The 461,373-nt window shown below is 37.6% G+C and carries 401 protein-coding genes, 6 tRNA genes and 1 pseudogene (2 of these 408 running past the window's edge); 234 read left to right on the forward strand and 174 right to left on the reverse strand.

The genetic code is table 11. The features are described from left to right. Together LVD15_RS06635 and LVD15_RS06640 are read left to right on the forward strand one after the other, a co-directional pair. Positions 1 to 689, forward strand: the 3' portion of a protein-coding gene (locus tag LVD15_RS06635) for a type III polyketide synthase (protein ID WP_233779520.1). 400 nt of this gene lie to the left of the window's left edge; only the last 689 of its 1,089 coding nucleotides appear in the window; its start codon lies off the left edge, out of view; its stop codon occupies positions 687 to 689. A 10-nt stretch (positions 690 to 699) separates the two neighbouring features. Next, entirely contained in the window at positions 700 to 1,413 is a 714-nt protein-coding gene (locus tag LVD15_RS06640) for a methyltransferase domain-containing protein (RefSeq protein ID WP_233779521.1), read from the forward strand. A 10-nt stretch (positions 1,414 to 1,423) separates the two neighbouring features. Here the strand turns inward: LVD15_RS06640 and LVD15_RS06645 are convergent, their stop codons facing one another. Both LVD15_RS06645 and LVD15_RS06650 read right to left on the reverse strand, forming a co-directional pair. After that, a complete protein-coding gene (locus LVD15_RS06645; protein ID WP_233779522.1) occupies positions 1,424 to 1,885 on the reverse strand; it encodes a DUF2267 domain-containing protein in 462 nt (153 codons plus the stop codon). Positions 1,886 to 2,054: 169 nt separating this feature from the next. Further along, complete coding sequence (locus LVD15_RS06650; RefSeq protein WP_233779523.1) at positions 2,055 to 2,633, reverse strand: nitroreductase family protein; 579 nt, start codon at positions 2,631 to 2,633, stop codon at positions 2,055 to 2,057. An 84-nt stretch (positions 2,634 to 2,717) separates the two neighbouring features. Here LVD15_RS06650 and LVD15_RS06655 point away from each other — a divergent pair, with 84 nt between their 5' ends. After that, entirely contained in the window at positions 2,718 to 4,460 is a 1,743-nt protein-coding gene (locus LVD15_RS06655) for a M14 family metallopeptidase (RefSeq protein WP_233779524.1), read from the forward strand. Between the two features lie 74 nt (positions 4,461 to 4,534). Here LVD15_RS06655 and LVD15_RS06660 read toward each other — a convergent pair whose 3' ends face one another. Then, positions 4,535 to 7,297 (reverse strand): M16 family metallopeptidase, encoded by a 2,763-nt coding sequence (locus tag LVD15_RS06660; RefSeq protein WP_233779525.1) that lies wholly within the window; start codon positions 7,295 to 7,297, stop codon positions 4,535 to 4,537. 201 nt (positions 7,298 to 7,498) lie between these two features. On the opposite strand from LVD15_RS06660, the gene LVD15_RS06665 reads away from it, so the two are divergent. From LVD15_RS06665 to LVD15_RS06680, 4 genes are all read left to right on the forward strand, one after another. Further along, positions 7,499 to 7,573 (forward strand) — tRNA-Val (locus LVD15_RS06665). Between the two features lie 188 nt (positions 7,574 to 7,761). Beyond that, on the forward strand, positions 7,762 to 10,032 hold the full coding sequence (locus LVD15_RS06670; protein WP_233779526.1) for a glycoside hydrolase family 3 N-terminal domain-containing protein: 2,271 nt from the start codon (positions 7,762 to 7,764) through the stop codon (positions 10,030 to 10,032). A 51-nt stretch (positions 10,033 to 10,083) separates the two neighbouring features. Beyond that, positions 10,084 to 10,995, forward strand: a complete 912-nt coding sequence (locus tag LVD15_RS06675) for an IS1595 family transposase (protein WP_233775934.1) — start codon at positions 10,084 to 10,086, stop codon at positions 10,993 to 10,995. 172 nt (positions 10,996 to 11,167) lie between these two features. Next, positions 11,168 to 12,505 carry a transposase gene (locus LVD15_RS06680; protein ID WP_233776421.1) on the forward strand — a complete coding sequence of 446 codons (1,338 nt, stop codon included), beginning with the start codon at positions 11,168 to 11,170 and terminating at the stop codon, positions 12,503 to 12,505. 300 nt (positions 12,506 to 12,805) lie between these two features. Here LVD15_RS06680 and LVD15_RS06685 read toward each other — a convergent pair whose 3' ends face one another. Next, a complete protein-coding gene (locus LVD15_RS06685; protein WP_233779527.1) occupies positions 12,806 to 14,776 on the reverse strand; it encodes a sensor histidine kinase in 1,971 nt (656 codons plus the stop codon). Positions 14,777 to 14,978: 202 nt separating this feature from the next. On the opposite strand from LVD15_RS06685, the gene LVD15_RS06690 reads away from it, so the two are divergent. Next, complete coding sequence (locus LVD15_RS06690) at positions 14,979 to 16,826, forward strand: 7TM diverse intracellular signaling domain-containing protein (RefSeq protein ID WP_233779528.1); 1,848 nt, start codon at positions 14,979 to 14,981, stop codon at positions 16,824 to 16,826. Here the strand turns inward: LVD15_RS06690 and LVD15_RS06695 are convergent. Genes LVD15_RS06695 through LVD15_RS06705 form a run of 3 tightly spaced genes read right to left on the reverse strand, consistent with a single transcriptional unit; the run spans position 16,823 to position 19,858 of the window. After that, positions 16,823 to 17,878 (reverse strand): PA0069 family radical SAM protein, encoded by a 1,056-nt coding sequence (locus tag LVD15_RS06695; protein WP_233779529.1) that lies wholly within the window; start codon positions 17,876 to 17,878, stop codon positions 16,823 to 16,825. The genes LVD15_RS06690 and LVD15_RS06695 overlap by 4 nt on opposite strands. Before the next feature lie 47 nt (positions 17,879 to 17,925). Continuing rightward, positions 17,926 to 18,603, reverse strand: coding sequence for a response regulator transcription factor (locus LVD15_RS06700; protein WP_233779530.1), 678 nt, complete (start codon positions 18,601 to 18,603; stop codon positions 17,926 to 17,928). Next, positions 18,593 to 19,858, reverse strand: a complete 1,266-nt coding sequence (locus tag LVD15_RS06705) for a sensor histidine kinase (protein WP_233779531.1) — start codon at positions 19,856 to 19,858, stop codon at positions 18,593 to 18,595. Before LVD15_RS06705 ends, LVD15_RS06700 begins: the two co-directional genes overlap by 11 nt. 273 nt (positions 19,859 to 20,131) lie before the next feature. Here LVD15_RS06705 and LVD15_RS06710 point away from each other — a divergent pair, with 273 nt between their 5' ends. From LVD15_RS06710 to LVD15_RS06735, 6 genes are all read left to right on the forward strand, one after another. Then, complete coding sequence (locus LVD15_RS06710; protein WP_233779532.1) at positions 20,132 to 20,602, forward strand: MarR family winged helix-turn-helix transcriptional regulator; 471 nt, start codon at positions 20,132 to 20,134, stop codon at positions 20,600 to 20,602. Beyond that, a complete protein-coding gene (locus LVD15_RS06715; protein WP_233779533.1) occupies positions 20,589 to 22,988 on the forward strand; it encodes a 3-hydroxyacyl-CoA dehydrogenase/enoyl-CoA hydratase family protein in 2,400 nt (799 codons plus the stop codon). The genes LVD15_RS06710 and LVD15_RS06715 overlap by 14 nt, the downstream gene beginning before the upstream one ends. 171 nt (positions 22,989 to 23,159) lie before the next feature. Next, the gene (locus LVD15_RS06720; RefSeq protein ID WP_233779534.1) at positions 23,160 to 24,335 is read left to right on the forward strand and encodes a thiolase family protein; all 1,176 of its coding nucleotides are present in this window, start codon (positions 23,160 to 23,162) and stop codon (positions 24,333 to 24,335) included. 122 nt (positions 24,336 to 24,457) lie between these two features. Then, positions 24,458 to 26,275 (forward strand): acyl-CoA dehydrogenase FadE, encoded by a 1,818-nt coding sequence (locus tag LVD15_RS06725; protein WP_233779535.1) that lies wholly within the window; start codon positions 24,458 to 24,460, stop codon positions 26,273 to 26,275. Positions 26,276 to 26,443: 168 nt separating this feature from the next. Next, positions 26,444 to 26,920: a gamma-glutamylcyclotransferase family protein gene (locus LVD15_RS06730; RefSeq protein WP_233779536.1), complete on the forward strand. Its 477-nt coding sequence runs from the start codon at positions 26,444 to 26,446 to the stop codon at positions 26,918 to 26,920. Between the two features lie 31 nt (positions 26,921 to 26,951). Beyond that, complete coding sequence (locus tag LVD15_RS06735) at positions 26,952 to 28,412, forward strand: cryptochrome/photolyase family protein (RefSeq protein WP_233779537.1); 1,461 nt, start codon at positions 26,952 to 26,954, stop codon at positions 28,410 to 28,412. On the opposite strand, the gene LVD15_RS06740 is transcribed toward LVD15_RS06735, so the two are convergent. Continuing rightward, entirely contained in the window at positions 28,409 to 30,049 is a 1,641-nt protein-coding gene (locus LVD15_RS06740; protein WP_233779538.1) for a hypothetical protein, read from the reverse strand. The genes LVD15_RS06735 and LVD15_RS06740 overlap by 4 nt on opposite strands. A 99-nt stretch (positions 30,050 to 30,148) precedes the next feature. Between LVD15_RS06740 and LVD15_RS06745 the strand changes: the two genes are divergently transcribed. Together LVD15_RS06745 and LVD15_RS06750 are read left to right on the forward strand one after the other, a co-directional pair. After that, positions 30,149 to 33,358 carry a WD40 domain-containing protein gene (locus LVD15_RS06745; RefSeq protein ID WP_233779539.1) on the forward strand — a complete coding sequence of 1,070 codons (3,210 nt, stop codon included), beginning with the start codon at positions 30,149 to 30,151 and terminating at the stop codon, positions 33,356 to 33,358. A 58-nt stretch (positions 33,359 to 33,416) separates the two neighbouring features. Then, entirely contained in the window at positions 33,417 to 34,181 is a 765-nt protein-coding gene (locus LVD15_RS06750) for an alpha/beta fold hydrolase (RefSeq protein WP_233779540.1), read from the forward strand. A 9-nt stretch (positions 34,182 to 34,190) separates the two neighbouring features. Here the strand turns inward: LVD15_RS06750 and LVD15_RS06755 are convergent, their stop codons facing one another. Then, positions 34,191 to 34,403 (reverse strand): DUF2905 domain-containing protein, encoded by a 213-nt coding sequence (locus LVD15_RS06755; RefSeq protein WP_233779541.1) that lies wholly within the window; start codon positions 34,401 to 34,403, stop codon positions 34,191 to 34,193. 93 nt (positions 34,404 to 34,496) lie between these two features. Further along, entirely contained in the window at positions 34,497 to 35,099 is a 603-nt protein-coding gene (locus tag LVD15_RS06760; RefSeq protein WP_233779542.1) for a T9SS type A sorting domain-containing protein, read from the reverse strand. Between the two features lie 202 nt (positions 35,100 to 35,301). Between LVD15_RS06760 and LVD15_RS06765 the strand changes: the two genes are divergently transcribed. From LVD15_RS06765 to metK, 3 genes are all read left to right on the forward strand, one after another. Continuing rightward, positions 35,302 to 36,171, forward strand: coding sequence for an AraC family transcriptional regulator (locus tag LVD15_RS06765; RefSeq protein ID WP_233779543.1), 870 nt, complete (start codon positions 35,302 to 35,304; stop codon positions 36,169 to 36,171). 10 nt (positions 36,172 to 36,181) lie between these two features. Next, the gene (locus LVD15_RS06770; RefSeq protein WP_233779544.1) at positions 36,182 to 36,889 is read left to right on the forward strand and encodes an SAM-dependent methyltransferase; all 708 of its coding nucleotides are present in this window, start codon (positions 36,182 to 36,184) and stop codon (positions 36,887 to 36,889) included. An 83-nt stretch (positions 36,890 to 36,972) separates the two neighbouring features. Beyond that, positions 36,973 to 38,226, forward strand: coding sequence for a methionine adenosyltransferase (gene metK, locus LVD15_RS06775; RefSeq protein WP_233779545.1), 1,254 nt, complete (start codon positions 36,973 to 36,975; stop codon positions 38,224 to 38,226). Here the strand turns inward: metK and LVD15_RS06780 are convergent. The 5 genes from LVD15_RS06780 to LVD15_RS06800 all read right to left on the reverse strand — a co-directional run bounded on the left by LVD15_RS06780 (position 38,223) and on the right by LVD15_RS06800 (position 42,120). Next, positions 38,223 to 39,317 (reverse strand): mechanosensitive ion channel family protein, encoded by a 1,095-nt coding sequence (locus LVD15_RS06780; RefSeq protein WP_233779546.1) that lies wholly within the window; start codon positions 39,315 to 39,317, stop codon positions 38,223 to 38,225. The genes metK and LVD15_RS06780 overlap by 4 nt on opposite strands. Before the next feature lie 81 nt (positions 39,318 to 39,398). Then, positions 39,399 to 39,695: a ribosome hibernation-promoting factor, HPF/YfiA family gene (gene hpf, locus LVD15_RS06785; RefSeq protein ID WP_202241699.1), complete on the reverse strand. Its 297-nt coding sequence runs from the start codon at positions 39,693 to 39,695 to the stop codon at positions 39,399 to 39,401. 30 nt (positions 39,696 to 39,725) lie between these two features. After that, on the reverse strand, positions 39,726 to 40,607 hold the full coding sequence (locus LVD15_RS06790; RefSeq protein ID WP_233779547.1) for a tyrosine-type recombinase/integrase: 882 nt from the start codon (positions 40,605 to 40,607) through the stop codon (positions 39,726 to 39,728). Between the two features lie 68 nt (positions 40,608 to 40,675). After that, a complete protein-coding gene (gene rpsU / locus LVD15_RS06795; protein ID WP_202241695.1) occupies positions 40,676 to 40,870 on the reverse strand; it encodes a 30S ribosomal protein S21 in 195 nt (64 codons plus the stop codon). Between the two features lie 83 nt (positions 40,871 to 40,953). Continuing rightward, positions 40,954 to 42,120, reverse strand: coding sequence for an acyl-CoA dehydrogenase family protein (locus tag LVD15_RS06800; RefSeq protein WP_305038980.1), 1,167 nt, complete (start codon positions 42,118 to 42,120; stop codon positions 40,954 to 40,956). Positions 42,121 to 42,308: 188 nt separating this feature from the next. Between LVD15_RS06800 and LVD15_RS06805 the strand changes: the two genes are divergently transcribed. The 3 genes from LVD15_RS06805 to LVD15_RS06815 are packed head-to-tail and all read left to right on the forward strand — an operon-like array spanning position 42,309 to position 45,266. Then, positions 42,309 to 43,622, forward strand: coding sequence for a UDP-glucose dehydrogenase family protein (locus tag LVD15_RS06805; RefSeq protein WP_233779548.1), 1,314 nt, complete (start codon positions 42,309 to 42,311; stop codon positions 43,620 to 43,622). Next, positions 43,615 to 44,607: a UDP-glucuronic acid decarboxylase family protein gene (locus LVD15_RS06810; RefSeq protein ID WP_233779549.1), complete on the forward strand. Its 993-nt coding sequence runs from the start codon at positions 43,615 to 43,617 to the stop codon at positions 44,605 to 44,607. The genes LVD15_RS06805 and LVD15_RS06810 overlap by 8 nt, the downstream gene beginning before the upstream one ends. Continuing rightward, positions 44,607 to 45,266, forward strand: coding sequence for a DUF2461 domain-containing protein (locus LVD15_RS06815; RefSeq protein WP_233779550.1), 660 nt, complete (start codon positions 44,607 to 44,609; stop codon positions 45,264 to 45,266). The genes LVD15_RS06810 and LVD15_RS06815 overlap by 1 nt, the downstream gene beginning before the upstream one ends. Positions 45,267 to 45,275: 9 nt before the next feature. Here the strand turns inward: LVD15_RS06815 and LVD15_RS06820 are convergent, their stop codons facing one another. Next, complete coding sequence (locus tag LVD15_RS06820; RefSeq protein ID WP_233779551.1) at positions 45,276 to 47,768, reverse strand: AsmA-like C-terminal region-containing protein; 2,493 nt, start codon at positions 47,766 to 47,768, stop codon at positions 45,276 to 45,278. A 172-nt stretch (positions 47,769 to 47,940) separates the two neighbouring features. On the opposite strand from LVD15_RS06820, the gene LVD15_RS06825 reads away from it, so the two are divergent. Together LVD15_RS06825 and LVD15_RS06830 are read left to right on the forward strand one after the other, a co-directional pair. After that, a tRNA-Val gene (locus tag LVD15_RS06825) sits at positions 47,941 to 48,015 on the forward strand. A 310-nt stretch (positions 48,016 to 48,325) separates the two neighbouring features. Further along, a tRNA-Val gene (locus tag LVD15_RS06830) sits at positions 48,326 to 48,400 on the forward strand. A gap of 115 nt (positions 48,401 to 48,515) precedes the next feature. Here LVD15_RS06830 and LVD15_RS06835 read toward each other — a convergent pair. Beyond that, entirely contained in the window at positions 48,516 to 50,933 is a 2,418-nt protein-coding gene (locus tag LVD15_RS06835; RefSeq protein ID WP_233779552.1) for an ABC transporter permease, read from the reverse strand. Between the two features lie 182 nt (positions 50,934 to 51,115). On the opposite strand from LVD15_RS06835, the gene LVD15_RS06840 reads away from it, so the two are divergent. From LVD15_RS06840 to LVD15_RS06855, 4 genes are all read left to right on the forward strand, one after another. Beyond that, positions 51,116 to 52,492 (forward strand): sigma-54-dependent transcriptional regulator, encoded by a 1,377-nt coding sequence (locus tag LVD15_RS06840; RefSeq protein WP_233779553.1) that lies wholly within the window; start codon positions 51,116 to 51,118, stop codon positions 52,490 to 52,492. A 3-nt stretch (positions 52,493 to 52,495) separates the two neighbouring features. After that, positions 52,496 to 53,833 (forward strand): sensor histidine kinase, encoded by a 1,338-nt coding sequence (locus LVD15_RS06845; protein ID WP_233779554.1) that lies wholly within the window; start codon positions 52,496 to 52,498, stop codon positions 53,831 to 53,833. Positions 53,834 to 54,519: 686 nt separating this feature from the next. Next, positions 54,520 to 55,743, forward strand: a complete 1,224-nt coding sequence (locus LVD15_RS06850; protein ID WP_233780942.1) for a 4-hydroxy-3-methylbut-2-enyl diphosphate reductase — start codon at positions 54,520 to 54,522, stop codon at positions 55,741 to 55,743. A 61-nt stretch (positions 55,744 to 55,804) separates the two neighbouring features. Then, a complete protein-coding gene (locus tag LVD15_RS06855) occupies positions 55,805 to 56,539 on the forward strand; it encodes a phosphatase PAP2 family protein (protein ID WP_233779555.1) in 735 nt (244 codons plus the stop codon). Positions 56,540 to 56,541: 2 nt separating this feature from the next. Here LVD15_RS06855 and LVD15_RS06860 read toward each other — a convergent pair whose 3' ends face one another. The 4 genes from LVD15_RS06860 to LVD15_RS06875 all read right to left on the reverse strand — a co-directional run bounded on the left by LVD15_RS06860 (position 56,542) and on the right by LVD15_RS06875 (position 59,975). Next, entirely contained in the window at positions 56,542 to 57,543 is a 1,002-nt protein-coding gene (locus LVD15_RS06860) for a calcium/sodium antiporter (RefSeq protein ID WP_233779556.1), read from the reverse strand. Between the two features lie 90 nt (positions 57,544 to 57,633). Then, positions 57,634 to 58,983 (reverse strand): cell envelope integrity protein CreD, encoded by a 1,350-nt coding sequence (creD, locus tag LVD15_RS06865; protein ID WP_233779557.1) that lies wholly within the window; start codon positions 58,981 to 58,983, stop codon positions 57,634 to 57,636. Positions 58,984 to 59,037: 54 nt separating this feature from the next. Next, positions 59,038 to 59,340: a winged helix-turn-helix domain-containing protein gene (locus LVD15_RS06870; RefSeq protein ID WP_233779558.1), complete on the reverse strand. Its 303-nt coding sequence runs from the start codon at positions 59,338 to 59,340 to the stop codon at positions 59,038 to 59,040. Beyond that, positions 59,337 to 59,975 (reverse strand): hypothetical protein, encoded by a 639-nt coding sequence (locus LVD15_RS06875; protein ID WP_233779559.1) that lies wholly within the window; start codon positions 59,973 to 59,975, stop codon positions 59,337 to 59,339. Before LVD15_RS06875 ends, LVD15_RS06870 begins: the two co-directional genes overlap by 4 nt. 125 nt (positions 59,976 to 60,100) lie before the next feature. On the opposite strand from LVD15_RS06875, the gene LVD15_RS06880 reads away from it, so the two are divergent. Beyond that, entirely contained in the window at positions 60,101 to 61,441 is a 1,341-nt protein-coding gene (locus LVD15_RS06880; protein ID WP_233779560.1) for a cation:proton antiporter domain-containing protein, read from the forward strand. Positions 61,442 to 61,601: 160 nt separating this feature from the next. On the opposite strand, the gene LVD15_RS06885 is transcribed toward LVD15_RS06880, so the two are convergent. Then, on the reverse strand, positions 61,602 to 62,003 hold the full coding sequence (locus LVD15_RS06885; RefSeq protein WP_233779561.1) for a hypothetical protein: 402 nt from the start codon (positions 62,001 to 62,003) through the stop codon (positions 61,602 to 61,604). 195 nt (positions 62,004 to 62,198) lie between these two features. Next, the gene (locus LVD15_RS06890; RefSeq protein WP_233779562.1) at positions 62,199 to 63,164 is read right to left on the reverse strand and encodes a YpdA family putative bacillithiol disulfide reductase; all 966 of its coding nucleotides are present in this window, start codon (positions 63,162 to 63,164) and stop codon (positions 62,199 to 62,201) included. Positions 63,165 to 63,288: 124 nt separating this feature from the next. On the opposite strand from LVD15_RS06890, the gene LVD15_RS06895 reads away from it, so the two are divergent. Both LVD15_RS06895 and LVD15_RS27085 read left to right on the forward strand, forming a co-directional pair. Beyond that, on the forward strand, positions 63,289 to 63,744 hold the full coding sequence (locus LVD15_RS06895; RefSeq protein ID WP_233779563.1) for a GNAT family N-acetyltransferase: 456 nt from the start codon (positions 63,289 to 63,291) through the stop codon (positions 63,742 to 63,744). 303 nt (positions 63,745 to 64,047) lie between these two features. Continuing rightward, positions 64,048 to 64,203, forward strand: a complete 156-nt coding sequence (locus LVD15_RS27085) for a Kazal-type serine protease inhibitor family protein (protein WP_306416880.1) — start codon at positions 64,048 to 64,050, stop codon at positions 64,201 to 64,203. Here the strand turns inward: LVD15_RS27085 and LVD15_RS06905 are convergent. Then, positions 64,195 to 64,650, reverse strand: a complete 456-nt coding sequence (locus LVD15_RS06905) for a hypothetical protein (protein ID WP_233779564.1) — start codon at positions 64,648 to 64,650, stop codon at positions 64,195 to 64,197. The two genes, LVD15_RS27085 and LVD15_RS06905, sit on opposite strands and share 9 nt — an antisense overlap. 85 nt (positions 64,651 to 64,735) lie before the next feature. On the opposite strand from LVD15_RS06905, the gene prfA reads away from it, so the two are divergent. The 6 genes from prfA (at position 64,736) to LVD15_RS06935 (ending at position 73,529) form a co-directional block, all read left to right on the forward strand. Then, positions 64,736 to 65,803, forward strand: a complete 1,068-nt coding sequence (gene prfA / locus LVD15_RS06910) for a peptide chain release factor 1 (RefSeq protein WP_233779565.1) — start codon at positions 64,736 to 64,738, stop codon at positions 65,801 to 65,803. 11 nt (positions 65,804 to 65,814) lie between these two features. Next, positions 65,815 to 67,221, forward strand: coding sequence for a beta-helix domain-containing protein (locus LVD15_RS06915; RefSeq protein WP_233779566.1), 1,407 nt, complete (start codon positions 65,815 to 65,817; stop codon positions 67,219 to 67,221). A gap of 4 nt (positions 67,222 to 67,225) precedes the next feature. Then, the gene (locus tag LVD15_RS06920) at positions 67,226 to 67,648 is read left to right on the forward strand and encodes a secondary thiamine-phosphate synthase enzyme YjbQ (RefSeq protein WP_233779567.1); all 423 of its coding nucleotides are present in this window, start codon (positions 67,226 to 67,228) and stop codon (positions 67,646 to 67,648) included. Between the two features lie 73 nt (positions 67,649 to 67,721). Continuing rightward, positions 67,722 to 71,378 (forward strand): BamA/TamA family outer membrane protein, encoded by a 3,657-nt coding sequence (locus LVD15_RS06925; RefSeq protein WP_233779568.1) that lies wholly within the window; start codon positions 67,722 to 67,724, stop codon positions 71,376 to 71,378. A gap of 54 nt (positions 71,379 to 71,432) precedes the next feature. Then, positions 71,433 to 72,953: a 2,3-bisphosphoglycerate-independent phosphoglycerate mutase gene (gpmI, locus tag LVD15_RS06930; RefSeq protein ID WP_233779569.1), complete on the forward strand. Its 1,521-nt coding sequence runs from the start codon at positions 71,433 to 71,435 to the stop codon at positions 72,951 to 72,953. A 48-nt stretch (positions 72,954 to 73,001) separates the two neighbouring features. Then, positions 73,002 to 73,529 carry a hypothetical protein gene (locus LVD15_RS06935; RefSeq protein ID WP_233779570.1) on the forward strand — a complete coding sequence of 176 codons (528 nt, stop codon included), beginning with the start codon at positions 73,002 to 73,004 and terminating at the stop codon, positions 73,527 to 73,529. A gap of 62 nt (positions 73,530 to 73,591) precedes the next feature. Here LVD15_RS06935 and LVD15_RS06940 read toward each other — a convergent pair whose 3' ends face one another. Then, positions 73,592 to 74,503: a universal stress protein gene (locus LVD15_RS06940; RefSeq protein WP_233779571.1), complete on the reverse strand. Its 912-nt coding sequence runs from the start codon at positions 74,501 to 74,503 to the stop codon at positions 73,592 to 73,594. A gap of 150 nt (positions 74,504 to 74,653) precedes the next feature. Between LVD15_RS06940 and LVD15_RS06945 the strand changes: the two genes are divergently transcribed. From LVD15_RS06945 to LVD15_RS06955, 3 genes are all read left to right on the forward strand, one after another. Continuing rightward, positions 74,654 to 76,474: an ABC transporter ATP-binding protein gene (locus LVD15_RS06945; protein WP_233779572.1), complete on the forward strand. Its 1,821-nt coding sequence runs from the start codon at positions 74,654 to 74,656 to the stop codon at positions 76,472 to 76,474. A gap of 11 nt (positions 76,475 to 76,485) precedes the next feature. Next, positions 76,486 to 76,896: a Fur family transcriptional regulator gene (locus LVD15_RS06950; protein WP_233779573.1), complete on the forward strand. Its 411-nt coding sequence runs from the start codon at positions 76,486 to 76,488 to the stop codon at positions 76,894 to 76,896. 154 nt (positions 76,897 to 77,050) lie between these two features. Continuing rightward, positions 77,051 to 78,013, forward strand: a complete 963-nt coding sequence (locus LVD15_RS06955; protein WP_233779574.1) for a TerC family protein — start codon at positions 77,051 to 77,053, stop codon at positions 78,011 to 78,013. Here the strand turns inward: LVD15_RS06955 and LVD15_RS06960 are convergent. Further along, positions 78,006 to 79,277 (reverse strand): TerB family tellurite resistance protein, encoded by a 1,272-nt coding sequence (locus tag LVD15_RS06960; protein ID WP_233779575.1) that lies wholly within the window; start codon positions 79,275 to 79,277, stop codon positions 78,006 to 78,008. The two genes, LVD15_RS06955 and LVD15_RS06960, sit on opposite strands and share 8 nt — an antisense overlap. Positions 79,278 to 79,469: 192 nt before the next feature. Between LVD15_RS06960 and LVD15_RS06965 the strand changes: the two genes are divergently transcribed. Genes LVD15_RS06965 through LVD15_RS06975 form a run of 3 tightly spaced genes read left to right on the forward strand, consistent with a single transcriptional unit; the run spans position 79,470 to position 80,887 of the window. Continuing rightward, the gene (locus tag LVD15_RS06965) at positions 79,470 to 80,165 is read left to right on the forward strand and encodes a potassium channel family protein (RefSeq protein ID WP_233779576.1); all 696 of its coding nucleotides are present in this window, start codon (positions 79,470 to 79,472) and stop codon (positions 80,163 to 80,165) included. Between the two features lie 19 nt (positions 80,166 to 80,184). Next, a complete protein-coding gene (locus LVD15_RS06970; RefSeq protein WP_233779577.1) occupies positions 80,185 to 80,493 on the forward strand; it encodes a TrkA C-terminal domain-containing protein in 309 nt (102 codons plus the stop codon). A 7-nt stretch (positions 80,494 to 80,500) separates the two neighbouring features. Next, on the forward strand, positions 80,501 to 80,887 hold the full coding sequence (locus LVD15_RS06975) for an STAS/SEC14 domain-containing protein (protein WP_233779578.1): 387 nt from the start codon (positions 80,501 to 80,503) through the stop codon (positions 80,885 to 80,887). A gap of 15 nt (positions 80,888 to 80,902) precedes the next feature. On the opposite strand, the gene LVD15_RS06980 is transcribed toward LVD15_RS06975, so the two are convergent. From LVD15_RS06980 to LVD15_RS07000, 5 genes are all read right to left on the reverse strand, one after another. Then, positions 80,903 to 81,421 (reverse strand): PH domain-containing protein, encoded by a 519-nt coding sequence (locus tag LVD15_RS06980; protein WP_233779579.1) that lies wholly within the window; start codon positions 81,419 to 81,421, stop codon positions 80,903 to 80,905. Between the two features lie 192 nt (positions 81,422 to 81,613). Then, entirely contained in the window at positions 81,614 to 83,497 is a 1,884-nt protein-coding gene (locus LVD15_RS06985; protein ID WP_233779580.1) for an OmpA family protein, read from the reverse strand. Between the two features lie 22 nt (positions 83,498 to 83,519). After that, entirely contained in the window at positions 83,520 to 84,044 is a 525-nt protein-coding gene (gene purE / locus LVD15_RS06990; protein WP_233779581.1) for a 5-(carboxyamino)imidazole ribonucleotide mutase, read from the reverse strand. 6 nt (positions 84,045 to 84,050) lie between these two features. Beyond that, positions 84,051 to 85,190, reverse strand: coding sequence for a 5-(carboxyamino)imidazole ribonucleotide synthase (locus tag LVD15_RS06995; RefSeq protein ID WP_233779582.1), 1,140 nt, complete (start codon positions 85,188 to 85,190; stop codon positions 84,051 to 84,053). 12 nt (positions 85,191 to 85,202) lie between these two features. Further along, a complete protein-coding gene (locus tag LVD15_RS07000; protein WP_233779583.1) occupies positions 85,203 to 87,158 on the reverse strand; it encodes a peptidylprolyl isomerase in 1,956 nt (651 codons plus the stop codon). Between the two features lie 353 nt (positions 87,159 to 87,511). Between LVD15_RS07000 and LVD15_RS07005 the strand changes: the two genes are divergently transcribed. The 5 genes from LVD15_RS07005 to LVD15_RS07025 all read left to right on the forward strand — a co-directional run bounded on the left by LVD15_RS07005 (position 87,512) and on the right by LVD15_RS07025 (position 91,991). Continuing rightward, complete coding sequence (locus tag LVD15_RS07005) at positions 87,512 to 88,555, forward strand: CNNM domain-containing protein (RefSeq protein ID WP_233779584.1); 1,044 nt, start codon at positions 87,512 to 87,514, stop codon at positions 88,553 to 88,555. Next, the gene (locus LVD15_RS07010; RefSeq protein ID WP_233779585.1) at positions 88,536 to 88,676 is read left to right on the forward strand and encodes a hypothetical protein; all 141 of its coding nucleotides are present in this window, start codon (positions 88,536 to 88,538) and stop codon (positions 88,674 to 88,676) included. The genes LVD15_RS07005 and LVD15_RS07010 overlap by 20 nt, the downstream gene beginning before the upstream one ends. Before the next feature lie 124 nt (positions 88,677 to 88,800). Then, a complete protein-coding gene (locus tag LVD15_RS07015; RefSeq protein ID WP_233779586.1) occupies positions 88,801 to 89,844 on the forward strand; it encodes a SanA/YdcF family protein in 1,044 nt (347 codons plus the stop codon). A 69-nt stretch (positions 89,845 to 89,913) separates the two neighbouring features. Beyond that, positions 89,914 to 91,353, forward strand: a complete 1,440-nt coding sequence (locus tag LVD15_RS07020; RefSeq protein ID WP_233779587.1) for an N-acetylmuramoyl-L-alanine amidase — start codon at positions 89,914 to 89,916, stop codon at positions 91,351 to 91,353. Positions 91,354 to 91,439: 86 nt separating this feature from the next. After that, on the forward strand, positions 91,440 to 91,991 hold the full coding sequence (locus LVD15_RS07025; RefSeq protein ID WP_233779588.1) for a hypothetical protein: 552 nt from the start codon (positions 91,440 to 91,442) through the stop codon (positions 91,989 to 91,991). A 149-nt stretch (positions 91,992 to 92,140) separates the two neighbouring features. Here the strand turns inward: LVD15_RS07025 and LVD15_RS07030 are convergent, their stop codons facing one another. After that, a complete protein-coding gene (locus LVD15_RS07030; protein ID WP_233779589.1) occupies positions 92,141 to 93,949 on the reverse strand; it encodes a MutS-related protein in 1,809 nt (602 codons plus the stop codon). 72 nt (positions 93,950 to 94,021) lie between these two features. Between LVD15_RS07030 and LVD15_RS07035 the strand changes: the two genes are divergently transcribed. Further along, complete coding sequence (locus LVD15_RS07035; protein WP_233779590.1) at positions 94,022 to 94,456, forward strand: hypothetical protein; 435 nt, start codon at positions 94,022 to 94,024, stop codon at positions 94,454 to 94,456. On the opposite strand, the gene feoB is transcribed toward LVD15_RS07035, so the two are convergent. Together feoB and LVD15_RS07045 are read right to left on the reverse strand one after the other, a co-directional pair. Further along, the gene (gene feoB, locus LVD15_RS07040) at positions 94,453 to 96,567 is read right to left on the reverse strand and encodes a ferrous iron transport protein B (protein WP_233779591.1); all 2,115 of its coding nucleotides are present in this window, start codon (positions 96,565 to 96,567) and stop codon (positions 94,453 to 94,455) included. The two genes, LVD15_RS07035 and feoB, sit on opposite strands and share 4 nt — an antisense overlap. Next, the gene (locus LVD15_RS07045) at positions 96,568 to 96,792 is read right to left on the reverse strand and encodes a FeoA family protein (RefSeq protein ID WP_202241582.1); all 225 of its coding nucleotides are present in this window, start codon (positions 96,790 to 96,792) and stop codon (positions 96,568 to 96,570) included. A 172-nt stretch (positions 96,793 to 96,964) separates the two neighbouring features. Between LVD15_RS07045 and LVD15_RS07050 the strand changes: the two genes are divergently transcribed. Continuing rightward, on the forward strand, positions 96,965 to 97,750 hold the full coding sequence (locus LVD15_RS07050; protein ID WP_233779592.1) for an Fpg/Nei family DNA glycosylase: 786 nt from the start codon (positions 96,965 to 96,967) through the stop codon (positions 97,748 to 97,750). Positions 97,751 to 97,907: 157 nt separating this feature from the next. Here LVD15_RS07050 and LVD15_RS07055 read toward each other — a convergent pair whose 3' ends face one another. Both LVD15_RS07055 and LVD15_RS07060 read right to left on the reverse strand, forming a co-directional pair. Beyond that, complete coding sequence (locus LVD15_RS07055; RefSeq protein ID WP_233779593.1) at positions 97,908 to 100,889, reverse strand: AsmA family protein; 2,982 nt, start codon at positions 100,887 to 100,889, stop codon at positions 97,908 to 97,910. Positions 100,890 to 100,933: 44 nt separating this feature from the next. Further along, the gene (locus LVD15_RS07060; RefSeq protein WP_233779594.1) at positions 100,934 to 101,311 is read right to left on the reverse strand and encodes a hypothetical protein; all 378 of its coding nucleotides are present in this window, start codon (positions 101,309 to 101,311) and stop codon (positions 100,934 to 100,936) included. 148 nt (positions 101,312 to 101,459) lie between these two features. Between LVD15_RS07060 and LVD15_RS07065 the strand changes: the two genes are divergently transcribed. After that, the gene (locus tag LVD15_RS07065) at positions 101,460 to 102,347 is read left to right on the forward strand and encodes a hypothetical protein (RefSeq protein WP_233779595.1); all 888 of its coding nucleotides are present in this window, start codon (positions 101,460 to 101,462) and stop codon (positions 102,345 to 102,347) included. Between the two features lie 20 nt (positions 102,348 to 102,367). Here the strand turns inward: LVD15_RS07065 and LVD15_RS07070 are convergent, their stop codons facing one another. Together LVD15_RS07070 and LVD15_RS07075 are read right to left on the reverse strand one after the other, a co-directional pair. After that, complete coding sequence (locus LVD15_RS07070; RefSeq protein WP_233779596.1) at positions 102,368 to 103,159, reverse strand: (Fe-S)-binding protein; 792 nt, start codon at positions 103,157 to 103,159, stop codon at positions 102,368 to 102,370. A gap of 21 nt (positions 103,160 to 103,180) precedes the next feature. Continuing rightward, positions 103,181 to 104,503 (reverse strand): 4Fe-4S dicluster domain-containing protein, encoded by a 1,323-nt coding sequence (locus LVD15_RS07075; protein WP_233779597.1) that lies wholly within the window; start codon positions 104,501 to 104,503, stop codon positions 103,181 to 103,183. Positions 104,504 to 104,584: 81 nt separating this feature from the next. Here LVD15_RS07075 and LVD15_RS07080 point away from each other — a divergent pair. Together LVD15_RS07080 and LVD15_RS07085 are read left to right on the forward strand one after the other, a co-directional pair. Next, a tRNA-Phe gene (locus LVD15_RS07080) sits at positions 104,585 to 104,657 on the forward strand. Between the two features lie 214 nt (positions 104,658 to 104,871). Beyond that, positions 104,872 to 106,257 carry a sensor histidine kinase gene (locus LVD15_RS07085; protein WP_233779598.1) on the forward strand — a complete coding sequence of 462 codons (1,386 nt, stop codon included), beginning with the start codon at positions 104,872 to 104,874 and terminating at the stop codon, positions 106,255 to 106,257. Here the strand turns inward: LVD15_RS07085 and LVD15_RS07090 are convergent. Genes LVD15_RS07090 through LVD15_RS07100 form a run of 3 tightly spaced genes read right to left on the reverse strand, consistent with a single transcriptional unit; the run spans position 106,254 to position 108,032 of the window. Further along, a complete protein-coding gene (locus LVD15_RS07090) occupies positions 106,254 to 107,036 on the reverse strand; it encodes a pseudouridine synthase (protein WP_233779599.1) in 783 nt (260 codons plus the stop codon). The genes LVD15_RS07085 and LVD15_RS07090 overlap by 4 nt on opposite strands. Before the next feature lie 36 nt (positions 107,037 to 107,072). After that, positions 107,073 to 107,642 carry an SMC-Scp complex subunit ScpB gene (gene scpB, locus LVD15_RS07095; protein ID WP_233779600.1) on the reverse strand — a complete coding sequence of 190 codons (570 nt, stop codon included), beginning with the start codon at positions 107,640 to 107,642 and terminating at the stop codon, positions 107,073 to 107,075. Positions 107,643 to 107,645: 3 nt separating this feature from the next. Further along, positions 107,646 to 108,032, reverse strand: coding sequence for a TraR/DksA family transcriptional regulator (locus LVD15_RS07100; protein ID WP_233779601.1), 387 nt, complete (start codon positions 108,030 to 108,032; stop codon positions 107,646 to 107,648). Positions 108,033 to 108,190: 158 nt separating this feature from the next. Between LVD15_RS07100 and LVD15_RS07105 the strand changes: the two genes are divergently transcribed. Then, a complete protein-coding gene (locus tag LVD15_RS07105; protein ID WP_233779602.1) occupies positions 108,191 to 109,261 on the forward strand; it encodes an isoaspartyl peptidase/L-asparaginase family protein in 1,071 nt (356 codons plus the stop codon). Positions 109,262 to 109,264: 3 nt separating this feature from the next. Here the strand turns inward: LVD15_RS07105 and LVD15_RS07110 are convergent, their stop codons facing one another. After that, positions 109,265 to 109,450 carry a hypothetical protein gene (locus tag LVD15_RS07110; RefSeq protein ID WP_233779603.1) on the reverse strand — a complete coding sequence of 62 codons (186 nt, stop codon included), beginning with the start codon at positions 109,448 to 109,450 and terminating at the stop codon, positions 109,265 to 109,267. Between the two features lie 112 nt (positions 109,451 to 109,562). Further along, positions 109,563 to 112,160 (reverse strand): lamin tail domain-containing protein, encoded by a 2,598-nt coding sequence (locus LVD15_RS07115; protein ID WP_233779604.1) that lies wholly within the window; start codon positions 112,158 to 112,160, stop codon positions 109,563 to 109,565. A gap of 71 nt (positions 112,161 to 112,231) precedes the next feature. On the opposite strand from LVD15_RS07115, the gene LVD15_RS07120 reads away from it, so the two are divergent. From LVD15_RS07120 to LVD15_RS07135, 4 genes are all read left to right on the forward strand, one after another. Then, a complete protein-coding gene (locus tag LVD15_RS07120; protein ID WP_233779605.1) occupies positions 112,232 to 113,224 on the forward strand; it encodes an aspartate-semialdehyde dehydrogenase in 993 nt (330 codons plus the stop codon). A gap of 16 nt (positions 113,225 to 113,240) precedes the next feature. Next, positions 113,241 to 114,419, forward strand: coding sequence for a THUMP-like domain-containing protein (locus LVD15_RS07125; RefSeq protein ID WP_233779606.1), 1,179 nt, complete (start codon positions 113,241 to 113,243; stop codon positions 114,417 to 114,419). Between the two features lie 220 nt (positions 114,420 to 114,639). Further along, positions 114,640 to 115,236 (forward strand): Crp/Fnr family transcriptional regulator, encoded by a 597-nt coding sequence (locus tag LVD15_RS07130; RefSeq protein ID WP_233779607.1) that lies wholly within the window; start codon positions 114,640 to 114,642, stop codon positions 115,234 to 115,236. A 72-nt stretch (positions 115,237 to 115,308) separates the two neighbouring features. Then, positions 115,309 to 115,848 (forward strand): DinB family protein, encoded by a 540-nt coding sequence (locus LVD15_RS07135; RefSeq protein ID WP_233779608.1) that lies wholly within the window; start codon positions 115,309 to 115,311, stop codon positions 115,846 to 115,848. Positions 115,849 to 115,904: 56 nt separating this feature from the next. On the opposite strand, the gene LVD15_RS07140 is transcribed toward LVD15_RS07135, so the two are convergent. The 4 genes from LVD15_RS07140 to LVD15_RS07155 form a co-directional block, all read right to left on the reverse strand. Next, a complete protein-coding gene (locus tag LVD15_RS07140; RefSeq protein ID WP_233779609.1) occupies positions 115,905 to 117,221 on the reverse strand; it encodes a RagB/SusD family nutrient uptake outer membrane protein in 1,317 nt (438 codons plus the stop codon). Positions 117,222 to 117,233: 12 nt separating this feature from the next. Next, the gene (locus LVD15_RS07145; RefSeq protein WP_233779610.1) at positions 117,234 to 120,575 is read right to left on the reverse strand and encodes a SusC/RagA family TonB-linked outer membrane protein; all 3,342 of its coding nucleotides are present in this window, start codon (positions 120,573 to 120,575) and stop codon (positions 117,234 to 117,236) included. A gap of 10 nt (positions 120,576 to 120,585) precedes the next feature. After that, entirely contained in the window at positions 120,586 to 123,171 is a 2,586-nt protein-coding gene (locus LVD15_RS07150) for a zinc-dependent metalloprotease (RefSeq protein ID WP_233779611.1), read from the reverse strand. A 92-nt stretch (positions 123,172 to 123,263) separates the two neighbouring features. Next, positions 123,264 to 124,814, reverse strand: coding sequence for a sensor histidine kinase (locus LVD15_RS07155; RefSeq protein WP_233779612.1), 1,551 nt, complete (start codon positions 124,812 to 124,814; stop codon positions 123,264 to 123,266). A gap of 79 nt (positions 124,815 to 124,893) precedes the next feature. On the opposite strand from LVD15_RS07155, the gene LVD15_RS07160 reads away from it, so the two are divergent. Both LVD15_RS07160 and mfd read left to right on the forward strand, forming a co-directional pair. Then, positions 124,894 to 125,703 (forward strand): LytR/AlgR family response regulator transcription factor, encoded by an 810-nt coding sequence (locus LVD15_RS07160; protein ID WP_233779613.1) that lies wholly within the window; start codon positions 124,894 to 124,896, stop codon positions 125,701 to 125,703. Between the two features lie 108 nt (positions 125,704 to 125,811). Further along, positions 125,812 to 129,168 (forward strand): transcription-repair coupling factor, encoded by a 3,357-nt coding sequence (mfd, locus tag LVD15_RS07165; RefSeq protein WP_233779614.1) that lies wholly within the window; start codon positions 125,812 to 125,814, stop codon positions 129,166 to 129,168. Here the strand turns inward: mfd and LVD15_RS07170 are convergent, their stop codons facing one another. From LVD15_RS07170 to LVD15_RS07180, 3 genes are all read right to left on the reverse strand, one after another. Next, the gene (locus tag LVD15_RS07170) at positions 129,169 to 129,420 is read right to left on the reverse strand and encodes a hypothetical protein (RefSeq protein ID WP_233779615.1); all 252 of its coding nucleotides are present in this window, start codon (positions 129,418 to 129,420) and stop codon (positions 129,169 to 129,171) included. A gap of 184 nt (positions 129,421 to 129,604) precedes the next feature. After that, positions 129,605 to 130,321 carry a LytR/AlgR family response regulator transcription factor gene (locus tag LVD15_RS07175; protein ID WP_233779616.1) on the reverse strand — a complete coding sequence of 239 codons (717 nt, stop codon included), beginning with the start codon at positions 130,319 to 130,321 and terminating at the stop codon, positions 129,605 to 129,607. Positions 130,322 to 130,326: 5 nt separating this feature from the next. Next, positions 130,327 to 131,376, reverse strand: coding sequence for a sensor histidine kinase (locus LVD15_RS07180; RefSeq protein ID WP_233779617.1), 1,050 nt, complete (start codon positions 131,374 to 131,376; stop codon positions 130,327 to 130,329). 383 nt (positions 131,377 to 131,759) lie between these two features. Between LVD15_RS07180 and gldJ the strand changes: the two genes are divergently transcribed. Next, positions 131,760 to 133,007 (forward strand): gliding motility lipoprotein GldJ, encoded by a 1,248-nt coding sequence (gene gldJ / locus LVD15_RS07185; protein ID WP_233779618.1) that lies wholly within the window; start codon positions 131,760 to 131,762, stop codon positions 133,005 to 133,007. Between the two features lie 71 nt (positions 133,008 to 133,078). Here the strand turns inward: gldJ and LVD15_RS07190 are convergent, their stop codons facing one another. Beyond that, positions 133,079 to 134,182, reverse strand: a complete 1,104-nt coding sequence (locus LVD15_RS07190) for an adenylate/guanylate cyclase domain-containing protein (RefSeq protein WP_233779619.1) — start codon at positions 134,180 to 134,182, stop codon at positions 133,079 to 133,081. A 208-nt stretch (positions 134,183 to 134,390) separates the two neighbouring features. Here LVD15_RS07190 and LVD15_RS07195 point away from each other — a divergent pair, with 208 nt between their 5' ends. From LVD15_RS07195 to LVD15_RS07210, 4 genes are all read left to right on the forward strand, one after another. Then, positions 134,391 to 136,769 (forward strand): GAF domain-containing protein, encoded by a 2,379-nt coding sequence (locus LVD15_RS07195; RefSeq protein ID WP_233779620.1) that lies wholly within the window; start codon positions 134,391 to 134,393, stop codon positions 136,767 to 136,769. Positions 136,770 to 136,936: 167 nt separating this feature from the next. After that, a complete protein-coding gene (locus tag LVD15_RS07200; RefSeq protein ID WP_233779621.1) occupies positions 136,937 to 137,479 on the forward strand; it encodes a hypothetical protein in 543 nt (180 codons plus the stop codon). A 129-nt stretch (positions 137,480 to 137,608) separates the two neighbouring features. Further along, positions 137,609 to 138,076 carry a DUF4199 domain-containing protein gene (locus LVD15_RS07205; protein WP_233779622.1) on the forward strand — a complete coding sequence of 156 codons (468 nt, stop codon included), beginning with the start codon at positions 137,609 to 137,611 and terminating at the stop codon, positions 138,074 to 138,076. Between the two features lie 156 nt (positions 138,077 to 138,232). Beyond that, complete coding sequence (locus LVD15_RS07210) at positions 138,233 to 139,366, forward strand: adenylate/guanylate cyclase domain-containing protein (protein WP_233779623.1); 1,134 nt, start codon at positions 138,233 to 138,235, stop codon at positions 139,364 to 139,366. Here the strand turns inward: LVD15_RS07210 and fabF are convergent. The 5 genes from fabF to LVD15_RS07235 form a co-directional block, all read right to left on the reverse strand. Then, complete coding sequence (gene fabF, locus LVD15_RS07215; protein WP_233779624.1) at positions 139,363 to 140,613, reverse strand: beta-ketoacyl-ACP synthase II; 1,251 nt, start codon at positions 140,611 to 140,613, stop codon at positions 139,363 to 139,365. The genes LVD15_RS07210 and fabF overlap by 4 nt on opposite strands. Next, the gene (locus LVD15_RS07220) at positions 140,606 to 141,169 is read right to left on the reverse strand and encodes a TetR/AcrR family transcriptional regulator (RefSeq protein WP_233779625.1); all 564 of its coding nucleotides are present in this window, start codon (positions 141,167 to 141,169) and stop codon (positions 140,606 to 140,608) included. Before LVD15_RS07220 ends, fabF begins: the two co-directional genes overlap by 8 nt. A 49-nt stretch (positions 141,170 to 141,218) precedes the next feature. Continuing rightward, positions 141,219 to 142,484: an MFS transporter gene (locus LVD15_RS07225; RefSeq protein ID WP_233779626.1), complete on the reverse strand. Its 1,266-nt coding sequence runs from the start codon at positions 142,482 to 142,484 to the stop codon at positions 141,219 to 141,221. A gap of 58 nt (positions 142,485 to 142,542) precedes the next feature. Then, positions 142,543 to 142,983, reverse strand: a complete 441-nt coding sequence (locus tag LVD15_RS07230; protein ID WP_233779627.1) for a hypothetical protein — start codon at positions 142,981 to 142,983, stop codon at positions 142,543 to 142,545. A gap of 220 nt (positions 142,984 to 143,203) precedes the next feature. Further along, on the reverse strand, positions 143,204 to 145,291 hold the full coding sequence (locus tag LVD15_RS07235) for a S9 family peptidase (RefSeq protein WP_370687416.1): 2,088 nt from the start codon (positions 145,289 to 145,291) through the stop codon (positions 143,204 to 143,206). 121 nt (positions 145,292 to 145,412) lie between these two features. Here LVD15_RS07235 and LVD15_RS07240 point away from each other — a divergent pair, with 121 nt between their 5' ends. Next, positions 145,413 to 145,559 (forward strand): hypothetical protein, encoded by a 147-nt coding sequence (locus LVD15_RS07240; protein ID WP_233779629.1) that lies wholly within the window; start codon positions 145,413 to 145,415, stop codon positions 145,557 to 145,559. A 251-nt stretch (positions 145,560 to 145,810) separates the two neighbouring features. Here LVD15_RS07240 and LVD15_RS07245 read toward each other — a convergent pair whose 3' ends face one another. The 3 genes from LVD15_RS07245 to dxs form a co-directional block, all read right to left on the reverse strand. Next, entirely contained in the window at positions 145,811 to 146,503 is a 693-nt protein-coding gene (locus tag LVD15_RS07245) for a response regulator (protein ID WP_233779630.1), read from the reverse strand. 578 nt (positions 146,504 to 147,081) lie between these two features. Further along, entirely contained in the window at positions 147,082 to 147,864 is a 783-nt protein-coding gene (locus LVD15_RS07250; protein WP_233779631.1) for an alpha/beta fold hydrolase, read from the reverse strand. Positions 147,865 to 147,867: 3 nt separating this feature from the next. Then, positions 147,868 to 149,790, reverse strand: coding sequence for a 1-deoxy-D-xylulose-5-phosphate synthase (dxs, locus tag LVD15_RS07255; RefSeq protein WP_233779632.1), 1,923 nt, complete (start codon positions 149,788 to 149,790; stop codon positions 147,868 to 147,870). A gap of 188 nt (positions 149,791 to 149,978) precedes the next feature. Here dxs and LVD15_RS07260 point away from each other — a divergent pair, with 188 nt between their 5' ends. Both LVD15_RS07260 and LVD15_RS07265 read left to right on the forward strand, forming a co-directional pair. After that, entirely contained in the window at positions 149,979 to 150,728 is a 750-nt protein-coding gene (locus tag LVD15_RS07260) for a segregation and condensation protein A (RefSeq protein ID WP_233779633.1), read from the forward strand. Next, entirely contained in the window at positions 150,729 to 151,775 is a 1,047-nt protein-coding gene (locus LVD15_RS07265) for a lysylphosphatidylglycerol synthase transmembrane domain-containing protein (protein WP_233779634.1), read from the forward strand. It abuts the gene before it with no gap. Positions 151,776 to 151,790: 15 nt separating this feature from the next. On the opposite strand, the gene coaE is transcribed toward LVD15_RS07265, so the two are convergent. The 7 genes from coaE to LVD15_RS07300 all read right to left on the reverse strand — a co-directional run bounded on the left by coaE (position 151,791) and on the right by LVD15_RS07300 (position 157,089). Then, positions 151,791 to 152,384, reverse strand: a complete 594-nt coding sequence (gene coaE / locus LVD15_RS07270) for a dephospho-CoA kinase (protein ID WP_233779635.1) — start codon at positions 152,382 to 152,384, stop codon at positions 151,791 to 151,793. Then, on the reverse strand, positions 152,377 to 153,330 hold the full coding sequence (locus LVD15_RS07275) for a YbbR-like domain-containing protein (RefSeq protein WP_233779636.1): 954 nt from the start codon (positions 153,328 to 153,330) through the stop codon (positions 152,377 to 152,379). Before LVD15_RS07275 ends, coaE begins: the two co-directional genes overlap by 8 nt. Beyond that, positions 153,327 to 153,659: a preprotein translocase subunit YajC gene (gene yajC / locus LVD15_RS07280; RefSeq protein ID WP_233779637.1), complete on the reverse strand. Its 333-nt coding sequence runs from the start codon at positions 153,657 to 153,659 to the stop codon at positions 153,327 to 153,329. Before yajC ends, LVD15_RS07275 begins: the two co-directional genes overlap by 4 nt. A gap of 107 nt (positions 153,660 to 153,766) precedes the next feature. Further along, on the reverse strand, positions 153,767 to 154,309 hold the full coding sequence (locus LVD15_RS07285) for a DUF1573 domain-containing protein (protein ID WP_233779638.1): 543 nt from the start codon (positions 154,307 to 154,309) through the stop codon (positions 153,767 to 153,769). A 48-nt stretch (positions 154,310 to 154,357) separates the two neighbouring features. Further along, complete coding sequence (locus tag LVD15_RS07290) at positions 154,358 to 154,681, reverse strand: YtxH domain-containing protein (RefSeq protein ID WP_233779639.1); 324 nt, start codon at positions 154,679 to 154,681, stop codon at positions 154,358 to 154,360. 11 nt (positions 154,682 to 154,692) lie between these two features. Continuing rightward, positions 154,693 to 155,799 (reverse strand): transcription antitermination factor NusB, encoded by a 1,107-nt coding sequence (gene nusB / locus LVD15_RS07295; RefSeq protein WP_233779640.1) that lies wholly within the window; start codon positions 155,797 to 155,799, stop codon positions 154,693 to 154,695. A gap of 186 nt (positions 155,800 to 155,985) precedes the next feature. Further along, complete coding sequence (locus tag LVD15_RS07300; protein ID WP_233780943.1) at positions 155,986 to 157,089, reverse strand: Glu/Leu/Phe/Val dehydrogenase dimerization domain-containing protein; 1,104 nt, start codon at positions 157,087 to 157,089, stop codon at positions 155,986 to 155,988. Positions 157,090 to 157,285: 196 nt separating this feature from the next. Between LVD15_RS07300 and LVD15_RS07305 the strand changes: the two genes are divergently transcribed. Next, complete coding sequence (locus LVD15_RS07305) at positions 157,286 to 159,073, forward strand: ABC transporter ATP-binding protein (RefSeq protein WP_233779641.1); 1,788 nt, start codon at positions 157,286 to 157,288, stop codon at positions 159,071 to 159,073. A gap of 5 nt (positions 159,074 to 159,078) precedes the next feature. Here LVD15_RS07305 and LVD15_RS07310 read toward each other — a convergent pair whose 3' ends face one another. The 6 genes from LVD15_RS07310 to LVD15_RS07335 all read right to left on the reverse strand — a co-directional run bounded on the left by LVD15_RS07310 (position 159,079) and on the right by LVD15_RS07335 (position 164,855). Further along, complete coding sequence (locus tag LVD15_RS07310; protein ID WP_233779642.1) at positions 159,079 to 159,603, reverse strand: hypothetical protein; 525 nt, start codon at positions 159,601 to 159,603, stop codon at positions 159,079 to 159,081. Between the two features lie 56 nt (positions 159,604 to 159,659). After that, positions 159,660 to 160,382 (reverse strand): hypothetical protein, encoded by a 723-nt coding sequence (locus LVD15_RS07315; RefSeq protein WP_233779643.1) that lies wholly within the window; start codon positions 160,380 to 160,382, stop codon positions 159,660 to 159,662. A 68-nt stretch (positions 160,383 to 160,450) separates the two neighbouring features. Then, the gene (locus tag LVD15_RS07320) at positions 160,451 to 162,163 is read right to left on the reverse strand and encodes an ABC transporter ATP-binding protein (protein ID WP_233780944.1); all 1,713 of its coding nucleotides are present in this window, start codon (positions 162,161 to 162,163) and stop codon (positions 160,451 to 160,453) included. A 61-nt stretch (positions 162,164 to 162,224) separates the two neighbouring features. Further along, entirely contained in the window at positions 162,225 to 162,968 is a 744-nt protein-coding gene (gene truA / locus LVD15_RS07325) for a tRNA pseudouridine(38-40) synthase TruA (RefSeq protein WP_233779644.1), read from the reverse strand. Continuing rightward, positions 162,968 to 163,669, reverse strand: a complete 702-nt coding sequence (locus LVD15_RS07330; RefSeq protein WP_233779645.1) for an HAD family hydrolase — start codon at positions 163,667 to 163,669, stop codon at positions 162,968 to 162,970. The genes truA and LVD15_RS07330 overlap by 1 nt, the downstream gene beginning before the upstream one ends. Further along, positions 163,656 to 164,855: a thiolase family protein gene (locus LVD15_RS07335; RefSeq protein WP_233779646.1), complete on the reverse strand. Its 1,200-nt coding sequence runs from the start codon at positions 164,853 to 164,855 to the stop codon at positions 163,656 to 163,658. The genes LVD15_RS07330 and LVD15_RS07335 overlap by 14 nt, the downstream gene beginning before the upstream one ends. A 112-nt stretch (positions 164,856 to 164,967) precedes the next feature. On the opposite strand from LVD15_RS07335, the gene LVD15_RS07340 reads away from it, so the two are divergent. The 10 genes from LVD15_RS07340 to LVD15_RS07385 all read left to right on the forward strand — a co-directional run bounded on the left by LVD15_RS07340 (position 164,968) and on the right by LVD15_RS07385 (position 177,151). After that, positions 164,968 to 165,447, forward strand: a complete 480-nt coding sequence (locus tag LVD15_RS07340) for a DUF4293 domain-containing protein (protein ID WP_233779647.1) — start codon at positions 164,968 to 164,970, stop codon at positions 165,445 to 165,447. 216 nt (positions 165,448 to 165,663) lie between these two features. Further along, positions 165,664 to 167,556 (forward strand): molecular chaperone HtpG, encoded by a 1,893-nt coding sequence (gene htpG, locus LVD15_RS07345; RefSeq protein WP_233779648.1) that lies wholly within the window; start codon positions 165,664 to 165,666, stop codon positions 167,554 to 167,556. Positions 167,557 to 167,741: 185 nt separating this feature from the next. Further along, entirely contained in the window at positions 167,742 to 168,557 is an 816-nt protein-coding gene (locus LVD15_RS07350; protein ID WP_233779649.1) for a toxin-antitoxin system YwqK family antitoxin, read from the forward strand. A 522-nt stretch (positions 168,558 to 169,079) separates the two neighbouring features. After that, a complete protein-coding gene (locus tag LVD15_RS07355) occupies positions 169,080 to 171,026 on the forward strand; it encodes a sensor histidine kinase (protein ID WP_233779650.1) in 1,947 nt (648 codons plus the stop codon). A 5-nt stretch (positions 171,027 to 171,031) separates the two neighbouring features. After that, a complete protein-coding gene (locus LVD15_RS07360; protein WP_233779651.1) occupies positions 171,032 to 171,457 on the forward strand; it encodes a response regulator in 426 nt (141 codons plus the stop codon). Beyond that, complete coding sequence (locus tag LVD15_RS07365; protein WP_233779652.1) at positions 171,450 to 172,898, forward strand: hybrid sensor histidine kinase/response regulator; 1,449 nt, start codon at positions 171,450 to 171,452, stop codon at positions 172,896 to 172,898. The genes LVD15_RS07360 and LVD15_RS07365 overlap by 8 nt, the downstream gene beginning before the upstream one ends. Beyond that, positions 172,882 to 175,209, forward strand: a complete 2,328-nt coding sequence (locus LVD15_RS07370) for a hybrid sensor histidine kinase/response regulator (protein WP_233779653.1) — start codon at positions 172,882 to 172,884, stop codon at positions 175,207 to 175,209. Before LVD15_RS07365 ends, LVD15_RS07370 begins: the two co-directional genes overlap by 17 nt. Continuing rightward, the gene (locus tag LVD15_RS07375; RefSeq protein ID WP_233779654.1) at positions 175,199 to 175,573 is read left to right on the forward strand and encodes a response regulator; all 375 of its coding nucleotides are present in this window, start codon (positions 175,199 to 175,201) and stop codon (positions 175,571 to 175,573) included. Before LVD15_RS07370 ends, LVD15_RS07375 begins: the two co-directional genes overlap by 11 nt. Further along, positions 175,570 to 176,226 carry a response regulator transcription factor gene (locus tag LVD15_RS07380; protein ID WP_233779655.1) on the forward strand — a complete coding sequence of 219 codons (657 nt, stop codon included), beginning with the start codon at positions 175,570 to 175,572 and terminating at the stop codon, positions 176,224 to 176,226. Before LVD15_RS07375 ends, LVD15_RS07380 begins: the two co-directional genes overlap by 4 nt. Positions 176,227 to 176,434: 208 nt before the next feature. Then, complete coding sequence (locus LVD15_RS07385; RefSeq protein WP_233779656.1) at positions 176,435 to 177,151, forward strand: sensor histidine kinase; 717 nt, start codon at positions 176,435 to 176,437, stop codon at positions 177,149 to 177,151. A 3-nt stretch (positions 177,152 to 177,154) separates the two neighbouring features. Here LVD15_RS07385 and LVD15_RS07390 read toward each other — a convergent pair whose 3' ends face one another. Then, complete coding sequence (locus LVD15_RS07390; RefSeq protein WP_233779657.1) at positions 177,155 to 177,511, reverse strand: YraN family protein; 357 nt, start codon at positions 177,509 to 177,511, stop codon at positions 177,155 to 177,157. 26 nt (positions 177,512 to 177,537) lie between these two features. Here LVD15_RS07390 and lipB point away from each other — a divergent pair, with 26 nt between their 5' ends. The 5 genes from lipB (at position 177,538) to LVD15_RS07415 (ending at position 182,646) form a co-directional block, all read left to right on the forward strand. Next, complete coding sequence (gene lipB, locus LVD15_RS07395; protein ID WP_233779658.1) at positions 177,538 to 178,257, forward strand: lipoyl(octanoyl) transferase LipB; 720 nt, start codon at positions 177,538 to 177,540, stop codon at positions 178,255 to 178,257. After that, on the forward strand, positions 178,254 to 178,658 hold the full coding sequence (locus LVD15_RS07400; RefSeq protein WP_233779659.1) for a hypothetical protein: 405 nt from the start codon (positions 178,254 to 178,256) through the stop codon (positions 178,656 to 178,658). Before lipB ends, LVD15_RS07400 begins: the two co-directional genes overlap by 4 nt. A 2-nt stretch (positions 178,659 to 178,660) precedes the next feature. Then, complete coding sequence (locus LVD15_RS07405; RefSeq protein ID WP_233779660.1) at positions 178,661 to 179,380, forward strand: 3'-5' exonuclease; 720 nt, start codon at positions 178,661 to 178,663, stop codon at positions 179,378 to 179,380. 110 nt (positions 179,381 to 179,490) lie between these two features. Next, positions 179,491 to 181,644, forward strand: a complete 2,154-nt coding sequence (gene rnr, locus LVD15_RS07410) for a ribonuclease R (protein WP_233779661.1) — start codon at positions 179,491 to 179,493, stop codon at positions 181,642 to 181,644. Positions 181,645 to 181,671: 27 nt separating this feature from the next. Then, positions 181,672 to 182,646 carry a polyprenyl synthetase family protein gene (locus LVD15_RS07415; RefSeq protein ID WP_233779662.1) on the forward strand — a complete coding sequence of 325 codons (975 nt, stop codon included), beginning with the start codon at positions 181,672 to 181,674 and terminating at the stop codon, positions 182,644 to 182,646. Between the two features lie 56 nt (positions 182,647 to 182,702). On the opposite strand, the gene LVD15_RS07420 is transcribed toward LVD15_RS07415, so the two are convergent. Further along, a complete protein-coding gene (locus LVD15_RS07420; RefSeq protein WP_233779663.1) occupies positions 182,703 to 184,562 on the reverse strand; it encodes a M61 family metallopeptidase in 1,860 nt (619 codons plus the stop codon). A 143-nt stretch (positions 184,563 to 184,705) separates the two neighbouring features. Between LVD15_RS07420 and LVD15_RS07425 the strand changes: the two genes are divergently transcribed. The 4 genes from LVD15_RS07425 (at position 184,706) to msrA (ending at position 189,313) form a co-directional block, all read left to right on the forward strand. Further along, the gene (locus LVD15_RS07425; protein ID WP_233779664.1) at positions 184,706 to 185,095 is read left to right on the forward strand and encodes an acyl-CoA thioesterase; all 390 of its coding nucleotides are present in this window, start codon (positions 184,706 to 184,708) and stop codon (positions 185,093 to 185,095) included. Positions 185,096 to 185,232: 137 nt separating this feature from the next. After that, positions 185,233 to 186,330 (forward strand): 6-phosphofructokinase, encoded by a 1,098-nt coding sequence (locus LVD15_RS07430; protein WP_233779665.1) that lies wholly within the window; start codon positions 185,233 to 185,235, stop codon positions 186,328 to 186,330. A 22-nt stretch (positions 186,331 to 186,352) separates the two neighbouring features. Further along, positions 186,353 to 188,710, forward strand: coding sequence for a sensor histidine kinase (locus tag LVD15_RS07435; RefSeq protein ID WP_233779666.1), 2,358 nt, complete (start codon positions 186,353 to 186,355; stop codon positions 188,708 to 188,710). A gap of 51 nt (positions 188,711 to 188,761) precedes the next feature. Beyond that, positions 188,762 to 189,313: a peptide-methionine (S)-S-oxide reductase MsrA gene (msrA, locus tag LVD15_RS07440; protein WP_233779667.1), complete on the forward strand. Its 552-nt coding sequence runs from the start codon at positions 188,762 to 188,764 to the stop codon at positions 189,311 to 189,313. Between the two features lie 109 nt (positions 189,314 to 189,422). Here the strand turns inward: msrA and LVD15_RS07445 are convergent, their stop codons facing one another. From LVD15_RS07445 to LVD15_RS07460, 4 genes are all read right to left on the reverse strand, one after another. Beyond that, positions 189,423 to 189,971: a hypothetical protein gene (locus tag LVD15_RS07445; RefSeq protein ID WP_233779668.1), complete on the reverse strand. Its 549-nt coding sequence runs from the start codon at positions 189,969 to 189,971 to the stop codon at positions 189,423 to 189,425. Positions 189,972 to 190,178: 207 nt separating this feature from the next. Then, positions 190,179 to 191,162 (reverse strand): DUF6268 family outer membrane beta-barrel protein, encoded by a 984-nt coding sequence (locus tag LVD15_RS07450; protein WP_233779669.1) that lies wholly within the window; start codon positions 191,160 to 191,162, stop codon positions 190,179 to 190,181. Positions 191,163 to 191,227: 65 nt separating this feature from the next. Beyond that, positions 191,228 to 192,568 carry a PilN family protein gene (locus LVD15_RS07455; RefSeq protein WP_233779670.1) on the reverse strand — a complete coding sequence of 447 codons (1,341 nt, stop codon included), beginning with the start codon at positions 192,566 to 192,568 and terminating at the stop codon, positions 191,228 to 191,230. Then, positions 192,561 to 193,118 carry an RNA polymerase sigma factor gene (locus LVD15_RS07460; RefSeq protein ID WP_233779671.1) on the reverse strand — a complete coding sequence of 186 codons (558 nt, stop codon included), beginning with the start codon at positions 193,116 to 193,118 and terminating at the stop codon, positions 192,561 to 192,563. The genes LVD15_RS07455 and LVD15_RS07460 overlap by 8 nt, the downstream gene beginning before the upstream one ends. Before the next feature lie 139 nt (positions 193,119 to 193,257). Here LVD15_RS07460 and LVD15_RS07465 point away from each other — a divergent pair, with 139 nt between their 5' ends. After that, positions 193,258 to 193,872, forward strand: a complete 615-nt coding sequence (locus tag LVD15_RS07465; protein ID WP_233779672.1) for an HD domain-containing protein — start codon at positions 193,258 to 193,260, stop codon at positions 193,870 to 193,872. A gap of 74 nt (positions 193,873 to 193,946) precedes the next feature. Here the strand turns inward: LVD15_RS07465 and LVD15_RS07470 are convergent, their stop codons facing one another. Further along, positions 193,947 to 194,627: a ComF family protein gene (locus tag LVD15_RS07470; RefSeq protein WP_233779673.1), complete on the reverse strand. Its 681-nt coding sequence runs from the start codon at positions 194,625 to 194,627 to the stop codon at positions 193,947 to 193,949. Positions 194,628 to 194,674: 47 nt separating this feature from the next. On the opposite strand from LVD15_RS07470, the gene LVD15_RS07475 reads away from it, so the two are divergent. The 12 genes and pseudogenes from LVD15_RS07475 to LVD15_RS07525 all read left to right on the forward strand — a co-directional run bounded on the left by LVD15_RS07475 (position 194,675) and on the right by LVD15_RS07525 (position 208,785). Continuing rightward, positions 194,675 to 195,022: a carboxymuconolactone decarboxylase family protein gene (locus LVD15_RS07475; protein WP_233779674.1), complete on the forward strand. Its 348-nt coding sequence runs from the start codon at positions 194,675 to 194,677 to the stop codon at positions 195,020 to 195,022. Beyond that, positions 195,019 to 195,381, forward strand: a complete 363-nt coding sequence (locus LVD15_RS07480; protein WP_233779675.1) for a hypothetical protein — start codon at positions 195,019 to 195,021, stop codon at positions 195,379 to 195,381. The genes LVD15_RS07475 and LVD15_RS07480 overlap by 4 nt, the downstream gene beginning before the upstream one ends. A gap of 156 nt (positions 195,382 to 195,537) precedes the next feature. Beyond that, positions 195,538 to 198,825 (forward strand): DUF4175 family protein, encoded by a 3,288-nt coding sequence (locus LVD15_RS07485; protein WP_233779676.1) that lies wholly within the window; start codon positions 195,538 to 195,540, stop codon positions 198,823 to 198,825. A 5-nt stretch (positions 198,826 to 198,830) separates the two neighbouring features. Next, positions 198,831 to 199,232, forward strand: a complete 402-nt coding sequence (locus tag LVD15_RS07490; RefSeq protein ID WP_233779677.1) for an ATP-binding protein — start codon at positions 198,831 to 198,833, stop codon at positions 199,230 to 199,232. After that, positions 199,232 to 199,648, forward strand: coding sequence for an rRNA maturation RNase YbeY (gene ybeY, locus LVD15_RS07495; RefSeq protein WP_233779678.1), 417 nt, complete (start codon positions 199,232 to 199,234; stop codon positions 199,646 to 199,648). Before LVD15_RS07490 ends, ybeY begins: the two co-directional genes overlap by 1 nt. A gap of 174 nt (positions 199,649 to 199,822) precedes the next feature. Then, the gene (gene mnmG / locus LVD15_RS07500; protein ID WP_233779679.1) at positions 199,823 to 201,688 is read left to right on the forward strand and encodes a tRNA uridine-5-carboxymethylaminomethyl(34) synthesis enzyme MnmG; all 1,866 of its coding nucleotides are present in this window, start codon (positions 199,823 to 199,825) and stop codon (positions 201,686 to 201,688) included. Between the two features lie 6 nt (positions 201,689 to 201,694). Next, positions 201,695 to 202,591, forward strand: coding sequence for a class I SAM-dependent methyltransferase (locus LVD15_RS07505; RefSeq protein ID WP_233779680.1), 897 nt, complete (start codon positions 201,695 to 201,697; stop codon positions 202,589 to 202,591). Then, on the forward strand, positions 202,578 to 204,296 hold the full coding sequence (locus LVD15_RS07510; RefSeq protein WP_233779681.1) for an Ig-like domain-containing protein: 1,719 nt from the start codon (positions 202,578 to 202,580) through the stop codon (positions 204,294 to 204,296). Before LVD15_RS07505 ends, LVD15_RS07510 begins: the two co-directional genes overlap by 14 nt. 392 nt (positions 204,297 to 204,688) lie before the next feature. After that, a complete protein-coding gene (locus LVD15_RS07515) occupies positions 204,689 to 206,497 on the forward strand; it encodes a tetratricopeptide repeat protein (protein WP_233779682.1) in 1,809 nt (602 codons plus the stop codon). Positions 206,498 to 206,551: 54 nt separating this feature from the next. Continuing rightward, positions 206,552 to 207,723 (forward strand): annotated as a pseudogene (locus LVD15_RS07520) (AMP-dependent synthetase/ligase); the annotation flags it as partial. A gap of 174 nt (positions 207,724 to 207,897) precedes the next feature. Beyond that, a complete protein-coding gene (locus LVD15_RS27390) occupies positions 207,898 to 208,302 on the forward strand; it encodes a hypothetical protein (RefSeq protein ID WP_441710584.1) in 405 nt (134 codons plus the stop codon). Positions 208,303 to 208,305: 3 nt separating this feature from the next. Beyond that, positions 208,306 to 208,785: a uridine kinase family protein gene (locus LVD15_RS07525; protein ID WP_233779683.1), complete on the forward strand. Its 480-nt coding sequence runs from the start codon at positions 208,306 to 208,308 to the stop codon at positions 208,783 to 208,785. 336 nt (positions 208,786 to 209,121) lie between these two features. Here the strand turns inward: LVD15_RS07525 and LVD15_RS07530 are convergent, their stop codons facing one another. Continuing rightward, positions 209,122 to 210,060, reverse strand: a complete 939-nt coding sequence (locus tag LVD15_RS07530) for a D-2-hydroxyacid dehydrogenase (protein ID WP_233779684.1) — start codon at positions 210,058 to 210,060, stop codon at positions 209,122 to 209,124. A gap of 62 nt (positions 210,061 to 210,122) precedes the next feature. Between LVD15_RS07530 and LVD15_RS07535 the strand changes: the two genes are divergently transcribed. Next, positions 210,123 to 210,311, forward strand: coding sequence for a CPXCG motif-containing cysteine-rich protein (locus LVD15_RS07535; RefSeq protein WP_233779685.1), 189 nt, complete (start codon positions 210,123 to 210,125; stop codon positions 210,309 to 210,311). Between the two features lie 8 nt (positions 210,312 to 210,319). Here LVD15_RS07535 and LVD15_RS07540 read toward each other — a convergent pair whose 3' ends face one another. Further along, positions 210,320 to 210,913, reverse strand: a complete 594-nt coding sequence (locus tag LVD15_RS07540) for a YkgJ family cysteine cluster protein (protein ID WP_233779686.1) — start codon at positions 210,911 to 210,913, stop codon at positions 210,320 to 210,322. A gap of 67 nt (positions 210,914 to 210,980) precedes the next feature. Beyond that, positions 210,981 to 212,897 (reverse strand): rhomboid family intramembrane serine protease, encoded by a 1,917-nt coding sequence (locus LVD15_RS07545; protein ID WP_233779687.1) that lies wholly within the window; start codon positions 212,895 to 212,897, stop codon positions 210,981 to 210,983. Between the two features lie 128 nt (positions 212,898 to 213,025). On the opposite strand from LVD15_RS07545, the gene LVD15_RS07550 reads away from it, so the two are divergent. Together LVD15_RS07550 and LVD15_RS07555 are read left to right on the forward strand one after the other, a co-directional pair. Continuing rightward, complete coding sequence (locus LVD15_RS07550; protein WP_233779688.1) at positions 213,026 to 214,762, forward strand: ABC transporter ATP-binding protein; 1,737 nt, start codon at positions 213,026 to 213,028, stop codon at positions 214,760 to 214,762. 99 nt (positions 214,763 to 214,861) lie between these two features. Next, positions 214,862 to 216,058, forward strand: coding sequence for a hypothetical protein (locus LVD15_RS07555; protein WP_233779689.1), 1,197 nt, complete (start codon positions 214,862 to 214,864; stop codon positions 216,056 to 216,058). A 643-nt stretch (positions 216,059 to 216,701) separates the two neighbouring features. Here LVD15_RS07555 and LVD15_RS07560 read toward each other — a convergent pair. Beyond that, positions 216,702 to 218,252: an ABC transporter permease/substrate-binding protein gene (locus LVD15_RS07560; RefSeq protein WP_233779690.1), complete on the reverse strand. Its 1,551-nt coding sequence runs from the start codon at positions 218,250 to 218,252 to the stop codon at positions 216,702 to 216,704. Next, entirely contained in the window at positions 218,245 to 219,141 is an 897-nt protein-coding gene (locus tag LVD15_RS07565) for an ABC transporter ATP-binding protein (protein WP_233779691.1), read from the reverse strand. Before LVD15_RS07565 ends, LVD15_RS07560 begins: the two co-directional genes overlap by 8 nt. Positions 219,142 to 219,326: 185 nt before the next feature. Here LVD15_RS07565 and LVD15_RS07570 point away from each other — a divergent pair, with 185 nt between their 5' ends. The 4 genes from LVD15_RS07570 (at position 219,327) to LVD15_RS07585 (ending at position 223,354) form a co-directional block, all read left to right on the forward strand. Continuing rightward, the gene (locus LVD15_RS07570; RefSeq protein ID WP_233779692.1) at positions 219,327 to 221,126 is read left to right on the forward strand and encodes a fasciclin domain-containing protein; all 1,800 of its coding nucleotides are present in this window, start codon (positions 219,327 to 219,329) and stop codon (positions 221,124 to 221,126) included. Between the two features lie 92 nt (positions 221,127 to 221,218). Next, the gene (locus LVD15_RS07575; RefSeq protein ID WP_233779693.1) at positions 221,219 to 222,229 is read left to right on the forward strand and encodes a sensor histidine kinase; all 1,011 of its coding nucleotides are present in this window, start codon (positions 221,219 to 221,221) and stop codon (positions 222,227 to 222,229) included. Next, positions 222,226 to 222,996 (forward strand): LytR/AlgR family response regulator transcription factor, encoded by a 771-nt coding sequence (locus tag LVD15_RS07580; protein ID WP_233779694.1) that lies wholly within the window; start codon positions 222,226 to 222,228, stop codon positions 222,994 to 222,996. Before LVD15_RS07575 ends, LVD15_RS07580 begins: the two co-directional genes overlap by 4 nt. Positions 222,997 to 223,009: 13 nt before the next feature. Beyond that, positions 223,010 to 223,354, forward strand: a complete 345-nt coding sequence (locus LVD15_RS07585; protein ID WP_233779695.1) for a hypothetical protein — start codon at positions 223,010 to 223,012, stop codon at positions 223,352 to 223,354. Positions 223,355 to 223,769: 415 nt separating this feature from the next. On the opposite strand, the gene LVD15_RS07590 is transcribed toward LVD15_RS07585, so the two are convergent. The 4 genes from LVD15_RS07590 to LVD15_RS07605 all read right to left on the reverse strand — a co-directional run bounded on the left by LVD15_RS07590 (position 223,770) and on the right by LVD15_RS07605 (position 232,558). After that, positions 223,770 to 226,757 (reverse strand): AsmA family protein, encoded by a 2,988-nt coding sequence (locus LVD15_RS07590; protein WP_233779696.1) that lies wholly within the window; start codon positions 226,755 to 226,757, stop codon positions 223,770 to 223,772. A 397-nt stretch (positions 226,758 to 227,154) separates the two neighbouring features. Next, entirely contained in the window at positions 227,155 to 227,790 is a 636-nt protein-coding gene (locus LVD15_RS07595; RefSeq protein WP_233779697.1) for a LysE family translocator, read from the reverse strand. A gap of 1,899 nt (positions 227,791 to 229,689) precedes the next feature. Further along, on the reverse strand, positions 229,690 to 230,706 hold the full coding sequence (locus tag LVD15_RS07600; RefSeq protein ID WP_233779698.1) for an esterase-like activity of phytase family protein: 1,017 nt from the start codon (positions 230,704 to 230,706) through the stop codon (positions 229,690 to 229,692). A gap of 34 nt (positions 230,707 to 230,740) precedes the next feature. Beyond that, on the reverse strand, positions 230,741 to 232,558 hold the full coding sequence (locus LVD15_RS07605) for a pyruvate kinase (protein ID WP_233779699.1): 1,818 nt from the start codon (positions 232,556 to 232,558) through the stop codon (positions 230,741 to 230,743). A 246-nt stretch (positions 232,559 to 232,804) separates the two neighbouring features. Here LVD15_RS07605 and LVD15_RS07610 point away from each other — a divergent pair, with 246 nt between their 5' ends. Continuing rightward, positions 232,805 to 234,097: a tetratricopeptide repeat protein gene (locus tag LVD15_RS07610; RefSeq protein WP_233779700.1), complete on the forward strand. Its 1,293-nt coding sequence runs from the start codon at positions 232,805 to 232,807 to the stop codon at positions 234,095 to 234,097. A 47-nt stretch (positions 234,098 to 234,144) separates the two neighbouring features. Here the strand turns inward: LVD15_RS07610 and LVD15_RS07615 are convergent, their stop codons facing one another. Further along, positions 234,145 to 234,918: an AraC family transcriptional regulator gene (locus LVD15_RS07615; RefSeq protein WP_233779701.1), complete on the reverse strand. Its 774-nt coding sequence runs from the start codon at positions 234,916 to 234,918 to the stop codon at positions 234,145 to 234,147. 109 nt (positions 234,919 to 235,027) lie between these two features. Between LVD15_RS07615 and padC the strand changes: the two genes are divergently transcribed. The 10 genes from padC to LVD15_RS07665 all read left to right on the forward strand — a co-directional run bounded on the left by padC (position 235,028) and on the right by LVD15_RS07665 (position 241,859). Next, positions 235,028 to 235,540, forward strand: coding sequence for a phenolic acid decarboxylase (padC, locus tag LVD15_RS07620; protein WP_233779702.1), 513 nt, complete (start codon positions 235,028 to 235,030; stop codon positions 235,538 to 235,540). 188 nt (positions 235,541 to 235,728) lie between these two features. Beyond that, positions 235,729 to 236,784 carry a DUF4419 domain-containing protein gene (locus LVD15_RS07625; RefSeq protein WP_233779703.1) on the forward strand — a complete coding sequence of 352 codons (1,056 nt, stop codon included), beginning with the start codon at positions 235,729 to 235,731 and terminating at the stop codon, positions 236,782 to 236,784. A gap of 23 nt (positions 236,785 to 236,807) precedes the next feature. Beyond that, the gene (locus LVD15_RS07630; protein WP_233779704.1) at positions 236,808 to 237,122 is read left to right on the forward strand and encodes a hypothetical protein; all 315 of its coding nucleotides are present in this window, start codon (positions 236,808 to 236,810) and stop codon (positions 237,120 to 237,122) included. A 10-nt stretch (positions 237,123 to 237,132) separates the two neighbouring features. Beyond that, entirely contained in the window at positions 237,133 to 237,414 is a 282-nt protein-coding gene (locus tag LVD15_RS07635) for a hypothetical protein (protein WP_233779705.1), read from the forward strand. Positions 237,415 to 237,513: 99 nt separating this feature from the next. Then, positions 237,514 to 238,470, forward strand: coding sequence for an ADP-ribosylglycohydrolase family protein (locus LVD15_RS07640; protein WP_233779706.1), 957 nt, complete (start codon positions 237,514 to 237,516; stop codon positions 238,468 to 238,470). Next, complete coding sequence (locus LVD15_RS07645) at positions 238,463 to 238,915, forward strand: hypothetical protein (RefSeq protein ID WP_233779707.1); 453 nt, start codon at positions 238,463 to 238,465, stop codon at positions 238,913 to 238,915. Before LVD15_RS07640 ends, LVD15_RS07645 begins: the two co-directional genes overlap by 8 nt. 11 nt (positions 238,916 to 238,926) lie before the next feature. After that, positions 238,927 to 239,499: a Crp/Fnr family transcriptional regulator gene (locus LVD15_RS07650; protein WP_233779708.1), complete on the forward strand. Its 573-nt coding sequence runs from the start codon at positions 238,927 to 238,929 to the stop codon at positions 239,497 to 239,499. 68 nt (positions 239,500 to 239,567) lie between these two features. After that, positions 239,568 to 239,921: a DUF4260 domain-containing protein gene (locus LVD15_RS07655; protein ID WP_233779709.1), complete on the forward strand. Its 354-nt coding sequence runs from the start codon at positions 239,568 to 239,570 to the stop codon at positions 239,919 to 239,921. 522 nt (positions 239,922 to 240,443) lie between these two features. Further along, positions 240,444 to 241,025, forward strand: coding sequence for a TetR/AcrR family transcriptional regulator (locus tag LVD15_RS07660; RefSeq protein ID WP_233779710.1), 582 nt, complete (start codon positions 240,444 to 240,446; stop codon positions 241,023 to 241,025). A 42-nt stretch (positions 241,026 to 241,067) separates the two neighbouring features. Then, positions 241,068 to 241,859, forward strand: coding sequence for an SDR family NAD(P)-dependent oxidoreductase (locus LVD15_RS07665; protein WP_233779711.1), 792 nt, complete (start codon positions 241,068 to 241,070; stop codon positions 241,857 to 241,859). Positions 241,860 to 241,919: 60 nt separating this feature from the next. On the opposite strand, the gene LVD15_RS07670 is transcribed toward LVD15_RS07665, so the two are convergent. Beyond that, positions 241,920 to 242,540, reverse strand: coding sequence for an HD domain-containing protein (locus LVD15_RS07670; protein WP_233779712.1), 621 nt, complete (start codon positions 242,538 to 242,540; stop codon positions 241,920 to 241,922). Between the two features lie 196 nt (positions 242,541 to 242,736). Here LVD15_RS07670 and LVD15_RS07675 point away from each other — a divergent pair, with 196 nt between their 5' ends. The 3 genes from LVD15_RS07675 to LVD15_RS07685 all read left to right on the forward strand — a co-directional run bounded on the left by LVD15_RS07675 (position 242,737) and on the right by LVD15_RS07685 (position 246,897). After that, positions 242,737 to 244,101 carry a TlpA family protein disulfide reductase gene (locus LVD15_RS07675; protein ID WP_233779713.1) on the forward strand — a complete coding sequence of 455 codons (1,365 nt, stop codon included), beginning with the start codon at positions 242,737 to 242,739 and terminating at the stop codon, positions 244,099 to 244,101. A gap of 627 nt (positions 244,102 to 244,728) precedes the next feature. Beyond that, entirely contained in the window at positions 244,729 to 246,048 is a 1,320-nt protein-coding gene (locus LVD15_RS07680) for an IS110 family RNA-guided transposase (protein ID WP_233779714.1), read from the forward strand. A gap of 132 nt (positions 246,049 to 246,180) precedes the next feature. Continuing rightward, positions 246,181 to 246,897 carry a hypothetical protein gene (locus tag LVD15_RS07685; RefSeq protein WP_233779715.1) on the forward strand — a complete coding sequence of 239 codons (717 nt, stop codon included), beginning with the start codon at positions 246,181 to 246,183 and terminating at the stop codon, positions 246,895 to 246,897. A gap of 12 nt (positions 246,898 to 246,909) precedes the next feature. Here the strand turns inward: LVD15_RS07685 and LVD15_RS07690 are convergent, their stop codons facing one another. Further along, the gene (locus LVD15_RS07690; RefSeq protein WP_233779716.1) at positions 246,910 to 247,380 is read right to left on the reverse strand and encodes a DinB family protein; all 471 of its coding nucleotides are present in this window, start codon (positions 247,378 to 247,380) and stop codon (positions 246,910 to 246,912) included. A gap of 132 nt (positions 247,381 to 247,512) precedes the next feature. On the opposite strand from LVD15_RS07690, the gene LVD15_RS07695 reads away from it, so the two are divergent. The 3 genes from LVD15_RS07695 to LVD15_RS07705 all read left to right on the forward strand — a co-directional run bounded on the left by LVD15_RS07695 (position 247,513) and on the right by LVD15_RS07705 (position 248,899). Continuing rightward, positions 247,513 to 248,064 (forward strand): RNA 2'-phosphotransferase, encoded by a 552-nt coding sequence (locus LVD15_RS07695; RefSeq protein ID WP_233779717.1) that lies wholly within the window; start codon positions 247,513 to 247,515, stop codon positions 248,062 to 248,064. Beyond that, positions 248,061 to 248,594 (forward strand): HD domain-containing protein, encoded by a 534-nt coding sequence (locus LVD15_RS07700; RefSeq protein ID WP_233779718.1) that lies wholly within the window; start codon positions 248,061 to 248,063, stop codon positions 248,592 to 248,594. Before LVD15_RS07695 ends, LVD15_RS07700 begins: the two co-directional genes overlap by 4 nt. A gap of 149 nt (positions 248,595 to 248,743) precedes the next feature. Next, positions 248,744 to 248,899: a hypothetical protein gene (locus tag LVD15_RS07705; protein WP_233779719.1), complete on the forward strand. Its 156-nt coding sequence runs from the start codon at positions 248,744 to 248,746 to the stop codon at positions 248,897 to 248,899. Between the two features lie 24 nt (positions 248,900 to 248,923). Here LVD15_RS07705 and LVD15_RS07710 read toward each other — a convergent pair whose 3' ends face one another. Further along, entirely contained in the window at positions 248,924 to 249,637 is a 714-nt protein-coding gene (locus LVD15_RS07710; protein WP_233779720.1) for a M15 family metallopeptidase, read from the reverse strand. Between the two features lie 47 nt (positions 249,638 to 249,684). Between LVD15_RS07710 and LVD15_RS07715 the strand changes: the two genes are divergently transcribed. From LVD15_RS07715 to LVD15_RS07730, 4 genes are all read left to right on the forward strand, one after another. Further along, positions 249,685 to 250,083 carry a hypothetical protein gene (locus LVD15_RS07715; protein ID WP_233779721.1) on the forward strand — a complete coding sequence of 133 codons (399 nt, stop codon included), beginning with the start codon at positions 249,685 to 249,687 and terminating at the stop codon, positions 250,081 to 250,083. 559 nt (positions 250,084 to 250,642) lie between these two features. Then, positions 250,643 to 250,873, forward strand: coding sequence for a PLDc N-terminal domain-containing protein (locus LVD15_RS07720; protein WP_233779722.1), 231 nt, complete (start codon positions 250,643 to 250,645; stop codon positions 250,871 to 250,873). A 470-nt stretch (positions 250,874 to 251,343) separates the two neighbouring features. Beyond that, positions 251,344 to 251,835, forward strand: a complete 492-nt coding sequence (locus LVD15_RS07725) for a hypothetical protein (protein ID WP_233779723.1) — start codon at positions 251,344 to 251,346, stop codon at positions 251,833 to 251,835. Positions 251,836 to 252,018: 183 nt separating this feature from the next. Next, positions 252,019 to 252,561 (forward strand): SPFH domain-containing protein, encoded by a 543-nt coding sequence (locus tag LVD15_RS07730; RefSeq protein WP_233779724.1) that lies wholly within the window; start codon positions 252,019 to 252,021, stop codon positions 252,559 to 252,561. 380 nt (positions 252,562 to 252,941) lie between these two features. Here LVD15_RS07730 and LVD15_RS07735 read toward each other — a convergent pair whose 3' ends face one another. The 4 genes from LVD15_RS07735 to LVD15_RS07750 are packed head-to-tail and all read right to left on the reverse strand — an operon-like array spanning position 252,942 to position 260,409. Beyond that, positions 252,942 to 255,212 carry a tetratricopeptide repeat protein gene (locus LVD15_RS07735; RefSeq protein WP_233779725.1) on the reverse strand — a complete coding sequence of 757 codons (2,271 nt, stop codon included), beginning with the start codon at positions 255,210 to 255,212 and terminating at the stop codon, positions 252,942 to 252,944. 2 nt (positions 255,213 to 255,214) lie between these two features. Continuing rightward, positions 255,215 to 255,904: a DUF1266 domain-containing protein gene (locus tag LVD15_RS07740; RefSeq protein ID WP_233779726.1), complete on the reverse strand. Its 690-nt coding sequence runs from the start codon at positions 255,902 to 255,904 to the stop codon at positions 255,215 to 255,217. 2 nt (positions 255,905 to 255,906) lie between these two features. Beyond that, entirely contained in the window at positions 255,907 to 259,809 is a 3,903-nt protein-coding gene (locus tag LVD15_RS07745; RefSeq protein ID WP_233779727.1) for a zinc ribbon domain-containing protein, read from the reverse strand. 6 nt (positions 259,810 to 259,815) lie between these two features. Next, the gene (locus LVD15_RS07750) at positions 259,816 to 260,409 is read right to left on the reverse strand and encodes a hypothetical protein (protein ID WP_233779728.1); all 594 of its coding nucleotides are present in this window, start codon (positions 260,407 to 260,409) and stop codon (positions 259,816 to 259,818) included. Between the two features lie 146 nt (positions 260,410 to 260,555). Between LVD15_RS07750 and LVD15_RS07755 the strand changes: the two genes are divergently transcribed. Next, the gene (locus tag LVD15_RS07755) at positions 260,556 to 261,260 is read left to right on the forward strand and encodes a hypothetical protein (RefSeq protein WP_233779729.1); all 705 of its coding nucleotides are present in this window, start codon (positions 260,556 to 260,558) and stop codon (positions 261,258 to 261,260) included. A gap of 4 nt (positions 261,261 to 261,264) precedes the next feature. Further along, on the forward strand, positions 261,265 to 261,732 hold the full coding sequence (gene tssD / locus LVD15_RS07760; RefSeq protein WP_233779730.1) for a type VI secretion system tube protein TssD: 468 nt from the start codon (positions 261,265 to 261,267) through the stop codon (positions 261,730 to 261,732). 65 nt (positions 261,733 to 261,797) lie between these two features. Here the strand turns inward: tssD and LVD15_RS07765 are convergent, their stop codons facing one another. Next, complete coding sequence (locus LVD15_RS07765; protein WP_233779731.1) at positions 261,798 to 262,553, reverse strand: DUF4261 domain-containing protein; 756 nt, start codon at positions 262,551 to 262,553, stop codon at positions 261,798 to 261,800. Positions 262,554 to 262,838: 285 nt separating this feature from the next. Beyond that, positions 262,839 to 263,240 (reverse strand): hypothetical protein, encoded by a 402-nt coding sequence (locus tag LVD15_RS07770; protein WP_233779732.1) that lies wholly within the window; start codon positions 263,238 to 263,240, stop codon positions 262,839 to 262,841. 202 nt (positions 263,241 to 263,442) lie between these two features. Here LVD15_RS07770 and LVD15_RS07775 point away from each other — a divergent pair, with 202 nt between their 5' ends. Next, entirely contained in the window at positions 263,443 to 264,450 is a 1,008-nt protein-coding gene (locus LVD15_RS07775) for a hypothetical protein (protein ID WP_233779733.1), read from the forward strand. Between the two features lie 18 nt (positions 264,451 to 264,468). Here the strand turns inward: LVD15_RS07775 and LVD15_RS07780 are convergent, their stop codons facing one another. Further along, complete coding sequence (locus LVD15_RS07780) at positions 264,469 to 265,110, reverse strand: response regulator transcription factor (protein WP_233779734.1); 642 nt, start codon at positions 265,108 to 265,110, stop codon at positions 264,469 to 264,471. Between the two features lie 2 nt (positions 265,111 to 265,112). Beyond that, positions 265,113 to 267,110, reverse strand: a complete 1,998-nt coding sequence (locus tag LVD15_RS07785; protein ID WP_233779735.1) for a tetratricopeptide repeat-containing sensor histidine kinase — start codon at positions 267,108 to 267,110, stop codon at positions 265,113 to 265,115. A gap of 142 nt (positions 267,111 to 267,252) precedes the next feature. On the opposite strand from LVD15_RS07785, the gene LVD15_RS07790 reads away from it, so the two are divergent. From LVD15_RS07790 to LVD15_RS07815, 6 genes are all read left to right on the forward strand, one after another. Then, entirely contained in the window at positions 267,253 to 267,744 is a 492-nt protein-coding gene (locus LVD15_RS07790) for a tetratricopeptide repeat protein (RefSeq protein ID WP_233779736.1), read from the forward strand. 2 nt (positions 267,745 to 267,746) lie between these two features. Continuing rightward, entirely contained in the window at positions 267,747 to 268,199 is a 453-nt protein-coding gene (locus LVD15_RS07795; protein WP_233779737.1) for a hypothetical protein, read from the forward strand. A gap of 174 nt (positions 268,200 to 268,373) precedes the next feature. After that, positions 268,374 to 268,724, forward strand: coding sequence for a hypothetical protein (locus tag LVD15_RS07800; protein WP_233779738.1), 351 nt, complete (start codon positions 268,374 to 268,376; stop codon positions 268,722 to 268,724). A 2-nt stretch (positions 268,725 to 268,726) separates the two neighbouring features. Then, on the forward strand, positions 268,727 to 269,608 hold the full coding sequence (locus LVD15_RS07805) for a hypothetical protein (protein ID WP_233779739.1): 882 nt from the start codon (positions 268,727 to 268,729) through the stop codon (positions 269,606 to 269,608). Continuing rightward, on the forward strand, positions 269,608 to 270,750 hold the full coding sequence (locus LVD15_RS07810) for an adenylosuccinate synthetase (RefSeq protein ID WP_233779740.1): 1,143 nt from the start codon (positions 269,608 to 269,610) through the stop codon (positions 270,748 to 270,750). Before LVD15_RS07805 ends, LVD15_RS07810 begins: the two co-directional genes overlap by 1 nt. 231 nt (positions 270,751 to 270,981) lie before the next feature. Beyond that, complete coding sequence (locus LVD15_RS07815) at positions 270,982 to 271,689, forward strand: hypothetical protein (RefSeq protein ID WP_233779741.1); 708 nt, start codon at positions 270,982 to 270,984, stop codon at positions 271,687 to 271,689. A 62-nt stretch (positions 271,690 to 271,751) separates the two neighbouring features. On the opposite strand, the gene LVD15_RS07820 is transcribed toward LVD15_RS07815, so the two are convergent. The 4 genes from LVD15_RS07820 to LVD15_RS07835 all read right to left on the reverse strand — a co-directional run bounded on the left by LVD15_RS07820 (position 271,752) and on the right by LVD15_RS07835 (position 274,286). Then, positions 271,752 to 272,156 (reverse strand): hypothetical protein, encoded by a 405-nt coding sequence (locus LVD15_RS07820; protein ID WP_233779742.1) that lies wholly within the window; start codon positions 272,154 to 272,156, stop codon positions 271,752 to 271,754. Between the two features lie 276 nt (positions 272,157 to 272,432). Then, complete coding sequence (locus LVD15_RS07825) at positions 272,433 to 273,077, reverse strand: hypothetical protein (protein ID WP_233779743.1); 645 nt, start codon at positions 273,075 to 273,077, stop codon at positions 272,433 to 272,435. A gap of 30 nt (positions 273,078 to 273,107) precedes the next feature. After that, the gene (locus LVD15_RS07830) at positions 273,108 to 273,725 is read right to left on the reverse strand and encodes a hypothetical protein (RefSeq protein ID WP_233779744.1); all 618 of its coding nucleotides are present in this window, start codon (positions 273,723 to 273,725) and stop codon (positions 273,108 to 273,110) included. Between the two features lie 78 nt (positions 273,726 to 273,803). Further along, the gene (locus tag LVD15_RS07835; RefSeq protein WP_233779745.1) at positions 273,804 to 274,286 is read right to left on the reverse strand and encodes a hypothetical protein; all 483 of its coding nucleotides are present in this window, start codon (positions 274,284 to 274,286) and stop codon (positions 273,804 to 273,806) included. Between the two features lie 334 nt (positions 274,287 to 274,620). Here LVD15_RS07835 and LVD15_RS07840 point away from each other — a divergent pair, with 334 nt between their 5' ends. Together LVD15_RS07840 and LVD15_RS07845 are read left to right on the forward strand one after the other, a co-directional pair. Then, complete coding sequence (locus LVD15_RS07840) at positions 274,621 to 275,646, forward strand: SMI1/KNR4 family protein (protein WP_233779746.1); 1,026 nt, start codon at positions 274,621 to 274,623, stop codon at positions 275,644 to 275,646. A gap of 133 nt (positions 275,647 to 275,779) precedes the next feature. After that, positions 275,780 to 276,697 (forward strand): pirin family protein, encoded by a 918-nt coding sequence (locus LVD15_RS07845; protein ID WP_233779747.1) that lies wholly within the window; start codon positions 275,780 to 275,782, stop codon positions 276,695 to 276,697. On the opposite strand, the gene LVD15_RS07850 is transcribed toward LVD15_RS07845, so the two are convergent. Beyond that, a complete protein-coding gene (locus LVD15_RS07850) occupies positions 276,698 to 277,180 on the reverse strand; it encodes a cupin domain-containing protein (protein ID WP_233779748.1) in 483 nt (160 codons plus the stop codon). A 286-nt stretch (positions 277,181 to 277,466) separates the two neighbouring features. Between LVD15_RS07850 and LVD15_RS07855 the strand changes: the two genes are divergently transcribed. Then, on the forward strand, positions 277,467 to 277,916 hold the full coding sequence (locus LVD15_RS07855) for a BLUF domain-containing protein (protein ID WP_233779749.1): 450 nt from the start codon (positions 277,467 to 277,469) through the stop codon (positions 277,914 to 277,916). Between the two features lie 363 nt (positions 277,917 to 278,279). Beyond that, positions 278,280 to 279,737, forward strand: a complete 1,458-nt coding sequence (locus LVD15_RS07860; protein WP_233779750.1) for a glycosyltransferase family 2 protein — start codon at positions 278,280 to 278,282, stop codon at positions 279,735 to 279,737. Between the two features lie 79 nt (positions 279,738 to 279,816). On the opposite strand, the gene LVD15_RS07865 is transcribed toward LVD15_RS07860, so the two are convergent. Together LVD15_RS07865 and LVD15_RS07870 are read right to left on the reverse strand one after the other, a co-directional pair. Next, positions 279,817 to 280,542: a LytR/AlgR family response regulator transcription factor gene (locus LVD15_RS07865; RefSeq protein ID WP_233779751.1), complete on the reverse strand. Its 726-nt coding sequence runs from the start codon at positions 280,540 to 280,542 to the stop codon at positions 279,817 to 279,819. Beyond that, positions 280,539 to 281,570, reverse strand: a complete 1,032-nt coding sequence (locus tag LVD15_RS07870; protein ID WP_233779752.1) for a sensor histidine kinase — start codon at positions 281,568 to 281,570, stop codon at positions 280,539 to 280,541. The genes LVD15_RS07865 and LVD15_RS07870 overlap by 4 nt, the downstream gene beginning before the upstream one ends. A 131-nt stretch (positions 281,571 to 281,701) precedes the next feature. Here LVD15_RS07870 and LVD15_RS07875 point away from each other — a divergent pair, with 131 nt between their 5' ends. Then, positions 281,702 to 282,610: a DUF6268 family outer membrane beta-barrel protein gene (locus LVD15_RS07875; RefSeq protein WP_233779753.1), complete on the forward strand. Its 909-nt coding sequence runs from the start codon at positions 281,702 to 281,704 to the stop codon at positions 282,608 to 282,610. Between the two features lie 218 nt (positions 282,611 to 282,828). On the opposite strand, the gene LVD15_RS07880 is transcribed toward LVD15_RS07875, so the two are convergent. From LVD15_RS07880 to LVD15_RS07920, 9 genes are all read right to left on the reverse strand, one after another. Beyond that, a complete protein-coding gene (locus LVD15_RS07880; protein WP_233779754.1) occupies positions 282,829 to 284,076 on the reverse strand; it encodes a DUF3570 domain-containing protein in 1,248 nt (415 codons plus the stop codon). Further along, positions 284,061 to 284,288: a DUF4266 domain-containing protein gene (locus LVD15_RS07885; protein ID WP_233779755.1), complete on the reverse strand. Its 228-nt coding sequence runs from the start codon at positions 284,286 to 284,288 to the stop codon at positions 284,061 to 284,063. The genes LVD15_RS07880 and LVD15_RS07885 overlap by 16 nt, the downstream gene beginning before the upstream one ends. Further along, positions 284,275 to 285,318 carry an FAD:protein FMN transferase gene (locus LVD15_RS07890; protein ID WP_233779756.1) on the reverse strand — a complete coding sequence of 348 codons (1,044 nt, stop codon included), beginning with the start codon at positions 285,316 to 285,318 and terminating at the stop codon, positions 284,275 to 284,277. The genes LVD15_RS07885 and LVD15_RS07890 overlap by 14 nt, the downstream gene beginning before the upstream one ends. Further along, entirely contained in the window at positions 285,318 to 285,782 is a 465-nt protein-coding gene (locus tag LVD15_RS07895; protein ID WP_233779757.1) for a thioredoxin family protein, read from the reverse strand. The genes LVD15_RS07890 and LVD15_RS07895 overlap by 1 nt, the downstream gene beginning before the upstream one ends. Before the next feature lie 202 nt (positions 285,783 to 285,984). Continuing rightward, on the reverse strand, positions 285,985 to 287,349 hold the full coding sequence (locus LVD15_RS07900) for a dipeptidase (protein ID WP_233779758.1): 1,365 nt from the start codon (positions 287,347 to 287,349) through the stop codon (positions 285,985 to 285,987). A gap of 68 nt (positions 287,350 to 287,417) precedes the next feature. Continuing rightward, positions 287,418 to 287,885 (reverse strand): OmpA family protein, encoded by a 468-nt coding sequence (locus tag LVD15_RS07905; protein WP_233779759.1) that lies wholly within the window; start codon positions 287,883 to 287,885, stop codon positions 287,418 to 287,420. 182 nt (positions 287,886 to 288,067) lie between these two features. Further along, positions 288,068 to 289,036, reverse strand: a complete 969-nt coding sequence (locus tag LVD15_RS07910; RefSeq protein WP_233779760.1) for a DUF697 domain-containing protein — start codon at positions 289,034 to 289,036, stop codon at positions 288,068 to 288,070. 55 nt (positions 289,037 to 289,091) lie between these two features. Then, positions 289,092 to 290,390: a cyclic nucleotide-gated ion channel gene (locus LVD15_RS07915; RefSeq protein WP_233779761.1), complete on the reverse strand. Its 1,299-nt coding sequence runs from the start codon at positions 290,388 to 290,390 to the stop codon at positions 289,092 to 289,094. A gap of 116 nt (positions 290,391 to 290,506) precedes the next feature. Next, positions 290,507 to 290,770 (reverse strand): hypothetical protein, encoded by a 264-nt coding sequence (locus LVD15_RS07920; RefSeq protein ID WP_233779762.1) that lies wholly within the window; start codon positions 290,768 to 290,770, stop codon positions 290,507 to 290,509. Positions 290,771 to 290,915: 145 nt separating this feature from the next. On the opposite strand from LVD15_RS07920, the gene LVD15_RS07925 reads away from it, so the two are divergent. Next, entirely contained in the window at positions 290,916 to 292,208 is a 1,293-nt protein-coding gene (locus tag LVD15_RS07925) for an OmpA family protein (protein ID WP_233779763.1), read from the forward strand. A 27-nt stretch (positions 292,209 to 292,235) separates the two neighbouring features. Here the strand turns inward: LVD15_RS07925 and LVD15_RS07930 are convergent, their stop codons facing one another. Then, on the reverse strand, positions 292,236 to 292,682 hold the full coding sequence (locus LVD15_RS07930) for an LEA/WHy family protein (protein ID WP_233779764.1): 447 nt from the start codon (positions 292,680 to 292,682) through the stop codon (positions 292,236 to 292,238). A 132-nt stretch (positions 292,683 to 292,814) separates the two neighbouring features. Between LVD15_RS07930 and LVD15_RS07935 the strand changes: the two genes are divergently transcribed. Beyond that, a complete protein-coding gene (locus LVD15_RS07935; RefSeq protein WP_233779765.1) occupies positions 292,815 to 293,447 on the forward strand; it encodes a 2OG-Fe(II) oxygenase in 633 nt (210 codons plus the stop codon). Between the two features lie 71 nt (positions 293,448 to 293,518). Next, positions 293,519 to 294,631, forward strand: coding sequence for a tetratricopeptide repeat protein (locus LVD15_RS07940; RefSeq protein ID WP_233779766.1), 1,113 nt, complete (start codon positions 293,519 to 293,521; stop codon positions 294,629 to 294,631). Positions 294,632 to 294,712: 81 nt separating this feature from the next. Here the strand turns inward: LVD15_RS07940 and LVD15_RS07945 are convergent, their stop codons facing one another. Continuing rightward, complete coding sequence (locus LVD15_RS07945; protein ID WP_233779767.1) at positions 294,713 to 297,427, reverse strand: TonB-dependent receptor; 2,715 nt, start codon at positions 297,425 to 297,427, stop codon at positions 294,713 to 294,715. 303 nt (positions 297,428 to 297,730) lie between these two features. Further along, on the reverse strand, positions 297,731 to 299,467 hold the full coding sequence (locus tag LVD15_RS07950; protein ID WP_233779768.1) for a GAF domain-containing protein: 1,737 nt from the start codon (positions 299,465 to 299,467) through the stop codon (positions 297,731 to 297,733). Positions 299,468 to 299,661: 194 nt separating this feature from the next. On the opposite strand from LVD15_RS07950, the gene LVD15_RS07955 reads away from it, so the two are divergent. Then, positions 299,662 to 302,994, forward strand: coding sequence for an amidohydrolase family protein (locus tag LVD15_RS07955; protein WP_233779769.1), 3,333 nt, complete (start codon positions 299,662 to 299,664; stop codon positions 302,992 to 302,994). 393 nt (positions 302,995 to 303,387) lie between these two features. Here the strand turns inward: LVD15_RS07955 and LVD15_RS07960 are convergent, their stop codons facing one another. Then, complete coding sequence (locus tag LVD15_RS07960) at positions 303,388 to 304,476, reverse strand: DUF695 domain-containing protein (RefSeq protein ID WP_233779770.1); 1,089 nt, start codon at positions 304,474 to 304,476, stop codon at positions 303,388 to 303,390. 31 nt (positions 304,477 to 304,507) lie between these two features. Then, positions 304,508 to 305,113 (reverse strand): hypothetical protein, encoded by a 606-nt coding sequence (locus tag LVD15_RS07965; protein WP_233779771.1) that lies wholly within the window; start codon positions 305,111 to 305,113, stop codon positions 304,508 to 304,510. Positions 305,114 to 305,273: 160 nt separating this feature from the next. Between LVD15_RS07965 and LVD15_RS07970 the strand changes: the two genes are divergently transcribed. The 11 genes from LVD15_RS07970 to acpP all read left to right on the forward strand — a co-directional run bounded on the left by LVD15_RS07970 (position 305,274) and on the right by acpP (position 319,127). Further along, entirely contained in the window at positions 305,274 to 305,756 is a 483-nt protein-coding gene (locus LVD15_RS07970) for a hypothetical protein (RefSeq protein ID WP_233779772.1), read from the forward strand. 88 nt (positions 305,757 to 305,844) lie between these two features. Beyond that, complete coding sequence (locus tag LVD15_RS07975) at positions 305,845 to 307,839, forward strand: CHU_0125 family OmpA-like outer membrane integrity protein (protein ID WP_233779773.1); 1,995 nt, start codon at positions 305,845 to 305,847, stop codon at positions 307,837 to 307,839. A 225-nt stretch (positions 307,840 to 308,064) separates the two neighbouring features. Continuing rightward, a complete protein-coding gene (locus LVD15_RS07980) occupies positions 308,065 to 309,228 on the forward strand; it encodes an AIR synthase related protein (RefSeq protein ID WP_233779774.1) in 1,164 nt (387 codons plus the stop codon). A 217-nt stretch (positions 309,229 to 309,445) separates the two neighbouring features. Next, entirely contained in the window at positions 309,446 to 311,350 is a 1,905-nt protein-coding gene (locus tag LVD15_RS07985) for a M1 family metallopeptidase (protein WP_233779775.1), read from the forward strand. 4 nt (positions 311,351 to 311,354) lie between these two features. Then, entirely contained in the window at positions 311,355 to 311,852 is a 498-nt protein-coding gene (tpx, locus tag LVD15_RS07990; protein WP_233779776.1) for a thiol peroxidase, read from the forward strand. A gap of 82 nt (positions 311,853 to 311,934) precedes the next feature. Then, positions 311,935 to 312,396, forward strand: a complete 462-nt coding sequence (locus LVD15_RS07995; RefSeq protein ID WP_233779777.1) for a GbsR/MarR family transcriptional regulator — start codon at positions 311,935 to 311,937, stop codon at positions 312,394 to 312,396. A gap of 157 nt (positions 312,397 to 312,553) precedes the next feature. Next, positions 312,554 to 313,870, forward strand: coding sequence for a TolC family protein (locus LVD15_RS08000; protein ID WP_233779778.1), 1,317 nt, complete (start codon positions 312,554 to 312,556; stop codon positions 313,868 to 313,870). Continuing rightward, entirely contained in the window at positions 313,851 to 315,050 is a 1,200-nt protein-coding gene (locus LVD15_RS08005) for an efflux RND transporter periplasmic adaptor subunit (protein ID WP_233779779.1), read from the forward strand. The genes LVD15_RS08000 and LVD15_RS08005 overlap by 20 nt, the downstream gene beginning before the upstream one ends. Positions 315,051 to 315,073: 23 nt before the next feature. Next, the gene (locus tag LVD15_RS08010) at positions 315,074 to 318,256 is read left to right on the forward strand and encodes an efflux RND transporter permease subunit (RefSeq protein WP_233779780.1); all 3,183 of its coding nucleotides are present in this window, start codon (positions 315,074 to 315,076) and stop codon (positions 318,254 to 318,256) included. A gap of 9 nt (positions 318,257 to 318,265) precedes the next feature. Next, on the forward strand, positions 318,266 to 318,913 hold the full coding sequence (locus LVD15_RS08015) for a TetR/AcrR family transcriptional regulator (RefSeq protein ID WP_233779781.1): 648 nt from the start codon (positions 318,266 to 318,268) through the stop codon (positions 318,911 to 318,913). Then, positions 318,882 to 319,127 (forward strand): acyl carrier protein, encoded by a 246-nt coding sequence (gene acpP / locus LVD15_RS08020; protein WP_233779782.1) that lies wholly within the window; start codon positions 318,882 to 318,884, stop codon positions 319,125 to 319,127. Before LVD15_RS08015 ends, acpP begins: the two co-directional genes overlap by 32 nt. Before the next feature lie 149 nt (positions 319,128 to 319,276). On the opposite strand, the gene LVD15_RS08025 is transcribed toward acpP, so the two are convergent. Both LVD15_RS08025 and LVD15_RS08030 read right to left on the reverse strand, forming a co-directional pair. Beyond that, positions 319,277 to 319,660 carry an acyl-CoA thioesterase gene (locus LVD15_RS08025; RefSeq protein WP_233779783.1) on the reverse strand — a complete coding sequence of 128 codons (384 nt, stop codon included), beginning with the start codon at positions 319,658 to 319,660 and terminating at the stop codon, positions 319,277 to 319,279. Positions 319,661 to 319,667: 7 nt separating this feature from the next. Beyond that, positions 319,668 to 322,175: a M14 family metallopeptidase gene (locus LVD15_RS08030; RefSeq protein WP_233779784.1), complete on the reverse strand. Its 2,508-nt coding sequence runs from the start codon at positions 322,173 to 322,175 to the stop codon at positions 319,668 to 319,670. 354 nt (positions 322,176 to 322,529) lie between these two features. Between LVD15_RS08030 and LVD15_RS08035 the strand changes: the two genes are divergently transcribed. From LVD15_RS08035 to LVD15_RS08070, 9 genes are all read left to right on the forward strand, one after another. Continuing rightward, the gene (locus LVD15_RS08035) at positions 322,530 to 323,408 is read left to right on the forward strand and encodes a patatin-like phospholipase family protein (protein WP_305038981.1); all 879 of its coding nucleotides are present in this window, start codon (positions 322,530 to 322,532) and stop codon (positions 323,406 to 323,408) included. Further along, positions 323,374 to 323,943, forward strand: a complete 570-nt coding sequence (locus LVD15_RS08040; protein WP_233779785.1) for a class I SAM-dependent methyltransferase — start codon at positions 323,374 to 323,376, stop codon at positions 323,941 to 323,943. The genes LVD15_RS08035 and LVD15_RS08040 overlap by 35 nt, the downstream gene beginning before the upstream one ends. A gap of 62 nt (positions 323,944 to 324,005) precedes the next feature. Next, entirely contained in the window at positions 324,006 to 324,530 is a 525-nt protein-coding gene (locus LVD15_RS08045; RefSeq protein WP_233779786.1) for an RDD family protein, read from the forward strand. Positions 324,531 to 324,535: 5 nt separating this feature from the next. Further along, a complete protein-coding gene (locus tag LVD15_RS26825) occupies positions 324,536 to 324,820 on the forward strand; it encodes an RDD family protein (protein ID WP_255763387.1) in 285 nt (94 codons plus the stop codon). Then, a complete protein-coding gene (locus LVD15_RS26830; RefSeq protein ID WP_441710150.1) occupies positions 324,820 to 325,044 on the forward strand; it encodes an RDD family protein in 225 nt (74 codons plus the stop codon). The genes LVD15_RS26825 and LVD15_RS26830 overlap by 1 nt, the downstream gene beginning before the upstream one ends. 6 nt (positions 325,045 to 325,050) lie before the next feature. Continuing rightward, positions 325,051 to 325,554 (forward strand): RDD family protein, encoded by a 504-nt coding sequence (locus LVD15_RS08055; RefSeq protein WP_233779787.1) that lies wholly within the window; start codon positions 325,051 to 325,053, stop codon positions 325,552 to 325,554. A gap of 6 nt (positions 325,555 to 325,560) precedes the next feature. Further along, positions 325,561 to 326,076, forward strand: a complete 516-nt coding sequence (locus LVD15_RS08060) for an RDD family protein (protein WP_233779788.1) — start codon at positions 325,561 to 325,563, stop codon at positions 326,074 to 326,076. Between the two features lie 2 nt (positions 326,077 to 326,078). After that, the gene (locus LVD15_RS08065; protein WP_233779789.1) at positions 326,079 to 326,345 is read left to right on the forward strand and encodes a hypothetical protein; all 267 of its coding nucleotides are present in this window, start codon (positions 326,079 to 326,081) and stop codon (positions 326,343 to 326,345) included. 164 nt (positions 326,346 to 326,509) lie between these two features. Continuing rightward, on the forward strand, positions 326,510 to 333,133 hold the full coding sequence (locus LVD15_RS08070) for an alpha-2-macroglobulin family protein (RefSeq protein ID WP_233779790.1): 6,624 nt from the start codon (positions 326,510 to 326,512) through the stop codon (positions 333,131 to 333,133). Between the two features lie 126 nt (positions 333,134 to 333,259). Here the strand turns inward: LVD15_RS08070 and LVD15_RS08075 are convergent, their stop codons facing one another. From LVD15_RS08075 to LVD15_RS08085, 3 genes are all read right to left on the reverse strand, one after another. Beyond that, entirely contained in the window at positions 333,260 to 333,460 is a 201-nt protein-coding gene (locus LVD15_RS08075; protein ID WP_233779791.1) for a hypothetical protein, read from the reverse strand. Beyond that, positions 333,457 to 334,851: a radical SAM protein gene (locus LVD15_RS08080; RefSeq protein ID WP_233779792.1), complete on the reverse strand. Its 1,395-nt coding sequence runs from the start codon at positions 334,849 to 334,851 to the stop codon at positions 333,457 to 333,459. The genes LVD15_RS08075 and LVD15_RS08080 overlap by 4 nt, the downstream gene beginning before the upstream one ends. 86 nt (positions 334,852 to 334,937) lie before the next feature. Beyond that, positions 334,938 to 335,663 carry a prolipoprotein diacylglyceryl transferase family protein gene (locus LVD15_RS08085; protein ID WP_306416975.1) on the reverse strand — a complete coding sequence of 242 codons (726 nt, stop codon included), beginning with the start codon at positions 335,661 to 335,663 and terminating at the stop codon, positions 334,938 to 334,940. A gap of 70 nt (positions 335,664 to 335,733) precedes the next feature. On the opposite strand from LVD15_RS08085, the gene tnpA (LVD15_RS08090) reads away from it, so the two are divergent. After that, positions 335,734 to 336,162: an IS200/IS605 family transposase gene (tnpA, locus tag LVD15_RS08090; protein ID WP_233776130.1), complete on the forward strand. Its 429-nt coding sequence runs from the start codon at positions 335,734 to 335,736 to the stop codon at positions 336,160 to 336,162. A gap of 561 nt (positions 336,163 to 336,723) precedes the next feature. On the opposite strand, the gene LVD15_RS08095 is transcribed toward tnpA (LVD15_RS08090), so the two are convergent. The 11 genes from LVD15_RS08095 to LVD15_RS08145 all read right to left on the reverse strand — a co-directional run bounded on the left by LVD15_RS08095 (position 336,724) and on the right by LVD15_RS08145 (position 351,887). Beyond that, on the reverse strand, positions 336,724 to 337,869 hold the full coding sequence (locus LVD15_RS08095; protein ID WP_233779793.1) for a sensor histidine kinase: 1,146 nt from the start codon (positions 337,867 to 337,869) through the stop codon (positions 336,724 to 336,726). A gap of 337 nt (positions 337,870 to 338,206) precedes the next feature. Further along, positions 338,207 to 339,322, reverse strand: a complete 1,116-nt coding sequence (locus tag LVD15_RS08100) for a phytase (protein WP_233779794.1) — start codon at positions 339,320 to 339,322, stop codon at positions 338,207 to 338,209. Positions 339,323 to 339,354: 32 nt separating this feature from the next. Beyond that, positions 339,355 to 340,347, reverse strand: a complete 993-nt coding sequence (locus LVD15_RS08105; RefSeq protein ID WP_233779795.1) for a hypothetical protein — start codon at positions 340,345 to 340,347, stop codon at positions 339,355 to 339,357. 18 nt (positions 340,348 to 340,365) lie between these two features. After that, the gene (locus LVD15_RS08110; protein WP_233779796.1) at positions 340,366 to 343,431 is read right to left on the reverse strand and encodes a TonB-dependent receptor; all 3,066 of its coding nucleotides are present in this window, start codon (positions 343,429 to 343,431) and stop codon (positions 340,366 to 340,368) included. A gap of 115 nt (positions 343,432 to 343,546) precedes the next feature. Further along, complete coding sequence (locus tag LVD15_RS08115; protein WP_233779797.1) at positions 343,547 to 344,518, reverse strand: FecR family protein; 972 nt, start codon at positions 344,516 to 344,518, stop codon at positions 343,547 to 343,549. Between the two features lie 105 nt (positions 344,519 to 344,623). Beyond that, positions 344,624 to 345,172: an RNA polymerase sigma-70 factor gene (locus LVD15_RS08120; RefSeq protein ID WP_233779798.1), complete on the reverse strand. Its 549-nt coding sequence runs from the start codon at positions 345,170 to 345,172 to the stop codon at positions 344,624 to 344,626. Positions 345,173 to 345,270: 98 nt separating this feature from the next. Then, the gene (locus LVD15_RS08125) at positions 345,271 to 346,524 is read right to left on the reverse strand and encodes a PepSY-associated TM helix domain-containing protein (RefSeq protein ID WP_233779799.1); all 1,254 of its coding nucleotides are present in this window, start codon (positions 346,522 to 346,524) and stop codon (positions 345,271 to 345,273) included. A gap of 106 nt (positions 346,525 to 346,630) precedes the next feature. Beyond that, entirely contained in the window at positions 346,631 to 347,845 is a 1,215-nt protein-coding gene (locus LVD15_RS08130) for a DUF4374 domain-containing protein (RefSeq protein WP_233779800.1), read from the reverse strand. Between the two features lie 39 nt (positions 347,846 to 347,884). Continuing rightward, positions 347,885 to 350,218, reverse strand: a complete 2,334-nt coding sequence (locus LVD15_RS08135; protein WP_306416976.1) for a TonB-dependent receptor — start codon at positions 350,216 to 350,218, stop codon at positions 347,885 to 347,887. Between the two features lie 224 nt (positions 350,219 to 350,442). Then, positions 350,443 to 351,312 carry an RDD family protein gene (locus LVD15_RS08140; RefSeq protein WP_233779801.1) on the reverse strand — a complete coding sequence of 290 codons (870 nt, stop codon included), beginning with the start codon at positions 351,310 to 351,312 and terminating at the stop codon, positions 350,443 to 350,445. Next, the gene (locus LVD15_RS08145; RefSeq protein ID WP_233779802.1) at positions 351,309 to 351,887 is read right to left on the reverse strand and encodes a hypothetical protein; all 579 of its coding nucleotides are present in this window, start codon (positions 351,885 to 351,887) and stop codon (positions 351,309 to 351,311) included. Before LVD15_RS08145 ends, LVD15_RS08140 begins: the two co-directional genes overlap by 4 nt. 188 nt (positions 351,888 to 352,075) lie before the next feature. Here LVD15_RS08145 and LVD15_RS08150 point away from each other — a divergent pair, with 188 nt between their 5' ends. From LVD15_RS08150 to LVD15_RS08165, 4 genes are read left to right on the forward strand one after another with little or no spacing between them, the layout of a single operon-like run. After that, a complete protein-coding gene (locus LVD15_RS08150) occupies positions 352,076 to 352,669 on the forward strand; it encodes a TetR/AcrR family transcriptional regulator (protein WP_233779803.1) in 594 nt (197 codons plus the stop codon). A gap of 1 nt (position 352,670) precedes the next feature. Next, positions 352,671 to 354,005, forward strand: coding sequence for a TolC family protein (locus LVD15_RS08155; RefSeq protein ID WP_233779804.1), 1,335 nt, complete (start codon positions 352,671 to 352,673; stop codon positions 354,003 to 354,005). 28 nt (positions 354,006 to 354,033) lie between these two features. Next, a complete protein-coding gene (locus LVD15_RS08160; RefSeq protein WP_233779805.1) occupies positions 354,034 to 355,122 on the forward strand; it encodes an HlyD family secretion protein in 1,089 nt (362 codons plus the stop codon). Between the two features lie 19 nt (positions 355,123 to 355,141). Further along, positions 355,142 to 356,719 carry a DHA2 family efflux MFS transporter permease subunit gene (locus tag LVD15_RS08165; RefSeq protein WP_233779806.1) on the forward strand — a complete coding sequence of 526 codons (1,578 nt, stop codon included), beginning with the start codon at positions 355,142 to 355,144 and terminating at the stop codon, positions 356,717 to 356,719. Here LVD15_RS08165 and LVD15_RS08170 read toward each other — a convergent pair. After that, positions 356,716 to 356,931 carry a hypothetical protein gene (locus LVD15_RS08170; RefSeq protein WP_233779807.1) on the reverse strand — a complete coding sequence of 72 codons (216 nt, stop codon included), beginning with the start codon at positions 356,929 to 356,931 and terminating at the stop codon, positions 356,716 to 356,718. The genes LVD15_RS08165 and LVD15_RS08170 overlap by 4 nt on opposite strands. Before the next feature lie 568 nt (positions 356,932 to 357,499). Between LVD15_RS08170 and LVD15_RS08175 the strand changes: the two genes are divergently transcribed. Both LVD15_RS08175 and LVD15_RS08180 read left to right on the forward strand, forming a co-directional pair. Next, positions 357,500 to 358,135 (forward strand): hypothetical protein, encoded by a 636-nt coding sequence (locus LVD15_RS08175; RefSeq protein ID WP_233779808.1) that lies wholly within the window; start codon positions 357,500 to 357,502, stop codon positions 358,133 to 358,135. Between the two features lie 77 nt (positions 358,136 to 358,212). Then, a complete protein-coding gene (locus LVD15_RS08180; RefSeq protein ID WP_233779809.1) occupies positions 358,213 to 358,896 on the forward strand; it encodes a uracil-DNA glycosylase family protein in 684 nt (227 codons plus the stop codon). On the opposite strand, the gene LVD15_RS08185 is transcribed toward LVD15_RS08180, so the two are convergent. The 3 genes from LVD15_RS08185 to gldB are packed head-to-tail and all read right to left on the reverse strand — an operon-like array spanning position 358,893 to position 361,254. Beyond that, complete coding sequence (locus LVD15_RS08185; RefSeq protein ID WP_233779810.1) at positions 358,893 to 359,639, reverse strand: type III pantothenate kinase; 747 nt, start codon at positions 359,637 to 359,639, stop codon at positions 358,893 to 358,895. The two genes, LVD15_RS08180 and LVD15_RS08185, sit on opposite strands and share 4 nt — an antisense overlap. Before the next feature lies 1 nt (position 359,640). After that, positions 359,641 to 360,240 carry a hypothetical protein gene (locus LVD15_RS08190; RefSeq protein WP_233779811.1) on the reverse strand — a complete coding sequence of 200 codons (600 nt, stop codon included), beginning with the start codon at positions 360,238 to 360,240 and terminating at the stop codon, positions 359,641 to 359,643. A gap of 30 nt (positions 360,241 to 360,270) precedes the next feature. After that, positions 360,271 to 361,254, reverse strand: coding sequence for a gliding motility lipoprotein GldB (gldB, locus tag LVD15_RS08195; protein WP_441710586.1), 984 nt, complete (start codon positions 361,252 to 361,254; stop codon positions 360,271 to 360,273). 111 nt (positions 361,255 to 361,365) lie between these two features. Between gldB and LVD15_RS08200 the strand changes: the two genes are divergently transcribed. The 4 genes from LVD15_RS08200 (at position 361,366) to LVD15_RS08215 (ending at position 363,915) form a co-directional block, all read left to right on the forward strand. Then, entirely contained in the window at positions 361,366 to 361,863 is a 498-nt protein-coding gene (locus tag LVD15_RS08200) for an outer membrane beta-barrel protein (RefSeq protein WP_233779813.1), read from the forward strand. Between the two features lie 31 nt (positions 361,864 to 361,894). Then, positions 361,895 to 362,323 carry an IS200/IS605 family transposase gene (gene tnpA / locus LVD15_RS08205; RefSeq protein ID WP_233776130.1) on the forward strand — a complete coding sequence of 143 codons (429 nt, stop codon included), beginning with the start codon at positions 361,895 to 361,897 and terminating at the stop codon, positions 362,321 to 362,323. A gap of 74 nt (positions 362,324 to 362,397) precedes the next feature. Next, the gene (locus LVD15_RS08210) at positions 362,398 to 362,562 is read left to right on the forward strand and encodes a hypothetical protein (protein ID WP_233779814.1); all 165 of its coding nucleotides are present in this window, start codon (positions 362,398 to 362,400) and stop codon (positions 362,560 to 362,562) included. A gap of 12 nt (positions 362,563 to 362,574) precedes the next feature. Next, positions 362,575 to 363,915, forward strand: coding sequence for an HTTM domain-containing protein (locus LVD15_RS08215; protein WP_233779815.1), 1,341 nt, complete (start codon positions 362,575 to 362,577; stop codon positions 363,913 to 363,915). Here the strand turns inward: LVD15_RS08215 and LVD15_RS08220 are convergent. Beyond that, on the reverse strand, positions 363,902 to 364,951 hold the full coding sequence (locus tag LVD15_RS08220) for an alpha/beta hydrolase (protein ID WP_233779816.1): 1,050 nt from the start codon (positions 364,949 to 364,951) through the stop codon (positions 363,902 to 363,904). The genes LVD15_RS08215 and LVD15_RS08220 overlap by 14 nt on opposite strands. A gap of 8 nt (positions 364,952 to 364,959) precedes the next feature. Continuing rightward, complete coding sequence (locus tag LVD15_RS08225) at positions 364,960 to 365,613, reverse strand: YciI family protein (protein WP_233779817.1); 654 nt, start codon at positions 365,611 to 365,613, stop codon at positions 364,960 to 364,962. 151 nt (positions 365,614 to 365,764) lie between these two features. Here LVD15_RS08225 and LVD15_RS08230 point away from each other — a divergent pair, with 151 nt between their 5' ends. Then, the gene (locus tag LVD15_RS08230; RefSeq protein WP_233779818.1) at positions 365,765 to 365,953 is read left to right on the forward strand and encodes a hypothetical protein; all 189 of its coding nucleotides are present in this window, start codon (positions 365,765 to 365,767) and stop codon (positions 365,951 to 365,953) included. On the opposite strand, the gene LVD15_RS08235 is transcribed toward LVD15_RS08230, so the two are convergent. The 3 genes from LVD15_RS08235 to LVD15_RS08245 are packed head-to-tail and all read right to left on the reverse strand — an operon-like array spanning position 365,946 to position 367,996. After that, on the reverse strand, positions 365,946 to 366,719 hold the full coding sequence (locus LVD15_RS08235) for an aminotransferase class V-fold PLP-dependent enzyme (protein ID WP_233779819.1): 774 nt from the start codon (positions 366,717 to 366,719) through the stop codon (positions 365,946 to 365,948). The two genes, LVD15_RS08230 and LVD15_RS08235, sit on opposite strands and share 8 nt — an antisense overlap. Before the next feature lie 18 nt (positions 366,720 to 366,737). Next, the gene (locus LVD15_RS08240; protein WP_233779820.1) at positions 366,738 to 367,091 is read right to left on the reverse strand and encodes an aminotransferase class V-fold PLP-dependent enzyme; all 354 of its coding nucleotides are present in this window, start codon (positions 367,089 to 367,091) and stop codon (positions 366,738 to 366,740) included. A 5-nt stretch (positions 367,092 to 367,096) separates the two neighbouring features. Then, positions 367,097 to 367,996 (reverse strand): hypothetical protein, encoded by a 900-nt coding sequence (locus tag LVD15_RS08245; protein WP_233779821.1) that lies wholly within the window; start codon positions 367,994 to 367,996, stop codon positions 367,097 to 367,099. A gap of 206 nt (positions 367,997 to 368,202) precedes the next feature. Here LVD15_RS08245 and LVD15_RS08250 point away from each other — a divergent pair, with 206 nt between their 5' ends. From LVD15_RS08250 to LVD15_RS08260, 3 genes are all read left to right on the forward strand, one after another. Next, on the forward strand, positions 368,203 to 369,675 hold the full coding sequence (locus tag LVD15_RS08250; protein ID WP_233779822.1) for a hypothetical protein: 1,473 nt from the start codon (positions 368,203 to 368,205) through the stop codon (positions 369,673 to 369,675). Beyond that, positions 369,675 to 370,397 (forward strand): glycosyltransferase family 2 protein, encoded by a 723-nt coding sequence (locus tag LVD15_RS08255; RefSeq protein WP_233779823.1) that lies wholly within the window; start codon positions 369,675 to 369,677, stop codon positions 370,395 to 370,397. The genes LVD15_RS08250 and LVD15_RS08255 overlap by 1 nt, the downstream gene beginning before the upstream one ends. A gap of 222 nt (positions 370,398 to 370,619) precedes the next feature. Further along, positions 370,620 to 370,907 carry a hypothetical protein gene (locus LVD15_RS08260; protein WP_233779824.1) on the forward strand — a complete coding sequence of 96 codons (288 nt, stop codon included), beginning with the start codon at positions 370,620 to 370,622 and terminating at the stop codon, positions 370,905 to 370,907. On the opposite strand, the gene LVD15_RS08265 is transcribed toward LVD15_RS08260, so the two are convergent. Continuing rightward, positions 370,888 to 371,280 (reverse strand): VOC family protein, encoded by a 393-nt coding sequence (locus tag LVD15_RS08265; protein WP_233779825.1) that lies wholly within the window; start codon positions 371,278 to 371,280, stop codon positions 370,888 to 370,890. The two genes, LVD15_RS08260 and LVD15_RS08265, sit on opposite strands and share 20 nt — an antisense overlap. 149 nt (positions 371,281 to 371,429) lie before the next feature. Here LVD15_RS08265 and LVD15_RS08270 point away from each other — a divergent pair, with 149 nt between their 5' ends. From LVD15_RS08270 to LVD15_RS08310, 9 genes are all read left to right on the forward strand, one after another. Then, positions 371,430 to 373,211, forward strand: a complete 1,782-nt coding sequence (locus LVD15_RS08270; RefSeq protein WP_233779826.1) for a chloride channel protein — start codon at positions 371,430 to 371,432, stop codon at positions 373,209 to 373,211. Between the two features lie 567 nt (positions 373,212 to 373,778). Further along, the gene (locus LVD15_RS08275; RefSeq protein ID WP_233779827.1) at positions 373,779 to 374,252 is read left to right on the forward strand and encodes a TlpA family protein disulfide reductase; all 474 of its coding nucleotides are present in this window, start codon (positions 373,779 to 373,781) and stop codon (positions 374,250 to 374,252) included. 11 nt (positions 374,253 to 374,263) lie between these two features. After that, complete coding sequence (locus tag LVD15_RS08280) at positions 374,264 to 374,878, forward strand: thioredoxin family protein (protein WP_233779828.1); 615 nt, start codon at positions 374,264 to 374,266, stop codon at positions 374,876 to 374,878. A 66-nt stretch (positions 374,879 to 374,944) separates the two neighbouring features. Beyond that, complete coding sequence (locus tag LVD15_RS08285) at positions 374,945 to 375,460, forward strand: DinB family protein (RefSeq protein WP_233779829.1); 516 nt, start codon at positions 374,945 to 374,947, stop codon at positions 375,458 to 375,460. Between the two features lie 18 nt (positions 375,461 to 375,478). Further along, positions 375,479 to 376,780, forward strand: a complete 1,302-nt coding sequence (locus tag LVD15_RS08290) for a D-alanyl-D-alanine carboxypeptidase (protein ID WP_233779830.1) — start codon at positions 375,479 to 375,481, stop codon at positions 376,778 to 376,780. 1 nt (position 376,781) lies between these two features. Next, complete coding sequence (locus tag LVD15_RS08295) at positions 376,782 to 377,873, forward strand: glycoside hydrolase family 3 protein (protein ID WP_233779831.1); 1,092 nt, start codon at positions 376,782 to 376,784, stop codon at positions 377,871 to 377,873. Between the two features lie 5 nt (positions 377,874 to 377,878). Then, on the forward strand, positions 377,879 to 378,682 hold the full coding sequence (locus LVD15_RS08300) for an N-formylglutamate amidohydrolase (RefSeq protein WP_233779832.1): 804 nt from the start codon (positions 377,879 to 377,881) through the stop codon (positions 378,680 to 378,682). After that, positions 378,679 to 380,049 carry a formimidoylglutamate deiminase gene (gene hutF, locus LVD15_RS08305; protein WP_233779833.1) on the forward strand — a complete coding sequence of 457 codons (1,371 nt, stop codon included), beginning with the start codon at positions 378,679 to 378,681 and terminating at the stop codon, positions 380,047 to 380,049. The genes LVD15_RS08300 and hutF overlap by 4 nt, the downstream gene beginning before the upstream one ends. A gap of 131 nt (positions 380,050 to 380,180) precedes the next feature. Next, on the forward strand, positions 380,181 to 381,602 hold the full coding sequence (locus tag LVD15_RS08310; RefSeq protein ID WP_233779834.1) for a S41 family peptidase: 1,422 nt from the start codon (positions 380,181 to 380,183) through the stop codon (positions 381,600 to 381,602). Positions 381,603 to 381,609: 7 nt separating this feature from the next. On the opposite strand, the gene LVD15_RS08315 is transcribed toward LVD15_RS08310, so the two are convergent. From LVD15_RS08315 to LVD15_RS08325, 3 genes are all read right to left on the reverse strand, one after another. Continuing rightward, the gene (locus LVD15_RS08315; RefSeq protein WP_233779835.1) at positions 381,610 to 382,506 is read right to left on the reverse strand and encodes a hypothetical protein; all 897 of its coding nucleotides are present in this window, start codon (positions 382,504 to 382,506) and stop codon (positions 381,610 to 381,612) included. Beyond that, positions 382,503 to 383,159, reverse strand: a complete 657-nt coding sequence (locus LVD15_RS08320; protein WP_233779836.1) for an inorganic diphosphatase — start codon at positions 383,157 to 383,159, stop codon at positions 382,503 to 382,505. The genes LVD15_RS08315 and LVD15_RS08320 overlap by 4 nt, the downstream gene beginning before the upstream one ends. Before the next feature lie 231 nt (positions 383,160 to 383,390). Next, on the reverse strand, positions 383,391 to 384,188 hold the full coding sequence (locus LVD15_RS08325) for an SDR family oxidoreductase (protein WP_233779837.1): 798 nt from the start codon (positions 384,186 to 384,188) through the stop codon (positions 383,391 to 383,393). Between the two features lie 174 nt (positions 384,189 to 384,362). Here LVD15_RS08325 and LVD15_RS08330 point away from each other — a divergent pair, with 174 nt between their 5' ends. The 4 genes from LVD15_RS08330 to LVD15_RS08345 all read left to right on the forward strand — a co-directional run bounded on the left by LVD15_RS08330 (position 384,363) and on the right by LVD15_RS08345 (position 390,959). After that, positions 384,363 to 385,661 (forward strand): peptidoglycan DD-metalloendopeptidase family protein, encoded by a 1,299-nt coding sequence (locus tag LVD15_RS08330; protein ID WP_233779838.1) that lies wholly within the window; start codon positions 384,363 to 384,365, stop codon positions 385,659 to 385,661. 131 nt (positions 385,662 to 385,792) lie between these two features. After that, positions 385,793 to 388,048: a patatin-like phospholipase family protein gene (locus LVD15_RS08335; protein ID WP_233779839.1), complete on the forward strand. Its 2,256-nt coding sequence runs from the start codon at positions 385,793 to 385,795 to the stop codon at positions 388,046 to 388,048. A 181-nt stretch (positions 388,049 to 388,229) separates the two neighbouring features. Next, a complete protein-coding gene (locus LVD15_RS08340) occupies positions 388,230 to 390,242 on the forward strand; it encodes an OmpA family protein (protein ID WP_233779840.1) in 2,013 nt (670 codons plus the stop codon). Between the two features lie 27 nt (positions 390,243 to 390,269). Further along, positions 390,270 to 390,959 carry an OmpA family protein gene (locus LVD15_RS08345; RefSeq protein WP_233779841.1) on the forward strand — a complete coding sequence of 230 codons (690 nt, stop codon included), beginning with the start codon at positions 390,270 to 390,272 and terminating at the stop codon, positions 390,957 to 390,959. Positions 390,960 to 390,986: 27 nt separating this feature from the next. On the opposite strand, the gene LVD15_RS08350 is transcribed toward LVD15_RS08345, so the two are convergent. From LVD15_RS08350 to LVD15_RS08385, 8 genes are all read right to left on the reverse strand, one after another. Continuing rightward, entirely contained in the window at positions 390,987 to 392,123 is a 1,137-nt protein-coding gene (locus tag LVD15_RS08350; RefSeq protein ID WP_233779842.1) for an aminotransferase class V-fold PLP-dependent enzyme, read from the reverse strand. Positions 392,124 to 392,159: 36 nt separating this feature from the next. Then, positions 392,160 to 392,936 (reverse strand): hypothetical protein, encoded by a 777-nt coding sequence (locus tag LVD15_RS08355; protein ID WP_233779843.1) that lies wholly within the window; start codon positions 392,934 to 392,936, stop codon positions 392,160 to 392,162. Next, positions 392,929 to 394,005, reverse strand: a complete 1,077-nt coding sequence (locus LVD15_RS08360; RefSeq protein ID WP_233779844.1) for a triple tyrosine motif-containing protein — start codon at positions 394,003 to 394,005, stop codon at positions 392,929 to 392,931. The genes LVD15_RS08355 and LVD15_RS08360 overlap by 8 nt, the downstream gene beginning before the upstream one ends. A 412-nt stretch (positions 394,006 to 394,417) precedes the next feature. Continuing rightward, positions 394,418 to 395,608 carry a ligand-binding sensor domain-containing protein gene (locus LVD15_RS08365; RefSeq protein WP_233779845.1) on the reverse strand — a complete coding sequence of 397 codons (1,191 nt, stop codon included), beginning with the start codon at positions 395,606 to 395,608 and terminating at the stop codon, positions 394,418 to 394,420. A gap of 146 nt (positions 395,609 to 395,754) precedes the next feature. Further along, positions 395,755 to 397,104: an NADP-specific glutamate dehydrogenase gene (gene gdhA / locus LVD15_RS08370; RefSeq protein WP_233779846.1), complete on the reverse strand. Its 1,350-nt coding sequence runs from the start codon at positions 397,102 to 397,104 to the stop codon at positions 395,755 to 395,757. A gap of 39 nt (positions 397,105 to 397,143) precedes the next feature. Next, the gene (locus tag LVD15_RS08375) at positions 397,144 to 398,448 is read right to left on the reverse strand and encodes a peptidoglycan DD-metalloendopeptidase family protein (RefSeq protein WP_233779847.1); all 1,305 of its coding nucleotides are present in this window, start codon (positions 398,446 to 398,448) and stop codon (positions 397,144 to 397,146) included. 24 nt (positions 398,449 to 398,472) lie between these two features. Continuing rightward, the gene (gene uvrA, locus LVD15_RS08380) at positions 398,473 to 401,289 is read right to left on the reverse strand and encodes an excinuclease ABC subunit UvrA (protein WP_233779848.1); all 2,817 of its coding nucleotides are present in this window, start codon (positions 401,287 to 401,289) and stop codon (positions 398,473 to 398,475) included. Positions 401,290 to 401,341: 52 nt separating this feature from the next. Further along, positions 401,342 to 401,638, reverse strand: a complete 297-nt coding sequence (locus LVD15_RS08385) for a hypothetical protein (protein WP_233779849.1) — start codon at positions 401,636 to 401,638, stop codon at positions 401,342 to 401,344. 279 nt (positions 401,639 to 401,917) lie between these two features. On the opposite strand from LVD15_RS08385, the gene LVD15_RS08390 reads away from it, so the two are divergent. From LVD15_RS08390 to LVD15_RS08410, 5 genes are read left to right on the forward strand one after another with little or no spacing between them, the layout of a single operon-like run. Next, entirely contained in the window at positions 401,918 to 402,517 is a 600-nt protein-coding gene (locus LVD15_RS08390) for an RNA polymerase sigma factor (protein WP_233779850.1), read from the forward strand. Further along, positions 402,492 to 402,728 carry a hypothetical protein gene (locus LVD15_RS08395; protein WP_233779851.1) on the forward strand — a complete coding sequence of 79 codons (237 nt, stop codon included), beginning with the start codon at positions 402,492 to 402,494 and terminating at the stop codon, positions 402,726 to 402,728. Before LVD15_RS08390 ends, LVD15_RS08395 begins: the two co-directional genes overlap by 26 nt. A 2-nt stretch (positions 402,729 to 402,730) precedes the next feature. Beyond that, positions 402,731 to 403,375: an endonuclease III gene (gene nth / locus LVD15_RS08400; RefSeq protein ID WP_233779852.1), complete on the forward strand. Its 645-nt coding sequence runs from the start codon at positions 402,731 to 402,733 to the stop codon at positions 403,373 to 403,375. Between the two features lie 11 nt (positions 403,376 to 403,386). Beyond that, complete coding sequence (locus LVD15_RS08405; protein ID WP_233779853.1) at positions 403,387 to 404,565, forward strand: glycosyltransferase family 4 protein; 1,179 nt, start codon at positions 403,387 to 403,389, stop codon at positions 404,563 to 404,565. Positions 404,566 to 404,600: 35 nt separating this feature from the next. Further along, positions 404,601 to 405,653 (forward strand): DUF4421 family protein, encoded by a 1,053-nt coding sequence (locus LVD15_RS08410; protein WP_233779854.1) that lies wholly within the window; start codon positions 404,601 to 404,603, stop codon positions 405,651 to 405,653. 37 nt (positions 405,654 to 405,690) lie between these two features. Here the strand turns inward: LVD15_RS08410 and LVD15_RS08415 are convergent, their stop codons facing one another. The 3 genes from LVD15_RS08415 to LVD15_RS08425 all read right to left on the reverse strand — a co-directional run bounded on the left by LVD15_RS08415 (position 405,691) and on the right by LVD15_RS08425 (position 408,687). Beyond that, on the reverse strand, positions 405,691 to 407,247 hold the full coding sequence (locus LVD15_RS08415; RefSeq protein ID WP_233779855.1) for an Rne/Rng family ribonuclease: 1,557 nt from the start codon (positions 407,245 to 407,247) through the stop codon (positions 405,691 to 405,693). 237 nt (positions 407,248 to 407,484) lie between these two features. Beyond that, on the reverse strand, positions 407,485 to 408,327 hold the full coding sequence (locus tag LVD15_RS08420) for a tetratricopeptide repeat protein (protein ID WP_233779856.1): 843 nt from the start codon (positions 408,325 to 408,327) through the stop codon (positions 407,485 to 407,487). A gap of 57 nt (positions 408,328 to 408,384) precedes the next feature. Beyond that, positions 408,385 to 408,687 (reverse strand): HU family DNA-binding protein, encoded by a 303-nt coding sequence (locus LVD15_RS08425; RefSeq protein ID WP_202245591.1) that lies wholly within the window; start codon positions 408,685 to 408,687, stop codon positions 408,385 to 408,387. A gap of 135 nt (positions 408,688 to 408,822) precedes the next feature. Between LVD15_RS08425 and mutY the strand changes: the two genes are divergently transcribed. The 9 genes from mutY (at position 408,823) to plsY (ending at position 421,941) form a co-directional block, all read left to right on the forward strand. Continuing rightward, entirely contained in the window at positions 408,823 to 409,899 is a 1,077-nt protein-coding gene (gene mutY / locus LVD15_RS08430; RefSeq protein ID WP_233779857.1) for an A/G-specific adenine glycosylase, read from the forward strand. 48 nt (positions 409,900 to 409,947) lie between these two features. Beyond that, complete coding sequence (locus tag LVD15_RS08435; protein ID WP_233779858.1) at positions 409,948 to 410,403, forward strand: single-stranded DNA-binding protein; 456 nt, start codon at positions 409,948 to 409,950, stop codon at positions 410,401 to 410,403. Positions 410,404 to 410,436: 33 nt separating this feature from the next. Next, the gene (gene gldE / locus LVD15_RS08440) at positions 410,437 to 411,780 is read left to right on the forward strand and encodes a gliding motility-associated protein GldE (protein WP_233780947.1); all 1,344 of its coding nucleotides are present in this window, start codon (positions 410,437 to 410,439) and stop codon (positions 411,778 to 411,780) included. Continuing rightward, positions 411,752 to 412,351: a gliding motility lipoprotein GldD gene (gene gldD / locus LVD15_RS08445; protein WP_233779859.1), complete on the forward strand. Its 600-nt coding sequence runs from the start codon at positions 411,752 to 411,754 to the stop codon at positions 412,349 to 412,351. Before gldE ends, gldD begins: the two co-directional genes overlap by 29 nt. An 81-nt stretch (positions 412,352 to 412,432) precedes the next feature. After that, positions 412,433 to 414,526 carry an ATP-dependent DNA helicase RecG gene (gene recG / locus LVD15_RS08450; RefSeq protein WP_233779860.1) on the forward strand — a complete coding sequence of 698 codons (2,094 nt, stop codon included), beginning with the start codon at positions 412,433 to 412,435 and terminating at the stop codon, positions 414,524 to 414,526. A 51-nt stretch (positions 414,527 to 414,577) separates the two neighbouring features. After that, complete coding sequence (gene tpiA, locus LVD15_RS08455) at positions 414,578 to 415,339, forward strand: triose-phosphate isomerase (RefSeq protein ID WP_233779861.1); 762 nt, start codon at positions 414,578 to 414,580, stop codon at positions 415,337 to 415,339. After that, positions 415,339 to 416,181, forward strand: a complete 843-nt coding sequence (gene prmA, locus LVD15_RS08460; RefSeq protein ID WP_233779862.1) for a 50S ribosomal protein L11 methyltransferase — start codon at positions 415,339 to 415,341, stop codon at positions 416,179 to 416,181. The genes tpiA and prmA overlap by 1 nt, the downstream gene beginning before the upstream one ends. A 191-nt stretch (positions 416,182 to 416,372) precedes the next feature. Continuing rightward, positions 416,373 to 421,202, forward strand: coding sequence for a hypothetical protein (locus LVD15_RS08465; protein WP_233779863.1), 4,830 nt, complete (start codon positions 416,373 to 416,375; stop codon positions 421,200 to 421,202). Positions 421,203 to 421,293: 91 nt separating this feature from the next. Beyond that, a complete protein-coding gene (gene plsY / locus LVD15_RS08470; RefSeq protein ID WP_233779864.1) occupies positions 421,294 to 421,941 on the forward strand; it encodes a glycerol-3-phosphate 1-O-acyltransferase PlsY in 648 nt (215 codons plus the stop codon). A gap of 14 nt (positions 421,942 to 421,955) precedes the next feature. On the opposite strand, the gene LVD15_RS08475 is transcribed toward plsY, so the two are convergent. From LVD15_RS08475 to fumC, 5 genes are all read right to left on the reverse strand, one after another. Continuing rightward, positions 421,956 to 423,485 carry a GH3 auxin-responsive promoter family protein gene (locus LVD15_RS08475; RefSeq protein ID WP_502798018.1) on the reverse strand — a complete coding sequence of 510 codons (1,530 nt, stop codon included), beginning with the start codon at positions 423,483 to 423,485 and terminating at the stop codon, positions 421,956 to 421,958. Positions 423,486 to 423,551: 66 nt separating this feature from the next. Continuing rightward, positions 423,552 to 424,283, reverse strand: coding sequence for an LPS export ABC transporter ATP-binding protein (lptB, locus tag LVD15_RS08480; protein WP_233779866.1), 732 nt, complete (start codon positions 424,281 to 424,283; stop codon positions 423,552 to 423,554). Positions 424,284 to 424,297: 14 nt separating this feature from the next. Further along, a complete protein-coding gene (gene recJ / locus LVD15_RS08485) occupies positions 424,298 to 426,004 on the reverse strand; it encodes a single-stranded-DNA-specific exonuclease RecJ (protein WP_233779867.1) in 1,707 nt (568 codons plus the stop codon). Positions 426,005 to 426,082: 78 nt separating this feature from the next. Beyond that, positions 426,083 to 426,730, reverse strand: coding sequence for an Ezrin/radixin/moesin family protein (locus tag LVD15_RS08490; RefSeq protein ID WP_233779868.1), 648 nt, complete (start codon positions 426,728 to 426,730; stop codon positions 426,083 to 426,085). Between the two features lie 146 nt (positions 426,731 to 426,876). Next, complete coding sequence (gene fumC / locus LVD15_RS08495; protein ID WP_233779869.1) at positions 426,877 to 428,277, reverse strand: class II fumarate hydratase; 1,401 nt, start codon at positions 428,275 to 428,277, stop codon at positions 426,877 to 426,879. Between the two features lie 213 nt (positions 428,278 to 428,490). Between fumC and LVD15_RS08500 the strand changes: the two genes are divergently transcribed. The 5 genes from LVD15_RS08500 (at position 428,491) to LVD15_RS08520 (ending at position 432,703) form a co-directional block, all read left to right on the forward strand. Beyond that, entirely contained in the window at positions 428,491 to 428,871 is a 381-nt protein-coding gene (locus LVD15_RS08500; RefSeq protein ID WP_233779870.1) for a LiaF transmembrane domain-containing protein, read from the forward strand. 5 nt (positions 428,872 to 428,876) lie between these two features. Further along, positions 428,877 to 429,215, forward strand: a complete 339-nt coding sequence (locus LVD15_RS08505; protein ID WP_370687417.1) for a LiaF domain-containing protein — start codon at positions 428,877 to 428,879, stop codon at positions 429,213 to 429,215. A 10-nt stretch (positions 429,216 to 429,225) separates the two neighbouring features. Beyond that, positions 429,226 to 430,272 carry a sensor histidine kinase gene (locus LVD15_RS08510; RefSeq protein WP_233779872.1) on the forward strand — a complete coding sequence of 349 codons (1,047 nt, stop codon included), beginning with the start codon at positions 429,226 to 429,228 and terminating at the stop codon, positions 430,270 to 430,272. A gap of 6 nt (positions 430,273 to 430,278) precedes the next feature. Further along, on the forward strand, positions 430,279 to 431,025 hold the full coding sequence (locus tag LVD15_RS08515; RefSeq protein ID WP_233779873.1) for a LytR/AlgR family response regulator transcription factor: 747 nt from the start codon (positions 430,279 to 430,281) through the stop codon (positions 431,023 to 431,025). Positions 431,026 to 431,164: 139 nt separating this feature from the next. Then, the gene (locus LVD15_RS08520) at positions 431,165 to 432,703 is read left to right on the forward strand and encodes a S8 family serine peptidase (protein ID WP_233779874.1); all 1,539 of its coding nucleotides are present in this window, start codon (positions 431,165 to 431,167) and stop codon (positions 432,701 to 432,703) included. A gap of 81 nt (positions 432,704 to 432,784) precedes the next feature. On the opposite strand, the gene LVD15_RS08525 is transcribed toward LVD15_RS08520, so the two are convergent. After that, on the reverse strand, positions 432,785 to 433,312 hold the full coding sequence (locus LVD15_RS08525) for an RNA methyltransferase (protein ID WP_233779875.1): 528 nt from the start codon (positions 433,310 to 433,312) through the stop codon (positions 432,785 to 432,787). A 120-nt stretch (positions 433,313 to 433,432) separates the two neighbouring features. Here LVD15_RS08525 and mutS point away from each other — a divergent pair, with 120 nt between their 5' ends. After that, complete coding sequence (gene mutS, locus LVD15_RS08530) at positions 433,433 to 436,048, forward strand: DNA mismatch repair protein MutS (protein ID WP_233779876.1); 2,616 nt, start codon at positions 433,433 to 433,435, stop codon at positions 436,046 to 436,048. Between the two features lie 126 nt (positions 436,049 to 436,174). Next, positions 436,175 to 437,122, forward strand: coding sequence for an acyl-CoA desaturase (locus tag LVD15_RS08535; protein WP_233779877.1), 948 nt, complete (start codon positions 436,175 to 436,177; stop codon positions 437,120 to 437,122). Between the two features lie 137 nt (positions 437,123 to 437,259). Here the strand turns inward: LVD15_RS08535 and LVD15_RS08540 are convergent, their stop codons facing one another. Next, on the reverse strand, positions 437,260 to 438,171 hold the full coding sequence (locus LVD15_RS08540; RefSeq protein ID WP_233775934.1) for an IS1595 family transposase: 912 nt from the start codon (positions 438,169 to 438,171) through the stop codon (positions 437,260 to 437,262). Between the two features lie 307 nt (positions 438,172 to 438,478). On the opposite strand from LVD15_RS08540, the gene LVD15_RS08545 reads away from it, so the two are divergent. Next, positions 438,479 to 439,126: a hypothetical protein gene (locus LVD15_RS08545; RefSeq protein WP_233779878.1), complete on the forward strand. Its 648-nt coding sequence runs from the start codon at positions 438,479 to 438,481 to the stop codon at positions 439,124 to 439,126. A gap of 67 nt (positions 439,127 to 439,193) precedes the next feature. Here LVD15_RS08545 and LVD15_RS08550 read toward each other — a convergent pair. The 5 genes from LVD15_RS08550 to LVD15_RS08570 form a co-directional block, all read right to left on the reverse strand. After that, positions 439,194 to 439,278, reverse strand: a tRNA-Leu gene (locus LVD15_RS08550). 67 nt (positions 439,279 to 439,345) lie between these two features. Then, positions 439,346 to 439,418: transfer RNA gene (locus LVD15_RS08555), tRNA-Gly, on the reverse strand. A 100-nt stretch (positions 439,419 to 439,518) separates the two neighbouring features. Then, positions 439,519 to 439,863, reverse strand: coding sequence for a phage holin family protein (locus tag LVD15_RS08560; RefSeq protein ID WP_233779879.1), 345 nt, complete (start codon positions 439,861 to 439,863; stop codon positions 439,519 to 439,521). A gap of 1 nt (position 439,864) precedes the next feature. Next, a complete protein-coding gene (locus LVD15_RS08565; RefSeq protein ID WP_233779880.1) occupies positions 439,865 to 440,074 on the reverse strand; it encodes a YtxH domain-containing protein in 210 nt (69 codons plus the stop codon). A gap of 11 nt (positions 440,075 to 440,085) precedes the next feature. Next, positions 440,086 to 440,622, reverse strand: a complete 537-nt coding sequence (locus LVD15_RS08570; RefSeq protein ID WP_233779881.1) for a YkvA family protein — start codon at positions 440,620 to 440,622, stop codon at positions 440,086 to 440,088. 154 nt (positions 440,623 to 440,776) lie between these two features. On the opposite strand from LVD15_RS08570, the gene LVD15_RS08575 reads away from it, so the two are divergent. Beyond that, a complete protein-coding gene (locus LVD15_RS08575; RefSeq protein ID WP_233779882.1) occupies positions 440,777 to 442,150 on the forward strand; it encodes an exonuclease domain-containing protein in 1,374 nt (457 codons plus the stop codon). Here the strand turns inward: LVD15_RS08575 and LVD15_RS08580 are convergent. Beyond that, entirely contained in the window at positions 442,131 to 442,832 is a 702-nt protein-coding gene (locus LVD15_RS08580) for a metallophosphoesterase (protein ID WP_233779883.1), read from the reverse strand. The genes LVD15_RS08575 and LVD15_RS08580 overlap by 20 nt on opposite strands. Positions 442,833 to 442,975: 143 nt before the next feature. Here LVD15_RS08580 and LVD15_RS08585 point away from each other — a divergent pair, with 143 nt between their 5' ends. The 16 genes from LVD15_RS08585 to LVD15_RS08660 form a co-directional block, all read left to right on the forward strand. Further along, entirely contained in the window at positions 442,976 to 443,968 is a 993-nt protein-coding gene (locus LVD15_RS08585) for an AAA family ATPase (RefSeq protein ID WP_233779884.1), read from the forward strand. 192 nt (positions 443,969 to 444,160) lie between these two features. Beyond that, positions 444,161 to 446,908: a TonB-dependent receptor gene (locus LVD15_RS08590; protein ID WP_233779885.1), complete on the forward strand. Its 2,748-nt coding sequence runs from the start codon at positions 444,161 to 444,163 to the stop codon at positions 446,906 to 446,908. A 21-nt stretch (positions 446,909 to 446,929) separates the two neighbouring features. Continuing rightward, positions 446,930 to 448,108, forward strand: coding sequence for a beta-helix domain-containing protein (locus tag LVD15_RS08595; RefSeq protein WP_233779886.1), 1,179 nt, complete (start codon positions 446,930 to 446,932; stop codon positions 448,106 to 448,108). Positions 448,109 to 448,341: 233 nt separating this feature from the next. Further along, complete coding sequence (locus LVD15_RS08600; RefSeq protein WP_233779887.1) at positions 448,342 to 448,854, forward strand: hypothetical protein; 513 nt, start codon at positions 448,342 to 448,344, stop codon at positions 448,852 to 448,854. Between the two features lie 110 nt (positions 448,855 to 448,964). Next, positions 448,965 to 449,870 carry a TIGR01777 family oxidoreductase gene (locus LVD15_RS08605; RefSeq protein WP_233779888.1) on the forward strand — a complete coding sequence of 302 codons (906 nt, stop codon included), beginning with the start codon at positions 448,965 to 448,967 and terminating at the stop codon, positions 449,868 to 449,870. A gap of 74 nt (positions 449,871 to 449,944) precedes the next feature. Continuing rightward, positions 449,945 to 450,703 (forward strand): LOG family protein, encoded by a 759-nt coding sequence (locus LVD15_RS08610; protein ID WP_233779889.1) that lies wholly within the window; start codon positions 449,945 to 449,947, stop codon positions 450,701 to 450,703. Positions 450,704 to 450,795: 92 nt separating this feature from the next. After that, positions 450,796 to 451,758 carry a lytic transglycosylase domain-containing protein gene (locus tag LVD15_RS08615; protein ID WP_233779890.1) on the forward strand — a complete coding sequence of 321 codons (963 nt, stop codon included), beginning with the start codon at positions 450,796 to 450,798 and terminating at the stop codon, positions 451,756 to 451,758. A 127-nt stretch (positions 451,759 to 451,885) separates the two neighbouring features. Beyond that, positions 451,886 to 452,221 carry an arsenosugar biosynthesis-associated peroxidase-like protein gene (locus tag LVD15_RS08620; protein ID WP_233779891.1) on the forward strand — a complete coding sequence of 112 codons (336 nt, stop codon included), beginning with the start codon at positions 451,886 to 451,888 and terminating at the stop codon, positions 452,219 to 452,221. Between the two features lie 9 nt (positions 452,222 to 452,230). Continuing rightward, complete coding sequence (gene arsS / locus LVD15_RS08625; protein ID WP_233779892.1) at positions 452,231 to 453,286, forward strand: arsenosugar biosynthesis radical SAM (seleno)protein ArsS; 1,056 nt, start codon at positions 452,231 to 452,233, stop codon at positions 453,284 to 453,286. A gap of 46 nt (positions 453,287 to 453,332) precedes the next feature. Further along, the gene (locus LVD15_RS08630; RefSeq protein WP_233779893.1) at positions 453,333 to 454,151 is read left to right on the forward strand and encodes a purine-nucleoside phosphorylase; all 819 of its coding nucleotides are present in this window, start codon (positions 453,333 to 453,335) and stop codon (positions 454,149 to 454,151) included. Between the two features lie 165 nt (positions 454,152 to 454,316). Then, positions 454,317 to 454,793, forward strand: a complete 477-nt coding sequence (msrB, locus tag LVD15_RS08635) for a peptide-methionine (R)-S-oxide reductase MsrB (protein WP_233780948.1) — start codon at positions 454,317 to 454,319, stop codon at positions 454,791 to 454,793. A gap of 95 nt (positions 454,794 to 454,888) precedes the next feature. Beyond that, positions 454,889 to 457,744 carry an excinuclease ABC subunit UvrA gene (uvrA, locus tag LVD15_RS08640; RefSeq protein ID WP_233779894.1) on the forward strand — a complete coding sequence of 952 codons (2,856 nt, stop codon included), beginning with the start codon at positions 454,889 to 454,891 and terminating at the stop codon, positions 457,742 to 457,744. A gap of 242 nt (positions 457,745 to 457,986) precedes the next feature. Next, entirely contained in the window at positions 457,987 to 459,297 is a 1,311-nt protein-coding gene (locus LVD15_RS08645) for an NAD(P)/FAD-dependent oxidoreductase (RefSeq protein ID WP_233779895.1), read from the forward strand. Positions 459,298 to 459,299: 2 nt separating this feature from the next. After that, positions 459,300 to 459,548 (forward strand): hypothetical protein, encoded by a 249-nt coding sequence (locus tag LVD15_RS08650; RefSeq protein ID WP_233779896.1) that lies wholly within the window; start codon positions 459,300 to 459,302, stop codon positions 459,546 to 459,548. 90 nt (positions 459,549 to 459,638) lie between these two features. After that, on the forward strand, positions 459,639 to 460,685 hold the full coding sequence (locus LVD15_RS08655) for a sensor histidine kinase (RefSeq protein ID WP_233779897.1): 1,047 nt from the start codon (positions 459,639 to 459,641) through the stop codon (positions 460,683 to 460,685). Continuing rightward, positions 460,685 to 461,373, forward strand: the 5' portion of a protein-coding gene (locus tag LVD15_RS08660; protein ID WP_233779898.1) for a LytR/AlgR family response regulator transcription factor. The gene runs 34 nt beyond the window's last position; only the first 689 of its 723 coding nucleotides appear in the window; the start codon lies at positions 460,685 to 460,687; the stop codon falls past the right edge of the window. The genes LVD15_RS08655 and LVD15_RS08660 overlap by 1 nt, the downstream gene beginning before the upstream one ends.

A 461,373-nucleotide genomic window follows, 5' to 3' on the forward strand; every position in this document is an offset into this window, starting at 1 on the left:
AACTGGGATTAAATAGCACGGTAGAAAGAACAGGCATTAACTTTATGGGTTGCTATGCGGCCTTTAACGCTATAAAAGCAGGCCGTTCTATTTGTCTGGCTCAGCCAGAAGCTAAGGTGCTTATTATTTGCGTGGAACTCTGCAGTATTCATTTTCAAAAAGAAAAGATTGAAGACTACCTGCTGGCCAATGCCATTTTCGGAGATGGAGCCGCAGCTTTAATAATGGAGGGAAAACCTTCAAACAAACCTGCCTTGCAAGCTATGGCTTTTCACTGTGACCTTAACCCTGGGGGCAAAAAAGATATGGCCTGGCGCATTGGTAATTATGGTTTTGAAATGCGCTTATCATCTTACATCCCTTCTCTGATAGAGAAAGATATTCTGCTTTTAACTAATCGATTAAAGCAAAAATTAAGCATTGAAACTTTTCAATATTATGCTATTCATCCGGGAGGAAAGAAAATACTTGAAGTGATAGAAAACCAACTGGCTATAAGCAGAGATGATAATCGCTTTGCCTATCAGATTTTGAAACAGTATGGCAATATGTCATCTGCCACAATCATTTTTGTGCTTCATGAGATAATGAAAAACCTAACGGCCGACGATAATAATAAAAAGCTACTGTCCTTGGCTTTTGGCCCTGGCCTTACGCTTGAAAGCATGATTTTAAATATCATCAGTTAACAGAACTTATATGGCCTCAAAATTTGACCACCGTAGCAATGATCCTGAACTTATGGATGACCTTAACAGCTCAGGCCAGGTAATAGAGCAGACGCTCAAGGAGCTGGAGGTGATCAATAAATGGCTGGGAGGCAACTATGTTACCACCAACGGACTTTCCAAATTGGTGTCACGTCAAGAGTTAAGTTCGTCTCCCCTGGTTATCCTTGATTTAGGCTGTGGGAGTGGAGATATGCTTAAGCGCATGGCCAACTGGGGCAGAAAAAGAAATATAAAGCTTCAGCTCATCGGGATTGATGCTAACCCTAATATTATTGAATGGGCTAAAAACAACAGCAAAGATTACGAAGAGATTAGTTTCAAGTGCCTGAATATATTCTCTGAAGACTTTAAAAATATTCCTTGTGATATTATAACCTCTACACTCTTCACCCACCATTTTACTGATGAAGAATTAATAATACTTTTAAAGCAATTTAAAGAGCAAGCTAAGATGGGATTGGTGATCAATGATTTACACCGGCATTGGTTTGCATTCTATTCTATAAAAATTTTAACATCGGTTTTCTCAAAATCGCCGATGGTAAAATATGATGCAGCTCTTTCTGTATTAAGATCATTTCGAAAAAAGGATATTCAAAAAGTCTTAACCGAAAGTGGCTGCAAGCAATATTCATTAAGGTGGCTTTGGGCTTTTCGCTGGCAATTAGTGATCAGATTCTAATGTCACTAATTTAAGCGGCTGAGCTTACCTCCAGCATAGTTTCCTGCAGCTCTCTTTTTAAGTTGTAATGAAAGCTAGGAAAATTCAACAAGTCCACATGCTTATTTAGCGTTTTTAAAACGGTGATAACAGCGGTAAGGGCATCTACCTCTTTGAAAAACACCTTATGCTCACTATTATCATCTTCATTGAGCACTTCTTCAGTAAACTCATCCAGATGTCTCAGCTGTATTTTCTCCTCTTTAGGTTTCCAGTTCATTACAAACATCACCTTCAGATACTCAGGCAATCGCTTAATAAACTCAGCTGACTCCTGATACGACAAACTTTTTCTTATGGTGTGTAAAACACGACTTACTGCTAAACCGGCCTTTTCAGGATTATTGAAACCCAAGACCTGGTTTATTTCTTTGATCAGGCCATTATCCTTCAGCGCAAGATCAGAATAGTTTAGAGCTATTGTATTTTCCATATATTTACCTGATGCTAAATATGTTACTATTTATTTCTCATGTAGCATCAGGTAAATAATCGTGCCAACCCGTTCCGGGGCGATTTAAATGACAAATTAGCAGTATCAGCCCTCCTTTATGGCAGGCTTTACGTAGACTGATTTCACATTGTGGTGAGGCGTTATGCCACTATTCCACAACCCATTCTACTTTGTCTGCAATGTCCTTTCTTCTTCCCTGTGGCCATTTGTCAGACTTAGGCATACCTATGTATAAAAACCCCAGCAGCTTGTCATCTTCTCCCAGGTTAAAAAACGGCTTTACTTCTTCATTAAAAGTAATGCCACCAGTACTCCAATAGCAACCAATTTTATGAGCCGAAGCTGTAAGCCACATATTTTGCACAGCACAAGCAGTAGCACACACTTCTTCTATTTCTGGTAGAATAGGCGTTCTTTTCATGCCAATAGCTATAATATGAGAGCACTCTAACGGCTTGGATAACAGCTTTTCATATTTTTTCTCATCAAATGAGTCTTCGTTTTGACTCTTATAAAAGTCTGCCTGAAACTGACCTAATTTTTTCAATCCTTCTCCTTTGAAAACGGTAAATCGCCATGGCTCTGTAAGCTTATGAGTTGGTGCCCAGTTAGCATTTTCCAGCATTGTTTGTATTATGGAGTCATCTACCTCTTCACCAGAAAACATATTGGTATAAATAGATCGTCTCTCTCTAATCATCTCGTTAACCGCTGTTGTAAAATCCATCTGTTAATCTTTTATTTATTATTTAATTTTCAACCTCTAATCTCGGGTCAGAGTTTACCTAATATAAAATTTAAAGTTAAGCCAATGAAGTTTTTTATCGCATGCCTTTCTTTGCTTTTGTTTATAACTCCTTATACACAAGGCCAGAAAAAGTTTTTAAAAACCGTTTTTGAGAAATCTGACGGCAAGCAAACAGGCACTTACGAGCAAACTATTCAATACTACAAAGAGCTCTCTGCTGAGTCTCCATATATATCTATGCAAGAGGTAGGCGAAACGGACAGTGGCCACCCTCTGCATCTGGTGCTATTTGATACTGATAAAAACTTTGACCTGGAAGCCGCCCGATCTAAAGGAAAAACCATTATTCTGATCAATAACGGCATACACCCGGGAGAGCCCGATGGTGTAGAAGCCTCAGAAATGTTGCTGAGAGATTATGCCACTAATAAAAAAAGAAGAGGGCAGTTGAAAGATATTACACTTGCCATCATACCATTATATAATATTGGCGGGGCGCTCAACAGAAATGAGCACAGTCGTGCTAACCAAAACGGTCCTGAGTCATATGGATTTAGAGGTAATGCCCGAAACTATGATCTAAACCGTGATTTCATAAAGGCTGACAGCAAAAATGCCCGAGCTTTTTATGAGATCTATCAAATGGTATTACCTGATATTTTTATTGACACCCACGTGAGCAACGGTGCTGATTACCAATACAGTATCACTCACCTGGCTACTCAGCATAACAAGCTAGGTGCAGACATGGGCGGATATCTGCATGAAGAATTTACTCCTGCTCTTGAGCAAAAAATGACTGAAAAGAAAAGTGAAATCACTCCGTATGTGAATGTTTTCAACACCACACCTGATTCTGAAGGCATCATCCAATTTATGGATTACCCACGCTACTCTACTGGCTATACCACACTTTTCAATACGCTTGGCTTTATGATAGAAACACACATGCTGAAGCCTTTTGATGTAAGGGTAGAAGCCACTTATAATTTCTTAGAAAGCGTAATAGAGTTGGCGATTAAGGATGGAAAAGAAATTCAACAACTACACCATAGCTATACTTTAAACCCTGGAGATTTACACTATCTGGACTGGGAAATAGACAAGGAAAATCCGGAAATGTTTGCTTTCAAGGGCTATGAAGGAGAAATGATAGAAAGTAAATTCACCGGACAGAAAAGGCTTTTTTATGATAGAGAAAAGCCCTTTACCCGAGAAATACCCTATTACAATAATTTTAAAGGCACCACAGAAGTAATAGTACCTAAGGCCTATATTATTCCACAAGGCTGGCATGAAGTTATTGATCGTTTAAAATGGTCTCAAGTAGAGTTTTCCAGATTTGAAAATGATACCATTATTAATGTTGAGGGTTATCGTATTAAAAATTATAACACTGCCTCCAGACCATATGAGGGGCACTACAGGCACACAGACATAGACGTAATTAAAGACAAAAAGAATATCGATTTCCGTAAAGGAGATTACATCTTCTATATCAATCAACCTGGTGGCCGGTTTTTGATAGAAACACTAGAACCACAAGCTCCTGATTCTTACTTCAGTTGGAATTTCTTTGATACTATTTTGCAGCAAAAAGAGCACTTCTCTCCTTACGTTTTTGAAGATATTGCCTATGAGCTTTTACAAAATGACCCGCAGTTAAAAGAAGCCTTTGAAAGAAAGAAAAATGAAGATGAAGAGTTTGCCGCTAGTAGCTACAGGCAGCTGAGCTTTATTTATGAGCACTCGCCTTACTACGAAGAAGCACACCTGAACTACCCTGTTTATAGGTTGGTAGATTAAAAAAACGAGGTGGTATCAAAATTACTTTTAGGTATATTCATTTGATACCACCTCGTTTTAAACACTATAGAATTTTAATTTTCCTGTTCAATATCCTTTTTGTCGAAGTCTCCTGCTTTGATATAAATCATATCATCAGCGTCTATGTATTTTTTCATAGCCGCATTAATTTGCTCAACTGTTAATGACTCTATTTTCTTTTCAAAATCTTTATCCCACTCCATGGTTCTGTCGAGATATAAGTATTCATTAAGCATAGAAGCCAAAGATCTATCCTGAGAGCGCGTAACCTGGCGAGATTGTAAGTACCCAGACTTAGCTGCGGCTACCTCCTCTTTAGTAAAACCTTCAGTAACTACTTTATTTATTTCCTCCTTAAAAGCCTTTTCTAATGCCTCCGCATTTTCCGGAGCATAAATAGCATATGCACCAAACATGGCATAGTCATCTTTAGAAGCTGCGCTAAAGAACGAGCCTACACCATAACTTAAGCCTTCTTTTTGTCTTATTCTGGTTGCCAATCGTGAATTCAAAAATCCACCACCTAACATATAATTACCCAGCACCATAGCGGCATAATCCGAGCTGCCATCGCTTAAAGGCAATTGCATACCGGCCATGAACATAGCATTAGCCTTGTCTGGTGTTTCAATGGACTTGTTCATAGGCTTAGTTTTTACATATTTGCTGGCTATACGCTCAAACTCTGAGGGAGATTTCCAGCTGCCAAAAATATCGTACACCTTTTTCTTAATAGGCTCCTTTTCAAAATCACCAACAATAGAAACCTCCGCATAGGTAGCACCGAAGAAATCCTTATAAAACTTCTTCACATCTTCCAGCTTGGTCTCTTTGGCCAATTTTATCTGCTCTTCGAAAGTAGGGGTATACCTGGGATCATCAGGAGAATAAGAATTCAAATTTCTATCAAATGCCAGAGAAGCTAATGACATAGGTTCACTCAGCTGCTCTTCTGCACTGGCCAGCTTTTCTTCTTTCAACTTATCAAACTCTTCTTGTGGAAATGATGGGTCTTTTAAAATCTCACCAACCAAATCAAGTACTGCTGGCAGGTTTTCCTTCACTGTTTCAATATATACCGAAGTCTGAGAATAACTACCATAAATACTTAACTGAGCTTTTAGCTGATCAAACTTATCACTAATCTCCTGGCGAGACATGGTAGACGTTCCTTTGTTAAGCATATCAGCCGTAAACTCAGCTGTCATCGCTTTATTTTTAAGCTTATTCAAGCTGCCATAGCGCAGAGTTATCTTAGCATTTACTGCCTCACCTCTGTTTTTCTTGGGCAGCAAAACTACACTAAGCCCCTTCTTGGCGTCTTCTCTTTCAAGCCTCTTTTCTATGTTAGATGGCGATGCATCAAAGGCCTCACCAGCGGCTATCTCTACATTACCTTTATAATCTTTCACTAAGGCCGCTACATCTGGCGTTTCTGGTATTTTTGCTCTCTCAGGGTTTTCTGTAGGTATGAAATAGCCCACTGTACGGTTAGAGCTTTTTATATACTTGTTAGCCACAGCCTGTACCTTTTCAGTAGTCACTTCTTTTAAACGGTCACGATTAATAAAGAATAATCTCCAGTCACCTGAAGCAATGTACTCACTCAAGGTTAAACCAATACGATCTGAGCTATTGTAAGCTAGCTCTATATCTTTTAAAAGCTTAGTCTTTGCCCTTTCTACTTCTTGATCAGTAATCGGTTCTACATCTACATTATCCAAAGTAGAGAGAAATACGGAACTGGCATCATCTAAAGGTTGCTCCTTACGCACGGTGGAGAAGAAATATAAAAGGCCTGGCTCTTTAAGCGGAAAAGCAAAACCATAAACATCAGTAGCTTTCTTTTTATCAACCAAATTTTTATACAATCTGCCGGAAGGTTCATCCGCCATTATTTCAGCTATGATATCAATGCTCTGAAAATCTTCATGAGAGGCAGCAGGAATATGATATGCCGCCATTACCGCCTGAATATCTCCCACCCTTCTGAGTGTTACCATGCGTTCACCGTCTTGAGTAGGTTCTTTGGTATAGGCATCTTGTAAAACACGTTCTGGCTTAGGAATGGGGCTAAAATACTTATCAACCAATTTTAATGTTTTCTCTGGATCGATCTTTCCTGCAATGGTCAGCACAGAATTATCAGGCTGGTAATATTTGTGATAAAAGGCCTGCAGTCTATCAATAGGCACATTTTCTATATCAGCGCGGGCTCCAATAGTAGTATTTCCATAGTTATGCCATAAGTATGCAGAAGAAGCTACACGCTCCATTAAAACACCAATGGGTGAATTTTCTCCCATTTCAAATTCATTTCTTACCACAGTCATTTCACTGGTAAGGTCTTCTTTAGAAATGTAAGAGTTAACCATCCTGTCAGACTCCAGGTCTAAAGCCCATTCCAGGTTTTCATCAGTAGCCGAAAAGGTCTCAAAATAATTGGTTCTATCATACCAGGTGGTTCCATTAGGGCGGGCACCATGCTCTGTAAGTTCTTGAGGAATATCTTCATGTCTGGGAGAGCCCTTAAAAACAAGGTGTTCTAACAAGTGAGCCATACCGGTTTCTCCGTAGTTTTCATGCTTTGAGCCTACTTCATAAGTGATATTTACCGTAATGGTGGGCTTACTCTGATCGGGGAATAAAAGGACTTTTAGTCCATTAGAAAGCTGGTATTCTGAAATACCTTCTACTGTGGTAACATATTTAATACCTTCCTGAACATTTTTAACCTGCGCGGACACAACGCCAGCAAACAGAAGTAAAAAACCACAAATGCCGGAAAGCACAAGGTTGGATTTTTGGTTTAGCATAGATTATTAATTTATAGTGTAATAATTAAATTAGAGAATCATAAGCAGGAATATTAATAAGTTAAATGTAATTTAATATTTAAAAGTGAATATTAATTTTAATACGGATAATGTAATGATTAGTTTTCTTACGCAGAAGCTTTTTTACATCAGGCATTGTGCGCAATCAAAGTAATTGCTTATTTAGTGGTACCATAAAATGGGATGTTAGCTCAGTTGGTTCAGAGCACTGCCTTGACAGGGCAGGGGTCGTTGGTTCGAGTCCAATACATCCCACTTTTCACCTTCCTGCGCGTTATTAGCCGTTTTTGACTTTCATTTTGAAACATTATCCCCCCTAAAAAAGTGGATTTGTCTACCCTCTATGCCGCTTTTGTTTTATTTTTATTGACAAAAAACTATTAATTTTCACTGTAGAAACTAAATATATTATTTACACATAATTTTTCATGAAACCCTCAGCTATGAAACCAAACCCCAAAACCACTTTTTTCGCAATGGTGGGCATGCTATTATTCTGCTTGTGCTCTAACAGCCATGGTCAGAAAAAAGCAGCGGATACGGACAAGAAGATAGACGAACTGCTTTCCAAAATGTCAATCGAGGAAAAGGTAGGCCAAATGACACAGGTTACTATAGACCTGATATTAAAAAACAATTCCACTACCGAAATCGATTCAGATAAATTAAACCATGCTTTATTAGAGAAACACGTAGGCTCCATATTGAATGTAAAAGAGCATGCTTATACTATAGAAACATGGCATAAAATTCAAAAGGCCATTCAAGATGTTGCTACTAAAAAAACGGAGCATAAAATACCTTTAGTTTATGGTATAGATGCTATACACGGAGCCAATTACATTCAGGGGGCTGTGCTTTACCCACATAACATAGGTATGGCAGCTACTCGTAACCCCGAGCTAGTAAAAGAATCCGCTCACCTTACCGCTATAGAAACCAGAGCCAGCGGCATCCGTTGGAATTTCGATCCGGTTTTAGGCCTGGGCAGACAGCCTTTATGGTCTCGTTTTGAAGAAACCTTTGGTGAAGATGTTTATCTGGTTTCTGAAATGGGAAGCGCGGCAATAAAAGCTTATCAGGGCGATGACCTTACCGCTTACTCTTCTGTAGCGGCTTGTCTGAAGCACTTCCTGGGTTATTCTTTACCTGCCAGTGGTAAGGATAGAACACCTGCATATATCACTGATTATACTATCAATGAGTACTTGCTACCTCCTTTCCAGGCAGCAGTAGATGCCAATGCTGCAACAGCTATGATCAACTCTGCTGAAATTAATGGCGTGCCCGTTCATGGTAGCAAATATTACCTGACAGAAGTTTTAAGAAACCAATTAGGATTTAAAGGAGTGGCTGTTTCTGATTGGGAAGATGTAATCAGATTACACACCAGACATCATATAGCTGCTACGCCTAAAGAAGCCGTAAGAATAGCAGTAGAAGCAGGCCTTGACATGAGCATGGTACCATTAGATTATTCATTTTATGATCTGCTGGTAGAATTAGTTAAAGAAGGAACTATATCAGAATCAAGAATAGATGTTTCTGTAAAAAGAATTCTGAAATTGAAATATGACTTAGGTCTATTTGATAATGCTTATCCTGAAAAGCAAGCTTTGAAATTGGTAGATAGAGAAAAAGAAGAAGAAGTGGCTAAAACAGCGGCTTTAGAATCTATGACTTTATTGAAAAATGAAAATAATGTATTGCCACTACCTAAAAATGCTAAAGTGTTACTAGCAGGCCCTGCTGCCAATGACGTTACTTCATTACACAGCTCTTGGTCTTATGTGTGGCAAGGAAGTGATGCCAGCAAATATCCTAATAGCACTAAAACTATAAAGCAAGCACTTGAAGCTAAACTTGGAGCTGGAAATGTGACTTGCCAATCTACTTCAGATTATGCCGCTGAAGCGAATTATGATGTTGACCAATTTAAAAACAAAGCTGCTGGTTATGATTATATTGTGCTTTGCCTGGGAGAAAAAGCTTACGCAGAAAGCCCTGGTAGCATTAACGATCTTACCTTGCCACAAGAGCAAATAGATCTGGCTAAAGCCGCTATTGCTACTGGCAAAAAAGTAATTTTAGTATTAGTAGAAGGGCGTCCGCGCATTGTTTCTTCTTTTGTAGACGAAATCCCTGGTGTATTAATGGCTTACAGACCTTCTACAAAAGGAGCCGATGCCATTGCAGATGTACTGGTAGGCGACTATAACCCTAATGGTATATTGCCTTATTCATATCCTAGATACACTGGTGACCTTATTAAATATGATTTCAAATACAGTGAGGCGATTAAAGAAGATGTGCCTAATGAATATACATTGGGAGAATTTAGTGGTCAGTGGCCGTTTGGTCATGGCTTGAGCTACACCACTTTTGAGGTGACAGATCTTAAGTCTGATAAAACCATTTTTAGCCAATCTGATGAGCTTAATATTACTGCAAAAGTGAAAAACACAGGCAAAAGAGAGGGCAAAGTGACTATTGAATTATATTCAAGCGACTTATATGCTTCTATTACTCCTAATAACAAAAGGTTAAAAAGATTTGAGAAAATCAGCCTTAAGCCTGGAGAAGAAAAAACGGTAAGCTTTAAAATAGCTCCCAAAGACCTGGCTTTCGTAAATGCAGAAGGTAAAAAAGTAACTGAACCTGGTGATTTTGTATTCACCGTAAAGGATAAGAAAGTAAAAGTAACTTATAAATAAATATGATTATCCGTAATTACCCATAATGTAAAAAAAGTATTAAATTAGTGTATGGATATATTCAGTTTCACTACCCACTTCAGTGATGAACAATCATGCAGAGAGCATTTTAAAGGAGAACGAGACAAGTTAGGAGTTATATGTCACCGTTGCGGTCATGATCAGCATTATTGGATAAAAAGCCGATGGAGCTATGAGTGTAAAGCTTGCCGAAGTAGAACTTCTTTACGTAGCGGCACGATCATGCAAGACTCTAACCTTTCTTTTCTGGTTTGGTACAAAACAATGTTTTTAATGAGTGTTACCAAAAAAGGTTTTTCCAGCAAGGAGATTCAGAAGCAATTGGGATTGAAACGATATGAGCCCGTATGGGCAATGGTTCATAAACTGAGAAAAGCCATGGGAAATCGAGATTCCAGATACACTTTAGAGGGAATGATTGAGATGGATGAGGGCTATTTTACAGTGGAATCAACTGAGATCGAGAAGAATAAAGGGAAAAGAGGTAGAGGAGCGGCAGGAAAACAAAATGTAGCAGTAATGGCTGAATCTACTCCTTTAGAAGACTTGGAAACAGGAAAAAAAGAACGCCAATGTCGTTATTTCAAAGCTAAAGTACTTAAAGGCCACAGTTCACAGGAAGTAGATCATGTATTACAATCATCCATTGATGAACAAAGTATTGTTTTTTCAGACCAAAGCACTTCCTATGTTAACATTGCTGATTATATAGAGCTTCACATTACTGAGAAATCTAATAAGCAAACCACTAACGAGACACTTAAATGGGTGCATATCACCATTAGCAATGCCAAAAGAACATTTCTAGGGAACTACCATAAGATTAAAGGAAAGTACCTTCAATTGTATCTCGATGAGTTTGTTTACAAACTCAATAGACGATACTTTGGTGATAAGCTCTTTGATAGGCTCGTTATAGCTAACATTACAGCATATGACTAATTACGGATAATCATATAAATAGGGCCTCCCTTTTAAATAAAAAACACTGAAATACAGTTACTTATCAGTATTAAAGCATAAAATAAAACCCCGAAATTAGCTATATAAAGCTTTTTTCGGGGTTTTTGATTTGTTAAATTGTAGTGCCTAATCACAATTAACACTGCAATATATGAGAGATCAAGAGCTTTTCCAACCGCAAGATTACTTAACTCCAAAATGGTACTTATTCAAGAATAGCAAATTAGGTAAGGTTTATAATACTATTCCTTGGAGTCAACTTTCAGAATGTTTGCCAAAGGAAAATAGAGGCCCAGGCGCACCCCGCTGGTTTTCGGCCCAAGGCATGTTTGGTCTAATGTTTCTAAAATCTTATTTAAACCTGAGTGACGAGAAGTTAATAGAACGATTTAATACTGACTGGAGCCTTCAGCTTTTTTGCAATAAATTGTTGGATGATAACCAAAGAATTAAGGATAAGGCCATTTTAAGTAGAATAAGGACGTATATGGCTGATAATACTGATTGGCAACAACTTCAGGAAGTACTCATTCATCATTGGAAAAGAGATATGAATAATACGCATGTTCTCTTAATGGATGCCACTTGCTATGAAAGTTATATTCGTTTTCCTACCGACGTTAAGCTAATCTGGGAAAGTTGTCAATGGGTGTTTGAAAAACAGCTTTACAGATGGTGTAAAATATTAGGTGTAAAGAGGCCTCGCTCCAAATATATAGATCAAAAACGCAAGCAGATGTCTTACGATCGTAGTCGAAAAAAGACATACAAAGCTGGACGCAAGCGTAAAAAGGCATTGATATATCTACTGTCCAAAGGGCTTGGACAGCTGCAGTACTTACTCAATGAAAACCCACAAATACAGCTTCACTTTCAAGAGCGATCATACCTAAAAACAATAAAGAAGGTACTTGAGCAACAGCAATTCTTGCAGCATCATCCAGCTAAAGAATTGAAAAACAGGATAGTATCGCTTCCCAGACCTTATGTCAGGCCTATCGTACGAGGCAAAGAAACTAAAAGGGTTGAGTTTGGAATGAAAGCCCACATGCTTCAGGTTGACGGCATCTGCTTTATTGATGCCATGGAGTTCAGGGCATTCAATGAAAGTACCAGACTAAAAATAAGTAGTTTAAAACATAGATCGATATTTGGCTCCCTTCATCAGCTGGGGGCGGATCGTATTTATGCCACTAACGCCAACAGAAAGTATTTAACAGTAAGGAAAGTGTTCACTTGCTTTCCAAAGAAAGGCCCCAAGGTAAACAAACCTCAGGAAAGCAAACTCAGAAGCCTCATCTCTAACCAGAGAGCAACCGTGATGGAAGGAAGCTTTGGTACCCATAAAACGGCTTACGGCCTGAATAAAATCAAGGTTAAGGGAGAAAAACGAGAAATGATACATGTATTCTTTGCCGTTATGATGGCCAATGCTGTTAAGATGAGCAAAAAGAAATCAGAAGACATACCACTACTTCAGGCCGCCTAAACCTAAATCAGAAAAGCCCCAGGGATCGGTGTGTCTATACTATTCTAAATCGATATTCCTTCAGATTTATTAATAAAACCACTCACGATTTTGCACTTTTCGAAGACGCTAAAGCGGAAGGTGTTCAGATTTATAACAAAAAAAGCTGGACTTAATCAGTCCAGCTTTTATATCTTGTTTTGATTTATGCAATTATCAAGGGAGGCCTAAATAAACCAACTTACTTATTTTAACAATTCGGGAGCTGCCTCAAAAGTAATTACTTCATTAGTGAGTGTTACTTTTGAGGCAGCTCCTTTTTTATTCCTCCTTAGCATAGTTGATGGGAATTCTTACTCTAAAGTGAGCAATATTAGCTTCATTAGTCACTAAAACCACACTACCTCCAAGCCTGGCAGCGGCCAAGTTCACCATATAAAGCCCCAAGCCAATAGAACCATGAATAGCTGCCGCTCGTGTGAACATTTCAAAGAGGGAAGGAATATCTTCTTCTTTTATGCCAATACCATTATCCACTAAATTGATTTCAAGCATATCTTCCACCGTTCGTGCTGAGATCTCAATAATATGCTCTTCCTTTTCCGGGTCAATAAATTTAATGGCATTATCCAGCAAATCAGAAATAACAAATTTCAATAGGCCCGGGTCAGAGTAAACCACAAGTTCTGCCTGTACGCTCTTCTCCACAGTAAATGGTTCGAGTCTTAATTTATTTTCTCTAAGCAACTGATCTAATAATGAATTAACATCTACTTGCTGCGGATCTACTCTGGCTGCACTAATATCATGCACTGATGATAACCTCGATAGAATTTTATTAAGGTATTTAGTATCCTTATAGAACATATCAAAATAGGCTCTGGCCTTCTTTTCCTTTATCTCCATTAAAGCCAGATTAGACAAGCCCATAAGCCTGGCCAGCGGCCCCTTTATATCATGGGCCGTTTTATAAATAAAAGTATCCAGCTCTTCATAAGACCTTTCCAATTCCTTATTTTTCTGCTGTATAATCTTTCTCTTCTCCTGAGCTCTCCGGGTTTCTAACCTTTCATTTTCTAAGGCTTGCTCTGCCAGCACATTCTTAATCACATTTATCCTATCGGCCAAGCCAACAGAAAGCAAGGCTATTTCAAGAAGAATGGCTATCTGGACAGCATATTGACCGAAGTCATTGGGTAATGATCCACTTAATCGTTCTAAGGCAAACACAATACCTACTAATAAAAAGAGGGCATTGGCCGCCAAAAAATATCGGGCAGGAGTAAAACCACGCCTGACATTCTTAATTGCCAATATAAAAATGAGAATGAAACTAGTGGCAGCAGAAATGATGACCAGTGTGCGTCCTGTTTTCCAAAAACCAAGTAACATGATAATCATTAAAACCACTTCCAAAATCATCATCATAAGGGTCACTTTACCCAGTTTTGGATTTCTGTTACGGGTTTGTAAAAAACTTCTGGCAAATGACAGATAGGTAAGTGTAACAAAAGCCGGAGATAAAAACCTGATATAAAGGTCCATTCTTGGTGCACTTGATAACAAGGTATCTGCTAAATAGCCCCCATTGGAAGAGAAAAACACGATAAGAAAAAATAAAAAAACAATGTAGTACAGGTAGCTGGAGCTCCTAACCATGATCAGAAGAAAAAAATTATAAAAGAACATGATAAAAAGGGCGCCGTAGAATAACGACTGATATATCTTTTCCTTTTCAAAACTCAGGTAATAAGTATTGCCTGTGTATAATTTTATAGACTTTAAGGTGAAGCTTTTAAACTGATAAGAAATATTAGTAGTGCTTTTAAGCTTCACATATACTTTACGCATCTCATTCGCGGGAATTTCAATCTCATGAAAAACCATGAGACCAGATTTCACAGGCCTATCACTTACATGAATCAAATCACCACTTTTCGCCTGATCTATTACTCGATCATTTTCATCCAACACATAGAAATCTACCCAATCCGTAAAGGTGAAGTTAATCTTGCCTTGCATGGTCTCTTGGAGTTGATTTTCTATGTTAAAAGAAATCCATTGCATTTTATCTAACGATTTACCTTCTTCATATGGCGCAAAATCACCTTGCGTTAAGGCTTGTTCTAAAGATGTGTTTTCACTGGTATTCCAATATCTTAAATAAGGAGTAAGGTCAATTATACTATTGTCCTCATTTAAAATAAGTGCATTATTTTGCGCTATTCCTTGAGAAGAAATAACCCAAAACATGAGGATGCTACATACCGCAATTACTGGTTTAAAAGTCATTAAAATCAAAGGTTAACAATAGACCCTTATTACAGTGGATTTTACAATCAATAAAAAATATTCTATAATGAAATATAATAAATTTTCAATTGAATATTATTTTGAAATGAAATTGTAATTACTTCCTTTACTGCACTGGCGGTTAACGATTTATTTCTCGATTTTCACTGTTACAGAAAACGTTACCTACTTTTTTATTCTCATGAAGCTACTTAGAATTTTTTCTATCAGTATACTTTTTTTGCTGATTTGTGCGGAGGCGGAGAGTCAGACCATCAGACTTAACAGTGAGCAAGAAGAAGAAATTGTGGCTATCAATCAATTGAAATTTTTTCAGGATGCCACTGGAAAAACTTCATTCGAAAAGCTAAAACAAGAACCTGAGCTTTTTCGAAGTAATCAAAATTTTGCCGTTAAAGACTTTGATCCCAGCTCTACCTATTGGGTAAAAATGAAGGTTCGTTTTCCTGAACAGACTCAAAAACAATGGATTATAGAGTTTTATGATCAAACTATTGACCACATAGAAGCTTATATCCCCGATAAAAATGGCAAGTATAAAAAACTTGTTTTAGGAGACTTATACAATTTTGATCAGAAACCATTTCTTCATAAAAACTTCGAAATACCATTAGACTCTGAGCTTAAAGGCACTCAAGAGTTTTATTTCATGTTTCGATCAGCCACCAAGGCCGATGTAAGAATTGCTTTGAGAACCATCAACAGGTTTGTGCATTATTCGCTCAATGAGTATTACCTCTACGGTCTGTTTTATGGTATGATTCTGATCATAAGTCTATATAACCTACTGATTTTCACAGCCATTCGCGAAAGCAAATATCTTTTTTATACTTTCTACATTCTAAGTGTAGGCGTTTATGCTATGTGTGTAGATGGTGTAGCCTATCAATATCTGTGGCCTACCTCGCCTGAGTGGAACCAGATAGCCTACGGCTTTGCCCTATTCCTGCTTATTTTCTGGGCTTTAGTTTTTGGCCAAAGGTTTTTGAATACCAAAGTGAGGGCTCCTAAGCTACATGCCATATTACAGTGGACTATTGTGCTCAGAACGGCCCTATTTTTATATGCCCTTTTTATTGATAACTCTATGTTCGAGAAAAGAAACATAGAGATTATTCCGCTGTCACTTATATTTTATGCAGGCATTTATGTACTGATAAGGGGCTATAAACCTGCCCGTTTTTTCGTGATGGCTTATGGTATGTTATTCCTGGGCTTCTTGTTTAAGGCGCTGCTCAATCTCACCTTTTTGCCTTTTAATATCATTACTTATTACAGCTTGCACATTTGTTTCTTGTTCGAAATGTTATTCCTAAGTTTTGCACTGAGCGATAGGGTAAGAATTCTTAAAGATAACCGTGACAGAGCTCTGAAAAGAACACTTATACAGCACCAAGAAAATGTAAAACTGAAAGATAAGGTCAATAAAGAGTTGGAAAATCTGGTGGCCAAAAGAACCCGACAGCTAGAAGAAAAAAATCTGCTGTTAGAGCAGAGCAATCAGAAGTTGTATGAACAGACCAATGAGATTAATAAGATCAACTCTTTGTTAGATCTTGATAACTGGAAGCTGAAAAATAATATAAAAGAAATCCTTCAGGACAGGCTGATCAATAAAAACCTGACCTTAGAGCAGTTTAACAAGATCTTTCCTGATAAAATCAGCTGCTATAAATTTCTAGAAAAGCTAAAATGGGGGCAAGGTTATGAATGCCAGAAATGTGGTAACACCAAATACTCAGATGGCCACTCTAAGCTAGCCAGAAGATGCTCCAAGTGCGGTTATGATGAATCCATTACCAGCCACACCGTTTTCCACAGAATCAAATTCCCTATTGAAAAGGCCTTTTATATACTTTACATTACCAATAACAAAAATGTAGACTACACCCTGGATGAGCTCAGTGAGATGCTGGACCTGCGTCGTAATACGGTTTGGAACTTCAAAAAGAAAATTGAAAGTGTGTATCAGTCAGCAGACAGCTCTAACATACTCATCCATGATTTATTTACCGCTCACCTGAATTAGAATAGCCGATAGTGGCCTCCTCTCCTAAAAAGCGAGGTATCCATAGCAGGAACATGCCGCCCCTTCATATGCCTGTCTACAGAAGCATGGAAAAGTTGTGATATTATGTCAGATATCTGCCCCGCACCACGCATCCTGCGGCCAAATTCACTATCATTTACATTGCCACCGTGAACTTCACAGATTTGGTTCCAAACCTTATCAAACCGATCAGGGAAATTTTTCCTTAGCCAGTCTTCAAATACTTCTCCTATATAGCCATTGAGCCTCACCACAGTGTAGCCAGCAGAAACAGCTCCATGATCTGCCGCAGCTTTTATGATCTGAGGAATTTCATGATGGTTTAAGCCCGGAATAATCGGCGCGTTCATAATAGACACCGGCACTCCCGCTTTAGTCATTTGCTCTATAGCCTTGAGCTTTCTGGCCGCACTTGCCGTGCGAGGCTCCAGCTTAGCCCTCAGTTTCTCATCTAAAGAGGTAATAGACAAGGTAACTCGCACCAAATTAAGCTGAGCTAACTCTCTAAGAAGGTCCAGGTCTCTGAGCATAGTCACATTTTTAGAAATAATGCCTACCGGATTTCTGTATTTTAAAAAAATCTCAAGAAGTTTTCTAGTAATGCCCAGTTTACGCTCTAATGGCTGGTAGCAATCAGTATTCCCAGAAAGCATAATGGTTTCTGGTTGCCATGATTTTTGAAGAAAATGCTTCTCCAATAATTCAGGTGCATTTTTCTTTACTATGATTTTAGTTTCAAAATCAAGGCCGGCATTATAGCCCCAGTATTCATGCGTGCGCCGTGCATAGCAATAGATACAGCCATGCTCACAACCCTGATAAGGATTTAGCGAATAGGCCATCCCCACATCAGGACTTTCTACTTTATTAACTATCTTTTTGGGAGTCTCATATAACACCTGGGTAGGAATCTGCTCCATAAGTAATTCTTCATCGAGCCCTTCCCAATGTTCTGTTACATACTCCTGACTTAAATAAGGATTTTTAGTTTGAATTTGTGATCCTCTTCCTTTTCTATACTCTTCGCCCATTAAGTAAAATTACTATTTATTTTAGTAATTGCTACTTTTAATAGGTTTTAGCATAAAAATTTAAAGCCTACTCCATGTTGGTTAATAATCTCCACTGTAGGATCATCTTTCAGATATTTCCTAAGTTTAGAAATAAAAACGTCCATACTTCGGCCTAAAAAATAATCATCGCTGCCCCATACATGTTTTAAAATATCTTCTCTCTTTACTACCTCTCCTTTATGAGAGCATAAAAATTTCAGAACATCGGCCTCTTTCTGGGTGAGCATTTTCTCGGCTCCGGCTAATTTCAAACAAAGGTTTTCATAATCGAAAACGTACTTCCCAATTAAAAAAGTGCCGCTTTCAGCTTTACGCTGAGTTCTTTTAAGGAAAACTTCTATTCTGTAAATAAGCTCTTTAATATGAAATGGCTTAGTTATATAATCATCACCACCTACCTCAAAGCCTGTCAGTTTATCTTCCTGCATGGCCTTAGCGGTTAAAAAAATAATAGGCACTTCACTATCCATTTTTCTCAGCTCTTGGGCTAGCGTAAAGCCATCCTTTTTAGGCAGCATTACATCTAAAATACATAAATCAAAGGCCTCTTTCTGATAGGTAGATAACCCCTCATCGCCATCATGGCAGCGCGATACTTTATAACCATGCTGCACCAGGTTATCCTGAATTACAAAACCCAGGCTATTATCATCTTCTACCAGTAAAATATTTCTATTTGACATTTAAAAAACTGATTTCAAAAGTACTTCCCTGATCTGGTTCACTGTCTACTTTTATGGTTCCTTTATGGGCTCTGGTCACTATTTTAACATAATTCAGCCCCAAGCCAAATCCTTTCACATCATGAATATTGCCAGTAGGAACCCTAAAAAACTGATCAAATATTTTAGACTGATGCTGCTTGTTTATACCTACACCATTGTCTTTCACTTCAATAAAGAGCCGGCCATTTTCATTATACGTCCTAATTTCCACCTTGGGTACGGTATTGCAGTATTTAATAGCGTTATCTATCAGGTTAAAAATAACATTAGTGAGATGCAGCTTATCGCCAATCATTTCAGCATTGTCTGCTTCCAATTTGCAAATAATCTCACCACCTTTTTCGCCTAAGCTAAGCATCATACTCTTCTGAGTATCTTCTATGATATGATGCACATTGACCACCTCTGATTTCAGACTAATCTCCTGCTTGTTTAAATTAGCCATTTGCAACACTCTCTCCACCTGATGTTTCAATCGCAGGTTTTCATTTTCTATGATCATAGCATAGTTTCTTAACCTTTCTGGCTGCTCTACAATATTCGGATCCTTCAGCACATCGGTAGACAAGGCTATTGTAGAAATCGGCGTTTTAAACTCATGAGTCATATTATTAATAAAATCCTTCTGAATTTCAGAAAGCCTCTTTTGCTTTAAAATCACAAAAAGTGCATAAGCAAAAAATATGACTACGGTAAAAAGTACGGTAGAAGAAAATATCCATATACCCATTCTATCAGTGATAAAAGAAGCCTTATTAGGAAACTGTACACCAAAATAGTAATTCTGATTTTCCCATTTGGGCAACATAGAAGTGGAGGAAACCGGCCTATCGGGAGTCATAGAGACATAGCTACCATAGACCATTTTATCACTGGTACAGTCATAAATACCATATTCAAAATCTGCAGTAATATTCCGTTTTTCAAATTCAGCCCTCAATAGATGCTCTAAAAGACCAGCATCTATTTCATTATTAATCATTACCACATAATAATTAGTAGAAAGTTGTTTGATGGGATTGTTGGCAGGTTCTGCATCACTGAGTTTAAAGAAGCTTTGTGCCACATGATAAAGTGCCGTGTTTACTTCTCTATCAAAACGCTCCGTCTCGGTATTAAAGGCTTGCTTAAACCAATAGACCTGAGTTACTACAATACCTATTATAGAGATAGCAGCCAATATTACCAGCAAACGAATGGTTGTCCTTCTCATAACCCAAAGCTACGTATTATTAAAAACTGATAAGATAACACCTTTCAAAGAAAGAACATTATAAAAATATACTACGGTTTTTCTTATATTAATTCACTTAATTGATCGTTTTAAGCTCAAATCGACTAATTTGAAGTGCTGTTTAATCCTAAAAAGCAGCTCAATTTGTCCCCAAACCGCATTTTATCGCCTCATTAAAAATTTCCTGCTCATTTAGTATGCATGCATAACATATTTAATTATATTTGTTAAGCGCACTTTAAATCGATTGCAGTGAAGAGAGAAGAAACGATAGATCATAACATCAAGACCACCTGGCATGCTATATCCAGAATGTATAACCAGCAGGCGGCTAAAGAAGAAATTACAACGTCCATAGGATTTGTACTTCTCAACATATCATCTAAAGAAGGAACACCTGCAACCAAAATAGCGCCTCTGATGGGCTTGGAATCACGAAGCCTTACCAGGGTACTTAAAAATATGGAGGAAAAGGGGCTGGTGTATAGACAGCCAGATGCCACTGACAAAAGATCGGTGCGAATACACCTAACTGATGTGGGAAAGCGAAAAAAAGAATTCTCCAGGCAAACGGTACTGGCTTTTAATAACCACCTCAAAGAAGAAATCTCTGATGATAAATTAGCAGCCTTTTTTGAAGTAATAGAAGCCATTAACAAGACCATAGAACACAATAAAATATACAAAACGGAAAACCATAAAATCAACAATGAGAAGAATTAACAAAGTAGCCGTGTTAGGTTCGGGAATCATGGGTTCTCGGATTGCATGTCACTTCGCGAATATTGGAGTACAGGTGCTCTTGTTGGATATTGTCCCTCGTGAACTCAGCGAGCAGGAACAGAAGAAAGGGCTCACCCTTGAAGACAAAGCAGTAAGAAACAGAATTGTACAACAATCTTTTGACACTGCTATAAAATCTAAACCTGCACCACTGTATGACAATGCCTTCGCCAGCAGAGTTTCTCTAGGAAACTTTGATGATGACATGGAAAAGATCAAAGACTGCGACTGGACCATAGAGGTTGTAGTAGAAAATCTGGATATTAAGAAAAAGGTATTTGACCAGGTAGAAAAATACCGTAAGCCAGGCACGCTCATCACCTCTAACACTTCCGGTATTCCTATCCACCTTATGCTGGATGGCCGAAGCGATGACTTCCAAAAACACTTCTGTGGTACACACTTCTTTAACCCTCCACGCTATCTTAAGCTACTAGAAATTATTCCAACCCCTAAAACAGATCCTGAAATCATAGATTTCTTCATGCACTATGGAGATCTGTATTTAGGAAAAACCACCGTATTGTGTAAAGATACTCCGGCCTTTATAGCTAACCGTGTAGGTATTTATGCCATTCTTAAGGTAATAGATACTATGCAAAAACTTGATCTCAATGTAGATGAAGTAGACAAGCTTACCGGACCAGTAATAGGCAGACCAAAATCAGCTACCTTCAGAACATCTGATGTAGTAGGTCTTGATACTTTGATAAAAGTAGCCAATGGTCTGTATCAAGGGCTCCCTAATGATGAAGGAAGAGAGATTTTTAAACTACCAGAAGTAGTAGCCAAATTAGAAGAAAACAAATGGCTGGGAGATAAAACAGGTCAGGGTTTTTATAAAAAGACCAAAGATGAAAAAGGTAAAACTCAAATTCTTACCTTGGATCTTAAGACTTTAGAATATCACCCTAAAGCCAAGGCCAGCTTCGCTACCCTTGAAGCTACCAAGCCCATCGATAATTTAAAAGAAAGGTTCAAAGCTCTATTTGCCGGTAAAGACAAAGCTGGTGAATTCTACAGAGACTCATTCTATGCTTTATTCACTTATGTTTCTAACCGAATACCAGAAGTGGCCGATGAGCTTTACAAAATAGATGATGCCATTTGTGCTGGTTTTGGCTGGGAAGTAGGTCCGTTTGCTACCTGGGATGCCGTAGGTGTAAAAAAATCCATTGAAAAAATGGAAGAGATGGGCTACAAACCCAACCAATGGGTATATGATATGCTCGATGCCGGATTTGATTCTTTCTACACTGTTAAAGATGGCCTTAAGCATTATTATGACATCGATTCAAAATCATACAAAGCCATACCTGGAGCTGAAGAATACATTATCCTGGATGATATCAGAGGAAGCAAAAAGCTTTGGAGCAACGCTGGCGCCTCTATATTTGACCTTGGAGACGGTGTCCTCAACATAGAATTTCATAGCAAAATGAATACGCTGGGCAGCGAAGTGGTAGAAGGTATTAACAAAGCGATTGATATGGCCGAAAAAGATTATCATGGACTGGTAATCGGGAATCAAGGAGCTCAGTTCTCTGCCGGAGCCAATCTAGGTCTGATCTTTATGTATGCCATAGAGCAGGAATATGATGAAGTAGACTTCATGATCAGACATTTCCAAAACACCATGATGCGGGTAAGGTACTCTTCCGTACCGGTGGTAGTGGCTCCTCACGGACTTACCTTGGGTGGCGGGTGTGAAATGACCATGCATTCAGATGTAGTACAAGCTGCTGCAGAAACTTATATAGGTCTGGTAGAAGTAGGCGTGGGCCTAATCCCTGGTGGTGGCGGCACTAAAGAGCTTACCAAAAGAGTATCTGACTCACTAGAGGCTGGTGATGTAGAGCTCAATGCATTACAAAATTCATTCATGAACATAGCCACAGCTAAAGTAGCTACGTCAGCTCATGAGGCTATTGGCATGAACATTCTTAGTTCAAAAGATAAAATAACCATTAATAAAGACCGACAAATAGCTGAAGCCAAGGCTACAGTGCTGGAGTTGGCCGAAGCAGGTTATACTCAACCTATTCAGGCTACCAATATTAAGGTACAAGGAAAAACGGGTATGGCTCTGTTTATGGCTGGTGTTCACGGTATGAAAATGGGAAGATACATCTCTGACCATGATGTGAAAATAGCCAATAAAATAGCTTATGTAATGAGTGGCGGCGACCTTTCTTACCCACAAGAAGTATCAGAACAGTACCTTCTTGACCTGGAAAGAGAAGCCTTCCTTTCCTTAACCGGAGAGAAGAAAACACTGGAAAGAATTCAGAGTATTTTAACCACTGGTAAACCACTGAGAAATTAAAGAATATAGTATTGAGCAGATAGTAATTAGTACATAGAAGTTAGTAACAATTTAAAAATGAGTAGCTATAAGGATATAAAGATTGGGCAAAAAGCAGTGTCTAGCCTTTGAAAAGGTCCTAATAGACTATGAGCTATTTACTAAATACTAATCACTAAAACTAAAGAAACAATGAATGCATATATAATAAAAGGATTTAGAACAGCAGTAGGCCGAGCTAAAAAGGGTGGCTTCCGCTTCACTCGACCTGATGACTTGGCTGTGGAAACTATCAAGCATTTGGTAAGCTCTATTGATGGCCTGGAAAATGAAATGGTAGATGACCTGATAGTGGGTAATGCCGTACAGGAAGCTGAGCAAGGCATGCAAATGGGTAGAATGATATCACTCATGGCCTTAGGCATAGACACTCCCGGAATGGTGATCAACCGCTACTGTGGCTCGGGCTTAGAGGCTATTCATCTGGCTTCAGCAAAAATTAATGCTGGCATGGCAGATGTAGTAATAGCAGGAGGTACGGAATCCATGTCAATGGTGCCTGTAATGGGCTATAAAACAGCCTTAAATTATAAAATAGCCGCTGAACATCCTGACTATTACACCAGCATGGGCCTCACCGCTGAACAAATAGCTCAAGAATGGAAAATTTCAAGAGAAGATCAGGATGAATTTGCTTATAACTCGCACATGAAAGCGGTTACAGCTCAGAAAGAAGGTAAGTTCAAAGATGAAATTTTGCCCATTAATGTAACTGAAACCTATGTAGAAGAGGGGAAAAAGAAAACCCGTGAATATACAGTAGATACTGATGAAGGCCCAAGAGCTGATACCAGCAAAGAAGTATTAGGCAAGCTAAAACCAGTGTTTGCAGCGGGAGGGTCAGTAACAGCCGGTAACTCATCTCCTACTAATGACGGTGCTGCCTTCGTAGTGGTAATGTCAGAAAAAAAGGTGAAAGAACTGGGGCTGGAGCCAGTAGCCAGACTAGTGAGCTATGCTGTAGCTGGTGTAGAGCCTCGCATTATGGGGGTTGGCCCTACTTATGCGGTGCCTAAAGCACTAGATAGAGCGGGCTTAAAACTGAAAGACATTGATCTGATTGAACTCAATGAAGCCTTCGCAGCACAATCTTTATCCGTTATTCGAGACCTTGAAATGGATATGTCTAAGGTAAACGTAAATGGAGGTGCTATTGCTCTGGGTCACCCGCTTGGTAGCACTGGCGCACGCCTATCTCTCACCTTATTAAACGAAATGAGAAGAAGACAAGGCAGCAAATACGGAATGGTCACCGCTTGCGTAGGTGGCGGACAAGGTGTAGCAGGTATTTATGAATTCCTGAAGTAAAAGAAGTGCAGATATTTTAATATGAAATTCACTTTTTAAAAGAAGATTAAGACAACATAACATTCGATTTGAGCAGATGATGCCTCAATACTCTCTACTCAAAACTAAAAATCTAATTACTTATGAGCACTACAGCAACGGAACAATCACAAGAAACATCAGAAGCCATAAAAGGTGGTGAGTTTTTAATCAAAGAAACAGAAGCTAAAGAAGTTTTTATTCCTGAAGAATGGAATGAAGAACAAAAGATGATAGCTCAAACCTGTAAAGATTTTCTTAAACAAGAAATTCTTACCCGGCTAGACGAGATAGACTCTATGAAGCAACCAGAGCTTATGCCTTCTTTACTTGACAAGGCCGGCGAGTTGGGTCTTTTAGGAACCTCAGTGCCGGAAGAATATGGTGGCTTCGGAATGAATTTTAACACTTCTATGCTGGTAACAGAAGTGCTTGGTGCAGGCCATTCTTTTGCTGTAGCCATTTCTGCTCACACAGGCATAGGTACACTGCCTATTTTATATTATGGTAATGATGAGCAAAAAGCTAAATATCTACCTAAACTAGCTTCTGGCGAATGGAAAGCATCTTACTGTCTCACTGAACCAGATTCAGGCTCTGATGCTAACTCTGGGAAGACCAAAGCCAAGCTTACTGATGACGGCAAGCACTACATTATCAACGGCCAAAAAATGTGGATAACCAACGGTGGCTTCGCCGATGTATTTATTGTATTCGCAAAAATTGATGATGACAAAAACCTTTCTGCTTTCATTGTAGAAAAAGGCTTTGGTGGCATCACTATGAATGAAGAGGAGAAAAAAATGGGTATCAAAGGTTCTTCTACCCGACAGATCTTCTTCAACGACTGCAAAGTACCTGTAGAAAATATGCTTTCTGAAAGGGAAAATGGATTCAAAATAGCGGTTAATATTCTCAATATTGGCCGAATAAAACTTGGTGCTGCTGCCATAGGCGGTAGCAAAGGCGTGATTGATAACGCAGTAAACTACGCCAATGAAAGAAAGCAATTTGGCACTTCCATTTCCAACTTTGGAGCTATTAAACACAAATTGGCAGAAATGGCCACTAAAGTTTATGCCTCTGAGTCTGCGCACTACCGTGCAGGACAAAACATTGATGATGCTTATGACAGATTGGTAGAAAAAGGTGTGGAACCCGCTAAAGCCAGACTGAAATCAGTGGAAGAATTTGCCATAGAATGCGCCATACTTAAGGTTCATGGCTCTGAGGTATTGGACTTTGTTACTGATGAAGGCGTGCAAATATATGGAGGTATGGGTTTCTCAGCAGAAAGCCCTATGGATCGTGCCTACCGTGATGCTCGTATTAACAGGATTTTTGAAGGTACTAATGAGATTAACAGAATGCTTTGCATAGACATGCTCCTAAAAAGAGCTATGAAAGGCCACTTAGATCTTATGAAGCCTGCCATGGAAGTGCAAAAAGAGCTCATGTCTATTCCTGACTTCGGAGCTTCTGACGATGAGACCTTGTTTGCTAAAGAGAAAAAGGCATTGCTAAACCTGAAAAAAGCTGGCCTTATGGTGGCAGGAGCTGCCGTTCAAAAGTTCATGCAAAAGCTGAGCAGCGAACAGGAAATTTTAATGAACCTGGCTGATATGCTTATTGAAGGTTATGTAGCAGAATCATGTCTATTGAGGGTAGAAAAACTCGCTGCACAAAAAGGCGAAGAAGCCCTGAAAATAGAAACCGATATGATGAAGGTTTACCTCTATGAAGCAATAGAAAAAGCAGCCTCTGCTGGTAAAGAAGCTATTTATGCTTTTGCCGAAGGTGACGAGCAGCGCATGATGCTTATGGGATTGAAAAGATTTACTAAGCTGGAACCTTTTAATCTGAAAGAGGCTCGCAGAAGAATTGCAGACCATATCATTGCTAAAAATGAATATACCTTCTAATAAGAAGTAAAAATATTCTCTTGTAACTGTAAGAGGCTGTCTCAAAAGTATTTATTCTGGCTAGTAAATACTTTTGAGACAGCCTCTTCTTTTTTTAATAATGCCAAAAGCAGAAACGTTATTTTTAAAATAATTGTTATAGTATTTCACACACTTAAACCCAACCTAGTGCATAAAAAGAGGGTGAAATATTTCGCTTATGGATCCAACATGGATTTAGAGCATCTGGAACTGCTAAAAGTAAAGGTGTTTAAAGCGCAGCCTGCCCTTTTGCAAGAGTACAAACTCACTTTTAATGTAAAAGATAACGACCTCACAGGTGTAGGATATGCCAACATCATGCAAAGTCCCACTAATGAAGTAGAAGGCATTTTGATTACTACTGACGAACATTCAGTAACTTATATAGATCTATATGAAAACTTCCCTGTAGACTATAAAAAGGAAAACCAGCAAGTAAAGCTAAGAAGCGGACAAACAGAAACCGCCTTTCTATATATTGGTAACACCTCCCGATGTAAGGAGGGGTTAAAGCCGCTTAACAATCATTTACTCCATTTGCTCAAGGGAAAGCACTTTCTCAGTCAGGAATATTATGAGAAACTAATGCAAACAGACTCTATCCCGGTGTCTGAGTATCAATAACTTTCAATAAACTCATGCTGTTAACCTTAGCATGGAAGCCACTATCATATTTCCTCATCAGCTATATGCTTCTCATCCTGCCATAGCTGCTAAAAGGAAGATCTACCTAATTGAGGATCACCAATATTTCACTCAATTCAAATTTCATAAGAAAAAAATAGGATTACACAGGGCTTCAATGAAATACTATGAAAGCTTTCTAAATCAAAAAGAGTATACTACAAAATATATCGAGGCTCATGATCATATTGATATCGCTGACGTTTTTGAAAACCACCTTGATAAGCGAGTCGACATTATTCATTATGTAAAACCGGCAGACTATCTTCTTGAAAAAAGGATCAAAGAAGCGGCAAGTAAATTTTCCATTGAACTAATAGCCTACAATAGCCCAGGATTTCTATCCACACCAGAAGACTTAAAAGAAATGCTGCCAGATAGAAAGTATTTTATGGCTAGTTTCTACAAAAAGCAACGAATTAAACACGATATCCTTATCCAAAATGGTGAGCCTGAAGGAGGAAAATGGAGCTACGATGATGAAAACAGAAAAAAATTACCAAAAGACATATCTATTCCTAAACCTTATCAACCACAGGAAAATCATTACGCTCAGGAAGCTAAGCAATACGTAGAAAATCATTTTGATCAAAACTATGGTGAATTGTATGGCTTTGACTATCCTATAACGCACTACCAGGCTGAAGAAGCACTAATCGATTTTCTGGATAATCGCATGCAGCTCTTTGGAGATTACGAAGATGCTATAAGTAAAAATGAATCTTTCCTCTTCCATTCCCTTCTTACCCCCGCTTTAAATATCGGCTTAATTACTCCAAAACAGATATTAAACACACTTTTCGAAAAACATAAAGCACATCATTATCCCCTTAATTGCCTGGAAGGGTTTGTAAGACAAATTATAGGATGGAGAGAATTTATGCGGGGCGTTTATGCTTTTGAGGGCGTTTTTGAAAGAACAAATAACCATTTCAACCATCAGAGAAAAATACCAGAAACATTTTGGAATGGCACCACAGGTATAGAACCTATAGACCATACCATTAAAAAAGTGCTACAAACGGGCTACTGCCATCATATAGAGCGACTAATGATTTTGGGCAACTTCATGCTGCTATGCGAATTTGATCCTGATGAAATTTACTCCTGGTTTATGACCCTTTTTATTGATGCTTATGACTGGGTAATGGTACCTAACGTTTATGGAATGACGCAATACACTGACGGCGGACTTATTACTACCAAGCCATATATTTCCAGCTCTAATTATGTGCTCAAAATGAGTGATTATAAAAAAAGCCAATGGTGTAAGGTGTGGGATGGCCTTTATTGGAGGTTTTTAAAAATCCATGAAAATGAATTCAGCAAAAACCACCGCATGTCTTTTATGATCAAAATGTTAGAGAAAATGGATAAAAAAACTCTTCAGCACCATATTGACATTGCTGAAGAGTTCTTGAATAACTTTTAGAGAGACAGTATTTTCATGGTTATAGTTACTGGCTTCTCGGCAGCTTCATTTTGGCCTTTACTCCATTTCAGCTTTATCCTATTTGCCTTTACCCCTCTGCCTTCAATATAAGTTTTAATGGCTTCTGCCTGCTTTTCAGCTCGGTCATTATGGTATACCTTAGTAAGTGTCATAGTAGGTTCATGCTCTTCTACTTTTGCACTATCTACATTTATTATTAAAGCATCGGCTCTTTTTACACTTTTTACAGAGTCTAATGACACCTCTTTGTAAGAAGTTGCCTGAAATGTGGTATCTATCCTTACTTCAGATAATACGTCTGATTCCACAGAATCTTCCTCATAATTATTTAAAACCACCTCGACCTCTACTTTCATATCCTCATTTTTACGAAGCAGGTCAGAAACACGCCTTAATTCAAAAACACCATCTTCATTTAGTTCTGCTGAATTTTCCTCAAACAAAACATCTAATGGATACTGCGCTCCAATTTTCATAGGTTCAAGAGCGATATTCAACACCTCCTTATCTCGAGACCCCACTTCTTTAAGATCATATATTTTTGAGAAATACATGTATCCTTTGTCTTCTACATCTAATGAAATATCATATACTGAGCCTTCTTTAAGCACTATAGTAAACTCTCCTTGCTTGCCCACCTTCTCATTCCATAAGCGATCTCTCATATCCACATTAAAAACGGTAAGGTTGGCATTTAAAGGTTCTCCACTCACTCCATCAGTCACTTTTCCCTGAATTCTCATGACCTTATTCGGTTGAAATTCTTCCGGAATAAGCACCTCCGCTATTTCTCGGTCTTTTATACCATCTATTTCCCCATATAAATACCTTCCCTTAGCGGGAATACTTATAAACTGATCATCTTTTTCAGTATTAATAAAATCCATAGGAACAGGATCTGACCAGCCATCGTCTTCTTTACGGCTCATAAATAAATCAAAACCTCCTTTTCCTCCCATCTGATCAGAAGAAAAAACTAACGTTTCTCCATCTGCCAAAATCCTAGGGGCTTGAGAATTTCCGGTATTAATATTAGCAGGCAAAGGCTCTGGTTCCTCCCAGCCATTATACGTTTTTTTAGCCACCATAAGCTTACAACCACTTGCTCCGCTATAGGCTTCCATCTGGTCACATCTCATAAAATAAAGATATTCCCCATCAGGTGATAGCATACCGCAACCATCATTGGTATCACTATTTATAGGTTTTCCGAAATTCTTAGGAGCCTCCCAGTCATTGCCTTTTCGGGTACTGTACCATAAGTCAAAGCCACCCAAACCAGATTTTCTTGAGGTGAAAATCATGAGATCACCATCAAAGCTAAGACTATAACCTCCTCTGAAGTTTAAAGTAGCTCTGTTTATCAGCTTATTAACTTCTAAACCATCATTCCAGGTAGAAATGGTCTTTTTGGTAGCCCATCGCATGCTATGATATCCGTCATCAGTATAATCAGATAAAAACAGTATGGTTTTTCCATCGCCACTAATAAAAGGGGCAAACAAGTTAATAGAAGGCCGATTAATGTTAGGAGGAAGCGGGCGAACCTCTGTTTGAGAAAACCCATTTAAAGCAACAACATAGCACAAAAGCACTGACAAAAAGATGCCTTTCATAGATAAAGCTATTTAATTATAAATCTAAATATAAGGATTTTAGCAAAAACATTTCCAAAACAAATTCCTAACTTCAAACTTAGAAACAAGAATAAGCCAGTGAGATTTTACTTACTTTTAATCATCAGCTGCCTGCTTTGTTCTCCTTTTTTAGGCAGGGCACAAAAGCTGGAGACTGTAGTTCAAAGAGGCCATTATGGGCCTATCAAATCAGTAGCCATCACCCCAAACGGAAAATACCTGCTCACAGGCAGTAAAGACAATACCATTAAACTCTGGGATTTTGAATCGGGTCGTGAGATAAGAACTTATTTTGGACATACTGCTCCTGTAAGAGATCTGGAAATCACCTCTGATGCGCTCCATTTCATTAGTGGTAGTGAAGACGGAACCGCCAAATTATGGGAAATAGTTTCCGGCAAAATTATTCGCTCTTATGAAACACCCAAAACCCAGCTCAACAAAGTGGCCATAAGTAATGATGATCAGCTGCTTTTCACAGGCGGATACTCATGGAAAGGTTATATATGGAACCTACAATCAGGAGATACCATCAGAAGTTTCAGAACCGACTCTGACCACAGTATGGGCTATGGTATTTCTGCCGCTTTTAGTAAAAATGGCAAATACCTGGCTATAGGTAATGATAACAATACCACTACTATATTTGATGTCGAAAGCGGAGAACAACTGGGAGAAAACCAGCCACAAGATCACAGCTGTGCGGGCTGTGCTACCAAAGTTCAGTACAGCTCTGACGGAAAGCTGCTGCTTATGGCTCCCAACAGAGGCCCTATCCAAATACAATCCTTGGAGACTAATGAAGGTTTTATCATTAATACTAACCTGCCTCATTATGAAGGTGTAGACATAAATTTCGACAATAGTGCCATTTTAGCTTTGGGTGAAGATTCATTAAAAGTATATCGTTGGCCTCAAAAAACACTTCTGTATGCTATCCCTCTTAATTATAAGGAACCTGCCACTGATGCTGTCTTCAGTCCAGATGGCGAGCATGTTATAGTGGTAAGCGATGACCAGAGCATTAATGTATATGATGCACTCACTGGTCTGCTAATCAAAAAAATGGGGGGATACCTGGTCAATCAGGATAAAGGAGGCCTAGACTACGACCCTAATTCCAGATGGGACTATTACATAAAAAAATACACTGACCTCAAAAATGATTTTGCCATTTCTCCTGACGGGAATTACCTGGCCAAAGGAAAAATAGGTAATGTAGTAAGATTATGGGACATAAAATCAGGCACCCTTATACGCGAGTTCATTGGTCATGAAAAAGCAATATTAACGCTGGCATTTACTGAAGATGGCCAACAACTCATTACTGGCAGTGCTGACCGTACCATTAGAATCTGGGATGTAGCTAGCGGCGAGCAGCTAAAGGTATTAGAAGGCCATAGAGATGTGATATTTTCACTCAATGTAGATCAGGAAATCGGCCAAATAATAAGCGGAAGCTGGGACGGCACCGCCAAAAGATGGGATTTAAACAGCGGAGAGCTTCTCAAAAGCTACAGCTTTAGCCAGGCGTCTCCTTATAAAATAGATTTCTTTCAATCAGACCTGTATGCTATAGTAGCTAGTCTTGATCAAAAATTAAGCTTATATGAATTAGATTCTGACACACCTGCCCGAGAATTTATAGGCCACACTGATATTATTAGCTCCTTCTCTGTTACTCCAGACAAACAAAATATAGCCTCTGTATCTTGGGATGGCATGGTGAAGGTTTGGAATGTAACTACCGGATTGCAAGAGTGGAGACTCAATTTTAAAGTGCCTCTTTATTCGGTTAGTTATAATGATAATGGCAGCCTCTTAGCTGTCGGCGGAAGTGATAGATCCATCCGCATTATTGATCCTTCAACCCAAAAAGTAATCAAAACCTTAAAAGGGCACCAGGCAGCCGTCACCAACCTTTCTTTTACTAAGGATAATGACTACCTCATCAGCTCCAGTGAAGATGGTATGATTAAAATTTGGGATCCTGAAAACGGTCAAGAGGTAATAACATACATCATTTTAAATGGCAAAGACTGGATGGTAATCAGCCCGAAAGGCTACTTTAATGGCACGCCAGATGCCTTTGACAAAGTAGCTTTTGTAGATGGTATGAAAAGCTACAGTGCCAGTCAGTTTTTTGAAAAATACTATCAGCCAGATTTGTTGGAAAAAGTGTTCAACAAGTCATCTAAAAATCATTTACACATCAATGAGCAGATCAAAAAGTCTCCTCCTCCTAAAATAGAGATACTTACTCCTCATCAGGGAGAAACCTTTAAATCAGGCAAAGCCTCTGTACTCATGCGCATTATTGATCAGGGTGGAGGCATAGATGAAATTACACTCATGAACAATGGCAAAGCTATACCCATTGATAATCAGGTTGAGAAAGGCAAAACCATAGTTATTAATCAGGAGATAGACTTGGTGCCAGGAAAAAATGAAATTTCTGCCATAGCTTTTAGCGAAGGCAGGGTACAATCAGACGCCCAAAAGGTAAGCATACAGATGGAAGGGCGCCTTACTTCCACGCTTTACATGTTGTCTATAGGTATCAATAAATATAAAAACACCGATCTTAATCTCAACTATGCGGTGGCCGATGCTTCTGGGTTTTCCGACATTATTTCCCATAAATCAAAAAAGCTTTTTGAGCGAATAGAAGCCATCTCACTGATAGATGAAGACGCTTCTCGCGAAAAAATACTGGCTACACTAGACCTTTTGGCTAAACGGGCTAAACCTCAGGATGTATTGTTTTTTTATTATGCAGGCCACGGCAGCATGTCAGATTCAGAATTTTACTTTATACCATCTGATAACATAAAGCTATATCATAAAGATAAACTGGTTAAGGATGCTATCAATGCCCAGGAAATTCAAAGTAAGCTAAAAGCCATTGCCGCTTTAAAACAGGTTCTTTTTATTGACGCCTGCCAGTCAGGTAGCGGCGTAGAAGTATTGGCTGACCGTGGTTCTGAAGAGGAAAAGGCATTGGCTCAGCTATCCAGAAGCACGGGTACCCACGTACTCGCATCAGCGGGTAGCGATCAGGCAGCTGTGGAGTTTAAAGAACTAGGTCATGGAATTTTCACTTATGTGCTACTAAAAGCACTTGATGGAGCTGCTGACGGCGCCCCAAAAGATGGAAAAATAACCGTTTATGAACTCAAATCCTTTTTAGAAGATCAGGTGCCAGAGTATTCTAGAAAATATAAAGGTAAAATGCAGTTTCCTCATTCATTCTCCCATGGCCATGATTTTCCCATAGTTATAGATTAATTAGTGACTATTGCTTAGCATAAACGTTAACTTAGCAAAGTAGAACCTAATAGTTATTATGGAATTAAATTATAAAGTAATAGGAGAGGGAAAGCCTCTAATTATACTACACGGCGTATTCGGATCAGCAGATAACTGGCTCACTATAGCTAAAGAACTAGCAGAACATCACTTTAAAGTATATTTATTAGATCAAAGGAATCATGGAGATTCACCCCACATCGATGAGTTCTCTTACCAGGCTATGGCCGATGATCTGCATGAGTTTATAGAGAAGCATGAGCTTGATAAGCCATTTATCTTAGGCCACTCCATGGGTGGAAAAGCGGCTATGAAATTTTCTGTTAACTATTCTGATGAATGGGAAAAAATGATAGTGGTAGATATTGCGCCAAAGGCTTACCCTGTACATCATGATAAAATATTGGCAGGATTAAAATCAATTGATCTAGATGCCATTAAATCTAGGGGAGATGCGGATAAGCAACTGGCTGAGCATGTTCCTGACTTAGGCACCAGACAATTTCTACTAAAAAACCTTGCCAGGAATGACAGCGGTGGCTATAAGTGGAAGCTTAATCTGGAGGTAATAGATAAAAATATAGAAGCCATTGGAGAAGGCCAGGAAGATAGACTTGCTATCGAGAAAGAAGTTTTGTTTATCAGAGGTGGTAAATCAGACTATGTAAAAGATAGCGATATTATCCTTATCACTCAGCTATTTCCTAACGCTGAAGTAAAAACCATAGCAGGCGCTGGCCACTGGGTACATGCAGAAAAAAGTAAGGAAGTGATAGAGCTTATTCTGGATTTCCTCAGATAAAGAAAAACATTACCCTTTTAACTTCTGGATAATGTAAATAATTAATGATAACAGCACACTTAATATTATGCTGGTCATTACAGGAAAGTAAAATCGAAAGTTTTCCCTTTTGATGTTAATATCACCAGGGAGCTTTCCTAATAAAGGTATTTTTATTTCGAAGTGGAGTATTATACCTATTATAATAAGAACCACTCCTATAATGATCAGCACTTTTCCCATACCTTAAAATTGATAAACAATTAGCAAAAGCACAAAATAAAAAAACCGCCTCTTTCGAGACGGTCTTTCCCTCATGAATAAACGCTACTACTGTTATTGTATATCAATTGATTTCGTAAATAATCTGCCTGCCAGGTTAAATTTCAAAGTGTAAATACCTGGATCAAGCTTCGACATATCATATCTTTTGTTAACAGATTGGCTATCAGCCAAAGTGTCTTCATAGATAATGTCGTTGGTGTTGTTAAGAATGCTAAACTTCATTGGTACGTTTAAGTACTTTAGCATTGCTATGTCCACCTGGTTTCCTTTTTGGAATACCTGAGGTTTGAAGATAGCTACTCTATTCTCGTTCTCTATGCTTAACTCCCCTTGAGCTATCTCTAATGAATAAACATCTATTTTCTGAGCATTTTCAATTTCAAGAAAATAGTTACCATCAGGCAAATCGGCTACATCGAACTTTTTGGCGTAACCGTCTTTTACATCGGCATGTCTCTCACTGTAAAGTTCATAGTCATTTCTGTCTCTTAATGAAATCTGCAGATCAGTAGGATTAGCAGATTTTACTATGACTACAAATTTCTTCGCATCATATCTCTTTACCTTTACATATGGAGAAGCACCGAAGGCAAACGAAAGTAGTGATGTTGAAAACAAGATCACTAGTAGGCTGTTTTTAATAAGTTGTTTCATCTCTTATTGCGTTTTGTTTGCAAATAAATCTTTTACAAACATAGACGTAAAAATGACGGTTCACTACTACCCGATTTACAACTTTATGTGCTAAATTAACTTCATATAAAGTTAACATATTACACCTGGTTAATATTGCATATAAGGGGGTTAATTTTATATATTTGCGCTATTAAAGCGTGATTTTTAAAGGGTCTTGGAGATGGCAAAAAAACCTAGAATAGAAAAGATTAACCCTGCGTTTGGAACATCATTTCATGTGAAAAGATACGCAGATCCGTGCAGAAATAAGCTACCATACTGGCATATACACCCAGAAATGGAAATTGCATATGTAAAAGGAGGTAGTGGTAAAAGACATATAGGTAATCAGATGTCCTATTTTAGCAATGGAGATTTGATATTTATAGGTGCTAATTTACCACACTTTGGATTTACTGACAGGCTTACGGCCAACAGCTCAGAAACCATTATCCAAATGAGAGAGGATTTTTTGGGCCCTGGCTTTTTTGATTTGCCAGAAATGTCTGTAATTAAAAAGTTAATAGAACGCTCTAAAAGAGGAATAGTATTCCATGGTGACACTAAAGAGCAAACAGGTGAAAAAATAGAAAACCTGGTAAACCTGGAACCTCTGGAAAGAATTGTTAGCCTGCTAGGCATTTTGAAAGAACTCGCCATTTCAGAAGAATACACTGTTCTTAATGTAGATGGCTATGCTATGGAAATAGAACCTCAGGATAATGAAAGGATCAATTCTGTATATCAATATGTGAGACAAAATTTCCAAAGAGCCATAAGTCTGGAAGAAATATCAGATAAAGTGAGCATGACCGTTCCTGCTTTTTGTAGGTACTTTAAAAAAATATCCGGCAAAACTTTTACTCAGTTTGTAAATGAGTACAGATTGGTACATGCCTCTAAATTGCTTTCAGAAAGCCATACCAGTATTACAGAAATATCTTTCGAATGTGGATTCAATAACTTTTCGCATTTCAATAAGCAGTTTAAAGCCTTTACAGGAAAAAGCCCTTCTAAATACAGAAGCGAATTAAAAAAAGTATTGAATTAATTTCCGATAAATGGCAAATGGCATTTTATACTTGATACCCTCAAGTATTTCAGAAAACCAAACTGACGTAATACCCGAACAAGTAAGGCAAGTAATAAAACACACAGAATACTTTGCTGTAGAAAATATAAGAACGGCCAGGCGATTTATAAGTAGCCTTAAACTAGGACTTACTATTGAAGACCTGCAGTTTGAAGTTTTGGACAAAAAGACGAATGACACTGCTGTAGAAAAAATTCTTAAGCCCCTTCTTAGTGGTAAAAATGTAGGGGTTATATCAGAGTCTGGCTGTCCGGGTATAGCTGACCCGGGTTCTAGAGCAGTAGCCTATGCGCATAAAAAAAATATCAGGGTTGTTCCTTTAGTGGGGCCATCCTCTATTTTCCTGGCCTTAATGGCTTCCGGTTTTAGTGGGCAGAAATTTGCCTTTCATGGCTACCTGCCTATAAAAAAGAAGGAGCTGGAAACCGCTATCAGACAGCTGGAAACGGAATCGCGTAAGCATTTGCAAACTCAAATATTTATTGAGGCTCCTTATAGAAACAATCAGATGCTGGAAACCCTGGTAAAAACCTGCAGCCCTTCTACTCAAATATGTGTAGCCAAAGATGTTTCAGGAACGGAAGAGTTTATAAAAAGCCAAACCGCCTCAGAGTGGAAAAAACAGAAAGTAGAGTTACACAAAGTACCTACTGTATTTATTTTATTTTCTTCGTAATCTGAGCAATTAATAGGATTTTTTTTTACTTTAAATTCAGGTAATTTAGCACGACTTTAAACCCAAACAATTATAGATAACGAATGCCCTACTTATTTACTTCCGAATCGGTTTCAGAGGGACATCCTGATAAAATAGCAGATCAAATCTCTGATGCACTAATAGATAATTTTCTTGCTTTTGATGCTAACTCTAAAGTAGCCTGCGAAACACTGGTAACTACCGGACTTACCGTACTTAGCGGTGAGGTAAAATCTGAAGCTTACCTTGATGTACAGCAAATAGCTCGAAATGTCATCAATCAAATTGGCTATACTAAAGGCGAATATATGTTTGATGGCAACTCTTGTGGTGTTATTTCAGCTATTCATGAGCAGTCTCCTGACATTAACCAGGGAGTTGACAGAGGCAATCCTGAAGAACAGGGAGCAGGAGATCAGGGTATGATGTTTGGCTACGCTACCAGCGAAACCGATGATTATATGCCTTTAGCGCTTGATCTATCTCACAAGATGCTTAAAGAACTTGCTGTTTTAAGAAGAGAGGGCAACGAAATAAGCTATTTGAGACCGGACGCTAAAAGTCAGGTAACTATTGAATACTCTGACGATAATGTTCCTCAGAGAATAGTAGCCATAGTATTGTCTACTCAGCATGATGACTTTGATACAGAAGAAAAGATGCTGGCAAAAATCCGTGAGGATATCATTAATATTTTGATCCCTAAAGTGAAAGCACAGCTGAAGCCAGAGATTCAAAAATTATTTAATGATGATATCAAATACCATATCAACCCTACCGGAAAGTTTGTAATAGGCGGTCCTCATGGTGACACTGGTCTTACTGGCAGAAAAATCATTGTAGATACTTACGGAGGCAAAGGCGCTCATGGTGGTGGGGCTTTTTCAGGTAAAGATCCTTCAAAAGTAGATCGATCTGCGGCTTATGCCACCAGACACATCGCTAAAAACCTGGTAGCAGCAGGAGTAGCTGATGAAGTATTAGTGCAGGTTTCTTATGCTATTGGCGTAGTAGAACCTATGGGAATTTTCATCAATACTTATGGTTCATCTAAAGTAGACCTCACTGATGGCGAAATAGCTAAGAAAGTAGAAGAGATCTTTGACATGAGACCTTATGCCATAGAAACAAGACTTAAGCTCCGTAACCCTATTTACTCAGAAACGGCTGCTTATGGCCACATGGGTCGTGAAAACAAAGTAGTTACAAAAACCTTTGTAGCTGCTAATGGTACAGAAATCACAAAAGAAGTAGAGTTGTTCCCTTGGGAAAAACTAGACTTTGTAGATAAAGTAAAAGAAGCATTTGGCCTTTAATGGTCAAATGTCTTTTCCCTTTTTAAATCCTCAATGTTATCTCCACCCAGCACAGCTCTGGTTTGTGGTAAGCATTGAGGATAATTTTTTTGTATAAAATCTATCATATGCTCCCTCACATGACACCTTAGATCAAAAGCCGTAGGGGAGTTTTTAGCAGTCATTAGCAACCTTACGGTCATAGTGCGTTCACTGGTATCTGTAATCTGAAAAGCTTTGGCATCTTTATCCCAAAGATCCGTTCCGGCCAGCACTTCTTCAAAATGTTTTCTTAAAGGATCCAATGGCAAGGTATAGTCAACATATAAAAATACTGTTCCTAAAATCTGTGCTGTAGTTCGTGTCCAGTTTTGAAAGGGTGTTTCCGTAAAATAAGTAATAGGCAATACTAATCTTCGCATATCCCAAATACGCACCACCACATAAGTAAGATTAATTTCCTCTATCCAGCCCCACTCGTTTTCAAGCACCACGGCATCATCTATTTTTATAGGCTGAGTAAAGGCAATCTGTATACCGGCAAATAAATTAGCAAGTGTTTTTTGTAAGGCAAAACCGATGATAATACCAGCCACCCCTGCACCAGTAAGAATAGTGGCTCCATATTTTCTAACGCTATCAAAGCTGAGTAAAATTACTGCTACCGCTATTACCGCCACCACCACCATAGCCATTTTTTTTACGTAAATAATCTGAGTTCTGGCTTTCCTGGCTTTTAGGTTATCCGCTTTAGACATGTCATATTTGGCAAAAAGCACATCTTCTACCACTCCTATGAGCCTAATGAGGATAATGGCTATAGAAATAATAATCACTACCTCTAATATCTTCTTGGTAATGCCCACATATTGCGGATCCAGGTAGAGATAACCAATGGCAATATGAAGCACTATGCAGGGAAAAAACAAAAACAGAGAACCTTGCAACCGCCTTTTCAAAGACCCAAATAAAATTCGATCCTGAGTTCGGGTATAGTGCTTTAGCACTTTAAACATAATGGACCGACCAATCAGTGTAAACAAAAAAGCCAGAATAAATATGCATATAGCACTGATAATCGGATGAGCCTCCATAAGTGTTTTAAGATCCATAGTAAACGGTTTTTAGGCAATAAAATAAAAAAAGGGGATCATTTCTGAACCCCTTTTTGAAATTTATTAAAAATTAACGCCTTAATGCGCCATTTGTTTAACCTTAAATTTTCTGAGTTGTCTTCTTAATGCTTCAGTAGCCAGGTCAGTGGCCTCCTCAAAACTTTTCGCATCTTCTTTAGCAAAAAGCTGATTCCCTGGTATATTTAGTTTTATTTCTACGGTTTTGTTTTCAACTCCAGAGTTGTTTAACCTAAAAAACACTTCTCCATCAATCACCCTATCGTAAAATGTCTCCAACTTATCTACTTTCTTTTGGACGAAATCGATCAGCTTTTGATCGGCATCGAAGTGGATTGAGTGCATTTGTAACTTCATAATCTTAAAGTTTAAAAGGTTATAAAAAATTTAAGCTTTTGGATGCGCCTGTTCGAAAACAGCCTTTAATTTATCCAATGAATTGTGGGTATAAACCTGCGTAGCGGCCAAGCTAGTATGACCTAGCAGATCTTTTACCGCATTAAGTTCCGCTCCCTTGTTGAGGAGGTGTGTAGCAAATGTGTGACGCAACACATGTGGACTACGTTTTTCTATTGTAGTAAATAGATTTAAATATTTTTTTACAGTACGATAGATCATCATTGGATAGCAGTTTTCTCCTGCATCAGTAACGATCAGTCTTTCACTATCTTTTATAAAATCGTGCTTATTTTTCAATGTCAAATATTCACTCAGGGTTTTACTAAGTGAAACAGAATACGGCAATACTCTCTCTTTATTTCTCTTACCTAAAACTTTTAATGTGCGGTCTGCCTGATTAACATCGGAAACCTTTAAAGAAATAAGTTCTGACAGCCTAATGCCTGTGCCATAAAGCAACTCCAGGATTAGCTGATCTCTCTTCTCAGGGAAATTAGCACCAAACTCAAAATTGTCCAGCAGCTTCATCATCTCATTTTCCTGAACAAACTGAGGCAATTTCTTACTTGTCTTTAAAACCCTAAGTTTAGTAGTAGGATCTTTTTCTATAACCTCTGACTTAAGCAGAAATTTATAGAAAGATCTTAGGCAGGCAATTTTTCTGTTTACAGAACGAGGCTCCAGCCCTTGATCTACTAAATCAAGTATCCAGGTTCTTAATATATTGTGATTAACTGATACTAACTCCTGATCCGGAAAATTAGTATGAACGAAATCTTCCAATTGCTCCAGATCATGACTGTATGAAGCAACGGTGTGTTTGCTGTAACGCTTTTCGTATTGTAGGTATTTTAGGAATTTTTCCCGCATAAAAAAAAGTACTACCCTATTTGGGGGTAGTACTAATTTAATGATTTGGGACTTAAAAAAATAACCGATTAATAATTTTCTTCGGCGTATTTTTTCTGTCTGTATTTTGCTTTAATAATTTCTGTTCTTCTCTGTACAGAAGGTTTTTCATAGAAAGTTCTACCTCTTAATTCTTTAAGAACTCCAGTTTTTTCGAATTTCTTTTTGAATCTTTTAAGAGCTTTCTCTATTGATTCGTTCTCTTTTACGTTTACTACGATCATTTTATTACACCTCCTTTCAAATGAAGTGCAAACTTAGCTATGAAATATGAATTATCAAAGAGATGAGTCATTAACCATTAGTTTTATTTTAAAATAGCTCTTGAAATCACCAGCTTTTGTATCTCCGAAGTGCCTTCACCTATTGTGCATAGCTTAGAATCTCTGTAATACTTTTCTGCAGGATAGTCTTTAGTATAGCCATATCCGCCAAAGATCTGTACCGCATCAGTAGCATTTTCTACCGCCACTTCTGAGGCATAATATTTAGCCATGGCAGATTCCTTTTTCACCTCTTTGCCCTTATTTTTTAAGTCTGCCGCCTGAAAGGTCAGAAGCTTGGCCGCTTCTAACTTGGTAGCCATATCGGCCAGCTTAAAGGATATTCCCTGATAATTGGCTATAGGTTTATTAAATTGCTGCCTTTCCTTTGCATAGTCTATTGACACATCTAAAGCTCCTTGTGCTATACCTAAACTAAGCGCCGCTATACTTATTCGGCCCCCGTCGAGCACCTTCATAGCCTGAATAAAACCATCTCCCACTTTACCTATAACAGTGGCCTTAGGCACTTTACAGTCCTGAAAAATGAGTTCGGTGGTTTCAGAAGCTCTCATGCCTAGCTTATTTTCCTTCCTGCCAGCAGAAAATCCCGGAGTTCCTTTTTCTATAATGAAAGCAGTCATTCCATGAGAATCTCCCACCTCTCCGGTTCTTGCTATAACCACCGCTACGTTACCAGATTTACCATGAGTAATAAAATTCTTAGCCCCATTAAGCACAAAAAAGTCACCATCTTCTTTTGCCACAGTACGCATATTAGCCGCATCAGATCCTGTATTGGGCTCAGTAAGCCCCCAGGCGCCAATCCATTCGCATGTAGCCAGTTTAGGCAGATACATTTGTTTTTGATCTTCGCTGGCAAACTGTAAAATATGGCCCGTGCATAAAGAATTATGTGCTGCCATAGAGAGCCCTATAGAACCATCTATTCTTGCCAGCTCTAAAATAGCAGTTACATATTCATGATAACCGAAGCCAGCACCCCCATATTCCTGAGGTACCAGTACACCCATTAGCCCCAAGCCGCCTAGTTTTTTAAACAGCTCCACAGGAAATTCTTGTTTCTCATCCCAATCCATCATAAATGGTTTTATCTCTCGCTCACCAAAATCTCGAATCATCTCCGCAATCATTTTTTGATTCTCAGTTTGCTCCATATTAATAGTCGGGGAAATTTCTGCTGTTACCATAAATCTGTCTCTTATGTTATTTCAATCGTTTTAAGTCATAATAACAAATATAATATTTCTAATGAATCAACCAAACGAATGTTAGTTTGGATAAAAAAATTAACGTTTTATTAAAACATTTTATCGTGTGGATTTATTTAATTTAAAATTTATTTTTACGAACTAGTAGAATCTAAACACTTAACAATATGAAAATAGCAGTAGTCGGCACAGGCTATGTCGGGTTAGTTACCGGAACTTGCTTTGCAGAAACCGGAAATGATGTAACATGTATAGACATCGACGAAAAAAAAGTAAATAGTCTTAAAAACGGCAAAATCACCATCTACGAACCAGGCTTGGAAGTAATTTTCCAAAGAAACCTGGAACAAGGCCGCTTAAACTTCACTACTAATCTTGCAGAAGGAGTGGAAGGCGCAAAAATCATATTCTTAGCTCTGCCTACACCTCCTGGAGAAGATGGTTCTGCTGACTTAAAATATGTGCTTACTGTAGCTTCTGACTTAGGTCCAATACTTAAAGACTACGCAGTAATTGTAGACAAAAGTACTGTACCTGTAGGTACTGCAGATAAAGTAAATGCTGCTATTAAAGAAAATGCTAAGGTTGATTTCGATGTAGTTTCTAACCCTGAATTCTTAAGAGAGGGTGTAGCTGTAGATGATTTCATGAAGCCTGATAGAGTGGTAATAGGTACTACTTCTGAAAAAGCTAAAAAACTAATGGACACCTTATATGCTCCTTTGGTTCGTCAGGGTAATCCTATCATTTTCATGGATGAGAAGTCAGCTGAGTTAACTAAATATGCTGCTAACTCATTCTTGGCTACCAAAATCACCTTCATGAACGAAATCGCAAACATGTGCGAATTACTTGGTGCAGATGTTGATGCCGTGAGAAAAGGAGTAGGCACAGATACCAGAATTGGTAAGCGTTTCTTATTTGCTGGTATTGGTTATGGTGGTTCATGTTTCCCTAAAGATGTACAAGCCTTAGCTAAATCTGCTCAGGAAGTAAACTATAACTTCCGCATACTAAAATCAGTAATGGATGTTAACGAAGATCAAAAAACCAAACTTATCCCTAAAATCAAGGAATATTTTGGTGGTGATCTAAAAGGAAAAACTATCGGTCTTTGGGGACTTTCATTTAAGCCTTATACTGATGACATCCGTGAAGCTCCTTCATTATACAATATCGAAAAATTACTAGAAGCTGGTGCACATGTAAAAGCTTATGATCCTGAAGGCATGGAAAATGTGCAAGGACAGATAGGTGAGAAGATCACTTATTGCCATGATGCTTATTCTGCCATTAACGGAGCTGATGCCTTGTTAATAGCTACTGAGTGGCCTGTATTCAGAACACCTGACTTTGATAAGGTAGGTAAACTTCTTACTAACAAAGTAATTTTTGATGGAAGAAATCTTTACTCACGTGAAGAAATGAAAGATTTAGGATTCACTTACGTAAGCATAGGAAGAGAGACTATCAATGGATAAAAAAAGAGTACTAATAACGGGAGCAGCAGGATTTCTGGGCTCCCACCTTTGTGACAGGTTCATGAAAGAAGGCTTTTATGTCATCGGAATGGACAACCTGATCACGGGTAACCTAAAGAACATAGAGCACTTATTTGCGGATAAGGATTTTGAATTTCATCATCATGATGTATCTAACTTCGTTCATGTTTCGGGCGACTTAGACTACATTCTGCATTTCGCATCTCCTGCCAGCCCTATTGACTATCTTAAAATACCTATCCAGACCTTAAAAGTAGGTTCTTTAGGTACGCATAATCTTTTAGGTTTGGCTAAAGCTAAAAAAGCAAGGATGCTTATTGCTTCTACCTCTGAAGTATATGGAGACCCTATGGTACACCCTCAAACAGAGGCTTACTACGGTAACGTAAACCCTATAGGACCAAGAGGCGTGTATGATGAAGCCAAAAGATTTCAGGAAGCCATGACTATGGCTTACCACACTTACCATGGTCTGGAAACCAGAATAGTGCGTATTTTCAACACCTACGGACCAAGAATGCGCTTGAATGATGGCCGTGTATTGCCAGCATTTATAGGCCAGGCTCTTAGAGGTGAAGATCTTACTGTTTTTGGTGATGGATCACAAACCAGATCTTTCTGCTATGTAGATGACCTTATTGATGGTATTTATCGCTTATTATTTTCTGATTATGCTTACCCTGTAAACATCGGTAACCCTGATGAAATTACTATTGGTGAGTTTGCAGAAGAGATTATTAAGCTTACTGGCACTGATCAAAAAGTGATCTATCAGCCACTGCCTAAAGATGATCCTATGCAGCGTAAGCCAGACATTACTAAAGCTCAGGAAATATTAGGCTGGGAGCCTAAGGTAGACAGAGCTGAAGGTCTGAAAATTACTTATGACTATTTCAAAACCCTTACTGAGGAAGAGCTTTTCACTAAAGAGCATAACACCTTTGACGGGTACATAAAAAAATAATGGCATTAGAAAAATCATTAAATTTTCTAGCCCAACTCAATCAAAACAACGATCGCGACTGGATGCAGGCCAACAAGCCTGCATATCAGGAAGCGAGAGAAGAGTTTATTAATTTTGTTGGTGAAATTATTCTTAAAGTATCCTCTTTTGATCCTTCTATATCTGATCTGGAGCCCAAGCAATGCATCTTCAGGATAAACCGAGATATACGCTTCAGTAAAGACAAAAGGCCATATAAAAATAACTTCGGTATGCTGCTCAATGAGGGCGGCAAAAAAAGTGGCACTGCAGGCTACTACCTACATATACAGCCTGGTAATCAGTCTTTTATAGCTGGCGGTTTATATTCTCCTGATGCGGAAAGGTTAGCAAAGGTTCGTCAGGAAATAGACTATAATCCGGAAGAGTTAAAAGATATTATTTTAGATGATTCATTTAAAAAAGAATTTGGCTCTATACAAGGAGATAGCTTAAAGCGATCACCAAAAGGATATGATGAAAGTCATCCTAATATTGAGCTTCTAAAACTTAAAAACTACATTGTGCTTAAGAAGATAAGTGATAGTGAGGTGAAAAAGTGGACTTCAGCAGATCAGGTAGTAGAACGATTTCAGCAAGTTGAGCCTGTTATAAGATACCTTAACGTAGCCATAAGTTAACCAAGTCAATTAATCATCACCCCAGTCAAAATAGTCATCTTCTTCAAGTTCTATTTCTGGGGTTTCTTCTTTCCCTTTATTTTTAAAAGCATCTTTCAGCTCTTTTGCTTCCTTTTTAATATCACTTACAATTTTCTTCTTCACACTTTCTTTATCATAAAGCACCAGGTAATCTGAAGTATTCCCTATTATTTTAAGATAAAGCATTGTACGGCCGCTGTCGTCTTCTTCTATTGCTCCGAAGGCCTCATCCCTGTCTATCTTTTTCTTGCTTCTGAGAGGCGCTATTACACGATAATCGATATTCTGATCGAAGGTATGTATACCACTGATCTTAATGTCTGTAACATTGGTAGAAACTTCCATCTGTGGCAGGTAGATTTTTTTATTTTCTATATGAATATCATTCCTCAATTCTGAGAAAATAAGATGATCAAGCTTATCTTCATCAAGGTACTTAGACAAGCGCTGCATAGGCTCAAAATTATTAAGTTGCCCGCCAATAATTGTGGTGCTAATATTACTTACCAAGCTTCCCGGATAGAGGTGCAGGTTATCACTAAAGGTCATGCTGGCCTGCACATCTGCCTTAATTTTGCCTTTAAGATGTTTGTCTTGCAAAAAATCTTGATTGAAATTTTCAAAAACGTAAAAAATACTATCCACATCAATATTATCAAGCGCAAAAGAGGTGTTGACCCTGAGCAGTTTATCATAAGAGGCATCTACTTTGCCATCTAAGGTAATGCTGCCACCCATAGCATTAAATTGGATGCGGTTAGACTGGGCCACCTCATTTCTTACTATGAGATCTCCCTTAATATTTGTAGGATTAAATCTTCTGAATTTTAATTGATCCACATCACAATCAAACTTTAGCACCAGTTTAGGGGAGATGGTAAATTTATATTTCGAATCACTTTCCTCTCCAGGATTGGCGGCCAACAGCTCATCCAGATCTATGAACTTAGAGCGCAGGTCTGATTCTATACCTACCGGTTCATTTTCAAAAAGCAAATAGGCTATTATATTTTTAAAGAAACCATTGAGTAAAAAATCACTATTACCCAACTTACCTGAGACATCACTTAGTGCAAGGTCATTATTGTTAAAAAGAAGATTTCCAGAAACATTATCCAGCTTCAAAGGGTAGTGTGATAATTTTAAAGTGAGGGCATCTAAATTAATATCTCCTGTGGTTTTAAACCTGCCTGAACTGGCCTTCTTCTGCAAGTCCTTGACCTGTCCTTCAAAATTAAGGTGCGCATCTAACTGACCACTACCGGCTTGAACACTCTCCGATTTGTAAAACTTAAAAACAGATTCCAGATCGAGCTTTCCTTCAAAATTTCCCTTTACGTAAGGAGTATTGAAATTTTTGAGATACAGGTTAGCCTTAAAATTATGATCTTCCACCACTCCATTAATATCCTTTAAGTCTAAAACGGAATTATTAATATTGTTGAGATCTGTGGCTATAAAAGTACCTCTTAACACAGCATGAGTAACCTTCACCCGCGTATCAGGATGATAGAGCTCACTGTCATTAAGCCCAAAGTTTATAGTCATTTTAGGCGATGTTTTCTCTCCTATCTCACCATCAAGAATCATAGAAAAATATACCTCCCCTTTGCTTTGGTACTTATCAAAGTCCTGCACCATGGTGTGGGGCAGTATAGAAAGCAAGGTCTGTATATCAGTATCTTTTCCATCTACATTCAATGAAATTAGCTGCTTTTCTAAAAACTGATAGGTGCCTTCTACAGCAAAGTCAGAAGAATTAACAGTGATCACAGAAGGCCTGATAAGTAAATCTTTTAATTCATCATTATATTTTAAATCCGCTTCTACTTGAGTCTGTTTATTTTCTGCCCACACAGTATTATTCACACTCACATGGTTAACGGCTACTTTACCTTCTGCGAGAATATCATAAACGCGCCCTACGGCATTTAGCCTGGCAGTAAGAGATGGGGTAGTAAAATCTAAATCAACATTTCTAAGCTGATTCTGATATTTAAAAGTGGTTTCCTCTAATACAATTTTTGATAGATCTACCTTAACCGTTTGAGTAGTAGCTGTAGTATCTGGCTGTTTGAAGATGTCATAATTTATATTTCCGTTTTTATCCATCTTCAAATGGAAGAAGCCTTTTTTAATAAAAACTTTTTCTACGGTATAATTTTTTCTAAAAACAGCGATGGGATTAAAAGTGAAATCAATTTTTTCGGCCTGCAAAAGTGGCGCACTACTTTTGTCAAAACTTTCTTCAATATAAACACCATCAAAAGTGAGAGAGATAGAGGGGAAGTTTTTCAACGAAGAAACACTTATTTTATCTACATGTACCGGAGTGTTCAAACTCTTATTGGCTTCCCTGATAAAGTGGTCTATCAACCGATCTCTATACAAGTAAGTAGCTAATATACTGGCTGTTACCACTACCACCACGGTAAGCACCAGGTAAAATATAATCTTCTTTACTACTCTTTTTATGTCCAATGAAATATGGCTTAAAGCTAATCTAGTTCGAAAGCTACGTTATTCGCTCAAAAACATCAAACGTAATGCCAGCAGAAAAAATTTATTATTTTTTTAACTGCAATGTTTGCAAAAATTAAAAAGTTAACTACATTTGCACTCCCATTCACAAACAGTGAAACACTAAATGAAAGGGCGCTTAGCTCAGCTGGTTCAGAGCATCTCGTTTACACCGAGGGGGTCGGGGGTTCGAATCCCTCAGCGCCCACAAAAAAGGCAGTCAAATTTGACTGCCTTTTTTCATTTAAAAGAGCCTTTCTTCTTAAGAGATAAGACAAATCCACGAAGTGGCATTATTCAAACTTTACTTTTCATAAAAAGCTTATCTGTCTTTATTATCCACGGTAAAGCATAAGCATATATGAAGTGAAAAGCCTATCCATTATGCTATTCCTAATTGGATATCCTTCTATTTTCTAAGCCAAGGTTTAATAAGGAAAGAAGATAATGTTTGCACAAATTAAAAAGTTAACTACATTTGCATTCCTATTCACAAATGGTGAATCAAAAAAAGAAAGGGGCGCTTAGCTCAGCTGGTTCAGAGCATCTCGTTTACACCGAGGGGGTCGGGGGTTCGAATCCCTCAGCGCCCACAAAGAAAAGGCAGTCAATTATGACTGCCTTTTTTTATTTATAGGAATCCCGTTTTTCTGATTCAGATATAATTTGCTGATTTTAAAATCACAAATTACGATATCACTCCAATTCCTATTGATCTTTTAAAGCTTCTACCGGATTAGCTTTTGCCGCTTTATAGGTAAGATAAGAAAGTGTAAGCCAGGCAATCATTACCAATAATGCGCCTGACAGCACAAACACCAACGGATTGATTTCAATTTTGTAAATAAAGTTATTTAACCATTTTTCAGATAAATACCAGGCCAGGGGCACAGCAATAATAATTGCCAATATTATCAGCTTAGAAAAATCTTTCAGCAATAAAGCCAGCACAGAAAAAACTGATGCTCCGAGTACTTTTCTAATCCCCACCTCTTTAGTTCTGGTTTCAAAAGACAAACTAGCCAAGCCAAACAACCCGAAACAAGCAATAAGTATAGCAATAAAAGAAAAGCCACTAAAAATCTTGGCCGTTTTTTCTTCAGACAAATACTGATAGCTTAAGTCATCAGAAAGCACACTGTATTCAAAACCAAAACGATCTATATAATTACCCCACAGCTCACGGATTTGAGCTATGGTATTTTGATAATTATCGCCTTCAATTTTCAAAAGCATATAATTATAGTCTTCAGCATATTTGAGCACCAGCGGTTTCACCTCCTCATGTAATGATTGATAATTGAAATCCTTCACCACACCTATAATGGTTTGCTTCATTAATCCTCCCCCGGTATGGCGCTCCCACATAACCTCCTTACCCACAGCATTTTCCAGGTTTAGTGCTTTTACTGCTGCTTCATTAATAACAATAGCATCTTCAGCATCCGTGCTTATATTTCTAGAAAAACTTCTTCCTTCTTTCATTTCCAAACCCAAGGTTTTCACTAATTCATCATCACTAAACATTTCTGAAATGTTAATAATATGCTGCGGATTAGAAACCTCATAAACAGAATGCTGATTAAACTGAAGTCCCGGAACATTAGACATACCTGAGACAGCCTCTACACCTGAGATTTTTTTGAGCTCATTTTTCATGGCAAAAAACTGATCATCCAGATCGTCATTCTTCAAAGGAATATTGAGAATTCGACTTTTATCAAAACCGAGGTCTTTATTTTCCATAAAATACAATTGATTATTAATGATGATGCTACCCGTAATAAGCACCATAGAAATCAGAAATTGAAAAACCACCAGTCCACTCCTAAACCAAACCCCTGATGGCTTCACTTTTTCTACACCTTTCATGCTCACCACCGGATGAATGGAAGACAAAAACAGCGCAGGATACAGCCCAGCTACCAAACCTACAAAAGCACCCGTACCCACCAGCAATAACAAAGAGAACGGATGATGAAGATAATGAGTCTGCAACTGCTTACCCGTAACATAATTAAACCCGGGAAGTGCCACTTCCGCCAACAGCCCTGCCAAAATAATCGCAATGACCGATATCAATAATGACTCACCCAGGAACTGCCATGAAATCTGACTTTTATGCGCGCCCAATGATTTCCGCACACCTATTTCCTTAGACCGCCCTACTGATTGAGACGTACTCAGATTCATGAAATTAACACAGGCAATAATTAGAATGAGCAAAGCGGCTGTAACCATAATATACACATACTCAATATTACCATTAGGCTCTAACTCCCACCGAATATGTGATTTCAAATGTATATCTGTAAGCGGATCTAGGGTAAAGTGCATTTGCCCCTGAGCAATTCGCTGCAAGGTTTCATCTGACCAGTCTACATAATTACGAACCCAAGTTAGTAGCTGTCCTTCCAGTTGCGCAGCATCAGCATCCGCTTTTAATTTGATATAATTATAATGACCAAAATCATCCCAGGTATAAAAGGCATCATTAGGATTCATGGCCTTGAGCGTAACGTAAGAAAGCAAAATATCGAAATGAAAGTGAGAATTATGAGGCACATCTTCAAAAATCCCCTCTACCTGAGCCAGCGTTTTATCATCATTAAAAGAAAGATATTTACCTACCGGATTTTCACCTTCAAAATATTTATGAGCATAGCTTTCAGAAATCAGCACGCCACCCACATTTCTTAAAACCTCATTTTTATTTCCATGAATAAGTTTAAAATCAAAAACTTTGAAAAAAGTGCTATCCACCCCCAGAATGCCACGCTCATCATAAACTATATCATTTTCAGGATTTTTAACAGAAAACACTCTTTTAGTTAATCCTGCGCCCCAGAGCGGCGTCAGTGAAGTAGCCTCCAGCACTTCAGGATAATCTTGCTTCAAAGCCAGAGCCATAGGGTGTGGCGTTCGCGTTTGAGGCACATCTCCATACCATTCTATACGATAAATATTACCAGCATGAAATCGGTCATAGCTCCACTCATCCGCCACATAAAGTGATATGAGTATGACACAAGACAAGCCAAAAGCAAGGCCAAGAATATTAATCAAGGCATATAACTTGTTTTTAAGCAGGTTTCTAAAAGCTATTTTTAAGTAGTTTTTTATCATATTCTTAAGTGTTTCCTCCTCAATATGCCAATAGCATACCCGATTATATATATTACTGAATAACAGATAATTACATAATATACAGAGGCACAATTTCGCCAACCTGTTCCATTATGAAACATAAATTTGTTCCAGATGAGAACAACTTCTATCTTCATCATAAAAATAAGCTTCTAAAATAAATGAACCGGCTGACCGCTAATATTTTAATTATTGATGACGACCTAGATGTGCTGCACTCTGCCCGGATGGCATTAAAACCCATTTTCACTCAAATCACCGCAGAGAGTCAACCCCAGCAAATCAACTATCTACTCAATCAAAACGTGTATGATGTCATTCTGCTAGACATGAACTATACCACAGGAGCTACCAGCGGCAGAGAAGGCCTCATGTGGCTTCAGAATATCATAGACAAAAAACCCACGCAGCAAGTAGTGATGATCACCGCTTATGGCGACATAAAGTTAGCTGTAGAAGCCATGAAAATAGGAGCTACCGATTTTGTGGTGAAACCCTGGGATAATGAAAAGCTACAAGCCACCGTACGTGCGGCCTATCAGCTGAGCCAATCACAAAGAGAAGTGAAACAGCTACGAGAAAAGCAGTCAGGCATGAAAGCCCTTCTTAACCAACCCGGAGTAGAAATAATAGGACAATCACCTACCATGAAGGAGCTGTTTCGCATGACTGATAAAGTAGCCACCACAGATGCTAATGTTATCATTTTTGGTGAAAATGGCACCGGAAAAGAGTTATTAGCTCAGTTTATCCACGAAAAATCAGAAAGGCGAGAAAATGTATTTGTAAAGGTAGATCTGGGCACTATTAGCGAGAGTTTATTCGAATCAGAAATGTTTGGCCATACTAAAGGATCCTTTACAGATGCCAGGCAAGATAAAATTGGCCGGTTTGAATTAGCGCAAGGAGGCACCTTATTTCTTGATGAAATTGGCAACTTGTCTTTGCCGCTTCAAGCGAAACTACTAACAGCTATTCAGCACAAAACTATCACCAGAGTAGGCTCCACTACCCCCATAAGCATTGATTGCCGTATTATTTCCGCCACCAATAATAATCTTTTTGAAATGGTAGAGAAAGGCGAGTTTAGGGAAGACTTACTTTACAGACTCAATACCGTGGAACTCATGGTGCCAGCATTAGCCAAAAGGCCGGAAGACATTCCTTTACTAGCAGATCATTTTATTCAAATATTTGCAAATAAATACCGTAAAGGCGCCATGAAACTCAGCCGTAAGAGCTACGACTTACTGAGCAAGCATCTTTGGCCGGGTAATATCAGGGAGCTGCAACATGCCATGGAAAGAGCGGTAATCATGAGCGACGAGTCCACACTGCAGCCACACCATTTTTTACTACAAAGCTCCAAGCCCAAAGTCAGCCCTTCAAATTCAGTGAACTTAAATGAAATTGAAAAAGAAACCATAGAAATTGCTATTGCGAAACATCAGGGAAACATTTCCAAAGCAGCCAAAGAATTAGGCCTGGGACGCACCACCATTTACAGAAAAATGGATAAGTATGGCATAAAGTATTAAAACATGAATTTTAAAAACTTTAGAATTTTCGTAATTACAGCCGTAGCCCTTATAATAATTCTGGCCTTTGGCATAGCATACACAATCATTTATACAGAATGGATTTTCACACCGCTAGCATTAGCCATAATACTAATGGCCACAAGCATCTACCTGATAAGACACACCGAAAAAACGAATATTAAACTCACCCATTTTTTGCTTTCCATTAAGCAAGGAGGCTTTACCTCTACCTTTTCAAAAGGCAAAAGCAATCCGACTGACGCACAATTGAATTCTGCTTTAAATGATATTATTCAGGAATTTCAAAAAATCAATTTAGAAAAAGAAAGGCAATTTCAATACTTAAAAACCCTCAATGAAAATATAGGAGTAGGGTTAATAAGTTATGCCGAAGATGGCAACATTGAAATGATAAACCCGGCAGCCAAAAGTTTATTACAAAAGCCCTTAATCAGAAGTATTAGTGACTTAAAAACCATTGACAGCAAGCTCCATGAAACCATCAGCCATTTAAAAGCGGAAGAAAAAAGAGTAATTAAAACTTATATAGGTCAGGAAACACTGCAGCTCTCTGTGCAGCTCAAAGAGTTTATAATAGACCGCAAAAAGGTAAAGCTACTACTGATACAAAATTTGCTTTTTGAATTGGACCAAAAAGAAGTTGAAGCATGGCAAAAACTGATCAGTGTGCTTACTCATGAAATCATGAACTCTGTAACCCCAATTGCCTCACTTAACAGCTCAGTGAATCAATTGCTACATCAGAATAACCAGCAGCAACTGTCACCAGATGACCGCGAAGACATTTATTGCAGCTTAGACACCATTGAAAAGAGAAGCAAAGGACTTATTAAATTCATTAATGTATATAAAGATTTCTCTAAGACACCCGAGCTTACTTATAGCAGATTCAACCTGATCAGCATTGTCAATCGTCTACTACAGCTCCTGGCTCCTGATATGGAAAAAGCGAAAGTGCAGCATGAGCTACATTGTTCTTCAACAGAAATAAAAATATGGGCAGATCAACAGCTCATAGAGCAGGTAATTATTAACCTACTAAAAAATGCTCTGGAAGCTGTAAAAGAAACTGAAAAGCCATTAATAAAAATAAATATAGAAGCCGCAATTAATAAAACCAGGATCAGCATAACTAATAATGGCCCCTGGATACCCGCCGAAGAGCTGGAAAAGATATTCATACCGTTCTATAGCACAAAAAAAGGAGGCTCTGGAATAGGTTTAAGCCTCGCCAAGCAAATTATGAAATTGCATCGAGGCAATATACAAGCCTACTCTACAGAGAATGGAAACTCCACCTTCACTCTCACCTTTTAACTAATTGAATATTACCATAAAATCCATACAAATGTTAATAACTATGTGATTATCAATATAAATATGTGGATAAACTTGTGATTATAGATATAAATAAAGGTGGAAAAGTTGTGAATAATACAACTTAATGAAATTTGGACTGCAAAGATATTATTACGACCTTAGATATACCAAGTAAGAGATAAGCTTGACTGCTACAAAAGAGTAGCGGATGAGTAATGTGGACTTGCTAAATATTTACACAAAGGGTTAAGGTACATACTGATAGCCTGAAAAGACTAAAGTCACCAGTTGAAAATATTTAATAGAACTGTCTGAAGCACTATCTAGTATAGAAATTCAGATTTTCGCAGAATGGTTAAAGGAGTCAGGACGCAATGTTTATGACTTGAAATAACTAAAGTTACAGAAAGCATTTTGTGAGAGTATGGCGCAAGCTGTATAGTTTGAGAGAACACAAGAAAGTTAGATTCAGTACCATTCCATCGTGGGTGGCTCGCTGATGAAGCTAAGTGAACAGTAGCTTGGCACAAGCACCTCTACGGAGGCACTTGTGAAATGGGAATTCTTGAAAAAAGGGTTCCCATTTTTGTTTTACTCTCACCCTCCTCGCTTGCCACACAATCTGCTGAATTTCTCTATGTTATTGTTTACTTTTGCAGCGAGCACAACAAAAGGACAGTACTATCAAAAAATTCGATATACCCGAGTATTATAAATCTTCCATAACAGGCAGAATAAAGGAAGCACGCAGAATTCTTGATCCGCGCAAAAAGGATTTCACCCCCACCGAACTAGATTTCGGACCGGTTAAATTTTACATTGCCCGGCATTTTGGCTTTTGCTATGGTGTAGAAAATGCCATTGAAAAAAGCTACAAAGCGCTAGAAGATAATCCCGATAAAAAGGTATACCTGCTTAGCCAGATGATTCATAATCAGGAAGTTAACAGAGACTTACAATCAAAGGGTATAGAATTTATTATGGATACTGATGGTACACAGTTTATTCCGTGGGAAAACCTTAAGCCTGAAGATATTGTGATCATACCTGCTTTTGGCACCACATTGGAGATAGAGCAAAAGCTTGAAAATATTGGTATAGAAATACAGAAATACAATACTACTTGTCCTTTTGTAGAGAAAGTATGGAAACGATCTGCCAAGTTGGGAGAGGAACAGCATACTATAATTATTCATGGCAAGCACAACCATGAAGAGACCAGAGCTACTTTTTCGCATAGTGCAGAAAAAGCACCCGCTGTAATTGTTAAAAACCTGAAAGAAGCAGAGTTACTGGGAGAAGTGATAAAGGGTAAGATCAGCAAAAATGAATTTTATGAGCTCTTCAAAGGCAAATATTCTGATGGCTTTGATCCTGAAATTCATTTTAACAAGGTGGGAGTGGTAAACCAAACCACCATGCTCGCTACAGAAACTCAGGAAATAGCCGATTACATTAAAAATGTAATTATAGAATTGTACCCTGAAGATCATAAAGAGCATTTCGCAGACACCAGAGACACGCTCTGCTACGCTACTAATGATAATCAGGATGCTACCTATGGCCTGCTAGAGCAAGAGGCTGACCTGGCACTCATTGTAGGTGGATACAACAGTTCGAACACCTCGCATATAGTAGAGCTATGCGAAAGGAAATTCCCTTCTTACTTTATCAATTCGGCCAATGAAATAATATCTCGCCAAGAGATTAATCATTTTGATTATAAGAACAAAAAGGAACTTAGAACACAGGCCTGGCTACCCGAAAATGAACCGCTGAAAATAGTGCTCACCAGCGGAGCCTCATGCCCCGACACGTTGGTAGACGAAGTAATGCTTAAGGTATTATCCTTTTTTGAAAACACTATGACCGTAGAAGCTTTATTAGCAAAATTTGAAGTAGAATAACCATACACTTCTTAGGCTGTTAAATTAAGGCATACTTACAAATACTGAGATCTTAGTGCCCATGATTACAGCATATAAACGCTTATTACTTGAATTAGGAAGACATAAGTCGGAATACATACTTTTTATTACCTCACTGATTATTCCGGCAATTATCTGCCTGCTTTCATTAGATGCCTTTCTGGAAATTACAGAAAGAATGAAAGCCGATGAACTCCTTCACTTCGATAATAACGTGACTAACTTTGTATTTCAATACCGAGCTGACACCACTACCCAGTGGGTCACTTTTATTACTAACCTGGGCGATGCGTGGGCCTACTCTATTATAATACCTATCATAGCCGCTTTACTTTATTACCGTGGACATAGATGGAAAGTATCCATTCAGGCCTCTCTGGTGCTAGCCACAGCATTTTTGCTCAATATCACCATTAAGCACTTGTTAGGGCGCCCGAGACCCTTGGAAGCCGTCCGCTTAGTCACTGCACATTCTTACAGCTTCCCTAGCGGACATAGCATGAGCGCTATGGCCTTTTATGGCTTTCTGGTTTACCTCACTTACAAATACATCCCCAATTTATGGGTTAAAATCCTGCTTATTACTGTAGAATTATCGCTTATCATTCTCATAGGACTGAGTAGGGTATATCTGGGCGTACACTATCCTAGTGATGTACTGGCCGGATTTATTGCTGGGTTATTCTGGCTGATTATCTGCATAGTAGTATTTAAGTTTATCAACTTTTACAGACAGCAGCGCGCTAAAAAGCTGGCTCAGGAAAATAAAGCGTAAAGTTAACCTCTTTGCAAAAGGAAGGTGATATACCAGGCATAAGCAATAAGAAAGAAAAAACCTTCCCACCGGCTAATAACCGGCTTTTTACCAATTACCACGGCCAGGATAAGCAGCGTACTGGAAGCTATGATCATAAAAATATCTGCATTGCTGATCACATCATAAGGAATAGGCTTAATAGAGGCGCTCACACCGAGTATCCAGAGTAAGTTAAAAATATTGGACCCCACCACATTACCCACGGCTATATCAGTATTTTTCTTAAAAGCCGCCATAGCCGAAGTAACTAATTCGGGCAGTGAAGTTCCTAAAGCAATAATAGTAAGACCAATAAAGCCTTCGCTCATATGAAAAGCACGGGCAATGGTTACTGCACCATCTACCACCCAAATACCTCCAAAGTAAAGACCCACTATACCTATGACTATAAATATTACCGATTTGGTTATAGGCATTTGCTTAAACTCATCGGAATTAAATTCAGTTCTTTTCTGCTTAGAGACTATATACACATAGCCCATAAAAAGCACAAAAAAGAACAGCAAGATAAAGCCATCATACTGACTGATAATGAAGTCATTAGTTTTACCAAAGAAAGAGGCATTTGCCAAAAAGCCTACCAACAGTGTAGCGGTTAATGAAAATGGAACTTCTATGAAATAGGTGTTTTTAGTGATTGGCAATGGGTTAATGATAGCCGCCACACCTAAAATAAGTAAGATGTTAGCGATGTTGCTACCCAAAACATTCCCCACCCCTATATCAGGATTATCGTTATAACTGGCAATAAGGTTAACCAGTAACTCAGGCAAGGACGTGCCAAAAGACACTATAGTAAGCCCTATGACTATACTGGAAATGTTCAGCCTTCTTCCTATAGAAGTAGCTCCCTCCACCAGTAAATCGGCCCCTTTAATTAAGAAAACAAATCCAACTATAAATAATATATAAACCTGCATATAGACAATATGGTCTTTTTCTTCCAAAAAAGCTTTTAACAAAAATGCCTTTTTTTTAGGGAATAGCTAAAAATTAAGACCAAAAAGAAGATAAAAACTGCCCTTTTTAGTATTCAGGGCAGTTTTTTATACTTATTGAAGCCCTTCTACCGGCTTTTTATTGATATTATACCAATCTATGTTTCTTGAAAAATACATAACACAAGCTAAAGCTACGAACAATCCTACGCTACCTACCAGCAAGGCAAAATCTTGAAGCTGAAGAATGATATAGATAAAGAAGTAAATAACAGAGAGCAACACTGTAGTAATGGCTGTAATTTTAATTTGCTTAAATACTGCTGAAATATAGATGGATATGAGCGCTACTACCGCTACACTGGAGATAAGGTAAGCTACATTAAAACCAGTATGCTCAGAAAAGGAGAGCAATAGACTATAAAAAAGCACTATAGCCAAACCTACTAATACATACTGAAAAGGATGGAATCTTTTCTTGTTAAGTATTTCCACCAGAAAAAATATAGCGAATGTAAAAGCTATAATCAGCATAGCGTATTTAGCTGACCGCATATTCTTTTGATAATCATCTACCGGCAATAATAAATTTACCCCAAAAGAAGCCGCATTCACTTTATAGGCATCATTTATCCACTGTTGAGGGAAGTTTCTGTTAAGAGAAAAGATCTTCCATTTAGCATCAAAGCCATCATCGGTCACTTCCCTTTCACTGGGCAGGAAGTTACCCATAAAACTAGGATCTGCCCAAGGCGACTCTAGTGCCACGGTAGTACTTTTACCTAAAGGGATAAAACTCAGGCTCTCGTTTCCATTTAAATCTAAAGTGAAATTAAAAGTATGTTTCTCGTCTGTAGAATCTGACAGTGCCACCCGAGAAGTTATACCTGAACTAACAATATCATAATCAGCCAAGCCGCCTTCAACAGGAAGCTTACGCTTATCCCACAAAACATCTACCTGCTCTTTTACGCCTGACATATCAGGTATTCCTATTGAAAGATAGGCGTCATCCCAAAGGATATCATCATTATTAACATTCCACATAGAAAAGTCAGGCTTAGAAAAGATACCTGAGAAGTTAAGCTTGGTATTATATAGCACCACTTCATAGATCCCCCTTTTTAACTTGTTAGGAGTAACTACGCCATTAATATCAAGGTCTTCTGGTAAGAAATGAGCTCTTTTTATTTCATATTTCACCTCTCCATCACTCTTATAATACTTCTTGTATGGCACTGTGAGGTATGGACCCGTAAGCTCCTGCATTCCACCCCATTTAGAGCTCACTTCTTTCACTGCTTCCGTTCTATTAAACTGTCTTTCATAAATTAATGACTCTATGCTACTTGCCGGTATAAGCAAAAGCAAGGCAATAACAGTAATAGTAATGACCTTTAAAATAATGGAATTCTTAATGCCACTATTTATCCTTTCCAATGTGTTGTTTTCTGATTGTTCCATAGATTTATCCTTTTTAAAAGTACTTTGAAATACAAAGTACAGGGGTAAAAAAATTTATTTTGATTGTTCCTTTATCAATTTTTCCAATGCATCTAAGTGCTCAGCAAAAGCCTTCTTTCCTGCTTTAGTAATCATATATGAGGTATTAGGCTTTCTGCCAATAAATGACTTTTGCACCTCTATAAACTGCTCCTTTTCCAGAGCCTTCAAGTGACTGGCCAGGTTGCCGTCTGTCACCCCTAGCAACTCTCTTAGCTCATTAAAACTCACCGATTCGTTTACCGCCAAAGCGGACATAACACCGAGCCGGGTTCTGTTTTCAAATGCCTTATGTAGATTATTTAAATAACTTTTCACCGCTCGTATTTAAAATACATTACTGCACCATAAATTATGTGCAACACCCCAAAACCAATAGTCCAAAAAAGCAGCCCATAACCAATAAAATAGCAGCTTGCCAAGCCCAGCAATATTTCTAACAAGCCCAACTGTCGGATATCAGAGTAAGTATATTTACTACCATTAACCAAGGCCAGACCATAAAAAATGAGGGTAGCCGGAGCTAAGAGACCAATGGCTCCTTTAAAAAACATGATCAGTACAAATATGCCACCGGTTGCCAGCGGTATTCCAAAATTAATGAGCATACGCCGGGCAGTAGCATCCCACATTTTCTGATCATTTTTCTTTGCCCTTCTGTATGACAACAAAAAGCCAGTACCTACCGCCATAACCAAGGTAGCCACTGCCACCAGTAATAACTTTATTACATTGCCAGATAGCTTTTGATAGGCCAAAGACTCGTAAATAATCTCATCTGAGAAATAAAATATTTGATAAGATATATAGGCAGCAATTAATGCATATACCCCTGCCAGCACACCAGAAAGGCCACTTAACGCCATAAAGCGAGATGACTTTTCCATCATACTCCTGATCTCAAATATATCTTGACTATAATTCTTTTCTGCTGTTGCCTTATCTTTATCCATTTCAATATAATTTACAACGCCACAAATAAATAGAAAGTACTTTGAATTACAAAGTAATTATATAATTATTAACCACCAACTTAACACCCCTTTCATTGTTAGGGAAATATTGATTTTATTAGTACATGGAAATATTTAACTCATACACAGCCATTATTACCATTTCGATCATAGTAATAATGTCTTATTTTTTTAACATCATCTCCAAGAAAACCAATATACCCAGTGTATTATTGTTAATTCTTTCCGGGGTGCTGATTAAACTGGGACTCAATTACTTTGACATCCCCACCGGGCAAGTCATGTTTCACATACTCGAGATCTTGGGTATAGTAGGGTTAATTATGATTGTGCTGGAAGCTTCGCTAGACCTGGAACTGACCTGGGAGAAGTGGCCGCTCATTTGGAAATCATTCGCCGTTGCTTTCATCGCTCTTTTAGTTTGTTCATTTATTATTTCCTATCTGCTTCAGATTCTTGTAGGCGTTTCCTTCATTACCGGACTTTTATATGCTATTCCGCTAGCTATTATGAGTAGTGCCATAGTAATACCTTCTGTAGGTGAACTTACTGATGATAAAAAGGAATTTATGGTATATGAAAGCACTTTTTCTGATATACTAGGAATAATGTATTTCTACTTCCTTACGGGAAACCTCAATAACGACAATGTAAATTCTGTAGTGTGGGATGTGTTTTCAAACATCTTCATCACCATAGTACTTTCTATTATTATCAGCTATGCTCTAGTGCTTATTTTCCAAAAAGTACAGACTCAGGTAAAACTGTTCTTACTGATAGCTGTATTACTGCTGTTATATTCCATTGGTAAGCAGTTTCACCTATCATCATTACTGATCATACTTATATTTGGGCTGGTACTAAATAACCATAAAGTATTCTTTAGAGGCAAACTTCGAAAGCTTCTTCACACACCATCTTTAGGCAGTATTTTAAGAAACTTTCACTTGGTCACTTTAGAGTCGGCCTTTGTAGTAAGAACATTCTTCTTCGTAATATTCGGTATTACTATTGATTTAAATTCTTTACTTAATCTGAATGTACTACTCATCAGTGCTGGTATTATTGTAGTGATTCTGGGGGTCAGAGGCTTGGCTCTATGGCTGTTTAAAGGAAAGAATCTCATGCCTGAAATTCTCATTGCTCCTCGTGGGCTTATCACCATTCTGCTCTTCTTTGATATACCTACAGAATTTCAAAGTGATAATTTTAATTCAGGGATATTGCTTTACACCATACTTATAACCAGTGTAGTAATGGCCATTTCGCTGATATCTACAGGCAAGCATATAGAGCCCGTGGAAGCTGTAAAAATGGCCTATTGGAAGGAAGTAGATAAACAAATTGATTCCATACCAGAACAAGACAAAAATAAATCGGTTGAAAAGAAAAAAGAAGAAGCCGAAAATGACAATTCAGAACCTGAACAAAAACTAAATGAATAAAACTGCAGTAAGAATTATAGCTGGCATACTCATCATGCTGATGCTAGTATGGCTACTGGCCGATACTTTAGGCTGGTATTAAAAAAAACGGGGCTGTCTCAAAAGTAGATTTGAACTTACTTTTGAGACAGCCCCGTACTGAGTGGTACTTAAACTTGAATTAAAGTTTCTTATTAGCTTTGTCTATTTTAGCTTGCAAAGCATCAGTATCTGCATAGAAATCTTTTTGCTTTAATAATTTCATGCTATTTACATATGAAGTAATTGCTTTTTCATACAACTTGTAACTCATATAATAATCACCTGCTACTTCATGGGCAAACGCACTTTCTTTAATCTGCAGTGAGGTATCTAACCATTGTTTCGCTTCTTTTAAGTTCACTCCTTTTTTGAAACACATCTCAGCAGATTCTGCTAATGTATACCAATCATCTGGAGCAGCTTTACTTACTGCCTCTCTTGCTTTCTCTGTGGTTTTATCAGGGCTGGCAGCCATAACAGATACTGACATCATAAATACTGCGATTAAAGCTAAAGCGGAAGTTTGGATTAAAGTTTTCATAATTCTAAAAATTTGAGTTTTTGATTTAATGTTGTTGTCTTCCCTTATTACCAGCATCGTGCCAAACTATAAAAAAGGCTGTAAATCAGCTATTTACAAATAAACTGACTTACAGCCCCTCAAATTATTGATCACAGACAATACAGCCTATGTTCACTTTCGTGCAGATAACCTTTTATTTTTTATACCGTATGGCTATTTCACTTTTTTTGCCAGGTCATCAATAATCACTTCAGCATGCACTCTAGAATTCTCGATAAACCATTTATTAGTTTTTAAACCTCCACACACCACTCCGGCTAAGTAGATGTTTTCCACATTACTCTCCTGAGTCTGGTCATTGTATTTAGGCGTATTAAACTGATCATCCTGAAATTCTATACCCATAGCTTCCATAAATGAGAAGTTAGGCTTATACCCCGTCATTGCCATTACGTAATCATTCTCCAGCGTTTTTGGTCCATCAGGAGTCATGATATCTACCTCATAAGGTCTTATCTCTGTTATCTGAGAATTAAAATATGACTTGATAGATTTTTCTGCTATCCTATTTTCTATATCAGGCCTCACCCAATATTTTACAGTATCTAAAATGCCAGACTCACGCACCACCATGGTAACATCAGCTCCTTTACGATATGTCTCCAGAGCCACATCTACAGCAGAGTTAGCAGCTCCTACCACTATAATTTTCTGCCCTATATATGGGTGAGGTTCCTTATAATAGTGCATTACTTTAGGCAGGTCTTCGCCAGGAACATTCATTAAATAGGGAATATCATAAAAGCCAGTAGCCAGTATTATGGCCTTACTTGTATAAGTACCCTTTGCAGTAGTAATGGTGAAAATACCATCTTCACCTTTAACAGTAGTTTTTACTTCTTCATAGAGTTTTACATTAAGCTCATAGTTCATGGTCACTCTTCTGTAATACTCTAAAGCTTCAAATCTATTTGGTTTATTCAAATGAGAAACAAAAGGCACTCCTCCTATCTCCAACTTCTCAGAGGTAGAAAAAAAGGTCATACCCAGTGGGTAATTAAACACTGAATTTACAAGGCACCCTTTATCAATAATTACATATTCCAACCCAGCTTTTTTAGCTTCTATACCACAAGCCAAACCTATGGGGCCGGCACCTATTATCAAAACATCATACATTTTGTAACTATTTAAATTTCTCAAAGTATTCTTAATAACAATATTAGGTCAAAAAACTCAATTTAAATGGAAAAAGCGGCAGAAATGGCCGCTTTTCTTCTTTTACAATTTGTATATTAGACCTATGATAAATATACAAAGAGCCGATTCATCACACATAGACACTATTATTGATTTCCAGAAAAAAATGGCCTGGCAAACTGAAGAGCTGGAGCTAGATACTGACACTTTACAAAAAGGAGTATCTGCCGTTTTTGATGATCCCACCAAAGGTCAATATTATGTGGCCATTAATGAAGAAGAAGTAATTGGCTGCCTGCTGGTAACGCCTGAGTGGAGCGAGTGGAGAAATGGCACGGTACTTTGGATACAATCTGTATATGTTATAAAAGAATACCGCAAGCAAGGTGTATTTAAGCAAATGTATAATTACCTCAAAGCCAAAGTAATAGCAGACGAAAAACTTATGGGATTAAGGTTGTATGTAGAAAAAACCAACCTCCCCGCCCAAAAAGTATACGAGGCCATAGGAATGAACGGAGATCATTATCATTTCTTTGAATGGATGAAAACCTTTTAGTATATTACAAGTATGACAATACCCCGTAGATGGACACTTACTAAGTGTTGTGGCTTTACTTTTAAATACGAAATTCAAAAAAAAGTGCCTCCTGCCAACGAATAAGCAGTTCTCTGTGTCTTAACCTAAACCTTTGGATTGAGAATAGTCACAACACACGCCCAAAAACCATCTACATACACTATTTTTTAACTACCTAATAACAGCTATTATAAACCATGAAAAGAAAAATTGCCATTTATCTATTTTTTACGGCTATAATCACCGTTGCCTGCCACTCTTCTAAAAATGACAATTGCATAGATGAGAAAAAAAATTAACACTGAAGCCATGTGTACAAAAGAATACATGCCTGTATGCGGCTGTAACGGACAAACTTATGGCAATAAATGTGAGGCTAAAGCAGCAGGACTCACTTCCTGGACAGACGGCGCCTGCCCAGAGAAACCATCAAAGTGATAAAATAATCTCTTTTCTGCTAAAAGAAATAAACCATACTCCTAGCAGACTATCACCTTCTACTATGGGAGCCGAGTATAAAAGATCTTCACCGTCTTTCTGCACGTTGTCACCTAGCTGAGAAGGATGGGCTGCTACATACTTATAGGCGTCCCATATACTTTTTTGCGTTTCGTTGAGGTCTGGCTCACCTACGTTATTCACACGTTTCACGGTACATTTACAGGCAGAAACTACTTCTGTAAGTGCCACTGAATCACTGTTTAATGATGAGAGAATAGTCCTGCCATCATCAAGCGCTTTTTCAAATATGGATTCTTCTGAAATCTTTTTTATGGCGCGTTCATTCATTTCATTATGTAGCGCCTTTCTTTCCTCATTAGAAAGATTACCTCCACAGCTTGCCGCCATAATGATCAGACCTAAAAGTATAATTCCTCTACTCATTTAGTACGTATTGGTGAATATTTCTCAAAGCTACAACATAATCGTGCTGTTTTGTTAATTTTGTTGTAAGAATAACATAATCCTTATGATTGAAAAGTTAGAAGAGATAAAGCATCGATTTGAAGAAGTGAGCCAACTCATAGTGCAGCCAGACGCTATGGCCGATATGAAAAAGTACTCACAGCTAAACAAGGAGTATAAAGATCTCGACAAGATTGTAAAGAAATATGAGGAGTATAAAGATATACTCTCCAACATAGATAACGCTAAGGAGGTCATTAAAACTGAAAAAGATGAAGAGTTCAGAGACATGGCCAAAATGGAGTTGGATGAGCTTCAGCCTCAGAAAGAAGAGTTGGAAGAAGAGCTCAAACAGCTGCTAATACCTAAAGATCCTAATGATGATAAGGATGCTATTCTTGAGATCAGAGCCGGTACAGGAGGTGACGAAGCCGCCATATTTGCTGGTGATCTTTTTAGAATGTACCAAAGATTTTGTGAGAAAAAAGGCCTTAACCTTACCGTATTAGAGCTTACTGAAGGCACAAGCGGTGGGTATAAAGAAATAGTAAGCATTGTTTCCGGAGAAAACGCCTTTGGCACCCTTAAATTTGAATCTGGCGTGCACCGTGTACAAAGAGTGCCACAAACAGAAACTCAGGGGCGCGTACATACTTCAGCAGCTACTGTAGCCGTTTTACCTGAAATGGATGAAGTAGAAGTAGAAATAGACATGAATGATGTAAGAAAAGACACTTTCTGTTCTTCAGGACCTGGAGGTCAGTCAGTAAACACTACTTACTCAGCGGTGCGCCTTACGCACATGCCTACAGGCATAGTAGTTTCTTGTCAGGATCAAAAATCTCAAATCAAAAACTTCGAAAAGGCACTTAAAGTATTAAGGTCAAGAATATATGAAATAGAGCTGACCAAGCATAATGATGCTGTAGGAGCTCAAAGGAAATCCATGGTTGGTAGCGGTGACCGTTCTGATAAAATTAGAACTTACAACTATCCTCAAAGTAGGGTGACTGACCACCGTATTAACTACAGCCAGCATAACTTACCTTCAGTAATGGATGGAGAAATAGAAGAATTTATAGAGCAACTCCATTTGGCTGAAAGTGCTGAAAAAATGAAAGAAGGAGCATAAAATATTATCATTTGAAATACATTCTGCCGGTTTTATGTCTATTCATTACCATTTGGGCCTGTAAGCCCGAAGAGGAAAAATTTACTTATGATAGTGACGCAGCACTGCGGTTCTCTGCCGATACAGTGCTATTTGACACTATCTTCTCCTCAGTAGGTAGTGTTACCAAGCGCTTTAAAGTATATAACAATAACAAAAACGCCGTAAACATAGAAAGCATAGCGCTGGCAGATGAATCTTCTCCTTATACTATTTATGTAAATGGAAGAGCAGCATCACGCTTCTCTGACACCCGACTGCTAGGCGAGGACAGCCTGCTGGTACTAGTAGAAGTTACAATAGACCCAAATGATCAGGACCTGCCTTTTATAGTGGCTGATGAAATAGTTTTTAATACTAATGGAAATACGCAAGATATAAAGCTGGTCTCCTGGGGGCAGGATGCTAATTTCATTAACGGAACCGCTGTGCTTTGCGATGAGGTATGGACCTCTGATAGGCCCTACGTCATATATAATTCGGTAATTGTAGATTCTCTGTGCAAGCTTACCATAGAAGCAGGCACCAAAATCTACTCTCATAACTCCAGCTACATACTGGTACAGGGCACCATTACCGCAGAAGGTACTGCTGAAGAAAGAATATCTTTTACTAATGACAGGCTGGATTATGAAGATGTGCCGGGCCAATGGGGCGGTATAGTATTTTTGCCAGGCAGCAAAGATAATTCTATCACCTATGCTGATATCAGAAATGCCGAAGTAGGCATCTACCTGGGCACCCCTGATGATGATGACATACCAGACCTGATCCTTGGCAACTGTACTATTGAAAACATAGGTGGATTAGCCGAAAACCCTATAACTGGCGGACTGGTAGCTCCAGGATATGGTGTTTTAGCCATTACCTCAGACCTGTACATGTACAATACGCTAATTAATAACTGCGCAGTAAATGTGTTAGGAAATTATGCCGGAGGAAATTATGTGTACGACCATTGCACCTTTGCTAACTATTCTTTTGACTTTTTCAGGGAAGATCCTGCCGTGGTTTTTTCTAATAACCTTCAACTACTGGCCGATAGCTTATTGGTAGATGACCTAAGCATTCAGCTCTCTAACAGTATCATCTGGGGTAGTGCACGAGATGAAATAGTAATAAGCAGTGAAAATAGCAAAAGCTTTGAACTAGGCATGTCTAACAATATCATTCGTACCAGTTTGCAGGAATTTAACACCAGCAATAACATTATAAACGAGGATCCGCGCTTTGTTAATCCAGGCAATTATAATTACCATCTTGACACGCTTTCTGTAGCTAAAGATGCCGGCGTAAACCTTGGCCTAAGCACAGATCATGATGGTAACAGCAGAGATGCTAATCCGGATATAGGCGCTTTTGAAAGAACAGAAAATTAGAACCATGAAATTCTACCAAACAGAACTTTCCCTTCCTGCATTTTCAAGAGGCTTTCACCTCATCACCTCAAAAATAGAAGATGCCTTACCTGAAATAGGCAATATTGAAGCAGGCATGCTACAGGTGTTCATTAAGCACACCTCAGCCAGCCTTAGTATTAATGAAAACGCAGACCCTACTGTAAGGGAAGACTTCGAAAGCCATTTCAATAAGATGGTACCAGAAAATGCTCCTTACTATAAGCACACACTGGAAGGATCTGACGATATGCCAGCTCACATAAAAAGCTCGCTGCTGGGCAGCTCTGTAAATATTCCTATTACCCAAGGCTCTCTTAACCTGGGCACATGGCAAGGCATTTACCTTTGCGAACACCGTGATTACGGAGGCAGAAGGAGGGTGGTTATCAGTGCTTTTGGCAGCTAAAACGCCTAGCTTTTACCCTTGAAAAAATAACCTGATTTTGTAACTTATAAAATAATTACTTGTTAGGTTCTTTATGACTAAAGCGGTAAGCACACTGGTTATAGTCCTTTTTTGTCTAAGCGGGCTATCAGGTATTCAGGCACAGGATATAGAGCATAAGGTATTTTTGCTCGGAAACATTGCAGACATTGACAACAAAGAAGCCTTTGCTTCTGATTTCATCAAAACACTTAATAACACCTCCACTCCTTACACTATTCTTGTAGATGGAGACATCATACATTCTGACCCTACAGAAGAAAGCACTCAGGATTTAAAAAAACTTTTCACCAGTCTCAACAAAGCCTCTAAAGGAAAAATAATTATAGTGCCCGGAGATCGTGATTGGGATGACTCTGGCAAAGACGGATGGAAAGCCGTTAAAAAGCTGGAAAAAATAGTAAAAGACTGGGATCTGGATAAAGTAAAATGGCCTAATGATGACGCTTGTCCCGGACCTGAAGATATAGAGCTGAGCTCAGACTTACTGCTTATAACTATAGATACGCAATGGTGGAACCATCCTTACCGCAAAACCACACCAGCTGATGCCGATTGTAAAATCTCTACTACCGGAGATTACCTGGAAGAGTTTACAGACTTACTTAATGAAAACCCCAACAAAAATATTCTTGTTGCCGGCCACCACCCTTTGCATTCTATGGGCCATTATGGCGGTCGGTTTAATCTCAAAGACTGGCTATGGCCGGTTCCTATAGCTAAAGGATTTGTCACTTCTTACCGTCAGAATATTGGCCGGTCTATAGACTTGTCTAATGAAAATTACAGCCCCTTTGCCTATACCATGACGCAGGTTTTAAGAGACTATAATTCAATAATATATGCCTCTACTCATGAAAAAAATCAACAGATCATGAGGGCTAAAGATAATATTTATATCAATAGCGGAGCACTCGGCACTTCTGATTACCTGCCCCAAAACCCTCCTATCCGCTTCGGATCAGAAGAAAAGGGCTTTCTGGTTATTAACTATTTTACTAATGGAAAGGTCACTTCTGATTTCATGACTTTAAATTCTCAAAAAGCCTCTAAAGAAATTCCGCTTTTTGAATCATTATGCACCCAAAGCAATGACTCTACTGCACTCATTAACCACCGTGGCTCTCCCTGTAAAGAAGAAGTGGAGCTTCCGAGCCAAAGGAAAGATACTGCTCAATATGTAATGCGAGTAGCAGGACCTGAATACAGAAAAGATATCATATACAAACTCTTCTTTGGTCAGCACTATCGTAGCAGCTGGCTCACCCCCGTAAAAGTGCCTTATCTTCATCTGGACACTACCTTTCAAGGACTGAAACCTTATGCAGTAGGTGGCGGAAGACAAACTACTTCTTTAAAACTAAAAGGAGGTAATGGAAAAGAATACACTTTCAGGTCTGTTAATAAAAATCCTATTAAAGCACTTCCTTATGAGCTGCGAGAAACTATTGTAAGTAATGTACTGCGAGACCAAACCACTACCGAGCAGCCCTACGGAGCTATGGCTTCCAGTATTATGCTCGATGAAATAGGCATATTACACCCTCGCCCAACTCTTTATGTTTTGCCAGAAAGTCCTGAGCTAGGTAAATTCAGTGAAAAATATACGCACTTACTCGGTATGCTCGAAGAGAAGCCTATTAATCCTGATAAAGTGGAAATAGTATTTGGCAATGGAGATGATGTGAAGCACTCTCTGCAAATGTTTAGAGACTTATATGAAGACAATGATAATCATATAGCTACCGATGAGTTTATAAAAGCCCGTGTATTTGATATTCTGGTAGGTGACTGGGGTAAACATGAAGGCAACTGGAAGTGGATCGGCTATGATCAGGAAAAGGGAACCCTCTACCGGCCTGTACCAAGAGATAGAGATCATGTTTTTTCTAAATGGGATGGTATATTACCATGGCTGGCCGACCGGGAGTGGGCCAAACCCAGTGGAGATAATTTTGATTATGAAATAAAAGGCCTTCGAAGCCTCATGTGGCAGGCTCGTCATATGGATAAAGCCTTGGCCAACGAGTCATCTAAACAAGACTGGATAGCAGCGGCTAATGATATTCAAAATAAAATTACTGATGACATCATACACAAAGCGGTGCTTAATATGCCTCCTGAAATTTATAATCCGGATGGTAAAGAAATAGAAGATAAGCTAAAAGCCAGAATAAAAGACCTTGACAAGTACGCCGTAGAATACTACCTCATGCTAGCCAAAGAAGTAGATATTGTCGGTTCTGAAAAACATGAATATTTCGATGTAGTAAGAAAAGAAGACGGAAGTGTTGATGTAACCGTGTATAAAATGTTGAAAGACGGAGAAAAGACCAAAATCATATACCACCGCCTTTTCTACCCTGAAGAAACCAATGAAATCCGCCTCTTCGGATTAGCTGATGAAGATGTTTTCAAAATTTCAGGCCAGAGTGAAAAACCATCTATTCTAATAAGAGTGATCCCCGGACCTGGAGATGATACTATTGAAGATACCTCCTCTGCGCCTAACATAAGCAAACAGACCATAGTATATGATTCTAATGGCCAACAAAATTATGCTTTGGGCACGGAAGGAAAAATGTCAAAATCAAAAAATCCTGATGCATATATTTATAACCGTACAGCTTTTAAGTATGACACATACTTTCCTGTAGCCTATCTATCTTACAATGCTGACAATGGCGTTTCTTTCAATGCAGGAATACGCTTTACACAGCAAAAATATGGCAAGCCAGACTTTAGCAGCACACATTTCATCAGTGCTTCTGCCACTACTATTGGTAACCTTGGCTTTAAATATGAAGGCCGATGGAAATACACCTTCGGCAAATGGGATACTTATTTAGATGCAGAAGCAGGCGTTCCTCATAAAATCAACTATTATTTCGGACGCGGAAATGACACTGACAAGACCGATGATCTGATGGACGCAGATTATTATGATGTTCAATACAATACATATAATGCCAGCGCTGGGTTAGAAAGAGATTTCCTTAAGTTTAGCAGCATTAAAATAGGAATAGGTTACGAACATAATAGTGAGCAGCTGAAAAACAACAGCATTTACTATGCTAATACTGAAAATATTCCTCTTCCCGCTAGTGATGACCAAAGCTTTTTTACTTCTCAGGCACAGCTCAATCTGGATTTCAGAGACAGGCCAAACCTCTCTTTAAGAGGAATGCGTTTTTACCTAGACTATAAAAACGGCAACTACCTTAATAATTCGGGTTACGATAATTTTGGCCTGGCCTATGCCTCGCTGGAGCAGTTTATGTCTAACTACTGGCAAAACCCACTCACCCTGGGTCTGAAAATAGGAGGCTCCACATCTTTTGGCGATATACCCTTTTATAACCTCAAATATCTGGGGCAAAATAATGACTTGAGGGGCTTTAGAAGGAACCGTTTCACGGGTGAGTCAACCGCCTTTGTTAACAGCGAAGTAAGACTGCAACTTTTTCAAAGGCGAACACACATTTTACCTATCAAAGTGGGCCTTCGTGGCTTTGTAGATAGCGGACGTGTATTTGATGACCTGGACGTGTCAAATAAGTGGCATACAGGCTATGGAATGGGTTTTTACCTGGTTCCGTTACAAGAAAAATTCACCCTCAACCTATCCGTTGCCTTCTCTGAAGAAGAATCCGGACTGATATTATTCAGCTTGGGTAATGTTTTTAACTGAGGCTTTGAATACCAAGCCAAAATTGCCGTTTTTTGCAGCAAACCTTTTAAAATTATGAGCAAGAAAGTCTTATTAATGATATTAGATGGTTGGGGCCTGGGTACAAACCCTGAGGTTTCAGCTATCGAGGCAGCCAACACTCCCTTTGTTGATAGCTGCTTTGAAAAATTCTCCCACAGTAAATTAGAAGCTTCAGGTCTGGCTGTAGGCCTGCCTGAGGGGCAAATGGGTAACTCCGAAGTGGGACACATGAATATAGGTGCTGGTAGAGTAGTTTATCAGGATCTGGTTAAAATCAATAAGGCATTCGAAGAGCACACCATTGATGACAATCCTGTACTTAACGAAGCCTTTGAATATGCAAAAAGCAATGGAAAAAATGTCCATTTCATGGGGCTGCTTTCTGATGGTGGCGTGCACTCTCATATTAAGCACCTGAAAGGACTTTGCTCTTTAGCTAAAGATAAAAGTCTTGATAACGTATACATCCACGCCTTTACTGACGGCCGTGATACTGACCCTAAAGGTGGAGAAGGTTATTTAAAAGACCTTATAGATCATACTGAAAAAACCACTGGTACAATTGCTTCTATAGTAGGTAGATACTACGCTATGGACAGAGATAACAGATGGGAAAGAGTGAAGTTAGCTTATGATGCCATGGTAAAAGGGGTGGGCAAAGAGGCTACTGATCTTATTGCTGCAGTAAAAGAATCATATGCTGATGATGTTACTGATGAGTTTATCAAACCAATTGTACACGTAGGTGAAGATGGTAAGCCAGTGGCTACTATTCAGGAAGATGATGTAGTAATATGCTTCAACTTCAGAACTGACCGTGGTAGACAAATCAGCCAGGCACTTACTCAGAAAGATTTCCCTGAGCAAGACATGAAAAAGCTGAAGCTGAACTACCTTACTATGACCACCTATGATGAATCTTTCAAAGGTGTAAAAGTGTTATTTGAAAAAGATAACCTTAAAAACACATTAGGTGAGGTACTTGAAAAAGCAGGCAAGAAACAAATAAGAATAGCTGAAACAGAGAAATACCCACACGTAACTTTCTTCTTCTCAGGAGGTCGTGAAAGTGAGTTCGATGGAGAAAAAAGGTTATTATGCCCATCTCCAAAAGTAGCTACTTATGATTTACAGCCCGAAATGAGTGCTAATGACATCAAGGGTAAAATTATCCCTGAGTTACAATCTAAGGAGCCTGACTTTATTTGTCTTAACTTTGCTAACCCTGATATGGTGGGGCATACCGGCGTATTTGAAGCAGCAGTTAAAGCATGTGAAACCGTAGACGGATGTGCTAAAGCGGTAACTGAAACAGCCCTGGAAAACGGATATGACATCATTATCATAGCTGACCACGGTAACTCAGATATTATGATTAACCCTGATGGTACGCCTAACACAGCTCACACTACTAACCTGGTACCTTGTATACTGGCTAGTAATGACTATAAAGGGGAATTAAAAAATGGTAAATTAGGTGATTTAGCACCTACTATCCTTACCCTTATGGGTGTAGATATACCTGAAGAAATGACTGGAGACGTATTAGTTTAGATGAGATATATCACATTATTAATAATCCTTTTCCTGGCTTCATGCAACATGAAGCCAGAAAAGGAAATTTCTTATTATTATAACATTGATAGCCTGATGACTGCGCAGAAAAACCTGCTCATAGCCAGAGGCGCTGTCATTCATAAATCTGCTATAGTGGCTGGTGATACAGCTACCTCCACCATAGAGCCAGATAGCGCTGTATGGGATAAGGAATTTAAGATTTTTGAAAACATAAATATTAATAAGCCCACGCTAAGAGGGGTATATACTCAAAAAGATTATCAGGATAGCAAAAGCAATTTAAAAATCCGTTCTTACTCTACTAATAATGAAGATGTGGAGATTAAATACTTGAAGATTTACTACTTAGATGATATCAGCAATATCAAAAAAGTAGAAGCGAAGTATGAGGAAGATAATCCTGTCTATCATTCAGCCAGATTGCTAAGGTTTACTTTTGATGACATTAAAAAAGAGCCCGTTCTTACGCACTATCAAATAATAGGTGATCAAAAAACCATCTTAAGAGATCCTGTAAAAATAAAAATCAACTCAAAAGTAGCTATCAGATAGGAAATCCTTGAAAAGCAAAAGGCCTTCCTTTGTATAAAAAAGAAGGCCCTAATTTTTTTGATTTAGAGATTAAGCAGTGCTTGCAAAAAGTTAAGATTCTCATTTTTATCTTTAACTATTAACAGTGGGATAGCCCTGTTATAAGAAACCATTTTGTCGGCTACGCTACCTAAAAGAATAGAGGCTAATCCAGTTCTTCCTTTAGAACCTATTGTTACCATATCCACTTTCTTTTCTTCAGCCACCTTCCAGGCCATATCAGCAGGATCATCCTCCTCATCATGAGACAGGATTATTTCCACGTCGCTCTCTTTTACCTTGTTATCATAGAGAAACTCTACCACATCCTCATAGGCATTACTTCTCATTATCTCAGTAAACTCTTCATATGATTTACCACTAGTATGATAACCTGATGGCACCTCAAATGAATTTTGCACTATAACCTGAGCTCCTGTTTTTTCTTTAAAAAACATAGCCTGATCTAGTGCCAGAGCTGATGTTTCAGAACAATCAGTAGCTATCAATACAGAAGAAACCGAATTATTGGCCATTTCAGGCACAAAAAGTACGGAACAGTGTATAGTTTTTGCCAGCTTACCTGTTAAAGTACCTCTACCTTTAAGGTTCACTTTTTTACCTACTACCAGCAGGTCTATCTCTTTGATATCAGCCCAGCGTAAAATTTTATCTTCAGCATTACCTTCCTTTATTTCTACACTAAATTCGCACTTAGCGGTAAAGTTGTTTTCTACTTTTTTTTGTATTTGCTCCTGAAGCGCTTCGTCAGTGGGAGCCATCAGGTCAGGATATGCCTCTTTCACTTTTTGTGGAAGCTCTAAAGACTTAGCCACATGAAAGAAATATACCTTCTCAGTACCAAGAATTTCTACTAATTTAGAAGTATATGAAAATAATGTCTCGTCCATTTCTGTAAGGTCGAGCGCTACTAATAATCGTTTATAGGAATACATAACTCTACTTATTAATCTACTTAAAGATATGGTAAAAATCCGAATTACTCCGGCCAATTACATATTTTGAACGCTTGATTAGTCTATAAAGTTATTAGTCGATAAATTTGTGGCTGCACAATTGGCAAATCTTATATAAAGATATATTGAATGGCTAAAAGAAGAGGAAGAGAGCCCTTAGAAGAAGGTGAAAAAAGGAAACTTGATAAAAAGAATTTTGCGAAGCTGATAAGGGTATTTCGATACATCCTTCCCTACAAATCAACATTTATTTTCGGCATGGTGTGCCTGTTTTTCAGCAGCACTACCTTGTTGGGTTTCCCCTACTTTGCGGGTAAACTCATAGACATTGCCGACGGCAAACCCTGGGTAATAGTGCCTGGAAAAGACTGGGTTATCACCTCAATTGGTGAAGTTACTCTTATTCTGATCGGTATTTTGTTTGTTCAAAGTATATTCTCCTTTTTTAGAGTATACCTATTTGCCCTAGTAAACGAAAGGTCTATGGCCGACTTAAGGCAAGATCTGTTCAGTAAAATACTAATGCTCCCTATCAAATTTTTTGATAACCGAAGAGTAGGAGAGTTAATCAGCCGCATCACCTCTGATGTCTCTCTATTGCAAGATACCTTTTCAATTACCTTAGCGGAGCTCTTCCGCCAAATGGCCAGCCTGATAATAGGTACAGTAATTATAGCGGTAATAGCTCCTAAGCTTACCCTTTTTATGATATGCACTTTTCCAATCGTGGTTATTGCAGCTCTTGTTTTTGGAAAATTCATCAGAAATTTATCAAAATCTACCCAAGATAAACTGGCTGAAACCAACGTAATAGTAGAAGAGACTATTCATGCCGTAAATACTGTAAAAGCCTTTAATAATGAGATATTTGAAATTAATCGCTACACTAAAAAAGTAAATGAAACAGTAAACATAGCTTTAAAAACTGCCAAGTATAGAGGTATGCTTATTTCATTTATCATTTTTGCTCTTCTAGGTGCTTTAGTGGCAATTATGTGGTATGGTGCCACCTTGGTGCAAAATGGCCATATGAGTGTAGGAGATCTGATGACATTCGTGCTTTACACCGCTTTCATAGGAGGTTCATTAGCTGGATTAGGAGAAGTTTTCAGCCAAATTCAAAGAGCCATTGGTGCTTCTGAAAGAGTAATTGAAATCATCAATGAAACGCCAGAAAACAGAAATGGAATAGCCAATGAGCAAAAGCTAAAAGGAAACATCATTTATGACAATGTTACTTTCGCCTATCCTGGCAGAAAAGAAATAGACATTTTAAAAGGCATGAGCCTTACCATAAAAGAAGGTCAAAAAATAGCATTAGTAGGACCTAGTGGTGCGGGTAAGTCTACTATCATTCAGCTATTAATGAGGTTTTACAACATTAATTCTGGCAATATATTAATAGACAATAAACCTTATACGGAATATGACCTGGCTTACTACCGTAGCAACCTGGGCATAGTACCACAAGAGGTAATGCTCTTTGGCGGAAGCATAAAAGAAAACATAGCTTATGCCAAACCTGGAGCTACTGATGAAGAAATTAAAAATGCTGCAGAAAAAGCTAACGCTCTGGAATTTATAGAGAATTTTCCGGAGAAATTTGATACATTAGTAGGGGACAGAGGGATTAAGCTTAGTGGGGGCCAAAGGCAAAGAATAGCTATTGCCAGAGCCATTTTGAAAGATCCGTCTATACTTATTTTAGATGAAGCTACCAGCGCGCTGGATGCCGAGTCTGAAGTGCTGGTACAAGAAGCACTAGACAAACTAATGGAAGGAAGAACAACTATTATGATAGCTCATAGACTTTCTACCATTAGAAAAGCTGATAATATATTCGTGATTAAAAATGGCAATATAGTAGAATCAGGCACCCATGAGGAACTTTCTACTTATGAAAAAGGTATATATAGTCACTTGCTTAGCCTTCAGTTTCAGGCAAATTAAACTGGCAAATCATGGATACAAAAAAAATTCTGAATGACTATAAATTAAAATCTACACCATGTAGATCAGAGGTACTTCAGTTATTAATTAACAATGAACACGCCCTTTCTAATTCGGACATAGAAAACCAAATAGATGTAAGTCATGATCGCGTTACAGTATACCGAACTCTTAAATCATTTTTAGATAAAGGTATTATTCACAAAGTGCTTGATGACGAAGGCATCACTAAATATGCTGTATGCCACGAATGTAGTAAAGAGGAGCATCATCATGAACATGTGCACTTTAAGTGTGAACTCTGTGGCCTCACTCAGTGCCTGGACAATATTCAAATACCACAAATAAAACTGCCTTTGGGCTTTATAGCCAAGGAAAAAAATCTATTAATTCAAGGGATATGCGCTCAATGCAATAATTAATGAAAATGTTTTAATTTTGAATTAAAATTTTTATTATAATCCATTGAATCAAACTTTGAGGTTAAAATTTATTTTGTACTTTTGGAAGTATTGTTCTATAGTTAAATGGCCTAAAATATTGGATAATTATCCTTCCCTCTTGAGTCGCGGTTGAATGTCAGCATTTTCACTTTTTGATAACGCCAATGAGCCTATTCTTTTTGGGATATTCGGAGCAATTATCATCTCCTTTTTAATAATTGATCTGGGTGTTTTCAATAGAAAAGCACATAAAATATCTACCCGATCAGCTTTGTTTCAATCCATTTTCTGGGTTGTAGTTTCCGTCATTTTCGGATATTTAATCTACCTGAACGATGGAGGAGCAGAAACTTCATTAGCCTATTTTTCGGCCTACCTTACGGAATACGCCCTCTCAGTAGATAATATTTTTGTTATACTACTCATACTCAGATACTTTAAGGTTAAAGAAGATTACTACCATAATATATTGTTTTGGGGAATAATAGGAGCTATTCTTTTCAGGGCGATATTCATTTTTGTGGGTGCTTATCTCATCAGCCAATTTCACTGGATACTCTACATTTTCGGTGTTTTTCTGGTTTACTCTGGCATTAAAATATATTTTGAAGGAGATGATGAGGAAATTGACCCTGGGAAAAACCCCATATTAAAGTTTACCAGAAAGCATCTAAAAATAACTAAAGGAGATTTTGGAGGGAAGTTCATAGTAAAGAATAAGGGTCGCATTTTATTTACTCCACTCTTTTTGGTGATTGTACTAATAGAAACCACGGATCTTATTTTCGCCGTAGACTCTATACCAGCGGCCTTTGCAATTACTCAAAGTGAGTTTATAATCTACACATCTAATATTTTTGCTGTATTAGGCCTAAGAGCCAAGTTTTTCCTTTTGGCTAATATTATAGACCGATTCTACCTCCTGCAAAAGGGTCTCGCGTTTATTCTTATATTTATCGGAGTAAAAATGTTACTGGAAATATTCAGCATTGATATACCCATCTATATCTCTTTTGCTGTAATATTATTAACATTAATTGCCTCTATTGTGCTTTCAGTAATAGTGCCTGAAGGGAAAGAAGAAAAGACTAGCTAGCCAGAAGTAAGACGCCCTTTATTACTTCTCTGGGAATAATTCTTAGTAGTATTTTAAAAGAAAGAAACTCTTTAGGAAGAGCGATTACCCTAAAGCTGGGTATTTGTTTCAGTAGCAGCACCAACCTGTCTTTCAATATATCCTTTTCCTTATCACTCAGCTCTACCTGTACCCCTTTTTTTATCAACTGCACAAGTATTTCATCTCCAGATATAGCACTGCTAATCCTGTTTTTATATTTCTCTACTACTCGTGATATACGGTCAATATACTCATCACTTACTTCTCCAAATTCCTTCTTATCCTGCAAAGAATCGAGCTGATGCCAGTTTTCCAATACAAAGCCCTCCACAGCTATCATGCTATGGTCAAAGTCATCATCCTGAAAACCCAAGGACTGATTGAATTTGTTTAGGAAATCAATTTCTACCTGCTCCACCTTTTTATCAGACCAAATAGTGAGCACCGCCAGTTCCAGAAAAAACTTACGAATTATCCAAGGATCAGATTTCTCAATGGGTATATCCTGAATACCCAGGCCATGGTCAAAATACTCTTGAGCCACCCTTCTCTTTTCTAGAGGAATAGCCGTATTTTCTATAAAATGCTGGAATAGCTTTCGTTCTTCTTCCTCCACTTTATAATTAGCATGAGCTGCAGCGGCCATTACTTTTACAGAAGTGTAACTCAAATCTGCCTTTTCTTCCTTAAAAAACTCAGCTAATACCCTATCAGGTCTGGTATGGCTCCACTGGCTAAAAATATATACATCATGAAAAAGCTGAGTATTATAAAAAAACTCAGCCCAAAAGTTACCCATGCTCTTTTTGAAAGCCATATCTATTCGCTTTTCAAGCACCTTTTCGGTAACTATAAATGTATCTCTTGCTCTACCTAACCAGCTTTTACTGGAAGTAGCTATTTCAGGGTAAACACTGTTATAAAAGCTGTTCACCTTTTGCATAGTGGCCTCCATAAATTTCCAGTAATCTATCCGCTCGGTAGAATAATTATAAAGCTCAGCGATATTAATAAAGGTATCCAGCAATATAATCTTCACCTTATCTTCATGATCCCAGCTATTTTGATGTTCGTCATCAATGGTATTAACAGGATAGCCGTACATAATACCAGTAGGCTGTATAAGTCCATAAAATGATTGGTCAGGATTCTGCCCTTTTACCTTATGGTTAATATTATATAAAAAAGATTCCTTTCTTTCTTCCAGAAACTCACGTACCCACCCTTTTTTTGATGGATTCATATTTTAGTTGATTAGTTGAATCTTCAATAATAATACAATTAAATAACTATTTCATTCTTTTTTAAATATATAACCAGGATTCAGCCGTATTTACAATCAAATGATAATCAAAGTGTTCACACATAATTTCAACCACAGTACCCAGATAATAATTGGATAGAATAGACAATATCAATATCTTCAAACACTGATATGAATAGTAACTTGTCTAGGAGCATAACCAAGCTGATCTACGCTACCATTTTATTCCTGATTAGCCTAGTAGTAGGTACAGGAGGATACATAGTGCTGGAAAATTATTCCTTTATAGATGCACTATATATGGCCGTGATCACTTTTGCCACAGTAGGTTATACAGAAGTAAATGCATTATCGGCCAGTGGAAAAATCTTCACGCTGGTATACATTATTTTTAATCTTGGCATTTTTGCGTATACTGTTTCTGTGCTATCCACCTTCTTGTTTGAAGGAGAACTAAGCCGTGTTTTTAAAAATTATATTTCTAACAGAGAAGTGAATAAGTTAAAAGACCATGTTATTGTATGTGGCTTTGGCAGAAATGGAGCCATGGCTTGCGAAGAGCTGCATAAAGCACAAAAAGAATTTGTAATTATAGAAAGGGATAATTCACTGATAGAAGCCTTTCCTTTAGATAGAAAATATTCATTCATCAACGGTAATGCTACGCTAGATGAAATACTTTTAGAAGCCGGCCTGGAGAGAGCCTCTACAGTGATCACCGCACTGCCTAGCGATGCTGACAACGTATTTATTACCCTTACAGCCAAGGAGATCAACCCTAGAATAAATGTTATAGCCAAGGCCTCTGAAACCAATTCTGAAAAAAAAATTATACCGCGCTGGGGCCTCTCACGTGGTTATGCCTGATAGGCTTGGAGGTATACATATGGCTAACCTAATAACCAAGCCATATGTAATTGAGTTTTTGGAGCTTCTTAATGGCGTAGGAGATGCTAAGCTAGAGTTAGAAGAGGTAAGCTATGCTAAACTGAAAAATGAATTCCACAATAAAACTATTAAAGAGCTAGACATCAGAAATAAAAGTGGTGTTACTATTCTGGCTTTTAAAGATGATTTAGAAGGATTTATATTCAACCCTCAGTCTGATAAGAAAATAGAAAAAGGTGATGTGCTGATTATATTAGGAACAAAGAGGAACTTAAATAATTTTAAAATCAATTATATTAAAAATTAATACCGTTATGGAACTCAGGAATGATGCTTTTGCATCTATAGTCTTCGAAAAAGACATGAATGCTATAGTAGTAGTCTGGAAAAAAATTCCCTCAGAAGAAATTTATAAAGGCGTATTCTCACAAGCCGTAATAGAACTAAACAGCAAAGGAGCTGATAAGTGGCTAAGTGATATTAGAAAACAAGGCGTAGTGGGCCCTTCTAACACCAAATGGCTTCAGGAAGAAATACTGCCAAGAGCGGTTAAAGCCGGATTGCGCAAAATTGCCATTGTAGTAGAAAAAGACATTTTCAAAAAGTTTTATATTGATAATGTAAAAACTACCATGAGTGAAACTGCCGAAATGCACTATTTTGACAATGATGAAGAAGCCAGAAAATGGTTAAATAGCTAATAGCTACCCAAATACCTACTGTGGAATACCGATTTTAATTCTGTTAAAATCGGTATGAGACTCTATAGCTTCTAATAAGGTGCCAAAACCTATAGAGTGCATATGCACTTTTATCTTATTGTTATTGCTAATGATTTTCAATTCTAGCGATACTTTACCAAAAGAAACATCCTGAATATCAGACCACTCTATAGCCTTGGTTTTACCCAGCATGGTGCGCTGCTCTACGCCTGCATCTTTTATTATTAAGCGGAAATTCAAGCCCATTAACAATAACGGCACCGCTAAACCCAATATCAACACTACTGTAAACAGCAAAGCAAACGGACTCTCTGGTTCATGGTTGATTAAGCCATATACCAACACGGCCACAGCTCCAAATACTGCTAACAGCCCAACTATTAAATAGAAAATAGGCAATTTCAATATGACATTACCCTTGTCATCCACCTTAGGCTGCTTCTTAGATGCTGACATTAAAAACATCATGATTATTAAGACAACTACAGGGATGGCATAGGTAGAGATATCCATAATGGTTTGATAGTAAGAGAGATAAAGATTTAAGTGTTTAGATACAGTAAATATATAACTTTTTTTACATAATATATCATATCGCTGATTACTAAAATGTTAAGCTTATCCTAATTCTCAATATACAGGCCTTCAACCCCACTTTAATCGAAAAGTGAATTCATCAAGTAATAAAAAGCTAAATAATTGATTTTAATTACTACAAGATTCGCAGTATTGATCTTTCAATTTTGCATTTGATAGAAGCTGAAAAGTAATGCCCCCTTCCAGAGAACTATTGAACAGCTGGCAAAACCTCTCAGGGTTCTTATTTGAAGCATTAATAAGCAGGGATCTATAACTAGGAGAATTGATTAATTTAGGATCAACAATGGTAAGGTTGATGTAGAAAAAGAGAAGGTCTTCTGAAGTATCAATCTGATTAATGTAAGGCTTCATTATAGAAACTGCCAAGGGATATTGCTGAAAACTCACAAAATACTTGGCCATACTTAAGGCATCAGCTTCAGACAGATCATGAGATGAATAAATGTCATAAATAGTTCTGAGCATATCGTTTTTCTCCTTATATCTACGCTCATAATTCAACTTATCACTTTTTATGATTCCATAGTTAATTTGCAGCCTATCTACCAAAGATTTCTCAAGTGAAGATTTACTTAATTTCTTTATTCTGCCTAGGATTTGATTTTCATCTAAAGTAGGATCACTATAAGCAAAAATCTCCAGCTGCAATGCCACCAGGTTATATAAAACACGCGGATTTTCTGGTATTAATTGATATAGCTTTTCAAATTCATCTAAAGCATAATAAATATTTTGAGGAGCAAAAGTGCGCTTAAATACCAACTTATTATTGATCACAGGGCCAAAGAAACTGGTTTGAGGTACTTCGAGCTTATCAATAAGGCTTTCAGGCATACTTTGGCTTTGAATGTAGTAAAATGCAGCCTTCTGTATGGCCAGCGCTGCTTCCAAATTTTCCTGCTTCACGGCTTCATTAAACAATGATATAGCCTGCTCTTCGCTTTCAAATTGATAGGTCGCTTTCTTTTCTAAGGTCATATATAAAATGGCCTTTCTATGTTTACTTAATATGGGCTCTAAGCGCTCAAGCACCTTTTCATTTTTGAGTTGCTCTTTGATGTTGCCCTTATTCATATTCTCCCATGACCGGAATGGAGTATCTTGAATATCAGTAAAAAAATCTACCCAGTTTTCTGCTGTCTTTATTTCGATATTAAGATCGTGCTCTTGTAGCTCTGCGAGTGCACTGGCTATAGAGTTAGCCCTTTTCTGCTGTAACTCCTCATTCACCTCCCGAGAGCCCTCTATGGAGGTATAAGCCTCTATGGTAAGCTGTTTTATGTCATAGTCATATAATTGCAGAGAATCATAAATGGGTTTGATATCTGCCGGATCATATACTGACTTGCTCTTCTCAAAAGGAATCTCAAACTTAAACTGCTTATTTAAGCTAATAGCCTTATCTATAACATTGGTGTTCTGCAAGGTATCTACAAACAGGCCCATGTCTAGCAGTTCCCATTTAGCTCCTTCAATATTAAAAAACCATTGATAATAGCATAAATAATGATCTTGCAGAAATAGAATATTAAACTCAAGCTCCTGATTTCGGTAGGTGGTGGGAATGGTGCCGACCTTAATTTTTAAAAAGCTATCTTCAGAATAAAGGGCGCTGGCCAGAAGTTCCTTTTTATATAATGGAGGCAAGAGATAGCCTCTGTACATTGATGATTTATCAAAATGATTTTTAGAATCGCATCTAAATTGCTTCTTGGATATAATATCAATGGCTATACCATCACCATTGCTACCCATTAAATTAACAAACCATTCGGCATCAGTACATAGAAAGTAAATATCATTACCTTCCGCCATCACACCAAATTCTACCTCCACAGCCTTAGAGGTAATCATGTTATTACACTCAGCACATTTTTTTTCATAATTATCTCCTGCCGATTTTATATCATAGGGAGCATCTCGCTGAGCATAAAGAGGGCTGATTATCAAACCTAAAAAAGAAATAATGGCAAGCGTTCTTGTTTTCATTATCAAATCAGCCCTTAATATTTTATTGGAATCCTATTTTTCCTCCTCTCCACCCTTTGGTTTCAAGGCTCTTAGCAGACTCCAGTACTTTATCTTTCAATTGCTTTTTATATTTAGCAAGATTATCGGCCACCTTATCATCAAAGGCACCAATCATCTCTGCAGCTAAGATACCGGCATTTTTTGCTCCATCTAACGCCACAGTAGCCACAGGTATGCCACCTGGCATCTGTAAAATAGATAATACAGAATCCCAGCCATCAATAGAGTTACTGGACTTAACAGGCACACCTATTACCGGTAGGGTAGTCATAGAAGACACCATCCCAGGTAAGTGAGCGGCTCCGCCTGCACCAGCAATAATTACTTTAAGACCTTTGTCTCTGGCTCCTTCAGCATAACTCACCATTCGCTCTGGCGTACGGTGGGCAGAAACAATGGTAAGTTCATATTCCACCTCCAGTTCTTCTAATATTTCAGCAGCCTCCTTCATCACTTTTAGGTCTGACTGGCTACCCATAATAATTCCTACTTGCGCCTTACTCATTGTTATCTATGCTTTTACTTTTAATGTATTTTTAACGAAATCAACTTTTTCTTTAAGCAGTTCTACATCTGCTTCCACTATGGTTACATGCCCCATTTTGCGAAATGGCTTAGTGATCTTTTTTCCATATAAATGTACATGAACACCTTTTGTAGCTATAGTTTCATCTAACCCTTCGTACTTGGCTATACCGGTAAATCCTTCCTCGCCCAATAAATTTACCATAGCTGAAGGTAAAACCAAATCAGTATTACCTAAAGGTAGATTAAAAATGGCCCTCAGGTGCTGCTCATATTGTGAGGTGAAATTAGCTTCTATAGTTTGATGACCGCTATTATGGGGCCTTGGTGCTATCTCATTAACCAATACCTCATCATCTTGAGTAACAAACATTTCTACCGCTAAAAGACCTACCATATCCAACTCTTTGATCACCTCTGTAGCGATAGCTTTTGCCTTTTTATCCACTTCATCAGCAATTTCTGCCGGAGCAAAAAGGTATTCCACCAAATTAGCTTCCGGGTGAAAAACAAGTTCCACCACAGGAAAGGTGTTTATATCTCCCTTTTCATTTCGAGCTACTATTACAGCTATTTCTTTCTTAAAATTGATCAACTTCTCAAGCAAACTAGGTGCTTCAAAGGCCTTTTTTAAATCATCTTCAGTACGTAATATCTGCACCCCACGACCATCATAGCCTTCTTTGCCCAACTTATTAACTGCAGGCAGAAAATCAGCGTTCTGTTGTACGGCCTCTTTCGTATCTGTAAGTATAAAGTCAGCCGTAGGTATTCCTTTATCTTTATAAAACTGCTTTTGTACCCTTTTATCTTGTATAAGCTCTATCACCTCTGGCTGAGGAAATACTTTTTTCCCTTCTGCCTGCAGCTTTTTCAAAGCTTCTACATTTACGCTTTCAATCTCGATACTGATAATATCCAGATCCTTACCGAAATTATAAACCGTATCATATTCTTTCAATGAACCCACGGTGAAAGTGCTTGCCACATTTTTACATGGTGCATTTTCATCAGGATCCAGAATATGAATATCAATATTAAAATCTAAAGCAGATTGTATAAGCATACGACCCAACTGGCCTCCTCCGAGTATGCCTAATTTTTGTGTTTGAACTGATGCGGACATGCCGTTTCTCTGTTATTTTTGTTTACTTCCTATTACTTCTACCGACTGAATAACAGTACCTACCTCTACTTGGTGTACCACCTCCATGCCATCGGTCACTTGTGCAAATATAGTATATCTGCCATCTAAATGTGGAGTAGGAGAATGAGTAATAAACCACTGCGTGCCTTCTGTATCTTTACCAGCAGAGGCCATACCCACCGATCCTTCCTGATACCGAAGATTGGCCATCTCAGAACGAATAGAATAATTTTCTCCGCCATAACCATCTCCTCGGTTACAGCCGCCTTGAACCACGAAGTTAGGGACTACCCTATGAAAATTTTTGCCATTGAAATACCCGCTTTTTGCCAGTTGCACAAAATTAGCCACTGAACCAGGGGCCTCATTAACCAAAAACCTCATAGTAATATCACCTTTATCTGTTTTCACTAAAACTTCCTGATTTTGAGGTAGGTCCTTAATCAGATCCCAGTCTATAGGGTGATTAAATTCATTTACAGTCACAGGCACTTCATCCTTCCCTTCAAAGTAAGCAATGGTTTTATTTAAGACTTGCAGTGCCTCATTGTCTTTAGGCAGAGAAAGCTTTGATTTAGCTGTGTAAAGAAAATTGATACTATCATATTCTTCCTTAAAATGATAAGTAGTGTCAGAAAAAAGCGTGGAAGTAATAGCCACCATAGCAATATCTCCGGTTTCCATTGCTTGCTTAAAAATATCAGCAAACGCAGGTTTTAGCTCATCAGGAAATGAGGGTTGCATTCTTAAAGATGCCAATGCTTCCATGCCAGCAGTGGAAATAGCCGGATGCTCTGCTGCAAAGGTTTTGGTGATAATGTACTCATACCCTTTCAGATAATCTGACAGTGCTGTTAATAAAGCAGCTTTAAAATATGGATTGTCACTACTTTCATACTGCTCTTTTATTTGTCTGAAAATATCTGATTTGCTATCGGTTATTTTCAAGGCTGTGCCGAGCAATGTTGCTTTTACTCTCCAGTTAGCCGCCTTTAATGCTGCTTCCGTAATATAAACTTCATCTGAAGAATCTGCCTTTTCATAAATCAGATCTGCGGCCGTAATAGCCACATTAACATTTTTATCAGTCAGTCCATTATACAAGGCCACTTTTATATCTTCGTAGTCATAATTATACAGTACTCTCAAGGCATTTACCTTAACACGGTAGTCATTATCTCCTATAATCTCTTTAGACAAAAGCTCCACTACATCTTTGGTAGTAATATTTTTAAGAGCAGCTGCAAGAGCCATTTTCACATTCTCTGATTGATCTCTGGTAAATGCTGAAACAATGGTCTTTTTATATTTATTTAAATCCAAGCCCTGAGTTCTTGCCAAATAATGAGCCGCTCCCAAACGAGTAAGATAAGAATTACCACTATCTAAAAGGTTTACCGCCCACTCGGTAGTAACACCATCATGCACGCTCCTGAGTCCTGCTCTATACAAGCCCCAAGCCAGGCCTTGCTTAATATCATCATCAATAGGACGCTTATACAAAAGTTCAATCTGAGGTTGTGTTACCACTTTACCCAAAGCCTCTAAAAGCTCATTTTTCACCATTACGCTATCTTCTCCACTAAGGGCCTGGGCCAAAAGTTTAACTGAACTGCTATCATAAGTCTGCCCCAAGGCATAAGCGGCGGCCTTCCTTACTTTGGCATTATCATCATTAAGCACAACACCCAATTTGGGTATAGCCATACTATCTTGCACAGAGCCGAAGGCCTCAGCGGCCAGCTCTCGATATTTTGGATTATCGCTATCCAGGTAAGCGAGTAAAGCTTCAGTATCACGCCTATCCGCCAGGTCGTAGATCTCTACTATAGTAGAATCAGAAAACAGGTTAGCATGGGTAACAGGCTTCTGTACTGTAGATTCACAGGCGGCTATACACATGATAGCTCCAAGTAGCCATAATAAGGATAAGTTTTTAGTTGACACAGGTAATAATGGTAATTGGTGAATTATCAAATATACAAATTCTCAATTTTACCCATAATGAAGATGGTTAAGCGGCAGTGGAATGTTAAGAAAGGCCTTCCTCAAGCTAACCTGCTAACATTGTTATTTTAATATCCAGTATTTACAATACTCAGAATTCATGCAAATAAATAACCTATTGAAGCTCGTAACCTGTTCATATTTAAGTAATAAACAATTATTTCCTATATCAGTAAAGAAAAACCCTCATTATAAGATTCATATATCAATAACAATTCTGGGAATTATAGCATGAGATTAAACATTAGGCCCGCTTTTTCACTTATCATATCTATAATTAACTGATTTTGTACATGGGCTTACTCATTATATATCTGCTATTAGCAATACTCATTTCCTTTCTATGCTCAGTGCTGGAGGCTGTCTTACTTTCTATTACACCTTCCTATATAGCCTCTTTAAAAGAAAAAGGCAAATATGCTTTGAGTGAAAAGCTTGGTAAAATGAAAGATGAAATAGACAAGCCCCTTGCTGCCATCCTTTCTTTTAACACCATAGCACACACTGTAGGGGCAGCAGGAGTAGGAGCTCAAGCAGCCATTGTATTTGGAGACGAATATCTGGGAGTGGTATCTGCTGTACTTACTATTCTCATTTTAATTTTTTCAGAAATAATACCGAAAACTATAGGGGCAAATTATTGGAAGTCTCTGGGCAGGTTCACTGCTTCAACACTGAAAGTTCTTATCTTCCTCATGTACCCGCTAGTGCTTTTGTCTCAAGGCATAACAAAATTACTTTCTAATGACGAAGTTAAATCTTCTATCAGCCGAGATGAAGTTTCTGCCATGGCAGATATAGGACACAAAGAAGGCATCTTTCAGGAAATGGAATCTCGAATGCTTAAAAACATGGTGAGATTCAGAAATATTACCGCCGAAGACATAATGACCCCAAGAACAGTAATGATAATGGTCAGAGAAAGCCATACCATCTTAAACCTGTATAAGAATAAAGATTTTTCAAAATTTTCCAGGATTCCGGTCTTTTCTGAAAACCGAGATGACATTACCGGTTATGTACATAAAAATGATGTACTCACCGAGATGGCAGAAGATAATCATGAAAAAAAACTTTATGAAATAAAAAGAGACATTACCATGATCTCAAAAGATATTCGGCTGCCTGTTTTGTTAGATCAATTTCTGGAAAGCAAAGAGCATATTGCACTGGCCACCGATAGGTATGGAGGGGTTTCCGGACTGCTCACCATGGAAGATGTAATGGAAACTTTACTAGGCGAAGAAATCATGGATGAGTATGATAATGTGGAAGATATGCAAGAGTATGCCAGGATAAGATGGAAAAAAAAGGGCCATGAAACTCGGCATAATTGAAGAGCAACAGTCACCGGATAATAATAGCGAAGACGCAGAAGAAGTAGTACAGTTTGGCATTACAGGAGGGCAGCCTCCACATGAAGAAAATAACGAAGACGAAGAATCGAAAGAAGCTTAATCTTCAAGAACTTCTTACATGTTATTAATTTTTTAATGCAAAAAATTCCCAAGGTTTAAGAGACTTTTATACTTTTACTCATCTATAGCGGGTTACAATACTTACTTTTTTGCTATTATTACCTATGAAAGGTTTAAAGTTTCTACTTTACATTTTTATTCTTGTCTTACTGGTTGTCCTATTTCTAATTCCTTTTTATTATAGTGATATCAGTACATTGATATCAGACATCAATAATGGACAGCAAACACTTTCCTCTGTTTGGGAACGAACAACAGGGTATTTTGCCAATGTAGACAGCTGGAATATTCTTGGCTTCTTCTTTTTGGCTGCCACCATTTTGGTAATACACAGTGTTGTAGACCATTTTGTGCTTTATAAACTGGATAAGTTTTATTCAGGTACTTTTTTTCTGGATGGTTTACTATGGATGGCCAAAAGACTACTAAGCTTAGTTTTTACTACACTACTTTTCATTTTTATGGCTAACCTCTTTGTAGATTTTTACTCTAACACAAGAATAGCCTCAAAAACAACTGATCTGGAAAAAAGGAAATACACAGTATTACTATTAGGCACCAGTAAAATGTTGCAAGATGGTGTACACGAAAACTTCTATTACACCGCACGTATCGATGCCGTAAAAGAACTATATGATGCAGGTTATATCTCTAAAATACTAATTAGTGGAGATAACAGCACTGCAGATTATAACGAACCGGCAGATATGATGCACAGCCTCGTAAAACGGGGCATTCCTAAAAAAATCATTAAATTAGATTTTGCCGGATTCCGAACCTTAGACTCTATTGTTCGTTCCAAAAGATACTTTGGCATGCAAGATGTTGTAATTGTAAGCCAAGGATTTCATTTGCAACGAGCATTATTTCTCTCATGGCACTTCGGTGTAGATGCCCGCGGCTACGAAGCCAAAGGCGATATGAACTGGGCCATGTTTGTGAGAGAACATCTGGCAGTACCAAAAATGATTCTGGATATAGCTGTATTAAACACGCAACCAGAGTATGGTACTACAGGAGTAAGGCGGCAAATTAATTTCGGTCAAAGAGATCTTGTTTTTATTGCATTTATACTCATATACTTAGGTATAGCAATATACCTTTCTTATGATGCTTTCGACTTTGGTAAAAAAAGAAGAACCGTATAGATATATATAGATCAAAATCTTTGATATTAGCTAAAAAATTTCAAAGTTAAGGGATTAAATCACTGATTCATGAAAAATTCATTCTTCAGGTTATTTTTTATTATTGCCTTTTCGGCTACTTTTTCATCTCCATCTTTTTCCCAAAAGATTGAACCGATACCAGTAAAACAGTTTTACATGGATCGGGTAAATAGAAATTTACAATTTCTATGTAAAGAGGCCGAATGTTTAGACAATGTGGTAGCAAATGACCGAGGCCTGTACATCTACTCCACCAGCCAAAAGGTTAATAAGCCAGAATTTGTACTTCACTGGCGCGAAATGCCTCACTTTAACGAGCTGTTGGAAACTAAGACCAATGAAGAAATTATAGATATCCTTAAAAGAAAAGGAACTCAATATTTCTACGGAATCAATGATACCCACGTGGACCCTGCCAAATATCCTGTAAGTGAATTTAAAGGCTTAAAAATAGCGCTTGACCCTGGTCATATGGCCGGTAACTTTGAGCAGGCAGAATTTGAAAAAAGGTACGTAAAAGTAGAAGGCAAATACTATAAGCAAAAAAGAGATATTTCCTTTTTCGAAGCCAACCTGGCTTACACCACCGCGCTCAGACTAAAAGAAATGCTTGAGGACAAAGGTGCTAAGGTAATGCTCACTCATGACTATGGTAAAAGCTCCATGGGTTCTACTTTTGAAGAATGGAAAAATTCCAGTACCAGAAAAAATGATATCGTAGCAGGATACAAAAGTGACTGGTTCAATCGTGAAAAATTAGACTATTTTTTATCAGGAGATGCCACTGACTTTATGCTTTTCTATGATGTGTACAGAAATATGGATTTTGTACAAAGAGCCAATAAAATCAATGAGTTCGACCCTGATCTGACACTAGTTATTCACTTTAATGCCAGTGAAAATAACCCTAGATATAATGATAAGTACCTTAAGCCTGTAAACAGTAATTACAGCATGGTATTTATTCCGGGTTCATTTATGGGCTTTGAGATAGATGGCAACGAACAACTAGATCAAAGATTTGAGCTATTAAGACTGTTAGTTTCTCATGATCTGGAAGAGTCAAACGTATTTGCTTCTAACATAATAAAAGCGCTTAACGATGAGCTTAAAGTAGAAGCTGTACCGGTAGATAATGACTTTGGCTTTGCCGAAAATTACTCTATCCTTTCTGACCTTTCTACTGGTGTATACCACAGAAACCTGTACTTAACCAGAGTAGTAAAAGGACCGATTGGCTATACAGAAGCTCTTTATCAAGATAATGTTGATGAAATACCATTACTAGGTAAAACTGATTATACAATAGAAGGCATCAGAACCAGCAGCAGAGTGAAAGAGGTTGCTCAAGTGTATTTCAGTGCTATTGAACACTGGCTAAACTACAATCAGGAATATTCTAAAACACTCGATGCACTGTATGAAGATAAATACGGTGATGAAGAAGCCTATCAGGAATTCTTAAAAGAAAAGAAACAAAAGAGGTAACTAGCTGATTTCTGGTTAATTTCAGGCCATATTTTTAACTGGCCTGATCTTTGGTTAAGTTTAACTACTTCCAAATATAATTAATTATGAAAAAGACTATTTACCTACTATACAGCCTCTCTGTATTATTTTTATTAAGCGCATGTGGCGAAGGAGATGTGGGACCTCAAGGTCCGCAGGGTCCCCAAGGGCCAGAAGGCCCTGAAGGTCCAGGATCGTTTATTTTTGAGTATGAGGATGTTGACTTCACAGCAGAAAACGATTATATTGTAATATTACCTTATCCATCGGATTTCGAGGGCCTTGATAGTGATATAGCTCTTGTATACATGTATAATGGAGTAGAGGAGGGCCTTGATGTATGGACTCCACTACCTAACACATTAATTACTGATAACGGAATACTTCAGTACAAGTATAATTTTACATTGGGAGATGTAAAGGTATTTCTAGATGGTGATTTCGATCTTGATCTTTTAGAGCCAAATGAGACCGATGCATGGATTATAAGAGTAGTGGTAGTGCCTGGCGAATTTTGGAGCACCACAGGCAGACAAGATTTATCTTATCAGACAGTAATAGAAGCCTTAGGGTTAGAAGACCTTCCTTCTCCAGGAGCATCAAAAGGAAGAAAATAAATATTTAAAAGGCTGTTTCAAAAGTAAAAGTTTAGTCAAACTGAAGCACTCGAAATGATCATTATTATGATCAGTAAACATTTCGACTATCTCAATAAGACATTCACTAATCTAGTTCTGCTTTTGAAACAGCCTCTCTTTATTATAGCTTACTGAATCCTAATTCCTATTTTTTCCATTAGCTTACTAGCATTAAAGCTCTTGCATAAACCTTCTTCCAGCTTATAGTTAAAAATGATTTCATCATTCTCTATTATACTATTAAAGCTATAGTTTTTAACACCTTCTAACTCGTTTTCCAGCTGTCCAAGATCCAAGTCATGGGTAGATACAAATCCCATTGCTTTTTCATCTACAAGTTGCCGTACAAGCCCAGAGGCTCCTTTGTGTCTATCAATAGAATTGGTTCCTTTGAGTATTTCATCAAGCATAAATAACACTGGCCATTTGCTGTCTTTAAGCAGATCTAATAAAGCGCGTATTCGTTTTAACTCGGCATAAAAAGAAGAGGTATTATCTTCCAGGTTATCTTCTGTACGCATACTGGTGAAAATCTGAAACACAGAAGTTTCCATTTCACTGGCACAAACAGGAGCACCTGCAAGTGCCATAACCATATTTACGCCTAATGTACGTAAGAAGGTGCTCTTGCCTGACATATTAGAACCTGTGATAATATTAATGGTTCCTTCCCCACTCATTTCCAGATCATTATTTACTCGGGTACCAGGTGTAATAAGTGGATGCCCCAGAGCAGTGGTTTTGATATTATAAGCTCCCTCTGTAACAGCAGGGAAATTATAATCAGGGTTAGCATACGCTACTGCCGCAAAGCTCGAAAGCGCTTCTAATTCTCCTATGCTTTCAAACCACTTATTAATATCTGCCTGTTGCTCCTTTTTCCATTTCTCAGCTCTTAATACCAAATGAATATCCATCAAAAAGAAAAGGTTAAATATGGCATAAAACCAATTAGCTCGAGACTGGAGGAAATCTAAAATCTTATTCAATTTTAGAATAGAAACTGAAGCCTTTACATTTTCATGAACAAATACTTGCCTTAACTCTGCCAGCCTAGGAGCTTTAAATTCTTTATCTTCAATATGGCTGATCATTCTTCCATAAGCGCCTAATACCTCGGTTCCGGCAGAAGTCTTTTCAGTAAGATTGGTTACATATTCCACAAATCGTTTTAGAACTACACCATTTATAGCCATCATACCAATGAGAAAGTATATGCTGGTACCTAACCATATCACGCCAGCCATGCTGGCTAAGGCAAGCCCTGGAAGCACGTATGACAGCACCTTAGGCCAGGCCTTATGAATCACCTCATTAGGCTCATTAATCCAGTTAAGCAGTACTTGTGTCTTGCTATCATCTTTCTGACTGGTCATACCAGAGGCTTGAAAATTTTGCCGCCAGCTAAGCTCCGGAATCAGTTCCTTTACAGCCTCTTGTCGTGAAATAATTTCATTACTATTGGCTGCATTTTTAAGCCAGTGCGCCAGAGTAGCCCTACCGCTGGGCGTGTCAGACCTTTGAATAAATTGATATATTGAATGCTCTCCAAAAACATCGAGATCTTTAATATAAGGATGTGCAGGCTCTAAGAAGTTAAGTCCGGTATCTATACCCGAAAAATTATATTCCAACCTCTGAAGCTCATGATGATTAATAAGCATAAGTGCTCTGGCATTATCCCTTTTTTGCCCCAACTTATTATGATATTTTACTAACAACACAAATACCACTAAAAATACTACCGAGCTTATAAACATACCTGTAACCAGACGAGCATTGGCAAGCCACACCACTAATACTAAGGTGATTAGGAAAATAATTATGCGCAAAGCTGATACAAAAGCATGTTTCCTTTCGAGCTTTTGGAAGATATTTTCATAAGAAATAGCCTTGTCTGAAAACTTTTCTTTTATACTATTGCTATTTTCTGTCATTTTAAAACTGTATATTCATAATAACTTGAAACCAGTTTGCATCTATTATACGTAGATATAAACTTTAAAATAATGAACTCGTTCAACCAAAAAATATTCATGCCAGTTTACTCTGATTTCACAAAACTTGAAAATGGCATTTATTTAAATAAAATTAATGCCGAAGGTGCTAAACCTGAAATATTCGATCAATATTTAATAGATTGTAAGTCATTTCTGGAAAACCTGGAGTCTAAAATAGTAGTTATTGCTGACTTAAGAGTAGCTAAAATAATTACAGTAGACCAAAAATCACAATTAGCCTATTTTTATAGGGAACACAAAAAGCTTATAAGTGAAAAACTCCTGGGGTTAATCTATGTAGCACCATCTGCTCCCATGAAAATAACCCTTAATACGGTGTTTTTTATATGTTCACCCGCCACAGACTATAAAGTGGTAAGCAGCATGGAAGTAGCTACTAACTGGGCCAGGAAAAAACTTATAAGCGAAAAAACTCAGCCTTAAGAAAATATATTGTAGGCTATAAAAGCAGATACATAAGCTAATGCAGTCATATACAGCAACTGAATAAGTGGCCATTTCCACCCTTTAGTTTCACGGTATACTATAGCTAATGTACTCATACACTGCATAGCAAAGGCATAGAATATTAATAATGATGAGCCCGTAGCCAAGCTGTAGCGAGGTCCTCCTGTATCAGGGTTAATCTCACGCTTCATTCTATTCTTTATGGTCAATTCATCATCAGTTTCACCTATACTGTAAATAGTAGCCATTGTACCTACAAATACCTCACGGGCAGCAAAGGAAGTAATCAGTGCTATACCTATTTTCCAATCATAACCCAATGGCTTAATAACAGGCTCAATAGTCTTACCGAAGATACCTGCATAGGAATTCTCCAGCTTATAAGATTCTATCTTATTATGCAGTTGCCGCTCTGTTAGCTGCTGATTCTGGGTCTCTGCCATTACTACTTCCTCGGCTTTATCTATCCTATCACCTGGGCCATAAGAAGCGAGCACCCACAATACTATTGAAATAGCAAAAATGATTTTACCTGCCTCAAATACGAAGGTCTTAGACTTCTCGAACATAGTAATACCCACATTCTTCCATCTTGGCATTTTATAAGTAGGCAGCTCCATTACCAGGAAGCTTCTTTCTTTACTTCTAAGAATGAGTTTCATAACCCAAGCAGAAATAATAGCAGCCAAAAAACCTAATAAGTAAAGTCCCATAAGCGCCACACCTTGCAGGTTAATAAACCAGAACAAACTTCTGTCTGGCACAATAAGCGCTATCAAAATGGTATAAATAGGCAAACGAGCAGAACAGCTCATTAGCGGTGTTACGAAAATTGTAATTAGCCTTTCTTTCCAGTTTTCAATGGTTCTGGTAGCCATAATAGCAGGTATAGCACAGGCTACCCCAGAGATAAGAGGCACCACACTTTTGCCGTTAAGGCCGAATTTACGCATGATTTTATCCATAAGGAAAACCACCCGTGACATATAGCCTGTCTCTTCCAGAATAGCTATAAAAGCAAAAAGAATAGCGATCTGAGGAATAAATATTACAATACCACCTATGCCCGGCACTATGCCTTCTGTAAGCAACCTGGTAAGTACTCCAGGTGGCAGGGTATTGCTAAGCCATGTGGCCAGCTCAGAAAAAGTAAGATCGATAAGATCCATTGGCACTTCTGCCCATGCAAATATCGATTGGAATATAAGGAACAGGATCAGGAAGAATATAGCATAGCCAAAAATCTTATGCGTAAATATTCTATCGAGTCTCTGAGTCCAGTGTTTAGGAAGCGTAGTAAAGTTCTCTTTTACTGATCCATCAATAAAATGATTAATGGCTGCATACCTATCCAGCGTTTCTTTTCTTCTAAGATCATCTCTTGAGAAGTTATGTTTTTCTACCAGATCAGTGAGTAGATTCTTCTCATTTTGCGTTAATGACTGGTTGATACGATGTTGCTGCAGCATTTGATAAGCTACATAGTCCTCTTCAATTGAGAACATTTCTTTTACCGAGTCAATAGCCTCTGGTGCGTGCGATCTGGCATCGAAGATAGGACTGAAGTGGTAGTCCATATCATTTAGCAAGGTGTTTTTTAGTACATCAACACCTTTACCTTTCCGGGCTTTCATAGGTATAACGGGTACACCCAATTCTTTAGAAAGCTTCTTCTCATCTATGCTGAGGCCTGTTTTTTCCACAATGTCCATCATGTTAAGCACTAACACGGTAGGAATATGCAGATCATAAAGCTGAGTAAATAAAAGTAAATTCCTCTTAAAATTAGAGGCATCTACAATTACCACTACAATATCAGGATGGAGAGGGTTGTTCTTGTTTCCTAGTATATCGAAGACGATTTTCTCGTCTGTAGAGTTGGGATAAATACTGTAGGTACCAGGCAAGTCAATAATTTCTGCCTTATGTGTAGCATCCAGATTACAGATGCCCGTTTTTTTATCTACAGTTACTCCGGGGAAATTTCCTATTTTCTGGTTTAATCCAGTGAGGTGATTAAAAAGCGATGACTTGCCAGAATTAGGATTCCCTACTAATGCAATTTTGGGAATGGTCCTTTTTGACATCTACTGAATAGAAATAGTAATAGCTTCGTCTAATCTAAGTGAAAGATTATATCCTGACACACTTACACAGATTGGGTCTCCAAGAGGCGCTGCAAAATTATATTTGATGGGTTGGCCGGGTAAACATCCCATTTCCAATAGCTTCAAAGAAAGCGTATCATCCATAAAGCCATTAATTATTCCACTTTCTCCCGGGGTCAAGTCTACTACACTTCTTGTATTCACCTTCTTTTATTTAGATTAATTACAAACTATTGCGAAGATATGACCTAGCGGCCTTTTTGCCAAAGGTTTAATTCAAAATAAGATCATTAATTTGACTGATTTTTGTCATTAACTTGCGAAATGAGCACATTTTTAACCTTTTAGCAAAGTCAAATGTTAACCAATAAAAAGTATGCCTGAACTACCTGAAGTAGAAATGTACCGTAGATATGCGGAAAGCACCGTACTTCACAAAAAAGTAATTAAAACAGAAGTCACCGACACCAAGCTCCTCAAGGTATCCATACCTACATTCAAAAAACATATAGAGGGTCAATCCTTCTCCGCCATCACACGAGTAGGAAAGTATATCTTCATAAAAACCACAGGAGCAAAATACATAGTAGTACATTTTGGAATGACTGGCAACTGGCAATATTTTAAAGACGAAGAAGATATTCCCAAATACTCAAAAGTACTTTTCTACTTTGATAATGGCTTTAAGTTATCATACATCAGCAAAAGAAAATTCGGCTGGTTAAACCTCACTGATAGCATAGAAAAGTTTCAGCAAGATAATAACCTAGGCCCTGATGCTCTAGACACTAGCATGGAGGCATTCATCAAAAGTTTGGAAGGACGTAAAGCTCCAATTAAAAGCTTTCTACTTAACCAAAAGACTATGTCTGGCATTGGCAACTGGATGGCTGATGATATACTTTACCAAAGCAAAATGCACCCGGAAACGCCAATAAACCACCTTACCTCAGATGATAAGAAAATCATTTATGAAAAAATTCAGCATGTGTGCAAAGTAGCCATTGAAAAGGACGCTCATTATGATGATTTCCCTCCTTATTTTCTAATCCACAACCGTAAAAAAGGAGGTAAATGCTACCACACAGGAGATGAACTAGAAAAAATTACAGTAGGAGGAAGGGGCACTTTTATAAGCCCGAAATGGCAAATTAAAAAGTAAAAAAAGGGCTATCTCGAAAGTAGTTACTTGATTATTAAATATCAGATTGATGTACTCGAAATATCTATCCATTCATACTGGATATTGATTTCAAGAAAACTGAATCTGACTTAAAAGTAACTTTTGAGTTAGCCCTTTTCGTTCAGGTTATATTTCTTTAATCTTTCTTTTTGAAAAGATCTTTTATTTTATCCTTAGCTTCTTCTTTTACCTTATCCATATCTACTTTAGGTTCCTCTTTTTGGGTAGCTGTAGTATCTGATTTTTTGTTACCCAGAATATTACCAATTACCTCTTTAGCCTTCTCATCTTTCACCTTGTCCAGCAGATCAGAAGCGGCTTCTTTTACTTCTTCCTTAGCCTTTTCTTTAGCAGCTTCTTTTACTTGTTCTTTCTGTTCACTGCTTATTAGCGTAGCCTTTGGATCATCATAAGTACCACCAATTCCAATATTTAAAGGAATAGTAGAACCTGAAGAGTTTGACGTACCAGAATATTGAGCTATAAGGCTATTAAACTGAGTACCTAATTTACCCGCAGGTACATCCATCTTTAAATTATAGTTAATACCTCCATCTAAAGCCGTAGTACCTGAAATATTAGTAGTATAATCTCCCAATTTCACATCAAACGGCTCCACTTTAAGCTTACCATCTTCTATTTTAATAGACATCATAACATCTTTAAGCGTTACCTGATCAGTATTATTTAACTTAGTAAGACTAGTAATGCCCTTCACTATTTTTGAGTCTTTCATAGAAGCCTGAAGAACTTCTAATACGCCGCTTCCATTTACAGTAGCCATTTTAGGCATCATTTCTTTATCAAGAGCACCGCTGATTTTAAAGTCAGTAGACACATCTCCGTTTACAGTTTTAGCTATAGGAGCATATGTTTGTACTATACTAAATGTTTGGAAGGCCTTTTGAATAGAAAGTTTCTCTATACCTAATGAGAAATTATACTTAGGATCATTAATGTCTTTCGCATTATAATCACCATTTACGGCAAAGGCACCGCCAAGCAAATTAAATTTCAAATCACTAAGGTTAGCAATACCATTACGGACTATAATATCACCCTTAGCATTGGTAATATCCATGTCCATTACTTTCACGGTTTTAATATTAGAATGTAATACAAAATCTATGTTTTCTGGTACTTGTATTACTCCATAAGAAGCTTCTTCTTCTCCTATAGCAGGCGCAGGATCTTCCTCTTCTTCCATAAACTCATTCAAATCCAACAGGTTAGAGTTGAAGTTCATAGTACCTTCTATGGTTTGGTTATCACCAAACATGTAGCCTATATAATTAGAAACTGACCCAGTAATAGCCATATCACTTTTACCTACAGTTCCTTTAAAGTTCTCAATAGCCATTTTCTGAGGATCAAAAGATACAGCGGCATTGGAAATGGTAACATCGTAAGGCAACTCACTATCTTTATAAGTAAAGCTCTCTACGCTTACTTTACCGCTAGTTGGTAGATTTTGATATCTCTCTGCTTCCAGCTCAGCCATATTACCTGCTGTTTTAAGATCAGCATTAATTTTTCCGGTAAGCTCCATTCCTTCAAGTGGGAATACCTTGGTAATTTTTTCAAGGTCTATACCACCTTTAGCATTAACATCCCAAGTATAGTTATCCAGATTACTCACTACCAAGCCGGCCTCAAAAGGCTGACCATCCATAACCATCTTAAAGTTTTGAACCACCGCTTTGAAATCCTTCATTTTACCGGTAGGATCTTTAATACTGGCATCAAACCCTAAGTTTTCTAAAGCATAAGGGAAATCAGAAGTCTTAACATATCCATTTTTCATGCTCATGGTAGCATCAATGCTTGGTATGATTTGCTTCACGCTATCATATACTCCTGAGGCAGACATATCAATATTAAAGTTTCCTTTTATAGCCATCCCTTCCATAGGAAACATTTTGCTAAGCTCCTCAAGGTTAAGACTCCCCTTTACATTAGCATCCATGTCATAATTATAAAGGTTCTTCAAAAGCAGCTTAGCATCAAAAGGATTGCTGCCAAACTCCATGTGTAGCTGTTTTAGGTCTACCACAGTATTATCAATAACTCCGTCAGTATTATCTACAGCCAAATCCATATTTATATTCTTAATGGCAGTAGGCAAGTCAGGATATTGAAACATGGCATCATTAACCTTCATATTAACATTAAAAGCAGGCATATGTAAACTATCATAAACCCCTTTTACACCGCCATCAAAGGCAAGAGTACCTTCTGTTTGGATATCATTAAAACTTTCTGTGTACACACCTGGTACTAGCGAAAGCAGACTCTTAAAAGTATTTTCTTTGGTACCATAGGTAAGGTCCATATCCATGCTGCCATCTTCCAGCAACGCCAGATAACCATCAAAGCTTAAGGCAAAATCATTCACCTTAGCGGTATTCTCCTTAAAGGTGTATTTACTATACTCATCACTGATACTCAAAATAGCATCAATTTCTACATGCTTATTGGTAATGTATTCTGTTCCGTCAAAATCAACAGTAACCGAATCAGCAGTGGTATAGGTAGTTAAATCAAAAATATCTTGAGTGAAATCTCCACTACCTGTGTGATTGAGCTCTTTTAGTTCGAGCTTAAATGGTAGGGACTTGTCATCATAAACAACGTGGCCATTATTAATCTCCCAATGATCAATACCAATATTATAAGCCACAGCGGTGGTATCTACAGTAGCCTCCACAGCGGTAGAATCAGAAATAGCTATATCATAATTTGCTCTTCCATCTTCCAGCACCTTGATAAATACTTCAGGTCGGTTAAGCTTAACCCCTTTAATTTTTATCTGATCACCAAAGAGACTAAACAAATCTACCTCCACCTCAAACTGCTGTACAGCAAAAAGCAACTGTCCATCAAAAGGAGCATGATTCAAAACCCCAAAGTTATTGAGGTTAGCTGTAGCATTAGGGAAATTTTTAAATAATGAGATACTAAAGTCCTCAACATCCCAGACTATATCAGCATCTACAGACTCAACCAGGGCTTTATCTATGCTTGCTTTTATCTCATCCTTAAATGCTATGGGGATGATAAATGCAGCTGCCAACAGTATCAAGATGATACTACCAAAAATAATAAGGACTTTCTTCATGTTTGCTAAGATTTTATTAGAAACAAATTTAGCAAAGATTAATATTAAATGTTAGGGTAGTCCTTTTTGAGATGAAGATTAACCTTCACATCATCAGCAAATGAGAGCTCAATATCATTATGAGAGCGCTCTATCACTCTATATTTTAATAAAACCTGGTTATCTAATCTCTTAAGGGTAAGCTCCTTATCGTTAAGATCCCACTCATAATTAACCTTCACTGTGTCATTAACAAAAAGCGAAGTGTTATTACCGTAGATTTGTAGTCTGGCCAAATTATCTTTATACAAAACCAGCTCTCCGTTTACCAGTTCTTGCCCAGAACTCCAAGAAACTGACCACTGACTTTGTACATTATAAGTGTCCTGATCCTCAACACATCCCACGGTTGCAATCAGGCAAAGCAACGCTAATCTTTTCATCCATTCTCCTTGTTCTTACCTTATGAACGCAATACCTATCTCAACATTGTATTATGATCTAAAAAATCCAATGTTAACTTAATGTTAACAAATGTTGTCTTTTATCCTCTTTTATGTTAACTTAATGTTAAGTTTTAACAAGAGGGCCATGCAGAAGATCATAATTTTTTCCCTAGCAGTGGCTTTAGGTTCGTTTATCCCCACCTTAGCCCAACAAACCTCCGATCTGAGGTATCAATCATCATTTGAAAAAGAGTTTATAGAGAGTTATTTAAAGTCTAAATCTGATAATGCGTTAAATCTACTTTTAGCTCCGGATGAGGGCATGACTACAGACTTTGCGGCTGAGACTGATAAAAATCTTACAGACTTCTTGTCTCGTTACGATCAAAAAATTACAGCAGATAAAATTTCTGGAAGACATTTATCTCAGCTTTTTTATAAAGTGCACAGAAAGTTTTTAAAAAGATATGTTCAATATACCACTTTAGGACAAACACTACGAAGTGGAAACTATGACTGCCTTTCAGGAACTGCTTTCTATGCCGTAATCCTTAACAGGTTAGAAGTACCTTTTGAAATCATAGAGACTAACTATCATATTTATTTGCAGATAGAAACGGATCAGGGAGTGGCTTTAATGGAAAGCACCGATCCTCTATATGGTTATATTACTAACCCTAAAGAAATAAAAGAAAGGCTCAAAGATTTTGAAAAAGCGGGCACACGAAAAGTTGATCCTGCTCAGCATGAGTTTAACTATAGCATCAACCAGGCCACCAGCATTTCTGGGTTAGCAGGCCTTCAATATTTTAATCTTGCGGTAAATGCCTTTAATGAACAGAAATTTGAGAAGTCATTAAACCAATTAGAAAAGGCTAATTTATTTTATAACTCAGAAAGAATTATTGAATTCGGAGCATTAGTAGGAACTCAGATATTAGAGTCTGGCCAATATTCTACTTCCGATAAAGACATTATGATAGCCAGAATTCAAAGGCTTATCAACTCAGATTTAACAGTAGCCTCCCGATAGCGGAAGGCTACTTGATTATTTTATAATCCTTCAGACTCAGCAATCAGCTCCGCCAGATCCTTCACTTTTACTTCAGCTTCTTTTTCTTTATTCTTGACCCCATCACTCATCATTGTCATGCAAAATGGGCAAGCAACCGCTATGGTATTAGCGCCGGTATTCAATGCCTCTTCTGTTCTCTCTATATTAACTTCTTTCTTACCCTTCTCGGCATCTTTGAACATCTGTGCTCCACCAGCACCACAGCAAAAGCCTTTGGTACGGCAACGCTTCATTTCCACTAACTCAGCATCAATCGCTTCCAGCACCTGACGGGGAGCTTCATAAATATTATTTGCTCTGCCCAAGTAGCAAGAATCATGATAAGTTATTTTTTTGCCTTTGAAAGTGCCTCCACCTTTTAGGCTCACTTTACCTTCATTAATCAGCTGCTGTAAAAAAGAACTGTGGTGCATCACTTCATAATTACCCCCAAGAGCCGGGTATTCATTTTTTATAGTGTTAAAGCAATGCGGACAGGCAGTAACCACTTTTTTAACATTATAGCCATTCAGCGTCTGAATATTAGCCACCGCCTGCATTTGAAAGAGAAATTCATTCCCCGCTCTTCTGGCCGGGTCTCCGGTACAAGTTTCTTCTTCGCCAAGTACAGCAAAAGAAATTCCTACCTTATTCAATATTTTAATAAATGCTCGGGTAACGTTTTTATATCTATCATCAAATGAACCTGCGCAACCAACCCAAAAAAGTATTTCAGGTGATTCTCCGGCAGAAGCCATCTCTGCCATAGTGGGTACCTTATATTCACTCATAATCTAATTTCTTTTAATTTTTTAATCCTCTTTAAATTCCTCTGCCCACTTAAACCTATCAGTAGGAGCAAATTTCCAGGGGGCAAAATTGGTTTCGATGTTTTGAAACATACTATTCCAGGAAGCAGGAGAGCCAGACTCTTCCATAGCCACATACCTTCTCATTTCCAGTATTATTTCCAGCGGATTTATACTTATAGGGCAAGCCTCCACGCACGCATTACAGCTAGTGCATGCATTAATCTCCTCTTTGGTTATATAATCACCTAAAAGCGATTTACCATCTTCCAAACCTTTACCTCCCTTGGCCAGACTTTTACCTACCTCTTCGGCTCTATCACGGGTATCCATCATAATTTTTCTGGGTGATAGCAACTTACCTGTTTGATTGGCCGGGCACTCAGAAGTACACCTACCACACTCCGTACAGGCATAGGCATTCATTACATTTTTCCATGTGAGGTCATTAACATCTTTAGCGCCAAAGCGGGCAATTTCTGCCGGTGCCTCAGCCGGCTGTTCCGTTTGTATGCCCAGCATCATATTTACTTCGTTAGTAACGGCATCCATATTCCTCATTTCACCCTTTGGAGTAACATCACCATAATAGGTATTAGGGAAAGCAAGAAATATGTGTAAATGCTTAGAGAAGGTAATATATACAGCAAAGCCTAATATACCTACAATATGAAACCACCAGGCAAAGCGCTCTATAAATACGAGCGTACCTTCACTCATTCCGTCAAAAAGAGGAATTAAAAAACTGCTAAAAAACAGATGGCCAGTGTCTGGGTAATGATCATTCTTTAACTGAAGCAGCTGATCAGAGGCATTCATGGTAAGAATAGCCAGCATAAGCACAATCTCAATTATCAATATAAGATTAGCATCCAGCGTAGGCCATGAGGTCATCTCTCTGGCGTGAAAGCGTTTTACCTTAATAACATTTCTCCTTATTAAAAAGATAACACAAGAAATTAGTACAGCTACGGCCAGAAACTCAAATATATTCATCAACACTGGGTAAAGACCTCCTAGTAAGGGAGCAAAAATTCTATGATGCCCAGTAAGACCGTCTATTACAAACTCCAGCACCTCCAGGTTAATTACCAAAAAGCCAAAATATATTAAGAAGTGTAAAAAAGCCGGCACTGGTCTTTTGAACATTTTCTTTTGCCCAAAAGCGATTAGCAGCATATTATTTAGCCGCTGTGATTTATGATTATTTAGGTCAATATCCTTGCCTAACATAATATTAGAGCGGATTCTGGCTATGCGCTTATAAAGTATAAATGATGCGATACCGAGGGTTATGAGAAACAGTATCTGTTGTAAATATTCCATTCTGAAAAATTTTTATCTAAAAAAGTGTAGCATTTATTTGCATCAAAAATAATTTTACATAGTTTTGCATCCTCTTAACAAGGTGCTGTAGCTCAGTTGGTAGAGCATCGGACTGAAAATCCGTGAGTCGGTGGTTCGAGCCCACTCAGCACCACCCAAAAGCCTCGCTATTTTAGTGAGGCTTTTTTTATGCCCAATAGTTTCGTTTTTCATTCTTTCAATCGATTTAAATAGTTTTAGTAGCATATATAAAGTTAGTATTTTCTTTAACAAAATAGTATGCAAGCATACTATTTTTAAGGTTAATTTATAATCCTTCTTGATAACTTACTCACAAGTGCCTAACTTACCAGCTTAATTAAATTCCATTGTCAGAACTTTCAGTAAGAATATTTTCGCAATATTTAATTCAGGGTGTATGGGCCATCATACTGGCCTTATTATTTCTATACACTTTCAGAATTTATAAACGTCATTATTTAAAACTTTGGGCTTGGAGCTGGCTCGCCTTCTCTATGTACATGCTCACCTCCGGACTGCACTTGTATTCTACCTGGATCTATAGTATCTACAACCCCATAAGGATATCACTCTCAGCTATTACCATAAGCTTTGCTTACATAGAAGCCTCCCTATTACTCATAGGAACCTGGGAGCTGGTGAAGAACCGTAAATTTGCCTCCGCTCATTTAAGATTAATATTGATCATTTCGATATTGCTAGCTATTGCCTCGAGTGTGTTATTCATTGATAATTCACAGATATCAGAAAACAGGTTCTTTATACGCGTAGGCTTACGATCTTTAATAATGGGAGCCGCCTTTTTCATTACAGGCATTTGGATGATCACCAACCTCTCACATGACAAAAGTTTAGGTAAGCGCCTGCTTATAATTGCTTTTATCATTTATGGTAGCGAACAGTTCAATTACTTTTTAGTAGGCTTTCTTCCTATTATCAATGTGCATATCAAATTTCCCTACATCCAATACCTAGGCTTACTGGACTTCTTTTTAGAAGCTCTAATAGGTATGGGAATGGCCATATGGCTATTGGAAAACGAAAGGAAGGAGCTGGAAAGAGCCAATGATGATCTGGATCACTTCTTTTATAGCACATCACATGACTTAAGATCTCCTTTAGCGTCCATTACAGGCCTGGTAACACTAGGGAAAGTACATATTAAGGATGAATATGCTTTAGAGTTTTTTGAAAAAATAGAGGGCCGTGTGGATAAGCTGGACTCTGTAATAGACGATATTATCAGCTACGCTAAAAGCGCTAAATATCAGCTCAAAATAGAGCCATTAAACTTTAAAGAAATAGTAAAGGAGATAGAAACGAACCTAGAGTTTAATAAAGGCGCTACGCACATAGACTTTATCTGCGAAACCAATGAAGAGTTTTTCTTAAGTGATAAAATTAAGATTACGACTATACTACATAACCTGATCACTAACTCTATTAAATACCACGACTTCCATAAGTCCAATCCTTATATAAAGGTGTCTCTTGTAAAGGATCAAGGCCGGGTATATATTACAGTAGAAGATAATGGCAGAGGCATAAAGCCAGAAAACCATCAGAAGATATTTGATATGTTTTACCGAGCTTCGGGAGATTCTGTAGGTTCCGGGCTCGGCTTATACATAGTAAAAGAAGCGGCTATAAAGCTTAATGGAAAAGTAAGTGTCCATTCCACCTACGGAAAAGGCTCATGCTTTAAAGTGAGCCTTCCCGCATTGGCTGGTTAATTCATATGCTTTAGTTTTATAACTTCCTTTTCAGTAAGCATTCTCCACTTACCTCTAGGTAGGTTGAGCTTATCTAAAGGACCATACATCACTCTATCAAGCTTCACCACTTCATAACCCAGGTGCTCGAATATTCTTCTTACAATTCGGTTACGACCAATATGAATCTCGATACCCAGCTGGCTCCTGTTACCATCTATCATAGCCAGGTTATCTACCATGGCCACTCCGTCATCAAGCGTAAGTCCTTCCTGGATTTGAATAAAATGCTCCTTGGTAATATTCTTATCAAGGTCTACCTTATAGATTTTTCTTACCTTGTGTGAAGGGTGAGCGAGCTTTTTGGCTAACTCTCCATCATTGGTAAATAACAATAGGCCTGTGGTATTTCTATCTAACCTACCTACCGGATAAATCCTTTCTTTACAGGCAGTTTTTATCAGATCCATTACCGTTCTTCGGTTTTCAGGATCATCAGTAGTAGTAATAAAATCTTTAGGCTTATTTAATAAGAGATAGACATTATTCTCAGGTATCAGCTTTTTACCTTTATAATAAACAGTATCGTTTGGCTTCACCTTAAAGCCCATCTCAGTTATAACATTACCGTTTACTTTAATTTCACCCTCCTCGATTAGCTTGTCTGCCTCACGTCTGGAGCATACGCCAGAGTTAGCAATGTATTTATTTAATCGAACATCAGTTGATGGGGTGGTTTGAGTGGTCTCTTTTTTAGAGACGCGTTTTACTCTTTTGGAAGAGTTCCTTTTCTGTTTCATAGAAACGCAGTATCACTACTGGATTATTATTATTAATTAATTATTGTCTGATTCTTCACCGATGACATTATCGTCTATCTCGGTAAAATCTTTTGGAGTAGGGAGTTCATTAAGGCTATTAATGCCAAAATATTCCATAAAGCTGTCACTGGTACCATATAACAATGGCCGGCCAATAGCATCTGACTTTCCTTTTATTTCAATCAGTCCTTTTTCCAAAAGCTTTTGCACTGCATAGTCACAGTTAACACCACGTATACTTTCCATATCACCTTTAGTAACCGGTTGCTTATACGCTATTATTGATAAAGTCTCTAAGGCAGAAGTTGAAAGCCTCCTTTTTGATTGCTGCTTAAGCAAAATGCCAATACTTGCCTGATAGGCTGGCTTGGTAAGAAACTGATAACCTCCACCTGTGTGATCAAGACTAAAAGAAAATTCATCCTGCTCATACTTATCCTTTAGTTTACCTAATACATTCTCTATATCTTCTATAGGAACATCGGCCTCAAACATTTCTGATAAGCAAGATTGCAGCTCCTTTTCTAATATAGGAGCTGGCGAACAGAATATTAATGCTTCAATATGGTTTTGTAAAAAATCCAAATCTTAGTTTTGCTGACTCAATTTAGCCTCAATAGACTGTGTAGTATGAGGCACAGCTTTTAACCTTTCTTTAGAAATAAGCTTTCCTGTAACCGAGCAAACACCATATGTACCATTTTTAATTCTTACCAAGGCGTTTTCAAGGTTATTGATGAATTTTTGTTGCCTGGCGGCCAGTTGGCTTAAATTTTCTTTTTCAGCAGTATCTGCTCCATCTTCTAATACTTTAGTATTACCAGAAGTGGTATCAGTACCTTCATCATTACTTTTATTTAATGTGCCTTTAAGAATTTTAAGCTCTCCTTTTGCCTTCTCAAGCTTTTCGTTTATTAACGTTTCAAACTCCGCTAGTTCAGCATCAGAGTATCTGGTCTTTTCTTCATTACCCATGGTTATATGTTTAAAATGAAACTTTCATTACAATAAATCACCCAAAATATAATATGAAAACCAACAACACAAAATTCACCTGAAATAATTCTCATTTACAAAAAGTGAAAAAAGATTATATTCATGGTCAATTTAAGCTGCAAATTAAACCCTTAATTATGAATTTAAGACATCTGATCTTCATTAATTATTTATTAATTTTTCTATTCTGCCTGAATTCATGCGCTAATCAAGAGCAAAAAAATGATTATTCAGCAGATAACACTAAAAGTCCTGAAGTGGTTCATGACTCTATTCCCATCACATTAGTAATACATGGCGGAGCCGGAAATATCATAAAAGAAAACATGACTCCCGAACGGGAAGAGGCCTATAAAGCTAAACTAGAGGAAGCCTTGATGACGGGCTATGCTGCACTTAAAGAAGGAAAGACAGCTATGGATGCAGTAACAGCCACCATACAAGTAATGGAAAGTTCACCCCTTTTTAATGCAGGTATAGGTGCCGTGTTTACCAACCAAGGTAAAAATGAACTAGATGCCTCGGTTATGGATGGCAGTACAGGTATGGCAGGCGCAGTAGCCGGAGTTAGCACCATAAAAAGCCCAATATTAGCTGCCAGAGCAGTAATGGAGCAATCGCCTCATGTAATGATGTCAGGGCAAGGTGCCGAACTTTTTGCTAAAGAAGCAGGACTGGAAATAGTAGACCCGTCCTACTTTTTTGATCAGAGACGATTTGATCAATTTGAAAAAATAAAAGAGCAGCAGGAGAAAAAGGAAACTGCTTATATGCAAACCTACCCAGACTATAAGTTTGGCACTGTTGGCTGTGTAGCTCTAGATGCTAATGGCAATATTGCGGCCGGCACCTCAACCGGTGGCATGACTAATAAAAAATATGGCAGAATTGGTGATTCACCCATCATAGGGGCAGGCACCTATGCTGACAATGCTACTTGTGGAGTATCTAGCACCGGACATGGAGAATTTTTCATAAGAAATGTAATTGCCTATGATATCGCCGCCAATATGAAATACAAAAATATTTCTTTAGAAGAGGCCACTACGGAAGTGATAACCCGCAAATTAACCGAAACGGGAGGAACTGGTGGAGTTATAGCGCTTGACAAAAAAGGCAATATTTCCATGACCTTCAATACAGCCGGAATGTTTCGCGGCTATATTAAGGATGGAAGCAAGCCTAAAATATTTATGTATGGAAATTAGAAGTTAATTTCCTACTAATGCATGACTGGTTAATTCCAGCTGTGTGGCATTGATATGTTTGACTCTTTTTTTAAGAGTCGCCATATCCATGTTAATGCGATACTTCATTTTGATGTATCTTCTAATTACTTCCATTTTACGACCTTGTCGTAAATGAAAAAGGATAGAGTTGTCGATTACACAATTCATAACTAGCACGGTTTAATGTAGTAAGATAACTAAAAAAACTTAATTATAGTTTTGATTGCAATCGTTTTCTGTAAAATTTTTAACCCTTTTTTTTATTCCAAGCAGATAAAATCTAAAATTTAGTACCCACAACCACCTTATTTTTATAAACTTGTGTTTCCCCGCTACTGCTAAACACCTGAAAATAAACAACATAATAACCCATTCTGGCTTTAGTACCTTCAGTGGTAGTGCCATCCCAAGTATAGAAACCTTGATCAGACAAATAATCATTCTCAGCTAAAGTTCTTATAGGTTGGCCATTAACATCAAACACCTCCACATTGGCGATAAACCCTGGCTGCTCGAAGTGATAACTAATAGTAGCAAAATCCGCCTGACCATTGCCATCAGGAATTATAATCATGGGATCAATAACAATTTCTCCTACCACACCGGAGCCTGAACGGATAAACTGAGAATTGATATAACCCGGGGTAGCATAACCAACAGCAGATGCCGCTGATTTCCAATTATCATTATCACTCGCTTGAGCTGAAAAAGAAATTCGCTCTAACGATACGCCATCTACATTATTGATCAATTCGAAATGCTGATCTTCAGAATAGGTTATAGAATCTTGCCGAATGCCTTGTGCAGAAACAACTTGTACGGTTCCCTCATCATTAGGGTAGGAAGGAAGAGATGGCATTTCAAAAAATGAAGTTTCAACGCCTAAAGGATATTGCTCTTTTAATACCACCACATCTTCAGTAAAAGCAAGATATTCTTCCGGTGCTAATACCCAATGGTCTTCTGAAATCAGTTGAGAGTCCTGATCATTCCACAGAAACCAATCCTTCAGGTTGATATACTTTGATGAATTATTATATATCTCAATAAAATCACCCCCGCCCGTACGAGGATTAAATAGCACTTCATTAATTATAACATCTCCTGGTTCTGCATTTTCTATCAATGAAAAGCTAAAAGGATCATTTTCAGTTATCCTGTTGCCACTACAGTCAGTAATTCCAGATACCTGCATATTATAACTAATACCACTATTTAACCTGGAAGAAAGCACTATCCATATAGATTGCAAATCAGAATTCACCAACACGGTGTCTATTTCTACAGCAGGATTTAAAGTAAAATCAGTGTACTGGACAGACTCTTTATTTAGCGTTTCATTAAACTGCACCAATATGCTATCTTCTGCCACAGCAAATACCTTATGAATTTCAGGCCCCAGGTTATCAGGTAATTCACTCAATACCGAATTAGCCCCACCAGGCGTACCTCCCATATCATCTATTGAGGCAGTCCAGTTTCCTTCTCCTCCACAAGTATTATCAGGATCAATTAATTCTAATGACCAACCACCTGATGACTTTGAAGAGCTATTATACCAGGCATCATCATAGTTAACTGAATCGATAGGGAAAGAGCCATCCGTAATAAGTAGCTGATCGCCCCCATTATTCAAACTTGGCCAGGGATCTACCACCGCTACTCTACCATAAGGCTGGAACAGTTCTCGATTTTCAGCAGCTGTCAGTATCAGATAATCTCCCTGAATAAGGTATACTGCCTCTATAGCCCCAGAGGTGGTGGCATCATGCAAGATCCAACTATCGAGGTAAAGGGTTTTATCACTTCTATTAAAAACCTCCACAAATTCAGCTTCAGGCAAACCATTAGATGGAGCAAAATCAGCCATAACTTCATTAATCAGTACATCTTTAAAATTGGCCTCTTCTGTCAAATAAAAAGTGAAAACAGAATGATAACCCGTCATAACATTGCCCGCTAAATCCTCAATTTGGTTAATAGATAACTCATAGCTTTCCGCTGTTTGAAAAGCCTCTGAAAAAGTAATTATCACAGACAAATTATTTTCCGCCAGCTCTGCGGTCTGAGGATTAAGCGAATTATTTATGATATAGTTACTGGTTTCTTCGGCAGCTTCTCTATTTACCTCCTCAGAAAACCGAACCTGCCACTGCGTATTTGAAAGAAAATCAATACCTGTCACTTCTGGTGGTCGGATATCTACACCTATCGGCCTAACGCTAAAATCATCGAAATAATGATTTCTTCTAGGACTCATGGCTGCCGATTGCTTAATAAATACTCCAAAATGAGAGGATGAAAGTACGTCATCATCCAGAATAGATCCTATTTCTATATAATTGCCTGTTACGCCTTCATCTGCCAGTAAAGTCCACAAGCCAGTTTCGCCTCTTGACATTCTAATTCCAAATGAATTATCAGATGAACTCCCTACAAGACTATTTTCACTACTAAAAAGTAAGGATTCATTACCAGCCAACACCTTATAAAATGCAATATGATCCTCAGTATCTCCCAACCGGATAAAATAGCCATTTTGTACAGATGTAATATCTTCCTGATCTGCTAGTAAGTAAATATCTGCATAGTTAGATCCAGAAGTAGCAAAATTGAGATTAACATAAAATTCAAAAACCACATTGGCCGAAAGGGTATTAGGTGTGCTCAAATAGTATTCTGCCGCGCCATCGCTATTAGATTGGAGGGTGTCACCGGAAATTACCCAAAGCGCATCAGTTCCACTCCAGGTGGGATCATTAGTGAAATTTCCATCTTCAAAACCATCAAAAAACTGGGCAAAAATGGGTGTGCTACTGAGTATAAAGGCCAGTATAATATTAGTCTTGAAAATTATTTGCCAAACAAACCCATTCATTTATAATAATATACCGCATAAAATATATAAAAACATTATTTTTGCCTCCAATTTTATAAAAACCAATACATATGAAATTAGCAGTAGTAGGTGCCACTGGCTTAGTAGGCCAAGAGGTACTAAAAGTCATCGAAGAAAGAAACTTAGAGTTTGACCAATTATTTCTAGTAGCCTCACCAAAGTCTGTTGGTAAGGAATACGAGTTTAAGGGTAAGACCTATAAGGTAATCGGAATGGAAGACGCTATTGCTAATAAACCTGAAGTAGCTATTTTCTCTGCAGGAGGAGGCACTTCCTTAGAATGGGCTCCTAAGTTTGCAGAAGCAGGATGTATAGTGGTAGATAACTCTTCTGCCTGGAGAATGAGCCCTGACCATAAACTTGTAGTACCTGAAATTAATGCAGAGGCTTTAAGAATAGATGATAGAATCATCGCCAACCCTAACTGCTCTACCATTCAGATGGTATTAGCATTAGCTCCTTTGCACAAGAAATATAAAATAAAAAGGGTAGTAGTTTCTACTTACCAATCTGTAACCGGTACCGGAAAAGCAGCTGTAGATCAGCTAATGAGCGAGAGAGCGGGCAAAGATGCAGAAAAAGTATATCCTCATAAAATTGATATGAATGTACTTCCTCATATTGATGTGTTCCAGGAAAACGGATACACCAAAGAGGAAATGAAAATGGTAAATGAAACTAAGAAAATCCTTGACGATCAATCAATAGCAGTAACGGCTACCGCTGTGAGACTACCAGTAATGGGTGGCCACTCAGAAGCTGTTAACGTAGAGTTTCATAAAGACTTTGATTTGAAAGAGGTTTACGAATTGTTAAGCAAAACACCGGGAATCACTATAGAAGACGATGTAGCTAACAATGTATACCCTATGCCTTTAAACGCACATGGAAAAGATGATGTGTTTGTAGGTAGGTTAAGAAGAGATGAGTCTCAGCCCAACACTTTAAACATGTGGGTGGTAGCAGATAACTTAAGAAAAGGAGCAGCCACTAATGCAGTACAAATTGCAGAATATTTGGCAGCTAATAATTTAGTATACTAAAAATCTACACCTCTTAATGATAGAATTACTTCTACAGCCAGAGGTACAACAGTTTATAAAGGATCATGAAAACCATGATCCTTTTTCTCTTTCCTTAAAGCACAAAGAAATAGGTGGGATTCCTATAAAGTGGGTGGCAGAGCAAATTGCCTCCCGTAAACGTGCTAAGAACAAGTTGCCCGAGTGGTATAACACAAAAGACCTCATATTCCCTCCACAAATATCTATGGAGCAGTGCTCTTCTGAAGCCACTGCAAAATATAAGGCCAACCTGGTAAAAGGCAGTATTATGTATGACTTCACCGGAGGGTATGGTATTGATTGCTATTACCTAAGTAAGCATTTTAAGCGATCTGCTTACCTGGAACAACAAGCCCATTTATGCGAACTCGCCACCCATAACTTCAAGGCCTTAGCTGCCAATATTGAGGTGATCAATGCTGAATCAACCTCCTATGTTTCTGAAATAGAAACCGCTGATCTTATTTATATTGATCCTGCCCGGAGAGATAATAACAGCCAAAAAGTCGTTCTTCTTCAAGACTGTGAGCCAGATGTCACTACGTTACTTACACAACTCAAAGGGAAGTCAAAAGAGGTGTTAATAAAAACATCTCCTATGTTAGACATTCAGCTGGCATTACAAAGCCTGAATCATGTAAAAGCGGTGCATGTGGTGTCTGTAAATAATGAATGCAAAGAAGTGCTTTATCATATTGATTTCACTGCAGACCATAAAACGGAGATAGTTACAGTTAATCTTCAGAAAAAAGATGATCAGACATTCTCCTTTTTCCCCAATGAGGAGGTAGAAGCTCAGGCGCCACTCAGTGATACCAAGCAATTTTTATATGAGCCTAATAGCAGTGTACTTAAAGCGGGCGCTTTTAATACCGTGGCGACACACTATGGCGCCTACAAACTTCACCCCAACACGCACTTATATACCAGCGAAGAGTTGATTGAAAACTTCCCTGGCCGGAAGTTTAGAGTTGAACATCTTGTTCCTTACAACAAAAAGAAAATACTATCAGCTCTGGAAGGCAAGAAGGCCAATATCACCACGCGGAATTTCCCTGAAGAAGTGAAAAATATTAGAAAAAAGACAGGCATAACCGATGGGGGAGATCAATACATTTTTGCCTTCACCGATAAGAATAATCAAAAAATGGCCGCAATTACACGTAAGGCTTAAATCACCAAAAACTTAAGTAATAGATATATTATTAATAGCACCAAAGCGCTCCCTCCATATATTTTTAAAACCTTTAGTCTATTTTGCCTCTCCATCCACCAAAGAGGAATTACTGGACGGTAAAGGCCAATAAAAACACTAAAAATAGCCCACACCAAGAGCCATCCTATTAAAGTAGTTAACGCTGTCATAAAATAGATTTCACTATTTTTATAGATATATGGAGCACAAAGATAATCATAGTTCTGCCCTTGCTGCATTAAAAGCCAATGTATTAAAGCTTACCGAGATGCAAGAAGCAGAATGGGAAGATTTTAGCAGTCATTGGCATTATTATAGTTTAGATAAAGGGGAATATCTGATTCGTGAAGGCGAGACTGAAAGATATTTTTATTACGTAATAAGTGGGGTCCTAAGAGGTTATTTTCTGATAGACGGAGAAGAAATATGTGTAGGCTTTACTTATGACGATGACTACTCAGGTTCTTATGATTCATTTTTAAGCCAACGCCCTTCTGAATGGTATTTACAGGCCATTACAGACACCCGACTTTTACGCATCTCACATAGCGACCTTATGGATATGTTTGATCAATACAAAAGTGTAGAACGCTGGGGCAGGATGTTTAATGCCAAAATCTTGATTGGGATGTCTCGCCGGCAACTGGAAGTAAGATCATACACAGCAGAAGAAAAATTCGAGCGCTTAATGTCGCAAAGCCCACATATATTCCAGCTGGTACCTCAAAAATATCTTGCTTCTTATCTGGGAATGACTCCTGAAACCTTAAGTCGATTAAGAAAAAAACGTAAATAGCGAACTTGATCTATATCAAGTTGAATGAGTAGTACAGTGATTAATTTTATTCTTTATTCAAAACTAAGCAGCATGAATCAGAAAGAATTAATCCATAAATTAAAACAGGACAATACTACCTTAGTAGAATTCGCTCAAAATCTTAAGACTTTAAAAATCGAAGATATTCAAGCTAAGGAAAATGAAGAGTGGAGTATTATAGATTGTATTGAGCATATGAATATTTCTATGGAAGTATACCTCAATCAAATAATGCCCAGATTAGCTACTGATTTAAAGCCAAAAAATGGCCAATATAAACCAGGTTGGCTCGCCGCTTACTTTGCCAAAGGAATGGAACCTACTGCCGAAGGCAAGATCAGGAACAAAATGAAAACCTTTAAAAAGCTTGACCCTAAACAGGTGAGTAGAAATGTAAATGAGCTGGAAAGATTTATTCAAAACATTGAGACCACAATTGAAATTACAGAAAAGATTAAGGACAAAAATTTAAAATCTTTCAAAGTAAAAACGGCTTTGGGCTCATGGCTAAAGTTCTACCTGGGTGATGCCCTCTGGTTTTATACCGCACATAACCTTAGACACATGCTACAAATTCAAAATATGTTCTAAAAAAATAGGGTGGAAGACAAAAGCCCTCCACCCCAACTAATTATGAGATTTTTAAATTATAATTCCGGGTTATTGAGTCTTGCTTCTATTGGAAAAATGATTGTATATCTAGGATCATTTTCTTTTAGAAAATAATCTTCTCCATCAAAAGTATGAACTATTTGCTTTTGAGTTGTTCTTCGAAGATCAAACCACCTCTGCCCCTCCAAAGCTAGTTCTTTTCTTCTCTCGCTAAATAATAGATCCGTATACTGAGCTGTGCTAAGTGCTTCTACTTCAGTTTCAAAAGTGCTGAAATATGTTGATTCATATCTATTTCCTAGTAAAGTGAGTAAAACCTCTTTAGATTCATTTAGTCTGCCTTCCATTAATAAAGCCTCTGCCTTTGATAAATAAAGTTCTCCAACCCTGAAAGAGCATTTGAAATTATCAGAACCCGCTTTAGCAGATTGGTATCCAGAACCTGTGTTTATAAAGTATCGATTGAACCTTAGATCATTCACCTGATCAAAAGCGCCTATTAGGTCTTGAGAGACATATCCCCCCTCATTTACACCAGATGCAAGAGGCGCATCCAACGCCAGTAACGACTCTTGTGCATCAAACCTATTCGGCAAAAGGGCATCCTCTTCATTCAAATTAACCAGATCCGATTTTATAGCCAAGGCATTATCGACAGCGTCTATTACGTTATCCCAATTTTGCATATATAAATGCGCTCTTGCCTCTAAAGCATATAATGCGGAGTTGGAAAATCTATAATTTAAGCCCGTATCCTGTGTGTCATCCACCAAATAATTTTTAGCTGAGGAAATATCTTCAATGATTTGGTCATATACACTCTGCACTGACGCTGGTGTATAAACATGTTCCAAGTCTATTTCCAAAGCCAATGGTATACCTCTATCAGAAGAGGCAGACTCCGGATTGTACGTTGGAGCATACATATTTACCAAACTGAAGTGATTGTAAGCCCTTAAAGCATAGGCCTCACCTATAAGTTGATCCTTTTCCTCAGAATCCTCCATAGTCTTGACACCCTCATTAATAATGTAGTTACAATAAAATATAGACTTATAAACGTCACTATAAGGATACTTTAATGTGAATGCATCCGTACCGGTATCATTCCATAAGTAAATATCCTTGTAAGAAGTTACATCACTATAATTTTCATCCAAATCTAACTCATCAGCTCTAAAAGCAACTCTTGAAAGATGATCAGGATAAGTATGATACGCACTGGTAATTACCCCTCGGTTATCCTCTACTGTTTTTGGTATAACTTTTCCTTCTGGCTCTATGTCCAAATAATCTTCGCAGGATGACAAAGAAACTAATGATAAAAGAATATATAATATTTGCTTTTTCATGCTCTGATTTTTTTAGAATGATACATTAAGGCCGAGTGAAACAGACCTCTGGATAGGCTGGGCATAAAGACTACCGTAGGTTTCCGGGTCGAAATATCCAGAATAGTCAGATCCAAAAACTAAAAGATTACGCCCTTCCAAGTTAATTCGAGCCCCGGAAATCTTTAACTTAGAAGTAAGAGACCCTGGTAAACTATAGCCCAGCCTCATACTGGTAATTCTTACATAGCTCATCTCCTTCACATTACTATCAAGATAAGAGAGCGTATTAAGGTCATCTATCGAGTTAAACCATTTATAGGCCATCCATGCATCACCTTCTCCACTAGTAGGGCTTACTATGCCAGGTAATTGGCTATTGGGATTGTCCTCTGACCAGGCATCTAAAATATCAGTAGTATAATTTCTACCTCTATCCACTTGCGCAGGGTTATATGGAGAATCTTTTACTACTGTCTGTTTTAAATTAAAACTGGCAGTTACAGCTAAGCTTACATTTTTATAAGTAAACCTATTGGTTATACCACCGCTGTACTTCGGATCTCTGTCGCCAGCATAAGCAAACAAATCTCTGAATTCTTCCGTCCCTAAATTAGATTCTACAAATTCTCCGGGGAAAAAGTCCGCCCACGGGTCAGACAGTTTAAAGAACTCAACTGTACTTATCTCTTCTCCATCTTTTATGAATGTAGGATAACCATTGTCATCTATGCCTGCTGTTTTCAATACAAAAACAGCATTTACAGGCAACCCTTCTCTGCTTGGCAAACGACTATCTTCCCTTACCTGGATATCATTGACTTCACTTTTATTATGGGAGATATTGAAGTCTGTGGACCACTTAAAATTGGTAGTTTTTACGTTTAGAGAGCTTATAGCCAGCTCCCAACCTTTATTGGTCACCTCTGCCCAGTTTAAACTAGTATTATAAAAACCTGTTTCAACAGGTAGTGATTTAAGTCCGATAAGGTCTGAACTTATCCGTTGGTAAGCATCAAAAATCACATTAATACGGTTGTTAACTATTCCAAGGTCAATCCCAACATTATAATTTTTAGTTTTCTCCCAGCGTAGCTTATCATTGGGAGGAGAACTTACTTGAACCTGCTGTTCAGTATTTCTTGGAAGAATAGAGCCAGCACTATAAGTACCCACCACATAAGGAGAAGTATTTCTGTCTATATTTCCTTGTATACCATAAGATGCTCTCAATCTAAGGTTAGAAATAACAGGATTTTCAGCCAGGAAGTTTTCCTCAGAAGCCACCCAAGATCCGGAAATAGACCATAACGGTAAATATTTATACTTAGGATCTACGCCGAACAGGTTAGAACCGTCGTATCTCAAACTTCCGAAAAATACATATTTCCTATCATAAGTATAAGAAGCCGTACCATAGAATGATGTGTAAGCATTCTCAGCTGTTGATCTGTTATAAGTTCTATATATACCTTCGTTAGCATCGCTTTCATTTGGAAAAATGATTGGCGTAGTGGTTAATGCATTTTCATCATAGCCAAACCCTTGGGTGTTGATTAACTTAGAATCAGACCTTCTTAGCTCAGAGCCTATTAATGCATCAACTTCATGCTTGTCTCCAATGAAAGTATTATACTGCAACTGTGATTTCCAGTTATATTGGAAAAAATCTTCCTCCCAGTTTTGAATTATTCCGCCTTCTGGCAAGAAATAATAATAGTCTCCTATACTGGAATCCCAGCGCCTGCTTCTTTCCCTAAATTTTCGTGTAAAATAAGTATCGCCAGTAGCAAATTTCTCAGTGCTACTATGATCCAATTGCAATCCTAATTGTGTAGAGATAGTAAGATCAGTAAAAATATCATATGATAAATCAAATATTGACTTAATAGCTCTATTATTTAATTCATAGGATGTATTCTCCCTTTCTTCCAGAAAAGAAAACGGCACTTGTTGGTCTCCTTCTCCCTCTATATCCTGATCATAATTATAGTTGCCATCTTCATCATATGGGTTAAGATAAGCATTAGCAGTACGAGCATAGTAAGCTGGATTACTAAAGACACCTGTACCTGTAACATAAGATTTTTTGTCTGTGCTAGATCCTAAAAATGTAATACCGGCCTTCCATTTATCTGATAAGTTGAAGTTATTCTTAACTGTTAAATTATACCTCTCCAAGCCAGTTCCTATAGTAGTACCATCTTCATCATAATAGCCTACTGAAACATAATAGTCAGCCACGTCGCCTCCACCTGAAAAGCTGAGATTATACTGCTGATTTATTGCAGATTGATATAGTTCATCACCCCAATCGGTAGACTGTGTTCTTAAACGATTTATTTGTGCTTGTGTTTGCTGAGATAAAGATGAGAAGCCACCATTTCTGTAGGCATCTAGTTCGCCGGAATTATTCAATATTCTCATTACTTCACCTTTATCCGTGCGATAGTTAAGATCTGTACGGCTTGCCAAGCCTAATTCAAAATCTACCTTTTGATTAGAATTCATGAGATTAAGCTTGTCAAAATCAGGCCTGAAGTTATAAAAAGCATTTGCTGAAAAGTTTACTTTCATAGCACCCTTTTTTCCGCTCTTGGTTGTAACCACTATAACGCCATTTGCAGCTCTAGCACCATAAATAGCAGTAGCCGCAGCATCCTTTAAAATAGTAATATCTTCAATATCCTCAGGGCTAATTCCTGCAATAGAATAGTTAGCTAACTGATCTATGTTGTCTTTATCTGAAAAATCAGGAATATCATTACCTTGCAAAGGCATACCATCTACCACCCAAAGAGGATCTTGTGGCCCATTTAATGATGCCGTACCTCTTATTCGGATTTTTGCCGGGGTACCTGGCGCTCCTGTTTGAGGCGTTACCACTACACCTGGTGCCTGACCTACCAGTAGCTGATCTACACTGGCCACACCTATTTGCTGGTTTTCTTCTATGCCTACATTAGCTATAGAAGAGGTAAGCTTTCGCTTTTCAACCGTCTGATAACCCGTAATGACTACTCCAGATAAAGAACTGATTTCTTCTTTTAGTTGAATTTCATAGTGATCAGTAGTTCCTAGTTCTAAGGTTTGGCTTTCAAACCCAATAAAACTGATAATCACATGACTTACATTTTTGGGCACTTGTAAAGAAAAATTACCATCGGCATCAGTTACCGTACCCACACTTGTAGACTCAATAATACCGTCTACCCCCGTTTCATTTGAGATGGATTGAGAAGCAATGTAAACCGAAGCTCCTGGCAAAGCCATATTATCCGCTTCAGAAAAAACACGCCCCGTAATTACCCTCTTGTTTTGACTAAACGCCAATACTGGCAATAGTAGAAAAATTAATAGTAGAACTTTTTTCATTAAAAAATATTTAAAAGTTTAAAACCTGTTCTATTCTGTTTATCAAATCGAGATAATGCATTTTGGTAGCGTCATCTCCTTTTTTCCTCTTCTTTTTCAGTAGTTCTAAAATGGTATACAGCTCTCCCTTTTTTAAAGAGGCAACTTCTGAGACCCTTTTCATAGAACTGAAATTTATATTTCGCACCGAGCGAGAAGATTCCAGAGAATAGCCGCATGGAAGTGATTCCCGTAGAGAAATGAAGTCATCATCTATGCTCTTATTATTGGTTTTTTCAAACAACTTGTTTATATCAATAATGAGCACATCTACATAGTTCTTCTGCGCCATTCTCTCAAAAGCATTAAGTGGTTTATTATGAAGGGTATTTTTAAAAACGTGGCTTCTTACTTGAGAAAATAAATCCTGAACAGTGTAAGTTTCAGCTTTATCGTCCGCAATCAATTCTGACTCTAGTAAGCGTAATAATCGCTGATCATTAAATAAATTATACAGCACATAATTTTGCAGATCACGAGCTGTAGAGTAAGGGGAGTATTCAAAAGGCCCCATAGGAGAATCTTTCAGCGGAAATGTTTTACTAAGAATCTCCTTATCTAAAAAGAGCCATTCTGGTAAAGAAAATACATTTTCATTGAGGTATTTAACCGCCTTTTGCTGCATAGCGAAAGGTACTGGCTCATAGGCATTTCTATTATCTCCGTGGGTCAACTTGTTTAAATAAACTCCGCCCACATTATTCATTACATGATTATTATAAAGTTGCCATTGGCCTATAACTCCCATATAAAGCTTGCCTGTATTATAATAGCTTTCATTTTCCTGGTAAGTCCAATCTATGGCATGGGCTAACACTCTTTTTAAATTCTTTAGACCATATGTACTGGCTTTAACCGCATCATCTCCTAAATCTTCTGATTGTGAGCGTGGGTCAATGACATTTCTATAGTCTTGCTGCTCTCCATAAGTATAAAGAGGATCATCTGAGTGAGTATTTACTAATTGGTAAAGAAAGGTCTTCTCTGTTTTCTCATCAGGAAACCACTGATAGCCCCATTGAATAGCATATTTATCATAAATCCCTATTTTAGGTGTGATAGCGGTAACTCCATCTTCTGGCTGAGCCACATAATTATAGCGGGCATAATCCATAATAGAAGGAGCAGTTCCTCCCATTTTGTCTGTAAAAGTTTTCGATCTAAGTGAATCTACCGGGAAAGCATAAGACGCTCCCATATTATGCTTAAGTCCAAACGTGTGGCCTACCTCATGAGAAGAAACAAAGCGAACAGCTTCTCCCATTAGCTGGTCTTCAAAAACATTATGCCTGGCTCGCTCATCTATAGCTCCTGTTTGAATGCGCATCCAACTCTGCAATGAAGTCATTACATTATGCCACCAAATAATATCGGCTTCTATGATCTCTCCACTACGAGGATCTACCACAGAAGGCCCCATAGCATTAGACTTTGGAGAAGCTGCATAGGTAATTACAGAGTAACGAACATCATCCAAATCAAAATCCTTATCTTCTTCTGATGGGAGTTTAGCAATTACGGCATTTTTAAAACCCGCCTGTTCAAAAGCCACTTGCCAGTCATGCACACCATCTATTATATAAGATCTCCATTTTTCTGGTGTAGAAGGATCAATATAGAATACAATGGGTTTAGCTGGCTCTACTAGTTCACCTCTGAGATACTTATCCACATCCTCGGGTTTCGGTTCCAACCTCCATCGTGTGATCAACTCCTTCTCATCCATAGCCTGCTGCTCATCATTAAAGTACCAGTGCTTTTTAGAGAAAAATCCTACTCTCTCATCCAGGTAGCGAGGTTGCATAGGCTTTTCTGACAGTAAAACTATATTACATGCCACGGTAATGGTTAATGGAACCGTTGTCCCTCCGTCAGGAATAGCCGCACTTAGATCTGACTTGACCATTACATTTAGTGGAAAAGTTTTAATGCTTTTGATCATAGAAAGGTTAGAAAGCGCCGAACTTCCTAGACCTGTATTATTAAAAACATCATAAAAACTCTTGCTGCCACCATTAAATGCCTTATTGACTTTAATGATAGTTGAACCCGCTCTTTTGTTATAAGAAACCGTTTCAAACACCTCTACTATGCTGCTAGAAAAATTGTTTTTAACAGAAATAGTAATGGCATCATCTTCTGGCGAAGATACCATCGGTATGTATGTGCGGGCCCACACCTTATTTCTTAAAGTATCCTTTTCAAAACGGATGACTTTATTTTCAAACTCCATACCCTTGTTCAGTCCAGCTTCATTGAGCTGAAAAGGAACTTTGGAGATTTTGCTTACAATTAGAAACTCTCTGTTAAAAAGAGAATCAGGTATTTCAAAATAATAGTCTTCTTTTTGGTTAATAATATTAAATAGACCTGTTTGCAAGTCTGCATCCTTCAGAAGCTCATCATAACTCTTCAACCCTGAGGTATCAGTGGAGTCCTTTTCTACTTTCTTTTCTTCATCCTTTTTATCTTGAGCATGCAATGGAAAAAAGACATAAATGCCAACAAAACATACTATTGATAAAGCAAGCTTTTTAAACATAATTACATTTAACATTTAGTTAAAATTCCCTTAAAGATGTTTTTACTAATGGTAGAAATGAAATGAAAGGGAGTGAAGAGGTTAAAAAGTGGAGTGAAACTTACATGTTATGGCAACAAAGGCAGCTTACACACAAAACTTTTTTCTTCTATGCGTGTTTCGAAACCTTCCTTACGGTAAAACTCATAAATGCTATCAAGGTATTTTAGCCCGAATTTGCTGCCAGCCTCTGCATTTCTTTTTGGCTGATAGGTATTGCTGATTTCAAGATAATTAGAAGTAACTCTAATCTTGATCATAAGTGGGGCCTCATGGGTAGCAATATTATGCTTTAAAGCATTCTCTACCACAGTTTGTAGTGCCAGATAGGGTAGCTCCAAAGTGAGCGCCTCAGTATCTTGCGTTACAATACCAGTCTTTAATTTTTTACCAAACCGAATGTTTTGCAAAAAGAGAAATTCCTCCACTATTTTCAATTCCTCTTCTACTGTTGCCAGGTTATTCTCAGGCCTATCAGTAAGGTAGCGGTATAAATTACTTAGCTTATAAGTGAATTTTTGAGATAGAGACTGATCATGATCTATAAGCGTATATAAGGTATTTAGTGAGTTGAAAAGTAAATGAGGATTGATCTGATTCTTAAGCTGCTGTAGCTGAAAAAATGCGCTTTCTCTCTTAAATACTTCTTTTTCCAGAGCCAAATCTGCTTTTTCCTTCTCTAACTGTTCTTTTTCCTTGTGCTCTTTATTTATTCTGTAAGTAAACGCATAGAAAACAAACAGAAGCAATAAAGTAGAAATCAAATAAGTAACAAAAGCATACCTCTTTATTAAATTAACATCTTCCTCATTCAGGCTTTTAGGGAAATTCACAGAAACATACCATCTTTCTTGCCCCATTTGCATAGGCCTCAAAAAACTTATTACATCTAATTTTAGATATTCAGAATCTGCTATTTTTTCATGAAAATCAGTGTTTTGAAAAATGGTGTCTTCGGCCTCTAAAGGAGCAAAACTGAACACATTTCTACCTATTTTTTCTGCCTCTGGGTGTAGCAGGCAAGTGCCATTCTGATCAAAAATATAAGCATATGAGAGCGAATAATAATCTACGTTATAGAAAAATTGCTGCAGCACGCCTAGCGGAATGTCATAACCAAAATACACAATACCGCTGTCAGTAGGAATAGTTATTTGGTTTCTCCAGACATAACCCTCTCCATAGCTCTCTATTTTACTAATATTATCATCTGCTAATCTGGCTCCCAAAAACTGTTTTACATTTTCTTTTTGCTTTTGGCGGCTATTAAATTGTGCGTTACTTATGCCTTCATCAGTTTTCAAAAAGAGCCAGTTTCTATAAATAGTAGTATCTAAAAACTGAAGTGAATTAAGCATGGTAAAATTATGATACTCATCTTCAAACGTAGAAGGAGTATCCATGAGCCTTCGGGCATCATCTAACGGTTTTTGTAAAACCTTAAATTCATGCTCCAGATCATAAAATTTCTTCTGAAAACTTCGTCTGGCGATATCTTCACTCACATCTTTTACCTCTAATGATATGAGGCTGCTGAGTACAAAAGTAGCAATGATAGTAATTACCACCATCACAGAAATGACCCACAAAAACCTTCTCCCCTTAAAAAACTTCTTCATTACTTTTGCCAACAAAATCGTTCATGCTACACTTATACCTGGTACAAAATTAATCATTATCAGGTATTTAAGAACCATCATGAACTATCAGCCTAATTCATTAAGTTTGAAAAATAGATGGGGAGATAATATGAATATAACTATTGTAGAAGATGAAGAGCTGGCCGCTGGTTATTTGGAGAAGATTTTAAAGAAACAACAGGTTATAAAAATCTCAACTATAAACATACTCTCCACAGTAAAAGAGGCCATCAGTTATTTAAGTACAAATACGCCTGATCTCATATTTTTTGATGTGCACCTGGCTGATGGCAGCAGCATGGAAGTGCTGGAAGCAGTAGAAATTAAAGCCCCCATAATATTTACCACCGCTTATGATAAATATGCTATAGAAGCATTTAAGCATTTTACTATTGATTACCTCCTTAAACCGTATGAAGCTGATTCGCTTATAGAAGCTTTGAATAAGCTTAAAACCATGAAAGAGTCTTTCACTCAAGATAAAGGAGCTTTAGTTAGACATTTAAAAGGAGGAGGTTCATCTTTTCAAGAGCGATTTTTAATACAGCACGCCCATCAGCTAAAATCTATTGAAGCAGAAGAAATAGCCTATTTTTATGCATCAGGTAAACACTTATTTATATATACCTTTAGCCGACAGAGCTACTTATATAATAGCACTGTCAGAGATATCATTAGCCAATTAGATCCAAATAGGTTTTTCAAAATAAATCGAAATTATGTGGTTAATATTAAAGCCGTCAATAATGTAGTTAAGGCGAGTTATGCAAAACTTTCAGTAGATCTTTACCCTCCACCACCCGATGAGAACAAAGTTATTCTAAGCAAAACCGAAATCAGCAATTTCAAAAAATGGCTTAATAAATAGCTCTTTTATGATTCTTGTTTCAACAATATTTTATTAAAAACTAAGCCTATACCTGCCCTGATTCTTTTTATTCCTTAACTTTGCGGCTTTAATTTTGTTGAAAGCTGAGTGAAAGCAGGAGAACTTCTTAAACTATATAAAGCAGATAGTATCATCCAAACCATGGCTGAGGTAACTAAGCCTAATGAGGATAAGTGTGTTCAATTAAAGGGATTAAGAGGAAGTTTAGATGCAGTGCTAGTAGCAGCATTGTACCAGATCAACCATCAAAATCACCTTATAGTACTGCATGATAAAGAAGAGGCCGCTTACTTTCACAGCGATCTTCAAAACCTACTCACAGGTAAGGAGGTGTTATTTTTCCCTACCTCTTATAAGCGCCCCTATCAGTTTGAAGAAACTGAAAATGCCAATGTGCTAATGCGGGCGGAAATCCTCAACAGGGTAAATCATAAGGCATCATCTGGTGAAATTATAGTTACTTACCCTGAAGCTTTAACCGAAAAAGTAATCAATAAAAAATCATTATTGAAAAACACTTTTACAGCTAAAATAGGTGAGGAGGTTGATATTGAATTCCTCGCTGAATTACTGCTTTCTTATGATTTTGAAAAAACTGACTTTGTTTACGAAGCAGGCCAGTTTGCGGTTAGAGGAGGCATTATTGATATCTTCAGTTACGCACAAGATCTTCCATACCGGTTAGAGCTATTTGGTAGTGAGATTGAAAGCATCAGAACATTTGATCCTTCTACACAACTTTCTGTAGAGCCTGTGAAGGAGATCAATCTGATTCCTAACGTGCAAACCAAACTGATAGCTGAAGAACGACAAGGTTTTATAGATTTTCTACCAAGAAATACTAAAATCTGGTTTAAAGACTATCAGCAATCAATAGATGTTATTGAAATCTATTTTGATAAAGCCAAAGAAAGCTTTGATCAGATATTGGAAGAAAGTGGTGACACACAAATAGTGTTAGATCCTTCAGATTTATTTGAAACTTCTAAAAGCTTTAAAGCTCAAATCAATGAGCTGGGTAAAATAGAGTTTGGTAATCGGTTCTATCTTAAGTGCAGTGAAACATTCGATTTTGCGGCAGAACCTCAGCCTTCATTTAATAAGGACTTTAAGCTGCTCTCTAAAAACTTATCTGATAATCAGGATAAGGGCTTTACTACGCTTATTGCCTCAGACTCTCAGCAGCAGCTTACCAGATTACATTCCATATTTGAAGAAATAGATCATACCAGTGATTTTCAGGACTTGAACATCAGCCTGAGAGAAGGCTTCATAGATCAGATCCTTAAAATTGCCTGCTATACAGACCATCAGCTTTTTGAGCGTTTTCACAGGTATAAAACCAAAGACAAGCATTCAAAATCTAAAGCGCTTACTCTAAAAGAACTTCGCACTTTACAACCGGGTGACTTTGTAACGCACATAGATTATGGTATCGGTAAATTTGCCGGCCTCGAAAAACGAGAAAGCAACGGAAAGGAACAAGAAGCCATTAGGCTTATCTATAGAGATGATGACTTGCTTTATGTAAGTATTCACTCCATACATAAAATATCGAAATATACCGGTAAAGAAGGTACTCCTCCTGCTATTAGTAAGCTGGGTTCACCAGAGTGGGAGAACAAGAAGAAAAAGGTTAAAAAGCAAGTTGCTGATATAGCCAAAGACCTGATAGAATTATACGCTAAAAGAAAAAAAGCCCCTGGCTATGCCTTTAGCAGAGATAGCTTTATGCAGGCCGAGCTAGAATCTTCCTTTATTTATGAAGACACTCCTGATCAGGCTAAGGCCACAGAAGATGTTAAGGAAGATATGCAACAGCAGCACCCTATGGACAGGCTGGTTTGTGGTGATGTAGGGTTTGGAAAAACAGAAATAGCTATCAGAGCTGCATTCAAGGCGGTAACTGATAGCAAGCAAGTGGCTGTTTTGGTGCCCACCACCATATTAGCCATGCAGCATTATAATACTTTTAATGATAGGCTTTCCAGTTTTCCGGTTAAAATAGAATACATCAACCGATTCAAAACCACCAAAGAAATAAGGGAAACCTTAAAAAGGGTTAAAGAAGGCAAAACTGATATATTAGTAGGTACTCACCGTATAGTAAGTAAAGACGTTCAGTTCAAAGATCTGGGCTTAATGATCATTGATGAAGAACAAAAATTTGGTGTAAAGGTAAAAGAACGACTCAAGGAATTGCGGGTAAATGTAGATGCTCTTACGCTTACAGCTACGCCAATTCCTCGTACACTACACTTTTCACTCATGGGTGCCCGTGACTTAAGTATTATTTCCACACCTCCTCCAAACCGCCAGCCAGTAACTACTGAGCTGCATACTTTTAATGAGGAAATAGTGAGAGATGCCATCAGCTATGAATTAAGAAGAGGGGGACAAGCCTTCTTTGTTCATAACCGAGTGGGAGACATAGAAGAAGTTGCCAATATTATTCTAAGGCTTGTGCCCGACTCCCGAGTAGGCATAGCACACGGTCAAATGGATGGCCCAGTGCTGGAAAAGGCTATGATGAAATTCATTGCTGGAGAATATGATGTGCTGGTTTCTACTAACATTATAGAATCTGGACTAGACATACCTAATGCTAACACCATTATTATTAACCGGGCTCACATGTTTGGCCTTTCTGATCTACACCAAATGCGTGGTAGAGTAGGAAGAAGTAATAAAAAGGCCTTTTGTTATTTATTAACACCTCCAACCATAGCACTTTCTTCTGATGCCAGAAAAAGGCTTAGTACCCTGGAAGAATTCTCTGACTTGGGTGATGGCTTTAAAGTAGCCATGCGTGATCTGGACATTCGTGGTGCAGGAAACTTATTAGGGGCTGAGCAAAGCGGATTTATTTCTGATCTTGGCTTTGACATGTACCATAAAATACTAGATGAGGCGGTTCAGGAACTTAAAGAAACGGAATTTAAAGACTTATTTGTAAAAGAACTTTCTGAAGCTGCTAAGGTAATAGTACAAGATTGTAATATAGAAACTGACTTAGAGGTAATTATCCCTGATGAATATGTAAGCAACATTTCTGAAAGACTGAGCCTATATTCTAAGCTGGATAATATTAAAACAGAAGAAGAGCTGAAGTCATTCACAGAATCTATGATAGATAGATTTGGCCCTCTGCCAGATTCTGTAAAAGAGCTAATAGAAACAGTAAGGTTAAGATGGTTAGCTGAAAAACTGGGTTTTGAAAAACTAACGCTTAAGTCTGAAAAGATGAAGGGTTATTTCGTAAGCTCGGATAAAGAAGAATATTTTAAATCAGAAACCTTCGGCAGAATCCTCGCTTACGTTCAAACCAACCCAAAAACCTGTAGATTAAAAGAAGTGAAGGATAAACTAATCCTTACTATACAGGAAGTTTTAAGTGTTAATCAGGCTATAGAAATACTAAGCCAAATTACAGGCAAAAAATAATTAAACTGCTAATTCACCAATCTGAATAGCATCTAGGTATGGACCTAGCTCATTTACTGAATCGAAAGCATTTATTCCTAACACTTTATTTTCAAACGGTGCGTAGCACACTTCTACAAAGTAGCCTGCCAGATAATATAGATAAAACTTATTCTCCTGCTCTGTTCTATAAATCAGATAGTCTGCAAACACGGTTATAAAATCACATTTCTTATCAAAAGGAAGTGTTTTAAAGTCATCCAACGGTATCATATCAACTGGTTTTATATTTACGTCTTTTACTTCAACTATGTAAAGACTATGCCAGCTGTCAAAACCCGCAGAATCACCAAATTTTAAAGGTTTAGATACTTTTTAATTCCAATATTAAATACACTATTCCCAATATGGGATGCAATTCATCGATAAATATGTCATTTTATAGAGGTTATTGTCTCTAGAAACTCATTAACTCCTTAAATCTTTGCGTTTGTCTTCGTGAGACATCTACTTCCTGTCCACCTTTCATATAAATTTTAATGCTTCCACTAAACCAGGGCTCTATTCTTTCTACCCATTTTAAATTAATTATCTGCTGCCTGTTAGCCCTGAAAAAAGTTTTTGTATCTAAGCGTGATTCAAGATAGTTAAGCGTTCGGGGTATCATGGGTTTATGCTCATCAAAATACAATTTGGTATAATTACCATCTACCTCTAGCATTCGCACATTGGCCAGTTGTACAAACCAGCAATTATCACCATCCTTCACAAAAACCTGATCATTAGCCGTCATTCTATCTCCATCTTCCTTGGCTTCATCTTTTGATATCTTTTCGCCTACTTTACTTACTGCACCAGCCAGTCGGTCTTTTTGTATTGGTTTTTGCAAGTAATCTAGGGCATTATATTCAAAGGCCTTTATAGCATATTCGTCATAAGCGGTGGTGAATATGATATATGGCATATGTTCAAGCTCTTCGAGCAATTCAAAGCCATTTTTACCAGGCATCTGAATATCCAGAAAAACCAATTCGGGCTTCTCAGTTTCTATCTTCTCCTTGGCTTCCATAGCATTGGCCGCTTCTCCAATCACATTTACATGATCAAACTCCTTTAATAATCTTTTAAGCTCATTTCTGGCTAATCGTGAATCATCTACTACAAATGCCTTCATATTTTTTATGTTAATGGAATAGTAAATCTGGCTGAAACAAAGTTACTATCCAGGTTTTCAATTTTTAAATCTGATAATTTACCGAATAACAGTTTTAACCTGTCAGAAGCATTTTTTAAACCTATGCCCGTGCTATTACTGGTGGTTTTTATCTGACCGCTGTTTATTACTTCTATAGTAAGCGCTCCCTCCTCTAAATAAGATTTTATATGTATAGTGCCACCATCTGGTAAATCAGAAATACCATGCTTTATTGCATTCTCTACCAACAGCTGTACTGCCATAGGAGGTATTTCCAAATCTAAGGTTTCCGGTTTTATCTCTAATTTATAATTAAGCCTATCTTCAAATTGTATAGACTCAAGGTTCAAATAGTTTTGTACTATTTCTAATTCACTCTCTAAAGAGACCTTTTCCCTATCATTAAATTGTATAGAATATCTCAAAAGTCCAGATAAGTGAGTAATCATGTCTCTGGCTTTCTCTGGATTCTCCACTACTAAGGATCTGATATTATTCAAGCTGTTAAAAATAAAATGGGGGTTTATCTGAGATTTCAAGGCTATCAGCTCAGCATCTTTAACAGCGGCCTGAAGTTTCCATTTTTCAATTTCAGTTCTTTTAAAATTTATAAAAACCTGAAAAAGGAAATATATAAGAGACCAACCTAAAATCATGATAGACAGGTTGAAAGTGATCAGAATCCCCATAAACCATGAAAATTCTCTATCAGGATCCGTCTGAAAAAAAACATAATTAATAGGAAGTACGATAACCGCCCATATTATAGCTAGTATAAAAGAGGCCAATACTACTCGAATGGCCAATTTAAAAAGCCCAAACTTAAGCCATTGATGCTTTTTAACATGCGCTCTATAAAAATGAGTGATGAGTAAACCTACCACCACGGTATTTAAGTAACCAAGAAATACCGCTGACTTAAACCCAGAAACATAAGAGGCAATAAACACATATACTAAATAAAACATTATCCAGCCAGCGCCTTGGAAAAGCCAATACAGTTTCTTTTTATTAAAATTATCAATGGTTATCATCACGTCGGTTTACCAAAAGGAGCAATTAAGTATATACAGTCTCAAATATTAAATAAGTTGATTTAAAAGTAAATCAATACTTATTATGCGGCTTTTGGGTTTGTTAAGTGGTTTTTTAAACTTCCCACGCATGATTTTAAAAGTAGCCAAGCTCATAATGATATGCTGAATCGTATCACGCTTATTTAGAAGTGAGCGTATTTTTTAGTACTTTTAGCCCTGTCTGGTAGTTATTCACAAAATGATAATATTGAAAAATCTATCTTTTGTTTAATAATTATCAAATAGAAATGTTATTTTGGCTACCAAATAACTTGTATTAGATATATTTATATCACTATATTAGTGTTTGCATTTGATTTTTTTGAATAAATAAAACAGGTATGAAAAGAACTGCAAGCTTTTTTAAAAGTGCTTTGTTAGTTGTCAGTGGTTCAATGTTGCTTACTTCGTGTTTTATGGGTGGAAGTAGTAGACCTACAAGTGTACACCCGGGAGCCGTAAGTACCGCCACCGGATTGGCTTATAATGATGAGGATAATAATGGATTTATGGTTAACCCATACGCTGGTCAGCCAGAAGGTCCTAATTTACGTTTTATTGAAGGAGGTAGAGCTGTTATCGGTTCTTATGAAGAGGATGTATTAAAAAGAAGAGACAATATAGAAAGAACTGTTTCAGTGGCATCTTTCTATATGGATGAAACAGAAATTGCAAACATCCACTGGTTAGAATATCTACATTACCTTAATGTATCTGACTCTTCAAGAGAAGTATACATGTCTGCTTTGCCTGATACCTCTGTTTGGGTAAGTAGGTTAGCATACAATGACCCTTATGTAGATCATTACCTGAGATATCCTGGATTTAGATATTTCCCTGTAGTAGGTGTAAGCTGGGTACAAGCTAACAACTATGCAGAATGGAGAACCAGAGCTGTAAACATGAAAATGGCTGAAGATTCTGGTGAAGAATATGCTGAAACAGACGGAAGAATTCCTTTGGAGTCAGGTATTGTATTACCTAACTACAGACTGCCTTCAGAAGCAGAGTGGGAATATGCAGCTACTGCACTGATCGGTACTCAGTGGTTAGATGAAAACCAAACTCACCAAAGAGTATACCCTTGGGATGGACATGCTTTAAGAAATCCTTACGGAAAAGAGATGGGATATTTCTTAGCTAACTTCAAAAGAGGTCGTGGTGACTATGCTGGTATAGCTGGTAAATTAAATGATGGAGCTTTAATCACTTCTTACATTTATGAATTCCCTCCTAACGACTTCGGTCTTTATAACATGGCGGGTAACGTAAGTGAGTGGGTACTTGATGTATACAGACCTATGTCATTCCAAGATTTCGATGACCTTAACCCTATCAGAAGAGATGGTTATATGGATGAGACAAGAAATGCTGCCACAGGAGAGCAATATTACAACAGTGATAGAGAAAACAACCCTGAAGGTTTCACTTCATTAATTACTGACGAAGCAAGAGTTTACAAAGGGGGTTCATGGAAAGATGTAGCTTACTGGATGTCTCCAGGAACAAGAAGGTACTTAGATCAAGATTCTTCTACTGCTACCATCGGATTTAGATGTGCCATGATTAGAGCTGGTTCTAACTATTAATTGATAGCCTGAAAATATTTATAGCCCCATTCGTTAATTCGGATGGGGTTTTTTATTGCTCAAGCTTTAGATCAATCAACTTTTCTTTTTACAGATAATACTTCCACAGTCTGTAACTTGCCTTTCAGCTGAATTTCACCTAAGGAAACCGTTTCATATTTATCATCAGCCTTAGCAGTTGTATATAGCGCTTTAGAGATTAAGAGTTTTTGATTATAATCATTACATATAGATTGTAATCTAGAGGCCGTGTTTAATACATCTCCATGGTAGGCTATGTCTCTCTTAATGTTGCCTATTTCGGTTACTGTTACATTTCCTCCTTGTATTCCACCTTTAAACTCGGGAAGCATGCTGTACCTTTTAGAGTAGTACTCTTTCCTTTTCAATATCCGCTCTTCTATAGCGAAAAATATATCCAAATAAAGAGGCACATTTGTCACTTTATCAGTTTTCCAGGTAAGTACTACTTCATCGCCCACGTATTGGTAAATTTCCGCATCATATTCATCTACCACCATATTTATCTCATCAATACAATCTTTTATCATATTGGAGTATTTAATGTTTCCCAGACTTTCTGCATATCTGGTAGAAGATTTAAGATCAATAAACAAGAATATTCTATTTTCAACTTTTGGGCTTCTATACGTACCTCTCAAAATATTAAAGAGGTTATTAGTCCCAAATTTCTTCATGGTTTGAAGCATGAAATTTATCAGCATGATCTGAAAGCCAATAAACAGCATGGCCATCACCAATAAAACATATACTGTTTTCTCTCCTTTTAACTCTTTTAATTCTTCTTTCGGAAATATTTCAAACTGACTCATAATGGTATAAACCAGGGAGAAGATCACGGCAAAGCCAAACAGGTACATAAAACTCCTTATGATTATTATCCGTCCAAAGCTTAGCTTCTCTACTTCCAGCCGATCAGAAACTTCATTTACTGCGATAAATAATAAGCCAAAAAACACCCCAAAAAGAGTACTTTCGTATAATTGAAAAGGCGATATCCAAAAAGCTATTAGAGGGCTATTGAGTGACTCTACATCTATCTGAGCCACTTCTACAAACCCTTTCATACTAGAAAGGCCAAAGTAAGCCAGTAAGTCTACTATAAGCACCCAATAGAAGAATATGAACAAATAAATCTTTACCTTTTTTACCATAAGCGGCAAAAGTGGAGAATTAAAACCCTAAAAAGAAATTTACTTATACCACATAAGGAACCAATCAATGTGAGAAATCGGTTTTGCTATAAAATATTTTCGGACATAATACGACTTTAATGATATACAATAAGTTAGAACATCAAACTAACCATATTTCCAGTTTTAACGTTTCAATCAAAAGACAGCAACTAACTCCTAACGCATAATGAAGACCTGTTTTTCTAATACCAATGTAATACCCTTTAAATCGGTACTAAACCTGTCCGGTTTAATCGATTACTGGGAGGTCAACCTTGATGAGAATGGAACCTTTTCAGGCTATCCGGCTGAAAAGATCAAGAAACTAATCAATGAGGCTCCTGAACTTAGAGAGCCCATTGAAGACCTCAGCATAGTAGACAAGCACAAAGAGCTTGTAGGCCTGCTTATGAGCGTTGTTTTCCCTCCCGCGCTTATAGATTCAGAAATTTCCGCAGCTATTTTACCTTTTAGTTCTAAAGGCTTTTATGCCACCCCAAAATATGCTCATTTACTACCTTTTGGTAGCATGAGGGATGACTTGGAGGCCAACCTGCCTGAAAGTGATATAGCCAAAGGCAAAATAAGAATGGCTTGCCTATACATTTTGAATAAATACTATGGTACTAATTTCGAAATGGACCAACCGATTGTGATCAGTATACCTGACAGCAAAACCGGTTTAAGAAGAGTTTATAAAATAGATATAAATACTCAGTTTGCAGACGTCATTCACCTTGCCGAGCCTAAACCTATTGATAAGAAGGTAATTAATATGCTCTTGAGCAATATTGATGATATAGATCTATGGCTCGAATATATTGATCCCAAAGTGTTCGCATTTCAGGGATTCTGTATTATGAGGTTAACGGATGTAACTACCGAAGAAATGCTATCTTCAGTAAAGTATGATTTACTTAAAAAGAATGCAGTTACGGATCAAGATAACTTCATTTCAATTCGTGAAAAAATAAGATCGATATTTGGTATGCCCAACCTACAATTGGGTTTATCTTATTTCGACCCCAATTATAATATAATTTCAAACTATGGGGAGAATAATTGGAGTAGCTTCTTAATGAACCCTGAAGATGATAGTTTAGAGTGCGAAAATTTAATAGATTCCATATATGTAAAAGCTTATACTGATAAAAAACCTGTAATAGTAGAAGAACTTTCTGATTATGATAGCTGCGGATGCATTGAAAATGGCCTATTAAGGCGAGGTATTCAAAATGTGATAGTCGCTCCATTGGTACATGAGGGAAAAGTACTCGGAATCATAGAGCTAGGCAGCCCTGAACCAGGAAAGCTCAATGCCCTTACCGCCACTAAATTATATAGCGTACTTCCTATGTTTACAGCTGCAGTTAGGCGGGTACTTTCAGATATGCAAACGGAAGTCCGGGCGCTTATTCAGGAAGAGTGCACAGCCATACACCCCACAGTGGAGTGGAAGTTTATTGAAAGTGGCTTTAACCTAATGCATAAAAGAAGAAAAGGGATTAAAGCTAAGTTTGATGATATCGTCTTCCCAAAAGTTTATCCTATTTATGGATTAGCAGATATTAGAAATTCCAGCGGAGAAAGGTCTAATGCTATTCAAAGGGACCTAACTAACAACCTTAAGCAGGTTAAGAAGGTCATTGATACTATCATGACTTATAAAAACATGCCGATTCTGGATGAAATAAATTTCAGAGTTGATCAGCAAATTAAGAAACTATCTAAAGGTTTAAATTCTGGCGATGAATCAGGTATACTTGAATTTCTTAGGGAAGAAGTAAGCTCTATTTTCAATTTCTTTAAGAAGGATGAACTATTAAGGCCGATCATTAATAACTATGAAAAGCTACTTGACCCAAAATTGGGAGTAATTTATAATGAAAGAAAAGATTTTGAAGAAAGCCTTACACTTATAAATGATCATATCACCACCTATTTAGATAAAGTAGAGGAAGATGCTCAAGATATATTTCCTCACTATTATGAAAAATACAAAACCGATGGTGTTGAGTATAATATCTACCTGGGAGGATCTTTAGTTCAGGAACATAATTTTGATCTTATATACCTTAGGAATTTTAGACTTTGGCAACTCATTACGCAATGTGAGATCGCGGTAAACATCGCTAATTTAAAATCTTCTTTGCCCAAACCTCTGGAGATAACACAACTTATTCTGGTACATGGCGAACCTCTATCCATCAAATTTAGAAGAGATGAAAAGCATTTTGATGTAGATGGCGCCTACAATATCAGCTATGAAATAGTGAAAAAACGGATAGATAAGGCCTTTATTAAAGATACTGATGAGCGACTAACCCAACCAGGTAAGCTTGCAATTGTGTACACACAGCAGAAAGAAGCTGAAGAGTACTCCGGCTACATTCATTATTTGCAATCTATAGGTTATCTCACAGATAAAGTAGAGTTTGTAGAACTGGAGGAGCTGCAAGGCGCTCATGGGCTGAAAGCAATTCGAGTAGAAATCAATCTCAACACAGCTCCTAAAGAGTTTGGAAGTGATTTACTTAAAAATGTTCTTGAAGAAATTGAAGCATAAAAGGTAAATGCATGGATATTTTGAGAAAAAGAAAATTACTCGGAAATTGCAAAGGTTATAGAAACCTATGTAACTCACTAACAGCAAGAAAATGGAAACATTAAAGCTGTTCGAGCGTTTGAAATAGGTAATACAACCTTAAATACTGTTAATAAATAACTTAAAAAATGAAAAAGGTATTAAAAAGCACAATTTTAATAGCGCTAGTTTTTTTTGGCTTTAATTTAAAAACCAACGCACAAGGCTTTGAACCTGGCTACGGCTTTAAACAAGTAAACTTCGGAGTTGGATTTTCAAACTGGGGTGTTCCTGTTTATGCTGGAATGGATTTTGGCGTATCTGACAAAATAACCATTGGTCCAAGAATTAGTTATAGAAGGCATGGAGATGACTTTGGTTACTTAGGAAGAGGATATGATTATCACTATAATATCTTCAATATTGGATTTAGAGGTGATTACCATTATGGACCACACATTGACGGTCTACCTGATGCATTAGACCTTTACGGTGGTTTAACAGTAGGTGCCACTATTTGGTCAGATGATTATGATGGGCCATATGATAATAATTTTGAAGACTCTGGAGCATTAATTAAAGTACAAGCAGGCGCAAGATGGTATTTTGCCAGACAGTGGGCTGCTAATGCTGAGCTATACAGTGGAAACAGATTATCAGGACTTGACTTCGGTCTTTCTTACTCATTCTAAGAGTATTATAAAATCATAAATACAAGAAGCTAAGCTCATATGGGCTTAGCTTTTTTTGTATTAAATTATTTAAAATTAAACTTTTCTTAGTTTTCATGGTTATAAATGTATAACCAAAGTACTCTAGCCATGAAAAAGCATACTCTCGAAAACACCAGTTTTTATTATGGACTGCTTACAGCGGCAGGTCTGATCGCGTTCTTCTTTTTAATGCGCCTTACCGGGTGGATACACATGTATGAGCTCAGAGCTCTCAATTACGTGTTTGTCTTCTCTGGAATATTTATGGCTATAAAAAGCTTCAAACAACATAACCGGAATTCCTTTGCATATTTTAACGGATTAGGAGTAGGCGTGGCCACTTCTGCCATCGCATTATTTATCTTTTCAGCATTTGTAGTTATTTACTTGCTTATTGATGTCAATTTTATGAATCAGCTAAAGCAGTTTGAATATTTTGGGCCTTATTTAAACCCATTCATATCTGGAGTGGTAATATTATTTGAAGGAACATTTTCCGGAATACTCACCTCATTTATCTTAATGCAGTATTATAAATACAGCCACCTAAAAGAAATGGAGAGACCAATACCTTAAGTCTCAATACATAAAAATTTTATAAGAGGCCGATTCTTTAGGATCGGTCTTTGTGTTTTATTATCAAGTAAATATTAAGTTTTAACTTCATATAAACATTGTAATGAATTCTTTGTGATATTAGCAGAAGCACATATACCCTCCAAATTTTAAAGAGTGAACAAACTAATTTCTAACAACACGAAAATTAAGCTACGAACAGTGCTGTTCATAACACTAAGTTGGATAGCACTAAGTGTATTAATTGTTTACTATAACCATCTTCTTAAGCTGTCACAAGAGGCTTTTGAATTTAATGACTATGACTTAGAAAACGCACTTTTCACTAATGTTTTCGCTGTAACCATTGGAGGACTTGTAGGAGGGTTTGCTATAACTTTCTTTTTGAAAGACCGCCTTAGAAAGCTGCCTTTAGGCCTGGTAATCATTATTAACCTGCTATCATTCGTAATCATAATTTCATTAGTAAGCATGGCGGCATTCCTTTTTTACTATTGGGTTTTTATTGGCGAATCTTACTTCGATGGTGATTTATGGTTCAATATAACAGAGTTTGTGAGTAGCTATGCCTTTGCTTTGAACGTTATCTCCTGGAGTACCATTTCTACCATAACCATGATCATTCTACAGATCAATGACAAATATGGTAGAGGCGTTTTCTTTGAAACACTTTTAGGAAAATACCATTCTCCAATTAACGAGGAAAGGATATTCATGTTTCTCGACCTAAAATCATCTACTTCCATTGCCGAAAAGCTAGGTCATAAACGCTATTTTAAATTGCTCAATCGTTTTTTTGAAGATGTTACCAAGGCTATAATTGAGCGGGAAGGAGAAATTTATCAGTATGTAGGTGATGAGGTGGTTATCACCTGGAAACTGGAGTATGGAGTGGATAAAGCGAATTGTGTACGATGTTTTTTTGACATTGAAGATATTATTCAGCGTAAGGCTCATAAATACATGGCTAAATATGGTGTTACCCCAACTTTCAAAGCCGGACTGCATTGTGGTGAAGTAACTACAGGAGAAGTAGGTACTTTTAAGAAAGACATCATTTTTACTGGTGATGTGCTTAATACGACTTCACGTATAGAATCTAAATGCAATGAGTTTGATAAAAGACTGCTGATATCAGGAGAGCTTGTCTCATTATTGCCTTTAAATGAAGATTATGATATGGAAGAACTAGGAGACATAGACCTGCGAGGTAAGCGTAAACCTGTAAAAGTTTACAGCATATCTCGCAGGTTTGTAGATGAAAATAAAGAGTTTATAACAGATGATTAATCCTTATATTTCTTAAACAAAGCAATAGCATTATGGCCACCAAAGCCAAAAGTATTGCTTATAGCATAGTTTATATCCTTTTCAACTTTCTGACCTAAAGTAAGGTCTATTCCCTCAGGCAAATCAGGATCAACCTCTTGGGTATTAATAGTAGGAGGTACCACGCCCTTTTCTATAGCCTTTACTGCAGCAATAGCTTCTACGGCTCCTGCAGCTCCCAGGAGGTGTCCAGTCATAGACTTGGTAGCACTTACATGTAAATGACTTGTATTGCCTTTAGAAATGTTAAAAATGGCTCTCAGTTCAGACGCATCTCCTACTGGAGTACTCGTAGCATGCAGGTTTACATAATCAACATCATTCATAGTTATACCCGCTTCATCAAGTGCCATTTGAATGGCCAGCTGTGCTCCTTCACCTTCGGGGTGTGTAGCAGTAGCATGATAGGCATCATTAGACATACCAGCACCTACGAGCTCCGCATAAATATGGGCCCCACGAGCTTTTGCGTGCTCATATTCTTCAAGAATTAAAGCTCCTGCACCTTCACCCATAACAAAGCCATCTCGGTTCACATCAAACGGCCTACTGGCTTGCTGAGCATTTTCATTATTGGTAGACAAGGCTTTCATAGCACCAAAACCTCCGATTCCTGCTCGCGTAATAGCGGCCTCTGAACCTCCTGCAAGCATAATATCTGTTTTACCAAGTCTGATATAATTTAAAGCATCCATTATAGCACTAGTGGATGAAGCACAGGCTGAAACGGTACAATAATTCACACCTCTTAATCCATATTTTAAGGCAATAGCACCAGAAGGTGTATCTACTAGAATTTTAGGAATGAAAAAGGGAGAAAATCTAGGGCCTCTTGTAGATTCAGCATATTCTAATACTTCGTTTTCAAAAGTGGTAATACCTCCATTACCAGAAGCCCAAATTACTCCAAAACGATCTATATCTGTTTTATCAAGCTCTATTTTAGAATCTTCCATAGCTTCTTTAGAAGCCATAAGGGCATAAAGCGTAAACGGATCATTTTTACGAATTTCCTTCCTATCAAAATGATCTTCAAGGTTAACACCCTTTAACTCACAGGCAAATTTGGTTTTAAAAAGCTCTGTGTCAAATTTGGTGATAGGTCCGGCACCGCTAGTACCAGCCAGCAGGCCATCCCAAAATTCAGAGACATTATTCCCAATAGGAGTTAATGCCCCTAATCCTGTTATCACTACTCTTTTAGTCATTAGTATGTATATTTAGTTCTAATCTTAATTGATGTTTTAAAAGGGTAAAGTGGTCTTCTCCCAAAGCACGAGAAAACTGAACTCCGGCGGCAAGACTACACAAAATTACCCGGGCTTTATCTTCAGGCTCTCCTACAAAGCTAAACGACTCTTCATCAACACCTTCTTTCAACAGATTTATGAGCCAGTTTTGTATGGCCTGCATTATTTCCTTAAGCTGGTTCTGAATGCTTTCAGTTACAGAAAAGTATGATGAACATAAGCTTCCTATCATGCACATTTGGTCTTCTATGAGCCTGACATCATATATTTCGAAGAATGCCTCCAGCTTTTGCCAACAACTTAAATCCTCGATATTGGTAAACCAGGTTTGAAATCGCTCTATTTCATGGTTAAGCACCTCCAGCCCAAGGTCTTCCTTAGTAGGGAAATAATAATGAATGGCTGCGTTTTTAACATTTAAGGGTGCGGATATATCATTAAAACTAAATCCTTTATACCCCATTTTAAGTATTTGCTCTCTGGCAAGAATAATTATTTTATCTCTAGTATTCACAGCACAAATATACAAATACTTACTAAGTAGTAAGTAAAATTATTACTGCTTAAGATAAGTCGTTATCCTCTAAATCTTTACTAAAGTCTAGCTTGCGCATTTTTGGTGAAAATAAACCGGTAAGTAGTACTACAAAACAAGTCATAGTTCCGCCGAAAACAACGGCCGTTACCGTACCCATAAGCTTAGCAGTAATTCCACTTTCAAAGGCACCAAGCTCATTTGATGAGCCTACAAACATACCATTTACTGAGGCTACTCTGCCCCTCATATGGTCAGGAGTCTTTAATTGCAATATGGTTTGGCGTATGACAACGCTAATGCCATCGGTAACACCACTAAAAAACAAAGCTATCAATGAAACCAGAAACCATTGTGATATACCAAAAACAATTATACAAGCACCAAAGCCAAATACAGCTGCCAAAAGCTTTAGCCCTGCATGCTTGTTTAGCGGAAAGTAGGTAACAATCATAATAGTAAGGAAAGAACCGACAGCCGGTGCAGCTCTTAAAAAGCCAAAACCAGTTGAGCCAACATGCAGAATATCCTGAGCAAAGACAGGCAATAACGCTATAGCACCACCAAATAATACGGCTATCATATCAAGAGAAATAGCGCCTAGTATTTCTTTAGTATTATAAACATATTGAATTCCTTCTTTTAAACTTTTCAATACACCTTCATCTTGAGCGGTATTCATAATAGGCTTGCTTTCTATAAAAAGCAAAAAGACAAACGCAACTAGCGCAAAACCTACTATTACCAATAATGACCAGTGCACACCGATCCAACCGATGGTTAACCCACCGATAGCCGGTCCTAAAACCGCGCCCATTTGCCAGGCACCACTGCTCCAGACGGAACCATTTGGGTAATGCTTTTTAGGAATAATAAGGGAAAATAGAGAAAAGACGGTTGGTCCTAAAAAGGCTCTTACTATGCCTCCTACAAATACCATGGCATATACCAGAATTAGTGTAAGATCAACCGAAAGGTGACTGTTAAATAACGGCCATGTTAACAAAAACAAGCCAGTGCTAATGAATAAAAATCCCAGAATGCATTTTTGCAACAGGGATCTCTTCTCTAATTTATCAACAAAATGCCCCGCGAACAGGGCTAATGATACTGCGGGAATCACTTCAGCTAAACCTATAAATCCTAATGATAAAGGATCTTTGGTCATACTATAGATTTCCCACTCTATAACTACAAACTGCATCCCCCAGGCAAATATTAAGGCAAACCTTATTACCAAAAAGTATCTAAACTCTTTAAACCTTAGGGATGCATAAGGGTCTTTCTTAGGCATAGTGCGAATTTAATATGCCCGCTGATATTTTTAGACTTTATTCTATAAATATAAAATCTTAGGCAGCGTGGAGCATGCCGGTAGTAGAAAACTTCTTCGCTAATTTAAGTCGGTTTCTCAAAGTTTCCAGTTGCGCTTTCAATATACTTTCTGTGGTATTGCTAAAAGTATTGCTTCTTATTACTTGCATATAAACCCCCACAATGGATTTCTCTACTTTCTCCACAAAATGACTCATTTTGCTTCTGCTTAGTTTACCAAAAGTTAGCACATTCATTCTTTTGTTAACATTAAAATCTGAGGTAAGGGTATCAATCTCATCTTTTAGGTCTTCAATAAGCGTATTTCTTAGTGCTATGGCAGTATCGCAATATTCTTGAAGCTTAGGATCTGAAGTGCTTTCTTTTACATTTTCAAAAGACGCGATAGCTTCTTGGTGATGTTTTACTAGTTCAGCTAATGGTTGTGCAACTTTTTTACTATGTTCTGTATGATTCATTGGTCTATTAATTTTAAAAATTAACTCACCTCTTCCCATTAAAATATCGTGATCAAAATCTTATGAGGTGTGTTAACAGGTTTGGTTAATATTCTTTTAAATAACCAAATACCTTCAAGTAATATACCAATTAGAAAAAAAGCCTTTATTAGGCAGAAATAGGACAGGTTAAGGCAAAATATGTGGAATTTTCGCCTTAACCTGTTTTTAAATTACTACACTATTCTTTTATATCAGCTAAGTCCAGAATAAAAGCATATTCTAAAGCAGTCTCTTTATAGCGCTGAAATCTACCGGAAGCGCCGCCATGTCCGGCGTCCATATTAGTTTCAAGAAGAATAATATTATCATCTGCTTTTACTTCTCTAAGCTTAGCTACCCACTTAGCCGGCTCCCAGTATTGTACCTGAGAATCATGAAGGCCGGTAGTTATAAGCATATTAGGGTATTTCTGAGGCTTTACATTATCATATGGCGAATAAGAAAGCATATAATCATAAGAATCCTTATTGTTAGGATTTCCCCACTCATCATATTCACCTGTAGTAAGAGGAATACTTTCGTCAAGCATAGTGGTCATTACATCTACAAAAGGAACTGCTGCTACCACACCTTTCCATAAGTCAGGCCTTTGATTTACAATAGCTCCCATTAGCAGACCTCCGGCACTTCCGCCCATAGCGTATAGCTCATCCTTCTGTGTATACTGCTGATCAACCAAATACTCTGCACAATCTATAAAATCATTAAAAGTATTCTTCTTTTTAAACATTTTGCCATCTTCATACCACTGACGCCCCATCATTTGGCCTCCTCTTATATGAGCAATAGCATACACAAAACCTCTATCAATAAGGCTTAATCGAACAGAACTAAAAGAAGGATCTATAGTAGCACCGTAGGAACCGTAACCGTAAAGCAGAGTAGGGTTTCCTGATTCTTTCTTTAATGATTTCTTGTAAACCAAAGAAATAGGCACCTTCACGCCATCACGAGCAGTAGCAAAAAGTCGTTTAGTTTCGTACTCATCAGGATTATAACCACCCACAACTTCCTGCTGCTTCATCAGCGTTTTTTCTTTGGTAGCCATGTTATAGTCATAGACAGAATTAGGCGTAGTAAGCGAAGTATAACCATACCTCAGCACCTCAGTATCAAACTCTGGATTAGTACCTATGTAGGCAGTATACGCCTCTTCGCCGAAGTCAAGATAATGCTCATCTTTGGTATCCTGATTGATTACTCTGAGTTGAGTGAGGCCATTACCTCTTTCTTCTACAACCAGATATTTTTGAAATACCTCAATCCCTTCCAGGTAAACATCTTCTCGGTGGGCAATTACTTCTTTCCAGTTAGATTTTGCCGTTGAATCTTCCGGCGTTTCCATCAATCTGAAGTTAGTAGCTTCCCAGTTAGTAACAATATAGAATTTGTCCTCAAAATGCTCAATCATGTATTCAAGCCCTCTTTCTCTGGGAATAAACTCCTTAAATTCTCCATCAGGAGTATCAGCATTAAGAATGCGGTAATCATTAGTAAGCGTACTTCCAGACCAAATGATTAAATACTTATCCGACTTGGTTTTATATATACCTGTATAAAAGGTGTCATCATTTTCTTCAAAAATCAGCTCATCGGCAGTATTAGAAGCAAGCTTATGTTTAAATATTTGGTTTGAACGAAGGGTAGCAGGATCCTTTTTAGTGTAAAATAAGGTCTTATTATCATTAGCCCAGGTACTACCACCGGTAGTGTTGGTAATAGCGGTCTCCATAACTACACCTGTTTCCAAATTCTTTACATGAATTGTGTATTGCCTTCTTCCGACAGAATCTACACCGTAAGCCACTAAACGATTGTCTAAGCTAACGTTAAGACCTCCTACCTGATAGTATTCATGGCCTTCAGCCATTATATTTACGTTGAGCATTACCTCCTCATCATTGTCAAGAGAATCCTGCTTTCTACAGAAAATAGGGTATTCCTGACCTTCTTCATATCTGGTGTAATACCAATAGCCGTTACTTTTATAAGGCACTGATTCATCAGTTTGCTTTATTCTGCCTACTATTTCATCATATAACTTTTCTTGAAGAGGCTCAGTATGCTTCATTATAGTATCAGTATAAGCATTCTCTGCTTCCAGATAATCAATCACTTTCTGATTTTCACGTTCATTGAGCCAATAATAATCATCCACTCTTATTTCGCCATGAGCTTCCAACTCCTTCCTTATCTTTTCCGCTTTAGGTGGTATGGGTCTATTCATCGTATTTTCCTTTTCAATTTTGTTACACCCCACAAACATACAGCTAATGGCTAAAGGGATAAATATTCGTATTAGTAAATTCATTTTAGATCGATATTATAAACTGGTTATCAAATTATGATGTTATAAAGAATAAGTACAATTAAATAATTTAAATGGCATGAATAATCATACAAAAGGAAAAAAGAAGAATAAGAACAACACAAAGGAAAATGAAGATCCACAAGAAACTGATTCAGATGAAACCAACCACTATGGGATACTCCCTAACCATGACATTAAAAAGAACCTCGGTTGCGGCGGATAATTGAAGCAAAAAGTCTCCTACGTATTAAAACGTGTTTTTATTACGTACGTAAATATTGTACTACGTAATATAAAAACGGATCCAATATACGTATACACAACGCTTATCAATTACGTATAATTATTCAAGAATATAAGAGCATCAACAATTAGTAAATATCTTTAAGTTATGATTTTCAGATATTTACAAATATGATTGATGATTACAATATACGTAGATACCTATTGATTAAAATTCAGCTTCTCTATTGGTCAATATTTTGTTAATTCCAGCTTTAATGACGGCTCATTTTCTATAGTATGAAACAGCTCTGAGACATTACTTACTTCTAACTTCTTCATAATATTGAACCTATGAGTTTCTATAGTTCTTATGCTTTTATCTAGCTGTTCGGCTATTTCTTTATTAGAAATACCAGAGTAAATAAGTTTTAAAATTTGACGCTCTCTTTTGGTTAGCCCATAATCTATTCTTCTTTCTACCTGTAGTTCAGGAGCCATTTGCTGAGCCTTTTTGGCAGAAAGGTAGTTACTTACTAAGATATCAGACACCTCTCCACTTATATACTTCTGACCAGCTGCTACTGTGCCAATAGCTTTAATTAACTCATCTACACCACAATATTTGAGCAAATAGCCATCAACACCAGCATCAATATACTTGGTTATACTCTTTTCATCTTTCTGAGCAGTAAGTACCATAATTGGCAGGTCAGCATAAATTTCTTTAGCACTCTTTACCAAGGCAATACCATCTGAATTAAGCAAGTTATTATCCATGATCAGAAGATCTGGCTTAAAGCTTGTAAGAGCGCCTATAGCCTCTTTTCCTGCTCCTACATCTGAAGTCACTTCAAATTCAGAATAACTATCTAATAGCATTTTTATGCCTTTTCTCACGATCTCATGATCGTCTACCAACATTATTTTTATCACATTCTTCATATTCTAACATCATTACTCGTCCATTTCACCCCATATATTCCAGGTTAGCAAATGGCCAAATTCAATTTAAGATTCCAACAATCCACAACTCCCAATACCAACATCTGCACTTCGCATTTTTCAATCATTTAGCCACTGAAATTGAGCCCAACCCATGAAAAATACTGGTCACAAAATTAAGATAAAAAGAAAATTAGACTAAGTATTTTTACTTATTTTTTTATTAGTTTAATTTAGATTAATACGTATTTAAGTGAAAATTCCGGCCAATATACTTAAAAACACAAAAATATAAGCCTGAAATCAGCATAATATTTCTCACACATAAATAGAAGAAAAAGTCCTCATACAACAAATAGAGCAACATTTTAGAGCCAATTGAGCAACTCAAAAGAGGCGAAATTTGATACGTAGAAATAGAAAATCCACTACTGAAAAGGAAGGAAAAATAAGACCTGAGCCACATGAAAAATCCCTAACGCTCTAGGAGGCCACAGAAATTACAGATCCGTACAGAAATGCGTACAGGCGCTCTATGAGCGTTTAGAAATTAAGACAAAAATAGGGTAGAGGACGAGTTATTGAGATACCGAACTAACAAATTCGATAATAGCTTTTTGAGTTGTTTCTGATTTTTCAAACATACCTTTATGCCCCGTTTCCTCAAGCAATAAAAGGCTTGCACTTTTAGATATGTCGGCCATCTCTTTACTCTTCGCTGCAGGAACTGCGCCATCATTCTCGCCGGCAATAATGAGAATAGGCTCCTCAAATTCCCTCATTACATCAGTACGATCATGACGATCTCTCATAGCCTTTGCGTACTGTATAAGCGCCTTTGAATTAGTATTTGATACTAAGGCTACAGTTTTATCAATATCGGCACTACAAGCCGCTCTATTGCTTACATAGAACAGCTGCGGTACAAAGGACTCCGCAAAAACCTTTACACCATTCTTTTCAACAAAGGTGATAGTTTTATTACGTGTCTCTTTTTTAGTTTCATCATCAGGAAAGGCAGAGGAATGAAAAAGACAGAAGCCCTTTAATCTATCAGGGTGATACTTAGCCATAGAAAGTGCAACATAACCACCAAGGCTATGCCCCACCACAATGCATTCTTCTATATTAAGATCATCAAGCCACTCTATGAGCAACTCAGCAATATCATCAATGGTAAAGTCACCCTCGGGGAGAGGGCTTTCTCCAAAGCCAGGTAAGTCTGGAATAAGTACACGGATGGTTTCAGGCAATCCTTCTATAAAGGACTCCCACATCTCTTTGGCCTCACAGTATCCATGTATAAAGACTACCGGAAAGCCATTTCCTTTCTCCAAATACTTAACGGGTGATGACGACATTCACTAGCGAGCGAGTTCTTTTTCTGAAATTTTTATAACTGTCTTAGCAATACCATCGGCATCAAAACCACATTCTTTATGGAGCTCTAACTGCTCACCGTGCTCTACAATGGCATCTGGTATACCTAACCTGATCACCTGAGCCTGATAGCCGTTATCTACCATAAATTCAAGTATAGCACTACCAATACCACCAGGCAGGCAGCCATCTTCTACAGTTATTACTTTAGAATAGTTCTTGAAAACCTCATGTAAAATATCTTCATCAAGAGGTTTAACGAAACGCATATCATAGTGAGCAGGATCTAAACCTTGCTTAGCGAGCTTTTCGCAAGCCTCTACAGCATAGTTTCCTATATGGCCAATAGTTAATATGGCCACTTCCTCACCATCTTTAATCTTTCTTCCTGTTCCTATCTTCACCTCTTCCATTGGAGTTCTCCAGTTAGGCATAACACCTTGTCCACGAGGATACCTGATGGTAAAGGCTTTCCCAGCTCTTGGCTTTTGAGAAGTATACATTAGGTTACGAAGCTCAGCTTCATTCATAGGAGAAGCTATGATCATATTAGGAATACAACGCATATAAGCCATATCATAGGCTCCGTGGTGTGTAGGCCCATCAGCACCGGCAAATCCCGCTCTATCAAGGCAGAAATTAACTGGCAGATCCTGAATACAAACATCATGGATCACCTGATCATAGGCTCTTTGCATAAAGGAGCTGTAAATATTACAGAATGGCACTAATCCCTGACTTGCCAAGCCTGCTGAGAAGGTCACAGCATGTTGCTCTGCTATACCTACATCAAAAGCACGGTCAGGCATTTCCTTCATCATAATGTTCATAGAAGAACCTGAAGGCATGGCAGGAGTAATACCCATTATATCTTTATTCTTACGCGCCAGCTCTACTAAGGTATGACCAAACACATCCTGATATTTAGGTGGCTGAGGCGTTTCATATACTTTCTTCCTTATTTCGCCGGTCACTTTATCAAATTTACCCGGTGCATGCCAGGTAGTCTGATTTCCGTTTTCAGCAGGGGCATACCCTTTACCTTTCATGGTAACACAGTGGAGTATTTTAGGCCCTTTAATATCTTTCAGGTCTTCCATCACGCTTACCAGATGATTGACATCATGGCCATCAACAGGCCCAAAATAGCGTAGATTTAATGACTCGAACATATTGCTCTGACTGAGCAAAAATGATTTTATACTGTTTTCTACCTTTGAAATAATCTCTCTGGCATTAGGCCCGAATTTGCTAACCTTGCCAAGAATTTTCCACACATCATCTTTTACTTTATTATAAGTATGTGAGGTAGTAATATCAGTAAGATAGTCTTTTAAAGCCCCAACATTAGGGTCTATAGACATACAGTTGTCATTAAGAACTATCAGTAAATTTGTATTAGAAACTCCGGCATGATTCATAGCTTCAAAAGCCAGGCCACCAGTCATGGCACCATCGCCAATTACGGCTATATGCTGCTTTTCTTCCAAGCCCTTATATTTAGAAGCTGCAGCCATACCTAGCGCTGCAGAGATAGAAGTAGAAGAGTGACCTACTCCGAAAGAATCATACTCACTTTCCTTCATTTTAGGGAAACCAGAGATTCCTTTATAGATCCTATTAGTATGAAAAGTATCTCTTCTGCCAGTGAGAATTTTATGCCCATAAGCCTGATGCCCCACATCCCACACCAATTGATCTTTAGGTGTGTTAAACACATAGTGCAAAGCTACGGTGAGTTCTACCACCCCCAGGCTCGCACCGAAATGGCCACCATACACAGAAACATTATCAATGATAAAATGTCTCAACTCATCACAAAGTCTTACCAGCTGCGTTTGATCTAAATTTTTTAAATCATCCGGGCTATTAATAGTGGCTAAAAGTTTTCCGGGCTCAATTAACATCAGAAAAAATGGGTTTGTAACTCATAAACAATAACTCAATGTAACTGTTTTGTAAACCTATTGCAAATGAAGCAATGTTTCTAACAGAGAAGGTGTAAATTTACATTTTTTTTGGCAACAGGGTATTATTTGACCTTTAAGTAATATCTTTGAACTAGTTCATTTATGATCAATAAAGCAGATTTATTTTGAGTTTTGAAATAAAATTACCCCTTTTTGAAGGTCCTTTTGACCTGCTGCTTTTCTTCATTGAGAGAGATGAGCTGGATATTCATGATATTCCTATTTCCAAAATCACGAATGATTTTTTAGACTATCTGCATCATTTAGAGCAAATGAATATAGAGGTGGCCAGTGAATTTATTCTGGTAGCCGCTACACTTATGCGCATAAAGTCTAAGCTTTTACTCCCAAGACCTCAGTTAGATGACGAAGGAAATGAGATTGACCCCAGGGAAGAGCTCGTAAAGCACCTACTGGAGTATAAAAAATACAAATCTGTTATTGAGCAACTCAAAAACATGGAGGAAGCTCAGATCAGTAAGGAGAAAAGAGGAAATATAGCCAAAGAAGTACGTTCTCTGTCAGAAACCATTAATGTAGAAGCTGAAATTCAGGACCTTGATTTATACAAACTACTGAGGGTATTTCAGCGGGTTATAGAGCGTTATGAAATAGAGCAGAATAAGCCTACTCATGAAGTCATCCAATATCCATACACTATTGCCAGCCAAAAAGATTTTATAGTTCATGAACTTGGTAAATCTCCCCGTCTGGCTTTTTCTACTGTGATAGAACATGATCCTAATAAAATAGCGGTTATATTCAATTTCCTGGCCATTTTAGAATTGCTACAGCTCAATATCATTACCATGCACATAGGAGAGGGGTTCAATAATTTTTGGATAGAGAAGTTAGAGGAGGTTGCAGCAGAGTAAATGAATCTTGATACTCAAAAAATATTAAAAACACTTAACCCTAATAAAATCTGGGTTCCTGCTGTTATAAGTTTAGGTTTCGTCGCCTTTAAAATATTTACCGATGACACCTTTACACCACAAAAGCTCAACCTGATTTTTCAGGCTAGGGTTATACCTGTTATATTAGCTTTTGCCGTACTATTCATCAAAGATGCTGCTTACGTATATCGGATTAGAACGCTAACTAATAAAGATCTTTCATGGGGAAGTAGCATATATGTTATTATCCTTTGGGAATTTGCTTCAGCAGTTACCCCATCAGTAGTAGGAGGCACGGCTGTGGCAGTCTTTATATTACTAAAGGAAGGGATCAACTTAGGCAAATCACTTGCCTACACCTTACTAACAGCCATTCTGGATAACCTGTTCTTTGTAATTTTTGCACCTATAGCCCTATTACTCATTGGAGCGAGCAGTTTTCCAGACTTTGAGGGCACTTTAAAAGGCCTTTTTATTACAAGCTATTCTCTGATTGCCATCTATACTTTTGTGATGGCATTTGCGCTCTTTTTAAGACCTAGAATCTTCAAATGGATCCTTATTAAGATAACATCAATAAAATTCCTGAGAAGATGGCGCTATGCCGCCTATCAGCATGGTAATGAGGTAATGTGGGCCTCTACTCTGATCAGAGGAAAGCAAAAAAGATATTGGTTTAAAATTATAGCATCTACTATTGTAGCCTGGGTAGCCAGGTATGCTATTCTCAACTTCATTATAAGCGCCTATACAAATGGCTTGGGTCTTACTGACCATCTACTCATTCTAGGCAAACACCTAATCCTATGGATAGTAATGCTGGTATCACCCACTCCTGGTGGTAGTGGCCTAGCCGAAGAGTTTTTCATTAAACTATTTGATGGCTATTTGGTGGAATTTACACTGGGAACAACATTATTCTGGAGGCTGATCACATACTATCCTTACCTGATTGGTGGAGCCGTGGTATTACCAAGATGGATCAAAAAAGTGTTTTACAAAAAGCCAAAAGCAGAAGAAGAATAGGAATTATTAAACTCCTTATTCATTCATAAAAGCTTCATGGAGCTGAAGTAGTTGAGGTAAAAGCATTATTGTCTCATTATTATTTACTGTATAGTCAGACTTTTGCTGTCTTTCCTCTTCAGGCATTTGTTTCTTAATAATTGCTTTAATCTCCTCTTCTTTCCTGAACTTATCCCTTCCTATAACACGCTTAATTCTAAGTGCTTCTGAAGCATAAACATTAATGACTTTATCAAGCATTTTATGAGAGCCTGACTCAAACATTATGGCGGCCTCTTTAATTACATAAGGATAGGTTTGTGCTTCCACCCAGCTAGTATAATCTTTTCCTACCCTTGGGTGAATAATATGATTAAGCTGAGTAAGTTTTTCAGGATCGTTAAAGACAATATTCGCTATGAAAGGCCTATCCAAATGTCCATTTTTATAAGCCTCCTTGCCAAAAAGAGTAGTTATTTCCTCCACTATTTCCGGATCATTATCGGTAAGCCATTTGCCTCTTTGATCTGCATTATAAACGGGAACTCCTAAAGCCGCAAATACTTGACAAATAAGGCTTTTACCAGAGCCTATGCCACCGGTAACACCGACCTGATAAGGTCTATTCATTTTTATCTACTCTTATTGCTGTACTGTCCAGCTGTACATTTTGAACGAAATCAGGAAAACCAGTAAGCACAGGTAGAATAGTAGAGTCTTGTTTATCCATCGCCTTAAAATCCAAGACAACATTAAAGTCTACATTATTTACTTCTTCCTGTCTATTACCTTCTATTTGGTAAGTGACTTCCACCTCTGCCTTTTCAGGAATATATTGATCGGGAAAATTATTTAAGGTAACTGGCACTGCTTTACTTTGGGTAACAAACTCAGCCACCTTAAACTGTACCTTTACAGTAGGCGGATTCCTATGAATTAATGATTGGTTAGGAATAGAAATAGCCACGTCTTCATCATAGTTCTCATCTATGTCTTCTTGCGGAATTTTAACATATACGGTATCTGACATTTCAGAAAGTATATTTTCCGGACCTTGAAGTAAGACTGAATCCGGACTAAAAACAATAGGAGAAATAATCTTAAAATCGCTATCTAAAGAAACAGTGGCACTATCAACCGATAAATGAAATGTACGGCTTATTCTTCTTTCTATATTTACAAATAGCGTATCAGTAAGCACGTAATTAAGCTGAAATTCATCCAGCTGCTCAGAAATGAGCCCGGGTAATGATGTACCCACAATTTTCTTATAATCAGCCGGTGTTTCAAGTGGTATTTCCAGTGGAGTCACTTTTATACCCAGACTGTTTCTGAATAAATTCCAGCCTAAGCCACTTACATTAAGTTGTACGTTTTCTGGTAGCCTCTCAACAGCCATATAACTGTCTTGATCATAAATAAAACGTACAGGATATTTTAAAGTAGTAGAGTAGTTTTCATTGAGGGCATTAAGAAACCAGAAAGTAGTGGCAGCGAAAACGCACAGCACTATTACCCTCACATTATTGGAGCTTTCTGGCTTAAATGACCTTATGATTTCTCTTATTCTACTCAACTTTTTTCTTCTTTCTTTTCTTCTTTTGCTGGTACAGTCGATTCTAACGAAATAGATGATTTAAGAAAAGTCATTTTCACTCCTTTATCCACTTCTAACACAACTGTAGTTTCATCTGAACTCATTACTTTTCCATGAATACCACCAATAGTAACCACTTGGTCACCTCTTTTAATTTCTTCAATGAATTTTTTTTGTTGCTTTTGCTTCTTTTGCTGTGGTCTTATCATGAAAAAATAAAACACTAAAGCCACACCACCAAAAAGTATTAATGAACTGTAACCGCTTCCACCATCTGCTGCCGCTTGTAATAAAACTGTTTTTAACATTTCGAATTCTAATTAAATATTTATGTAAAAGTACATGAATTAAAACAAAACATCCCAACCCCTTTTCAGGAGCTGGGATGAATTTTCTAATTTTCTTAAGCTTAGCCTTATTTCACAGGGCCGTCAGTAGTTTCTGAAGGATTTACCTGAGCTTTAATTCTAAGTCTTGTTTGCTTAGGCCAAGTGTTAGCAGTAAGTGTAACAGTCTTGTTCTGAGCATTAGACTTTCCTTTACTGTTAAATTTAGCAGTAACCTCACCAGTTCCTCCTACTGGAATTGGCTCTTTAGGCCATGTAGGCACTGTACATCCGCATGAACCTACAGCATTTTGAATGATAAGTGGAGCGTCACCAGTATTTTTAAATTTAAAAGTATGCTCTACTACATCACCTTCGTTAATGGTTCCGAAATCGAACTCTTCCTCTTCAAAAGCAAAAGCAGGAATAGGTCCTTCAGGCTTTTCTTCAGGTACTGCAGGTGTAGCAGTAGTAGCAGGCTTAGATATAGGAGCACCGCTTCCTTCTAATTCATTAATTCGATTTTCTAACTCAGCGATTTTCTTCTCTGATTCTTTGTTACTACTACAAGAAGCAGCAAAAATCATTGCCAACATACCAACAAACAGTGATAATTTGATTCCTTTTCTCATTTTATGCTTAATTTATTCTCTCGTTATGTTTAATACCAACAGTATTTATTACAAATCCGTTTCGTCCTTTTTCTCACCCTTTTTTATATGGCTGATCAATTCATCTACATCTTCAAGAAGTCTTTCTGCTTTTTCTTTAGCATCATCAACCACTTTTTGACCATGGCTTCTTGCTTCATTGAAGTTAGCATCCTTTTCTGAAACAAGATCTTCTACTAATTCTTCAAGCGTTTTTTTATACTTGTCTAATCTGTAAGTTAATCTGTCTCTGGTATTTGAGCCCTTATCGGGGGCATATAATATTCCTAATACAGCTCCTGTAGTAGCTCCGAGAAGAAACGCTAAAAGGGAGTTTCCTGATTTCGTACTCATAATTGGTTTATTTATTTATTGTCGATTAATCCTCGTCCACTTTTTCTGATATCACCAGATTCTACGAGTTCATTAGCTATAACATCTAACACACCATTAACAAATGTTTTACTCTTTGGTGTACTATATTTTTTAGCAATCTCAATATATTCATTAATTGTTACTTTTACCGGGATGCTTGGGAAATTTATCATTTCACTAATAGCCATATCAAGGATTACTTTATCAGTAGCTGCAATCCTTTCTATATCCCAGTTTTTAGTCTTTTTAGCAATCAATTCTTCATATTCGGATTCTACATTTGTAGTTTCCTCGAACAGCATGATAAAGAACGCTTTGTCATCTTCCCAGTTGTAAGACAACTCTTGTAATTCAAAGTCTTCGTCTTTCTCTTCTGGTATAGATTTAATGGTTTTTGTAACCAGGCTTTTTATAATAGCCCTATCTTCTACCCAGTTAAGATCTCCCTCTTCCATATGCTTATCAATCACCTCATTTTTAAACAATATGTTTTTTATGATATGATTAATAATGGCTCTGTCGTCTTCAAAAGTAGGGGCATCTAGCTTTTGATATTCCAGATACTCTTCGTCTACTTTTATAAACTCTTTAAACCAATGCCAGGCGATGGACTCGTCTTCCCATTTTAAATTACGCCTCAAGCTAACATTTTCCAGAGATTCGTTAAACTTTAAAGCGTGTATTAACAAATTTTTAACAAAATTATCGTGACCTCCACGCTTATCCTGTCCTGCCTTAGCAGCGAAAGCTATGAGTAGGTTAAGAATAGAAATATATTGATCATGGATTTTTTCGGCTTCATGAACCATATTCTTTTTAAAGAACTTAAAATCCTTATCTACATCACTATAATAATGTCTGATGGCATCATCTACTGCCTCATTAACTTTCTTTTCTGAGCCTTTTACGCTATGAAAAGATTGGTTTTTATAGTTTTCTTTGAAAATTTTCAGTGCTTCTTGCTTCTGCTCATTTAATAAGCCTTTATCCTGCACCTCCATTGAATTAAGGTCTGGAGCGAATCGCTCCGCTATGTACTCTTGGGCTATCCCATAGTTAGCTTCCCTGCTTTGCCTGTACGCAAAGATGGTTTGCATGGCCTTGATTCGTAATGTTCGTCTGTTGAGCATCTTTGTATTAAAAAAAGAACTTTAGTGTTCATTAAAAATAATGCACTCTCAAAAGTCCTTTTAAGAATTAATCTCCATGCCGGTGTACTGACATACATTTCCGGAGACTGTTGAGAGTGCCTCGTATCTATTGCAAAATTAAACAATTATTAATTATCGAGGCAACTTCACCTTACCAATATCTGCTATCCTTTTTTCAGCAGCACGAATAGCGGCTTCTTGAGATGGAATACCTTCCTTTTCTGCCTCTGCAAGTATATTTAGACAGGTATCATAAATATTTTCAGCTCTTTCATACGCACGCTGACGGTTATAATTGCCTAAATATTCTTCATAAACATTAATAATACCACCAGCATTAATAAGAAAATCCGGAGCATAGGTAATTCCTTTTGTTATTAACATATTACCGTGCTTATGCTCATCTTCCAACTGATTATTGGCTGCACCTGCTACCATGGCACATTTTAATCTATCAATGTTTGTATCATTTAACGTAGCTCCCAAAGCACAGGGAGCGTATATGTCTACATCTAAATCATAAATTTCATCCATACCCACTACTTTAGCTCCTGTAGTAGCAGAAAGCTGTTTTAACTTCTCTTCGTTAATATCAGTAATAAATATTTCAGCATTTTCTTTAACCAGATGATCCACCAAATACATTCCCACCTGACCTACGCCCTGGACTGCTATTTTCTTACCGGTTAAACTATCAGTGCCAAACACCTTCTTAGCGGTAGCCTTCATGCCCATATACACTCCATAAGCAGTAACAGGAGATGGATCACCGCCACCGCCCATAGTTTCGGGCAAACCGGTAACATGCTTGGTCTCCATACCGATGAGTTCCATGTCACGAGTTTTCATGTTTACATCTTCAGCGGTTATATATTTACCATTAAGGCTATTTACAAACTTGCCAAACCTCCTCATAAAGGCCTCTGTTTTCATGGTAGTGGCATCTCCAATAATTACAGCCTTACCGCCGCCCAGGTTAAGACCAGTTATCGCAGATTTATATGTCATCCCTCTCGACAGCCTGAGCACATCTTTTAGAGCCTCTTGTTCTGATGCATAGTTCCACATACGAGTACCTCCGAGCGCCGGCCCCAGTACAGTATTATGCACAGCTATAATAGCTTTTAGGCCTGTTGGTTCATCATGGCAAAATACCACCTGCTCATGCCCCAGCTTTGCTAAACCCTCAAAAACTGAAGGTTCAGAAACTTGCTCCAACTCATTTATTTGCATCATCATAATGTTAAATAATTAGTTTATTGTAGTTTTGACTCATTCAAGAAAAATGCTCTTAAATAAGATCGCGCAAAATTAGACTTTTTTAATATTTTATCAATCTGAGAAACGCCTGTAGGTAACCTCTTTACTCTACTTTCGTTATGTAATTAATTGGTATGTTCCTGACCCATTTTGCCCTGTTGGTTGCTGCTGCATGAAAGAATTAAGTTATTTAAATAAGTATTTCCTCAAATACAAGTATCACCTCATTTCAGGGATACTGTTTATTACGTTATCAGTAATATTTCAAATAGCGCCTGCATTAATAGTAAGGTACGCTATTAATCTGGTCACAGAAAATATAAACATCTACAGATCTTTAGATGGCCTGGACCTGCAGGATAGTTATTATTCTGTATTTGCGGGTAGCATTATTATATATGCCGTTTTAATTCTGGCACTCGCACTTTTAAGGGGTGTATTTCTATTTTTCGTGAGACAGACCATAATAGCCATGTCTCGTTTAATAGAATATGATTTGAAAAATGAGATCTATTCTCACTATCAGTCTTTACCCTTAAGCTTTTACAGAAGAAATAATACCGGAGATTTAATGAACAGAATCTCTGAAGATGTAAGTAAAGTAAGAATGTACATAGGCCCCTCTATTATGTATGGCCTTAACTTGTTCGTACTTTTTGCTATACTTATTCCATACATGTTTACGATCAACGTTACCCTAACCTTGTTTGCGTTGATACCGCTGCCGATTCTTTCTATCAGCATTTATTACGTAAATAACATTATCAATAAAAGATCAGAAGAAATACAGATCAGCCAGTCGGGTTTATCTACTTTTGCTCAAGAGGCCTTTTCAGGAATCCGCGTATTAAAATCATTTACTAAAGAAAAAGACTCTGTAAAGCAGTTTACTGATAAGAGTGATGAATACAAAATAAAATCACTTAAGCTGACTAAGGTACAAGCTTTGTTCTTCCCACTAATTTTAGGATTAATAGGAGTGAGCACTATACTTACCGTATATGCAGGAAGTACACAAGTTATTAACGGTACACTTACTTTTGGTAATATAGCAGAGTTCATTATCTATGTAAACCTACTCACGTGGCCAGTGGCCTCTCTTGGTTGGATCAGTAGTCTTATTCAAAGAGCAGCGGCATCACAAAAAAGAATTAATGAGTTCCTGAAAACAGAAAATAACATCATAAGTACTGAAAACCTTAAAACTGAAATTAGGGGAGAAGTAGAATTCAAAGATGTTACGTTCGTCTATCCTGATTCAGGAATTACAGCTCTAAAGAAAGTATCATTTAAAATTGAACCTGGACAGTCTTTAGCCATAATAGGTACTACAGGATCAGGTAAAAGCACGATTGCCAACCTTATTTCAAGGTTATATGATGCTAGCGAAGGTGACGTGCTGATTGATAACACAGACATTAAAAAATATCATCTGGTAAGTCTTAGAAGCCAGCTGGGTTATGTGCCTCAGGACGTTTTCTTATTTAGCGATACTATTTATAATAATATTGCCTTTGGTACTATTGAGATGAACGAAGACCGAGTAATAGAAGCGGCCAAAGAAGCAGATGTATATCAAAATATTATGGATTTTCCTGAAGGTTTTAATACCAGAGTAGGGGAAAGAGGTATCACCCTGAGTGGTGGGCAAAAGCAAAGGGTTTCTATTGCAAGAGCTATATCTCGTAACCCTAAAATCCTTATGCTAGATGATTCTCTCTCTGCTGTAGATACCAAAACAGAGAATACCATTCTCAACAGTATGAAGAGAATAATGAAAGGTCGTACTTCCATTATTATTTCTCACAGAGTTTCTTCTGCCAAATTAGCCGACAAAATCATTGTGTTAGATGATGGCGAAGTGGTAGAAAAAGGAACTCACGACGAGCTTATTGAATTCAAAGGAATGTATAAAGAGCTTTACGACAAGCAAACTCCAAGTGAAGAAAAGGTTTCTTAAATTGACTACTCAGTTATAATAGGAAAATATATTTCCATGTCGCGGCTGTCTTTGTAGACTTCAATAGTATATTCATCTAGCTTATAGCCTTGTTTCTCGGCATAGTTATTAGCTTCTTCTCTTACGTCCTCTGGTCTCGGCATTACAAGATTATGAGCAGTAATCACAGTGCTTAAAAACCTGGCATTGTGAAAAGTTCTAACATCGTTAAACGCCATACCTGAGATTATAGTGGAGTCTGTGGAGGTAACACCGATAAACTGCCTTACGGAGTCTTTCATAACAGGGGTAAGATAATTCACTACAGTAAGGTTGCAGTCTCCTCTTTGCTCAGCAATTTTTTTAGCCTGAAAAAAGAGTTTTTCCATTTTAGGATCATTGTACTTAGCCACATATTCCTTACCGCTGATGTATAAATGAGGATAGTCCTTTTCCTGAAAATCCAGAGTTTCTCCTCCTCCTAACTTAAAGAAAATAAACGTTCCTACCAGGGCTACTGTCAGAATGCCCAGAATTATCTTTTTTACCATTAAAGTATATTGTAATTAATCTATCTCTACTAACAAAAGAATCGCAGTCAGGTTGCTTAAAACACCCAGCGTAGACCTACACCACCTTGCGGTCTTATATAACCTGGGTCTTCTGATATGTCTGCAAATCCTGCTACTTCTATGAATGCTGCTATGGGTAATTCAAAGTATGAATACTCCAGCCCAACAGTTCCAGTAGGGCCAAGGGCATATCTATTATCAACGAAATGCAGAATTTCATTTTCATTATAACCCTGCTCCCAGACGTACTCGTATTTAATTTTAGAATGCCTCCATTCTACTCCCAGACCCACGTAAGCCTGTAAGCCTTTAACCCAAGAATCCAGACTAGTCTGATACATCATTCGCACTTCACCAGTCCAATTAGACTCTACCTTATGATTAAGATAACTAAATCCTTCGCCAGGATCAAGTAGTGAATCCAGACCAGCAGTATATTCATCAAACTGATCTCTGAAATATTTACTATAAAGGCCACTTGCACCTGTGCCGAAATCAACTGACATGGCAAAGTGCTTAGTAAAATAAAGCTTATAGGTAAGCGCGAAAGGATCTCCCAACTTTATGCCTATACCCTGATACGGATATCCTGTGTCTTCAAACACAGGGCAGGCTACTCTGGCCTTCTTCCTAGAAAAGCGCCCTGGTTTTTTAAATTTTCCTTTATAAAAAGGCTTATTCTGAGCCTGTGTGCTAGCCAAGGGTACCGAAACCACTAATAGAACAACAAAAAATATTCTACAAAAAATAGAGGACATGCAAGTATTTATATTAAGGCTGTAAATTAATACGCTTCGGGATATTTTAATAATTATGTAATGAAAAATTAAACTATCTCCTTATACTGCATCTTATGAAGCTGAGTATAGTAACCCCCAAGTTCAATCAACTCTGAATGATTTCCTTCTTCTTTAATTTCTCCTTTGTCTAATACTATGATTTTATCTGCCTTTTGAATGGTAGAAAGTCGGTGCGCAATAACTACGGCCGTTCTATCTTTCATCATTCTTTCTATGGCATTTTGTATCAGCTCTTCTGTCTCTGTATCTACTGATGACGTGGCTTCATCTAAAACCAAAATTTTAGGATCATAAACCATAGCCCGTACAAAAGAGATCAATTGTCTTTGACCTACAGAAAGAGTAGAGCCACGCTCCATCACATTATAATGCAAGCCTCCTGGCAGTCTTTCTATAAACTTCTTAGCGCCTACAAGCTCAGCAGCATGCATTACTTCTTCTTCTGTAATAGATTCATTTCCTAAAGTAATGTTGTACAAAATAGTATCACTATAAAGAAATACGTCTTGTAGTACCACTCCAATTTTACTGCGTAAACTGGCTAAATCATATTGCTTAACATCTACACCGTCTACTTCTATGCTTCCTTTATTAATATCATAAAAACGACTCAGCAAATTGATAATTGAAGATTTACCAGCTCCTGTGGCTCCTACTAGGGCCAGAGTTTCTCCTGGTTTTACATTAAAGTTGATATCCTTCAGCACATAGTCCTCATCATTATAAGCAAACCACACATTTTGAAATGAAACGGCTCCTTCAATATTTTCAGGGTTATGATTTCCTGTATTAGGGATGTACTCATCGTTATCCAAAAGCTTCAGTATTCTGGATGAGCTTACAATACCCAACTGCAAAGTGTTAAACCTATCTGCAATCATTCTTATTGGTCTGAAGAACATTTGGATATACATAATAAAGGCTATCAGCTTACCAATGGTAATTCCGGTAACGGCTTCATCTATCACTCCCTTAGCTCCATACCAAACCAGCAAACCAATACCTGCCGCACTGATTATTTCTGCCACTGGAAAATAGACAGAATAATAAAGAACAGATTTTAGGTTGGCTCTTTTGTGCTCTCTGTTAATGGCTTTAAACTTTTCATATTCTCTCTCTTCACTACCAAATATCTGTACTATGCTCATTCCGGTAATATGTTCTTGCACAAAAGAGTTGAGGTTAGCCACAGCGTTACGCACATCGTTAAATGCCACTTTTATTTTCTCTTTAAATACATAAGTAGAAACCAGCAAAATAGGCAATGTAGATAAACTGATTAGTGCCAGGCGCCAATCACTAGAAAACATAATGATTAAAATAAAGATCAGCTGCAGCAAGTCTCCCATCATAGCGGCCAATCCTTGAGAAAAAACATCGGCCAAAGTCTCCACATCAGAAATAGTTCTTGTTACAAGCCTTCCGATAGGGGTATTATCAAAAAACTTAAGCCTTAGTTTTACTAAATGTTCATATAGCTGTACCCTAATATCTCTGATAACATACTGACCAAGCCAGCCAGAAAGGTAGGTGTGGGCATATTGCACTAGAGCCTGAGCGAATAATATTCCTCCGAGCACCAACATCATATTAACCATGCCCTGGTAGTCTCCGTACGCAACATGATTATCTAATGTCTGCTGTATAAGCAAAGGCAACAATGGGGCTAAAACTCCTAGTGCTATGGTTAAGAAAATAAGTAGAAAAAACCTTCCTTTATAAGGCTTCACAAACCGCATTAACCGCTTCAACACATCTAAATCTACAATGCTTCCGCTATTTACTTTCTCTTTTTCCAATCTACAATCTAATATCTTCGGGATAACATACCCTGGTTAAAAAAAGTCCCTGAGGAGGAGCCGATGCTCCGGCATTTCTTCGGTTTTTACTGTCGATAATTTGCTGAAAGTCATCTATGCTCAACTTACCACTACCAACCAGAAATAAAGTGCCTACTACCGCCCTTACCATACCGCGTAAAAACCTATTGGCTGAGATATGAAACACATAATAATCTTCCTTCTCCACCCATCTGGCTTCAGTAATGTTACAGCAGAAGTTGTTCACGTCTGTTTTTACCTTACTAAAAGCTTCGAAATCATGCTCCCCAATCAGTAACGAAGCCGCTTGGTTCATGGTTGTAATATCCATTGGTTTTACAAAAATAAAACTCATATCATGGTAGAAAGGGTTCTTTTGCCTGCTAACATAATATTCATAACTACGAGAAGTAGCCGTGAACCGCGCATGAGCCTCCTCATTTACTGCAAATATGGCATTAATGCTAATATCTTCTGGCAAATAACTGTTTAAATTATAGCGTAGTTTGCCTGTATCAATTTCATTTTCAAGATCAGCATGAAAAAACTGCTGCTTGCAATGTACCCCTGTATCTGTTCTGCCACTACCGGTAATTACTATGGGTTGATTAAGTATTAAGCTCATAGCTTCTTCTACTGCCTGCTGCACAGAAATAGCGTTTTTCTGCCTTTGCCAACCATGATACTTTTTACCATGGTACGAAATTTCAAAAAAATATCTCATCAAATATATCTTAGGATGTCATGTAAAGCCTCTACCTGAATGTAGTCTTCTGTTAAAACCTCCTCAGTAGGCACTTCATGCTGCCAGGTAATTTCATAGGGAACATAAATAGCATTGCTGCCAATATTCAATACAGGAATGATATCTGATTTTAGAGAATTGCCAATCATTAAAAACTCTTCAGGATATAAATCAAGATGACTAACGAGTCTTCTATAATCAGATTCCGATTTCTTGTTCATTACTTCTATATGATGAAAATACCCTTCTAAGCCTGACTTTTCTAACTTTCTATGCTGATCTAATAGATCTCCCTTCGTAACTAAAATAACCCTGTATTTCTTTCTTACTTTGCTTAAAATATCCTCCACCTGATCCAAAAGCACTACGGGCTTATCCAGCATTTCTTTGCCTATGTTTAAGATGTGATTGCTCAAGTTGGCTGAGAAATTTTCACCGCATATTTTCAAAGCGGCCTCCATCATAGATAGAGTAAAGCCTTTTATGCCAAAACCATATAAATCCAGGTTCTTGACTTCCACCTCATACAGCACCTTCATAATGCTTTCGCTATTTCCATAATCTGCCATTAGCTTGCAAAAAGCCGCTTCAGCCTCTCTGAAATAGTTCTCGTTTACCCACAGGGTATCATCGGCATCAAAGCCAATAACTTTTATATTCTTATTTTTAAAGTCTTTCATATATCACAGCGGCACCTTGTCCTACTCCTACACACATAGTGGCCAGGCCGTATTTTGCCGATTCTCTCTTTTTTAATTCATGTAGTAAAGTGGCAGATATTCTAGCACCGCTCGCTCCCAGCGGATGCCCCAGCGCTATAGCTCCACCATTTACATTTACCTTTTCAGGATCTAATTCTAAATCTCTCATACAAGCAATTGACTGAGCAGCAAAAGCTTCATTAAGCTCCACCAGATCAATATCGTTGATTTTAAGGCCTGCCCGAGCCAATGCTTTCTGTGTGGCGGGTACGGGCCCAATACCCATCAGTGCCGGGTCTACCCCAGCTACCGCCATAGAAACTATACGAGCCATAGGCTTCAATTGATATCTTTTCAGCACCTCCTCACTTACTACCAAAGCAGCGGCAGCACCATCATTAATACCTGATGAATTACCAGCTGTAACAGTACCGCCCTTTTTAAACGCGGGTTTTAGTGTAGCAAGCTTATCCATACTGGTAAGCCGTGGGTGCTCATCTTTATCAAAAAGTATATCATCTCCTTTCTTTTGAGGAACTGATACAGAAATTATTTCACCTTCAAAGGCATTTATTTTATTTGCGTTATCATATTTAAGCTGGGAAAAGTGTGCAAATTCATCTTGTTCTTGTCTGCTAATGTTATACTTTTCCGTCACATTTTCTGCGGTTTCTCCCATTCCGTAAGGATAGTGCTTTTCTGATAATGCCGAATTTACAAACCGCCAACCTATAGTAGTATCATAGATTTCTGCATTTCTACCAAAGGCCGTTTCTGACTTACTCATTACAAAGGGCGCTCGTGTCATGCTTTCCGTGCCTCCTGCTATGTAAGCGCCACCTTCCCCCAGCATAACGGCCCTGGCAGCATCCATAATAGCTTGCAGACCAGAAGCACATAGCCGATTGACCGTAACACCGCCAACAGTAATAGGTACGTCAGCCAATAGAGCGGCCATCCGCGCTACATTTCTATTATCTTCTCCTGCCTGATTCGCGGCTCCAAAAACCACATCTTCCAGCTCTTTCACATCAAAAGCCTTATTTCTCTCTACAAGACCCTTAATAACATGTGCCGCCAAATCATCTGGGCGAACCGTAGCCAAACCACCGCCAAATTTCCCGATAGGAGTTCTAAGGATATCTACTATATAAGCCGCTTTCATTATCACAAAAGTTAAAATTGAGGAATAAAGGACCTGATGGTATCTGCGGTTTTGTTTTTTTTAACCGCGTGGTTTGATTTAATTTGCACTTGCAATTTAAGCCAATAGCCATATGTTACAAAGGATTCAAACCGTATTTCTATTACTAGTAGTATTACTGATGCTACTTACTCTTATCTTCCCTATGTGGGTTTATCACTCACCAGACACCGATAAAGGCATTATGCTCACCGCCTTTTATCTTGTTACTAATAATGGATTAGAAGAAGTGTCTAAAGAATATTTCCCTTACATTCTCATTGGTGCTTTTGCCATACTTTCTGCCATAGTAGGCATAGTAGAGATTACCAGATTTAAAAATAGGATGCTTCAGATTAAACTAAGTGCGCTTAATTCGCTACTCATATTTTGTTCTTTGGGCCTAAGCTTTTGGTTTGGTAAAGGAGTAATGGAAAGTGAAGAAATTCAAAACAGCTGGACATACGGTATCGGCAGCTTTTTACCAGTAGGAGCCATGATCTTTAATGTGCTTGCCAATCGTTTTATCAGAAAAGATGAAAGACTGGTAAGGTCTGTAGACAGAATTAGATAAGAGTTAATAAAATACTAATGATATAAAGGAGTGAAGTTTTTCACTCCTTTTTTTATGTCAAAACCTGACTAATTAACCTTTCATAAGCTCAAAAATTCCTGCGAGTTTATAATAAAACCGTAAAATCTGTCAATTTGTCATTGCTTAACTAATGGAATAGATTTTGGTCAGCGGTTGAATGTAAAACTGAATTTTAAAAATTAACTCATAAACGCAATGGCAGAAAAAGGCACCATTTCAATCCATACCGAGAATATCTTCCCAATCATTAAAAAGTTTCTTTATTCTGATCATGAGATATTCTTAAGAGAGTTGGTTTCTAACGCAGTAGACGCCACTCAAAAACTCAAAAGACTATCATCATTAGGAGAAATCACTTCTGAAATAGGCGACACTACCGTAGAAGTAAGCTTCGATAAAGATAAAAAGACCATCACCGTAAGTGACCGCGGTATTGGTATGACCGCCGAAGAAATCAAAAAATATATTAACCAAATTGCCTTTTCAGGAGCTACAGAATTTGTAGAGAAGTTTAAAGATAAAGGTGACGCCAAAGACATCATTGGTAAATTTGGTTTAGGTTTTTACTCCGCCTTTATGGTAGCCAGCCAGGTAGAAATCATCAGTAAATCATATCAGGATGGTACAGAAGCTGCCCGTTGGATTTGTGATGGATCTACAGAATTTGAAATTACTGAGGCCACTAAAGAAACTCGCGGTACAGACATTATTCTACATGTAGCTGAAGATTCTGAAGAGTTTTTAGACGAATGGAAATTAAAGTCTATTCTAGATAAATACTGTAAGTTCTTACCTGTGCCCATTAAATTTGGTACAAAAGAAGAGCAAGTAGAAGATGGACAAGATGATGAAGGTAAGCCTAAGTACAAGTCTGTAACTCAAGACAGAATAATTAACGATACTACTCCTCTATGGACTAAAGCGCCAGCAGATCTTAAAGATGAGGATTATCTTAACTTCTATAAAGAACTTTACCCTATGTCAGAAGATCCATTATTCTGGATCCACCTGAACGTAGATTATCCTTTTAACCTTACTGGTATTCTTTACTTCCCTAAAGTGAAAAATGACTTTGAGGTTCAGAAAAACAAAATACAGCTTTATTCACGCCAGGTATTCATTACTGATGAAGTAAAAGATGTAGTGCCTGAGTTCTTAATGTTATTACATGGGGTTATAGATTCACCAGATATTCCTCTTAACGTATCAAGAAGTTACCTTCAGTCTGATGGTAATGTGAAAAAAATCAATAATCACATCACTAAAAAGGTAGCAGACAAGCTAGAGGAGTTATTTAAACAAGACAGAGAGTCTTACCAAGCAAAATGGAATGACATAGGTGTTTTTGTAAAATACGGTATGCTTAGTGAAGATAAATTCTATGATAAAGCTAAGAATTTCGCTCTATTCACTAACACCGAAAATGAGTTCTTCACATTTGATGAGTACAAAGAAAAAGTACAGGAAACTCAAAAAGATAAAGACGACAACGTTATCTACCTATACACTACAGATGCTGGCAAGCAAGATGCCTACATCCAATCAGCCAAAAATAAAGGCTATGATGTACTTCTGTTAGATGGTGTTATTGACAGCCACTATGTTAACTTCTTAGAGCAAAAGCTAGAAAAAACACAGCTGAAACGTGTAGATGCTGAAAACATAGAAAAGATTATTGATAAAGGCGAGACTATTGCCAGTGTTTTAAGCAAAGAAGAAGAAGAAAAAGTAAAAGAAATCTTCGAAAAGGCCGTGAATAACCCAAGCATGAATATCTCTGTAGAGTCATTATCTCCAGATGATATGCCTGTAACTATAACCATGTCTGAGTTTATGAGAAGAATGAAAGATATGGCCAAAAATGGCGGAGGTGCTTATGCCATGATGGGTAGTATGCCTGATCAGTTTGAAATGTCAATTAACGGTAATCACAACATAGTAGGCAAAATACTGAGCGCTGATAACGATGATAAAAAGGCTCAATTGGCTAAACAAGCCTATGACTTGGCCATGCTTTCTCAGAACATGCTACAAGGTAAAGACCTTACTAACTTCATAAAAAGAAGTATAGACATGGCTGCAGAATAAGCTATTTCAATAAAATAAATATTATGAGGCCATTCATTTTAAAAGTGAATGGCCTTGTTTTTTGAGCTAAACAACAGAGAAGTGACCAAAACCTCTAATTATGGAACTTTTATAAGCTCAACCTTATTGAAGAATAGAAATAAAATTTAGTTCTTTACGTTAATTATCCTAAACTAAAATTTATTGTGAAATATCCATTTCTTAGTATAATACTCCTATTAGTTTGTTTCCACACCAAAGCACAGGAAGTAGATCCTGAAAGTGAAGATAAGATGTTTACCATCAATACGCCTATTACCATAGAGCTAGATGATGACAAGGAAGAAGAAGACGATACTGTAGAACCCAAAAAGAAGAAAAGAAAGAAAAAGGTATTTTACGGTATTAAAACTAAAAAACGCTTTACGCAAAGTGGTAGTGGCACAAGAAAGACCTACGAGTTATTTTATGTCATAAAAGATCCTATTGAATTAGACCCTTACGTAAGGGATATTTATTGGGTAGACTATAGAAGAGGTGCTATTCGTCATGGCGGAGAAGTAGATCAGGAGCATGGTGCCGTACTTCACGGTCCTTATAAGCGCATGCAGGGTGAACAACTTATAGAAGAAGGCATCTTCTATAAAGGTATGAAGCATGGCCGGTGGGTAGAATATGATAAAAACGATCTTCTTGTAGACAAAGAAAAATATTACAAAGGGTGGCCTAAAGAATCAAAAGTGAGCTATTACGATAGAAATCGTGAAAAAATGAAAGAAATAGTACCTATAGAATATGGAGAAAAAGAGGGCAACTATTTTTACTTTCATGAAAATGGCCGAGTAGCTGTTCGGGGTGAATTTAAATGGGACCAAAGGGTAGGTGATTGGGTAGAATATTACTCCACAGGCCGAAGAAAAAAGGTAGTTAGGTATCCAAAAGAACCCTTTGATAATGATATGACCCCATTTACATGGAAAGAATGGAACCGAAGAGGTAAGTTAGTTTACGAAAAAAGGTAAAAAAATCAGGCAAATGGGTTCCGGCCTAATATCCTCTTAACGCTTCAATCAAAATAGGCTAAGTTATTTTGTAGTAAAATTTCATCTAAACCTTACGCTTACCTACAAACAGGCAGTTTATTATTTAGTATTTTTTTGGTATCTTATTATCAGGATTAAGAGTTGATAATATGAGTATAAGGCCATTAAAATATTTTTTATTAATTTTAAAAGATATTGATTTATTAAGATGCCTTAAAATATATCGAGGCATCCTGTTTTCAATAGCCAGATCCCAGGCTTTTTACGGTAGGTATTTCACCTACTCCCCACCGTTCAACTATTCCAGTGTTTCGGTAACTAAAGGGTTCATTCCTTACACATCACATTATCTATTGATGTTTTCACTAAACATAGTGATATCAATGGCGGTTCTATTGGCTTAAAGCAAAAAGCAATACTTACCAAAAGATAAGTACAGTAAACTATATATGATTGTGTAAAGGATAAATAATAATTAAAAAGCAGGTTGTGAGGCAGATCATGAGGAACAAATTATCATTTAATATTCCAGCTACCAGAGCTATACATTTTAAGAACTTTCTGGTACTCATCTTATCGTTAGCCATTGCACTGTATATTGATTTTATAACTCCACTTGGCTTAGCTGCTGGCAGCTGTTTTCTAATAGCTTTCATTTCCACCAGAGGTTCAGAAAGTATCATATTTCCATTTCTGATTGCTTTTACAGTAAGTATTCTAATTATCATAGGAGCATTTATTTCTCCTATGGGCCTGGATAGAGAAACGGCTCTTTTTAACCGATGTCTCACCATTATCATTTCCTGGATAATGGCTAGCCTGCTCTTTTTTAAAAAAATAAGTAAGCTGGAGTTTCAGGAGGTTTCTAAAGAACTAAGCACCCATGCTACAGAAATACAAGAAGCCCATGCAGCCCTTGAAGCAACTCAAAAAGAAGTATTGAACATGACAGAACGCACAGCAAATTACCAGCGAGAACTAGAAGAAACCCAATTAATATTAGAGATGGCCACTGAAGCTACTGAAGCAGGAGTTTGGTCATGGAATACTTCTACCAAGATAATGACCAGTGATGAACGCATGTTATTGCTTTTTGACTTGGATTTAGAGAATAAAACAAATTCTGCCAGGCCTTTTATTAACCGTATTCACCCAGAAGAGCGAAAAGAGGTGTTGGAAATTCTTAAAACCTCAACAGAGCAAAACAAGAGCTTTCAATTTGATGCACGTATTATAGATCGTTTTGGTAATCGTAAACATGTCAAAACCATTGGATCAGTTAAAGCAAATCCACAAACAAACGAAAAGGAAATAACAGGCCTTTGCCTAAACATAACCAGAGATAAGCTTAAAGATCAGGCACTTCTGGAGAGCACAGAAAGATTTCAATCGGCCATAGAATATTCGCCTATAGGCATAGGTATATTAGATTTATATGGCAATTGGATACAAGTAAACCGGGCATTAGAAGAAATATTTGGTTACTCAGCAGATGAGTTATACCAGTTTAGCTTCCAGGATCTTACACATCCTGATGACCTGGAAGAAGACCTTCAATTTGTAGAAGAAATTATTGATGGTAAAATTAAAAGCTACCAGATGGATAAAAGATACTACAAAAAAGATGGTTCCATATTCTGGGCTCAGCTAAACGTATCCTTATTACGGAGTGGAAATGACGTACCACAATACTTTATAAGTCAGATCCAAGAGATTACAGAACGTAAACTAGCGGAGCAAAGAATTCAGGATATAGTAACAGAAAGAACACAGCAGCTTGAAGTAGCCAACAAAGAGCTAGAAGCCTTTAGCTATTCTGTATCTCATGATTTAAGATCTCCACTGCGTAGTATTCATGGTTTTAGCCAAGCACTGCTAGAAGATTACTCGGACAAGTTAGATGATACTGGTAAAAATTATCTAAACCGTGTTTCTTCTGCCAGCATACGTATGGGTAGACTTATTGATGATTTGCTCACCTTATCACGTATTACCAGGCAGGATATAAACATTACAGAAATAGATCTTTCTGACATCGCCAACCAGATAGTTTCCAACCTATCTCAAGATTATCCGAAAACCAATTTTACTATACAGCCCAATATTATAGGCAATGCAGACCGTGGACTCATGTCTGTAGTATTAGAAAACCTTTTAGGAAATGCTGCCAAATACTCAGGAAAAGAAGAAACTCCTCAAGTAACACTTACTATGGAAAAGATTGAGGGTAAAAAAACCATAATAATAGAAGATAATGGGGTTGGTTTTGACATGCAATATTCATCTAAGCTATTTGGAGCCTTCCAAAGGCTGCATAGTGACAGTGAATTTGATGGTACAGGCATAGGCCTGGCCACTGTAAAAAGAATACTTAATCGGCACGGAGAACAGGTTTATGCCGAAAGCACACTGAATCAAGGATCGAAATTTTACTTCACTCTAAACTAAAGATTATGGCCGATGAAATTCTCCTGGTAGAAGATAATGAGGATGATATAACACTAACCCTCAGGGCACTAAAAAAACAAAACATCCTTAATAATGTAATAATAGCTCGTGATGGTAGCGAGGCCTTGGATTTATTGCTGGGTAAAGATGGGCAAGAAGCTATTAAACCAGCACTGATATTACTAGACCTAAAACTACCCAAGGTAGATGGTCTTGATGTGCTAAAGAAGATTAATAAATTAAAAATGGACCGACCTCCGATTGTGGTTCTTACTACTTCTACGGAAGAAGAAGATATAGTAAAAAGCTATAATCTTGGTGCCAATAGCTATATACGTAAGCCCGTGGACTTTTCACAGTTTACTGAAGTAGTAGGTCAGTTAGGTTTATACTGGTTGGTTATTAATGAAAAAAAGCCGAAGAATGAGTGACGGATTTCTGAAAATACTAATTATAGAAGACTCTGTAGATGATTATGATTTATTGGTAATGCAAATAAAAAGAGCCGGCTATAAATTAAATTCCAAAAGAATAGAGAGCAGAGAAGAATTGATTAACTCTCTGGATGATCACTGGGATCTGATTATTAGCGATAACTCATTACCACAATTTAATGCACCGGAAGCCTTGAAGATTACACGGTCTACAAATTATCATCTACCTTTTATTATAGTATCAGGTACTATAGGGGAAGAGGCTGCGGTCAGTGCTATGCGCGCGGGAGCCAATGACTATATTCTTAAGGGCAACCTAAGCCGCCTTATGCCTGCTATAGAAAGGGAAGTAAGAGAGTCTGATAACAAAATAAAAAAAATAAAAATAGAAAAGAAGCTGGAGCAAAGTGAAAAGATGTACCGCTTCCTTTCTGGCAGTATTCAAGATGTATTTATAGCATTAGACGCTGACTTTAATATTAGTTACTGGAATGATCACGCTCAGCATGAGTTTAATACCGGGCAGGGTGTTCTTAAAACGCCAATTTTTAATGTACTTCCGGCATTTAAAAATGAAAAATTAAAATCCGTTCTAGAGCATGTTTTAAATGAGAAGAAATCTCAACACTTTGAATTTGAACATGCTTCTTATAAGTATTTTGAAGGAAGTATCTATCCTACAGAAGAAGGTATAACTATAATAGCCAAAAACGTAACGGAGCAGAAACAAGTAAAAGAAAACCTGCTGAAAATTAATAATGAGTTAGAAACACTAATGTACCGCATCTCTCATGACTTAAAAGGGCCCGTAGCTTCTATTAAAGGGCTTATTAATATAGGCATGAAAGATTTTCATGATAATAAAGAGGTGCAGCTATTATTAAAAATGTTTGATAACAGCACACTAATGCTCAATAACACCCTTAATGAACTTCTCAATATTACCAGAATAAAACAAGGGCAAATCAAACCTGATCCATTTCAGCTTCATACACTTTTAAATGATGTGGTTAGTGGTTTAAAATTTTCTGATGGTTTTGATGATGTTGAAATAAAATTAGAAGGTTGTGAAGACATAGAAATATTAACTGATAAAAGGCTGTTTAGATCAATAATTCAAAACTTACTAGAAAATGCCATAAAATACCGTGCAAGAGACAAAAACAAGAAATTCATAAAAATATACGCCTCAAAACAAAAAAACACTACCACTCTTTATATAGAAGATAATGGCCAGGGCATTCCTAATACATTACAAAAAAATGTTTTTGAGATGTTTTATAGGGCCAATGAATCTTCACAAGGATCCGGATTAGGATTATATATTGTTAAGAGCGCATTGGACAAATTAAATGGAATAGTTACCTTGAATAGTGAAGAAGGAACCGGCTCAACATTTATGATTAAAATTCCGGATTTAAATGACCTCTGGGGATAACAAGAAAAATATTAAAATACTATTCATTGAAGATTCTGAAGATGACTTCGAGCTTATTCTAAATAAATTAAGAAAAGAAGGGTACACAGGGAAGAATAAGAGAATTCAAAATTCAGAAGAACTTATTGAAGCATTACAGGAAGAAGATTGGGATCTTATTATAAGTGACAATCAACTTCCTCGCTTAGATGCTCATACAGCTTTAAGAATAACTCGTAATAAAGATTTACATGTTCCTTTCATCATAGTATCAGGCACTATTGAAGATGGAGACGCGGTAAATGCCATGCGTGAAGGAGCTAATGACTATATCATAAAAAATAACCTGGCTCGCTTTATTCCCGCTGTAGAACGAGAGCTAAAAGAGGCTCATAACCGAAAAAAGAAATACAAGGTAGAAAAGGCACTAGCCAAACGCCATAAAGAATACCAGCTGCTGGCAGAAAACATCCATGATCTTGTTTGTCTACATAATCCATACGGCACTTACATATGGGTAAGTCCCTCTTCCAAAAAAATTACAGGATATGATTATCAGGACCTGGTGGACACAGCACCAGAAAACCTCCTCCTATCTCATGAAAAAGGCCTTTTAGAAGAAAGAATCTGGAGCGCCTTCCGAGAAGAGAATAGAGCACAGCCCATTCGCCTTGATTATAAGGTTAGAAGAAAAGAAGGCATTATTATTTATCTGGAAACCATAGCTCAGCCTATTTATGAAAACAATGAACTCAAGCAAATACTTACTACCTCCAGAGATATTACAGAACAGAAACTGGCTTATGACCTGCTCATAGAAAGTGAATCTCAATATCAAAGTGTAGTAGAATCCATTGCTGAGGGCGTAATCCTTTATGATGAAAAAGGAACCATTGTAAATTATAATAAAAGCGCCTCCCTTACTTTGGGGCTTTATGAAGAGGTAAATAAATTTACCAATCTGGAAGATAGGTTTGAACTAATTAAGCCAGACCGTACACCATTTCCTGCAGAAGAGTTACCGCATAAGGTCACATTAAAAACAGGAAAACCATGCTCCAACGTGCTGATTGGTTTGCCCAAAGAAGGTAACATTATGTGGCTCTCATTCAATTCCTCTCTTTTCCTTCAACCTAATGGAAAGACAGGAGTAGTTATTTCTATTTCTGATGTTACTAAACAAAGGGTATATGAAGAACGCGTAACAGCAGTAGCTGAAGAGCTAACCACATTAATAGACACGGCCAACGCGCCTATTTTCGGCCTAGATTGGTATGGAAAAATAAACGAATGGAACCAGGTAGCCTCTAAAATAACCGGATATAGCAAAGATGAAATCTTAGGTAAAACCCTTATTGATGAGTTCATTTTAGATGGATATAAAGTAGCCGTTACAAATTTACTCAAGTCAGCCTTTAGAGGTAAGAGCGTCACTAACTACGAGTTACCCATTTACACCCGTACGGGTAAAGTAGTTACCATCCTTTTTAATGCTACCCCTCGCCGAAATATTAATAATGACATTACAGGCCTTTTAGGGGTAGGCCAGGACATTACCGAGCTAATAGATTATAGAGAAAGACTAGAGCATAAAGTAGCAGAAAGAACCAAAGAACTTAAAGAAGCCCTTAATAAAGAAAAAGAGCTTGTAGCCTTAAAATCAAAGTTCGTTTCCATGGCCTCTCATGAATTCAGAACCCCATTATCTACTATTAATTTCGCTGCCAATTACCTTTTAAAGTACAGCGAAAAGCTTACTCCGCAAGATGCCCAGCAAAAGCTCAATAAAATTATGGAACAGGTTCGTCACATGACTTACCTGCTAGATGATGTATTGCTTATTGGTAAATCAGAATCAGGTAGAATAAAAGTAAACCCGGATGTACTTAACATTCAGGAGTTCTTCTTAAAAATGAAAGAAGAAGTAACTAACAGCACCCAGAACACACATGAAATTTCGGTCTCTCTCGGTCTGGAGAAAAATGTAATCGTAATTGATGAAAAGCTGCTTAGGAATATAGTCATTAACTTATTGACTAATGCCATAAAATTTTCCCCTGGCAAGAAAAAAGTGCTGCTAGATGTTATTTACAAAAGTGGCCTGCTTACCGTAAAAGTAAAGGATTGGGGTATAGGAATAGATGATGAAGACAAGAGTAAAATTTTTGAAGCATTTCACAGATCTAACCAGGCCCATGCTATTCAGGGCACAGGTTTAGGATTGTCTATAGTAAAAAAAGCCGTTGATATGCAAAATGGAAACATTGAAGTAGAAAGCGTGCTGAATGAAGGTACCATGATAAAAGTAGAAATTCCAATAGATGAAGAATAGGATCCTGATCATAGATGACACTATTCCTCTTTTAGAAGAAATAACTGACATTCTAAAAATGGAAGAGTACGAGGTAGAAACAGCCAGCGATGCCTATGAAGGTATGCGTAAAGTAGCTACTACCTCTCCCGATCTTATCATTACCGATGTTCTCATGCCAGAGATCAACGGGTTTCAGTTTATTGAAAAGATAAAATCTTTAGATAAACATAAACATATACCCATAATAGTATTATCTGCCCAGGCCTCTAAAGAAAATCTCGATAAAGCCAAAGAGGTAAAAGCCGATCTCTATTTGAAAAAACCTTGCTCGGCAGATGAACTTATTTATTCTATTGAAAGTCTTTTAAATAAAAATATATGACTCCCGTAAAAATACTGTTGGTAGATGATCATACATTAATGAGAGAAGGAATAGCCTCTATGCTTCAGCATATTGAATTTGTGCAGATAGTAGGTAAGGTTGAAAGCGGAGAAGATGCCATAAACGCAGCTCAAAGCATGCAACCAGATATTATTCTCATGGATATTGTTATGAAAGGAATGAGCGGCATAGAGGCCACCAGATGGATAAAAGAGCAAAACCCTGACATAAAAGTAATTCTTCTCTCCAGCGAAGTAAGTAAAGACTACATTACCTTAGGTGCTAAAGCCGGTATAAATGGCTACCTACCAAAAAACGTGAATAAAGAAGGATTAGTAGAAGCTATTAGAAAAGTAAATGCAGGCGAAAAATACTTTAGCCCATCTATCATGGAAATAGTATTTGAAAACTTCTATGAGCAAGAGTCATCAAATAAAAAGCCTACCAAAAAGAATACTGATCTTTCCAACAGAGAAATGGAAGTGCTGGAGCAGGTGGCCTTAGGCAAAAGCAATAAAGAAGTAGCCGATGCTCTTTTTATAAGTGTTAAAACCGTGGAAACTCATAAAACTAATATCCTATCAAAACTCGGCCTGAAGAACACTGCCGAGTTGGTAAAATATGCTATAAAAAATAATATTATTGAGCTCTAAGAATCTTAAAGCCATTTATCAGGGTTTCCCCTAAAATAGAAACAGTAAGTTTTATTCTATATCGGTCTCATACATTATCCATAAAGCTCAGTCTTAAAATAAGGCGCTTTTTAAGGGGAATACGTAATATAATTTTTCAGTACAAACCCTTAAAAAAACATACCACTTTATCACCAAATTTGTATAGAGTGAATGATTATTTAGGGATATGAATGATAATTTAAACCGAGATCTAACCGAAGCCAATAACCTGCTGGAACATTTTATTTACAGCTGTTCTCATGATTTGAAAGGACCACTAAGCTCCATAAAAGGGCTGATACATTTGGCCAAATTATCAGAAGGAGATGAGCACAGAGAACAATATTTAAAGCTGATCAATGAAAGTACTATTAGAATGGATCGGTTCATTCAATCAATGGAAAACTACCTGATCAACGCCAAAGAACCGGTAAAGAAAGAAATGGTTGACTTCCAGGAAATTATAGATGCCATAGTCCTTCCTATGACGCCCCTTATTAAAGAGAAAGGGATCAAGGTAAACACCAGAATTCTACAAGAAACGGACCTTATGGGGGATAAAAATAGAATTATCCTTATCCTAAAGCATTTAATTGATAATGCCATATGTTATCAAAAAGCCACTAAGCAAGAAAACTTTCTGGATATAGCCATTCGAGTTAACAACCAAGAGGCCAACATAGAAATATGTGATAATGGAGAAGGCATCAGCAAAGATAATATCAATGATATTTTTAAGATGTTTTTCCGATCTTCAGAAAACTCCAGAGGATCAGGTTTAGGTCTATATCTGGTTAAAGAAACTTTGGAGAAGCTTAAGGGCAGTGTGAGAGTGGTTTCTAGCCGTGGTGTGGGAAGTAACTTTATCATAAAAATACCCAACACGCTAGACAGAGCGGCTTAAGAATTAATAAAAAGCATCTATAAAATGATCTATACTGTCAGTAGCCTTATTATATGAGATAATGTCAAAGCGAATATCTTTTTGCCAGCCCATCTCATAGGTATAGTAATCTGCCGCTTCTGTTACTTTCTTTATTTTTACATGATTTACAGCCTCTTCAGGGAAGCCAAAAGCGGTAGATGTTTTCGTTTTCACCTCCACAAAAACGATTATTTCATCTTTTTTAGCAATAATATCTACTTCTGAACGCCTATATCTATAATTTCTATTTAAAATTTCGTAACCTTTGCAGTGCAAATAATTCACTGCAGCATCTTCCCCTTCTCTTCCGGTTTTCGCCTTAGTGTTTATATTATTCATACCTTTGTTTATTAAAATCAGTAATTGTGAATAGTGTTCTAAATAAAAAAGTAAAGTTGATAGACCTCGGCACTATCGATTACAAAGAAGCCTGGGATTATCAGACCGAACTGTTTGATCAGATCGTAAACGTTAAAATAGAAAACAGAAAGGCCGAAGGGAATGATCCCGAGATCACGGATAATTACCTGATTTTCTGTGAGCACCCACATGTTTATACATTAGGTAAAAGTGGGCATCCGGAAAATTTGCTGATAAACGATGAGCAACTAAAAGAGAAAGAGGCCACTTTCTACAAAATAAATAGAGGTGGAGATATTACCTATCATGGTCCTGGGCAGATTGTAGGATATCCGATTTTAGATTTAGATAATTTTTTTACCGATATTCATAAGTACCTCAGGTATCTGGAAGAAGCAATTATACGTACTCTTAAGGAATATGGTATAGAAGCCGGCAGGATAGAAGGCCTTACCGGAGTATGGATAGATTATATTGAGAGAAAGAACCCCAGAAAGATATGTGCATTAGGCGTAAAATCTAGCAGATGGGTAACCATGCATGGTTTTGCTTTTAATGTTAATGCAGACCTGAATTACTTTAAAAACATTGTTCCTTGTGGAATTGATGATAAGGCCGTAACTAGCCTGGAGCAAGAGTTGGGCGCACCTCAGGATATAAATGAAGTAAAGACTAAACTTAAGAAGCACCTTACCGCTCTTTTTGAGATGGAATTATACGTATGAAAGAAGATATTCAAAAACCAAAAGTAAAGAATGTAACATTGGCCATAGCCAAAAAATTAAACGAGTTAAATGTTGAAGAGTGGAACGTATACCTCATTAACAATAATAACTTTGATATAGAAAACACTTTAGTAACTTCTACCGGATACGGTAAAAAGGATGGTGAAGAGCAGAAAACCTCTACACTCAGGCATTTTGTAGAAACCGTAGCAGCCAAAAGTACTGCTCTCATTGAGCCCATTAACCCTGACGTATTTCATCTTAATAATGAATATTGGGTGAGTTATTATATTGGCTCTACCATTTATGATAAAAAATTCATCTTTGTGCCAGACTCCATTAAAGATGAGCATCTGGTGTATATTAAAGAATTAGAAATGGAAGGTATTCTGCATTCCTAATCATGTATCCGCTAAAGAACATATTATTTTTAGATATAGAAACGGTAGGCTGTACAGATGACTATGACAGCCTCTCAGAAAGATTAAAAGCCCAGTGGGCCCGAAAAGCTGCTTTTCTTAAAAAAGGTGATGACCTTACAGATAAAGAAGTTTTTGAAGACCGCGCTGGCATTTTTGCAGAATTTGGTAAAATAGTAGCCATTGGTTTGGGTTTCTTCTCTTTTGAAAATGAGGAAAAACCCATATTCCGTACAAAGGCCCTGTTTAACCATGACGAAAATATTATTTTAACAGAATTTGTAGAGACAATAAGCAAATTCTCCAAAAACGGGTTATCATTATGTGCACATAATGGTAGGGAGTTTGATTTCCCCTATCTAAGCCGAAGATTATTAATTAACGGCCTCCCTTTACCAGAAGTGCTTAATCTCATGGGTAAAAAACCCTGGGAAGTACAGCATATTGATACCATGGACATGTGGAAGTTTGGCGACTGGAAGCACTACACTTCTTTAGACCTGCTGGCCACTATTTTTAACATTACCTCCAGCAAATCGGATATCGATGGCAGCGAAGTAAATCAGGTATATTATGAAACTAAAGACCTCCGAAGAATAGCGGAATATTGCCTGAGAGATGTAGTAGTTACTGCCAAATTATTTCTTAAATTAAAAAGTATTCCTCTGGAGGATTTCGAAATTATAGATGTAACTGATTATTAAGAGAGTAACCTAAAGCCATTCAGCTTGTTAATAAATAATCGTTTATTAATAATGGTTCAACTTATAACAGTATTATTAGTTGCATCTTTGTAAAGATTCAACACTTATTTATGAGTAAAAAAAAGAGAAAAAAAATAAGGAAAGGAAAGAGTGATGGCATTCAAAATAGACTTAAAGCCAAAATTGTATCTCTTCTCCACCAAAATTTTAATAAAGAGTATTCTACTAAAGAAATTACAAAAAAGTTAGGCTTTAGAAGAAATGACTACAATAATGCCATACCCATGGTACTTTCTGCACTAACTCAGGAAGGTCAAATATTAAACAATAGCGGACGATACAAAAGCGCCCAAAGACCCGATTTAATAAGAGGAAAACTAGACCACGTTAATCCTCGGTTCGCTTATCTGCTTACTCCTGAAGAGGAAGATGATATCTACATAAAAGCCAAGGATCTAAATTTTGCTATTGATGGTGACTTGGTAGATGTAATGGTTATACCTACGCGAGCAGGTAAAAGGCCAGAAGGCAAGGTAGTTAATATAGTAGAGCGAAATAAAGATCAGTTTGTCGGTAGAATAGAGTTTTCTCCCAGGTTTGCCTTTGTGGTGGCTGATAATAGAAAAATCCATCAGGATATTTTTGTACCACTAGACAAAACCAGCAGTGCTGCCCATAATGATAAGGTTATTGTAAAAATTACACAGTGGCCTGGTCATGATAAAAGCCCTGAAGGGGAAGTGAAAATGGTACTAGGAAAAGCCGGAGACAACAATGCTGAGATACATTCTATCATGGCTGAGTTTGATCTGCCTTTCGAGTTCCCTAAAGAAATAGAACAAGAAGCAGAAAAAATCTCTGATAAAATTACCAAGAAGGAAATTGCCAAAAGAAGAGATTTTAGAGATATACTTACTTTCACTATAGACCCGGAAGATGCTAAGGATTTTGATGATGCCTTATCATTTGAAAAGCTGGAAAATGGAAACTATGAAATCGGTATTCATATTGCCGATGTAACTCATTATGTACAGCCCGGTTCCATACTAGAGAAAGAAGCCTATGACAGAGCCACGTCGGTATATTTGGTAGATAGAACCATACCTATGTTGCCAGAGAGGCTTTCTAACGGACTTTGCTCCTTAAGGCCTCGTGAAGATAAGCTTACATTTTCGGCAGTATTTGAAATTGATGAAAATGCTAATGTGCTTAAAGAATGGTTTGGCCGAACTATTATTCACTCAGACAGGCGCTTTACCTATGAAGATGCACAGGCCAGCATAGAAACCGGGGTAGGAGATTTAGCTCCTGAGTTACAACTAATTAATGATCTGGCTAAAAAGCTACGTAAAGAGAGGTTTAAAAAGGGCGCCGTCAATTTTGAGTCTACAGAAGTTAAATTTAAGCTAGATGAAAAGGGAAAACCGCTGGGCGTGATTCCTAAAATCAGGAAAGATGCTCATAAACTTATTGAAGAGTTTATGCTATTGGCTAATAAGCAAGTGGCTTCTTATGTGCATGATATGAAGAAAGGTAAAGAAAAGAATACTTTCGTTTACCGTACTCATGATTACCCTGATCCGGAAAAATTAAATTCCTTTTCTTCATTCGCTAAACGATTCGGACACAGCTTACAGACTGAAGAAACCGCGGTTTCTAAATCTCTGAATAAATTGTTAGATGATATAGAAGGTAAACCAGAGGAGAACGTGCTTCAGCAATTGGCCATTAGGGCTATGGCCAAAGCCAAATATACTACCGCTGCAGACATCCATTTTGGTTTGGCTTTCCCGCACTATACACACTTTACATCTCCCATCCGTCGTTATCCTGATATGATGGTGCACCGATTATTACAGCATTACTTAGATAGTGGTAAATCGGCCGACAAGGAAGAATATGAAGAAAAATGTGTTCACTCATCAGAGCGAGAAAAAAGAGCTGCCGATGCAGAACGCGCCTCTATAAAATATAAGCAGGTTGAGTTCATGCAGGGAGTGGAAGATAAGGTGTTTGATGGCATTATCTCCGGTGTTACAGAATGGGGTATTTTCATAGAAATTGTAGAGACCAAATGCGAAGGAATGGTGAGAATGGTTGATCTGAAAGATGATTACTATGATTTTGATGAAAAGAACTTCAGGGTAATAGGTAATAATAATAAGAAAATCTACGCACTGGGTGATAAGGTAAGGGTTCAGGTAAAAGCTACTGATATAGACCGCCGAACAATTGACCTCATATTTGTTGATGAAACAGATTAAACTTAGCTTAGCCACTTTTTTAGAAGAATGAAAAGTACAGAACAACTTTTAAAGCTAATTTCAAAGGAAATCAATCAGCAGAAGTATGGTTTAGAACCGCAGGAGCTGTATGAACCTATAAGATATATCATGGCCCTAGGCGGTAAAAGGCTAAGGCCATTATTAGCCACTTTATCTTATTCATTATTTAAAGATGACGTAGCATCAATCCTCCCTCAGGCCATAGCCGTAGAGGTTTTTCACAACTTCACCCTAATGCATGATGACATTATGGATGAAGCTCCGCTGAGGAGAAATAAGCCTACTGTACATGAAAAGTGGAATAATAATACGGCTATACTTTCTGGAGATGTAATGCTTGTTAAAGCTTATGAAATGTTCATGAGCGAAGAGCATCCTGCTACTATGAAAGTGCTTAAGGCCTTTAACATTTGTGCTGCAGAAGTTTGCGAAGGCCAGCAGATGGATATGGATTTTGAGACCAGAAAGACTGTTCATGAAAAGGAATACCTTGAAATGATCAAGCTAAAGACCGCTGTGCTTTTAGGCTTCAGTCTTGAAATGGGTGGCCTGCTATCAGATACTACCACGGCCAACTGTGAGGCACTCAAAAATTTCGGTATTAACATAGGCATTGGGTTCCAATTAAAAGATGACCTGCTAGATGTATATGCCGATGCCGAAAAGTTTGGAAAGCAAGTAGGAGGTGACATCATTTCAAATAAAAAGACCTTCCTTTTAATTCGTGCACTAGAATTAGCCAAAGGAAAACAAAAACAAGAACTGGAAAGCTGGGTATCAAAGACTGATTTTGATCCAAAAGAAAAAGTAAAAGCCGTTACTGAGATTTATAACCAGCTACAGATAAAAGAACTCACAGAAGAATTAATGAATAAGTACTTCATTAAAGGATTTGAGTCTTTAAAAAGTATAGATGCTCCTCTTTATAGAAAGGCCATTTTAAGAAAATTCGCGGAGAGCTTAATTAATAGAGAAAAATAGAATTTATCGGAGCTAAGGAATAAAAAAGGCTACTCAAATGAGTAGCCTTTTGTTTTTTATTTTTGTGGCTCTAGCCAGTATTTTTGCAGTTGCAATTGCTCATCTGTAGGGTTTTCATCAAACTCTAACACATAAATCTGAGCCTGCTGAATAGGGAATATTTTAGCGGCCAACACTTTTTTCTCAAACTCTCCAGCTTCATTCTCTCTCATAACGGTATAAGAAAGGGTACCATCAAGCTCTAATGATTCTTGTGCCTGACCTATGAAATTTCCTAATTCAGGTCCTAATGGAGGAGCATCAACCCCATTAATAGCTATTACAATATCTCCATTTTCAAAACCTAAAGAATCTCCCTGAGGGTTTAAGTATTCGGCATTTTGTATAGCTAAATACTGCTTGCCATCATAAGGAGCTACTGCTATATTGCTTTGTTGTAAGCCTAAGCTAAGTGATTCTACCATTTTCTCAGGAGTAAAAGTAACTCCCACTTTGTTAAACAATTCCTCATACGGAAGTGGAGTAGAACCACCTACATAAGTGTTAAGAAATTCACCTATTTCAGGGTAAGTAAGCTCAGTGATTACACCAAAAAGCTCATCATCATCAAAGGCCTTATCTTTACCATATCTTTTTGAAAGGTCAGCCAATAAATTCTGAACTCCATACTCGCCATTAGATAATTCTCTCAACTGAATATCAAGAGCCATGCCTATAAGCGCTCCTTTTTGATAAACGTTATAATACTGATCTTCATATTGATCAAGGGTACCTTTACTAATGGTAGTGAAAGCAACAGTATCAATAAACTGTGTAGCTGTGATCATTTTTTCTCTTAACACCTGTAAATATTCTTCAGGAGTAATCAGGCCATATTTCACTTGCATATTTCCTGCGAAATATTCAGTAACACCTTCATACATCCAAAGATGCTGAGACATCTCAGGGTCATTGAAGTCAAACTCAGCTATTTCATGACTATGAATAGTAAGCGGCGTTACGATGTGGAAAAACTCATGAGCAGCAAAATCACGAAGTTGCTGTGCCATCTGAGAGATAGTCATCTCAGGCATATAATAGAATGAGCTGTAAGAATGCTCCAACGCACCATATGACATTACGGGCTGATCAGTAAAATAAAATATAAAAGCATATTTATCTACCGGTAAAGTTCCGCCCAGGTATTTCTGCTGCGCCATTAGCACTTCTTCTATGCTAGCCGCTATTTCTTTGGCTGTCACTTTTTGGTTAGGCGAGTAAGACGCTACCAAAACATCCGTATTACCTACTTTCACAAAAGCCGTATCTGGCTTGCTATACATAATAGGAGAATCTACTAATTCATCATAGCCAGCTACTTTAAATTCATCTTTCTTGTTATCAATTTTAGCAGGCACAAGTCCGGTAGCTCCATAAAAACCAGTAGGCTTTATTACATTAAGCTCAAAAGGAACATCCTTTTTACCTTCAAAGTATCCAAAATAACCACCACTGTTAATAATGAAATTTTTTCCTGCCTCTATGTTAGTGCCTGCGGGTTGAAAAATATCCGGACCTTCTAACTGAGTGTCATAGGTATCTTCAATCCAATAAGTAATTTTTGTAAGCTTGTTCGCTTTCTTGATCACCCAAGAGTTATCATCAGGGTGCTCCACTTCTAATTCTCTTCCTTTTTTATCTAATGCCTTAAAAGCAGATACCATACGGCCATAATCTTCTATAGCATAGGTACCAGGTATCATTTTTGGCAAGTAAAAGGTTATTTCTTTGTCTTTAATGTCTGGAGTAACTAATTCTACATACACTTTATCATCTTTTACCTCAGTAAGATCAAGCGTATAGTTGTACCCATCATTAGCAAATAGCGTAAATCCATATAGCAGAAGAGCTATACTTAGTATACAAGTTTTCTTCATTGCGTATTGTTAAATATATTTGAACGTGCAAACGTAAAGAAAAGGCAAATAGTTAAAAATTTTTTATAAATGGATATAAAGCCCTTTCAGTGAGCCATTAAATTTCGATATAATAAAGTGATTGATACTTAAAATTAAATAAAATGAATTTTCATACAAGAAAATGGGTAAAACCAGAAGACTTGAATCCAAACGGAACTTTATTTGGAGGTAGTCTATTGAGGTGGATTGACGAAGAGGCAGCTATTTACGCAATAATTCAGCTGGAAAATCAGAGATGTGTTACTAAATATATGTCAGAAATCAACTTTGTGAGTTCCGCTCGTGAAGGTGATATTATTGAATTAGGCATGGAAGCTACCAAATTTGGTAGAACATCGCTCACTCTAACTTGCGAAGTGCGTAACAAACTGACAAGAAAGACCATTTTAGCAGTAGATAAGATAGTGTTTGTGGGTCTGGATGAGCAAGGTCACCCAAAACCACATGGAAAAACTGAGATCTCTTATGTTAAGGATCGCCTGGAATCATAATATTTCCAATTACAAATAATTACTCTATGGCACCGGTTATTCAATAGTCGATGCCATAGTTTTAAAAGCTAAATTAATTAGTGTACTTTTCAGCCTTAACAAAAAGTACATATTTACCTATAACTAAAACATTGATCATGAATAAGAAAGTACTTGTACTCACCGGCGGAGGAGATTGCCCAGGATTAAACGCTGTAATACGTTCTATTGCTAAGCGAGCCAAAAAAGAAGGCGGCTGGGAAGTATGGGGTAGCATAGGTGCTTTTAATGGTATTCTAAAAGAACCACAAGAACTGGTAAAACTAAGTGGAAAAAGAGTAGCAGGTATTCATGTGAAAGGTGGTACTATATTAAAAACTACCAGTAAAGGAGATCCATTACAGTTTCCTATACAAAAGGAAGATGGCACATGGGAGATTATTGATCGTTCAGAAGAACTCATTAACAAAATCAAGGAGATGGGTTTTGAAGCTGTCATAAGCATTGGAGGAGACGGATCTCAAAGAATTTCTCAAAAACTGCATGAAAGAGGTTTAAATGTGGTAGGCGTACCCAAAACTATTGATAACGACCTTTCTGCTACTGACCTTACTTTTGGTTTTAGCACCGCTGTGCAAGTAGCCAGTGACAGTTTTGATAAATTGGTAACTACTGCAGAAAGTCATCATAGAGTAATGATTATGGAGGTAATGGGTAGAGATGCTGGCTGGATAGCACTACACACCGCTCTTTCTGGTGGTGCCGAAGTATGTCTTATTCCTGAAATTCCTTATGATATTGAAAAGGTAGTAAGCAGACTCAATAAAAGATATGACAAAGGTAAGGGCTTTGCCAACATAGTAGTAGCAGAAGGTGCCAAGCCTATTTCAGGAGAGGTAACAGAGAGAGAAAGTGGAGAAGTAGGTTATGAAAATACAAGATTAGGAGGAATTGCCTACCAACTATCTGCACAACTGAAAAAAGCTGGTCTTAAAGCAGATATTCGTGAAACTGTATTAGGACATACGCAGAGAGGTGGTACACCAATAGCTTTCGATAGAATATTGGCTACGCTCTTTGGAGTAAAAGCTTTTGAAATGGTGCTTAACCGAGAATATGGAAGAATGGCCGCTTATATAGATAATGAAATAACTTCTGTACCTTTATTAGATGCCATTGTAGAATATAATTATATTAAAAAAGAATCTTTCTTAGTACAGGCAGCGAAAGGGATAGGTATCTCTTTCGGTGATTAAGTGGCTTAAACTCTACATGCACTTGAGGTATATTTGTTTGGCTTTAATATTCTTATGCCTCGCGCAGGGCATAAGTAGTGCTCAGGACGTCCTTGAAATACAAGGCCTGAGGAAAAAAAGTAACTTAAATTCTTATTTTGACTATTTAGTAGACCAGAACAATAATCTGGATATAGATGAAGTAGTGTCTTTAGATTCTACCGCCTGGTCTCACATGGATAATAAAGGCCTGAGAAAAGGAATTGGCAATCAGACCATCTGGCTAAAGCTTCAGGTGGTCGGCCTTGTCTATGATCCGGAGCAACTGGCCATAGAATTTTATGATCAGTCCATTCAGCAGATAGAGCTTTTTGAAATTAGAGAGTCAGGCAGAACCAGTCATTCTTCTACCGGCTCTTGTATTGATCCGAATGAAAAAAGCATCCCGGGAAATCATAATAGTTTTATGATATTAGTAGATCCTTTACAGTCTACTGATTATTATTTTAAAATCACTTCACCCAATAGCATTACTATCACTGCTACAATAGAAGATGATGCACAGGCGCTTTCGAAAAACACCAATGAAAGAACATATTTAGGATTGTTCTACGGTGCATTAATTATTCTAATGCTGTATAACATTTTACTGTTTATCAGCACTAAGTTTAATGTATTCCTTTATTATGCTATATATATCCTGTCGGTATCATTATCTACAGCATACACTGATGGTTTCAATTCACTCTTTCTTTTTCCGCTAGTAGACTTCTGTAACGGCTATTTAAATGTAATAACCACCAGCACCACATTAATATTAGGTCTATTCTTTATGATGGACTTTCTTAATATCGGTTCGTGGTCTCCCAAAATAAGTAATTTCACCAAATGGTTTATTGGCACTATCGCAGGTATTACTTTCATCTGCTTAATTACCTATCCTCCTTCCGCATTTACAGCTACTGCTATACTGTCTTTAATAGTTCTTCCTTTCATGCTAATAATTGGCTTGTTAGGAATCAAGCTTAATATACCTCAGGCCGGATACTTCTTCACTGCTTGTTTAATTTTCGCTGTATTCGTTTTCTTACTTAACCTATATCTTTTACAAGTATTTGATTTCGGGTTTATCCCTAAGTATGCTATTCACATAGGGTTCATAAGCAGTACGCTCATTTTATCATATGGACTCGGCGTAAGAATTTATAAAATCTACCAGACGCTAATCAGAGAAGAGAAGAACAAGCAGATGATGGTAGAGCAAAAAAATAAAGAGCTGGAAGAAAAGGTGCGTGAGCGTACCACTGACATTGTTAAAAAGGAAGTCAACTTACGATCTATTCTTGATAATTCTGATAACTCTATTTGGCTTATTGATGAAAATTATAAGCTTATAGATTACAATACCGTTTTTGCTCAGTCTTGGCAGATTTCATACGGTAATACTTTAAGCAGAGGCAGTAATCTCTTAGAACTCTTCCCGAACGATAATAACTTGAAAAAAACCTGGAAAAAAAGGTTTGATGACATCCTTTCCGGACAAAGAGCAGTTTATAGAGATATCGTAAACGAAGAGACCGATACTGAAAACAGAAACTATTTCGAGATTTATGCTTACCCTATAGAAGAAAGAGGAAAGATTACCGGCGCCTCATTTTTCTTAAAAGACATTAGTGAACGCGTTAATGCTGAGGAGCAACTTTTAGCACAAAACGATATGCTAAAAAAGGTAAACAAAGAACTGGATAGCTTTGTATACAGTGCTTCGCATGATTTAAAAGCTCCGCTGGCCTCTGTTATGGGTCTAATTAATTTAGTTAAATACGAAACGGAGGTTGAAAATAGACAAGCATATTATGAAATGATGTCTAACTCCATTTCCAGGCTTAACCAATCAATAAAAGATATCATTGACTTCAGCAGAAATGCCAGATTGGATATTGATTATGAGGTAGTGGATATCAAAAAAATGCTTTCAAATATTTTTGATGATCTACAATATATTGAAGGAGCTGATCAGATAATAAGATGTGAAGATATTGAACATGGTCTTATCATTAAAACTGATCCCACCAGACTAAGAGTAATATTGAGAAACCTAGTGAGCAATGCAATTCATTATGGCTGTGTAGAAAGCGATGACAAGCGTATTGAAATAAAGGTCCTCAAAAATAAATCTGATATGGTGGAGCTTTCTATCCGTGATTTCGGTCCTGGTATACCTGAGAGCTACCACCAAAGAATATTTGATATGTTTTACAGAGCCAATGAAAGCTCATCAGGAACCGGCCTCGGTCTTTACATTGTTAAAGAAACCGTAGATAAACTAAGCGGAAAAATCAGAATGAACTCTGAAGAAGGTAAAGGATCAATCTTTACGGTGGAAATTCCGTATATCTAAAAAAGCAATTGCTTTTATAAATAACGAACATTTTAACCTAATACTAAACGTATGATTGAGGAAGAAAATAATTTGGAGAAGGCTACTTTAGGCGCAGGTTGTTTCTGGTGCGTAGAAGCTGTTTTTCAAAATTTAAAAGGTGTTAAAAAAGTGGTTTCTGGTTATACTGGTGGCAAAGTAAAAAACCCAACCTACCGAGAAGTATGCAGCGGACTAACCGGCCATGCCGAGGTAGCTCAAATCACCTTTGACCCTAATGAAATCAGTTTTAAAGATATATTAGAAGTATTTTGGAAAACACACGATCCTACCACACTCAATAAGCAAGGAGCAGACGTAGGCACCCAATATAGATCATCTGTTTTTTATCACAATGATGAGCAGAAAGCCATAGCTGAAGAATACAAACAAAAGCTAAATGATGCAAAGGCTTTCACAGATCCTATAGTTACAGAAATATCTCCATTAGGAGTTTTCTTTGAAGCTGAAGATTATCATCAGAATTATTTTAATCAAAATCCTGAGCAACCTTACTGTCAGTTTGTGGTAAAACCAAAGGTAGATAAAGTAAAGGCTGTTTTTAGTGAAAAGCTTAAAGCCTAAAAATTACAAAGGTTCTAGAAATATGCTCCATTTATAATGGCAGTACATTTCAAGAACCTCTTTTGTAATATTTAAAATATAGTGGCGGCTCTTTAAAAAGCCGCTATTTTTATTCTAAAACATCTTCTATTTCTGACATCTTCTTGTCACTATAAGCTCCTGTAGTAGCATAAACTATTTTACCCTGCTTATCAAGAATGAAAAAGTAAGGAACATCCTTTTTGTCAAAAGCTAATGATTCTTTGTAAGGCTTCAGTTTACCTTTGTAGAATAAAATATTAGGTAATAGCTTCGGATCTATGTTTTTTGCCGCTTTGTTTTTGGCAGTGCCTGTAGCCGCCGCATTTATACCAGTAAACATAGGTATGAAATACACATTTACATCATAGCCAAATGAAGAAAAGAGGCCGCCGCCTTCTCTTAAAAACTTGTTATATATGGGGCTAAACCATGTATTTAGATCCTTCTCTGATTTTTTAGAATAGGCCATTCCTATCAAAGTGTATTTACCCATGGTACCTTTAGGTAAGATCACCACCGAGTCCGACACGGTTTCTGCCTCCAATTCAGGAAATTGTTTTCCTACAACCTGAGCGCTTGCTGCTGTTTTAATAAAAGCCAAAAATAAAACTGCTAGTAATACTCTTTTAAAATTCATGCAAATACATTTTATGTGATATATCTAAATTATGAAAAAACAGTGCCACTTTTATAAGAACTTATTTTAATTCTTGATGAACATACCTGCTCGATTTATTAAAATTGATATCACGCAAGCACAAAATAAGCCATTTTAAGGCACTTAAAACTGTTGTAACCCATTGATATCAAATTTCTTACATAAAATTACTTTTTAGTAAGTAGGTCACTTATAAAACCTTCTGGGAGGCACTATAAATAAGCCAAATCTGGCAAACGGTGCGTTCTGCGGATTGAGCTCTATCAGGGCATCTCTTCGCCTGTCACCAGGCTCAGCTAGATAGTTTCTCAGGTTAAATGTAAAGCCAGCATCAAAGCCTAACCACAGCCAATCATGAATTTCATGCTCCAAACTTAGCCCGGCATATATATCGGATTTTCTCAGGGTAAGTACTTCATCAGATACGTCGGTATTTCTGATAGCATATCTCCAACCCTTTACTTCGGCAGAGCCTGTTATATAAAATTTATTACTGACCTTATACCTGAGCGCCGCTGTTTTAGGTAGGTATAAATCCAGGGTCCAATTTTTATTGATCTTATGTTCGTAACTAAAGAAAGGATATATCTGAGGCGCAGATAGGGTATAGGCCAGTGCTAGACCACCTCCGATTTTTGTGCGCTCATTGAGAGCAACTTCATAGGAGCCCATCAGGTAATACTTGGCACTTTTATTAGTCCATTTTATACCATCACTTTTTAACTCTGCTCCGGCAATAATGGTTACGTTCTTATTTTCGGCTAAATCTCTTCGCAATAAAAATCTGCCGCCCAGACTGGTGAATTTTTGTCTTTCTATATGATTGTATAAGCCATAATCTTGGCCACCGTTATCATAATCAAGCAAAAAGCTATGTCTGTCATATTTAAGCTGTACACCAAACATGGTCTTCTCCTTCATAATAATAGGTGCACCAAGCCTGATTTTCATTTGAGTATCTCTCTCAATTTCAGTTTCAGCCTCGCCCATATTTTCAGAAGTTGAGCTCATTTTATAATCATACAGATTATTAAACGTAATCTCAGCTATGCGTGGTCTGTAAGGAATAATATCGGCCTCCAACTCCACATTATCTTCTTCTAAATTTTGCCCAAAGAGTATAATGGTTTTGATAACCATTAGGCACATTAGCCAAAAATATTTCGCCATATTTGTATTTATGAAAGTCATGATTAAACCATTCTCATATGGTATAAGTTCATGACGAGCACACTTTATTTTACCCTGAAGCGAAGAGCAGTTTGCAAGCCTAGCATGCTAATATTTCTTCCTTCATTTCCCAAGGTAGAAATACCATGTTGATAAAACAACGATACGAGTAAATGAGATTTATTTTCTAATATTTTTTCTATTCCAAGAGAGGCATCTATAGTTCCTAAAAACATAGCGGGCTCATCATGAAATTTAGATGCTTCTATTTCTACAGTAAAATCATCTTCCGAACCATTATCATAATTATAGGCATATATGTATTTGAAATTCTGATTGAGATATAGCATAGGTGATATGCCTGATGATACAAACAAATACCTGTTTTCAGAAAGTGGTAAATTATATTTAAGATGAATAGGGAAGGCTAAAATATTGGATTGATTTCTAATTTTAGTCAACTCGCCTATTTCCTGATCTGCTGCAGGATAGTCTAATAAATCATCTCCCAATTTTTCCGGATTATCTACCACATAGCTATTGAGCATATATCTGGCTCCGGTTTCTATTCTTAATGCCGGACTTAAAATAAATTCAGCCTCTATTCCACCCATAGGACCTAAATTGCCAGACGCTTTATCAACTCCCAATTTATAAAAGCCCACTTCTGGGCCAAACTGAAATCCTATACCATTCATCCTATGCTTTTCCAGCTCACGCATCATAGCTATAGAGGTTCTATGTTTTTTGTTTTTGTTGATCTCTTCAACCTCCTTTTCAAGATCTACCATAGCTATCATGGAAGAATGAAAACCTTGAGAAACAGGTAAATAAGCCCCTTTTCTATTTACATGATCAGGATTCTCTTCATTTCTATAATTCAGGTAAATATTTCCGTGAGCATCTGCACTGGCTAAAGAATATCTGGTTAAGAATGATTTCAATTCATCTGATATTTCACTATCAGTACCCAGCAAAATCTTATTTTCATTTCTACCCACTGTAGTTTGAGCCATAGCATACATAGGTATATGTTTTACTACCTCTCGTTCTACATATACCGTATCTGTATTTACCGAAATGGCATTAGCCTGATTTTGCCAATAGTTTATTTGAGATTTTAGCTCTTCGTTTTCTTCAATATTTTCTTTTAAGCTGGCCAAAGCCTCTCTCAACTCATCGTTATCCTGATTATGATAATATGAGTAAACTCCAAAGTTCAATAAGGAGATAATAATCACAGCGGCAGCTATTCTCATAAAATCTTTGTATTTGACGTACCAAGGCACGTAATGTACCCCTTCCATCCTGGCCCTAAAAGCAGCCAGAGCACCCTCATCTTCCTGGGTGTCTTTATAAGACTCTACCTTATTTCTTATATATTCGTCAAACTTGTTATCATCCATGATTTTTACGAACGTTACTTATTTTCTTGATTGCAGCTTGCAACTTGGTGCGAGCTACAGAAAGGTTAGATTTTGAGGTTCCTGCACTTATTCCGAGCTTCTGCGCTATTTCGTCATGCTTAAATCCCTCAATGGCGTACAGGTTAAACACTATTCTATAGGATGGAGGCAGCTCTTGAATAAGAGCAATTATCTCTTCTTCGCTTATTTTACCCAGAATATCATAGTCATTATATTCAAAGCGAGCATAAGAAATATCTACATTATGATAATGCTTTTCATTTCTCCTGTAATAATCTATGGCGCTATTGATTACTATTTTTCGTAACCATCCTTTAAAGGAAAGACCTGCCGTGTATTTATTTAGGTTAGTAAAAACCTTTATAAATGCGTCGTTAACTATTTCGAGTGCTTCTTCGCGATCACGAGAATATCGTAAGCCTATACTCATAGCATAGTTATAAAAAGCCAGGTACAATCTATCTTGAGATTGCCTATGACCTTTTTTGCATTGCTTTAGCAGCTGATGAAATTCCTTGTTCTCTTCCACGGTTATTTCTCTACACGCAGTGATTTAAAATTTGGTTGGTCACAAAAATTAAATAATAACAATTTCGATAAAATAATTTATTGCTCAACCAACCGTTGGTAGAAAGGTTGCGTGTTGATGAATGAAAAAGGAAAAGTGCATGAGATCCATAATTAAAAAATCGGAAGCCTACGTATGTAAAATATTAGCTAACACATCTAATGATTTGTGTTTTCATAATATTAATCATACAAAAATGGTGGTTAAAGCCACTCAGGAGGTATGTGACAAGCTCAAAGTTGATGATGAAATTCGCGAGATAGTCACTATTGCTGCCTGGTTTCATGATACCGGATATTTGAAAGATTATTTTAATCATGAAGAGGAAAGCAAAATTATAGCTCAGGATTTTTTAGAGAAGGAACAGTATGCACCGAAGAAGTTGAAGGAGGTGCTCAATTGCATCAATGCCACCAAATTTGGCCATAAGCCAACAACTTTAGCCGAACAAATTATTTGTGATGCTGATGTTTATCATCTCGCCTGTAACAAATATTTCGATTGGCTGGAAAAACTAAGGATAGAGTGGGAGAAAAATCTCAATACCTGCCTATCAGACAAACAGTGGTATAATAACAATCTGGAATTCCTTCAAAAACATTCATTCTGCACCGAATACGGAAAACATGTACTTGAAAAAAGAAAGCAAAAGAATATTTACAAGAACATTGAAAAAATGGAGGGAGATTTAACAAGATGGCGCAATATGATTTAATCATAGTGGTACCTAACTATAATATTCCATATTAAGGGAGCTTAGCGCTTCACCTAGTTGACAAATAGCCTGAGCTATTTTGCTGAAGCAATAGCAGCCACGCCAATAGATGTCGCTCCTGCCTCTGTAAGCGCTTCTATGCAAGCTTCTAGCGTGGCTCCAGTGGTGATCACATCATCTACCAAAAGCACGCTTAAACCGCTCAATGAGACCTCTTTATTATAGCCAAAAATGGTTTTTACATTCTTCAATCGGTCCAGACGAGATTTCTTAGTCTGAGTAGAAGTATAGATATTTCTTACCAAGGCATTTTCATACTGAGGTAGTTCCAGTGATTCTGACAGACCCGTACCAAACATAGCACTCTGATTATAGCCTCGCCGGCGTAACTTCTTCTTATGAAGAGGTACTGGCACTATTACATCATAATGCTCAGAAAAATTAGCTTCTCTTAATTCTTTACCATATTCGCTACCCATTAAAGTTCCTAATTCCGGTTTATCGCCATATTTCAATCGGTGCAGTAATCTTTGAACTTTTCCACTTTTATTAAACTTATATCTGGCAACAGCATGTAATAGTTTCGCCCTGCCGTAAAATTTGGAGGCTATGAAATTATCATGGTGTAAATGAGAATCAGTTTTTGGCAGATTATATTCACATTTTAAACAAAGCAATTTTTCTCCTTTGGCCAGCCCACGATTGCAGGCCAGGCAGTAGTTAGGGAAGAACAATGATATGAAATCATTTAGCATTGTATGAGAATGGATATATTTGCAGGAATATTTTACTAAATAATTTAATGAATAAAGTCGAAGAATTTAACAGTTACCGCAGCAAGATGAATGAAAAAATTCTTGGTGCCGATAACAAAGTGCTGAAAAGAATATTTAACCTGGATACCAATGCTTATACTGAAGGTGCTTTAGATGTAAAAACTAAAGAACTTATGGGTATGGTGGCTTCTATGGTGCTAAGATGTGATGACTGCATAAAATATCATGTTCAAAAATGCTATGAGATAGGAATAACCAAAGAGCAAATCTTTGAAGGCTTTGCCATAGCCAACCTGGTAGGCGGAACCATAGTAATACCGCACCTGAGAAGAGCAGTAGAATTTTGGGAAGAATTAGAAGGTGAATCAGCATGATAAAAAAAGACCTTGAGTTAGAGAGAGCCTGGCAAAAACTTCGCCTACACTTAAGAGAAGTAATTGGTAAAAAGCCCAAAGATTTAAATGGCATATTATTTCTTATAGGCGTGCAAGAGCTTGGCAAAGGGAAGAAGGTCTTTAGTAAAGAAGAAAAACAAGACTTAATGCACATAGCCATTTGCAAGGTGCTTAGCTTTTCCGGATTCTATCAGTTAGAAGGACTTGATGAAGAGGGTTGGCCACATTGGAAAAAGGTGAAGAATCTTCCGCACTTTGATCTTCTGGAACAAGAGAAAATGCTGAAGATGCACGTGCTTGAATATTTTGAAAAAGAACTGAATATTGTAGTGTCTTAATTGAGGATTTTGGTAGGAATAGCATATCGATGTATATTTAAAAAGTTAGAGATAAATCATACTGAACTATGGTCCGTTCTTATACGTATAATATATTTCCAAAGTCCGATTTAAGAATACTGGATTATATATGAGATTTAAAATTATCTGGTGAATATGAATAACGTTGAGCAAAACATTTACAGCAAAATACGACAGTATCGAAAAAAGTACTTTTTGAACCTCGCTGTAAAAGGTTTGCTCATTTCTCTAGGCCTTACTTTTTCCATATTCCTGATTTTCAATACTTTAGAGTATTCTTTCCGCTTCGGATCACTAATTAGGGCCATTTTACTGTTTCTTTTTGTGGGAGTTGCCCTATGGGCCATGGGTAAATATGTAGTAATTCCTTTGATCTCGTTGCTCAAAAATGAAAAAGCTATGAGCGATGAAGAAGCGGCTAAAAAAATTGGACAGCATTTTCCGGAGATAAATGATAAACTACTGAATATCATTCAGTTACAAAAGTTTCAAGGAGCCCTGGTTCAAGCCAGCATATTACAAAAATCAGATATAATTGCATCTTACGAATTCACTGAAGCCGTAGATTTTAAGCGCAATCGCTCGTACGTTAAATATTTGGTAGTGCCCTTGGTTGTACTACTCTCTGTGCTAATTATAAGCCCTTCATTTATCACTTCCAGCTCCTCAAGAATCATAGAATTTAATAGAGAGTTCGTTCCGGAAGCACCATTTTCTTTCGAACTGGAAAATGATGAGTTGATCGCATTTAAAAATGAAGACTTCAATCTGAAGCTAAACTTAGATGGAGATGTACTTCCGGAAAATGCTTACATAGTTCTAAATGATCGAATGATCAAAATGTCACCTGAAGAGGGGAGCTATACTTACACTTTCAGTAAAATCCAGGATGACAAAAATTTCTCCTTCCAGGCTGCCGGATATAATTCATCTACTTATCATGTAAAAGTAGTGGATCGGCCTAATATCAAAAACTTCAACGTATATCTGGATTACCCTGCCTATCTCGGTAAGAAAAATGAAAGACTCAATAATACAGGCAATTTACAAATACCAGAAGGCACCCAAGTGAAGTGGCAACTTAAGACTATTCAGTCAGAAGAAGCTACTATTGGTTTTGATAAATCTGACAGCTTATACACCCTTCAAAATATTGACAATCAAGTATTTGAGTTTGAAAAGCAGTTTTTTAACTCACAGATTTATAGTCTAAATCTTAAGAACCAATACAGTAATAATAAAGAGAAAATTCTTTACAAAATAGACGTTGTTAAAGATCAATATCCTGAAATAGACCTCAGTACTTATCAGGATACTACTATGTATAATTACATTGCCTTAGGCGGAAATATATCAGATGATTACGGTCTCACGCAACTAAAGTTATTTTACACTATTAATGAGAAGGGCAAAAACGGTAAGGGAAAAACTAAATCTATAAACATTGCCATTTCCAAAAACCAGAATAGTCAGCGCTATTACTATCAATGGTTTTTAGATTCTCTAAACATAGAAGAAGGCAATAGCATTAATTACTATCTACAAGTTTGGGATAACGATGGTGTAAATGGTAGAAAATCTGCCAAAACAGGTACATATTCCTTTAAACTGCCTACCAAATCAGAAATAAAAGATCAGGTAGATAAAACCAATGCTAAGACTGAAAAGGACATCGATAAAACTATTAAAGATGCTCAGGAACTAAAGGAAAAGATAAAAGAGGCAGAGAATAGGCTAAAAGGTAAGAAAGATCTCAACTGGCAAGAAGAGAACTTACTTAAAGATATTATAGAGAAGAAAGAAGAACTCAACAAATCATTAGAAGAGTTAAAGGAGCAGAATAAAAATAACCAGGATAAGAGAAATCGTTTTTCTGAAGAAAATAAAAACATCAGTGAAAAATCTAAGCAGTTACAAAAGTTGATGGATGAATTGCTGGATGATGAAACTAAAAAGCTATATGAAGAACTCAAAAAGCTGCTAGAAGAAAAGGATATTGATGATATTCAAAACACCTTAGATCAGATTGATAATAAAGAAGAGAACCTGGAGCAGGAACTGGAAAGAACTCTTGAGCTATTTAAAAGAATGCAATTTGATCAAAAGCTAGATGATGCCATTAGTGAATTAGATGATCAGATCAAAAAGCAAGAAGAACTGAGCGAAAAAACAGATGATAAATCATCGGATAAAGAGGAGCTAGCTAAGGAGCAGGAAGAACTACAAAAGGATTTCGAAGAATTTAAGAAGGATAAGGAAGAGCTTGAAGAGATGAATCAGGAGCTTAAAAATCCTGAATCATTACCAGACACTCAAGAAGAGGAAGAGCAGATAGAGCAAGAGCAGCAGAATGCTAAGGAATCTCTAGAAAAGAATAAGAAGAAAAAGGCCAGTGAATCTCAGCAGAATGTTAAGCAGCAGATGCAGAAGATGAAAGAAAAGATGCAACAAATGCAGAGTGGTATGGAAATGACTATGATGCAGGAAAACCTGGATGACTTAAGAGATATAGTTCATAACCTGCTTAAGCTTTCTTTTGATCAGGAGGATTTAATGAAGGAGTTTAAAAATGTACAACAGAGTGATCCACGCTTTGTAGACCTGGGCCAAACAGAACTGAAACTGAGAGATGATGCCAAGATAGTGCAGGATAGTTTACTATCATTGGCCAATAGAGTATTTCAAATAGCCACTTTCGTTACTCGTGAGGTAGGAGAGATGAACGATCATATGGATAAGAGTGTAAAGGCTATTAAAGATCGTAAGAAACCCATAGCAGTATCTGAGCAACAGTTCGCCATGACCTCTATGAATAACCTGGCACTGTTATTAGATGATGTACTGGAACAGATGATGAACGCCATGCAGGATGCTCAAGGCCAAGGACAGTCTAAGCAGAAGGGTAAACAAAAGACACCATCACTTAGTCAGCTTCAAAAAGAGCTTAATAATAAGATTAACGATCTAAAGAAAAGTGGCAAGAGTGGTAGAGAGCTATCTGAGGAGCTGGCTAAACTTGCAGCAGAGCAGCAACGTATAAGACAGCAAATGCAGGAGATGCAAGAGAAGTATGGCGAATCAGGAAACAAACCAGGAGATGGATTACCTGAAAAGATGGAAGAGACAGAAACAGATTTGGTAAACAAACAGATCACTCAAGAAACCATTAATCGCCAGAAAGAGATATTAACTCGTATGCTCGAGGCAGAAGATGCTATGAGAGAAAGAGAGCAAGACGAGGAAAGAAAAGCGGAGTCAGCTAAGGACTATGAAAAGGCTTTACCAAAAGCTTTTGAAGAATACTTTAAGCTGAAGGAGAAAGAGGTAGAACTATTAAAGACAGTTCCACCGAAACTCTATCCATATTACAAGCAAGAAGTAAACGAGTATTTTAAAAGACTAGGTAATAAACCTAATAATTAATTCAAATGAACACCATTAAAATTCAGATCCCTTCCTTATCAGAGAATATCCGAATGATCGAGAGCTTCATTGACAATGCAAAGGAGAAGTTCAAGCTGGATGATGACATCTATGGCAACATTATGATTGCTGTAACAGAGGCCGTCAACAATGCCATAAAGCATGGCAACCAGCAAGACAAGTCGAAGAATGTAGCCCTAAGTCTATCACTACAAGATAGTCTCATCAGATTCACTATAGAAGATGAAGGGCCTGGATTTGATTATCATAATCTTCCAGACCCTACTTCACCAGAAAATCTGGAGAAACCAGGAGGTAGAGGCATATTCCTTATGCGGCATTTGTCTGATGAAGTAACATTCAAAGATGAAGGTAAGGTGGTAGAACTCAATTTCTATATAGATTAATGGAGATACATTTCTTTCAGGAAGATACAGAATTCAAGCTTTCTAATCCTGAGCCTACTCAAACATGGATCAATAAGATCATAGAGAATGAAGGCTATAAACTTCAGGAGCTGAACTTCATCTTTTGTTCTGATGATTATCTATACGACATGAACATGGAATACCTTGATCATGATACGCTCACAGACATTATCACCTTTGACAATTCAGAAGACGCTGAGATGATAGAGGGAGATATATTTGTAAGCATCGATAGAATAAAAGACAATGCAGATAGCATGAACATTCCTTTTGAAACAGAATTACACCGTGTGCTTATACATGGAGTATTTCATCTTTTGGGATATGGAGATAAAACAGAAGAAGAAAAAACGATAATGAGATCAAAGGAAGATGAAAGCTTAACATCACTATAAACTGTTCCACGTGGAACTTTAATAAAGCACTTACTCAGATGAAATAATGTTCCACGTGGAACATTATTTGAAATCGAGAATTGCAAAAGTTCATGTTCCACGTGGAACACATACAAAACAACGAATGACATTTAAGACTACGTTCCACGTGGAACACTAAAAGAGATATTATATATGTTTCCAGAATATGATGTAATAGTAGTAGGGGCAGGACATGCTGGATGTGAAGCTGCACACGCGGCGGCTCGAATGGGATCAAAAGTGCTTTTGGCAACTATGAACATGAATACTATAGCTCAAATGAGCTGCAACCCAGCAATGGGTGGTGTAGCGAAAGGACAGATTGTAAGAGAGATAGATGCGCTCGGAGGGATATCAGGTATCATTTCAGATAAAAGTATGATCCAATTCCGTATGCTTAATAAGTCTAAAGGTCCTGCAATGTGGAGTCCACGTACTCAAAATGACAGAATGCGCTTTGCAGAAGAATGGAGATTAGCGTTAGAAGCCACACCTAATGTAGACTTCTGGCAAGAAATGATCACAGGAGTATTAGTAGAAGGTAATAAAATCAAAGGTGTTACTACAAGTCTTGGACTAGAAATTAAAGCTAAAGCTGTAGTTCTTACCAATGGAACCTTTTTGAATGGACTGATACATATTGGTGAAAAACAATTCGGTGGTGGGCGTACAGGAGAGAGGGCTGCTAAAGGAATTACAGAACAACTGGTGAACCTGGGCTTTGAAGCAGGACGTATGAAGACAGGAACGCCTCCAAGAATAGATGGTCGTAGCCTTGACTATTCTAAAATGGAAGAACAAAAAGGAGATGAGCTACCAGAAAAGTTCTCATATTCTAACAATACCAAGCCATTAGAAAACCAAAGAAGCTGTTTTATTACCTACACCAATAATAATGTACATGAAGAACTACAGACTGGCTTTGATAAATCTCCCATGTTCAATGGTAGAATACAAGGTGTAGGCCCAAGATATTGCCCATCTATAGAAGATAAAATAAATAGATTTGCTGAGAGAGAAAGACATCAAATATTTGTAGAACCCGAAGGATGGGATACTGTAGAAATATATGTAAATGGTTTCTCCACTTCTTTGCCAGAAGATGTTCAATATAAAGCATTGAGGCTAATACCAGGATTTGAGAATGCCAAAATGTTCAGACCAGGATATGCAATTGAATATGATTTCTTTCCTCCAACACAACTACAGCTCACCCTCGAAACAAAACTGGTAGAGAATCTATATTTTGCTGGGCAGATAAATGGTACCACAGGATATGAAGAAGCAGCATGTCAAGGATTAGTTGCAGGTATAAATGCTCATAATAAGATCAATGAAAAAGATCCCTTTGTTCTTAAAAGATCAGAAGCCTATATAGGAGTATTGATTGATGATCTAATTAATAAAGGTACCAAAGAACCTTATAGAATGTTTACTTCCAGAGCAGAATTCAGAATTCTATTAAGACAAGATAATGCAGATCTTCGCTTAACAGAAAAAGGACATAGTATAGGTTTGGCAGACAATGACAGATTAGAAGCTATGCTAGACAAAAAGAATGATGTATCAAGAATAATCAACGATCTAAATCAAAAGAGAATAGAACCTGAATACGCAAATGAAGGGTTAAGTTCATTCAATTCTGCAGCACTCAAACAAAGAGTACCAGTCATCGGATTGCTTAAAAGACCTGAATTAAACATATTTCAGCTACAGCAATTAGATCCTGATCTTAAAGAATATCTATCCAAATATGATAAGAACATACTTGAACAAGCAGAAATACAAATTAAGTATGATAGTTATATAGACAAAGAGCGGCAGCTGGCAGAGAAGATGGAACAATTGGAGAATAAGAAAATACGTGACAACTTCAATTATGATGATGTAAAAGCATTATCCTCTGAAGCCAGAGAGAAACTAAGAAAGATTCAACCTTCAACCATAGGACAGGCCTCTAGAATAAGTGGTGTATCTCCTGCAGATATATCAATTCTAATGGTCTATTTAAGTAAATAAAAAAACATGTTAGAAACACTTGATCACTGCCCAGTATGCGGTGAGAGTAATTATAATCAATTCCTGACTTGCAAAGATTATACGGTAAGTCAGGAATCTTTTAATATAGTAGAATGTAGTAACTGTAATTTTCTGTTTACCAATCCAAGACCATTCCCTAAAGATCTAGGTAAGTATTATAAATCGGAAGAATACATATCACATAGTAATAAATCTAATAATCTAGTAAACTCCATATATAGGGTCGCCAGGAATTACACGCTCAAGAATAAGCTCTCTTTGGTGAATAGTTTACAATCAAACAAGGGCAGTTTACTAGACCTGGGTTGTGGTACTGGTCATTTCCTTAAAACCTGTAAAGATGCTGATTGGAATACAACAGGAGTAGAGCCTGATGATAGTGCCAGAAGCATAGCTACTGCACAAGAATTAAAGGTATACACCGCAATCCAAGAACTACCGGATAAACAATTCGATATCATTTCTATGTGGCATGTGTTAGAACATGTTCCTGATCTTAATGATTACTTAAGCTTCATTAAAACAAGACTAGCTCAAACTGGTACTTTTATTGTTGCTGTTCCTAATCATGAATCTCACGATGCTCAGAAGTATAAAGACAAGTGGGCGGCCTATGATGTTCCAAGACATCTCTATCACTTCGATCAGAAGAGCATGGTAAGACTTATGGAAAAACATTCATTGCATGTAAAAGAAGTAAAACCGATGAAATTAGATTCTTATTATGTTTCCATTTTAAGTGAAACCTATAAAGGATCGAGTATTGAGAAATATCCAAAAGCTTTCATTTCTGGACTGAAATCGAACCAATACGCACGTAAAAATTCAAACAACTACTCAAGTTTAATATATATAATTGAACACCTTAATGAAGCCAATTAATTTTTTAATTATACTACTTACTACTCTTTGCATATGGTCTTGTGCTAATCAGACATCACCTACTGGTGGACCTAAAGATGAAGAACCACCAGAACTAGTATCATCTAATCCTGCTCAGGGAGAGGTGAATTTTAAAGGAGATGAGATCATACTTGAATTCAATGAATTTGTTAAAACTGATAATCCTAAAGAACAGATACTCATTACGCCCAGAGTAGATCAGGAATACACCTTCAAATACAAAAAGAACAGAGTAATTATAGAATTTGAAGAACCACTAAAAGATAGTACCACCTATTCATTAACCTTTAGAGAAGGCATAAAAGATATAACAGAAGGTAATCCTACAGATAATTTAATTCTAGCCTTTAGTACAGGAAGCTATTTAGACTCTCTTTCCATCTCAGGTAAGGTTACTAATTTAATGAATAATACACCTGCCAAGGATATTACTGTATCTCTTTATGATTCTCAAGACACAGTTGATGTTTTTAACGGACCACCAATCTATTTAACTAAGACTGATGAAGAAGGTAATTATAAATTCAATAACTTAAAGAATGGTCTGTATAAGATCTATGCTTTAAATGATAAGAACAAAAACCTAATGCTCGATAGCAAAACTGAAGCACATGGTTTTAGATCTGCACTCATTCCTCTTGATACCAATCTTACGGAAATAGACATTCCAATATTACCAATGGATGTTAGACCGTTCGAATTTCAAAGTGCCAGACAATCAGGAACCACATTCAATGTGAAATACAACAAATACATTGATGATTATTCTATAGTTAGAGCAGACAGCATGGGAACTATGTTTAGTAATATCAGTGCCTCTGATCCTAACACAATTGAGCTTTATCATAACTTCAACAAGGATAGCTTGCAAGTAATTATTACTGCTACTGATACCACAGGCAGCACCATTATCAACAGTGTATATGCCAAGTTTGAAGAGACTAACAGGTCGCCTAATGAATTCAAATCAGAAAGTAAACTTGAGAATGTATTATCTATTGATCCTAAATTCAAAGCTACATTTAATTTCACCAAGCCTATAGCACAAATAAATACAGACAGCATATACTTGTTTCTAGATTCTGCAAACATCGTTTTCTTTAAAGAAGATCAATTCACGTGGAACAAACACAAGACAGAACTAGAGATCAACTATAATATCAATCCAGAATTGTTTGTAGTAGAAGACACCAAAAACGTAACAGCATCTGAGTTATATTCTAAACAATCGTCACCGACTGAATCGGATACAACTAAAGCAAATAAAGCTCCTGATCCAAGGCCATTCTTTAGATCGGCTAAGGGCACGTTTATATCAATCGAGAACGACAGTAGTAGTAATGTACAGTCTAACCTGAGTTTCAACAAACCAGATCAATTAGCCACAGTAGTAGTGAAAATAGAAACTGAAGCCAATAGTTTTATTGTTCAGTTATTAGACACTCAAAATAAGGTACTTCAGGAGCGCGTGAATGCTAAGGACTTTGAATTTAAATACGTAAAGCCAGGAGACCATAAACTACGTGTATTGGTAGATGTAAATCAGAATGGTGTATGGGAAGCAGGTAACATTACTAAAGACGAAGAACCAGAACCTGTTATATTCTATAAATCATCAGAAGGAAAAGAGCAGTTTCCTTTAAGAGCTAACTGGGTTTATGGCCCCTGTGAGATATCATTTTAATGTGGATAAGTGTAGATAACTTATGTGGACAGCTGAGAACATATTGTGGGCAAATGAGAATTCACACCAAATTTCAGTATTTTGTGTGGATGGCGGAGAACAACTCACATTTATACCATCAGAAATCCACAATCAACACAAAGATTTTATTTTATCCACAAAGACACATTTATTCTGTGGACATTTTATAAATGATTGTTTTACAGTAAATTATATAGAAACTAGCTGTGGATAAACTATGGACAAGTTCAGATTTAATAAACAAATGTTTTATGCAAACTATATTTTTAATACTTATCCACGTATCCACATCTTAATAGATAATAATAATTTTAAATAAATATATATTATATAAAATATAGAGTGTGAACAGTGTGAATAACATGAGCGAGATGAAAATTTTGATCCTTCTTACATTTCTTACTTTATCTGTTTTTGTGCAAGCACAAAAATTTGATGAAGTACAGTTGGCCAATGAATATTTCACTAAAGGTGAAACTGAAAAAGCTTTAAGCATGTACGAAGACCTTTCGCGGCAGATGGCTAATATTCCACTTATCCACAATAACTATTTCCATCTCCTGCTGGAGATGAAAAAATATGACGAGGCTCAGAAATATTTGCGCGGCCTTACCAAGCGTTTTCCAAACAATGTGTATTACAGGTTAGACGAAGGCCTCATTTATGAAAGTCAGGGAAATGAAGAAAAAACTAATAAGCACTTTCGCCAAATTATAAATGACATAAAAGATGACAACTACCTGGTGCAAACCGTGGCCAGTTATTTTGTGAATAAACAGTTTACCGCTTTAGCTGCAGAAACTTTGGAGCAAGCACGCAAGGCCATGCATAATGATAACCTTTATGCTCTGGAACTTGCCAATGTTTATCGGGTAGCCAATGAGAAGGACAAGATGGTGGAAGAGTATCTCAAGTATGTTACTCAAAACCCGGCCAACTTAAGTTATGTGAAAAACACTTTGCAAAACTTACTGGTAGAGCCGGAAGAACTTGAAAGTCTGGAAAATCTGCTTTATCAGAAAATACAAGATGAGCCTGACAGTCAGATTTATGGAGAATTGCTTATTTGGGTAAACTTACAGCAGAAGAATTTCTATGGTGCTTTTATTCAGGCTCGAGCAATAGATAAACGAATGAAGGCCGAAGGGAGTAGGAGTATGAACATTGGCCATATAGCTCTGGACAATAATGATTACGAAACGGCCATTAAGGTTTTTTCATACATCATTAAAACTTATCCTGAAACTTATAACTATTTGCTAGCTCGTATGTATTTGATAAAAGCCTATGAGAAGAAAGTTAAAAACACTTTCCCTGTTGATAAAGAAGAAATAAAAATTCTGATAAAGGATTATGACATCTTTGTGAGTGAAATGGGGATAAACAGAAATACTTTGGAGGCTCTTAGAAACAAAGCTTTACTCCATGCTTTTTATCTGGATCAGAAAGATTCGGCCATTGCTATTTTAAAAAAAGTTATTGAAAACCCTAAGGCTACTAGCGAGCTAAAATCTCAATCTAAGCTAGACCTGGGAGATATTTATATTCTTACTGGCGAACCGTGGGAATCAACATTGCTCTATTCTCAAGTAGAAAAATCTAATAAAAACGAGCCGCTTGGTTATGAAGCCAAATTGAAAAATGCCAAGCTCTCTTACTACAAAGGAAATTTTCAGCTAGCACAAGAGCATCTCGATATTTTGAAACAAGCTACCACACGTGAGATAGCAAATGATGCTATGGCATTAAGTATTTTGATAAAAGATAACGTAGCTTTGGACAGCACGGAAACAGCGATGAAAAAATACGCCGCTATTGAACAAATGCTTTACCAAAATAAAACGGATAGTGCTTTGGTAGCCATTAAGCAAATGCGCAAAGAATTTTCTCGTCATAGTTTGTCTGACGAACTACTGTGGCTGGAGGCAGATATTTACAAAAAGAGAGGAGACTTTGAAGAGTCCATTCGTTTACTGAAAAAAATAGTAGATGAATATGATTATGATATCCTCAGTGATGATGCCTACTTTACCATGGGAGATATTTATGACAAACAACTGAATGATAAAGAAAAGGCGATGGAAATCTATCGTGATTTTCTCACCCGCTATCCGGGCAGTGTATATGTAGCTGAAGCTAGAAAGCGCTATAGGCAGTTACGTGGAGATTTCAATATGTAAAGTGCTTTAGGAAAGCATGAATATTTGTAAGTCAAAATAAGAAGTTGGAAGAAAATGAATATACGCAGACTGTTTGATGTACTTCTGTTTCAAAATGAAGACAGACCGCAACAGGTATCACTTGCACATAAAATAGATAATCAGTGGAAACAATTTTCCACCGAGGAAGCCATAAAAATTGGTAATCAGCTCAGTACTGGTCTGCTAAAAGCAGGGATTAAGCCAGGAGATAAAATTGGGTTGGTATCACTTAACCGACCTGAATGGGTCATCGTTGATTTTGCCATTTCTCAAATTGGTGCCATCAATGTACCCATGTATCCAAACTCTACGGCTGAAGATTATGCCTACATCGTAAATGATGCTGAAGTTAAAATAGTATTTTCCGGAGATGCTAACCTGTTCGCCAAACTGGAAAAGACAGTAACTCTTGTAGACCATGAGCTGTCTCTTTATAGTTTCGAACGTCGGTCAGATGAGTATGCCTGGACTAATCTACTTGTTGAAGAAATTGATCACTCAAGCATTGAAGCCTTAAGAGCTCAAATTGAGTACGAAGATCTTGCTACGATCATCTATACTTCGGGTACTACAGGTAATCCTAAGGGGGTGATGCTTTCTCATAAAAATATTATCTCAAATGCAGGCGCTGTAACGAAAGCTTTTGCTATGGGTGGACCCGAACACACGGTTCTCAGTTTTCTTCCTCTAAGCCACATCTTTGAGCGCACAGCGCTGTATGTATACCTACAGATGGGAGCGTCAATTTACTACGCCGAGAGTATGGACACTATTGCGGAAAATATGAGGGAGGTAAAGCCTCACTTTTTGCTACCGTTCCCAGGCTGTTAGAAAAGGTTTATGAAAAAATTCTGGTAACAGGATATGAGCTTAAAGGAATTAAAAAAGGCCTTTTCTTCTGGGCACTTAACCTAGCCAAGAAATATGATTTGAATAAGCCCAAAGGATTTGTGTATAACTTACAACTTGCCTTGGCAAACAAAATCATTTTCAGCAAATGGCGAGAAGCTCTTGGTGGCAGAGTAGAATTTATTGTTTCTGGCGGCGCGGCCCTGCAGCCGAGACTTGCTAACATTTTCTGGGCTGCTCAGATAAAAGTGCTCGAGGCCTACGGCCTTACAGAAACTTCTCCCGGTATAAGCTTCAGCCTTATTGATGATCTTAAGGTCGGTTGTGTAGGTCCGTTGCTAGAAGGAATACAAGTAAAAATAGCGAATGACGGCGAAGTACTCGTGAAAGGTGACAACGTGATGATGGGCTACTACAAACGTCAGGATCTTACAGATGAAGTGATTGATGGAGACGGTTGGTTTCATACTGGTGATATTGGTGAAATGGTGGATAACCATTATTTAAAAATCACTGATAGGAAAAAGGAAATGTTCAAAACCAGTGGTGGAAAGTATATTGCACCACAAGCGTTAGAAAATAAATTTGCCGAATCATTATTGATAGATCAGATTATGATAGTAGGTGAAGGGCAGAAATTCCCTGGCGCACTGATAGTTCCTAACTTCGAAAAACTAAGAACCTGGTGCGAACTTCATGATTTGGCTTATACCACTGACAGTGAAATGATAAGTAATCCACAAGTTGTGGATAAGTATGAGCGAGAAGTGGCAGGACTCAATGAATCTTTCGCTCAATACGAAAAAATAAAAAAATTCCGGCTGCTACCGCAGCACTGGACCATCGAGAATGGAGAAGTTACTCCCAAGCTTAGTCTGAAAAGAAAAATCATTATTAAAAATTATCAGTCTGTTATTGACAGCATTTATAATTAAAAAATGATTATCGGAATCGGTGGATTAAGCAGAGCCGGAAAAACTACTCTTTCCAAAAATCTGGCTGAGCATTTGGGTGTAGAAAGCACCCATCTCTTTCATCAAGATGATTATGTGAAATCTGAAAGTGAAGTTCCACTTATCAACGGTCGTTTGGATTGGGATCATCCGGAAGCCATGGATTATGAAGGCCTTATACAGGCCATAAAAAATGTTGACTCTGGTAATGTTATAGTAGAGGGCATTCTCGTGTTCTTTAATTCCGAGCTCAAAAACATGTTTGATAAGAAAATTCTTATGGAAGTGGAGAAATCCACATTTTTAGCTCGAAAACGTGTGGATAACCGCTGGGGACCCGAACCAGAGTGGTTTATTGAGCATATTTGGGAAAGTTATCAACAATTTGGCCGACCACAGGATATGAATGATTACATTTTGATTAAAGAAAATGAGCATTTCGATTTAACTCAAATCTGCAATTAATTTGTGGAATGGCTTTTTCCAAAATCGCTATCATTTTTATTTACTAAAAGTATAAATTATAAGCGTAATTGGGCATTCAATAATTCTTACCAAGACACTTTCAAAACAACAATGAGCCAATTAGACCTTCTAATCGGCTCATAATTTTGCTATATTTGAGCCGATTAGCTTAAATAATCGGCTCATGACATATAACTGGCAGCATAGGAATTGGTCAAGGGTTTAGTTGAGAAGATTGTCCGAATTCTTATAGTCTAAATTGCATTTACCAACCAAGAGATAGAAGAACTTTATCAACAAGTAAATGTGGGTACGCCTATTGAAATCTTTCCATAGTTAACTCACCACATGAATAGGATTTCCACTCATAAATAGTTTCAGGTTGTTAAGTACTATTTCTTGTAATCGATGTTGTGCTTCTGCAGTCATCCAACTAATATGAGGGGTGATTATACAATTTTTCGCGGTAAGCAAAGGATCATTTTCAGTAGGTGGTTCTTGGGTAAGCACATCTAAACCGGCTCCGGCTAATTGATTTTGGTTAAGCGCTTTTACCAGATCCTTTTCATTTATTACTGCCCCCCGGCTAGTGTTGATAAGATAGGCCGAAGGTTTCATTAACTTTAGTAAACTTTCATTGACCAAATTTGTAGTCTCTTGTTTTAGAGATACATGTATGGACACCACATCGCTTTCGCTAAACAATTTTTCAATATTTACCAGAGTACCAATACTGGTTTCCGTTGCATGTTTTGAATGAATGAGCACTTGCATACCAAAACCACTGGCAATTTTTGCTACTTCTTTTCCCGTGGCGCCCCAGCCAAGTATTCCTATGGTCTTGCCGTGCAACTCTACCATAGGATTAGTGTAATAACTAAAGTTAGTATCGCGCACCCATTCCAGGTTTTTGTGCTCGGCGGTAATTCGGTTAGTGAGCTGTAGTAATAAACCAAAAGTATGCTGAGCAATGGATACTACACCATAGCCCGGAGCATTAGTAACTGTAACATTATGCTTTTTTGCTGCTACTAAATCTACATGATCAAAGCCTGTGCCGGTAAGGCCAATATATTTCAACTGAGGAAGTTGCTCTATAATTACACCTGTCATTCTACATTTGTTAAGAATTACGGCATCAGCATTTTTGGCACGTTCCACTATCTCATCCTGATGTGATTTTTCATAAAGGGTAAGACTTCCTAAATCTTTAAAAGGCTCCCAATATTCCGTAAAGGCATTAATGGTAAAGCTATCTAAAACTACAATATTCATAATGGAAAGATAAGCATTGAATATGTTTATAACCCAATGCTTTTGTTTCCTGTTTATTAATTATGCTCGAACAAGAACATTTTTTCACTTGCCCTTACTGTGGAGAAACCATTTCTATGTTTCTGGATGTTTCAGTGAGAAAGCAACAGTACATTGAAGATTGTGAAGTGTGTTGCAATCCTATTCAGATTAATTACGAATTTGAAAATGAAATTATTATTTCATTTTCTGCCCGCTCTATAGAGCAATAGCCCTTGATTTATGCTCTTCTGGGTTTGCGGTAAGCATAGTAGCTAAGTACTATTTTCAGCGCTTCCAAAATGGCTTGGTTTATAGGCATTAAATTTTGCCCTAATTCAGAGTCAATAGATCTAAGCTGAAAATAATAATTGCGCATTACAGGTGTTTTTTTCCCTTCCGCAATATGTTGCTGAGCAGTTAGTACTGCCTGTGGTAGCTCCGTTTTTATAGTTTTGCACGTTACTAATTGCGGTGTGCCTTGTTTATCTAGCATGGCAGAATAACCAAAAAGCCTGCAAATAAGGCCACGGTATTTATAATTACTACAAAAACCGGTATCACCATCCGTTAGCAGTGGTCTGAAAATTTTGCAAATAGGTTCACTGCCAGAAGCTTGTAATTCTTCCAGCCATTGGTAAGCCAGATCTTCTTTAAAAAGTGAATAGGCCAATGGTAAAAACTCCAGCGGACTAGCTGAAATATCTGGCTTTTTGCAACACAGTCCGCAACCTGAAATACAGTGCAGTCCGGTAGCATTTTTAAAGGCAGCCAGTTCCTTTTCCAGGTTGGAGAAAACCCGTTCTACAGCCTGAACTTTACGATAAATTGACATCCGTAAAAAACGGTGTGAAATTAGTAAAGAGCAGAAATATTAATTCTTAAATCCTCAGAAAAATTTCTTAAAAATTAATGGTCTGATAGCCCTGAGAAATTACAGAATGAATACCATGTTCTTTAGCCGGTATCCAGCGCGGTCCACCTTTCAAAATATTGATAGCTGTAACATGTAAATCTGCATCATCACTTTTATAAATGCGCACATTATATATTTTACCTTCCGTATCTATATCAAAAATTAAGGCTACAGTTCCTTTACCTTGCAAATGAGGATACTGTAATAATGATTTTTCTACATAGGTTTGAAACTGTTCCCTTCCTCCTTCCGGATGTGGTATGTAAGTGCTGAAATCATAATTAAAAAGTTGACCTTTTTTGTCATATGCGATTCCTTTCATTAATCGGCCACTTTCATAATATTCTTTGAAATAGGGTTCACCATTTTCATAAAAACCGTAGCTAACACTATCTTGAAGTCCATCACTAAAATGTTTGTAGGAGGCAACGGTTCCGTTTTCATATTGCTTTACAATATTTCCAAATCCGTTCTCTACCTGAGGTTTTTGATTTTCATCCCAGGCATTGATTAGATAGGCACGGTCAGAATATCTAACTTCTTGAGCCATTTTACCATTTTCATGGAATTCTTCCCATTTGCCTATTCGCTCTTCATTATCATATCGACCCGCGGCAGAGTAAGTGCTGTCTTTAGTATAATAAAGGAAAACGCCATTTTTCAAATCATTTTTATAAGTACCTTTCATCTGTATGCCACCATCAAGAAAATAATCTCTTACCGGTCCGTTCCATTTTCCTAAACTATCTTGATAACCTAGTCTATAATAACTGGCATTCATGGCCATAGTCTCATGCCAGTTACTGTCATAATACTGCCTTGTCATGCTGCCACAAGATTGAGGTACTGGTAAGTTAGTAGTTTCCGGAACTTCATCAGCCACTGACTCCATAGCCAAAGGGTATTCAAGATCCAGATTCATTTTTGATCGGATGATGTCAAGACTGTCGAAATACACGTATGATTCTTTTTCAATCATTTTAATCATAAAATCCATCTCGCTGGCTTTGCTATGACTATAGGTTTTTATCTGATCATAATCACCCATAAGTGCAGTGGGTAAGTTGGTAAGACTATCCATTTTCCACAACAGGCTGTCCCAATGTGGATAAAACTCTTTTAAGTCTTTAATAAAAACCGCATCAGAAGCATATTCGCCATTCATGATATTGTTACTCTGCCTCTCGGTTTTTACTAATTGTTGAAAAACATCAAAATATTCTTTTTTGGCTCTTGGCAACAACATGAAATAAGCAAAACCAAGGAATGTTAATGTTACTCCGGTAATCCAGAAATAATTGATTTTTCTGCGGTACATGCTGTAAGCATAAAACAGGGCCAAAATAATACCGGCTATCATACCACCGAAATGAGCGGCATTATCAAAATGAAACGCGTTGCCCATCAGAGTGATGATAACTATGTAGATAACAAACTGCACAATAATTGCTCGCAGCTTTTGTCTATTTCTCCAATGGATTAAAACCATGATAGCAATTTCAAAACCATAGAGACCAAATATGGCACCACTGGCACCGGCACTCACCACGTACAAATTCCAAAAAAGGCTGGCTACGCCAGCAAATAGAGCACTAATAATATAGACTACGCAAAAAATTAAACTACCCGTTTGCACTTCTACTGCTCTGCCCAAACTGTACAAAGCCACCATATTCATAACCAGATGCAAAGCTCCGAAATGAAGAAAAGCACTGGTAAATATGCGCCACCAGTCACTACCTAAAGTGTAAGGAGAAAAATTAGCGCCCCATGAAATCATAGTGATAATGTTACTTTGATCATCCTCCAGAAGCCATTGTGCTATAAACACAAGTACATTAATGGCTATAATTATGCTGGTAAATACTGGTATGGGCTTTCCGGAGCGAGAAGTAAGTATCATATTGTGGATAAACTAAATTTAGTCGAATAAAAGGTCGTGCACTTATAAATGTTTTGCAAATTAAAGATCACAATGTTTCTTTTCAGTAGAATTCACATCTACTATACACATTTTACGTATCAAAGCACATGAGCAAAAGCAAAGTAACTATAAGTCATGTATTCAAAACGATAGTATGGCCAAGAAAATACCAGTTGTTATTAGGTTTACTATTAGTATTTATAAGTAGGATAGCTGGTCTGGTGCTGCCAGGCTCTAGTAAGTTTTTGTTAGACAATGTTATTCCTGATAATAATATTGATAATCTAAAGCTGCTCATAGGTGTAGTAGTACTAGCCATATTAGTGCAGGCCGTTACTTCATTTTTACTTACGCAGATTTTAAGTGTAGAAGCCCAAAACTTGATAGCCCAACTGCGGCTTAAAGTGCAAAGTCATATTATAAAATTGCCGATAAGGTATTTTGATAATACTAAAACAGGTGAACTGGTTTCCAGAATAATGACTGACGTAGAAGGGGTGAGGAATATTGTGGGTACCGGATTGGCCCAGTTATTTGGAGGCATACTTACTTCTATAATTTGTCTGGGAATTTTAATTACCATCAGTCCTATGATGACCCTGTATGTGTTAGTACCAGTAGTTATTTTCGGACTGATTTCACTAAAGGCCTTTGGTTATATACGTCCTATATTTCGCGAACGAGGAAAAATTAATGCTGAAGTAACTGGCAGACTTACCGAAACCCTGGGCGGGATAAGAGTGATTAAAGGGTTTAATGCAGAGCAACATGAAATTGAAACTTTTGAAAAGGGGGTAACCAGACTTTTTCTTAACGTGAAGAAAAGCCTCACTTCTACCAGTATCATGACTAGTTCATCTACCTTTTTGCTGGGCCTGGCCACAGCAGGTATAATGGGTATTGGCGGATATATGATGATGAATGATGAGCTTAGCACGGGAGATTTTCTGGCTTTCACTTTGTACTTGGGCTTTATGATTGCACCTATAATACAGATGAGTAATATTGGTAGTCAGCTGACTGAAGCTTTTGCCGGGCTGGACAGAACAGAAGACATTTTAAACGAGCCTTTGGAAAATGATGATTTACAGCGAACGGAAAAATTGGAAAATGTAGAAGGTCATATTCATTTTGACAAGGTAGAGTTTGCTTATGAAGAAGGTAAAAAAGTGATAAAAGGAGTTTCTTTTGATGCTCCCGCTGGTAGTGTAACCGCACTGGTGGGTACTTCTGGTTCTGGTAAGTCTACCATAGCCGGTTTGGCAGCATCATTTTTAAATCCTAAAGCTGGTACTATCACTGTAGACGGAACCGATCTTTCAAAAGTATCTTTGGAAAGCTATAGAAGTAAACTCGGAGTAGTTTTACAAAATGATTTTCTTTTTGAAGGTACTATCAGAGAAAACATACTTTTTCCACGGCCCGATGCTACTGAGGCACAACTATTACATGCTGTAAAAGCAGCACATGTTAATGAATTTACTGATCGTTTTGAAGAGGGCCTCGAAACAGTCATTGGTGAGCGCGGGGTAAAACTTTCTGGTGGCCAACAGCAGCGTATAGCCATAGCTCGAGCCATATTGGCTGATCCGAGAATATTGATTTTAGATGAAGCAACTTCTAATTTGGATATGGAAAGTGAAGCATACATTCAAAAAAGCTTAAAAGACCTGATGCAGGGAAGAACCACTTTTGTCATAGCTCACCGCCTCAGTACCATCCGACAGGCCGATCAGATTTTAGTAGTAGAAAATGGAAATATTGTAGAAAGAGGCACGCATAATGAACTTATAAAACAAGAAGGCCGCTATCATGAACTATATACTTATCAAGCGAGGATATAATTATTTTAAAAAGATTAAGTGTAAAATACACTACTAAATAGGATTAATAGTTAAAAAGGTATATTTTATAATAAAATATTTTAATTAAAAGATATACCTATGAAAATTATTTGTCTACTAGTGTGCTTTATTACTTGTGCTGCACAAGCACAAACTAATTTTGTAAATGGTTATTTTATTGATAACCAAAATATAAGAACTGATTGTTTGATTAAAGATCAAGATTGGAAAAATAATCCAACATCTTTCACTTATAAACTTGATAGAGAATCTCAGGTTGAAACGGCAACAATTGAAGATGTGCAAGAATTTGGGATAAGTGATTATTCAAAATACATCAGACAAACGGTACTCATTGATCGATCCTCAGAAGAAATTAAGGAGATGAGCTCAACCAGAGCCCCAGAAAATAATAAGGAAACTTTATTTCTGATGGTTTTAGTAGAGGGTGCTGCCAACCTGTATGGATATCAGGATGGTAATCTTAGACGATTTTTCTTTTCTACTCAGCAAAATGATAGCATTAGACAATTAGTATTTAAAAGTTTCAAAATAGACAAATACGAAATAGGTACTAATCAGCAGTATAAACAACAGATTAAGGTCGAGCTTCCTTGTGAGAAAATAACGGATAAGCAGATAGAAAATCTGGGATATAATAAGAAGGATCTTTTAAAATTATTTAATATTTATAATCAATGTGGAAAAGAAGAATCAGACATAAGTACAGATCAGCCATCAGTCTATCAAAGAAAAAGCAGAAATCTCTTTAAGCTTGGACTAAGAGTAGGATTGGGTCATGATATGGTGGCTGTTAAAAGTGAGGTCTCTTATTACGAGCCAATGGAGACAGACTATAAAATTACGCTTAGATTAGGCGCCGAGCTTGAATTCATATTGCCATTTTGGAATGAAAAGGTATCTCTAATTTTGGAACCGAACTACAAAAGTTTTCAATCTTCTAATCTAGGTGAATCTGGTATGGAGGTGGATTACTCATTCATAGAGATTCCATTGGGTGTGCGCTATAACTTTTACTTGACTCCATCATCTACCATATTTTTGAATGCACAATATGCTGTTGTGCCAATTAATAGAGGGAATATTCATTATAAAAACCAATATACAGATAGAAAAATGAAACCAGAACATCATAACTACATCGTTGCTGGACTAGGTGTAAAAATCAAGAGGTTTACTATGGAGGCAAGAATCGGTACTCAACGAGATGTATCAATTCCCTGGGAATCAGAATATAAATCAACAAATATTATCCTTGGCTACCATTTGTTTTAATTGGTAATTAAAAATCAGGGAGACATAATAACCTTTTACAAAACCGCTCTGTAGTCAATACGACATAAGGAGAAAACTTTTAAATTTCTGGCTAACTTCTAATAAGGCCTGAATCCTTGAGATTTTTTAAAATGCCTGTGAAGGAAATAACAAGTCTTATGAAAGGTTAAAAACAGTTAATGCATAATTAAATCATGAATCAGAACTGGTCGTCTACACTTCGACGCGGCTCAGTGTGACTCGGCAGTGGTTTCATCTTGCTGTACCGTCGTGAGGTGAAATAATATTGAAAAGCAGGCTTTTCTCAAGTCCTTAGTGGCAGGTCATAACTATGAAATGCTTCTTTGGTCGGAAGACCTCACAGCAAGAAAGAGTTTTTTGTTACTTTTTTGATCGATTGCAAAAAGGAACATAAAACTAGATAATCCAAATGGACTAGTATTTGAAATGCCTTACTTACAAGAATAGATTGATGTATCCTTTTAATCCAATCTTGGTGCGGTTGAAACAAATGTTAGGCCTCTATATGACCGGATGGGCTTATAGGTATAAACCAATTCTATTAGTCATTTCAACATAAGGAGAAATCTTTTAAGTTCTATATGTCTCTAAATCAAACACATAATTAAAACCTATACCCAGGTTAATAATTAGAAAGATCGCTAATCTTTTTAATGCCTAATTCTTCGGCTTGCTGCTGGCGCATCATGAGTGCAAAAGTATTATTGAAACCTAAAGGCTGTAGCCATTCAATTTGATACTTTTCTACAAAAGACTTTTTCACAAATTCATAAACGGCCTCTTTTTCATATAGAATGTCTTTAGTATCTTCTGGCTTAAGTATAACCAAAAGACCGGTGCCGGTGTATTCAGGATAAATATCCACTTCACCTGTGTTAAGAGCATCAAAAAGTAGCTTAGTGCCACCAAATCCTAACCTGAGTTCACAGGTATAGGGCGTATAACTTTCTATGATCAGTTTAAAAACATGAGCTAGAATAAAGCTTTCCGTAAAATTTTTAGATCCTATGATTATGTCGGGCTTTCCTGTTTTTGAAGCTGAAATTTGAAAACCTTTCTTTTCTAAAAAATCCCGACCTATTTTTTCTATATCCATCTTTTTTTCATCGACAAGGAAGTTCATATTAGCCATTTCCTTATCGGTGATTTTGTTGGCAAGCTGATCTAATGCTTCTTTTACCTCAGGAAACTTTCCTAAAGTGGCTTTTCGCACCACGGGCGCCGCATGGTATGGAGGAAAGTAGTTTTTATCATCCTCAAGCACTGCAAGGTTGAAAGCTTCTATGCGGCCGTCAGTAGAAAATCCGCTTATCACATCTACATTTTTGTTCTTCACCGCTTGGTACATCAGGCCAATTTCCATTTCTTTTACTTCCAGGTCTAAATCATAAGCAGCTTTAAGACCCACATAACCATCTCCACGCTCGATAAACTCTGAAGGAAAACCACCAATTAACTTATGCTCATCATTCGCACTTAAAAACTGATAACCAATAACCAACCCAAAAATGACTGCTGTCCCTATTATTAAAGGTTTCATAAGTTTATAGATATGGTGCTGAATGAAACCCATCAGGGCATCAAAAATTAGTGCCATGAGCGCTGCGGGTATGGCACCAGCTAAAATCATAAACTGATTATTAGTGCTGAGACCGCGGAAAATGAATTCACCTAAACCACCGGCAGCAATGAGTGAACATAGCGTGGCCACTCCTACATTAATTACAAAGGCAGTGCGGATACCCGCAAACAGGATGGGCATAGCTAAAGGGATTTCTACTTTCAGTAAAACCTGCCTGGGAGACATACCCATTCCTACGGCCGCCTCCTTTATGGCAGGATCTATTTCCACTATACCTGTATAAGTATTTCTAACAATGGGGAGCAGGGCATATAAAAACAAAGCTACAATGGCCGGAAAAACTCCTATACCGAGCAAGGGTAAAAGAAACCCGAGTAAAGCTACGCTGGGTATGGTCTGTAGGGTATTTACAAACCCTAATACCGGAGTGGCAAGTCGCTTATTTTTGCTTATCAAAATTCCTAATGAAATACCAGTGAAGCTGGCTATGGCTAACGAGAGTAAAGTTAAACTCAGATGTTCTATGATCTGATCCAGAAGTTCCTGCTGGTGAGAGGCTATGAATGATATGAATTGCCCAATACTATTCATAAGCCTTAATAATTTTATCTCGGTAAGTGAAATAGATTTTTAGTATTTCATCATCTTCATTTTGACTGAGATATGCTGCCAATGTGCATAAAGGATCCGCCTTTGTGGATAACTTGAGTGGAGTAAACTTTTCCAGATCTTGTAAACGAATGATATGTAGTTCCAGCTGCATCCGATTTTGAGCTAAAAACTGTTTTACAAAATCATTTGCAGGACTAAAGATCAGTTGAGACGGAGTACCTATCTGTTGAATAGTACCTTTGTCCATAAGCGCTATTTTATCACCAAGAATTACGGCTTCCAGCACATCATGCGTTACTAAAACCATAGCCTTTTTTAAGTCACTGTTTAGGCTTTTAAATTCTTGCTGTAATTCTGCACGTGTGATAGGATCCAAGGCGCCAAAAGGTTCGTCTAGTAAAATTACTTCGGGATCAGCAGCCAGTGCTCGGGCTATTCCTACCCGCTGTTGTTGACCACCGCTAAGTTCGTGAGGCATTTTGGCTGCCATATTTTCTGGTAGCCCAGTCATAGTTAATAATTCTTTTACCCGGGTATTAATTTTATGCTGGGGCCATTGCAGTAGTTCTGGCACAGTGGCTATGTTTTCCTGAATACTATAATGAGGAAAAAGGCCTATGCTCTGTATAACATAACCAATCTTTCTGCGTAGCTCATGAGCTTTATAATCTTTAGTGTTATTTCCATGAATGAATACTGAACCTGAAGATTTCTCCACCAGCTGATTGATCATTTTCAAGGTCGTGGTTTTTCCACTGCCGCTGGTGCCTAGCAGTACCAGCACTTCGCCTTGAGCTACGGTAAAGCTAACATCATCAACCACTTTTTGGCCATTATATATTTTAGAGAGATGTTGTACTTCTATCATGCAGTAAGTAAAGCTAGTATAATTACAGGTTAATCATAATACATTTATAGCTATTCACTCCGCCTAATATACATTTCAGTATTTGTATTATTCCATTCATTCTAATGGGTCAGGAAGGTTAGAGGATAAGTGGGTTAAAACCATAAATCTTTAATCTAATACATAACACCTTAAAAATTAAAATCATGAAAATGTTTAATAGCTACTTAAAATTAGTGCTGGCAGGTATGCTGCTGGTGCCTGGTTTGTTGCTCACCAGCTGTGGAGATGATGACGATGGAGGGGGAGTTACACCAGATGAACCTAATATAGTGGACGTGGCTGTGGCCAATGGTTATAATACACTTGCAGCTGCACTTACTGAAGCCGATTTGGTAGATGATCTGGAGGCAACAGGTCCTTTTACTGTATTTGCACCTACTGATGAAGCCTTTGCTGCCGCAGGAATTACCGCATCTAATGTGGGTGATGTGGAAAACCTTGAAGCGATATTACTTTACCATGTTGTTTCAGGCAGAATAGTGTCATCGGACCTTTCCAGTGGTGAGGTGGAAACTCTCAATGGTGCTTCTGTAACCATAGATGCCGCAGAGCTTATGGTAGATGAAGCAGATATTGTAGATCCGTATGATGTTGAAGCCAGTAACGGAGTTATCCACACTATCAACGCTGTACTTATGCCACCGGCCCCAACCATTCTGGCCACCGCTCAGGCTAATAGCAATTTGAGCATGCTAGCTTCAGTGCTATCTAACTACCCTGATCTGGTAACTATGCTGGATGGTGAAGGAACATATACTGTTTTTGCTCCTACTAATGATGCTTTTGAATCACTTTTAGAGGTAATTGGTCAGGATAATATAGATAATGTGCCTGAAGATGTGATTAAAAGAATTTTACAATATCATGTAATTGCTAACTCAGCACTTATGTCGGCTGACTTAACTGATGGGCAAATGGCTGCCACCGCATTGAGTGATGAAGATATGATCACAGTTTCAATCGATGGGGATGTTATGATAAATAATGCCACCGTAACTATGGCTGATATAGAAGCTAGTAACGGTGTGGTGCATGTAATAGACGCTGTGTTAGTTCCCGAGATGGAAATGAGTATTGTTAATACCATTGTGGAGCCAGCGTATTTCAATAATGATTTTTCTGTACTAACTGCTGCTGTAGTTAAAGCCGGACTATTAGAGACTTTAATAGATTCTGAAGCGAACTTCACTTTATTTGCTCCTGATAATGATGCATTTGAAGCAGCAGGAATTACTTCTTTAGACGGAATTTCTGGAGAGGACTTAGTGCCTATTCTTCAATATCATGTTTTGGGTTCAGAAGTTTTTGCTGAAGATTTACCTGTCACCACAGATATGTTTGCTACATCGGTTGCCACTTTAAATGGAGATTTTTATCTTACCAATAATGTGAATGGCGTGTTTATCAATGGTAATTCCAGGGTGACTATGGCCGCTTCGGCTGATGGCCCTATGGATTATGATAATGGAACGGTGCATGTAATCAGTAGGACTTTAATGCCAGCTACTATGGATGTGGTGGGTATAGCTAATGCCGCTGGTTTTACAGATTTGGCCGCCGCACTTACTGAAGCCGGACTGGTAGGTGACTTGCAATCAGATGGACCTTTCACCGTGTTTGCTCCTACTAATGAAGCTATTCAAGCGCTTTATACCGCCTTGAACGTAAGTGGCCCTGAAGAGGTGGATGACGAAACCTTAACCATGGTGCTGCTATATCATGTAATTGGTGACAGAGTATTTTCTTCTGACCTCACTGATGGCTTTGAAGCTACCACCTTGGCAGAAGGAGCCAGCTTTACAATTGATATTACTGATGGTACCGTGACCCTGCAAGATAACGATCCTGATTTTGCTGATCCTGTAGTTAGTTCTACTGATCAGTTGGGAACCAATGGCGTGGTGCATGTAATAGATGCGGTGTTATTACCAGCCGATTTATAAAAAGTTTATGATTTTGAACAGGGTGTTATTTATGATCATTAAGTGACACCTTGTTCTTTTTCTTGTTATTGAAAAAGATCTGATTTATTGCCATGTTCAAAATCAAATACCGGTACATTTTTATTTTCCTACTTGCCCTTTATTCTTATGTAAATATTCTTTTTACTGAAGGGCATAAGCTTTTTGGTTTTGAGCTTAATCCTTTCTTATTTTTTTCGATTTTATTAATTATCGTATTTCTGGTTTGGGAAGTAAACCGATGGCTGTATTCATTGGCTTTTCAAATTCCCCTAAAAAAGATTCATCCCCTAATTATTCTTTTTGTGATGAGTGTGATGAATGTATTTCTAATTTCTGCCTTAGTAACTCTTGGCTTTAGCTTCTTTTCTTCTCACTATGTTAATCCTATTACCACCTTTAAGCTCAGTTTAGGCTTTAGTTTTAGAGTCAATCTGTTTTTACATTGTATAAATGCTATCTATTTTTTTATTAACCAATACAAAACGGCTCAGCTGGAGGCAGAAAGATTAAAGAAGCAAAGCATTGAGGCCAGGTTTGAGACTTTAAGAAATCAGATTAATCCGCACTTTTTGTTTAACAGTTTTAACGCCTTATCCACATTGGTGTATAAAGATGCCGATGTTTCAGCCAAGTTTATTGAGCAACTCAGTAACGTATATCGCTACATTCTGTATAATCAGGATAATAAAGTAGTAACTATTTACGATGAGTTGGCTTTTATAGAATCATACATCTACCTTATTAAAATCAGGTTTAAGGATAATATTATTATTAAAAATGGCATAGCGCCAGAGGTGAAGAATAAATATATTGCTCCGGCAGCATTACAGCTGCTAATAGAAAATGCCATTAAGCATAATGTGGTTTCCAGAGCAGAGCCACTGAGCATAAATATTTATAATACACAAAATTATCTTGTAATAGAAAACAATATTCAGCTAAAGGAAGTTAAGGAAGCATCTACAGGTATAGGTTTAAAAAATATACAGGAGCGCTATAACTACCTCAGTGGTGACCACCCTATGGTTATAGAGCAGTCTGATATCTTCAAAGTAAAAATACCGATAATAGAAGTTTCATGAATGTGCTTATAGTAGAAGATGAACCTTTAGCAGCGGAAAGACTTAGCGGACTTATCCATCAGTACGATGCTGATGTGCGTGTGATTGAAGAACTCGATACTGTAAAAAGCTCAGCGGCATTTATAGATAAGCATAGTAAGGATATTGATCTGATTTTTCTTGATATACAGCTTTCTGATGGTAAGTGCTTTGAAATATTTCAGAAGATCGAATGCTATAAACCTGTAATATTTACTACCGCCTACGATGATTATATGTTGCAGGCTTTTAAAACCAATAGTCTTGATTATCTGCTTAAGCCCGTAAATTATAATGACCTGCAAGCAGCTTTAGAAAGGTACAAAAAGATAAAGAATGAAGACCGCACGCTGAGCATTGATCAGGACACGCTCAAGAGCTTGTTAGGAGGAAAGGCAAAAAATTATAAATGTCGCTTTTTAGTAAAATTTGGAAAGCGCATGCAGTTCAAAAATGTAGATGAGATAGCTTATATAACCGCCAACGACAAGATCTGCCATATTGTAGAGCGTAAAACAGGCAATAAATATATCATAGATCACACTCTGGAAGAGCTTGATGAATCGCTTTTAGATCCGAATGATTTTTTCAGGATCAATCGCCAATATATCATATCTATAGCCTGTATAAGAGAAATCAGCCCTTATGATCAACAGAGACTGAGAATAATTTTGAATGTACCATGTGAAGAAAAGCTTATTGTGAGTAGGGGGAAGGTACCCGATTTTAAAAAATGGCTTAACGCTTAACTTAAATATACTCATGAAAGCAATTCTATTACTATTCTTTAGCGCCTTGCTGTTTACTAATGCGAAGGCACAAAACAATTACGATTCATTAAAAAGCCAGGTTCTTGCTCTACAGATGGATGTTGAAAACATTCATTTGAATTTAGAAAAATCGAAAAGCAAGTTTCAGAAAGGTATTTTGGTGGCTACCCTGGGCTATACCGTAACTATAGCTGGCGGCCTCATGCTGGGCCGTGAAAATGATGACCTCGGACAAGGCTTACTAGTAGCCGGAGGAGTTACCGGCGTAATAGGTACTTATATGTTAGTAGATGCTTTTAAATTCCTGGGCAGAACCCGCAGAGTAAGCACCAGGTAGCTTGTTTCAGCATTAGCTACCCAAAGTCAGCCAGCTTGAAGAAGAATAATTAAATTATCCAAAATCACACTTAGGCTCACGAAGTGTAGACTTTCTGCTGACTTTAATTTAATCAATAAACGTTACAAAGAGCAAAATTCAATAATGAAGGCACGTTTCCATAATACCGGCGAAGCTTCGAGTGCCTCAGCTTGACCTGTAGAAATAACCGATTAAATTATCCAAAGTCACACTGAGGCTCTCGAAGTGTAGACTTTCTGCAGACTAGCAACTCGCTAATAAAAATAAGATTAACCTTAATAGTAAAAAGAGGTTTCCATAAAGTAGGCTTAAGCTGCATGTCCCTCAGCTTGACTTAATGTACTGCTCCTTTAAATGAGGCAAAGTCAAGCTGAGGGTTTTTAAAACTCCTTAATCAATTAAAATTTAATTCCCTTTTAATAGAGGCCTTTTTATTGATGATAGTGGAATCAGCTTTATCTTGTAATCGCTTTTTGTCAGTGAAATAATACTTGTATTTGGCTTTGGTTACTTTGATATTATAATCATCTACATCCCCACTTACATCTACGCCGGTTTTAAAAGGAACCGGAGATTCCAATACAGAAATGTGATAGTCAAAAGTCATATCTAAATGTTGAGTGCCCCCCAATGCCAGCTTGTATCTGTCTATCTCTAATACAGCAGGTAAGATGTTAACATCATTTCCTTCAAATTCCATTTCTGCTTCCAGACTTTCAATAGGGTTGAGCTCCTTATTTTTAAACATAAAGGTCTTAGCCAATTCTGTAAAAGTTGGTCCATCCATTACCATAATATCTCTGGCCTTTAAGGCACCAATGCCTTTAAAAGTTTTAGTATTCATTTCCAGATTTTCATTAAGCTCTGCTTTTCCTTTTACCCTAAAATCAACTTTACCAACAAAGGATTTACTCATGGGGAAGAGCGTATCTAGTGGGGGCAAAAACTGATTGAGCTTACTCATTTCTATTTGAGTAAGGTAGAATTTAAAATCAATATTGGCCTTTTCATTATCGCTGGCTGTGTATACTACATCGGCATCCAGGTTGGCGGCCAGGGTTTTGAGTTTGAAATTATTCAAATAGAGGTTGCCATTTTTTACTTTTAAGTTACCTTGAATTTCATCGAAATCACTGTAGCCTAGCTTTAGTTTATTGATTCTTGTGGTGAAATTGAACTGTAAGCTATCCGGTATTCTGAATGCATGTGCTCCTTCTCCTGACTGAAAAGTAGTAGAATCAGCAGTCACTGTAGGGTTTTGAACCTCGGCAGTTGTTTCTTCTTCTGAAGTTTCCATTCCGGCAAAAGCCATAAAAAGTTGATTGGCGTTAATATAATCAGCTTCCAGGTCAAGGCTGGCTGTTACCATAGTTCCTCTAAAGAATCCAATAGCATGTTCCAGCTTACCGGTAAGGGTTACATCACTGTCTTTATATTTGAGGGTGGTATGATCTAAGGTAAAGTTGTCATTTTCAAAAGTCAGTTTAGTTGCCGGCATAAAAACCGGTCCATCCAGCTTAGCTATTTTTCCAAACATTCTGGTAAACTGGATATTCCCCTTGGGTAGCCATATTTTTGGAGCCTTTTTATCCAGGCGCACATGATAACTCCCCTGTCTTATGCCCACGAAATTACTAGCTTGCTTTATACCCACGCTATCTATGGTGAAATCTGAGATCAGATAGGCCTGTTGCTCTTCGGTAGAAGGATGTAAAGTGCCTGTAAATTTCGCTCTTCTCAAAAGTAATGTGAGAGAATCAGATTTCATCTCTGCTTTTACGCTTTCCATATTGGCATCTACATTTATAATTGCTTTTCGGTCAGCTACCTTATCGGCCAGGGCTTTTACCTCTAGTTTTTTAGCTTTGAAATCAATGTTATACTTATAGTGAAGCTCAGTGCTGTCAAGATTTAGCCTAGCCGCTGTTTTGTTATATATCTTTTGCTCTCTATAAAAGTTCAAATCCACACTTTTAGAGAAGAATAACAGACTATCTCTTCTGGAAAGCACCACCACATGATCCATATCGATAATACCAGAAGCATTAATCTCATGGTATTTTTCCTGCTGTATTTGATCCATAGAAAACTCAGAGTTGAGTTCTATTTTGGTTTTACCGCGCAGCATAACACTGGTATCCATTGGGAATTTTTTATATAACTCGGTCAGGTCGATATCACCTTTAACTTTGGCCTTTATTTGAGCTACTTGCGTGATGTCATTAGCATTACCCTGACCTTCAATATCAATTCCTGTTCCTTTTACTCTTAGGTTTTTCACATTCACATAAGAAGGTTTGCTATCCTTGGGATAAAACTTGCCTTCCATGGCAGTGGATAGCGTGGTGATTTTTCCAGGGAAATTTTTATATGCCAGGCTACCGTCATTTATTTCTGCTACAAAATCTATTTCTGGTAATTCACCATTTCCATAAGAGCCTATAATATCTACATCAAACTTCACCTTACCAGAAGTTTCTATTTCTTCTTTGGAGAGGATGTGCCGTGGTACCAGTGCCAAAAAATGATCGATAGAATTAGTGGCCAAGCTCGTCTTAAGGTTTACATCCAGCTTCCTTTCTTTTGGTTTCGGAATAAGTGTGCCACTTCCTTTAAAGTGAATATCATTAACAGTGATATCTTTAGAAGCCAGGAGCACATTACCTCGGGCACTATCGTAGTCAAAAGTCATATCAGCACCAATGTTACTTAGCTTATACACAGACCGGCCTTTGTAATATGCCTGTACGTCTTTGCTATCGGTTAATACAGCGAAGTGAAGTTTACCTTTTTCTTTTGCAGCCTTAACGTGTAGTGAAAAAGAGTTTACTCTATACGTTAGGTGTGAAACTTCATCTTCATAAGCCAGGTAGGCACTGTCAATTTCAAATTTTTCGATTGAAATGTCATTAATCACCAGAGAGCTGGTATCCGTTTCTATGGTGTCAATAGGATCGGTGGCCTTCATTACATCCCAGTTGGTGCGGCCGTCTTCTCCCATAAAAGCATAGATTTTGGGCTTATCTATTTTTACTTCTTTAATTACAATGTTGTTGTGTTTTAAGTATTGATATAGATTGAAAGATATAACAGCCGAGCTGAAAGTGGCCAGCGTATCTTTCTCCGTGCCTGTGTTTAATGATTTTATGTAAGTGCCTCTCAGTTTAGCTCCAAAACGAGGAAAAGTACTGAAGAAGGTAAGCTCTACGCCATCGCAATGCACCTCAGCTTTTAGTTGATCATTTATGGCCTTTTCGGCAATGGGCGTTATTTTCTCTGGAGTGAAGACAACATTAAGCACCACACCAATGGTAAGTGATATGACTGCAATAAGTACAAAAAGCGTTATAAATAGTCGCTTAAAAAATTTCTTTAAGTTCATTATTGGTTTGAGATATTAGAATTCCTTAACTCTAGTATACGAGTTAGCCGTTATTTAAGTGCCATGTTATAGCTTTACTTACATAAGCGGTTTTGAAAAGAATTGCTATGAAGTAAAAAACGAGGCACTATTTCAAAATAAAACGAGTATGGTAATTTCCATAAATCAAACCAATAGCGCGTTACAATACTATTAGTGATGCGTTGAATCGGGCAAAAGGCCTGCTAAGCCAGCCAAACTTTTAATTGAAATTATTACGGTAGCTTGGGAAGAGAGAGGTTTAGTTTTTTTAAATAAGTGAATGCATGGTCGGATCATTAAAGACCATTTCATAAGCTAATTGCGAAATCTAAGGATGCGCTTTAAAATCATCTGGAAGCATTTTTCCTATAGAAACTTAGTTCTTCGTAAGTGCCAATTTTATACCCAGCGCTATGAAAATAGTTCCGCTCACCCGGTCGAGCCAGGTTTTGATTTTCGGGTTCTGCCTAAACTTTTCTGATAAGCGACCAGCAAAGACTGCAACTATTACACACCAGATAGTGCCGGTGGTTAAAAAGGTTAACCCAAGTATAAGAAATGGAGCCGGACTTTCAGAGTGCTCATGATCAATAAATTGAGGCAGAAAGGCCAGGAAAAATAAAGCTACTTTAGGGTTAAGTAAGTTAGTGAATACACCTGAAATATAAATTTTACGATGACGCTGTGGAGGTTTTGAGTTTAATGATAATCCAGATTTTGAACTTGAAATGATAGATTTTATACCCATAAAAATGAGATAAGCTGCTCCTAAATATTTAACTATTTGAAATGCCATCGCAGACTGTGCCAGAATTATGGACAAGCCTAAAGAAGCTAAAATAATATGCCCGATTGCCCCGGAAATGATACCTAATACAGAAAAGATACCTGCTTTAGTACCTTGAGAAATACTTCTGCTCATAATATAAAGCGTATCGGCCCCAGGTGTTATGTTTAGAATGATACCTGCTATTAAAAATGTTTCGTAGTTGATTATGCCCAAGGCTTTCATATTGATCTAAGTAAAGAGCTCACAAGGTGGAAATTTAGAGAATTATAATACAAAAGTAAAAATCGGTACATTTTACCTAAGTCCTATTTCACCCTTTCAAATCCATAACCATCACGCAGTCATTTCGACCTAAGGAGAAATCTATTAATTTCTGGTGACTTCTGTTAAATATTGAATTCTTGAGAGTGATAAAATGCCTATGGAGAAAAGGTATGGATTATCTTCTGGAGAAAAAGGTTGAATAACAGTCATTTTTCACCTAATACATAGATCTTTCCTATCGTCAAGATGACCGGAAGGGCGGTTTCTTATAGTTCTAGATCATTTCCATAACACCACACAGTCATTTCGACATAAGGAGAAATCTATTAATTTCTGGCAACTTCTGTTAAGTATTGAATTCTTGATAGTGATAAAATGCCCATGGAGTAAAGGTATGGATTATCTTCTGGAGAAGAAGGTTGAACAACAGTCATTTTTCACCTAATACATAGATCTTTCCTATCGTCAAGATGACCGGAAGGGCGGTTTCTTATAGTTCTAAATCATTCCCATTACACCACGCAGTCATTTCGACATAAGGAGAAATCTATAAATTTCTGGCAACTTCTGTTAAGCCTTGAATTCTTGAGATTGATAAAATGCCTATGGAGAAAAGGTATGTATTATCTTCGGGAGAAGAAGGTTGAAAACAGTCATTTTTCACCTAATACATAGATCTTTCTTATCGTCAAGATGACCGGAAGGGCGGTTTCTTATAGTTCTAAATCATTTTCATAATCATCACGCAGTCATTTCGACATAAGGAGAAATCTATAAATTTCTGGCTAACTTCTGTTAAGTATTGAATTCTTGAGATTGATAAAATGCCTATGGAGAAAAGGTATGTATTATCTTCGGGAGAAGAAGGTTGAAAACAGTCATTTTTCACCTAATACATAGATCTTTCCTATCGTCAAGATGACCGGAAGGGCGGTTTCTTATAGTTCTAAATCATTTTCATAATCATCACGCAGTCATTTCGACATAAGGAGAAATCTATAAATTTCTGGCAACTTCTGTTAAGCCTTGAATTCTTGAGATTGATAAAATGCCTATGGAGAAAAGGTATGTATTATCTTCGGGAGAAGAAGGTTGAAAACAGTCATTTTTCACCTAATACATAGATCTTTCCTATCGTCAAGATGACCGGAAGGGCGGTTTCTTATAGTTCTAAATCATTTTCATAATCATCACGCAGTCATTTCGACATAAGGAGAAATCTATTAATTTCTGGTGACTTCTGTTAAGTCTTGAATTCTTGAGAGTGATAAAATGCCTATGGCGAAAAGGTATGTATTATCTTCGGGAGAAGAAGATTGTACAACAGTCATTTTTCACCTAATACATAGATCTTTCCTATCGTCAAGATGACCGGAAGGGCGGTTTCTTATAGGTCTAAATCATTCCCATTACACCACGCAGTCATTTCGACATAAGGAGAAATCTATTAATTTCTGGCGACTTCTGTTAAGCCTTGAATTCTTGAGAGTGATAAAATGCCTATGGCGAAAAGGTATGTATTATCTTCGGGAGAAGAAGATTGTACAACAGTCATTTTTCACCTAATACATAGATCTTTCCTATCGTCAAGATGACCGGAATAGCGGTTTGTTATAAGTCTAAATCATTTCCATAACCATCGTGTCATTTCGACATAAGGAGAAATCTATTACTTTCAGGCTAACTTCTGTTAAGTATTGAATTTTTGAGATTGATAAAAGACCTCTGGAGAAGAAGGTTGAACAACAGCCATTTTTAAGCTAATACATAGATCTTTCCTATCGTCAATATGACCTTTTTTAAATTGAGTTATTTCAATTTCTCCCCTTAATCATCAGATCAATAAGGCTTCTGCAATTAAAAAGTTAAGTCCAGTTCAAAATGTAATAACAACGTCCGCTGATCTCTGCCGCTGTCTCCATTATCATCTGAAATGAGCAGTAAATGTTCTTTACCCTGGGCGTAGAAGGAAGTGATGCCTTCAAAATTGTCCAACACTGCTGATTTTGCATCATAAATGAGTGTAGGCTTTATTTTTGACTTTTTTAAATCGTCCGCAAAGATATACATGAGCTGTACATGGCTCGTATTGTCATTCTCATTCCAGGTTTTTTCCATCACTATAATGTCGCCATTATGAAGTGTGGTAGCTCCCTTTACTTCGGTTTGTGTTTTATAATATTTGATATGTCTAGTGGCATTATCTTTCGGATTTACCATCCAAGCTTCGCAAAAACGTTTTTTATGGTTAAACTCATAGATAGCGAAGAGTTCATGATTTTTAGTAAGTGTTATGCATTCAATTCCGGCATTATCTCGATCTGGAAATTTGCTTAATGTCAAAGTCTTTTCTACGGTTTTAAAATTGCTTTTTTTATTGAAACCAAGCATTTCTGCTCTTTCGTCAAAAGAGAGGTATATCATATTGTCACTCTCCGCGATTGATTCAATGCCACCGTCAATTACTTCTCCATCTAAATCGAATACTTGTCCTTGATCTGCAATTTTAGCACTATCTAAAAGGCCATTTTTATACTGAAGGTTCATCTTATACCACTTAGAACGGTATTTCAGCGGAATTTTATCGATAGGTTTACCCGAGTAATCTGATATGGCCAGCAAAGAAAGTCCATCTTCAGCAGCAGATAATGATGATAAGCCGCCAAACTTGCTTCTATCATAACTCAATAAAAGCCCGCCTTTATATTTGATGCTATCATTAGAGAGGCGATTGAATATATCAGGATCCTGACTGATGCGAGAATCATTTTCTAAAGCCCAATGATAAGACTTAATAGATATTGATTCTTGCTGGGCAAAGCCAAAAAAATGCAGACTGCTACATAAAATGAGCGTGAATAAAGTTTTCTTCATAATACAAAAATGCCGATTAGGGTGTGGATAAGTTCTATCCTTGTTTCATTATCTTCTTTAATTTAGGCAGAACAGGAGCATTTTTGTCCTGAAACATTTCTATAGATACAATGATGCTGTTGAGTAGTTTAATAGCTTCTATTATATGAGGACCTTTATTAAGCATCACGCATTCCGCTTTTGTTGAATTCACCACATCGGTAATTTCAGATCTGGAAGGCAAACCTTTTTTGGCCAGGTTTTCAAGCACCTGAGTAGCCCATACCACTGGCACATGCGCGGCATTACAAATGGCAAGCATCTCCTTTTGTATACTGCCTATTTTTTCCCATCCGGTTTCTATGGCCAAATCACCACGAGCGATCATAACGCCTACTTTTTTGAGTTTCATAGCCTCTAAAAGTATTTTGGAGAGGTTATCATAGCCTTTTTGAGTTTCAATTTTAAGTATTACCCCCAATGTTTCTTTTACGCCTAACTTATCCATTTCCTGTACCATGTCCATCACATCTTGTGGTGACTGCACAAAAGAGAAATTAACCACATCAGCATTTTGTGCTATAAACTGAAGGTCTTCTTTATCTTTAGGTGTAAGGCCACTAATCTGCACATTAGAATCGGGCAGGTTGATGCCCTTATCTGATTTTAGCTTGCTGCCACCAGATTTTACTTTGGTAATATTAACTAACACATAGTCATCTTCAACGGATTGTATTTTACCACTGATCTCACCATCATCAAAAAAGATCGGATCTCCTTTTTTGGCCGCCTCCAGCGCTTCTGGCAGCGAGCAGGAAATTTGAGCTGGCGCCGTAACGTTACCCGTTTCATCATAGCTGGCCGGTGACCCTTTAATAGGTGTTTTGTATACTTTCAGTTGATCGCCTCTTTTTAGATAAATCACTTTTTCTACCGGCGTAAGATTACCCACGGCAGATTCATCAGTATCTGATTTTAGAATAGTGCCGGTTTCCACATAAGCAGAGTCATCACTGTGGATAACTACGCTTTCAGGATTCACCTCCATAACCACCGCCTCACGAGCTTTGTCTCTTTTATCTTTAAACCTAATAACATCTCCTTGCTTTAAGCTTTTAAGCCAATCATAGTTTACAGGCAATGCATGAGAAGAGAGCTCTAAAGATTCGTCACTTACCAGTTTTATTACGGTAGGTTCTACCACATGGCCAAGTTCATTTCTGTTGGGTTTGAAATGTTTTACGCCATCGTGCGTCTCTATTTCTCCGGTTCTTATTTTTGGTCCACCCACATCCATAGTGATCATTACCTGCTTGTTTAGCTTTACAGAGGCGGTTTGTACATGGTTGATCATCTGTTTCCAGCCTTCGGCATCATCATGGGCACAGTTTATTCGGGCGCAGTTCATACCATTAGCCACTAGTTCTTCTACCATATCATAGTTATTTATGGCGGCAGAAGGGATAGTGACCATAATTCTGAGTCTGCGGTTATTGGGGCGCTTACCGAGTAGTGCTTTAGTATTTTGCTTAAGCCTTTTTTCACTTTGCTTTATTGACAAATTGAAGTGAGAAGGCAGCTCTGCTGGCTCATCTAGTAATTTTTTGAGGAAAAAGAGAGTGGTTTTGAGGCTGGCTTCTACGTGCGCTTCAGAGCGGGCCAGGCGAGACATACCCAGATTACCCAGGCGACGCTGAAGCTTACGAATATCAAAAGAGCGCAGGCGCAGGTAGTGTAGCAGGTTAACAGCACTTTTATGATGTGTGGGATCTACCTCATTTATGATAGATTCTTTGGCTTCTTCACCTTGTTCTACAGCTGCTATAATGTCATTTATGGCCTCTTTTACTTCATCTATTTTCTCCTTTTTCATGTCAGTTTTATTCTTAACTTAACCAATATAGGAAGTAACGAATATCCTGTCAAACTTTCATAGAAGTGGTTATAAGTTTTTATTAACTTTTTGATGTAAGGGCTATAACTAGAAGATTTATATTAAGAATTAAGAAGTGATTTCTCTATGTCATTTAGTTATAATTATATGAAACATTTAATAAATTATTCACAGTAGAAAATAAAATTTATTATATTCAAAATATAATTTTATCACACATTATAAATGTCTGAAGGTAATTCGAAAGGAGATAATAAGTTTGTACTTATACTTGGTATAGTTTCCTCGATAATTGGTATAATCACTAATGTAATTCAGTTATTAGCATTTGAATATTCTAAATCACTGTTTGCTACAGGAATTATACTTGTTTTATTGTACTTTATGGTTAGGTTTTTTAAAACCACTGAAGGTTTAAAAAGCTATATCATCCTCTCAATTATAGTGCTAATTGTAATTGGTGGCGCACTAATAAACCTTTATTTATATGGTTATTTCGAAAAGAAAGATGAATGCTTATTTAAAAGTAATTTAATAGGAATTGGTATTACAAAGTTTAATAATAGCAATGATCATTTTTCTTCGTTAGTATATGAGTTTTTCGGAGAGCAAGATTTACCTGATTCAATATATCATATTAGGAAGGTTCCAAATAGTTATTTTGATCAAATATCGGATTCATCCTTTTATAAGGAAATGGATTCGTTATGTTTTGATTCTGGTATAATAATTTCGGGTAAGAGGTATGTGGATGAGGGTCTTTTTTATTGTAAAATAAGAGTGAAAAATCTATACAATCGCATGAGCAATGATACTCTATCTAGTCAATTACTAACCTTTCGTAATCCTAATGTTCATGAATTTTCAATGGACTATCAAGCGGAAATGTTAGTCGATTTTGTTTTAGGAATTCTCTCTTTTTCTGAACAGGATTATGAAAAATCGGAAAGACTATTTAATCAATGCTTAACAAAAAATAAGAATAGTTCTAATGTTAAATTTCTATATGAATGCAATGTGTTTTTAGGAGATATTTATTCTATTGAACAAAAACCAGAGGAAGCTCTAAGTGCATATTTAAGATCCTATGAATTAATAAAGACAGATGAAATACTTGAATCTATAGTGAATACATATATTACTCAAGATAATTATGCTTTTGCGAATGAGTATTATGAAAAGATTGAAAACAAGAGTGACTCTGATCTAAAGAGTATTAAGAATCAATTAGATCAGCTTAGTTTAAATTATAATAAATTAAAGAAGCCGAGTGTTAAACCAAAAACTGTAACTATTTACCCACAGGGATCTATTACCTTTTATGATAGTGAAGGGGCAGAGTTGGTAATAGATTACATAGATATTAATGAATACCTCTACGAGAATAAAACATTTTATATTTTTGAGGAGAATAATGGAATGTTTGGTGTTTTTGATGAAACGGGAATATTGTTGAAGTTACCTGAATTCGAAAAGCTTGAGTCAGCAAAGAATTTTATAAGAGGTATGTTGAAATAATCTGCATTTCAACGATATAATTCCTACTCTTTACAAAGTTTATCCTTCTACTTAAAAATACCCACCGTAGAATTCGCTTTGATAAATGACTTGGGAGATTGGCCTGTATATTTTTTAAAAGTTCTGCTAAAGTTGCTGGCTGTATTATAGCCCACTTCATAAGCCACTTGTTCTATATTTTCCTGGTGCTCGGTAAATAATTCTATAGCGTGTATTATTCTGATATAGTGCAGATAATTGTTAAAACTGATGTTTTCCTTTTTGAAAAGCCGGGTCAAGTTTCGGGTAGAAAAGCCAAAGCTGTCTGCAACAGAAGATAGCGTAATGTCCTCTTTAAAGTTCTTCTCAAGATAATTCAGTACTTGAGCTAATCGTTCATTTTTAGGTGCAATTAACCCTTTAATAGGATAAGCCTGCTGATTTTCAGCGGTTTTGAGTAATTCCAGAAATGAGTATATATAGTTATAAAGAGGTTTATCTACTAACGGGCTGATGCTATTGGGTTGTTTACTTATATAACGAATGTTCTCAATAATGAAGTCATTAGAATTGAGCACCATAAACCCATCCAGAGAAATGCTGGTGGGAAAATAAGTAAGGAACATTTTTACCATTTCATTGCGCGAATGTAAGCTATGGTGCTTGGCGGCTGGTATCAGGCCAATGAATCCTTCAGGCAAGAAATACTGCATATCATCTACCCGAATATGTAGGGTGCCTTTTACAATATAAATCAATTGATGGTGATGCTCATGAGCGTGCATGTCCATGTTGAGCTGCTCTATATCAGTGCTTTTCGTATAAATTACTGATCGATCCATTTTATGATATTGGTAAAATTGGAGTTGTCCTTATTTGTCAAATAAAAGTCTTTTTTGACACTTACGCCAGTTCAGGACTGCTCTAACTTTGTGAAAAAATTAAAAGGTAATGGAAAATATAAAGGATTTAGAAGAGTTTTTGGGTGGTCATTTTATCTATACTTATGATAATGGCTGGAAATATGAGATGTATGTTAAAAATGAAAATACTATAGACTATAGAATTCACACCGGTATGGTAGGCGGCAGATGGGTGAGAGATCAAAAAGTGGATATAGTAAAACTGGTAGATGGTGTTTTCAAAATCTGCTGGACAGAACCAACAGGTACTGATGTGAGTCTGGATTTTATACCTAATGACAATAAATTACATGGGGTGATCTTTTTCCCTAAATGGGTTCATGAGCACCCTGAAATAACCGTCCGCTATCAAAACGATGCTATTCCACTTATGGAAGAGTCTCGTGAAAAATATGAAACCTACCCTAAATATGTAGTACCGGAATTCGGACAAATAGTATTTAAAAAGAACGAAGGGCATAACAATGAAAAGGTTGTTTCTGAAGCTCCTTATGAAGGAATGATTGAGGAGATGATTAGCGGAAAACTCAGCTTTTCTTAAGCTCCAAATCAAAATTAAGGTAGCAGTTATTACTGCAGAGAATAGGCCAACGTACATGAAAAACGGCATATAGTTTTCATGTATGTTGGCTTTTTCTTTTTTAGGAGCAATTAGTTACCAATTGATAGATTAAAAGCAGTTAAAATTTCGCTATTTCATGTTAGATTGGTTCAGAAAGAGATTAGTCCATGATAGATATCAACGTATCTGATGTAAAAATCAGTAAAGAATTTTATGATCAATATACAGGAGATGAGATGTTAATTGATCGTTTTGGTAATCATATAGAAGCTTCTTCTATTTCGAAACATAATGCGTATGTCCGTTTAAGCCAAAGATTTAAACCCAAACAATCATTAGGTAATAGTGGCTTGAATGAATTCTTATTGATGATTCAATATGGTTTTGTTTCTCACAAGCCTGTAATACTATCACCTGATGTCCTGTGGCTTTTGATCTGTCAGGGGTTTTCCAATCATATTATTTTAAATCAGGAAGATTTTAGCGGGTATTTAGTTGATTTTAGCTCCAGAAAGCAGATAATAATTGAAAGAAATGATTTTGTGAGAGGTATTAAAAATGACTGGGCTAGTGTATTTCCTGAATTTTCGAAAGAGATATCATACTATTTAAAGTCAGACCTTCATCAACATTTAGTTCCTAAATTTTCTACTAGCTCAATAAGAGAAATTACGGCATTTGAAATTGCATTCATGGAAACAGTTTCTCCTTATTTTGAACTAGGCATTTCTACTTTATGCGGAATACCACGAGTAGGACTCAAAGGAAATGAAGATGATTATGCTAAAATAATTGAAGGCCTTAATTATTTAGAGCAGTTTAATCTTAGTTGGTGGACTCAACCACTTATTCAAATAGTCGATAAAATTAGAGCAAGCCTATCTGGTCATGTAGATATTGAATTTTGGCAATCTATGTTTAAATACTATAATGAATCCGGCGGGCCATATATTAATGGATGGATTACCTGTTTTTTCCCTTATGTTTACTTAAAAGGAAAGCAACAAAACACTTTATCTAAGAGTGAGCTTATTGATAATCAGCATGTAAAAGATGGGTATAAACTCGGTATGTTTCCTGCCGGCTTATCGCAGGCTCCATTTGAGTGGAATTATCTTAACGAAACGTACAATATGAAACTCATTGCTGGTTTTATAGGCATTACGGAATCGACGGATAATTATCTGGAGTCAGAAATTAACTGGTTAATCCACGAAGTATGAACATTTAACCTGTAAACCTCATCATGAGTAAACCCTTCTTCATACTTATTATCACCTTAATTTCTTGCAGCTCAGCTGTGAAAACGGCTAGTGTTTCTAAACATGTTAGTGATGTAGATACACAATATGTTAGTAAAGATTCTCTCTTGTTTAGCATCACTTCCTATAATCTTAGTGAGGATTTAACGCAAAATGATGAATTGCTCATCATGGCTTATTGGATGCGGGATTCATTACCATTAGAAACAGCAGTTATTAAAAAGCAATTGATAATCGATCCTGATCACATGTCGCGGGATTTTACCTGGCCAATTCCACTCAATTCCACTAGCTTCTGAAGGAAAAAACATGTTGTTATTCTTTATTGAGCAGGATTCTGAAACTCCTATTCCTCAGATTGATGCTATTTTAAGGATTCATCATACAGATTTGATTGATGCCTTTAACAGACATAGCTATACTGATATTGAAACTTACCTCGGTGATGAGGATTTACTGAGCTATAAGTTGATTAAGGATGTGAATTTTTCTAAACCCATACAGTTTAGTTTTAGTGGAAGGTATAAAATGGATAAATATGAGTATTCTATTCATATTCAAAAGCTAAAGTCTACTCATAATTTCAAATAACTTCTCTTTATTTAGTCATTTAGTTTCTCAATAGTTATTCTACATATTTGTGATAATAGATTTGTATTGCAGTTGAGTAACTGTATTAACTATACATAAATGGAGAATGAATTAGAAAAGATAAAATCGGCCTTTTTGGGTCAGGCTATAGGTGATGCACTTGGGGTACCGGTAGAATTCAGTAGTAGAGAGCACTTGGCTAAAAATCCTGTGAAAGATTATATGGGGTATATGTGCTGGAATCAGCCTCCCGGCACTTTTTCTGATGATAGTTCTATGATGTTTTGTACGGCTGAGAGCTTGAGCTATGGTTTTGATATCGAGGACATGGGTAAGCGATTTGTAAAATGGTATAAAGAAGGCTATTGGGGTGCCAGGGAAAAGCTTTTTGATATTGGGGGAACCACAAGATATAGCCTTGATAGAATAATAGATGGCGAAAGCGCCTACTACAGTGGAGACCAGTTTATTGAAAGCAATGGAAACGGTTCTTTGATGAGGATTTTGCCCATGGTTTTTTATTTACAAAATGAGTCAGACAGGGAGAAACGGTATGAATTCATTAAGCAGGTCTCTTCTATTACGCATGCTCATTTTAGATCGGTAATGTCATGCTTCATATTTGTTGAATATGGCATTCAGTTAATGACTGACGATAAGCACAAAGCCTTAAAAAAGGCCGCTGATCATGTAAAGGCTTTTATAGCAACCAAGAATTTTAATCCGGAAGAGGTCAGGCTATTTGATCGGGTTTTGAATTTGGATATGACCCATTTGCCAGCTGAAGAAATAGCTTCAGAAGGATATGTTTTGCATTCGTTAGAAAGTTCAATATGGTGTTTGCTCACTACTGAGTCTTATGTAGAATCAGTGCTTAAAGCGGTGAACCTAGGTGGTGATACTGATACCACAGCTGCTATTAATGGAGGATTGGCCGGTTTGTATTATGGTCTAAATAATATCCCCGACAATTGGATAGCGGGTTTGGCTAGAGTAACAGACATAGAAAAGCTTTGTGCCGATTTTTATATTAGCCTTAATAAGAAAAATGCCTGACACTCATTCTCCCAAAACGCAGGAACAGCTAGCACTTTGGATGGAAGCCAATTGCTATAATTTCAATAGTTATAGCCTTAATGGTAATATTATTTATGAGGGTTTCGGAATAAAGCAGGCAGCCGGAAAATATCAATGGTATTACACAGAGCGAGGGCAAAAGAGCATAATAAAGGAGTTTGATAATGAAGAAGAAGTGGTTGCCTACGCTTTTAAGCAAATTACTGCTGATCAATGGGCGAAAAGCCATTGTATTGGTTTCACTCGGATTGAAAGTGACTCAAAAACATTAGCTGAACAATTAATGACGCGCGGCATTACATTTCATCAGGATGAAATTCCATATTATGGGCCTAAAGAATCTGTTTATCGCACTTATGTTTTTGGATGTGACTGCCAGAAGGTAGAAGACTTAAAAAACAAGTATTATAACGAAAAGCCATAAAGTCAACAACTATGACCGCACTTGAGCAATATATCACTACTTTTTTTGGAGAGATACCTAAGGCAGATTTAAAAACTATTGTATCACTTTTTAACCATTCAACCATAAAGAAGGGAGAATATCTATTGCATCCTGGTCATGTATGTGACAAGTTAAGCTTTGTGCATGAGGGTTTGTTAAGACAATTTGTAGCTACTGCGGAAAAAGACATTACCCAATGGATATCAACTACAGGCTATTTTTCGGGAGATCTTTCAAGTTATATTACAGAAGCTAAGTCTGAGCTTACTATTCAAGCTTTAGTAGATACCGAAATCTCTTACATTTCTAAACATGATTATAAATTATTGGGTGAATTGGTACCCAAATGGCATGAGATCGAAAAAGGCTTTATCATAAAATGTTTCATTATGATGGAACAGCGCATATATAGGCATCTGTCCATGACCGCCGAAGAGCGATATGAATATTATTTTGAGCATAACAAAGAGCTTTTTAACCAGGTGCCATTACAGTATATCGCTTCAATGCTGGGTATGTCTCCAGAAACGCTCAGTCGCATTAGGAAAAAAGCAAGCTCCTAATTCTTGATATATGTCAAGTGGTTTCTGTTCTGGAGGGCCCAGCTTTGCAATGTAAAACAAAGATAATTATGAAAACTACATTGAAATTAGAAGAAGCCGCTGTTTTTGGCCTTTGTATCATTTTATTTACTCAGTTAGATATGGCTTGGTGGTGGTTTCCTGCACTCTTGTTTGTGCCGGATATTGGAATGATAGGCTATGCTGTTAATCCCAAAATAGGTGCAATTACCTATAATATTTGCCACCATAGGTTAGTGGGAGCTATAATTGCAATAGTGAGTATCTATACTCACAGTCAAACAGGTTTATTAATTGCCATTATTGTATTTGCCCATATTTCTCTCGATAGAATGTTAGGTTATGGCTTAAAATACCCTGATAGTTTTAAGCATACACATTTAGGAACCATGGGTAAGAAGTGAGTATTTTGGTAAGACTTATTAAGTTTTTGATTTTAAAAAATGTCGTTGGTCTTTTTAACAAGATAATAGTAATTACCCTTTACTTAAATACTTTCAACCTCTCAAGTTTAAACCGATAATTATGCTGTGTCGAAGAATTGATCGATTTTTATTTCAATCTCTGTTGTGTGTAAGTATCAGCAAATAGCACATAAGATGAAGAAGTCAAAACAGTTGAGGCGTAATTAAACAATGAGTCTGAACAGATCGTCTAATCTTCGACACGGTTCAGTGTAACTCGGCTGTGGTTCCATCATGCTGTACCGTCGTGATGAATAATCTATGTATTAGCTAGATAGAGAGTTGCATTTAAAACACCTTTTACAAGGAAATATATCTAATAATAACTATACATCCTGCTGATTTTTGGGCGAAACTAGTTTAAAGACTTCATATTTAGCTTACCTCCAAATGAGCACAAGAAATGGCTAATTTGTCAAAATTCTAGCTTTTATGTATTATTGTAATGAACATTACAATAATATGAAAGGAAGACCAATTATTCATAATAACCAAGAATTAGTACAACGAGCCCAAGAAGTATTTTGGGAAAAGGGTTATATTGCTACCTCATTGGCAGATTTAAGCAAGAGCACAGGTGCAGGAGCTGGCAGCATATATAATAACTTCAAAGGAGGTAAAAAGGAATTATTTAGAAGTTCTCTTCAGCAGAGACGTGAGGACTTGAACAAGTTTAAAGAGCTGCTGGAACGAAGTGAGGAACCGATAGAATTAATAAAAAATTTCTTTCTTGGGATAGCCGACGAAGGTGAAAAGTATCACATGAAGGGTTGTATTGTTGCTAATACGGTTGTAGAAATGACCTTTGTAGATGAAGATCTTGAAAAGGAAGCCGCACAAATACTTAAGGATACAGAGGAGCTTTATACTAACACTATAATTACAGAACAGAGAAAGGGAAATCTTCAATCCACCATTTCTGCCGATGTACTCGGCAAGCACCTGATTACTTTATGGTGTGGAATCAATTCGTTAAGGAGGATATATCCTGATAGGAGTATTCTGCGTCAGCAGATAGAATTACAACTGCAGGTCTTACAATAATTTTTTTGATTATTTATTGAACAATCATTACATAAATATAAAATGGATTTAGAATTAAAAGGAAAAAAGGCCTTTATAAGTGGCTCAACCCAAGGAATCGGCTATGCTATAGCCAAACAGTTATTAGCTGAAGGGGTATCGGTAATAATCAATGGCAGAAATGCTGAAAGGTGTGAAAAGGCTGTAAATAATCTCCAACTGGAATTTCCAAAAGGCCATATTTCTATGATTGCCGCCGATTTCACCAAAAAGCAAGAAGTGGAAAGTTTGTTGGCTCAATTGACAGATATTGATATTTTGGTTAATAATCTCGGCATTTTTGAAATAAAAGAATACGAACAGATTTCAGATGACGACTGGTACCATTACTTTGATATAAATGTGATGAGTAGCGTACGTTTAACCAGACAGCTTTTGCCTGTAATGCTGTCAAAAAAGTGGGGCAGAATCATTTTCATTAGTAGTGAGTCTGGTGTTAATGTACCTGAAAACATGATTCATTACGGAATGACAAAAGCGGCATTATCGGCCATTGCTAACGGACTTTCTAAAAGGACCTTGGGAACAGCGGTAACGGTAAATACTATCCTTGGTGGCCCTACATATTCTGATGGTGTAGCTTCAGTAGTTGAACAAATAGCAGAAGCGCAGAATCTCAGTAGTGAGCAAATGCAAAATGCGATTATTCAACAATCTAATCCACACATTTTACTCCAGCGCTTTATTCAACCAACAGAAATTGCTAACCTGGCCGTGTATCTCTCTAGTCCGCTATCAGTAGCTACTAACGGAGCTTCGTTAAGAGCTGATTCAGGAGTGTTAAAAACAGTATAAGAGTTAATAGATTCAAGAAAACAATGTTTCGCGCTCAGCGAAGCATTGTTGATTAATACTTCATAAAGTCAGCCATTCAGCTTTAAGATTCTCTTTGGCCTGTTTCTCAAAAGTTAATTGAAATTCACTGGTTTTGAAGATATTCTCCATATCCAGAAAGTGTTCAACTACCTTTTTTCTTCCGCTGTTATATACTTCATCAGGATAGATTTCGTATTCCTTTCTTATTTGCTGTGTATACGCTTTGTATTTATGCGGTGTTTCTCCAAGAATGGCGAGATCAAAGTCAATTAAGAAATTAGTATCGCTATCATCATCTAATTGATGCTTCTTGGTAGAGATAATCTGATGCTCGCATTTTTTGGTTATTGATTCTGATACTTTCATTTTCTTTAGCCTTTCTTTTGCAAAAGATGCACTTTCTTCCTCGTTATAGGAGTTTTTAACATCATAAACGATGTCATGATAAAAAATTGAGAATATGATGGTGTCCGTATCATTGAGAAGACCACGATGTTCATTCATTTTATCTAGCATGTATTTCAGGTGATTCAGATTATGATAATGCCGGAAAGGGCTCGAATACCCAACTTCAATTTCCTCCCAAAATTGATTAATTAACCTAAGGTCTTCAGTGTACTTAGAAGCCAGTTTTGTAAACAATGCTTTCAAAATTTCCATTTTACAATGCTATTTGTCTATTATAATATAGTTATGAAAGTAAATCTTAAGCAAAGCTTGGCAAATAGGATTGATAATTATTTTAATCTCTGCTCTTCAAATCAATAAAATATATCAAAATAATTATTATATGTTTGATTAATGAATTAGATTGATCACTTCATTACAATTGATTATATCTCCTTATACCAAACCTATGAAAAATCTACTCTTAATTTTCTGTCTACTTAGCATTATAATGGCCTGCGAATCTGAGCGTACTGTTTCCATAAATATAACTTCTGAAAATGATGATATTGACAGTATTTACATCCATGAACTGAGTAAAGAACTAATACTGGTGAAGGCTGGAATAAACCAGGCTAATGCAAAACCTGTAAATGCAAAAGTGAGCTATACCACCATAGGTAGTATCATGACTAAGGATGAGAAAAAAAGCTATTTAACTATTCTTTATCCTGGCAAAGTAATGGATATAATGGTTGCCGAAGATTCTACCATCCAAACTAATCATTTGGGAGATTCATTACTTAACTATTTATGGACAAGTAACAATGAATACATCGGTAAAAATACTGCTTTCGTTTTTGGCGACAATGAGCCGGATACTTTACTCTCATTTTTTAGAAATATTGAAAACCTAAGAAGAAAACAAATAGAAGGTTATGCTGATAGGCTAACCAACAAGGAGAAAGATCTTCTGTTATATCAAAATACCGCAAGAATCAATTCCTTTTTATTTTATTTAGGTCGAATAGTAAAGAAATATCCGGTTGAACATGAATTTTACTCTTTCATAAAAGATATTGATAATAACAATGAGCTGGCCAAGACACTCTATATAAACCTACTTTATAAGCATGAGATAACCTATCTTCTTAAAAATGACTCAATAAAGAGCAACCAGGACTTTTTAGATTATATAGCTTCCGAAACCGACAATGCAGATCTTTCTGATTTTCTAAAAGCGAAATATATTAAAGGTATTATTAGCAGGCCAAGTACCTGGGAAAAACATGAAAAACTCTTAGATACACAGACGTTAAAGGAGATCGTACAAGGGGAAAAATCAAATAAGTATTATGATATGATTAAAGCAACTTCAGAGTCATTTTTTGCTGCTCAAAGTGGTGTGAATGCTTATGATTTTACGGCCGAACGGGTGGATGGTGCTAAAAGAAAGTTATCAGAATTAAAGGGAAAACTAGTGTTTATAGATTCATGGGCCACTTGGTGTGGACCATGCCTAATGCAAAGGCCACGAGTACTGGAAATGGCCGATAAGTATAAAGATCAGCCTAATGTTGAAATATTAAGAATTTCACTAGATGTCGATAGAGAAAGTTGGATAAAGCATTTAACCAAAAATGAAGATCTAGATAAAAGTGGAGAGTTGTACGTTCCCAATGCCTTTGATTCAGATTTTAGCAATAATTATAATGTTAAGTCACTTCCAAAATACATATTAATTGACCCCGAAGGTAAGATAATTAATGCCAATTTAGGTGAACCTTCTATGGCTGTAGAAGAGAGGATTGACTATGAGCTTACTAAAATGTAAGTAAAAAGCTCTTTCTTATTTTATTATTGACACCGCTTCGCATAAAATTAACAGAATCAAAGTCAGCCTGAGGCACTCGAAGGGTAGACTTTCTGCATGCTTGTGAATAAACAATGCAAAATAAGAGGCAAGAGTAGATAATGAACATGAGTTTCCATAAAGCCGCACTGCGCATCGATTCCATCAGCATTACCAACTGCTGTAACCTATTAACTAACCCAAAGTCAGCCTGAGGCACTCGAAGGCTAGACTTTCTGCATGCTTGTGAATAAACAATGCAAAATAAGAGGCAAGAGTAGATAATGAACATGAGTTTCCATAAAGCCGCACTGCGCATCGATTCCATCAGCATTACCAACTGCTGTAACCTATTAACTAACCCAAAGTCAGCCTGAGACCTAACATTTGTTTCAACCGCACAAAAAGAAATGACGTTAAGAATAGAAGTGGCCTGTACAATATAGCCGAACCTGGCATAGTGCAATTTGCCTGTCCCTGAGCATGGTTGGATAGAAAGGAGTCACAAAGTATGGTACTTCCTTGTTTTTATAGGAATGTCCGATTGGTAGTCTGTCGTGTACAATATTTCATCCTACAGGTCTTTGTTTAACTTTTAGAATATTAGTCATGAAAAAGATGAGAGCAAATGCTGCAGGCATAGATATAGGAGCCAAGCACATTTTCGTATCCGTGGAAAACAAGGATGTTCGTGTTTTTGAGACTTTCACTGAAAGTTTTAAAGAGGCATCGTGTTATTTATTATCAGAGGGGATCGAGACAGTGGCCATGGAAGCCACCGGCGTTTACTGGATCATCCTTTATGAGATCCTAGAATCAGCAGGTTTAGATGTCTGGTTAGTAGATGGGCGCCAGACAAGACAAGTACCAGGTCGAAAGACTGATGTAAAGGACTGTCAATGGATTCAGCAACTTCATAGTCATGGCTTATTGAATCGCTGTTTTGTTCCCGATGCACAAGTGAAGGAAGTTCGTGCTTACCAGCGGTTGCGAGAAGATCATCTCAGAACAGCCTCTATGCATGTAAACCACATGCAAAAGGCGCTAATAGAGATGAACATCCGGCTCAAAGAAGTGCTCAGTCAGATACATGGCGCCAGTGGTCTGGCGATCATAGAAGCCATCCTGGCAGGGGAACGTGATGCCCAAAAGCTCTTATCCCTGTGCCATAGCAGTATTAGAGAAAAGAAAGCCTCTCAAGTCATCAAGGCACTTTCAGGCTATTATACCGAGTCAGGGTTATTTGCTTTGGGACAGGCATACGGTGGTTACAAATTTTATAAACAACAAATACTGGCATGTGACCAAAAACTGGAAGAAGTCATGAAGCGGTTCAATAACTACGATTCAGATATGGAAAGCAAAAATGAAATAGATTCTGTCAAAGATCGAAAACCTGTTAGACATAATAAACCTGATATAGACCACTTAGGAGGACACCTGCTCAAAATCTTTTCAGGCAAAGATGCTACGTGTTTACCGGGTATTACCGATTATACCTGGCTACAATTGTATTCTGAAATAGGCATGGAACTTTGTAAGTGGCCCAGCGAGAAACACTTCACTTCATGGCTAGGATTATCTCCAGGTCAACACCAGTCTGGCAAGAAAAATAAAACCAGAAACAGAAAGTACAGGCCAAAGGCAGGACAAATATTCAGACAAATAGCCCAAAGTTTAATAGAAAGCAAAAAGATAGCACTGGGAGCTTTTGGGCGTAGATTGAAAAGCAAAAGAGGTCCAGGCATAGCCACTAAAGCTACCGCCCGAAAACTGGCCGTACTCTACTGGCGGCTTATGGTAAAAGGGCTTGATTACACAGAACGGGGCATCAAAGCATATGAAGAAAAAATGCAGCTCCATAGGGAAAGATGGCTAGTAAAAACAGCTAAAGAATTAGGTTATGAGCTTGAACAAATACCTATTTAGTGTATTACGTCATTGGTAGGCACTCGAAGGCTAGACGAACTCACAAGATTCATAATCTATTTGTTCTGTTAACAGAAGCTTTTCAGAATCAAGACATCTATCTTTGAGGCACAATTTTAGAAAGTGTTGATAATGAAAAGGAGCATAATTACAGGCTTATTGTTAATAGGAGGGTTTTACGCCAGTGCGCAGACAGGTATTCCAGAGCTAAAGCAAAAGGGTAATGATCTTAGTGACCTGACCTTTAAGGAATGGAAAATAATTGCGGAGGCCAAAGGAGATCTTAATAAAGATGGCATCGAAGACCTAGCATTTGTGATTCAAAACACGGATGATAAGAACCTGCAGTTAAATGATGGGCTAGGCGTAGATACTGTAGATCTTAACCCCCGCGTGCTAGGAATATATTTTGGCCAATCAGATGGAAGTTATCAAAAGCAATTACAGTCTAATGAATTCATTATACTGAGAGATTCGCCCACTATGGATGAGCCTTTTGACGGGATTTTGATAGACAAAAATGGTGTTTTACAGATAGACTTTCATTTTTGGTACAGTGCCGGCAGCTGGTATATGTCTAATCACCAGTACAAATTCCGCTATCAAAATCAGCGCTTTGAGCTTATTGGTTATGAGTCTGATGAAACGCACAGAGCTACCATGAACTCAACCAATTATAGTATTAACTTTTCTACCCGAAAAATGAGTATTGCTACCATCACTTATAATGAGGATACAGATGAAGAAGAGGAAAGCAAAGTGTGGAAATCATTTGAACTTGAAAAGTTGCCTTCAATAAAATCATTAAAAAAGCCATTTGAATGGAAATTTCAAGATATACGTTTATAGCTTACTGTTAAGTTAAAGCTTTCTATATTTAGTGGCTATATAATCTACAAAGTCAGGAGTATGTCCCTGAGTCCTGATAATAGTCTGGATCTGACCTCTATGGTGGATCGAATGATAGTTGAGCTGCAGGATAATATCTTTTGGCTCTGCTGCCCAGGGCGTATCATCCTGACCGAAAAAGCTTACTTCAGTTCTTAGTGCCTGTTCATCATTGTTACCTAAATATATGAGCCAAGGTTGTAAGCTTTTGTTCCATTCTTCTTCCAACTCTTCTACGCTATATACCGGTTCCCACCAACTCATAGATTGTACATCAGGATACTGATCCAGCCGGGCTTTCCATTTATACTGGCAATTTATGAGATGACTAAACAGTCTGATGCTTTCCTGCTTGTCTTCCAGTTGCTTTATGGTGGCTAACAGTTTTTTATTAGTGGAGTCATTGAATAAGAATAAATCAATGAGGTGCTTTTGTAGGTTCATAGGTTGGTTTAATTATTATGGAAGTTATAGCTTTTAAATGATATTCCTACTTTTTGCCAATATTTAATGATTAGTGCATGACTATAAGCACTTTATTCTTTATGATTGTTTGAAAATTAAAATAAGGTGAAGATGGATTCAAGAGAAGAAAAAAGAACATCAAAATTTCTTAGCCTGGTGCTCAGGCATAAACCGGAACAGATTGGTTTAAAACTAGACAATGCAGGTTGGGCTTCCGTAACAGAACTTGTGGAAAAATGTAATGCTCACTCTATTTCGTTGGATGTGGATAAGCTAAGCGAGATTGTTGATAACAATGACAAAAAGCGATTTATATTCTCGCCAGATAAGCAGAAGATCAGAGCAAATCAAGGTCATTCCTTAAAAGTAGATTTAGGATTGGAGCAAAAGGAGCCTCCTGTCATTTTATATCATGGTACTGCTATACGCAATATAGATTCTATTAAAGAAAAAGGACTTTTAAAAAGAGACAGACATCATGTACACCTTTCGGCTCAAACGGATGTGGCCATGCAGGTAGGCAGCCGTTATGGAAAGGCTACGGTGCTTACTGTAAATACTGATCAAATGTATAAAGATGGACTGTTATTTTATCAATCAGAAAATGGTGTGTGGCTAACAGATCATGTTCCGCCAAGATATATTGATTTTAAAGATTTATGATTCAGGAAATATACCAAAGTGCAATGAAGTTTGCCGGAGAGAAACACAAGTCACAAAAGGTACCCGGCACGGAGGCTAATTATCTACTTCATATTTCTAATGTGGCTATGGAGGTAATGGTGGCTCATCAGGCCAAAGGTGATTTTGATCTGGAGTTGTCTATTCAGGTAGCAATTTTGCATGATACACTGGAAGATACTGAAACTACATACGAAGAGCTTGCGCAGAAATTTTCTGAAAGAGTAGCTGAAGGAGTGCTGGCATTGACAAAAAATGCTGAGTTGCCTTCAAAAAAAGAGCGAATGGCAGACAGCTTAAAACGTGTTGCTCTCTTAGAAAAAGAAGTGGGCCTGGTAAAATTGGCAGACAGAATTACCAATCTACAAAAACCACCGGCCCACTGGAGTATAGAGAAAATCAATGGCTATCATCAAGAAGCTAAATTGATCAATCAGGTGTTGAGCAATAAAAACGAATACTTAAATAACAGGCTTGCTGCCAAAATTGAAGAATATGAGCAATACCTTTAACCAAGCTCTAGCAAGCCTACTCTGTTAGTAAGACTAGCACTGCAGATAAACCTTGGGTCGGCGGCAACCTCCTGCCAGCAAGACTTCATGTTTTCGGAAAAGTTAATGTCATCAAGACTGATTTTGTTTTTACATTGATCAAAAAACGAATGGTGTTAGCGTATGAAGGGAGGTATTATTTCAATAATGGTCAGTTGATTGAGATAATAGAAAAAGGTGAGCCAATTTTTAGTAGTCCTTTTGAGACAAAATCATTTCTTGAAGGTGGGTATGAATTAAAAGAGCTATTAGTTGAAGGAAAATAGCATAAAGTGATTGAAAATGATTTTTCAATCACACTCTGTTTTAAAATTCGACACCTTATAACTACTGCTACCAGTGTAGTTATAATGCCACCATTCAGTTCTTATGGCGTTGAATCCAAAGGCCTCCATGGTAGATTTTAATAGCTTTCTATTATTCAATACCGTATCAGGAAGTTGCTGATAAGCATGATGGGCTTCTTCACCAAAGAAGTCAAAGCCTGTACCCATATCTAATTCATTTCCCTGGTCATCAACCAAGGTGATATCAACAGCTCCACCCTTGTTATGGATAGATCCGGTGGTGTAAGGGTTAGCCACATACTTAGCGTTGGGATATATTTTCCACATAGCCTTTTGAACATCAAGCGGGCGGTAACAATCAAAAAACTTGATGTGATAACCCTTGCTGGACAGAGAATCATTTACCTGTATCAGGCCATCGGCCACCTCTTTTCTGATCATGCAGTCAGGGCAATCATAAACAGCCTTTTTAAGAAAATTGTCTTCAGTGGCATATTTCATATCATAAAAAAAGCCGCTGGCATAATCTTTAAGGACCACAAATGCAGTATCCGAAATCGGTTCTTTCGGTGTTTCGATTACTTCAGGCTCTTCCTCAATGGCCATAGAGTCTGTGGTAGGGAGAATTTCATCTGTTTTTGCCTCTTCCTTTTGCGGAGTACCACAGGAAATAAGACAGAAGACAAGGGTTATGAATTTTAAATTGTTGTAAGTCATAGTATATTTATTGCCAGCAAATTATAGCAAGAAGATTAGAAAAGAAAATGGATAAGATAAAAGAAGCATTTTTATTGGGAGATTATGAATTAGGCATCGATCATGAAAAAAGTGTAGTAAAAGTAGAAGGTAAGAAGATAATTGATCTGACTATAAAAGCGAGCGAAAAGGTTTTTAATGAGCTTTGCGAGACCGAAGACTTTGAGTTTGACTATGCCCTGTATTCTCCCGAGTTCTATGCCCGGCAAGTGGAGCTAAATGAGCATGGTGAGATTTTGATCAATGAAGAAAATCAATATGATTATGATATTGCCCTTTACTTTATGGAGCATAATGAAGTAAACGTGGTGCTCACGGTAAATGAAGAGTGGATAACTCTAAAGGGAACTACAGAGGTAAGTGGAAAGAAGTATCCATTGGAAATAAATGTTAAGCAACAGTCTTAAAAAAGGCATTCATTTATAACCGCGGCTTCGGAGCTCTCTATGCTCTTAACTTTCAATGCTTTTTCCTTCTTCTCCACATAATAAAGTCGAAAAAGCAACCTTGAACGCAGAGTATTAAAAGAATAAAAGGGACAAACACTATCCAAGTCAAAGCCTTTGTAGCATTCCAATCAGACATAGATTCATATTGGTCAGGGCAACAACTTATGGCATATTGAAAGTATGAGTTAAGATAAATCCAACTGATCACAGTATTAGCAATATGCATATACCTCAGTAATTCAACAGAAATATGCGGAGGTGATTTAAAAAGGAAAACATTGAAAAGTAAAATGTAAATCAACCAAGCAGCGATAGGGATAACACCAATGGCTTCATAAACCATCAAATTAATATAACCACCAGATATCATTGTAGTACCTAGTGCTAAAATTAGAATGATCAGTGTTGAAATGATTCCGTAGTAGTGGAAATTTATGTTTATATTAAAAAAATTATATTTATTGTTTTACAATATATTATATTTTATTAAATTATAGTTCAAAAAAAAATAGGAGCTATGGATAAAGTATTAATCATCGGTTATATAATTTCAACAATATTTTTATGGTTTTGGGCAATTTTTGATATATCTGTTCGGAGCTTTAAAAAGCTACATATTAATATTATTTGGCTTTTGGTAGTTTTTTTTCTACCAATTATAGGTTCCATCTTATATTTTCAATTGAGAAATAAGATCATTTTAAAAGAAAAAAGATTATTTAAACCCAAATTTAAAATAGTGGAATAACATTATGAGTTATATACTATTTTATAATCTGATTTAGAATCGTTTTCCAATTCTATATTAAAAGCCGTTGAAAATTTCGGATGCTATTTTCCGACCGCATCTAGATTTTAATTATTCATCCCCTCGATTATGTTACTTAATCATTCGCCAATGTAATTATGGTTTAGTATAGAGAATGTACATACTATACAATTGACCTCACTAATCGCTCTGAAATGTTCGTGATTTCATGAGCATTAACTAGATAATATAGAATTGCTTTCAGCTTGCCTCTAGCTTGATTATCAATTTCTTCCGTGCATTAATTTGAAACTCAAACCAACAGAAATAAAACTCTTATTATAACCTTACGCTAAATTAATATTGTATAAAAATATTATAATTTATTAATTTGGACCCAAATTGCTGGTGGATTGGATGTTTATAATTTTTTTGAATGCAACCAGATAATAACTTTTAGTGGTTAAATAATGATAAGACTATTTTATTTTTTGATTTCAGTGTTACTTTTTTCTAGTTGTAGTTATCGGATAGCCCGAAATGGATATGAAGCAGATAAATCTGATTATGTTAATTGCTATGTGAAGATTACGAGGCATATTTTGCTCGACGAAGCATCCACCCAAAAACTTGGAGAAATAGAGCTTGGAGAAACAGGTCTAACAGTGGCCTGTAATGAGGAAAAAGCCATAGAAATTTTAAGAGGAGAAGCTTGTTCTATTAATGCCAACCTGGTGTTAATAACGGAAGAAAAGGGCCCCGACTTATTAAGTTCTTGCTACAGATGTAAAGCGGAATTTTATCGTTTGGAGGAATCAGAGCTGTATCTTATAAACGATGATACTTATGATCCACAACGAATCATAAGTAGAATTTCAGAGAATAAATCAAAAAATACTGCTATTACCCTGGGCTCTGCATTAATAGGGTTTCTCATTGGATTCTTAGTAGTAGTGTATTAACGCATTGCATCAGCTCATTCATATACCAAATTTTAGAGCTTAATTAATGATGATATTTAATAAAATAAGAGTAAAACCCTTATACTCATATTATAGAGTATTTTTACAACTATCAATGTAAGACTTAATAATATAATATCAACACCAGTGTACACTTTATCATTTTTTTTAGGAATTATCATTTTGGCAGCTTTGGTCGTTTTCTTGATAATTAGAAAAAAGGCGGCTCAAGGCCAAGCACTCATAAAAACCGATAAAAAGGGCGTTCATGTTTCTTTCACCGAATTGTATGCTGTACCTTTTATTCACAAGTTCGAGGTGATGGATATCACGCTTAAGTCTCTTACCATTTCGCTTTTACGTCACGATGGTATTACCTGCAAGGATAATGCTAGAGCAGATATTAACATCACCTTTTTCATTAGAGTAAATGATACTGAGATAGATATAATTCAGGTGGCTAAAACTATTGGTGGCAAACAGGCCACTGATATTGCCCAGTTAAGAGTTCTATTCGAAAACAAATTCACAGAAGCCTTGAGAAGAGCCAGTAAGCATTTCGAATTTGCCGAGCTTTATATGTCTCCCGCAGCTTTTAGAGAAAAAATATTTGATGAAATAGGTACTAATTTTAATGGCTATATCCTTGATGACTTCATTATAGATTTTTTGGATTTAACCTCACCCGCTGATCCAGATTATAAAGCAGAGACTAGCCCAAATTGACCTATAATCTTGGGAAGGGTTATGGAAACCTCTTTTACCATTGGGTTGACCTTTTGTTATGTGTATTATCAAGCTGTGAGTCTTCAGACAGTCTACCCTTCGAGAGCCTCAGGCTGACTTTGGAAAAGCTATCAGTCTCCCAAACCAGGTCAAGCTAAGGCATAAGTTAATATCACAAAACTTGAGGTCATGCTGAGGGAACTCGAAGTATAGACCGGCCTTATGGCAACTTACCTTAATTATGAAGTTGATACTTCATTTGTCATCAATAGTCAGTAGAAAGTACATTCTTCGAGTTGCAGAATGACATTGGAAAAGTTTCATCACTTTGAATAAAACAAAAAGGCCGCTTAATCTCCAAACGGCCTCCTTTTCATAAATTAAAAATCTCCATGAACTAGCTCATTGAGCAGTTTTATTTCTATTTTCTTAAGTTTTGCTTGTTGCTCTTCTGAGAGTTCTGCACCATCTTCTTCAAGCGTTTTTAATAGGCTATATTGGGTAAATGGGTCGTAATCATCACTGCAAGTCAGGTATTTTTCAAAATCAAACAGGTCTTGATAGCTGAGCTGCTTTTTACGACTACATACTATGCCCAAATACTTTACGGCTTCATTATAATGGCCCAGGTGGTAATGGCTTTCTGCTATTACTTTGGCCCACTTAATGGTGCTGTCCAGATCATCAGAAATACTGGGGAAGTTGTACAGTATTTCTTGGTATGCCTTTACTGTTTCTTCATACCTTTCTAACTTATATAACGAAAAAGCCCATTTGGCAGAAAGTACATCGTTAAAGGCCGTGGGTACCAGCTCAAGAATTTTATGATATAAATTGACCACAATAGCATATTGCTTGGCGGCATAGGCTGTATTGAAAGCGGAGTAATAATAAACATCTGGTTTGAATCCCAGTTCAGCCACTTTGATACATGCTTCTACTGCCTCTTTTGGCATGTCGAAAATAGAGAACACTTTCGCATTTACTAAATAATCAATGGCATCTTTTGGTTCATGAATTAATGATTCTAAAGAAAGATCTCCAATATTTTCAGGTGTGCCATATTCTGAACCTTCATTATACCCATCATGAATGAGCAGTTGCATGTACAGTTTGTAAATACCTTCCAGAGGTTGGTGTGCATTGACGGCTACAAAATAATCATAAGCCTTATCATTTGCATTGAGTTGGTATGCCATATCTCCCATTAGCAGCATAGCATGCCAATAGTTGGGGCTGCCTTGAGGGTAAAATTGAAATAGAGCCTGTGTATCTTTAATGGCTTCGGTAAAGTTAAATTCTGCTCGGTATGCCAGGGCCCGGTAGTATATTGCATTAGCCATATCATGATGCGATCCGAAGTTTTCAATGCATTTAGTAAGCCATTCTACAGCATTTTTAAATTGTCCGCCACCATAAAGTGCTACTCCCATCAGATAAGCTGTGCGGGCTCTAACCATCTCTGTCTGGTGGAGCCGGTTTAATATCTGATATAGCCTTTGTGTATCTCTCAAACCGAAATAGATCTCAGCGTATTCATTATAATAGGCTGTGTTGCTTAGCCCTAATTCATAAGCCTTATTAATTAGGTTAAAAGAGTCTTCATAATTTTGAAGGGCATAATAAGCTCTAGCTTTTCCCAAGGTAGCCTGTGTATTAGTTGGCATTATTTCCAATGCCTGGTCGTATAACGCAATAGCTTGTTCCGCTTTTCCTTCTGCTTTAAGTGCTACCCCTTTTAAGTAGAGCGCACGGCTATATTGCCGGGAAGTTGGCGTTTTTGATTCCCAATGCTTAATAGCATCTTCCAATGAATTAAAACTGTCTTGAGTTGAAGGTGCTTCATAATTTTCCAACAGAGCCAGCGTGCCTTCATACCTACTCGACATATTATTAAGTTCTGCAAAGGCCAGCAAACTATCATTATCAAGGGCCTCTTCAGTACTCAACGCATGCCAGGTTTCTCCCGCTTGTTGCCATTCTCCCTGGCGGGCATAGTTCAGTGACAAGTGACTACTCACCTCATTATCTATAAGAATTGACGCTGCCACGTCTGAAGTTAGTAGCGCCTGCTGCAAATGGATTTGATAGCTTTTACCAGTTACTTCAACCAGCCTTTTGATGTTGCTTTCATTAATGTCAGAATGATCTTTACCAGCTAGAGTTTCTGTTTCGCGTTGGTAAAATATCTGACTGTCCATTAAAGCATCGAGATCATAAGGAGTTTGATCCATCACTTCTGTAAGGCAGGCTTGTGCTTTTTCGTATTCTCCCTGATGCTCAAAATAGTTAGCCAGGTTTTTTTTCAGACCGATGCTTTTAGGAAATAACTTAAGGCCTTTTTCAAATATATCTATATCACACCATGCATAATAGGTAGTGGCATAGACGTAATCAGCTTCATCGGCTTGGTTTAATCCTTCCAAGGCATCTAAATGTGACAGAACAGATGCCGCATTTTGTTCATCTGCAGGATAGAGCCAGCTGAGTATTTTCATACTTAGCTTGTGGTAGGCCGTGAGTTGTTCCTCATCTTCTATTTCAGGTAATAACCTGGCTGCTTTGTTTAACTCTACTTGCGTATGTATTACATCGCACACAAGATAAGATTCCTTTACGGCTTCCAGTATTTCAATAAATTCTTCTACCATGGTTATTTAGATTCTTCAGACCAGTAATCATTTTTAAAAGGAAAAGCTTCTGTTCCGGTGGAGGCATAAAGCTGATGATAGCTTTTTAGCATGGGGTTTACAGGGTTAATGGCCTCGTTATTCATATCCAGTTCACCTTTCATAAACTGATCGCCTAGCACTACATTTTTATTAAATGCTTCCCAATTGTTGAAATAGAGACGGGCTAGAGGTGCTATGTCCATTACTCTTCGCCTTAGCTCTTCTTCATATAGATAACCACAGAGCACACAAATTCGACATAACAGTATGTAAGAAGAAATGTCATACCCGATGAGGCCGCTTCTTTTTAGAGAAGGGCTGTACAAACGCGCCAGTTTTAACCGTTTTTTATTGGTATCTGTTTCTTCTTCATCTATAAGCCTATCAAACTCTTCTTCTGTGAGGAGGTCAGATTGATGGCTCATTTGATGGAACATTTTATTATACATGCGGTCATTTGCGTAGAAGAAAAGCGCATCGTTCACATCTTTTTTGCTATAAATATTATGGGTGAAAAGATAGTCTTTGAAGTAGCTCACTATGCTTTCGTTAGTATGATCATATCCGAGCAAATCTTCATGATCACAATTACCCAGAGTTTGCATTTGGAGGGCCGATAAACTTATGGCCCAGTGCAATTCATTTTCGGCTGGTAATACAAATTTATTCATTATTAGCCTTGATTTTTAAGTTCTTGAATAGTGTTTTGAATCATTTGCTGATGTGCGGGCGAATAGACACCAGCTCCTGCCATAGCCTCTAGCGAAGTGATATATTGCATGGCAAACATAGAGCCTTGTAATAACTGCTGTATTTGCATAGCAGCAAGTTGTCCGTAAGCAGAAAATGGGCCATCAGGAGCGCAAAGCGGATCAATAATAATCTCCAACAGTTTCTGGTAGAGGTTGATAGCCATGCTCATATCATTTTCCAGAAAAGCCTTTATTTCTGCTTGCTTCATCATAAGAATAGAGAGCAGCATAGGATTATTGCTTCTGTCTTTTTTATAATATGGCAAATGATTGATCAGCTTAGTCATATTTTCTGCCGTAGCCGAAAAGGTGCCCATAAACGTGCTGACCTCCATGAGATCCATATAAATCTCATCAGCATCATAATCTATATCTTCTGGAATGGCCGCTGTACTACTTTCTGAGATCTCTGGAGTAGGAGCAGGAGCTTCTTCCTCTTCTTCGTAAGCAATATCATTATCGCTCATCCAGCGTTCCAGATCAGTGGTGAAGAAGAAATCTAACTCGTTGTTCCTCATTTTAAATTTCAGATAAGAAATGAACTGATCTGGTATTTCTTCTACCCGTATGTGTTTAAGCACATTTAATATATGCTTTTTATATTCTTTTTGAATTCTTTCCTGATCGCTATCATAGGCCTTTTTATTGATATACCTGATGAGGTTGTCCACTTCTACAAGCATGAGGTCAGGGTTTTCTTTAAACCCAAGGGCTATATCTTCTACGCATTCTTCCATGATATCAGTAACCCAGGGAGCTCCGTGTTTGCCGAAATAATAATCATCCAAATAAGAATGGAGAAGTTGTATGCCATATACCTGGTCGGCTTGAATGATGCGGGCTATTTCTTCTTTCACAAAATCATAAACCCTTTCTGTAATGTTGAAATGTACATCAGCAACCTGCCAAATAGAAATTAGTGCTCGTTTCTTATCTTCCATTATTGATGCAAGCTGCAGCATAACATCCAGCAACGGATCAGTCCAGAATTCTAGCTCGTGATTGTCATTTTCCTTATATAAGCCCATATTGAGGAGGCATGACATAAGGCTATCCTTATCTTCCTCATCAGTTAAATAATTGGCTAATGCTTCTCCCAGATCTTTGAGCGCGTGTAGTACAAATTTGTTAGTATCAGCATTAAGGCCTTTGTAAAAATTAGCTTCGGCGTAAGCCAGTAATTCATTGAAATCACTGAACATATTGTCGATTACATACTGACCGGTAAGCTGAAAATCTTCTCCTTCACGCATGACAGTAACCATTTCATCGCGGCCAGAATAAGGAACCAGGCAGCTGAACTGATCATTAAAAAAACGAGAACGTTTTTCATCTGTAGCAGTTGCGGCCGATAAGTGCAGCCAGGAACGAATCATGCCCACGGGCACTTCATTACTGTTTACAGAGAAGGTGAAAAAATGGCGAGCATATTTATCAAATACAGGCCCGTAGTAGTTCAAGAAGTTGTCTCTTATGAGCCAATCCTGAAAATTATTAAGGCAGGCTTCTGGTTGTTTGTAGTGAAGGTCGTTATGCCTGTGATAATAGAGCATAACATCACCACTGTCCCAATAAGACTTATTACCCAGCGCTTCTATAAAAGGGAAATGGCCATTTTCTGTACGAATATGCAGGATTCCGTTATTCTTAAACAGCTTAGCCTCTTTATGAGCTTCTAAAAGCATGTTACTAAGATCTGGCTTTTCGTATAGCACAGCCGCAAAATCTGTGGCTACCGGCTCTATCCAACGGTCTATCAGCTGACTGTGGTTAGCTTCTGAGCCAATGGTATTTTTAAAGGAAATCACCTGGCTGTATTTGTAAATAAATTGCTCCCAGGAACCCTCAAAAAAGTCATTTATAAAAGTTTCTGTTAGAGCGAATGCTCGTGGTTCAGAGTCCTTTTCTACATAATAATCACCTGATAAATAGCCTTGATTATAAGCGATAAAAGTAAACCAGTCTGCGGCCAAGAAATTTTGCGTATTAAATATTGCCTGGATAAGGAACTTGGCGAAAACATAAGAAATAGTATCATGGGCTTCGGAGAGCGTCCTAAAAATGTTGAGGATTATGCCTCTTGTAACACCATCTTTACTATTGATCTTTCTCAAATGAATTTTAATGAAGAACAATATTCGGTTTAGAAAGCCAGCATCAGGAAAATTGCCAGCTTTGAGTATTGGGTAAGCTTGTTTTAAGAAAGCGGCACCCTCATCATAAGTTTTAAGTGCTTCTGGCCTGGCAAACCAGAAATTAACGGCCTTACTGTAATCTAGTTCAGAAGGAGCAGGGTACTTTATAAGTGCTTCTATTCCGTCATAATGTTGGTAGTTTTTACTGAGATTAATTACAGCATCAATATCTTGCTGACTTACAGCACCGAATTCGCCAATGAAGTCTAAAATGCGGCTGTAAAAAGTACGACCATTCTCGTCTTTGAAGTCAGCGGCTCGGTAGTCTGTGGCTTCCGTTATAAGTGCAATTACTTTAGGGCAAAGCTTTTGGAAGGCTTGAGGAAATGCGGGAGGCTGTGGTTTGCGCTCACTGAGCTCAGCCATTTTCTGGTCGTTTTCCTGCTTTACTTGTTCATAAACCCGGTTGTTATAATATAGATCCCCAATTTTATTGATCTTTTCCTGAGTTCTTTCTGCCTGTGCTCTTTTCAGATCTTCCCAATGTGCTAGTTCTTTGAGATAGTCTTCCTTTTGATATTTGACCTGTTCTTCAAGCACTTCGAACTGTGTGCGGGTAACCTTGCCGCCTTTAGCAATGTCTGGTAAGCGATCTGGCGCATTAGTAAGGAGCCATCTGATTGCATATGCTCCAATGGCGGTCTCATTTTTAGCTATATTAACTATGACGTCAACATGATTAAACAACAATGCCGCGCTTAGCTTGAGTGAATCGTCCTGGTGATCAAGCGTTTCTTTGGCTAATGTTTCAAAACGATCATATTTAGGATGATCTTTTTTTTCTAACCTATAGAGGAGGTGATAGAATGCTAAGGCCGCGTAGGGCTTCAGATAACCTATTTTTAGCATAGGCTCTACCAAATCTAGAACCAGTTGGATGAAGTCTTTACCGATTTTACTTTGCTGTTGATCTTTATCTGCAATTAAGTTCCAGTTAAAATCAGGCATAAAGCTGTTGATGTGACTGAAGAATAGCACATTTTCTTGTCTGAAAGACGCCTTATTATCAAGTATGCTATTGAGTACATCTAAGGTGGCTGCATTTAAATTGACCTCTTCAGGAATAGGAGATATGCGCAGATAAGCAATTTTGGCTAGTTCCTGACTGATGCTACTGTTAAATTGCTTACTTCTCCGGAGAAACTCCAAGTCATTAGCAGGAACATCTTGCTTAGCATAAGCTTTACACTTTTCTACATAATCATCACTAAAAGGGATTTTCGGTAGCAGTTCTCTCTCTAATAGGTTAAACTTTTCCTGTCCTTGAATGAGCACCATACCTTTCAGACGGCGAAGATCAGCCTTAGCCATTTCTATATAAGCATAATGCTGGTTAAATTGATTCCGGTACTGTTCTAACTTAGGCTCGGGGAGGTCATTGAGCTTTTGAGTCAGCTCTAGCTGATCTACACCTAAGCTTTTAAGTATACGTGCTGGGCCAAAATTAATATCTGGCTGCACTTCGTTACCACAGTGCTTACAAAATTTACCTTTAGGAGTGGAGTGTGCACACCAAGCGCAACGCACCTCTTCTCTTACGGTACCACCGCACTGTACGCACAGGTCGCCAGACTTCCAGTCGTTGGGCTGCTGTGCGTCACATTGTTCACAATAGATTACTGATGCCATAAGCTGTTATCTTGATTTTCTGATTTTAGCCCAAATCGCTTCTTTTTCTTGAGCAGTCATTTCTTTTACCAGCTTCACTATAGCATTTTTAGATTCGCCTTCTTTCTTTAAAAACAGACCTATTTCATAGTCAGAAGCCCCTAAAAATTCAGATCCGCATTCTCTACAAAATTTTCCTGGTCCGGAGCTATAGCACCAGTGGCAGCTGAGCACAGGTTCGGCCTGTAGGCCACAAGAGATACACAGGTCTCCGGTTTCATAATCCTTAGGCTGCTTGGCACCGCAGTGCACACATTTTACTACATCAGCACTTTCAACTATTATAGGAGCACTGCTGCCGCTGCCATTTCCATTATTGGTGTTTGGGTTTGGGGCTGCCGGAGCATAGGTAGTTGCTCCAAGCGCCCACGACATAACTTTTTGACTCACTTCTTGATCAATACCTGTTACATCCATCAGGGTTTGGTAGTCACCAATCATAGAAAAATCATCTTTACTATGTACTCCTGATTCCTCTAAGGCAGTAATATGTTCTTCTGTAAGACCTTTGGCTTTTAAGATGTTTGCCAGCAGTTTAGACATGTTATTTTCAGCTTCCATAATCTTGATTTTTAATTCGTTGCTAAGTTAGAAGCTGAGGATGGCGATCTTTTCACTACTGAAAGTGATATGTCAATATCATGGAATTCAGTGATGTCTGTGAGAATGGCTGATTATAGCTTTGTATTACATTAATTTTTGAAGAAATGAATTTTAAAGCATTATTGTCATTACCGGCTAAGAGGCCTATTGATATATTAAAACAGGCTTATGAATGGGTTAATGAAGAAAAGAATAAAGAAAACCCACAACCTCCGTTTTTAGTCATTCGCACGGCCACTCATTATTTGGAAGGATGGCTTCTTAATTATCATGAATCTGATGGCGTGGTGTTGCTCGGTGTAATGGAAGGGCCTAAAGTAGATCTTAAGTATTTGTACGTTGAAGCTATAGAATCACTTGAGCTGCCGAGAGCACAGCGTTGGCTTTTTAACTTGTCTGATGGTGAAAATGAAGAGTTTTTACAAGAAAGCTCAGTGCCTACTAAACTGCAGATTAGTGCTCATAGTAAAAAAGTAAGTGAAGAGCTAACTCACTTGTTAGGTAATGAAGTAGCTATTAAAATAGAAACACAAGGTGAGTTTGCAGATGCAGCTATGAAGCCCGTCATGCGTATGCTTTGGATAGGTATAGTTGATAAGATTAGAGCCGTCATAGAAAAGATTTCTGAAGAAGCTATGGGTAAAGAGGCTTTACAAGAGAGTGTGAAAGAAATACTACTTATTGGAGGTGATGAAAATGGAATTGACCTTGAAGCAGGTACTTTAAAAGTAAAGCTAGATATGAGAAAGGCGGCCAAAGACATTTGGTCAAATGATTATATGCAAGAAAAAATAGAAGAGAAACTATAAAACTATGATAGCAAAAAGATTAATACTATTAGGCGTGGCTTTAATAATGGGGCTCAGTCTAAGTTATGCCCAGGAAAATGGTCCCATTCCTGATATAAAAATCAGGATGAAAACCCCTGAAGAGAAGGAGTACCACGAATACCATTTACAGGCGGTGGACTACTATTATGTAAGAGAGGCCTATGACAGTAATGATAGCATTCCAAAACCTGAGGTGAGTATAACTATAGCCTTTCCTACAATAGCTGATGAGTATTTATTACGATGGATATCTCAAAGTATTACAGATATGGAAGGGGAGATCTTAATTAATAATAAAAACACCGGTGAGCTGTTGAGAAAGCTTTCCTTCGGCGGAGGTAGAGTCTATTCTTACAATGAATCTTTTAGTGACGGATATAGCTTTTCTACTTCACCACAGATGAGTATTAGTGTAAAGGAAATCCGCTTTAATGATATTTCTATGTATTAATGTTAGGTTTCTGTAAAATCCCTGGTCTTAATTTGAGGTAAATCCAGGGTTTTTTTTAAGCTTCTCTATCGAGTTGCATTTTCTTTCCTCATCAGTTTCCACATACCGTAAGGGTTTTCAAAAAGCTCATCTCCAAGGTTGGGTTGCTGCTCTTCTTCAGTAATTAAAAACACAGGAGCATCAGCGACGGTGCTAAACGTTTGTCCGATAGTAATTTCTGGCTTTTCCAGGAGCTGATAATAATTGAAAATAAAAATCAGCTGCGCAGCATCATGAAAAGTTTCGTTATAAACAATGCAATCTTTCAATCCTAAATTATGCATGCCACAAGTGTAGGTGATGTCTGGCCCATTAGTGATTGTAGGCAATACAAACATGTGATAGAGGGTAGTGGCCTCCAGGTTATTGATTGATTGTGACCACTGTTCTTTAGTAAAGGAAATACCTGTAGATTCTACTTTAACTCCTATACCGCCTGCTTTTAAAATGGCATTACCTGCAAGGGCCAGTCCCTTTGCTTTTTCAAGATCGCCAATTTCAGTAGAGAGATATATGGTCAGGTTATGCTCATCTATTTCGTTTAAAAATTCGTCTGATAAACCATTGATCATTCCTGTGTAGCGGAATGAATTCTTCATATAGCTATCCTTTTCATAAATTTCTACTTCAAAAGCTTCGTTGGTTTTTAAGTTTAAGAGCACGTTACCGGCAAAAATGAATTCATTCATATTGCTGGTGGTGATAGCTGAAAGAATTTCTTCTCGGCTCTGCCATTTACCGGGAATGCATAGCATGCTCCTGCTCTTATTTTCTGTAGTCATAGAAATAGATGAATTATAGAAGGTAAATCTATTCGGAAATGATGAATTCACCAATTATACCTTGACCTGAATATGAGTGAGTTAATGAAAGCACTTTTATGTACTCAATTTTTGAGCATAAAAAATGGGCTGTCTCAAAAGTAGTTACTTAATTAGTGAATGTCACATTGAGGTGCTTGCAAAGTCTTCCTATTCAAAATAGTCAAGTCTTCGACAGATCAATCTGACCTAAAAGTTACTCTTGAGACAGCCCAGCTGTCAATTGATAATAGATTTCGATCTTTTTTATAGAGCGTTTTCTAAATACTCTCTTATTTGGAGATCAGTAAAAAATCCGCTGTGATGGCCTCCGTAGCTGGCTCTTATAGTAAATACACCGCCGTCAAAAACCAGGCTTTTGTTAGCTTCAGCATTTTCTGGTTCTATATTATGAACTACTATAGTTTGTACGCTTTCCTGAATAGCCTCTTTACCTATAGCGTCAGAGCAAATTTCTTTAAAAGCATCTACCGTTCTTTGTAAGCAAACGCTAGGAATAAATTTAATAGCGTTTAGGTCTGTGTTAAAAGTATCCCACTGAATGTCAATAGGCAATTCTTTACCTACTACTTCATTAAGTTCTTTTTGGTAATCGTTAAAGTATTGATCTTTAATACCTTGAATAGCTTTTTTTTCTTGTAATCCCATAACAAATTTCTTTTTAAATAACTGAAGCAAAGCTATCATGCGGGTGGCTTTTATAAGTAACCACTAGCGGTGAAATGGTAAACTCACTGAATTCCGTGAGGGCTGTTTTTTGGCTATGATGAATTATAATAATCACGGAATTCAGTGAATGAAAGGGGTTTTGATTCATCTATCTTTAAACTGTCAAAAAAATTCAATACCAATGAAGATACTTATTTACATAGGTGTAGGACTTGTAATATTAATAGGAATAACTATGATACCTTTTCTAATACTGAAGCTCGGGATGGATATAATTTTGATTTTTTCTATATCAGAAAAGAAAGCAAAAGCGGAGCTTGAAAAAGTAATAAAAGAACAATACGATAATGCTTGGGTGATAACCGATGTAAGGCGGCACTTTAATGAGGGTAATATGAATCCGAATATGTTTTATTATCAACTAGAGTCTGTGGATAAACCTGAGATAGAGTTTATGTTTTTCTGGGATGCCAAGAAGAAAGTACCTAGGAAAACATACGATGGGCAAGAGTATACCCTGGCAAGTCAGTACCAAAAGGCTTTGGAGGCATATCAGCGAAAAGAAGATTTGAAGGCAGCTTTAGGCCCTAATGTTAAGATAGGAGAGATTAGTTACTGGACCATTAATTTGGAATTAGACCATGAGCCAGTGGCTGATGAGATCAGAGAAATGACTGTGAAAACGGCCACTGTTTTTAGACCACACTTGGGTGATTATACGGCTTCTATGACTCTTAATTTCATTACTCCCTTAGAGCCCAAAGGGATATATCAGACTCCTATCACTGCGGAGCTTAATAAGAATGTATACATTGATTTTAGAGGACTGGCGAAGGATGGGCGAGTGGCTGAAGTGAGAGAAAAGGCACTCGCACAGATGAAAGAGAAATTGGCCAAAAAGCATCCTAATTATAATATAAAGCCATATCTCCATTACCATTGGGTTAACCAAAATAATATTGAAAAAGTATATGGAGGATTTGAAGTGTCTGAGCCCACCATTGAGGGAGATGAGCGTCCGGCTACGCAAGAGCTCAAAGGACTTATGCTATGCATGCTAGACTTAAGTACTGGTAAAATGACCTATTGCGAGTTTTTTCCTAGTAATAAAGATAATTTTGATGCTATGCTAGATAGTATTAACAGCCAGATTCCTGAAGTATACAGGAAGGCAGATAATAAACATTAAGACTAGAATAAGCAGTTTTTAATCGAGTATGCCATTTTCTATGGCATACTTTACCGCTCCTGTAGTAGTTTTAGAGCCGGTTTTCAGCAATATATTTTTACGATGTGTTTCTACTGTATTTACCGAAATAAATAACTGCTCAGCTATTTCCTTAGAGGTAAGTTCATCTGCTAATAATTTCAAAATCTCAGTTTCTCTTGCCGAAAGCTCTACCGTAGGGTTTTTCTTTTTTTCAAAGACACTTTTCATGTAGCGTTCTTTTACGGTATCAGAGTAATGCTGCTCTCCGGCCAGTACATCTTTTACTGCAGCTTTAAGTTCTTCCTTATCTGCAAACTTTAAGAGATAACCATCGGCTTCTTTTTGAATCACCTTATTAATGGTGCGCACATCTTCCAGCATGCTTAGAATAAAGAACTTGATCTTAGGATCAAATTTTTTCACTTCAGTAAGTAGTGATAGGCCGTCCATTTTGGGCATATTGATATCACTAATCACTAGTTCTACATCATTAAACTGGTGTAAAAGTCTCATAACCTGCATACCGTCTGTAGCTAAGTGAATGGTGTCAATCTCTGGCAACTCAGACAAAATAGCGTGGAGGCCATCCAAAAACATCACATGATCATCGGCAATTATTATATTGAATTTTTTCTCCATGGCTATTCGTTTGTGGCGTCCAAAGATAAAGGAATGTTTATATTAATGGTAGTTCCGTTGGCAGAGCTGTCTATATCTATATGACCACCCAGATATTCCAGTCGTTCTTGAATATTTCTAAGCCCAATACCGCTTTGAGTTTTATTCGGCATGCCTTTTCCATTATCACTTACTACTATGTTTATATAGTCTTCGTGTTTGGTCACCTGAATTTCGCTGTTGCTGGCTTCAGCATGTTTTATGATATTGGTAATTAGTTCCTGAATTATACGATAGGCCTCAGCTAATATCCTGTCGGGCAAAGCATCTATTTCCTCTTCAGGGAAGCAAATGACTTTCATTTTTATATTGCCATCATTCATTTTATCAGCCACCAGCTGATTTAAGAAATCACAAAAGCCGTGATCAGAAAAAGCAGGAGGGTGTAGCTGATGAGAAATGCTACGCAGATCTTTATAAATACTTTGAATAGTGTACAGCATTTTTTGTAAGGCATTATTACCATGCTGCTGGCTCATGTAATGCTCAAAAGACATTTTAAGGCTGGCCAGGTCACTACCCAGTCCGTCATGTATTTCACGAGCGATGCGTTTTCTTTCCTGTTGCTGCCCTTCATTATACTTGTTAATAGAATCAAGCCGATAATCCTTTATCAGTTCATTGATTTTATGCCTGGCATTCTCTTCCTTTTGTGATGCCAGCTGCTTTTGTACTTTCATTCTTTGCACATAAAAATAGCGAAGTAGTACCAGCGTAATGAGTACTAGCACAAACCCAATGATAAAGGCATTTCTCAATTGTTTTTGTCTGGCTACTTCAGATTCTGATTGCAATAGCTTAGCATCTTGTAAGGACTTTTCTTTTTCCAGGATCTCTATTTGAGCCTCTTTGAGTTGAGTTTCATATTTCTGTTGTAGCTCAGCCAGGTGTTTGTCTTTTTCTATGTTGTTAAGGCTGTCTTTAAGCGTGTATGACCGGGAGAGTTGATCAAAGGCCTTTTTATAATTTTTTTGCTTCGCATATAAATCAGATAAGTTGATGTATACGGCGTCATTGATGCTCTCTGTCTCATCTATTTTTAGTGCCAGGTTAAAATAATCAATTGCCTCCTGAGTCATATCCAGGTTTTTGCAGGCTACACCAAGATCATTAAGCACCCGGGCCTGATCGCTGACGAAGCCCAGCTTTTTTAGCAGCTGGTAGGTTTGCTTGAGTACCGGCAATGCCTCCTTATACTTTTTCTCTGATAAAAGCAGCTGCCCCAGATTAATACGCGCATTGGCTTCTTGAATGAGGTTGTTTGACTTTTTACTATAGTCTATAATTTGCTCATAATAATTTCTGGCTTTTTCATTATTTCCCTGGTCTTTAAGGATGTTAGCCATAGTAAAGAGAGTTGCTACTATGCCATCAGGGTAGTTTGCCTCCAGATAGGCTTCATAGGCCCTTTGTAGATTATCTTTAGCACGTTCATATTGCTCTTGTTCTATATATAAGTTGGCAATATTACCGTAAGCATGGCCCGCTTCAATTTGATTATCTTCTTCATTGGCCAATTCCAGGCATTTGAGATAATGGTTCATGGCACTTACATTATCTCCTAGATTATGATAAGCTATAGCCAGTAAGTTGTAAATAGCCGATAACCCACGATCCATTTGGGCCTCTCTTATTTTTTGCTCAGCAAGCTTACCTTCCTTTATTGCTTCTTTGTTTTTGCCTTCAGCTTCAAAAATGTAACATAAAAAGTAATGCCCTCGTGCTTCATAGATCACACGATTATGCTTGCTGCTCAGCTCTATAAGTTTCTCTACACTAGCCTTAGCCTTTACCGGCTCGGTTTCAGAATAATTTCGGTATTCCTGCAAAAGGCTATCTAATTTGTACACTATGCTGTCAGGCTCAGGTGAGGCCGACTGACCAGGTAAAAACTGATAGCTCCCTACTGTTAAAAATAACCCCAGCAAGACTTTATAAAAAAATATCGGTACTCTTCTCATGCTTTTACAAAGGTAAGGTAGTAAAAGTTAACCCACTTGGCCTCTTTCTGTGAGATTGGAAAATCACGGATATCAGTGATCATTTTATGTTATGGCTTCCTTACTTTTGGTCTTTCATTTTATTGAATAAAACCACAATAATATGGCTTTCAAAGTTCCGGTTTCCAAGCAGGTTTCTATTCCTTCATTAATATTTCAGTTTTTACTGATTACCGGTATTTATTTTGTCTTGAAGCCTTTAATTATAGAATACGCCTTTTTAATAACCGCTATAGCCTATGCACTAATAGCCAGAATTTTGAGAAGCACCATAGCCAAATCACATAGAAAAGGGATCAGCTTGGTGAAAAAGCATCAGTATGAAGAGGCTATTCAGCACTTTAAAGAGAGCGTAAAATATTTTACTGAGCATAAGCTTATAGACAAATACAGGATCATCACTTTACTAAGCGCTTCTAAGATGAGTTATAGAGAAATGGGACTTTGTAATATTGCCTTTTGTTATTCGCAAATAGGAGAAGGAGCCGAAAGTAAAAAGTATTACGAAAGCGTGCTGAGTGAGTACCCAAATAATGGTATCGCAATAGCTGGTTTAAGAATGCTCAATTCAATGCATAACGCTGCTGAAGAATAAAAATGGGAGGTACTACTGATTTGGGGCTCATATATAGTAGCACTATAAGAATGTGGCTCAAAAGGTCATTTGAGCAGCTGGGAGATGATGAATTGGCAGATATTTATATTATAGCTTTTCAGTTTTCTAACGAACTCACCACTATTGCTGATCTTGACTTCACGGTGAGTTATAATACTAATAGTTATCTAAAAATGAGGTTGGAGGAGGAGGGGTTTACCCAACAAGAAATAGATCAGGAGCCTCAAACCTGGAAGGAGGTAGAATTTTTACAATCAGATTGTCAAAAACTTTTACGTCACTGGTATAATGACCTTCAGAATGAAATGAGTGATGACACTGAAGTGCTGGAATATATGAAAACAAGGATCAATCATACCATAGATCATCTCGCAGAAGCGCATTTCTTTAAGCAAATGATCAAGCAGACAGTTTCTATAAAAAGAATTAATTAGTATGTCAGCCATAGATACTTTTTATTTAACGCTAGTTTACTCTAACAAGCTTTTACTGATATAATACCACAGAATGAGGTCATTCGGAGGAGGCATTCAATACCTGAATATCACTGAATTAGGGGATGCATCTTTATGGGTTTTGTGGTTATCTTTGTTAATAAAGAAATAATTATGGAAGATAATTTGTCTCAAGGCGCATTTTTTGGTTCGCTGAAGCGCAATAATGATAAAATACTTGATGACAGAGCAAAGTCTATTGTAGAAGATGCTCAGCTCATGTATAAAAGAAAAGTAGAAGACCTTTCTCTGCTTTTGAAAAGGCTTAAGAGAGATCAGGATAACATGCTTGACATGAGCCCTACTGATGCTAACAGTTTGGTACTGGCTTCTGACTTTGATGCTCAGCAGTATGTAGATAAAGATCTGGAAATGGCAGTGAAAATCCGTAATCTGGAGATCAAGCTTAAAGTGGCTACTAAGCGCTATGAATATTTATTTGGAGAAGAATTAAACTTAATATAATTATGGGTGGAGGAAGATTTAGTTATGAGGCATATACCAGACTCAGTACGTCTAAAGGATATGCTAAAAAGTCTAGAAGCGAGATATTTACTTCTAGAAATATAGATAAAGAAATGGATCCATCGGATGTGGCATTCAGAGAATCTCGCGATTCTGAGGAGCATCCTGAGTCTCTTTCTATTATAGTAGGCCTGGATGTAACAGGCAGTATGGGCGGAGTACCAGAGATAATAGTAAAGGAAACTTTACCGGTACTTATCGGCTCACTTATGGAGGCTGGTATTGAGCATCCGCAAGTATTGTTTTTAGGAATTGGTGATTTTGTTTATGACTCAGCCCCTTTACAAGTAGGTCAGTTTGAATCATCAGCTGAGCTGTTAGACAGGTGGCTTACTAAAGTATACCTGGAAGGAGGAGGTGGAGGTAATAACCAGGAAGGCTATAACCTGGCTCACCTTTTCGCCGCAAGGCATACAGCTATAGATTGCTGGGAAAAAAGAAAGCAAAAGGGCTTTTTATTTACCATAGGCGATGAACCTGTATTCCCGGAAATACCGGCTGATATTATTAAAAGGTACACTTCTGAAAAGGAAGCGCACACTGTTACCACCAAAGAAATTATAGCTGAAGCACAGGAGAAGTATAATGTGTTTCACTTGCACTTGGAGCATAGTGAATATTCTAAGTCTGATGTGCGTAAAGGAAACTGGAAAGAGCTTTTGGGCGAGAACTTCATAGAGTTGCCAGATTTCAGAACAGTTGCAAAGAAAATCGCAGAAGTTGTAATTCAGCACCATAAGGGCTCTGGAGCTAGTAGCACCAACACTAACGGTACTGCTACAGACAGAAATCTTGACGATATTGAGATAGAAGATATGCTATAATGCCGCAGTGTAGTATAGTAATTGATTTGGGTTTTGGAGATTGTGGTAAAGGTTTAACTACTGATTACCTGGCATCCCAAAACCCATCTTCAAGTTTAGTAATCCGCTTTTCCGGAGGGCATCAGGTGGGGCACACCGTTACCACTGATGATATTAGTCATACCTTCAGTAATTTTGGTTCAGGTACTTTCAGGGGAGTGCCTACTTTTTACACGGAGCATACCACCATATTTCCACCAGCTATTTTACTGGAGGGTAAGTATCTGGAAAAGTACCAACCTCGCTTATTCTTTCATCCGCATGCTATGGTTACTACAGCTTATGACATTGCCTATAATAGAGCTATAGAAAAGCAGAACCAGCATGGCTCTTGTGGGTTGGGCTTTGGAGCAACTATAGAAAGAAATAGGGAAGAGGTCTACTTTTTTGCTCAGGACTTAGCTTTTGAATGGGTAGTAAAGGAGCGCTTAACCAGCATAAAGAACTATTACCAGAAGCTGGTAGATGCTTTGGGTGATCAGGTGCAGAAACTCTATAAGAATGAGCTGGAAACCTACCATGAAGATGATTATGTGCAATGCTGCCAAGTGATAGAAGAGTTTTATACTGTAAAGAGCTTTGAAGAACTTCAAAATTCATTTGATCATTTTATTTTTGAAGGAAGTCAGGGCATTATGTTAGATACCAGACATGGCTTTCACCCACATACCACCTGGAGTAACACTACCTCTAAAAATGCTATTGAGTTCATAAATCATTATTTTGGAAATACTCATAAGTTAGATTTGTATTATGTAACCCGATGCTACCAAACGCGCCATGGTAATGGCCCTATGAGTAATACGCAGGAGGTGCAATTGCAGAATCATGAACAAGAAGCAAATGTAACTAATGAATTTCAGGGAGAATTTAGAACCACAACGCTTGATCCGCAGCTATTAAATTATGCGCTTACTTGCGACAAGCATTATCATGGCCATTTATCTGTGAGTAAACACCTTATGATTACCTGCCTTGATCAGCTACCTGATTTTTCAATTAATGCGTTTTTGCCTACTATAAACGAAAGCTTTCAGTCAGTTTTGGGTAGTTATGGCCCTGGCGCAAAGACCATCCAAGTAATTCAGAATGATAAGTCCTGAGGTTTGGGGGTTTGAAAATTATGAGGAGATCTCTTTCAATTTTTGCTTACTGATTAAAGCATAAGAAGGTTGCTACTTAATAATTCTTTCTTATACTTCTATAAAACCTCTGCATAAAAGAAAATAAAAAAAGAGACAGTATATTGTTATAGATAAATAAATACATATAATTGTATTTTTTACATAATAATATTTTTTAAAATGAAAAAATTTGTACTTGCTTTAGGTGTTATGCTATTGTCGATACCTGGGTTCTCACAACTTGATGAGAAAATGGACTATGAGGACGTTACTCATGGAGTTGTTATTATTAAGGGTAAAAGAGTTGAAGGGTATATAAGGGAGAAAGGTACTACTTATTTTGATGATCAAATTTATGATGCACCATGGAGTTATCAATCTGCCATACGTTTTGTACCTAAGGATGTGTTTGAAGAAAAGGAAAAGATAAAGAACAAGGACTACGAGAAGTATGATGCCAAAGATATAGATGGCTATATCTATTATCCATATGAGGGAGACTCATTGGTTTTTGAAAGTGTTAAATATGCTGATTTAACTGGAGTAGGAACATCTATGATTCCGAAGAAGATGTTTATGAGAAAAATTACAGATGATAAAATATCTTTATTCTATCATTATTCAAGTCCTATGTCTATGGGAGAGGTTTCTGCCATGAGACAATCATATTTAGATAGTAAAGAGCCAAACTTGGTGTATCAGACAGAAGATAAAATTAGACTGGTTGAGAACCTTAACGTGGAGAAGGAGCTAAGTGATTGTCCTGCAGTGGTAGAGAAATATAAGAATAATGAATACAAGGCTATTGGTGACGAGAATAGTAATTCAGGATTTAATAAATTTATAAACAAGACAGCATTTAGAGATAAAGTACGTCTTCTGGTAATTGAAGACTATAATAAAACTTGTGGAGAATAAACAATTTGAAGATGCTGACTTTTCATTAAATCAGCATCTTCAATATATCATCAAATGATCTATTAGCTCATTTTTACTTCATTAATAGTCACTCCTTTTAAATTAACCGCAAAGTACCCCTCTTGCCCAAAAGCGCTGCCTTCTGCAAAAGACTGACTATAACTATTAATAGTCGATTTATTAAAACTTAAGCTTACTTGAGGGTTTTCCTGGTTTTCATAGTAAACCTTTACTTCACCAAACCATTCTCCTGCGCTATTGGCTACCCAATTTAGAAATAGGTTATCCGGCATGGCATTGGTAGATCCTGACATGTGAGCATCAATCAGGGGGTTAGATTCTTCATCCATCGCATAACCCATGGAAAAGCTTATATCACACTGTCGGAGCACATAAGTTTTTTGGGTATTCTGATCTTTATGAAGGGTTAATTCTATTCGTTCTATTACGTTATTTTCAGACATCATTTAATTAATTTGTTTAGAACAAAATTAATCATCAAAGCCATGATCGGCATCCCTGAATTCAGCCATATTGTCGCTGATTTTCAGTTGTATCATACTCATTATTCGGTGATTATAGCATGTTTTCAAAGATGAGAACGTCAATGAAAATTTCGGATGGTTTTAAGGTCATATGTATGGCTCCTTTTGCTGACTTCACCACTAAATAACCTTGTGATCAACTTTAATTTAATAGGAATATATTCTTAAACCCTGAAATCGATAGCTGCCCGCACCAACCTAAACCACTTCAATCTCTTCAAACTCTTTATAGAATTTTACTCTGGGGTAAGCGGTGTCACTTTCTTGCTTGCTGCTCCAGGTAAGGTGTACTATGGCATAGTCATAAACATCATCACCGGGCTTATGTATGGCATATAGTACATCATCACTGTCAGTAGAGGAGGCTACGGCGCTATATTCATACTCAGCCAGCGGATGATCGGGTGAGAGCTCTCTGGAGAGTTCATCTTCAAAAGAAATCTTCTGCTCTATTTTAACAGGCTCCCAGGGGCTACTGAGCTTAAGCGTAGGTGGAGAGTTGAGGAAACAATCAATTACAATGTGTCTAAACACTCCTGCGGCTTCAAATTGAATTTCTTTTTCGGGTAGGTCTTCCATATCAAATATCAAAAAACCTCCAAGAGGGTAAAGAAAGCAACCACAATCGAGCTGAGCATTGAGCCTTAGGTTCTTTAAGTTTAAAAAATTCTCTTCATCTTCAGAGTGATGAAACTTCCAAATGGTGTCTCTAATATCAAAATAATGAGCCGTTGGTACAAAGCTGCCAAATAGTATACCCATGCTCTCTTCTGTCACTTCCAACTCACTAGTCCCTATAAGCCTGTTATGGGAAAAAACTTCAACTTTTCTACTTTGTTTCATATCGGCTGCTTTTACACAACTGTTAAGTACCTAATTACTACATTTCTGGTTGTAAAACTCTACTATGGCTTCTATGTCTTTTTTACGTAAGGTTCTAGTTTCTAGCATTTCCACTAATTCAGGACAATAGCTGAAGTATTCCATCATGTCTTTTCTAAAGCCAATTGTTTTAAGATTTTTCAGAGGAGAATCCGGCAGTTTTAGTAAGTACTCCTGCTTTATGCTGATGGTACCAGTCTTTTGATCAGTAGCTGGAGTATGTTTCTCAGTATAATAATCGTATAGTCTTAATTCGCCATTAAGAACTAACTTTAAAAAGAGGTGTGAATCTCTGTTAAAGTTATAAACAGCCCGCTTATTAATAGTGTTTTCTACTGATACCAACACAATAGTTTCACCCTTGATAGAGAACTTAACTGCTTCAGCTTCGGAGGGTTTTAAAGTTTTGGTTACACCATCAGTATTTATGTACCTGACCCCATCTTGAAGCCTAACATATTGAGGGTTGTTTCCGAAGAGACCAGCAGGAATTTTCAGAGTAACCTCTTCTGTGTGATCATTATATTTAATGAGGCCTTTGACTTTTTTTGCATAAAGGCCATTGGCTACTACTGTTAGCAGTAATACCAAAAAAAATGCTTTTTTCATTCTGTAAAAAATTAAGAAACAGCGATGGCGTACAAGTTACCAACTCGCATAGTACAGAAACACAGCTTTTTGTGCAATTTATTTTACAGCAAAGGTAAATGAAGCTACCCCATTGGTGATTGCGTATTCGCCTTTTGCCAGAGGTTGGCTAAAGACTATTTCATAAACATCACCATCCAGGTTTTTAATATTAAAGTCTACGAGGTTTTCATCATGCACATTTAATCCACCAAAGCGAAGGTTGGCCACAGTAGTCTTTCTTCTTTTTTTCTTCTGCTTAAGCTTATAGACCTTCATGGTACTTATTAGCGGATGTTTAGACTGAAACAATAAAGAGATATTGTCAGCTGATATTTGAGTTTTTGAAGCATGACCTTCGAAAATTAAACCAGAGCACATGCCGAATTTTATGTCAGCCGTTTCTTTGGCGAGCATGGTCAGTTGGCTATTACTTTTATTCCAGTAATATGGCACTTCACTAAATTCTGGTTGAGGGATATTTTGAGCAAATGATAGACTTACCAGTAGACTCAAAACCATAGATGATAGCACTCTTTTCATGGCTTTTGGCGTTTATTTCAAATTAAATTTTTGCAGCTTGAAGTAGAACAGTAGTATAGCTGCATTTCGAACTAAGTTAACTATGGGTAAGCAAACGGTCAATATACAAAGGTCAAATTTCAGAGTAACTGATGTCAATCATGTTTGCTAAAGCAAAAAATTACGGTTGGCCCTGATTGGGGTCATTGTAAATCAACAAAAAATAGGCTATTAATGCTGCTATTGCCAGAAAATCATTATTTCTATTACTGCTAAATCACTGTATTCAGTGACTTTTTTAGGATTTGCGGTTTTTATCTTTACAAAAGCAAATTTCTAATATCAACAGTAAAATATGAAGGATTATATACTTGATTATAATGATGAATTGAAAGGGTTACAGTGGGATAATGTAAATTTTGCAGCATTGCCGGTAAATAATTTCACGCCTATTGAAGATCCTGAAGATATAGAGAATGATTTCACCTTTAAGGATAACCTTTTAGAAGCGATTAGCACAGCAACAGGTAATGATGTGCTCATGCTATTATTTATTACTCCAGAAAGTCTTGAAGAAGGAGAATTTTTTGGTTTTGCCTACTTGGCCAACCGCAAAATTTTACCATTCAAAATAAATAAAAATCAAGTGTTTGTAGAATGGGCTCATCTGGTTATAGCTGGTGATGACCCAGATGATGGGAAGAAGGCATGGTTATACAATTTCTCAGGAAATGGTATTAGCAGGAGTCCGCTAGATCTGAGAATTAACAATATGGTGGTAACAGATACTGGTGCCAGTTTAATTAAAAAATCGCCTAATGAATTTAACAGAGAAGCTTTAGAAAAGGAAAAGGCTGATTTTATAGCTCCTTATGTGCAGCCAGCACCTACCACTTATTCAATGGAAGAATTAGCTCAGGCTTTTAATGAAGTGATAACCGCTGAAAAGCTCTCTATTATTCCACCTAAAGATAATGAGGAAATATATGCTGAATTTGAAAAGCTGGCGGGCTATCCGTTTCCTGCTATTTTAAAGGACTTCTTCACTTTGCATAATGGCGTAGAAAAGTCTGCCTTTTTATCTCCAGAAGAAGTGCTTAAGCAGTGGAAAGAATGGAAAATGATTTATGAAGATTGGACCCAGGAAGAGTTATATGATGAATATGTGGAAGTAGATAAAGTTTTGCCACTTTATACTACTCCGTATTGGATACCTTTCTTTGATCTGGTAGGAGGTAATTATGTGGCGCTTGATTTGGCTCCTAATACTGATGGTAAGGCAGGACAAATCATCTCATTTGGAGCTGATTATGAGACAGGTGTATATGAAAGTGCTGATCTTATAGCATTTTTAAAATCATTGAATTCAAAAGAGGATTAGATTAATAGTTTAAATAGTAAGTTGCTAAAAGCCCTGACCAGTCACGTGGTTAGGGCTTTCTGTTTCTGGCCAGATATTAACCACTAGCTGAATATTCCGTTATATTATATTATAACCTAAAATAATACTGCTTATGTTGGATATGGTCATTGAAGCCAGAAAAGCTTCCATTAGTACTGCTATGGAGGTTCGAAGAATACTGCCTTTCAGAAAAAAGCGAATGGTGGGCCCATTTATTTTCATGGATCATGCTGGCCCTGTGCAACTGGCAGCAGCTCCTTCTATAACTGATATGGATGTGCTACCGCACCCTCATATCGGTCTGTCTACCGTTACCTATCTTTTTAATGGTGAAGTAATGCATAGAGATAGTCTGGGCGTGGAGCAGATCATAAAACCCGGGGCTGTTAATTGGATGACCGCTGGCAAAGGCATTAGCCATTCTGAGCGATTTGAAAATCCGGCCGCACTGGCTGGTACTTCATTGGAGATGTTACAAACCTGGGTAGCCTTACCAGAAAAATATGAAGAAATTGACCCTGCATTTAATAACTATCAACCTGGTCAATTACCAGAATATGATGATAAAGGTATATGGATGCGATTGATAGCAGGTAATGCTTATGGATTGAAAAATGATGTGAAAACCCATAGCCCGTTATTTTACCTACATGTAAAGTTAGATAAAGGCACTATGTTTGGTTTGCCTCGTGAGCACTCAGAAAGAGCTATTTATATAGCACAAGGAACTTTGGAAATATCAGGTAGGAAGTATGGAAAGGGCCAAATGTTAGTTTTTGGTGAAGATAATGACCCGGGAATTAGAGCCTATGAAGATAGCGTAATTATGATGCTTGGAGGAGAGCCCTTAGGAGAGCGCTATATATGGTGGAATTTTGTCTCTTCACGTAAAGAGCGTATAGAACAGGCTAAGGCAGACTGGCAGGAAGGAAGAATAAAATTGCCTCCTACTGATGATCAGGAGTTTGTAGAACTTCCCCAAGATCGTAGCAGGCCTTCAGATCCTCCTTCGCCGCAAGCATTGTCCTGATTACTTTCCTTTATACTCCTGATCAGTAACAGGGTCTTGCCACTCGGTAAGGCCTTTATCAATATTAGGAACCATAAATAGGTGTGTCATCTCATATTCTTCTGAAGCTCCATGCCAATGAAATACGTTCGGAGGGATACGGATTACATCGCCTTTTTTAATCACTTCCCTTTCTCTGCCTTTAATTTGATGATAGCCAACGCCATCAGTAACCATTAAAATCTGTCCGCTGGGGTGGAGGTGCCAGTTTGTGCGGGCTCCAGCCTCAAACGTAACACTGCCAGATTTCATGGTGTAAATAGAATCTACTGGCACCAGAACATTCATATAAACATTACCCACAAATTTCTCTGAAGGAGCCAGTTCGCCTTTTTCAAAAATGACATCATTAGAATTGTGACTAGTAGAATCGTTTTGACAGCTAGTTGTTATTATAGTACAAATAGATAGGGATACAACTCCTATTATAGTTTTTATATTCATAAAATCCTTGTTTAATGTTTCCTTATGAAACGGTGTGAGGGTGTAATAGTTTAGTGCTTATGGTGATGCCTGTAGAGGCAGCTATGTATATTTATTTCCTTTGTGGGCCAGATAAATCTGGTTTTATGGATTGGGAAAAATGACTGATGAAAATGATAATTAAAGAGATAAGGGAAATTAATTGCTTTACAAATTGATATATAAAGTTATAATAATGAAAAATAAAATGATTTATATTGGATAAACTACGTGTAGTATCTATCTTGTTTTTAATCAACCTATACTTATGTCAGCCACTCCCGTATTTTCATTAATCTATAAGAGTAAAGCCACCCAAAACTTTAGCCCCGATCAGTTATTTGAATTATCTAATAAGGCCAATGCTAGAAATGAGGAATTAATGATATCAGGCTTTTTGCAATTTAAGAATGGAGATTTTTTGCAATATCTGGAAGGGGAGAAAACAGCTGTGATGAGTTTAATGAATGACATTACACAGGATAACCGCCACGAAGTACAGAGTATTATTTATTTACCAGAGCTAACAGAGAGATTCTTTGCCAACTGGCATATGCGATATATCACACCTAATGAATTCAATTATCTTAGCCTGACAGACTTATTGCATGATCTTTTAATGCAAATAGATAAAATCGATCAGTCTCCTGAGGAGATTGAAAATCGAGCGTTAAGACTTATAAATAGAGTGGCTATTCATTATAATGACACTTCTTAGTTTAATGCAAGCTTAACTGAAAAGTAAGTAAGAATTACTCACCTCAATTTCTAATTATCTTCAATTTTTTCCTACCAGTTACAAATGTAGGTATCAACCGTCTTTTGCAGTATGTTGTACTTTCCTACAGTTTGATGGGGAACGCCGCACTCTTTATTGTGTCAAATCGACAAAAACACGCTTAAAAGCACCATTGCGGCTATGGCTTGATGTTTGGCAATAGTCTGTACAAAGGATATCACAACCTTTCTTACCCACTACTTCTGGTTATTAATTACCATGAGTTCATACCTGAATACCCAAGTAGTACAGGTAAGAAAACGCAGATAAATTAAAAAAATTGTATTTAAATGGTCGAATAAAATGAGCGTAAGAGATAGTATATATACGGCGAGTGGTACTAACACAGCCGAGGGACAAGAGAAGACAGAGAAGGAAAAAGCAAGCCTGAAAAAAGTTGTAACTACACCATCTGCCTATTTAATACTTATTGGTACCTTCCTGCTTTTGGCAGGTTCAGTTTACCTGGTGTATTTATTGGAACCGCACTTTGAAACCCTACATTTTGAAAGAATGAATACCTCATGGGGAATGGTGCTTACCGGATTAGGAATTACTCTACTGACGTTAAAAATCAGTTTCTTACTTTACATTTTAGTGCTCTATTTAAAATATAAACCCATTAAATCGGTTTCTGATGATTTATTGCCTACTACTACGGTAATAGTGCCCGCATATAATGAAGGAGAGTTGGTTTGGCAAACCTTAAAGAGTTTGGCCAACAGTGATTTCCCTAAAGAGAAACTTCAGCTAATAGCTATAGATGACGGAAGTCAGGATGATACCTGGGAATGGATGCAAAAGGCCAAAGCAGAGTTAGGTGATCGTGTAGCTATCTATCAGCAACCACAAAACAAAGGAAAGAGACATGCACTGTACAGAGGTTTCCACTTAGCTAAAGGAGAAGTGTTTGTTACTGTAGATAGTGATTCTGTAGTAAGAGAAGATACGCTAAGAAATATGGTGAGCCCATTTGTAGTAAATAAAGAATGTGGCGCTGTGGCTGGTAACGTAAGAGTGCTTAATAACAAAAAGGCGCTTATACCAAGAATGCTTAATGTGAGCTTCACTTTTAGCTTTGAGTTTGTAAGATCAGCACAGAGTAGATTAGGATCAGTGCTTTGTACACCGGGTGCCTTGGCCGCTTACCGCGGTAAAGCAGTAATGACTTGCCTTAACGACTGGATCAATCAGAAATTTATGGGGCAACCTTCTGACATAGGTGAAGACAGAGCCATGACTAACATGATACTGAAGCAAGGTTTTAAAGTATTTTTCCAGAGAGATGCTTATGTGTATACTAACACTCCGGAGAGATATCAAAACCTTTATAAAATGTTTATCAGATGGGAGAGAAGTAACGTTCGTGAAAACATTATGATGAGTAAATTCGCTTTCACTAACTTCCGTAAAGGACCAAAATTAGGAACACGTATATTATTACTTAATCAGTGGTTAAAGATCTTATTATCTTATCCTATGGTTACATTAATGCTGTTATTTGTGTTTACTCACCCACTTTTATTCTTAAGCTCTACGTTAATGAGTATCGCGGTATTCTCAAGTATACAGGCCATATTTCATGCAACCAGACATAAAAATGTATTTGAATCTATGTGGGCATATCCCTACAGTATATTCTATACCTTCTCTCTTTTCTGGATTACTCCGTATGCCATAGCTACGGCCAGCAGAAGAGGTTGGTTAACCAGAAGCTTACCACAAAGTAAGCAGAAGATTTCAACTAGTGGATCGCTATAAATTCTAAGAGTTTTTTAGCGCTAAAAGGCTGCCAAGCACGGGGCAGCCTTTTTTATTTTGCCCCTCTCAAACACACACTCTATTTACTCAGCAGCTTTTTTAGTACTATATTCTGTATTAAATCATCTTTTCGCTGGCGCGAAATAGGAATCATACTCCCTTTAATAGTAAGCATATTACCTGTAATAGATTCAATTGCAGTTACATTAATAAGGTAAGAGCGGTGAACCCGGAAAAAATGGCTTACAGGCAAGCTCTCTTCAATCGAGTTCATGGTTTGATGAATAGTAAACACCTGATCTTTAAAATGAAGTTTGAGATAATTTTGCATGGCCTCTACATACAAAATTTCAGACCAATGAATTTTAATAAAGCTATCTCCTTGTCTGATGTACCGCAGGTTATTGTCTATAGATTGAGGTGCTAAAGCATTGTTTTGTGATTGGAAAAGAGACCTGGCTTTTTCACAGGCTATTGTAAAACGATTATAAGCAATAGGCTTCATTAAGTAATCTACTACATGAAGATTAAAGGCTTCTAGTGCATATTCGGCGTAAGCGGTAGTAAATATGGTAAGTGGAGCATTGGGCAAAGACTGTAGCAGCTCTATGCCCGTTTGCTCAGGCATATTGATATCCAGAAACATGAGGTCAATGTTTTCTTGCTGCAAGGTATCATAGGCTGCCTGAGCAGAATCACAGCTTCGAGCCAGCTTGAGGTAGTCTGTTCTATTAATATAATTAACCATGCCCCTGGCGGCTATGGCCTCATCATCTACTACAAGGCATTTCATTACTTCACTCATTTTGTTAATTTAATAGTTAGATATACCTGAAAATCCATGTCAGACTTTTTAATAGTTAAAATATGCCGTTGAGGAAACAAAATGTTAAGCCTGGCTTTAATATTTTTTAAACCAAGTCCCTGGCTTTGTGAGCTTTTTTGCGGAGTTGGATTAATGGAGTTTTTAATCCAAAAATCAATTTTTTCTGCTGAGCTGCGTAAATGTAATCGAATATCACCAGGGTTAGCAGTTTCCTTATTTACGTATTTAAAGGCATTTTCAATAAAAATAATAAAAAGGAGTGCCGGGATTTGCTGAGTTGGGTTTTCAATGTTCCAGTCTGCAGAAACATGCACTTTTTCTTCCCACCTAAGCTGCTCTACGTTAATAAAGCTTTTCAGAAAATCTACTTCCTCTTGTACCAGCACAGTTTCTTCATTGCCTTTATATAGCTGATACCTTAATATGTCAGAATACTGTATAAGTAGGTCTGAAGCATGGTCTACGTTTTCCTGCATAAGCACATGAATGTGATTCAATACATTAAACATAAAATGTGGTGTTACCTGATGCTTTAAACTTTGTAACTGATATTCATGCAGGCTTTTTTGTGATTTGATGTACTCTATTAAAAACCGCAACCCGCAGATACATAAGTTAATAAATATACCTGCCGAAAGCACACTATAAGTGGCGAACCACGGCTCAGAAACTATCTCAAAATACTCTGATTGAGGAAAGTATTGACGGGCTTCAAGAAAACTAAAAAGAAGGAGATAGAGTATGAAAATACCAGCTACAATTATTGATAGCAATACAAAAAAGAAGGCAAATTTTAGTAGCCGTTTTTCATTTAATGCCTGCATAAGTAGGCTGCCACTGAGCCAGGTAGAGACAGGGTATATGCTTATAGTGATGCATAGAGAAAAGAGTAATGTCTCTATAAAGGAATTGGTTTGAGGGTATACTTGGATGATAAATACCACTAAAAGTAATATCCAATAACCGGATATAATGAGATGGCTGTTTTTAGTCAAATCTCTATTCATATTGCAAAACTACAGTATAAAATTTCATTCGGTAAGCAGTTGGTCAAAGGCAGGCTGCAACTGGTCAAAAAGATTCTTATAAACCAAAATGGTTCATGCAGCTTTGAAGTCATCATTAAATTATACACCAGATGAATTTCATTAAAACAGCATTATTTGTAGCTCTATTTGCTTCAGCAGGCACGAGTTGGGCGCAGGTGAACATTAAGACAGAGTATTTCAGCAAATCACATTACCGCTACAGTGATGATGATGACGGGCACAGAGTAGGAGACAGCGAAGGGAGCGCTATGGTTTATCAGTTGGCTGCTAAAATTCCACTTTCTATAAAAGTGGAGGAGGATAAGAAAAATATTTGGGGCTTAACCTTTAATACGGCTTATGCGGCATTGAATAATCATCATTTCAATCAGCCATTAGTAATTGATGAGATTACTAACATGGGTGTTGGTGTTTTTAATTTAAGAGACCTGAATGATAAATGGACACTTATCAGTATGTTGGGAGTGGGTGTTTATGCCACATCACCCAATCTGGATGACCTAAGAGGAAATCAAATTTTGCTTAATACTGCTGCCTTATTCATCAGACATATTAATCCTAACCTGGATTTAGGGGTAGGAGCTGCTATTAATAATTCATTTGGTTATCCCATGTTATTTCCTGCACTCTACTTAAAATGGACCAAAGAAGGTAAATATACAATTGATGTATCCATGCTGGAAGGCGTGGATATTTCCGTCGCTTATGAAGCAAGCCCTAAGCTCAAGCTTAGCTACGTGGTGGCGGTAGATGGGCAGCTGGCCATGGTTAATGAATTTGACGATGAGCAGATGTTTACGCATCAGTATATAGTTACAGGTTTTAAGCCAGAGCTGAAATTAGGAAATCATTTATCTATGCCATTGGTTCTGGGTATTAGTGCTATGAGAACAGCTCAGCTTAACGAAAGAAAACTCAAAAGCCTATGGGTGGATGCTACCTATTACTTTGGCTTATCTGCTTATGGCTCTTTGGGATTAACCTATAATTTCGAATAACAATTAACCTCTAATCTCCAATAACAACAAAGCCGTCTGGGGAACTAATCCAGACGGCTATTTTCATTAATATAACTAGTGGAATCTCTTTTATGTCTTTGTAACAAAACATGTGCCCTTTTTTCATAGGGTTAAAAGGGATTTATGTAAAATCTACTTTAGTTAACATAAATAAGTTACAATAGTTTAAGATCGCTACTATTTTTATGTTTTGACACTTAGAATACAAAGGTAAACTCAAAGCTTATTGAATAAGCATCTAAGTCACCACCTCCGTCAGGGTTATCTCCAGTACGGGTATAATCAGCAAACCTGACATCCACACTTTTGAAGCTCGTAATTCTACCAGTTTTCTTAGAGAATGGGCCTTTAAATCTTGCTAATCCATATAATGGAGAATATTTAAGTCCAAGCCCCAAAGAAGTACTGCTTAGCGCTGACAAGTCATAGTCTGATGAGTAGAATTCTTCACTTCTTTCATGAACTCCATAAGGAGCAAAATACTTTGAAGCCGTTTGAGTATGGTATCTGAAAAAGGGATAAACCGTGAAGAATTGAGCTACTTTTACGGGTACCTCCAAGTTCATAGTATGAGCATCAATATCAAAATCATCATGGTAATACCGGTAGTAACCTCTTAGAATGATCAAGTCACTGAGGTAATAGTTAACTCTAAGGCCAACAGGAAACTTAGATCTTGAATCAGGAAGTGTTTCTACTGCTCTGTCTTTTAGTTGTGGATTATTAATTCCATCATTAAAATAAACCCTATGAAACGGAGTAGAGAGCAAGCCGCTCTGGTAGACATACTCTAATGAAAGTGACGCTTGTAGCCGCTTACTGATTACCTGTGCTAACGTGGCAGAGAAGTTAAATGATTTTCTCTGGTCTGTATCTACCAGCTTTTCTCCTGTTCTTAGTTCAATTGGGTATAAAAGCTTCCAGGTATCAAAATAAGCTAAGCCTGATAGGTTAATCTCAGTATTCTGATTATTAAACTCTTTTGCCCATCCTAAGCCAGCAGAAATAGAGGTGTAATCATATTCTTGTGAAAAACCTGCTTTTACGCTGTAAGTAGATTGCTTAGCATTGGTTTTAGAATAGGTGGCATTTACATAATAACGCGTATCAGAGCTAGAGGCTGATGACACATTATTATCTATGTTATCCGTAGAAGCTGACGAATAATTATCAAATCCAAAGTAGGTAGAAAGCGTTCTGCTTGTATCAATAGGAATATTGATAATTACTGCGGGAGCCACGTTCGTTAGTTCTTCAGTACCTCTACCTCCTGTTACAGCGGCATTATCACCATCTTGCTCATAGTAGTTAAATAGAAAGTTTATTTCTGTTTCGTTAAGCGCTTTAGCTTCATTATTACCAATATCAGAAGATTCTTGCGCATATAGCCCTGTTGATAACAAAAGGGCTATTGCTAATAGTTTATATGTTAGTTGCATCCGCATCCGCCACCAGTTTTACCACCATTAGCACCAGAAGCTCCTTCTCTGTAAGCTTCAAAATTAGTTTCGAAAACCTCCACTTTTCTGGAGTTAAGCTCCATGTTCTCATCATTAAGATATACCTTTTGATAAGCAGCCACGGATACACAGCTTTGCAATAATCCTCCTGCCACAAGAAGCAGGGCGTACCAAAATATTATTTTAATTTGCTTCATGACCAATATTCACTTGTGTAGCATCTGCTGAAGGAGCTACACCGTTTTTATAATAATTTAATTTCAAGTTTTTCGAATAGCTAAGCTCATCCTTATCATCTACTAAAAAGCATTCTATTCCTTTTAACTGATTGATAAGGGCAAGTCCTTTTTCTTTTCCTAATACAAAAACAGAAGTGGCCAAGGCATCAGAAAGCTCGGCGTCAGGACAAATAATAGTGACACTCTTAAGACCTTGCACCGGGTAGCCCGTACGCGGATCTATAATATGACTATAGCGCTTGCCCTCTACTTCTATAAATTTTTCATAATTGCCAGAAGTGACTACTGCCATTTCACCTACAGCCAGCCAGGCCATAACACTTCTTTTATTTTTAGGATCTGCTATGCCAATGCTCCATTCGCTGCCATCTGCTTCCTTGCCCCAGGTAAGCAGATCGCCGCTGGCATTTACTATGCCGCTGGATATGCCCATGGCTTTCATAATTTCTCTGCCTCGGTTAGCCGCGTAACCTTTACCTATAGCACCAAACCCGATTTTCATACCGGGCTCTTTCAGAAATACTGAATGATCATCAGTATTTAGAATAATGTTTTTGTAATCAATTTTGGCTACTGATGCGGCAACTTCCTCCGCTGAAGGAAGTCCTTTCATAGAGCCATCAAACTTCCAAATTTTGTCTACAGAAGCATATGAGATATCAAAAGCACCATCGGTTAGGTTAGAGATTTTTTTTGCTCTGCCTATTAAGTTAAAGAGTTCTTCATCTACAACCACGGGCTTGATACCGGCATTTCTGTTAATTTCGGCTGTCTGTGAGTTTTCATCCCAGGAGGAGATTATCTTTTCTATCCTGGTTATTTCTTCAATACAGGCATCAATACTTTTCCAGGCCAGGGCTTCATCACTAGAAACGGCGGTAATTTCAAAACGAGAACCCATGAGCTTAAGCACTTTTTTATGGGCCTGATTCTGTGCATTAGCCGAAAATACTGCACTAATAATGAGCAATAATATAAGCCTTGTCACTATTTGTCTGTTGCTTTTTCTAGAAAACTGATAAAGTTATCACTGCCACCTGCCTGGTAGCCTGTTTGAGTAATGACATGCTCATCGGCATCTATAAGTACTACCAGAGGAAATGAACCTGCCTTATTGTATTTTTCAGCCAGAGCTTCATTGGCTTTTATCTGTTCTTTATCAGGCTGATTTTTTCTGAGGCGAGGGAAATCCGCTAGCATTAAAACCAGGTTTTCCTTTGCGTAATCTTTGAATTTTGGGTCTTCAAATACTTCCTTAGTAAGCTTGATGCATGGCTTGCACCAGTCAGAACCTGCAAAGCTTATAAGTACCTGCTTATGCTCTGCTTTGGCTTCGGTAAGCGCTTCGTTATAGTTTGTATACCATTTTACATCTTCCTGAGCTTGAGCCCATCCTGTATGTGCCCATAAGCCAAGAAGAAAAACAAGAGAGAAATTTTTTAGCGTTTTCATATTTTAATTCTTATAAAACACAGCACGTAATTACTAGAAATTTGGTTGGTAGATTACCAAAATAAATCAGGAATTATTGAAGTAGACTTATAATTAAGATCGTAAAAAAAAGAGTGCTTTACAATGAAAATATTATAATTGAGGAAGGAAAAGGGCATAAAAAATCCCTGGAAACATAATATAGTTCCAGGGATTGAATAAGTTATTTTTGATTAGCGAAATGCTTATAGAACAAGGTAATAGTTTCTATTCCTTTGAAATAGTTGAATATTCCATAGTGCTCATTAGGAGAGTGGATAGCATCTGAGTCTAATCCAAAGCCCATAAGAACAGTGTTTACTTTTAGTTCTCTTTCAAAAAGGGCTACAATAGGAATACTACCACCATCTCTTGTAGGGATTGGTTTTTTACCCCAAGCTTCTTCAAAAGCGGCACTTGCAGCCTGGTAAGCAGTAGAGTCAGTAGGAGTAACTGCAGGATCTCCACCATGGTGAGGAGTCACTTTCACTTTTACTGATTTAGGAGCTATAGACTCAAAGTGCTTAGCAAAAAGTTCTGTGATTTCATCAGAAACCTGATCAGGCACTAATCTCATAGAAATTTTTGCATATGCTTTAGATGGCAATACGGTTTTAGCTCCTTCGCCAATATATCCACCCCAAATTCCATTTACATCTAAAGTAGGACGAATGCCTGCTCTTTCTAGTGTAGTATATCCATCTTCACCTTCTACTTCTTCTATATCAAGATCCTTTTTATATTCATCAAGATCAAAAGGCGCTTTGTTTAATGCGGTACGCTCTTCGGCAGTAAGCTCAGCCACCTTATCATAAAAACCAGGTACTGTGATGTGATTTCTCCCGTCTTTTAAAGAAGCAATCATCTCACAAAGTGTATTAATAGGGTTAGCTACAGCTCCACCATACACACCTGAATGTAAGTCTCGGTTAGGGCCTGTTACTTCTACCTGTAGGTAGCTCAAGCCTCTAAGGCCTACTGTAATAGAAGGGTGCTCGTTAGAAATAATAGAGGTATCTGAGATAAGGATAACATCAGAAGCCAGTTTTTCTTTATTTTCTTTTACAAAAATTCCCAGGTTATCAGATCCCACTTCTTCTTCACCTTCAATCATAAATTTGATGTTACAAGGCAGGCTGTCAGTGGCCATCATAGTTTCAAAGGCTTTAACGTGCATATACATTTGGCCTTTGTCATCACATGCTCCACGAGCATAGATTTTATCGTTTTTAATTACTGGTTCAAACGGAGGAGAATCCCACAGCTCATAAGGATCAGCGGGCTGCACATCATAATGGCCATATACCAATACGGTAGGCAGGCTTTCATCAATTATCTTCTCTCCATATACAATAGGATAACCTGCTGTAGGGCATATTTCAGCTTTATCAGCGCCGGCTTTCTCAAGCTGTGCCTTGATCACCTCAGCGGTTTTCAGCACATCATCTTTAAATTTTTTATCAGCACTAACTGAAGGGATTCTTAGTAGATCCAGAAGTTCATCTAAAAACTTTTGCTTATTACTCTCTATGTATTCTTTTCCAGTCATTATTTTGGGATTTATTTGCCTCCCAAAGGTAGGGGGATATTGTTAATTATGCCAATCCCATCATCTGACTAGTGATAAACAAATTCTATTTCTGCCCGGGCTGATGCGGTCTCATCTTCCTTTATATCAATATAAGCCACTTTATTAGCTCTGGTGCTGGTAACATGGATTCTATCATCATCAATACCTTGCTCTACCAGATACTCTTTTACGGCCAGAGCCCTTTCTTTAGATAGCCTTTTAGCAGAAGCGTAATACGATTTATTTTTTAGTTGATTCAGTTCAAAAAACTTATCTGATTCACCCTTGGTGGTGATTATACCTGAATGTATACCATTAGCATTTCCATGGATATACATTTTAAATTTAGGGTTAGATTTCATAATGCTTACTACCTCATTCACTACTGGTTCCGACTTTGGCACCATAAGCGTGGCGGCATCATAAAAGTGAACTTCATAAGTAGAGTCTTGTACTTGTTCTATTACAGGGTTCTCTTTAGCAGCCTTTTCGGGCAGCATTCTTCTTGCTATCACTGAGACAATATTAAAAGCCAACAAACCAATCAAAACGAGTTTAAAATGCTTCACTTTCAAAGAATTATAGGTCTATTGTAATAATAAACCCTTAATTTATGAAGCACGTTTCTAACCTGAAGAGGTATATCGATTAATGGAGTTTAAACGTAGATGATAGGTTTCTTTCTCCGATAAAAAGATCAGGCTTCAGGCTCAGCTTCTTTTGTTTTTTTTCTGAAAATGCCTGATACACCTTTCATTCCGCTGCGGAAAGTGTTTTTGCCAGTATCTTTAATGGCTGTCATTACACTGGTAACTACCTTGCCAGATGATTCTAAAACCAGATTTTTCAATAATCCTGAGGCAGTAATAAATGAATTTCTTCTTATGGCTTTTCTATCAGCTACATCCCATGAACCGCAATATCTCTGTGCCACTATGCCCACGCGTAATGTTAAAAAGGCATTGGTAGATCCTTCCAGCAGGCTATCTGTAATGATATGTGCAGCATGACCAATAACAGGTAGAGAGCGCCCGGGGCTACGAAGCACGGCATTAATTACGGGTTCTATTTGTCGGGTAATGTCTATTTCATCTAGCTCAGAAGCTATGAGTGCAGTAGCTCCCACATTACCATAGAGCCTGATCATGTCTTTAATAGAAGGCCTTTGCCAATAAATATGAGCTACCTTCCATATCATTCTGCTTTGGGTTATAAATACCGTGAGAGCGTCTAGCTTGCCGTTTTGTGAAATGGCCGTAGTGAGAAATACACTTTTGGCAGTGTCTTTAATTATAGTCTGTGCTTCTAAGTTGAGGAGAGCTAAAGCAGCTTTCATACCTTCTTCAGTGTGCACGTTTAACCCGGCTTTTCTTACCAGCTTATTTTTAGATAAGCGAGCCTTTAATAAGGTGTGGTATTTGGCTTCAGCCTCCGGACTATCAGGAAAGGCCACTGACTGTGGTAATCGGATAATCATAACCACAGGAAGAAGCATAAGAATAAGAAGTGTTACGCTTATAAAACCGGTAATTAACCAAGCTAAAGTTTCATTTACCGTAACCATGTTTGCGTGAAAGGCAATGACCTGATTAACTGCAAACAGCACGAAGCCAATAATAAAAGCCAGTGCTACTAATAAACCGATTTTTTTTAATTGCTGGTACATATTTATTTAGACATATAAAACCCATAAAAGGTTTCAGAATAACAGAAGGAGCATTTTATACTTCCTTTTTAGCGTTGTGAATATTCTCTAAATGGCGCTTTTCTGCTTCTTGTTTTATAGTGGTTGCTATTTCCGGGAATTTCAAAATCACTTCTTCAAATGAATTCCGATCCAGTTTATATAGGTCACAGTAGTCTTTCGCTATTATGGTGGCCGTTCTACGTTTTTCTTCAAACAAAGCTATTTCACCCAGAAAAGCTCCTGGCTTGAAGGTACTGTATTCTACGGTTCGCTCTCGGTTTACAGCAGTGAGCTCACCACTAAGCACGAAATACATGCCATCACCGCGGTCGCCTTCTTCAAAAAGCACTTGGTCAGGGGTAAGCACTACGGAAGAGAGGTGCATGGCTATTTCTGTTATAAAAGCTTCATTAGCATCTTTAAACAAGTATATTTTTTCTATAGCTCCTCGTTTTAACTGCAGTGAGAGTTCTCTTTGTAGGTTTCTTGGCAAACCAGCCAAAAAAGAAGATTCATCATAACCCATTCTTTTTCGCCACTGGTAGGTGTAAAAGTAGTGTATCTCGCGCTGTAATTTTTTGCTAATACTTCTATACCTCACTAATGCGGATAGCCTGTCCATATTTTCAAAATACCTGACTGTAGCGGGATCCTTTCTGGTAAGGAAGCCGGCAATATTACCTATGATATAACCAAACACGCCAACACCCATAATCTGTAAGCAAATAGCATATATATACTGGGCATTAGTATTAGGCGTAATATCTCCATAACCCACAGTGGTAAGGGTGGTGCTGACCCAATAAAGTGCTTTCAGGTAATTGCCGAAAATGTCTTCAGTGTATTCTACACCTCTAAGTGCGAGCCACCCGCAAGTGAGCCAATGCGTACCCAGAATAAACCAATAGAAGAAGAAAATAATAGTGAGGGCATTGCCATGTTTTACTTCTCTGGCTCTGAAGTAACGCATAAGCGAACCGATTTTCACCAGTTTAAGAACTCTAAATAATCTGAGAGGTATGTTTGAAATAAAGAGGCCATAGGGAAATGCTAAAAATACATCTAGTATGATCCACCCGTGGAGGTAGTTTTTAGCTACGGTGTCTCCGGTGAAAAGAAAATCTTCTTGAATATAGCGGAGCTGAAAATAGCTGATGGGTATATCCAGAATAAATATGACGTTGGCTATCCAGTACCAAAGCATATAATTCATATCATCCTGAATATAAAAAACCATGTCCAGCGGTTTTAGTATAGCCAGAATGGCTGCTCCTACTGCCAGGATCAAATTCCAGATGATAAAGAAGATATTAGCGTCGATATTTTTAGGCATAGTAGCTATAAAGATAGTAAAAAGGCCTAATGTTTTTGCGCGTAGTTGTTCTCCTAAAGGAACTACCCAGTAATTCTTAATATAACGACGCTGTAATCAGGGTTGATTATTTAAGCTTATATAAATAAATCATAATAATAAGCCACACCGAGCGCGATAATGGCAAAAATAGCGGCAAAAATCACTACGCTATTCTTACTTGAACTTTCACTAACCTCATATTCGTGCTCAGGTATTTCTTTATCCATTAGATCTATCAGGCTTTTGGCTTCTGTCAGTTTTAACTTGAATCTGCTTCTTAAATACTTAATGGCGTCTATTTTTCTTCTTTTAACAAGGAGAGATCTAACATGCTCCTTGTGCTCATCTGTTAATTGCATGCTTTAAGGTATGACTTTTATTGAATTCAAAACTATTTTACGGGTATAAAGCAGGAATATTAGACGTATTTTGTTTATCTTTTAGTTCCTTTCCTTTTGCTATAGGTGGTTTCAGGCATTATTCAGTAAAATTTGAACATCTACCATGCGTACCTGCATCAATATAATCGGTACTTATTTTACAGCATGCTTATTAGCATGTATGCCTTTTGTAGCTATCAGTCAGATACAAATTGATACCACTTCCAGCCCTTCGGAATTAGTTAACGAGGTGCTACTAGGGCAAGGTGTGGTGATTGGCAATGTTACTTTTAAAGGTAAGAAACATGCTATTGGGCAATATACAGAGCCTGAAGGGCAAATGGGTTTAAAAAATGGTATTGTACTCACTTCTGGTAATGCATTTTATGTAATAGGGCCTAATAAGAATCCTCGTGCTGGTTGGGCTAGTGATGCTCCAGGAGATCCGGAATTAGATGACATAGCAAGAGGTAAGACTTATGATGCTTCTACTCTGGAGTTTGATTTTGTTACCCAATCAGAGAATCTTTATTTCGAATATATTTTTGCTTCAGAAGAGTATCTGGAATATGTAGGCTCTAAGTTTAATGATGTTTTTGCTTTCTTTATTAACGGGCCTGGCATGGAGCATACCAATATTGCTATGTTGCCAGATGGAGTCACTCCTATAACTGTAAATACGGTGAATAATGAAATGAACGCTGAATATTATGTGGATAATGCATATATCAATACTACAGATCCATTTATCTGGGATGTTAGAAACCGAAAGGTAATAGAAAACAAAGACTACCTGCAGCCAGAAGTGCCCCCTAATTATGATACTCAGTTCGATGGTTTTACTACGGTCCTCACTGCTCGCTGCAGGGTTATTCCCAATGAAATTTACCATATAAAAATGTCTATTGCAGATGTGGGTGATGGCATATTGGATTCCGGTGTTTTTCTTAAAGCCGGCTCTTTTAGGAGTGAAGGGGAAATGCTGGTTACTATAGACAAAATGATGGATCAACCCAGGCAACTTACCCGTAAGCAAGCCCTGCTGGATGAGGTGAAAGTAATGCCAAAAGATATTCCTAATAATATAATAATAGGCAATATAGAATTTGAGTTTGATAAAGCAGAAATACCTGTGCAAGCAAAAACAGTATTAACCAAAGTGATTAATGAATATATGAATCACCCCAAAGCTAAAATTTTGCTTAACGGCCATACGGATAACTTTGGATGTGAAGATTATAACATTAAGCTTTCTATGAAAAGGACTAATGCTGTGGCTTCGGCGCTAATGGGTTTGGGTATTCCTGAAAGCAGGTTGGTGCTGGATTATTATGGAGAAGAAAGGCCAATAGCTACTAATGATACTGAAAGTGGGCGAGCCAGAAATAGAAGAGTAGAGCTCATAGTTTCCTTTTAAAACAGTATAAGCTCATAGTTAAGATTATTATATTCTTACCTCATCATCATAATCTATCGGTACTCGTATAGGTAAACCATGGTAAGTTAACTTTATATGGCCAGTGTAATGCACCTTTACTTTTTTACCACCCAAAATACTGATAATGCTATTGAGAAAGCCGACTTCGCCCATATCAAAAGTGGCATCTAAAGGGATTTTAAAATCAGACATGGCAGGTATTTTAGTTTTTAATGACTGATTGATTTCTCCTATTTTCTTACCCTCTACCATTACATCTACATTAATTTTTTTGAGCGTCATTCTCACTTTGTTGGGGTTGTAAAAATAGGCATCAGCATTTAGATAGGCCGTTTTTCCCATGACCTTGGTCACTTCTATATTAGTGATTTGCTTAAACTCAGGTGGCTCGCTGGGGCCAGAGCAGCTCATGATAATAAGTGAAAACAGGGCTATTAAGGTTATTCGTGTCATGGTTGGTAAGACGATTCTAAACATTTTATGTTACTAATAATTTTTAAATATGACCTTTCATAATTATTAAAACTATAATCATACCAAATTAATTTTAAACAATAAGCTACATTTGTCTGAAGTTGATAACAGATGATTATTAAGGATAATTCGCTAGAGTACATAGCGGATCAGTTGGCTAGCCAGGACTATGCCATTACTGAACAATTTTTGACTCTCGAAGAAGTGAGAGCCATTAGAGAGGTCTTTGAATACCACCGGGAGGAAGACAACTTTAAAAGAGCGGGCATAGGCAAGCAGGAAGATTTTACGCTTGACAAACAGATCAGAGGAGACTACATCAAATGGATAGATCCTGGAAACACGTTTCCGGCCGTGAAGGTGTTTTTAGATAAGATAAATGCGCTTAAAGATTACCTCAACATGACCTGTTATTTGGGCTTGCGAGATTATGAGACTCATTTTGCTATTTATCCTCCAGGTTCATTTTACAAAAGGCATTTGGATCAGTTTCAAGGAGATGGTGCCAGAAGAATTACCTTTATATGTTATCTTAATGAAGGCTGGCAACCGGGTGATGGTGGCGAGTTAAGAATGTACTTTAAAGATAGGGAAGAAGATTTGCATCCTACCGCAGGCAAGCTGGTGTGTTTTAGAAGTGAAATGTTAGAGCATGAAGTACTGGTGGCCAATAAACATCGTTACAGCCTTACGGGCTGGATGCTGAACCATCCTGTAGGTCTAGGGTTTATAAAACAGCCATAACCAGCCAAAGAAGGTTTATTTTGAAAAAAATGGTTATATATTTGAAAAGACTACAACCTAAAACGTTAGCTATGAGAATAACATTATTCATATCCATATTTCTAATTCCGCTCTTAACGATGGGCCAGGCAGGCAAGTCGTTTTATGATCAGGGAGTGAAGAGCATGGAGCAAAACGAATTTAAAAAGGCCATTGATGAATTTACCAAGGCTATAAAAGCTGAGCCGTCATATAAAGAGCCGTATACTCAAAGAGGTGAAGCTAAAAATGAGCTGGGAGATTTTTATGGTGCTATCAGTGATTTCACCTTGGCGCTAGAAATAGACTCCACTTATGCAGAGGCACTTAATCAGCGAGGTAATGCTAAATATAATCTGGGGGATGATGAAGGTGCTATTGAAGACTATACTAAAGCAATAAAGCATGATGCAAAACTTGCAGATGCTTATAGTAATAGGGCTTTTGCCAAATATAACCTGGAAGATCTGGAAGGTGCCTTTTTCGATTTTTCTAAAGCTATAGAGCTAGACCCTAAAGATGCTGATAAGTACTTTAACAGGGCAGTGGTAAAAGCAGAGTTAGAAGAGTATTTGGGAGCAATTGAAGATTACAATAAGTCAATAGAGCTAGACCCTTCTGATGCAGATGTGTATAGTTACCGTGGAGTAGCTAAGTATAATATTGATAAAGTGGAGGAAGCGATGAAGGATTATAATAAAGCCATTGAAATGGATGCTAATGATCCTGTAAAATATGAAAACAGAGCTTTGGCCAAAAGTGCAACAGAAGATTACAAAGGGGCTTTGGCAGATTATAACAAATCGATAGAGCTGTTTAGTGAAGACCCTGACACATATAACCTGAGAGGCGTGGTAAAATATAACCTTGATGATCATGAAGGAGCTATAGCAGATTATGATCAGGCCATTACCCTTGATCCTTATAACGCAGTTTATTATGATAACCGAGCACTTTCTAAAACTGCTCTAGAGAATTACAGCGGTGCTATTCAGGATTATTCTTATTCAATAGAGCTGTACCCTACAGATCCTGAAACTTTTCATCAGAGAGGGTTGGCTAAAATTAATAAGGGAGATAATTATGATGGCTGTATGGATTTAAATACTGCGGTAGAGCTTGGTTCTGATGAAGCCAAAGCATCGATAAAAGAATTTTGTAAATAACCTGTTTAATTTATTCTTTACAAAAAAGAGGCTGCTCATATGAGTCAGCCTCTTTTTATGCAACTGTATTTGTGGACTAAATTAAATTTCTTTGAAATCATCCATAGAAGCACCTTTGCTAAAATGGCGTAGGTTATAGGTGAAAGTAAGCATGAAATACCTCTGTAGTGCATTTGACTGACTATCTTCTATGTAAATTTCCGTTACATTTCTGCCTACATTATTATTCTGATCTAGCAAGTCATACACGTTAACACTAAGCTCGCCTAAGTGATCCTTTAAGAATTTCTTACCAAAGCTCATATTTAAAATGGTGTAGCTGTTATCATAACCAGCGGCAAGGCCAGTGTTGAGTCTATGGTTTACATCTGCTCTGTATACAAACTCATCACCAAAGATCCAGCTGTAACGAACGTGCGTAGACTGGTTGTAATACTCATTATCCATAGCCGGACGTGAAGAGTTACTTACTATATGATAATTGCCTCTGGTAGAAATGTTAAAATCGATTCTTTCACTAATATTACTGCTCAAAGATAAGCCTAGCATCAGGTTGGTATTATTAGTAAGGTTGGTTTGGTCATTAATAACACCAGGTCTTCTATTATAATTAACCATGCCTCTCAGATCGATGTTAGATTTAATGCCTTCCCAAGGCATGCCATAATGAACATAAGTTCTGAAATTATAATATCCGTCAGTGTTTTCTGGCCTTATTAGCTGCGATCCTTCTTCCAGCACTATGCCTTCGGCTACTTCGGTGGCTTCATCGGCAATGGTGGTGGCATTAGTAATATAACCATCCACAAAATTAGATTCTATAGAAGCGTACATAGAGTTGCCTTCTGCAGAGTGTGCTCTATAGCGAGCTCTTACCCAGTTAGTATATGCCTGCTCTAATCCTGGGTTTCCTGTTCTTAACTGCAGTGAATTAGAGTTATCAATTACCGCTTGTAACTGGCCGATTGAAGGAGCGTCAGTCCAGGTTCTGTATTCAAATTCTAATTTTTTCTCATCTGTAATCTCATAATCTAATCTCACTGAAGGTAGTATGCTGTTAAAATCACGAGAGATATCATAGGCAGAAGGAAACTCTTGATTATTATCTAACTGAGCGAGCTGATACTTAGCCTGGAGCTGCATTCTCCATTTATTCTTTTTGTATTGATACCCCAATTCGGCTTTGTGAGTAATATAATAGCTGTCAAAAGCATTACTCAGAGCGGTATCTAGCACGCTCGAACCTTCTTCATTATTATAAGTAAGTTTATCTGAGCTATTATCTTGATTGTAGATTTCATATTCCGCCTTTAGCATACTGGCTTTGCCAATGGGCTCTGTGTATGCAGCACTTGCTCGCCAGGATATGGCATCTCGTTCTCTGATACTGTTCTGATCAAGAATTTCTACGCTATCAGCACGGCTATAATAGTTGTTCACAGCATAGCGTTGAGATTTGTCTTCATTAGTATGATAACCAATGTTATTGCTCAGCGTAATACTTCTGCCTTTTTTACCGAATTGATGACTCCAGAACAGGTTGTTTTCAAAGTCATAATCAGAATTTTCAGAAGTATTAGTGTTATTGGTTGCATTTAATTGGCCATTGTTAGTATTGGTTTCTCCTTCAAAGGAGTCATTGTTTTCATCGTTTCTTAATGAAATGCGAGGTCTCCAAATGATTTTGTTGTTATCATTCATTTCATACTCCAGCTTAGCCCAGGCATGGTGGTCCATGTTGATACGATTGCTAGTGCTATTTTCGTCATACACTTGTCCGGAGTCTGAAGGCAATACATAAGTTCTTTGTAATGAGCGGCGGCCCTCGTTTTCTCTACGGCTGAAATAATAACCACCAGTCAGCTCTACTTTGTCCCAGCTGTCACCGTAGTTAATACCGGCATTGTTGGTAATGATCATACCGTTTTGTGTACGGCTTTCTCCCTGGCTGTTGGGGTCAGCAGAGTAATTCACCATGTTAATGTTATTGCTTAGCGCCGTTATAGTTATTCTCTGATCATTATCGAAAAGGTTAACACTTGCAGCTGCCTGGTAGCGATCATCAGTACCATAGCCAGCCGTTCCTTTTCCGAATTGGCCTTTTCTTTTATCTGGCTTGGTTATAATGTTGATAGTTTTCACTTGTTCGCCATCATCAAAGCCACTGAGTTCGGCTTTATCACTTTTTTTATCATATACCTGAATGGCCGCTATAACCTCAGAGGGCAGGTTTTGGAGTGCTGCTTCCACATCACCTTCAAAAAAGGGCTTACCATCAACCAGTATTTTTTGTACTGCCTCGCCCTGGGCCTGTATTTGGCCATCTACCACGGCTATTCCTGGCATTTTAGAAACGAGATCCTGAGCACTGGCGTCACGGGTGGTTTTAAAGGCGCCGGCGCTGAACTCGGTAGTATCTCCTTTTTGCGTGCTTACCGGTGCTTTAGCTGTTATTTCAATAGCATCGAGTGTAGTAGTTTCTTCTTCCATTTCTACTACGCCCAGGTTCATGTTTTTATTGACATTAAGTACGCGGACTACCTTTTTATAACCTATGAAGTTAATCTCTAATACATATTTGCCTTTTTTTACCTTAGGCACATTAAAGATTCCTTCCAGGCTAGTAGTTACTCCATAGGCCGATGTAGAATCAGGTAAAGTTTTTAAAATAACAGTAGCTCCGGGAAAGGAAGCATTGTTGGCCACATCTCTGACTCGCCCGGAAAGGCTATATTCCTGGGCATAAGCAGAAGTGACGATTAAAAATGAAGCCAAAACTATAATAATTGATCTCATAAGTAATTTCGTTCAATAGCGTTTTAAAAAAATTATGGTGGTAATTAAAGAATGCACCTGTTAAAATTTTCCTAAGAAAGTTTAGACAGATTGGTAGATTTCAATCTAATCAACAAAAATTCTATATGAAGTTGTAGTCTTTTTATATAAATGGTAAAAGTATTTGGTATGATAAATCGATTCAGCAAGCAAAAAATCAATTATTTTAACGATTCGAGTACAGCGGATTCTTTTTTAAAAAGGAGATAGGCTTTATTCCTCTTTTTCTAAGAGGCCATACTTGGAAATGTGCTACAATTTTGGCTAGTGGTGATAAGCGGCAAGCTTGTCATTAAGCTTTTGTGAGGTGCTTTTAGCGGTATTCTCATTCATCTGTTTGTTCATGATGATGTTGGCTATGCTTTCAGAAAGGTTTTCTACAAATTGTATTTCATAGTCTTTTAACTTTCTGAGCGCAGCCAGCTCTACTGCGCCTATTACTATATCTCTGGCTACCAAAGGCACTATGAGTAGGCTGCTCGGGGTGCATTCTCCCAGGCCTGAGGTAATGGTAGTGTAGCCTTGGGGCAGATCAGTAATATATACTGATTCTTTTTCTATTACACACTGACCAACCAAGCCAGCACCCTGGTCTATTTTCTGATTGACATACTTCTTTTTATTGTAAGCATAAGTGGCTATTCTGTGGAGTTCATCTTCATTAATAATGTATAGCGCACCTTGATTGACGTCCATATAGTTTACGATCTGACTTATAATATCATCTCCCAGAATTTCTAAAGTGGCCGAATGGTTTTTTAAAATTCCGTTAACTCTGGCCATGCCTTCATTATTCCAATTGGTGATAAACTGCTCCTGATCTGCTTCTTGCAGTTTTTGCTGTAGAGCCACTATTGATTTTGCCAATACATCTTTATCATACTGCTCGTCATATTTAATGGAAAAATTGCCGGCCCCAAGATTTCGGGCAAAGTCCACAGCCACTTTAATACGTTCTACTAATTGGTTAAGAGCGGTTTTAGTTTCAGCTAATTCATCAGAAGAATTTACTTTAAGCCTATCAGGAAATTTACCTTTTGCTAAGCTCACCATGGCATCTTTAATTTGGGTGATTGATTTGGTGAAAACACTGCTATAAATGTACCCTAGCAGCATCCCTATAAATATTTGAATGCCGAAAAGCCCGATGATAATGTAGATTGTCTTATCTATCATGGCCTCATTGGTTTTCTTTACATGGTTTGTTAAGCTTATTAATTGCGATGAAATTTCTGAAGCCATAAGATTCAAATCTCCTAAAGTGCCACTATCAGCTGATAGGCCTATTTTCTCTTCCACTTTTACTATTTCATTAAATCTCTTTTTATACTCACCTATTAGTGAAAGCACTTGAGTTTTTCCAGGTTGGTCTTCAGTTTGAGCTACTTCTTGCCTAAAGGTATCTACTGCTTTATTAAACTTGTTTAAATACTTCAGGTCTTTGCGAAGAAAGAAATCTTTTTCATGCCTTCTTAGCATAAGCATTTGTACTTTATCATAGGGGAAATCAGCCGCTTCTACTTTGTGAATAGCCTCTCTAAGCTGTCCTTCCAAACCATAATCTTCAAAACCTCTTTGCTGATACAGTGTAACTAGCTCCTGAAATTTATTATCGAACTCATTAAGGTGTGAGGTAATGGAGCCCAACTTCTCTATAAAATCCGTATCGTTATAATCATCATTGCTTTCTATTACGCTTAATACCTGAAGTATAGAATCCATTTGATTTCGATAGCCCACAGTAAGTTCGCTGCCACCGGTGGTTAAGAAATCCTCATTTTTATAGCCCTTACTGGCAAATTCCTGTAAATAGATGTTGGCCTGAGACATTCTGAGATTAGCCATATCCAGTTTTTCGCCTAAGTTTCTCAGTTTGAGAATGGAGTAATTCCCATTAATGGCGACCAAAACCAGAATTACAGATAGAAGTAAGATAGACCCGAAAGCAATCATCAGCTTAAACCGGATCCTGAGGTTAAGAAAGAATTGTGTGAAGCTCATGGTATAGACGGTTAGAAGCGATAAAATTAGCTGCTGCAACTGTCATAGACTGAGAATTTTGATTAAGGAATTATTAAAAAAATATGAATAGTTATAGAGCTTAAATATCTATTTGTTGTAACTACCACTCATATAATTATTCATAGTTAGAAACCTTCTAATAACTATTTTAGAAAAAAATAATCTATCAATTTATGAAGTTACTGTTAAGTGTAATGATGTGTGCGGTCTCGCTGGCTACCTATGCTCAGCAAGATAGTGTGGCTGTAGCAGATACTATTTCACGAAAAGAGACCAAGAAGGAACTGCCTTTGACTGCAGAGAGAAAAATAAGCCTCCAAACCGATGAAGGCTCATGGTTAAGTCTGGATGTAAGTCCTGACGGAAAAACTATTGCCTTTGATATGCTGGGAGATATCTATTTGCTCCCAATAAGTGGAGGTAAAGCCGAGCAATTAACCTCAGGTTTAGCATTTGATACTCACCCCAGGTTTAGCCCTGATGGTAAGAAAATTCTTTTCGTTTCTGACAGAAGTGGAGGTGAAAACCTGTGGACAATAGATCTGGATAGCAAGGATACTAAACTGATCACTAAAGGAAACACTAATACTTATCAGTCAGCAGACTGGGCGCCAGATGGAAAATATATAGTGGCTTCACAAGGAAAACGTAATTTGAAACTTCATATCTATCATATAGATGGTGGCTCAGGGGTTTCAATAATTGATAAACCCGAAAAGTTAAAAACCATAGAGCCCACTTTTAGCCCTGATGGCCGCTATATTTGGTACTCGAAGCGAGAAAATGCCTGGCAGTATAATGCCAGTTTACCTCAATATCAGTTAGCCCTTTATGACAGGGAATCTGGTGATTCGCAAACGGTAACTTCCAGGTATGGATCTGCCTTTGCGCCTACCTTATCGCTAAATGGCCAATGGCTGGTGTATGGCACTCGTTATAATGATGAAACAGGCCTTATAGCAAGAGATCTGAAAACCGGAGATGAAAAATGGCTGGCCTACCCGGTACAAAGAGATGAGCAGGAATCTATTGCGCCTTTGGGTGTGCTGCCTGCTATGTCATTTACGCCTGATAGTAAAAATCTAATAGCTTCTTATGGCGGTAAAATATACAGCATACCTATGGCTGGTGGTGCTGCTACTAATATACCTTTTGAAGTAGATACTGAAATAGAACTAGGGCCCAGGCTTAAGTTTAACTACCCTATTTCTGATGATAAGTTAATGACCGTAAATCAGATCAGAGATGTAGCCCCTAGTCCTGACGGATCTAAAATAGCTTTTACTGCTCTGAACAGGCTGTACGTTATGGACCTGCCTAATGGATCACCGAAGCGGCTTACTGATTTTGATATGACAGAGGCGATGCCTACCTGGAGTCCTGATGGATCAGAAATAGCTTTTGTAACCTGGAGTGATGACGCTGGCGGAGCCATTTATAAAGTAAATGTAAAGGGACGCTCAAAAGTAGTGAAACTTACTAATGAGCCGGGAGCGTATACTGAGCCTGCCTGGAGTTTTGCAGGAGATAAGATTGTGTACATGAAAGGCTCAAGACAGGATTTTCTTAATAGCACTGGGCCTATTAGCTTCCATATGCATGATGAAATACGTTGGGTGCCCGCTAAAGGAGGTGCTTCTCATTTTATAGATAAATCTAAGGGAAGAGGAAATCCTCACTTTGTTAAGGCTAACGATCGTATTTATTTGTACGGCCGTGGTGGTCTTGTTTCTATCCGTTGGGATGGTACTGATGAGAAGAAACTGGTTAAAATTACAGGTATTACTCCTTATGGCTTTGTAAGAGATAAGTATGATTCTCACGGGCTGTTATCACCGGAGGCCAATGAAGCTCCTGCTAAGCCATCTAATGCCGATTTAGTACTCATGGCACCAGAAGGAGATCAGGCATTAGCCATGATCAATAATGAAATTTATACCGTAACGGTGCCTCAGATAGGGTCCGATGTAGTGAAAATAGCTGTTGCTAATCCTTCTAATGCGGCTTTTCCTTCTAAAAAACTAACCGAAATTGGCGGGCAATTTCCTAGCTGGAGCAGAGATGCAAAAAAGGTGAACTGGGCTATAGGGAATGCATTCTTTTCTTATGACCTGTTGGAGGCGAAAGCTAAAGAGGAAGAGTTAGAAAATAATAAGGAAAAAGAAGAAAAGGATGATGATAAGAAGGAAGATAAATACAAACCTGCAGAGCTTAGAGTAAAAGTAGAGGTAAATAGAGATATCCCTTCTGGCAAAGTGCTGCTCCAAAATGCTCGACTTATTACTATGAAAGGTGATGAGGTAATTGAAAAAGGAGATGTTTATATAGAGAACAATAGAATAGTAAAAGTAGGGGCGGCCGGTTCTATCAGTGTAGATGGAGGCGTAACCAAGCTTGATCTTAGTGGCAAAACTATTATTCCTGGTTTTGTAGATACTCACGCGCACTTAAGACCTGCCTGGGGGCTAGAAAAGAATGAGGCCTGGCCTTATGCGGCCAATCTTGCTTACGGAGTTACTACTACCAGAGATCCGCAGACAGGAACTACCGATGTGCTTACCTATGGTGATATGGTAGACGCTGGTACCATGATTGGCCCACGTATTTATTCTACCGGACCAGGAGTGGGCTTTTGGGCGTATAATATTCAGGATCTTGATCATGCCAGAAATGTATTGAAGCAGTATTCTGAGTACTATCATACCAAAACCATAAAAATGTACATTACAGGTAACAGGCAGCAGCGCCAATGGATAATAATGGCAGCTAAAGAGCAGGAGCTGATGCCTACTACAGAAGGAGCTCTTGATTTTAAAATGAACCTTACACAAATATTAGATGGATATCCTGGACATGAGCATAGCTTCCCTATCTATCCGCTGTATAAAGATGTGCTTACTTTGGTTAGTGAATCAAAAACAGCTTATACACCTACACTTTTGGTTTCTTATGGTGGCCCTTGGGCAGAAAACTATTACTATGAAACAGAAAATGTGCAGGGAGATGAAAAGCTTAACTTTTTTACTCCTAAGTCAGAGCTGGACGCCAAGAGCAGAAGGAGAAATGCAGGATGGTTTATGAAAGAAGAATATGTGTTTGATGATCATGCCAAATTTGTAAATAAACTAGTGGAGGCTGATGGTCTTGCCGGTATTGGCTCTCATGGTCAGTTGCAAGGCCTGGGCTACCATTGGGAGCTATGGTCAGTGCAGTCAGGAGGACTTTCTGAACACAATACTTTGAAGGTGGCTACCATCCTTGGAGCTACAGCGCTTGGTTTAGAAAATGACCTGGGCTCCATAGAAGAAGGTAAATTGGCTGATTTAGTGATTTTGGATGAAAACCCATTAGACGATATTAGAAATAGTAATACCGTAGATATGATAATGAAAAATGGCCGCTTATATAATGGTGATAACCTGAATGAGGTATACCCTAATAAGCATGAAAATACATTTCATTGGTTTCAACCCAAGCCGGTTAATGTGCCGGGTATAGGAAAATAGTCAATTCAAGGTTGTACCATAAGTAATTTTAAGTCAGGTTGAGGCTCTTGAAATCTTCATTATTTTGAATAGAAGACAATTTAAGAGCCTCAGCTTTACTCTTTAGGCATAGCCCGAGCCAATTATATTGAGACGGAAGCCTTGAAGGGCTTTTTACCTGCTCTCTAAAATCCTGGGCATCTCGATACGCAACATTTGTTTTCAATATTATTTCACCTCACGATGGTACAGCAAGATGAAGCCACAGCCGAGTGACACTGAACCGTGTCGAATTTTTTAGCAGATGTCAAACTAAATAAGAAGGCTAAATTTCCATAAAGCCGTTCAAAGCTTCGAGTGAAATCTGACATATACTAATCTAATTGCTACTTTACAGATGGTCCCTTTTGGATTTTATGATACACTGAAGTGATCAAAAGTTTGCCAGTATTTATCTTTATAGATCTCATAGGCCACTTTTAGTTCAGGAATGTTTTCTTTTAACAAGTTATCTAGCACCTTGGCAGGTTTTCTAAAATCTTCACAAGCAAAATAAATCTGACGCCCACCATTGGCCGTTTCTCTCCCGATGTTTAAATAACCTTCATAATCCTTCAATACGCTCATGATGTTATCTTCTACTTTATCTAGCAAAGTATAGGTGTCTTTATCAGGAAATCCATTACTGTCAGGTGTAAATTCAATCACAATATTTGTTATCCATGGGTGTGAGGCTTTGGCGTCCCACTGGAGCAAGTCCATATTTACGGCAGCCACCCAGGGTAAGCCATTTTCTAATGAGCCTTCCAGCACAGAGTAATGATCGCCTTCCGTATTATGTCGACTACCTCTATATTTTTCTACAAATTCCTTTTCTCTCCAAACCAAGTAGCTTTTTAACTTTTGAAAAGGGATCAGTTCTTTAGTAGCTTCTTCAGGAGTGATCAGGGAGATGTGGTCCATCAGAGTAGCTGTATTTAGCTCTCCTAGATAATTATCTATAGACAGGAAAACCCCTTGACTAATTAAGTCATAGTTTTCTTCAGTCAGGTCTTTGTGTGTTACATATATGTCTATAAGATCAGGCTTATCAGGGTGCTCTTCCGGGTAAAAGCTCAGCGTATTTTCATCAAAAGTATAATCATCTACTTTTACTGACAAAGGCTCTTCATTAGAGGGTTTCAAAGCTGTTATTTTCCAATTAGGAATACTAGGAGCTGCTGCCACCAGTTCTTCTACAAAAACAATATTTTTAACAAAACCATCAGCAGTGAGTATCAATTCGGCCTGGTCATTATTTTGCATGCCCACTAACAGCCATATGCCATCATGCACCTGATTGAGCTTTGGTGTGAGCTTGTCAAATACTTTTGATTCTATGTCTCCGCCTTGTTTTATAATCTCATAAAATGATTTTTCCTCTTTCTTAAACCACTCCCAAAATTTTTGGTAGGGATCTATTGTATTGCCTTTATTATTAAATAGTGACTTAAATAACTTCATGTACAAATTTTTTTTTCAAACCTCAGTAGCATCAATGGTATACTATTAGATAGTTATACTCATCATAGGCCTTCCATCTTTCTTTTACCAGCTCTCCGTTTTTATTATAATCTTTTTCGATAGTTTCAATCAGCTTATCATTAGCATAGGCTTGTTGTTTATAACCGTTTTTGAAATAACTGAAAATTATCTTCTCGCCCAAAGCATAATCAGGTGATTCAGCGTAATAAGCTTCTCCCTGTTCATCATATTTTTCATAATAGGCTTTATAATGATAAGCTGCTACGGGCCTGTTCTGTTTATCAAAAGTAATATCGTATTTGTTCCAGGCACTGACACCTCCTACTTCACAAACTAGAGAATCGAAGCTTTCATAAGGATTTTGCCTGAGGGCTGCTGCTATTATAGATTCATCAATAAAATCACTTCTTATTGGTAATGACCAGTAAAACTGCCCTGTTTCACTAATCAGAGAATCTCCCATATAAATTCTGGTAGCTATTATCGTGCTGTCGTTTTCTTGCTTGTTATACTTATATATGGTTACACGTTTATCTTCATGTGCCTGCGGCTGGTTGCTTATAAATGTAATAGCAACAGACACAAGTAATATTATATGCGCGAGTATGTAGTTCATTATCCGATCATCATAAAAATCTGAAAATTAAAAAGAATGGCTGAAGTTATTGTTATATTCCAGATATAATAGCCGTTGCGTTTTCAGAATGCTCTTATGTAATAAAATACGAAGAACTTAATAATTACGCTTTTGGTTTTTATTCTATAAATTTGTTTTTATGCTAGTATCATTCGAAGAATTATCAGAAAATGCCCGGGTTTGGATATACCAGGCAGACAAGGAATTAAGCTCAGAAGAAACTGAAGCTGTGGAGAATAAAGCTAAGGCTTTTTGTGAAGAATGGGCTGCTCATGGGGCTCCTATGAAGTGTTCTGCAAAAATATTTCACAATCGCTTTCTAGTATTAGCGGCTGATGAAGATTATACTAAGGCCAGCGGCTGCTCTATAGATAGCTCAGTGCATATGGTGCAGGAGCTGGAACAGCAATTTGGCATTAGCCTTTTTGATAGAACTAAGGTAGCTTTCTTACTTAATGATGAGATTTATGTTGAATCATTAAATAAATTAAAAGAAAGCGTACAAGAAGGTGTGATAGGAAAGGAAACTATTACTTTCAATAATACGGTGAGTAATAAAAAGGAATTAGAGTCAGCTTGGAAGGTTCCTGCAGAATCTACCTGGATGAGCCGTTATTTCTAATTTACCCCATATCTGTCATAAAATAAACGTTATATCGTTATACGATTAAAGTCAATTAATTATAACTTTAGTCAAAGTTGCAATTTAAATGAGTGCTAATACTAAACTACTTTCCCTATTACTCACCTTTGTTATAGTTTCTTGTAGCCTGGAGAAAAAAGCCAACAAAGCTTTTAGTAATGGAGAGTTCGAGTCTACCATCGAAATCTATAACCGTGCTCTGGAAAAGGATCCTTCCGACCCAATGGCTAACTTCTTTGTGGCAGATAGCTACAGGCAGTCTAACAGGCTAGATGAAGCCGAACCTTATTATAAAAAAGCGCTGGACAGAGGAATTGATAATGATTCTATCAGATTGTTTTATGCTTTTGCGCTTAAGGCCAATGGAAAATATGAAGAAGCCAGAGAGCAGGTAGATAAGCATTTAGAAAGTGTAATAGAAGAGAAATACAGAACCCGAGGAGAAGAGGAAATTAGCAATCTAAATAGTATTGATGAAATTCGCCGCAGTGAAAACTTTTTCAGAGTAAAAAACCTGGAAGAGATCAATACTGATCAGGCTGATTTTGCTCCTGTTTATAATGATGGGGAACTTTATTTTAGCAGCTCAAGGGCTGATAATAAAATATACAAAGCCACAGGTACCCCTTTCAGTAATATATTTAAAGTAAAAACCAAAGGGGCAAATATAGATACAACTACTATTGAAGGCTTAGGAGATTTAATTAATAGTTATGCCATTAACGAAGCCTGTGTTACGTTCAGCCCGGATGGTAAAACTATGGTTTTCGCCAGAGGTAATTCAGGTAAAAATAAAGGTACTGCGGAAGTTAACCTCTACATTACAAGTAATAGAAATGGCACATGGACTGAACCACGAATGTTAACCATTAATGACCCAAATTCATGGGATAGTACGCCAGCTTTTAGTCGTGACGGAAAAACGCTTTATTTTGCCAGCCGAAGGCCAGGAGGGTATGGCGGAATAGATCTATATTCAGCAAGAAGAAATTCAAGAGGTCGGTTTTATAGAGTAACTAATCTTGGGCCGAGCATTAATACAGCAGGAGACGAAATGTTCCCTGTTATTTCGGATGAAGGTTATATGTATTTCGCTAGTGATGGCCATGCAGGTTTTGGTGGACTGGATCTATTTGTTGCCAAAAGGCAAAACGGAAAAACTACCATAGAAAATCTGGGAGAGCCTATGAACACTACAGCAGATGATTTTGGCCTGTTTTTGTTTAGAGCGGATAGAGGCTTTTTTTCATCTAACAGAGAAGGCGGAAAAGGAGATGATGATATTTACACTTTTGTGAATGAAGACCCGGATCTGAAAATAGTGAACTACTACCTTACTGGTGTTACTATGACTCATGATGATGAAGATAAGCTTGTAGTGCTACCTGGCGTAACTGTTAGGTTGCTGGACAATGCCGGAGAAGAGCTTGATGAAACCGTAACTGATGGTGAAGGCAACTTTAATTTCAGAGTGTATGAACATGAAAGGTATAACCTGGTAGGAGAGAAGAAGGGAGGCACAGAACAATATCTTATTACTCGTCAGGAATTTTCTACCATTGGGCGTTCTGTAAATAGAGATACACTTACGCAGCTGGTGACCAATGTGAAGTTTGATACTTTAATGGTGCTGGAGAAGATAGAAAAGGACAAAATATTCGTGTTGGAGAATATTTACTATGATCTTGATAAGTCAGATATTAGAGAAGATGCTGCTCGCGAACTGGATAAGCTGGTAACTATTTTAAATGATAATCCTGAATTAGTTATTGAGCTGAGTTCACATACAGATGCTCGTCAAACAGATGAATATAACTTAAAACTATCTCAGCGTAGAGCTAAATCAGCGGTGGATTATCTGGTTTCACAAGGAATAGATTCCAAGCGATTAACAGCCAAAGGATATGGAGAGTCTAAATTACTCATACCTAACGCACAGACAGAAGAAGAGCATCAGGTAAACCGACGTACAGAATTTAAGATCTTAGAGCTCGGCAAGCCTAAGCAAAATGATGATGAGTTCTATGAAGATCGCTTCTTTGATGATGACGGAGATTTATAATTAATAGAAAATAGTAATAAGAAAAGGCTGCTTCAATCTCATATATTCCAGATTGAAGCAGCCTTCTTTACTTTATAAGGATTTTGATTAATTGTGGCCAAATCCTCATAAATTCATTCTGTGGAAGTGTTTCTGGGAATAGATATTAACATAATCACCTCTTTCAATTGATCTAGCTAACAGTTTTCTTATTTTTGTGATCTTTATTTTAACTGATTGGGTTCTATGAGCGACCGTTATGCACAAAGAGGGGTTTCTGCCTCTAAAGAAGATGTACACAATGCCATCAAAAACATTGATAAAGGGCTGTATCCAAAGGCTTTTTGTAAAATAGTAAAAGACTTTTTGGGTAATGATGATCAGTATTGCAACATTATGCATGCTGATGGTGCTGGCACTAAATCTTCTTTAGCCTATTTGTATTGGAAGGAAACAGGCGACATGTCCGTTTGGAAAGGTATCGCTCAGGATGCCATCATTATGAATATTGATGACCTTATTTGTGTAGGCGCCCTTGATAACATATTGCTTTCTTCTACTATTGGTAGAAATAAAAACCTTATACCAGGAGAAGTGATCGCCGCACTTATTAATGGTACGGAAGAGGTGCTCCAAATGCTGCGTGATAATGGTGTAGATATTATTAGCACTGGCGGAGAAACGGCTGACCTTGGAGATTTGGTGAGAACGGTAGTAGTAGATAGCACAGTTACGGCCAGAATCAAAAAGTCAGACGTAATTGATAATGCTAATATCCAGAGTGGAGATGTAATAGTGGGCTTGGCCTCATACGGGCAAACCACTTATGAAAGTGAGTATAACGGAGGTATGGGAAGTAACGGACTTACTTCTGCTCGCCATGATGTGTTTCATAAGAGCTATGCTGAGAAGTACCCAGAAAGCTACGATCCTGATGTGCCTAATGACTTGGTTTTTACAGGTAAATATAAACTTACTGATACTATTGCGGATGCTCCCATAGATATGGGTAAGCTTGTACTATCACCTACACGTACTTATGCGCCGGTAATGGCTCAGGTTTTTAAAGAATTGAGATCTGAGATTCATGGTATGGTGCACTGCAGCGGTGGAGCTCAAACCAAAGTTCTTCATTTTGTAGATAACGTTCATATCATTAAAGATAACCTGTTAGACATACCACCACTCTTCAGGGTGATACAAGAAGAAAGCGGCACTGATTGGAAGGAAATGTACAAAGTATTCAATATGGGCCACAGGCTTGAACTGTATGTTAATGAACAACATGCGCAATCCATTATTGATATAGCTAAGAGCTTTAACATTCCTGCTCAGGTAATCGGTAGGGTAGAGGCCGCTGATCAAAAGAAATTGACGATTAAAAGCAGTAAAGGAGAGTTTATTTATTAAGCTTCTATCTGTTGCAAATATCGACTATGTAGTTATTGTGGCTAACTTTCAACAGAGGTTAGCCATTTTATTTTTGCTGCTTTGATTTCGAAACCAAGTCTGTTTTCGAATGTTATCACATGGAATAGCTCGTCTATATAAAGCTTCTTTTATAAATGAAGTAAACCTCCTATCTTTATTTGTTTACCGGAATAACACAATTGAGAAAAATAATAATATGCCATTAAGATTAATATTCTTTGCATCTTTTCTGGCGGTAATGGCAGCATGTCAGCCACCAAAAGAAGAGACTAATAATAGCGAAAAACCAATGATAATAGAAGACCCACATTCATACGCCAAGCCTGAGGAATCAGTAGTTACACACCTGGATTGGCACGCAGAGGTGAATTTTGACAGTACTTATATAACAGGTAAAGCCTCACTAAGTATTGATAATGCAGAAAATGCCAAGCAGCTGGTGCTTGATATCAAAGATCTCGATATCAGCAAAGTCACTCTTGGTAAAGAAGAGGAGACGGTTGCAGAATTTAGTATTGGCGCCAGAGACTCTATAATGGGTAGTCCGTTAGAAATTAATATTACACCAGAAACCCGTACTGTCAATGTGTATTACACCACCTCTAAAGGAGCAGAGGCCTTACAGTGGTTATCTCCTGCACAGACCAGTGATAAAAAATACCCTTTCCTATTCACCCAGTCTGAGGCGATTTTGGCCAGAACCTGGATACCCATTCAGGATTCTCCAGGTATAAGGTTTTCTTATACCGCTGATGTAAAGGTGCCTTCTGAGTTATTAGCTCTCATGAGCGCTCGTAACCCTCAGGAAAAAAATGAAAAAGGCGAATATCATTTTAAAATGGAAACCCCAATACCAGCCTATTTATTGGCGCTGGCAGTTGGAGATCTTGAGTTTGCGGCCATAAGTGATAGAACCGGAGTATATGCTGAGCCTTCAGTTATAGATACTGCTGAGTATGAGTTTGCTGAGCTGGAAGACATGGTAGCTGCTGCCGAAGATCTATATGGTGAGTATAAATGGGGTCGTTATGATCTGCTAGTGCTGCCTTCAAGTTTTCCTTTTGGTGGTATGGAAAATCCCAGGCTTACCTTTGCTACTCCAACCATCTTAGCAGGTGATAGATCACTTACTTCTCTGGTTGCTCATGAGTTGGCACACAGCTGGTCTGGTAATCTGGTTACTAATGCTACCTGGAATGACTTTTGGCTAAACGAAGGCTTCACCGTTTATTTTGAACACCGTATTATGGAAAAATTATACGGTAGAGATTACAGCGAAATGTTGGCTTCTATCGCAGCTCAGGACCTGAAGGAGGAAATCAGTACTATGATTAACAAGGGTCATGAAAATGATACCAAACTAAAACTAGATCTTAAAGGTCGTAATCCAGATGATGGTGTTTCATCCATTGCTTATGACAAGGGATATCTCTTCCTAAGATATTTGGAAGAACATGCAGGAAGAGAAAAATTTGATGCTTTTATAAAAGGCTATTTTTCTAGAAATGCTTTTAAAGGAATGACTACTGATGAATTTATTGAACAGCTAGATGAGCATTTACTAACAGAAGGAAGAATTAACATCGGAAAAGTAAAAATTGATGAATGGATTTTTGAGCCTGGCTTGCCAGATGATGCTCCCATGCCTAAATCAGATAGGTTCGATCATGTTGATAATCAGGTGAAGAAGTTTATGAATGGTACTCCAGCAGGCAAACTTGATACCGCCAAATGGTCTTCTCATGAATGGCTTCATTTTGTGAGAACTATTCCTGATACTGTAAATATGGATCAGCTTAAAGAGTTAGATAGTGCCTTTGGTTTTACAACCACAGGTAATTCGGAAGTATTAGCTGCCTGGCTGGTACAGAGTATAAAACATGATTATGAACCAGCAGCTGAGCGAATGGAAGAATTCTTAATTCATACAGGGAGAAGGAAATTTTTAGAACCTATATATGGCGCCTTATTGAAGAAAGAAAATGGTAAAGAAAGGGCCTTAGAAATATATGCAAAGGCGAGACCTAATTATCATTTTGTGTCAACAAATACACTTGATAAGATGTTAGGTTGGAAAAATGAAACTACACTAAATCAATAAAGTTATGGCTACAATAACGCTTAAAGGAAACGAAATTAAGACAAGTGGAGAACTGCCTACGGTAGGTAGTGAAGCTCCAGCTTTTACACTTACTAAATCAGATTTATCTGAGGTGGCATTGGAAGAGTTCAAAGGGAAAAAGGTGATTTTGAATATTTTTCCGAGTATAGATACTTCTACATGTGCTACTTCTGTAAGAAAATTTAATGAAAAAGCTGCTGCTTTAGAAAATTCTGTAGTGCTGTGTATCTCTAAAGATTTACCTTTTGCTCAGCAGAGATTTTGTGGTGCTGAAGGGATAGAAAATGTGGTTACTTTATCAGATTTTCGTCATCCGGAATTTGCCACTAATTATGGCCTTAAGATAGAAACAGGGCCTTTATCCGGCTTAGATGCTCGCTCTGTAGTGGTGATAGATGAAAGCGGTAAAGTAACTTATACTGAGTTGGTTAAAGAGACCGCCGATGAGCCTGATTATGAGGCTGCTTTAGCGGCATTGTAAGCGCTCTGAAATAAAATATTTTGGTTCTGTTGTTGCAGAACTAAAAAAACTACTTACCTTTGCCTATCGAAAAGTAGAGAATATGTTAACGGATCGGCAAAAAGAATTAGTAGAAAAAGTAGGCTTAGTACACGAGCAGGAGGGTTTATCTCCCGCAGTTTCTCGTATACTAGGCCTGCTTTTGGTATCAGACCAAATTGAACTCACCTTTGATGAAATTAGAGAAACCCTTAACCTAAGCAAAAGTGCCACGAGCAACGCTCTTAATATTGCAATGAAAATAAATAGGGTAGAGTATATTACTAAACCTGGTGATCGAAAACGGTACTTCCGATCGAAGATTCATTTGTGGAGAGAGAACCTAATGGCAGATTATAGGAAGAAGGCTTGCTGGGCTGATATTCTTAAAGAAGTATGCAAATGCCGATGCTCCGAGACTAAAGAATTCAATCACGCATTAACCGATTTAGTAGATTTTGTAGAATACATGTCTCAGGAAATCCCCAGACTTTATAAATGTTGGGAACAAGATAAAACCAAATAATTTCTTTTCCGTTTTGGTTCTTTAATTACCGAACAAACTAGTTGTTTGAGAAGTAAGATTATAAACCCATGAAATAAGTCAAGAAACTACTCATTTTAAACGACTACTGTAACGCTAATTATTTTTTAAAACTCAAATCTTTATAATTAATTTTAACATGAGAATAATCTATTGCCTTGCTGCATTTATGATTTTATTTCATACTGCAAGGGGACAATCCGACGATATTGCGTCAGGTCAATCAATTACACTCAAACAGTGTATCGATTATGCCATGGAGCATCAGCCAGCTCTAAGGCAATCCTTAGTTGACCAGGAAATCGCACAAAAGGATATTGGTATCAGTCTTTCCGAATGGATGCCACAAATATCTTTAAACGCTAATGTACAGAAGAACATTGAAATTCAGACAAGTGTAATCAATGGCGAAGCTATACCTCTAGGGACTAATTATAACTCTACGCTAGGAGCTTCTGTAAACCAAGTGATTTTTAGTAATAGTGTTTTGCTGGCTGGTAAAACAGCTTCTGATTACAGGCTGCAGGCAGAGCAAAATACCACTGATACAAAAATTAATCTGGTAGTGAATGTTAGTAAAGCCTATTATATGGTTTTAACTTCTCAGCAGCAAATTGGAGTGTATGATCAAACCATTGAGCGATTAGAAAAGAACTTAAAAGATGCTACTAGTCAGTATAATGCTGGTGTAGCAGATAAGATAGATTACAAAAGAGCTCAAATTTCTTTGAACAATGCCATTGCCGAGCGAAAAGGAGCTTTAGAGAGCTACAAAGTTCAAAAGGCCATGTTGAAACAACTTATGGGTTATCCGTTGGATTCTGATATTTCTTTAGCTGATGATGTAGCTTCTATGGAAAATGAAGTAACAACAGATACACTACAGTCATTAAACTATACTTCAAGAATAGAGTATCAGTTATTACAAACCCAAATGCAGCTGGCTGAGGCTAATGTGAGCTATTATAAGCAAGGATACATACCTACTTTGTCGGCTTTCTTTAACTATAACTTCATGTATTTGAATAATGAGTTTTCTGAACTCTATAATAGAGACTTCCCTAATTCAGCTGTAGGGCTAACCCTTTCACTACCTATTTTTGAAGGTACAAGAAAGATTAGAAACATTCAGAAGTCTAAACTTCAGTTACAAAGGCTAGAAATTCAAGAAGAAGGCTTACAACAGCAGATTAACTCTGAGTATGTACAAGCATTAGGAACTTATAAGAGTAATCTTGAGCAACTACAAGCTTCTAAAGAGAATTATGAAATAGCTGAAGATGTGTATAACACAGTTAAGCTCCAGTATAGAGAGGGGATTAAAGCATATCTCGAAGTAATAGTGGCAGAATCTGACTTAAGAACGTCTCAGTTAAATTACTTAAATGCCTTGCTAAATGTGCTTTCCAGCAAGCTTGATGTAGAAAAAGCAGCTGGTGAAATCAACATATATTAAAAACATTAACAGACAAATAGAAAAGATCAAAATGAATAAATTCTTTAACCTTATAGCGGCAGCAAGCATTTTGGCTATCTCTTGTGGAAAACCAGAGCAGCAAGGTCAACAACAGAGAGCTGTTCCTGTAAAAACAGTGAAGACAACTAAGAGCCCTACCGTATTTTTTGATAAATACCCAGCAACAGTAGTAGCTCTTCAGAAAGTAGATATTAATAGTGAAGTAAGCGGATACCTAAGAGATATTTCTTTTAGCGAAGGGTCAATTGTTAAAAAAGGCCAAAAACTATATACTATAGATCAAAGCAAGTATTTATCAGCAAGAAATCAGGCTAAAGCCAATTTTATGAGTGCACAGGCTACTATGCAGCAGGCTCAAAAAGACGCTGATAGATATGAAGCACTGGGAGAGCAAGATGCGATAGCTAAGCAGCAGGTGGACAGGTCACTTACTGATCTTGAAAATGCAAAACAGCAGGTAGCAGCAGCTAAAGCCGCTTTAGAAACCGCTCAAACTAATCTTAATTATTCTACTATAGAAGCGCCTTTTACAGGTATGATTGGTATTTCTCAAGTACGTTTAGGCGCCTTTGTATCTGCAGGACAAACATTATTAAATACCATATCATCTTATGATCCTATGGGTGTTGATTTTGAGATTAATGAAACTGAGATTAGAAGATACTTAGATCTTGAAAAGTCGGAGACAATACTAAAAGATTCTATTATTTTTCTTACCCTGCCAGATAACTCTAAATATAAGTATCCTGGTAAAGTATATATAATTGATCGAGGAGTTAACTCTCAAACAGGTACCACTACTATAAGAATATCTTTTGCTAATCCTGATCAAGTGCTGAGAGATGGAATGAGTGCTGTGGTTCACGTTAAAAATCAGAGCTCAGGAAATAATATTATAATACCTCATAAAGCAGTAGTAGAGCAGATGGGAGAGTACTTTGTGTATACTGTAGAAGAAGGGAAAGCGAAGCAAATAAAGATTCAAACAGGAAAAACTATTGGTAGCGATATAGTAATCAATGACGGACTAAAAGAGGGTCAGGAAATTATTGTAGAAGGAATTCAAAGTTTGAGACAAGGTATGCCTGTACAAACCGGTAATGCTCAGCAAGCTGGAAAAGCACCTTCTCAAAAACCAGCAAAAGAGACTGCTAAGTAAAAATTTTTTAAGACAAAGCATTTATGATAGCGAATACATTTATAAACAGGCCTATTACGGCCATTGTATCCTCCATAGTAATTGTGCTCGTCGGTATTTTGGCCATTATGAATTTACCAGTTGGTCAATATCCGGATATCACACCTCCCGTGGTACAGGTTTCAGGTACCTATACAGGAGCTGATGCACAAACAGTGGAACAAACGGTAGTTACACCTATTGAAACGCAAGTGAATGGTGTACCTGGTATGAAATATATGAGTTCTACCAGTTCTAATGATGGTTCATTTTCCATTAACGTTACTTTTGAACTGGGAACTAACGTAGATATTGCTGCACTTGACGTGCAAAACAGGTTAAGTATAGCTACGCCTATGCTTCCTTCTGAGGTACAGCGTACTGGTATTACGGTGAGGAAAAGGAACCCTACCATTTTGATGGTGGAAACTTTATATTCTCCTAATGGTACTCACGATGCTGAGTTTCTTGATAACTACAGTAACATTTACATTAAAGATGCGATCTCAAGGGTAGATGGTGTAGGTGATGTGTATGCTGTAGGGTCAGATTTTGGTATGCGTATTTGGTTAAAGCCAGATAAATTAGCTCAGCTTAATTTAAGTACTTCAGACATTACAGCAGCTATTCAGGAACAAAACGTTCAGGTAGCAGCTGGTGCAGTTGGTGCGGCTCCACAATCAAATCAACAAACTTTTGAGTTAACAGTATTTGTTAATGGCCGTTTAAAAACGCCTGAGCAGTTTGGTGATATTATCATTAAAACTAATCCGGAAGATGGTTCTTTAGTTTACATGAGAGATGTTGCCCGAATTGAATTGGGATCATTCTCTTACGGAGGTAACAGATATGTAGATGGAAAAAGAGCAGGTTTCTTGCTTATTTACCAGTCACCAGGAAGTAACGCACTAAGCACAGCAGAAGGAATATATGAAAAAATGGAAGAACTGAAAGAAACCTTCCCTGCTGATATAGACTATAAAATTCCTTTTGAATCGGTATCAGTTGTTGATATTTCTATTGAAGAGGTACTTCATACACTTGTAGAAGCTCTGATTTTGGTAACTATTGTGGTATTCTTGTTCTTACAGAACTGGAGAGCTACTGTAATACCTATGCTAGCGGTACCGGTATCCATTATTGGTACATTCTTATTCTTCATTCCTTTAGGTTTTACCATTAATACGTTAACCCTATTTGGTTTCGTGTTGGCCATTGGTATTGTGGTGGATGATGCCATTGTGGTGGTAGAGGCCGTGCAGCACTATATGGATGAATTGAAAATAGATGCTAAAGAGGCTACTAAGCGAGCTATGGCAGATATCTCAGCTCCGGTAGTGGCTATTGCCTTGGTATTGGCTGCGGTATTCGTGCCAGTAGGATTTATACCTGGTATCACCGGTCAGATGTACCAACAGTTTGCGATAACAATTGCTATTTCAGTATTGCTTTCAGCATTTATAGCACTATCACTTACACCAGCATTATGTTCTTTATTCCTAAGACCTACCGAGGTAACAGAAGACTCTAAAGGACTGAACAAATTATTCTATAAATTCAATGTTTGGTTTAACAGAGTTACTGAAAAATATGGATCAGGAGTACACAAAAGTATAAAAGGCTCTAAGCTGGTAATTATTTTACTAGTGTGTGTTTTTGTAGGTACTTATGCTCTATTCATGAAAAAGCCTACAGGTTTTATTCCTCAGGAAGATGAAGGACGTTTGTATATTTCGTTTAACTTACCTGAAGGTGCTTCTATTACCAGAACTGAAAATGTACTTGATCAGGTAATGACTGCCCTGGATTCTACTCATACAGTGGCTGACTATGCTGCTATTAGTGGACTGAACGCAGTTAGTTTCGCCAGAAAGTCAAACAGTGGTACACTATTCGTTTCATTGGCTCCATGGGAGGAAAGAACTGCTGACGATGAGCAGATTGATGCTATTGTGGCAGACTTAAATGCTAAGTTTAGTGCCATTACAGAAGCGCAAGTACTGGTTATTAAGCCACCAGCCGTACCGGGTCTTGGTAGCACCGGTGGTTTCAGTTTCATTATGGAACAGCAAGGAAGTAATGATAACGTAAGTCAGTTTGCCGGAAATGCCATGAAATTTATGATGGCGGCTAACCAAAGACCAGAAATAGGAATGGCGTATACTTTCTTCAACGCAAACACTCCAGGTATTAATATGGATGTAGATAAGAAGAAAGCCAAGAAAATGGGTGTAAGTCTTACAGAGATATACGGTACTCTACAAACCTATTTAGGAAGTAGATATGTAAATGACTTTACTCTTTATAATAGAAACTTTAGAGTGGTAGCTCAGGCGGATAGTTCATATAGAGGAGAACAAGAAGATTTAGACAAATATTATGTTCGAAATCAGAGAGGTGAAATGTTGCCTTTATCTACTTTCATTAACAGGAAGCCTGTAGAATCAGCGGCGGTTATTAACCATTATAACCTTTATAGATCAGCTGAGTTTAACGGTAACCCTGCGCCAGGTTATAGTAGTGGTGAGGCCATTCAGGCTTTGAGAGAAGTAGCAGCAGAAACTTTACCTACTGGGTACAATTATGAATTTAGTGGGTTGAGTTTAGAGGAGATACAATCAGGAGATAGTACTACTTATATATTCGGACTATCAATTGTATTCGTATTCTTATTCCTGGCAGCACTTTATGAAAGCTGGTCAGTTCCTTTCTCTGTACTGTTATCAGTGCCAGTAGGTGCACTAGGTGCGATTCTCGCTCTTACCTTGCTACCTTATCTGACTAATAACATATATGCACAAATTGGTTTGATTACACTAATTGGTTTGGCTGCTAAAAACGCCATTCTTATTGTGGAATTTGCCAAAGAACGTGTAGAAGCAGGTATGGAAATAGTAGAAGCAACGCTTGAAGCGGTTAAGTTAAGACTTAGACCTATTGTGATGACTTCATTAGCCTTCATCTTGGGTGTGTTACCGTTAGCCTTTTCTAGTGGAGCAGGTGCTGTATCTCGTAACACCATTGGTTGGACAGTGGCCGGAGGTATGTTAGCAGCTACCATATTAGGTATTTTTGTGGTGCCAGTATTGTACGTGGTAATCACTAAGTTGGCTTATGGTAAGAAAGGTTTGGCCAAACTACAAGAAGGTCATAATCCTGATGATTTCCATAAAAATCACCTCCACTAATAGCTGGAGATGAAAGAGAAGATTAAAAATGCAGCTCTTGGGTTATTTCTGAAATATGGTCCTAAGAGAACCACCATTGATGATGTAATCTGGGAGCTGCAAATTTCAAAGAAGCTGTTCTATGAGAATTATGAAAATAAAGAAGAGCTAATATCTGAGATCTTTACAGAGGTAATATCTGAAGCAAAAGCAGATTTCTGTAAGATTCAAGATGAAAATAATGACTCTTTGTTTTTACTCATGGCATGGCAATACCAGTTTTATCATTATCTGAAACAGTATAGTGAGCCCTGTATTTATGAACTCAATAAATATTATTCTCACCTGAGGGTTCAATACATCTCTTTCAGACAGAATTTGGTATTCAAGAATATGATGAAAGTGGCACAATCTTCTCAACAGCAAGGAATAATAGCTCAACACGTAAACCTTAGAATTTTTGTAGAACTACAATTATATCTCTTGGAAGAACTATTATTTGGAAGATTCAGGGAGAATAATAGACTCAATGACCGGGAACAGGATGAATATGTTAATCACATCATTACCAGTCATTGTAAAGGAATAATTAGTAAAAACCATTTCGACAAATTCGAAAATTGTAGAGATAAAGTAGAAGAAAAATATGAAGGTAATAAATACGGACTATCTAGATGAAGTTAAAAATATTTTAACTGAAGTAGGCATAGAACCTACTTCCATTACACCTGATTCAAACTTGGCAAGAGATTTGGGGTTAGACTCACTAGACCTTACAGACTTAATGATGAGGCTTGAGGTGAAATTCGGTATTCAGGTTAATGACCTTGATGCCCAACAATTAGCTACTGTAGAAGATGTGGTTAATTATTTAGAGCAGAATTTAAGCTAAATGCTTGATTACTTATATCCCAAAAAACGCCAGAGTTAATAACTCTGGCGTTTTTATTTTAATTAAAATCATTTTTTTGATTAAAAGTTACAGACTTGCATATGGAATGAAATCCCATATGGGGACAAGCTCTTATTTTAATGAGTCGGTTATTTGAACCACGTATACATTTCTTCGCTTATTCTTTTAGGGCGGTGGCTTTTAGAATCTAACGCGCACCATAATGTTCTGGCCTTAATAATTTCTTTGCCATCCTGATTTTTGATAGATACAAAACGCGGTAATTTTAAACCTTCAGCTTCTTCTACCCAGGTAGTGGAGCTAAGCAGATCTCCTACAAAGGCCGGTGCCAGATAATCTATCTCATGCCTGATCACCACCCATAAGGTGCCTTTAATCATTTCTTCATTGGCTACATTTTGCCAATGGGCTGCGGCGGTATCTTGCACATACTGAACATAGACCACGTTATTAACATGGCCCATGTGATCAATATGTTCTTCTTTTACCCTTATGTGATGTGTATATGGCATATAGGTCTTAATCCACTAAAAAAACAGCGTTAGAGAAAAGTAGTTTACCATTTTCCCAAAAAGAGCGGAATAACGGATCATCTACCAGATAAACAACATTACCTCTACCCATACTTTGCACGCCAAAAACCAGGCTGTTTTCTAGTTTTTTGGCTGCTTTATAGCCAGCGAAACCACTTATTGGCGTTGAGGCTCCTTTCAGCACTCCCACATTGCTGCCTTCTTCCAGGTAAGCATATTTGGAACTGCTGGTTTTTAGACTATAATAAGTTGCTCCATACCCATAGGCTAGTGGGTTGGTCTTATCCATATTTACTTTATAGATGGCGCCAAAAATCTCATCGCTAAGGCGTTCTCGCTCTTTTAAATTATAAGGATTCAGCTTTTCTTCCATAGTAGGTTCTGTTTCCTGAGCTTTTTTCTCCTGATCAGAATTAAACCGTTTAAGTCCGAAGCCATTTTTATCCCTGAATGTGCTAAGCGCTCCCCCAATGGCAATAAGCTTACCTCCAGACTTTACCCAGCCTTTCAGTTCTTCCATAGTTTTATCATTTAAAAAGCTATAGCCGCCAGAGGGCATAATGATAACATCATAGTCTGAAAAATTAGTGTAAGAGATATACTCAGAGCCAATATTGGTAATGGGGTAATGGATTTGCTGCTCAAAGAAATGCCATATTTCACCAAAATTTAATGAATAGATATGATCTCCTGTAATCACTGCGATTTTAGGAGCCTCTAATCTGGCAATTTCTCCAGAGCCCAGGTCTACTCCATTTTCAGAGAAGCCTGTGGTAAGACTTATTAATTGCCTTCCATACTGATCCGCCAGAGATTTTATGGTTTGGTCAAATTCGCTGCCTAGTTTCTCATTATTTCTTCTGGTAATAACTAATGCTCCGGGATCAAAACTGTGGCCTTGAATTTTTAATGGTTTGTGACTAACCCTAACATTAATTTTCTTCTGTATCGCCGCGCTCAGAAATTTCACATCTTCTACGCTTTGGTAGGGTAACACATAAGCGTATGCTCGCTTTTCAGAATTGCTTGCTTTAGCTTCTTCAAAAGTATACCCATTGCTTATGGATAGTTTTTCAGTAAGCGCATATGCATCTACACCATAGGCAAAAGGGATAGACCAAGCCGTAATATCATAAGTTAATGTATCAGAAAGTTTGGTGTTGGGTTCAAAAAGTGCGGTTAATAGCCGTGATTGTGGTTGATAGGCACTAATCACTAAATCTTTATCTGAGAGGCTAAAACTGCTTTCGGCATTAGACACATAGCTGTAGCCTTTATAGCTAGCATTTTTAGTAGCAGTGCCATATTCTATATGATTCTTATCTAAAAATTGCGTTAACGCTCTTATCTTATCCACATTGTCTGAGTGGATAACATAGCTTTTGTATTTTGAAGAAGGATTGGTTCTGTTGTTTTTAAAGTAATTTTCAAATTCACTCACCAGCTTAGTGGCATTTTTTGAGCTGATTTCTACAGTAGACAAACCCGTGGTGAAATGATGGTCAATACGATCTTTCAAAGTAAGCGTATCACCATATTCGGTAATAATTCCTAAGCCGGCATAGCCGTGGCCAGCCTGCTCGTAGGTCATGCCAATGGCTCCGTTATAAGTAGGGTAGGTGTCTCCGTAGCTGGGGTAAAGCAGATCGAAGAGCTCACGGGTAAAGTATAACCAGCCTTGCTCATCGAAATATTTAGCGTGGTTCTTTCCTATCATAGTTTGAAATTCACGCTGCCATGGCGTAATGATTTCATGAAAAGGCTCAGCCGCAGGAGCAAAATAATAGGGATTGTTAATAAACTGCTCATGGTAGTCTACATGTACGTGGGGCATCCATTGGTGGTAGATTTTAGATCTCTGCTGAGATTCTATTTGCGTTTGCCATGCCCAGTCTCGGTTCAGATCAAACAGATAATGATTTGGTCTGCCACCAGGCCACGGTTCATGGTGCTCTATGGCATCACCCAAAGGGTTAAAATTCTTATTAGCGTATTGATTATAGAAATTCACATAACGGTCTCTGCCATCAGGATTAACACAAGGATCTATGATCACCACTGTGTTTTTTAGCCAGGTTTTTGCTTTTTCTTCAGATAGTAGCGCGTAAATAGTTTTCATAGAGGCCTCTGTAGATGATGCCTCGTTGCCATGAATATTATAACTCAGCCATACTATGGCCAAATCATTTTTCTGACCTTCGCTGGCAGTAAGTCGGTTCAGATTGCTTTTACGTATTTCTTCTAGCTTATTTATATTTTCCTGAGAGGAGATAATAGCAATTTTTAGCGGCCTGTGCTCATAGGTTTCCCCATAGGTTTGAAGTGTAACATTAGGTAGAGATTCTGCCAGATATTCATAATAGTCTATTACCTGATGGTGTCTGGTAAATTGATCTCCCAAGGTATAACCCAGGAATTCATCAGGCGACTGAACGCTCTGGCCACTAGCGATGATATTTGCCATGAGCAGGCAAGCCAATAAAAGTTTTTTCATAGATGAAGGTTTAATCCATTAAATTATTTAAAAAGTCACTGGAGATCAATCATTTGAGCATATTCAATAATTATTTTCCATAAACGGAGCAGAACATGCTCTGATTGAATAGAAATAAGAAGGATTTTTTATGGTATTGAGAGGCAATTATCTGATATTTACCTGTCAGGTTTATAAGGCATAATTTCTACCTCCTGTTAGAATTTTCTAAGCATTTTAGAGCCAACGGCTCATTTTTTAACTATTGTGTTCAAGAAAATTCGCTTTTATTCAATAGATAGCTGTTTTAATAGTCAATCGTTTATATTATCTTTTGAATACCAATTTTTACTGTAACTATCTAAACCTTTACCAATGAGTAAGTCTGTAGCTTTAGTTCTTTCCAGTGGGGGTGCACGTGGCGTAGCACATATTGGTGTTATTGAAGCCTTGCTGGAGGCAGGTTATGAAATCACATCTATTTCGGGCAGTAGTATGGGGGCCGTAGTGGGCGCTGTGTACGCTGCCGGAAAGCTAAATGAATATAAGGATTGGGTCTGTAATTTTGATAAGATCGATGTTTTTAAACTTATTGATTTTACGCTCAGCACACAGGGTTTTGTACGTGGCGATCGTGTGTTTAATGAAATGAAAAAATTTATTCCCGACTGTAATATCGAAGACTTAAGCATACCCTTTGCAGCCGTAGCTACTGATATAGTTAACAGAAGGGAAGTGGTGTTTACTTCAGGTAGCGTATTTGGTGCGTTGAGAGCTTCTGCTGCTATTCCTTCAGTAATGAAACCAGCCGTTATAAATGATATAGAGTTGGTAGATGGCGGTGTACTTAACCCTATTCCTATAGACTGTGTACAAAGAAGTAATGATGATATATTGGTGGTATCTGACGTAAATGCGGCTATACCCGCTCCAGTAAAAAATAAGCAATTAGATCATAAAGGCCGCTTTTCTCCCTTAGTAGAAAAGTGGAATAGTTTCTTCCCTAAAGTAACACATAAGCAAAGAAGACTCAGTTATTTTGATTTGATAGCCAAGTCAGGAGACTTAATGCAGGACAGAATTTCAGAATATATTCTTGCTCAGACAAAGCCGGAGATATTAGTTCGTATTTCGCGGGAGACGTGTGGTACATTTGAGTTTTATAGAAGTAATGAACTTATAGATTGTGGTAAAGAGGAATTTTTAAAATCATTAGAGCATGCACTACAAGGAGTTGAATCAGACGCTGGGTAATGTAGATATTTACCTGCTAGATCAGATTTTAAAAGGAAGATTTGAAAACAAAAACCGCATTTTAGATGCCGGCTGTGGAGAAGGGCGTAACCTGACCTATTTCAATAATAACGGACATGACATTTATGGCATTGATACCAACCCAATGGCCATAAAAATGTTGCAAATGATGTATAAAGTCATTCCTAAGGATCATTTTCTTGGAGGAAGCCTGGAGGCATTACCCTGGAAAGACGAGTTTTTTGATGCTATAGTCTGTAGTGCTGTGTTACACTTTGCTAAAGATAAGGCATCTTTTAAAAAAATGATGGCCGAGCTCACCAGAGTGCTTAAGCCCCGTGGTGTCCTATTTATTAGAATGGCCTCTACCATTGGTCTGCCTTTTCCTAAAGACCCTAATTTTAGTTTTTTGATTAGTAAGGAAGATATTTATGACATGCAGAAGGAATTAGACCTGGTCAATGTGGAGCCTATTAAATCGGTTATGGTGGAAGATAAAAGGTCTATGTTGGTTTGGGTATTGGAGAAATCCTAATCTTTGATCATTCAGAAATTATTAATAGATTGACCTGAAAATCAAAACCTTATTTTTTTAACATGGAAACAAATACTTTAGATTCAACTTCACATGAAGCTCCCAGGCATATCGATTATGCTGGTTTTTGGCTCAGGTTTGTAGCTATTCTTATTGATGGTATCATAATTTGGGTAGTTATGTCATTTATAATTACCCCTATACTTGGTGTATTGGGTGTTGGCTATTTTGAAGCCATGCAAAACACGGATCCTGCTAATTATTCTGATGAAGAAATGTTCGGAATGATAGCCACTATCTGGAGTGGTATGATGGCCTCTATATTTTTGTCTCAGGCCTTATACATTTTATACTTTTCCCTAATGGAATCGAGCAGCACCCAAGGTACTTTAGGTAAGATGGCATTGGGTATAATAGTTACTGATGATAAAGGGGAAAAGCTTACTTTCGGAAAAGCTTTAGTGAGAAACCTTTGCAAAATATTATCTGCTATTATTATGTATATAGGCTATATAATAGCTGCATTTACTGATAAAAAACAGGCTTTGCATGACATAATTGCCAATACTCTTGTCATCAGAAAATAACGCCTATGGAAACAATCACTTTAGATACTCCTGAGCAGCGTTCTGACAGGCATATTGAATATGCTGGTTTCTGGCGACGTTTAGTAGCATTCGTTATTGATGTTTTAATAATATATATCCTTCAGTTTAGCATTATTTTACCTTTGATGGGCGTTATAGGGTTTACATCAGTAAACATTTTTAGAGAGGGACCTATGGAAACAACGGAAAGCACCACGTTTTTTTTTCTGGCGCGTACGTGTTGCTTAATCTCATTAATGTGGGTATCACTTGGATATACTTTGCTTTAATGGAATCAGGAGACCATCAGGCCTCTTTTGGGAAAATGACTTTAGGAATAATAGTTACAGATAAGCATGGTCAGAAGCTGACCTTTGCTAAAGCTACAGGAAGGTATTTTTCGAAATTAGTATCTTACCTTACGTTATTTGTAGGCTTTATTATGGCAGGCTTTACAGAAAAGAAACAAGCGCTGCATGATATAATAGCCGGTACTTTGGTCATTAAAAAATAAATATTGATGGAAACAACAACTTTAGATTCACCTATACAGGACAAACCGAAATACTTTGACTATGCTGGTTTTTGGCTGCGATTCATAGCTGCATTCATTGATGGCATCCTACTTACTATTATACAGTGGGCGATTTTTCTTCCTGTTTTAGGATTAATAGGTTTTGGCTCCACTAATGTTTTGGATCCTGATTCAATAGATTCAGGTATACTATCCGCGGTCTCAGGGTCTACTATCTACTTGAATTTATTTAGTATGCTATTAGGGTGGCTTTATTTTGCTTTGATGGAATCAGGCAATAACCAAGCAACCCTTGGGAAAATGGCCCTTGGTCTTAAAGTGACAGATATGCATGGAGAAAAACTCTCATTTGCTAATGCTACAGGAAGGCATTTTGCAAAAATAATCAGTTACATCATTATATTCATTGGCTTTATTATGGCAGGCTTTACAGAAAAGAAACAAGCACTGCATGATATAATGGCCGGTACTTTAGTAATTAGAAAATAAATTTTAATGGAAACAACAACTTTAGATTCACCTGTACAGAACTCACCGAAATACTTTGATTATGCTGGTTTTTGGCTTCGGTTTGTAGCTTTATTCATAGATGGAATACTTCTCTCTATTGTGCAATGGATAGTGATTCTGCCGATTATGGGATTAATTGGCTTTGGTTCAGCTGATATGATGGATCCAGATGCTATGGCTTCTGGCGACATGGATGGAATGTTTGGCATGTTGACAGGAGTGTCAATTTTCATCAACTTAATAAGTACTGTATTGGTTTGGCTCTACTTTGCATTGATGGAATCAGGCAATAACCAAGCAACCCTTGGGAAAATGGCCCTTGGTCTTAAAGTAACGGATATGCATGGAGAAAAACTCTCATTTGCTAATGCTACAGGAAGGTATTTTGCGAAAATAATCAGCTACATTATCTTGCTTATTGGCTTCATAATGGCTGCCTTTACTGAAAAGAAGCAAGCTCTACATGATATGATTGCTGGCACTTTAGTAGTTAAGAAATAACCATGGAAAATACACTTGATACCGTGAAAAGCGAAAGCAATGTTCCCGTAATGACGGTGAAAGATTGGCTACTTACTTTTTTGGTTATGATGGTACCCGTTGTGAATATTATTATGATGTTCGTATGGGCTTTCGGTGATAATACTAACAAAAATAAAGCGAACTGGGCAAAGGCCGGTCTTATCTTATCGGTGATCATTTTTGGAATATATTTGATTTTCTTCGCTCTTTTCGGTGCTGCGTTTTTCTTAGGCAATACCAGTTATTAGTGAATGATAAATTATGATAAAGAAGCTGTTTCTTTTAAAGGGACAGCTTTTTTTATGCGCTGAATATTTTTTTTATGATGCCTTTATGGAATACTTCATTTCTATGCATCTCTACTATAGTGACTTTCTAAGGCCACTGTAGTTATTAATTAACAAAAACCTCTATGATAAAATTGCTATTTACGTTCTGCACAATGCTGTTTTTACTAGGCTTCAGCTTTTTACCAGATCCTAACCCAAATGATTATGTAGAATTATGGAATAAAGTCTATGACTATGAGCTGGATGGTTTACCTAAGTCTGCTAATGAAGTGGTGGATAAAATATACCTAAAAGCTAAAAAGGATGAAAATCAGGAACAGCTAATAAAGGCGCTGATCTACCAATCTAAATTTAGCCTTGAGCTGGAAGAAAATGCTCAGTTAAAAATCGTCAAAAGATTCAAGAGTGAAATTAATTCCGCTGAAGGAGCAGCTAAAAATGTATTGGAAAGTATGCTGGCCAATATGCTGCATGATTATTTTACGCGTAATAGGTGGCGAATCTATAACCGAACCGAAACGGCAGATAAAGTTGATAGTGTTGATTTTCGTACCTGGGATCTTCGCACCTTATTAAATGAAATAAGTACTCACTATGAGTATTCGTTGCGTAATCCACCACTATTAAAAAACACATCGATTGATAAGTTTGGAGAATTGATTGAAGAAACTCCGGAATCATTAGTATACAGGCCCACATTATATGATTTTCTGGCTCATCAGGCTCTGAAATTTTATGAAACAGGGGAATCTGCTATTACCAGTCCTGCTAATAAGTTTTATATAAATGATAGTTCTTATCTTAACATTGATGAGGTGAAATTAAAATCACCAGATTCACTATCACTCGAATTTCAGGCGCTGGCTACTTACCAGCAGTTAGTTAATTTCCATAAGTCAGATGAAGACCCTTCTGCTTATATATTGGTTAGGCTGGAAGCTCTTAAATACATCTATGGTAAGGGTACTTATGATAGCAAACTGCAATTACAAAGAAGCACACTGGAGAAATTCTGGAAAAGCTATCAAGAGCATGAAGCGTCTACTTTAATAGCCTACGAATTGGCTGTAAAATATGAGGCGTCCGATAAGCCTAAGGCATTAGAGATAGCAGAAAAGGCCATTGAAAAATATCCTAAAAGTTATGGGGCCGAGCAGTGTAAAGCGCTGGTGAGCCGCATAAAAAGAAAAGAGCTGAGGCTGGAAACTGAGAAACATGTACCCATAGCAGCTCACTCTTTGATGAAAATAGAATATAAGAACCTCGATAGCCTGTATTTTAGAATATATCGTATCACGCCTGATCAGTACAAAACTTTTTATTCTCAGCATCAGGATTCAGCGTATCTGGCTAATCTTCAAAAATGGGAAACGGTAAAGACCTGGGGTATAAATCTTAAAGATTTTGGTGATTATGAAGAGCATTCTACCGAAGTGATTTTGCCCAAATTTCCCAACGGGCGTTACCTTATATTTTCAAGTGATCAACCTACCATTGATGATAATGAGCTTTATAGCTATCAGATCATTCAATATACAGATTTGGCTTTGGTACAGCATCAGGATAACAAGCAATACTATTACCATGTAATTAGCAGAACTAATGGTGAGCCGGTAAAAAATGCCAAGGTGAACCTGAAGAACAATGACCGAGAAAGTTTTATTTATGATAAATCATTTACCACTAATTCAGAGGGTGTTTTTAACTGTAATGGACCTTCTAACTATAATAGTTATGATGCCATAATAACCACTAAAAAAGATACGGCCTATTTTGATTATTATTACATGAACAAAATTCGCACAGGTAAAGAGGCTTCTGAACCGGTAGATGTAAAGGCATTTTTGTTTACTGATAGATCAATATATAGGCCTGGGCAAACAGTTTATTTCAAAGGTATACTTATTAAAAACCAGGGTAGCAGGTCATCTATAGTGCCTGATGAATATGTAGAAGTGACTCTGGAAGATGTTAATGGAGAGGAAGTAGGTGAGCTAGAATTAATGACCAATGAATATGGCTCTTTCCACGGAGAATTTATTCTGCCCAGAAGTGGACTTACAGGTAGGTACACTTTGAGTGTTGAAGAATCTTACGAGCATGATAGTCAGCTGTATGATAATATCATGAATGATTTTGAGTGGTCTGAGCATAGTATTTCGGTAGAGGAATACAAGAGGCCCCGCTTTGAAGTGGAGTTTGATGCTGTAACGCAGTCATTCAGAGTAAATGATACCATAAAGGTTTCTGGCGAGGCCGCCGCCTTTGCAGGCAGTAAGGTTACTGAGGCAAAAGTAAGCTATACCGTTACTCGCAAAGTGGAGTATCCTCGGTGGTATTATTGGAGCTATGATTACTATTTCCCTTCAACATCTGCTCAGGAAATAACACATGGCGAAACTACTACTGATGGTGCTGGTAAATATGTGATTGACTTTAAGGCCCTTCCTGATGAAACTGTTGATAAGGGAAGTTTGCCAATATTTACTTACGAGGTAAATGCCGAAGTGACTGATCTTAATGGCGAAACCAGAAGCGCTACCACTACTGTGAAAGTGGGTTATCATACCATGGTAGCTACTATGGATATTCCTGATCAATTGAAGAGAAACGATATTCCGAAGACCTTTACAGTTTCTACAGAAAATTTAAATAGTCAATTTACACCTGCTAAAGGCAGTATTAAGATTTATCGTATTATTGAAGATGATCGCATTACGCGCCCCAGGCCTTGGTCTGCACCAGATCATCAGCGGCTGACTGAGGAGGAGTTTCATAAATACTTCCCCCATGATCAGTATAATGATTTTACTCAGCAAGAAGATCAGAAGGAGTTAGTTACTACCCTGGATTTTAATACCAGTGAAAGTAAAGAAGTGAGCTGGCCCAATATGAAAAATTGGCAATTGGCTAATTATGAAATGGTGTTAAGTACCAAAGACAGTTTTGATACTGAGGTAGTAGATAAAAAAATGTTTCAACTCATTGATCCTACAGAAAAGGCTCCCGGAACTAACGATCTTTTTACCATAAACACCAATAAAAGTAGTTATCAGGTTGGCGATGAAGTGGAGCTATCTTTGGCTAGTGCTGCTGATGAGGTATTTGTAACCATTTTTATAGAAAAGGAACATAAAGTGGTGGAGCAAAGAGTGATTAGACTTAGGAATGAAGTTAAAACCATAAAAATACCGATAGAAGCAGCGGATCTGGGTGGGTTTGCCATTCAGTATTATTACGCATGTTACAATTCTTTTGCAGCCAATAGCATGACTATTCCTGTAACAAGGAAGATTCCTAAGTTGGCTATTGAAACTTCAGTTTTTAGAGATAAACTACAACCGGGGACTGAAGAAACCTGGAAGTTTAAAGTGTTGGGTGAAAACAACGAAAAAGTATCTGCGGAGCTATTGGCCAGTATGTATGATGCCTCGCTTGATCAGTTTAAGTCACACGAATGGAGGTTTAGACCCTACCAAACTAATAACTACTATACTTATACCAATAGTACCGCCAGACAATCTTTTGGAAGTGCACGAGCAACTATAAGAAATAGGAGATCATTATACCCAACGCCTAATCAGCTTCAGCATGATGATTTCTATTGGTTTGGTTTCAGTTTTAATAATAACCGATATGCTAATAATCGCTATTTAAGTTTATTGAAGAGTGTAAGACAGTTTGAGAGTAATGAATCAGTAACTGAAGCAGTTTTTGATAAAAGTATAACAGTAGGTTACGTGGAGGGTGTGGTAAGAAACAATGCCGGAGATCCTTTGCCTGGAGTCAATATAATTGTTAAGGGTACTAATCAGGGAACCGTTACTAATATGGATGGCCGTTACTCAATAAAAGCAAGTAAAAAAGATGTATTGGTCTTTAGCTTTGTTGGCTACAATTCTACTGAGGTATTAGTTAATGATAAAAACAAGATTAATGCAATACTTGGAGAAGATGTAAGCCAGCTATCTGAAGTGGTGGTGGTAGGTTATGGCATGAGTACAAAGAGGTCACTTACAGGTTCTCTTCAAAAAGTAATTCGAACTCCAAGATTTAGAGAGGAAGCAGATGCAGATGAAATTGCCGATGAAGAATCAATAGAGGAGGAAATCATTTTCGAAGAGGCTCCACAAGAGGATATTGTAGCATCACTTCAAGGGAAAGTTGCTGGCGTACAGATCAGAGGAGCATCATCAATAATGAATGACAATTCGGAGGCACTTTTCGTGTTGGATGGTAAGGTGGTTAGTAAAGATGAGATTAACCCGAAAGACTTGGCTAGTGCTAAAATGCTTACAGGTGATGAGGCTACTGCGCTCTACGGATCGAGGGCAGCTAATGGTGTTATTATCTTTACCAGCAAGGCAGCTTTAGAAGAGGAGCTCTCACAAGTACAAGCACGAACAAATCTTAAGGAAACGGCATTCTTTTTTCCTCAGTTGAGAACGGATGAAAATGGAGAAATAAGTTTTGAGTTTACCGCCCCAGAAGCGCTCACCCGCTGGAAACTGCAACTTTTAGCTCATGATAAGGACCTTCATATTGGTCAGAAAACATTACAGGCTGTAACCCAAAAAGAGTTGATGGTAACGCCTAATGCTCCCCGCTTTTTGCGCGAAAGCGATGAAATCATAATTGCCGCAAAAATAAGCAGCCTATCAGATGAAGCACTACAGGGCTTTGCTGCTTTGCAGTTATATGATGCTACTACCGGTGAGAGCATTGATCAAAAATTGTCGCTAGAGGATAAAACCAAAAATTTTGAAATTAAACCCAAAGGCAACACTTCAGTTTATTGGAGGTTAAGTATACCTGCTGGTTTGCAAGCGGTAGAATATAAGGTAGTGGCTAAGGCAGGTAACTTTTCTGATGGAGAGCAAAGTGTACTGCCGGTTTTAACCAATCGTATGCTGGTAACAGAAACCATGTCTATGGATGTGCAGTCGGGAGAATCTAAAACTTTTACGCTTGATAAGCTCAAGAACAATACTTCTAAAACCTTGACACACCATAAGCTAACTTTAGAGATAACCTCTAATCCTGCCTGGTATGCGGTGCAAGCGCTTCCTTATCTGATGGAATATCCTTATGAATGTGCTGAGCAGACCTTTAGTAGGTTTTATGCCAATAGTTTGGGTTCGCATATTGTCAACGCCAATCCTAAAATCGCGAAGGTATTTGATCAATGGAAGGAGGCTGATGCTTTGGTAAGTGCGTTAGAGAAAAATGAAGAGCTCAAGTCTCTGATTATCTCCGAAACACCATGGCTGCGAGATGCTGAGAATGAAACTGAGCAGAAAAAGCGCATAGCTTTACTTTTTGATCTCAATCATATGCAAGATCAGCAAACTGCAGTAGTGAATAAGCTCAAGCAAATGCAATTTGAAAATGGTGGCTTCCCTTGGTTTGCAGGCAGTGATAGGGCTAACCGATATATTACCCAGCACATTATAACAGGGATAGCACATCTGCAAAAGTTGGGCGTGGAAGTGGATGACCTTGATGAGGTGGTGAAAAAGGCAATGCCTTATTTAGAGTCTGAGCTTATTGATGATTATAAAGAACTGATCAAGTATTCTAAAATGAGTAAGGCTGCTAAAAAGTATATGACTGAAAAACATGTAAGGCCTATTCACATTCAATACTTGTATTTGAGAAGCTTTTATCCTGATCAAAAAGTAAGTGATAAACTTCAACCGGCCCTCGATTACTATAAAGGCCAGGCCAAAGAATTTTGGAAAGATGAACGGCTTATGCAGCAAGGCATGATTGCGCTTATACATCACAGAAGTGGAGAGGATAAGCTTGCTAATGTTATTTTAAAATCATTAGATGAGCGCAGTATTAACAGCGAGGAAAGGGGCATGTATTGGAAGGCTAACGAAAGCAGTTATTTCTGGTATCAGGCACCTATTGAGACGCAGGCATTAATGATTGAAGTATTTACAGAACTTGGTGGAGTTGATCAACAGAAAAATGTTGATAACCTCAAATTATGGTTATTGAAACACAAACAAACCAATCAATGGAGTTCTACAAAAGCCACTACTGAGGCAGTATACGCACTTTTACTTCAACGGAGTAGCTGGCTAGATGTAAATGAAACCTTAGAAGTAAAGCTGGGTAAGCAAGCAGTAGACCTTAAAAATAATGACGGCAGCACGCCAGAAGCTGGTACCGGCTATATTAAAAAAGCTTATGATGGCGCTGAAATTACGCCATCTATGGCCGAGGTAACACTTACTAAAAAGGATAAGGGAGTAGCCTGGGGAGCTTTGTATTGGCAATATTTTGAAAATCTGGATAAGATTACTTCGGCTTCTTCTCCGCTTTCATTGACAAAGAAGGTATTTAAAGTGGTAAATACTGATACCGGAGAAAAATTGGAAGACCTTTCAGCTAACGGATTACAAGTAGGGGACCGCATCAGAGTGCGCATAGAGCTAAAGGTAGATCGTGAAATGGACTTTGTGCACATGAAAGATATGCGAGCCTCCGGTCTGGAACCTATCAATGTGCTTTCACTCTTTAAATATCAAGATGGACTGGGCTACTATGAAAGCACCCGAGATGCTAGTACCAATTTCTTCTTTGAGCACCTGACCAAAGGCGTATTTGTATTTGAGTATGACCTGAGAGCTAACAATGCGGGTGACTTTAGTAATGGAATTACCTCCATCCAATGTATGTATGCACCGGAGTTTAGCAATCATAGTGAGGGGATAAGGTTGGAGATTGAGCAATAGTATGAGGCTTTATCAAAGGCAATCATTAAATCAGATTCACACAGTCTTCTCTATATTAGTAGAGAATGCGATTCAAGTGCTTGAATTTCATCTTCACTAGTAAAAATGCTTTTGATATAGCTTGATTTAGCCTGCCAAGAGAGTTCCGCAGATCCCTCCAGCAACGAGTAAATAAAGAGCGCTTAAAGTAAAAAGTACTTTAGCGCTTTTATTACTATTTCTCTTAACAGCAAACCCAATAATGGCCAGTAATAAAGGAGGGCCAAATATGATGGCTGCGAAAAAATATATAAAACCATTTAGGTTCATGTTATCTATAAGTATCATATTTCCTGATTTTGAAGTTGTTTTAAATATTCTTTTTTATCATCTCGGTAGAAGAGGTTCATGGTTTCAAAAGGTATGATTTTATTGTCTTTATCCACAATATGAACACATGACTTTTTAATCGCTCTTACATCAAAATTGTGTGCATCTACAAACTGCATTATGATAACTCTAAACAGATTGTTGTAACTCAGGGTTGGAGCATCTATCTGTGGCAGGCAGCAGAGAATAGAATGAAGCTTTTCTGTAGCGCCATCTACGGAGTTGCCAGTGCTAAAAAGTTCTATCATTTTGCCTTGCAGGTGCTCATCTTGTTCGTACACAATAGTATTTCGGCTATTATCTAGTAAATCTGCGGGGTTAATGTATCTGGTTAATGGAAATACTTCATCACCCAGTTTGAGAGCATAGCCCATGACCAAAGCATCAGGATTGCATGGCACAGGAATAAGATCATCTCCATTAAACACGGAAGTCTGTTCTAAAATTTTCCGTCGAACTTCAGTAAGTGTTATCCTGTCTGTTTCTGAATTGAAATTTTCTAGCCTGCCAGCGATTTGTGTGGGTTGAAATGTTACGCCTCTTACACATTTCTGCTTCAAAGCGAAGTCAATGGTTTTACCCATTTCTTCATCGTTGAGGCCTTTTTGTAAGGTTACTACTAGGGTAGTGGATAAGTTTAATTCATTCAGATTTTCCAGTGCCTGTTCTCTAATCTTCCATAAATCAGCGCCACTCAGAGTTTGTAGGGCTTCATTTTTGAAAGAGTCAAATTGTAAGTAGAGCTCAAAGTCAGGCATATAAGTTGCCAATCTTTTCGCAAACTCAAAATCTTTGGCTATTTGTACGCCGTTAGTATTCACCATCAGGTGCCTTATGGGCAATGTTTTGGCATAATCCAGAATCTCAAAAAACTCAGGGTGAATAGTAGGCTCTCCACCACTTATTTGAACTACATCTGGCTCTTTTTCATTTTTCACTATGGCATCTAACATAGCTTTCACTTCCTCTAGCGTACGGTGCCTACCATAAGTGGGCGAAGAACCTGCATAACATGTAGGACAACTAAGGTTGCACCTATCAGTGATTTCTACCACGGTAAGGCAAGAATGCTGTTCATGATCAGGACACAAACCACAGTCATAAGGACAGCCATAATCCGTTTTGGTATTAAACCGATGAGGCATTTCTGATGGCTTATTGTAATTCCTGATATTTTTATAATACTCTATATCATCAGCAATAAGCACTTTAGAATTACCATGCTCAGCACACCTTTTGAGCATATATACATTGCCGTCTTCAAAAACTATTTTGGCATCTACCCGCTTCAGGCATTCCGGACACAGGCTAAGCGTAAAATCGTAATATGTATATTTTCTGACAGGCATTTTTTCTTCTAAAAACCGTATAATAATTTATTTTGCCAATAAGACAGCGTTTTATTTGTAATATTATTTTAAGGCTCAGCTATAAATTAAATATTGATATTTGGCTCTTTAGTAAATATCTGACGCTCCCACCTTCTAAAAGGTAAGTAATAGGCCCAGCAAACAATGCATAACCATTGAATACTACTCAGGCCGAGCACAAAGAAGAGATTTGGTTTCATAAACTCAATCATGAATCTGAAGCCGAAGTAGCTGATCATGAAAATTTTAAAAACCATACCGCTTCTGTAGATTTGCCTGTCTTGAATATGTTTGATAATGATAAAAAGGATGATAAGAAAAACTAATTCATAAAGGGCGATAGGGTGCCTCATTATGCCATCTCCTAAATCCATGCCGGTGAAAAATGAGGTTTCTAATCCATAGGTAAATTCGTCTGTTCCGGATAGGAAACAACCGATCCTTCCTATGAAAATACCTAAGATAATAGGCAAAGTGAACAGATCACCGGAGCGCTGCTTTTCACCGATAATCTTTTTCGCCAGCTCTACACCTAAGAGGCCACCGAATAGGCCGCCCATAATTGTCTTTAAATTCCACAAGGTGATAATATCTTTCCAAGAAAGGTCAAAAAGGGGATTTTCTAAAAATCCAATGAGCCGGGACCCTACCAGTGCACCTATAGTTGCACCTAAAATTATACTGAGCCTGTTGTTGGATGAAATCGTATCCTGAGATCGTTTTCTCAAGTAAAGGTAGTACCTGAAGGCAATGAAAAAGGCCAGATATTCTGTGAGGAGATGTACATTAATGTCACACTCTGGGAATGGGAGAAAATCCCTCGCCTTTAGGCGAAGACTTTAGTATTTGCGATATTTCCCTATGGAAAACTACAGAAAAGGGTCTCACACCTTGTTTGATTTGAAATATCATATAGTTTGGGTAACGAAATATCGCAAGCAAGTTTTGGTAGGAGCAGTGGCAGAGCGAAGTAGAGAGTTGATACGAGAGATTTGTAAATCGAATGAAGTAGAAATAGTAAAAGGTCATGTGTCACAGGACCATATACATTTGTTTGTATCCGTACCTCCCAAACTGTCAATAAGTAAGCTCATGCAATATATAAAAGGGAAAACCTCACATAAGTTACTATTTGAGTTTAAGCATTTACAGCGACAGTTTTGGGGTAAGCACATTTGGGCGCGAGGCTATTTTGCAGTAACAAGTGGGAATGTGACAGATGAAATAATAATGCAGTATATAGAGAATCAGGATATTGAAGATAAAGACGATAATTTTAAAATTAGCTAGTGACTTTAGCCGCCTTTAGGCGGAATCAAATCTACCGGCTTTTAGCCGGTTAGTTATTTAATACTATGGCCTGCAACTGTAGGGTGATAGGGGATAGACATGGTGCTTTCTGTATAAAACTCCTCTTACTGCTGTGTAATATTAGTGATAATTTTAATTGACATCATTTTATAACGCATATTAGTTGCACTGAACTAATTAATTTTTCATAATAATATTTTTTTAAAAAAAGCCTCTTTTGTTAGTCAGTAAATACAAAAATCTATTCGTCAGTAGGTTTATATGAAAAGTAATAGGTAGCACTATTTTACAGGCTTTCCATTACAATTGGCAGGATTCCAGCTGGGCCTTTTAGATATTACCCTTTCGTGAAAAATATTGATTTTCAAAATGAAAGATTTTTTATCCTTTGGCCATAGAGCTTACTGCGCAGAGTAGAAAAAAAGATAGCTGTTTTATCATTTTAAATAAACTTAGAGGCTAATTTATAAAATAGCTTTAGACACTGAGAGTTGTTAAGAAAAGCTTGATGTGAGCTATTCATAAATAAGTTTTTCTTGACTAGGCAAAAGCAAGACCGGCTCTTTTTTTGCCCTTTTGGTTGTAATACTTATAAAGTTTAGCAGTAAAAGTGGTGCCTTTATCAGAATTACTTTCGATGGAAATTTCTCCGCCATGTGCTGATACCACCATTTGTACTAAGGTAAGGCCCATTCCCCAGCTGGCTAGTCTCATGTCTGTGGGCGACCCGTTACTTTTAAGGAAGTTAAATATCTCTTTCTGTTTTTCTTTAGCTATGGGATTGCCATGGTTATGCACACTTATACATACTACATCTGCCTCATCTTTTACTTTTATGGTTATGGGTAAGCTAGCATTACCATATTTAATAGCATTGGTAATGAGATTTTCCAGCATTCTACGAATAGCCGTACCATCAAAAATTCCTATTATACCCTGATCAGGGACATCCATAATTATTTCACAAGAATATATGTCTTGCGCTTCTTTATAGATCCATTCTATATCATGTAAGATGTTTTCTTCTGTGAAATTTAGCATCATGCCTTCTCCTGATTTTATACTTATGGTATCAAGCAGTCCTTCGGCAAGTTTGAGTGTTTTTTTAATGCTTCTAATTGATGTGCGTTGTAACTTGATAAAGGTCTCATCATCTAAGTTTTTCTCCATCATCTCTGCTGAAAGCAGAGCTACAGTGAGAGGATTGCGTATGTCATGCGCTAATGTGCCCATTAGCTTTGTCTGCATCTTTTGAATAGATTCAGTGAATGACTCTACTGATTTCAAGATACATGTTTCAATTACATATTTTAATAAATTAGAAACGGGGATACTGAGTAGGTTATTTTGTGCTAGAAAGTCACTTAAAGTCCGGTGAAAGATGATATATTCATGCACTACCTGTCCTTGTGTATATGAAGTACTAGCGGAACGATGTCTCCCATGGTTAATGCTGTTAGTGAGTATTTCATTATATGTGGTGTCATCAGAGATTTCAGCTTCATTTTTAAATTCACTATATCTCTCTAGAATATCGGCAATATCATTAATAATATTAGGGAGGTGATCATATAACTCTATATTATTAGCTTGGTTAGAAGCAAATACCTTGTTTGTTACGCTTTCTTTCCATATAGTCATAATGGATGATATATTATCCTTTAGACACTCAGAGGCTTGTTTCATACGAATTCTATTCAAAAGTTATTTTATTATCTGCCCAACATAACATTGAAATATTTGGCAGTATGCAAACGCTTCTGCCAAGCTAAGGCTTATATAGTGCCTTTTCTTAGATTTATCTCTTTTATTAATTAGAACGCTAGCCGTTTCCAAGAATACTATTTGGTCTGTTTTAGTTCCAATAGTATGTGAAATAATTAATTGAGTTGTGTGTCAACCTGTGAGCAGGATTCAACTATGTGGTGGCAGTACTAGAGAACGGCGGCAAGGGGTGGTAAACCCCGGGTGACCATTTGCAATGAAAGTGGCCACCCTCCTTATGGGTCAAACAAGGAATGTTTTATTTCTGGGCTGTAGCCTTATCTTCTTCTGGTTTTACTTTACGCCAGTCGTAGATCTGAAAGGTTTTGTCATCAGACATAGCTACAAAGAAGCCTTCAGGATATTTATCGCCTATAGCTACATTAGTTACTTCATTACCATCGCTTTCTAAAGTGGAGGCGTATAATGATTTTACCAGCTTATGCTCATGAGGATTTCCCTCACTTCCTTCTCTGGTGAAAAAGTGAAATATATTGGCTGCCTGGTCTGAAACTATAATATAACCAGTGCCATCATCATGCTTGTAGATAGAAATGCCTTCGTTATCTTCTGTGAATAAGTCTCCGTTTCCGAAAAGAGCAAGTTCTACATTAGAGCTGTCTGGGTGGGCATAATATTTTTTTACACCTACTCCTTCGTCAGAATAGTAAACATAGCCTTTTTCTGAGTCTACTGCTATGGCTTCTATTTCACGACCAGCGTAAGAACCGAACTTTCTCACTAATGTGCCCTTTACATTACCATTACCATCATCTTCAAGAAGGTATTGCCATAGATAGGTGCCATCTTTAGGTCCATCTTTTCTACCAGCTATGGCATAAATATTACCAGTAGCAGGATCAGTGTACATAGATATTCCCATAGGGCCTCTTAGTTTTTCTCCTTTAAAGATTTCAATGCCTCCGTTATCCACAGGCTTCATTTCTGGTAAAGAGAAAATTCTGAGTGAGTTAGTATATCTTTCAGTACAAACGGCTATATCAGTTGCTTTTCCATTCAGCTTTAGGCCATAAGCAATGTCTACATTGTTAGGACGAGCGATATTTTCAATGGTTTTATCTCTAAGGATTTTCCCTTCCAAATTGAAAACGAATAAAGCACCATCTCCATCATCACCACCTTTATCTGTACCTACAATCAGGCTTTCTTCCGGGTTTTCCGGATTTATCCAGATGGCAGGATCATCAGTATCATGCTTTACCAGCTCAGTAGTTACATCAGGCGTTACTTTAGAAATTTCCTCCTGCTCTACTTCTTTAGCCTCTGCCTCTTCCTTTTGCTCCTGCTTAGGGTTGTTACATGCCCAACCTAAGGATAAAACTAATGCTGTATAAATACTTAGTTTAATATTCATTTGGTTAAATTTTATTGTATGGGATTAAAAAATTAGTCTTTAATAAATGTGAAAGTAATGCCGCTTTCTGAAGTGAAAAGTTCGTCTCCTTCTTCATACTGATCTTCATCAATAATTTGATAGAAAGTGATTTCCAGCTCATCTCCATTGATAGTGTAGGAAGCAGTTATTAGATATTCCAACTCTTCTTCTACACCGTCATCTGTGATGATATGGTCTCCGCCTATTTCCAGCTCACCTTCTTCTGCTTCGTATTCACCTTCTATTTCAAGGTGAGTTTCTTCTTCCTCTATTTCACCTTCTTCGCAAACTTCTTCTATCTCAGGATTTTGAAGTTCTACTTCTATTTTCATTTCTTCAAACTCAAATTCCAATGATACAGCACCGGTTATGTCAGCGAAAGAAAGGTTGGTTAAATCTTCATTTATAGCTCCTAATACTGATTTAAAGGCTTCGAATTCTTCTCCTGAATTAAGTTCTAAAACCCAGGCACCAGCTACATCATTTTCTAGCACTTCATATTCAAAGGTAGCCGCTTGGTTGAGCAAAACATCAGCCTGAGAGGTAAGTTCTGTTATTTCAAAAGTGAAACCTCCTTCAGTATCATCAGCGCCAGGAAGGGCAAATTCTATTTCAAACTCTTCAGGTACTGTGCCCAGGTCTTCATCTACTATCAATATAATTGTTGATTCTACAAAGGGGAGCTCACGCTCATATTCACAATCACCATCTTCTACTTTATATGTTACTTTACTGATAGAAACATTGTTTACAAAGCTGCCTTCCGTATCAGTAAATGCATAGTTCAAATTGAGTTGTTGGTTAGGTAATTCTCCAATGTAGTCGGCGAATTTCACTTCTAAACCATAATCTTCTTCATCGGGCAAAGCGGCTCCTTCTTCAGCGTCTAGTACTAACCTGAAGGGGAAATTATCATCATTAGGCTCCACGTCTGGCTCGCTATCATCACAAGCACTTAGAGTAGCGATACCTAAGAGAAAAAGGTATATTATTGATTTTTTCATTTTATAAAGCATTATAAATTAAAGGTCGAACTTAAGGCCTATTCTTGACCACCATGAATAAAACTCTCTTTGAATCACCACATCTTCATTGCCCATATACGCTTCAAAAGGAGCATTAGTCAGGTTAAGGAACTCGGCAAACACTCTGAATTTATTGTTAATAGCATAAGCCATGGTCCAGTCTAACTGAAGTCTTTCACTTAAATAGATATCTTCATCTGGTTCGGAACCGATCTCTTGTAAGTAAGAACCGCGGTAGTTAGCAGAAATGCGAGTGTTAAACTTGCCCAAATCATAACTGATTGATATGTTACCCACATGCTTAGATTGACCTGGTAGGTTGATCTCTTCTTTATTTTCTTCTCTGATTAGCTCAGCGTTAGAGGCTGTATAAGTATAATTCAGATATAGACCCAGCCCTTTTAGTTTACCAGGGAGAAAGGTCATGTTTTGTTGATATGCGACTTCAATACCTACCAGATCAGCACCACCACCGTTTACCGATTGTGTAATACGCATGTTGGTTACATCCTCAATGGTTTGGTAATTAGTACGGCTGTAAATGAAATTATCTAACCTTTTGTAGAAAAGCCCTCCGGAAATAATACCTATTGTGCCGAAGTATTTCTCTCCCATAAGATCCAGGTTAAAAGCACTTACCGGCTCCAACTTAGGGTTACCAATGGTTCCTTCTCTTTCTCTAAGCTCTATAACGTTTTGAGGAACTATGTCTTCGAAATTAGGTCTTGCATAAGAGAAGGTGGCAGCGGCTCTCAGGTTAGTAGTGTTGTTAAGGTTGTATTTTAAATGAACCTGAGGCAGAATAAAGTCATAGCTGGTGCCGCCTTCTTCTGCTAATACTTCATCAAAATCGCCGTCTTCATCATAAATAACTGAGTTTGATTTGTAATTAACATTGGTATGTTCATAACGAACACCACCTAATAACATCAGCTTTCTAAATTGAATTTTTGACATGATATAAGCGGCATATACATCTTCTTCAGCTTCATATGATTCACTGTTTTCGTCTTCTATTTTAGATTCTGTATCCAGAGCAAATCCTGATCTATTGGCATTAAAAAAGCCTAATACACGATCCATATCAGCATGAGCCGCTATTTGATAATGATCATCAAGGAAGTGGTGATCTACTAAACCCCCTTCAAACGGACTAAGAAGTAAGTCGTCGGCACCTTCCCATTCAAAAGTGTTTTGAGTTACTGATAAGCTTTTATCCTTAAACCTGACTTTACCACCAAATTTTAAAATGGCCTGGTTATTCGCCAGATTATAAGGAAGGTTAATGTTGATCTTACCACTTATGTTACGGTCTTTGGCAAGTGTGTTGCCCGTTTCCAGCTCATCAAACTCGTAATTGTTATTGTTCAAATAAGCATTTTGAGGAGTATAAGTGGTGCTGCCATTTACTAAGGCCTCTTCATCTTGGAAAACAGAGGTCATTACAGGCCATTTGCTATCACTAAAATCGGTGCTTAGTTGGTCTGGCTTACCGATGAAATTAACTTCATTGTCAAAAGGAGTATCTTGCTCGGCATCAGAATAGGACACTTCATAGTCAAAAGACAGCTTAGGGAAGGTATGGTTACCGCCTGCACTTATGCTGGTGATGGTTTGAGACTCAAATCGATCTTTCATAGATCTTTCTATTTCATTGTTTTCAAAAGGAGAGTTGTCTTCATTAGGCACAAAAACATATCTTCTTCTCCACTCACGATCAGTAAATCGGTTATAAATACCTCTCACATATATTTCGCTATTTTCTGATAAGTGATAATCAATGGTTCCGCTCAAGCCGAGGCGAGTACGGGTCAGTTCATAATCTCTAAATTCTAATTCACTACCATCTCTTTCCCAGTTGTCAGATCCTCTGTCAGTAAAATAATAGCTGGAATTTAAGAGAATACCCAGCTGCTCTGACTTACCAAATCGCTGGCCGTATTGCAATGATCCCTGGGCGTTAGGCTTATCCATCAGGTTATTATAACCACCCACGAGCGTACCGCTAAAGGAAGGAGTTCTGGTTTTGGCTGTTCTTGTTATCAGGTTAACAGATCCGCCAATAGCATCACCATCCATATCAGGAGTAAGCGCTTTAGATACTTCTATAGATGCCAGCTGATCAGCAGGAATAGCGTCAAGAGCAATAAAGCGTACACCTGCTTCAGGTGAAGGGATCTGAGCACCGTTAATATTTATGTTAGTAAACTGAGGAGCTAATCCTCTCACCAAAACATATCTACCTTCACCCTGATCTCTTTCTACAGAGATGGCAGGTACTCTTTGCAATGCTTCCGCTACGTTAGGGTCAGGAAAACGACCAATTTGCTCGGCGGCCACTATGTTTTTTATATTATCAGCAGTTTTTTGCTGGTTCAGGGCTTTGGCCTGTCCTTGTAATACGCCCACTACCATAACTGCTTCAAGCTCCTGAATATCTGCTTTTAGGGTAAAGTCTTTTACAATAGTCTCTCCTCCTTTTATAGTGAAGGTTTCTGAAATGGTACCAAAACCAATGTAACTCACTTCAATGGTAACATCACCGCTAGATACTCTAAGGCTGTATTCACCTTCGGTATTCGAAGAAGCACCATAGTTTGTGCCTGCTACTCTTACTGTGGCACCTGGTAGCACATCGCCAGTATCTCCATCGGTGATTCTTCCTGTAATAATTCCTCTGTCATCATGAGTGCTTATCAATGGAGTTTTAGCCTTACTTACTATCAGGTTATAATTAATTTGCTTTATGCTAATGCCACTCTGATTGGAAATGTAGGCCAGCAGATCTCCCAAAGTGTTATAAGACTTATTAATTTTCACCTCCTTTTGCAGGTTAATTTGGTCTTCACTATAGGTGAAATGGTAGTCAGACTGTTGCTCTATTTCTTTAAAGAACTGAGTAAGATTACCCTGCGTTCTTTTCAGAGACATTTTTACCTGGTACACACTCTGTGCTGAAGTGGTACTTGCCAGTAGTATGTTGCTCACTACCGCTTGTATAATGAGTCCATAGATCAGGTATTTGCTGAGCATTTTAATAGACTTCAGTAAATTTTTTTTCATAGATTTAAAAAGTTTAAGGTAGTTCCCATTGGTGAATTATCAGCTTTAAACATATTTCCGGTATCTGATTGTATCGTTTCTCAGGCGTGATCAGTATGCCGGTTATTTTTAGTTTTTATTGGCATCCGTCTCCATATAAAATGTAAGTGTCAGCCTGTTTTTTATAATGAATATTAGTGCTTAGCTCTAAAGCCTGAAGCACGTGAGTTAAGGTTTCGTCTTTAAATGAACCAGTGATGTGACAATGGCCAAGGCTATTGTCTTTTAGTTCTATTTTCACTCCATACCAATACATCAGTTGATTAATTACTTTGCTTATGCTTGCATTATGAAATAACAGGTTGTTATCTCGCCAGGCGAGCGCCGCTTCCATATCTGCTGACTGCTCAGTGAGTAGTTTTTCTGACCTCTTATAAACTGCTTCTTCATGGGGTAGCAGCGTTACCTGTGCTCCTGTGTTTTCTGAAACTTCTACTTTTCCTGTAGCTACTGTAACAGTTATTTCCGGTTCATCAGTAAAAGCATTGATATTAAAAGAGGTACCCAGCACCTTAGTACTCACCTCACCAGTAACCACTATAAATGGATGCCTTTCATCTCTCTGGACATTAAAAAAGGCTTCGCCAGTTAATTTTACTAATCGGATATTGTTATCAAATTCTTCAGGGTATTCTAAGGTGCTACCAGCGTTTAGTTTTACTATAGTGCCATCAGGAAGTTGGAAGGTGGATTTCTGACCGTATGGGTTGGCCTTTACAATAGTAGAAATCTGTAATGAACCCGATGTAGAAACTTGCCAGATAATAAGTGAGGAGATGAGCAAGAGTGCTATGGCAGCAGCTGTTTGTAACCAAACAGATCCACTGCGGCGTTCTTTCTTTTGAATTTTAGTGTTGAGTTTCCTTAAGCCTACGCCAGTGTCAAAATATTTTTCATCTCTATACGGTTGTTCCCAAAGTTTAATGTGTTGGTTAAGCTTTTTCTGGTTCGCCTCATTATTAGAAAGCCATTGGTAAAGCTGATCTACTTCTTGAGTAGAGGCTTCATTGGCGAGGTACTTAGCTATGATTACTTCTATGTCTTGCATTAAACATTGGGTCGTTTAATGTTATGAGTGAAATATGGCTAGCTGACCCCTATCCTGAAGTGTTTATGAAATTGTTAACACTAAATAGGCGCAGATAACACTTAGTTAATGTTTCTCTAACTGATAGATTTCAATGGCTTCTCTGATGAGCTTAAGCGCTTTCCCCATTTGATTTTCTACTGTTTTAATGGAGATTTCAAGAATCTTAGCTATCTGCACATATTTGAGTCCATCTATTTTGTGCATCTTAAATATGAGCTGGCACTGATGTGGGAGTGCCTCATACGCGCGTTGGTAATAAGTGTTTAGCTCATTAAATAATAGGTGGGTTTCCGGATTGTTAAAGTCTTCCGTATTGAGAGCACTGTCTATATTCTCTGCTAAAAAAGGCCTTTTTTTAATATGTAAAAGGGCTTTATTTCTGGCGATGGTAAAAAGGTAAGATTTGGTGTTAGTATGAACGTTGAGCTTTTTTCGGTCATTCCAAATTAGAAAAAACACATCTGACACTATTTCTTCAGCACTTTCAGGATCTGCTATCAGGTGGTTAACAAAGTTACATAATGATGAATAGTACTTCACAAAAAGATACTCAAGGGCCTCTTTGTTGCCTTTTTTGATTTTATTAAATAATATCAGATCAGGTTGTCTCATCACCGCAAAATTTGCATGAAACACCGAGTGCTGCAAAAATTGCCGGTTAACAAATGTTTAAGAAATAGTGACTAAATGCTTTTAGTTCCAGAATAAAATCAAGCCAAACTAGACTGTCTTTTTGTAGTTTTTGGTCTTGGCATCGCTTTTCGTGGCGTACCATTCTTCTGGATTGATTTTAACTTTTTAGCCTTTGATTTTTTCTTTTTATTCCACCACACTAAAAAGCCGGTTATGGGTAAGCTAGCGCAAATAAGACTTATAAAAAAAGCAAGTATTTTACCGGGAAGGCCTAATACAGTTCCAATATGAATATCATAATTCATCATAGACAGCTGATCTGCAAAAGAGGCTTCAGCAAAACGATCACCTGGGTGACGAAGGGGCTCCAGCGTATAACGATCATAGAAGTAAGTGTTATGATTATACCATGCACCGTGAATTTTATATATCGTAATTTCCACGGCGTCATCTTCATCTCTCAGTTGAGGTGTCATGTACATACCTTGTAGGTCGTGCTCCTGCTCCATAGTTTTATACCAGGCTCTATCTAGTGGAGAGGTGGTTTCGTTATTGATAAGGCCGGCATTTGAAATATCAGAGTGAGGATGGCTATGGCCGGGTCTTTCTTCTCCTGCAGAAGTCACATAGTAAAGTGAGTCTGCAAACCAATCAAAACTCCAAACTAGTCCTGTAAGGCCAATGATAAGGGCAAGCAATAAACTGTAAAAGCCCAGCACATTATGCAAGTCATAGTTGACTCTTTTAAAGCTGCCATTCCATTTTATTTTAAAGCTCTTTCTCATTTCTGATTTCTTCAGATTTTTAGGCCACCACATAACAAGGCCGGTAATGAGAAGAATAATAAAGATAATGGTGGCTACGCCTACAATAGGTCTGCCGATGTCATAAGGAAGCCAAAGCGCACGGTGACCATCAATGATAAACCTGAAAAAATCAAACTCACCATCGCCAATGGTCTGCTGTTTATTTAGAAACTGACCTGTATAGGGATTCATAAACACCACAGAGAAGCTCCTTTTACCCTCTTCAAATGAGCTAAAACCAACAGCAGCAGCCCCTTCACTATGAGCATAGGTGAGACCAGTGGGCTTGGAAGAAGGCATGTATTGCGCTGCCGTATCCAGCAATACGCTTGGCGGAACATAGGCTTTGTCTTGTGCCTCTACAAAGCGCCAAGGCTCCAAGGCGTCTTTAATATCCTGTTGAAAAACATATATGCACCCGGTAATACTCACAATGAATACTATTATTCCTGAAACTAATCCCAACCAAAGGTGAATCCAATCGTTGAATCTTCTTAGTGCACTTTTCTTCTTTTTGTTTTTCATGGAGAGGTGTATGAAATGAGGAGGCTGTCTCAAAAGTTACTTTTAAGTCAGCCTCCTTTGTTTTTATAAAAGTGACTCTTTAATTAAAAGAATCGCTTGTATTTAATTATTGTTTGAAAAATCCTGCAACAAAATTCGCTTCTACTGTTGCTCCTACGGTTGAAGTATAAGTATCAGGATCCATTCTGTATATGGTGATATCGTCTCCCTGAGGTATACAAATGTATACATACCCGTCAGCATATAAAGCGGCTAACCTTCTGCCTTGACCTGGGTGTTCAGGTACATCAGCAATGAAGTTTACAGTTTGGTTTTCAAAATCTATGATAGCAGATTGTAGTGGACCATCAGCCCATTGAACTTGTTCAGATCTATCGGCTACGTTAATTTCCGCGAATGCTCTTCCATCTTCTAGGTACTTCACATGAGCCGTGTTATATCCATCAGAAGCAGCCGCTATGTCAAAGAAATATTCTGTGTCAAATTCTGTTTCTCCGCTGTTGATTTTTAAAACTCCTGATGGCTTTGTGCTTTGTGTATAGCCATTCGCAGGATTAGAGTGAGAAAAAGCATAAATATTCCCATCTTCGTCTTTTACAAGACCACTCTTCGTGTTAAAGCCTCCAATAGGACCAACACGGTCATCAGTAATTATTTTCTCAAGTTCTAGCTCTGGGTATGAGAATACGGCAACTTGTGCTTCATCTGTAAATAAGGTTGAATACGGAGATTCAGGCATGCTAATATAATAACTCAAGAATAAGTGGTCTCCGCTTACTACCATACCAGAGTAAGATGGCCCTACTTCATTTGTTATTGCTGAAACCGCTACGCTTTTTGTTTCTGTTACTGCTACAGTATTAGGGTTAAACTTATTGAATATGATAGAGTCAGCCTCATTATCTACTGTTACTGAGATGAGTGTATTATCATCTGCTTTTACAATATCAGAAAGACTTGCAGGGAAAGAAACATCACCTACTTGAATTAATTCATTGTTAGCATCTCTACTGATACCCACTACATTAACGTCATCAAGACCGCCTATGCTATAAATTGTTTCGTCAATTTGGGTGAAATCATAATATCCTGGCTGTTCTATTCCTCTTCCAGTAGCGGAAAGGTTGCCACTCATTACATCTTGGAAAGGAACGCTGTAGTAAGTAAATCCACCTTCACTACCCTGAATAGCAAGCGAAAGCACATAGTCACCTGCAGGACCTGATGGGGTATTATCGTCATCATCATCACTGCAAGCTGTCATCAGAAATGCAGCGCTGGCTGCGAGTAAACTGAAAGCAAACTGCTTCATTCTTCTCATCGAAATCATATTTAAGTTAAATTTATATAGTGTAATCAATTATCGTCCGATTGCGTATCTAAGCTTAATGTAAAAAGCTCTACCAGGTTTCTGCAAATAGTATTTGTCATAAAGTCTGGCATCTGTCAGATTTCTGCACTCCAAGCTTATATTGTAAGTTTCATCCTTAAGGCTGTAGGCTAATTCTACGTTGTGAGATGACTGTGCAGGAATTACCGTTTTGCTATCAGCAGATCCATATTTAGCCCAGCTTAAAAAGTATTCTTTATTAAAATTGTAGAAATAGCTGATGCGAAGAGTGTTATTCATGTCAAGTAAAGCAGAAGGGGTAAAAACCGCTCTGGCATTTCCGAATAAATAAGGAGTATTTGGTAGTCTGTATCCTTTATTGAAATTGGTTTGCCATCCTGAATAGTCATTATAAACCCGGTCTGCCTGGTCTGTAATGTTTTGATAAGTAATGCTGGCGCCAAGATTCAATAAATTTTTCCATTGATAATCTATAGACCCTTCCACACCCAGCGTTCTTATTTTGGCCAGGTTACTGTAGTTTGTTTCAGGACTTGAAACCGTTACTACCTGATAAATTAGATTGTCAGCATTTCTGTAAACGAAGTTACTTTCCACAGTAATATGGTGATCTTTTCCTATATGCAAACCCAAGTTGGCGCCCACATTAAGATTACTACTTTCTTCTGGTTGCAGATCTGAATTAGCTGAAACGAAATTACCATCACCAAATACTTCATTAGCTGAAGGCAATCTATAAGACTTTTCATAAGAAGCCTTTAACTGAAGTTGAGGAAGCAGGAAGTAAGAAGTGGCTAAGCCGTAGCCAAATGTCTCTGAACTAGCTTTATATATGCTAGTAGTTTCTTCATTACCTGTAGACGTTGATTGCTGATTAGTTTCCAGATTTAGAAAGTAGCCTTTACCAAATAGGGTGGTACTCCACTTTTTGTTAGGTTGAAATTTATAAGCCATGCCCAGTACATGTTTATTCAAGATGCCGGGAAGGTCGTTAGATGGATCATTTGGGTGCTCATAATCATAGCTTTCTCTGTGATAGTTTTGAAAGGCATAGTTAAGAGCTAAAGAGTGCTTATTGGTAATAGCATACCCCAGGTTGAGCTGGTTGGTAAATTCGCGAATTTTAAACTCCAGATCATTGGCCTGACCGTTTTCTGCAGGCTGACCTCGGGGAATGGTTTCTCCTAACCAGTTATAATATACTCCGCTTAGGGTATCTATATTATTGGTTTCTGTGAAGTTGAAAGAACTGTTTAGACTTAAGTTTAACTTGGGAATGAAAATATTTTCTTTGTTGTATTTGAGTGTCGGTATAATTGATTTACTATCTCTTGTTATCGCTCCAAAGGGCTGAGCCATAATAGCTCCATTTTGAATTTCTTTATCATCACCAGATACAATTACCCCTAACAGAAGTTGATCAGCATATTTTTTATTAACTACCCCTGCTTCAATTTTTGCGGTGGCTGATTCATAGGCATCATGAAAGCGCTTGGTGTTGGTTCGGTAAAGCACATTTCCGTTAGCATCAGTAATTGGCACATTCACTTCATAATCATTATCAGAGTAATTATAGATAAGGCTACCTCTGGCGGTAAATCCTGTTTTTTTATTAGTATGCGCTCCGTTAATGCTTACTCTGTGTGTATTAAATGAGCCGAACGAATATGAGGCATCAAGAAAATTACTGTTTTGCTTAGTGATAATATTAATAGCACCGCCGAGAGCATCAGTACCTAGCCACACAGGCACAACTCCTTTATAGACTTCTATTCTTTCTATGGCATTAACAGGTATGCTGCTTAAGCTTAAAGAAGATCCAAAGTTATTCATGGGTATACCATCTAAGAAAAACTTTACCTGATCTCCGGAGAAACCGTTCAATGAAAAGCTGAGAGAAGATCCTAGTCCTCCTTCTTCTAAAACCCTTACTCCGGGGAGTCTGTTAAGAACATCTTTGGCATCAGCGGTGGTGTTTTGTAGATTTTTGGTGGAAATGGTAGATATGCTATAAGCCTGCTCTGTCACTTCCTGAGTAATGGATTTGCCTACTATTTCAAGCTCATCCATTTCTAAAGTTTCTTCTTCTAAAGAAATGTTGATTTCCTGATTGGAACCAGCTTTTATCTCTAATGGCTTCTCCTGAGCCTTATATCCCATAAAGCTTATGAGCAAAGTGTACGAGCCTGCATTGATGTTCTTTAACGCATAATTGCCATCAATATCTGTAATGGTTCCCTTGTTAGAGTTTTTTATGACTACGGCTACTCCAGGTAATGGATCATTAGCAGTAGTTACATGGCCGTGAATAGATCCTTTAGAACTGTTTTGTGAAAAAAACAGATTGACTAAGACCTAATAAAAAAATCAAATAAAAAGCTCTCAAGACTAGCGACAATTAATTTAGATTAAATATAAATTGCCGCAAATGTATGGGAAAAAATAAGCCTGAAAAACTATTTAGACTAAATCTAAGTAGGTGAAGGCGTTAATTTTAGCACGATACGGAAGAAGTTTTATTTAATATTTTATTAATACAAACTTAATCTGCTGAGTAAACATAATCATCACAAGGAGACAGTCTTAGCGGTCACAGAGTAGTCAGTTTTATATTTATAGTAAACGTAGCCTTTATAAGTATCTTTAGCGTATTGAGTATTTATAATTGAAATAACCTGATCATGTAACTCGTTAAATGCCTTATCTGAAGAGTATTGTTCATTAAGGATTATAGTAATTTCTAAATAAGCCTTATCTGGCTGACCTATTATTTTATTATAGGCTAGTACTGATACTACTGCATCATCGGGCAACTTACTTTTAAGCTGTAATTCAAGAAGACCTACCTTACTTATGTCATAAGAGGTGGGCACAGGCTTAGTTTGAAAATCTCCCGCATATTCCTGCAATGAACGTAATGGCCAAGACATCAACAGTACCAAACCGTAAGATAGTAAAAGAGCGGTTCCCAGCTGTCCATAATTAATGGTGTTATTATGATTCTCTTTATCATACACTACTACTTCAGTACCAGCTACCAGGTCGCCTAATCTTCTTTTAGGGTTGGCCAGAGTAATAATTACTTCTATAGGCCAAAAAATGATAAATATATTTCGTACAAAGCACCGTAGGGGAGAAGCAATCTTACCAGTTTTGTAATTAATCACCTGCAGGCCTAAAATCCTTTTGGCTAAACTTCTTCCGCTAATGGCATCTTTTGAAAAATAGAGAGACATACCAAAAAGCACTACATAAAAAAAAGGATGGTTAAAATCTATGGGGGTATAGCTGTGGTTTTTGAAGATATTAGCCATCATGTTACTCATATAGGGAATGCTACAGAGTGACATAATGAAGCCCATCAAGATATGGTCTACAAACATGGAGGCGATTCTAATGCCAGTATTGGGTTTATCATTCATAATATTGGTACTCATGGTTGGTCGTATTTACTAATCAAAGGTTTCCAGTTGGGGTTACTTTCAAATCCGTTTTCAGGCTTGTTATTAATATCTATTTTCTCAGGATCAACACCTACTATAAACCACAGTAGCTGCTCTTCTCTAACATAATCGTTTTTAGATTCTGATAACTCTTTTATATCATCACTCCAGACTTCTGTACCGCAGTGGAGGCATTCATTGTTATATACAGCCTTGAGTCCACATATATCACATCCTTCAAGTGAGTTCAGATATTGATGAACAAATTCGTAATTATAATTACCGTATCCCTGAGGCACTTCTCTTATCAGTTGGTGCCATCCTTGCCACTTTCTTGAGATTTTTTGCGTAGAATCTGTGGTAATTTCTAAGCCATCTTTTGTAATCACAACATCCTTTACCGCAGACCATTTATAATCAAGTTGATTTTGATTGTTCATAGATACCAGCTTAAAACCATCTGCTAAGCACGTAATGGTAAAAGTAGTTTTAAGTGAATGGAGCATTCGGTTATTCAGGCTCTTCTTGGGAAAGAGTAACTGATAAATAATGGAATCTTGGAAGCCCATAGTAATATTCAGTTAATTAATTGGAGGCGATATTAAGTTTAATATGCCTAATAATCAATTTATAAGGCTTAGTTAATAATAAATTTGGTGTAACTGACTCAATATCAGTCAGTAATATTAAAAATTAAACGATCGTTTGAAATTAAACAAACGTTTAATTAATTTTGAGGCTGCTTTAAATTGAAACTATGTCAAAAGATAGAATATTAGAAGCTGCTGATAAGCTGTTCTTAGAAAAGGGCTTTGATGCTACTTCTGTAAGAGAGCTGGCGAATGAGGCAGGTGTTAATGTAGCCATGATCTCTTACTATTTCGGGTCTAAAGAAAATCTGCTGGAAGAGATGATTGCCAGAAGAGTATTCTACACTCGCGAAAAAATAGGTGAGTATAAAAAAATGAATAAGACTCCGATTGAGATGCTCTATGCGCTTATTGAGCTATTCGTAGACAGAATACTTTCCCATAAGAAGTTTAATCTCATGCTACACAGGGAGCTGAGTCTTAGCCAGAGGCATGATTTGCATGAGCGGATTCTGGATGTGCTGGAAGTAAACTGGAATGAGATGAAGGGAGTGATAGTAGATGGTCAGAACAAAGGAGTATTTAAACAAGAGGCAGATGTGGAAATGGTAATCATGACCATGTTTGGGCTTATAAATCAGTGCACGCAAGGGAAAATCACACAAAAATTACTCATCCGAGGTAAGGAAGAGGAGGATATAAAACCACGTTTGAAACGACATTTAAAAAGTATTTTAAGTAGTTATCTTTTAGAAAAGTAGTATGAAAAAAAGTTGTTTGATAGCCTTGATGGGCTTTTTAACTTTTACTCTGTATGCTCAGGATGAGCAGCATTTGAATTTGAAACAAGCCGTGGAGCTCGGCTTGGAAAACAGTAAGTCGCTCAAAATAGCTTATGCCTCAGTAAAAGAAGCTGAGGCTCAATATTCAGAGAGTAAAATGGATCAGTATCCTGAATTGAGTATTTCAGGAGCACACATGCGGGTAAACACACCTACTATTGAAACACATTTAGGTGGAGAGGGTCAAGGTGAGGGAGCTACCGCTACGCCAGATGTATCATCGCTGACTTATGGAATGGCAGATCTTACCCAGCCATTATTTAGTGGGTTTAGGCTTCGCAATGCCGTAAAAATGTCTGATTACCTAAAAAAGGCCTCTGAGCTAGATGCTGAAAACGAGAAAGAAGAAGTAGTATTTAATGTGATTAGCGCATATTATAGCTTTTATAAACTACTATCTACTCAGAAACTAGTGCAAGAAAGTTTGCACGAGGCCGAAGAAAGAGTCAGGCTTTTTACCAGCTTGGAAGCCAATGGTGTAATTACTCGCAATGATTTACTTAAAGCACAACTGCAGCAAAGTAACATGGAGCTTAACCTGCTGGAAGTAAATAATAACATTGATGTGGCTAACTATAATTTGGGTATACTTTTAGGGTTGCCAGATGCCACGGTTATAAAAATTGATACCACCGAGATTTCTAAATTAAGTGCCAATTCAGTAAATGAAATCAGCTACTATATGGAGCAGGCTGGTGGCCAAAGAAATGACCTCGAGGCGAGTAAGAATAGAGAGCTTGCCGCTACAAACAGTATTAAAATAGCCAAAGGTTCTTATTATCCTTCATTAGCACTTACTGCTGGGTATGTAGATGCTCATATTCCTAATGTAGCTACTATTACTAATGCTGTAAACGTAGGTCTGGGGCTGCAGTATAACCTTTCAAACTTATATAAAGGTCGCCATCAGGTGCAAGAGGCTCAGGCTCGGGCAGATCAGGCTTCTATTATGGCTGACATGCAGTGGGATAATGTGAGACGCGAGATTTATAGAGATTATGCTAATTATCAAAACGAGCTTAAGAAGCTGCAGACATTAGAAGTAGCCAGCAGTCAGGCTACAGAAAACTACAGGATTACCAATAACAGCTATGAAAATAGTGTAGCTCTGCTTACCGATGTGCTGGAAGCACAAGTGCAGCAGCTTCAGGCTCAAGTCAATGAAACGCACGCTAAAGCTGATGCTACCATCAGTTATTATCAGCTGGCCAAAGACTCAGGAATTTTAAGTGAAGAATTTAATATAGAAAAATAATTACCAATAGTAAAAGATGAATACGCCAATGGAAAAGCCGGAACAAAATAAAAAGAAGGGTAACAAATTATTCCCTATTATTTTTGCCGGAATTGTGCTTGTAGGCCTTGTTTATGGAGTTTTCAAATACATCCATTCCCTACATTATGAAGAAACTGAAGATGCACAGCTAGAAGCTGACATTAGCCCGGTAATTCCTAAAGTTTCCGGCTATATAGATAAAATTTACATTGATGATAATCAGGCGGTGAAAAAGGGAGATACTCTGGTAATATTAGATGCTAAAGATTATCAAATAAGAGTAGAACAGGCTGAAGCGTCATATGAAAATGCCTTAGCTAATCTGGAAGTTGTAAAGTCTGGAGCTACCAGTTCTAATGCTAATGTAAGCACTTCGCAAGCCAATATAGCCACTGTACAAGCTAACATAGAAGCGGCTAAGGTAGATTTATGGAGAGCTACTCAAGATTATAACCGATATGAAAACCTGATCAAGGATCATTCAATCACACAGCAACAGTTTGATGATGTAAAAGCAGCTAAAGAATCTGCTGAGAGAAGGCTAGAGGTGCTCGAAAGACAAAAGGCTGTAGCATCTCGACAAACATATGCGAACCAAACAGCCAGTCAGGTTTCTGCTAATAACATAGGAGTGGCCGAAGCCAATGTGAAAATAAGTAAGGCTCAGTTAGATCTTGCTAAGCTGCAACTTTCATATACGATACTTACAGCACCGATAAATGGCATTATTTCACAAAAACATGTAGAGGTAGGTCAGTTGGTACAGGCTGGGCAGTCATTATTTGCCATAGTAGAAGATGATGATATCTGGGTAGTAGCTAACCTTAAGGAAACTCAAATGGAGAAGATTCGCCCAGGCCAGGAGGTAGAAATATCTGTAGATGCTGTGCCCGGAACTACTTTTAAAGGCAAGGTAGAATCTATAGCCGGAGCTACAGGAGCTAAGTTTTCATTACTTCCTCCTGATAATGCTACTGGTAACTTTGTGAAAGTGGTACAAAGAATACCTGTGAAAATAGAATTGGAAGAAGGACAGGAGAATATGGATAGGTTGAGAGCAGGTATGAACGTGATAGCCGAAATCGCTCTCGACTAATAAACAAGGGAACAATTTTATGCTTGAACAACAAAGTACGGTAGAGTACGGTTTCAGGCGAGTGATTATTACCGTCACCGCCATCACTTGTGCCCTTCTGGAGATCATAGATACTACCATAGTAAATGTGGCTCTGAATGACATGCGTGGAAACCTGGGTGCTACCTTAAATGACGTAGGCTGGGTGGTAACTGCTTACGCCATAGCCAACGTAATTATGGTGCCGCTTACCAGCTGGCTGTCGCAGCAGTTTGGTAGGAGAAATTATTTCGCTGCATCCATAATGATTTTTACACTTACTTCCTTTTTATGTGGTAATGCCACTAATATTTGGGAATTAGTAGCTTTTAGGTTTATACAAGGTCTGGGAGGTGGAGCTTTATTGGTGACTTCACAAACCATTATTACAGAGGCCTATCCTCCAGAAAAAAGAGGTATGGCTCAGGCGCTGTATGGCATGGGCGTGATAGTGGGACCTACCTTAGGGCCTCCACTAGGTGGTTACCTGGTTGATAATTATAGCTGGCCGTATATTTTCTATATTAACATTCCTATTGGAATTATAGCCACTATGCTTACGCTAAACTATGTTTCCAGCCCTAACTATGGTGGTAAAAAGAAAGCTTCTGAAATCGACTGGTTAGGTATTTTCTTACTGGTAGTGGCTGTTGGCTCTTTACAGTATGTATTGGAAAAGGGCCAGGAGCATGATTGGTTTGCCGAACCTATAATTATTGTGTTTACCATAACTGGTGTACTAGGCTTTTACTTGCTTATATGGCGGGAGCTTACTATTGAAAATCCTGTAATAGAGTTGCGGGTGCTCAAAGACAAGAACCTGGCCGTGGGAACCATATTTACCTTTATACTAGGCTTTGGTTTGTATGGTTCTACCTTTATAATCCCGCTTTTCACACAGTCTATCCTTGGGTGGACTGCGCTGGATGCTGGTCTTCTACTTGTGCCTAGTTCACTCATGACCGGCTTTATGATGCCTATTGTAGGCCGGCTATTACAGAAAGGGGTGCCACAGAAGTATCTGATTGCCGGTGGGTTTACCATTTTCTTTCTATACAGTTTTTGGGCGCATGGTATTTTAACTCCTCATACCGGAACTCAGGATTTTTTCTGGTTGCTGATGGTTAGGGGCGTAGGTCTGGGCTTACTCTTTGTGCCTATTACTACACTGGCACTGTCTACATTACAAGGTAAGCAGATTGCAGAAGGAGCTGCTTTTACCGGTATGGTAAGGCAGCTGGGAGGTTCTTTTGGTATCGCTCTTATAAGTACTTTTATAAGCAGAAGCAATTTTATGTATAGGGCCGACCTAATTAAAAACATTAACCCTTATGATCCTTTGGTGCAACAGCGCCTGGAAGGGTTTCAGCAAAATTTCATTGGAGCAGGTTCTACTCCAGATTTTGCATTACAGCAGGGGTATCAAATGTTTGAAATGAGTGTAATGAGACAGGCATCGCTTCTGAGCTATATGGATGTGTTTTTATATATAGGATTATTTTTCCTTGTATGTGCTCCGGTAGTGCTTTTTGTGAAGTCTGGTAAAAACAAGGCGGTTTCTACTGAAGGCATGCACTAAGCAACGCCTTGATAGAGCTGCTCTATTTTAATACGATCCGTTTCAGGAATATTCGGATCCTGCAAAAGTCTAAAAGCATCTGAGCGTGATTGGATATTGTATTTTTCAATTACACTGGATGCTTTTTCTTTTTTACGCTTAGCGCGAATAAAGAAGAACATGATCACTTGAAAGATCAGTATAGCAAACACTATGATGAATAATGCTGTCATAGACCTAAATCTACTAAAAAAAACGAGGCTATCAGGAACAACCCATGATAGCCTCTTACCTAAACAAAACAAACTTTTTATTTCAGACGTAATCGTCCGAAGAAGTACTATTATCTAACGCTATATATACTGATATAGCATATTTTTTGTATTCTTATTTTAACAGTTTTAGGACTTATCTTATTAAATGTCCCATATCTGTTTCTATTACCTTAAAACTTTCTAAGGTTATTTATAAAATGTTGTGCGAAAATTAGCTGTAGGGCAAGAAGTGCTATGCTAAAAGGAAAGCTGTTGTTGCCATTATTGCTGAATATTTCGTACCTATTTACTTGTTGTTGTTTGACCTGAGTGATATAACGGAGATTTTTAAAATGGGTTTCAAAAAATTAAAAATTATATGATTAACGTGAAATGCTCCTGCTAAAGGGGCTTTTTTTGTATTAAAGGGCTACTTAGTATGAAAATGTGATTTATGCATTTATCTTATGTCTGAGTTTAAATAAAGAGACTTATTGGTGTATTCTCTCAGAACTTTTTATCATGGCTTTTTAATGTTATTTAAAGGATGACGAAGGAGGAGTTTTTCCTAAATCGGTATAAAAATAAAACTAAGAGAGAGCTGGAGCATATTCTGGCCAATAGGTCTATCTATGAACCTGAAGCTATCTCTGCCGCTGAAACCACAATAAAAGAAGAGAGTTACCAAGTCGAAGAGATATTGATGCAGGTAAAGCCTGTAAAATCGAAAACATTAAAAGACAGTTGGCTAATGTTTCGTAGAGCTTTGAGCATGAGAGATGTTTATATTTTAGTAACCCTGGTGGCGGCATTAAAGGCATTGATGTATGCTTATATTTATTCAAAGCTCCTTCTCCGTACAGAAGTGTGGGAATATGTGTACCTGTTTATGGCAATGGCCAGTTTTATAATAGCCAATCATTACCTCTATTATCTCGTCCACCAGAGAGCGAATACATTTGTTGGCCGTGTCATTATGGATTTCACTTTTTTCATTGGCTTTTTTATTTTAGAATTTGGCTTTTCAATGGTCTACTTAGTGTATTATGGTTATTTTATACTAGGCACATCAATATCTTTTATAGAGATGACTTTGGGGCTAGTGGCCTTCATATTCGTTTTTATAATTTTTGAAGTCTTGCTAGAGCTCCTTAAGCTTATCTTCAGGTTTAGATTCATTTAGCCTTTTACCATTTCAACTCTGACACTCCATTTGATTTTACTTCTGTGTAAGTCAAAATAGATAATTAACTTTACCACATGACCTACGCAGAAAAAATCTTAAAGTATTATGATGAGCTCAATTTGCCAGAAGATTTACCTGAAGGGGTAGAGGTGCTTTATCCTTTTGCTGAGGAGGAGGTGCAGCGAGTTACTCGTCTTTTTTATAATCAGTTTTTTAATGATGATCATAAAAGGGCTTTTCTCATAGGTATTAATCCTGGGCGTTTTGGGGGCGGAGCCACGGGCATTCCTTTTACTGATCCTATTCGCTTAGAAGAAGAATTAGGCATTGAAAATGAATTTGATAAAAAATCAGAATTGTCTTCCCGCTTTATTTATCAAATGATTAATGCAGTTGGCGGAAGTGAATTATTTTACAAACATTTCTACTTCACATCAGTGTCTCCATTGGGTTTTGTGAAAGATGGAAGAAACCTCAATTACTATGATATCCCTGAACTGCAAAAGGCTATTGAGCCTTATATGGTGGCAGAAATGAGAAAGCAGATAGATTTTGGAGCGCATAAAATAGCCTTTAGCCTGGGTAAGGGAAAAAACATCAGCTATCTCAAATACCTGAATAAGAAATATGAGCTTTTTGAAGAGATAGTGCCACTGCCGCATCCGCGCTGGGTAATGCAATACCGCCTCAAAAGGCTCGATGAGTTTATAGATGAATATGTGCAGGCATTTACACCTATAATAGAGAAGGCCAATTAATTTTTGTTGGCCAGGTATATTAGCCTAACACCTTCTAAAGTGGTATGAGGTTCTATGGCATCAAACTGATCTTGCAGCGGTTCTAAAACTTTGGAAAGACCACCTGTAGCAATGATTTTCAATTTGGTGTTGAGCTCCTTTTCTATTCTTTCAATCATTTTCTCTACCAGCCCTACATAACCCCACAATATACCAGACTGAATGGCTGAGGTGGTATCAAATCCTATTACAGATTCGGGTAGTTCTAGTGGTATTTCGTTAAGTCGTACAGCACTGGTAGCTAAAGCTTTCATAGCAGTTTTTAATCCTGGAGCTATGTTTACGCCTTTTATTTTTTTATCAGCTACAATGGTAAAGGTGAGCGCCGTACCAAAATCTACTACCATACAATCTTCATGGTATTTTTCATAAGCGGCCAAGGCATCAGCTACCAAATCACTACCAATATTATCAGGATGCAGTACTTCAATTGGCAGTGCATCATAACTATCGGGGCCAATTAAATATGGCGTTATTTTAAGCTTATCACTAAGCTTTCTTTTAATTACATGAGTGAAAAACGGCACCACACTGCTTATGGCTACTTCGTTCACCGTTACACCATCCAGATGTTTATCCAGAGAGTGAGCCAGCAGCTCTTGTGCCTCATCTTTAGTGGCTATGCGCCATACTCGAGTCCATTCGGTGCCATTATGAAGACCGAAAACTACATTGGTATTTCCTATATCTACTGATAAAAACATATTAGTTCTGAATATCGTGGATCAATTGTGCATATCCAAATGAATTTTGCAAAGGTAGCGCTTGAGGTAGCTCAGAAGTTTCAAAAATATACCTAAGAGTCTTCTGTAAATCCTCTTCTGCTTCTGTACCGTAAGCTTCAAAAGCTAAAGTCCAGAAGTCTTTATCAAGTATAGTGATATTAGAGAGCTCCATCTCACAGCCTTGCTCTACTCTTTGCTTCATTTCTATCTTATCAGGATAGCCGCCTGCTAAGGTGTATTTATTCATCAACCGTGATTTAGTTACCGGAAGCCAGGTTTCAGGCTGCTCTATCATGTACGACCATTCCTGATTATCTTGCACCAAATAGCTCCATTTGCTGTAGGACTCTATTTTTGCTTTATGTTCTTCAAAAGAGAAAAGCCCTACTTCTTTTAATAGCGGCTTCATTTGTATACTTCCTTCACGAAGTTTAATACCTAACGAGCCGTTTTCTGTTTTATTGAAATAATAATCAGTGCGTACACTTTGTTCTTCTGGGGCAAATGGACTAACCCACTGCACCATTGCTTCAGGGAGTTTGCCCTGAAAGATCCATCTTACTTCAAAGGAGTTTAACATGGCTTTTATAACACATAATTGTGTATGAAGTTATCTTTTAGGTTTATAATGAGAATCGTTGAAAATCTTTTTTGAATCAGTGTTTTGCATTAATTCCTGCAGGGTTACTTCATCATTACGATCCATGTACTGCCTTACTACCTGCCAACCCAGCCAAGTGCCAATTCTTCCTGGTGCTTCTTCTCCTATTTCATAGGTTTTAGGCCTTTCTTCAATATATTTTTTCTTTACAAGGTGATCAGTCTCATACAAGAGCTTGTTTTCAAGAAAATGAGCCCAAACAATATCTTCATTCTCTCTTGATCCATTAATTTCTTTACCTGAATACCAGATTAAAAGGCTGTCTGGTGTGCAAGGCATCATATGCTTGGCAAAGTAAAAGGACTTACCATAGCCTATCATATCTGCCAGCATGGTCTTATCGCTGGTATTGGTTTTATTGTACTTTGACGAAATACCATAAAGAAGCATAATAGAAGGAGTGATGTAGCTGGGTCTGTACCTTTCCAACATATAGCTATATAAGCCAATTGGCCTGTATTTAGCACTGTCTCCTAAATAATAGTCTAGGCCTACCACTATCAGCGAGTCAGAAATAAACATATCATTATCTAAACCTGTGGCAATGAATTTTACCTTGGGTAACTCTGCTTCGGGATAGTAATATTTAAAATTAGTAAAGGCGCTATTTAGCTCACCTTTGAGCGTGCTGAGGTCTCCGAATACGCGATTTATCTCCTGCTGTAGGGTATCTATATGCGGATTTTGAAATTTTCTATAGAGTACATCCATCATCACGGAGTCATCAGGGTATTGAGTTCTCCTTAAGAAATACTCTCTTATTATGGGATATTCATTAAGAAAGGATCTTAACTCATCTTTTGATTTTACTCCTAGCAGTGCGGAGTCTAGCCTTTCAAAGTCAAGGTTTACCTGTATGCCAGAGGTATCTGGCTGATATACACACTCATCATAATTGTTAGAGCACGAGCTAATAAGTAAAACACCGAAAATGGCTGCTAGTAAAACGGGAAATCCTTTTTTTCATGATCAAACTATTCGTTTATTTGGGCGTTAAAGACCCTAAGTCTTTCAACTTGCTAAGTAACCAAAAAATTATTGCAGATGAGAAAAAAACTGCTGATTCTACTATTTTTCTTCATTTCCTATGGGTCATATGCTCAGGTGGAACTAGGTTTCAAATTTACTCCTACTATCTCTAGTTCGAGGTTAAATTCTGACTCTGATGACTTTAATTATAGTAGTGACGGGGTAGGGATAAGGTTTGCCGCGGGGCCTTTTGCTGATTTTGCTTTTAGAGAAAATTACTATTTCAGCACAGGGGTATTTTTGGTTTCTAACCGATCAGCCTTTGAGATTACTGATAAAAATAATACCGTTAGATACAAAGAGGAATATGGCGTGCAGTACATACAAATACCGGTGGCCATAAAGCTATACACAAATGAAATAGCCTTGGACAAGCGCATTTATTTTCAGGTAGGTACTACTATGGAGTTTAATGTGAAAGAAAAGGAAAAGGAGGAGGAATACTTTGTAGTAGAGAACTTCAGATTCTTTAATGTCACACTCTGGGAATGGGAGAAAATCCCTCGCCTTTAGGCGAAGACTTTAGTATTTGCGATATTTCCCTATGGAAAACTACAGAAAAGGGTCTCACACCTTGTTTGATTTGAAATATCATATAGTTTGGGTAACGAAATATCGCAAGCAAGTTTTGGTAGGAGCAGTGGCAGAGCGAAGTAGAGAGTTGATACGAGAGATTTGTAAATCGAATGAAGTAGAAATAGTAAAAGGTCATGTGTCACAGGACCATATACATTTGTTTGTATCCGTACCTCCCAAACTGTCAATAAGTAAGCTCATGCAATATATAAAAGGGAAAACCTCACATAAGTTACTATTTGAGTTTAAGCATTTACAGCGACAGTTTTGGGGTAAGCACATTTGGGCGCGAGGCTATTTTGCAGTAACAAGTGGGAATGTGACAGATGAAATAATAATGCAGTATATAGAGAATCAGGATATTGAAGATAAAGACGATAATTTTAAAATTAGCTAGTGACTTTAGCCGCCTTTAGGCGGAATCAAATCTACCGGCTTTTAGCCGGTTAGTTATTTAATTCAACTTTGCAGGTGGGTTTTGGCCTTGATTATAAAATAGGATTAAATACCAGCCTTTTTGCCGGAGTATCTTATAACCGAGGGTTAGTAAATCTGGTAGGCGATAGAAGTGATATGGTAGATAAGTTTTCATTAAAGAATGACTATTTCGGACTGGATTTAGGAGTTAAGTTTTAGTAATATCACTCCATGAAAGAAAAACTGTTCAGGCCTGTTGATAACTCACCACTGGTTATTTTCAGGGTCATTTTTGGTTTGCTCCTTACAGCAGAAGCGTGGGGCGCTATTATGACTGGTTGGGTTAAAAAGGCCTTTATTACTCCTAAGATCACATTCCCTTTTATTGATTTTTCATGGCTTCATCCGCTTCCGGGAGATGGTATGTATTATTACTATATCATTATGGGAGTGGCCGGTGTGCTGGTTATGCTGGGGTTATACTATCGTGTAGCTATGATCACTTATGCCCTAATGTGGGCCGGAGTGTATTTTATGCAGAAGACTAATTATAACAACCATTATTACCTGATGGTATTGTTATGTTTCTTGATGAGCACTGTGCCAGCGCATAAATATCTTTCTCTTGATGTAAAACGAAAACCTTCTCTGAAAAGCCTTAGCTGTCCGCAGTGGTGCATATGGGCCTTTGCTTTTCAAATGACCTTGGTATATGTTTTTGCCGCTTTCGCGAAAATGTACCCGGGTTGGATGGAGGCCGAAACGGTAGGCATTTTATTTACTAATAAATCACATTATTGGTTAATAGGCCCTTTGTTAGCACAAAAGTGGTTTCAGGTGGCGGTTTCTCACATGGGTCTGGTGTTTGACTTATTCGTTGGTCCCGGATTACTTTGGAAGAAAACTCGCAAGTACGCATTTATGGCCGCAGTATTTTTTCATTTATTTAATTCAGCGGTATTTCAAGTGGGTGTATTTCCTTATGTGGGCATTGCTATTAGCATCTTTTTCTTTGATCCGGAAACGATCAGAAGGATTTTTCTTAAGAGAAAACCTCCTTTGGAACTCAATGAGGAAACTATAAACTCATATAAGTCTAATTATTTAGAAGGTAGGAAAAAGCTAGTGACCACCTTATTTGTTGGTTATTTCATCTGTCAGGTGCTATTGCCACTCCGGCATTGGTTATTTACAGGAGATGTAAACTGGACAGAAGAAGGCCATAGAATTTCATGGCGTATGATGCTCCGCATTAAATATGGCACTATCATGTTTCATATTAAAGATCCGGCTACAGGAGAAACATGGAAAGTACGACCTACCGAATACCTTACGCCCAAGCAGGCGGGCAAAGTGGCCTCTCACCCTGATATGTGCTGGCAGTTTGTTCAAATCCTAAAAAAGGAATACGCAGATAAGGGCTTTCCTGATGTAGAAATTTATGCCAGGGGCAATGTAAGGCTCAATCGAGGAGATTTTCATCCGTTGTATGACCCTGAATATAATTTGGCTAAAGCCGAATGGCACCATTTTAAACATGCCGAATGGCTCTTGCCTTTTAAGCAGGATTAAGAACAGGCTCCACAGTAGTTACGCTATCTGATTTCTCCTTTACAGGCACAGGCTTAAGTTTCAGTATTTCTTCTATAAACTGGTAAGTCTCTTTCCTCACTGAGGGTAAATCTTCTGAGGTGAGTGAGGAGCCTATTACATGGTGTCCTGCTTCAGGAAAGGCCACTTTTCTTTTAAGAGCATCGGGTGTCCCTAGCTTATCAAACATTTTTAACTCTGCTTCTACTGAAACGGTATGATCTTGAAGAGAATCGTTTTTATAATAATAGCCTAAAAATGTGGGTTGAGTTACTTGCGCAAAAGTTTCGTCAGTCATGGTTACATCAAGCAATTCTTGAAGTTGCGTAACTGCCTCTATTCTGTATTTATTTTGCCAATAGGGTTTTCTTTCAGGAGATATTTCCCATTCTATGTAATCACTGCCTTGTACTATACGCGCTATTTGTAAGCCCCAGTGTTTATTCAAAATAAAAGCTTCTGGCTGATAAACTTTGATGTTAGGTGAAAACAGAATGAGTCCGGCAATATTTTCATCTCCACCTGCTAGGTATAAAGAAAGAGTGCCTCCTGTGGAGGTAGCAAAAAGAATGGTTTTTTCTCCAAGTTGTTCACCAATAGCTATCGCTTCTTTTGCTGAATTAACATAGTTTTCTGTGGTTAAATCCAGCATAGGTTCTTTTGCATCTACGCCATGAGAATGCAGCCTGGCCAGATAAAGGTTCATGCCATAGCGTTTAGCTATTTCTTCATGTAAAGGAAAGCCTTCCTTTTGGCTGGCAGAAAATCCATGAAGATAAACCAGACTGTAAGGTGTTTTTTGGTACGCAGAATCATACCATACTATTCGAGCTTCATTATCAGGCTTTACATTACCTACAGCCTCTTCTTTTGCTTCTATATCAGCTTCTAGCTGGTATAAATAATGACTTACTTCTGGTAATTCTCGGTTGAGCTCGGGGGGTTCTACTTTGGGCCCGGTGAAGTAAATAGCCACTAGCAATAAGATAATGGCTACCATCCATTTTAGGAATTTCATGATGTTAATTAGTTATTATGTTCGCAAAAGGAGCCTTTGGCTACCCAAATGGTTTTAATTTCAGGGTCAATGATTCCGTTTTTCACGGAGGGGTCGTTCATAATTACTTCTTTGGCTACTTCTCCTTTCATGATCATAGTGCCCCCATCACTATTATCAAACACTCCTTCAGAAATAACATTTCCAGTCTTTTCAATTTCTTTTAAATATACATCATGTTGGCGAAAGAGTTGAGGAGCATCTCTCACATTAAATTTAGTGATGTATGTGTTATACCTTACAAAAGTATAGGTTTCATATTCCAGCGGGTTTTCTGCCATGCAGACTGAGCCTAGTCTTGGTGTCCAGGGGAGTATTTCTGTTTTATACCTTTGGGTGCTGATGGCAGGATCTGTGCTCATCCACTTTCTGGCGGTATCTACTGAGCTGGTGTTTAATATGAAAATGCCGCCTCCATTTTCAAAAGATCCGGCTACTCGTAGCTTATTTTCTTCGGAGAGCTTTTTAATATGCCTTTTGTGGCCTGACTGCAGGCTTTCTTTTTGAGATTTACTGAGATCGCTGTGATGGTGATTGCCACTTAAGAAAACAAACATGTATTTGCTTTGGCCGTGAGCCACTAAGCAGCTAAAGCTAATAATAACAGCAACTAAGAACTTCATAATGTGTGGAATTATCACCTCAATATAAGCGATTTTTGGCGCGAATGTACTCTAAAAATCGAGCTTTTCAGAGAAAATAACAGCATATCAATCTAATAAGTTTAGAGGAATAGTATTTGTTAATTACCTATAGAATCAAAACAAAATTACCATGATTAAGATTTTGGCACTTGTACTGACTATAGTAGGAATTATAGGGCTTATACTTGGTGTTCTTGGAATATTTGGAAGTAGTTTAATAGGTGTAAGCCCATGGGCACTGGCTATACTGGGTTTTATTTTCTTTTTTTCAGGTATTAGTATTCTGAAACGAAAAAGAGATACTGATGAAGTTATTTAAGCTGGAGTAAAATATCTACCAGCTTTTCAATGTCCTCAGCAGTATTATAAATGTGAGGCGAAACCCGGATAGAACTACCACGGAGTGACACACTAATTTGAGCTGATTTTAACTTTTGCATTAGTAAGTTGGTGTCTAAAGGTACCTTAGATTTTATTCCAAATAAATGAGCAGATCTTTCAGAGGCTTGATCTACATAAAAATGGCTGCCTTCGAGCTTTGCTAAAGGCTTTTCTATTATGTTCGCACAGTGAGACTGAATATTTTCTGGCTTCCATTGGTTGAGTAATTTTAAGGCTTGTAGCATCATAGGCACAAGAATAAAATTACTATGCTCGCCAACATCATACCTAATAGCCTGGGGCTGGTAGCCTGATTTATAATTTACCAGGCCTGCAAAATCTTCGCTATTTTCACGGTTGATCCAGTTTTCTTCTATGGGTTCGCCATTATCAAAATATGAGCCGAAGTATGCAAGCCCAATGCTATAGGGGCCAAAAAGCCACTTATAGCCCGCACAGATAAGTGCATCGGGCTGAATTTCTTGTATTCTGAAAGGCAAAGCTCCTACTGATTGTGTTCCATCAATTGTGAGCAGTGCTCCCACTTCTCGTGTTTTTTCTCTGATCTTTTTTAAGTCAAACAAATATCCATCAGCCCAATAAGCATGAGGTAGAGCTACGGCTTTAGTTTGGCTGTCAATAGCTTGGAGAATATTTTCATTCCAGCTATCATGAGATGAAGTAGGCCTCTTGATTATTTTCATTTCCGCATCATGCTGGTCTCAGGCCTTTTGCCAACTATAATAGTTGCTCGGAAATTGCTCAGCAGCCATTACTATGTTATCTCCTTTTAAGAGCTTTATATTTTTAGCTACAGTAGCTAAGCCATAGCTGGCAGATGGAATTATGGCTATTCTTTTAGGTTCATCGGCTCTTATTAGTTTGGCAAACTCTTCCCTCAGTAAGTCTCCTTCTTCAAAAAAATCATCGGTCGTGATTATGCCAGGGTTTCTTTTCTTAATCATACCTTGCATGCCTGCTTCTTCCACAGATTTAACAAGGGGTGACATATAGGCACAGTTAAGATAAGTTTGCTCTTCCGGTATTTGAAATTCTTTAAGTGCCGATTCAAACATGTTTTTTAGAAAGTTAAATGTAGTGAGTCTCTTAGATATTCGTATTTATTGCTGTTTTTGCTCCAATAGTCAATATGCAGCATACGATCAAAAGTGGCAGAAGTGCTTACTGTTTCACCTTTTAAATTTATAAACGTCTCTTCCCAGGAGTTTATTCTATGCGGAAATTCTTTATTGAAATTAATAGATAAGGAGCGGTCTTTATATTTTATGCGATAGGAGAAAGTGCTATCAGTAGGTTCTAAAGTTGCTTCCACGGGCTGTGCTGATAGTGGCTGGTGTAGCAGTCTGGCATAAAATAAACCAGGAATCATTTCAAACTTACCGGTAGGTAAAGAGTGGTAATTAATTTTGATGCGATTCCATATTTCATCTTCCAGAATATATTTATCCAAATCAAAAACTTCATCGGCTTCTGATTCAAAATAAGAGTAAGTGTTAACCTGATATTGATTGTGTCTGAGGTTCATCTGGGTAAATACATGGCCACACCATTCCTGTCCTGACATGGTCACTTTTAAGGTTGAGCTGTCTTTGGCCAAATCAATAGGGCTAAACGCAGATAGCATGAGGGAGTATGGATAAATGCCAGTATTAAATTTTTTAATGAAATTGAGCTTCATTACGGAGACCTTATCATTGCCAGTCTTTTCAGGGTGATCCAGCTTTACTTGCTTATATCTGGAAAAGGGTTCTGTTACAAAAATTAAGGTCGCATTGCCTTTTCTTTCTTCTCCGTAGCGCGATTGATTGAGTTGATAAGTGGCTACTTCGGCTTTGCCAGAATACCAATACTCTTCAAATTCGGGTGTGATTTCAGAAAATTCAGAATCGTTTTCCTGTTTTTGGCAAGCGAATAATAGGGTAATTAGTGCTAAGGAAGTAATGTATTTTATAAAATTCATTAAATAATTAATAATTCAGCGTTGCTAATCAGAGTAGTTTGATACACTTTTGGAATACTGTTAATTTAGAAATTATTTTGTCTATTGAAGATAGATTATTTTGCTTACATCACAAATCTTTATATTTACCCAGGCAAACTGTACTTATGACTCAACCAACCTCTGAAACCAACAAGACCACGTCAAAGCTAATTTACCTCGGTATTTTGGCAGTAATATTTGTAGTAGCTTATGCTTATACCTTCGATAGTAAGGTGGCCATGCTGGGAGATAATGCTTCTTATTATATGCTTGGTAAAGCGCTCTCGCAGGGTGAGGGCTATGTTAGTATTTCTAGCAGTAGTCATAACCCTAACAACCATTTCCCTCCCGGTTATCCTGCTATTATAAGTGTTATTATGCTTATAAGTAAAGATATTACATTCATAAAGGTTTTTAATGGTCTGTTGCTGATGGCAGGTTTATGGCTACTTTTTGAAGTGCTTTTGAAGATCACCGAAAATAAGGCCTTTAGTTTTACTGTTACGCTGTTATCAGTGCTCAATGCTCACTTGCTTTTCTATGGCAGTATTATGATGTCAGAGGTGCCGTTTTTCTTTATGAGCATGCTCTCATTGTTCTTTTTTATTAAAGTAGATTTTGATAAATGGACCTTAAAGAGCCCTGCCTTAATAGGCTCGATTCTAACCATGATATTTGCCTACTATATTCGATCATTAGGTGTAGCTATTCTGGGTGGCTATGTTTTATTCTTCCTCTTTAAGAAAAATTGGAAATACGCTGCTACCTATTTTATAGGCTTTGTTATAGGCTTTTTGCCGTGGTTTCTAAGAGGCCAAAAGCTTGGAGGAAGTTCATATATGAAACAACTTACTATGATTAATCCATATCAGCCAGCTTTAGGTCAGGCCGATTTTGGTGATTTTGTAGATAGATTCTTTAATAATTTCAGCAGATACATCACTTGGGAGATACCCAGCGCTATTTTTCCTATAAAGGAGCCAGCCTATGGTGGTTCCGCCACAGGTGGAGAATGGTTTCTCGGTTTTGTGCTTTTAGGTTTAATGATATATGGCATTTGGTCTTTACCAAAATTCAGATGGCTTATTGCCGGTTATCTATTAGGTAACTTTGCTATTCTTATGATCTGGCCAGATGTGTGGATCGGCGTAAGGTTTATAGTGCCGCTCGCTCCGCTATTGTTATTTGTCTTGCTAAACGGAATTTATGAATTGGTTAAAAAGCTATATGGCTCACTTGGTAAGAAGGCGGTGCTTTCACCTCTTTATCTCTGTATATTGGTATTATTTGCCTTTTCTCCGGTAAACAAAATTCATGATCAGGCTAAGAAGGAGTACTCACCAGCCTGGAAAAACTATTTTGCCATGGGTACCTGGCTCAAAAGAAATGTGAAAGAGAAAGTAACGGTAAGCTGTGGTAAGCCGGTGCTGTTTTATTTGTATTCGGATACTTATACTTCAAGGTATAAATTTGCACAGGATCCGGAAGAGTTAATTAAAGATCTGGAAGAAAGGGAAGTAGATTATGTGGTGATTGATCAGGTGTATGGAAATACGTTTAGATATTTGCTGCCAGCGGTGAGAAAACACCCAGAGAGGTTTGAGCAAGTTCATCACCTTCAGTACCCAGACACCTATTTGTTAAAGTTTAAGCGCTAATGAGTATAACTAAATTGTCAATAATTATACCTGTGTATAATGAGGCAAAGACCATAAATCAGATTCTTGATAAAGTAAGAACCGTAGTTCTTATAGATAATATAGAAAAGGAAGTAGTAATTGTTAATGATGCTTCTACGGATAACAGTGAAGAGCTAATTCGTGAATATATAAATAACCATCCGGACCTTCTGATAGAATACTATGCTCAGGAGAAAAATATGGGTAAGGGTGCGGCACTGCATAGAGGCATAAAAGAAGCTACAGGAGAGTTTTTGGTTATTCAGGATGCTGACCTGGAGTATGACCCGGAAGAATATAATGATATGCTTAAGCCTATAGTGAACGGGGTGGCTGATGTAGTGTATGGAAGCCGCTTTTTGGGCGGTAATCCGCATCGCATACTGTTTTTCTGGCATTCCATAGGTAATAAATTTCTCACCTTCTTGTCCAACATGTTTACCAATCTAAATCTCACCGATATGGAGACATGTTATAAACTTTTTAATACATCACTTGTTCAAGGGTTAGTCCTTAAGGAAAAACGATTCGGCTTTGAGCCGGAAGTGACCGCAAAAATCTCCCGAGTGAAAGGTATACGTATATATGAAGTTGGCATTTCATACTACGGAAGAACCTACGCAGAAGGGAAGAAGATTAATTGGAGGGATGGATTAAAGGCAATATATTGTATTTTGAGATACAATTTATTTAGAGGTTAAATTACTTTTTGACCCGCCGCTGCCGTCATTTATCGAAATTTATTGAGGTCTGTCAGATTGATAAGATAGAATAATACTTAATAGGAACTTTCTTGCTAGCTTGGTGGTGACTGTCCGGAATGGGGTGTGTGAGGCCGGCTGTTTTTTATTTTTTTTTACCACTTGCAATGGTTCGTGTTTTAGTAATAAACTTTTTAAATTGCATTATAACAAGGCGGAAGAATGATAAAGTCAAGCACTTTTAAAGGAATAGAATACGTTAGAGTTTCTAATCTTCCTCAGGAACAAAAAGAAGCCATCCAAAACTGGTTAAACCGGGATGTAATGATTAAGATATTAACTCCGGAAGGCCTCATGAGAGATTGTATTCTCTATAAAGATTATAAGTCCTGGTTTGAGAAAATATATACAAGCGCTACCCCAATAGATCCTAAAGAAACTAATTCTGAAGTTTCTAATAGGGCAGGTAAGGTAAGTGGGCTAGCCTGGACTAACTCCAAACACCTGTAGGAACTACCTCTAATACATTATTTTCTGGGTCGTGGAAGTAAAATGATTCTTCCCCGCCCTTCCACACTATTGTATCTATAATAGTGATACCTAACTTTTGCACTTTATTTTTCACATTCTCATATTCAGCTTGGTTTACTTCAAAGGCAAAATGCTGATTGCCTTCAGCGTAATGTGCCGGAGGTGAAGTCTTTAGTTTGCTGTCTTCAGGGTTAAAACATAGTAAAACTGATGATCCCACTCTGAAGAAAATATGCTTCTCCTCTTCGTGGTGAATTATCTCTAAACCAAGGGTATGATGATAGAATTTTTTTGCCTTTTGTAAGTCCTTAATATACAGGCAGTTTTCCTTTATTTGTGTGAATTCTTTCATAGTGCTGGTAACAATAATGCTGTGATAGTATTAACATGTGTAACCTCTTTTGGTTAGATGTAGGAAAAGCTGTCAATTTCATAGCTTATTGTTATTGTTTGTAGGCTATTGTTCTAACTTTGCAGCTCAATTAATGAAGCGTTTTGAATGTGAAACACGAGAGTCCTTTGGTGAAATTTTTAGTATGGCGCATTAAACACGTCAGTAACAGAAATTTCGTTCTAATTTTGGCTGGTATCACTGGTCTCATTGCAGGCTTTGCCGCAGTTACCCTTAAGGAAGCAGTACATTTTATTCAGCATCAGCTCACGGGTAACTTTAATAAAGAATATGAAAATTATTTTTATATCGGTTTCCCATTAATTGGTATCCTGCTCACCGTCATTCTTTCCCGATATATTATTAAAGAGAAGATAGGTCATGGTATCCCGCAGATTCTATATGACATTTCTAAAAACGGAAGTATAATCAAGCGAAGCAAGATGTTCTCCCGAATGATTACCAGTGCCATTACTGTAGGTTTTGGTGGATCTGTAGGTTTGGAAGGTCCTATTGTTACTACGGGCTCAGCTATTGGGTCTAATGTAGGTCGCTTTGTGCACATGAATGCCAAAAAGCGAACATTGCTTATTGGCTGTGGTGCTGCCGGAGCCATTTCTGCGATATTTAATTCTCCTGTAGCCGGGGTTATATTTAGTATGGAAGTAATACTTGCCGATGTGACCATAGGCATGTTTATACCTTTACTTATTGCTTCAGTTTCAGGTACACTGGTTTCTATTACGCTTCTTGGTGATGATGTTCTGTTTTCATTTAAGCTAGTGGATAGCTTTAAGGCATCGGACACTCCATATTATATTTTACTGGGAATGATTAGTGGTCTGGTATCAGTATACTTTACCCGAACTACCTATAAAGTAGAAAGCCTTATTAAAAAGGTAAAAAACTATGCTGGCCGTGGATTAGTAGGTGGTGTACTTCTTGGTATTATCATTTTCTTCTTTCCGCCTATATATGGTGAAGGTTATAATACCATTAAGTCTTTACTGGCAGGTAATCAAATGAATATTCTGGACACCAGTTTATTCTTCTCTGAGATTAGCAATATATGGATGGTGTTTATCTTTATGATCTGTGTGATACTCGTAAAGCCAATTGCATCAGCTTTAACTATAGGCTCAGGTGGTAGTGGCGGTATTTTCGCACCATCTTTATTTTTAGGAGGGGTTACTGGTTATCTTTTTGCCTCTGTGCTCAATGTAGTAACCTGGGGAAATGTGAGTGTGAGTACCAGTAACTTTACCTTGGTGGGTATGTGTGGAGTAATGAGCGGAGTGCTACATGCTCCTCTTACAGCAATATTCCTGATAGCGGAAATTACCAGTGGTTATGAGTTGTTTGTTCCGTTGATGCTGGTCTCTGCCATCTCCTTTAGTACCAGCTCATTTTTTGAAAAGCATTCTTTATATACCAAGCACCTGATTGAAAGGGGAGATCTTATTCAGTATGATAAAGACAGGCAGGTATTGAGCTTAATAAATCTGAATAAAATCATTGAAAAGGACCTTCTTAAAATTCATCCTAATGCTACTTTAGGAGAGTTGGTTGATCTGGTGAGAATTTCTAAAAGAAATATATTTCCGGTAGTAAATGAGCATCAGGAACTGCTAGGTGTTGTAACGCTTGATGACATCAGAAATATCATGTTTGATTCTGAAAAGCAGAAGAACACTATAGTAAAAACCTATATGCATAGCCCTCCGGCCTATATTAGCTCTCATGAAAATATGCAATCCGTTATGAGTAAGTTTGAGCTGTCAGGTGCATGGAATCTTCCTGTGATAGATAATGGTAAATACGTAGGCTTTTTATCTAAGTCAAGGATATTTAACACCTATAGGAAGAAGCTTATTCATCATAATCAGGAGTAAAGCTGCCAACAGAATTACCTTACATTTATTGTGGCAAGAAAAATATATTTTCTTTCTCAAAATAATGGTTGAAATCTTGGTTTATTTCCTTAGTTTCGCATCGCTTCGAAATACTGTGCGTAGTTGTCCACAAAGTGGATATTAAATGATTGTCCCGTAACTATCTAATTGCCAGATGTTTATGTTAAGTCGCTTTGGCGATGTGGATAACTTCCTTAAAATGTGGAAAAGTTTTAATTGATTTTTAGGATTCTTTATTTTGTATAATTGCTGTCTTTGAAGAGGTCAATTAGATAATACTTTTTTCGGGAAATATTACACTATTTTATTCGGTGAAAATGCGTTGAGATAGAAGAAAAATCTTTTACTCGGGTAATCTCTATAGGCTCGCATGTGGTGGTTTTTTGGTATTATCTTTAAGTTATGGTCATTTTAACGCTATGTTACTCACTATTTCGCATGAAGTATTCTAGGGTAAGGAGCTGAAAGTTGCAATTCTTAAAATAGTACAATTTATGATTTTTAAATATTTTACTTTTTCCCTCTAAATGATGTAAATTGTGCAGCATGAAGAAACTCGGATTTATTTTAGTTACTTTCCTGTATTCTGTCGGTCTGCAGGCGCAAGATGTTCCTGTAGTAAAGTATGATCGACTGAGCTCAGTAATTGATCAATCAGGAGATGAGATACGGGTCATAAATTTTTGGGCTACCTGGTGTAAGCCTTGTGTAAAGGAATTACCTCTTTTTAAAAGTTTGTCAGAAGAAGATAAAGCGGAGGTGCACTTAGTGAGCCTGGATTATGCAGATAACCTTGATAAAGTAAATGAATTTGTAAGCGCCAATAATTATGCAGATTTAAACGTTATACTTCTCGATGAGATAGATTATAACTCTTGGATAGATAAGGTGGACAATAGTTGGTCTGGAGCTATACCTGCTACGTTAATTATTAACCCGAAAAGTGGCAAAAGGCTTTTTGTGGAAGGTGAGATGAAAGACGGAGCCTTAGAGCGGTATATTAAGCAAGTGTCAAACTAACCGTAATAAATATGATGAAGACCAAATTAATGCTATTATTAAGCTTTCTGGCCTTTTTTGCCGGAAGGCCAATAGAAGAAAAGGGCTATGCTGTAGGTGATACAGTAAAGGACTTTAAGTTGAAAAGTGTTTCAGGTGAAATGATTTCGCTTGATGATTATAAAGATGAAAAAGGAATTATACTGGTTTTTGATTGCAATACTTGTCCTGTGTCTAAAGCCTATAATGAAAGGATAAAAGAATTGCATGCTAAGTTTGCTGATAAGGGATTTCCTGTATTGGCCGTTAACTCTAATGATCCCGGAAGGCAGCCTGGTGATAGCTTTGATGAAATGGTTAAATATGCTGAAGAGAAGGGATATCAGCACACTTATGTACAAGATCTGAAACAAGATGTAGCTAAAAGTTTTGGTGCCACCAATACACCCCATGTATTTGTGCTTAAGAGAACGGGCTCTGACTTTAAAGTGGCTTATATAGGGGCTATAGATAATAATTCTAGAGATGCCAGTGCGGTTACTAAGACTTATGTAGAAGATGCAGTAAATGCATTGCTGAAAGGAGATACTCCTACACCTGATAAAACCAAGGCAATTGGGTGTACTATTAAATGGAAAGAAGCTTAAATAGTTAATTATTGCTTTAATCAAGCTTTGCTTTATCTTTACGTATAAAGCAAAGCTTTTTTATTTATGCCAAAACCAACTTTAGATGTAGTGCCTGAATTTTATCAGGGATATATAAAAGAAATTGAAGAAGAAGAGCTTATACCTGCCCTTATCAATCATGGTAATATTACACTGGATCTGCTAAGATCTATTCCTGAAGTATCTGCAGGGTATCGCTATCAACCGGGAAAATGGTCAATAAAGCAGGTTGTGGCACATATGATTGATGCTGAGCGAATTTTTGCTTATCGGTCTTTGGCTATAGCCAGAAATGATAAAACGCCTTTGCCGGGTTTTGAAGAAAACGATTATGCCGAACAAACTAATGCTGAAAACAGAAGGCTCTATAAAATGATAGAGGAGTATAGCAATGTGAGAGCTTCTACTATTGATTTGTTTAGCAGTTATAATGAAGTCATGCTACAGCGTGAAAATGTTTGTAATGGAAATATGATGTCTGTAAATACCATTGGGTATATAATTATTGGGCATGAGGCTCATCATAGAAGGGTTCTGTCGGAAAGGTATTTATCAAACTAGCTTTTGAAAATAATACCTATGAATGATATAACTCGTCTTGTTTATCTGGGAATCATACTTTGTTTCTGCAGTTGTGCATCTATTAATAAAAAGGAAATTACCCGAGAGCTCATTTCTGTGGAGAAGGAGTTTCATAATCATACTGGCTTTGTGCTTTATGATCCTGAAGAAGATAAAACCATAATTTCTTACCAGGGCAATCAATATTTTACTCCGGCATCTAATACTAAAATCCCTACCCTTTACCTCTCTTTGCATGTACTGCCAGATTCTCTACCTGGTATTTATTATGTAGAAAAAGGTGATTCCCTAATTTTTTGGGGAACAGGAGATCCATCATTTTTAAATGAAAGACTTCCGGAAAGTCAGATATATGAATTTTTAAAAGACTCAGGTAAGAAGCTCTTTTTCTCTGGAGATAACTTTTATGATGATCATTTCGGCTCTGGCTGGGCCTGGGATGATTATGCCTATACCTTCTCTAGTGAGAAATCTCCTTTTACTATTTATGGAAATAATATCAGGGTTAACAAAGGGAGAAACCAATCTTATTTACAAGTAGAACAACCGTATTTCAAAAGATTTTTTTGGTTGGCAGATAGCTCTAATAGAAGTGAGCAGATAGAGCGGGATTATAATTCAAATAGCTTTGTTTATTATCCTCCCACTGCCCCGAAGTTTATTAAAGAAGAAATACCCTTTAAGTACTCTGATTACGTATTCACGCAAGCACTGGCTGATACCCTCAATAAACCTGTTCGTCTTTTGAAAATGGCATTGCCAAAAGATTACGAAACAAAATATAGCATAGTATCTGATTCTGCTTACCGTGTTATGATGCAGCAAAGTGATAATTTTATAGCAGAGCAGCTGTTGCTCACTTGTGCGGGAGTGCTCACTGATTCTTTAAAATCAGAAAATGGAGTCTTGTATGGTCAAAACGAGTTATTTAAAGACGCCCCTGATTCAATGGTTTGGGTAGATGGTTCTGGCCTTTCTCGCTATAACCTGTTCACCCCGGCATCATTAGTTTGGATATGGAGTCAGCTGTATAAAGAGATCCCTCATGAGCGACTTTACTCGCTTTTACCTGCTGGTGGACAACCGGGGACGCTCCGTAGATATTATAAGGCAGAGGAGCCTTATTTGTTTGGAAAAACAGGAACCCTGAGCAATAATCATAATCTAAGTGGGTTCTTAAAAACAAAGAAAGGTAAGGTTTATATTTTTGCCTTTATGAATAACAATTATCCTGAAAAGTCCGGTCCTGTAAAGAGAAGGATGGAAAAAATACTTCAGGATATCTATTTAAATAACTAGTATGAAGAAATATTTCGTTTTTGTTTGCTTGTTGATCAGCGTAAAGGGCTTTTCCCAGAGCATTGATAGTCTTGATTTTAAAATAGGCCAGATGCTTATGGTGGGCTATGCCAGTACTGAAATCAAAGAAGACAATGCTACTATTAAAGATATAGAGACTGGCAAAGTGGGGGGGATTCTGCTTTTTGAAAAAAATATTAATCCCAATAACTCCTATGTAAAGCTTAAGCAACTCACCTGGACGTTACAGCATCATGCTCCGGTTCCTTTGTTCGTAGCTATAGACCAAGAAGGAGGAAAAGTAAATAGGCTGAAAGAGAAATATGGATTTCCTAAGTCAGTGTCAGCTGCTTATTTGGGTAAAGTAGCTAGTCTGGATTCTACTCAGTTTTATGCTGAAATGTCGGCTTCTACTTTAGCGGGTCTGGGCTTTAATGTCAATTTTGCACCCGTTGTGGATCTTTCTATCAATAAAAGCAATCCGATAATTGCCAGAGCAGACAGAGCTTACTCTGATAATCCGGATACCGTGGCGCTACATGCTGCCAAAGTAATTGATGCACACCGTAAATTTAATATTGTTACCGTGCTCAAGCATTTTCCCGGACACGGCAGTTCGCATTCAGATACGCACCTGGGCATAGCTGATGTTACGGATTACTGGCAGTCAAAAGAGGTGACTCCATATGATTCTTTATTGAAAAATGGAGAAATAGATGCTATAATGACAGCCCATATTGTGAATAAGAAATTGGATCCTTTGGGGCTGCCAGGTACACTTTCTAAGAAGGTTGTTACGGGTTTATTAAGAGATAGTCTTCATTATGATGGCGTAGTTTTTTCTGATGATATGCAAATGCATGCCATTACCAAGCACTATGGATTAGAAAAATCTATAAAACTATCCTTACAAGCAGGTGTTGATGTGTTGATATTCAGCAATAATATTCAGGGGAGCGAAAACAGAACGGTAGATACGGTACATGATATTATTAAAAAGCTAATTAAAAATGGCGACCTTACTGAAGAGAGAATTAATGAGTCTTATCAGCGCATAATGAAGCTGAAACGAACCAGAATAGAAACCGAATAATAGGAATGAGTTTATATAATTTAATCGAACCAAAAGTAGATAAGGTGCCTATCTTGATTAGTGTACCTCATTGTGGCACTGATTTCCCTGAAGAAATAAAATCAGGTTATAATGACGAGCTTACTAAAGCTCCTGATGATACAGATTGGTTTGTTGATAAATTATATGATTTTGCGCCAGAAATGGGTATCGCTATGATCACTGCTAACTATAGCCGATGGGTTATAGACCTGAATAGAGATCCGGAGAGTGAACCTTTGTATAATGATGGCCGAATAATTACTGATTTGTGTCCCACCACCACTTTTGCTGGAGAGCCTATATATAAGGAAGGACATATGCCTGGAGGTAAAGAAATTGAAAGAAGGCTAAAAGAATATTACTGGCCATATTACACTAAAATTGATGAAATACTTAGCGGCTTGAAAGCTGAGTTTGGTAAGGTGCTCTTTTGGGATGCCCATAGTATTAGGCAATACGTTCCATTAATAAGAGATGAAGTTTTCCCTGATCTGATTTTAGGAGATAACAATGAGATGACTGCCCATAAAAATTTAATTAATGCCTCTTTAGATGCTTTGAGTACTAAGAGACTCAAGTTGGAACATAACTATCCCTTTAGAGGTGGGCATTTAACGCGTTATTTTGGCAAGCCCCAAGAAAATCAGCATGCCTTGCAGCTGGAGATGAGCAAGATTAACTATATGGATAATAAGGAACTTCATTATGATGAAGAGCGTGCCGGCCATATAAGGAGCTTGTTACAAGATAATTTCAAAGCACTTATTGAAACCCTTAACACTTTATGAAACATTTTCATTTTCAAGCTTTATTACAGAAGGAGGGCTGGTGTGAGAATGTATATGTGGGTGTAGATGAAGCGGGTTTAATCGCCAATATTTCTACTGATCAACCTTCTGGTGATGTTCAAAAAGTAAAAGGATATGTGCTCCCGGCTTTTCAGAATGCGCATAGTCATGCGTTTCAGTATGCTATGGCTGGTCTGGCAGAAAATTTTAAACGTGGAGTAAAGGATAATTTTTGGGCATGGAGAGAAACTATGTACCAAATAGCGCTTACTATTAGCCCGGATGATCTTGAGAATATCGCGGCCATGCTATATTCTGAAATGGTTAGGCATGGATACTCAGAGGTGGCAGAGTTTCATTATCTGCATCATGATAAGGAGGGTAAACCTTATGATAATCTGGCTGAGCATGCCGAGAGGTTAGTGTCTGCCGCACAAAAGGCAGGTATCAAAATTACGTTAGTGCCCATGTTCTATCAAAAGGGTGGATTTGGGCAAGATCCTACGGAAAGGCAACGTAGGTTTATAAGCAAAACCAAAGAAGACTATGGCAAGCTGCTACAAGCTACCAGAAGAGTTACAGAGAAGCATGATTGCGCTTCATTGGGTTTTGGTATTCATTCTTTAAGAGCGGTGGAAACTGATGATATTATAAAAACCTATGAAGAGGCTCCTTTAAATATGCCTTTTCATATTCATGTTTCAGAGCAGCTCAAAGAGATAGATGATTCTTTAGCCTATCTTGGTAAGAGGCCCGTGGAGTGGCTACTAGATCATATTCAGATGGATGACCGATGCCACCTGGTACATGCTACTCATCTTATAAATGCAGAAGTATCTCGGTTAGCAAGGTCTAAGGCCAATGTAGTATTATGCCCTACTACAGAAGGAAATCTTGGAGATGGAATCTTTCGGTTAAGAGATTACCATCATCAGGGCGGCAAGTGGTCTATAGGTACTGATAGCCACATAAGTCTAAACCCGCTTGAAGAGCTGCGTATGCTGGATTATGGTCAGCGGCTAACCTCGCATGAAAGAAGCACCTTTTTAGGGGACAAAAGTTCAAGCAGTAGCGGTTATGCCCTGAGTCAGTTTATTTTTAATGGCCGAAAGGCGATGGGTAGGAGTTCTGAAAATTATTTTGAAGTAGGTCAGCCATTAGACGCTGTTATTTATGATGCTAATGCTCCCTTATTAGCTGCCAGCTCACCTAAGAATGTATTACCTACTATTATCTACTCCCTTGACGCCAGTTACACTGTAGACACTATTGTTCAGGGGCAATTTGCTACTGATAGAGCTCAGATGAATAGAGAATCTATTGTAAAGGCATTTTGTAAGACCATTCAACAACTTGGCATAAGATAATATTTGAATTTTGTATTTATACTAGTGAAAATATAAATGTATTATTAGTCAGATAGTTAAATTATTATTTACTTTAAAGCTGTTTTATTTTGGAGGAAATGGTTTCTCCATCAGGTTTGAAGGTAATTTACATGCGATATTTTATTTCTTTTCTATTGATTTCGGTTTTTTCAGGAGTATATGCCCAGAAATTAAGCAGAGATAAACAGATAGAGGACTTTGATTATTTGGTGAATGAGTTGAGACTAAGGCATCAAGGATTGTATGAATATCAGAGTAAAGATAAAGTTGATTACGCCTTAGATAGCATCCGAGCTGCGCTTACCCGTCAATCGACACTTGATTTTTATAAAACCCTCAGATATACCATTGGCCTTACAAATGAGGGCCACACTTCTATTGATTTGCCAAAATGGACCATGATTAAATTGGGCCTTTCCAAATCGTTTTTACCGCTTTCAGTAAAATTCTTGGGTAATGAGCTAGTGGTGAATCAAAACTATGGTAAGGATAAAGTAGGTGTGAAAAAGGGTGACAGGATTATAAGTGTCAATGGTAAATCAATTACAGAAATTACTAACCATATATTTCCTTTAATACCAACTGATGGTTTTAATACTACTTCTCAATATGCTTGGTCAGGAGGTATTAATTTCTCCTTACTTTATCGGTTAGTTTACGGTAAAACCAAGCGCTATGTATTGGAATTAGAAGAATATGGAACTGGTAAGCAAAAGAACGTTACCATCCCGGCAGTGAGGTTTACGAGCTTTAAAAGTAAGAAGGCTAAGTTGCCATATAGCCACTTCGATTATCAGGATTTTATGTTCGAACAAATCAATGATTCTATAGCCTATTTAAGTATTCCTGGCTTTGGTGAAGATGACTTTGATTATGAAACATATTATAAAGAGCAATTTAAAAAAATCGATTCTTTGAAAATAAGCCACCTTATTATAGGTATTCAATATAATGGAGGAGGCACAGAGGGTAATGAAAATCTGCTTTATAGCTACTTGGATAATAAAAGAATCAGGAAATATGCTAAAGTAACTATGCTGCCCGCTCCCTATGAAAGAAATAAAGAGGATGAGGATTATATATTCGATAAGTGGCAGCTAAAAGGAGCAATTGCAGAAAGAGGCGATTTTACCTTATACAGTGATTATTATTCGGATCTGGAATATGAAAAGCCTATGGATAATTTAGTTTATACCGGCAAAGTATATGTGCTGATTAGTGGTAAGACTTTTTCTGGAGGAGCAGAATTTGCCAGCTTAGTGAAGATGAGCGATAGAGGTATATTTATAGGAGAAGAAGTGGGTGGAGCTTACGAGGGAAATGTGAGTGGTTATGCTGAATATGTAGAATTGCCAAATTCAAAGATAGAAGTAAAGGTGCCTACAGTTCATTTTCAAATAAATGTAGATCCTAAAGTGAAAGGGCATGGAGTAATGCCCGACCATGAAGCTCATCTTACATGGGATGATTACATGCATGGAAATAATTCACTTAAAGATTATACTGTACAGCTTATTTTGGAAGGTGAATAACTAATATTTATTCTTCGCTAATATTACCATTTCTTTTATGAAAATATAGAATGGCTTCAAAGCCTGTAGTTTCTTCACTTAGCGTATAAAAGCCTGAGCCATCTTTTTTCCAGCAAATAGCCTCGCCTTGTGGTTCAGGTATATAAGGAAGTTTGGTGGCTTTTCTTTGTAATGCTTCCCAAATGCTTTCGCCTTCCTTGCGCTTCCAATAAAGCACTTTGTCATAGGTCTTGAGTAATATTTCTTTCCCGTCAGGAGAAATATCTCCACCCACAATGTGGCTGAAAGGAATAGTGCCTAGTTTAATAAGTGTTTCACTTTCTTGTTTAGGTTGAGGATATGGATAGCGATATACGCCTACATTAGGCTCCTTTTTAGTGAATATGTAAAAATCTTTAGTGAGAGGATCTACCAATAGGCATTCAGAGTCATTGGTGCCATCAGGGTATGTGAAGGTAAGCCAATCTACTACTTCAGTGACATTAGCCGTATCTCCTGCTAATGGCTCTGCTACACGGAAAATATGAAAATAGGGGAATTGTCCATAATTGGAGCCGGTCTCAGCTATGTACAAATAGGTTTTATCAGGATCAGGGCCAGGGCCGGTGGCCATGTCTTCCCAGTCACGATTAACGCCATTTCTTAAGTGATATGTGCCTCTATGCTTGCCCTGCTCGTCCATGAGAAAAACCCGTGGTTGACCGCCACTGTCATTATGAGTCCAAATCATTCCGGGATTTCTGATAGAAGCGGCAATTCCTGATGCTTCATTAACCAGTGGGCTTTCTACTTTTCCATTTATTTCACCATAAGTGAATAGTGGCTGATAGTCTTTTGCTTGAAAATATTCGATAGAGCAGAGGGCTGCAATTAATATAACTCCTATTAGGATTAGATTTTTCATTTTTTCCATTGGTTAATAACGTCAATAGCACGCTTTTGATCTTCCCAACCCTTAAATTTTACTCCAGGTTTATAGCCGGTGAACCATAATTGTAATATTTCCTGGGCTTTTGGGTAATCTTTTTTAAGGCTGGCTAGCGAAGTGCTATTGATAGTGCGTAGGCTTTCATCTGCAGGAATAGCAATAATTTTGTCATCATTCTCACCATGATCTTCGAGTTTTAAAACTGCTATGGGGATTATGGGTACTAATTGTCCTTGTTTTAAGCTGGCCGAAATGAGCAAAACATCAAGAGCATCTCCATCGCCTCCGGCCGAAGTGTCCATTAAGGTGGACGGAATAAAACCATAATTGCCTGGGTATCCTAGGAAGTTTACACTTCTTTCTGCTCCGTCAATTATTTCCACTTCAAATTTTTCGGTTTTAGGGTTCAATTCATATTTGAGGTTGGTTCCTGCAGGAATTTCTATTACCATCTGTACTGTACCGTTTTCGGAGAAAGCAGGTGCATTATAATGATTATTAGTACAAGCAAATAGTAAAACGATTATAAAAAGAAATAACAAAGGATTGAAATGATAAGATGACCTCAAAAAGTCACAAAATTGATTTCTTAAAACGTTTAAAACTTTATTATTAGTTATTTTTCTCATGTCAGATAAATAATTACGCTAAAATAGGGTTAGAATTGAAAAAATTTCATACTTTTAAAAAAGTTTAAGGTTGTTAATTGTTTCATCTCGACTTTAAGCATATAACTGACTGCCGGATTATTATGTAGGCTGCATAATGGTTTGGCAGTCAGTTTTTTTATGCCTTCCTATTTTGTTTGACAAGCAATTAATACTTTTTAAGTAATTGAAAATCAGCAATATAAGATTGTTCTAATCCAAGTCATTGATTGGGTTTGGATGCATGAATTGATAAGATAAAGTGGACTTCAGGTATGTTGAATCTACAATTTTATAATCGGTTTCTTCTTCTATAAACTCTGGGGCGTTCAATCCTAAAGAAGCGCTGGCGGCAGTATAAAATTCTTTTCGGGTAGGGTGTTCATCCGCACATGCGTTAAAAGTATAGCCCCAAGCATCTTTATCTATTATGTTTTTAATAATAGAAATACAATCCTCTAAATGAATCAAATTTACAGGGTTGAGTCCGCCATTTAATTGAGACTTTCTCTTAAGGAACCTTCCTGGATGCCGATCAGGACCATATAAGCCGGCGAACCGTAATAGGGTCGCTTCAAAATGTGCATTATCTCTAAATTGGCTTTCAATATCAAGTAGTGCGATACCAGAATGCTTTGAGATAATGCGTTTAGCATCTTCTTCTTTTACCCAGCTATTAGTATTAGGGTACACAGAAGATGAGCTAATGAAAATTACTTTAGAAATTTTATTATACTCAATAGCTTCTATTAACCGGGATATGTTTTCTGCAAAATGGTCTGATGAGGGAGGCAGAGTGATGATGATAATTTCGGTGTTAAAAAAATCACTATTTTTAATTCCTTTATGGTTGATATCCAGCAGATAGGGTTTTACATTTGCGTTCCTAATGGAGGAGATTTTCTTCTCTTGAGTGGTGGAGCCATTAACAATGTGGCCTTTTTTAGTTAATTCCTTACTGAGGGGTAACCCTAACCAGCCGCACCCAATAACACTGATGGTTCTATTCATGGTACAATATTATTTAAAATCAGCACGTTATATACCTGCTTATAAAGTATAACATTAATTTATTTGGCTAATAATAGCATTTTTCTTACTTATTCCTTAATATTAAAATCGAAATGCAGAAATTTGTGTTTTGTAAAGTTTTAAGTAGCCAATTTTTTAAACTTTAAAACCAACATGTCGAAAAAGTATTTAGGGCTTATTGCGCTGGCCCTCATTTCCGTAGGTTCTTATTTTGTGATACCTACCATTAATGATCATCAGGAAATTTCCAAAGAGGAGAGTGAAGGAAGTGACTCTACTTCCGTAAGTGTAGCTGCGGTAATTCCTCAGCCAAAGCTTTTGTATGGCGTGGCCATAGACTCCGCGCTGGTAATTGAAGATAAGATTAAGAGAAATCAAAACATCTCCGAAATCTTAACTGCTCATAATGTTTCTACTGAAGCCATTTTTAAACTGGCGGCTATGTCTAGAGACATTTTTGATGTGAGAAAAATTGCTGCCAATAAGAAATACACCCTTATATGTGATCAGGATTCTCTGGAAACGGCTAAGGCTTTTGTGTATGAGCACAATCCTATCGAATATTTCGTGTTTAATCTGAAAGACTCATTATCTATCCAAAAATTCCAAAAGGAAGTGAAGGTAGTAGAGAAGGGCGCTGCAGGTGTAATAGAGTCTAGCTTATCAGTGGCTATGAGTGATCTGGGGCTTCCTGTACAGCTTACCAATGATTTTGTAGATGTATTTGCCTGGCAGGTAGATTTCTTCCGTTTACAAAGAGGAGATAAGTTTAAAGTGATCTATGAAGATAAAATGGTAGATGGGCAGTCCGTAGGAATTGGAGAAATTAAGGCCATTTACTTTGAGCATTTCGGTAATGATTATTATGCTTATGCTTTTGATCAGGGAGAAGGAGCAAATTATTTCGATGAATCAGGTAATAGTTTAAGAAAGGCACTTTTAAGATATCCATTAGAGTTTACAAGAATCAGCTCTCGTTATTCTGGAAATAGATATCATCCTGTACAAAAGAGATGGAAAGCACATAGAGGTACTGACTTTGCAGCACCTAAAGGCACTCCAATAAGATCAGTAGGTGATGGAATAATTGTAGATGCAAAATATAGTAAGTATAACGGTAACTATGTTAAAGTAAGACATAACAGCACCTATACTACACAATATTTACACATGTCTAAAATAGCTTCTGGCATAAAGGCAGGTGTAAGAGTAAAACAAAATCAGACAATAGGTTTTGTAGGAAGTACCGGATTAGCCACAGGAAACCACCTATGCTACAGATTTTGGAAAAACGGAGTTCAGATAGATGCATTAAAAGTAGATTTGCCTCCTTCAGAACCAATAGAAGAAACACTGCGCGCCAAGTATGAAGAAGAAAAGAACCAGTGGCGTAAAAAGCTGGATGAAATTCATATCACGGTAGATAAACCAGTGATGGCGAGCATTAATTAAGCTACTTTTCGATCCTAATAATAATAAAGCAAGGCAATTTTGTCTTGCTTTTTTTGTTAGTTTTATAGCTTAATATGAAGTAATGTATGCATAGGTTTAGCTTGTTATTCCTTTTATTGATGGTGATTCTTGTGTCAGAATCACATGCCCAAAAGGTGGCGTTGGTTTTAAGTGGAGGAGGGGCCAAAGGAATAGCCCATGTTGGGGTTATAAAAGCTTTGGAGGAAAACGATATTCCTATCGATTATGTGGTGGGTACCTCCATGGGAGGTATTATTTCCGGCTGTTATGCAGCGGGTTTTTCAGCTGATAGAATAGAAGATATTGTTACTTCAGAAGAGTTTAGAGGCTGGGTAAACGGAGAACTCGAAAAAGGCTATAACTATTACTATAATAAGGATGATCCTGATGCTTCCTTTTTATCAATAAAACTCTCTCTTGATTCTACTTTTAATGCCTCCATAAGTTCTAGTTTGGCTAGTGACCTGGCATTAAATTATGCTTTGGCAGAAAACTTTGCCCAGCCTTCAGCTAATGCTAACTATAATTATGATAGTCTTTTTGTGCCAGCAAGAATTGTAGCAGCTGATATTTTTACTCAGCATGAAGTAGTAATGAGTGAAGGTTCTCTCAGTCAATCATTAAGAGCCACTTTATCCGTTCCTTTCTTTTATAAACCCATTCGGATTGATGGTAAATATCTGTTTGATGGAGGGATCTATAATAACTTCCCTGTAGATGTGGCCTTGCGTGATTTTGAGCCTGACGTTATCATTGGCGTCAATGTATCATCAAAAGTGTTTAATGAATATCCATATGATAATGATGAAAAGCTTTTGAGCAACTCCCTTCTATACATGTTACTTGATAAAACGGATCCTAGCATTATACCTTCATCAGGAGTTTATATAGAGCCTGACTTAAATGGTTATACGGCTTTTGATTTTAGTAAGGCCGAAGCATTAGTAGATAGCGGCTATGCCTGGGCTATGAAGCATATGGATGAGATTAAAGCAAAGGTACAAAGGAGGGAAAATTGCGATTCGCTATCAACGAGGAGGAATGAGTTTAATGATAGAAATAAGCCTTTGTTATTTAAAGGTATAAAATATCATGGCTTTAATTCTAAGCAGAGAAGGTATATTAACAAGGTGTTTAAGACTCATAAAAAGGATTCTCTATTTATGGATGATATTAAGTCTGGTTATTTCAAGTTGGTATCAGAGAGCTTTTTTCAGACTATATACCCAGACATTACTTTTGATAATGAAAATAAAGCCTATCAGCTGGAGATTTTTGGCAGGCCGCGAAATAACTTTAATGTAGACATTGGAGGAACTATCGCTTCTCGTAATGTAAGTCAGATTTTTCTGGGTTTAGAATATTATTTCTTTGACAATTACCTGCTTAAGAATAGTGCAAATTTCTATACCGGCAGCTTTTATAAATCAGCTCAAGTGAAATCCAAACTCAACCTTTCGGCATTTAACCAATTCTATCTGGAGCCTGAGTTTACATTTAATGATTGGGATTATATTGATTCTGATGATATTTTAAGCGATCAGGATGATCCTACCATTTTGCAAAGAACAGACCGTAAGTATGGTCTCAATATAGGCTTTCCTGTAGGTACTAATCTTAAAGGAGTAATAACAGGATCATGGATTAATAATAATGATAGTTATTCTAACACCAGATCATTTACCACTTCTGATACACTAGATGAGCTGAGTTTGCATGGTATTAAAGCGGGATTGTATTTTATGAGAGATGATCTTAACAGAAAGCAATATCCTGATGAGGGGCAGTCTTTTGAATTTAGTATCAATTACTTTAACCTTAAAGAAGAGTATGAGCCGGGTAGTACTACTGAGTTGGCTGAAAACACATCACATAGGCGTGAATGGTTTAGGGTAAAGGCTACTGCTCAAAAGTATTTTAAAACAGGACGGTTTAGCACGGGTTATATAGCCGAAGGCGTTCTGTCTAACCAGCCTTTTTTTAGTAATTATTATGGTTCACTTATTAACGCTCCCGGTTTTAACCCCATTCAGGATAGCAGAACCCTATTGCTGGAAAATTTCAGAGCGTATAATTACGTGGCACTAGGTCTACGTGGTGTCTTTAATATAAGGCCGAATTTAGATTTCCGTATGGCAGGTTATGCTTTTAAGGGTTATGAATCACTCAATAGCGAGAATAGAGGTATGGACTTTAATAATACTGCCTGGGATAAAGTGAGCTTTGCGGGAAATGCAGGGTTCGTGTTGCATAGCCCGGTTGGGCCTATTGCCCTCACAGCCAACTATTATGATGACAGTGAAAACAAATTTGGAGTGCTTCTACATGTAGGATTTTTGCTATTTAACAAAAGGTCTACCGAATAGGTTAATATTGAAAGGATTGATAAAATCCTTTCGCTAAAAGTAATATTGGAAAAATCATATTAATGCCCTTGCCTTGGGTGTAAGATTTTAGTTACTTTTGCATATTGGTGAAATATAAGCTGTGGCTTGGAGTCATGCTAAAAAAATAACTATGTTTACCTCTGAATAACCACCTAGATCTATGAAGAAAATTTTACTATTTTTCCTTATTGTTTTTATTAGCACTTCCACTTACGCTCAAACCGTTCAGTGGGCCACTAGCGTTATCGAATTTTCATCTGAGCTTACACCTGTGCAATATTCTGCACAGCAAGTATTAGGAAAGCCAAATGTACTACCTGCCGGAGGTGAAAACCCTAATGCATGGACTCCTGAAAGGCCTAACAAAAAGGAATTTCTGAAAGTAGGTTTTGAAAACCCTATTCAGATTAGGCAAATAGCTATTGCCGAATCGTTTAATCCTAGCACCATTTATAAAGTGTATGCTTATGATGAGCAGGATGGAGAGCATTTAATTAACACTTTTAGTCCTAAAACTGTACCCCTCAAAGGAAGAATGCTTAATTTATTTGTAGAGCTAACCACCTATAAAGTAAAAGCAGTAAAAGTGGAGTTTGATGGTGCTGCAGTACCTGAGTACTATAGTATTGATGCTATTGCTATTTCTGATTCTGATTTGCCCATAATACCAGAAATAGCCGTGCCTGAGTTTATCAATCCTGAAGTGGAGAAAGAGCGGTTGAGTGAAAACGTGAACAGTAAATATAAGGAGTATAAACCTTTACTTTCGCCTGATGGGAAAACACTTTACTTTTCAAGAAAGCACCATCCAGATAATGTGGGAGGTGTTAATGACCCTGAAGATATCTGGTTTTCTGAATTAGATGAAAATGGGGAATGGAAGTTAGCCCAAAATGCCGGACCTTCTTTAAATAATAGTGGGCCTAACTTTGTGAGCTCAGTTACCCCTGATGGCAAATCTGTACTGCTGGTATTAGGGAATCAGTATCTGGACAATGGAAAAATGGCAGCAGGTGTATCAGTAAGTTCAAATGCCAGCGGAGCATGGTCTAAGCCAGCGGCTCTAACAATAGAAAATGATTATAATTATTCAGAAAAGGCCAATTTCTTCTTAGCGAATAATAGAAAAGTACTTCTAATGTCCGTAATGAGAGATGATTCTTATGGAGCTAGAGATATTTACGTTTCTTTTATAAAGGAAGATAGTACCTGGACTGAGCCGCTTAACATATCTAATAAAGTGAACACTGCAGGAGAAGAAGAGTCTCCTTTCCTGGCAGCTGATGATAAAACACTTTACTTTTCTTCTAATGGATACAGTGGTTTTGGAGGCAGTGACATATTCGTAACCAAAAGATTAGATGACACCTGGACTAACTGGTCTGAGCCAGAAAACCTGGGTCCAAGCATTAATTCTCAGTATGAAGATTTGTTTTTCAATATACCCGGAAATAGTGATTTTGCTTACTATTCTCAGGGGGTAAGTGAGGAAGATTTAGATATTTTTAGAGTAGCTTTACCTGTGTTCAAAAGACCTGAACCTGTTATTACAGTAAGGGGAAAATTACTGAATTCAAAAACGAAAGAGCCTGTTGGAGCTAAGATCGTTTATGAGCGCCTTTCAGATGGAAAGGAGATAGGAATGCATGAGACTAATGCTGAAACCGGCAACTATGAAATATTATTGCCTGCTGGCGAATTATATGGAGTAAGGGCTGATGCGAAAGGCTATCTGACGCAAAGTGAAAATATCGATTTAAGAGAATACGAAGAGGGAGACCCTCAGGAAGTGGATGATAAGGACATTTTTATGGTGCCTATAGAGAAAGAATCTACTATTACCCTAAAAAATGTTTTCTTTGATTGGGATAAAGCTGTGGTAAAATCGGAATCTTATCCTGAGTTAGACCGATTAGTAAAGCTAATGAAGGAGAAGCCTGCATTAGAGGTACGCATAAGTGGCCATACTGATAATACAGGAGACAAGCAGTACAACATGAGTCTGTCTCAGAGAAGAGCGACCGCTGTTCATGATTATCTGGCACAAAAAGGTATAGCTGATAAAAGAATGGATGTAGCGTATTTTGGTGAAACTAAGCCCGTTTCGGATAACGATACAGCAACAGGAAGAAGTAAAAACAGGAGGGTTGAATTTCAAATTATGAAAGATTAACAATTACCAAATGTAAACGCACTGGCTATGAACTATAAGGTTATTTTGGTTCTGCTGGCCACACTACTGGCCCACAATTATACGCAATCGCAAAATTTGGATAGTGCTACTGTAACCCAAGTAAAGGGTAAAGTGGTAAATGCCAATACTAAAGAGCCCTTGCAGGCACATATTAAGTATGAAAGTGTGCCTTATGGTAATAGGATAGGTGTGCTCTCAGGAGATACATTTGCTTTTAATATGGAAAATCAAAAGGATTATAATCTAGAGGTTTCGGCCGAAGGTTATATTCCTTTTATTACTACTCTCAAAATCTCTGAGGCAGACAGTGGTGCTATTAAAAAAGTAATAGAACTACTGCCCAAGGGCACGGAGAAAATCATAAAGCTGGATAAACTGATCTTTGGCTTAGGTGATGATGAAATTACGGATGCTTCTTATGAAGAGCTAAATCAGTTGGCTGACATGCTATTGGCTAGTCCTGAAATGATTATTCAGCTGGAAGGTCATACTGATTTTAGAGGTAATCCTAAGCAGAACATGAAGCTCTCTCAAAGGCGGGTAGATGCAGTTAAAGATTATCTAATAGATAAAGGTATTTCTAAAAAGAGAATAAAAACCAAAGCTTTTGGAGGTACTAACCCACTCAGTAGGGAAGACGATACCTTAGCCAGAAGTAACAACAGAAGGGTAGAGGTAAGAATATTAGCTCAATAAAATTACCTCTTAAATCCGCTTTTATGCTTAATGAATTAATTCTTTAAGAATACTGATGAAGGTATCTACTTCTTGCTTTGTATTATAATAATGTACCGAAGACCTTATCATCTGGTCTAAATCTCTTTCTTCCATATCTAGCAAAGTGCCGCTTTTGAAAGTCATAGATACATTCACTCCTTTTTGGTGTAGTTTTTTCTTTAGTTCTGGCGTAGGCACAGGAGCTGTAAAGGTTACTATGCCTGATTTTACTTTGCCAAGATCTTGAACTGATATGCCATTAATCTGGCTCAATTGATCTCTTAAATAGTCAGCCAAAGTAGTGACACGATTCCATATTTGCGCCTTTCCTATGGCATTAGCTTGTTGTAAAGCTACGCTCATTCCTCTTTTAGCAGCCAAACTACATTCAAAAGTTTCAAAAATACGGGCGTCAGGCCTAGAAGTATAGCTGGTTTTTGTTTCCCAGTTAGCAGAATGTAAATCTAGATTTTGAGGGTTGAGTTGGGGAATAATATTCTTGTTAACATACAAGAAACCAGTTCCTCTTGGTGCCCTTAGGTACTTTCGGCCTGTAGTTGTTAAGAAATCACACTGTAGCTTTTTTACATCTATAGGATATTGACCTACGGATTGGCAAGCGTCTAGCAGATAAAGTATTTTATTTTCTTTGGCAATTGCACCTACTTCTGCAGCAGGGTTTACAATGCCTCCGTTAGTAGGTATGTGCGTTATTGAAATAAGCTTCACCTTCTCTGAAATCATGCTTTTTAAAGCTTTCAGATCTACTTCTCCCGTTTCTATACTTGGAATTACTTTAATGACTACACCTTTTTCCTTTTGTAAGTTGAGGTAGGCAATATAGTTACTGGCATATTCAATTTTGGAAGTAAGAATTATATCACCTTCATCAAAAGGGATGGAGAAAAAAGCTCTTTGCCAGGCCACCGTTGCACTTTCAGTAAAAGCAATTTCATCTGAGCCGGCATTAATAAAATTAGCAGCGTGTGTATAGAAGGCCTCTAATTCATCAGCATATTTTTCTGCCACTTCATAGCCTCCTAAGTTGGCTTCGGCTTGTAAGTAACTAATTTGAGCTTCTAACACCTCAGGAGTAACTAATGATGCACCAGCATTATTAAAATGGATAAGTTCAGATGACATACGTATGATTTAAATATTTCACTAACCTGCTTTCAATCACTTAAAACTAGGCTTTTTGAATGACTTGAATACTTCTTCAGGTAATTCATTATATACTTTCAGGTCACGAGGCCCTTTGCCATCAGACCTGTCGGAAGAGAATAGCACACCATTATGTTCTTCATAATTATCAAAAGGCCAGACAGCTGAAGCACTGTCTTGAGAAGCTTCTTTAAAATAAGCCCACTGTTTTACCAAATGATCTGATTGATCGATATAAATTTCATATTTATTGTTAGGAGTGTCTCCAACCTGATCAAATGTTAAGGTAATTACATATGCTGGTTGGCCCGATGGTAATTTTTCTTCTCCTTTATATTTTAGCGTAACCCCACTATCTTTTAGTTTAAATGGCATTACTAACCAATAGGAGTCATTTATCCAGATGCTTTTAGCTTCTTGCAGGTATTTTTTTAGTGAGTCTGGTTGCGTTATTTCTTTTCCTGCTTGCTGTACTTTACCTTCTCCCGAATTGATGTAGAGTAGATATGTGGTTTCTTTTGCAGGAAAATCTATACGGACTCTGTTGGCATGCTTGTCCCAGACAAGATCTCTTTTCCCGAAGAAATTCCATGACAGATAGCGTATTTCATCATAATTTTTTCGGCCACCCATGGCGAGCATCACACTATCAGCTAGTGCTATAGCTTTTTTATCCGACTCTGCTAAATTAAAACCGTCAGCAGCTGGGTTTTCACTTAAAGGCTCTGAAGAAGGTGAACAGCTACATAATATTATAAAAACTGTTGAAAGGTAGGTTAGGTATTTATTCATGGCCCTGGGGTTTTATTCTTTTATTCTTCCATTTTACAAATTCAGTAACATCTACCTGATCTTTAAATATGTACTTGCGTAAGAAGCCTTCTATAGGTAGAATAATGATGGCTATGATTACTTGAATAATAAAGTCTATTACAGGAGAGCTAAGCATAAACTCGCTTTCGGCTACGGTTTGAATAAATTCTATTATGATGATCAAAGCTAATACTGCTAATAGCTGACTCACCACCCTATATTTACCTCCTAGCTTTTTAATATTGATAGATATAAATAGCAATAGCGCCAGGCCTACAAATTCAAAAACATAAAACCAGGGTCGTTTCCAATAAGGAGGTATTATCTTGAATTCAATAGGTTCCGTTTCATTTACAGAGCCAAAGGCATTTTTTGATCTTACATGGAGCACATATTCACCATCTGGTAGGTATGGGAAGTCTATTTGGTTATAACTGGCAGACCACTCAGACCATTCTTTGTTCAACCCATCTAGTTTATACTGGTACTGCACGTCCATATTACCAGAGTATTCCGGCTGCACGAACTCGAAAACGAGCTTACTATTTTGTTGGTTAAATTTAAGCTGTGGTGCAGGACCATACATTTCTTCTCCTGCCCTGATATCTTTTAGAAAAAGCTTATAGTTTTCACTTTTTTGGTTGATCTCATTAGAAGAAATCATAAAAAGTTCATTTCTACCTGTTACAAGCCATATTTCCTTTTCAGATTCATCAGCACTTATATATTGTATGTTATTAAAAAGGTTAAGAATGGAGAGATTGGAGTTCTCTTTCTTTGCTCCTAATTTTTGCCAATGTTGCTTAACACGATACCATATATTTTTGTCTGAGGCTTGAAAATACTCTGAGATATTGCTGCTCTTAGATTGTCTGTTAAAATGATCTGAATCTTTATTTAAGGTAAAAATTCCCTGCTTGTTTAAAACGAAAATAGTGTCATTATGGGCTATGCCGTAAGTCTCATCATAGTAAGGGTTGCTTATGGGGTATTCCTCCATTTCTATAATCTCCTGATCCTGGATTTTTATCCAATAGATATTTTCCATACTACAAAACCAGATCCGATCATCGTCATCTTCAAAAATATAATGCACATCATCTCGGAAGTCTTCAAACAGATTAATATCAGAAGCACCATTTTTACCATAATCAAATACTTTGAGAGTATGATCATAGGTGCTTACAAATAGCCGTTTTTGCTTGGGTGAAATATGGAAATATCGAATAGGTTCATCATATATTTTAGTGGCTTGGTTATCCTTTATTTCGAAAAGGCCATCTAAGCTTCCACAAAACAGGTGCGTGCCATCAGAACCAAAGAGTGCAGCTTTTGATTTTATATTTTCAATAGGTTTATACTCATAAGTGATGGATCTGAGTACTTTCTCTATCTTTTTCTCATATCTGATTTGCGTTTTGGGTTCCTCTACTACTTTAGCTACCTCAGGCTCTTCTGTTTTATTTTTTTTTCTTTTTAGAAAACTGAAAAACCCTCTTCGTTTTTTTTTCTTCTTTCTCCTCCTCTTCAGGTTGTGGGCTTGGATTAGGGGCTATTTCTACGGTTTTTTCAATATAATTAATGTTCCTATCAAAGTTTTTGATTTCATCTAAATAGTAAACACCCGTGCTGGTGCCCACATATAGTTGATTTTGATGTTTAGTGGCTGATAAAATATTGCCTTTTAGCCCAGGATAGTCGCTAAAGTTTTTAAATGGTGAGTGTGGGGCTATTCTGGTCAGGCCTTGATTATGAGCTACCCATACACCCAGTTGCTGATCACATGTAATGGCAAAAATCTGATTATCTGGCAATCCTGATTGATAGTTTACTACCTGTAATATTTTCTGTTTTATGGGGTTGATAAAGATTACTCCGCCTTTTAAAGTAGAAATAGCCACTAACGTATCAGATAAAAAATGTCCTTCTTGTATATCACTTTGCTCCAGGTATTCGGTGTCTTCATCAAAGGTGATAAGGGTGGCTCTATTCCGTTTAAGTAAAATTAACTTTTGGTCTGAAGTGCCCAAAAGGTGTGTAGATGACTGCGGGCTCTTACTGATAAAACGGACATTTTTTACGGAAGTGGGGAAGTCATTCACTTTTACCAAATGGTCACCTTTAAGCTCCTGGAGACCATGATTGAGGGTGTTTACAAGTACTTTTTCATTATAATTAATAAGGTCAAGAAAGCCGCCACTGTTAGGGGAAGTAATGGTTTTTAATTCTTCTTTATAATAAAGGTAAAGGTGTGTTTCATTTATAGCAAAGAGAGAATCGCCCAGGCTTAAAATCTTGGTGATATTAGATGCTGAGCTCTCATTAGTGGATAGGCTTTTATATTCTAAGTTGAATTTCTTGTTTCTAATAAGCTTGCCAAACCCGGAAGCGCCACCAATAAACAGCTCATTGTTTTTATTTACTGATAATGAAAATATGGCTGATGGCGTATTAATGTGCTCCCAGCTTTTACCATCAAATCTCAATAGGCCGCTACGATTAGCAATGCTTATGATGCCATTCTGATCTTGAACTATATCAAAGTGAATGTTATCATAGCCTTTGTCGGCAGATTCATAATGCCTTAGAAAATAATTACCCTGCTGGCCGAAACAGGTTAAAGAAGCAAAAAAAGAAATAACCAAACTCAAGCATAAAAGCGTATTTTTCACGACAACAGTCCTCCTGATTTGGTGTAAATTAATAAAAGAATATTGAATGAACTAAATAATTTATCTCTGACCACTTCAGTAGTAACATTGAATATAACCAGAGATAAATTCATTTTATTTATATTTTATATAATGCCTTGTGCTATCATAGCATTGGCTACTTTGGTGAAACCAAAAATATTGGCACCTACCAAATAGTTGTTTTTATGCCCATGCTCTTCGGCAGCCCAAAGACAGTTTTCATGGATTTCCTTCATAATCTCCTGAAGCTTCTCATCTACTTGTTTCTTACTCCAATAACTACCCATAAAATTTTGGATCATTTCTATTCCGGAGGTAGCTACTCCACCAGCATTACTGGCCTTACCTGGCGAATAAATGATGTCACTGTCTAAAACAAGGTTAACCGCTTCATTATCTAATGGCATGTTGGCTCCTTCTGCAATAAGTTTGACTCCATTACTAATCAGGTGCTGCGCATCTTTAGCATTGATCTCATTCTGGGTTGCACAAGGAAATGCACAGTCAGCTTTTATATTCCAAAGAGGATTACTTTCTTCATCCTTTTTGGTTGCTGTATAAGAAGCTGAAGGGTATTTGTCCACATATTCTTTTATTCGGCCTCTTTTAATATTTTTCAACTCTTTTATATAAGCTAGCTTTTCCTCATCTATCCCCGCCTCATCATATATAAATCCTGATGAGTCAGATACGGTAACAGGCTTGGCATTCATATGCAGTAATTTTTCTACAGCAAACTGAGCCACATTTCCTGATCCGGAAACCAGGCATGTTTTTCCTTCTATACTATCGCCAGTATGTTTGAGCATATTTTCAGTGAAGTATATTAACCCATAACCAGTGGCTTCTGTTCTTAGTAGGCTGCCTCCCCAGCCCACACCTTTCCCTGTAAGTACGCCTGTAAATTCATTGGATATTTTTTTATAAGCGCCAAACATATATCCTATTTCTCTGCCGCCAACTCCAATATCTCCTGCAGGAATATCGATTCTGTGGCCAATATGACGGTGTAGTTCCAGATAGAAATTCTGACAAAAGCGCATCACTTCATTGTCTGACTTGCCCTTGGGGTCAAAATCAGAGCCTCCTTTAGCTCCACCCATAGGCAGACCCGTAAGTGCGTTCTTAAATATTTGCTCGAAGGCCAGAAATTTTAAAATTCCAGGATATACCGTGGGGTGAAACCGGAGCCCTCCTTTATATGGGCCAATGGCACTATTCATTTGTATGCGATAGCCTCTGTTTACATGGATTTCTCCATGATCATCCATCCAGTTTACGCCAAATGATATTTGTCTTTCTGGCTCCAGAAGTCGTTCCAGAATTTTGTGCTTTCTATAAATAGGTTTCTTGTCTAGTACAGGTTTAATAGAAGAGATAACCTCTTCCGCTGCCTGATGAAACTCTGGTTCATGTGGGTTTCTCTGTTTAATTACATCCAGTAGTTCTGACATTTATATAGCGTTTATTGTTAAAAATTATGCTGGGTTTGTTCAGTTACTTATCCAACCCATGCGCTCATTTAATGTTTTTATTAAGCTGAAATTTTTAAATATCCCAAGGACTTGAGCTGAAGTGGAGTCTGGTAACATCATTATGGGCACTGCACTATCTGAGGCTGATGAATATAGCGGCTGTGCCATTAGCTCAATGTTTTGTAGTTCGGATCCTGCCGCTTGGATGAGTTTCTTAGATAAATAGCCTTGTTTATGATCTGGTAATTCTATTCTTAGCCATTCACCATTTTGCCCAATCGGTTTTACCACTGTATTTTTTTCTAATCGATCTAGAACAGCATAGGTGGTGCCTGGGCCGGAACGAAGGTTCATTTTGGTAGGTTTAGTGATATATTGCTGATTGAAAGTACTGGAGTCTGTGTTGAAGGGGGCAAGCGTGTTATCAATGGTTTTTACATAATTAATAGGATCTTTACTGCCTCTTGAATAAATGCCGAAATGCAGGTGTGGAGGAGTGCTTTTAGCATTTCCTGTATTACCAACAAGTCCTAATGTGTCACCAGGCATTACTTTCTTACCTGATTGTACTAATTGTTTTTCTAAATGAGCGAAATAATAGGATTGACCTCTCTTGCTATCTTTGAGCCAAACAGTATTACCTCCTAATCGATTAGTGCCTACCCTTGTAACATAACCCTCTGCCGGTGCTATTACCGGAGTGCCTCTTGCGGCAAATATATCTATGCCTTCATGTGCTCTGGCTCCTCCATCTCGCGGAGCTCCATAAAAACTGCCTATCGATCGGTTAGTAGCTCCTTGCACTGGATTTTTTAATGTCGGATCAACTAAAATTTTAATGTTATAAAAGCTTTTGGCCAAGAGCGGAGGTTGTAGTCGAAGAAGGTATTGTCCTGTTTGATAGATCTCGTATTCCATGTTCATGGTGCTATCACCATGTTCTACTTGATTCCATTCCCTATCTTTCTTTTGAAAAAGATCTATGAACAAAAAGGAAGAGGGTTTTTCTATACTGGCCTCACAGGAAATACTTACTATCTGTCCTTCATGGGCCTGGAAAGAAAATGAGCGGGCAGAAGGCTCGCTGTCAGAAAAGTATCCTGTTTCTTGAAAGGGAAGTTCTATAATAATAGAATCTGCTAACGCATTTTGGCCAGCAAGCATCCACTTTTGTGCTAAGGCAGTATTTTCTAACCCTGCTCCGGCTAGTGACTCCTTATACTTTTGATAAGGAGCCTTGTCTGAGAAGGCATCTTTGATGGACTTAAGCCCATTGCATGAACTAAGGAGTATAGCAATAAATAAAACCAGAAAATACTTCATGCAGCTTTAACAGCTGCATGAAGTTTAAAGTTTAGCCTTGAGGAACCTTGCAGTATGGTTATCCTTCAGTTTTATCATTTCCTCAGGAGTGCCTTCAAAGCAAATATTACCACCTTTTTCTCCTCCTTCAGGACCAAGGTCTATAATCCAATCAGCAGACTTTATCACTTCCATATTGTGTTCAATTATGATCACGCTGTTGCCTTGTTCTACTAAAGCATTGATAGAGTTCAGTAGCTGGGTGATATCATGGAAGTGCAGACCTGTAGTAGGCTCATCGAAGATAAAAAGAATATGATCTTTATTGTCTCTGCTATTTTTACCTAGGTAAGATGCTAGCTTCACCCTCTGAGCTTCGCCTCCACTCAGTGAGCTGGAAGATTGGCCCAATCCGATATAGCCTAAACCTACATCATACAGGGGTTGTAACTTGTTAATTATGGAAGTTTTGCCTTCAAAGAATTCCAGACTTTCTTCTACCGTAAGGTCCAGTACATCAGCTATGTTTTTGCCTTGGTGCTCTACGTCTAGAATTTCTTGTTTAAACCTTTTTCCTTTGCAGCTTTCGCAAGTAAGATAAATATCTGCCATAAACTGCATTTCTATTTTAACTACTCCTTCACCCTGGCAAGTTTCACAGCGGCCTCCGTCTACATTAAAAGAAAAATGAGATGGTTTATAGCCCCTTTGCTTAGATAGCGGTTGATCGGCAAATAACTGACGAATGGTGTCATACGCTTTTACATAGGTTACAGGGTTAGAACGAGATGATTTGCCAATAGGATTTTGGTCTACAAACTCAATCTGAGTGATTTTTTCATAATCACCTTCCAGTTTATCAAATTTACCTGTCGCTTCAGATACAGTGCCTAATATTTTGCCAATTCCCGGGTAAAGGATCTTTTTTATCAATGTTGATTTACCTGAGCCACTTACACCAGTAACTACTGTGAGTACATCAAGCGGGAATTTTACATTTACATTCTTGAGGTTGTTCTCTAATGCCCCTGAGATTTTTACAGAGTCCTTCCATTTTCTTCTTGCAGCAGGTACAGGTATAGATTCCCGGCCTAATAAATAATCAGCTGTGTGAGAATTGGAATCATGAAGATCATCTAATGTACCTTGAAACATCAGTTCGCCACCATGCACACCAGCATCAGGTCCAATATCTATAATTTGATCAGCGGCAATCATTACTTCCTCTTCATGCTCAACTACTATTACCGTGTTACCCATGTCTCTCAATGATTTAAGCACACCTACCAGCCTTTCCGTATCTCTGGGGTGTAACCCGATGCTCGGTTCATCAAGGATATACATACTACCTACCAGAGCACTACCTAAGGAAGTAGCCAGTTTAATCCTTTGAAACTCTCCACCAGAAAGGGTGGAAGTCATACGGTTTAAAGTAAGATAGCCTAAACCAACCCTTTGTATATAAGAAAGGCGGTTGTTGATCTCTTTTAATAATCTTTTAGCTATATTTTGATCATGCTCACTTAGTGATAGGTTATCGAAGTAGGCAATTACTTTTTCTATAGGAAGTAAAACTATATCAGTAATAGACTGCCCTTCAATTTTAACATAAGAGGCATCTTTTCTTAGTCTTGTTCCGCGGCAGTCCGGGCATACCGTTCTTCCTCTGTAGCGAGAGAGAAGCACTCTATATTGTATCTTGTGAGTTTTAGACTCTATGAATTTGAAGAAAGCATTTAGTCCTTCGAAATATTCATTGCCAGTCCATAGCAGTTCTTTCTCTTCCTCTGTAAGGTCAGTATACGGTCTATGAATGGGGAAATCGAAACGAATACCGTCTTTTAAAAGAGGAGCGAGCCACTTTTTCATGGTTTCACTGCGCCATGGCGCTATGGCTCCATCATAAACGGATAAGCTTTTGTCAGGAATAACCAGGTCTCTGTCTATCCCCAGTACCTTTCCGAAACCCTCACAAGTTCTACAAGCACCATAAGGATTGTTGAAACTGAAGAAATTCACATTAGGCTCCTGAAATTTCATGCCGTCTTCCTCAAACCGATCAGAAAATTGCTTTATTTCACTGCCTATGATGTGTATATAACAATCTCCTATACCTTCAAAATATGCAGTTTGTACAGAGTCTGATAATCGGTATTGAGTATCTTCATCATCAGGCTTTACTACTGCTCTATCTATTAATATCTCTATACTGCTGTCTTCTTTAATATCTGATCCGTTTTCTAGCAGATCTTCTATAAAAAGCACATCACCATCTACTATTACTCTGGTATATCCTTTACTTAAAAGAATGTTAAGCTCCTGCTTCAGGTCACGGTCTTCCTTCATCTTTAAAGGACAGCCCACCATTACTTTAGTGCCTTCTTCATAGCTGTTAATGTAGTTCACTACATCGGTGACAGAATCTTTAGATACTTTTTTCCCGGAAATGGGTGAATAAGTTACACCTATACGGGCAAAGAGCAGTTTTAGATAATCATAAATTTCTGTGGTAGTACCTACAGTAGAGCGAGGGTTTCTGGTATTTACTTTTTGCTCTATGGCTATAGCGGGGGATACGCCTTTAATGTAATCTACTTCTGGCTTTTCCATTCGGCCTAAAAATTGGCGCGCGTATGAGCTTAAGCTTTCTACATACATCCGCTGCCCTTCAGCAAAAAGGGTATCAAAGGCTAAAGATGACTTTCCAGAACCGGAAAGCCCAGTTACCACTACCAGCTTGTTTCTTGGTATGGCTACACTAAGGTTTTTTAGATTATTTACACGTGCACGCTTGATGATAATGTGCTTTTTCGGGTCAAGCGCTTCCAGATTTTCTTCGTAGGGGGCTGTAGTATCTTGCATAAGGAGCAAAGATACTACACATTTAATGGATAAGGAATGTTATTTTCAAAGATTAACCTTCAAAATCAGGATCATATTCATCACCCACATCCAAATCGTCATCATCTCCTCCGTCTGCATCATCATCTACATCTAAATCATACTCACCCTCACTATTCCTTGTCACAGCTATTTTTACCAGATACATCGTATCTTCAGTTTCTAAAGGGACAACAAAAAATGGCTCATTTTTAGCATTGGTAAGCCTCATCAAACTATTCTCGAATCCATCCGGATACCTCTTCTTTAAAAGAGTTTTTAAGTCAGAGTCCAGATTTTCCAGACTTTTTATTACTCGTTTCTTTTCCATTTTTGAGTTCTAACCTAATTGATAATCTATCAACTTTTGTTTCATGGTGGAAATGTAGTAAAAGATTTTCCTAACCATAAAATATTATTATGAAAAGTTTAAGCTTAATTTTAAAATTGTTTGCCAAGTAACCCTTCACGGAAAATTATTTACTATTTTTTTGCGTGTTATTTATGAATTTAATTACATTTGGATTTCAACTCGAAAAACTTTTTTCAACATAACCTTCAAATCGACAATATGATATAGACCTCTACGTTAACTTAAACTGAGAACTTAATGGAGAAGTATAGGATTAGTGACAGTAAACTTGTGTCACTTTACAAACTTGGTAACGAAGAGGCTTTCGAGACATTGTTGCATAGGCATAAATCTCGGATATATACTACGATATATCTTATTGTAAAGGACCATTATATTGCTGAAGATCTATTGCAGGAGACTTTTGTAAAGGCTATTAATACTATTAAAGGAGGCCGTTACAATGAAGAGGGGAAGTTTTTGCCATGGATAACAAGGATTGCTCATAACCTTTCTATTGATTATTTTAGGAAGGAGAAGAGATACCCTACGATGATTTTGGAAGACGGGAGTAAAGTATTCAATACTTTAGAGTTTGCGGAAGAGTCGGTAGAGACTGATCAGATCAAAAGAGACACCTACTCTAAGGTGAGAGATTTGATACAAGAGTTACCAGAATCACAAAAAGAGGTATTAATAATGCGCCACTATATGGAAATGAGTTTCCAGGAAATAGCGGAGCAAACGGGAGTGAGTATTAACACGGCCTTAGGCAGAATGCGCTATGCGTTGATTAACCTGAGGAAGAAAATGAAACAATATAATATTGCCTATGATCAAAACATTTACCCAGGATGACGTAATCAGGTTTATTTACAATGAGACGACTACCGCTGAAAGAGACGAAATAAAGCAGGCAATGCTTTGTGATGCTGAGTTGGAAGAACAATATAAAGAGCTACTGGCTATTACTAATTTTTTAGATAATAGTGTTAGTACTCCTTCGGATACACTGGTTTCTAATATTATAAATTATTCTAAATCGTTAGATTTGCAACCCAAAAAGTAGGGATGCAACGCAAAGAACGATTTAAGGAATTTATAGATTATTTTACTGCCAATCAGCCAGAAGCTGAAACGGAGCTACACTATAGTAATCCGTATGAGTTATTAGTGGCCGTTATTTTAAGTGCCCAGTGCACTGATAAGCGGATAAACATGGTCACTCCGGCTTTGTTTCGTGATTTCCCTACGCCTGAGCATTTAGCCACCAGTAATTTTGATGAGCTGTTTCCTTATATTAGGTCAGTTTCATACCCAAATAATAAAACCAAGCATTTGTTGGGTATGGCTAAAATGTTAGTAGAGGAGTTTGATTGTGAAGTGCCCGATGATGTAAAAACCTTACAAAAATTACCAGGAGTAGGCAGGAAGACTGCTAACGTAATCGCTTCGGTAATATATAACCAACCTACTATGGCTGTAGATACTCATGTTTTTAGAGTATCTAAAAGGCTGGGCTTGGTAAATCAAAACTTAAAAACACCGTTGGATGTGGAGAAGAATCTTGTCAAAAATATACCTGATGAGTATATCGCTAGAGCTCATCATTGGTTGATTTTACATGGCAGATATGTGTGTTTGGCGAGAAGTCCTAAGTGTGAATCTTGTAATCTAACCCACTTTTGTCGATATTTTGAAAAGAATTATGCATAAGTCCCTTTCGCATGCGTATAGTTCTTATTCATCAATATTTTAAAACCCCGGAAGAGGGTGGAGGAATCCGTTCTTATCACATCGTTAAGCACCTCAAGGATCTTGGCCATGATGTGCAGGTGATTACTGCCTACAATAAACCGCAGCCCGATGTGAAGATTATTGATGGCATTAAAATCAGTTACCTTCCTGTTTATTATACCAACCATCTTAGTTTTTGGAGTAGAGTACATGCGTTTATCCGTTTTGTAATGATGTCTTTAAAAGTGGTGAAGAAAATACAGCCGGTAGACATTAATTATGTCATTACTACTCCACTTACCACTGGTATCATTGCTCTTTATGCAAAAATTAGATTTAAGACACCCTATATTTTCGAGGTGGGTGATCTTTGGCCTGATGCTCCCATACAACTAAAAGTGTTGAAAAATGGCCTTTTAAAAAAATTGGCATATTGGTTGGAGAGGAAAAGTTATAAAGAGGCAGAGAAAATTGTAGCGCTATCACCAGACATTAAGGAGATTATTCTTGAGAAGCACAATAAAAAACAAGTGGAGGTGGTTAGTAATATGGCTGATAATCAGTTTTTTACTCCTCAAGTAAAAGAGCCGCACTTGGAAGAAAAGTATGGTGTAGAAGGGAAGTTTGTAGTGACTTATGCTGGTACTATTGGTTTGGCTAATCATTTGGAATATTTGTTAGATGCGGCTGAAGCCTGTCTTAATTATAATCAAATCCTATTTATGGTGGCGGGAGAAGGAGCCAGGGCGGACTATATAAAGGAGCTTGCTGAAAAAAGAAGTCTCGTTAATATTCAATTCATTCCATTTACTGGAAAAGAAGGAGTAAGAGAACTTATGAATGTTTCTGATGCTATTTATGTGTCTTTTAAAAACGCACCGGTTTTAGCATCGGGTAGCCCGAATAAGCTTTTTGATGGTCTTGCAGCAGGTAAGCTTATTATCATGAATTTTAAAGGTTGGCTCAAGGAGTTAATAGAAGAAAATGGCTGTGGATTCTACTACAAACCAGAGGTGCCCGAGGAGTTTTATGCTAAGCTGCTACAGTTTGTTGAAAGCAGTGAATTGCTAAAAACAGCACAAGAGAATGCTCGGAAACTAGCAGAGCAAAAATTTGATAAAAAAGATCAGTTAAAAAAATTGCAACAATTTATCGGCCTTGGAGATTAATATGGAGAGTCCTATTTTTAATAGCTGAAAATCAGATGCCTAAGACGAATTTTAAAACATACCTTACCATAATGCTGGTGCTTACCGGTACTATATTCGCTTTTGGCCAAAACGAGGATTCTGTATATAACTATTATGTAAAAAAGTTTCCCAATAAGTTTAACATGAAGCTTATTGGCGCGGATAAGATTCTATCTATGGATCTCATTAGCCAAAATGACAGGAATGATCGTGTCAATTATATTCCCAATAATCAAGGCGTAGTGGGTTTAGGTGTCTATGTTTTTGACATTGGTTTTGAAATGGCCCTGAAGGTGCCAGACTTTTTGCAGCGTAATGAGGACCAGTTCGGAGTCACAGAATTTAAAGATTTTCAGGGTAATATATACGGGCGCAAGTGGTGCTTTGATATTACCTATCAGAAATATAGAGGGTTTTATATTAATAATGCTGATCAGGTTTTTCCTGACTTTGATTCTCAAGGCATATATCCACTAAGGCGAGACTTGGGAATAAGAAAAGTTATTCTTAATGGAATTCATATTTTTGATAGTGATCGGTATTCTTTTCGAGCAGGCTATAACCAATCAGAAAGACAGCTGCGTAGTGCAGGCTCTGTTTTATTGATTACCTCACTTAATAATACTAAAATAGAAGCCGATTCATCTTTACTTCCTATTGAAATTGGAGATCATTTCGGTGAAGATGCTAATTTGGTAAACGGTGAGTTTAGCGCTTTCTCATTATTGCCTGGCTATGGCTATACTTTTGTAAAGAAGTACTTTTACTTTAATATCAATGCAGCGGTAGGTGCCGGTTTGCAGTACCAGGAATATTATTTGAATGAGGAATATAAAAGTGATTTTGTCCTGGAGAGTAAGGTAAACTTGAGGGCATCATTAGGTTATGATCATGAGAACTTTTTCTTTGGAGCCACGGCCATTTATGATAATGGATCTATGCAGCTGGAAGATGCTCGTATAAGCAGTGCTACGGGAAATTATAAGTTCTTTATTGGCTACCGTTTCAATGAGTTTGGATTCCTCAAGTACAGTATTAGAGATACACTGGAAAAAATAGGCTTATAAAAAAAGAAGCCGGCTTTTAGGCCGGCTTCTTCGAATGTCATCCATTGATTTCAATTTCTTCACCAAATTTATTTAAAAACTGGAACTGGGTTACTCCTATGCTGGAGTCTTCCACCATCTTTATCCATTTAAAGTATTTCAAGAACCATTTTAGTCTTCTTGAAAGAGTGCCTTTGGTGAAATAGGCGTAAATGAAAGGGTGTACTACTACGGTAATATCCTTGTCATTTTGTTTGGTCATTAAGTAATCTATGGCCCTTTCTATTTGGTCGGACACTAAGATTGAGGCATTGATCTTACCTGTGCCATGACAGGTAGGGCAGAGTTCTTTAGTGGTAATGTTCATTTCTGGCCTCACACGCTGACGGGTAATTTGCATCAGGCCAAATTTTGATAATGGTAATATAGTGAACTTTGATCGGTCACTTACCATTACATCTTTCATGGTTTTATATATGAGCTTTTTATTTTCCGCTCGCTTCATGTCTATGAAGTCAATCACTATGATTCCTCCCATATCTCTGAGTCTAAGCTGCCTGGCTATTTCCTTGGCTGCTTCTGTATTAACAGAGAGTGCAGTAGCTTCTTGGTCTTCCTCTCGGTTAGACTTATTGCCACTGTTTACATCTATAACATGAAGAGCTTCTGTATGCTCTATAATAAGGTATCCGCCACCTTTAAGACTAACCGACTGACCAAAAGCCGATTTTATTTGCCTCTCTATGCCAAAACTTTCAAAAATTTTGGCCTTTCCTTGATAAGGTTTTACAATTTTCTCTTTATCCGGTGCTATAGTTTTTATATAGCTTTTTACCTCATCGAGAATAACCTTATCATCAATGTAAATGCTGTCGAAAGACTCGTTAAGGACATCTCTTAAAATGGCTGATGCCTTACTCATCTCTCCTATAACCTTTTCACGAGGTTTGGCTACTTTAAGAGTCTTTACTCCTTCGTGCCATATGTTGAGAAGGTTGCGTAAATCTGTGTCCAGCTCTTTAACATCTTTACCCTGAGCAACCGTTCTAATGATTACTCCATAATTATCAGGTTTGATAGATGATACCAGACGAACTAATCGTTTTCGTTCGTCACTGCTGGCAATTTTCTTGGAAATATTTACGGTGTTTGAAAAAGGAACAAGCACCAAATATCTTCCTGCTATTGACAACTCACAGGATAATCGTGGCCCCTTGGTTGAGATGGGTTCTTTAACCACCTGAACTAGAATTTGCTGATTTTTGGAAAGAACACTACTTATCTTTCCATGCTTATCTATGTCAGGCTTTAGACTGAATTTTTCAAGTTTGCTGGAAGTATTCTTTTTAGAAACTGCCCGCTTGGTGAAATCATGCAGCGAACTAAATTTAGGACCCAAGTCAAGGTAATGCAGAAACGCATCTTTCTCATAACCAATATCAATAAAGGCTGCATTGAGACCCTGAACCACTTTTCTAACAGTGCCCAGGTATATGTCACCTACATTAAATTGATTGCCATCTTCATCATGATGGAACTCAACCAGGCTTTTATCTTTTAATAGGGCTATACGACATCCATTCTGAGTCGAATTGATTATTAATTCGTTACTCAAAACTTAATAATTTGGATTAAAAAATCTGATGTGTACAGTGAAAAGGCCGGCTTCGCCTGTAAATGGAGCCGGCTCATTTAATAACCTAGTGTGAGATTATTTTTTCTTGTGTCTGTTCTTTCTTAATCTCTTCTTTCTCTTGTGAGTAGCAATCTTATGTCTTTTTCTTTTCTTACCGCAAGGCATAATCTTTAAAATTTTTGTCGCTTAGTGATAAGCGATGGTTTAACAATCTTTTTATCTAATATCTTCCAGATAAGAATCCACAGTAGCTTGTACTTCAGGATCATCATCCAGTGTTTTTACTAATTCAAATTGTTCTTTAGCCTTTTCCTTATTCCCTGTTTCCAAATAACTCACTCCCAGAAAAAACTGAGCTTGTGTATTTTTTGGATAAACCTCTACCAGTTTGCTAAAATGCTCTACAGCTTTTGCATACTGATTAGATTGCATGGATAATACTCCTAAATTGAACATGGCCTTTTCGTTTTTGGGGTCTTGTTCAATAATCTCTTTTAACATACCAACTCCTTTCATTGGTTTAGTAGAAAGATAAGTCATGGCTAACTTATTTTTAACATCTAAGTTAGATGGAGTGTTTTCCATTACTTTTAAGAAATATTCTTGTGCTTTTTCTCCCAAATAGGCACGTTTTTGAGGTTCCATGGCAAAACCAAAAGCATCATAATATGTGCTCCCGGCTCTTTCCCAGTTTTCCTCGTTTGGAATATTCTCAGCTATTATTTCAACGAACTTAGCTGCACTGTCATATTTATTAATGCTCAGATACAGCTCGGCTAAAGAGTCTGCAAAGATAACACTTTTTTCAATATTACTACTATTTGCGTAGTCAATCTTTAAATTATCTATTTTTTTCTGCACATCCTCTGGAACGGCCTGTCCATGTGGTGTGTCGCCGGTTTCTATTTCTGTAGGAGTAGGTTCGGCGTGGGAGCTGCCGGCTGGGGTTTCGTTAGGCACGGCTTTGTCATCATTGTCTACCACTACTTTTGGTAGTGTGAAAATTATGGCCACCAAAACGGCAGCAGATATAATTAAAATTATCCTTGTCTTTAGCATGCGTTATAGTTTAAGCTGCAAAAATACAAGGATAATCTCAATTGCGAAAAGTGTAGGCTAGTTGTTCACGTCTTTTACTTTATCGCTCGTTTTAATTTTTTCTACAAAAACTTTAGATGGTTTAAAACTAGGTATGTAATGCTCGTCGATTACAATAGCTGTGTTTTTGGAAATGTTTCGCGCAATTTTCTTTTTGCGTTTCTTATTTACAAAGCTGCCGAAGCCTCTAACATAAATGTTATTACCTTCTGACATGGCATTTTTGACTATATTAAAAAATGCTTCAACCGTTACAGAGACATCGGATTTATCAATTCCTGTTTTATCTGATATTTCTGCTATTACTTCTGCTTTAGTCACGTTATATCTTTAGATTTGATTAAAAAATAGTTAAGTAAGTACTGGTCAGCAAATTTAGACTGAGCGGTCGGATATAAAAATTAAATATGTAAAAAATCTGACACACTCATTTCTGACTTTTTTAAGATTTTTTTGATGGATAATAATATTGCTTTCTCAGAGAAGCTGGTGAAATGGTATGAAGAAAATGCAAGAGAGCTGCCCTGGCGCCAAACTACTGACCCTTACCGGATTTGGCTTTCAGAGATTATTTTACAGCAAACGAGGGTAATTCAAGGGCTGCCGTATTACGAAAAATTTATTGAGACTTTTGAAAATGTCTCCGAGTTAGCTGCGGCTGATGAGCAAACGGTGCTAAGACTTTGGCAGGGGTTAGGATATTACTCAAGAGCGAGAAACTTACATAAGTGCGCAAAAGAAATTGACAAAAAGTTTAAACAAAACTTCCCAAAAGACTCTAAATCACTGATAAAACTACCTGGTATCGGCAAGTATACGTCGGCGGCAATTGCCTCCTTTGCTTTCAAAGAAAAGGTACCAGTTATAGATGGAAATGTCTATCGGGTGCTAGCCCGAGTATTTGGTTTAGACGCTGACATTGCTAATGGTTCCGGGCAAAAGAAATTTGAAGAACTGGCCTGGAAATTAATACCTGATAAAAATCCTGACACCTATAATCAGGCCATTATGGAGTTTGGAGCTTTGCATTGTACTCCCAAATCGCCTGCGTGCGAAGATTGTATTTTTCGATTGGAATGCTTTGCTTTTCAGAATGATAAGCAAGACCAACTACCTGTAAAAACCAAAAAAGTAAAAGTAAAAAACCGATACTTTAATTATATGGTGTTTATTGGTGACGATGGAGAGATGATACTTAATAAAAGAGGAGAGTCAGATATATGGACCGGACTTTATGATTACCCAATGAGCGAGACTTCAGATTTTTTAGAGCTTGATGAACTGGTTAATAAAGAGCCGATTTTGGGTAAATTGAAACCTTATATTACCTCCGTAGAAGTAAGTAAAGATTATAAGCATATTCTTACTCATAGGCGTATTTATGCGCGATTCTTTACTTTTAAACTAAATATTACAACTGAGGTAAAGAGCCTATTATCAAATAAAAATATGATTTTCTATAATGAGGAGCAGGTACATGACCTTCCTAAACCTGTTTTGGTTTCTCGTTATTTGAATGATGCCATTTTTTAGTTAGATTTATAAAACATTGCTATTTTTGCATAAAAACTAAGCTTAATTATGTCTGGAGTAAATAAAGTGATAATTGTTGGTAGGTTAGGAAGAGATCCTGAAGTAAGACACTTAGAAAGTGGTGCTTCGGTGGCAAATTTTCCGGTAGCTACTTCAGAAATTTACAAAGATAGAAACACAGGAGAGAGAAGAGAACAAACAGAATGGCACAATGTAGTACTATGGAGAGGCCTTGCTGATATTTCAGAGAAGTATCTAAATAAAGGTGACATGGTATATATAGAAGGTAAGCTCAGAACCCGCTCATGGGAGAAAGATGGCATTACCAGATATACCACCGAAATAGTAGGGGATAACATGACCATGCTTAGTCCTAAAGGTAGTAATGAAGGTGGTAGCGGGCCATCATCTTCAGGAGGAGGCTCTTCTTCTTCATATCAGGAAACATCTCAGCCTACTGCAGATATTTCTATGGATGATGATACTGATGACTTACCATTCTAAATTTATCTTCATAAAGTTTTAATATTGGAAAGTATAGACGAACCTCCGAGTGAGTTTTTGTTAGCAGCAGGATTTAATGAGAGTACGTTAGTATACGTATTTAGTGGAATAGCCCTGCTTTTTTTGCTCGTTTTATCTGCTTTAATAAGCGGATCAGAAGTTGCCTTTTTTTCACTTACAGCTAAAGATATTACTGAGTGTAAAGAAAGTGATAAGCCTGCAGATAGCAGGATAGTGAGCCTGATCAAGAACCCTCAAAAACTGTTAGCCACGATACTAATTGTTAATAATTTTGTAAACGTGGCTATAGTTACCGTTTCCACATTTGTGATGTGGGAAATGTTGGGGACAAAAACTACTGAAGGCACTGCAGTAGTAGCACTTACCTTTTTAACCACCATAGGCATTGTTTTCTTTGGAGAGATCATGCCTAAGGTATATGCTACTCCTAATAATCTGCAATTTGCCAGGTTTACTTCCGGGTTTTTAAAGGTTAGTAACTCTATTTTTAGGCCACTCTCTTTCATGTTGCTCTCAGTGAGTAATATTATAGAAAGCAGGTTTCAAAAGAAGGGATATGATATATCTGTAGAGGAGCTGCACCATGCTCTGGAGCTTACCACCACTAATGAAGATACTACCGAAGAAGAGAAGGATATCTTAAAGGGTATAGTGAACTTCGGTACTCTGTCAGTAAAGCAGGTAATGAGATCAAGAATGGACATTACTGCTTTTGATAATGAAATGGATTTTCATGAGCTGATGGATAAGATCAACAAGTCTGGTTTTTCAAGAATTCCTGTTTATTCTGAGACTATTGATAATATTGATGGTGTTCTCTACATTAAAGATCTGCTGCCTTATCTTGAAAATGATGAGAAGTTTAGTTGGCAAAAACTACTCAGGCCAGGTTTTTATGTACCGGAAAACAAGAAGATTGATACACTACTAAAGGATTTTCAGGAAAAGCGTGTACACATGGCCATAGTAGTAGATGAGTACGGAGGTACTTCTGGTCTTATTACGCTTGAAGATATTATAGAAGAAATAGTAGGGGAGATAAATGATGAGTTTGATGATGATGACGTGGTGTATAGCCAGATGGATGAATATACTTATGTTTTCGAAGGCAAAACCACTTTAAATGATTTTTGTAAAATATTAGAAATAAACCCTTCCACCTTCGATAAAATAAAAGGAGAAAGTGAGTCTCTAGGAGGACTGTTATTAGAAATTAATACTAAATTGCCTTCTGCCGGAGAGAAAATCTACTTCGATAGATTTATTTTTACTGTGGTTGCTGTGGATAACAAGAGAATAAAGAAGGTTAGGGTATTTTTAAAAGCAAATGAAGAGCAAAGCGAGAAAGTCGATTAGTCTATGGTTAGTTATAATAGGTTTTGTGGTTATAGGATGTTCTGCAGAATATACGCCCAAGCCTAAAGGTTACAATCGCTTCGTGCTTCCTGAGCATGAGTACCAGCATTTACCCGATACTTTTCCTTATAATTTCGAGTTTTCTAAACATGCCAAATTATTAAAAGATACCTCATGGATATCTGAAAGGTATTGGGTGGAGATTTATTACCCTGAATTAAAAGCAGATATTAACCTTACTTATAAGGTGATCGCTAATCAGGATAGTTTGAAAGAATATTTAGACGATGCATATTTTCTCACAGCCAAGCATCAGATAAAAGCGTCAGCTATTGATGAAACCATTACCACCACCCCTTCTGGTAAAACAGTGGTGTATGCTGAGCTCGATGGCCAGGTGCCCAGTCAGTTTCAGTTTTTCAGTACTGATTCTACTAAAAACTTTTTTAGAGGAGCCTTGTATTTCAATACTGAGGTGCAAAATGATTCTCTAAGGCCGGCAATAGAATATGTGAAGATAGATATCGTTCATATGATGAATACTTTCCAATGGAATGAAAGTGCTCAGTAAAAATTGAATATTAAGTAAAGCAGTTTTTTGGCGTGTAAATAATATAAGCTTGCTTTAGAAGCTTAGGCCATTATCCAATTCATGCAAGGCTTCTTCGATACCAAAATAGAGTTTTTAAAAGGTGTAGGACCACAAAAAGCGGCTCTTTTAAATAAAGAGTTGAATATTTTCACTTATGGTGATTTTATCCAGCATTATCCTTTTCGCTACGAAGACCGAACTCAGTTTCATGAAATTAGTACCTTAAATGGTTCTATGTCTCAGGTTCAGATCAAAGGTAAGATCAGAAATATGCAGACCATAGGAGAAGGTAGAAAGAAGCGGCTGGTGGTTCAGTTTGCTGATGGAACTGGCGAGATAGAGCTGGTATGGTTTAAAGGTATTCAGTGGGTTATGAAAAAGCTGCAGCCGGGCATGGAGTATCTGGTGTTTGGCAAGCCTACTGCTTTTGGTAGTAAACTGAATATGGCGCACCCCGAAATAGAGGTGATGACACGCCAAAATCAGGAAACCAGTTATCTGCAGCCTGTGTATGCTACTACAGAAGTTTTGAAACGTAAATTTCTTGATAGCAAAGCCATAGGCAAACTCCAACTTTATTTACTGCAGCAAGCACAACAGAAAATAAGAGAAACCCTTCCTAAAAATATTCTGGAAGACTATCGCCTTATTAATAAACGAGCGGCATTAAATAATATTCATTACCCAAAGGATCAGTCTCATCTGCAAAAGGCGCAGTTCAGGCTTAAGTTCGAGGAGCTATTTTATGTTCAGCTACGACTGTTGATGCTTAAAATTGCTCGCCTTGATAAATTCAAAGGCGCAGTTTTTCATGATACTGATCTGCTCACCCGATTTTATAATGATCATTTGCCTTTTGATTTAACTGATGCCCAAAAAAGGGTAATAAAGGAGATTTATAAAGATATGCGCTCTGGTCAGCAAATGAACCGGTTGCTTCAGGGAGATGTGGGTAGTGGAAAAACCATTGTGGCTTTTATATGTATGCTTTTGGTGGTGGGTTCTGGTAGCCAGGCAGCGCTAATGGCTCCAACGGAAATTTTGGCCACTCAGCACTTTCAGGGGTTGAAGGAGTTTGCTGATAAAATGGGCATAACCATCGCCTTACTTACCGGCTCTACTAAGCAGAGTGAAAGAAAAGTGATCCATCAGTATTTAAAGGAAGGCGATCTTAACATCATAGTAGGTACGCATGCTCTTTTAGAAGATATAGTGCAGTTTAAGAACCTTGGTTTAGCAGTGGTAGATGAACAACATAGATTCGGGGTAGCTCAGCGATCTAAACTTTGGCAAAAAAATAAATATCTGTATCCACATGTGCTGGTAATGACAGCTACGCCTATTCCCCGAACGCTGGCTATGACTCTGTATGGAGACTTAGATATTTCAGTGATTGATCAGCTGCCCGCAGGTAGGAAGCCTATTAAAACGGTACATCGTTATGATGCCAACAGGTTAAAAGTAAATGGTTTCTTAAAAGAACAGCTGGAGGCAGGTCGGCAGGTATATATTGTTTACCCTCTAATAGAAGAATCAGAAAAATTAGACCTCAATCATTTGATGGATGGCTATGAAAGCACTTGTAGGGCTTTCCCTGATGTGCCTATTAGCATAGTGCATGGTAAAATGAAACCTGATGCCAAAGACTATGAGATGCAGCGTTTTGTAAAAGCCGAGACTAAGATTATGGTGGCCACTACTGTAATAGAAGTAGGGGTAAATGTGCCTAACGCCAGTGTTATGGTAATAGAGAATGCAGAGCGATTTGGCCTGGCGCAGTTACACCAGCTACGTGGCCGGGTTGGTCGGGGAGCAGAGCAGTCATATTGTATACTTATGACTAACTACAAGCTAAGCAAAGAGGGCAGGGTGCGTATTGATACTATGGTAAGAACTACTAATGGTTTTGAAATAGCCGATACTGATTTGCAGCTGCGTGGACCAGGTGATCTTATGGGCACACAGCAAAGTGGAGTTTTAGACTTACTAATAGCGGATTTAGGTAAAGATGGAACTATTTTACAGGCAGCGAGAGGCGCAGCTCTAGGTGTGCTTGATAAAGATCCTGATTTGAGTAATGTAGAGAATCAGGTAATTAATCAGCAAATTAAATCAATGAAGAAAACAGCCATTAACTGGAGCCGTATCAGTTAAAAGGAAATGACATAAAATCTTATCTTTACAAGAGAAATAAAACTATCAACTATGCGACAAAAAATTGTAGCCGGAAACTGGAAAATGAATAATACCCTTGATGAGGGACTTAAACTTACATCAGAAATCGTAAACATGGTTAATGATGAAGTAAACACAGATGTAAAAGTAATTTTAGCACCTCCTTTCGTGCACCTAACGCAAGTGAAAGGATTGGTAAAAGACTCAGAAAAGATTTCCGTATCAGCTCAAAACTGTAATGAAAATGACAAAGGAGCTTATACTGGAGAAATTTCTGCTGAAATGCTAGCTTCTGTAGGCGCAGAATATGTGATATTAGGACATAGTGAAAGAAGAGAATATTTTGGCGAAACAAATGAACAGCTAGCTAAGAAGATTGATATTGTTTTAGCTAACAATCTTAAGCCTATTTTCTGCTGTGGTGAATCTTTAGAAGTAAGAGAAAACGGATTGTTTAAAGAATTTGTAAGCAACCAAATCTCTGATAGCCTTTTTCACCTGGGAGAAGAAGATCTGAAAAAAGTGGTTATTGCTTATGAGCCTATCTGGGCTATTGGTACAGGAAAAACCGCTTCTACAGAGCAAGCACAAGAGATTCATGCTGTTATTAGAGAGCTTTTAGCAGAAAGATATGGAGCTGATGTAGCAGAAGAGATCTCTATTTTATATGGAGGTAGCTGTAAGCCATCAAACGCACCTGAGCTATTCGCTTGTAAAGATGTAGATGGAGGACTTATTGGCGGAGCATCGCTTAAGTCAAGAGATTTTTTAGATATAATTAAGTCGTTTTAATGTCAAAAGGCATAGAATTTATTAGTGTAAAGCTTTCTTGTGAGGAAGCTTTCATAGAAATTGTGGTAGCCGAGCTGGGAGAGCTTGGCTACAACTCTATGATGGAAACAGATGCTGGAGTTGAAGGGTATATAGAGCAGGAAAATTTCAATGAACAGGATATAAGTGATTTGATAGCCAGGTATGCTGAGCTTACTACCATAACTTATGAAGTAGAAGAGGTGGTATCCAGAAACTGGAATGAGGAGTGGGAAAAAAATTATGATCCTATTTCTGTAGATAAATCATGCCTTGTAAGAGCGACCTTTCATGAGCCTGATCCTTCTTATAAGTACGAAATTATTATAAACCCCAGAATGTCATTTGGTACCGGTCACCATGCTACCACCTATCTGATGCTTAAAACTCAGATGGAGCTGGATCATGCAGGTAAAAGAGTGCTTGATGCAGGCTGTGGAACAGCCATTTTAGCTGTAATGGCTGAAAAACTGGGAGCTACAGAGGTTATTGCTTATGATAATAACAGCTGGAGCACAGAAAATGCTCCTGAAAATGTGGAGCTTAACCAATGTAAAAATGTCACTGTAAAAGAAGGTACTATTGATACATTAGGCCTTGAGGGTACATTCGATATTATATTGGCTAATATTAATAAAAATGTGCTGTTAGATGAGATGGACTCCTACAGTAAATACCTCATTGCAGGTAGCACCCTGGTTTTAAGTGGTTTTTATGATTATGATATCCAAGATATTGTAAAAAGAGCCGAATCGGCCGGACTGGAATTTAAAAGCCAGAAAGATCGTAATAACTGGGTAGCCCTGGTCTTTATTAAAAAATGACAATAATTTAATTTTTTATACTCATATTGTGTTTGAGTAGTGAGGATGTCAATAGTTGGTTATTTGATAATTATTTAAGAATTTACCAAAGGCAATTTTTTTAATTAGTAGAAAAGGGATGATGTTATAGTTGTTTCCTCAAACCATAACTTATCCCATTTAGTACTCAACTATCGTCTGGCGTTTTGAATATGTGGCAAAAAGTACTTTACCCCCTATTTGCTTTTTTTTTAGTAACCGGACTGGCTTACTCCCAGTCAGACACTGAAGTAGAGCGAGATTCTGTAAGACATTTATTAGATGAATCACGAGCCAAGCAGGTGCTAGGCATAAGTGATGAATTTCAAATGGCCTATTTGAAAATGTCTGCTGATCAGCGACAAAGTGTGGTTAAACGCCTAGTAGGGCTTATGAACAGCAGGACAGCAAATACTGCTCTCAGAGATTCATACTTGAACACGATAGCCAAATCATTAAACAGTGAAAATACCGCTTCAGCCAGTTTTCAGCAATTTTTAGAAGTGACGGAGAAGGTGCTGGATAACTATCCGCCTGATAAAATAAGCAAGTACCTAAAAACCACAGGTCAGTTTTTTGAATGGAAGGCCTTGTATTTTGCACGTTCTAACCGACTTTTTACAGATGGAGATTATACTTTCGAGTTTGTAGAAGTGGCTGAGCCCGAAGAAACTATAGAGATAGAAACTGTAGATGAGTACGATGACTCAGATAATTATGATGACTACGAGGATGATAATTATGAGGACGATGATGAGTATTGGGATAATTGGGATGACGAACCAGCTGACGACGATTGGGATACTGAATGGAACGAAGTGTATGAGGAGCAAACAGAGCTAGAAGATCAGCAGATGATACAGGCCATACAAAGTGGTGGAGCAGTGATGCCCATTATTGAGGGGCCAGTCATCAAGTTTGATAATGTGAATCTGAATTTTGTAAGTGCTTATGATTCCGTTTTTCTCGAAAACACTAGTGGCTCATTCTTGATCCTTAAAGATCAGTTTGTGGGTAACGGTGGTAAGTTCGATTGGACTATGGCTGGCTTAGGTGCTGATTCGGTTTATTGTTCTTTTCCTGAATATAGCTTTGATACCAGAAAAGCCAGACTTAAAGTAGAATCTGCTAAGCTTACTTATACTGGTAAAATAGACGAACCGGTAGAAGGTATTTTTGAATATAAAAGCGTAAGGCATGATAGCACAAATGATTCTCATTACCCCAGGTTTATCTCTTATTACAGTGATATAAAGGTTAAAAACATTGGTAAAGATCTGATTTACCATGGAGGCTTTTCACTGGATGGAGCCAAAATTAATAGTGCTTCTGTTATGGGTACTTATTCTATGATTGAAGTAAGGAATGATCAGGCACAGAAATTCAAAGCTCGTGCTCCGCTTTTCGAATTTGGAGATTCTGTAGTTACTGCAAAGCGGGCGGCGGTGGTCATTTATCAGAATTACGATTCTATTTACCACCCTGCACTACGTTTAAAGTATGATTATGAAAATCAGAAATTGGTATTGCAAAAAGATAAAGGAGGTTTTAGAAATACGCCATTTGTAAGTTCATATTTCAACATAGATTTTACCGCCGATCTTATCCGTTGGGATTTACAGTCAGACAGCTTAAACGCTTCAATTATGGAAGCCGCACGTATGGTTCCATTGAACATAGAGTCAGCGGATCACTATTCTTATGATGATTATAGCAGTTTAGGTGATAGAATTTATCCTTTTAATCCTCTGGCCATGGTAGTAGCCTATAGCCGAAAGGAAGGGGTTGATGAATTTTATGTTGATGAATTGGCTAAAAGCTATAAAAAAGACATTGATGTTATGAAGGGAGCAATGCTCTTTTTAGCACAGAAAGGCCTAATTGGTTATGATTCCAATAAAAGACTGATTACTGTGAAAGACAAGGCCAAACATTTATTTAACTCACGTTTTGGTAAAAAGGATTACGATAACATCATTATATCATCAGTTATACATTATAAGCCTAATGCTACTTTGAATTTCCCTAAGAACTACATGAAGGTAAGAGGGGTAGAAAGCTTTAAAGTAAGTGATTCATTAAACGTAATTATTGAACCGGATAGTAGTGAAATCACGCTCATGGAAGACAGAGACATTATGTTTAATGGAAAGATCTCTGCTGGTAACTTTGAGTATATAGGAGAAGACTTTTATTTCGAATATGATAGCTTTCTTATAAATATGGGTAAAATTTTCTCTATTCAATTTTATGTGCAAGATGAGAAAACCCATGCCCGAACCAAGGTAGATAACTCTATGGTGGCAGTGCCTGATGAAGATAGTCCAGAAAATACCGGTGCTACCCAGGGGACATTATATATCAACAGGCCTAATAATAAATCGGCAAAAGTGAAATACGCTAACTACCCGAAATTTAATGCAGGTCAGGGAGCCTTGGTGTATTTTGATAGAGAAGAGATTCTTGGAGGTGTCTATGATAAATCCTTAAAATTTGAGGTGCCTCCATTTGATATAGATAGTTTAAGTGGTGAAGATCCTTCCTCGATTGAGTTTGGTGGAGGGTTTAAATCTGGAGGCATATTCCCAGACTTTGAGGAGAAGTTGATAATTATGCCTGATAACACTTTGGGTTTTAAGCATCAGGTGCCTCAAGAAGGATATATGCTCTATAATGACCCGGAAGCGACTTACTTTGAAGAGGTCACTTTAAATAAAAAGGGACTACAGGGAAAAGGAGAGTTACAATACTTATCCGCCAATCTGAAATCTGACAATTTTATATTTTATCCTGATTCGGTAACGGGTAATGGAGACTATTTGCATATGGAAGAGTCTGACTTTAACGGAAACAGTTATCCACAAACTTCTGTAGAGAATTACAGCATGAAGTGGGTGCCGGCTAAGGACAGAATGTATATTAAAAATGAAGAGGAGCCGATAAAATTCTACAATGAAACTGCTACTCTTGATGGTACCGCTATCATTTCTAAAGAGGGAATGTTCGGAGGAGGAACCTTATTGACCAGAGGATCAGAGTCAAAGTCTAAAAGCATGAAGTTTGAGAATGATCGTTTCTCTGCTCGTCATGCAGATTTTGAGTTGAAGTCTGATAACCCTGATAAACCCGCACTCCATGGAGATGATGTAAGGCTTAGGTTTAACCTGGGAGAAGATTATGCGGTAATAAGCCCTGAAGTTGAAGGACAGGATGCTATAGAATTCCCTTTTGCTCAGTTTAAGACTTCTATTTCTGAGGCTCGTTGGGATTTGGTAGAAGATAAAGTTACCATGACTAAGCCTGATGATGTGCCACTAGAAAGTTCTTATTTCTACACTACCAGAAAAGACCTGGATTCACTTAGGTTTAATGCAACCAATGCAGAGTATGATATCAAAACATCAGAATTAAAAGTATCGGGTATTCCATATATAGTTGTGGCTGATGCTAAGATAACTCCTGAAAATAATGAGGTTTTAATTCTGGAAAACGCCAAAATTGGAAGATTAACCAACACCACCATTGTATTAGATACGCTATACGAGTATCATACGCTGACTGAAGGGGTGATTGATATTATATCAAGAAATGAATTTACAGGATATGCTACTTATAATTTCGTTAATGCGCTGAATGATACAGTACCTGTAAAAATGGAGAACTTCCATTTAGAGAAGTTTGAAGATAAGAATTCAAGAAAAAAAGACGCCTTTGAAATGCACACCGTGGCAAACGGAACCATAGATGGAGATCAAAACATACTTATATCACCCGGAATGTTTTACAAAGGAGATGTAATTATGTATGCTAACCGACCCACTATGGAATTAGATGGTTTCATTAAGTTAGATATTCATGAGCCTGATTATGATACCTGGATAGTACAGAAGAGTACTGGAGAGCAGCAAGAGGTGATGATCGATTTCGATAATACTTTAACGGAAGGTGGGCAGAAATTACAGGCAGGGCTCTATTACAATATTGAAGACAATAGTCTTTATAACACATTTTTGTCTGATGACATTATAGATGATGATCCCTTCTTTGCGGCTAGTGGTATGCTTTCTTATGAAAAGGAAACAGGCGAGTTTGCTATAGAAGATACACTTAAAGCGGCAGGAAAAAGCTTTCAGGGAAAAGTCTATAAATATAATCAGGATACAAAAACTGTGAAGTTTGAAGGGCCTGTCAACTTGGTGAGACCTGATGAAGATTTTGTGCTCAAGGCTACAGCTATAGGTAACGGAAATATCGAAACCAATGAATATACACTTAATAGTCTAATTACTGTAGATATTGCCAATGTGCCTACCATGGCCTTTGACGCTATGGCCAGAGACATTAAAGATGTGATAACTAATCTTGGTGCTCCTGAAGGGTTAGGTGACCCTACTCAGCTGTTATATAAATTGGGAGATATGATAGGAGAAAGACCTACCAAAGAATATGAAAAGTTATCTAAGGAAGAACACGTTCCTCTTGGTGGTTTTGCTAAAGAAACTTCAGCACCTTTAACTTTCACCAATGTAGATCTGAAATGGTCTACAGATTACAATGCCTTTTATAGTGAAGGTAAATTAGGACTATCAAATATCCGAAGCACAGATTTGAATGCCTCTCTGGAAGGTTTTATGGAAATAACTAAGAACGAAGGCGGAGGTACTATCTTTAACCTGTTCTTAAAAGCGTCTCCGGCTTCGTGGTTTTTCTTTAGCTATGAAGATGATCAGTTACTGGTATTCTCTAGTAACAATATCTTTAATGATGTTATCAATAAAAAGAGTAATGGTGCCAAGGCTAAGATCGGAGACCTGGTTTTTGCTCCGGCAGATAAGGCAGAAACTTTGAACTTTATTAACAGGTTCAGGCTGCAGTATTATGGTATTGATGATATATATGATCTTGATTCAGAGATAGAACCGGCCATTGAAGACCTACCTGATGATGGCTTCGGCGGAGCTCAGGAAGATGATGGTTTTGACGATGGTGATGACGGATTCTGATATTTTATGATCATTTAAAATTCATTATATTTGAACTAATAGCTCGAAAAGTTAGTTCTACACTTACTTTTTTTCAACTAAACCAACTTATATGATTGCAGCGATAATTATAGCAATATTACTTTCTTACTTATTAGGTTCTATCCCTTCTGCCGTATGGTTTGGTAAAGCTCTTTATGGCATAGACGTACGGGAACACGGAAGTGGGAACCCTGGCGCTACCAATACCTTCAGAGTGCTTGGTAAAAAAGCAGGAATTATAGTAATGCTAGCTGACATCGTAAAAGGTATGGCCGCATCTTCAGTGGCGGTAATCTTAATGAATCTTCAGTTTATTGATGAAAAGAACTTGGTTACATTCAAGCTGATCTTGGGTGTAATAGGCGTGGTAGGACATATATTTTCAGTATTCCTTCACTTTAAAGGAGGTAAAGGTGTGGCTACACTGCTAGGAATGATGATAGCTATTCATTATGAAGTAGCGCTATTATGTATAGTGGTATTTGTAGTGACTTTATTGATATCTAAATATGTATCACTGTCATCTATAATAGGAACCTTATCTTTCCCGGCTATGCTTTTATTCGTGCCAAGGTTTCAAACCAGCGAACCATTGTTGGTAATATTTGGCTTCTTCCTTTTCATAGTTATTGTATGGACTCACCACAAGAACATCAGAAGAATAATGGAAGGCCATGAGAATAAAACTTATCTCATAAAATCGAAGAAAGAGGATTAAGTTTTAATCCACTCTTAAACTTGTGGGCTACTGATCATCTCTAGCAGGCTATCAATATGCTCTCGGTTATTTGATAATCTGGGCACTTTGTTCTGCCCCCCTAATTTTCCCCGTTTTTTCATCCAGTTGTAGAAGGTGCCTTCTGGTACGTCATGCACTACAGGCATAACCAGCGCCATGTCTTTGTATCTCTTAGCGTCATAGTCTGAGTTTATTTTTCTTAAATTCTCATCTAATAACTGAGTAAAGGACGCTAAGCTGGAAGGGCTTTGTTTAAATTCAATGACCCATTCATGTCCGCCTTTGCTGCCCTCATCAAAGTAAACAGGAGCGGCAGTATAATTATCTATGATCGCTCCGGTGTGTTCGCAGGCAACGGTAATGGCTTTTTCAGCATTTTCAATAATTAACTCTTCACCAAAGGCATTAATAAAGTGCTTAGTTCTTCCTGAAATTTTGATTCTATACGGTGATAGACTAGTAAACTTAATGGTGTCACCAATTTTATAGCGCCAAAGTCCGGCATTGGTAGTGATTAGAAGAGCATAGTTTTTACCAAGCTCTACCTGATCTAAAGTTAAAGTTTCTGGATGCTCTTCACCATGCTGATCATATGGTATGAATTCATAGAATATGCCATAATCAAGCATCAGCAGCATGTCATCACTATTAGGCAAATCTTGAATACCAAAGAAGCCCTCTGAGGCATTGTAAGTCTCCCAATAATTCATTTCCGCTGAAGGGATGAGCTTTTTGAAAAGTTCTCTGTATGGAGTGAATGATACCGCTCCATGAAAGAATACTTCCAGGTTAGGCCATACGTCCAGTATATTATCAGTGCCTTTTAGGGCCAGTACTTTTTGTATTAGAAGGATAGTCCACGTAGGTACCCCTACCAAATTAGTCACATTCTCTTCAGAAGTGATATGAGCCATCTTTTCTATTTTCTCCTCCCACTTATCCATAAGTGCCACCTCTAGTTTGGGCGTACGAATAAACTGAGCCCAAATAGGCAGGTTTTTCATAATCACAGCAGAAACATCTCCATAATAGGAGTTGGAATCAGGGCTAAACTCATTGATCTGATGGCTGCCACCTATGGTTAAGCCTTTTCCGGTAAACATCCTGGTTTCAGGATTATTGTTTACATAGATAGAAATAAGATCCTTGCCGCCTTTAAAATGGCAGTCTTCCAGCGCCTCTTGAGACACGGGTATAAATTTGCTTCTGGCATTAGTGGTGCCTGAAGATTTGGCAAACCACGTAACTTCTGAAGGCCACAAAATATTTTGCTCGCCCTTCATAAGCCGCTCTATGTAAGGGAAGAGCTGCTCATAAGAGTGTACAGGAACTGTATTTTTGAAGTCATCATAATTGCTGATGTCTTTAAAACCGTACTTTTTTCCGAATTCAGTATGTTTAGCTTCGGTAACGAGCTTTTTTTGTAGTTCTCTTTGAACTTCATGCGGGTATTTTAAAAAAAGCTCAATATCATGTATGCGCTTTTTCATCACCCAGGTTAATATGGAATTGAGTATATCCACGAGTTACAGTAGTTAGGCCATAATGTCTAAGCCTAAAAATAGCAAATTCCCGATGAAATAAAGTCCTTAAACTTTTCTTTTTAATTCGAAATGTTGACCCAGGTAAACTCTTCTAACTTGTTCATCTGCTGCAAGTTCTTCGGCAGATCCGGCTTTTAAAAGTTTACCTTCAAACATCAGATAAGCTCTGTCTGTAATAGATAAGGTTTCGTTTACGTTGTGGTCAGTAATTAGAATTCCGATATTTTTTTGCTTGAGCTTGGCTACTATGGTTTGAATCTCTTCTACGGCTATGGGGTCTACACCGGCAAAAGGTTCATCAAGTAAAACGAATTTAGGGTCCACTGCCAGTGCACGTGCTATTTCCGTTCTTCTTCGTTCTCCTCCAGAGAGTACCAAACCAAGGTTTTTTCTAACATGAGTTAAGCTGAATTCTTCAAGAAGGGCTTCACACTTTTCTTTTTGCTCTGCTTTAGGGATTTTTCGCATCTCAAGAACAGCCATAATATTTTCTTCCACAGTAAGCTTTCTAAATACAGAAGCTTCCTGAGCCAAATAGCCTATCCCCAGTTTAGCCCGGCGATACATAGGGAGATCAGTAATATTTTCTCCTTCAAGAAATATCTCGCCTTCATTAGGCTTTATCAGCCCTACTATCATGTAGAAGGTAGTAGTTTTACCGGCTCCGTTAGGGCCTAATAGTCCTACTATCTCTCCCTGCTCTACTTTTACAGAGACATCGTTTACTACTGTACGCTTTTTATATTTCTTTATTAAGTGGTCTGCTCGTAAGATCATAAGTGCAAAAGTAACTATTCAAACTTTATATCCTTTAATTTTAATTGAATGGACTGATAACCCATGTAATTATTTTCTTCAACATTGAATGCAATATTAAAACTTTGCCCACCTTTGATTAAAGGTTCAAACTCGGCCATATTAAATCCTATTGCATCAAATTTAAGATTACTGCCTTTTTGCTGAGCAATAAATTTAAGATGCTGATTTTTCAATACTCTCAAAGAGCTTGCCACACTTACATTTTCAGCTAAAAAAACTGGTTGCATGTTCTCTGGCCCGAACGGCTCCATTTGGGCAATAATATTAAGAAAATTTTTACTGATTTGATTAAAGCTGATTTTACTATCAATATTAATCAATGGTATCAGCAGCTCTTCTGGTATAGACTGTGCCACCACCTCTTCAAATTTTTTCTGAAAGGCAGGAATATTTTCTATGTCCATGGTAAGGCCGGCAGCATACTTATGACCACCAAACTGCTCTAGCAAGTCACTACAGTCAGAGATGGCGTTATAAACATCAAATCCAGGTACAGAACGGGCAGAGCCGGCCGCTTTATTGTTAGATTCGGTTAAAATTATTGTAGGCCGATGGTAATGCTCTATGCAGCGAGAGGCCACAATGCCAATTACGCCTTTGTGCCAATCGTTTTTATATAAAACAGTGGTTTTGGAAGTTTTCAAAAGGTCATTATCCTCTATCATTTTTATAGCTTCATCAGTAATGCTGGAGTCAAAATCCTTTCTTTTATTATTGCGGATGTTAAGCTTTTCAGCATAATGATAGGCTTCATCTTCAGTGGAGGCCAGCAATAGGTTAACAGCCATTTTAGCATGATCAATTCTGCCGGCAGCGTTGATACGAGGAGCCATTCCGAAAACTATACCTGTTATATTTATCTCTTTTTTAACACCTGAGAGATGCATAAGAGCTGCTAAGCCAGGGCGTGGTGCTTCATTGAGCCTTTTTATTCCGAAGTGAGCCAATACTCGGTTTTCTCCGGTTATGGGTACAATGTCAGAAGCAATACTTACTACTACCAGATCCAGATAATCTAACGGATTTTTGCACCACTTAGGGTTACGCTGAGTAAGTGCTTGCATAAGTTTGAAGCCGATACCACAGCCAGGCATCTCTTTGTAAGGATAGGAGCAGTCATCTCTTTTAGGATCAAGGGTGGCGACGGCAGGAGGAAGCTCATCTCCAGGCCTATGGTGATCACAAATAATGAAATCCACATTTTTTTCAGCAGCCACTTTCACCAGTTCTACTGACTTGATGCCACAGTCTAAAGTTATGATTAATGAGAAATCATTTTCGCAAGCCCAATCCACTCCTTGCCGGGAAACGCCATAGCCTTCCTTATAGCGGTCAGGTATGTAAAAATCACAATGTGGATAAAAGGAATTCAGAAAATGGAAGAAAAGAGCTACTGAGGTAGTGCCGTCAACATCATAATCGCCATATACCAGTATTTTTTCCTGATTCGCTAGCGCTCTTTCTATGCGCTCCACTGCCTTATCCATGTCTTTCATTAAAAACGGATCATGCAGCATTTTTAAGGATGGCCTAAAATAAGACTTAGCCGCTTCAAAGCTGTCTACACCTCGCTGGGCTAATATATTGGCCAGTGGCCTGCTTACATTTATAGTATTATGCAGGTTCTCTATTACTTCTTCATCAGCGGCTTCTTTTAAAGCCCATCTTTTCTCCACCATGGCTCTAAATTAATGACCTCCAATAAAAAAAGCAGTACAATTGTACTGCTTTTCTTTCATATATGTTTTGCTATAAAATTATTCAGAATCAGAAGGTCCTCCTGATGCAATAACCCCTTCAAGCACGTCTTTAATGTCCACTCTGGTACCATCTTTATAAGGTACGATCCAAGCGTCTTTCACACCCATCTCACGAAGGTATTTTTTGAAAGTGTCTGCTTCCCAGTAGTCTCTAAATTGACCTAAAGTGATTTTTTGCATACCGTCTTCGCTTTCTCCACTGAAGTTTTCGTTGTTATCAAAGTATTTAGAAAGGTCTTTATTTCTAAAAGCACCTACCTGTACTTTAAAAACTACGCCATCTACCATTTTACCATCTGAAGAAGGTGCGGCGGTAGCTGGAGATGCCTGAGCATCACGAAGTTCAGCACGAGCACTGGCTAAGTCATTTCTAAGTTTAGACATATCTTCCTGCAACTCGCTTATTTTTGCATTTTGATCGCTTACTCTTGATTGTAAACCGGTGTTTTCATTTTTCAATGAGCTCACTTCTCCTTCCAATGACTCTTTTTCTTCCACCAGTTGCTTAAGCTCTTCGGGGTTCTTTTTGTATTCCTTTGCTTTATTCTTCCACTCCTTTGCTTCGTCTTTTGAAAGCTGAGCATACGAACTTGTGACCCAAGCTACAGCCAAAACCAACGTAAGTAATGCAGTTATTCTTTTCATATGTCTAAAATTTTATTTTTAGGCCGTTAAAAATAAGGGCCACTTGTCTGAAAGTTCTGCTAATTTATTGTTATTTCAGACAATTTAGTTTATTGCATTTTAAAAAATATTCGAAAATATAGTTAATATATTTAAGATAATAAAAATTACTTTTTCAAGCTACCCACCATATCTTCGGGTTTCACCCACTGAATAAACTCTTCTTCTGTTAAAAATCCAGACTTAACGGCTTCTTCTTTAAGCGTAGTTCCGTTAGTGTGAGCGGCCTTAGCTATTTTGGCTGCTTTTTCATATCCGATGTGAGTATTCAGAGCAGTGACTAGCATTAAGCTGTTATTAAGGTGTTGCTCTATGTTTTTGTAATTAGGTTCTATACCTACAGCACAGTTTTCTGTAAATGATACACAAGCATCTCCAATTAAACGTGCTGATTGAAGGAAGTTGGCTGCCATTACAGGTTTGAACACGTTAAGTTCATACTGACCTTGTAAGCCACCTACAGAAATAGCTACATCATTACCTAATACCTGAGCACAAACCATAGTTAAGGCTTCGCACTGCGTAGGGTTTACCTTACCAGGCATAATAGATGATCCGGGCTCGTTAGCAGGAATGTTGATTTCTCCGATTCCCGCTCTAGGACCAGAAGCTAGCTGGCGGATGTCATTACCTATTTTATTTAATGAAACCGCTAATTGCTTCAAAGCACCGTGAGATTCTACAATAGCATCATGAGAAGCGAGGGCTTCAAATTTATTTTCAGCACTTACAAATGGAAGGCCGGTAAAATCAGCAATTTTTTCAGCTACCAAGTCAGCATATCCTTCAGGAGTATTAATGCCTGTACCTACAGCGGTACCTCCTAAGGCTAACTCAGAAAGGTGAGCCAAAGTATTTTTCAATGCTTTGATACCATGATCCAGTTGAGATACATAACCAGAAAATTCCTGGCCTAAAGTAAGTGGTGTAGCATCCATAAGGTGTGTTCGACCTATTTTAACTACGTCTTTAAACTCGTCTGATTTTTGTTTTAAAGTATCTCTTAGTTTTTCTACCCCAGGTATGGTTGTTTCTACAATCATTTTGTAGCAGGCAATGTGCATGCCGGTAGGGAAGGTGTCGTTAGATGATTGAGATTTGTTTACATCATCATTCGGGTGAATAGTTTTTTTAGAATCATCTAGTTTGCCACCATTGATGACATGGGCACGATTGGCAATTACCTCATTCGTATTCATGTTCGACTGTGTACCCGATCCCGTCTGCCATATTACCAGTGGAAACTGGTCATCGTGCTTTCCTTCCAGAATTTCATCACACACCTGTGAAATTAGATTTTTCTTCTCTTCATCTAAAACGCCTAAAGCGTAATTCGTATGCGCGGCCGCTTTTTTTAAATAAGCAAAGCCATAAACCACTTCGAGCGGCATGCTAGCTGCAGCTCCTATTTTAAAGTTGTTTCTTGATCGTTCAGTTTGGGCTCCCCAGTACTTGTCAGCAGGTACTTTTACTTCGCCCATGGTGTCTTTTTCTATGCGATATTCCATGAATAAAGAGGTTTTTCTGTTTTTGGCAAAAATATAAAATATTTATTGCGGAGCGGTATAGAACCATATCTATTATGGGTTTTATTATCATATTTTAGCCGCTTTTACAGGAGAAAGTTCGTTATTCACCGGTGTGTGAGTGGCGTTGACCGATCTGGCTCAACTTACCCGCTAAAAATGGGGTAAAATAGAGTGTAATTAAACAATAAAGTTATGAGCGAACATTCAAATAGCGACAGGAGAGTATGGCTGGGAGTATTTCTGGTGATCATAGGAGGAACCTTGTTATTGCATAATCTGGATTTGATTCCATATTTCATTCCTCATGTGTTCTTTTCAGTAAAAAGCTTATTAGTATTACTAGGTATTTATCTTATAGTGGGGCGTAAGAAACCAGAAGTTGGGGCTGTATTTATAGCCTTAGGCGGTGTGCTACTTGCCCGTGATCTTGGCTGGTTATACCACTTTAATATATGGCAAATATTCTGGCCAGCAGTAATAGTGCTGATAGGTATATCTCTAATCACTCGCCGGGGCTTTAGAGATGATGGCAGAGGAATAAGTTTTGGTGACGACGAAAAAAAAAGGGAATAGACTTTATTGATGACTTCGCCGTATTTGGTGGTCATGAGATTAATATCGATTCTCAGAATTTTAAAGGAGGCAGGATCAATGCCGTGTTTGGTGGATCTACTATTGATCTTAGAAATGCCAATCTACACCCAGGAGTAAACGTGCTCGATCTTTTTGCTATGTTTGGAGGTACATCCATCATAGTGCCACCTGACTGGACCGTGCATGTAGAGGTTTCTGCAGTACTCGGAGGGTTTAGCGATAAAAGGGTATCAGCTTTAAAAGTGGTGCCAGATCCTGAAAAGACATTAATAATTAAAGGGTTTGTGATGTTTGGTGGGGGAGATGTAAAGCTTACCAGATAATTAATGAAGAATGAAGCATCCACTAATTAGCAGGAATATATTCATTTATTTATTAGCATGGCTACTGGTAGCGCTTACACACATTGGTATTTTACACTTTCATTATGACATAGGTTGGCTTATAGCGGTAGTTGATAGTGCGGTTTTCAATTTGTTAATGGCCGCTCTGGGTTTGAGTTATTGGTATGTTATTCAATTTGTTTCTCCGGCACAGCAGGGGCTTACTACTAGCATAGTGAGTATAGCGGTTTCATTGCTGATCTCACTTTCATTGATAGATTATATTGCCTTTGTTACCATTAGTCAACTTTTTTCCGATGATGAGGTCTACATGAGCCTCTTGTCTGGCACTATGGCCTGGAGGCTGATGATAGGAATACTTTACCTACTCATTATTATTATGGTCTACTATCTATTAAAGTATAATACAGACCTTAATGAGCGAGAAAAGCGGGAACTGGAAATGAAAGATCTTTTGAAGCATTCTGAACTGGAAATGCTGAAATTTCAAATTAACCCGCATTTTATATTCAACAGTCTTAACTCTGTGAGCTCATTGACTATTACTGATCCTGAGAGAGCCAGAGATATGGTTATTAAGCTGTCTGATTTTCTCCGTTCTTCTCTGGGTAAAGATGCTCCCGAAAGTCATAACCTGAAGGATGAACTTTTGCAGATGAATTTATATCTTGATATTGAGAAGATTAGGTTTGGAGATAGGCTTTGTATAAAAAATGAAGTAGACAGCAAATGTGAGCATATGACTTTGCCTAATATGATACTTCAGCCGCTATATGAAAATGCTATTAAATACGGGGTTTATGAGCAGCTGGAAGATGTTAACATTCAAACCAAATGTTCTTGTGATGATGGTAATCTGAAAATTTCTATATCCAACAACTATGATTCAGAAAGTGTACCTCTTAGAGGAAAAGGAATAGGCTTACGAAATGTTAGAAACAGGCTTGAGCTTATCTATGGAATTCCGGGTTTGGTTACTATTCAGAAAGAAAGAAAGAGATTTACTGTTATTTTACTCATCCCTCAAAAAAACTAATTATAAATGATCAAGTGCCTTATAATTGATGATGAAAAACTGGCTAGAGATGTGGTATCTGCTTACTTAAAAGGTCAGGATGATGTGGAAATAGTAGGAGAATGTAGTAATGGTTTTGAAGGAGTGAAAGCCATACAGGAAATGAAGCCTGATCTCATTTTTTTGGATGTGCAAATGCCCAAGCTCACAGGTTTTGAAATGCTGGAGCTGCTGGATGAAATGCCTGTAATTATTTTTAGTACTGCCTTTGACGAATACGCTATTAAAGCATTTGAGAAAAGTGCGGTTGATTATCTGTTAAAACCATATTCAAAACAGCGGTTTGAGGAAGCATTGAACAAAGCGAAAGCCAAATTGAAAAACCAGGAACCTTCTACTACGGCAGTAGATACCCTGCTGGAAGAAAAGCGGCAAGAAACAGAACAGCTGGAAAGAATAGTAGTAAGGTCAGGAAGTAAAATCGTAATTATCCCTACATCAAAGCTAGATTATGTAGAGGCGCAAGATGATTATGTAGCCTTGCACAGCGAAGGCAAAAAATATTTAAAACAAATCACCATGAAATACCTGGAGCAAGCTTTGCCAGCAGCAGAGTTTGTGAGGGTACACCGTTCTTATATCGTAAGGGTAAGCATGATTGATCGCTTAGAACCATACACCAAAGATAGTTATGTGGCTGTGCTAAAAGATTCATCAAAAATTTCGGTAAGCCGTTCTGGCTATTCAGCTCTTAAAGAAGTGCTGGATTTTTAGTATTTCTGTATTTCAATCATTACCAATAATTTAATTCTCATTCTTTCATTGATTATTAGTTGCTTTTTCTGATAAAAGTTTTCATATTAGAGTTAGAAATCGATTGCAATTGATTTCTGATCCACCTAAACCTAGACTTATGAGAAAGTTTTATGCCTTATTGGCAGTGGTTTCTCTCATTAGTTTCGGCTGTAATACTGATTCAGAGCATATTACTCCGGAAGAAATTGAAGAGCAAGAGCCCAGACTGCTATCAAGAGAAGAACTAGATAATATGATCATCACCTCACTGCAAGAAACAGATGAGTTTAAATGGTCTCAAGCTTCTGATGAAGAATTGTTTAGTGCTCTCATGCAAGGAGATAGCATTTTAACGATAGGCTACCGGCCCACATCGGAGAAGAATATCGCTGGGAGAATGGCTTCCATTAATGTGGACGAACAAGCATGGCAAAAGGCCAGGCAAGATATTTTAAGGAATATAGAAGCGCAAGGTGAGCAGAGAGGCAAATCAATAAGAAGTGCTGATCTTAACCTGTTTGAGCACAAAGTGCTGCCTTTTATTGAGATTAAAATATCAGATTTTGAAATTATAAGTAGCATTAGGAATATGCCTAATGTGAGATATGCAGAGCCTTTGGGTTATGAAGTTAACTTCAGGTCTGCTGGCGCGAATAACCGGGAGGAAAGTGATAGCGGTTGTAGTAATGATCCTGAAAATGGTCTTTCCCTCGATGATTATACGGTGATTTCACCGAATGCTAAAGTATCATGGAACTATAGTTTTATGAATATACCTCAAGCCTGGAACTACGCTACAGGACAAGGTATAGCAGTAGGATTAATTGATACCGGCATTTCTGCAGGACAAGCTAAACTGAACAGTCAGTTTAACTCCGGTTATTCGAGCGGCAGATATGTTAATAAGTATGGCTTTTATAACAGCAGTTTCTGGCCCTGGAACACTGACCCTGATGGGCCGGATGATCAGTGCGGGCATGGAACGGCAATGGCTGGAGTCATAGCCGCACCAAGATCTAACTCCGGTTCTTCAGTAGGTGTAGCCTATAACGCTAATCTGGTAGCTACTCGCGGTACAGGAGATGTGATAGTGAATAGTGGCAAAGAGAAAACAGGCGTTTCTGATGCTTTAGTGTTCTTAGGCGATAGGTCAGATGTAAAGATTATAAGTATGTCTATAGGAGATGTTTTTACTAATTCAAAAGTGGAAGATGCCATAAGATATGCATATGGAAAGGGGAAATTGATATTTGCGGCAGCAGGCACTTCCACTTCTTTTACGAATTGGTATGGAGTTATTTTTCCTGCTTCTATGAGTGAAACTGTGGCTGTTACCGGAATAAAAGAAGGGCAATATGAAAGATGTGATGTTTGCCATTCAGGCTCGCAGGTAGACTTTACCATAGTAATGGAAAAGGCTTCTAATGATAGACATGGATTAACCCTGGCTATGAGCGGAGATCAGCCATCTACCGTAGGTGGTAGTTCTGTAGCTACAGCTACTGCAGCAGGTATTGCTGCTTTGGTGTGGTCTAATCATCCGAATTGGAATCGAGATCAAGTTTTAAATAAACTTAAAGAGACAGCCGACCTGTACCCTAACCGAAACTCGGAATACGGCTGGGGTACAATTGATGCGCTGGCGGCTGTTAATTAAGTTCTCTCTGGTTTGATTTGTGGACGGTAGTTACCGACCATGTTTTTAGTTTGGCCCGAAATAGTTTCGGGCCTTGTTTTTTTAAGAGAGCTTATTATAGAAATCCCAGACGGTAATTCCAAGACTTACTGATATATTTAAAGAATGTTTGGTGCCATGCTGCGGTATTTCTACGCAAACATCAGCTTTCGCTACTACCTCTTCGCTTACACCAAAAACTTCGTTACCAAAAACCAAGCAGTATTTTTTGTTCTTTTCTGGCTTAAACTCATCTAGAGAAATACTTTCATCTACCTGTTCTATAGCTACTATTTCAAAGCCTTCCGCTTTCAAATCATCCACCAGCTTAGCAGTGTCTTCTGCATGTTCCCAGTCTACCGATTCTGTAGCGCCAAGTGCGGTTTTGGTAATTTCTCTATGCGGAGGCGTGGCTGTGATACCTCCCAGATAAATTTTTTTAATAAGAAAAGCATCCGAAGTTCTGAAGGCAGATCCTACATTATTCATGCTTCTAATGCCATCAAGCAATATAACTATGGGCAGCTTATCTGCTTCTTTAAATTCTTCTACCGTTTTTCGGTCTAGCTCTTCATTGGCTAATTTTCTCATCCTGCAAAAATGCGGTATTTTCGAGGTTTATAATAATTTTATGTCAATTAGTGTCATTGAATATAAGTTGCTAATACTCGTAAAATAGTTAATCTTTGTGTTGAAAACTGAACCCTATCCATGGCTAAGAAAAAAGAAGCGAAAGAGACTCCGTTAATGAAACAATATAATGCAATAAAAGGCCGCTACCCTGGCGCATTATTGCTTTTTAGAGTAGGTGATTTCTATGAAACATTTGGTGAAGATGCTGTAAGAGCCAGTAAAGTACTTGATATTGTGCTTACTAAAAGAGCCAATGGTTCTGCTTCTCATATAGAATTAGCCGGCTTTCCTCATCACTCTTTAGATACTTATCTGCCTAAATTGGTTCGTGCGGGTAACAGGGTGGCTATTTGTGATCAGCTGGAGGACCCCAAGTCAGTAAAAGGAATAGTGAAAAGAGGAGTGACAGAGTTAGTAACTCCTGGCCTTTCTTTTAATGATAATGTTCTGGAGAAAAAGGCTAATAACTTTTTAGCTTCAGTGCACTTTGATAAACATGGAGCAGGCGTTGCTTTTCTTGATGTTTCTACGGGTGAGTTTATGGCAGCTCAAGGCTCTGTAGATTATGTGTCGAAGTTATTCCAGGGCTTTTCTCCTTCTGAGGTAATTTATTGTAAAGCCGCTAAAAAGCAAACAGAAGAACTGCTTCAAGATGAATATATCACCTTCTCTTTAGATGAGTGGATCTATGGTTTGGATTTTGGGTATGAAAAACTGATCAATCATTTTCAAACTTCTTCATTAAAAGGATATGGTATAGAAGGTATGGATAATGCCGTAATAGCCGCGGGCGCCATTCTACATTACTTAGAAGAAACTGAACATAAAGAGGTAAAGCATATTTCGGCTATTTCCAGAATAGATGAAGACAAATATGTGTGGCTGGATAAGTTTACCATTAGAAATCTGGAGCTGATATTTCCACAGCATGAAGGCGGTGTTCCGCTGATAGACATTCTAGATTGTACGATAACGCCAATGGGTTCTCGTCAGTTGAAAAAATGGATGGTGCTGCCTTTGAAGGAAATCAATGCTATAAACCAAAGGTTGAAAATCGTTGAGGGCTTTCATCAAACACCTGATCTGCAAGAAGAGGTTCAGAAGAACTTAAAAAATATTGGTGATCTGGAGCGACTTATCTCTAAGGTGGCCGTTGGCCGGATTAACCCCAGGGAGATGAATCAACTAAAAAAGGCCATGCAGAATACATTGCCTATTAAGTCTACCCTTCAAAGCAGTGATTTTGATGAACTCAAAAAGCTGGCTGATCAGATCAATCCTTGTGAATTTTTATTAGAGAAAATAGAAGCAGAGCTTAAGGAAGAGGTGCCAATTAATGCCTCTGTAGGAGGTATAATTAAGGATGGTGTAGATGAAGAGCTAGATGAGTTAAGAAAAATTGCTTATTCCGGAAAGGATTATCTCGTGCAGATTCAGCAGCGAGAAAGTCAAAGAACGGGTATTCCTTCTTTAAAAATCGCTTATAATAAAGTGTTTGGCTATTACCTTGAAGTGAGCAATGCTCATAAAGATAAAGTGCCTGAAGAATGGATCAGAAAGCAAACCTTGGTAAATGCAGAGCGCTATATTACTGAAGAGCTCAAGGTATATGAAGAAAAGATATTGCATGCTGAGGAAAAGCTTTTTGTCATAGAGCATCGTATTTTTAATGAACTGGTGCTAAATGCCGCTGATTATGTAACGCAGATACAGCAGAATGCCAGGGTACTTTCTGTTATTGATTGCCTTTCTTCTTTTGCGCAGGTGGCACAAGCTAATAAATATGTGAAGCCTGAGGTGAATGATTCTACCACCCTGGATATTAAGGAAGGTAGACATCCGGTTATAGAAAAGCAATTACCAATAGGAGAAACTTATATTCCTAATGATGTTTTCATAGATAATGATAATCAGCAAATCATAATAATAACCGGGCCGAATATGGCTGGTAAATCAGCTTTACTTAGGCAAACAGCCCTGATAACGCTGATGGCTCAAATGGGAGCTTATGTGCCCGCTAAAAGTGCTTCAATAGGAATAGTTGATAAAGTGTTTACCCGAGTAGGAGCATCAGATAACCTTTCTAAAGGTGAATCTACGTTTATGGTAGAGATGACCGAAACAGCTAGCATCCTTAATAATTTAAGCGATAGGAGTTTGGTTTTGATGGATGAAATAGGCCGAGGTACTAGTACTTATGATGGTGTTTCTATCGCTTGGTCCATAGTTGAGTTTTTGCATAATCATCCTGATTATCGTGTGAAAACCTTATTTGCTACGCACTATCATGAGCTGAATCAGTTGGAGGAGGATTTCCCCAGAATCAAAAATTTCAACGTCTCAGTAAAAGAGGTAGGTGATAAGATTATTTTTATGCGTAAGCTCAAAGAAGGTGGCAGTGAGCATAGCTTTGGTATTCATGTAGCTCAGCTGGCAGGTATGCCTAATAACGTGGTGATCAGGGCTAGCGAAATCATGCATTTTTTAGAGAAAGATAAACATAAAAATGACACCAGGCAGAAGTTGGAAGAAGTGCCTAAGGCTAACTTCCAGATGAGCTTGTTTGAAGCAGATCCTTGCTTTAAAGAGGTAAAAGCTATGTTGCAAGAGCTCGATATAAACACTATTTCACCAGTAGAAGCCTTGCTTAAATTGAATGAAATAAAGACCGCTCTAGAAAAAAAAGAATCCTAAAAGGAACGTTTATTTTGAGCTTATGTTTTGTAGAAACATTACATCCTGTTTTCATGATTATTGTCATATTCTGGAAGCCGAATGGATTTTATAATTATTATTGCAGTTAATTTTAATTGACAAAAAATGTCAGAAGTAGTTTTAGAAAAAAGAAATAAACCCGTTCTGAAGCAAGAGATAGCTTTTGCTCTTGTACACTTAATGCCCTTGGCGGCAATTTGGACTGGCGTAACCTTATTTGATTGGATAGTTTGTGCCTTTTTGTATTTTTTCAGAATGTTTTGGGTAACTGGAGGGTATCATAGATACTTTTCCCATAAATCTTATAAAACCTCCAGGTGGTTTCAGTTTGTAATTGCTTTTATGGCGCAAACTTCAGTGCAAAAAGGAGCTCTTTGGTGGGCTGCCCATCACAGGCATCACCATCGTTATAGTGATACACCTGCTGACCCGCACTCAATGAAGTTATATGGTTTTTGGTATTCTCACATTGGTTGGATTATAGGGCCTGACTTTAAGGAAACGGATTACAAAACTATTGGTGACTATGCCAAATACCCTGAATTAGTGTGGTTGAATAAATATCATGTGGTGCCTCCTATTGTACTTGCATTAGTAGTTACGATGCTGGGCGCTTGGGTAAATGGTGGTAGCCCGTTGTTAATGTTTACTCACCATGGCCTTTCTACTTTATTCATTGGCTTCTTTCTTAGTACCGTTATTCTTTATCATGGTACTTTTACCATTAACTCTATCATGCACAAATTTGGTAAGCAAAGATATGAGTCAGGTGATGAGTCTAAAAACAGCCTTTGGTTAGCACTGCTTACATTAGGTGAAGGATGGCATAATAATCACCACTACTATCAGGTAGCTGCCAGAAACGGCTTCTTCTGGTGGGAAATAGACATCACTTTTTATGGATTGAAAATGCTTAGCTGGTTAGGTTTAATTTGGGATTTGAGAGGTGTGCCTAAGCATATTCTACATTCCAAAAACAAAGAGCATGCTAAAGAGCTTTTGGTTCAGGACAAAGGATCTGCAGAAAAGCAACATTTGCAGCAATCAGCCTAGATAAGGCCCTTTAATTATAAAAGTAAATCTGCTTATTCCACATAGTTAGTAACTGTTGGAGTGAGCAGATTTTTTTTGTCCGGAGCTTTTTAGTTGATTTTGATGAACGGTGCAATACTTTTTATGATTATCCGTAATTAGTCATATGCTGTAATGTTAGCTATAACGAGCCTATCAAAGAGCTTATCACCAAAGTATCGTCTATTGAGTTTGTAAACAAACTCATCGAGATACAATTGAAGGTACTTTCCTTTAATCTTATGGTAGTTCCCTAGAAATGTTCTTTTGGCATTGCTAATGGTGATATGCACCCATTTAAGTGTCTCGTTAGTGGTTTGCTTATTAGATTTCTCAGTAATGTGAAGCTCTATATAATCAGCAATGTTAACATAGGAAGTGCTTTGGTCTGAAAAAACAATACTTTGTTCATCAATGGATGATTGTAATACATGATCTACTTCCTGTGAACTGTGGCCTTTAAGTACTTTAGCTTTGAAATAACGACATTGGCGTTCTTTTTTTCCTGTTTCCAAGTCTTCTAAAGGAGTAGATTCAGCCATTACTGCTACATTTTGTTTTCCTGCCGCTCCTCTACCTCTTTTCCCTTTATTCTTCTCGATCTCAGTTGATTCCACTGTAAAATAGCCCTCATCCATCTCAATCATTCCCTCTAAAGTGTATCTGGAATCTCGATTTCCCATGGCTTTTCTCAGTTTATGAACCATTGCCCATACGGGCTCATATCGTTTCAATCCCAATTGCTTCTGAATCTCCTTGCTGGAAAAACCTTTTTTGGTAACACTCATTAAAAACATTGTTTTGTACCAAACCAGAAAAGAAAGGTTAGAGTCTTGCATGATCGTGCCGCTACGTAAAGAAGTTCTACTTCGGCAAGCTTTACACTCATAGCTCCATCGGCTTTTTATCCAATAATGCTGATCATGACCGCAACGGTGACATATAACTCCTAACTTGTCTCGTTCTCCTTTAAAATGCTCTCTGCATGATTGTTCATCACTGAAGTGGGTAGTGAAACTGAATATATCCATACACTAATTTAATACTTTTTTTACATTATGGGTAATTACGGATAATCATAATACTTTTCATTAAAAAGTGTTTTCTTATTAAATAATTAGGTGTTGAAGATTCTTTTTTCCTTAAACTGTGCCGCTCTATAAAGGCATAGCTATAGACTATTTGTTTTTTATATTATTTTATGACCTGATATTGTAGGTATATCTATAAAAATAAGTTCTGATCTGGATTTTAGATATGATTCTTCAAACTTTAAGTCTATTCAGGAGGTTACTTTAATGTGTTTGTTCCCATAAATTTGTAAAACCCCATATCATTTTGTGTATAAAGAAATATCTCATCGCTTTTTTGTTCTTATGTCCACTCATAATTCATGCTCAGCAGAAAGAGCTTTCTGAAGAGTATTATGAGAATAAGAAAATTCCTCAATCACTAGAGGCGCCCATTAGGGAAGCTCTGTCGTATTATCCTGAGCTTAAAGATATTTCAATCGACTTCTTATTTAAAGAGCATATTAATAATGCTGTAATGCAGGCTCAGCCGCGCATAAGAACCTTGTTTAGAAGTAAGTATAATCGTGTGTACAAGATTAAGATGCAAAAGATGATTTCTTTAAATGATTCTTTAAAGTCTATTTCTACTTTACCTGATGATATTATAGTTGGGTGGGTAGCACATGAGCTAGGTCATATAGTGGATTACCTGAATAGAAGTTCTGTTCAAATGGTGGGTTTCGGTATGAGATACTTTACTTCTCGCCGTTATTTAAGAAGAGCGGAACGCAGAGCAGATACTTATGCTATAAAGCATGGCTTTGCTGATTATTTAATAAAGACGAAAAAGTATATTCTAATGCGTGATGATCTTCCTGAAGATTACAGAGCAAGAATAGATAATCTTTATATCTCTCCTGAAGAAGTTCATGATATTGAGCAGAGTGTAGGCACACCTACTTCTACTTTCTAATATTTATTTTCTAAAGCCTATAAAACACAAAACCCCTGAAAATCTTATCGATTAACAGGGGTTTGAGTACCCGGGGCGGGACTTGAACCCGCACGAACACAATGTTCACAGGATTTTAAGTCCTGCGTGTCTACCAATTCCACCACCCGGGCGTAAGCTACGGCGTAGCCTAGTTTTACCTTAAAAATAAAGCCTGCTCGTGTGCAGGCGATGTTTCTGAGCGAGAAACGGGATTCGAACCCGCGACCCCGACCTTGGCAAGGTCGTGCTCTACCAGCTGAGCTATTCTCGCTTTTTTAAGCTTCTCACTAGCTATCTTGCTAAGTGGACTGCAAATGTATAAAAGCCTTTTTAATTTACAATGGGTTAGTGAGAAAAAACTTAAATTTTTTTTAGTGGAAGTTCTGTCCACCAAATAAATATTGAGTGAACTCCTTCATTTTCTGGAAGATAATGTTCTTGTTCCTTGCTAAAAATAATATTATAAAAATCCCTACATAAATAAGAGACACTATAAGGTAGCCCATTAGCTCTGACTCTGTAACACGGTTCAGATAAAGAGCCAGGCCTATGCTGGCAAAGAGCACAGCAAAGCATAGCATGACCATCATAACCACCACAAGGGCAATTTTGGAAATGGCTTCGCCTATCTCTTCTTTCACCTGGCTTTTTAGCTTGTCTACTTTATGCTCTACAATATCGATAGGCTTACGTGCTATGCGGCTGAGAAATGACATATTATTTTGTAACCTTTTCGGCTTCTTGTTTGAGAAGTTTTGCTTTTTCAGCTCCGAAGTTCACTAAGTCGTTAGCAACGTCTTTTACGGTGCCTTCAATTTTTTTGTAGGTTTCAGAGCCTTTTTCTGGAGCTAGTAATACACCTAATACAGTTCCTATTCCCATACCGGCTGCTAGTCCAGCCAAAAATTTTAAATTTCCGTTGTCCATAATTGTTGATTTTATTGGTTGTCGTCTATATTAATTGAACTTACTGATTCCCAGTTTTCGAATTCTTCAATCTCTTCCTTCAAACCATTATATACCCATACTATTACTGCTATGTCATCGGCCAGGCCCAGAATGGGTATAAAATCAGGAATAAAATCCAGCACCCACACAAAGTACACCAAGCCTCCTACCACTCTTAGCAGAGCACTAGTGGGTATTTTGGTATATAAACCATTGTAATAGGCTTTAATCATACGTATGAGTACAGCTGTTTTGTGCTTAAACTCACGCTGAATATTATTTCTGTTACTCTCTTCTTTAAGTTTTTCAAAAGCATGCTGAAGAAGACGGAATATTTTACTTTTACTATAAGATATCTTTTCTGCAATACTCATAGCTAATGCAAAAACCTTGGATTCTAAAACTGCTGTTAATTTTGAATTATCAGTTTGGGAATCTTGTTCTGTACTCGCCGGTTTCGCTTTAGAGCTTCTAGCTTTTGTTTTAGCTCCGGCTTTGCTGTTGGTTGTTGTTTTAGTTGTAGCCATGGTAGTTTAAGTTATAAATATCGTGCCTCAATTAATTTAACTAAATAATTGAAAAATTGCAGTCTAATGGCATAATTATAATTTTTTAACAGCTAAAAGCTGTAGATGTTTAGAATACTTTTGAGAGGAAACTCTACAATCTAGATTAAGAAAATTGTACGCAATAGTAGATATAGAAACAACGGGGGGCTTTGCCGGTAGTGGTAGAATTACCGAAGTGGCCATAGTAATTCATGACGGGGAACAGGTGATAGATACTTATGAAACGCTCATAAATCCTGAGCAATTTATACCATCTTATATTTCTGGCCTCACTGGCATTGATCAGTCTATGGTAGATTCTGCTCCGCTTTTTAAAGAAGTGGCTGAGGAAATGAGTGAAATGCTAGCGGATAAAATTTTTGTGGCACATAATGTTCACTTTGATTATTCATTTCTCAAAAGAGAGTTTGAGAATGTAGGCATTACTTTTAGTCCTAAGAGGTTATGTACGGTAAGGCTAAGTAGAAATGTGTTTCCTGGTTTAAGATCATATGGTCTGGGTAATTTGTGTGAGCAGCTGGATATTGATATTCAGAATAGGCACCGTGCCGGGGGAGATGCCCACGCTACGGCTATTTTATTTGAACGAATTATTAAAGGCTCACCTGAAATAGTAGAGGCGGCGCTAAAGAGAAATTCCAAGGAAACTACATTGCCTCCAAACCTTCCAAAACAAGAATATAGCAGCTTGCCGGAACTACCCGGGGTATATTACTTTCATGATCAGCATGGCAATGTGATATATGTAGGCAAGGCCATTAATATTAAAAAACGAATTACTGGCCATTTTTCAGGAACCAGCAAGCATAAACGAAATCAATTTATTAGGAATGAGATTCATCATATCAGCTTTGAACTGACAGGAAATGAGCTGGTGGCGTTGTTATTAGAATCTCAGGAGATCAAGCGGCTTTGGCCCAAGTATAATCAATCGCAGAAGGTGAAGAGCAATCCTTGGGCTATTTATAAATATGAGGATAGAGATGGCTATCTACGTATGAATGTGAGTAAAAGAGTGAAAGGGCTTATGCCTCTTATAACTTTTCATGCTCATACTGATGCCTGGCATTTTATGATTGATAAAGTAAAAGAGTTTGATCTTTGTCCAAAATTATCAGGGATACAAAAAAGTGAAGGAGCTTGTTATGACCTTGAGTTAGGTAAGTGTCATGGTGCTTGTGATGGTAAAGAGTCTGCTGATGATTATAATAAGAGAGTAAATGAAGCTATTCTATCTTTTCAGCAAGGCGCAGATAAATCATTTGCCATATTAGGAGAGGGCAGAACGGAAGATGAGCAGGCAGTAGTACTAGTTGAAAAGGGTGTTTATCATGGCTTTGGTTTCTGCGAGAAGGGAATGCAGATGGTAAGTTTGGATGACATTAAAAATGTAGTTACTAATTATAAAACTACGGCAGAAATAGACCATTACATACAGAATTATACCAGCAGTGTGGAGGCACAGATTATTGAGCTTGATGTTTAATACGGCCACTACCTTTTGGGTACATGGTGTCTACCCGGTCGCTAATAAACGTTTCTTTACTGTCTATATCCATAAGTGACAGTACGCCGTTCCAACCAGCTCCTGTATCCATACACCATACTTCGCAAGCTTTTATGGGGTGAAAAAGATCATAGTTATGAATAGGAGTATGGCCTATGTATATTTCTTCGAAAGCAGATAGCTGTTGTTCATTATTATTTTGATAGGCATCAAAAGCTATTTTAAATAATGATCTATCCCACAGAAAGATGTTAGAGCCTTGAGCTTCCAGCGGTATGCCAGGTTCAATGCCAGCGTGTACAAACAGTTTGTTATCTTCTAAATAATATAAAAAGGCCTTTTTTAATAAATTATAATGGGCTTTAGGCATGCCATCAGGGTAGCTGTTAACAGTGGCGGCTCCCCCTTGATTAAGCCAGAGGCTGTCTGGCTCATTAGTTCTTGCCCACTCTTCGGCCCAGAAATCATGATTCCCTTTTACAAGGGTAAGATTTTTGATTTTTAAAAGCTCTTCCAGTGCCAGGTTAGTTTCTGGCCAGCCGTCACACACATCACCCAGGCATATTAGGTGATCTTCTTCATAAGAAAAATGTGCCTTTTGGAGGCATTGAATTAAAGCTTTGTAAGCTCCATGAATATCACCTATAACAAATCGTCTCATATATTATTAATAAGATATGCAAATAAATGTTAAATATTGACCAGTTAGTCGTAAAGCCTAACCCTTTGTAAAAATTTTAAAGCTAAATATATATTATTGCAATAGTTTTACAGTTGTACTAATAAACTTAACCAATCTTAGGAATGGACGAATCAATATCTACAGTAGATAAGAAAAGAGAGTATCAGGACAAAATTAAGCAGGTATTTTCAGAAGTAGGAAAAGTGGTGGTAGGCCAGGAGGCTATGATAAACAGGCTGCTTATAGGGCTGTTTACCCAAAGCCATATTTTGCTGGAAGGGGTACCCGGAATAGCCAAAACTTTAACTGTAAGTACTTTATCTAAAGTATTACATCTCGATTTTCAAAGGATTCAATTTACACCAGATTTATTGCCGGCAGACCTTATTGGTACTATGATTTATAATCAGAAGCTTGCCAAGTTTGAGGTGAAGCAAGGGCCGATATTTGCCAATATGATTCTGGCTGATGAGATTAACCGTTCTCCTGCTAAAGTGCAGTCGGCATTATTAGAAGCTATGCAGGAAAAGCAAGTGACCATTGGTGAAACTACTTTCCAACTCGACAGGCCATTTTTGGTACTTGCAACCCAAAACCCGGTAGATCAGGAGGGAACTTACCCATTACCAGAGGCTCAGGTAGACCGCTTTATGATGAAGGTATATGTAGATTATCCTACAAAAGAGCAGGAGCTGGAGGTGATGCGTAGAATCTCAAATATGACTTTTGATTACACCGTGAATACAGTGCTTTCTAAAGAAGATGTATTTGCGATCAGAAATGAGATTAATAACGTTACTATTTCTGAGTCTCTAGAAAAATATATAGTAGAAATAGTATATGCTACCAGAGATCCTAAATCTTATGGCTTAAACAAAGAGGCCGAATACATTCAATTTGGTGTTTCTCCTAGAGCAACTATTAACCTGAATTTGGCATCTAAAGCAATCGCTTACTTTGAAGGAAGAGATTATGTGCTACCAGAAGATATTAAGGAAGTAGCTCCTGATGTGCTAAATCACAGAATAATACTAAACTATGAGGCTGAAGCCGATAATATAAAGACACATCAGATCATTGATTCTATTCTCAATAAAATACCAATTAACAATTAGTTAATATATAGATTATAGCACCTATTTCTTTATAATAGTTAAAAATGTAAAGCCATCTCATTCCGGAGATGGCTTTTTGTTAATATTGGGATAAAACACCTTTTCTGTTCTTTAACAAATAGTTAATATAGATGTCGACTTGACTTAACAATTAAACTCCACATTTGCAGCGAATTTAATTTGGTTGCAAAAATGAAAAATTTATTAATCGTGTTTTTATCCCTAATGGGCATAACAGCTATGGCTCAGAAAGGGACTGTTAAAGGTTTGGTGAAGGATAAACAGACCGGCGAAGAAATCATCGGTGCCAATGTTTTTGTAGAAGGTACTTCTACAGGTGCTGCTACTGACATCATGGGGAATTTCCAATTCCAGGTAGAGCCAGGAACTTACAACCTTATCGCTACTTTTATTGGTTACGCTAATTTCAAAATTCAGGATCTGACTGTTGGAGCAGGTGAGGTAGTTGAACTTACTGTTCTGCTTCAAACGGACGATGTTCAGTTAGAAGAGGTGGTGGTAACTGCTAAGGCTGATCAAACTTCTGAAAATCTTCTTCTTTTAGAAAGAAAAAATGCTGTCGAAATTAAGCAAAGCATTGGAGCCCAAGAACTATCTAGGAAAGGAGTTGGTGATGCTCAGGCAGCGGTAACTAAGGTTACTGGTGTTAGTAAGCAGGAAGGTGTTAAAAACGTATTTGTAAGAGGACTAGGAGATAGATACAATTCTACTTCATTAAACGGTCTTCCTCTTCCATCAGAGGATCCTGAATATAAAAACATCTCTTTAGACTTCTTCTCTACCAGTATTATTAATAGTGTAGATATAAATAAGACATTTAATCCATCAATTTTTGGAGATGTTGATGGTGCTAACATTAACATAGTTTCTAAAGAGTTATTCGAAGATCAGGAACTAAGAGTAAGCTTATCTGCCGGGCTAAATACAGGTGCTGTTGGCCAAGATTTCCTTCGTCCGGATGGTTCAAATATGTTAGGAACAGGTTTAAGTGAGGAGAGTCCTATTACTGATCTTACTCAGTATGATTTTAACAATAGCTTTAAACCCTCTACTGTAAGCATGCCACTTAACAGCTCTTTCTCTATAAGTGGGGGAAAAAGACTAGATGTTGGTTCTCATAAGCTAGATGCATTTTTAGTAGCATCAGTTCAAAATGAATATGTATATAAAGAAGGTATAACAAGATCAGCAGTAAGCTCAGATGGTGGAGCTGGTAGAGATTACACTTACAAAGCTTTCGATTATAATGTGGCTCAGATCTTCATGGGTAATTTTAACTATGATCTGTCTACTAATATAGATTTGTCTTATAATACCATGTACATCCACAATAACAGTCAAATGGTTGGGGAGTATGCTGGTCAGGCACAAAACCTTACAGAAGTGGATGGTAGGTCTGCTTTTATTAGAAGGCAACAGGTTAATGACAATGATCTTTTTGTGAATCAGCTTTTAGCAGATGTTTCTCTTTCTAATAAGATTAATTTAAACTTGGCGGGATCATTTAACTCTATCAGAGGATCCGAGCCAGATAGAAGAACAAACACATTCTTGCTGGATGAAAACACTGGTAAATATTCAGTGGCGGCTGGTAGCGCTGGCTTAAATCATAGATTCTTCTCAACTCTTGAGGAGGATGATGTTAATGCAGAAGCTATATTCAGTTATGCATTAAAAGGAGATAAAGATGGAGCTAGTAAATTTGAGTTAGGTTATTCTTACAGAAATACTCAAAGAAATTTCGGGTATAGACAATTCAGTTTTGATTTCGCCAACCAGGCACCTGTAGATATTAATAACCCTGATGCGACATTATTTAATCAACAGTCAATTAATGATGATATATTTAGATTAATCACTACTCGTGGATTTAATCAAGAGCAGATTGATGTTTTCGCACCAGATACCTATGACGGATCTAAGATTATTCACTCTGCTATAGCTAACTTCAACTATGAACTTTCTGATAGATTTGTTTTAGGAGCCGGAGTAAGGTATGAGACAGTTAGACAGGAAGTAATTTGGGATTTCAACCAGGATCGTAATGAATATGGCGAAAACTTGTCAGAAAGAAACCCTAACTATATTCTTCCGAGTTTTAACTTAAAGTATTCACTGTCAGAAAATGACATTATTAGACTAGCGGCTAGTAAATCATATACTTTCCCGCAGTTTAAGGAAGTAGCTCCGTTCTTATATGAAGATGTTAACTTCTCAAGTTTTGGTAACCCAGATCTTAAGCCTGCTGATAACTATAATGTTGATTTAAAATTTGAGAAGTATTTTGGTAAGGGAAATCTATTTGCGGTAACTGGTTTCTATAAGCATATTGAAAATGCTATCAACCGTGTTCTTGTAACTTCAGCAGCGACAGAATTGTCTTATGTAAATACAGGTAATGCTGATGTTTCAGGTATAGAACTCGAATTCCAGAAGAAAATTTGGGAGAAGCAGAAAGATGATAAATTCAGCTCGTTCTCAGTTGGAGTTAATGCTTCTTATCTGTACTCCAAGCAAAAGTTAGAAGACGATCCTGATGATAAACTTACTGTTCTATTCACGCATGATGAGGCTGAATTAGAAGGTGCATCACCCCTTTTATTAAATGCTGATATCTCTTACAAGTCAGAAACGGAAAACAAAGGCATAACTGCAGCATTAGTGTTCAATTATTTCAGTGATCGTATTTATACAATTGGTACTGCTGATAGAGATAACATTATGGAAAAGGGGATACCAACTTTGGACATAATTTCTTCATATAGATTTAACAAAAATTTTCAAGTTGATTTCAAAGCACAGAATATCTTAGACCCTGAATATAAGTTATCTCAAGATATCGGATCTGGTGAAAGTTTTGTGATTCAAAACTTTCAGAGAGGAGCTAAGATTTCTTTGGGATTAACCTTTAAACTTTAAACTCTAAATAACTTATTGATTATGAAAATTGCTTCGAAATTTCTTTCGTTAATGGCACTGACAGGACTTTTAGTATTCTCATCATGTGGTGACGACGATGACGGTGGATCTACACCTGAACCAACAAAAGATGGTATTATAGAAAGCCAAGATGATGCGGATTTAGATGCTGCAGATTTGAAAGGATCTGTAACCGCAGACATTAAATTGGATGCAGCTACTGAGTGGACTTTGACAGGTCCATTGGCCGTAAAGTCAGGGGCTACTTTAACTATAGAAGCTGGAACTACTATTAAAGCTGTTGCTGGTGGCACGAATGTATATATGGTTATCGAAACGGGTGCTAAAATTATGGCAGAGGGTACAGCTACGGATCCTATCAAAATAACTTCAGCTGCTTCTAACCCTCGTTCTGGTGACTGGGGTGGTTTAATAGTGAATGGTCTTGCTCCAATTAGTGGAGGGGGTACATCCACTACAGAGGTATTGCCTTTGTCATATGGTGGTGACGCCGTTGAGGATAACTCAGGTGTAATTAAATATATGATTCTAGAGTATACAGGTGCTCGAATCAATGGAGAAAAAGAATTTAATGGATTTACTTTCTATGCTGTTGGCTCTGGAACTATTGTAGAAAATATTGCTATTAATTATGGAGATGATGATGGAATAGAGTTCTTCGGTGGTCGTGTTAATGTTAAAAATATATTAGCAGTAAACATCAGAGATGATATGTTTGACTGGACTCAGGGTTACCAAGGAACAATCACCAATGCGTACGGTATCAGACAGTCAGGTTTTACTGCTGAGTCAGAAGATGTTAGAGGTCTTGAAGGAGACGGTAACTTAGATGGAATTTCGCCAGACCAAGAAGGTCAGTCTGATGTAACTTTTAATGGTTTAACTATCATTAATGAGGATGAGACAACGAATTTTGCAGACCTTATTAAGGTAAGAAGAGGATCTTCTATTACAATAACTAACGGGTTTGTTTCTGATGTTGCTACAGCTGAAGACTTCATAGACTGCACAGATAAAAAAGGTCACGCTGCAGGTGGAACTATTACTGTTGTGGGAGCTGGTACAGTAGATATCGAAGATGTTCAAGCTGGGGATAATGAGGTAATTGTTACTGCTACAGAAGGTGAAACAGGTGGAGTTGATGCTGCTCTGTTCTCGTGGACAAGTATTCTTAACTAAGATAATATAGTATTGGCGTAGGTTGGTGTGGCTGCAACCAAATAAAACACCACAGTCAGAGAAATCTGCTACGTCAATATTAGATATGAGGACAACCAGAAATGGTTGTCCTTTTTTATTTAGGCATTAATTATATAACATAATAGTAATCTAAGCTTTTATAATGATATTATTATAATTATTAATTTAATATAATTATTAATTTAATATAATTAACTAAACCTAATGTGATTATGAAAAAGAAATTAAAATTTTGTCTTAGTGTTTTAGCCGTATTAATATTTTTTTCATCATGTGATGAAAATGAAATTCATAAGGCATCAACAGTAGAGAATGATCCAATGTTAATGATCGGGGAAGTGGTCAATAGAAAGGCAAGTCAGCAAGAACTTCAGTCTATTCCTGAACCTGATGCAAATACCTATCGTATAGGATGTGCTCTTAGTGATGATGTTCAGTGCGGAGAAGCTAGTTCTGAAGCAGCTTACTATATTGAGAATTGTTCGGTTTATCCAAAAAGTTGGCCTCCTTCAGGTGATGTTACACAATTCTACAAAGGTTTTTCATTTTATATGGATAGTGATGATGATGTTAGCATGGATATATATGAGGATGATCTTCAAGATCATGTTGATGAAATTATTGCTTCAACTGGATCAGTGTCTTACATAGATGCACAAATAATATATTGGCCTTGCAGTAAAGGTTATAATGCCGCAGTAATCCTGTATACCGTTTACAAATAAAACTAATCCCTAACCTGTAGGCTATTGATCTATTTTCAATGGCCTGTTTTTTTATTTAAAACTTTTATACTTATTGACCGTTTTTCCTATAGGATATGAATCATTAAATAATGAGTGGAACTGTACTAATCACAGGAGGAACGGGCCTCATAGGGGGCAGACTTACCGAGCTACTTCAGCAGAAAAATTATACGGTAAAATATTTGAGCAGAAACCCTAAAAAGGTGAAGAACATAGAGGCTTATGCCTGGGATGTTAATGCTCATACTATTGATGAAGCCTGCTTACAAGGAACTGATTATATCATTAACCTGGCAGGAGCGGGAATAGCTGATGAAAGGTGGAATAAAGAGAGAAAGAAAATTCTGTTAGAGAGTAGAACCCGATCTACGGCTTTACTGAAGGACCTCCTTCGAGATCATGAACATCAGGTGAAGGCTGTGGTGTCGGCGTCTGCCATTGGTTATTATGGTTATGACTCTGGTGGGGTTATGAAAAGAGAGGAAAGCCGTTTTGGAGATGATTTTTTGGCCACTGTAACTAAGGCCTGGGAGGCAGAAGCCGATCTTATTGCCGATCTGGGCATTAAAGTGTCAAAAATAAGAGTTGGTTTAGTGCTTACCCCGAAGGGAGGGGCGCTAGAAAAGCTAATGATCCCTGCAAAATTTGGATTGAATGCTCCATTAGGATCAGGGGATCAGTATATGAGCTGGATTCATATAGATGACCTTTGTCATCAGTTTATATATGCTATGGAAAATCAATTAATAGGACCATATAATGGCGTAGCTCCAAATCCTGTTACTAATAAAGAATTTACAAAAACTACTTCATCGGTGCTGCACAAGCCCGCTTTTTTACCTCCGGTGCCCGCTTTTATGTTAAAGCTGATTTTAGGCGAAATGGCTTCCATGCTATTAGGAGGGAGTAGAGTATCCTCAGAAAAGATAGAAGAAAAAGGTTTTCAGTTTCAATATCCACAGTTGCGTTCCGCATTAGAAGACCTTATCGGCTGAGCATAAGTTTGATAACTGTTTGTTATAAGAAAACTTATTAAGTATGTTTATCAGCTGTTTAAAATTTTAAGACAATGAAAGGAAAAAAGAGAAAGCAAGATCATATAGAGAATTTTGATGAATTAAGTGAAGACGAAAAAAGAATTATTCGTGCTTTTGAAGAGAAAGATTGGAATGAAATAAAAAGTTATGACTCCTGGGTGATATTCAAAGTAATGTCAGAGTTTGTGGAGGGGTTTGAAAAACTAGCCAAAATTGGCCCGTGTGTAACTATTTTTGGATCTGCCAGAACTCGTGATGACCACAAATATTATAAAATGGCTGAGAAAATTGCGGCTAAGTTGGTAAGACATGGCTATGGTGTTATTTCAGGCGGTGGTCCTGGTATTATGGAGGCGGCTAATAAAGGAGCCAAATCTGAAGGGGGTAAGTCAGTAGGACTAAATATTATTCTTCCATTCGAGCAGAAAGGAAATGATTACATAGACCCTGATAAGCTGATCACTTTTGATTACTTCTTCGTGAGAAAAGTAATGTTCACTAAATACTCTCAGGGCTTTATAGTTATGCCTGGAGGTTTTGGTACTTTAGATGAACTATTTGAAGCTTTAACCTTAATCCAAACCAAAAAAATCGGGAAATTCCCTATTGTACTGGTGGGTAAAGAATATTGGGGAGGCCTGATAGACTGGATCAAAGATGTAATGCTTACAGCTGCTAATAATGTGAGTAAAGAAGATCTTAATCTGTTTAAAATTGTAGAGACAGAAAAAGAGGCTGTGGAAGTAATTGATGACTTCTATGCTAAGTACCTTCTATCACCTAATTTTTAAAAAATTACTGTTCAGAGTTGGCTTTTGTGAACTATTTAAATCGTCTAAGAATTAAATAATTGTTGGTGCTAATTTTTTAAACTACAATACTTATGAAATACTTCCCTCATGCTATTTCGTTGCTATCATTAATCATTATATGTAGTTATGTAAAGTATGATAACAGCAGAGCTGAATCTGCTACTATTACTAAAAAAGCAGTTACGGCAGATATGCCGAGGTATAACATAAACCATGCTCCGGGAGGTGAATATATGGGATACTTAAATGCCGTTTCACTAGACATTCCCAGTGAGCTTACTTTTGCAGGAGAGAGGGTTCCTTTGGAAATTCCTGATGTGAAAGAGCGGTTAGATAGAGAGTTGCTGATTAATACTTATTGGCACAGCAGCACTATTGTATTGATAAAGAAGGCGCACCGATGGCTTCCTCAGATCGAAGAGATTTTGAAGAAGAATGATATTCCTGATGACTTTAAATATTTAACAGCCATAGAAGGCGGCTTTGCTAATGTGGTATCTCCTAGTAATGCCGTAGGCTTTTGGCAGATTCTCGAATCTTCAGGCAAAGAAAATGGCCTGGAGATAGATAGAGAAGTGGATGAACGCTATGATCCTTTAAAAGCTACCGAGGCTGCTTGCAGTTACTTGAGGAAGTCATATAAAAAATTTGGCAACTGGACTAACGTAGCAGCCTCATATAATAGAGGCATGGCCGGCCTGCAACGGGCTTTAGATAATCAAAAAGTAGACTCATACTATGATCTTCTGCTCAATGAAGAAACATCCAGGTATGTATTTAGAATTCTGGCGATTAAGGAAATCATTGAGCATCCTAAAAAATACGGTTTCAATATAGAGAAGAAACACCTTTATGATGCCGAAGAACTACGCTATGTAGAGGTGGATCATGATATTAAAGACCTAATAGCCTTTGCTAAGGATCAGGGCATTAATTATAAATTACTGAAAAGACATAATCCGTGGCTTAGAGATGATCACTTGGATGTTTCCCGAAATCAGGTATATCGCATTGCCATTCCTGTTAGTAATTAGTAGCGTTTAAGTTATTAGGTGATATAACCTTAATTGAAAGAAACCCATAAAGACTAACACTATTGCAGTCTTTGCGTTATCTTCAGAAAGGTGATTATCATTTTAAATAACGCAAACAATACTCTTTATGGAAAAGACCTATTATGATCCCGCAGATTTAAAAAAGTTTGGAGATGTAGCAGAGTTTGGCCCAGAATTGGCCAAAAAGTTTTTTGATTACTACGGAGATGTCTTTAAGGAAGGTGCTCTCACTGCTCGTGAAAAATCACTTATTGCTCTGGCAGTAGCTCATGCTATCCAATGTCCATATTGTATAGATGCTTATACTTCAGATTCATTAGAGAAGGGAGTTACAGATGAGCAAATGATGGAAGCCGTGCATGTAACTACAGCTATTAGAGGCGGAGCATCATTAGTGCATAGTGTACAAATGATGAATAAGTCTAAGAAGCTTTCTATGTAGTGCTATATTATGATTAAATCATTAAGAGCTAACCACCATATTTTAGCCAATACGCAAGAGCAACTGCGGATACTTTCTGAAGGCATGTTTGCTGATGGCGAGCTACCTACTTTTGAGGATAAGCTTAGCCTGATCAATGAATACCCTTTAAAGCCGAATAGCCTCGAAATATTTCAGGTAAATGTGGGTTATATGTGCAATCAGGTGTGTAAGCATTGTCATGTAGATGCGGGGCCTGATCGTAAAGAAATTATGACTCGCGATACCATGAAAATGTGTATCGATATTATTAGGAAAGCGAATATTAAAACGCTGGACCTTACCGGTGGTGCGCCTGAAATGAATCCGGATTTCCGTTGGTTTGTAGAAGAAGCTAATAAGGCAGGAGTTGATGAGATAATTGTGCGGTCTAACCTGACTATAATCCTGGCTAACCCGTCTTATCATGATTTACCCCAGTTTTTCAAAGAAAATAAAGTAAGAGTAATTTCTTCCTTGCCATTTTATCAGCCAGATAAGACGGATAGGCAAAGAGGGAAGGGAGTTTTTGAAAAATCTATAAAAGCCTTACAAATGCTCAATGAAGTGGGCTATGGAAAAGAGGGTACAGGTTTATTAATGGATCTGGTGTATAACCCGGCCGGAGCTTTTTTGCCAGCTGATCAACTACAGCTTGAGAGAGATTTTAAAAAGGAATTAAAAAATCATTTTGATATAGATTTTAATAGCCTTTTTACCATTACCAACTTGCCCATAAGTCGGTTTTTGGAGTTTTTACTGCGTACGGATAACTATGACGACTATATGGAGAAATTAGTTAATGCTTTTAATCCGGCAGCCGTAAAAGGTGTTATGTGTCGCAATACACTTTCTGTAGATTACCAGGGCTATCTATATGATTGTGATTTTAATCAGATGCTAGGCTTAAAAGTGCAGAAGGCTGCTGGTCAGCATTTGAGAGATTTTGATATAAATAAATTAGAGAACAGAGAAATTAAAATAAGTCAACACTGCTATGGCTGTACTGCAGGAGCTGGCTCCAGCTGCCAGGGTACAGTGGCATGAGCAGGTAAATGTTGCACCTTACATTAGCTAAGGTTATTATTGTCTTATGACTATAGATCAAATAAAAGAAACCACCGCTTTTCTGCAAGATAAGGGAATAACTTCTCCTCAGATAGGCGTAATACTAGGCACAGGCCTGGGCAATAAATTTGTAGAGCAAATAAATATAGAGGTTGAAATTTCTTACGATGATATACCTCATTTTCCACAGGCTACAGTAGAGTTTCATCATGGCAAATTGATTTATGGTGAAATTGCAGGTAAGAAGGTGCTAGCCATGCAGGGCCGCTTTCATTATTACGAAGGTTACAATATGAAACAAGTGACCTTTCCGGTAAGGGTGATGAAGTGTCTGGGAGTGCAGCAATTGCTCATTTCTAATGCTGCTGGCAATATGAATCTAGTGTGGAAAAAAGGAGATATGATGCTTATTGAAGATCATATTAATCTACAGCCAGAGAACCCATTAGTTGGGCCTAACATAGATGAACTGGGGCCTCGCTTTCCTGACATGAGCCAGCCTTATGATGAGCAAATGAGTAATATGCTTATGGATATTGGCTATGAAAAACATATACACTTGCACCGAGGGGTGTATGTGGCGGTAACTGGTCCTAACCTGGAAACTAAAGCGGAATATAAATATCTCAAAAAAATAGGAGCTGATGTAGTAGGTATGTCCACCGTGCCAGAGGTAATAGTGGCTAATCACATGTCTCTACCTTGTTGCGCTATTTCTGTACTTACTGATGATTGTGATCCTGATAATCTGCAACCAGTGAGCCTAGATGAAATCTTAGAGATTGCCGGTGAGGCAGAGGTAAAACTTACCGCCTTATTTGTAGAGCTCATCGCTAAGCTTTAATCTTTCTTGTAAAAACCAAAAGTAACAAAATAGCGTATCTGTGTAGGTAAAGGTTGTTCAAACAATTAATTGAACCCTACCTTTTACTGAGGTGTTATTACATCATAGAATAGATAGCTTATGTTATTCGTTAAAAATATTTTAATCATATCAATATTGACAATTATGCTAGGTGAAGCTAATGCTCAAACAAGTAATGATCATAAAAACAATCCTTATTACTCCAGAACGGATACTTCTAAATTAAATGTGAGTAATGCGGAATGGAAAAAAATACTTCCTCCTGATTTATATGCTGTGGCAAGAGAAGCAGCTACAGAAAGAGCCTTTACAGGAGAATATTGGGATACTGACGTAAAAGGAGTTTACTACTGTGCTGTATGCGGAAACAAATTGTTTTATTCTGATGCTAAGTTCGCCAGTAGTTGCGGTTGGCCCAGCTTTTATGAGGCCGTAAGAGAAAATAGTGTTATTTACAAAGATGATAACTCTTATGGAATGCATCGTATAGAAGTGTTATGTGGAAGATGCGATTCTCACCTTGGTCATATTTTTGACGATGGTCCTGCTCCCACTTACAAAAGATTTTGCATGAACTCCATTTCTTTAGATTTCGATCCTGATTTGGCAGTGGGGAATTAATTTACACTCACGGTTTATAATCATTTTTTATCAGTTGCATTTAACCATTCAATGGCTCAATTTTGTGTTTTACGCAAAACCAAACTAAATAGCCTATGATCGCAGAAGAGGAAGTTTTAAAAGATAGCGAAGGATATGACATTACAGGCTATGATAATATAGAAATTATAGGTGCCCGAGAGCACAATCTTAAAAATGTAAGTTTATCTTTTCCTAGAAATACCCTGGTAGTAATAACCGGTATTAGTGGTAGCGGTAAGTCTTCATTAGCTTTTGATACTATTTATGCTGAAGGGCAAAGAAGGTATATGGAAAGTTTCAGTGCCTATGCCAGGTCTTTTATCGGTAACTTGGAGCGGCCTGATGTTGATAAGATCAATGGTCTTAGTCCGGTTATTTCTATAGAGCAAAAAACTACTTCCAAAAATCCACGGTCTACTGTGGGGACTACTACGGAGATTTATGACTTTATGCGTCTGCTGTATGCCAGAGCAGGGGAAGCATTTTCATATTCTACTGGCGAAAAAATGGTGCGTCAGTCTGAAGATCAGATTTTAGATCATATTCTTCAGAATTTTGATGGGCAGAAGTTGACTATTTTGGCCCCTATTGTAAAAGGGCGTAAAGGGCATTACAGAGAGCTGTTTCAGCAAGTAAGAAAAAATGGCTATTCCAGAGTACGGGTAGATGGCAAGATGGAGGAGCTCGTGCCCAAAATGCAGGTAGATCGCTATAAAACTCATGATATTGAGGTGGTGATTGATCGTATTCAGGTATTAGAGAAGGACAGATACAGGATAAGCCAATCTATAAAAACTGCTCTAAAGCAAGGTGAAGGAGTTCTAATGCTTCTCGATCAAAAGGAAGAAATACATCATTTCTCTAAATATCTGATGGATCCTGTTTCAGGGCTTTCTTATGATGAACCGGCACCTAATACATTTTCTTTTAACTCTCCATATGGTGCTTGCCCTAAGTGTAATGGCCTGGGAGTGATAGAAGAGATTACAGAAGATTCTATTATTCCAGATAAATCGCTAAGTATAAGCAGAGGAGGTATACTGCCTTTAGGCGAATACCGTGATATCTGGATTTTTAAGAAAATACAAGCGATACTTAAGCGAAATAAAATAACGCTTTCTACTCCTATAGAGAAAATACCTAAGGAGGTAATGCAAATTTTGCTGTATGGTGATAGCGAGCCTGTAGCTGTTAAATCTGTTAAATACCCTGGCACAGATTGGAATACCAAGTTTGAGGGAATCATCAAGTTTTTGGAGAAACAGAAAGAGGCAGGCTCAGATAAAATACAGAAATGGGTTAATGATTTCACTATCACTAACACATGTCCTGAGTGTAATGGTGCTAGGCTGAAGAAGGAGGCGCTACACTTTCTCATAGATAATCATAACATATCTCAATTAGCTGAATATGACATTCGTAAATTATGGGATTGGTTTCAGGGCTTGGAAGAAAGGCTGTCAGAAAAGCAAAATGTAATAGCCTCAGAAGTATTAAAAGAGATAAGAAAGAGAATAGGCTTTTTATTAGATGTGGGGCTAGACTATTTACATTTAAACAGGCCTTTAAAAACACTTTCTGGTGGAGAGGCACAGCGTATTAGGCTGGCTACTCAAATCGGTACGCAGTTAGTAGGTGTGCTTTACATTTTAGATGAACCAAGTATAGGTTTACATCAAAGAGATAATGTTAAGCTTATTAAGTCACTGAAAGATCTGCGTGATTTGGGTAACACCGTTATAGTGGTAGAGCATGATAAGGATATGATGTTGGCTTCTGATTATATTATTGATATTGGTCCGGGAGCTGGTAGACATGGCGGTCAGGTAGTAGCTCAGGGTGATCCTAAAAAGTTTTTGAAACAAAGTAGCTCTACGGCAGATTACCTGAATGACAAAAGGGAGATAGAAGTACCTAAAGAAAGAAGAAAGGGGAATGGTAAGAAATTAAAACTTACTGGGGCTACAGGAAATAACCTGAAGAATGTAAATCTTGAAATTCCTTTAGGTACATTAAGTTTAATAACCGGAGTTTCTGGTAGTGGTAAGTCCACGCTTATTCATGACACGCTATTTCCTATTCTTAATCAGAACTTTTATAACTCAAGAAGAGAGCCTTTAGAGTACAAAAAGGTCACAGGTCTGGAGCATTTAGATAAGGTGATTGAAGTAGATCAGTCTCCTATTGGCAGAACTCCTCGATCTAATCCGGCTACTTATACCGGTGTTTTTACAGATATTAGGGCGTTGTTTTCCGAATTACCAGAAGCCAAGATAAGAGGGTATAAGCCAGGTCGTTTTTCTTTCAATGTGAAAGGCGGTAGGTGTGAAACCTGTGAAGGTGCAGGCCTCAGGTTAATTGAAATGGACTTTTTGCCAGATGTGCATGTTCCATGCGAAACTTGTAAAGGAAAGCGATATAACAGAGAGACTTTAGAAGTAAGGTTTAAAGGAAAGTCTATTTCTGATGTACTTGAAATGACAGTAGAGGAGGCCGTAGAGTTTTTTGAGAACCAGCCCAAAATTGTAAGAAAGATAAATACACTCAATGAAGTGGGGCTGGGTTATATTTCACTTGGGCAGCATGCTACTACACTGTCAGGAGGAGAGGCTCAACGTGTAAAATTAGCTACAGAGTTATCAAAAAAGGACACTGGTAAGACCTTCTATATTTTGGATGAGCCTACCACTGGTTTACATTTTCAGGATATTCAACATTTGCTAGATGTATTGAACAAGCTTGTGGATAAAGGAAACACAGTGTTAGTGATAGAGCATAACCTGGATGTTATAAAAGTGGCCGATCATATTGTAGATATGGGGCCAGAAGGTGGTAGTGGAGGAGGCCAGGTAGTGGCTACCGGAACACCGGAAGAGGTAGTGAAAAATAAAAGCAGTCATACTGCCAAATACTTAAAAATGGAGCTTTAAAGAAAGCGAACACTCATTAAGCAGTTAATTTTAATAGAAGAAAAATAGAAAATGCCGCTGAGAAGCGGCATTTTCATTCAACCAAAACCTTGAAAATTATCAACTATGAATTATTGCTTATCTTTACAAGGAATATTTTCCCAAAAGAGTTCCTCTGAATAAAAAAAGAAATTAACTCACACGTTACTATTTATTTATGGCCCCCACAGTTAATATTGCGTAGGGTTTAAGACTATTTAATTATGAACGAGGTAAGTGAAAAAAAAATCCCTATACCTGCGTCAGATCATCCGCGCTTAATAGTGATTGGAGGAGGCTTTGCAGGTGTAAAACTAATCAAGAAGTTAAGTAAGCAACCTTTACAGATTGTATTATTTGACAGAAACAACTATCACACATTTCAACCCTTACTGTACCAGGTAGCTACAGCAGGGTTAGAACCAGATTCCATCGCAGATCCGCTAAGGAAGCAGTTGGAACCCGTAAGCAATTTTTTCTTTAGAATGGCAGAGGTTTACACCATTCACTATAAAGAAAAGTACATCACTACAGAAATAGGTAACATGTCTTATGACTATCTGGTAATAGCTACCGGATCTAAGACTAACTATTTTGGTAATGAGTCTATAATGAGCCATGCTTTTCCTTTAAAGCAAATTCCACAGGCGCTTGATCTCAGAAGTCATATTCTTCAAAATTTCGAAGAAGCCAACATCACCACTGATGAGAACAAGCTAGAAGCCATGATGAACCTTACCATTGTAGGGGGTGGGCCTACCGGTGTGGAAGTGGCAGGAGCCTTAGGCGAACTCAAAAAGAATATTCTGCCATCAGATTATCCTGAATTGGATTTTGATAAAATGAATATTACTCTTTTAGAGGGTACTGATAGGTTACTGGCGGCTATGTCTCCTTTTGCATCTAAAAGGGCACTTAAATATCTGAAGAAGTTTGATGTTGAGGTAAAACTAAGCACCCTTGTCACTTCTTATGATGGTAAAGTGGCCAAGCTGAATAATGGAGAAGAAATTAAAACAGGCACCCTGATCTGGGCTGCTGGTGTGCAGGGTAATTATCCTGATGGGCTTGAAGATGATATGATTGAGCGAGGCCGTATTAAGGTGGATGCTTTTAATATGATTCAAGGAGCAGATAATGCTTATGCTATTGGTGATATTGCCTTTATGAGTGGAGATCCGGCTTATCCTAAAGGGCACCCGATGGTAGCTCCAGTAGCTATTCAACAAGGAGATCATCTGGCAGCAAATATTAAAAGGAGTATAAAGGGTAAAGCGCTAATAGGGTTCAAATATCATGATAAAGGATCTATGGCCACTATTGGTAGAAACAAGGCCGTAGTGGATATGGGTAAAATGAGACTCGGAGGCTTTTTTGCTTGGCTCATCTGGATGTTCGTTCACCTGATTTCTATAATTGGTTTTAGAAATAGACTAATAGTATTTAGTAACTGGGTGTGGAATTATTTTACTTATGATAAAGGTACAAGACTTATTATCCGTAAATTTATTCCGAGAAATAAAATTAAAGACTAGAAATGAAAGAAGCCGTTACACAATACTTAGTAGGTGTGGCAATGCTTTTATTTGCAATATATCAAATATACAGGCAGGACTTTTGGGAGTTCAGCCTGTATATTACAGCAGGTATGGCTTTTATAGTTATGGGGCTTATTAAAAATAAAGCCTTGCCGGTCAGGTATAGCCGCCTGCTCAATGGTGTCTCATGGATACTAATTATCATGGCCGGATTACTATTTTTATTTCTGATTCAAACAGAGAGCTAATCCATTAGTGATATTATCCTTCCTTTGGTATAATTATGACCTTAGATCATTAATTATTAGTTATTTTTACTGATTAGAAGGTGAAGTAGATTGAATAAGCATAAATTATATTGGATCTTACAGGTTGGCGGCTGGATATTCTATGCCGTAGTTCAGATATTCGGCTTTATACTATTCGAGGGCAAAGCGGTACACACTTCTCAGGTGGTATTCTGGATTATCGAAGCCTTTATCTTTTTTATGTTTAGCCACATATTTAGAAACATAATAGTTGGGCAAGGCTGGTTAATTATGCACATGCCGAGCCTCATTCCGAGAATTATAGTTTCAGTGTTTGCCTTAGGTTTTTTAGTATATGGTGCGCGGCTGTTAGTCAGCTCCATATTCAATATGTATAACCCATCTATGGTTTTTGATATCTATAAGGTGATATCTCTAAGCTGTACCTTTGCTTTAATATTTTTTGTGTGGGCTGTACTTTACTTCATCTACCATTACTTTGAAAAATATAACCTTTCACTACAGCACGAAGCAGCGGTTCATGAGATTGAGCTTAATAATTTAAAATCACAGCTCAACCCGCATTTTATATTTAACGCATTAAATAGTATTCGCGCTTTAGTAGATGAAAATCCTCTGAAATCAAAAAACGCAATCAATCAACTTTCTAATATTCTCAGAAATTCTTTAATCTCAGATAAGAAAAGACTTACTAAATTTGAAGATGAGCTCAATACCGTTCGAGATTATTTAAGTTTGGAAAGTATTCGCTTTGAAGAAAGGCTTTGCGTTAAGTTTGATATTCACCCTGAATCATATGAGTTTCTTGTGCCACCTTTGATGTTACAAACTTTGGTGGAGAACGGAATTAAGCATGGAATATCTAAACTGAAAGAGGGCGGAATCATTCATTTAAAAACTTTTATCTCTGATTCTCAGTTAAAAGTACAAATCAGAAATAGTGGTAGGTTGCAAGAAGAGGAAATGATGGCCATGTCAGAGAATGAAGGTAAGGCGGGATTAGGCCTGAAGAATACCAGAAAGCGACTGAATCTTTTGTATGGAGAAGAGGCTTATTTGAAAATTTTCAATGAGTCAGAAAATATTGTAGTAACAGAACTAGTAATACCCAAATAATGAAGGCATTAATTATTGATGATGAACGACTAGCGCGTAAGGAACTGATTAATTTACTAAAAGACTACAGCAGAGTAGAAATTGTAGGGGAGGCAGCTAATGCTGATGAGGCTTATGAAATGATTAATAACCTTCAGCCTGATTTGCTTTTTCTGGATATCCAAATGCCGGGTAAAACTGGGTTTGAGCTTCTGGAAATGTTAGATAATGTGCCGCAAGTAATTTTCACTACTGCTTATGATGAGTTTGCTCTTAAAGCCTTTGAAGTAAATGCATTAGATTATTTGCTTAAGCCTATCCAAACAGAGCGTTTGAATGAAAGCTTAAATAAGCTTTTTTCTAAACCATTAAAACCAAGAGAAAGAGAAGAGGAAGATGTGAAAAGGCTATCTCTTAACGATCAGGTATTTGTAAAAGATGGAGATAAATGCTGGTTTGTAAGGCTCTCAGAGGTAAGGCTATTTGAATCTGACGGTAATTATATTAAGGTATATTTTGATAATAATAAGCCTATGATTCATAAATCATTAAATGCCTTAGATGAAAAATTAGATGCCCGTAGTTTTTTCAGGGCTAGCAGAAAGCATATTGTAAACCTTAGCTGGGTAGAAAGTATTGAGCCCTGGTTTAATGGCGGCCTTATGGTAAAGCTAAAAGGGGGAGATAAAGTAGAAGTAAGTCGCAGACA

This window comes from Fulvivirga maritima (assembly GCF_021389955.1).
Classification (GTDB): Bacteria; Bacteroidota; Bacteroidia; order Cytophagales; family Cyclobacteriaceae; genus Fulvivirga; species Fulvivirga maritima.

Bases quoted from the DNA above. Each gene is read 5' to 3' on its own strand.
- LVD15_RS07105 (WP_233779602.1), top strand. From the start codon at position 108,191: ATGAATTTAAGACATCTGATCTTCATTAATTATTTATTAATTTTTCTA.
- LVD15_RS07425 (WP_233779664.1), top strand. From the start codon at position 184,706: ATGAATTTTCATACAAGAAAATGGGTAAAACCAGAAGACTTGAATCCA.
- LVD15_RS07870 (WP_233779752.1), bottom strand. From the start codon at position 281,570: ATGAATAGAGATTTGACTAAAAACAGCCATCTCATTATATCCGGTTAT.
- LVD15_RS06815 (WP_233779550.1), top strand. From the start codon at position 44,607: ATGGCATTAGAAAAATCATTAAATTTTCTAGCCCAACTCAATCAAAAC.
- LVD15_RS27085 (WP_306416880.1), top strand. From the start codon at position 64,048: ATGAGAAAAAAAATTAACACTGAAGCCATGTGTACAAAAGAATACATG.
- LVD15_RS08585 (WP_233779884.1), top strand. From the start codon at position 442,976: ATGGACGAATCAATATCTACAGTAGATAAGAAAAGAGAGTATCAGGAC.
- LVD15_RS07685 (WP_233779715.1), top strand. From the start codon at position 246,181: ATGAAAAGGAGCATAATTACAGGCTTATTGTTAATAGGAGGGTTTTAC.
- LVD15_RS06895 (WP_233779563.1), top strand. From the start codon at position 63,289: ATGATAAATATACAAAGAGCCGATTCATCACACATAGACACTATTATT.
- LVD15_RS07915 (WP_233779761.1), bottom strand. From the start codon at position 290,390: ATGCCTAAAAATATCGACGCTAATATCTTCTTTATCATCTGGAATTTG.
- LVD15_RS07265 (WP_233779634.1), top strand. From the start codon at position 150,729: ATGAATCTTGATACTCAAAAAATATTAAAAACACTTAACCCTAATAAA.
- LVD15_RS08225 (WP_233779817.1), bottom strand. From the start codon at position 365,613: ATGAAGTTCTTAGTTGCTGTTATTATTAGCTTTAGCTGCTTAGTGGCT.
- LVD15_RS08560 (WP_233779879.1), bottom strand. From the start codon at position 439,863: ATGTCATTTCTCAGCCGCATAGCACGTAAGCCTATCGATATTGTAGAG.
- LVD15_RS07235 (WP_370687416.1), bottom strand. From the start codon at position 145,291: ATGTTTGTGGGGTGTAACAAAATTGAAAAGGAAAATACGATGAATAGA.
- LVD15_RS07745 (WP_233779727.1), bottom strand. From the start codon at position 259,809: ATGGCATCAGTAATCTATTGTGAACAATGTGACGCACAGCAGCCCAAC.
- LVD15_RS07695 (WP_233779717.1), top strand. From the start codon at position 247,513: ATGGATTCAAGAGAAGAAAAAAGAACATCAAAATTTCTTAGCCTGGTG.
- LVD15_RS08180 (WP_233779809.1), top strand. From the start codon at position 358,213: ATGACCTACGCAGAAAAAATCTTAAAGTATTATGATGAGCTCAATTTG.
- LVD15_RS06715 (WP_233779533.1), top strand. From the start codon at position 20,589: ATGAGAAGAATTAACAAAGTAGCCGTGTTAGGTTCGGGAATCATGGGT.
- LVD15_RS07930 (WP_233779764.1), bottom strand. From the start codon at position 292,682: ATGACACGAATAACCTTAATAGCCCTGTTTTCACTTATTATCATGAGC.
- prmA (WP_233779862.1), top strand. From the start codon at position 415,339: ATGTCAAAAGGCATAGAATTTATTAGTGTAAAGCTTTCTTGTGAGGAA.
- LVD15_RS07370 (WP_233779653.1), top strand. From the start codon at position 172,882: ATGACCTCTGGGGATAACAAGAAAAATATTAAAATACTATTCATTGAA.
- LVD15_RS07155 (WP_233779612.1), bottom strand. From the start codon at position 124,814: ATGAAGAAGTTTTTTAAGGGGAGAAGGTTTTTGTGGGTCATTTCTGTG.
- LVD15_RS07245 (WP_233779630.1), bottom strand. From the start codon at position 146,503: ATGAAGAATGTGATAAAAATAATGTTGGTAGACGATCATGAGATCGTG.
- feoB (WP_233779591.1), bottom strand. From the start codon at position 96,567: ATGTCAAAAAGGACCATTCCCAAAATTGCATTAGTAGGGAATCCTAAT.
- LVD15_RS08345 (WP_233779841.1), top strand. From the start codon at position 390,270: ATGAACTATAAGGTTATTTTGGTTCTGCTGGCCACACTACTGGCCCAC.
- LVD15_RS07610 (WP_233779700.1), top strand. From the start codon at position 232,805: ATGTCTGAAGGTAATTCGAAAGGAGATAATAAGTTTGTACTTATACTT.
- LVD15_RS07770 (WP_233779732.1), bottom strand. From the start codon at position 263,240: ATGGGATTACAAGAAAAAAAAGCTATTCAAGGTATTAAAGATCAATAC.
- LVD15_RS08375 (WP_233779847.1), bottom strand. From the start codon at position 398,448: ATGAAGTATTTTCTGGTTTTATTTATTGCTATACTCCTTAGTTCATGC.
- LVD15_RS07540 (WP_233779686.1), bottom strand. From the start codon at position 210,913: ATGTCAATTTATCGTAAAGTTCAGGCTGTAGAACGGGTTTTCTCCAAC.
- LVD15_RS07785 (WP_233779735.1), bottom strand. From the start codon at position 267,110: ATGAGAAGAGTACCGATATTTTTTTATAAAGTCTTGCTGGGGTTATTT.
- ybeY (WP_233779678.1), top strand. From the start codon at position 199,232: ATGGAGATACATTTCTTTCAGGAAGATACAGAATTCAAGCTTTCTAAT.
- LVD15_RS07595 (WP_233779697.1), bottom strand. From the start codon at position 227,790: ATGAAAGCCTTGGGCATAATCAACTACGAAACATTTTTAATAGCAGGT.
- LVD15_RS08390 (WP_233779850.1), top strand. From the start codon at position 401,918: ATGGAGAAGTATAGGATTAGTGACAGTAAACTTGTGTCACTTTACAAA.
- LVD15_RS07450 (WP_233779669.1), bottom strand. From the start codon at position 191,162: ATGGCGAAATATTTTTGGCTAATGTGCCTAATGGTTATCAAAACCATT.
- LVD15_RS07845 (WP_233779747.1), top strand. From the start codon at position 275,780: ATGTTGGATATGGTCATTGAAGCCAGAAAAGCTTCCATTAGTACTGCT.
- LVD15_RS07650 (WP_233779708.1), top strand. From the start codon at position 238,927: ATGACCGCACTTGAGCAATATATCACTACTTTTTTTGGAGAGATACCT.
- LVD15_RS07355 (WP_233779650.1), top strand. From the start codon at position 169,080: ATGAGGAACAAATTATCATTTAATATTCCAGCTACCAGAGCTATACAT.
- LVD15_RS08510 (WP_233779872.1), top strand. From the start codon at position 429,226: ATGAAGCATCCACTAATTAGCAGGAATATATTCATTTATTTATTAGCA.
- LVD15_RS07630 (WP_233779704.1), top strand. From the start codon at position 236,808: ATGAGTAAACCCTTCTTCATACTTATTATCACCTTAATTTCTTGCAGC.
- LVD15_RS08220 (WP_233779816.1), bottom strand. From the start codon at position 364,951: ATGAAATTCCTAAAATGGATGGTAGCCATTATCTTATTGCTAGTGGCT.
- LVD15_RS06680 (WP_233776421.1), top strand. From the start codon at position 11,168: ATGAGAGATCAAGAGCTTTTCCAACCGCAAGATTACTTAACTCCAAAA.
- gldD (WP_233779859.1), top strand. From the start codon at position 411,752: ATGAAGAGCAAAGCGAGAAAGTCGATTAGTCTATGGTTAGTTATAATA.
- LVD15_RS08055 (WP_233779787.1), top strand. From the start codon at position 325,051: ATGGAAACAACAACTTTAGATTCACCTATACAGGACAAACCGAAATAC.
- LVD15_RS08595 (WP_233779886.1), top strand. From the start codon at position 446,930: ATGAAAATTGCTTCGAAATTTCTTTCGTTAATGGCACTGACAGGACTT.
- LVD15_RS08490 (WP_233779868.1), bottom strand. From the start codon at position 426,730: ATGAAAAGAATAACTGCATTACTTACGTTGGTTTTGGCTGTAGCTTGG.
- LVD15_RS08120 (WP_233779798.1), bottom strand. From the start codon at position 345,172: ATGAGACAACCTGATCTGATATTATTTAATAAAATCAAAAAAGGCAAC.
- arsS (WP_233779892.1), top strand. From the start codon at position 452,231: ATGATTAAATCATTAAGAGCTAACCACCATATTTTAGCCAATACGCAA.
- LVD15_RS07570 (WP_233779692.1), top strand. From the start codon at position 219,327: ATGAAAATGTTTAATAGCTACTTAAAATTAGTGCTGGCAGGTATGCTG.
- LVD15_RS08330 (WP_233779838.1), top strand. From the start codon at position 384,363: ATGTCGAAAAAGTATTTAGGGCTTATTGCGCTGGCCCTCATTTCCGTA.
- LVD15_RS07975 (WP_233779773.1), top strand. From the start codon at position 305,845: ATGAGTGCTAATACTAAACTACTTTCCCTATTACTCACCTTTGTTATA.
- LVD15_RS07830 (WP_233779744.1), bottom strand. From the start codon at position 273,725: ATGAAAAAAGCATTTTTTTTGGTATTACTGCTAACAGTAGTAGCCAAT.
- LVD15_RS08320 (WP_233779836.1), bottom strand. From the start codon at position 383,159: ATGAGAAAAATAACTAATAATAAAGTTTTAAACGTTTTAAGAAATCAA.
- LVD15_RS07055 (WP_233779593.1), bottom strand. From the start codon at position 100,889: ATGAAGAAAGTCCTTATTATTTTTGGTAGTATCATCTTGATACTGTTG.
- LVD15_RS07895 (WP_233779757.1), bottom strand. From the start codon at position 285,782: ATGAAAACGCTAAAAAATTTCTCTCTTGTTTTTCTTCTTGGCTTATGG.
- LVD15_RS08150 (WP_233779803.1), top strand. From the start codon at position 352,076: ATGTCAAAAGATAGAATATTAGAAGCTGCTGATAAGCTGTTCTTAGAA.
- msrA (WP_233779667.1), top strand. From the start codon at position 188,762: ATGATTGAGGAAGAAAATAATTTGGAGAAGGCTACTTTAGGCGCAGGT.
- gpmI (WP_233779569.1), top strand. From the start codon at position 71,433: ATGAGCAAGAAAGTCTTATTAATGATATTAGATGGTTGGGGCCTGGGT.
- LVD15_RS07075 (WP_233779597.1), bottom strand. From the start codon at position 104,503: ATGGAATATTTACAACAGATACTGTTTCTCATAACCCTCGGTATCGCA.
- LVD15_RS08520 (WP_233779874.1), top strand. From the start codon at position 431,165: ATGAGAAAGTTTTATGCCTTATTGGCAGTGGTTTCTCTCATTAGTTTC.
- LVD15_RS08125 (WP_233779799.1), bottom strand. From the start codon at position 346,524: ATGAAAAACAAAAAGAAGAAAAGTGCACTAAGAAGATTCAACGATTGG.
- LVD15_RS08200 (WP_233779813.1), top strand. From the start codon at position 361,366: ATGAGAAAAAAACTGCTGATTCTACTATTTTTCTTCATTTCCTATGGG.
- LVD15_RS07250 (WP_233779631.1), bottom strand. From the start codon at position 147,864: ATGTCGTCATCACCCGTTAAGTATTTGGAGAAAGGAAATGGCTTTCCG.
- LVD15_RS06690 (WP_233779528.1), top strand. From the start codon at position 14,979: ATGAAGCTACTTAGAATTTTTTCTATCAGTATACTTTTTTTGCTGATT.
- LVD15_RS06645 (WP_233779522.1), bottom strand. From the start codon at position 1,885: ATGGAAAATACAATAGCTCTAAACTATTCTGATCTTGCGCTGAAGGAT.
- LVD15_RS06650 (WP_233779523.1), bottom strand. From the start codon at position 2,633: ATGGATTTTACAACAGCGGTTAACGAGATGATTAGAGAGAGACGATCT.
- lptB (WP_233779866.1), bottom strand. From the start codon at position 424,283: ATGATCTTACGAGCAGACCACTTAATAAAGAAATATAAAAAGCGTACA.
- LVD15_RS06760 (WP_233779542.1), bottom strand. From the start codon at position 35,099: ATGAAACAACTTATTAAAAACAGCCTACTAGTGATCTTGTTTTCAACA.
- LVD15_RS08570 (WP_233779881.1), bottom strand. From the start codon at position 440,622: ATGGCTACAACTAAAACAACAACCAACAGCAAAGCCGGAGCTAAAACA.
- tpx (WP_233779776.1), top strand. From the start codon at position 311,355: ATGGCTACAATAACGCTTAAAGGAAACGAAATTAAGACAAGTGGAGAA.
- LVD15_RS08620 (WP_233779891.1), top strand. From the start codon at position 451,886: ATGGAAAAGACCTATTATGATCCCGCAGATTTAAAAAAGTTTGGAGAT.
- padC (WP_233779702.1), top strand. From the start codon at position 235,028: ATGGAAAATATAAAGGATTTAGAAGAGTTTTTGGGTGGTCATTTTATC.
- LVD15_RS07865 (WP_233779751.1), bottom strand. From the start codon at position 280,542: ATGAGTGAAGTAATGAAATGCCTTGTAGTAGATGATGAGGCCATAGCC.
- LVD15_RS07465 (WP_233779672.1), top strand. From the start codon at position 193,258: ATGAGATCCATAATTAAAAAATCGGAAGCCTACGTATGTAAAATATTA.
- prfA (WP_233779565.1), top strand. From the start codon at position 64,736: ATGATTGAAAAGTTAGAAGAGATAAAGCATCGATTTGAAGAAGTGAGC.
- LVD15_RS08165 (WP_233779806.1), top strand. From the start codon at position 355,142: ATGCTTGAACAACAAAGTACGGTAGAGTACGGTTTCAGGCGAGTGATT.
- LVD15_RS07060 (WP_233779594.1), bottom strand. From the start codon at position 101,311: ATGAAAAGATTAGCGTTGCTTTGCCTGATTGCAACCGTGGGATGTGTT.
- LVD15_RS07005 (WP_233779584.1), top strand. From the start codon at position 87,512: ATGGGCTTACTCATTATATATCTGCTATTAGCAATACTCATTTCCTTT.
- LVD15_RS07020 (WP_233779587.1), top strand. From the start codon at position 89,914: ATGAAAAATTCATTCTTCAGGTTATTTTTTATTATTGCCTTTTCGGCT.
- gdhA (WP_233779846.1), bottom strand. From the start codon at position 397,104: ATGTCAGAACTACTGGATGTAATTAAACAGAGAAACCCACATGAACCA.
- LVD15_RS06735 (WP_233779537.1), top strand. From the start codon at position 26,952: ATGGAAGCCACTATCATATTTCCTCATCAGCTATATGCTTCTCATCCT.
- plsY (WP_233779864.1), top strand. From the start codon at position 421,294: ATGATTGCAGCGATAATTATAGCAATATTACTTTCTTACTTATTAGGT.
- LVD15_RS27390 (WP_441710584.1), top strand. From the start codon at position 207,898: ATGTTCAAAACCAGTGGTGGAAAGTATATTGCACCACAAGCGTTAGAA.
- LVD15_RS07925 (WP_233779763.1), top strand. From the start codon at position 290,916: ATGCGTACCTGCATCAATATAATCGGTACTTATTTTACAGCATGCTTA.
- LVD15_RS07550 (WP_233779688.1), top strand. From the start codon at position 213,026: ATGAGCAAAAGCAAAGTAACTATAAGTCATGTATTCAAAACGATAGTA.
- LVD15_RS07400 (WP_233779659.1), top strand. From the start codon at position 178,254: ATGAAAGAAGATATTCAAAAACCAAAAGTAAAGAATGTAACATTGGCC.
- LVD15_RS08615 (WP_233779890.1), top strand. From the start codon at position 450,796: ATGAAATACTTCCCTCATGCTATTTCGTTGCTATCATTAATCATTATA.
- LVD15_RS06970 (WP_233779577.1), top strand. From the start codon at position 80,185: ATGGCTAACCTAATAACCAAGCCATATGTAATTGAGTTTTTGGAGCTT.
- LVD15_RS08245 (WP_233779821.1), bottom strand. From the start codon at position 367,996: ATGAATTTTATAAAATACATTACTTCCTTAGCACTAATTACCCTATTA.
- hutF (WP_233779833.1), top strand. From the start codon at position 378,679: ATGAAACATTTTCATTTTCAAGCTTTATTACAGAAGGAGGGCTGGTGT.
- LVD15_RS08110 (WP_233779796.1), bottom strand. From the start codon at position 343,431: ATGAAAAAAAATTTACTGAAGTCTATTAAAATGCTCAGCAAATACCTG.
- LVD15_RS07290 (WP_233779639.1), bottom strand. From the start codon at position 154,681: ATGAGTACGAAATCAGGAAACTCCCTTTTAGCGTTTCTTCTCGGAGCT.
- LVD15_RS07065 (WP_233779595.1), top strand. From the start codon at position 101,460: ATGCAGAAGATCATAATTTTTTCCCTAGCAGTGGCTTTAGGTTCGTTT.
- LVD15_RS07775 (WP_233779733.1), top strand. From the start codon at position 263,443: ATGAAGATACTTATTTACATAGGTGTAGGACTTGTAATATTAATAGGA.
- yajC (WP_233779637.1), bottom strand. From the start codon at position 153,659: ATGTTAAAAACAGTTTTATTACAAGCGGCAGCAGATGGTGGAAGCGGT.
- LVD15_RS07725 (WP_233779723.1), top strand. From the start codon at position 251,344: ATGATAAGACTATTTTATTTTTTGATTTCAGTGTTACTTTTTTCTAGT.
- LVD15_RS07815 (WP_233779741.1), top strand. From the start codon at position 270,982: ATGCTATTGTCGATACCTGGGTTCTCACAACTTGATGAGAAAATGGAC.
- LVD15_RS06765 (WP_233779543.1), top strand. From the start codon at position 35,302: ATGGCAAAAAAACCTAGAATAGAAAAGATTAACCCTGCGTTTGGAACA.
- LVD15_RS07995 (WP_233779777.1), top strand. From the start codon at position 311,935: ATGTTAACGGATCGGCAAAAAGAATTAGTAGAAAAAGTAGGCTTAGTA.
- LVD15_RS07170 (WP_233779615.1), bottom strand. From the start codon at position 129,420: ATGATACCGTTGGATGACTTTAAAACACTTCCTTTTGATAAGAAATGT.
- LVD15_RS06740 (WP_233779538.1), bottom strand. From the start codon at position 30,049: ATGAAAGGCATCTTTTTGTCAGTGCTTTTGTGCTATGTTGTTGCTTTA.
- LVD15_RS07840 (WP_233779746.1), top strand. From the start codon at position 274,621: ATGAAGGATTATATACTTGATTATAATGATGAATTGAAAGGGTTACAG.
- LVD15_RS06670 (WP_233779526.1), top strand. From the start codon at position 7,762: ATGAAACCAAACCCCAAAACCACTTTTTTCGCAATGGTGGGCATGCTA.
- LVD15_RS07120 (WP_233779605.1), top strand. From the start codon at position 112,232: ATGAAATTAGCAGTAGTAGGTGCCACTGGCTTAGTAGGCCAAGAGGTA.
- LVD15_RS06675 (WP_233775934.1), top strand. From the start codon at position 10,084: ATGGATATATTCAGTTTCACTACCCACTTCAGTGATGAACAATCATGC.
- LVD15_RS08000 (WP_233779778.1), top strand. From the start codon at position 312,554: ATGAGAATAATCTATTGCCTTGCTGCATTTATGATTTTATTTCATACT.
- LVD15_RS08535 (WP_233779877.1), top strand. From the start codon at position 436,175: ATGTCAGAAGTAGTTTTAGAAAAAAGAAATAAACCCGTTCTGAAGCAA.
- LVD15_RS06840 (WP_233779553.1), top strand. From the start codon at position 51,116: ATGAACCGGCTGACCGCTAATATTTTAATTATTGATGACGACCTAGAT.
- LVD15_RS08185 (WP_233779810.1), bottom strand. From the start codon at position 359,639: ATGTTTTTATCAGTAGATATAGGAAATACCAATGTAGTTTTCGGTCTT.
- LVD15_RS07920 (WP_233779762.1), bottom strand. From the start codon at position 290,770: ATGCAATTAACAGATGAGCACAAGGAGCATGTTAGATCTCTCCTTGTT.
- LVD15_RS08405 (WP_233779853.1), top strand. From the start codon at position 403,387: ATGCGTATAGTTCTTATTCATCAATATTTTAAAACCCCGGAAGAGGGT.
- LVD15_RS08340 (WP_233779840.1), top strand. From the start codon at position 388,230: ATGAAGAAAATTTTACTATTTTTCCTTATTGTTTTTATTAGCACTTCC.
- LVD15_RS07985 (WP_233779775.1), top strand. From the start codon at position 309,446: ATGCCATTAAGATTAATATTCTTTGCATCTTTTCTGGCGGTAATGGCA.
- LVD15_RS08355 (WP_233779843.1), bottom strand. From the start codon at position 392,936: ATGAATAAATACCTAACCTACCTTTCAACAGTTTTTATAATATTATGT.
- LVD15_RS07605 (WP_233779699.1), bottom strand. From the start codon at position 232,558: ATGAAAAAGGAGAAAATAGATGAAGTAAAAGAGGCCATAAATGACATT.
- LVD15_RS06755 (WP_233779541.1), bottom strand. From the start codon at position 34,403: ATGGGAAAAGTGCTGATCATTATAGGAGTGGTTCTTATTATAATAGGT.
- LVD15_RS06835 (WP_233779552.1), bottom strand. From the start codon at position 50,933: ATGATAAAAAACTACTTAAAAATAGCTTTTAGAAACCTGCTTAAAAAC.
- LVD15_RS07765 (WP_233779731.1), bottom strand. From the start codon at position 262,553: ATGACTACAGAAAATAAGAGCAGGAGCATGCTATGCATTCCCGGTAAA.
- LVD15_RS07385 (WP_233779656.1), top strand. From the start codon at position 176,435: ATGAATGATAATTTAAACCGAGATCTAACCGAAGCCAATAACCTGCTG.
- LVD15_RS07910 (WP_233779760.1), bottom strand. From the start codon at position 289,036: ATGTACCAGCAATTAAAAAAAATCGGTTTATTAGTAGCACTGGCTTTT.
- LVD15_RS07580 (WP_233779694.1), top strand. From the start codon at position 222,226: ATGAATGTGCTTATAGTAGAAGATGAACCTTTAGCAGCGGAAAGACTT.
- LVD15_RS07430 (WP_233779665.1), top strand. From the start codon at position 185,233: ATGAATAAGAAAGTACTTGTACTCACCGGCGGAGGAGATTGCCCAGGA.
- hpf (WP_202241699.1), bottom strand. From the start codon at position 39,695: ATGAAGTTACAAATGCACTCAATCCACTTCGATGCCGATCAAAAGCTG.
- recJ (WP_233779867.1), bottom strand. From the start codon at position 426,004: ATGGTGGAGAAAAGATGGGCTTTAAAAGAAGCCGCTGATGAAGAAGTA.
- LVD15_RS07530 (WP_233779684.1), bottom strand. From the start codon at position 210,060: ATGAATATTGTAGTTTTAGATAGCTTTACCATTAATGCCTTTACGGAA.
- tnpA (WP_233776130.1), top strand. From the start codon at position 335,734: ATGGAAAACTACAGAAAAGGGTCTCACACCTTGTTTGATTTGAAATAT.
- LVD15_RS08565 (WP_233779880.1), bottom strand. From the start codon at position 440,074: ATGGACAACGGAAATTTAAAATTTTTGGCTGGACTAGCAGCCGGTATG.
- LVD15_RS07490 (WP_233779677.1), top strand. From the start codon at position 198,831: ATGAACACCATTAAAATTCAGATCCCTTCCTTATCAGAGAATATCCGA.
- LVD15_RS07740 (WP_233779726.1), bottom strand. From the start codon at position 255,904: ATGAATAAATTTGTATTACCAGCCGAAAATGAATTGCACTGGGCCATA.
- LVD15_RS07955 (WP_233779769.1), top strand. From the start codon at position 299,662: ATGAAGTTACTGTTAAGTGTAATGATGTGTGCGGTCTCGCTGGCTACC.
- LVD15_RS08070 (WP_233779790.1), top strand. From the start codon at position 326,510: ATGATAAAATTGCTATTTACGTTCTGCACAATGCTGTTTTTACTAGGC.
- LVD15_RS08600 (WP_233779887.1), top strand. From the start codon at position 448,342: ATGAAAAAGAAATTAAAATTTTGTCTTAGTGTTTTAGCCGTATTAATA.
- tpiA (WP_233779861.1), top strand. From the start codon at position 414,578: ATGCGACAAAAAATTGTAGCCGGAAACTGGAAAATGAATAATACCCTT.
- LVD15_RS08295 (WP_233779831.1), top strand. From the start codon at position 376,782: ATGAAGAAATATTTCGTTTTTGTTTGCTTGTTGATCAGCGTAAAGGGC.
- LVD15_RS07240 (WP_233779629.1), top strand. From the start codon at position 145,413: ATGAATAATCATACAAAAGGAAAAAAGAAGAATAAGAACAACACAAAG.
- LVD15_RS07875 (WP_233779753.1), top strand. From the start codon at position 281,702: ATGAATTTCATTAAAACAGCATTATTTGTAGCTCTATTTGCTTCAGCA.
- LVD15_RS07585 (WP_233779695.1), top strand. From the start codon at position 223,010: ATGAAAGCAATTCTATTACTATTCTTTAGCGCCTTGCTGTTTACTAAT.
- LVD15_RS06655 (WP_233779524.1), top strand. From the start codon at position 2,718: ATGAAGTTTTTTATCGCATGCCTTTCTTTGCTTTTGTTTATAACTCCT.
- LVD15_RS07050 (WP_233779592.1), top strand. From the start codon at position 96,965: ATGCCTGAACTACCTGAAGTAGAAATGTACCGTAGATATGCGGAAAGC.
- LVD15_RS08115 (WP_233779797.1), bottom strand. From the start codon at position 344,518: ATGCAAGACATAGAAGTAATCATAGCTAAGTACCTCGCCAATGAAGCC.
- LVD15_RS07545 (WP_233779687.1), bottom strand. From the start codon at position 212,897: ATGATACTTACTTCTCGCTCCGGAAAGCCCATACCAGTATTTACCAGC.
- LVD15_RS08500 (WP_233779870.1), top strand. From the start codon at position 428,491: ATGAGCGAACATTCAAATAGCGACAGGAGAGTATGGCTGGGAGTATTT.
- tssD (WP_233779730.1), top strand. From the start codon at position 261,265: ATGATAGCAAAAAGATTAATACTATTAGGCGTGGCTTTAATAATGGGG.
- LVD15_RS07665 (WP_233779711.1), top strand. From the start codon at position 241,068: ATGGATTTAGAATTAAAAGGAAAAAAGGCCTTTATAAGTGGCTCAACC.
- LVD15_RS08170 (WP_233779807.1), bottom strand. From the start codon at position 356,931: ATGACAGCATTATTCATCATAGTGTTTGCTATACTGATCTTTCAAGTG.
- LVD15_RS07700 (WP_233779718.1), top strand. From the start codon at position 248,061: ATGATTCAGGAAATATACCAAAGTGCAATGAAGTTTGCCGGAGAGAAA.
- LVD15_RS08080 (WP_233779792.1), bottom strand. From the start codon at position 334,851: ATGCCTGTCAGAAAATATACATATTACGATTTTACGCTTAGCCTGTGT.
- LVD15_RS07945 (WP_233779767.1), bottom strand. From the start codon at position 297,427: ATGAGATCAATTATTATAGTTTTGGCTTCATTTTTAATCGTCACTTCT.
- LVD15_RS07510 (WP_233779681.1), top strand. From the start codon at position 202,578: ATGAAGCCAATTAATTTTTTAATTATACTACTTACTACTCTTTGCATA.
- mutY (WP_233779857.1), top strand. From the start codon at position 408,823: ATGGATAATAATATTGCTTTCTCAGAGAAGCTGGTGAAATGGTATGAA.
- gldJ (WP_233779618.1), top strand. From the start codon at position 131,760: ATGAAAAGAACTGCAAGCTTTTTTAAAAGTGCTTTGTTAGTTGTCAGT.
- LVD15_RS07025 (WP_233779588.1), top strand. From the start codon at position 91,440: ATGAAAAAGACTATTTACCTACTATACAGCCTCTCTGTATTATTTTTA.
- acpP (WP_233779782.1), top strand. From the start codon at position 318,882: ATGAAGGTAATAAATACGGACTATCTAGATGAAGTTAAAAATATTTTA.
- LVD15_RS07015 (WP_233779586.1), top strand. From the start codon at position 88,801: ATGAAAGGTTTAAAGTTTCTACTTTACATTTTTATTCTTGTCTTACTG.
- LVD15_RS08285 (WP_233779829.1), top strand. From the start codon at position 374,945: ATGCCAAAACCAACTTTAGATGTAGTGCCTGAATTTTATCAGGGATAT.
- LVD15_RS06945 (WP_233779572.1), top strand. From the start codon at position 74,654: ATGGCTAAAAGAAGAGGAAGAGAGCCCTTAGAAGAAGGTGAAAAAAGG.
- LVD15_RS07320 (WP_233780944.1), bottom strand. From the start codon at position 162,163: ATGCGGTTTGTGAAGCCTTATAAAGGAAGGTTTTTTCTACTTATTTTC.
- LVD15_RS07310 (WP_233779642.1), bottom strand. From the start codon at position 159,603: ATGGTAAAAAAGATAATTCTGGGCATTCTGACAGTAGCCCTGGTAGGA.
- LVD15_RS07300 (WP_233780943.1), bottom strand. From the start codon at position 157,089: ATGATGCAAATAAATGAGTTGGAGCAAGTTTCTGAACCTTCAGTTTTT.
- LVD15_RS08395 (WP_233779851.1), top strand. From the start codon at position 402,492: ATGATCAAAACATTTACCCAGGATGACGTAATCAGGTTTATTTACAAT.
- LVD15_RS06875 (WP_233779559.1), bottom strand. From the start codon at position 59,975: ATGGATAAAGATAAGGCAACAGCAGAAAAGAATTATAGTCAAGATATA.
- LVD15_RS07160 (WP_233779613.1), top strand. From the start codon at position 124,894: ATGAACTATCAGCCTAATTCATTAAGTTTGAAAAATAGATGGGGAGAT.
- LVD15_RS08105 (WP_233779795.1), bottom strand. From the start codon at position 340,347: ATGAAAAAATCAATAATATACCTTTTTCTCTTAGGTATCGCTACTCTA.
- LVD15_RS07070 (WP_233779596.1), bottom strand. From the start codon at position 103,159: ATGAGTGAATATAAGGTACCCACTATGGCAGAGATGGCTTCTGCCGGA.
- LVD15_RS07670 (WP_233779712.1), bottom strand. From the start codon at position 242,540: ATGGAAATTTTGAAAGCATTGTTTACAAAACTGGCTTCTAAGTACACT.
- LVD15_RS08605 (WP_233779888.1), top strand. From the start codon at position 448,965: ATGAGTGGAACTGTACTAATCACAGGAGGAACGGGCCTCATAGGGGGC.
- LVD15_RS06685 (WP_233779527.1), bottom strand. From the start codon at position 14,776: ATGACTTTTAAACCAGTAATTGCGGTATGTAGCATCCTCATGTTTTGG.
- LVD15_RS07515 (WP_233779682.1), top strand. From the start codon at position 204,689: ATGAAAATTTTGATCCTTCTTACATTTCTTACTTTATCTGTTTTTGTG.
- LVD15_RS08075 (WP_233779791.1), bottom strand. From the start codon at position 333,460: ATGATACTTATAGATAACATGAACCTAAATGGTTTTATATATTTTTTC.
- LVD15_RS07420 (WP_233779663.1), bottom strand. From the start codon at position 184,562: ATGAAGAAAACTTGTATACTAAGTATAGCTCTTCTGCTATATGGATTT.
- LVD15_RS06640 (WP_233779521.1), top strand. From the start codon at position 700: ATGGCCTCAAAATTTGACCACCGTAGCAATGATCCTGAACTTATGGAT.
- LVD15_RS07360 (WP_233779651.1), top strand. From the start codon at position 171,032: ATGGCCGATGAAATTCTCCTGGTAGAAGATAATGAGGATGATATAACA.
- LVD15_RS07795 (WP_233779737.1), top strand. From the start codon at position 267,747: ATGGGAGGTACTACTGATTTGGGGCTCATATATAGTAGCACTATAAGA.
- LVD15_RS07820 (WP_233779742.1), bottom strand. From the start codon at position 272,156: ATGATGTCTGAAAATAACGTAATAGAACGAATAGAATTAACCCTTCAT.
- truA (WP_233779644.1), bottom strand. From the start codon at position 162,968: ATGAGATATTTTTTTGAAATTTCGTACCATGGTAAAAAGTATCATGGT.
- LVD15_RS07445 (WP_233779668.1), bottom strand. From the start codon at position 189,971: ATGAATTTTAAAAGAGTATTACTAGCAGTTTTATTTTTGGCTTTTATT.
- LVD15_RS07135 (WP_233779608.1), top strand. From the start codon at position 115,309: ATGAATCAGAAAGAATTAATCCATAAATTAAAACAGGACAATACTACC.
- LVD15_RS07195 (WP_233779620.1), top strand. From the start codon at position 134,391: ATGAAGACCTGTTTTTCTAATACCAATGTAATACCCTTTAAATCGGTA.
- LVD15_RS08215 (WP_233779815.1), top strand. From the start codon at position 362,575: ATGAAAGAAAAACTGTTCAGGCCTGTTGATAACTCACCACTGGTTATT.
- LVD15_RS08030 (WP_233779784.1), bottom strand. From the start codon at position 322,175: ATGAAAAAACTTTTATTGGCTTGCCTGCTCATGGCAAATATCATCGCT.
- mutS (WP_233779876.1), top strand. From the start codon at position 433,433: ATGGCTAAGAAAAAAGAAGCGAAAGAGACTCCGTTAATGAAACAATAT.
- LVD15_RS07735 (WP_233779725.1), bottom strand. From the start codon at position 255,212: ATGGTAGAAGAATTTATTGAAATACTGGAAGCCGTAAAGGAATCTTAT.
- LVD15_RS07125 (WP_233779606.1), top strand. From the start codon at position 113,241: ATGATAGAATTACTTCTACAGCCAGAGGTACAACAGTTTATAAAGGAT.
- LVD15_RS07175 (WP_233779616.1), bottom strand. From the start codon at position 130,321: ATGAAGGCATTTGTAGTAGATGATTCACGATTAGCCAGAAATGAGCTT.
- LVD15_RS06750 (WP_233779540.1), top strand. From the start codon at position 33,417: ATGGAATTAAATTATAAAGTAATAGGAGAGGGAAAGCCTCTAATTATA.
- LVD15_RS07950 (WP_233779768.1), bottom strand. From the start codon at position 299,467: ATGAGCTTCACACAATTCTTTCTTAACCTCAGGATCCGGTTTAAGCTG.
- LVD15_RS08025 (WP_233779783.1), bottom strand. From the start codon at position 319,660: ATGCCATATACACATCACATAAGGGTAAAAGAAGAACATATTGATCAC.
- recG (WP_233779860.1), top strand. From the start codon at position 412,433: ATGCAAGGCTTCTTCGATACCAAAATAGAGTTTTTAAAAGGTGTAGGA.
- LVD15_RS08095 (WP_233779793.1), bottom strand. From the start codon at position 337,869: ATGAAACAAGCCTCTGAGTGTCTAAAGGATAATATATCATCCATTATG.
- LVD15_RS06800 (WP_305038980.1), bottom strand. From the start codon at position 42,120: ATGGTAACAGCAGAAATTTCCCCGACTATTAATATGGAGCAAACTGAG.
- LVD15_RS07885 (WP_233779755.1), bottom strand. From the start codon at position 284,288: ATGAAGCAAATTAAAATAATATTTTGGTACGCCCTGCTTCTTGTGGCA.
- LVD15_RS06975 (WP_233779578.1), top strand. From the start codon at position 80,501: ATGGAACTCAGGAATGATGCTTTTGCATCTATAGTCTTCGAAAAAGAC.
- LVD15_RS08290 (WP_233779830.1), top strand. From the start codon at position 375,479: ATGAATGATATAACTCGTCTTGTTTATCTGGGAATCATACTTTGTTTC.
- LVD15_RS07380 (WP_233779655.1), top strand. From the start codon at position 175,570: ATGACTCCCGTAAAAATACTGTTGGTAGATGATCATACATTAATGAGA.
- LVD15_RS07305 (WP_233779641.1), top strand. From the start codon at position 157,286: ATGAAAGAATTAAGTTATTTAAATAAGTATTTCCTCAAATACAAGTAT.
- LVD15_RS07035 (WP_233779590.1), top strand. From the start codon at position 94,022: ATGAACTCGTTCAACCAAAAAATATTCATGCCAGTTTACTCTGATTTC.
- LVD15_RS06925 (WP_233779568.1), top strand. From the start codon at position 67,722: ATGACTAAAGCGGTAAGCACACTGGTTATAGTCCTTTTTTGTCTAAGC.
- LVD15_RS07335 (WP_233779646.1), bottom strand. From the start codon at position 164,855: ATGAAAGCGGCTTATATAGTAGATATCCTTAGAACTCCTATCGGGAAA.
- LVD15_RS08240 (WP_233779820.1), bottom strand. From the start codon at position 367,091: ATGTTTGAATCGGCACTTAAAGAATTTCAAATACCGGAAGAGCAAACT.
- LVD15_RS07720 (WP_233779722.1), top strand. From the start codon at position 250,643: ATGGATAAAGTATTAATCATCGGTTATATAATTTCAACAATATTTTTA.
- LVD15_RS06805 (WP_233779548.1), top strand. From the start codon at position 42,309: ATGAAAATAGCAGTAGTCGGCACAGGCTATGTCGGGTTAGTTACCGGA.
- LVD15_RS08140 (WP_233779801.1), bottom strand. From the start codon at position 351,312: ATGAGTACCAATATTATGAATGATAAACCCAATACTGGCATTAGAATC.
- LVD15_RS07790 (WP_233779736.1), top strand. From the start codon at position 267,253: ATGGCTTTCAAAGTTCCGGTTTCCAAGCAGGTTTCTATTCCTTCATTA.
- LVD15_RS06885 (WP_233779561.1), bottom strand. From the start codon at position 62,003: ATGAAAACTTTAATCCAAACTTCCGCTTTAGCTTTAATCGCAGTATTT.
- LVD15_RS06705 (WP_233779531.1), bottom strand. From the start codon at position 19,858: ATGAGAAGGACAACCATTCGTTTGCTGGTAATATTGGCTGCTATCTCT.
- LVD15_RS08260 (WP_233779824.1), top strand. From the start codon at position 370,620: ATGATAAAGTCAAGCACTTTTAAAGGAATAGAATACGTTAGAGTTTCT.
- LVD15_RS08060 (WP_233779788.1), top strand. From the start codon at position 325,561: ATGGAAACAACAACTTTAGATTCACCTGTACAGAACTCACCGAAATAC.
- LVD15_RS07485 (WP_233779676.1), top strand. From the start codon at position 195,538: ATGAATAACGTTGAGCAAAACATTTACAGCAAAATACGACAGTATCGA.
- LVD15_RS08465 (WP_233779863.1), top strand. From the start codon at position 416,373: ATGTGGCAAAAAGTACTTTACCCCCTATTTGCTTTTTTTTTAGTAACC.
- LVD15_RS07705 (WP_233779719.1), top strand. From the start codon at position 248,744: ATGGTGTTAGCGTATGAAGGGAGGTATTATTTCAATAATGGTCAGTTG.
- LVD15_RS07330 (WP_233779645.1), bottom strand. From the start codon at position 163,669: ATGAAAGACTTTAAAAATAAGAATATAAAAGTTATTGGCTTTGATGCC.
- LVD15_RS07090 (WP_233779599.1), bottom strand. From the start codon at position 107,036: ATGAAACAGAAAAGGAACTCTTCCAAAAGAGTAAAACGCGTCTCTAAA.
- LVD15_RS06780 (WP_233779546.1), bottom strand. From the start codon at position 39,317: ATGGATCTTAAAACACTTATGGAGGCTCATCCGATTATCAGTGCTATA.
- LVD15_RS08280 (WP_233779828.1), top strand. From the start codon at position 374,264: ATGATGAAGACCAAATTAATGCTATTATTAAGCTTTCTGGCCTTTTTT.
- LVD15_RS08065 (WP_233779789.1), top strand. From the start codon at position 326,079: ATGGAAAATACACTTGATACCGTGAAAAGCGAAAGCAATGTTCCCGTA.
- LVD15_RS07780 (WP_233779734.1), bottom strand. From the start codon at position 265,110: ATGGAGAAAAAATTCAATATAATAATTGCCGATGATCATGTGATGTTT.
- LVD15_RS06980 (WP_233779579.1), bottom strand. From the start codon at position 81,421: ATGGATATCTCTACCTATGCCATCCCTGTAGTTGTCTTAATAATCATG.
- LVD15_RS08310 (WP_233779834.1), top strand. From the start codon at position 380,181: ATGCGATATTTTATTTCTTTTCTATTGATTTCGGTTTTTTCAGGAGTA.
- LVD15_RS26825 (WP_255763387.1), top strand. From the start codon at position 324,536: ATGGAAACAATCACTTTAGATACTCCTGAGCAGCGTTCTGACAGGCAT.
- LVD15_RS08410 (WP_233779854.1), top strand. From the start codon at position 404,601: ATGCCTAAGACGAATTTTAAAACATACCTTACCATAATGCTGGTGCTT.
- LVD15_RS08175 (WP_233779808.1), top strand. From the start codon at position 357,500: ATGACGAAGGAGGAGTTTTTCCTAAATCGGTATAAAAATAAAACTAAG.
- LVD15_RS07555 (WP_233779689.1), top strand. From the start codon at position 214,862: ATGAAAATTATTTGTCTACTAGTGTGCTTTATTACTTGTGCTGCACAA.
- LVD15_RS07655 (WP_233779709.1), top strand. From the start codon at position 239,568: ATGAAAACTACATTGAAATTAGAAGAAGCCGCTGTTTTTGGCCTTTGT.
- LVD15_RS08100 (WP_233779794.1), bottom strand. From the start codon at position 339,322: ATGAATATTAAACTAAGTATTTATACAGCATTAGTTTTATCCTTAGGT.
- LVD15_RS08235 (WP_233779819.1), bottom strand. From the start codon at position 366,719: ATGAAAATAATCAAGAGGCCTACTTCATCTCATGATAGCTGGAATGAA.
- LVD15_RS08420 (WP_233779856.1), bottom strand. From the start codon at position 408,327: ATGCTAAAGACAAGGATAATTTTAATTATATCTGCTGCCGTTTTGGTG.
- LVD15_RS07100 (WP_233779601.1), bottom strand. From the start codon at position 108,032: ATGGGTAATGAAGAAAAGACCAGATACTCTGATGCTGAACTAGCGGAG.
- LVD15_RS08255 (WP_233779823.1), top strand. From the start codon at position 369,675: ATGAGTATAACTAAATTGTCAATAATTATACCTGTGTATAATGAGGCA.
- LVD15_RS07390 (WP_233779657.1), bottom strand. From the start codon at position 177,511: ATGAATAATATAAACACTAAGGCGAAAACCGGAAGAGAAGGGGAAGAT.
- LVD15_RS08230 (WP_233779818.1), top strand. From the start codon at position 365,765: ATGATTAAGATTTTGGCACTTGTACTGACTATAGTAGGAATTATAGGG.
- purE (WP_233779581.1), bottom strand. From the start codon at position 84,044: ATGAGTAAGGCGCAAGTAGGAATTATTATGGGTAGCCAGTCAGACCTA.
- LVD15_RS08045 (WP_233779786.1), top strand. From the start codon at position 324,006: ATGGAAACAAATACTTTAGATTCAACTTCACATGAAGCTCCCAGGCAT.
- LVD15_RS07150 (WP_233779611.1), bottom strand. From the start codon at position 123,171: ATGTTAAATGTAATTATGTTTAAAAAGCTTGCTTTATCAATAGTATGT.
- LVD15_RS07560 (WP_233779690.1), bottom strand. From the start codon at position 218,252: ATGAATAGTATTGGGCAATTCATATCATTCATAGCCTCTCACCAGCAG.
- LVD15_RS07900 (WP_233779758.1), bottom strand. From the start codon at position 287,349: ATGACTGGAAAAGAATACATAGAGAGTAATAAGCAAAAGTTTTTAGAT.
- uvrA (WP_233779894.1), top strand. From the start codon at position 454,889: ATGATCGCAGAAGAGGAAGTTTTAAAAGATAGCGAAGGATATGACATT.
- LVD15_RS08525 (WP_233779875.1), bottom strand. From the start codon at position 433,312: ATGAGAAAATTAGCCAATGAAGAGCTAGACCGAAAAACGGTAGAAGAA.
- LVD15_RS08630 (WP_233779893.1), top strand. From the start codon at position 453,333: ATGACTATAGATCAAATAAAAGAAACCACCGCTTTTCTGCAAGATAAG.
- LVD15_RS06955 (WP_233779574.1), top strand. From the start codon at position 77,051: ATGTCAGCATTTTCACTTTTTGATAACGCCAATGAGCCTATTCTTTTT.
- LVD15_RS08610 (WP_233779889.1), top strand. From the start codon at position 449,945: ATGAAAGGAAAAAAGAGAAAGCAAGATCATATAGAGAATTTTGATGAA.
- LVD15_RS07200 (WP_233779621.1), top strand. From the start codon at position 136,937: ATGAAAAAGGTATTAAAAAGCACAATTTTAATAGCGCTAGTTTTTTTT.
- LVD15_RS07880 (WP_233779754.1), bottom strand. From the start codon at position 284,076: ATGCGGATGCAACTAACATATAAACTATTAGCAATAGCCCTTTTGTTA.
- nth (WP_233779852.1), top strand. From the start codon at position 402,731: ATGCAACGCAAAGAACGATTTAAGGAATTTATAGATTATTTTACTGCC.
- LVD15_RS08145 (WP_233779802.1), bottom strand. From the start codon at position 351,887: ATGGGCTTCCAAGATTCCATTATTTATCAGTTACTCTTTCCCAAGAAG.
- LVD15_RS07615 (WP_233779701.1), bottom strand. From the start codon at position 234,918: ATGGATCGATCAGTAATTTATACGAAAAGCACTGATATAGAGCAGCTC.
- LVD15_RS07225 (WP_233779626.1), bottom strand. From the start codon at position 142,484: ATGCCTAAGAAAGACCCTTATGCATCCCTAAGGTTTAAAGAGTTTAGA.
- LVD15_RS07800 (WP_233779738.1), top strand. From the start codon at position 268,374: ATGGAAGATAATTTGTCTCAAGGCGCATTTTTTGGTTCGCTGAAGCGC.
- LVD15_RS08360 (WP_233779844.1), bottom strand. From the start codon at position 394,005: ATGGAAAATATCTATTGGATAAAAATCCAGGATCAGGAGATTATAGAA.
- rnr (WP_233779661.1), top strand. From the start codon at position 179,491: ATGAGTAAAAAAAAGAGAAAAAAAATAAGGAAAGGAAAGAGTGATGGC.
- coaE (WP_233779635.1), bottom strand. From the start codon at position 152,384: ATGAATAGACCTTATCAGGTCGGTGTTACCGGTGGCATAGGCTCTGGT.
- dxs (WP_233779632.1), bottom strand. From the start codon at position 149,790: ATGTTAATTGAGCCCGGAAAACTTTTAGCCACTATTAATAGCCCGGAT.
- LVD15_RS06720 (WP_233779534.1), top strand. From the start codon at position 23,160: ATGAATGCATATATAATAAAAGGATTTAGAACAGCAGTAGGCCGAGCT.
- LVD15_RS07130 (WP_233779607.1), top strand. From the start codon at position 114,640: ATGGAGCACAAAGATAATCATAGTTCTGCCCTTGCTGCATTAAAAGCC.
- LVD15_RS08275 (WP_233779827.1), top strand. From the start codon at position 373,779: ATGAAGAAACTCGGATTTATTTTAGTTACTTTCCTGTATTCTGTCGGT.
- LVD15_RS08590 (WP_233779885.1), top strand. From the start codon at position 444,161: ATGAAAAATTTATTAATCGTGTTTTTATCCCTAATGGGCATAACAGCT.
- htpG (WP_233779648.1), top strand. From the start codon at position 165,664: ATGGCAGAAAAAGGCACCATTTCAATCCATACCGAGAATATCTTCCCA.
- LVD15_RS07710 (WP_233779720.1), bottom strand. From the start codon at position 249,637: ATGACTTACAACAATTTAAAATTCATAACCCTTGTCTTCTGTCTTATT.
- LVD15_RS07855 (WP_233779749.1), top strand. From the start codon at position 277,467: ATGTCAGCCACTCCCGTATTTTCATTAATCTATAAGAGTAAAGCCACC.
- LVD15_RS08315 (WP_233779835.1), bottom strand. From the start codon at position 382,506: ATGAAAAATCTAATCCTAATAGGAGTTATATTAATTGCAGCCCTCTGC.
- LVD15_RS06770 (WP_233779544.1), top strand. From the start codon at position 36,182: ATGGCAAATGGCATTTTATACTTGATACCCTCAAGTATTTCAGAAAAC.
- LVD15_RS07635 (WP_233779705.1), top strand. From the start codon at position 237,133: ATGTTGTTATTCTTTATTGAGCAGGATTCTGAAACTCCTATTCCTCAG.
- LVD15_RS08300 (WP_233779832.1), top strand. From the start codon at position 377,879: ATGAGTTTATATAATTTAATCGAACCAAAAGTAGATAAGGTGCCTATC.
- LVD15_RS06965 (WP_233779576.1), top strand. From the start codon at position 79,470: ATGAATAGTAACTTGTCTAGGAGCATAACCAAGCTGATCTACGCTACC.
- LVD15_RS06810 (WP_233779549.1), top strand. From the start codon at position 43,615: ATGGATAAAAAAAGAGTACTAATAACGGGAGCAGCAGGATTTCTGGGC.
- fabF (WP_233779624.1), bottom strand. From the start codon at position 140,613: ATGACTAAAAGAGTAGTGATAACAGGATTAGGGGCATTAACTCCTATT.
- LVD15_RS08580 (WP_233779883.1), bottom strand. From the start codon at position 442,832: ATGAGACGATTTGTTATAGGTGATATTCATGGAGCTTACAAAGCTTTA.
- LVD15_RS07415 (WP_233779662.1), top strand. From the start codon at position 181,672: ATGAAAAGTACAGAACAACTTTTAAAGCTAATTTCAAAGGAAATCAAT.
- LVD15_RS07405 (WP_233779660.1), top strand. From the start codon at position 178,661: ATGTATCCGCTAAAGAACATATTATTTTTAGATATAGAAACGGTAGGC.
- LVD15_RS07180 (WP_233779617.1), bottom strand. From the start codon at position 131,376: ATGATAACCATTGATAATTTTAATAAAAAGAAACTGTATTGGCTTTTC.
- LVD15_RS06960 (WP_233779575.1), bottom strand. From the start codon at position 79,277: ATGAATCCATCAAAAAAAGGGTGGGTACGTGAGTTTCTGGAAGAAAGA.
- LVD15_RS07230 (WP_233779627.1), bottom strand. From the start codon at position 142,983: ATGAATCATACAGAACATAGTAAAAAAGTTGCACAACCATTAGCTGAA.
- LVD15_RS08350 (WP_233779842.1), bottom strand. From the start codon at position 392,123: ATGTCATCTGAACTTATCCATTTTAATAATGCTGGTGCATCATTAGTT.
- LVD15_RS07115 (WP_233779604.1), bottom strand. From the start codon at position 112,160: ATGAATGGGTTTGTTTGGCAAATAATTTTCAAGACTAATATTATACTG.
- LVD15_RS07030 (WP_233779589.1), bottom strand. From the start codon at position 93,949: ATGACAGAAAATAGCAATAGTATAAAAGAAAAGTTTTCAGACAAGGCT.
- LVD15_RS07470 (WP_233779673.1), bottom strand. From the start codon at position 194,627: ATGCTAAATGATTTCATATCATTGTTCTTCCCTAACTACTGCCTGGCC.
- rpsU (WP_202241695.1), bottom strand. From the start codon at position 40,870: ATGATCGTAGTAAACGTAAAAGAGAACGAATCAATAGAGAAAGCTCTT.
- LVD15_RS07690 (WP_233779716.1), bottom strand. From the start codon at position 247,380: ATGAACCTACAAAAGCACCTCATTGATTTATTCTTATTCAATGACTCC.
- LVD15_RS06890 (WP_233779562.1), bottom strand. From the start codon at position 63,164: ATGTATGATGTTTTGATAATAGGTGCCGGCCCCATAGGTTTGGCTTGT.
- LVD15_RS07835 (WP_233779745.1), bottom strand. From the start codon at position 274,286: ATGAAAAGAGTGCTATCATCTATGGTTTTGAGTCTACTGGTAAGTCTA.
- LVD15_RS06995 (WP_233779582.1), bottom strand. From the start codon at position 85,190: ATGTCCGCATCAGTTCAAACACAAAAATTAGGCATACTCGGAGGAGGC.
- LVD15_RS07965 (WP_233779771.1), bottom strand. From the start codon at position 305,113: ATGAACTACATACTCGCGCATATAATATTACTTGTGTCTGTTGCTATT.
- LVD15_RS07755 (WP_233779729.1), top strand. From the start codon at position 260,556: ATGAATTTTAAAGCATTATTGTCATTACCGGCTAAGAGGCCTATTGAT.
- LVD15_RS08190 (WP_233779811.1), bottom strand. From the start codon at position 360,240: ATGTTAAACTCCTTTGAAGTAAGATGGATCTTTCAGGGCAAACTCCCT.
- LVD15_RS07750 (WP_233779728.1), bottom strand. From the start codon at position 260,409: ATGGAAGCTGAAAATAACATGTCTAAACTGCTGGCAAACATCTTAAAA.
- LVD15_RS07285 (WP_233779638.1), bottom strand. From the start codon at position 154,309: ATGAGAAAAGGAATCAAATTATCACTGTTTGTTGGTATGTTGGCAATG.
- LVD15_RS07970 (WP_233779772.1), top strand. From the start codon at position 305,274: ATGCTAGTATCATTCGAAGAATTATCAGAAAATGCCCGGGTTTGGATA.
- metK (WP_233779545.1), top strand. From the start codon at position 36,973: ATGCCCTACTTATTTACTTCCGAATCGGTTTCAGAGGGACATCCTGAT.
- LVD15_RS07475 (WP_233779674.1), top strand. From the start codon at position 194,675: ATGAATAAAGTCGAAGAATTTAACAGTTACCGCAGCAAGATGAATGAA.
- LVD15_RS07960 (WP_233779770.1), bottom strand. From the start codon at position 304,476: ATGAAGTTATTTAAGTCACTATTTAATAATAAAGGCAATACAATAGAT.
- LVD15_RS07860 (WP_233779750.1), top strand. From the start codon at position 278,280: ATGAGCGTAAGAGATAGTATATATACGGCGAGTGGTACTAACACAGCC.
- nusB (WP_233779640.1), bottom strand. From the start codon at position 155,799: ATGCAAACCATCTTTGCGTACAGGCAAAGCAGGGAAGCTAACTATGGG.
- LVD15_RS07190 (WP_233779619.1), bottom strand. From the start codon at position 134,182: ATGGTAAAAAAGGTAAAGATTTATTTGTTCATATTCTTCTATTGGGTG.
- LVD15_RS07935 (WP_233779765.1), top strand. From the start codon at position 292,815: ATGATTATTAAGGATAATTCGCTAGAGTACATAGCGGATCAGTTGGCT.
- LVD15_RS07940 (WP_233779766.1), top strand. From the start codon at position 293,519: ATGAGAATAACATTATTCATATCCATATTTCTAATTCCGCTCTTAACG.
- LVD15_RS06985 (WP_233779580.1), bottom strand. From the start codon at position 83,497: ATGAAAACAAGAACGCTTGCCATTATTTCTTTTTTAGGTTTGATAATC.
- LVD15_RS07590 (WP_233779696.1), bottom strand. From the start codon at position 226,757: ATGAACTTAAAGAAATTTTTTAAGCGACTATTTATAACGCTTTTTGTA.
- LVD15_RS08015 (WP_233779781.1), top strand. From the start codon at position 318,266: ATGAAAGAGAAGATTAAAAATGCAGCTCTTGGGTTATTTCTGAAATAT.
- LVD15_RS08040 (WP_233779785.1), top strand. From the start codon at position 323,374: ATGCACTACAAGGAGTTGAATCAGACGCTGGGTAATGTAGATATTTAC.
- uvrA (WP_233779848.1), bottom strand. From the start codon at position 401,289: ATGCAAGATACTACAGCCCCCTACGAAGAAAATCTGGAAGCGCTTGAC.
- LVD15_RS08265 (WP_233779825.1), bottom strand. From the start codon at position 371,280: ATGAAAGAATTCACACAAATAAAGGAAAACTGCCTGTATATTAAGGAC.
- LVD15_RS07980 (WP_233779774.1), top strand. From the start codon at position 308,065: ATGAGCGACCGTTATGCACAAAGAGGGGTTTCTGCCTCTAAAGAAGAT.
- LVD15_RS08540 (WP_233775934.1), bottom strand. From the start codon at position 438,171: ATGGATATATTCAGTTTCACTACCCACTTCAGTGATGAACAATCATGC.
- LVD15_RS08035 (WP_305038981.1), top strand. From the start codon at position 322,530: ATGAGTAAGTCTGTAGCTTTAGTTCTTTCCAGTGGGGGTGCACGTGGC.
- LVD15_RS07565 (WP_233779691.1), bottom strand. From the start codon at position 219,141: ATGATAGAAGTACAACATCTCTCTAAAATATATAATGGCCAAAAAGTG.
- LVD15_RS08130 (WP_233779800.1), bottom strand. From the start codon at position 347,845: ATGAGAAGAATGAAGCAGTTTGCTTTCAGTTTACTCGCAGCCAGCGCT.
- LVD15_RS07340 (WP_233779647.1), top strand. From the start codon at position 164,968: ATGTTACAAAGGATTCAAACCGTATTTCTATTACTAGTAGTATTACTG.
- LVD15_RS07680 (WP_233779714.1), top strand. From the start codon at position 244,729: ATGAAAAAGATGAGAGCAAATGCTGCAGGCATAGATATAGGAGCCAAG.
- LVD15_RS06790 (WP_233779547.1), bottom strand. From the start codon at position 40,607: ATGCGGGAAAAATTCCTAAAATACCTACAATACGAAAAGCGTTACAGC.
- LVD15_RS07505 (WP_233779680.1), top strand. From the start codon at position 201,695: ATGTTAGAAACACTTGATCACTGCCCAGTATGCGGTGAGAGTAATTAT.
- LVD15_RS07825 (WP_233779743.1), bottom strand. From the start codon at position 273,077: ATGAAACAAAGTAGAAAAGTTGAAGTTTTTTCCCATAACAGGCTTATA.
- LVD15_RS07375 (WP_233779654.1), top strand. From the start codon at position 175,199: ATGAAGAATAGGATCCTGATCATAGATGACACTATTCCTCTTTTAGAA.
- LVD15_RS07660 (WP_233779710.1), top strand. From the start codon at position 240,444: ATGAAAGGAAGACCAATTATTCATAATAACCAAGAATTAGTACAACGA.
- LVD15_RS06855 (WP_233779555.1), top strand. From the start codon at position 55,805: ATGATTACAGCATATAAACGCTTATTACTTGAATTAGGAAGACATAAG.
- LVD15_RS07805 (WP_233779739.1), top strand. From the start codon at position 268,727: ATGGGTGGAGGAAGATTTAGTTATGAGGCATATACCAGACTCAGTACG.
- LVD15_RS07715 (WP_233779721.1), top strand. From the start codon at position 249,685: ATGGATAAGATAAAAGAAGCATTTTTATTGGGAGATTATGAATTAGGC.
- LVD15_RS07535 (WP_233779685.1), top strand. From the start codon at position 210,123: ATGCTCGAACAAGAACATTTTTTCACTTGCCCTTACTGTGGAGAAACC.
- LVD15_RS06920 (WP_233779567.1), top strand. From the start codon at position 67,226: ATGAAATTCTACCAAACAGAACTTTCCCTTCCTGCATTTTCAAGAGGC.
- LVD15_RS07365 (WP_233779652.1), top strand. From the start codon at position 171,450: ATGAGTGACGGATTTCTGAAAATACTAATTATAGAAGACTCTGTAGAT.
- LVD15_RS08385 (WP_233779849.1), bottom strand. From the start codon at position 401,638: ATGGAAAAGAAACGAGTAATAAAAAGTCTGGAAAATCTGGACTCTGAC.
- creD (WP_233779557.1), bottom strand. From the start codon at position 58,983: ATGGAACAATCAGAAAACAACACATTGGAAAGGATAAATAGTGGCATT.
- LVD15_RS07575 (WP_233779693.1), top strand. From the start codon at position 221,219: ATGTTCAAAATCAAATACCGGTACATTTTTATTTTCCTACTTGCCCTT.
- LVD15_RS07455 (WP_233779670.1), bottom strand. From the start codon at position 192,568: ATGGATGATAACAAGTTTGACGAATATATAAGAAATAAGGTAGAGTCT.
- LVD15_RS07645 (WP_233779707.1), top strand. From the start codon at position 238,463: ATGCCTGACACTCATTCTCCCAAAACGCAGGAACAGCTAGCACTTTGG.
- mnmG (WP_233779679.1), top strand. From the start codon at position 199,823: ATGTTTCCAGAATATGATGTAATAGTAGTAGGGGCAGGACATGCTGGA.
- LVD15_RS06950 (WP_233779573.1), top strand. From the start codon at position 76,486: ATGGATACAAAAAAAATTCTGAATGACTATAAATTAAAATCTACACCA.
- LVD15_RS07010 (WP_233779585.1), top strand. From the start codon at position 88,536: ATGAAACTCGGCATAATTGAAGAGCAACAGTCACCGGATAATAATAGC.
- LVD15_RS06905 (WP_233779564.1), bottom strand. From the start codon at position 64,650: ATGAGTAGAGGAATTATACTTTTAGGTCTGATCATTATGGCGGCAAGC.
- LVD15_RS07640 (WP_233779706.1), top strand. From the start codon at position 237,514: ATGGAGAATGAATTAGAAAAGATAAAATCGGCCTTTTTGGGTCAGGCT.
- LVD15_RS06660 (WP_233779525.1), bottom strand. From the start codon at position 7,297: ATGCTAAACCAAAAATCCAACCTTGTGCTTTCCGGCATTTGTGGTTTT.
- LVD15_RS07850 (WP_233779748.1), bottom strand. From the start codon at position 277,180: ATGAATATAAAAACTATAATAGGAGTTGTATCCCTATCTATTTGTACT.
- LVD15_RS06700 (WP_233779530.1), bottom strand. From the start codon at position 18,603: ATGTCAAATAGAAATATTTTACTGGTAGAAGATGATAATAGCCTGGGT.
- tnpA (WP_233776130.1), top strand. From the start codon at position 361,895: ATGGAAAACTACAGAAAAGGGTCTCACACCTTGTTTGATTTGAAATAT.
- LVD15_RS06695 (WP_233779529.1), bottom strand. From the start codon at position 17,878: ATGGGCGAAGAGTATAGAAAAGGAAGAGGATCACAAATTCAAACTAAA.
- LVD15_RS08010 (WP_233779780.1), top strand. From the start codon at position 315,074: ATGATAGCGAATACATTTATAAACAGGCCTATTACGGCCATTGTATCC.
- LVD15_RS07625 (WP_233779703.1), top strand. From the start codon at position 235,729: ATGATAGATATCAACGTATCTGATGTAAAAATCAGTAAAGAATTTTAT.
- LVD15_RS07525 (WP_233779683.1), top strand. From the start codon at position 208,306: ATGATTATCGGAATCGGTGGATTAAGCAGAGCCGGAAAAACTACTCTT.
- LVD15_RS08515 (WP_233779873.1), top strand. From the start codon at position 430,279: ATGATCAAGTGCCTTATAATTGATGATGAAAAACTGGCTAGAGATGTG.
- LVD15_RS07110 (WP_233779603.1), bottom strand. From the start codon at position 109,450: ATGAATTGTGTAATCGACAACTCTATCCTTTTTCATTTACGACAAGGT.
- LVD15_RS08645 (WP_233779895.1), top strand. From the start codon at position 457,987: ATGAACGAGGTAAGTGAAAAAAAAATCCCTATACCTGCGTCAGATCAT.
- LVD15_RS07145 (WP_233779610.1), bottom strand. From the start codon at position 120,575: ATGAAAAAAGTTCTACTATTAATTTTTCTACTATTGCCAGTATTGGCG.
- LVD15_RS07205 (WP_233779622.1), top strand. From the start codon at position 137,609: ATGAAAAAGCATACTCTCGAAAACACCAGTTTTTATTATGGACTGCTT.
- LVD15_RS07480 (WP_233779675.1), top strand. From the start codon at position 195,019: ATGATAAAAAAAGACCTTGAGTTAGAGAGAGCCTGGCAAAAACTTCGC.
- fumC (WP_233779869.1), bottom strand. From the start codon at position 428,277: ATGGAATATCGCATAGAAAAAGACACCATGGGCGAAGTAAAAGTACCT.
- LVD15_RS07315 (WP_233779643.1), bottom strand. From the start codon at position 160,382: ATGTCCTCTATTTTTTGTAGAATATTTTTTGTTGTTCTATTAGTGGTT.
- LVD15_RS08325 (WP_233779837.1), bottom strand. From the start codon at position 384,188: ATGAATAGAACCATCAGTGTTATTGGGTGCGGCTGGTTAGGGTTACCC.
- LVD15_RS08155 (WP_233779804.1), top strand. From the start codon at position 352,671: ATGAAAAAAAGTTGTTTGATAGCCTTGATGGGCTTTTTAACTTTTACT.
- LVD15_RS06940 (WP_233779571.1), bottom strand. From the start codon at position 74,503: ATGTATTCCTATAAACGATTATTAGTAGCGCTCGACCTTACAGAAATG.
- LVD15_RS08435 (WP_233779858.1), top strand. From the start codon at position 409,948: ATGTCTGGAGTAAATAAAGTGATAATTGTTGGTAGGTTAGGAAGAGAT.
- LVD15_RS07140 (WP_233779609.1), bottom strand. From the start codon at position 117,221: ATGAAAAAGCAAATATTATATATTCTTTTATCATTAGTTTCTTTGTCA.
- LVD15_RS06880 (WP_233779560.1), top strand. From the start codon at position 60,101: ATGGAAATATTTAACTCATACACAGCCATTATTACCATTTCGATCATA.
- LVD15_RS08650 (WP_233779896.1), top strand. From the start codon at position 459,300: ATGAAAGAAGCCGTTACACAATACTTAGTAGGTGTGGCAATGCTTTTA.
- LVD15_RS06935 (WP_233779570.1), top strand. From the start codon at position 73,002: ATGAAGCCAGAAAAGGAAATTTCTTATTATTATAACATTGATAGCCTG.
- LVD15_RS07600 (WP_233779698.1), bottom strand. From the start codon at position 230,706: ATGAAGAAAACTTTATTCACGCTCATTTTATGTAGCAGTCTGCATTTT.
- LVD15_RS07810 (WP_233779740.1), top strand. From the start codon at position 269,608: ATGCCGCAGTGTAGTATAGTAATTGATTTGGGTTTTGGAGATTGTGGT.
- LVD15_RS26830 (WP_441710150.1), top strand. From the start codon at position 324,820: ATGGAATCAGGAGACCATCAGGCCTCTTTTGGGAAAATGACTTTAGGA.
- LVD15_RS07675 (WP_233779713.1), top strand. From the start codon at position 242,737: ATGAAAAATCTACTCTTAATTTTCTGTCTACTTAGCATTATAATGGCC.
- LVD15_RS08160 (WP_233779805.1), top strand. From the start codon at position 354,034: ATGGAAAAGCCGGAACAAAATAAAAAGAAGGGTAACAAATTATTCCCT.
- msrB (WP_233780948.1), top strand. From the start codon at position 454,317: ATGCTAGGTGAAGCTAATGCTCAAACAAGTAATGATCATAAAAACAAT.
- LVD15_RS06725 (WP_233779535.1), top strand. From the start codon at position 24,458: ATGAGCACTACAGCAACGGAACAATCACAAGAAACATCAGAAGCCATA.
- LVD15_RS06845 (WP_233779554.1), top strand. From the start codon at position 52,496: ATGAATTTTAAAAACTTTAGAATTTTCGTAATTACAGCCGTAGCCCTT.